The following is a 450,889-nucleotide window of genomic DNA, read 5'->3' on the forward strand; positions in this document are numbered from 1 at the left end:
GCACCACGAGGTCGGCACGGCCGGCCAGGCGGAGATCAACTACAAGTTCAACACGCTGCTGGCCGCGGCCGACGACCTGATGCTCTTCAAGTACATCGTGAAGAACGTCGCCTGGCGCAACCAGAAGACCGCGACCTTCATGCCGAAGCCGATCTTCGGCGACAACGGCTCGGGCATGCACGTCCACCAGTCGCTGTGGGCCAACGGCGACCCGCTGTTCTACGACGAGCAGGGCTACGCGGGCCTCTCGGACACCGCCCGCTACTACATCGGCGGCATCCTCAAGCACGCGCCCTCGCTGCTCGCCTTCACGAACCCGACGGTGAACTCGTACCACCGCCTGGTTCCGGGCTTCGAGGCCCCGGTCAACATGGTCTACTCGCAGCGCAACCGCTCGGCGGCCATGCGTATCCCGATCACGGGCTCGAACCCGAAGGCCAAGCGCGTCGAGTTCCGCGCGCCGGACCCGTCCTCGAACCCGTACCTGGCGTTCTCGGCGCTCCTGATGGCCGGCCTGGACGGCGTGAAGAACAAGATCGAGCCGCCGGAGCCGATCGACAAGGACCTCTACGAGCTGGCCCCCGAGGAGCACGCGGGCGTCGCCCAGGTCCCGACCTCCCTCCCGGCCGTCCTCGACGCCCTCGAGGCGGACCACGAGTACCTTCTGGCCGGCGGTGTCTTCACCCCCGACCTGATCGAGACGTGGATCGACTACAAGCGGACGAACGAGATCGCCCCGATCCAGCTGCGCCCGCACCCGCACGAGTTCGAGCTGTACTTCGACATCTAAACCGCGAGGTCGGGTGAGCCCGACGCCGCGTCAGCATGGGCAGTGGGCCGTCTCCCGGAGCGAGGAGGCGGCCCACTGTGCTGTCGGGCTCGCGCTGACAGCGGCTAGTGTCGCTCTCGTCTTTCCGCCCCACGACCAGTCCCTGCCAAGGTGAGCACCACACATGATCGAAGAAGTGCGATTCCCGAGCGTCGTCGGCCCCGACCTGGCCGGGGTGATCGACCTGCCGGAGGGCGAGATCCGGGGTTGGGGGCTCTTCGCGCATGGGTTCACCCTGGGCAAGGGATCGCCGGCCGCCTCGCGCGTCAGCAAGCAGCTGGCGCGCGAGGGGATCGGCATGCTGCGCTTCGACAATCTCGGGATCGGAGACTCCGAGGGTGACTGGGGGGACGGTTCCTTCACCGTCAAGGTGCAGGACACCGTCCGTGCCGCGGCCTTCATGGCGGAGCGCGGGACTCCGGTGGATTTGCTGGTGGGCCACTCGTGGGGAGGCGCCGCCGCGATCGCCGCCGCGCACGAGATCGTCGGCCTCCGCGCGCTGGCCACCATTGCGGCGCCCGTCGATCCCAGTCACGTCGAGCGGCAGTACGACTCGGTCCTGGACCGCGTCCTCAGCGACGGGGCGCACGAGTGGTTCGTCGGCGGGAGGACCCTGGTTCTCAAGCGTGCCTTCGTCGAGGACGTGCGCCGGGCTCACCTGCGCGACCGGATCGGCGAGGTGGACCTTCCGCTCCTCGTGGCACATTCGCCCACGGACTCCACCGTCGACATCTCCAATGCCGCGGAGATCTTCCAGGAGGCACGGCACCCGCGCAGCTTCATCTCGCTCGAAGGCGCGGACCATCTGCTGACCGCGCGAGGGCAGGCGCAGCGGGCCGCTCACATCATCAGCGCCTGGGCCGACCAGTACCTCGACGAGCCACGGGCCCACTAAGCGGCATCTCGGTCGATGCAACAGCAGCGAGGGCCGCTGTCTCCTATCGGATATCGGAGGCGGCGGTCCTCGCTGCTTTGCTGTGTGGGCCGCGGTCAGTCCTGCTGGGGACGGGTGCGGCGGGCGTAGGCGCGGGCCGCTCGGGCTCGGTCGCCGCAGCGCGTCGAGCACCAGTGGCGGCGGCCGTGGCGGAGCAGGTAGCGGTTGCAGGGCGGGGAGCCGCAGGCCGTGAGGCGGTCGGCGTCCGGGCCCGTGAGCAGGTCGGCCGCGTCGGCGGCGAGGGTGGCCAGGGCGTGCTCGACGATCTGGGTGGTGGGGTGGGAGGCCGCGCGGTAGAGGGCGCCTCGGGCTCGGTCCCAGTGCAGCAGGGACGCCGCGGGGGCTCTCGTCAGGGCCTCGTTGACCGCTGTGAGCGCGCTTGCCGGGGGTGCGCATCCCTCGACGCGGGCGGCGAGCAGGGAGCGGATCTGTTCCCGCAGGGCTCGCAGCTGGGCCGTGCACATCTCCTGAAGGCCCGCGTCCGCCGGGGCCAGGCCGCGTTCGGTGAGCCACCGGTTCGCGGCCGCCGGGGTGCCGAGGAGGTCGGTGATCTGGCCGCCGGGCAGGGTCAGGGCGCTGTTGGCGAGATCGAGTGCGGGGTACTGCTCAGCGCCCGGCGCGGGCGGTGGTGCGGGCTCGGCCGTCACGGTCTCCTTCACGTATCTCATGGTACGCCTTGCCTTCATCCGTGAGAGACGGATACGGTTCTCACGGATGAATGCTTCCCTATCCGTGAGGTGTGTTTCTTTCATGGCTGCTTCCGGCACGACCCACGACGAGATCTCCGTACGCGTCTTCGGCGGCCCGACCGCCCTCTTCGAGTACGGCGGCCTGAAGTTCCTCACCGACCCCACCTTCGACGCGCCCGGCGACTATCCGGCCCCCGGCGGCGGGCTGACCAAGACCGCCGCCGCTTCGGGCTCCCCCGCCGATCTCGGCCCCGTCGACGTGGTCCTGCTCTCGCACGACGAGCATCCCGACAACCTCGACACCTCGGGCCGCGCCCTGCTCGCCGACGTACCGCTCACCCTCACCACCCCCAGTGGCGGGCAGCGCCTGGGCGGGAGTGCCAAGGGCCTCGCCGACTGGGAGTCCGTCGAGCTCGACCGGCCCGGCGGCGACGGGCGGGTCACGGTGACGGGCGTGCCCGCCGTCCACGGTCCCGGGAAGCGCGAGGACGTCGAACCGGTCACCGGCGAGGTCGTCGGCTTCGTCCTGACCGGCGACGGTCTCCCCACGGTCTACGTCAGCGGCGACAACGCCTCGCTCGCCGCGGTCCGGGAGACGGCCGCGCGGTTCGGGCCCGTGGACACCGCCGTCCTCTTCGCCGGGGCGCCCCGCTTCCCCTACCTCTTCGACGGCGAGCCGCTCGTCCTGGACAGCGCGCAGGCCGCCGAGGCCACGAAGATCCTCGGGGCGCGCCGGGTCGTCCCCGTCCACTTCAACAGCTGGGCCCACTTCACCGAGGGGCGGGACGAACTGGTCTCCGCCTTCGCCGCCGCCGGGATCGCCGACCGGCTGCACCTGGCCTGATACTCAGCCCGCCCGCAGGAAGCGGATCGACGGGCGCGGCTTCCCGTCGCCCTCGTCCGCGAGCGTCGTCACCACCGCCCGCACCCCGTACACCTTCGCGATCAGCTCCTCCGTGATCACCTCGGCCGGTGTGCCCGCCGCGTAGGCCACACCTTCGCGCAGGACCAGGACCTGGTCGCAGAACATGGCGGCCAGGTTCAGGTCGTGCAGGGCGATCACGCTGGTCAGGGGGAGGTCCGCCACCAGGGCGAGGAGGTCGAGCTGGTGCTGGATGTCCAGGTGGTTGGTCGGTTCGTCCAGGAGGAGTTCCCGGGGGGTCTGGGCCAACGCCCTTGCTATCTGGACCCGTTGGCGCTCACCGCCGGAGAGCGTGTGCCAGGACTGGGTGGCGCGGTCGGCGAGGCCCGTGCGGGCCAGGGCCTCGCGGACCGCCTCCTCGTCCTGGGGCGTCGCCCCCGACCACGGCCTGCGGTGCGGGATGCGGCCCAGCCGTACGACCTCCCGCACCGACAGCTCGACCTGCGTCGTGGCGTCCTGGTCCACCACCGCCACCCGGCGGGCCACCGTGCGGCGGCCCACGTCCCGCAGCGGCCGGCCGTCCAGGGTGACCACTCCCGACGCCGGGGCCAGGACCCCCGCCAGGATGCGCAGGAGGGTGGACTTGCCCGAGCCGTTCGGGCCGAGGAGGCCGACCGTGGCTCCGGGGGGCGGGGCCAGGGTCACCCCGTCGATGATGAGGTGGCCCGCGGCGGTCCTGCTCACCCGGTCGGCACGCAGGCCCGGTTCCGCGTTCGAAGCAATGCTGTCCTTCATCCCGTACGTCACGTCGGCCGTCACGCCGTCCTTCATCCCGTACGTCACGCCGTCCCTCATGTCGTCTTCCGCGTCCGGTAGAGGACCAGGACGAACGCCGGTACGCCGATCAGGGACGTCACCACCCCCACCGGCACCTCCTGCGGGTCCAGGACCGTGCGGGCCAGCGTGTCCACCCACACCAGGAACACCGCGCCCGCGAGCGCGGTGACCGGGAGCAGCCGCGCGTGCCCGGAGCCGACCAGGGCGCGGGCCGCGTGCGGCAGGACCAGGCCCACGAAGCCGATGGCGCCCGCGCTGCTGACCAGGGCCGCCGTCAGCAGGGCCGTGATGGAGAGCAGGATCAGCCGGGTACGGGCCACATGGACCCCCAGCGTCGCCGCCGCGTCCTGGCCGAACACGAATGCGTCCAGGGTGCGGGCGTGCGCCAGGCAGACGGTGAGCGCGAGGACGAGGACCGCCCCGCACATCCAGACGTCCGTCCAGCCCACCCCGCTCAACGAGCCGAGCAGCCAGAACAGGACGCTCCGCGTCGTCTCCGCGTCGCCCGACGTCAGGATCACGAACGAGGTGAGCGCGGAGAAGAGCTGCATCGCCGCCACCCCTGACAGCACCACTCGGTCGGTGCTTCCGCCCAGGGTGTGGCTGAGCAGCAGGACGAGGGCGAACGAGACCACGGCGCCCACGAAGGCGCCCGCCGAGATCGACACCACTCCCCCGCCGACCCCCAGGACGACGATCGCGACCGCGCCCGTGGAGGCCCCCGAGGAGACGCCGAGCACGAAGGGGTCGGCGAGCGGGTTGCGCAGGAGGGACTGGAGGACCGTCCCGCAGACCGCGAGGCCCGCGCCGCAGACCGCCGCGAGCAGCGTGCGCGGCATGCGCAGGTTCCAGACGATGCCGTCCCGGATGGGCGTCAGCGTCGCCTCGCCCCAGCCGAGGTGGGCCGCCACCGCCGACCACACGTCCGGTACGGAGATGTCGGCGGGGCCGATGGTGACGGCCACCGCCACGGAGAGGGCCAGGGCGGCGAGGCCCGCCGTCCAGAGCAGGGTCTGCCGTATGCCGCCCGGGAGGGCTCGCGTCACTTGGCGAGCCCGAACTCGCGCAAGGCGTCGGCTACTTGCTCCACGCCGTCCACCGTGCGGATCGTCGGGTTCATGGCCTGGCCGCTCAGCAGCACGTACCGCTTCTTCTTCACGGCGGTCAGGTTCTTGGTGACCGGGTTGGACTCCAGGAACGCGATCTTCTTCTTCGCGCTCTCCGCGGTCTGCGACCTGCGGGTGAGGTCGCCGATGACCAGGACGTCCGGGTCGCGGTCGGCCACCGTCTCCCAGTTGATCTGGGGCCACTCGTCGCGGGTGTCGTCGAAGACGTTCTTCGCGCCGAGCTCGCGGGTGATGATGCCCGGCGCTCCGCAGCAGCCCGCGATGTAGGGGGCGTCGGAATTGGCGAACCAGTAGAGGAGCGAGGCGTCGGAGGCGTCCATCGCCTTGGTCGCCTTCGCCACCCGGTCCTTGAGCCGCGCGATCAGGCGTTCGCCGCGCTTCTCGACGCCGAACGCCTTGGACAGGTCGCGCACCTCGCCGTAGACCGTGTCCATGGTCAGCGTCTTGTCGCGGCGGCCGTCGCCGTCGCCGCTGTTGTCCTTGCCCGCGCAGTCGGAGGGCGAGACATAGGCGGGTACGCCGAGCTCGGCGAACTTGGCGCGGTCGGCGACGCCGCCCTTGCTGACCGTCGCCTCGAAGGACGCGGTGACGAAGTCCGGTTCCTGGGCGAGGACCTTCTCGAAGGAGGGGTAGCTGTCGGCGAGCCGCTCGACCTTGGCGTTGTCCTTCTCCAGGCCCTCCAGGACCGGGTCCGTCCAGGTCCCGGTGCCGGCCATGCGGTCCGCGAGGCCGAGGGAGAGCAGGATCTCGGTGGAGCCCTGGTCGAGGGAGACCGCCCGCTGCGGCGGCGCCTTGATCTCCGCCTTCTTTCCGCAGGAGGTCAGGGTCAGTGGGTAGCCGGCGGCCTTCTCGTCCGAGGTGGAGGCCGACGAGCCGGAGCCGCCGCAGGAGGTCAGCGTGGCCGAAAGGGCGACGCCGAGGAGAAGGGGCATACGTACACGACGGGCTGTGGAGGACACACGATCCCTTGAGTCTCACGGCTCATACGCGGAGCCTGGCCTGCTTCGTCACCTCCGCCGCCCGGTGCGCGGGCGAAGGTGCCAGCAGGTCTTCGGACTCGGGGATCGGCCGTGCGGGGCGCCTTCCCAGGCGTCCGTGGACGCCCAGTGGCCGTGGCCCCGCCCGTTCCCCCTCACCGCTGCGCGTCAGTTCCGGATTCGCACCGGATTCCCTGGCCCTGGTGTGGGTTGACTGGCGCTCGCAAGCTATCACGCAGGGTCAGGACGGCTGACCGGGCCTCGGTGCGCCGCGGTAGGTGCCGAAGGACCATTTGTTGCCCTCGGGGTCGGCGATCGCGAACTCCCTGCTGCCGTACGGCTGGTCCTCGATCTCGCGGACGATCTCGACCCCGGCGGTGCTGAGCCGCTGGTAGAGGTCGTCCACGTGGTCGGTGACGACATACGCGCCGAAGGTGCCCGGTTTCAGGCACCAGCCCTGGGACTTCTCGTCGTACGAGCCGAGCATGATCGCGCCGCCCTCGGGCCAGTCGAGCTCGGCGTGGGCCACGCGGTCGCCGTCCTCGTAGACGGCGGTGCGCAGGAAGCCGACGGTGCCGACCAGGAAGTCGATCAGGGCGGGGGCATCGTGGGCCTGGAGCGTCGGCCAGACGTCGGGCGCGCGCCCGGCGGAGGTGGACTGGGGCTGCTGTTGCTTCTCGGTGGTGTTCATGGCTCCTACTCTTCGCCTCCGCCATGGCTCCCGGCTTGGATATTCCGGCACTCTTCGGCCAGCCAGCCGCTGGGGCTGACGCCGGTGTACTGCCGGAAGTCCCGCACCAGGTGGGAGTGGTCGTAGTAGCCGCAGTCGGCGGCGACACGGGCCAGGTCGGGGGCGGCGCCCGCGGCGACGAGGCGTACGACGGCGTTGCGTGCGCGCTGGAAGCGCATCAGGCGGCCCGCCTGCTTGGGGCTCAGGCCCGTCTCGGCGCGGAAGAGCGTGGTCAGGCGGCGTTCGCTGAGCGCGACGTGCCGGGAGAGGCCGTGCAGGGTGCCGACGCCCCGGTGCCGGGCCAGCCAGGCCCAGGCCTCGGCGACCTCGGGGCGTACGGTTCCGCCGGATTCCTCGGCCGCGCGCTGCCTCAAGTAGGCCGACAGGAAGGCGAATCGCTCCTCCCAGCCGCCCTGCTCGCACAGCATCTCCCGTACGTCGGCGGCGCTGCGGCCCATCACCTCAGCGCCGGGCGTCACCAGCTCGTCCGCGAGCTCCGACGCCGGTACGCCGAACAGGGCGCGGGCGGCGAGCGGGTGCACGGCGAGCTGGATGCCCGCCTCGTGCTCGGGCCGCACGACGTAGGCCGGGGACTGGTGCAGGCCGCCCAGGACGATGTCCGTGCGGTCGGCGTCGGGGCCGCCCGCCTGCTCGGGGCTCGCGCCGCTGACGACGGGGCCGTCCAGCGAGAAGATCAGCGTCAGGTACGGGGACGGCAGGCCGCGGTGCAGGCCCGGCCGCTCCCCCTCGGTGCGGTAACCGACGGCGGACACCACCATGCCGTCGAGCCGCGGAGCGGCCCGCACGAACTCCGGGGAGACGGTCTCCATGCCTTCCAGTATGCGATGGGCGGGCCCGAGAGGCAGGCCCCGAGGCCCGGCGAACGTCCGATGCGGCTACCCGCGCAGATGCGTCCCATGCCCCCTGCGTCCGGTGATGTCGATCATGGGAATCCGCGGTCCGACCTCATACGATGACCCGCCGCTCCGGACGGGGCGCAGACCGCTCTCAGGGGGCACAGAAACATGGCAGTAAAGGCAAAGAGCAAGCTGGCCGTACTCGGCACGGCGGGCGCGCTCACCGCGGCCGTCCTGGCGGGGACGGCGCTCTGGCCCAGCACGGACGCGACGGCCGCGGACGCCTCCGCGCGGAGCACGAGGACCGCGGCCGAGCTGAAGCACTGGCCCGAGCCGGTCGCGAAGAAGCTGGGCAAGGTCATCGCGGAGAACGGCCACAAGGGCGCGTACGCCGTCTTCGACGCGGACAACACGACGTACCGCAACGACCTGGAGGAGTCCCTCCTGCCCTTCCTGGAGATGAAGGGGGTGCTGACCCGCAAGTCGATGGACCCGTCGCTGAAGATCATCCCCTTCAAGGACACGGCGAAGCACAAGGAGAGCCTCTACAGCTACTACAACCGGCTGTGCGAGGTCGACGACCAGGTCTGCTACCCGTGGGCCGCGCAGATCTTCTCCGGCTTCACACTCAAGCAGCTCAAGGGGTACGTCGACGAGCTCCTCGCCCACGACAAGCCGATCCCCGCCGAGTACTACGAGGACGGGAAGCTGACCAGGACCGAGGTCGAGGCGCCGGAGTTCTTCACCGGCATGCAGGAGCTCTACAAGTCTCTGCGCAAGCACGGCATCGAGGTCTACGTGGTGAGCGCGGCCAGCGAGGACCTGGTGCGCATGGTCCTTGCCGACCCCAAGTACGGCTACGCCGTGAAGCCCGAGAACGTCATCGGCGTCGGGCTGCAGCTCAAGGACCGCAAGACGGGCGAGGTCACCAGCTCCCGCAAGGAGATCGCGGAGGGCCGCTTCGACGAGAAGAAGCTGGCGGGGCGTGAGCTGACGCCGAACCTGTGGGCGCCGCTGACCTGGTTCCAGGGCAAGCCCGCGGCCATCAACACGTACATCGACGAGTGGAAGAAGCCCGTCCTGGTGGCCGGCGACACCCCGGCGAGCGACGGTCCGATGCTGTTCCACTCGGCAGACGTGGAGCACGGCGGGGCGCGGGTCTGGGTCAACCGCAAGGACTCGTACATGAAGCAGCTGGACGGCATGAAGCGGAAGAACGCCGACCGGCAGCGGGAGCTGGGCCAGAAGGTGACCGCGGACAAGCGGTGGCTGACGGTGGTCCCGGACGAGATCCGCTAGTCGTCGTCCCGGCCTCCGGCGTCCACGACGCCGGAGGCGATCGCCTCGGTCAGTGCCGCGTGGTCCTGGGCGTTCTGCGCGGCGTAGCGCAGCGCGAAGTCCGCTATCGCACGGTCGAACGTGTCGGAGCCGCCCAGGTAGGCGGCGATGGCTATGCGGTCGCCGGAGCGTGCGTGGGCGCGGGCCAGGGCGGTGCCGCAGAGCCGGGCGTAGGAGCGCAGCTCCGCGGCGGACATGGCCTCGACGTCCGCCGAGCCCTTCATGTCGCGCAGCTGGCGCCAGTAGAAGGCGCGGCCCTGGGGGCCCGTCATCCAGCCGAGGAAGATGTCGCTCGCCGCCTGGAGGAGGCGCTGGCCCGCGACGACGCGGTGGCCGGGGTGGACGTACGGTCCCGGCGGCAGGTGCTCCTCAAGGACCGAGCGGACCGCCTCCTTGATCTGGAGGAAGAGCGGGTCGTCGGCGTCGCGTCCGGCGAGGAGCACGATGAAGCAGCGGGTGCCGACGCTGCCCACGCCCACCACTTTCCGCGCCGCGTCCACGAAGTGGTAGCGGTCCAGGAGGAGTCGGCGCTCCTCGGAGAGCGTGGAGCGGTAGTCGCCGAAGATCTTGCGTACGGCCGCGAGGTCCGGGGCGCCCGCCGGTTCCAGGAGCGGCGGGTCGTGGATGATGCGGCGCACCCCGTCCACCTCTTCCGTCAGCTTGCCCAGCGCGTGCAGGCTCGTGCGGCGGCGGGCCCGGTCCAGGGTGCCCGCCGCGCGCTTGCGGTGGCGGGTGGAGCGGACGAGGGACAACAGGTCGTGCGCGTCGATGCGTTCGTACCAGACCTCCAGCTCGCCGAGGCCCGCGAGACGGCGCATCGACGTGCGGTACGCGGCCACCGCGGCGAGGCACGCGTCACGTCCCCCGTTCTCCGGGTGGCCGTTGTCGCGGGAGGCGACGGCGATGCTCGCTGCCAGACGTTTGACGTCCCACTCGAAGGGCCCCGGGCAGGTCTCGTCGAAGTCGTTGAGGTCGAAGAGCAGGGTGCGTTCCGGCGAGGCGAACAGGCCGAAGTTCAACAGGTGGGCGTCGCCGCAGAGTTGGACCGTGAGCCCGGTGTTCCACTGGACGGCGAGGTCCCCCGCCATGACGGCGGCGGCCCCCCGCAGGAAGGCGAAGGGCGAGGCCGCCATACGGGCGTACCGGATGGGCAGCAACTCCTGGACGCGGTCCGCGCCCTGCTGTTCGAGGACGGCCACCGGGTCGGCGCGGTCGGCGGAGGGTATCCAGGCCCCGTGCGAGGAGCGGGAGGCGCGCTTGCGGGCCGCCTTGCCCTGCTGGGCACGATCGTCCGGAGTGGTCATCGCCCCTCTCCCCTCTCCGTCGGCGGCTCCCGGCATCAGCCTCCCCTCAGGAGCAGCCAATGCCGCCACCGGCGCGTACGCATGCCGGGTACGCCGAACGGGTGAACGGGCCCCGGCGCTTGTGGACCTCAGCTTCCGCCCGCGACCGCCCATGCCGCCACCTTCTCGGCCAGCGCACCGCCCGCCCGGGTCCACGCGAAGTGGTCCAGAGGGCCGCCCGCCTCCTGGGTGGAGTACCGCAGGCGTGTGACGCGGGCAGCGGGCGCCTTGCCGACGAGGTGGTCGAGGGCGGGTGCGGGGGCCCAGGTGTCGCCCTCCACAAAGACCGCGAGGACGGGCAGGCCGAGGGTGCGCAGGGCCGCCTCGTAGTCGTGCGGGGAGCCGGGGGACGAGTAGCGGCCCGTACGTCCCTGGCGTGCCCAGTCGCGCATGACGCCCTTGGGCTGGTTGCCGCCGAAGCCGAGCTTGGTGCCGGGCCACCGGCCGAGCATCGTGGACGTCGCCGCGGCGAGCAGCTGGCCGATGAGCAGCGCGGGTCCGCGCAGGGGGCCGTACGCGCGGAACCAGACGGAGCCGGACGCGACGAGGGCGACTCCGTCGACTCCGGGGCCGATTCCCAACGAGGCGTGGACGAGAGCCAGTTGGCCGCCCATGCTGTGGCCGAGGAGGTACAGCGGGGGCTCCGGGCCCAGTTCGGCGCGTATCGCGTCGACGATCGCGACGAGGTCCTGCTCGACGATCGTGCGGTAGCCGTGGTCGGCGGCGTCCGCGTCCGTGACGCGCAGGGTGCTCTCGCCCTGCCCGCGCATGTCCACGGTCAGGGCGGTGAGCCCCTGCGCGTGCAACTGCCGTGCGAACGCGCGGTAGTAGCGGGCCGGGGTGCCCATGGCGGGCAGGATCAGGACGGCCGGCGCGGGGCCGGGCGAGGTCTCGCCCGGCCGCAGGCCGCGGACGGGAAACCGTGCCCCGTCCGGGAGTTGGGCGGTGACGAGCAGCGGCAGCCCGGCTGCCGGCTCCTGCTGGGCGGGGGCGGTTTCCGGCTGGGTCATGCGGACAGCATGAAGCACGCGTACGGGCGGCGACCCCTCGGGCCCCACCCGTACGCGTCCGTGCGACGGTTCAGCGGCTGTACCGCATGAGGGCGCGCACCATGTGGCAGGTGATGTCCGACGGCGGGTGGATTCCCACGTCCTCCGCCATGCTCCGGATCCTGGTGTTGCTGGCTTGGTTCGGCAGGTAGACGCCCGAGTCCAGCAGGGCTATCGCCAGGCGCATGGCCTTCAGGCGCCGGTTGTGCGTGATGTACCACTCGCGCGGCCGTCCGGCCGGGAGAGGCCGCTTCTCCAGTGGTGCGTACGTCGGGTCGATGAACACGGGCCGGGAAGCGTTGCGCTTCGACTTCGATGTGAGTGCGGCAGCGGGCACAGGCATCCTCCTGTCGCGGTCAGGAACCCCCGTCGGGAACCCTCGAACACTGCTTCAATTCTACTGCCGGGCACTGACAATCGCCGCTGGCCAGACGGGCTTTGAGGGGGTGTGACGGGTGGGTCGCGAGGGGGGGTCGCGGGTAGCGTGTGCGGCATGGAGATCTGGATCAATCCCGCCTGTTCGAAGTGCCGCGGCGCGCTCACGCTGCTCGACGCGGAGGGCGCCGACTACACCGTCCGCCGCTACCTCGACGACGTGCCGTCCGAGGACGAGATCCGCGCCGTCCTGGAGCGGCTCGGCCTGGAGCCGTGGGACATCACGCGCACCCAGGAGGACGCCGCCAAGGAGCTGAACCTGAAGGACCGCGAGGCCTGGCCGCGCGACGCGTCGGGCCGCGACCGCTGGATCACGGCGCTCGCCGAGCACCCCAAGCTCATCCAGCGGCCCATCATCACCGCCGACGACGGCACGGCGGTGGTGGGACGCACGGAGGAGGCCGTACGGGACGCGCTGTCCCGGTAGCCGCCGAAGGAAGCCGGCGACCGCGCGCCGCAGATGACTGCCGACCGATGAGCCATCTCCGGCAAACCGTTACATATACCTCCATAGCGTTGGGCACTCCACACCCCCGCCGACCGGACGCCGGATCCGGGCAACGGAAAGGAGCGCCCGTGCGGAGCCTGATGTTCAAAGGCGTATACGGCACCATCCTCGCGAGCGCGCTGATCGCGGCGCTGCACTCGGAGCAGCAGACCTACACGCCCTACTACGACGCGGCCTGGATCATGGTCACCGCGGGCACCGCCGCCCTGGCGCACGGATACGCGCACCACATGTCCACGCACCGGCCCGGCTCGGGCCTGCACCGGTGGCGGCAGCTCGCCCGGGAGCTGATGGACGAGTGGCCGGTGGTCGTGGCCTGCTGGCCCACCGTGGGGCTGCTCGTGCTGGCCGGGACCTTCGGCTGGCCCGAGGCGCCGGTCACCTACTCCGCACTGCTCCTGAACGCGGCCCTGCTCCTGGCCTGGGGCACCTTCGCCGCGCTGCGGACGGGCTACCGGCGGCGCTCGGCCGTGCTGCTCGGCATGGCCGACGCGACGATCGGGCTGCTCATAGCGGCGGCCAACGCCGTCATCAAATGACGCGGGACGTGAAGTGGGCCACATCCACCGCAGGTAACACGGGGTTCACATTCGAGCAATGGCCGGGAAATCGCCCGTTGGCAAGCTGCGCGGCATCACCACGGCACCGCAGCACCCGCACGTTCTGCGCCGTACCGAGCATTTAAAGGATGGCCCCGTGACCTTCAAGGCTGAGTACATCTGGATCGACGGCACCGAGCCGACCGCCAAGCTCCGTTCGAAGACGAAGATCATGGCGGACGGCGCGGAGCTCCCCAACTGGGGCTTCGACGGATCCAGCACCAACCAGGCCAAGGGTCACGCATCCGACCGCGTGCTCAAGCCGGTCTTCACCTGCCCCGACCCGATCCGCGGCGGCGACGACGTCCTCGTCATGTGCGAGGTCCTCAACACGGACATGACGCCGCACGAGACCAACACCCGTGCCGCGCTCGCCGAGCTCGAGGAGCGGTTCGCCTCGCAGGAGCCGATCTTCGGCATCGAGCAGGAGTACACCTTCTTCGAGGGCGACCGCCCGCTCGGCTTCCCCGTCGGCGGCTTCCCGGCAGCGCAGGGCGGCTACTACTGCGGCGTCGGCGCGGACGAGATCTTCGGCCGTGACGTCGTCGAGGCGCACCTGGAGAACTGCCTCAAGGCGGGCCTGGGGATCTCCGGCATCAACGCCGAGGTCATGCCAGGACAGTGGGAGTTCCAGGTCGGCCCGCTCGCGCCGCTCGAGGTCTCCGACCAGCTGTGGATCGCCCGTTGGCTGCTCTACCGCACCGCCGAGGACTTCAAGGTGTCGGCCACGCTCGACCCGAAGCCGGTGAAGGGCGACTGGAACGGCGCGGGCGCGCACACGAACTTCTCCACGAAGGCGATGCGCGAGGGCTACGCCCCGATCATCACCGCCTGCGAGTCCCTCGGCGAGGGCTCGAAGCCGCTCGACCACGTCAAGAACTACGGCGCCGGCATCGACGACCGCCTGACCGGCCTGCACGAGACCGCCCCGTGGGACGAGTACAAGTACGGCGTCTCCGACCGCGGCGCGTCCGTCCGCATCCCGTGGCAGGTCGAGGTGGAGCAGAAGGGCTACATCGAGGACCGCCGCCCGAACGCGAACGTCGACCCGTACGTCGTGACGCGGCTGCTCGTCGACACCTGCTGCACCGCCCTGGAGAAGGCCGGCCAGGTCTGACCCGCCCCTGTGTACGTTCCTGAAGGGGGCGCCCGCCGATTCGGTGGGTGCCCCCTTCGGCATGGCGGTCCTCAGGGGCCAATTCACGCCAAGGGTTCACCAAGGAGCCGTATCAGCGTGCGAGAGGGAACGACCGCCGCCCCTCCCATCTGCTTCAATGGGGTCATGGGCAGCTACGGGAACATCGCGACGGGTCGTGACCACGACCTCGAGCCGTTCTGGCCTTCCCGTCAGCACCACGACTTCGACCGGGTGTGTTGCCGCGCGAGTAACGCGCAGGCCCGCTAAAGCCGTTCACCCGGCCTTCGCCTGACGCGCACGACGTACGTACGTCCTCGACGACTGACGACTCCCTCGCGCGAAAGAGCTGACCTCCATGGCGAACTCCCGTTCCTTCTCGGCGTCCACCGCTTCCACCGCCACCGCCACGCCCCTGACCAGCCCCGCCCGGGGACGGCTGCGGGCCGTCGCCCCGGACGAGGTGGTGCAGATCACCGACTTCCTGCCGCCGGGCGCGACCTGGCTGCCCGCGCCCCAGCACACGCTGCCCACGCTGCCGGGCCAGCCGCCGATGATCGGCTACCTGGTCCTCGTACCGGCCGGGCAGGACCCTGTGGCCGCAACCGCAGAGCCCGAACCGCTGAAGCCGGCCGGGCAGGCGCGCGGCCAGGAGCAGACGTCCGCGGGGCCCGTGCGGATCGACACCGTGCAGCGCGCGGCGCAGGTCGACGGCCGCGGGCTCGACCTCACCTACCTGGAGTTCGAGCTGCTCGCGCATCTCGTCGCCCATCCCCACCGGGTGCACACGCGCGACCAGTTGGTGACCACGGTGTGGGGGTACGGACACGTGGGCGACGGGCGCACCGTCGACGTCCACATCGCGCGGCTGCGGCGCAAGCTGGGCGCCGAGCACCGCCAGACGATCCAGACGGTGCGGCGCGTCGGCTACAAGTACGCGCCGCCGACCAGCCGCTGACCTCCTGGTTCCCGGGTGGGGCCGGAGTCTGCCGGTAGCAGAAACCGGTTCCCCCCGCGGGGCGCGGCGTGCAGAGTCTCCGGCATGAGACTTCTGATGCTGGGTGGTACGGAATTCGTGGGACGGGCCGTCGTCGATGCCGCGCTGGCGCGTGGCTGGGAAGTGACGGTCTTCCATCGCGGGCGCCACGAGGCACCCGCAGGTGTTGCGTCGCTGCTCGGTGACCGTACGGCGGAGGGCGGCCTGGACGCGCTCGCCGCCTCCGACGCCGAGTGGGACGTGGTGGTCGACACGTGGTCGGGGGCGCCGCGCGTCGTGCGGGAGGCGGCGCGGCTGCTCGCGGGGCGGGCGGGGCGGTACGTGTATGTGTCGAGCGGCTCGGTGTACCGGTATCCGGTGGCGGCGGGGTCGGTCGAGAGCTTCCCCCTCGTCGAGGGCGATGCCGACGCGGATTCGGTGGCGTACGCCGAGGACAAGCGGGGCGGGGAGCTCGCGGCGGTCGCGGAGTTCGGTGCCGAGCGCACGGTGCTCGCCCGCGCGGGGCTGATCCTCGGTCCGTACGAGAACATCGGGCGGCTGCCGTGGTGGCTGAACCGGGTCGCGCGGGGCGGTCCCGTACTGGCCCCGGGGCCACGGGAGTTGGGCCTTCAGTACATCGACGCGCGGGACCTCGCCGAGTGGGTGCTCGACGCGGCCTTCGCGGGTCTGCACGGCCCCTACAACATCATCTCCCCCATCGCGCACACCACGATGGAGGAGTTCTTGGAGGCGTGCGTGGCCGTGGCGGGCGCGGCCGACGTGGAGCTGCGCTGGACCGACCCCTCGGTGGTCGCCGAGCACGGCATCGAGCCGTGGATGGAGCTTCCCGTGTGGCTTCCGCCGGGCGAGATGCACGACTCCATGCACCGCACCTCGACGGAGAAGGCGGTGGCCGCGGGGCTCCGGGCGCGCCCGGTGGCGGACACGGTCGCGGACACGTGGGCCTGGCTCCAGTCGATCGGCGGGGTGGCCCCGCAGCGCCCCGACCGCCCGGTGGTGGGCCTGGCTCCCGAGAAGGAAGCGAAGGCGCTGGGCCTGTAACGGGGGAACGGGGCCGTGGCCCGGCTGGGGTTGCCAGCCGGGCCACGGCCCCGCAAGGGGCGCGGGGAACTGCGCGGCCGGCCCCACCGGCCCGCGGCTACATCACCGCACGTCCCAACCGGGCTGCGACACCGCGGCCGCCGGAACCGGCCGGGGGTCGGACAGCTCAGCTGCCACAGGCTCCCCGTGCGAGACCCGCGGCAGCCACGAAAGCCCGCGCGGCGTACGCCAGTTCCGCTCGCCCAGGAGCGTCATCAGGGACGGCAGCAGCACCATCCGTACGACCGTGGCGTCCAGCAGGACCGCCACGCCCAGGCCCACGCCCATCTGCTGCATGTCCTGCATGGACAGCGTGCCGAAGACCGCGAAGACCGCCACCATGATCACGGCCGCGCCCGTCACCGCGCCCGCGGTCCGCGTGATGCCCTCGCGGATCGCCGCACGGGTGTCCAGGCCCCGGTCGCGCGCCTCGCTGATCCGCGAGACCACGAACACGTGGTAGTCCATCGACAGGCCGAAGAGGACCACGAGGACGAACAGCGGCATCCAGTTCTCGATCGCCCCCACCTGCTCCGAGCCGATCAGCTCCGCGCCCCAGCCGTGCTGGAAGACCGCGGTCATCACGCCGTAGGCCGCGCCCACCGACAGGAGGTTGAGGCCGATGGACGTCACCGCGATCACCACCGAGCGGAAGCTGAAGAGCATCAGCAGGAACGTCACCGCCGCGATGAAGGCGAACACCGGCACGATGCCCTTGCTCAGCTGGGCGCTGAAGTCCTCGGACTCGGCGAGGTCTCCGCCGACGTACGCAGCGGCGTCCAGCCCCTCGAAGGCCGCGGGGACCACGTCGTCCCGGAGCTCGCCGAGCGCCTTCTTCGACTTCGCGTCGCTGCCGTCGCCGGGCAGCGGTACGTCGATCTCGGCCACGCCCGCGTCCTTGTGGACGGTGAGTTCGGCGCCCTTGCCCGCGTCCCGCACCACCGCGGCCAGCGCGTCCCGCATCTCCTTCGAGCCGATGTCGCCCGCGTCGTCCGCCTCGACAACCACCCGGGCCGGCGCGGGGCCGCCCGGGAACTCCTGGGTGATCTCGCGGAAGGAGACCGACAGCGGCGCGTCCGAGCCGAACTGCTTCTCCAGGCCCAGCTGTTCGGTCTTCATGCCGAGCGCGGGCGCGGCGAGCGCCAGGAGCAGGACCGCGGCGCCCACGGCGAAGAACTTCGGCTTGGCCAGAACGGGGCCGAGCAGCTTGTCCGCGATGCCGCCACTGGCGTGCGCGCCCTTCTTGTTCTTGTTGTTCTTGCGGTTCAGGAACGGGATGCGCCCCGCGTTGATCCGGTCGCCCAGGGCGGAGAGCAGCGCGGGAAGCACCGTCACCGAGCCCAGCATCGCCACGCAGACCACCAGGATCGTGGCGACCGCGAAGCCCTTGAAGAGCAGCAGCCCGGACAGGAACATGCCCGCCATCGCGACCATCACCGTCAGGCCGGAGACCAGCACGGCCCGCCCGCTGGTGGCCGCCGCGATCCGCAGCGCGGTCTCCGCGTCGCGTCCCGCGGCCCGCTCGTCGCGCTCGCGCCGCAGGTAGAACAGGCAGTAGTCGACGCCGACCGCGAGCCCCATCAGGAACATCACCGAGTAGGTCGTCTCGAAGAGGTGCAGCTGGTGACTGGCGAGCGAGAGCAGGCCGAAGGCCGCCACGCACGCGGTCAGCGCGAGCCCGACCGGGAGCAGCGCCGCGACCACGGCCCCGAAGGCGACCAGGAGAATGCCGAGGGCCAGCGGCACCGCGGTGAACTCGGCCCTGGTGAGGTCGTCGGCGAGCAGGTCGCCGAGGTGCTTCTCGGAGCTCGCGTCGCCGAACTGGTAGACGGAGATACCCTTCTCGGCACCCGCGTCCTTCGCCTTCTGCACCGCGTCGAGCACCGGCTGGACCCGGTCGGGCGCGTCGTCGGACGAGCCCTTCATCTCGAAGCGGAGCAGCGCGTCCCTGCCGTCCTCGGAGGGCAGCGGCGCCTGCATCGCGCGGGTCTCGCCGGTCGCCGTCAGCGCCTTGGAGAGGTCGCTCGCCGCGCCCCGCCAGCCGCTCGGCGACTCGGAGCTGACCATGACGAGCTCGCCCGCGGGCTCTTCGACGCCCGCGTCCTTCAGGATCGCCGCGGCCCGGCCCGAGTCGCCGACCCCCATCTCGTCGTCGGACGCGGTGACCATGCCCGAGGCCCCGCCGATGGTCGTGGCGAGCACGACGAAGAGCAGCCAGCCGAGGATGGCCGTCTTGCGGTGGTGTGCGCTCCACACCCCGAGTCGTGCCGCGAGGTTTGGCCTCATGGCGTTTTCGCCCCCATAAGTAAGCAACGGATAAGCCGGTTGATGACGGGGACAACGCTAGAAATCCCGGGCCCTGCCACCCAGCCGCCGAAGCCCCCACTGTCTGAAGCACAGGGCCAGGCAGGGGGGTGTCGTCAGGTACACCCCCGCTCGGGTGCCGGGCCCAATGACCGGCGCCCGCACCAGCGGCGAGAATGTGTTCATGCCGCTGGAAGAGATGGGGATCAGAAAATGACGAGGGTCCGAGAATCCGTGGTCGCGGGAGCCCGGGGGCTCTTCCTGTCGGTCATCATGCTCGCCGGTTCGATCACCCTCTTCGTGCTGTCGGTCCTGTCCATCGCCTTCATCACGCTGGGGATCGGCGTCTTCACGACTCCGCTGGTCCTGACCGGCGTACGCAAGTGGGCGGACCTGCGCCGCGCCCAGGCCGGCGCGTGGTCGGACGTACACATCCCGCGTCCCTACCGCCCCTTCCCCGCGGACCTGCGCAGTGGCGTCACCGGGCAGGTGGAGCGCACCTCGCTGATGCTGAAGGACCCGGCGACCTGGCGGGATCTGCAATGGCTCCTCGTCGACATGACCGCCGGCTACGTGACGGTGATCTTCGCGCCGGCGCTGCTGCTCTACCCGCTGTACGGCTACGTCCTCGCCCTCGGCGTCTGGAAGCCGATCTACGAGGCGGGCGGCGGCGAATGGTACGGCTTCATCCACGTCACCTCGCAGAGCGACGCCAACATGGCCGCCCTGCTCGGCACCGCGCTCGGCGTCATCGGCGTCTTCGCCAGCCCCGCCATCCTCCGCGCCCACTTCCTCCTGACCCGGTCGCTGCTCGCGCCCACCGTCTCCATGCGGGAGCGCGAACTGGCCCGGCGCGTCGACCGGTTGACCGAGACCCGGCACGACGCCGTGGACTCCTCCGCCGCCGAACTGCGCCGCATCGAGCGGGACCTGCACGACGGCGCGCAGGCCCGCCTGGTCGCGATGGGCATGGACCTCGGCACCATCGAGGCGATGATCGAGAAGAACCCGGCCAAGGCCAAGGAAATGATCGCCAAGGCCCGGCAGAACTCCGGCGAGGCGCTGACCGAGCTGCGCGACCTGGTGCGCGGCATCCACCCGCCGGTGCTCGCCGAGCGCGGCCTGGGCGACGCGGTCAAGGCCCTCGCGCTGCGGCTTCCGGTGCGGACGGACGTGGACGTGGAGCTGTTCGGGCGGGCCGACGAGCCCGTGGAGGCGGCCGCGTACTTCGCGGTCAGCGAGGCCCTGACGAACACCATCAAGCACGCGGGCGCGGACCACGTCTGGGTGGACATCCACCACGCGCAGGGCATGCTGCGCATCGCGGTCACCGACAACGGCAAGGGCGGCGCGTCGATCGGGGCGGGGTCCGGGCTGAGCGGGATCGAACGCCGACTCGGTACATTCGACGGCGTACTGGCCGTCAGCAGTCCCGCGGGCGGCCCGACCATGGTGACCATGGAGATCCCTTGCGAGTTGTCCTAGCCGAAGATCTCTTCCTGCTGCGTGACGGTCTGGTCCGGATGCTGGAGGCATTCGACTTCGAGATCGCCGCCGCTGTCGAGACCGGGCCCGAACTCACCAAGGCACTGGCCGAGTTGGAGCCGGACGTCGCGGTCGTCGACGTCCGGCTTCCGCCGTCCCACACGGACGAGGGACTGCAGTGCGCGCTCGCCGCGCGGCGGGCGCGGCCGGGTCTTCCCGTACTCGTGCTCTCCCAGCACGTGGAGCAGTTGTACGCGCGCGAGCTGCTCGCCGACGGGAACGGCGGGGTCGGCTATCTCCTCAAGGACCGGGTCTTCGACGCCGAACAGTTCATCGACGCCGTACGCCGGGTCGCGGCGGGCGGCACCGCGATGGACCCGCAGGTGATCCAGCAGCTCCTGTCGCGGCGCTCGGCGGACCAGCCCCTTGGCAAGCTCACGCCGCGCGAGCGCGAGGTGCTCGAACTCATGGCGCAGGGACGGTCGAACGCGGCGATCGCGGCGGAGCTCGTGGTGACGGAGCGGGCGATCGCCAAGCACACGTCCAACATCTTCGGGAAACTGGACCTTTCGGTCTCGGACGACGACAACCGGCGGGTTCTCGCCGTGCTCGCCTATCTGGATCAAGGACGTTGAGAAGATCGCGCGGAGTTCACCGCGGGGATTGTCGAGGAATTCCGCGCGTGATTGAACAGGGCTGACCCCTGTTGCGTACGTAGTCCCATGGGACGCACACCACGACGCACATCACGAAAACGATCAAAACTCGCCGGGCGCGCGATCGCCGCCTCGGCGGCGCTAATCCTGGGCGGCGGCGGAATGGTCGCGGTGAATGTCTACGCGAACGCCGGGGAAAGCTCCGGTTCGCCGTCCGCCAGGACCCAGGCCGGCCGGCCGGGCGACGATCTGGGCCTCGCGACCATCAGCTGCCCGGACGTCGGCACCCAGCTGTCGGACGTGCCGGACGGCGCCCGCGAGGACGTCGACCGACAGCTCGCGGAGTTGGACACCCAGATCACCGCCGCGTACGAGAAGTTCGCGCGGGCACAGGACACCGAGCAGGCCAAGGCCGTGCTCCAGCCGCTGGAGGAGCAGCGGCGGCCGACCATCGAGGGCATCGGCTCCTCGATCGACCGGGCGGGCGGCCAGCCGCCCCAGGGGATCGACGGCATGGCGCCGTGCACCATGCGCGCCGACGACTCGGCCGGTCAGCAGCAGCCCCCGCAGAACGGCGACGGTGACGGCGGCCAGCAGCCTCCGCAGGACGGTGAGCAGCCGCCCGGTGACGGGGACGGTGGCGAGCAGCCGCCCGGCGACGGTGCCGAGCAGCCGCCGGACCAGCAGAACGGCAACGGCCCCGAGGCCGCCGACTTCGTCGACATCAACTCCGTCCAGCCCAACGTCAACCGCCCCGGCAAACAGCGCGGTGCGTCACGCGGCACCTTCACCACGAAATGCGGGACGAACGAGAACGGCAAGTTCAATCCGGACAATGTCATCGCCGCGCCCGGTGTGAGCAATGGCGCTCACCATATGCACGATTACATCGGGAACCAGGCCACGGACGCCTTCTCCAGCGACGACGATCTCGCGAACGGCGACACGACGTGCCGGAACCAGGGTGACAAGTCGACCTATTACTGGCCGGTCCTGAGGCTGCAGAACGGACAGGACGAGGCCGACGCGGACGCGGACGGCGGCGGCAAGGACCAGAATGTCGGCGAGATCCAGACCCCGTCGTCGGTGACGCTGAAATTCGCCGGCAATCCGACGAGCAAGGTCGTCGCGATGCCGCGTTTCCTGCGCATCATCACCGGTGACGCCAAGGCACTCACCAATGGTGACGCGAACGCCAACGCGTCCTGGAGCTGCACCGGCTTCGAGGACCGGCAGCTGAAGGACAAGTACCCGATCTGCCCCGAGGGCAGCCAGGTCGTACGGACCTTCAACTTCCAGAGCTGCTGGGACGGCCAGAACACCGACAGCGCCAATCACCGTACGCACGTGGCCTTCGCCGACGCGCGGAGCGGCGCCTGCCCGCAGGGGTTCAAGGCCATTCCGCAGCTGGTGCAGCGCATCGTGTACGACGTGCCGCCCGGCCCCGGATTCGCCGTCGACTCGTTCCCCGAGCAGCTGCACAAACCGATCACCGACCACGGTGACTTCATCAACGTCTTCGACGAGAGGCTGATGAACCGCATGGCCAAGTGCATCAACAGCGGTCAGCGCTGCAACTGAGCCGAGCCGATCGGCCTCCGAACTGATCGGCCCAGTAGGCAACCCGTACGCAAGCTGACCCCCCCGTACCGCTGCGCGGTCAGCTCGTGTGGTGACCGGAGTGGCCCGAGTGCCCCGGGCTCTTGTCCTCGTGATCCCCACCACCGCTACTCCCCGAGTGGTGCGAGGACTTCTCCACCGTCCCACCGAGCAGGCCGCGCAGCCGCATGACCACTTTCTCCTCGCCGACCGCGATCCACTTCTTGCCGATGAGGTACGTACCGCCGTAATCGGTGGCCTCGTCGAACCATTCGGCCTGGCCACGGGCATTTGTAAAGGTTACTAGGACGTAGCGGCGGGCACCTTTGTCACAGGTGGCCTGCCGCAATTCGGCCGCATCCGTCTGGATGTCCGGCTTGCATCGCGCCTTGGCCGCCAGCTGCTCCAGGCTGCCGCTCGCCGTGTCCGGCACCGCGTCGTCACCGTCCGAGCCGCACGCCACCACCATCAGCAGCAGTCCCACACCCATGCCCGTACGCATGCGCCTTCGCATGCCCCTGCTCGCGCCCGCAAGCGTCCTTCGCGCTGCCTTCATCGTCCCACCAGTCCCTTCAGGCGAGGTGAACTCGCCATCTCCGCATGCACCGTTGAGCGCGGGCTTCCGCACGGATACCGTGCGCCGCACCATTCGACCCAGGGGGTACACATGACCGATCCGTCCCGACGTTCCGTGCTCGGCACAGCCGGGGCCATCGGCCTCGGTGCCGCCGTCGGCGGGGTGGCGGTTCCGTCCCACGCCGCCGAGGGGCCCGTCCGGGGCCCCGCCCTCGATACGGATTCCGCGCGCTCAGCACTCAACAGACTCCTGCCGCATCACGCGGAACAGTTCCGTCTCAGACTCGTCCCCGCCAACGGCGGCGTGGACCGCTTCCGGGTTTCGGGCACGACGGGGCGCATCGACGTGTCGGGGACGACGCCGGCCGTGCTGCTCACCGGGGTCCACTGGTATCTGAAGTACGTCTGCGGGGCCCATGTCGCCTGGAACGGCGACCAGCTGGACCTGCCGCGCAGGCTTCCCGCACCCTCGCGTCCGCTGGAGCGGTCCACCTCGCTCCCGCACCGGTTCGCCCTGAACGACACGAACGACGGGTACACCGCGCCGCACGCCGACTGGGCGTACTGGGAGCGCATGATCGACGTACTCGCGCTGCACGGCTGCAACGAGGTCCTGGTGATCGCGGGGGCAGAGGCTGTCTACCACCGTGTTCTCCAGGACTTCGGCTACAGCGACGCTGAGGCGCGTGCGTGGCTGCCTGCGCCTTCGCACCAGGCGTGGTGGCTGCTGCAGAACCTGTCGGGGTACGGCGGGCCGCTCTCCACGGAACTCATCGCCGACCGGGCCGAGTTGGGCCGCAAGATCGTGGACCGGCTGCGTTCGCTGGGCATGGCGCCGGTGCTGCCCGGCTACTACGGGCACGTCCCGGACGGGTTCGTGGCGCGCAACGGCGGGGACGCGCGGGTGGTGCCGCAGGGGACGTGGCACGGGTTCAAGCGGCCCGACTGGCTCGACCCCCGGACCGCTTCCTTCGGGAAGGTCGCCGCTTCGTTCTACCGTCACCAGGAGCAGCTCTTCGGGGCCGCGGACAACTTCAAGATGGACCTGCTGCACGAGGGCGGCACCCCGGGGGACGTCCCGGTGCCGGACGCGGCGCGCGGTGTGGAGGCGGCCCTGCGCACGGCGCGCCCCGGCGCGACCTGGGTGATCCTCGGCTGGGAGGCCAATCCGCTGCCCGAGCTGCTCGACGCGATCGACCGGCGGCGGATGCTGATCGTGGACGGGGTCTCCGACCGGTTCACGAGCGTCACCGACCGCGAGAAGGACTGGGGCGGCACGCCGTACGCGTTCGGCACCATCCCCAACTTCGGCGGGCGCACGACGATCGGCGCGCGGGCCCACATCTGGAACGAGAAGTTCTTCGCCTGGCGGGACAAGAGCGCAAGCGCGCTCGTGGGGACGGCGTTCATGCCGGAGGCGACGGACCGGGACCCGGCCGCCTTCGAGCTCTTCTCCGAACTGGCCTGGTCGGAGCGGAAGTTGGACCTGCGTTCCTGGTTCGACGGCTACGCGGGCTTCCGCTACGGCGGGCGCGACGCCGACGCCCGGCGGGCGTGGCGGGCGCTGCACGACACCGCCTACCGGCACACCGCCGTGGAGCGGAGCGACCCGCACGACTCCCTGTTCGCGGCGCGCCCCGACCTGGCGGCGAACCGCGCCGCCGAGTACGCGCCGCGCGCGCTGACGTACGACCCCGGCCGCTTCGACGCGGCGTTCGCCGGGCTGCTCGGGGTGCGCGGGGCGCTGCGGGGCAGTGCCGCCTACCGGTACGACGTGGTGGACGTGGCCCGGCAGGCGCTGGCGCACCGGAGCCGGCAGCTGCTGCCGCAGCTCCGGACCGCCTACCGGCGCAAGGACGCGGACACCTTCCGGGCGCTTTCGACGCTGTGGCTGCGGCTGATGCGGCTGTCGGACGAGCTGGTGGGGACGAACGCGGCTTTCCTGCTGGGCCCCTGGGTGGAGTCGGCGCGCCGGATGGGCACGAACGACGCCGAGCGGGCGGAGTTCGAGCGGACCGCGAAGGTTCTGATCACTGTCTGGGGCGACCGGCCGACGTCCGAGGGCGGGAAGCTGCACGAGTACGGGAACCGCGAATGGGCGGGCCTGATGGCCGACTTCTACGTCCCGCGCTGGCAGAAGTGGCTCGACGAGCTGGCCGACGCGCTGGCCGCGGGGCGTGAGCCGCGCGCGGTGGACTGGTTCGCGGTGGAGGAGCCGTGGACCCGGGAGCGCAAGGACTATCCCCTGCGGGGAATCGGCGACCCGTACCGGACCGCCGCCCGGGTGGGGGACGTGCTGGCCCGCGCGCCCTACCAGGGGTCGCTGGAGGTCGTCGCGGACCCGCCCTCGCTGCCGCCCGGCGGGGAGACGAGGCTTGAGGCCGTCTTCCGCAACGTCAACGGGCTGCGGGCCACGGGCCGCGTCGACTTCGAGCTGACCGGGCTCGACGCGGAGCCCTCCGGTCCGGTGTCCCTGCCGCGGGTCGCTCCGGCGGGCACGGGCAGGGTGGCGTGGCGCGCGAGCGCACCGGACACACCGCTGGACCGGCCGTTGCGGCCGCTTCCGTACGAGATCGCGGTGCGGTACGGCCCCGCGGGCGAGCGGCGGGTCCGGGCCGTGCACGAGGGAGTGCTGTTCGAGGCGGGCCCGGTGAGCGCGGGCTGGCGGAAGTACACGAACAACGGAGCGGTGTTCGGCGAGCTGGAGGGCCGCTACGCGATCAACGGAGCGGGCACGGACCTGTGGAAGGGCACGACGGAGTTCGGAACGCTGTACCGGGAGGACGCGCTGCGGGACGGGGTCACGGTGACGGTCCGGGTCGATTCCCAGGCGGTGACGGGCCCATGGGCGCGAGCGGGGATCATCGCGCGCAACGCGATGGACGTGCCGGGCTCACCGGGCTTCGTCAACCTGGCGGTGACTCCGGCGAACGGAGTGGTCCTGTCGTACGACACGAACGGCGACGGAACCCTGGACACGTACAAGCGCATCACGGGAATCAAGGCACCGGTGCTGCTGCGGCTCGCGCGGGCGGGCGACGTGCTGACGGGGTCGTGCTCGGTGGACGGCGGGGCGAATTGGCGGGTGGTGGCGAGTGTGGCCGTGCCCGGGGCCGCGGGGGCGCAGGACGTGGGTCTGTTCATGAGCGCGACCAACGGGGGCGACGGGGCGCGGGGAACGGTGGAGTTCAGCGAGTGGGGGGTTGGCTGACGGGGTCGGGGCGTACGGGAGGGCTGGTTCAGGCCCCGGGGCCGGTCACGCCGTGCAAGGGTGTGGCCATGGACATTGCATGGGAGAAGCGGCTCGACCAGGCCTGGGGGTCCTTCGAGGAGTACGGGGAGGACCGTGCCGCGGAGTTTCGGGGGCTCATCGACGCCCTGGTCGACGAGTTGCCCGAGGGGAGCCCCGTCGCCCCCTTCGAGCGGGCCTGCGCCTTCGACTCCACCGGGCACTCGGACCGTGCCGTGCCCCTCTACCGCGAGGCCCTGGAGCGGGGGCTCGACGGATACCGGCGGCGGCGCACCCTGATCCAGCTCTCCAGCTCCCTGCGGAACATCGGGCGGCCGGAGGAAGGGGTCGCCCTGCTCACTCCCGAACTCGACGCGCCGAGCGACGAGTTGGATGACGCCGTACGGGCTACCCTCGCCCTCTGCCTGGCCGGCCTCGGCCGCGAGCGCGAAGGGCTCGCCCTCGTGCTCGGCGCCCTCGCGCCCCATCTCCCGCGGTACCAGCGGTCGATGGGCAACTATGCGCGAGCGCTCACAGACGGGTGACCATCCGACGATTCGCTCGTTTTGCTGAACGTGTCGTCGAATGTGAAGTCCCCCGCGCCGTCCCAGGATCTCTCCGGCGTCGTCGACGTCGAGCAGGCCGAGGCCGCCCTTGTCGAGCACTACCCACGCCTGGTGCGGCTCGCCTATCTGATCCTGCCGCCCAGCCTCGGTCGCAACCGGCGGGTCCTGACCTCCCACGCGCTGACCCAGCGTGCGCTGCCCCGCAGCCGCAGGCCGGGTGACGCCGAGGGCATTCCGGTGCAGCGCTCGGGGGACGGGCGCAACGGCGACCCCGGGTACGCCTACGTACGGCAGCGCGTCGTGGGCACGGCCCTGGACGCGGGGCTTCCGCTCAAGCGCAGGGCCTGGCCCAAGCGCTCGCAGTTGCCGCCGCTGCTCCCCCAGGTGTGGGGGCTCCGCCTCTTCCCGCGGTCCGGGGGCGCCGATGAACTCGCCCTCGATCAGCGGCTCTCGGTGCTCTCCGGTCCCGCCCGAGCCGCCTACGTGCTGCGCGGTCTCGAGCGGCTGCCCGACAGCGACGTACGCAAGGTGCTGGCCGCGGCCGGAGTCGACGAGCCGGGCGATGCGCTGGCCGAGGCCGAGGATGTGGACGCGTCGGCGTACGACCTGCTCAGGTCCCCCGAGTTCGACCCCTGCTCCTTGCAGGCGCGGCCCACCGATCTGATGCGCCGCAGGCAGCACATGAAGGCCGCGGGCGTCGCGCTGGCCGCCGCCCTGGTCTGCGGAGCGCTGCTCGGGCTGCCGGGCGACGGCTGGGGGCCCGATGGGGCCGCCGCGCCCGCGTACGCGCAGAATCCCGCCGGACAGGCCGCGCTCGACCCGGGGCAGCTGACGAAGGTCGCGGCCGGCGCGTGGAAGCGCTCGGCCCGCGCCGACTTCTCCGCGTGGCCCGCGAGGGGCGCGCTCACCGACGACGACGCCCTGCTGCGGCGGGCCCTGGCCGTCTGGGCGAGGCCCGGCGAGTCGGTGCAGGTCTCCGCCACGACCGGCACGGCGGCGGGCGCGCCTCCCGGCCCCGCCCAGCTGCTCTTCGCCGGTGAGGTCGACGCGGCCCGGGTCGTGCTCCTGTACGACGGCCTGCGCATCGTGCGGTACGCCGAGCCCAAGGAAGGCACCGGCGGTGCCGCGCTGGACTTCGCGCGCGTGGACGGCGCGACCAGCACCGAGGCGGGAGCCGTGGTGGTGAACCGCGTCGACGGCAACGTGCGGTACCTGACCGCGCCCTGGGTCGGCGGTGTCGGCGTACGGGACCTGCTGAAGCCGGACAACGGCCCCGATGCCCTGAAGCGGGACGGCGACGGGGTGACCGAGCCGTTCGCCAGTCCGGCGCAGGCCCAGACGTGCACGTCCTGGAACGCGCTCCAGCTGCGGGACGACACGGGGGTGAACCGTCTCTCCACCGACCTCGGCGAACTCGTCCCGGCCCACCTCACCGCGGGCCGCCCGCAGGCCCCGCGCGAGGCATCGGCCGCGGACTGGTCCTCGACCGCCTGCTCGCTCACCGCCGCGCGCTCGAACGGCGTGCGGTCGGTGAACTCCTGGCAGTACGCGCGTCAGGCGCTGCCCGAGGCGAACGGCTCGGCGGCCTGGCTCTGCACCCGCGCCGACACGTGGCGCGGCGACGGAGGCCGGGCGCTCGCGCAGTTCCAGACGGCGGGCGCGGCGGCCGTCGCGGCGAAGGCGGAGGACTCCGCGGCGTGCGGGGCTCGGAAGCCCTCGGTGCTCGCGGGCGTGCGGTGGAAGTCCCGGGGCGGCAACTGGTACCTGCTGGGAGGCGGCAGCAGGGACATCGTTTCTGTCAGGGCCGCCGGAGGGTCGCCGACGCCCGGCAACACCCTGGCCGCGCCCCTGGAGCGGGGCGCTCGCGCCGGGCTCACCGGGCGGCTCGCGGACGGCTCGAAGGTGTCGACGCTGCGGTGAGGCGTCAGGTGTCGGACGGGGCCGGGGCGCGCAGCTCCTTCTCCAGGAGCGTGACGCCGTACGTGCTCCCGTCCGCCGCCACCTTCCCCGGCAGCTCCCCCACCACCGTGTATCCCGCCGCCTCGTAGTACTCCCGCAGGCGCGGGTTGCTCGACACGCAGTCCAGGCGGCAGCGTTGCCTGCCCGCCTCCGCGATGCGCCGTTCCGCGCGCGCCAGCATCGCCCGGCCGGTGCCCGCCGGGGCGCCGCGTCGCGTCATCAGGCGGTGCACGTAGCCCGCGACGGGCGGCTGTTCGCCCCAGGCGGGCTCGTCCGCCCACCACACCTCGTACGCACCGGCGACCGTCTCGCCGTCGTACGCGAGCCAGACCTCGTCCGACGCGATGCGCCCGCGGAAGTGCGCCGCGCCCTTCTCGCCCGGCTTCCACTGGTCGATCCCCCGGTCCCGCATCCAGCGCGCGGCACCGTCGTAGAGGGCGACGAGGGTGGGGATGTCCTCTTCGCCGGCGAGGCGGTGGGTCAACTGCTCCGCTCCTGCGGGACGAGGCCGATCAGGCGGGTGATCAGCTCGGCGAACGGTCCTTCCGGCGGCTCCTCGGCGAGGATGCGGCGCAGGATCGCCGCCATCTCCTCGTCGTAGGCGGCGCTCACCGCGGCGAGCGCCGCGAAGTCGTGCACCAGCTGGAGCTCCAGTTCGGCGCGTGGAATGCGGCGTCCGTCGAGCCAGATGAGCGCGGTGGATTCGGCGAGCGAGATCCAGGAGCGGACGACCAGTTCGAGCCTGGCGGGCGGGTCGGTGATGCCCAGGTGCGCGAGGATCTGGATGTACGCCGCCTGCCGCACCGAGTCGATCAGTGCGTTGGTCGTCGAGGAGCCGACGGCCGGGCCGCCGCGCATCAGGGCGGAGAAGCCGGGGCCGTGGCCGTCCACGAAGTCCAGGAAGCGGCCCATCACGCGCAGCAGGCGGGCGCCCAGCGGGCCCTCGCGCGGTTCCACGAAGCGGTCGGCCAGATCGTCGGCGGCCCGCTGCAACGCCGCTTCGTACAGGCTGAGTTTGCCCGGGAAGTAGTGGTAGACCAGCGGTCGCGAGATGCCCGCGGCCGCCGCTATCTCGTCGATGGACACGTCGTCGGGCGAGCGGTGGCTGAACAGGTCGAGCGCGACCCCGATCAATTGCTGCCGCCGCTCCTCGACACCCATCCTGCGGCGCACCCCGGTAGTCATGCGAACACCTTACCGAGCAGATCCAGCCGTTAAAGGGGCTGGTCCGCCCCAACCGTTCACATCTCTCGTCCTGTGTCCCCCCATGTGTCTCACATGTCCAGGACGATTCGGTCCCCGCTCGCCCTCGACACACAGATCAGCATCGAGTCGGCGCGCTCGGCGTCCGTGAGCAGTTCGTCGCGGTGGTCGATCTCCCCTTCCAGGACCCGCTGTTGGCAGGTTCCGCAGAAACCCTGTTCGCAGGAGTACGCGGTGTTGGGCAGCTCCGCGCGCACCGCGGACAGGACCGTGGTGCCGGCGGCCACGGAGACGGTCCGTCCGCTGCGGCGCAGTTCCACCTCGAACGTGCCGTTGCCCTCCGCGGAGGTGTGCGGCGTGAAGCGCTCCAGGTGCAGGGCGGCGCCTGCGGGCAGTGTCGCCGCCACGGCCTCCATCAGCCCCTCGGGGCCGCAGACGTGGACCGCGGTGGAGGGCGCCAGGTCCGCGAGGAAGGCGGCGAGGTCGGGGCGGCCGCCCTCGTCCTCCGCGACGACCGTGAGCCGCCCGGCGCGGGTGCCCGCCAGCTTCTCCACGTCCTCCAGGAACGGCATCGAGGCCCGGGAGCGCCCCCCGTACAGCAGCCGCCACTCGCGGCCCGCGGCCTCGACCGCCCGCAGCATGGGCAGGATCGGCGTGATGCCGATGCCGCCCGCCACGAAGACGTACGCGTCGGCGTCGGCCAGCGGGAAGCGGTTGCGCGGGCCGCGCACCTCGACCTCCGTCCCCTCCTGAAGCTGCTCGTGCACCTCGCGCGAACCGCCACGGCCGCCCTGCTCCGTGCCGATCAGGCGGGTGGCGACGGTGTACGAGGAGGTGTCCTCCGGGTCTCCGCACAGCGAGTACTGGCGGACCAGGCCCGAGGGCAGGACCAGGTCCAGGTGGGCGCCCGGCTCCCAGGCGGGCAAGTTGTCGCCCTCCAGGCGCAGTTGTACGACGCCGTCGGCGACGCTCTCGTGCCGGGTGACGAGCAGGCGAAGGGCGCGCGAGCGCGGGCGGCCCGAGACCGGTTCCTCCAGGGCGGGCAGCGGCCACAGCGGGGAGGCGTCGATGCGGCGCCGCATGGCCCGCCTGGCGAGCAGGGCCGCGCCCGTGACGAGCAGGACGGTGCGCATGCGGGGCATGTCAGCGCGCTCCCTTCGGCAGCGATTCCGTCGCGGCCTCGGCGGCGGTGGCCGCCGGGGACGAGGCGAGGTAGGCGGCGGCCTGGGCGGTGCTGCCCTCGTGGGAGGGGTGGTAGGCGCGGCTCAGGTAGCGGGGGATGGAGCGGATCATGTCCGGGGTGGTGGGCAGCGTGCCCTTCTTTCCGCCCTGGTAGAAGTCCTTGAACGAGGCCTTGCCACCGATGAGCGTGGGGTCGTTCTCCATGAAGAAGCGCGCGCCGCGCTGCCAGAGGAAGACCAGCGCGGTGAAGGCCGTGGCCCAGGTGCGGGCGCGGCGGCGGTAGCTGCCGTCGACGTGCATGAAGAGCTCGAAGGCGACGGAGCGGTGCTCGACCTCTTCCGCGCCGTGCCAGCGCAGCAGGTCCAGCATCGTCGGGTCGGCGCCCCTGCGGTCCAGCTCATCGGCGTTCAGGACCCAGTTGCCGAGGAAGGCGGTGTAGTGCTCGATGGCCGCGATGATCGCGACGCGCTCCATCAGCCACCACTTGCGGGCCTTGCCGGGCGGCAGTGTCCGGTCGCCGAGCATCTTCTCGAAGAGCCAGTCGACCTGGGCGGTGTACGGCGTGGGGTCCAGGCCCTGTTCCTTGAGGTGCGGCAGGACCTCGTCGTGGGCCTGCGCGTGCATGGCCTCCTGGCCGATGAAGCCGATCACGTCCGCGCGGAGCCGGTCGTCACGGATGTACGGCAGGACCTGCTTGTACACGTGGACGAACCAGCGTTCGCCCGCGGGCAGAAGCAGATGCAGCACGTTGATCGTGTGCGTGGCGAAGGGGTCGCCCGGCACCCAGTGCAGCGGGGTGTCCTCCCAGGAGAAGGAGACTTTGCGTGCCTTGAGCGGTATGTGCTCGGACGCGACGGGCTTCGGCTCCCGGCTCTGCGTATTAGACATGGCGTCAATGTACTGACGGGTAGGGCCATGGGTACAGGTCCGTGCGACGGTTTCTTTCAGTCCGTCCTGCGCAGCGCGAGCAGCGCGATGTCGTCCTCCCGTCCGCGCCCGAAGCAGGCGAGGAGCGTGTCGCACAGGTCGGCGACACCCCGCGGCGCGCCCGCCGCCGCGAGGCGCAGCTGCTCCATCGACACCGCCAGATCCGTGCCCCGCGTCTCGATGAGCCCGTCCGTGACCATCAGCAGGCGCTCGCTGCGCGCGAGGACCACCTCGCTCGGCTCGGGCCGGTCGAGGCCGAGCCCCAGGAGCGGCCCCTTCACGTCGAGGTACGCGGCCGTGCTCTCGTCCCGCACCACGAGCGGCGGGATGTGGCCCGCGTTGGCGATCCGCATCCGCCCGGTGGCCGGATCGACCAGGCTCAGGCACATCGTGGCCGTCACGCCCGGGTGGTAGTGCTGCAGCATCCGGTCCAGGCGCCCGGCGAGCGCGCGCGGGTCGGGGTCCTCGACGCAGTACGCGCGCAGCGCGTGCCGGATCTCGACCATCACGGTGGCCGCGTCGAGCGAGTGCCCGACGACGTCGCCGATGCCGGTCAGGACACCGAGGGGGGTGGGCAGCGCCGCGTAGAAGTCCCCGCCGATCTCCGCCTGGCGCGACGCCGGTTCGTAGCGGACGACGACGTCCGTGCCGGGCAGCTCCGGCAACTGCGCGGGCAGGAAGCTGCGTTGCAGGGTCAGCGCGACATGGCGCTCCTCCTCGTACATCAGCAGGGGTTCCGCTGCCAGCGCGGTGGCGTGGGCGAGCCGCTCGACGAGATGTCCCGTCTCGCCGGAGGGCCCTTCCTGGTACGCGGGCGTCGCGAGGCACACCAGCGTGCGCCCTTCGCGCAGCCGGGACAGGACGAGGCCCGCGTCCTCCGGCTTCCCGTCGCGCCCCAGCCCCGCCGCCCCGGCCGGGCGGAAGAACCCCGGCGGCCACAGCGGGGCCGGCACGACCGTGTGCCGCACGCCCGTGCGCCCCGACATGACGCGCCGCATCAGCCGGGCCACCGCCTCGTGCGCCTCGCCGTCCGGCAGCGAGGCGGCGGCTCTGCGCCGGGAGAGCCCCAGCTGGATCTCGCCGTCCTCGCCAAGGACGAACACCGTCGCGGGGCCGTCGGTCAGCCGCGCCGTGCCCACGGCCGCCGCGTCGGCCAGCTCGCCCAGGCAGCGCGCCGACTGCACCTCCAGGATCGTCCCGGCGAGCAGTGCGAGCCGCCCCACCCGGAGTTGGGCGTCACTGCGGCAGCGGGCGCCGCGCGCGGCGGCCCGTACGACCGCCTGGATCTCCTCGGGTTCGGCGGGCACCGTCAGATAGGACTCACCGCCCGCGTCGAGCCCCCGGCAGCGGTCGGCGGGCGGCCGTGCCGCCGCCGAGAAGTGGACGACGGGCAGGGCGGCGATGGGCGGCAACTGCTTCATGCGGCGGCAGAGTTCGTAGCCGCTCATGTCGGGCAGGCCCACGTCGACGAGCGCCACGTCCGGCAGGTCCCCCGCCCGCATCCGCACGTCGAGTTCGATCAGGGCCTCGCTCGCGCTCGCGGCGAGCAGGACGCGGTGGCCGTCCCTGCGCAGCACAGCGCTCAGCGCGTACCTGCTGGCGGGCACGTCGTCGACCACCAGAACCGTGCTGACCCTATTCACTGCCTTGCCCTTGACGCTCACGCGGGACAGCCCCTCAGGCGGCGGGACGGAGCAGGCCGACTCGTGCCTGCCCCCTTAAGCTAGCGCTCCGCCGCGTCCCTCGGGGGAAGACGGCCCCGGTGCGACCCGGATCGGTGGTGGTCACCGAACTGGACGCGTGCGCGGACTGTTTGACAGTAGAATCTCCGGCTTCGGCCTGTACGCGGTGCGAACCGCACGCGACGCCCCGCGCCTGCGTGACCTGCTGCTTCCGGACCCCCAGGAGTGGCGTTGAGGACGTTGAGGACGACGACGACGAGATCGCCGGGACGCACGGCGAGACGTCCGCACGCCCCCTCGGCGTCTCCGCGCGCCCCGGCGGCGGGCGGGACCGCGTCCGCCACCCCTCGCCCGCCCTGCGGAGGCCGGGGGCGGGCCGGGTCGCACGAATCCTCAGCAGATCGGTGTACCCGGCAGAGTCCCCTCTACGGGGCGGGCCGTCAGCCGCTCGGGCACAACACCACAGGTGAGGAGCACATCCTCGTGACCTTCGGCTTCCGTGGAACGTTCACCGGAGTGCCGCACACCCCCGTACTCCTGAAGGACTTCATGACCCAGCACGTCACCGCCGCCCTGACCGCCGACGACTCGTCCGACGATTCCGCGCGCCGCGAGTGGTGGCGCGACGCGGTCATCTACCAGGTCTATCCGCGCAGCTTCGCCGACGGCAACGGCGACGGCATGGGCGACCTGCCGGGCGCCACCGCCCGCCTCCCGCACCTCAAACAGCTCGGCGTGGACGCCGTCTGGCTCTCCCCCTTCTACGCCTCCCCGCAGGCCGACGCCGGGTACGACGTGGCCGACTACCGCGCGGTGGACCCCATGTTCGGCACGCTGCCGGACGCCGACGACCTCGTACGCGAAGCGCACGCGCTCGGGCTGCGCGTGATCGTCGACGTGGTGCCCAACCACTGCTCGGACCAGCACAAGTGGTTCAAGCGGGCGCTGCGCGAGGGCCCGGGGTCGCCGCTGCGCGGACGCTTCCACTTCCGGCCCGGGAAGGGCGAGGACGGCCGGCAGCCGCCCAACGACTGGGAGTCCGTCTTCGGCGGCCCGGCCTGGACGCGGGTCGAGGACGGCGAGTGGTACCTCCACCTCTTCGCGCCCGAGCAGCCCGACTTCAACTGGGACCACCCGGCGGTGCACGACGAGTTCCGCTCCATCCTGCGCTTCTGGCTCGACCTCGGCGTCGACGGCTTCCGCATCGACGTGGCCCACGGCCTGGTCAAGGCCGAGGGACTGCCCGACATCGGCCACGAGGAACAGGTGAAGCTGCTCGGCAAGCAGGCCGTCCCCTACTTCGACCAGGACGGCGTGCACGAGATCTACCGCAGCTGGCGGCGGATTCTCGACGAGTACGCGGGCGAGCGGATCGCGGTGGCCGAGGCGTGGACGCCGACGGTGGAGCGCAGCGCGCGGTACCTGCGCCGGGACGAGCTGCACCAGGCCTTCAACTTCGAGTATCTGACGACCGGTTGGGACGCGGACGAGCTGCGTGCCGTCATCGACCGCTCCCTCGCCGCGATGAACGCCGTGGAGGCGCCCGCCACCTGGGTGCTCTCCAACCACGACGTCGTACGCCACTCCACCCGCTTCGCCGAGGGCGACGCGGCGCGCGGCCTGCGCCGGGCGAAGGCGGCCACGCTCCTGATGCTGGCGCTGCCCGGCTCGGCGTACATCTACCAGGGCGAGGAGCTGGGCCTGCCCGAGGTGACCGAGCTGCCGGACGAGGTGCGCCAGGACCCGGCGTTCTTCCGCAGCACGGGGCAGGACGGGACGCGGGACGGATGCCGGGTGCCGATGCCGTGGTCCGGGGAGCACCCGCCGTTCGGCTTCGGCCCGGTCGAGGGCGGCCCGAGCTGGCTGCCGCAGCCCGCCGGCTGGAAGGACCTCACGGTCGAGGCGCAGGAGGGCGACCCCACCTCCACCCTGGAGTTCTACCGCGGCGCGCTCGCCGTGCGCCGCGAGCACCCGGCCCTCGGCGCGGGCCGCGACGTGGAGTGGCTCGACGCTCCGGAGGGCGTGCTGTCCTTCCGCCGCACGGCGCCCGGGGGTTCGGTGATCTGCACGGTGAACGTCACCGCCGATCCGGTCACGATCCCCACCTGCGGCACCGTGCTCCTGTCGAGCGCCGGAATGACGCCCGGCGCCGAGGAGACGATCCTGCCGTCGGATTCAACGGTCTGGTGGGCAGCCTGAGATGCGACCGGTACAGTCCAATCCTGTGACCGCGCGACTGGCCGACATCGCAGCGCAGGCGGGGGTCAGCGAGGCGACGGTCAGCCGGGTGCTCAACGGCAAGCCCGGCGTCGCCGGTGCCACCCGCCAGTCCGTGCTTGCCGCACTCGACGTGCTCGGGTACGAGCGCCCGGTGCGGCTGCGTCGGCGCAGCGCGGGCCTCATCGGGCTGATCACGCCGGAGCTGGAGAACCCGATATTCCCCGCGCTCGCCCAGGTCATCGGGCAGGCCCTGACCCGGCAGGGGTACACGCCGGTCCTCGCGACGCAGACGCCGGGCGGTTCCACGGAGGACGAACTGACGGAGATGCTCGTGGACCGCGGCGTCTGCGGCATCATCTTCGTCTCGGGCCTGCACGCGGACACCTCCGCCGACATGCAGCGCTACGACCAGCTGCGCGCGCAGGGCGTGCCGTTCGTCCTGGTCGACGGCTTCTCCCCCAAGGTGCAGGCGCCCTTCATCTCGCCGGACGACCGGGCGGCGATGCGCCTGGCGGTCACCCACCTCGTCTCCCTGGGGCATACACGGATCGGACTCGCCCTGGGCCCCAAGCGGTTCGTGCCCGTCCAGCGGAAGATCGAGGGGTTCGTACGCACGGTGCAGGACCAGCTGGACCTGAGTCCGCAGGAGATCGAGTCGGATCTGGTCCAGCATTCGCTGTACACGCTGGAGGGCGGGCAGGCCGCGGCGTCCGCCCTGCTCGACCGCGGCTGCACGGCCGTGGTGTGCGCGAGCGACATGATGGCCCTGGGGGCGATACGGACGGCGCGGGAGCGCGGCTTCGAGGTCCCGGACGACATCTCGGTGGTCGGATTCGACGACTCCCCGCTGATCGCGTTCACCGATCCGCCCCTGACCACGGTGCGCAAGCCCGTTCCCGCGATGGGGCAGGCGGCGGTGCGTACACTCCTCGAGGAGATCGGCGGCACGCCCGCCCCGCACAGCGAATTCGTCTTCATGCCGGAGCTGGTCGTTCGGGGTTCAACCGCTTCCGCCCCTGGGGGACGCGGTCGTCCGTAGGGCGTAGAGAATGCGGCCCGAACCAGACCTTGGGATGATCGGGCAGAGGGTCGGTATCTGGCAGACTCTGTGCCTATGGGTGAGATGACTGTGACGACACTGGAAGGCCAGCAGCGGCCCACCACATCACCCATCGCGGGCGAGCAAGAAGACCGCAATGGGCGGACATTCCTGCGTCGTCTTCGCGCGCCACGACGGCCCCGGCTCTGGTTCGAGATCCTGCTGATCGCGGTGAGTTACTGGACGTACTCCCTGGTCCGCAACGCCGTGCCGGAACAGAAGTCGCAGGCCCTGAGCAACGCCGACTGGATCTGGCGGGTGGAGCAGCACCTCGGGATCGCCGTGGAGCAGAGCGTCAACCACGCGGTGGACTCGGTGACATGGCTCATCGTCGGCATGAACTACTACTACGCGACGCTGCACTTCGTGGTGACGCTCGGTGTCCTGGTCTGGCTGTTCCGCAGCCATCCGGGACGTTATGCGGCGACCCGCATGGTTCTCTTCGCGACCACAGCCGTCGCCCTGCTCGGCTACTACCTGTATCCGCTGGCTCCCCCGCGCCTGATGAACGGCCACGACTTCATCGACACGGTGCTCGTCCACCAGACCTGGGGCTCCATGGCCTCCGGCGACCTCAAGCACATGTCGAACCAGTACGCGGCGATGCCGTCGATGCACATCGGCTGGTCCCTGTGGTGCGGCCTGACGATCTTCGCCCTGGCGTCGGCGCCGTGGGCGAAGATCCTCGGCCTGCTCTACCCGACGGCGACCCTGATCGTGATCGTGGCGACCGCCAACCACTTCTGGCTGGACGCGGTGGGCGGCATGATCTGCCTGGCGTTCGGCTTCGCGGTGGCGTGGGCCTGGTACGGGGTGATGCCGCACCGACTGCCGCGCGAGGTGGCGTTGCGTGACGGGCGGGAGCGGGCGTCGCTGCTGCCGGCCAAGGTCAGGGCCAGGTTCAGGGCCTGAGCCGAGCCCTGCCCCGCCCCTGTCACTGATGACGGTGGGTGATGTGCCCCCCGGACACGGTCAGCCGGATCGGTGCCTGCGCGACCTCGTCGGCGGGCGCCTCCACGGGGTCGATCCCGAAGGCCGTGAGGTCCGCGCGGAAACCGGGGGCGATCCGCCCCGCCACCGCCCCCTCCCCGGCCGCGGTAGCGGCGTGCGAGGTGCACCCCTCCAGAGCCATCAGCCCCGTGAGACCGGCCCCCGCCGATGCCGCTCCACGGGGCGTCCGCGCGGTGGCGAGGACCTGCCGCGCGTCATAGTGCGCGATGGGCCAGTCCGAGCCCAGCGCCACGACCGCTCCGGCGTCCCGCAGGTCCCGGGTACGCCAGGCCCTCGCGGCCCGCTCGTCTCCCAGCCGCTTGGACCACTCGTCGGTGTGGTCGGCGCGCGTGTACGCGGTGTGCGGGGGCTGCATGGAGGCGATGACGCCGAGCTCCGCGAAGCGCGGGACGGTGTCGTCCGGGACGGTCTCGATGTGCTCGATCCGGTGCGCGAGGCGCCCGCCGGGGCCCAGCGACGCGACGGTGTCGAGCACGTGCCGCACCGCGGCGTCCCCGATGGCGTGGGTCGCCGTCCGCACTCCGGCCGCGTGCAGGTGCCGTACGGCGTCCGCGTACGCCTCCGGGTCCGGCCAGAAGGCGTCGGTCCCCTGCCCGTGGCAGTCCGCGTGCTCCAGCCAGGCGGTGCCGCCCTCGACGGTGCCGTCCATGAAGAACTTGGCCCCGCCGATCCGCCAGTGCCGCCCGCGCTCGGCCTGCAGGGCGACGATCTCGTCCAGGCCGTCCTTGTCGACGCCCGGCATGCACCAGGGGGCGAGCAGCAGCCGCAGGGGGAGCTCCGTCCGCGCCTCGGCCGAGGCGAGCAGTCCGGGTACGTCGTCGCCGCCGAGGTCCATGACATGGGCGCCGGTCAGTCCGGTGGCCGCCATCGCGGAGAGCAGTTCGACCAGGCGGGTGCGGCGCTCGGCGTGGGAGGGGCGGGGCAGTACGTCGTTCAGGAGGTCCATCGCGGCGTGCTCGACGAGGTGGCCCGTGGGGCGCCCCGCGTCGTCGCAGACGACGGTGGCGCGCTGGGTGAAGGTGCGGGGGCCGGTGATGCCGGCGGCGCTCAGGGCGGCGCCGCTGGCCAGGGCGGAGTGGCCGTCGTAGAGGCGGATGAAGGCGGGTGCGCCGTCGAGGGCGTCCTCGACGAGGTCGCGGTGGACCGGCCGCCCGCCGAAGGCGTTGTGGTCCAGCCCCCAGGCGACGACCCATCCGTCGACACGGGCTGCCGTACGCAGGGCCCCGCGGAGCCCGTCCAGGTCGGCCACGGCCGAGAGATCGAGCCCCGTGGCCATCTCCAGCCCCCAGACGGGGTGACTGTGGGAGTCGACGAGACCGGGCGTGAGAGTGGCCCCGCCGAGGTGGACGGTCTCGGTCCGGGGGCCGCGCAAGGCGCGTACGTCCGCTTCGTCTCCGACCGCTGCGATGTGTCCGTCGCGGACGGCGAGGGCGGTGGCGCGGGGGTTGGTGGGGTCGAGGGTGCGGATGTTGGCGCCGGTGAGGATGAGGTCGGCGGGGGGCAAGGGGGACTCCGTTCAGGGGTGGGTCGTTGGTTGGTTGCGGTCAATGCGGCCCGGCGGGGCTCTCCCCAATCCCGCCCCTTACCGAAACTGGGGCTCCGCCCCCAGACCCCGCTCCTCAAACGCCGGAGGGGCTGAAAGACATGTCCGGACCGGCGGGAAATCTCAGCCCGTCGTGGGGGTCCCCCCTGCTCTTCAAGAGCTTGGGGGAGTTTGAGGACGAACTCGGCGAAGCCGGTGATGACGGCACGCAAGGCCCCCGCGCCAGAGCGGGTTTTCGGGAAGGGGTGGGGTTGGGGACAAATCAGTTCGGCTCAGATCGGCTCAGTTCGGCTCGCTGGCGAAGCCCTCGTACACCTCCGGACGGCGGCGGCGCAGCCGCATCGCCAGGGCCAGGCCCAGGACGAACACCGCCGGGGCCACCCCCACCAGGATGGTGTTGACGAACGGACTCGCCCCGGTGAAGACGTCGATGTGCGTGGCGACCAGGACCAGCGCCACGCTCAGCAGCACCGTAGCCACCACCGGCGCGACCACCGTCCGCAGCGCACCCTCCGCATGGGATATGCGCCGGAAGTAGAAAGGCACCGCGATCGCCGCGATCAACTGGAGCGCCAACAGACCGATCATCCCGGGGGTGTTGACCCACAGCAGCAGCTGAGCGTAAGGATCAGCGCCCGCCGCGGCGAAGGCGACGACGACCACCGCCCCGAGCACCGTCTGCGCCGCCCCCGCCAGATACGGCGACCGATGCCGCCCGTGCACCCGCCCGAGCGCCTTGGGCAGCACACCCTCCTCCGCGAGCCCGAGCGTGTACCGGTTGATCGCGTTGTGGAAGGCGAGCAGTGACGCCAGCACGCTCGTGACGATCAGCACGTGCATCAGGTCCGCGGCCCAGCCGCCCACATAGGTGGTGATGGCCGAGAAGAAGAGGCCCGCCGGGTCCGATCCCGCCGCCTTGACCACGGCCTCGTCGCCGAAGGCCTGGATCACCGTCCAGACGACGAAGGCGTAGAAGAGCCCGAGGAACGCCACCGCGATGTACGTCGCGCGCGGCACCGTACGGTCCGGATCGCGCGCCTCGCGGCGGTAGATGACGGTCGACTCGAATCCGGTGAACGCCGCGAAGGCGAAGGCGAGTACGGCGGCCGTGCCGGGGACGAAGACGTTGTCCGGGGAGAAGCCGTCCAGGCTCAGGCCCTCCGCGCCGCCTCCCTCGACGAGGACGCCGCCCGCGAGCAGCACCAGGATGCCGGTCTCGGCGACGAGCAGTACGCCGAGCAGCTTCGCGCCGAAGTCGATCGAGCGGTACCCGGCGTACCAGACCAGGAGCAGCCCGGCGAGGGACACCGGGAGCCAGGGAACGTCCGCGCCGAACAGGGCGTGGGCGGTGTCCTGCGTGGCGGTGCCCAGGAGTCCGTAGACGCCGATCTCCATGCCGTTGTAGCCGAGCATGGCGAGCAGGGCGGCGGCGATGCCCGCGGGGCGGCCGAGGCCGCGCGTGATGTACGCGTAGAAGGCGCCGCCGCTGCGGACGTGGCGGCTCATCGCGGTGAATCCGACGGCGAAGACGGCGAGCGTGATCCCGGCGAGCAGATAGCCGACGGGTGCGCCGATGCCGCCCAGGGAGATGGCGATGGGGGCGACGCCCGCCATGACGGTGAGCGGGGCGGCGGCCGAGACGACGAAGAAGGCGATGTCGGCGGTGCCGAGCGAGCCGCTGCGGAGCGTGGGCTCGACGGTGTCGCGGGTGTCGCGCACGGATGGCGGCGGCTCTGGGGAGGTGACGGACATGCGCAGGGAAGCCCTTCTGCGGCGGGCGGGGGCAGGGAGCCCCGGGGTCGAGGCGGCGGGGATGGGGCCACCCGACCCCGAAACCTAAAGGCTTTCGGTTTCGGCAATGTAGCCTCTCGTCAGGCTTTCGGGAAGGCCTCGCCGCGGAGTCCGCCTTGGACCTCGCCGCGGACTCCGCCACGGAGGGCAGCAGGCGGGCAGCCGAAGAGAATCGGGGATCAGGAACCATGGGACGGCCGCGCACCCCCCTGCTCGACAGGGACCGCATCACGACGACCGCGCTCGCCCTCGTCGACGAGAAGGGCGACTTCAGCGTCCCGCAGATCGCCAAGCGCCTCGGCGCGCAGACCGGCTCCGTCTACCACCACGTGGACGGCCGCGACGGCATCGTCGAGCTGCTGCGGGAGCGGGTGAGCGACGCGATCGACACCGCCACCCTGGACCCGCGCCTCCCCTGGGACGACGCCCTGTCCGCCTGGGCCCGCTCCTACCGCGCCGCCTTCGCGGCCCACCCCAAGGTCATCCCGCTCCTGATGACCTCACCGGTGCGCGCACCACGCGTACTGGAGCAATACGAACGCGCGGTGACGCTGCTGATCGACGCCGGGTTCGCCCTCGCGGACGTCATGCCGGTGATCATCGCCCTGGAGAACCTGGTGCTCGGCTCGGCGCTCGACCTGGCGGCGCCGGAGGCCATGTGGGAGCTGCCGGACGAGACGGCGACGCCCGCGCTCGCACGGGCCCTGGACGCGGTGCCGCGGGGCCGCGCCGACCGCGCCTTCGAGCTGGCGCTCACGGGGTTCCTGGCGCACGCGCGGACCTTGCTGTAGCAGGACCGTGCTGGAGAAGCCCCTGGAGAGACGGGCCCCACGCTTCGTGGAAGCCCCTGGCCTACGCGGCACCTACGCCCCGTAGAACCTCTCCTCCATCACGGCCCGCGCCCTGCGCGTGATCCGCCGGTAGTCGTCCAGCATGTCCCCTACGTGCCCGGGGTCGTACCCCAAGTACCGCCCGACCGCCGCGAGTTCGCGTCCGTCCGAGGGGAACGTGTCCCCGGCCCGGCCGCGCACCAGCATCACCGCGTTGCGCACCCGCGTGGCGAGGACCCATGCCTCGTCCAGGATCGCCGCGTCCTCGGTCGGGATCAGTTCGGCCGCGCAGGCCGCCGCGAGGGCCACCCGGGTGCGGGTGGTGCGCAGGCCCGGTTCGACCCAGCCGTGGGTCAACTGCATGAGCTGGACGGTCCATTCGACGTCCGAGAGGCCGCCGCGGCCCAGCTTCGTGTGGAGGGTGGGGTCCGATCCGCGCGGCATGCGCTCGGCCTCCATGCGGGCCTTCAGGCGGCGGATCTCGCGGACCGCGTCCTCGCCCAGGCCCTCCGCCGGATAGCGCAGCGGGTCCACGAGGTCGATGAAGGCGCGGCCCAACTCCGCGTCACCGGCGACCGGTTCGGCCCGGATCAGGGCCTGGGACTCCCAGACCAGGGACCAGCGGCGGTAGTAGGCCTCGTACGAGGCGAGGGTGCGCACCAGCGGTCCGCTCCTGCCCTCCGGGCGCAGATCCGCGTCGATCAGCAACGGCGGGTCAGCGCTGGGGAGTTGCAGAAGCCTGCGCATCTCGGAGACCACCTGGGAGGCCGCCTTCGCCGCCTCCTGGTCGCTCACGCCCTCGCGCGGCTCGTGGACGAAGAGGACGTCCGCGTCCGAGCCGTAGGCCAGTTCGTGGCCGCCGAAGCGGCCCATGCCGATCACCGTGAACCGCACCGGCAGCGTGTCGCCCCAGCCTTCGCGGACCACCGCGCGCAGCGTCCCGGCGATCGTTGCCGCCGTGAGGTCGGAGACCGCGTCGCCCACCCGGTCCACCAGCTCGCCGGGGTCCGCCGCGGCGGGGCTCTCCTCCGTGCCGTACGAGCCGATGATGTCGGCCGCCGTCGTGCGGAACAGCTCGCGGCGGCGGACGCCGCGCGCCGCCGTCACCGCCTGTTCGGCGCCGTCCGCGCGGCCCACCGCGGCCAGGACCTCCTGCTCCAGGTGGGCGTGGTCGCGCGGTTCGAGGCCGCGCTGGTCGCCGAGCAGGGCCACCGCTTCGGGGGCGCGCAGGAGCAGGTCGGGAGCGAGGCGTCCGGCGGACAGGACGCGGGCCAGGTTCTCGGCGGCCGCGCCTTCGTCGCGCAGGAGCCGCAGATACCAGGGGGTCTTGCCGAGCGCGTCGGACACCTTGCGGAAGTTCAGGAGACCCGCGTCGGGGTCCGCCGAGTCCGCGAACCAGCCGAGCAGCACGGGCAGCAGGGTGCGCTGGATCGCCGCCTTGCGGGTGACGCCCGAGGCGAGGGCCTCCAGATGGCGCAGGGCGGCCGCGGGGTCGTGGTAGCCGAGGGCGACCAGGCGGGCGCGGGCCGCCTCCGTGCTCAACCGGGTCTCGACGGGGGCGAGTTGGGCCACGGCGTCCAGGAGCGGGCGGTAGAAGAGCTTCTCGTGCAGACGGCGCACGACCGAGGTGTGCCGCTTCCACGCGCGGTTCAGCTCGGTGATCGGCTCCGTGCGCATGCCCAGGGAGCGGCCGATGCGCCGCAGGTCGGCGTCGTCCTCGGGGATCAGGTGGGTGCGCCGCATCTTGAACAGCTGGATGCGGTGCTCCAGGGAGCGCAGGAAGCGGTAGGCGTCGTCGAGCTGGACCGCGTCCACGCGCCCCACGTAGCCGCCGGCCGCGAGTGCCTCCAGGGCCACCAGGGTCGAGCCGCTGCGGATCGAGGTGTCGCCGCGGCCGTGCACCAACTGCAGGAGTTGTACGGCGAATTCGACGTCCCGCAGGCCTCCGGGGCCCAGCTTCACCTCGCGGTCGACCTCGCCCGCCGGGATGTTCGCCACGACCCGGCGGCGCATCTTCTGCACGTCGGGCACGAAGTTGTCGCGCTCGGCCGCGTGCCAGACGAGGGGTGCGAGGGTGCTGACGTACTCCTCGCCGAGCGCCAGGTCACCGGCCACCGGGCGGGCCTTGAGCAGCGCCTGGAACTCCCAGGTCTTGGCCCAGCGCTGGTAGTAGGCGAGGTGGCTGCTGAGGGTGCGCACCAGGGGCCCGTTGCGGCCCTCCGGGCGGAGGTTGGCGTCGACCGGCCAGATGGTGCCCTCGACCGTGGTCTCCGAGCAGATCCGCATCATGTGCGAGGCGAGCCGGGTGGCGGCCTGGATGGCCTTGCCCTCGTCGGCCGCGTCCGTGCCGCCTGTGCCTTCTGCGGGTTCGCCGACGAAGATGACGTCGACGTCCGACACGTAATTCAGCTCGTGACCACCGCACTTGCCCATCGCGATGACCGCGAGCCTGCACCGCGCGGCGTCCGCGGGCGCCGCCGCCTGGGCCATGGCGAGCGCGGCGCGCAGGGTCGCCGTCGCCAGGTCGGCGAGCTCGGCGGCGGCCTCGGCGACGTCCGTCGTGCCGCAGACGTCACGGGCCGCTATGGCCAGCAGGCAGCGGCGGTAGGAGACGCGCAGCGAGACCGGGTCGGTGGCGTCGGAGAGCCCGTGCTCGAACTCCTCGACGCCGGGGTGCAGGTCGGCGAGCTCGTACGTGACCAGGGCACGCCAGTCGCGGGGGTGCCTGGCCAGGTGGTCGGCCAGGGCCTCGGAGGCGCCGAGCACGCCGAGCAGCCGGTCGCGCAGCGGCTTGGCGCTGACCAGGGTGTCGAGCAGCTCCCGGCAGCTGGTCTCGTCGGGCTGCCCCTCGACCAGGCGTACGAGGCCGAGGAGCGCCAGGTCCGGGTCGGCGACGGCGCCCAGGGCGTCGAGCAGCACCGGATCGCTGCGCACCGCGGACAGCTCGGGCGCGTCGAGGAGCCGTTCGGCGGTGGACGGATCGGTGAAGCCATGCCGCAGCAGTCGCGTGAACGTGCTGCTTCTGCGCCCTTGCGGCACCGTCATCCCCGCGCCTCCGTTCGATCATTCCTGGCCCGAGCCTACGGCCTGACCGATGAGTTCTGCCCGCGTGCGCGGTCCATCCTTGGACGGGAACATTGGTGTCGGCGTCAGGAGGCGGACCATGCCGAGCAGGGAACCGCGTACGGAACTGGATGCCCGGTACAGCAGTACGGGAGCGACGGCGACCCCGTGGGCGGACGCCGTGCGGCAGCTGAAGTCGGCCGAGCTCTTCTGGATCTCGTCCGTGCGTCCCGACGGGCGCCCGCACGTCACGCCGCTGCCCGCGGTCTGGCTGGACGGCGCGCTGCACTTCTGCACGGGCCCCCAGGAGCGCAAGGCACGGAACGTGGCGGCGAACCCCGAGGTCGTGCTGACCACGGGCGTCAACCACTGGGACAAGGGCCACGACCTGGTCGTCGAGGGCGCCGCGGTCCGGATCACCGACGAGGCCAGGCTGCGGCGCCTGGCGGCGGCGTGGGAGGAGAAGTACGGCAGCTTCTGGCACTACGAGGTGCGGGACGGCTGCTTCCACCACGGGGCGGGCCACGCGTACGTTTTCGAGGTGGCCCCTCGCACCGCCTTCGGCTTCGGCAAGGGCGAGCCGTTCAGCCAGACGCGCTGGCGCTTCGCGTGACGCGCCCTCGCTCGACGGAACTCGGCGTACAACTCGACGGACGACTCGACGGGCAAGGAGACACACCTGATGGACTGGACTCTTGAAGTGGTGACGGTCCCTGTCGCCGACATGGACCGCGCGAAGGACTTCTACGAGAACCGGCTCGGCTTCAAGGCGGACCTGGACACCCCGATCGCGCCGGGCGTGCGCGTCATGCAGTTCACCCCGCCCGGCTCGCGCTGTTCGTTCGCCATGATGTCCGGGATGCCGCCCGCTCCCGGCACCTCGGAGATGGCGCCGGGTTCGCTGCACGGGCTACAGCTGTGCGTGACCGACATCGTGGCCGCGCGGGCCGAACTCGCGGAGCGCGGCGTGGACGTCTCGCCCGTGCTGCACCTGGGTCCCGACGGCTGGGCCGAGGGGACGGGCGGCACCTGGAACGGCTTCTGTTTCTTCACCGACCCGGACGGCAACGGCTGGACGGTGCAGGAGGCTCCGAGTCCGCTTTCGGAGCGCTGAGACGGGGTGTGGCGGAGCGCTGACAGGGGCCCCTCGCCCTGGTGTACTTCGGCCCATGGACTACACACTCGAGGTGATCCCGCTCCCCGTCAGTGACGTCGACCGGGCCAAGGAGTTCTACCGCGACAAGCTCGGCTTCCACGTCGACATCGACCAGGAGGTCATGCCGGGCATGCGCATCGTCCAGCTGACCCCGCCGGGTTCCGGCTGTTCCATCGCCCTCGCCGACACCCTCTGGGACACGATGGACGGCCCGACCCCGGCCCCCGGCTCCTACCAGGGCCTCCAGCTGTGCGTGGCCGACGCGAAGGCGGCGCACGCGGAGCTGACCGCGCGCGGCCTGGAGATCTCGGAGCCGGTGGCGCACGCGCCGCAGGACGGCGGCACGTTCATGTACTTCAAGGACCCGGACGGCAACGGCTGGGCGATCCAGGAGTACGCGGTTCGGGCGAAGACGCCTCTGCGGGACGCGATCGTCAGCGCCCCGTAAGGGGCGCGGGGAACGGCGCGAGCAACCACGAAAAAGCCGCAGGCGCATCTGCCGAGCAACCTGGCAGATGCGCCTGCGGCCCTTCTTTGGGCTGAGCGCGCAGTTCCCCGCGCCCCTTACGGGGCGCTACAGCACCGGCAGGTTCTTCCTCAGCTCGAAGGCCGTGACCTCGCTGCGGTACTCCTCCCACTCCTGCTTCTTGTTCCGGAGGAAGAAGTCGTAGACATGCTCGCCGAGCGTCTCGGCGACCAGTTCGCTGCGTTCCATCAGCGCGATCGCCTCGCCCAGGTTCTGCGGCAGCGGCTCGATCCCCATCGCGCGGCGCTCGGCGTCGCTCAGGGCCCATACGTCGTCGTCGGCGCCCGGCGGCAGCTCGTAGCCCTCCTCGATGCCCTTGAGGCCCGCGGCAAGGAGCACCGCGTACGTCAGGTAGGGGTTCGCGCCCGAGTCGATCGAGCGGACCTCGACCCGCGCCGAGCCCGTCTTGCCGGGCTTGTACATCGGGACGCGGATCAGCGCGGAGCGGTTGTTGTGGCCCCAGCAGATGTACGAGGGTGCCTCGCCCCCCGCGCCCGCCGTGCGCTCCGAGCCGCCCCAGATGCGCTTGTAGGAGTTCACCCACTGGTTGGTGACCGCGGAGATCTCGGCGGCGTGCTTCAGGAGGCCGGCGATGAAGGAGCGGCCCACCTTGGAGAGCTGGTACTCGGAGCCGGACTCGTAGAAGGCGTTGCGGTCGCCCTCGAAGAGGGAGAGGTGCGTGTGCATGCCCGAGCCGGGGTGCTCGGAGAACGGCTTCGGCATGAAGGTCGCGTTCACGCCCTGCTCCAGCGCCACCTGCTTCATCACCAGACGGAACGTCATGATGTTGTCCGCCGTGGAGAGCGCGTCCGCGTAACGGAGGTCGATCTCCTGCTGGCCCGGCGCACCCTCGTGGTGGCTGAACTCGACCGAGATGCCCATGGATTCGAGCATCGTGATCGCCTGGCGGCGGAAGTCCATCCCGACGTTCTGCGGGGTGTGGTCGAAGTAGCCGGAGTTGTCGGCGGGGGTGGGCCGCGAGCCGTCCAGCGGCTTGTCCTTCAGGAGGAAGAACTCGATCTCGGGGTGGGTGTAGAAGGTGAACCCGAGGTCGGAGGTCTTCGCCAGGGCCCGCTTCAGCACGTAGCGCGGGTCCGCGAAGGACGGGGAGCCGTCCGGCATGAGGATGTCGCAGAACATGCGGGCGGTGCCGGGGGCCTCCGCGCGCCAGGGCAGGACCTGGAAGGTCGAGGGGTCCGGCTTGGCGATCATGTCCGACTCGTACACCCGGGCGAATCCCTCGATCGCCGAGCCGTCGAAGCCGATGCCTTCGTCGAAGGCCTGCTCCAGCTCGGCGGGGGCCACCGCGACCGATTTCAGGAAGCCGAGGACGTCCGTGAACCACAGGCGTACGAACCGGATGTCGCGCTCCTCCAGTGTCCGGAGCACGAATTCCTGCTGCTTGTCCATCTTCCGCTTCCACCCATCCTTGCTGGTCAGGCCACCTGCGTCCGCGCCGCGTCCGTACTGTGTCCACGTCTGGGGACACATCGGGGCACATGAGCATCCCACCACACGGTTTCGAGCACGTTGCGGGCCATGTGCCGCCCTGTGCCCATAGTGCCTGCTGATCGGCGCGGCCGTAACAGCGGGCGGCTCAGACTGCCCCTACAGACCGCCGGGCTCGCCCATTACGATCAGCGAACCGCTCCACCTGTTCCGTCACGTGCGTCCCGCCCTTTCCGTCGTTTCCGCCGAAGGACACATCATGGGTTCCGCCAAGAACACGAGCAACGCATCCCGCAAGGCCCGGATAGAGGAGATGCGCAGGGCCGAGCGCGCACGCGACCGCCGTGGCCGCGTCATCACGATCACCCTGAGCGCGGTGGTGGTCGCCGCGCTGGCCGTGGGCGGTGTCGTCCTCTTCCAGAAGGCCGACGACTCCGACAAGGTCGCCGCCGACGGGAAGTCCGCGCCGAAGTTCAAGGTGACCGCGGACGGCGAGAAGGTCTGGGACGCGAAGAAGCTGGGCCGCACGCACGTCACCAAGGACGTCAGCTACTCGATGACCCCGCCGGTGGGCGGTGACCACGACCAGGTGTGGATGAACTGCAACGGCGACGTCTACAAGGACGAGCTCCCGGAGCGCAACGCCGTGCACTCGCTGGAGCACGGCGCCGTCTGGGTGACGTACAACGACAAGGCGAAGGCCGCGGACCTGAAGAAGCTCGAGACGAAGGTCAAGCAGACGCCGTACTCGCTGATGAGCCCGGTCAAGGACCAGAAGGACCCGATCATGCTGTCGGCCTGGGGCCACCAGCGCACGGTGACCGGCGCGGACGACCCGAAGGTCGGCTCCTTCTTCTCGACGTACGTACAGGGCAAGCAGACCCCTGAGCCGGGCGCCGCCTGCACGGGGGGCAAGGGCCAGTGAGGCGGCGTACGTGCTGGGCGGTCGGGGCCGTCGCGGCGGTGGCCGTGGCCGCGGGCGGGATCACGGCCGCGGTCGCCTCGTCGGACGGCTCGTCCGGCACGTCCGCCCCCGCCACGGAGTCGGCCGACGCGGGCTTCGCCCGGGACATGGCGACGCACCACCAGCAGGCCGTGGAGATGTCGTACATCGTGCGCGACCGCACGAAGGACGAGGAGATCAGGCGCCTCGCGTACGACATCGCCCAGACGCAGGCGAACCAGCGGGGCATGCTGCTCGGCTGGCTGGACCTGTGGGAGCTGCCGAAGGTGCCTCAGGGCGCTCCGATGGAGTGGATGGGGATGGGCGACGTGCCGCCGGGCAAGGACGGCGCCCTGATGCCGGGGATGGCGACGAACACCGAGCTCACGAAGCTCGGGAAGCTGAACGGGCGGGCCGCCGAGGTGCGCTATCTCCAGCTGATGATCAAGCACCACAAGGGCGGGATCCACATGGCCGACGGGTGTGTGGACCGGTGCGAGGTGAACGTGGAACGCCGCCTCGCGCAGGGCATGGTGGACTCTCAGGAGTCGGAGATCGAGCTGATGACCGACCTGTTGAAGGCGCGGGGCGCGAAGCCGTGATCTGGCCCGATCGCCGGATGGGCCGGATGTCCGGCCCATCCGGCGCCTGAGGACGAACGCGGCGACGCCGGGAGGACGGCGGCCAAGGCTCCCGCCCGGCCACCCGGCCGCCCGCTCAGGCCATCCGCTCAGGCCATCCGCGGCAACTCCTCCCGCCGGAGCCGCCCCCGCAGCGGCGCCCCCGCCAGGAACCGCTCCACCTCCCCCACCGCGTACTCCCCGAGCCTGCGCACCTCGCTGCCCTGCGCCCCCGCGACATGCGGGGTGACCAGTACGTTCGGCAACTCCAGGAGGGGGTGGCCCGCCGGCAGCGGCTCAGGGTCCGTCACGTCCAGGAAGGCGTCCAGGCGGCCCGCCCCGCACTCCCGGGCCAGCGCGTCCGTGTCGACCAGTGAGCCGCGTGCCGTGTTGATGACGGTGCCCCCGTCCGGGATCAGCTTCAGCATCTGCTCGCTCACCAGGCCCAGCGTCTCCGGGAGTTGGGGCGCGTGGATGCTGACGATCGAGCTGCGCCCGCACAGCTCCGAGAGGTCGACCAGCTCCACGCCGAGCCCGGCCGCCTCCTCCCTCGTGACGTACGGATCGGTGAGCAGCACCCGCCAGCCCACGTCGGAGGCGCGCAGCGCCGCGATCACCCCCCGCCCGATGCGGGACGCCCCGATGACGCCGATGGTGCGGGCGTCCGCACCCGTCCGTTCGGTGAAGGGCGGCCATCCCGCGGTGTAGCCCGCCGCGGCCGACAGGGCGCCCTTCGCCGCGAAGGTGATCGCGGCGAGCGTGTAGGCCACGACGGGTCCCGCGTTCGCGTCGGCCGCCGACGAGACCACCACGCCCCGGTCCCACAGCGCGTCCGTCACCACGGGTTTCACCGATCCGGCGGCATGCACGAGGGCCCGCAGCCGAGGGGCGCAGGCGAGGACCTCCGCCGTGACCGGTGGGCAGTTCCAGCCGGTGACCAGGATCTCCGTGTCGGCGAGCACCGCCCGCGCCTCGTCCCCGGTGAGGGGACCGGCGAGCAGGGCGGGTGCCAACTCCACGCTGCGGGCCAGCCGTTCGCGGATGTCGGGGGCGAACACCCGGTCCGCCACGTCCGCGCTCATGGCGAGCGCGGTGATCGGTGGACCCTTCAACTCTGCCTGGTCTGCCACGCGTGACCATCCCTCGTAGTAACCGGTTACCCAACAGCGCCTGGAGGCTAGGCCGAAGTCGGGACAGCGGTCAAGAGATCGCGGGGTCAAGGGGGTTGACCGGGGTTAGTAACCGCTTTAGATTCCGGTCACCTTGTTCCGACAACGGAGGGGCTGCCGTGTCAGCGGTGACGAAGGAACGGACGGAAACCGAGGCGGTGAAGCCGCCCGGCAAGCGCAGTAACAGGCCAAATGGCAACAAACTCAAGCGTGATGAGCGATGGAAACGGTTTCGCTCCTCGCGAGTCCTGCTGCTGCTCATGGTGCCGGGGGTCGCGTACTTCCTGGTGTTCCACTACGGCGCGTTCATCGGGAACGCCGTCGCCTTCAAGGAGTACGTCCCCTTCGACGGCCTCTGGGCCAGCCCCTGGGTCGGCTTCGAGAACTTCGACCGGATGTTCGGCGACCCGGACTTCTGGCACGCGACCTGGAACACGCTCTTCCTCGCGGTGCTCCAGCTGGTCTTCTTCTTCCCGGTCCCGCTCGGTCTCGCCCTGCTCCTGCACAGCCTGACCTCGGACCTGACCCGGCGCTTCGTGCAGTCGGTGGTCTACCTGCCGCACTTCCTGTCGTGGGTCATCGTCGTCGCCCTGTTCCAGCAGGTGCTCGCCGACACCGGGCTTCTCAACTCCGTGCTCGGCCAGGCGGGTCTGCACTCCGTCGACATCATCGGCAACCCGGACGCCTACCCGGCGCTCGTCGTCGCGCAGGTCGTCTGGAAGGACGCGGGCTGGGGCACGATCATCTTCCTCGCCGCGCTGATGCAGGTGGACGAGCAGCAGTACGAGGCCGCCGCCATCGACGGGGCGGGCCCCTTCCGCCGCTTCTGGCACGTGACGCTGCCGTCCATCCGGCCGGTCGTCATCCTGCTGCTGATCATGCGGCTCGGCGACATCCTCTCCGTCGGTTTCGAACAGATGCTGCTGCAGCGGCAATCGGTCGGCCCCGAGGCCGGTGAGGTGCTCGACACCTTCGTCTTCTGGCAGGGCATCGTCGGCGGCGACACCGGATACGCCGCGGCGGCGGGTCTGTTCAAGGGCGTGGTCGGCGCGATTCTCGTCTTCGCGGCCAACAAGGTCGCCCATCGCCTCGGCGAGCAGGGGGTCTACAAGTGAGCACGAGCACGAAAACCGCCGCGATACGCGCCGGGCGTCCGGCGCGGCCACAGCGCCCCGTCCGCCCCGTCCGCCCCGTCCGCCCCTCCTGGATGGAGAAGCCGAAGCCGGTCACCCAGGTGGCCAAGGCCCTGGCGATCGTCACCATCCTGGTCATGGTCTTCGTGCCGTTCCTGGTCATCGTCTCGACGTCGTTCGCCTCCAACCGCGAGGTCATCGCCAACGGCGGCTGGGTCCTGTGGCCGACGCACCCGACCCTGCGCGCCTACGAGCAGGTCTTCGAGGGCGGCATCGTCACCAAGGCGCTCGGGGTCAGCGCCGGCATCACGATCATCGGCACCCTCGCCTCGCTCGCGTGCACCACGTTCCTGGCGTACGCGCTGAGCCGCCCCAAGGTGTACGGCGGGAAGCCGATCCTCCTGATCGTCCTGTTCACGTTCCTCTTCCCGCCCGGCATGATTCCCGCGTTCCTGCTGGTCAAGGGGATGGGCATGCTGGAGAGCTACAGCGCCCTGATCGTCCCCGTCCTCATCAACGTCTTCAACCTGGTCGTCCTGCGCGGCTTCTTCCAGGGCGTTCCCGAGGAGCTGTACGAGGCGGCGCGGCTCGACGGCGCGAACGACTGGCAGATCCTGTGGCGGGTCGTGCTCCCGCTCTCCAAGGCGGCCCTCGCGGTCGTCGGCCTCTTCTACGCGGTGAGCTACTGGAACGCCTGGTTCCATGCCTCGATCTATCTGGAGTCCGACCACTGGCCGCTCCAGCAGGTGCTGCGCACGTACGTCATGGGCGGCTCGCAGATCGCGGACACCGGCCTGAGCGACGCGTCGAACGTCTCGGCCCCGCAGACGATGCAGATGGCCGTCCTGGTGATCGCCACCGTGCCGATCCTGATCGTCTACCCCTTCCTCCAGAAGTACTTCACCAAGGGCGTGCTCACGGGCGCCATCAAGAGCTGAGCCCCCGCTCAAGCGCCGAGCCACCACTCATGAGCCGAGCCACCACTCATGAGCTGAACCACCACTTCCCAGCACGACTACTCGGTACGTCCGAAAGGTTGACACTGTGTCCGGTTCCTCGATGTCGCGCCGTACGCTGCTGCGCTCCATAGCCGTCGGCGGGGCCGCGGTCGCGGCCCCCTCCCTGCTCACCGCCTGCTCCACCGGCTCGGGCGGCGGCGGTTCGGTCAGCAACGCCAACAAGAAGGCGGCGCCCTGGCCGACGTACACGCCCGCCAAGGGCCCGAAGCCCGACCTCGCGCCCACCGCCGAGGGCGTCCAGCCCGGGTTCACCAAGTACCCGCAGCGGCTGGTCGCCGCGACGGCCGAGAAGCCGGGCACCGGCAAGCAGAAGATCAAGGTCATGACCATCACCTACGGCACCCCGCCGAAGCCGGTCGGATCGAACAAGTACTGGCAGGCGATGAACGAGGCCCTCGGTGTCGAGGTCGAGTTCTCCGTGGTCCCGGACGCGGACTTCCGCTCCAAGATGTCCACCCTGATGTCCGGCGACGACCTGCCCGACATGATCAACTTCGGTGGCGGGTACGTGCTTCCGCGCGAGTCGCAGTTCGTGAAGTCGCGCTGCGCGGACCTCTCGGAGCACCTCTCCGGCGACGCGGTGAACGACTACCCGAACCTCGCCAACATCCCTACGTACGCGTGGGAGGGCATGGGCCGCGTCTCCGGACGCATCTACGGGCTGCCGATCGAGCGCGCCAAGGTGCAGGGCGCGATGTTCATCAACCGCGAGGCCTTCGACAAGGCGGGCTACAAGCCGGGCATGGCGGCGGCCGACTTCCAGACGATGGCCAGGGAGGCCTCGCGGAACAAGAAGTACGCGCTCGGCGCCTCGTCGGTCGGCTTCTTCGGCTACCTCTACCACGCGATGTGGCACGGCGCGCCGAACCAGTGGCAGATCAAGAACGGCAAGGTCACCGACATGTACGGGACCGACGAGTTCAAGGCCGCCCTCGAGTACATGTCCAAGATGCGCAAGGCGGGCTCGTACAACTCCGATGCCACCTCGATCTCCCAGGTCGACCTCAAGACCCAGTTCTACAACGGCACGGTCCGCTCGATGACGGACGGCTGGGGCGCGGCGATCTCCAACGCGCAGGGCATCAAGGACGAGTTCACGCTGGACGCCGCCGTGCCGTACGTGGTGGACGGCGTGACGCCCGTCTACCAGCAGAACCGCGGCTGTTTCGGCTACACCGTCATCAAGAAGGCCTCCAAGGACCGCGTCAAGCTGATGCTGCGGGTCCTGGACTGGCTGGCGTCCCCGTTCGGCTCCAAGGAGTACGAGCTGATGCACTCGGGCGTCGAGGGCACACACTTCGAGTACGACAAGAACGGCGACCCGATCCCCACCTCGCTCGGCCTGGTGGAGAACAGGACGAACCTCCCCTTCGCCTACCTCATGGACGCGCCGCAGCCGCTCTACTTCCCCGGCTTCGCCGATCTCACCAAGCGGCTGCACACCTGGGAGAAGGCGGTGGTGCCGCAGCTGGTCCGCGACGACCACTGGGGCCTGATGTCGGACACGTACAACCGGCAGGGCGCTTCCATGCAGCAGGTCATCGAGGACGGTGTCACGGCGATCGTCTCGGGCCGCAAGAAGCTGTCCGACTGGGACGCGGTCCACAAGAAGTGGCAGGCGCAGGGCGGCGCCAAGGCGCAGGCGGAGTTCGCAAAGGAGTACGAGGCCGCGCACTGATCCGGGGCGGGCGCGGGATGATGGTCCGGGGCGGCTGCCGTGGGGGCAACGCCGCCCCGGACTCGGTCACTTGACCCGGCTACTGCAACTGGCACGTGACCCGGATACTGCTACTGGGCTTGACCCGGACACTGCTACTGGGCTTGACCCAGATACTGCTCCTGGGCCCGGATACTGCTACATGAGGAGACACAGTGGGTGAGCGGGTCACCATCCGCGATGTGGCGGCGCGGGCCGGCGTCTCGGTCGCGACCGTCTCGCGGGTCCTCGCGGGCAACTACCCGACGTCGACGGCGTCGCGCGCGAAGGTGCTGCGGGCCGTCAAGGACCTCGACTACGTCGCCAACGCGCACGCGCGCGCGTTGGCGGGCGCGGGCCGCAAGACGATCGCGGTGCTCATGTTCGAGCTGGTGAGCTCCTTCTACGCGCATGTCGCGCAGGGCGTGGAGATGGAGGCAGCCCAGCGGGGCAGGCTCACGCTGGTCGCTTCGACGAACAGCGATCCGGCCCGCGAGCTGGCCCTGGTGCAGATGATGCGCGAGCAGGCCGCCGAGGCGGTGATCCTGGTGGGCGGCGTCATCGAGGACGACGAGTACCGCGAGCGGATGGCGCGGTACGCCGAGGCGCTCGCGGCGGCGGGCTCCCGGCTGATCCTGTGCGGGCGTCCGGCGCCGGCGCCGGACGTTCCCGCGCTGGTCGTCGAGTACGACAACGAGGCGGGCGCGTACGCGATCACGAGCCACCTGCTCGGCGCGGGCCACCGCAAGATAGCCCTGATCGGCTACCAGCCCGGCCACACCACCGGCGAGGACCGTGTCGCCGGATACCTGCGCGCGCTGGCCGACCACGGGGTGCCGCGCGAGGAGGCGATCCTGCACGGCATCGGGTTCGGACAGAACCACGGGTACGAGGCGATCATGGACCTCCTCAAGAAGGCGGACGGACGGCCGGACTTCACGGCGGTGTTCGCGGGCGACGACAGGGTGGCGGCGGCCACGATGATCGCGCTGCGGGAGTACGGGCTGCGGGTCCCGGAGGACATCTCCGTGGTCGGCTACAACGACGACCCCGTGGCGGCGGACATCACCCCCGGCCTGACGACGGTGCACATCCCCGCGGAGGAAATGGGCCGCACGGCGGTCCGCCTCGCTCTGGCGGGGGCGCCTCGGGCGGGCCAGGAGAGGCATCTGCTGGGTACGCACATCGTGATCCGGGAGAGTGTGCGGGGGCTTCGCGGCAGCGGGGGCGCCACTTCATAGTGGCCCTACGGTATCCCTCCCGGCCCGCGAGGCCGGGGGCGCCGCTGCCGGGCGCCCCGGCGGTATCTCCCCTGCTCCTGCCGCTGCAGGGTGACCCGGCGGTATCCCCTGCTCCCCTGCTCCTGCCGCTGCTGGGTGAGGTGACCCGGCGGTATCCCCTGAACCGCCGCTCCGCGGCGGGTGTCCCCCACCCACCCACCCGATCCCCCGCACCCACCTCTCCCCGAACAAGCCCCCGCCACCCACCCACCCGATCACCCTGCGGCGGGTTCCGGGGGAGCAGATGTTGCCGCTTGGCCGTCCGATTGCGCGTGGCGGGGCCCGGGACTGGTTCTGCCGTCTGCCCACACACCGCCGGGCAATCGGGTGGGCGCGGGAAGAATCCGCCGCGCAGCGGCGGGCCAGATGGGAGCCGCACGAACAGCACACGCGGCAGCGGCAGAGGGTGCCCGCACACCGCCGGGCAATCGGGTGGGTGGGTGGGGAAGATCCGCCGCGCAGCGGCGGGCCAGGCGGGAGCCGCACGAACAGCACACGCGGCAGCGGCAGAGGGTGCCCGCACACCGCCGGGCAATCGGGTGGGCGGGCGGGAAAAATCCGCCGCGCAGCGGCGGGCCAGATGGGAGCCGCACGAACAGCCCGGGTCAGGGGATACCGCCGGAGGCCAGTACCGCCTCCGCCACGGCCCCCGGGGCGTCCCGCATCAGCAGATGCCCCGCAGGTTCCGCGACGCGGAAGGTCGCGTCCAGGGAGGCGGCGAGAGCTCGCTGCCGGGTGAGCCATCTCCTCGCGCCCCCCTCGTACGCGGCGGCGGCGAGCACCGTCACCGGCAACCGCTCCCGAAGGGGGAAATCCCGCCGGAGAGCGGCGAGTTCCAGCGCGGCGTCGCCGTACGTCGCGTACTCCAGCAGCGAACCCCGCAGCACCCTGCTCGCCCCGTAGACCCGCCGCACCGCCTCCGCCGACGCCACGTCACCCCGCACCGCCACCCTCCGCACCGCCGGCCCCAGCGCCCACGGAACCCCCGCCCCGCTCAGCACCGCCCCCACCACCTGCGCCGCCCCCACCCGCGCCCCGCGCGGCACCCGCACCCTCGGCCGTTCCTCGACGCTGGAGTCGAGCAGGACCAGGCCCGACGTGCGCGCCGGGAAGAGGCGGGCGAACGCCTCGCAGTGGAAGCCCGCGAGCGAGTGCCCGACCACGGTCGCCGGTCCGGGAAGGGCCAGCGCGTCCAGGATCCGTACGATCCGCTCGGCCTCGCCCACCAACGTGGGCGGCACGCGCGCGTGCCCGCTCAGTCCCGACCCCGGCCGGTCGAAGCGGACGACCGTCCGCCACGGGGCGAGGCGCTCCACCACCGCGTCCCAGTCGAACCACGCGAGCCCGAGCCCCGCGCTCAGCACGCACACCGGTCCGCTTCCGGCCACCTCCACGTGGTGCGGCACTCCCTCGATCCGTACGAAACTCATCCGCGCCGCACCACCGCACGCGCCAGCAGCCCCAGCCAGACCGCGATCAGCAGCACCTGGAGCCGCTGTCCCACCCCGAGACCCCACGTACCGTGCCCCGCGTCGAAGGCGGCGACGGCCGCCAGGGTCCAGGTGGTGGCGGCCAGTTCGAGGAGGACGAGGAGGAGACCGAAGGGGCCCGCGAGGGAGGGCAGGACCCCGTACCTGCGCGCCGCGAGCGTCAGCGCCACCATCCCCACCAGCGCCCCCGTCACCGCGACACCGCTGCTCACCACGTGCGCCGCGTGCGTGGCGGGCAAGAGCCCCGCCCGCTCTCCGGCCACGCACACCGCGTCGGCGGTCGGCGCGCAGCTCAGCGGCAGCCGGGAGTCGACCGCGGTGGCCGCCCCGAACAGCGCGAGCCCCGCCCACCCGACGACCGTGTCCCACCGACGCGGCAGCAGCCGGCGCGGCAGCCACCGGAGCGCGGCCGCCGCGCCCGCGAGGACCAGCAGCCCGGCGGTCAGGTCGGCCGTGCGGAACAGCGTGCCGAACGGCTGGTCCCGGGCGGCGAGTTCACTGACGTACGAGCTCACCGGCGAGAGCCCCGTCCCGAGGAAGGCTTCGACGATCCACGTGCTGTAGGCGACCGCGCCGAGCGCCAGCAGGAGCGATACGACGCCTGCCGCGCGAGCGGGGCCAGGGCGACGGCGGGGCCCCTCGGGCGTGGTCGGCACGGCGGGGCGGACGGCGCTAGTGATGGCCACCGCCCCCGACTCCGCCCCCGACTCCGCCCCCGCCTTCGCCTCCGACTCCAGCCCCGTGGCGAGTCCGCGGTCCTCGCCGCCTGCCGTCGCTCCCAGCGGGGCCGTTTCGCACCCTATTGCCCACATTCATCATGGGCTCATAATCAGTCGGGTACCGGGGGCCCGCATGTCGTCGAATACCCGCCGGGGGTAAGGTGCCGACCATGGCGACCACGAAGAGATCGGCGAACGGCAGGCAGCTCCTGCTGCTCGCGGCGCTGCTCTTCGGCATCGTGACGATGCATACGCTCGGTCACCCGACGGGCCACGCGTCGCCGAGTCACTCGACGGATCATTCGACGAGCCAGTCCACGAGCCAGTCGACGCGTCACGCAAGCGGGTCCGAACAAGCCGCCGGTCAGCACGAGATGAGCGACGGCGGCCACGCCGACGCCCCCGCGCGGCCACCCCTCGTGGCCACGTCCGCGTCCGCGTCCACGCCCGCCGGCATGGACGGCACGGACCCGCTGTCCGTGTGCCTGGCCGTCCTCGCCTCGCTCACCCTCGTACTGCTGCTCAAGGCAGGAATGCTGCGGCCCGGCGGCTTCGCCGTCCCCGCGCGTCCGCTCGCCCGGCTGCTCGACGGGCTGCGGCCCAATCCGCCGCCGCCCCGCATACTCCTCTCCCACCTCTCGGTGCTGCGCATTTAGGCCGACGCACCGGCTGCTTCGCGCTGCCCGCGCCCGGGCGGAACCCCGGCCATCCCCAGCGATCTCCGGTGGGGATCTCCGGCGACCCCAGGTGGGAACCTCCGGGCCTCGAGCGGTGTATCAGAAGCAGCAGATGCGCCCATCTGCACGCACCACTACGACGAGGTGTACAGCCATGCGCACTCAACCCCTGCGCACCCCTTCGCGCCGCGCCCTGCTCGGCGCCGCGACCGCCGTCGCCGGTTCGGGAATCCTGGCGGCCTGCTCCGGTTCAGGTTCGGACTCCGGTCACGGCGGACACGGCGGCGGCTCCGGACCCAAGGGCTCTCCCGACGCTCCCAAGGGCTCTCCCGGCGCTCCCGAGGGCTATGTCGACCCCGCCGGCAAGGAAGTCGCCGCCGCGGAGAAGAAGCGAGCCGGCGACGGCACGGTCCGCGAGGTGAAGCTCACGGCCGCGGCCGCCAAGCTCGACCTCGGCGGCCGCACGGTCAGGACCTGGGCGTACGGCGACCAGCTGCCCGGCAAGGAAGTCCGCGTCACCGCGGGCGACACCCTCGCCCTCACGCTCGCCAACCACCTCCCCCAGGCCACGTCCCTGCACTGGCACGGCCTGGCCCTGCGCAACGACATGGACGGCGTCCCCGGTCTCACCCAGCAGGACATCAAGCCCGGCGCCGACTTCACCTACCGCTTCGCGGTGCCGCACCCGGGGACGTACTGGTTCCATCCCCACTCGGGCACGCAGCAGGACCGCGGTCTGTACGCACCACTGATCGTCGAGGACCCCAAGGAGCCCTTGCAGTACGACAAGGAGTGGGTCGTCGTCCTGGACGACTGGGTCGACGGGGTGGACGGCTCGACACCGGACGCCGTGCTCGCGCAGCTCCGCAGGGGCATGAGCGGCCACGACATGGGCGGCGGCGAGGGCGGCCACGACATGTCGAACATGTCGTCGGCCAGGGAAGCGTCACCCAAGCCCACCGGCCCCTCCCGCCTGATGACGGGCGCCAGGAGCGACCTGCTGGGCGGCGACGCGGGCGACGTGGCGTACCCCCACTATTTGATCAACGGCCGCACACCGAAGGACCCTTCCTCCTTCAAGGCCCGCCCCGGCGACCGCATCCGCCTGCGCATCATCAACGCGGGCGGCGACACGGCCTTCCGGGTGGCGCTCGGCGGCCACGAGATGACGGTGACGCACACGGACGGCTTCCCGGTGGAGCACGCGAAGACGGACGCGCTGCTGCTCGGCATGGGCGAGCGCTACGACGTCCTGGTCACCGCCGAGGACGGCGCGTTCCCACTGACCGCGGCGGCCGAGGGCAAGAAGGCGACGGCCCTCGCGATCCTGCGCACGGGCGGCGGCGCGGCGCCCGCCCCCGCGACCCGCCCCAAGGAGCTGAAGGGCCGCCTCCTGACGGCGGACAAGCTGCGGGCGGCGGAGTCGGCCGCCCTGCCGGCCCGCAAACCGGACCGCACGATCAGGCTGCGCCTGACCGGCGGGATGGCGAAGTACGACTGGGCCTTCGACAAGAAGCCCTACTCCCCCGGTCAGCGCCACCCGGTCCGCGCGGGCGAACGCGTCCGGCTGGTCCTCGCCAACTCGACGACGATGTGGCACCCGGTCCACCTGCACGGCCACACGTTCGCCCTGGCGGACGCGGTGGGCGGCCCCCGCAAGGACACCGCGGTCATCCTGCCGAGCGGCTCCCTGACGGTGGACTTCGACGCCGACAACCCGGGCCTGTGGATGCTCCACTGCCACAACGTGTACCACTCGGAGGCAGGCATGATGACGGTCCTCGGCTACCGCCGCTGACCGGCGACCCGTGGGGCGCCCCCAGTGGGGCGCCCCACACCCGCCCTGAAGGGCATCGCGTCGCTTTGACGATTACACTGGGCCCCGTGCCTCAACTACGCCTCGCCCTGAATCAGATCGACTCGACGGTCGGCGATCTCGCCGGGAACGTCGAGGCGATCGTCCATTGGACCCGGCACTCCGCCGAGCAGGGAGCGCACCTCGTGGCGTTCCCCGAGATGGCGCTGACCGGCTATCCCGTCGAGGACCTCGCCCTGCGGTCGTCCTTCGTCGATGCCTCGCGGGAGGCGCTGCGCGCGCTCGCCGCGCGGCTGAACGACGAGGGGTACGGGGAGCTGCCGGTCGTCGTCGGCTATCTCGACCGCACCGAGGAGGCCAAGCCGAAGTACGGCCAGCCCGCGGGCGCCCCGCGGGACGCCGCCGCCGTGCTGCACCGCGGCGAGGCCGTCCTGACGTACTCCAAGCACCACCTGCCGAACTACGGCGTCTTCGACGAGTTCCGCTACTTCGTGCCGGGCGAGACCCTGCCGATCGTGCGCGTGCACGGCGTCGACGTCGCGCTCGCCATCTGCGAGGACCTCTGGCAGGACGGCGGCCGCGTGCCCGCGACGCGCACGGCGGGTGCGGGTCTCCTGCTCTCCATCAACGCCTCGCCGTACGAGCAGAACAAGGACGACGTACGCCTGGAGCTGGTGCGCAAGCGTGCGCAGGAGGCGGGCTGCACCACCGCCTACCTCGCCATGATCGGCGGCCAGGACGAGATCGTCTTCGACGGCGACTCGGTGGTCGTGGACCGGAACGGCGAAGTCATCGCGCGGGCGCCGCAGTTCGCGGAGGGCTGCGTGGTCCTCGATCTGGAGCTGCCCGCCGCCGCGCCCGAGCCGCCGTCGGGCATCGTGGACGACGGGCTGCGGATCGAGCACGTCACGCTCTCGGAGGCTCCCCTCGCCGCGTACGAGCCGGAGCTCACCGGTGGGTACGCCGAGCGGCTCGACGACGACGAAGAGGTGTACTCGGCGCTGGTCGTCGGGCTGCGTGCGTACGCCGCGAAGAACGGATTCAGCAGCGTCCTGATCGGCCTCTCCGGAGGCATCGACTCCGCGATCACCGCCGCGCTGGCCTGCGACGCGCTCGGCGCGCAGAACGTGTACGGCGTCGCCATGCCGTCGCGCTACTCCTCGGACCACTCCATCAGTGACGCGGAGGACCTGGCGCGGCGTACGGGGCTGAACTTCCGTACGGTGCCGATCGCCCCGATGTTCGACGCGTACATGGGGTCGCTCGGCCTGACCGGCCTAGCCGAGGAGAACCTCCAGTCGCGCCTGCGCGGCACGATGCTGATGGCCATCTCCAACCAGGAGGGCCACATCGTCCTGGCCCCGGGCAACAAGTCCGAGCTGGCGGTGGGCTATTCGACGCTCTACGGCGACTCGGTCGGGGCGTACGGGCCGATCAAGGACGTCTACAAGTCCCTGATCTTCCGGCTCGCCGAGTGGCGCAACCGCGCGGCCGTCGAACGCGGCCAGACGCCGCCGATCCCGGAGAACTCGATCACCAAGCCGCCGAGCGCGGAGCTGCGGCCCGACCAGGTGGACACGGACTCGCTGCCGGACTACCCCGTCCTCGACGCGATCCTGGAGATGTACGTCGACCGCGACCAGGGCGCGGACGCGATCGTCGCCGCCGGGTACGACCGGGAGCTCGTGGTCAAGACGCTGCGGATGGTGGACACCGCCGAGTACAAGCGGCGCCAGTACCCGCCGGGCACGAAGATCTCCGCGAAGGGCTTCGGCAAGGACCGCCGGCTGCCGATCACCAATCGCTGGCGCGAGTCGGTCTGACGGTCACGGGTGGGTGGGCGGTCCAGCCGCCCACCCCCGTGTCACCCGGGGAAGAGCGCTACCGCCGGGACGTCTCCCGCAGCGGCTTCCCCGAAGCCACCAGCCGCTCACCGCCGACGGCGGCAGCGGGCGCACCCGCGGGCGACCGCAGGTCCACCAGGTACGCCACCCCGGCCACCCCGAGGCCGAGCACCGCGAGGGCCGCGCCCGTGACCGCCGGGGACGTGACCCCGAAGCCCGCGGCCAGCGCGAGGCCGCCGACCCACGCGCCGCCCGCGTTGGCGAGGTTGAACGCCGCCTGGTTGGCGGAGGAGGCCAGGGACGGGGCCGCGGACGCCTTCTCCATGACCATCAGCTGCAGGGGCGACCCGGTCGTGAACGCCGCCATGCCGAGCAGCGTCACCGCGAGCGCCGCGCTCCACGCCGTACCCATCAGGACCGGGAACAGGGCGAGGACCACGACGAGCGCCGTGAGCCCGCCGAAGAGCGTGCCCCGCAGGGAGTGGTCGGCGAGCCGGCCGCCGAGCAGGTTGCCCGCCGTGGCGCCGACACCGAACAGCGCGAGCAGCAACGTGACGCTGGATTCGGCGTAGCCCGCGGCATCGGTCAGCATCGGGGTCACGTAGCTGTACGCCGAGAAGAGCGCTCCGAAGCCCGCGACGGTCGTACCGAGCGCGAGCCAGACCGGCACGCTGCCGAGCGCCCTGATCTCCCCGCGCAGGCCGCCGCTCTCGCCGTGGCCGTGGTCGGCGGGGACGAGGAGGGCGAGCGCGGCGATCGCCACCAGGCCGATCGCGCTGACCGCGAGGAACGTCGCGCGCCAGCCGAGCTGCTGGCCCATGGCGGTGGCGACCGGGACGCCGACGATGTTGGCGACGGTCAGGCCGAGGAACATGAGCGAGACGGAGCGCGCCTTGCGCTCGGGGGCGACGAGCCCTGTGGCGACCACCGCGCCGACGCCGAAGAACGCGCCGTGCGGGAGGCCGCTGAGGAAGCGGGCGGCCATCAGCCAGTGGTAGTCGGGTGCCGCGGCCGACAGCGCGTTGCCCGCGACGAAGAGCACCATGAGGCCGATGAGGACCCGGCGGCGCGGCATGCGCGCGGTGACCGCGGCGAGCAGCGGGGCGCCGATGACGACGCCCAGGGCGTAGGCGGAGACGAGGTGTCCGGCGCTGGGGATGGATATGCCGAGGTCGTCGGCGACGTTGGGCAGCAGGCCCATCATCACGAACTCGGTCGTACCGATGCCGAAGGCGCCCACGGCTAGGGCGAGCAGGGCCAGGGGCATGAAGAACCTTCCGGGGGAGCGCATGAGGGATGGATGTTCCGTAAGTTTAAGTACGGAACAAAGTGTCTCAGGCTCAGTATTCCGCGAGGTCCAGAGCAGATGTGCCGCGCACCGAGAACAGCGGCCCCACAGACTAGCGCGCGCTAGCCGACAGGCGCGCGGCACAGCCCGCGCACCGGCGCGGGCAGTGCCCTACAGCAGTGCTCTACAGCTCGACGCGCGCCGCGATCGGCAGGTGGTCGCTGCCCGTCTCCGGCAGCGTCCACGACGACAGCGGCTCGACACCCTTCACCATGATCTGGTCGATCCGCGCCATCGGGAACGACGCGGGCCAGCTGAAGCCGAAGCCGTTGCCCGCCGCGCCCTGCGTGGAGCGCATCTGGGAGGTGACCGCGTTCAGGGCGCGGTCGTTCATCGTGCCGTTCAGGTCGCCGAGCAGCACGACCTTGGAGATCGGCTCGTCGGCGATGGCCTCGCCCAGCGCGTCCGCGCTCGCGTCACGCTGGTTGGCGGTGAAGCCCGCGTCCAGCTTGACCCGCACCGACGGCAGGTGCGCGACGTACACGGCGACCTCGCCCTTGGGGCTGTCGACCGTCGTCCGCATCGCGCGCGTCCAGCCCAGCTTGATGTCGACGGGCCGCGTGCCGGTCAGGGGGTACTTGCTCCACAGGCCGACCGTGCCCTGCACCGAGTGGTACTTGTACGTGCCGGCCAGCGCCTTCTCGTACGTCGGGACGGCGTCCGCCGTGAGCTCCTCCAGCGCCACGACGTCGGCGCCGGACGCGGCGACGTCACGGGCGGTGCCCGAGGGGTCGGCGTTCTCCGCGTTCACGTTGTGGGTGGCGACCGTCAGGTCGCCGCCGGCACCGGACTTGTCGGAGATCAGGCCGCCGAAGGAGCTGACCCAGATGACCGCGGGCAGCAGCACGGCGATCAGCGCGGTGGCGGACTTGCGCACGAACCCGATGACCAGCAGCACCGGGACGAGGAGGCCGAGCCAGGGCAGGAACGTCTCGATGAGGCTGCCGAGGTTGCCGACGCCGTTCGGGATCTGCGCGTGGAAGAGCATCACCAGGGCGAGCAGCACCGCGATCCCGGCCGTGACGAGGCCGCGCCTCCAGATGCCCCGGTCGCCGCGCCATCCGTCGACCAGGCGCCGGAGCCGGGACCCCTGGCGGTCAGGCCCCGAGCCGCCGTTGCCCGTTTCCGTCACATACGCCTGCGCCATACGCTCGTCGCCTCACTGGTGCCGTGCAACCGTCCTCGCCCCTGAAACCCTAGGCGATGATCGGGTGTCCTCCCCGCCGTCCGTGACGGCCGTACGGGACGAGGACGAGCGGGGCGGCGCGGCGGGTTCCGCATCTGTGCGCACAACGGGCCGCTGTGACGAAACGCGCACATTCACCCCGTGGGCCGCAGCCCCGCGAGCACGGCGTCCACGATCCGCTCCGCGAGGTCCTCGTCGAGCGGCGCGTCGGAGCGCAGGACGGTGCGCAGCAGCATGGGTCCGGCGATGAGGTCGTTGGCCAGCGCGACATCGACGTCCGGGCGCAGTTCGCCGTTCTCGATGCCGCGGCGCAGCACGCCGAGCATGACGCGGCGCTGCGGTTCGACGACCGTCGCCTGGTACGCCTCCCAGAGCTTCGGCAGGCTCTTCATCTGCGCGAAGACGTTGTGCAGGAGCGCGGAGGACCTCAGGGTCACGCCGCGTCTGCGCAAGTGGTCGAGGAGGGTGACGAGGTCGGCGCGCATGGATTCCCCGGACAGCTCGGGAGAGGGGTCCTCCATGAGGCGCAGGATGTCGACGAAGAGTTCTTCCTTGCCGCTCCAGCGGCGGTAGATGGTGGCCTTGCCCACACCCGCCGTGCGCGCGATCCGCTCGATGGAGAGGTCGGCCAGGGGCACGCCGTCCTCGATCATCTTCAGGACGCCCTCGATGATCGACCGCTCCACGGCCTCGCTGCGGGGGCGCCCCCGGACGCCTTTGGCGATGTGGCCCACGTCAACTCCGTCTCTTGTCGTCCGCGCTCTGCCAGGCCGATTGTCCCTGCCCGGCCCGGCAGCCCCGTCGTGGCCCGCTCGAGTCAGCGTCCGGCGCCGACCGGATCCGCCTCCTTCGGTTCGGCCTCCGGCTCCTGGGGCGGGCGGCCCGGCAGGAACAGGGCGACGACCACGACGCCGATCAGGGCGACGCCCGCGCCGCAGAGGGCCGTGACGTGCATGGCGTGCAGGAAGGAGTCGTGGGCCGCGGTCACCAGGGGTTCGCCGCGCGGGCCGAGCTTCGCGGCGACGCCGAGGGTGGCCTCGATGGACTCCCCCGCGGTGTGCCGCACGTCGGCGGGGAGCAGGGTCAGCTTGTCCTCGACGCCGTTGCGGTAGGCCGCGGAGAGCACGGAGCCGAGCACCGCGATGCCCAGGGCGCCGCCGACCTGCCGGAAGGTGTTGCTCAGCGCGGAGGCGGAGCCCGCCTTCTCGCGGGGCAGCGCCTGCATGATGACGACGCTCGCGGGCGTCATGATGTGCGCCATGCCGGTGCCCATCAGGAAGAAGATGACCTCCAGGATCCAGATCGGCGTGTCGGCTTCGAGCGTGGTGAAGGCGGCGAGCATCGCGGCGAGCAGCAGCAGCCCGCCCGTGCACACGGCGCGCACCCCGAAGCGGTCGACGACGAGCCGGGCGCGCGGCGCGAAGATGAGCTGCGCGGCGGCGAGCGGCAGCATCAGCAGGCCGGTCTGCAGCGGCGAGTAGCCGCGCACGCTCTGCGTGTAGAAGACCGCGAAGAAGGTCACGCCCATCAGCGCGAAGAAGACGAGCGCGAGGGAGCTGATCGCCGCCGAGAAGACGCGGTTCCTGAAGTACGAGATGTCGATGGACGGGTGGTCGCTGCGCTTCTCGTACAGCACGAATCCGACGAGTACGGCGATGCCCGCGACGATCGTCGCCAGGGCCGCGGGGTCGGTGAAGTCGGCGAGCTGGCCGCCCTTGATGATGCCGTAGACGAGCAGGACCAGGCCGACGATGGACAGGGCCACGCCCGCCAGGTCGATGCGGCCGGGCTTGGGGTCGCGCGACTCGGGGACGAGCCAGATCATCAGGCCGATGGCGACGATCACGATCGGCACGTTCACCAGGAAGACCGAGCCCCACCAGAAGTGGTCCAGGAGTATGCCGCCGGTGATGGGCCCGATCGCGATGGCGAGGCCGACGCCGCCCGCCCAGATGCCGATGGCCTTGGGCTGCTCCTCGCGCTCGAAGACGTTCATCAGGACGGCGAGGGTGGCGGGCATCACGAAGGCGGCGCCGAGGCCCATCACCGCGCGGAACAGGATGAGTTGGACGGGCGATCCGGACTCGGCGGCGAGTGCGGAGCCGATGCCGAAGACGGCGAGGCCCAGGATCAGCATCTTCTTGCGGCCGAGCCGGTCGCCGAGCAGGCCTGCCGTGAAGAGGAGTCCGGCGAAGACCAGGGTGTAGGAGTTGATGGCCCATTCCAGGTCGCCCTGGGTGGCGCCCAGGCCGGTGGGCTCGGGGGTCGAGATCGTCTTGATGGCGACGTTCAGGATCGAGTTGTCGAGCACCACGATCAGCAGGCTCAGCATCAGGACGCCGAGGATCGCCCAACGGCGCCGGTGGACGGCTTCCGGTATGCGTGGGGTGGTGACGGCGGGAGTAGTCATGGCTTCCACCCTAGAGCCATTTCGATACGAGACCGTCTCGTATTGTAAAGACTTTACCGAAGGGTCCACTAGCCGCCGGGCGGCACGCGATGCCACCATGGAGGTGATCCGGGGACGCCGTCAGGGCGCCTCGAGATAAGAGAAGGAGCCGTTGCGATGACGCAACTTTCGGCTGCCCAGAACCAGCCTGCGGGGTCCGCCGCGAGCCAGTCCACCGACAGCAGCAAGGCGCTGTACGGAGGCAAGAGCACCCGGCGCATCACCGTGCGGGACATCGCCGCCGCCAAGGAGCGGGGCGAGAAGTGGCCCATGCTCACCGCGTACGACGCGATGACCGCGTCCGTCTTCGACGAGTCCGGCATCCCCGTGATGCTGGTCGGCGACTCGGCGGGCAACTGCCACCTCGGGTACGAGACGACCGTGCCCGTCACCCTCGACGAGATGACCATGCTGTCCGCGGCCGTCGTACGGGGCACGTCGCGCGCCCTGATCGTCGGCGATCTGCCCTTCGGGTCGTACCAGGAAGGCCCCGTCCAGGCCCTTCGCTCGGCGACGCGTCTGGTCAAGGAGGCCGGGGTCGGCGCGGTGAAGCTGGAGGGCGGCGAACGCTCGCTCCCCCAGACCGAGCTGATCGTCTCCTCCGGCATCCCCGTCATGTCCCACCTCGGCCTCACGCCGCAGTCCGTGAACACGATGGGCTACCGCGTGCAGGGCCGCGGCGACGAGGCGGCGCACCGTCTCCTGAGCGATGCGAAGGCCGCGCAGGACGCGGGAGCGTTCGCGGTGGTCCTGGAGCTGGTCCCCGCGGAGCTGGCGGCCGAGGTCACCCGCTCCCTGCACATCCCGACGGTCGGGATCGGCGCGGGCGCGGGCTGCGACGCGCAGGTCCTGGTCTGGACGGACATGCTGGGCCTGACCGGCGGCAAGATGCCGCGCTTCGTGAAGCAGTACGCGGATCTGCGGGGCGTGATGAGCGGCGCGGCCAAGGCGTTCGCGGAAGACGTGGTGGGCGGCACGTTCCCCGCCGCGGAGCACTCGGTCCACTAGAGCCACAGCGGCACCACCGGCAGCCCGTCGATTTCCCCCGTCGACGGGCTGTCCGCTTTTTCCTCGCCGGGGGGGGCGTGGGGGGCGAGGTCCTGCTCCTGTCGTCGGCTCTGGCTCCGGCCGGCTGCGGGTCTTCCTGTCCGCCGCTTCGCGGCGATGTCTCCCACCCACCCACCCGTTACCCCGGGGTAACGGGTGGGTGGGAGAGATCCGCCGCGGAGCGGGCGGGAGGGGGAGCGGGTCCGCCGCGACGGGAAGCGAGCGGTCGAAGCCGCCCCGCAGGGGGCCGCCCCCGGGGGCGGGAAGGCACCGCATCCGGCCCACCGCCCAGGTGTAGGCGCTCTGTCGGTGGTTTGTCGGTGGCGGCTGACAGTCTTGCGGCATGAAGCGAATCGACAACACCCCCGGCGGCGCCGGAAGCGCCGTCACCGTGAGGGGACTGGTCAAGCACTACGGCGAGACCAAAGCACTGGACGGCGTTGACCTCGACGTACGCGAGGGCACCGTCCTCGGCGTGCTCGGCCCGAACGGCGCCGGCAAGACCACCCTCGTACGCTGCCTCTCCACCCTCGTCGTCCCGGACTCCGGCTCCGCCTTCGTGGCCGGTTACGACGTCGTCAGGCAGCCCCGCCAGCTCCGCCGGGTCATAGGCCTGACCGGGCAGTACGCATCCGTGGACGAGAAGCTCTCCGGGCGCGAGAACCTCTACATGATCGGACGGCTCCTGGACCTCTCCCGCAAGGAGGCCAGGTCGAGGGCCGACGCCCTGCTGGAGCGGTTCTCCCTCACCGAGGCGGCCAACCGCCCCGCCAAGACGTACTCCGGCGGCATGCGCCGCCGCCTCGACCTCGCGGCGTCGATGATCGGCAGCCCCTCCGTCCTCTACCTGGACGAGCCCACCACCGGCCTCGACCCCCGCACCCGCAACGAGGTGTGGGCCGAGGTCAAGCGCATGGTCGGCGACGGCGTCACCGTGCTGCTCACCACCCAGTACATGGAGGAGGCCGAGCAGCTCGCCTCCGAGCTGACGGTCATCGACCGCGGCAAGGTCATCGCCAACGGCGGCATCGACGAGCTGAAGGCGAAGGTCGGCGGCCGCACCCTGCGCATCCGCCCGGCCGACCCGCTGGAGCTGCGCCCGCTGGCCGGCGCGCTCGACGGCATGGGCCTGACCGGCCTCGCCAGCTCGACCGTGGACGCCGAGTCCGGCACGGTCCTGGTGCCGATCCTCAGCGACGAGCAGCTCACCGCCGTGGTCGGCGCGGTCACCGCGCGCGGCATCACGATCGGCTCGATCGCCACCGAACTGCCCAGCCTGGACGAGGTGTTCCTCTCCATCACCGGCCAGAAGGCCAGCGCCCCGCAGGACGTCCGCCCCGAACTCGAGGAGGTTGCCGTATGAGCAGCACCACTCTCACGCCGCCCCTCCACCAGGGAGAGGCCGACGCCCGCATCGGGCTCCGCGACCACGTGCGCCACACCAGCGCCCTGGTCCGCCGCAATCTGCTCTGGATCCGCCAGGACCCGGAGTCGATGCTCGACGCGATCCTGATGCCGATCATCTTCACGCTCCTGTTCGTGTACGTCTTCGGCGGCTCCATCGGCCAGGCGCTCGGCGGCGGTCAGGACCAGTACGTGCAGTACGTGGTGCCGGGCATGATGGCGATGATGAGCATGAACATCGCCATGGCCGTCGGCACCGGCTTCAACCAGGACTTCCAGAACGGCATCATGGACCGCTTCCGCACCCTGCCGATCGGCCAGGGTTCGGTGCTCTTCGCCAAGATCGTGGTGGAGCTGATGCGGATGCTCGTCGCGACGGCGGTCATGATGGTCGTCGGTGTCCTGGTGGGCTTCGACATCACCAACTGGGGCGGCCTGTTCGCCGCCGTGGGCCTGTCCGCCCTCTTCGGCTCGGCCATCATGTGGATCTTCCTGGTCCTCGGCGTCTCGCTGAAGAGCGCCCAGTCCGTGCAGGCGATGGGCTTCCTGGTCCTGATGCCGCTGCAGTTCGGCTCGTCGATCTTCGCGCCGACACAGTCGATGCCCGGCTGGCTCCAGGCGTTCACCGACTACAACCCGCTGTCCTCGCTCGCGGACTCCGCGCGCGGCCTGATGGTGGGCGGCCCGGTCGCGCACGACATCTGGGTGACGGTCGGCTGGTCGGTGGTGCTCACGGTGGTGATGGCACCGGTCGCGATCCACAAGTTCCGCACGAAGAGCTGACCGCGGACCCGCTAGACGTCGTTGATGTGCCTGTCGCAGAGGGCGGCGGCCTCCTCCACGGAGAGGCTGCCGCCTTCCGCGTACGCGGCTTCGTACGCGGCGTCACCCAGTGCCCCGCGCGCCGACTCCACGGCGGCGGTGTGGATCTCGCGCTCCGCGGCGGGGGCGATGTGACCGGGCGGCAGCTCACGGCGGGCGACGGCGATCAGCCGCGCGGCGTCGTGGGCGTGCCGGCCGCCGTCGAGCGCGGCCAGGGCGCGGGCGGCGACGGTGAGGTGCACGGAGGTCATCTGCGGCGCCATCATCTTGGTCAGCGGGTCGAGGGACGTGTCGAGCGCGGCGCGCGCCGTGACCAGGCCCTCGGCGTGACGGCCGTCCACGGTGTCGAGCCAGGCCTCGGCGCCCAGCATGAAACCCTCGAAGATGACGAACTCGACGGCCTTGAACTCCTCCCGCAGGAGCTGGAGTTGCTCGCGCGCCTCGGCGGTGCGGCCCGTGCGGCCGAGCAGGTCGACGAGGAAGAAGCGGGCGGCGGGCATGGACTCGCTCGAACCCTTGCCGTCGTGCTCCATGACCGACCAGAGCAGTTCCTCGCCCCGGGCCACTTCGCCCGCCTCGGCCAGGACCGCCCCGAGCCGGGCGGTGAGCACGTTCACCTGCGCGGGGGCGCCGAGCCGCTCCGCGTGCTCGATGGCGGCGCCGAAGTCCTCGGCGGCGAGGGTGTACCTGCCGCGCCGCTCATGGGCCTCGCCGCGCGAGGAGAGCGCCTCGGCCATGCCCCACACGTCGCCGAGCCGGGTGAAGATCTCCAGGGACTCGTCGGCGTCACGGCGGGCGTCACCGGCCCAGTCGGCCCGGTTGGCGCGGATGTTGGCGCGCTGCTGCAAGGACGCGGCGAGCTCCCAGTCGTAGCCCCGCTCGCGGCAGGTGGCGATGGTCGCGTCGATGATGGCGTACAGCTGGTCGATGTTCCCGTCGAGCAGCACCGCGAAGAACCACAGGCTCCCCGGCGACCAGCAGGTCTGCGGAAGGCCCGGCCGGTACGCCTCCCGGATGCCCGCCAGTTTCTCCAGGGCCTCGGGGGTCTGCCACGCCTCCAAGTTCATGTCCATGCAGGAGAGCTGGATGAGGTGGACGCCGCGCCGCGCCTCTTCGAGCACCTCGGGGCGCATCGGCGGCGGGCTGTCCGTGCAGCGTTCGTAGAGCGGTTCCACCGGGGTGACGGGGCGCTCGAAGGGATCGGGTCCCAGGGCGACGACGTCACGGGACCAGTTGCGGATCTCGATGCGCAGGTCGCGGATCGTCCAGAACCAGGAGAGCGAGAGGACCAGGCAGAGCGCCTCCTGCTCGTCCCGGGCGGCGACCGCGTGCCGCAGGGCGGTGCGCAGGTTCTCGTACTCGACCTCGAGGCCTTCGACGGCTTCCCGCTGGCCGCCGCCGCGCAGCCGCGGTTCGGTGAGCCGGGCGAACTCCCGGAAGTACACCAGGTGGGCCCGTTCGGCGACGCTCCGGTCACCTGCCTCGTCGAGCCGTTCCCCCGCGTACTCGCCCACGGTCTCCAGGAGGCGGTAGCGCATGCCGCCCTGCGGCGAAGGGGCGGCGACGACAAGGGACTTGTCGACGAGGGAGCCGAGCACGTCGGCGACGTCGAGCGGCCGCGGCCCCGCGCCGTCACCGGCCGTGGCACTCGCGGCGGGCGCCCCGCACACCGCTTCGGCGGCGGCCAGGTCGCAGCCGCCCGCGAAGACGGAGAGGCGGCGCAGGACGGTGCGCTCGGCGGTGTCCAGGAGGTCCCAGGACCAGTCGACCACCGCGCGCAGGGTCTGCTGGCGCGGCAGGACCGTGCGGGCGCCGCTCGTCAGGAGCCGGAAGCGGTCGTCGAGGCGGTCGGCGATCTGCCGGGTGGTGAGCATGCGCAGGCGGGCCGCGGCCAGCTCGATGGCCAGCGGCAGGCCGTCCAGGCGGCGGCAGATCTCGGCCGCCGCCGACCGGTCGTCCTCGATGCGGAAGCCCGGCCGCGCCGCCGCGCCCCGGTCCGCGAGCAGACGCAGCGCGATCGGCTCGGGCAGCGGCTCCACGGGGTGCAGCAACTCCCCCGGCACGCCCAGGGGTTCGCGGCTCGTGGCCAGGACCGTGAGGCCGGGACAGTGCGCGAGCAGCCGGTCGGCGAGGCGGGCCGCGGCGTCGACGACGTGTTCGCAGTTGTCGAGGATCAGGAGCATGCGGCGCTGCGCGCAGTGCTCGGTGAGGCGTACGACGGGGTCGTCGCCGTGCCACTCCGACGCCGCGCGCAGCTCTTCGGCGCCCGCGCCGCGCAGCACCGTCTCGCGGGCGCCGAGCGCGGTGAGGACCGCCTCCGGCACCGCGTCCGGGTCCTCGACCGGCGCGAGTTCGGCCAGCCACACGCCGTCGGGCACGCCGCCGGCGTAGGCCTCCGCGGCCTCCTGCGAGAGCCGCGTCTTGCCGGCGCCGCCGGGCCCGAGCAGCGTGACGAGGCGGGCCCGCGCCAGGTCCCCCCGGATCGCCTCGATGTCGCTCTCGCGGCCTACGAAGGAGGTGAGCCTGGCCCGCAGGTTGCCCTGCGGTCTCTCCGGCGGGCGGACCGGCGTGGCGGGCGGGCGCGGGGAGTGCGGGGTCTGTCCGTGCAGCAACTCCTCGTGGAGGGTGCGGAGTTCGGGTCCCGGGTCGGCGCCGATGCGGTCCGCGATGAGGCGGCGTACTCCGTCGTAGGCGGCGAGCGCCTGCGCCGGGCGGCCCGCGTCGCGCAGCGCCCGCAGCCGCAGGGCCTGCAGCGGCTCGTCGAGGGGGTGGCCGTCGCACAGGGCGGCGAGCTCGGGCAGCACCTGCTCGGCCCTGCCGAGGGCGAGCGCGGCGGCCAGAGCGGCCCGGCGGGCCTCCAGGCGGCGGGCCTCCCAGCGGGCCGCCTCCGCGGTGCGGTCCGGGAGGTCGGCGAGCGGAGGTCCCTGCCAGAGGGCCAGCGCGTCGTCGAGGATCGCCGCGGCCTTGGCCGCGTCGCCGTCGGCCAGGGCGTTCGTGCCTTCGCCCGCGAGGCGGTCGAAGCGGTACAGGTCGATGTCGTCCGGTGCGGCGCGCAGCCGGTAGCCGCCGTCGGCCGAGGCGATCGCCTCGGCGCCGATGGCCCGGCGCAGGCGGCCCACCAGGGCCTGCAGCGCGCCGGACGTGTCCGCGGGCGGGTCGCCGCCCCACACCTCGTCGACGAGTGCGGCGGCCGGGACGGGCCGGGGCACGCGCAGGGCGAGGACCGTCAGGAGTGCGCGCAGCCTTGAGCCGCCGACGGCGATGGCCGTGCCGTCGGCGTGGAATGCCTGGGTGGTGCCGAGAATGCGATAGCGCACGGGGTCCATTGTCTCCGGTGGGGGTGAGGGGCGGTGCAGGCCGCTGCGCGGGGCTCCGGCGCACGGCCGGTCACCGGCTTCGCCGAGTCGTCCTCGGACGCCGGACGGCCTGCACGTCAGTCTGTCAGCGGCGCGGGAGCCCCCTGTTCATCCGCCTTCCGCCGGCACCTCGGGGCACTCCTCCACCGGGCGCAGCCACTGGCTGCCACGCCACCTCGTCCCCCACGGCGAACGGCCTCCCGCGGCATTCCGTCCGCCGGTCGTCGTACATCACGTTCCACAGCGCCATGCCCCCACCCTCCCTGGAACTCCCCACCGAGTGCGAGACGTTTTCGCCGTACGCCGGGGTACGGTCCCGTACGACAACCGGCCCGCCAGATCCAGGAGCCCCGCCCCATGACCACCGCTCCCACCCGACGCAGCGACCGGCGGATCAGCCCCGTCTTCCTGGGGATCGCCGCCGTCACCGCGGTTTCCGGCTGGGCCACCTGGACGGGATTCGCGGACAATCCCGGCCTCGCCGTCTTCCTCTTCGTGACGGCTGCCTGGATCGTCTCGCTCTGTCTGCACGAGTACGCCCACGCGCGCACCGCCCTGCACAGCGGCGACATCTCCATCGGCGCGAAGGGCTATCTGACCCTCAACCCGCTCAAGTACACGCACGCGCTGCTCAGCATCGTGCTCCCGGTGCTCTTCGTGATCATGGGTGGCATCGGCCTGCCCGGCGGCGCCGTCTTCATCGAGCGGGGCCGCATCCGGGGCAAGTGGAAGCACAGCCTGATCTCGGCCGCGGGGCCGCTCACGAACGTGCTCTTCGCGATCGTGTGCACCGCGCCCTTCTGGCTCGACGCGCTCTCCGGCGTCCCGGACACCTTCCGGTTCGCGCTCGCCTTCCTGGCCATGCTCCAGGTGACGGCCGCGATCCTGAACTCGCTGCCCATCCCGGGGCTGGACGGCTACGGCGTGATCGAGCCCTGGCTCTCGCACAAGATCCGCCGCCAGGTGGAGCCGTTCGCGCCGTTCGGCCTGCTCGCCGTCTTCGGCATCCTGTGGATCCCGGAGGTCAACGGCGCCTTCTTCGACGCGATCGACGCGATCCTGCGCGGTCTTGGCGTGTACGACCTGGAGACGTACTGCGGCCGGGACTTCTACCGCTTCTGGGACGGCGACCCGAGCCAGTACTGCACGCTCAGCCCGTAGCGGCGCGCGACGCGTCCCGCTCGGCCTTCGCGCGGCGCAGGTAGTACCACGCCATGTTCGACGAGAGCCCGGCGAGCAGCACCCAGACGACGCCGATCCAGTAGCCCTGGACGAAGGAGACCACGGCCGCGACGACGGCGAGGGCGCAGACCGTGAGGGCGTAGAGAGCGAGGCGGGGCATGGGGGTCGGCTCCTGTCGGGGGTAGGTCCGGGTGCTGAGCGGCCGGTCGCGGGAAGCGGCGTCCGCCCACCAGTGTCCCCCATGCCCGCTACGCCCTAGACGTCGGTCACGCGCAGCCCCGCGTGCGCCTTGTACCGCCGGTTCACGGAGATCAGGTTGGCCACGAGGGACTCGACCTGGTGCGCGTTGCGCAGGCGCCCCGCGAAGACGCCCCGCATGCCGGGGATCCGCGCGGCGAGCGCCTGGACGATGTCCGTGTCGGCGCGGACCTCGCCCAGGACCATCACGTCGGTGTCGATCTCCTCGACGGCCGGGTCCTGGAGCAGGACGGCCGACAGGTGGTGGAAGGCGGCCGTGACGCGGGAGTCCGGCAGCAGGGCGGCGGCCTGCTCGGCGGCGCTGCCCTCCTCGGGCTTCAGGGCGTAGGCGCCCTTCTTGTCGAAGCCGAGCGGGTTCACGCAGTCGACGACGAGCTTGCCGCTCAGCTCCTCGCGCAGCGCCTGAAGGGTCTTGCCGTGCCCGTCCCACGGCACGGCGACGATCACGATGTCGCTGCGCCGCGCGCACTCCGCGTTCTCGGCGCCCTCGACGCCGAGGCCGAGCTCGTCGGCGGCGGTCTGCGCCCGCTCGGCCGCGCGGGAGCCGATGATCACCTTCTGGCCCGCGCGGGCCAGCCGGTAGGCGAGGCCGCGGCCCTGGTCCCCGGTGCCGCCGAGTACGCCGACGACGAGCCCGGAGACGTCGGGCAGCTCCCAGGGATCCTTGGCCGGAGGCTTCTGCACACTGTCGTTAGAGGTCATGCAGCCGACCTTACTCACCGCCCGGACGGCGCCCCACCGGCGCCCGATTCAGGCCAGCGCGGCCACCGGTATCCGCCGGAACGTGATGGTCTCGTACGCGCTGAAGTCACCCGTCTCGTAGAGGAGTCCGACGGTCGCGTCGTCGACGCGTACGAGATCGGAGTACGCGGCGGGCAGCCCGTCCACGGTGTACACGTCCTGCCACGTGGTGCCGCCGTCGCGGCTGCGGCGCACCGTCATCAGGGCGCGGAAGCCGGGGTCGGCGGGCCCGGAGAACAGCAGCACGTCCGGCGTACGCAGCTGCAGAACGCTGCATTCGACGACGGGACCGACGAGCCCGGCCTGTGGCCGGAAGGGCTTGACGAGGCGCCGGCCGCCGTCGACGGAGTGGGCGTCGGCGCGGGTGCCGGGGGCCGGGGAGTCGTTGCGGGTGTTGAAGTAGAGCCGCCCGTCGGGGAGTTCGGCCGCGGTGGTCTCGTTCACGTTCACATAGCCGTTGGTGTTGTCGTCGATGTAGCCGATGCGCCAGGTCTGGCCGAGGTCGTCGCTGAGCAGGCAGTGCCCGCCGTTGTACTTGCCCTCGGTGCCGTTGTCCGTGCCGGTCGGCGGCAGGGAGTGGTTGGCGGGCACGACGACCCGGCCCGTGCTCATCTGCAGCGCGTGGCCGGGAGTGGTCGCGTACCACCGCCAGTTCGCCTTCTTGACCTGGCCGGTGATCTCCCGGGGAGCCGACCAGGTCAGCCCGTCGTCGTCGCTGTGCTGCACCCAGATCCGCCGTCCGTTCGCCGCGGAGACCGTGCCGCGGCGGATGGCGTCCTCGGTCGCCAAGGCGGCGTTGCGGACGTGGACGAGGAGGATGCGGCCGGTGTCGAGGACGACGGGGGCGGGGTTGCCCGCGAGGTGGACGCCGTTCTGGGCGACGACCTGGAGCGGCCCCCAGGTCCGGCCGCCGTCACCGGACCGCTTCAGCACCACGTCGATGTTGCCGAAGTCCTCCTGCGAGCCGACCCTCCCCTCGCAGAAGGCGAGCAGGGAACCGGAGCCGGTGACCACGACGGCCGGGATGCGGAAGCTCGCGTAGCCCTCGCGTCCGGCGCGGAAGGGAACAGTTGTCTCATCAGCCATCCCCGGTCCGTCCCCACCCCGGGCGAATTCCCGGTGAACTCCGCTTGACGACTCGCTCGTTGAGGCAGGATGCGACCCCATGGACGCCGTACGGGTCGCGCTCCTTCGCGAAGTGCTCGCCGGAACCGAGTGGGTGGGCGCGACGCGCCGCTTCGCCGGGACGCTGCGGTCCTCCGTGGTGCCGCACGGCGGCGGACTCCTCCTGGTGGGCACGGAGGAGTACGAGCCGTGGCACCTGGCCGCGCACCTCGTGGACGAGGCCGCCTGGTCCGGCACCCCGGAACTGACGCCGACACTCGTACGCCACCGGGTGCGCGAGGGAGACCCCGCGCACCTGTCGACGGGCCTCGGCCGCATCGAGGCGGCGCGACGCGGCGAGACGCTGCTCGTGGTGGCTCCGGACACGCCCGCGGCGGCGCCGGGCGCCGCGTTCCTGGAACGGGTGCACGATGCCCGCGCGGCGGGGGCGACGGTGCTGGCCCTGGGTTCGGGGCACGGCGATCTGCGGGCCATGGCGCACGAGGCCCTGCCCGTGCCGGAGTCGCCCGACCTCGACCTGGACATGGTCCAGCACCTGGTGAGCGCGGCGGCGGGCGAGAACTCGCTCCCCGCGGCGCGGGGCCGCAAGCGGCTGCGTGACCGGCTGTCCCGCCTGGCCGACCAGCTGACGGCTCCGCCGCCGGCGCGGTGGTAGCACCTGCCCAGAGCCGCCGCTGCGCGGCGGATCTTTCCCGCCCACCCACCCGATTGCCCCGGAGAAATCAGTTGCCCCCACCCCCCTCGGCGCTGAGCATGGATGCTCGTGTCCATCTCATCCGTACTGCCCGATCTCTCCCCCTGGCGCTCCACGCGTGACTTCCGGCTGCTCTGGGTCCAGGGGCTCGTCACCACCTTCGGCAGCTTCATGGCCCTGGTCGCGCTGCCGTTGCAGATCAAGGACCTCACCGACTCGCCGCTCGCCGTCGGGGCGATGGGTGCCGTCGAGCTGGTGCCGCTGATCGTTTTCGGGCTGTACGGAGGCGCGCTGGCCGATGCGGTCGACCGCCGCAAGGTGATCCTCCTGACCGAGGCGGGCCTCGGCCTGCTTGCGGCGGTGCTCCTGGTGAACGCCCTGCTCCCGGAGCCGCTGCTGTGGCCGCTGTACGTGGTGGCCGCGGGCGTCTCCGCGCTCGCCGGGCTCCAGCGCCCCGCGCTGGACTCCCTGATGGCGCGCATCGTGCCGCACGACCAGCTCACGGCCGCCGCCGCGCTCAACTCGCTGCGCTGGAACGTCGGCGCGATCGCGGCCCCCTCGCTTGCGGGCCTGGTCGTCGCCTACGCCGGGCACGCACCCGCGTACGCGATCACGGTGGTCTCCTTCGCCCTCTCCGTGGCCCTGTGCGCCCGCATCCAGCCGGCTCCTCCCGCGCACGACGCGGAGAAGCCGTCCCTGCGGGGCCTCGCGGAAGGCGCGCGGTACGCGTGGTCGCGGCCGGTGCTGCTCGGCACGTACGCGATCGACATGGTGGCGATGTTCTTCGCCTTCCCGAACACGATCTTCCCGTTCCTCGCCGAGGATCTCGACGCGGAGTGGTCGCTCGGCCTGATGTACGCGGCGGGGGCGGTCGGTTCGCTGCTGCTCAGCCTGACCAGCGGATGGACGTCACGGGTGCGGCGGCACGGGCTGCTCGTCGTGTTCGGTGCGGCGGGATGGGGGCTCGCGATCACGGCGGCCGGGTGGTTCGCCGACGTCTGGCTGGTCCTGGTCTGCCTGGCGCTCGCGGGCGCGGGCGACATGCTCAGCGGGCTCGGCCGCTCCACGATCTGGAACCAGACGATCCCGGACGAGCTGCGGGGCAGGCTCGCCGGCATCGAGGTGCTCTCCTACAGCGTCGGCCCGCAGCTGGGCCAGGTCCGCGCGGGGGCGGCCGCCGGCTGGACCGGCACCCGCACCGCCGTCTGGTCGGGCGGCCTCGCCTGCGTGGCCTCGGTCGCCGCGCTGACGGCGGTGCTGCCGAAGCTCCTGTCGTACGACGCGAGCACGGACGAGGACGCGGTCCGGCGCCGGGAGGTGTCCGAGGTGTCCGCCGCCGGGTGACGGGCCGCGCCCCGGTGGCGGGACCGGACGGCCGACGCCCCCCGGCGGCGGGTCAGGCGGCGCCGCCCCCGCTCCCGCCCCGGGGGTCCTTGTCGTGCCACTTCGGGTCGGTCTCCCACTCCAGGTTCCGCTCGGCTGCGGTCTCCATGGCCCGCTGGGCCTCCTCGCGGGAGGCGTAGGGCCCGAAGCGGTCCTTGCCGGGACAGTCGGGGCCTTCCTCGACCTTCTTGTGCTCCAGGCAGTAGTACCACTCGCCTGGCTTACCGACGGTCCGCTTCTTGAACAGTGGCATGGTCTGCTCCTCTCTCTCCCGCCATGCTGCCCCACCACCGCTGGTTAGACTCGCTGGCATGTCTGGCCAGTCACTGCTCGTCCCAGGGGAGCTCTCCCCCATCCGTCCCGTTCCGGGAAACATCAGGCGCCCGGAGTACGTGGGGAAACCCGCGCCCACCCCGTACACGGGGCCAGAGGTGCAGACCCCCGAGACCATCGAGCTGATGCGCACCGCGGGCCGTATCGCCGCGCGCGCGATGGCCGAGGCCGCCAAGCACATCGCTCCCGGGGTGACCACCGATGAGCTGGACCGCGTCGCCCACGAGTACATGTGCGACCACGGCGCCTACCCGTCCACGCTCGGCTACCGCGGCTTCAAGAAGTCGCTGTGCACCTCCGTCAACGAGGTCATCTGCCACGGCATCCCGGACTCCACCGTCCTGAACGACGGCGACATCATCAACCTCGACGTGACCGCGTACATCGGCGGTGTGCACGGCGACAACAACGCCACGTACCTGGTCGGGGACGTCGACGAGGAGTCCACGCTCCTCGTGGAGCGGACCCGCGAGTCCCTCGACCGCGCGATCAAGGCGGTCAAGCCCGGCCGCCAGATCAACATCATCGGCCGTGTCATCGAGTCGTACGCCAAGCGCTTCGGCTACGGCGTCGTGCGCGACTTCACCGGCCACGGCATCAACACGTCCTTCCACTCCGGCCTGATCGTCCCGCACTACGACAGCCCGCACGCGACGACGACGATCAAGACCGGCATGACGTTCACCATCGAGCCGATGCTGACGCTCGGCACGTACGAGTACGACATGTGGGAGGACGGCTGGACGGTCGTCACGAAGGACCGCAAGCGGACCGCGCAGTTCGAGCACACCCTCGTGGTGACGGACAGCGGGGCGGAGATCCTTACGCTTCCCTGAGCTCCGAGCGGGTAGCTTTTTACCGACAGGACGTCGGGAACCAGTTGACTTAGGTAAGCCTAACTTGGATGATCGGTAGCGGTCGTACTGGTTCCCGCCTTTCTTCGGCTTTCTTCGGCTTCGGAGGTCCCTCATGGATCCGTTCTCCACGGTGATCCGCACCGCTTCGCACGAGCAGCACACGGAGGCGGAGACCTCGACGTTCATGGGCGACCTGCTCGGCGGCAGGCTCGGCGTCGACGCGTACGCGCGCTACACGGAACAGCTGTGGTTCGTGTACCGCGCCCTCGAGGAGGGCGCCGAGGCACTGAAGCACGATCCGGTGGCCGGGCCCTTCATCCAGCCGGAGCTGCTGCGCGTCGCGGAACTGGAGCGGGACCTCACGCATCTGCGGGGCGCGGGCTGGAAGTCGGCCGCCACTCCCCTGCCCGCCACGGCGGCGTACGCGGCGCGGGTCGCGGAGTGCGCGCAGGAGTGGCCGGGAGGGTATGTGGCCCACCACTACACGCGCTATCTGGGCGACCTCTCCGGCGGCCAGATCATCCGTGGCAAGGCGGAGCAGACGTGGGGGTTCGCCCGGAAGGGCGACGGGGTCCGCTTCTACGTCTTCGAGGGAATCTCCAACCCGGCCGCGTTCAAGCGGGGTTACCGGGAGTTGCTCGACGGGCTGGGAGAGGTGGTTCCCGATGAGCTGGAGCGGCAGCGGATCGTGGACGAGTGCAAGCGCGCCTTCGCTTTGAACACGGGGGTGTTCCGCGAGCTGGGGGACGAGTTCCCGCTGTCGGCGTAGGCGGCCCCTGCGGGGCTTTCCCCAACCCCGCCCCTTCCCACAGACCCCTCCTCACACGCCGGACGGGCTGAAAGGGGCGGGGCCTCAGGCCCCGCCCAGCCGCACCCGTCCCCCCACCTCGATCAACCCACCCGGCGCGGGCGCCGTGAGGATCTGTGAGCCTTGGCCCTGGGTGATGTTGAGTGCTCGGCCAAGCTGTTCCGTCAGGAGCAGTGCCGCCGCCCCTGTGGCCTCGTCCTCCCGGATGCCGTCGTCGCGTCCCGGAAAGGCCCGCGCCCGCACCCGGCCCGCCGCCTCGTCCTCCCACGCCCACGCGTAGATCCACTCCCCCGGCGGGGGCACCGTGAGGGCGTCCACCTCGGCCGGGGTGCCGTACGCGCGCAGGACGCGGGCCGGCGCCCACTGCGGCCGCGCGGCGATCCAGTTGAACTCCCCGTCCTGGCGGGCCTCCACCACCCCCGCGGGCGTGACCAGTTCGGGCACGTCCAGCAGCCAGGACGTCCCCACGCAGGGGTGCCCGGCGAAGGGCAGCCGCAGCGTAGGGGTGTAGATGTCGATGACCCCGCGCTCGGGGTCATCGACGAACACCGTCTCGCTGAAGCCGAGCTTCGCGGCGATCTCCTGCCGCTCGCCCCGACCCGGAACGCGGGCCCCGTCCCGCACGACACCCAGCTCGTTGCCGTGCCGGCCGTCGGGCCCGCAGAACACCCGGAGTACGTCGAGGCCGTCAGGAAGGTCCGAAGGCAGTTGCGTCATCCGGGCATTCAAACATCCCGAGGGGTCAGGAAGCCCTGCGGCGAGCCACGAAGACCGCACCGGCGCCCGCGGCGGCGATCGCCCCCGCGGTCCCGAGCAGCGCCCCCGTCGGCACCGACGAACCGGTGGACGCCAGCGAGCCCCCCGTACCGCCGCCGACCGAGCCGCCACCGCCGAGGTCGGACGAACCCCCGCCGGTGGTACCGGAGTCAGTGGCTCCACCCATGCCGCCGCTGGCGCCGCTGCCGCCCGGAAGCTCGGCGCCCTCGGCGACCGAGAGCGCCACCGTCACGGGGTCGATCGCGTCGCCCGCCTTGTAGCCGGACGGCGCGTCCTCGCTCTCGAACTGCTTCGCGCCCGCCGCGGTGAACGCCGCCGGGACCTTGTCGAGCACGACGACGTCGTCCTTCGCCGCGTACGACGCCTTGGAGAGGTCAAGCGTCGCGAACTTCACGTCGTTGTTGGTGCCCTTGGGCGTGGTGACGTCCACGGTCAGCGTGCCCTTGGCGCCGCTCGCGGCCACCTTGATGTCGCTGAACTTCATGTCGATGCCGTGCGCCTTGTACTGGAAGCGGACGGCGCCGCCGAAGGACGCGTTCAGCTTCTTCGCGTCGCTGTCCACGTCGCCCTTGGCGTATGGGAAGTCGTAGCCGTTGTCGTTCTTCTCCGCGCCACCGGAGAGCGTGGCGCCGCCGCCGGACTCGATGTAACGGCGGAAGCTCTCCTTCACGCCCCAGGCGAGCGAACCGTCGTGGACCTCGCCCGCGGGCCGCTCGGTGCCGGACGTCGGCTTCGGCGTCGCGGTGGGCTTGCCCGTCGGCTTCGGGGTCTCGGTGGGCTTCGCGGTCGGCTTGGGCGTCTGGGTGGGCTTGTCCGTCGGCTTGGGCGTCTCGGTCGGCTTCTGGGTCGGGGCGCCGCCCGCCTTCACCGAGAGGGTGGCCGGGTCGAGCTTGTCGCCCTCCTTGTACATGCCGTTGAAGGCCTTGGCGCCGTCCGCCGTCAGGGTCGCCGGGATGTCCTTGAAGGTCATCGCGCCGCCCTCGCCCTGGCCTGGCCTGATGCCGGTCAGGTCGAGCTTGGCGAGGTCGATGTCGTTCTGTGCGGTGCCGTTGAGGCTGATGTCGGCCTGGATGGCGCCGCCCGTGCCCTCGGTGCGGACCTTGACGTCGGAGACCTTGATGTCGAAGCGGTGGGCCGTGGAGGAGAAGCGGACGCTGCCCTTGAAGGCGGTGTCGGTGGCGTGCGTCCCGGTGTCGTAGGTGCCCTTGCCGTCGGTGAAGGTGAACACGCCGTTGTCGGCGGCCTGCTTGGCGCCGTCCGTGGCCTCGATCTTGCCCGCGGCCATGCCCGTGACGTACTTGCGGAAGGTCTCCTTGAAACCCCAGTCCAGCGTGCCGTCCTTCAGCTCCATCTTCGGCGCGGCGGCGGCTTCGCCGTCGGCGGCGAGCGCCGGAAGGGTCAGGGCGGTCGCGCCGAGCGTGACAGCGGTCGCGACGGCTGCCGCGAGGGTTATGGGACGACGGGTGGCGGCCATGATCAGGCTTCTCCTTGACGAGAGAGGTGACAGCGAAGAACGGGAGGTTGGAGAGGAGAGAAGAAAGACGAGGGAAGAGACGGGGGAAGGAAGGTCAGGAATCCGAGCCGGGAGCACCGGGACCACCGGGAGCACCGGAGGTGTCCGCCGCCGCTCGCTTCTTGCGTACGACCCCGAACGCGACCGCCGCGGCGAGCAGCACCGCCACGCCCGCGCCGATGCCGATCGGCACGGCGGGCGACGAGGATTCGGCCGATTCGGCGGCGTTCTGGGTCTTCGGCTCGGCCTTCTTCGCCTGCGGTGTCGGGCTCGCGGACGAGCCGAGGTCGGGCAGCGCGGGCAGCTTCGCGTCGGCGTCTAGGCCGACGGCGAGCGAGAGCGGGTCCATGGCGGAGCCCGCCTTGTACATGCCGCCGAACGCCTTGGCGCCGTCGGCGGTGAGCTTCGACGGCACTTCGGTGAGGGAGACCAGCCCGTCCTTCGGCTTCAACTCCTCGGCCGCGAAGGTGATCAGCGGGGCCTTCCTCAGCGTGACGCCCTTGTCGCCCTTGCTGTCGACGTCGGCGAAGAGCGTGCCCTTGCCGTCCTTCACCTCGACGGCGACCTTGCTCAGGGCGAGATCGAGGCCGTGCTCGCCGGTGAAGCGCACCGCGCCCGCGAAGTCCGCGTCGAGGCTCTGCTTCTTCTTGTCGTACGTCCCCTCGCCCTGGGGGAAGCGGAAGAGCGCGCCCCCGTCCTGGGCTCCGGCCGACAGCTTCCATTCGCCCTTGGCGATGGAGCCGGTGACGTACTCCCGGAAGGTGCGGCGCACGCCCCAGTCGACGGCGGCGTCCTCGATCCGGCCCGCCTTCGCCTTGTCCTGCTCGGACTTCGAGGGCTTCGAGGGCTTCGGCGACGGCTTCTTCGACGGCTTGTCGGAGCCGGGGCCCGCCTTCGCCGCGAGGTCCGCCGACAGGCTCACCCGGTCCAGTTCGGTGCCCGCCGTGTAGTACCCGGCGAAGGCCTTCGCCCCCTGGGAAGTGAGCGTGGCGGGGAGGTTGTTGAGGGCGATCGGTCCCGCGCCGCCCTTCATGCCGATGCCCGACATGCCGAGGGTCGCGAGCGGCACCTGGGCGCTGGACGTGACCTTGCCCGTGCCCTTCTCCTTGCTGACCATGTCGGCGTAGAGCGTGCCGGAGCCGCCGGAGATCTTGACGGTGGGGCGGCTGATGGTGAGGTCCAGCTCGTACGAGCCGCCCTTCTTGTGCCCGAGGAAGTGCACCCCGCCGGAGAAGGCGGCGCTGAAGGCGCCGCTGTCCGGGTCGTACGACCCCTTCGCCGAGTGGAAGCGGAACTGGCTGCCGCCGACCGTGGCGGCGCCGCCCTGCAAGGTCGAACTCCCCTGCGCGATCGGCCCGGTGACGTAGCTCTGGAAGGAGGATTTGATGCCCCAGTCGAGCCGTCCGCCCTGGACCGTGCGGTCCTGCGCGTGCGCGGTGGCCGCCGGAAGCAGTGCTCCGACGAGTGCGGTGAGCACGGCCACGGCTCCGGCGCGGGCGATGGCTCGCGCCTGTCTTGACGGCGACATGGGACCCCTCCAGGTGTGGCTAATGAGGTAAGGCTAACCTAAACTACGATCACTCCGGCCGGAACCCCCATCCCGGCCACCCGGGCCCCAAGCGCCCCAGAGCAGACCCGCAGCAGACCCTCAACAGCACGACAGGACGGTGGACTTCGGTGCGTATGCCGCGCTCACTCCGTATCGCCGGCGCGTGGACCGCCGTTCTCGCCCTGGCCCTCACGGGCTGTGGATCATCGTCGGACGGCGGTGGCGGTACGTCCCCGAAGGCGAAGGCGGCGGCCTCGGCGCCCGACCGGGTCGAGCCGCTGAAGACCCGCCCCGACCCCGTGCTCCCCGCCACCGTCACCTCCGCCGACGGCAAGAAGGTCACCGTCGACGACACCAGCCGGATCGTCCCGCTCACCGGCAGCCTGAGCGAGATCGTCTTCACGCTCGGGCTCGGCAAGGACGTCGTGGCCCGCGACATCACCGCGACCTTCGAGCAGGCGAAGAAGCTGCCGGTGGTGACACGTGCGCACGACGTCTCGGCGGAGAGCGTCCTGTCCCTGAAGCCGACGGTCGTGCTCGCGGACACCTCGACGGGGCCGGCGGAGGCCATCGACCAGATACGTGACGCGGGCATCCCGCTGGTCGTGTTCGACCCGGCGAAGGGCCTCGACGACGTGGGCCCCCGGATCGACGCGGTGGCCAGGACGCTGGGGGTCGAGAAGGCGGGCGACGAGCTCAAGTCCCGTACGCAGCAACGCATCGCGAAGGTGCGGAAGTCCATCCCGGCCTCCGCCCGCACCGAGAAGCCCCGCGTCGCCTTCCTCTACCTGCGCGGCTCCGCGTCCGTCTATCTGCTCGGCGGCCGGGAGTCCGGCGCGGCCTCGCTCCTGGAGGCGGCGGGCGCGGTCGACGCGGGCAAGGCGTCGGGCCTGAGGAAGGACTTCACGGCGATCACCAGCGAGGCACTCGCCAAGGCGGCGCCGGACGCGATCCTGGTCATGTCCAAGGGGCTGGAATCCGTCGACGGCGTGGACGGGCTGCTCAAGGTCCCGGGGGTCGCCGAGACCCCCGCCGGGCTCGACCGCCGCATCGTCTCGATCGACGACGGGGTGCTCCTGAACTACGGGCCGCGCACGGACCAGGTCCTGAAGTCGCTGGTGGAGCAGTTGTACGGGGGCGCTCAGAAGTGACCGTCCTGACCAAGTCGGCGAACGCCGGGCCCGCCGACGCGGAGCCGAAGGCTCCACGGACCCGCCGCCGGGGCGCGGCCGTGCCCCTGACCATCGGGCTCACCGCCGTCCTCGTCCTCCTCTGTCTCCTCTCCGCCGGGATCGGCGCGTACGACATCCCCCTCGGGGACGTCCTCAGCTCCGTCCAGCACCGGATCGGTCTCGGCGGGAGCGCCCTGGACCGGGTCGGCGAGAGCGTCCTGTGGAACGTGCGGCTGCCGCGCGTGACGCTCGCGCTGCTCGTCGGCGGTTCGCTGGGGTGCGCGGGGGCGCTCATGCAGGGCGTGTTCGGCAATCCGCTCGCCGAGCCCGGTGTCATCGGGATCTCGGCGGGCGCGGCCGTCGGCGCGGTGGCCTCGATCGCGCTCGGCCTCAGCTTCTTCGGGAACTGGACCGTGACGGTCTGCGCGTTCGTCGCCGGGCTCGCGACGGTCCTGCTCGTGTACGTCCTCTCGCGCAACGGCGGCCGCACGGAGGTCGTCACGCTCATCCTCACCGGCATCGCCGTGAACGCGTTCGCGGGGGCGCTGATCGGACTCTGCATCTTCTTCGCGGACAACGCGCAGATCACCCAGATCACCTTCTGGCAGCTCGGTTCGCTCGCGGGCGCCACGTGGCCCAAGGTGCTCGCCGTGCTGCCGTGCGCGGTGGCCGGTCTCGCCGTGGCGCCGCTGTACGCGCGGAAGCTGGACCTGCTCGCGCTCGGCGAGCGGCCCGCACGGCATCTGGGGGTGGACGTCGAGCGGCTGCGGCTCATGCTGGTCCTGGTGGTGGCGCTGCTGACGGCCGCCGCCGTGGCCGTCGCCGGGATCATCACGTTCGTCGGGCTTCTGGTCCCGCATCTGCTGCGGATGGCGGCGGGCCCCGGCCACCGCTTCCTCGTGCCGGGCAGTGCGCTGGGCGGGGCGGTCGTCCTGGTCGGCGCGGATCTCGCGGCGCGGACGGTGGCGGCGCCCGCGGAGCTGCCGCTCGGGGTGCTCACCGCGCTCTTCGGGAGCCCGTTCTTCTTCTGGCTGTTGCGCAGGACCCGTCGTAGGCAAGGGGGTTGGGCATGATGACGCGGATCGCCGAGCGGCTGTTCCCGTCCGGGCGCGGGCTCGCGCTGCCGGGGACCTTCACTCCCGGCGACGCGCTCGCCGAGGCGTCGGAGCTCGTGGTGCGGCTCGGCGGGCGCGAGGTGCTCGCCGGGGTGTCCCTCAGCGCCCGCGCGGGCGAGGTGCTGGCCCTGGCCGGGCCCAACGGAGCGGGGAAGTCGACCCTGCTGGCCGCGCTGGCCGCGGACATCCCGGCGGACGAGGGGGTCGTACGCGTCTGCGGGCGCCCCGCCGAGGAGTGGCCCGCCCGTGAACTCGCCCTGCGGCGTTCGGTGCTGCCGCAGGCCGCCGCCCTGTCCTTCCCGTTCACGGTCGAGGACGTCGTGCGGATGGGGCGCGCACCCTGGGCGGGCACGGCCCTGGAGGACGACGACGAGCAGGTCGTACGTGAGGCGATGGCCTCGACGGAGGTGGGCGAGTTCGCGGCCCGCCCCTTCTCCGCGCTGAGCGGCGGCGAACGGGCGCGGGTCGCGCTGGCCCGCGTCCTGGCCCAGCGGGCGCCGCTCCTCCTGCTCGACGAGCCGACCGCGGCGCTCGATCTGCGCCACCAGGAGCTGGTCCTGCGGATCTGCCGGGAGCGGGCCGGCGCCGGTGACGCGGTGGTGGTGGTCCTGCACGACCTGGGGCTGGCCGCGGCGTACGCGGACCGCGCCGCGGTGCTGCACGGCGGCGCCCTCGCGGTGGAGGGCCCGCCGGCCGACGTGTTCACCGGCGAGCTCCTGAGCGAGGTCTACCGGCAGCCGGTCGAGGTGTTCCCGCACCCGCGGACCGGCGCCCCGCTGATCACTCCGGTCCGGACCTGAAACGGCACCTTTTGACCTGCGCTTTACCACCCCATGAGGTGCCCATCACCCTGCCGTGACGCCCCTGTGAGCAGCCCCGAACGGTGAGAGGTGAATCACTGGACGGCTGGGTATCGACCAGGTAAGGCTCAGTTAAGTTAGGTCCGCCTCACCGGCATGCCGGAACCGTCCGTGAACCGCCTTGGAGCCCCTATGCGCCCTGTCCGCCTCTCTGCAGTCACCGCCATCGCCGCGGCGGCGACGCTCACCGCCGTCACGGGCTGCACCGAGAAGAGCGACGCCAAGGGCGGCGGCAACACCGTCGAGGTGACCGCCACCGACGACAAGTGCGACGTCTCCAAGACCAAGCTCAGCGCCGGGCACGTCGAGCTCGCCATCGAGAACAAGGGCTCCAAGGTCACCGAGGTCTACCTCCTCTTCCCCGACGACCGCATCGTCAGCGAGCGCGAGAACATCGGCCCCGGCACGAAGCAGAAGCTCACCGCCGAGGTGAAGTCCGGCTCGTACCAGATCGCCTGCAAGCCCGGCATGAAGGGCGACGGCATCCGCCAGAAGGTCACCGTCAGCGGCGGCAAGGCCGTCAAGCGCGACCCGCGCCTGGACAAGGCCGTCGCCGACTACCGCGCCTACGCGCAGGAGCAGGCCGACGCGACGCTGCCCAAGGTGAAGCTCTTCACCGACGCCGTCCGCGAGGGCGACGTCGACGCCGCGAAGAAGGCGTACGCCAACTCGCGCATCGGCTGGGAGCGCACCGAGCCGGTCGCCGAGTCCTTCGGTGACATCGACCCGAAGGTGGACCTCCGCGAGGACGGCCTGGAGGACGGCCAGGACCTGGAGAAGGACTGGACGGGCTGGCACCGCCTGGAGCGGTCCCTGTGGAAGGACAAGAAGCTCGGGGAGCGCGACAAGGAGCTCGCCACCCGGCTGGACAAGGACCTCCTGGACTGGCAGAACCGCGTCGGCAAGGCGGAGATCACCCCGACCTCCATGGCCAACGGCGCCAAGGAGCTCCTCGACGAGGTCGCCACCGGCAAGGTCACCGGCGAGGAGGAGCGCTACTCGCACACCGACCTCGTCGACTTCAAGGCGAACGTCGAGGGCGCGGAGAAGGCGTACGGCCTGCTCAAGGCGGTCGCGTCGGAGAACGACCCGGCGCTCACCAAGGAGCTCGACAAGCAGTTCGCGGCCCTTGACGAGCTGCTCGGCAAGTACCGCGAGGGCGGCGGCGCGGACTCGTACACGTTCACGTCGTACGACAAGGTCAGCAAGGCGGACCGCAAGGATCTCTCGGACGGCGTCAACGCGCTCGCGGAGCCGCTGTCGAAGCTGGCCGCCGCCGTCGTCACGACCAAGTAGCGGCAAGGGGGTTCCGGGACGATGACCGAGACCACGCGTGACACCGACACGGCCCGCGAGCCGGGCGATGAGCCCACATCCGGCTCCCCTTCCCGGCGTTCGCTCCTCGGCTGGGGCGGTGCGGGGCTCGCGCTCGGCGCCGCCGTCACCGGGGGCGCGGTGGCGGTGGCCAGGGCCGGGGACGAGGCGGTGCCCGCCGCGTCGGCGGGCGGCGCGGTCGCTTTCCGGGGCGAGCACCAGGCGGGGATCGCGACCCCCGTCCAGGACCGGCTGCACTTCGCCGCGTTCGACGTGAAGACGGACGACCGCGAGCAGTTCGTGCAGCTCCTGAAGGACTGGACGCGGGCCGCCGCGCGGATGACCGCCGGGCACCAGGTCGGCGAGGGTGCCTTCGGCGGTCTCTCCGAGGCGCCGCCGGACGACACCGGCGAGGCGCTCGGCCTCAAGCCGTCCCGGCTCACGCTCACCATCGGCTTCGGGCCGAGCCTCTTCGAGAAGTTCGGGCTCGGCGACCGGCGGCCGGAAGCACTCGTCGATCTGCCCAAGTTCCCCGGCGACAACCTGGACAAGTCCCGTGGTGGCGGCGACCTGTGCGTGCAGGCCTGCGCGGACGACCCACAGGTCGCCGTGCACGCCATCCGCAACCTCGCCCGCATCGGCTTCGGCAAGGTCGCGGTGCGCTGGTCGCAGCTCGGTTTCGGCAAGACCTCGTCGACGACGCCGGGTGCGCAGACGCCGCGCAACCTCTTCGGCTTCAAGGACGGCACCCGCAACATCTCGGGCGAGGACGGCTCCGCGCTCGCCGAGCACGTGTGGGTCGGCGAGAAGGACGGGCCCGGCTGGATGGTCGGCGGCTCCTACCTCGTCGCGCGCCGCATCCGCATGAACGTCGAGACCTGGGACCGGACTCCGCTCGGCGAGCAGGAGGACATCTTCGGGCGCGACAAGGGCGAGGGCGCTCCGGTCGGCAAGGCCAAGGAGCACGACGAGCCGTTCCTGAAGGCGATGAAGCCGGACTCGCACGTCCGGCTCGCGCACCCGGACACCAACGACGGGGCGACCATCCTGCGCCGCGGCTACTCCTTCACGGACGGCACCGACGGCCTGGGCCGCCTGGACGCGGGGCTCTTCTTCCTCGCCTACCAGCGGGACGTCCGCACGGGCTTCATCCCGGTGCAGCGCAGCCTGGCGCGCGCCGACGTTCTCAACGAGTACATCCAGCACGTGGGTTCAGCGGTCTTCGCGATCCCGCCGGGCGTCCGCGACAAGGACGACTGGTGGGGCCGGGCACTGTTCGGCTGAGGGGGATCTGACAGACATGTTCGGCAACTACCTGATCGGCCTGCGCGAGGGCCTCGAGGCCAGCCTGGTCGTGTGCATCCTCATCGCCTATCTGGTGAAGACGGAGCGGCGCGACGCGCTCAAGCCCATCTGGATCGGCATCGGCGTCGCGTGCGCCCTCGCGTTCGGCTTCGGCTGCGCGCTGACCTTCGGTTCGCAGGAGCTGACGTTCAAGGCGCAGGAGGCGCTGGGCGGTTCGCTGTCCATCGTCGCCGTCGCCCTGGTGACGTGGATGGTCTTCTGGATGCGGCGTACGGCCCGTCATCTCAAGGCGGAGCTGCACGGCAAACTGGACGCGGCGCTGCAGATGGGCACGGCCGCCCTGGTCGCCACCGCGTTCCTCGCGGTGGGCCGGGAGGGCCTGGAGACGGCGCTGTTCGTCTGGGCCTCGGTCCGGGCGTCCAACGACGGCACGCCGGGCCCGCTGATCGGCGTGCTCCTTGGCCTGCTCACGGCGATCGCGCTGGGCTGGCTTTTCTACAAGGGCACGGTCCGCATCAACCTGGCGAAGTTCTTCACCTGGACCGGCGCCATGCTGGTGGTCGTGGCGGCGGGCGTCCTGGCGTACGGCGTCCATGACCTGCAGGAGGCGGAGTTCCTCGGCGGCCTCCAGAACAAGGCGTTCGACATCAGCGCGACGATCCCCCCGGACAGCTGGTACGGCACGCTCCTGAAGGGCATCTTCAACTTCCAGCCCGACCCGACGGTTGTCCAGGTCACGGTGTGGCTGCTGTACCTGGTCCCGACGCTCGCCTTCTTCTTCGCCCCGGTAGGGTTCGGGCCCGGGAAGGGGAAGGTGAACGCAACGCATGAGCAGGTTTCCAAGGCAGCGCACTCCGATGCGGCGGGGACGGTCTCGACGGCCGGTCCGGTTCGCGATGGCGGCGTCGACGGTGACCGTACTGACGGTGACGGCGAGCGGGTGCGTGACGGTGCACGGGGAGCGGGAGGTCGTCCCGTCGGCGACGAAGGCTGAGGCCGACCGCGCACTGAAGGACTTCCTCACCGCGTACAACAAGGCCGAGAAGGCGTACGACCCGGCCCTGGACGCGGCCCGGGTCACGGGCCCGCTGAGCGCCATCAACCAGGCGGGCCTGAAGTCGAAGGGCGCGCGGAACCCGGACGGCAACCCGAACCAGGTGCCGCTGGAGCTGACGGACGCGAAGTTCTCGATCCCCAAGAAGGCCGGCTGGCCCCGGTGGTTCGTCGCGGACACGAAGTCCAACCGCAGGGGCGACCTGCGCTGGCTGCTCGTCTTCACGAAGGGCAGCGCGGACCAGCTGTGGGAGGCGTCGTACCTGAACCTGGTGTCGCCCGACAAGATGCCCGAGCTGAAGAAGGACCAGGACGGCTGGGCCGAGCCGGTCGATGCGGGCTCCAAGGCCCTGGCGGTGGCGCCGAAGAACCTCGGCGAGCAGTACACGACGTATCTGAAGTCGGGCGGCGACACGTTCGCGCCGGGTGATCACACGTCGACGTGGAAGGCGTTCCGCGACAAGAACACCAAGCGTCGGGGCATCGCCGTCCAGTACATCGACGAGCCGAAGAACGACGGAGCGTTCGCGCCGGTGGGTCTGCGCACCCAGGACGGCGGGGCGATGGTCTTCTTCTCGACGCACCACTACGAGAAGCAGACCGCCGCGAAGGGCGTGAACCTCACCGTCGAACCCGAGGTGAAGCCTCTCCTGACGGGCGAGGTCAAACAGTCGGTGATGCTGGAGCGCGTCTCCAACCAGGTCGTCGTCGACCCGGCCGGCTCCGGCAAGGTGACCTTCCTGAGCCGCATCCAGGGACTGACGGGCGCGCAGGGCGAGTAGAGCGGCCGACAGCCACAGAACGCCTCGCGCGCGGGGCGTCAGCCTCTCAACGGCCAGGCGGCGACGTCGTGCTGGGGCTCGCCCGCGACACGGGCGCACTCGTCGGTGAGCGTCTCCAGCAGCGTCAGCGGGTCCGGCAGCGCGTGCTCGGGGCCCCGGATCCAGCTGACCGCCAGGTCACCGGGCAGCCGCGCGGGCGGCACCAGGACGTACGAACCACGGCAGTGCCAGCGGAAGCCCGGGTGTTCGTTCGTCGTCTCGGGGTGGCAGTCGAGCTCGCAGGGCCACCACTCGTCCTCGTCCTCGGGGGTGCCGCGCGTCAGCGTGAAGAAGAGCATCCGCCCCTCGTCCATGACGCCCTCGGACTCGGCGACGGGACCCACGTCGATGCCGTCGGCGAGCAGCCTGGCGAGCGCCTCGCGCCCGGCGGCGACCGGCACGTCGAGGACGTCGTGGACCATGCCCGTCGCGGTGATGAAGTTGGCCTGCGGCTGATGCCTGGCCCAGCGCTCGATCTGCCCGCGGTCGGTGGTGGACTGCGTCTGCCAGGCGAAGGAGATGGGGTGCCTGGCGGGGGTGGGACAGCCGATGCGGTCACAGGAACATCGGTACGCGGAGGGGTGCGCGGCCGGTGAGAGCGGCAGGCCCGCCGCCGCCGCGGCGACGAGCAGGGCTTCGCGGCCCGCCTCGTCACCTGCCGTGTCCTCCGGTCGGGGACGCCGGCGAAGCCACTGGGAAATCCTGCTCTGTCCGCCGGAACGGCGGCCGAACTCCGCGCCCATCTATCCCCTCACCTCGCATTTGTGCCGAGAAGCATGTCCCATGGTCGCACCATCCTGCTCCTCGGGGGGCCAGAGCCCACATCCGGGGTAGCTGGGGTGATGCAAGGCGCAGGGTGACATCGCGCGTCATTGCGTACTAACGGGGGATATACGCCCCTACCGTGTTCGCCATGGTCACCAGGACTGCGCTCACGGGACTCTCGGGGCTCATGAGCCTCACCACACTGGCCCTCGCGGCGCCCACCGGGGCCCTCGCCCCGATCGAGTGGGGCGGCGGCCCCCTGACGGTGGAGGCGCTCCCCTCCATCACGTACACCGCGCACCGCGGCGGCGCCCTGGAGGTGCCGGAGAACAGCATGTCCGGCCTGGTGGCGGCGTACGCACGCGGCACGGCCCAGGTCATCGACGTGGACACGCGGATACTGCGCGACGGCACGCTCGTGGCCATGCACGACGCGACCCTGGACCGCACGACGACGTCCAAGGGCCCGGTGCGCTCGCTCACCCTGCGCGAATGGAAGAACGTCAGGCTGCGGCCGAGCGCCGGGCTGCCCGGCAGCTGGCGCCCCGAGCGCCCGCCGACGGTCGCCGAGGTCCTTGACCGCTTCGGCGGGCGGATCGTGCTGATGCTGGAGGCGAAGGATCCGCGCAGCCTGCGCACGCTCGGCTCGCTGATCCGCGCGCGAGGCCTGACGCGCTCGGTCTTCGTGAACTCCAACGAGCCCGGTGTCGCGTGGCGCGCGCACCGGATGGGGCTGCTCGCGCAGCTGTGGCGCTCCAAGACGCAGATGCGCACGGACCGGCCCGAGCGGTGGGCCGGGTTCGTGGACGTCCTGGACGTGGACCACAAAGCGCGGGACGCGGATCTCCTGCGGGCGGTCGGCTCCGGGGTCCCCCGGGTGTGGGCGCACACGGTGACCACGCCGGGCCAGCGCGACCGGGCGCTGCGACTCGGCTGCAACGGCGTGATCACGGACCGGCCGGGGCTGCTCGCGCGCACGCCGGTGAAGGGCGTGAAGGGCGTGAGCGCCGCCGGCCTCCGGGAGCGGTGGCCGGTCAACGCCGCGTGATCGGCCGGGGGCCGGTCCGGGGACGGTGATCAGCGGGGCGCGATTCCGTAGAGGGCGTACTCGACGAGCTTGTCGGCGTACTCGTGCGTGAGCGGGCCGGTCCGCTGCATCCAGCGCTGGGCGAGCGGGCCCGTCCACAGCTCCAGGGCGATGCGGGGGTCCACGTCGGGGGCGACCTGGCCGGCCTCCTGGGCGATCTCCAGGCGCTTCACGTACATCTGGAGTCCGGGCTCCAGGAGCCTCTCCACGTACTCGGCGCCGAGCTCCGTGTTGAGCAGGCCCTCGGCGGCGAGCGCCCGCCAAGGGGCGTCGTACTTGGGGTTGTTGAACTCGTCGACGGTGGCCCGCATGACGAGCTTGAGGTCCGCCTCCAGGTCTCCGGAGTCGGGGATCTCGGTCGGGGCGAGGTCGTGGCCCGCGTTGTCGCTCGCCTCTTGGTGGGCCTGTTCGCCCAGGTCCACGAAGGCGTCGAGCAGGACGGCGCCCTTGGACGGCCACCAGCGGTAGATCGTCTGCTTGCCCACGCCCGCCCGGGCGGCGATCGCCTCGATCGTGAGCTTTCCGTAGCCGACTTCGGAGACGAGTTCGAGTGCTGCGTCATAGATCGCGCGGCGCGAGCGTTCGCTGCGGCGCTTGGAGTCAGGGGCGGATTTCTGGACCATGCCATCGAATGTAGCAGCGAACGAGCCGAGACGTACCGTCTCATCAACCCTTGACAAGACGTTCCGTCTCGTTCAAAGTGGTCGAAGAGGCGAGACGGACCGTCTCGCCAAGGTTGTTCGATCCGGAGGTACGCAGATGTCGCGAGGCGGAGCAGGAAACATGCTGGGCGTGGGCGGTACGCGCACCAACCTCTCCCGCAAGGCGCTGCGCGGCTCGGGCCGCGGCGGCCAGATCGGCGGCGGGCTGAGCCCGCAGGCGCAGAAGCGTGAGCTGCTGCGCAGGCTGCAGGAGGGACGCCCGGCGCACGGCCGGTCGTGAGACGGGGACGTGGACGGCGTCTTGACCGTCCGCCGACCCGGGTTGACCACTCGCTGAACCACCCGTTCAGATCACAGCGCGAGGGCTCCTCAGACCGCACCATGGGCAGCAACTGCCCCACTATGGGCAGTAACTGACCACCGCGGTACGTGAGGAGCCCTCGTTGAGTCGTTTTCCTCGTCGCGCCACACCCCGGCGCTATCTGATGTGCTCACCCGCACACTTCAAGGTCACGTACTCCATCAACCCCTGGATGGACCCCTCCAAACCGGTCGACGTCCCGCTGGCCGTAGCCCAGTGGGAGGATCTGCGCGACCGCTACCGCTCGCTCGGCCACACCGTCGAGGAGCTCACCCCGCGTCCCGGCCTGCCGGACATGGTCTTCGCCGCGAACGGCGCGACCGTCATCGGGGGCCGTGTGCTCGGCGCGCGGTTCGCCTATCCCGAGCGCGGCGACGAAGCGGTCGCCCACCTGGAGTGGTTCCGGGAGCACGGCTTCACGGACCTCCACGAACCGACCCATGTCAACGAGGGCGAGGGCGACTTCGCCGTCACGTCCTCGTACGTCCTTGCGGGACGCGGCTTCCGGGCCAGCCCCCTGTCGCACGGAGAGGCGCAGGAGTTCTTCGGCCGCCCGGTCCTGGGGCTCGATCTGGTCGATCCCCGTTACTACCACCTGGACACGGCGCTCGCGGTGCTCGACGACGCCACGGACGACGTCATGTACTACCCGCCCGCGTTCTCGCCGGGCAGCCGGGCGGTCCTGCGGCGCCTCTTCCCCGACGCGCTGATCGCATCTGAGCCGGACGCGGTGGCGCTCGGGCTCAACGCGGTCTCGGACGGCCTGCACGTGCTGCTCCCGCAGGCCGCGGTCGGGCTCTTCGCACCGCTGCGGGAGCGCGGCTACGAACCCGTCGGGATGGACCTGGGCGAGCTGCTCAAGGGCGGCGGCAGCGTGAAGTGCTGCACGCAGGAGCTACGCGCCTAGCGCGTCACCGTCGTGGGGCGGCCAGGCGTCGCCCCACTCCGCGTCACGGGCCGCGCGGTACAGCGGCCCGTGGCGCTTGGTCACCGTCTCGCGGCGCAGCGTCTCGTCCGCCGCGCACAGGTCGAGCAGGACCTGGCCCTTGCGGATCTGCGGCTTGCGTACGACACGCTTCGGCGCGGGAGCCGCATCGAAGCGGACGGCGGCGACGTAGCTGAACTTCTCGTCCTCGTATGCCAATGAGCCGCCCTTGACCTTCCGGTGCAGGGACGAGCGGCTGACGCGGGCGGAGAAGTGGCACCAGTCCTCGCCGGGCACGATGGGGCAGGCGGCGCTGTGCGGGCAGGGGGCGGCGATGCTAAAGCCGGCGGCGACCAGCCGGTCCCTGGCCTCGATGACGCGCGTGTAGCCGTCGGGGGTGCCGGGCTCGACGATGACGACGGCCTGCTGTGCCGCTGCCGCCGCCGCGTCCACGAGGGACCGGCGGTCGGCCTCGGTCAGCTCCTTGAGGACGTACGACACCGTGACGAGATCGGTGCTCTCGATGCTGAGCGCCGCTCCGATCCGGGAGCGCTGCCACTGCGCCGCCTTCAACCACGGGTTCGCGGCGGCCAGTTCACGCCCCAGGGCAAGGGCGGGCTCGGCCCAGTCGAGGACCGTGACGGGCCGCTCGCCGTCCCAGGTCGCGCTCACCGCCCAGGTCGCCGCGCCGGTCCCGCCGCCGACGTCCACATGGCTGCCGGGCGCCCATCCCGCGGGCGCCGCGTCCGCGAGGGCGCCGAGCGCGGAACACACCGCCTCGAAGGTCGCGGGCATGCGGTACGCGGCATACGCGGCGACGTCCGCGCGGTCGCGCAGGATCGGGGCGTCGGTCGGGGTGAGGCCCCGGTAGTTGGCGATCAGCCGGTCCACGGCCTGCGTGGCCTGCTTGGGCCCGAGCCCGTCGAGGAGCCCGGCGAGGGCGGTGCGCAGGGTCTCGGCCGGTGCTACCGGAAAATTCGGGGCGTTCACCCCGTGATTCTAGAGGCGGACGAGACGGCCCCCGCCAGCCAGCGCTGCCGCAGGGCGCGCCCCCCCAGCGGGAGCCCTCAGCGGGCCGCGCGGGCCAGCCGGGTGGCCGCGCGGGCCCGGGGGCCGCTGTCGGCCCGCCCCCGGCGCGGATGGACCGTGTTGGCCAGGAGGATCAGGTACGTGTCCGTGGCGGGGTCCATGACCAGGGACGTCCCGGTGAACCCGGTGTGCCCCGCCGCGCCGCGGCCCGCCAGCTCCCCCATGAACCATGCCTGGTCGAGTCCGAAGCCAAGACCCGGCGGCGTCAGCATCAGCTCGACGAAGTCCGGGCCGAGGATGCGCGCCGTGCCGTACGAGCCGCCGCACAGCAGCGCGCGGCAGAAGACCGCGAGGTCGCGTGCGGTGGAGAAGAGCCCGGCATGGCCCGCGACGCCGCCCAGCGCCCAGGCGTTCTCGTCGTGCACCTCGCCCCGCAGCATCCCCCGGTCGGCCTTGGCCCAGGGCCTGCGCTGGTCCTCGGTGGCCGCGGCGTCGGGGCGCGGCCCGAAGCCGGTGGCGGCCATGCCGAGCGGCCGGGTGATGCCCTCGCGGATCAGGACGTCCAGCGGGCGGCGCGTGATGCGCTCCAGGACGTGCTGGAGGAGCAGCATGTTCAGGTCGGAGTAGAGGTGGTCGCCCGGCGGGCCCGACGGGGCCTCCGCGCGCAGGGCGGCGAGGCGCGCGGCGTCGTCCGGGCAGTCGTACAGCGGGAGTTCGGGGCGCAGGCCCGAGGTGTGCGTGAGCAGTTGGCGCACCGTGATGCCGTGCTCGGCGGCGGCCCTGAACTCGGGGACGTACGCGCAGACCTGCGCGTCGATGCCGAGCGTGCCGCGCTCCAGCTGCTGCATCGCGGCGACCGTCGTGAAGAGCTTGGTCAGCGATGCCAGGTCGAAGGGGGTGCCGGTACGGGTCAACACCTGCTCGGCGGGCGGCAGTTCGACGCCCGCGTCCCTCTCGGGGTCGTACGCGGCGTAGCGCACCGCACGGCCCACCGCCTCCTCCACGGCGATCACCGGGCCGCGCCCGGCGAGCACCACGGCGCCGGAGCACCAGGGGCGCTCGCCGCGCGTCAGTGCGCGCACCTCGCGTACGAGGGCCGCCATCTCGTCCGTGTCGAGCCCCGCGCGATCCGGCGTCCCGGCGCGCAGCAGGCGTGGCGCGGTCAGTGGTCCGTCCCCTCCCGAGTCGTCCTGGCCGAGTGCTGCCAGGGGCGGCACATCCCCGCGAAGCAGGCGATGGCCGCCAGAGCGCAGACTAGCTGGACGACGGCCATCGGCACGGCCGTGGCCTCGCCCGCGATGCCCACCAGCGGCGACGCGATCGCGCCGACGAGGAACGAGGACGTGCCGAGCAGCGCCGACGCGGAGCCCGCGGCGTGCGGGGTGCGCATCAGGGCGAGGGCGTTGGTGTTGGGCATCGCGAGGCCCATCGCCGACATCAGGACGAAGAGCCCGGCCGCGACGGGGACCAGGCCGACGTCCCCGAAGACGCCCGAGGTCATCAGGAGCAGCGCGGCGGCGGCGAGCACGATGACCGCCAGGCCGAAGGCGAGCGCCTTGTCGAGGCTGACCCGGCCGACGAGGATCTTGCCGTTGATCTGGCCGACGATGATCAGGCCGATGGAGTTCACGCCGAAGAGCAGGCTGAAGGTCTGCGGGGACGCCCCGTAGATCTCCTGGATGACGAACGGCGAGGCGGAGATGTACGCGAAGAGCGCGGCGAACGCGAAGCCGCCCGCGATCATGTACCCGGTGAAGACGCGGTCGGCCAGGAGTGACTTCATGGTGCGCAGCGCCTCGACGGTGCCGCCGCTGTGCCGCTTCTCCGGGGCGAGGGTCTCGGGCAGGCAGCGCCAGACCACCGCGGTCAGGGCGATGCCGATCGCCGTGAGCACGACGAAGATGCCGTGCCAGTCGGTGAAGCGCAGGACCTGGCCGCCGATGAGGGGCGCGACGATCGGGGCGACCCCGGAGATCAGCATGAGGGTGGAGAAGAAGCGGGCCATCTCCACGCCGTCGTAGAGATCGCGGACGACGGCGCGGGCGATGACGATGCCCGCGGCGCCCGCCAGGCCCTGCAACAGGCGGAAGCCCACGAGGAGTTCGACGGTGGGCGCCAGCGCGCAGATCGCGGTGGCGAGGATGTAGACGAGCAGCCCGATGAGCAGCGGCCTGCGCCGCCCCCACTTGTCGCTCATCGGCCCGACGACGAGCTGCCCGAGCGCCATGCCGGTGAGGCAGGCGGTGAGGGTCAGCTGCGCGGTCGCCGCGGACGTGTGCAGCGAGCGGGTGACCTCCGGGAGCGCCGGCAGGTACATGTCCATGGAGAGCGGCGGGACCGCGGTGAGGCCACCGAGCACGAGGGTGACCATGAGGCCGGTGCGGCGCCGGGCGGTGAGGGCCGCGGCGGCGGGTGCGGGTGCGGCGGATGCGGGGCCCGGTTCCGGTTCCGGCGGCCGGGACTGCCGTATGAGGGGGTCGTTCGACCCGCTCGTCGTGCGGCTGCCGTGCTCCGGCATACGGATTCCTTCCCGATGAGGCGTGCGATTACCTATGCTCTCAGCTCAGCTGTGCTGGTTGAGACCATTTCCGCGGTACTCCGCGGTACGGACAGGGGCTCCAGTGGTGGAAGACAACCGTGAACCCGTGCGCTGGGGCATCCTCGCGACGGGTGGGATCGCCGCGTCGTTCACGGCGAACCTCCTCGACATGCCGGACGCGGAGGTCGTCGCGGTGGCGTCGCGCACCGAGGCGTCGGCGAAGGCGTTCGCCGACCGGTTCGGGATACCGCGCGCCTACGGGGAGTGGGGCGCGCTCGCCGAGGACAAAGGCGTCGACGTCGTGTACGTGGCGACGCCGCACGCCTCGCACCGGGCCGCGGCGGGACTGTGCCTGGAGGCCGGCCGCGCGGTGCTCTGCGAGAAGGCGTTCGCGCTGAACGCGCGCGAGGCGCAGGAGCTGGTGACGCTCGCCCGGAGGCGCGGCCTCTTCCTGATGGAGGCCATGTGGATGTACTGCAATCCGCTGATCCGGCGGATGAAGGCGCTGGTCGACGACGGGGCGATCGGTGAGGTGCGGACCGTGCAGGCCGACTTCGGGCTCGCCGGGCCCTTCCCTCCCTCGCACCGGCTGCGGGACCCGGAGCAGGGCGGCGGCTCGCTGCTCGACCTCGGGGTGTACCCGGTGTCGTTCGCGCAGCTGCTGCTCGGGGAGCCCTCGGGGGTGAGCGCGAGAGCGACGCTCTCGGACGAGGGCGTCGATCTCCAGACGGGCATGCTGCTCTCCTGGGAGAGCGGTGCTCACGCTCTGCTGCACTGCTCCATCAACGCGGGTACCCCCGTCACCGCCTCCGTCACCGGTTCGCGGGGCCGCATCGACCTCCCGAACGGCTTCTTCTTCCCGGAGCGCTTCGTGCTGCACCGCGACGGCCGTGACCCCGAGGAGTTCACCGCCGTCCCCGAGCACGGCCCCCGCGACAGCCTCAAGCACGAGGCCGCCGAGGTCATGCACCGGCTGCGCGCGGGCGACACCGAGTCCCCGCTCGTCCCGCTCGACGGCACCCTCGCGGTGATGCGGACCCTGGACGCGGTGCGGGAGCGGATCGGGGTGCGCTACCCGGGCGAGTGAGCGCACCCCCGCCCCGCCGGGCTACGCGGGCTTCAGCCCCGGGTTCCCCGCCTCCGTCACGAAGGACGCGGCCGTGGTGATCGGCGCCCCGGGCGTCGTCACCGCGGAGACGGTCTTGAAATCGGCGCGCGCGGATTCCTGCCCGAGACCGACGGTCACGTATCCGCGCCGCCCGTTGTAGAACTTCAGGTGCGGGTTGGCCTTGGTGTAGGTGTCCCAGTTCGCGGGCTTGTCGGCGCCGTCCTTGCCGCTCGCGATCGACGTGGCGACGATCTCCGTGCCGACCGTCCTGGACGCCTGGTCGTCGAAGTCGGCCTTGATGTCGAAGGCGTACCCGACGTGCACGTCGCCCGTGAGCACCATCAGGTTCTCGATCCCGGCGGACTTCGCCCCGGCGAGGACCCGCTGCCGGGACGCGCGGTAGCCGTCCCAGGCGTCCATCGACAGCTTCGCCTCGGCGTTCAGGTCGAGCCGCCGCTCGGAGAAGGTGACCTGCTGCGGCACGACGTTCCACAGCGCACGCGAGCGGCGCCAGCCGTCGGTCAGCCAGCGCTCCTGCGTGGCGCCGGTGATGGTGCGCGCCGGGTCGTCCGACTCCGGGCCCGGGACGTGGGCCTTGTCGCCGTAGGCCTGGTCGGAGCGGTACTGCCGGGTGTCCAGGATGTCGAACTGGGCGAGCTTGCCCCACTGCACGCGGCGGTAGAGCTGGAGGTCGGGGCCCTGGGGCCGCTGGGGGCTGCGCAGCGGCAGGTTCTCCCAGTACGCGCGGTAGGCGGCGGCGCGGCGGACCAGGAACTCGGCGGGCGGGTTGCCGTTCTCGTCGAGGTCGTCCGCGTAGTTGTTCTCGGCCTCGTGGTCGTCCCAGGTGACGACGAAGGGGTGCGCGGCGTGCGCGGCGCGCAGATCCGGGTCGGACTTGTAGAGGGCGTACCGCAGGCGGTAGTCCTCCAGCGTCTGCGTCTCGCGGTTGTAGAGGGCGGGCAGGGTGCGGTCGGTGTAGTTGCGGGCGCCGCCGACCGCGTTGACCGCGTACTCGTAGAGGTAGTCGCCGAGGTGGAAGACGACGTCCACGTCGTCCTCGGCCAGGTGTTTGTACGGGGTGAAGTAGCCGTCGTGGTACGCCTGGCAGGAGACCGCGGCGAGCGTCAGGGAGCTGACCTTGCTGCCGGGCCCGGGGGCGGTGCGGGTCCGGCCCGTCTCGCTGATCCACGTGCCGGTCTTGAAGCGGAAGTAGTAGGTCCGCGCGACGCCGAGGTTGTTCACCTCGACGTGCACGGAGTGGTTGTACTCGGGGTGCGCGGTGACGGAACCGCGTCTGACGACGCGTCGGAAGCGGGCGTCCTGGGCCAGCTCCCACTGGACGGTGACCCGCTGATCGGGCAGACCGCTGCCCGGTTCGTACGGGGCCGGGGCCAGGCGGGTCCAGAGCAGGACCGAGCCGGGCAGCGGGTCACCGGACGCCACGCCGAGCGTGAACGGGTCGTCGGCGATCTTCCGCGCGTCCAGCTCGGCGGCGCTCGCGGCACCGGCGGCCGGCAGGTTGGTGGCGAAGGCGAGCGCCGCCGCGGCCCCCGTGACGGTGAGGAAACGGCGGCGGCCAAGATGGCTCGCGGCGGCTCGTAGTTCGGCTGTGCCCTGCTGGCCTGCGGGTGTCATGTGGCCCTCCCCTGACGATTGGTGTCACGGGCATGCAAGTGGTGGGGGAAGACGCGCGACTGTCGCGTACACAACACCCGCATGGCGGGACGATGATGTCCGTATGGACGGGCCTCCCGTACGCTGCGGGGCCATGAACGCAGAGCTAACTGGGCATCCAACCGAGCAGACAAGGTCCGCGGTGGTCACCGGCGCGGGCTCCGGAATCGGCAGGTCCGTGGCGGTGGAGCTGCTGCGGGCCGGGTGGTCCGTGGCGCTCGCGGGGCGCCGTACACAGACGCTGGAGGAGACGGCGGCGATCGCCGCCGGGGTGTCGGAGGGCGCCGCGGTGCGGCCCGTCCCGCACGCCGAGGAGTCCACCGAGGTGAACGCCCCGGCCACGACCGACGCGCTCTGCGTGCGCACCGACGTGTCGCGGCCCGAGGACGTGGCCGCGCTCTTCGCGGCCGTGCGCGACCGCTTCGGCCGCCTCGACCTCCTCTTCAACAACGCCGGTACGTTCGGCCCCGGCGGTGTGCCCGTCGAGGAGCTGGAGTACGACGCGTGGCGGCACGTCGTCGACACGAACCTCAACGGCGCCTTCCTGTGCGCGCAGGCGGCCTTCCGTCAGATGAAGGAGCAGGACCCGCAGGGCGGCCGGATCATCAACAACGGCTCCATCTCCGCGCACGTGCCGCGCCCGCGCTCCATCGCGTACACGGCGACGAAGCACGCGTTGACCGGCCTGACGAAGTCGCTCTCCCTGGACGGCCGCCCCTACCGGATCGCCTGCGGCCAGATCGACATCGGCAACGCGGCGACCGACATGACCGAGCGGATGCAGACCGGAATCCTCCAGGCCAACGGGGAGCTGGCGCCCGAGCCGGTGATGGACGTGTCGGACGTGGCGCGGACCGTGCGCCACATGGCGGAGCTGCCGCTTGAGGCGAACGTGCAGTTCGCGACGGTCCTCGCGACGAACATGCCCTTCGTCGGGCGGGGTTAGCCGCCGGGGCTTCGAGCGCCCACGACGTGGCCGACCGTGACCCAGCCCTCACGGTCGGCCCACATCTTCACAAACGGAATATGAAGTCCCGCGCCAATTGCGGACATCGCGCCCCGTATGCTCAGCGTGCCCTCCACGAGAACTCCACATTCAGAGCACACTCGGAGCACACCTTGCGCATACGTTCCGCCGTCCCCGCCGTCCTCGCCACGGCCGCGCTCTCGGCCTCGCTGCTCGCCGCGACCCCGGCGTCCGCGGCCGCGCGCCACCAGGGCGGACTGCACCTCGGGTACATCCAGTTCGACAGCCCGGGCCGGGACACCCGGTCCAACTCCTCGCTGAACGCGGAGTGGGTGAACATCCACAACAGCTCCGGCTCGGCGATCCAGCTCAAGGGCTACAAGCTGAAGGACAACACCGGCTACACGTACACCTTCGGCAGCTACAAGATCGGCGCCGGCAAGACCGTCAAGGTCCGCACCGGCAAGGGCACCAACGCGTCCGGCGTCCGCTACTGGGGCCGCGGTTCGTACGTCTGGAACAACACCAGCGACAAGGCCCGCCTCGTCAAGCCCAGCGGCTCGCTCAAGGACTCCTGCTCCTGGACGAACAGCAACCCCGGCTACAAGAACTGCCACTGACGGGCCCCACGCGCCGGCAGCGGGAATGACCGGGGCCTCGGCACGGTTGCTCTGCGACATGACGACGAATGCACCCGGGGCCGCTTCTCCCGCCGTACTGCGCTACACCGCGTTCTCGGCCGACCCGGCGGGCGGCAACCCCGCCGGGATCGTGCTCGACGCCGCCGGTCTGGACGATGCGGCGATGCTGGGGATCGCGGCGGAGGTGGGGTACAGCGAGTCGGCGTTCCTGACCCCGGCCCCTGACTCCGCTTCCGCCTCCGCTTCCGCTTCCGGCCAAGCGGGCCGCGCCTACGACGTGCGCTACTTCAGCCCGCAGGCCGAGGTCCCCTTCTGCGGGCACGCGACGGTGGCGGCCGCGGTCGCCCTGGCCGAACACGGCGCCGGCGCGGGCGACTTCGTCTTCTCCACGCGGGCGGGCACGGTCCCGGTGACCGTGACCGACGCGGACGGCGCCCCGCGGGCCACGCTCACCAGCGTCGAGCCGCACGTCGACGAGGTCACGGCGGCCGATCTGACCGAGGCCCTGGCCTCGCTCGACTGGCCCGCGGACGACCTCGACCCGGCACTGCCGCCCCGCATCGCCTACGCGGGCGCCCGCCACCTGATCCTGGCCGCCGCGACCCGCGAACGCCTCGCCGACCTGTCGTACGACTTCGAACGCCTCGCCGCCCTGATGCGGCGCCTGGACCTGACCACGGTCCAACTGGTCTGGCGGGAGAAGGACTTGACCTTCCACGTGCGCGACCCGTTCCCGGTGGGCGGGGTCGTGGAGGACCCCGCCACGGGCGCCGCGGCGGCCGCGTTCGGCGCGTACGCACGTGAACTGGGCCTGGTGCCCGCCCAGTCGGAGCTCACCCTGCACCAGGGCGCGGACATGGGACGCCCCGGAGTGCTCACGGTGAACCTGCGGGACGGCGACGCGAAGGTGCGGGTGAGCGGGGCGGCGGTGCGGATCGAGGGCTAGTCCCCCCGCAGAATCCGCTCGACCTCCGCCAACTCCCCCTCCGTCAAGGGCCCGTACTCCATCGCCCCCGCGTTCTCCTCGACCTGCGCCACCGTCCGGAAGCCCGGCACGGGCACCGTCAGCGGGCTCCGCGCCCAGAGCCAGGCGAGCGCTCCCTGCGTGAGGGTCCGCCCGCCACTGGTGAGCACGGACCGCACCGCGTCCACCCGCCCCAGCCACTCGGGGTCCGCTCCCCCGCCCGTCCCGAAGCCCGGCAGCCAGGCGGGCGGCGCGCTGCGGATGTCCCCGGCCACCGGAGCCTGCCCGGCGACGTACTTCCCGGTCAGCAGCCCCATGGCCAAGGGACTCCGCAGCACGCTCGCGAGCTCCAGCCGCTCGCAGAGCGCCACCATCTCCGGGGCGTCCTGCAGCACGTTGCAGCGGTACTGCACCGCCGTGCAGTGCGGCCCCGCGGCGAAGACCGCCGCCCGCTCGGTGTCGTCGGTGCTCCACCCGTATGCCCGGATGAGCCCCTCACGCACGAACTCCTCGCAGGCGTCGCGCAGTTGCGCCGCCCGCTCCAGATCGCCGTCGGCGATGTGCAGCTGGTAGAGGTCGACGTGGTCCGTGCCGAGCCGCTTCAGTGACGCGGTCAGTGCACGGCGTGCGTACGCCACCGAGTCGTCCGCGACCCCGGCGGCGGTCCGCGTCTTCTCGTCGAAGAGGTTGCCCCACTTCGTGGCGATGACGACGTCGTCCCGCCGCGCACCCAGGGCGCGCCCCAGGATGCGCTCGCTGTGCCCGGTCCCGTAGTTGTCCGCGGTGTCGAAGAAGGTCACACCGAGGTCGACGGCCCGCCGGATCGCCCGTACCGACTCCTCGTCGTCGACCGCGCCCCAGCCCAGCGGTTCGCCGCCCGGCATCGACCACTCACCGCCGATGGCCCAGCAGCCGAGGCCGAGCGCGCTGACTTCGATGCCGCTGCGTCCCAATGTCCTGCGTGTCGTCTCCATGCCCACGGACGCTAGGAGTTGAAGCGCACGCGAAGACAAGCCCTCACGCGAAACGCGTCACTCGACGCCGACGCTCAGGGGCTGGGGCTGGGGCTGGGGCTCAGGGCCTCAGAGCTGCTTCAGGCCTGTCCCGTCTCGAACCGGGAGACCTTCCCGCCGTCGACGGTGAAGTGCCACTTCGTCCGCATCTCCCCCCACGTGTCGTTGCGGAACGTGACGATCAGCGCGCGCCCGGCGTCCGACTCGTTCTCCACGTCCATGTGGCCGTGCGAGGAGAAGATCTCGCGCTCCGTCCACTCGGCGATGTCCCGGTCGGAACCGTCGTCGGACATGGTCGCGTCGGGTGCGAGGACGGCCTGGAAGGCGGCCTGGTCGTGGGAGTTCACGGCGGTGACGAAGGCCCGGACCGTCGGGTCGGCGAGCCGGTTTACCTGAATGCTCATGCACCCACCGTCACATCGGCCGCCCCACCCCGCCACCGGACGGGGTCACCCGTACGGCCGCCCGAGCCGGGTGCGCGGCGGGGCTCTGACGGACGGTGGGGGGGACGAGCACCGACACGCACGGGCCTGCCCGCCCACGCCCGTCCCTCCCGCTCCCCCTCCCCAACCGCTCACCACCCATCGCCACCCGCTCACCACCCGCTCACCACCCGCTCACCCCAGGAGACAGCGCCATGACCCGTTCCTGCTTCGACCGACGCGACCTCGGCCTCCTCCTGCTCCGCGTCACCACCGGCGGTGTCCTCGCGGCCCACGGCACCCAGAAGCTCTTCGGCTGGTTCGGCGGGCACGGCATCGAAGGCACCGGCGCCTTCATGGAGTCCATCGGCTTCGCGCCCGGCAAGGCGAACGCCGTCATCGCCGGGCTCGCGGAGGCGGGCGGCGGCACGCTGCTCGCGCTGGGCCTCGCGACCCCCGCTGCCGGTTCGGCGGCGGCGGGCGCCATGGCGGGGGCGACCGCGGTGCACGCCCCCAACGGCTTCTTCAGCCAGGGCGGCGGCTACGAGTACCCGGCGTTCCTCGGCCTGGTCTCCGCCGCCCTCGCCGTCACGGGCCCCGGCGCCTACTCCCTCGACAGCTCGCTCGGCCACTCCTTCAACCGCAACTGGATGGTGCCGGCGGCCCTGGCGGGCACGGCCGTCGGGGCGCTGGTATCGGTGGGCTCGCGGGCGAAGAACGTACGCGAGCAGCAGAGCGCTGCGACGCCGGGCGACCCGGTCATGTGACGTCCGCGTCCCGCCGCGGACTGCGGGGCGCGGGCCGCAGACAGCTCACGGCGTACGTGGTTGCCTGGACCCCATGATTGTCTGGATCAACGGGAGTTTCGGCGTGGGCAAGACGACCACGTCCGAGAAGCTGGTCGACCTGATCCCCGAATCGCGCCTCTTCGACGCCGAAGAGGTGGGCTACATGCTGCACCACGTCCTCGGCCCCCTCCAGGAGGAGGCCGACTTCCAGCACTGGCCGCCGTGGCGGCGCCTCGTCGTCGAGACGGCGCGGCAGCTGATCGCGTACACGGGCGACACGCTGGTCGTCCCGCAGACGGTCCTGGTCGAGGAGTACTGGACGGAGTTGAACGCTGGGCTCGGCGAACTCGGCGTACCGGTACGGCATTTCGTGCTGCACACCGACCCGCGGACCCTCACCGGGCGCATCGAGGCGGACATCCCGGCGATCGCCCCCTGGCGCCTCGACCACGTCGCCGTCTACCAGGAGGCCCTGCCGTGGCTGCGGCGCGCGGCCGAGGTGATCGACACGACGGACACTCCGCCGGACGAGGTGGCGCGGCGCATCGCCGCGAAAGTCGTTGTTCCGGAGCCGAGTTGACCAGATAGCGTCCTCGACCATGACCGAACCCACCACCTCTGACCTGCCGCCCCGCCTCACCGGGCTCACCTTCCACGGCCCGCTCTCCGAGGAGCGGGCCGCACGCCTCGTCGAGCGCGTCGCGCCGGGCACCGGCTCCGTCCTCGATCTGGGCTGCGGCTGGGGCGAGTTGCTGCTCCGGGTCCTCGAAGCCGCTCCGGACGCCACCGGTGTGGGCGTCGATCTGTCGGCCGACGACCTGGACAGGGGCCGCGCGCTCGCCAAGGAGCGCGGCCTGGCCGAGCGGGTCTCCTTCTTCGAGGAGTCGGCGACGGACACCACCCGCGGCCCCGCCGACCTCGTCCTGTGCCTGGGCGCGAGCCACGCGCTGAGCTCCGAGGAGCCGCCCGGCCACACCGAAGCGGCCCTGCGCGCACTGCGCGGCCTGGTCGGTCCCGGTGGCCGCGTCGTGCTCGGCGAGGGCTTCTGGCAGCGCACGCCCACCCCCGCCGAACTCGCCGGGATGTGGCCGGACGCCCACGCCGGCGAGCACCTCTTCCTGGGCGACCTGGTGGACGCGGCGATCGCCGCGGGCTTCCGCCCCCTGTGGGTGGAGACGGCGAGCACGCAGGAGTGGGAGGAGTTCGAGTCCGGCTACCGCACGGACGTGGAGCGGTGGCTCGCCACGCACCCCGGGCACCCGCTGGCCGCCGAGACCCGCGAGAAGGCGGACCGCCAGCGGGCGACCTGGCTGCGCGGCTACCGCGAGGTGCTCGGCCTGGCCTATCTGACCTTGATGCCGGTGGGCTGAGGACGGTCGTGCCCGAACCACGCCTGGGCCAGCGCGTCGAGCGTCGGCTCCGGCGGGGCGGGCAGCTCCCGCAGGTACCAGGGCAGGTTGCTGTAGACGTGGAGCAGGGTGTGGGCGAGGAGTTCACGCGGCTCGAAGGTGCGGCCGTAGGCCCGCGTGAAGCGGCTCAGGAGGCCCGGCTCGGCGCGCGTGACGAAGAGGCCGACGCCCACGAAGTCGTACGCCCTGTCCCCGATCATGGCGGGCTCGAAGTCGAAGAGCCCGGTGAGGCCGAGCCGCCCCGCCGGGCCTGCGGGACCTGGGGGGCCTGCGGAACCTGCGGGGCCGACCAGCAGATGCTGGCGCATGAACTCGGTGTGCAGGAGGACGCGCGGCGCGTCGGCACGCAGCGGCACCGAGTCCAGGAAGCCGGGGATCTGCTCCAGCCAGCTCTCCGGCAGCCCGCACTCCCGCTGTCGCCGTACGGCACCGGCGCGCTGCCTGCCGAGGAAGTCGCCCCAGTCGCCGGGCCCGAGGACGTCGGCGAGCGGCCCGGGGTCCAGGGCGTGCAGCGCGGCGAGCGCCTCACCGGCCTCGGTGACCAGGCGCTCCCGGTCGGCGCGCGGAATGCGCGGCCAGGCAACGGCGAGGTCCTCGCCGGGCAGCCGTGACATCAGCACGTAGCGCCAGCCGTTCTCGTACGTCCCCGACGCGTGCACCCGCGGTGTGGGGACGGGCAGTCGGCCCTGAAGATGGCTCAACACCCGCTCCTCGACGAGGGCGTCGTCGGCGGCGGCGCCGGGGAAGAGCTTCAGCACGAGGTCGTCGCCGACGGCGTAGACGGGCTGTGTCCCCTCCGTGAACCGGTCGAGGGGCGCTCCGGCGAGGCCGAGCCTGGCGCAGAGGTCCTCGACGCCGGGCCGCATGACGGCTTCGTCGGGGACGACAACGTCCCATTGCTCATCGGTGTCCACGGTGGGCAGCATGATCGGCACGGTAGGCGGCGGGCGGTGCGGCGGCAACGTATTTGAGGGCCGCCGACCGGCCGCTTCAAGAGATGCCGACCGGCCGCTTCGAGACCCGTCGACGTCCGGTTCGAGACCCGCCGACCCGCCGCTTCGAGACCCGCCGACCGTCCGCTTCGACACCCGTCGACGTCCGGTTCGAGACCCGCCGACCGTCCGCTTCGACACCCGCCGACGTCCGGTTCGAGACCCGCCGACCCGCCGCTTCGAGACCCGCCGACCGTCCGCTTCGACACCCGCCGACCCGCCGCTTCGACACCCGCCGACCCGCCGCTTCGACACCCGCCGACCGGCCGGACCGGACGCGCCGGAGCCTCGACCCACCTACCGAAGTCTGCCGCCCATCGACTTTCGGCCGCTGCCCCGCGACCCCGTGCCCGCCTAGCGTCGAGGACATGACCAGCGAAGAGAGCCTCGGCCCCGTCTCCCTGCGCAAGGACCGCACGACGGTGCTCGGTTACCCGCGCGGCGACCTGCTGACCGTGCTCATCGGCATGCCGCTCCTCGGCCTGCTGCTCGGCCTCGCCCTGCCGCCCCTGGCCCGGTGGCTGAGCCGGTCGCCGGTGCTGCCCTGGCGCGGCGGCATCACGTTCGTCGGCTCGCTGGACAAGCCGTGGCAGACCGGGGTCGCCATGGGCGCGGGCCTGGTCGTCGGCCTGGTGGCCGGGTTCCTCGTCGCCGTCACGGAGACGGTCGAGACCCTGAAGCTGAAGCTGACCGACCAGGAGCTGGCGGCCGAGCTGCACGAGCGGACGCGGACCATCGGACGCGCCCGTGTCTCGGCGGTGTTCCTCGACGGCAAGGAGCTGGTGGTCCTCGACGAGACGTCACGCCAGTTCACGCGCGGCGTCCACAAGACGGCGGCACCGGCGCTGGCCGAGGCGTTCCGCTCGCACGGCTACCCGTGGCAGGACGCCGACCCGCACGCGTCCCTGTTCCAGCGCTGGATCCCCGGCGTTCCGGGGCTGTCCGCCGAGGCCCAAGCGGTCCTCGCGGCACGGAAGATCGCGTTGAAGAGCGATGCCGGGCAGGACGTCAGGGACCTCGCCGAGACGCTGCAGGGTCTGGGCCATGTCGTACGGGACGAGGGCAAGGACCAGTACTGGCGTCCGCTGGCAGGGGGAGCCGGCGGAACGGGCGGTGGCGCTCGGACCTGAGCGCCACCGCCCGCACACGGAGCACATGCCCCTGCCGGCCGTCAGAAGACGAACGGCCCGGGCGCCTGTGCCGATGTCGCGTTGCAGGTCACGGTGATCCCGAGGACCACGACCTGGAGGGACTTGCCCTCCAGGCTGTCGCCGATGGCGACGGTCCCGTCGAGCGGCCCGGTGGACACCTCGCCGCCGGCGGGGATGGCCGGGTTGGAGCTGCCGGTGAAGGTCGCGGTGTCCGAGCCGTTCTTGGTGAGCGTGAGCGTGGAAGCGACCGAGTTCGCGGCGATGTCGATGGGGGCGCTGATCGCCGACGTGGAGACGCTGATGGTCGCGGCGGTCCCGTCCTGGGTGGCCTTGAGCGTCGCCGTGCCCGAGCCCCAGGTCCCGCAGTCGAACGAGATGGTCGCGGTGTCCGGGGTCACGGCGGTGGCGGCGGTGGCGGCGGGCGCCATCACCATCGCCCCCAGGGCGACCAGACCGACGCCGAGCGCCGACCCCGCGCCGAGCCTGCGGACGCCGAATCTGTCCGGCCCGCCGATTGCGCGATTTCCATGCCTCATAAGGGTGTCCTGCCTTCAAGTGGGGGGATTGCGGGGGGAATTGAGCCCCGGAACTGACGGTCAGTCAGTATCCGGAACCGTTGCCCATTGAGGCACGGGCCCCGCGGGGCGGCAAGGCACCCTTCCATGATTTTTGACATGCTACGGCCAATTTCAGCCGCTCCCGGCCCGGCTCCCCCACTGCCCTCACCCTTCCCTCCACCCTTGACAGTCCCTCCCGTCCCCCCGCAGGATCACCCCCGTGAACCTGTCAGACAGCCAGACAGGTGACCCGGTGCCGCGGCGCGTCAGCGCCATGGAAGCGGTACTCGGTCACCTGCGCAGCGCCATCGAGCGCGGCGACTACGCCGTAGGCGACAAACTCCCCTCCGAGGCGGAGCTCTGCCGTCGCCTGGAGGTCAGCAGGCCCGTGCTGCGGGAGGCGCTGCGGGCCCTGCAGACCATGGGCCTCACCGTCTCCCGGACCGGCAAGGGCACCTTCGTCCTGTCGAACGGGACGGTCGAGGACCCCACCTTCGGCGACTACGCGGCCAGCGACCTCCTGGAGGTCCGGCGGCACGTCGAGATCCCGATGACGGGCTACGCGGCAGCGCGCCGTACGCCCGAGGATCTCGACCACCTCGCCCACCTCCTGGAGCGGATGGAGCGCGAGACCGACACCACCGCATGGGTGGCCATGGACACGCTCTTCCACCTCGCCGTCGCGCAGGCCGCCCAGAACCCGGTCTTCCGCCGCGTGATCGAGGAGATCCGGGACGCGCTGGCCCGCCAGTCCGCGTTCCTCAACGAACTCGGCGACCGCCGCGAGCAGTCCAACCGCGAGCACCGCGCGATCGTCGAGGCGCTCGTCGACGGCAGCTCGCACGACGCGACCCAGGCCATGGCGCACCACCTCGACCGCGTCGAGACGACCCTCACCGCGATCGTGCGCCCCGAGCGCACGGACGCCCCACCGGAAGGCGGACATCAGGCGTGAGCGAACAGTCCCTCGAAGAGCAGTCCCTCGAAGACTCGTCGCGCATACGGAAACCGGCAGGTCACGTCGATGCCGGGGACGCGGGGTACAGCAAGTCCCTGAAGTCCCGGCACGTCAACATGATCGCCATCGGCGGCGCGATCGGCACGGGGCTCTTCCTCGGGGCCGGCGGCCGTCTCGCCGAGGCCGGTCCCTCGCTGTTCATCGCGTATGCCGTCTGCGGCGCCTTCGCCTTCCTGGTCGTGCGGGCCCTTGGCGAACTCGTCCTGTACCGGCCCTCGTCCGGCGCCTTCGTCTCGTACGCCAGGGAGTTCCTCGGCGAGAAGGGCGCCTACACCGCGGGCTGGATGTACTTCCTGAACTGGGCGACCACCGGGATCGCCGACATCACCGCGGTCGCCACCTACACCCACTACTGGGGCATGTTCTCCGACATCCCGCAGTGGGTGATCGCCCTGATCGCGCTCGCCGTCGTCCTCACGGTCAACCTCATCTCCGTGAAGATCTTCGGGGAGCTGGAGTTCTGGTTCGCGATCATCAAGGTCAGCGCGCTGGTGATCTTCATGCTGATCGGGATCTTCCTGCTCGTCACCCAGAACCCCGTGGACGGCCACACCCCGGGCCCGTCCCTGATCTCCGACAACGGCGGCATCTTCCCGAGCGGCCTGCTGCCGATGCTCCTGATCATCCAGGGCGTCGTCTTCGCCTACGCCTCCGTCGAGCTGGTCGGCGTCGCGGCGGGCGAGACCGAGAACCCCGAGAAGATCATGCCGAAGGCCATCAACTCCATCATGTGGCGCGTCGGCCTCTTCTACGTCGGCTCCGTGCTGCTGCTCTCGATGCTGCTGCCCTGGAACAAGTACACCTCCGGCGAGAGCCCCTTCGTCACCGTGCTCTCCAACATCGGCATCCCGGCGGCCGGCGGCGTGATGAACCTCGTGGTGCTCACCGCGGCCATGTCGTCGCTGAACTCCGGCCTCTACTCCACCGGCCGCATCCTGCGCTCCATGGCGATGTCCGGCTCCGCGCCCCGGTTCACCGGGGTCATGAGCCGCAGCCAGGTCCCGTACGGCGGAATCCTGCTGACCAGCGGCATCTGCGTGCTCGGCGTCGGGCTCAACTTCGTGGTCCCCGCCGACGCGTTCGAGATCGTCCTGAACTTCGCGGCCCTCGGCATCCTCGCCACCTGGGGCATGATCATGCTCTGCCATCTGCGGTTCTGGCGGAAGACGCAGGAGGGCGTCATCGAGCGCCCCGGCTACCGCCTGCCGGGCTCGCCCTGGACCCAGCTCGTCACCCTCTTCTTCCTCGCCGCCGTGCTGGTCCTGATGTACGCCGACGGGGGCGCCGGACGCACGACCGTGCTGTGCCTGCCGCTGATCGCGGCGGCGCTGGTGGCCGGGTGGTACTGCGTACGCGGCCGGGTCTCGGCCGTACGGAAGTCCGGAGCGGACGCGTGAACACCCTCGACACCACTCCTGCGTACGGGAGTTCATACGGGGGTTCATGCGGGCGTTCATACGGGAGTTCACTCGCCGATGCGCCCGCGGTGCGGGAACCTCTGCACGCGCCCGTCGCCCGTCTCGTACGCGGCGGTGTCATCGAGGGCATCCACTACGGGTCGGTGGTCGTGCTGGCCGCCGACGGGAGCGTGGAGCTGCAGATCGGTGACATCGAGGCGGCGTTCTACCCGCGCTCGGCGATCAAGCCGGTGCAGGCCGTGGCGCTGCTGCGGGCCGGGCTCCCGCTCGACGGCGAACTGCTCGCGCTGACCGCGGCGAGCCACTCCGGCGAGGAGCGGCATCTCGCCGGTGCACGGCGAATCCTGGAGCTGGCCGGGCTCGTCGAGGACGACCTGCGCAATGTCGCCGACCTGCCCTTCGACCCGGTCGTGCGGGAGGACTGGATCCGCGCAGGACGGCTGCCGTCACGGCTCGCGCAGAACTGCTCGGGCAAGCATGCGGCGATGCTGTACACGGCGCGGCTGAACGGCTGGTCGCTCGACGACTGCCTCGATCCCGCCCATCCGCTCCAGCGGGCGATCGCGAGGACCGTCGAGGAGCTCACCGGGCAGGCCGTCGCCCGGGTGACGGTCGACGGCTGCGGCGCACCTCTGTTCTCCGTCTCCCTGCACGGCCTCGCACGCGCCGCGGCCAGGATCACCACGGCGCCGCCCGGCACCCCCGAGGCGCGGGTGGCCGACGCGATGCGCGAGCACGCCGAGATGGCGTCGGGCTCCGGCCGCGACGTCGCCGCCCTGATGCGGGCCGTGCCGGGGCTGCTCGCCAAGGACGGCTTCGAAGGGGTGCAGGTCGCGGCGCTGCCGGACGGCCGGGCCGTCGCCGTGAAGATCTCCGACGGGTCGGACCGGGCGCGCCTGCCGGTGACCGCGGCGGCGCTCGCGCGCTGCGGGGTCGATCCGGCCGCGCTCGCCGGGTTCGGCGACGCGCCGCTGCTCGGGGGCGGGGAGGTGGTCGGCTCCATCCGTCCGGCGCGGGCGCTTGAGCCGATCACGTCGGCGTCCGTCTGACACATCCGCCCCTCACGCCCCTCACGCCCAACTCGCCCAACTCGCCCAACTCGCGCAACCCAGAAGGAAGCCGCACCACCATGACCGTCCGCAGCGAGCACGACCTGCTCGGCCACCGTGACATCCCCGCCGAGGCGTACTGGGGTGTCCACTCCCTGCGCGCCAAGGAGAACTTCCCCATCACGGGGACCCCGATCTCCACCTACCCGCACCTCATCAAGGCGCTCGCCGCGGTCAAGGAGGCCGCCGCGCTCGCCAACGAGGAGCTCGGCCTGCTTGAGCCCCGCAAGGCGGCGGCCGTCGTCGAGGCCTGCCGGGAGATCCGCGAGGGCAAGCTGCACGACCAGTTCGTGGTGGACGTCATCCAGGGCGGGGCCGGCACCTCGACGAACATGAACGCCAACGAGGTCGTCGCCAACCGCGCCCTTGAGCTGCTCGGCCACGCCAAGGGCGCCTACGAGTTCCTGCACCCGAACGAGGACGTCAACCTCGGGCAGTCGACCAACGACGTCTATCCGACGGCCGTCAAGATCGGCACGGTCTTCGCGGTGCGCGAGCTCCTGGAGGCGATGGCCGTGCTCCAGGACGCCTTCGCGGCCAAGGCGGTCGAGTTCCGCGACGTCCTGAAGATGGGGCGCACGCAGCTGCAGGACGCCGTGCCGATGACGCTCGGCCAGGAGTTCTCGGCGTACGCGGTGATGCTCGACGAGGACCGCAGCCGGCTCGCCGAGGCCGTCGAACTGATCCACGAGATCAACCTGGGCGCGACGGCGATCGGCACGGGACTCAACGCGCCCGCGGGCTACGCCGAAGCGGCGCGCAGGCACCTCTCGGACATCACCGGTCTTCCGCTGGTGACGGCGGCGAACCTGGTCGAGGCCACCCAGGACTGCGGGGCCTTCGTCCAGATGTCCGGGGTCCTCAAGCGGATCGCGGTGAAGCTCTCCAAGAGCTGCAACGACCTGCGCCTCCTGTCGTCCGGGCCGCGCGCGGGCCTGAACGAGATCAACCTGCCGCCGGTGCAGGCCGGTTCGAGCATCATGCCGGGCAAGGTGAACCCGGTGATCCCCGAGGTGGTCAACCAGGTCGCCTTCGAGGTGATCGGCAACGACGTCACGATCACCATGGCGGCGGAGGCGGGCCAGCTCCAGCTGAACGCGTTCGAGCCGATCATCCTGCACTCCCTGTCCGAGAGCCTCACGCATCTGCGCGCCGCCTGCCTGACGCTCGCCGAGCGGTGCGTAGCCGGAATCACGGCCAACACCGACTCCCTTCGCGCGGCGGTCGAGAACTCCATCGGCCTGGTCACCGCGCTCAACCCCCACATCGGGTACGAGGCGGCCACCGCCATCGCCAAGGAGGCACTCGCCACGGGACGCGGCGTGGCGGAACTCGTCCTGGAGAAGGGCCTGTTGCCCGCCGAACGCCTGGCGGAGCTGCTCCGCCCCGAGGTCCTCGCGGGCTCACAGCGCGCCTGAGCCCCCGCGCCGCCCGACCGCCCCGGCCCACGACAGTCCAGAATGGCGATCATGAAGACGCCGTCCCCGACCTTCCAGCCGGTCCTCGACCGCATCGCGGCCGAGATGGAGAACACACCGGAACGCGGCAGACCCGCCGACTACATCCCGGCGCTCGCCGCGTGCGACCCGCGCCGGTTCGGCATGGCCGTCGCCGAGCCGGACGGCACGGTGTACGGGGTGGGCGACTGGCGCCAGCCCTTCTCCGCGCAGTCCATCACCAAGGTCTTCACCCTCGCGCTCGACCTGGCGCGCGAGGGTGACGCCCTGTGGGAACACGTGGGCCGCGAGCCGTCCGGCAACCCCTTCAACTCGCTCGTACAGCTGGAGTACGAGAACGGCATCCCGCGCAATCCCTTCATCAACGCGGGCGCGCTGGTCGTGACGGACCGCCTCCAGACGCAGACCGGCGACGCGGCCGCCGCGCTGCTCGACTTCCTGCGCGCGGAGAGCGGCAACGACGGGCTCGCCATCAACGAGGCCGTCGCCGCGTCGGAGTCCGCGCACGGGGACCGCAACGCAGCGCTCGGCCACTTCATGGCGTCGTACGGAAACATCGGCAACCCGGTCCCCGTCCTCCTGAACCAGTACTTCCGCCAGTGCTCCGTCGAGGCGTCCTGCGCCGACCTCGCCCTGGCCACCGGTTTCCTCGCCCGCCACGGCATCCGCGCCGACGGCACCCGCCTGCTCAGCGGCAGCCAGGCCAAGCAGGTCAACGCCATCATGCTCACCTGCGGCACGTACGACGCGGCGGGCGAATTCGCCTACCGCGTGGGCCTGCCCGGCAAGAGCGGCGTCGGCGGCGGCATCATCGCCGTCGTCCCCGGCCACTGCACGCTCTGCGTCTGGAGCCCCGGCCTGGACGAACGGGGCAACTCGGTGTCGGGCGTTGCGGCGCTGGACCGGTTCACGACGCTCACGGGGCTTTCGGTGTTCTGAGGCGCGGGGGGCCTAGGCGCGGCGGGCCCGAAAGAGGAGTCCCCGGTGGGAGCCGGGAAGGGAGAAGCGGCAGACGAGTCGGGCTGTACGCCGGGTTCTGTCGCCCGGTCGCCTCGCGGCGGCCGGGGAGACGGCCATCCATCTAGGACCCGCATTGCTGCGGGCCTCGTGCGGTCTACCCGCGGACTCGGGCGGGCAGCCCTCGGTCGTCCGCGCAGAGCCACCGAAGTGGCTCCTTTTGACCTTGCTCCAGGTGGGGTTTACCTAGCCGCCTGAGTCACCTCAGGCGCTGGTGGTCTCTTACACCACCGTTTCACCCTTACCGGGGGCCGAAGCCTCCGGCGGTCTGTTTTCTGTGGCACTGTCCCGCGGGTCACCCCGGGTGGCCGTTAGCCACCACCTTGCCCTGTGGAGCCCGGACGTTCCTCGGGAAGAGCCCCTGGTGAGGGAAGCTTCACGCGGCCGTCCGCCCGGCTCGTCTGCCGTGTCGACCATGCTACCCGCCGCGACCCCGGCTCCCGGCCCGAGGATCCCGCCGTCGCCAGGAACGAGCCCGCCAGGATGAGGGTGAAGGCCGCCGCGATGCCCGCCGTGAAGGGCTCGGAGAGGAACGTGACGCCCGCCGCCACCGCCACCGCCGGGTTCACGTAGGTGAAGACGACCGCGCGGGTCGGGCCCGCCTCCCGGATCAGTTCCAGGAAGACGACGAAGGCCAGGGCCGTGCAGATGACGCCGAGGCCCGCGAGGGACGCCAGGGTCCGGGCGTCCGGGACGGTGGAAGGCCAGGTCATCGCGGCCGGCACGGCGTAGACCAGCGCCGCCAAGGCCAGGCAGGGGGCGATGAGTTGGAGCGTGGGGACCGTTTTGAGGTGGCGGGCCACTATCAGGGGGGCGATCGCGTAGCCGAGGGCCGTGAGCAGGACCTCCGTCAGGGACCAGGCGTCGCCGCCCGTGAGGTGCGGGACCGTGAGGACGGCCACGCCGCCGAGGCCGAGCCCCAGGCCCGTGAGGCGGCGCGCGCCGAGGCGCTCCGTGTCGCCGAAGAAGCGGGCCAGGAGGGCGCCGATGATCGGTACGGCGGCGATCAGCAGGCCTGCCGTGGAGCTGGAGAGGCGGCGCTCGGCGTCCGTCAGGGTCCACCAGGGGCCCAGGATCTCGATGCAGGCGAAGGCCAGCATCGGTTTCCAGTGGGTGCGCAGGACGCGGGTCAGTCCCCCTTGCCGCAGGGCGAACGGCAGCAGCAGTGCGGCGCCGAGCGCGCAGCGGGTGAAGACCACCATCGAGGGCGAGAGGTCTTCGACCGCCACTTTGATCATCAGGTACGGGATGCCCCAGAGGACGCCCATGAGGGAGAAGAGGAACCAGCCGCGTGCAGTCATGCGGGCAGTTTCAGGCCGCTGGGCGCCCGCCGTCTTGAACGCTGTTGCGGCTGCCTCGAACGCTGGTGCGGTACGCCGCCGGGGTCACCCCGAGGACCCGGCGGAACCAGCGCGTCAGGTGCGCCTGGTCGGCGAAGCCCACCAGGGACGCCGCCTGCGCGGGCCGCAGCCCCGCTTCGAGGAGCGCGCGGGCCCGGGTCACGCGATGCTGGGCGAGCCAGGCGTAGGGCGGCATCCCCGTCGACGTACGGAAGGCGCGCAGGAGTTGGTAGCGGGACAGGCCCAGGGGGGCGGCCAGTTCGGCGAGGGAGGGCGGGGCGAGGAGTTCGTCCGCGAGGCGGTCGCGTACGGCGCGGGCGATGCGGTCGGCGCCGGGCACGGTGTCGCACAGGAGCCGGGCGGTGCCGTGTCTGCGGGCGAGGGCGGTGAGCAGCCAGGGGAGGCGTGACTCGGCCTCCAGCGGGTCCGACGGGCCAGGGCTGCCGCTGAGTTCGGTGTGCGCGGTGCGCAGGGCCGCGGCCAGTTCGGGGTCGTGCAGGACGGGGTCGCCGAAGTGCGGTGCGGTCAGGGTGCCCTCGGCGAGGAGGTGGGGCGCCGGGTACATCGCACGGTAGGCGTATCCGCCCTGACGGCCGGGGCCGCCGGTGTGCACTTCGCCGGGGGCGAGTACGACGATGCTTCCGGGCCCCACGTCGAGGCGTCCGCCCCGGTAGTCGATGACCTCGGAGCCGCCGACGCAGACGCCGACGGTGAACTCCTCGTGGTAGTGCGGGGCGTATCGGTGCTGGTCGAAGCGGGCGGTGAGGAGATCGAGGGGCGGCGCGCACGGTTCGAGCCGGGCACGGGTCCAGACCGCGTGCTCCCGGCTGCCGCCGGACGAAGCCGTGTGCGTGTGGCCGCCGTGCGGTGCCGCGTGCGTATGGCCGCCGTGCGCCGCCGTGTACGTATGGCCGCCGTGCACTGTCCCACCGTCCATGCCGCTCCCCCTCGTCACCGCTCTCAGGGGTGCAACGCCCGCGCGCCACTCTTCTATGCCGCGCGGGAGGGCGTTGCCACGCGGGGGCGTCGACGAACTGCCCGGCCGACGGCCCTCAGTCGAACTCCGCGGTCTCCAGCTCGAAGCCGAACGGTTCGGGCAGGGCCACCGCCTTGCCGAAGGGGAGCGTGCAGTGCTGGCGGTAGTCATCCCCTTCCGGGTCTCTGAACAGCGTCACCGAGGAGCCCTCACGGTCGATGAGCAAGTAGAGCGGGATGCCGCCGCGGGCGTAGCAGCGGCGCTTGGCCTCGCGGTCCGCCTGCGGCTTGGTGGAGGTGACCTCGACGACCAGGGCGACGCCTTCACGGGGCATCCAGGGGTCGGCGCCGCGGAAGAGCCGCAGCTCCCTTGGGGCGAATGTGCCGTCCGGGACGGCGTGGTTCTTCGGGCAGGCGCCCCCGCTCTTCGGCTTCAGGCCTTGTTCCCGGAGAACTGCATATCGGTCTGGGAACGCCTGATCACCTGCTCCACGACCAGGCCGATGCAGTCCTCGTGGTCCCCGTCCGGCGGCGGCGTCACGACGATCTCCCCCTCGATCAGCTCCGCCCGGTAACCCTCCGGGGTGTCCAGCGCGAGGAAGCCTTCCAGGAGGACCTCTGCCTGCGTGAGCGGCTCGTGTGCCATGGCAGTCATGTCACGCCCCTTCCTCGGTCGCTCGCCAGACTGGGACATCGCTTGATCCGCCGTCCAAGAGATCGGGAGTTGTTCCGTCGACCGTGGCACACGTTCCCGGGCCGCCGTCAGGCTTCGCCCGCCCGGCGGGTCCCGGGTCGGCTTCGCTTGACCTTGTCGCAGCGTCAACGTTTCTACTGGGCTCATGAACGGGATGAGCGGGCCGAACGGGCGGGGTGGGCGGGGCGGGATGCGGATCGGGGAGCTGGCCGGCATCGTCGGCGTCACCACGCGGGCCATCAGGCACTATCACCACCTCGGGCTGCTGCCCGAGCCCGAGCGGCGGGCCAATGGCTACCGGGAGTACGGGCTGCGGCACGCCGTCGTGCTCGCGCGGATCCGGCGGCTGACCGAGCTGGGGCTCGGCCTCGCCGAGGTGCGGGACGTGCTCGCGGACGACGCGGGGCGCGAGCTCGCCGAGGTGCTCGCGGAGCTGGACGCGGACCTCGCCCGGCAGGAGGCCGCGATCCATGAGCGGCGGGAGCGGCTGCGGGTCCTGCTGGGGGACGCGGAGCGCGGGGTGCTGTCCGCCGAGGGGCCCGTCTCCCCCGAACTGGGCGCGTTCTTCGCCGAGATGGCCCGCTCCACCGCGGGGCGCGAGGGGCCCGAGTCCGCGATGGCCGCGAAGGACCGGGAGCTGCTCGCCCTGATCGACACGACCGCGCCACAGGAGGACCGGGACAGGCTCCTGGCCGCGATGAGCCCGGCGCTGACGTCTCCCGATGCGGTGGAGCGGGCGCACGAGGTGTACGCGCTGCTCGACGCGCTCGCGGGCCCCGATGTCGCCGGCCTCGGCGACCCGCGTACGGAGGCCGCCGTGGACAAGGCGGCGCGGGCGCTCGCCGACGCGTTGCCCGACTCCCTCCTCGCTGAGCTGGGCACGGAGGGCGTGCGGGCGGTGGCCGACGGGATCGGCCGTGGCCAGGACCGCTTCCTGGAGGCCTTCTTCGCCGACTTCGCGCCCGCGCAGGCGGAGGCCGTGCGCCGCGGGATGCGGCTGCTCATGGAGCGGGGCGAGCAGTGAAGGGTCTGCGGGTGGAGACGCTGCGGGTGGAGGCGCTGGCGCGGGGGCTCGCCTGGGTGGTCGTACCCGTCGAACTCGTCCTTGTCGTCTGTCTGGCGGCGGGGGCCTCGCTCCCCACGGACGTACTCATCGGCGTGGAGGCCGTCGCCGCCCTCATGCTGGCCGTCGAGGGCGTGGCGCTCGCCGTGGTGTACCGGCGGGGCGGGCGCGCGGCGGTCAGGGACGTCGTGCCGGAGCCGGTGCGCAGGATCGTCGGGCACGAGCTGCGGGTGCTCGGCAGTCTCGTGCTGTGGGTGGGCCGGCGGCGGCACGGCGTGCGGGAGGGGGACCTGGCGTTCGGGCACGCCCGCGATCAGGCCGCGATGCTCTACGGCTTCGTCTTCGTCTGCGTCGTGGAGACCATCGGGATGGCCGTACTGCTGCGGAGCTGGCCCGCGGTCCATGCGGTGGTGCTCGTCGTGGACGTCTACTCCGTCGTCCTGATGCTGGGCATCCAGGCCGCCTCCGTGACCCGGCCGCACGTCCTGACCCAAGACTCGCTCCGCGTACGTCAGGGCGCCCACCGGGATCTGCTGATACCACTGGAGCGGATCGCCGCCGTCCGCGGTGAGCGGCGCTTCACGCACGAGGCCGCCGACGGGGTGCTCGACCTGCCCGTCGGCGCGCAGACCTCCCTCACCCTGGAGCTGTCGGAGCCCGTCACGGCGGTCGGTTTCCTCGGCAAGCGGCGCCCGGTGACGACGGTGCGGCTGCACGCGGACGAGCCGGAGCGGCTGCTGAGCGCCCTCAGGCAGGCGCGAACCGGACCTTCGCCGTCCCTGGCTCGGCCTGCGTGAGCCGCACCCGCAGCCGCTCCCCCAGCGGGAGACCGCCGGTGCCGCCCTCGACGCGGGCGACGATCGCGGGGGTGGTCAACTGCACGGTCCCCACGTCCGGTTCACGCTCCTGGACGTCCACGACCACCGCGTCGAAGAGCTCGCCGACCCGGTCCTTGAGCAGCGCCGCCTCGACGATGTCCACGCACTCGCGCTCCACGGTGTTGCCGCGCCGCGTGCCGTCCGCCATCTCCTTGGGCAGCTCGGGCAGCGCGTCGAGCACCCACTGGGGCGGCTCGTCCCCGGCCGCCGCCGCCAGGCACAGCTCGGCGGCGTAGCGGTCGACGAGGCGGCGGAGCGGGGCGGTGCAGTGGGCGTAGGGGGCGGCGACGGCGGCGTGCGTGGTGAGCTCGGGGACCTGGCCGCCGCTGAACGCGGTGTAGCCGGCGCCGCGCAGGAGCGTGGTGCACTCCTGGAGGAACGCGGCGTGGTGGGGCCGGCGCGGGTCGAGGGAGCGGACGAGCTCGGCGTACGGGACGTGGTGCGGCCAGTCGACGTCCAGGGCCTTCGCGGTGCGCCGGAGCCGGCCGACGGCGCCGTCGGGGGCGGTGGGCAGGGTCCGCAGGATTCCCGCACCGGACTGGATCATCAGCTCGGCGGCGGCCATGCCGGTGAGGAGGGAGATCTGGGCGTTCCACCCGTCGGCGGGCAGCGGCGCGCGATACACGAGTTCGTACGCGCCGTCCCGCTCGACGATCTCCTGCTCGGGCACGTTGAGGGAGATGCCGCCCCGCTCGACCTCAAGCCGCTCACGCAGCCGCCCGATGTCGGCGAGCAGCGCGAGGGCCTCCTCGGCGGTGCCGCCGTCGATGGCCTGCTGCACGCCTGCGTAGTCGAGCTTCGCGCGGCTGCGTACGAGGGCACGGCGCACGTCGGTGGAGACGGCGCGCCCCTCCGCGTCGAGGTCGATGGTCCACAGGACGGCGGGGCAGTCCTGTCCCGGCAGCAGACTGGCCGCGCCCTCGCTCAGGACGGTGGGGTGCAGCGGCACCTTCTCGTCGGGGAAGTAGAGGGTGGTGACGCGCCGGTGGGCCTCCGTGTCGAGGGGCGCGCCCGGTGTGATGTACGCGGCGACGTCGGCGATGGCGTATCGCACCCGGAATCCGCCGCCGTCCCGCCGGGACAGGTGCATCGCCTGGTCGAGGTCGACGGAGGTGGGCGGGTCGATGGTGAAGAGGGGGATGTCGGTCGCGTCGTACGCGGGAAGCCGCGGAGCGGCGACGGCGCGCTGGGCATCGGCGAGGACGTCCCCGGAAAACCCCTCGGGAACGTCCAACGTCACACGCAGCTCACGCAGCGCGCTCCGCAAGGGAGCTTCGGCTGCGGTGGTCACACGGAGATGGCGACGGGGCATGGGTCGAGCGTAGGCGGGGTGGGGCGGGGCGGCATGGCGGGGCGGCAGCCGGTCGCCCGCTCCGCCGGGGGTCTTGCGGCGACGCGGGGGAGCCCGAGGCGATTACCCTGGCGCGGGGCCGCATCCCCTCTCGTCACCCTCCGAAGGAGACCCATGCTCGTCCTGCTGCCGCCCTCCGAAGGCAAGGCATCCTCCGGCCGCGGCGCTCCCCTGAAGCCGGAGTCGCTCTCCCTGCCGGCCCTCGCGGACGCGCGGCAGGCCGTGCTCGACGAGTTGGTCGAGCTCTGCGTGGCGGACGAGGAGAAGGCCCGTGACGTCCTCGGGCTCAGCGAGGGGCTGCGCGGTGAGGTCGCGAAGAACACCGAGCTCCGTACGGCGGGCGCGCGCCCGGCGGGTGAGATCTACACCGGTGTCCTGTACGACGCCCTCGACCTCGCCACCCTGGACGCCGCCGCCAAGCGCCGCGCGGCCCGCTCGCTCCTCGTCTTCTCCGGCCTGTGGGGCGCCGTCGGCGTCACCGACCGCATCCCCTCCTACCGCTGCTCGATGGGCGTGAAGCTGCCGGGCCTCGGCGCGCTCGGCGCCTACTGGCGCACTCCGATGGCCTCGGCCATGCCCGAGGCCGCCGGTGACGGACTCGTCCTCGACCTGCGTTCGTCGGCGTACACCGCCGCGTGGAAGCCGAAGGGCGAGGTCGCGGACCGCACGGCGACGGTGCGGGTGCTGCACGCGCAGCTGGTCGACGGGGTCGAGAAGCGGTCCGTCGTCTCGCACTTCAACAAGGCGACCAAGGGGCGGATCGTGCGGTCCTTGCTGGAGACGGGTGCCCAGCCGAAGAACCCGGCCGAGCTGGTGGAGGCGCTGCGGGACCTCGGGCACGTGGTGGAGGCGCAGGCCCCCGCCAAGGCGGGCAAGGCGTGGGCGCTCGACGTGGTGGTGCGCGAGATCCACTGATCCCGCGGCCCGCGAAACCGCCGGTTGCAGCATGCGCAACGCCCTTTGCGCATGCTGCGTACACCGGGGCAGGATGCACCCATGACTTCCCCCTCCGCCGCGGCCTCCGCCTCCGTGCTCGATCTCGCCCCCGTCGTCCCCGTAGTCGTCGTGGAGGACGTCGCCGACGCCGTACCGCTGGCCCGCGCTCTGGTCGCGGGCGGACTGCCCGCGATCGAGGTGACCCTGCGGACGCCCGCCGCGCTCGACGCGATCCGGGCCATCGCGGCGGAGGTGCCGGACGCGGTGGTCGGCGCGGGCACGGTCATCTCGCCCCAGGGCGTCGCGGAGTCCGTCGACGCCGGGGCCCGCTTCCTGGTGAGCCCGGGGTGGACGGACACGCTGCTGGCCGCCATGAAGGCGTCTGGGGTGCCGTTCCTGCCGGGCGTCTCGACGACGTCCGAGGTCGTGGCGCTGCTGGAGCGCGGCGTGCACGAGATGAAGTTCTTCCCGGCGGAGGCCGCGGGCGGCACCGCCTACCTCAAGTCGCTGGGCGGACCGCTGCCGCAGGCCCGCTTCTGCCCGACGGGCGGCATCGGCCTCGCCTCCGCTCCGTCGTACCTCGCCCTGAAGAACGTCGGCTGCGTGGGCGGCAGCTGGATGCTGCCCGCGGATGCGGTCGCGGCGAAGGACTGGACCCGCGTCGAGTCCCTGGCCCGCGAGGCAGCAGCACTGCGATAGGCGCCCCGCAAGGGGCGCGGGGAACTGCGCGCTCAGCCACGACGCACCCGCGGTGACTGCACGCCGCGAACCCCGCCAAGCCCTACCGCAGGTGCGACGTGTCGTTCAGCAGCCGCACCGACGCGTTCCCGTCCCCGTAGTACGCCACCGCCGAGACGGACGCCGCCGAGAGCTCCATCCGGAACAGGGACTCCGGCGGCGCGCCCAGCGCAAGGCGCACCAGCGTCTTGATCGGCGTGACGTGCGTGACGAGCAGGACCGTGCGGCCCGCGTACTCGGCGACGAGACGCTCCCGGGCCGCCGACACCCGCTGAGCCACCGCGGCGAAGGACTCGCCGCCCGGCGGCGCGGCGTCGGGCGAGGCCAGCCATGCGTTCAGCTCATCCGGCCGGCGCTCGCGCACCTCGCCGAAGGTGAGGCCCTCCCAGGCCCCGAAGTCCGTCTCGCGCAGCCCGTCCTCGATGCGTACGTCGAGACCGAGGCGGGCCGCGACGGCCTGCGCGGTCTCCTGGCAGCGCTTCAGCGGCGAGGAGACGATCGCCTGGATCGTGCCCCGCGCGGCGAACGCCGCCGCCGCGCGCTCGGCCTGGCCCCGCCCCACGTCGGAGAGCGACGGATCGGTCCCGCCGCTGCCGGAGAACCGCTTCTGGGGGGTCAGCGCGGTCTCGCCGTGCCGCAGCAGGACGAAGGTCGCGGGGGCACCCAGATCGGCCGGTGCCGCCCAGCCGACGGACGGGGCCTGCGCCGCCACGTTCTCAGCGGCGCGCACATCGGCGCCCGCGTCGGCCAGCGCCAGGGGGTCGGACTCCCGGCGTTCGGCCAGCGCCGCCCGCGCCTTGGCCGCACCCGCGGCGGCGTCACCCGGCGGGTCGGAGCGCACGTCCGCGCCCGCCCGCGAGGCGCCCGCGTCCAGCTCCGCCGTCGAATCCGACGCCGACCACCGCTCGCCCCGCTTGCCCGCGTCCATCGCCTCGTTGGCGAGACGGTCCGCGTGCTTGTTCTTCTCGCGCGGGATCCACTCGTACGTCACCTGGGACGACGGGTAGATCCGCGCGGCCTCGGCGGCGAGCGGCTTCATGTCCGGGTGCTTGATCTTCCAGCGGCCCGACATCTGCTCGACGACGAGCTTGGAGTCCATGCGGACGTGGACCGAGGCGGCCGGGTCGAGTTCGTGCGCCGCCTTCAGACCGGCCACCAGCCCCTTGTACTCGGCGACGTTGTTCGTCGCGACGCCGATGTACTGCGCGACCTCCCGCAGGGTCTCCCCCGTGGTCGCGTCGATGACGACCGAGCCGTAGCCCGCGGGCCCCGGGTTGCCCCGCGACCCGCCGTCGGCCTCGACGATGAACTCCCGCACGGCCACGGGCGCTTACAGACCCGACTCGGAGGTGCGGACCAGGATGCGGCTGCAGTTCTCGCACCGCACGACCGTGTCGGGGGACGCCGCCTTCACCTCGTTGACGCCGGTGATGTCCAGCTCGATGCGGCAGCCCTCGCAGCGCCGCTGGTAGAGCCTGGCCGCGCCGACGCCGCCCTCCTTGACCCGGAGCTTGTCGTAGAGCTTGAGCAGGTCGGCCGGGATCGAACCCGCCACGACCTCGCGCTCCTTGGTGACCGTGGCGGCCTCGCCGTCGATCTCCTCGGAGGCCGCGTCACGGCGGGCCGTGGCGTCGTCGATCTTCGACTGGACCGAGGAGACACGTTCCGTCAGCTCGGAGACCCGCTCCTGGGCGGACTCGCGGCGCTCCATGACCTCGAGGACCACGTCCTCCAGGTCGCCCTGGCGCTTGGCGAGCGAGGCGATCTCGCGCTGGAGGTTCTCCAGGTCCTTGGGGGACGTCACGGCGCCGGAGTCCAGGCGCTGCTGGTCACGGTTGGCGCGCTGGCGCACCTGGTCGACGTCCTGCTCCGCCTTGGTCTGCTCGCGGGAGCAGTCGCTCTCCTCGGTCGTCGAGGCGACGAGCAGGTCGCGCAGCTGCGCGAGGTCCTTGTTCAGCGACTCGATCTCGGCGTGCTCGGGCAGGGACTTCTTCCGGTGCGCCAGCTGCTGGAGGCGTACGTCGAATGCCTGGATGTCGAGGAGTCGGATCTGGTCGGCGGGCGCGGCGTTCAGTTGGGGGCTCCTGTGGTGTGGGTATTCGAGGCCGCGTGGGCGGTCCAGGGGTCGGTGACCGTCTTGGAGACGTGGACGCGAAGGCCCCATCCGTGACGGTCGGAGATCTGATCGAGCTGCGCGGCGGCCAGCTCGCACCACGGCCACTCGGTGGCCCAGTGCGCGGCGTCGAGCAGCGCGAGCGGAGTCTGTGCGCGGGCCTCGGACACCGGGTGGTGCCGCAGGTCCGCGGTGAGGAAGGCGTCGACGCCGGACGCGCGTACGTCGTCGAAGAGGCTGTCGCCGGAGCCGCCGCTGACCGCGACCGTGCGGATCAGCTGCTCCGGGTCGCCCGCGACCCGGATGCCCTGCGCGGTGGCGGGCAGCCGCTCGGCCGCGCGGGCGGCGAGTTCGCGGAGCGTCAGGGGGTGGTCGAGCTCGCAGATACGGCCGAGGCCGCGGCGGGCGTGCGCGTCGGCCGGGTCCGGTACGAGGGGACGGACGACCCGCAGGTCGAGCGCGCCCGCGAGGGCGTCGGAGACGCCGGGGTCGGCGCGGTCCGCGTTCGTGTGCGCGACGTGCAGCGCGACGTCGTTCTTGATCAGGTCGTGGACGACGCGGCCCTTGAAGGTGGCGGCCGAGACCGTCGTCGTGCCGCGCAGATAGAGCGGGTGGTGCGTGACCAGGAGCTGGGCGCCCAGCTTCACCGCTTCGTCGACGATGTCCTGGACGGGGTCGACGGCGAAGAGGACCCGGGAGATCTCCGCCTCGGGGTCGCCGCAGACCGTGCCGACCGCGTCCCAGCTCTCGGCGAGTTCGGCGGGCCACAGGGCGTCGAGGGCGGCGATGACTTCAGACAGACGGGGCACAGAGGAAAGGCTACCTGTCCTCTGCGCCCCACTGGCCATGGCTTACGTACTGCTACCGACCGCCCACGAGCTGCGCCCTACTTGACGAGGAAGCCCTTGAGGTCGCCGAGGACCTCGTTGGCCGCCGTCACGCCGAGGCCCAGGTACCAGGTCTCGTCCGGGACGTCCTTGGCCCGGCCCTTCTTGACCGCGTCGAGCTTCTTCCACAGGGGGTTCTTCTCGGCCTCGGTGCGGCCCGTCTTCTTCGCGTCGCCGTAGACGCCGGTGAAGATCCAGTCGGCGTCGGCCTCGTCGATCTTCTCGGTGCTGATCTCCGTGGCGAGGTCGTTGATCTGCTGGTTCTTGGGGCGGGGCAGGCCGGTGTCGTCGAGGATCGTGCCGATGAAGGACGCCTTGGCGTAGAGGCGGACGCGGTCCGGCATGTAGCGGAGCATCGTGATCGTCGGCTTGTCGTCGCCGAGCTCGCGGCCCAGGTTGCGCGCCTTCTCCTCGTACTCGGCCAGCTCCGTCTTCGCCTTCTCGGTCTTGTCCAGCGCGGCCGCGTTCAGGAGGTAGTTCTCCTTCCACGTGAAGCCGGGGCGGATGGAGAAGACGGTCGGGGCGATCTTGGAGAGCTGCGGGTAGAGCTTGGCGGCGCGCAGTTCGCTGCCGAGGATCAGGTCCGGCTTCAGGTTCGCGATGGCCTCCAGGTTGAGGGCGTTGATCGTGCCCACGTCCTTGGGGTCGCCCGCGTCCTTCTTCAGGTAGCCGGGTACGCCGTCGTCGCCCTCGGTGGGGGCGTAGCCGACGGGCTTGACGCCGAGCGAGACGACGTTGTCGAGCTCGCCGACGTCCAGGACCACGACCCGCTTGGGCTCCGCCTTGAGCTCCGTCTTGCCGCGGGCGTGCGTGATGGTGCGCGGGAACGCGCCCGCCTTGGCGGTGGTGCCCATCTTCGCGGTCTGCTCGGCGGCCTTGGAGAAGTCGTCGCCGCCCTGGGCGACGGCCTTGCTGCCGCTGCCGTCGTCGGACGTGCCGCCGCTGTCACCGGACCCGCAGGCCGCGAGGGAGAGCGCGCCGGCCACGGCGAGGGCGAGGGCGGCGGTGGCACGCGTGCGGCGGGGTCGTACGGACGGGGACATCGGTGCTCCATGCTCCAGGGGGTGTGCCGCGGCTGCCGCTTCCGCGGGCCCGCAACCACTTAGGTTCGCCTTACTTTAAGCGCGCTCTCCCCACCCAGCACAACCACCCCCGCCCCCTCAGGCGAATCGGTACATCGCCACCCTTCTGTGTGAAGCGGGTGGCCACAGGTGCCACGGCAGTGCGTGCGAAAACTAGCTTCGGGGCCCGGAGGTACCCCCCTATGACAGCGCCCACGCTTGAGCCCGAGCCCATGACCGCGCCGACGTCCCGCCCGGCGCCCGCGACGCCCCCCGTGATCACCGCCAACGGCGCGTACGCCGCTCGCCTCGCCCACGACGGCAATTCCTGGTTCCCCGAGCGCTGGACCCTCGACTCCCCGGAGCCGTACGCGGTGCCGCTGCCCGGCAACCAGCCGGAGGAGCCCGGCACCGAGGTGCTCCCGATGGCCGACGGGCGGGTCCTGATCCACCGCGTCGTCGACGGACGGCACACGTTCTCTCTCCTGTACCCGACGGGGCCCGAGACCGGTGAAGTGCCGCTCGGCGCCGTGGAGTGCGGGGGGTCCCGGCTGACGCTGCTGCCGCCGTCACCGGTGGGCAGCCACGCGTACGCCCTCGCGGTGGGCCCGGGGTCGACGGCCCTGTGGCTGGTGGCGGGCGGCGCCTTCGGGCCCGAGCATGTCGCCGAGATCCCCGGGGTCTGCTCGGGCGGGGTCTGGCTGGACGGGGACGGCCGGATGCTGGCCCTGGACCGGGAGTTGGGCGGCCGGGTCAAGGCGGTCGCGGTGGACCTGGAGCGGCGCGGCGAGGTGTCGCCCCTCCTGCAGATCGCCGACGAGAGCGACGACCGGCTGCTGCTCGCGGACGCCGACAGCGGACTGCTCCTGATCCGCTCGAACGCGCCGGGCCACGACCGGCTCGGCTGGGGGGTGCTCGGCGGCACGCGCCCGGTGCGTTTCCCCGAGTGCCTGCGCCTGCCCGATCTCGCGGTGACGCCGTTCGCCATCCAGCCCGGCCAGACGCTGATGCCGGAGAGCTGTGCGGTGGCGCTGCGGATCGACGGGGCGCGGGGCAGCTGGCTCGGCCTGTGGCGCCCCACCGACCGACGGCTCCAGCAACTGGCCGCTCCGGAGGGGTGGTTGGCGGGTTCGGGGTGGTGGACGCGGGAGGGGGCGCTGCGTCTTCCGTATGTGACGGAGGCGGTTCCCTGCGGGGTCGCGGAGGCGGAGCTTCCGGCTCCGGCGGTGGCGCCCGCGCCGGTCGCCGCGCGGCCCGTTCCGTTGCAGCAGGCACCCCTGACGGGGCGCAAGGGCGTTGGTTAGACTCGCCCGGCTACACCGAACGATCTTCTTTACAGAGTTACCGGTTTACGGGGTGAGTATGTCGATGAGAACCGAGATCAGTACGGAATCCGAGCGGAATCCCGAGCCGCGGGAGGCGGCGGGCAGTTCCGGCGCCGGTAGGCATCGGGGGCCTGTGGCCGAGCATGACGGGGATGCGGCGCCGCGGGGGCGGCACCGTCGCCCGGGCAACGAGAACTGATTCTTTCCCCAACCCCGCCCCTTCCCGAAAACCCGCTCGGCGCAGGGGCCTGATCGGGGCTCCGCCCCGGACCCGTACAAGATGGCCTCAAACGCCGGCCGGGCTGAACTGTCAGCCCGTCCGGCGTTTGAGGACGAACTCGGCGAAGCCGGTGATGACGGCCGAAAAGGGGCGGGGTTGGGGAACTATCCCCGCTTCAGCCCCAGCACCTCCGCCGCCGCGAACGTCTCGCTCGCAGGGCGCCCCGCGTAATAAGGCGAAAGCGCCCCGTCCAGCTCCTCGTACGTGAAGACGTCCTTCGCCGTGTCGAACTTCGCCGCCACCTTGGGGCGTTCGACCACGGCGACCATGCCGCCGTGCACCACCAGCAGCTGACCGTTGACCCCGGCAGCCGCAGGCGACGCCAAGTAGCCCACCAGCGGCGCCACATGCTCGGGAGCGAGCGGGTCGAGCTCCCCCGCTCCCGGTTCCTGGTAGCCCGCGAAGACGTCCTCCGTCATCCGCGTCCGCGCTCGCGGACAGATGACGTTCGCCGTCACCCCGTACTTGCCCAGGGCCAGCGCGCTCGACGTCGTCAGGCCGACGATCCCGCCCTTCGCCGCCGCGTAGTTCGGCTGGCCCGCGGAGCCCGCGAGGAACGCCTCCGACGAGGTGTTGACGATCCGGCCGTACACCGGCTCCCCCGCCGCCTTGGACCGCTCGCGCCAGTGCACGGACGCGAAGTGCGTCGTGTTGAAGTGGCCCTTGAGGTGGACGTGGATGACCGAGTCCCACTCGCCCTCGCTCATCGAGAAGATCATCCGGTCCCGCAGGATGCCCGCGTTGTTGACCAGGATGTCGAGCTTGCCGTACGTGTCGATCGCCAACTGGACGAGCCCGCGCGCCTGTTCGTGGTCCGCGACATCGCCCAGGTGCGCGACCGCCTGCCCGCCCGCCGCCCGGATCTCGGCCGCGACCTCCTCGGCGGGCGTCGCCGACGCCTCGCCCGAGCCGTCGCGGCCGCTCTGGCCGAAGTCGTTGACGACGACGCTCGCGCCGAGCCGGGCCAGTTCCAGGGCTTCCGCGCGCCCCAGGCCCCGGCCCGCTCCTGTCACGATCGCGGCCAACCCGTCCAGTGGCCGTGGCAATGGCTGTGCCATCAGGGATCGAAGTCCTCTCAGATCTCGATGCACGTACGCAGCGCGACGCCCGTACGCATCTGGTCAAGCGCTTCGTTGATCTCGGAGAGCGGCACCCGGTGGGTGATCAGGCTCTCCAGGTCGATCCGGCCCGCGCGCCACAGCGCGATGGCCCGCTCGTAGGACTGCAGGACGTCGCCGCCGCCGTACATGGACGGCAGGATCCGCTTCTCGTCGAAGAACAGCTCGAACATGTTCAGCTGAAGGTTGTCGTCCATGGCGCCCGCGCCGACGATCACGAGCGTGCCGCCGCGCCGGGTCGTCTCGTACGCGGTGCGGGCGGTGGCGGACCTGCCGACGACCTCGAAGACGTAGTCGAAGCCCTCGCCCGCGGTCACCCGCTGCTTGGCGTCGGCGAGTCCGTCCGGCGCCACCGCCTCCGTCGCGCCGAACCGCAGCGCGGCCTCGCGCCGCGACGCCACCGGGTCGACGGCGATGATCTGCGCCGCGCCCTTGAGCCGCGCGCCCTGGATCGCGGAGATGCCGACGCCGCCGCAGCCGATGACGGCGACGGACGAACCGGCCTTGACGTCGGCGGTGTTGATGGCCGCGCCGAGCCCGGTCGTCACTCCGCAGCCGATCAGGGCCGCGATGTCGAAGGGCACGTCGTCCGGGATCGGCACGGCGCAGCCCGCGTCGACCACGACCTCCTCGGTGAAGGTGCCCGTGCCCGCGAAGCCGAAGACGTCTCCGCCGGGGCGCTTGAAGTTGGGGGTGCCCGCGTTCATGAACCCGGCCAGGCACAGCTGGCTCTGGCCGCGCTTGCACGCCGGACACTGGCCGCAGGCGGGCAGCCAGCAGACCAGGACCCGGTCGCCCTGGCTGACGCCGGTCACGCCGTCGCCGACGTCGACGATCTCGCCCGCGCCCTCGTGGCCGGGGATGAACGGAGCGGGCTGCGGCAGTACGCCGTTCATCGCCGATACGTCGGAGTGGCACAGGCCCGTCGCCCGCACCCGGATCTTCACCTTGCCGGGGCCGAAGCCCACCGTCTCGACGTCGTCGAGGACCTCGAGTTTGTCCTGGCCTATCTCGTGCAGTACGGCTGCGCGCATGGTGCGGCTCCTCTCGTACGAAGATTCAGGCGTGTCCGGGGCTTCAGGCGTGCTCGACGATCGTGTCGGTGAGGACCGGCGCGTCGTCCCGCTCGATGGCCGTCGCCGCCACGTGGACCCGGCCCTCGGAGCGCCACATCCGGATCCGCAGGGTCTCCCCGGGGAAGACGATGCCGGTGAAGCGCGTGCTGTAGCTCCGCACCCGTGACACGTCACCGCCCAGCTCGCTGTCGACGACGGCCTTGAGCACCATCCCGTAGGTGCACAGGCCGTGCAGGATCGGCCGGTCGAAGCCCGCGAGCTTGGCGAACTCGGGGTCGGCGTGCAGCGGGTTCCAGTCCCCGGAGAGGCGGTAGAGCAGCGCCTGCTCCTCGCGGACGGGGCGCTCGACGGTCCTGTCGGGCTCGCCCTCGGGGGCCGGGACGCGGGTGGAGGGGCCGCGTTCGCCGCCGAATCCGCCTTCGCCGCGTACGAAGATCTGGGCGTCGCTGGTCCACAGCGGCCCTTCGCCGTCGGCCACTTCGGTGCGCAGGACGAGGATCGCGGCCTTGCCCTTGTCGTACACGGCGGCCACCTTGGAGGTGGTGACGGCCTTGCCCTTGACCGGGATCGGGCGGTGCAGGGTGATGCCCTGGCCGCCGTGCAGGACCGCGGCCAGGTTCACCTCGATGCCGGGGGCCGAGAGCCCGCCGACGACGCCCATGCCCGCGCCGGCGACGGTCGCGAAGCTGGGCAGGACGTGCAGCCGGGACTCCAGGGTGTAGCGCAGCTCGTCCGGGTCGGTGGCGGGGACGCCCGCGCCAAGGCCCAGGTGGTAGAGCTGGATGTCCTTGTGATCCCAGGCGATCTCGGCCGACCTGGGCTCCGCGGCCAGTGCTTTCGCGGCATCGATGGGCATGGGGTGGCAGCTCCTTGGCCGGTCTGAAGACCTCGGTGCGGCCGTCCGCACCGTCGGTCGCACCGAGGTCGCAACAGGGCCGGAAGGAGCCCGTTCTAGAACGCGTTCCAGTCCGGCGATCCCATGTATAGCCGAGCGTCCGGAAGTTGTGAAGACTCCTGACGTCACGTCAGATACGCCACTGATCAAGCGTGTGACATTTGTACCGGCCGAGTCCGTACATCCACATCTGCCGCCGCACGGCCCGGGTTCGTACCGTCGGAACCATGACGAGGAGTTCGTACGCTGTGCCTTCGTACCGCCGGGCCGCGCGGACCACATGACGACGCCGACGATGCGCCCCGGCGCGACAGGAGAAGCGATGCCGGTGAAGGGCTTCTGGCGGAGGCACACACGCCTCGCGGGATGGACGCGCAGCGGCAGGGCGCAGCTCGCCGAGGTGCGGGTGCAGGAGAAGTGCGGGCGGAGCAACCCGCAGGACCTGGGCCCGCCCAACGGCTTCGCGATGCTGCCCTGGCTCCTGATGGGCATGGGCTCCTTCTCCAACATCCTCCAGGGCAAGACGGGCAACCCCTGGATCGGCGGGCTTGGCCTGCTGGCCTTCAACTCCCTCTACATCGCCGTGGTGTTCCGCGCCTTCGACAAGAGGGCCCGGGAGGCGGCCGTCACGAGGCGTCTGCTGCTCGCGCTGACCGCGGTCACCTTCGCCCTCGCCATCGGCTACGGCGACAGCTGGCTGATGTTCTTCCCGCTGCTCGGCCTGGCGACCGGCTCGGTCCTGCGGGGCAGGCAGCTGGCTCCCGCGGGGTTCGCCCTGAGCATCGCGGCGGCGGTGGTCGGCGGGCTGAAGGACGGCTGGGACGCGGCGGGCATCGCGTACGGCACGTTCATCTCCGTCATGGTGACGGCGGCGATCCTCGCCCTCTCCGAGACGGTGAAGGAGCTGCGCGCCACGCGCGAGGAGCTGGCCCGCGGCGCGGTGGAGAAGGAGCGGCTGCGCTTCTCCCGCGACCTGCACGACCTGCTCGGCCACACGCTCTCGGTGATCGTGGTCAAGGCGGAGGCCACGCGCCGGCTCGCCCCCCGCGACCTGGACGCGGCGCTCGGCCAGGTGGCCGACATCGAGTCCGTCGGCCGCCAGGCCCTGACCGAGATCCGCGAGGCGGTCACCGGCTACCGCGAGGGCAGCCTGGCCACGGAGCTGGACCGGGCGCGCGATCTCCTGGACGCGGCGGGCGTCGACGCGGTCGTACGCCAGTCGGGGCCGCCGCTCGCGCCGCAGACGGCGGCGCTGCTGGGCTGGGTGGTCCGGGAGTCCGCCACGAACGTCGTACGCCACGCCAGGGCTACCCGCTGCGAGATCGAGGTGGCGGGCACCGCCGAACGGACCCGGCTGCTGATCACCGACGACGGCCGCGGCGTAGGCTCGACAGCGCCCGGCAGCGGGCTGAAGGGCCTGGCCGAACGCCTCGCGGCGGCGGGCGGCTCCCTGGAGTCCGGCCCCGCGCCGCGCGGCGGCTTCCGGGTCACGGCGGAGCTGCCGGTCACCGAGTTCAGCACCGGCCCCGTTGTGGAGGAGCGCACCCCATGATCAGAGTCCTGCTCGCAGAGGATCAGGGCATGATGCGGGGCGCGCTCGCGCTGCTGCTCGGCATGGAGCAGGACATCGAGGTGGTCGCGCAGGTCGGCGCGGGCGACGAGATCGTGGACGCGGCGCTGAACTCCCGCCCCGACGTGGCGCTCCTCGACATCGAGCTGCCGGGCCGCAGCGGGCTCGACGCGGCGGCGGACCTGCGGGAGGAGTGCCCCGAGTGCCGGGTCCTCATCCTCACGACGTTCGGCAGGCCCGGCTATCTGCGCCGGGCGATGGAGGCGGGCGCGGTGGGCTTCCTGGTCAAGGACGGCCCGGTGGAGGACCTGGCGGAGGCGATCCGCCAGGCGCTGCGGGGCGAGACGGTGATCGACCCGGCCCTTGCGGCGGCCGCCCTGAGCGCGGGCCCGAGCCCGCTGACGACGCGGGAGGCGGATGTCCTGCGGGCGTCGGTGGACGGAGCGACGGTCTGCGACATCGCGGGAAAACTGCACCTGTCGGAGTCGACGGTGCGGAACTATCTCTCGGGCGCGATCGGCAAGACGGGGACGCGAAACCGGATGGAGGCGGTGCGGGAGGCACGGCAGCGGGGTTGGCTCTGACTGCCCCCGGGCTTCGAGCACCGCCCAGCACCGGCTCCGCCGACTCCGTCCTCAGGCGCGGGACGGGCTGACCCGCCCGTCCCGCGGCATCCACAGCAGCAGCACGAGCACCCCCACCAGCAGAATGCACCCACTGGTCCGGAACGCCATCGCGTACCCGGCCGTCAGCGCCTCCGGCGTGGTCGAACCCCCCATCCGCGAGGCGGAAACCGTCGAGAGCACCGCAAGGCCCAGCGCCCCGCCCATCGTCCGCGACGTGTTGATGAGACCGGAGACGAGCCCCGCGTCCCCGGGCTCCGCCCCGGACGTGCCCAGCGACGCCAGCGGCGTCGTGGCGAGCCCCGCGCCGAACATCATCACGATGCCGGGCAGCATGATCGAGGTGACGTAAGCGCCGTCGGCGGTCATCAGGGACTGCCAGCCGAACCCCGCCGCCGCCACCAGGATCCCGAGCACGGACACGTTCTTCGCGCCCAGCACCCGCATGATCCGCGGCGCCAGCTTCGAGCCGATGACGATCGTCAGGGACGAGGGGATCAGCGCGAGGCCCGCCTTCAACGCCGAGTAGCCCAGGACGTTCTGCGCGTACAGCGTCATGAAGAACCACATGGCGAACATCCCGCCGCCGCACACGAACATCGCCGCGTTCGCCGCCGAGACCGACCGCACCCGGAACAGCTTCAGCGGCATCAGCGGAACCTTCGTACGCGCCTCGACCAGGAGGAACAGGCCGAGCAGCAGGAGCCCCGCGGCCAGCGGCACCAGGGTCGCCGAAGCGGTCCAGCCCTTCTCCTCCGTCTGCACGATCCCGTACGCGAGCGTCGCGAGCCCCGCCGTCACGAGCACCGCGCCCGGCACGTCCAGGCGGCGCGCCTCACCGGCCCGGCTCTCGGTGAGCCAGGCGACGCCCGCGACGACGACGAGGACGCCGATCGGCACGTTGATCAGGAGCACCCAGCGCCAGGAGAGCAGGTCGGTGAGGACCCCGCCGACGAGACCGCCCGCGGCGCCGCCGCCCGCGCCCACCGCCGACCAGGTCGCGATCGCCCGTATCCGGGCGGGCCCCTCGGGCACCGCCGAGGTCAGGATCGTCAGGGTCGAAGGGGCCAGGACCGCCGCGCCGAGCCCCTGCACCGCCCGCGCCACGAGCAGCTGCCACTCGGCCTGCGCGAGACCGCCCGCGAGCGAGGCCACCGTGAAGAGGCCGAGCCCGACCAGGAACATCCGCTTGCGGCCGAAGAGGTCGCCGGCCCGCCCGCCGAGCAGCATGAAGCCCGCGAAGGCGATCGAGTAGGCGTTGACCACCCATTGCAGTCCGACGGCGCTCATGCCCAGGTCGGACCGCATGGAGGGCAGCGCGGTGTTCACCACCGACACGTCCAGGACGACCAGGAACTGCCCCGCGCAGGCGGCGAGCAGCACCGCCCAGACGGGTGCGGACTTCCGCGAGGGGGCGGCTATGTAAGTGTCAGGGGGCGTCTGGACCATGACGGGCATGCTCTCAGGGATTGCGTGCCCCGTGCATCGGGGTTTCGACGCAAAGGTCCTCGGCCGTGGGACCTAGGTCTTCGGACCATCACCCCCGTCCCCTCCCCCTCCCTTCCCCACTCGTTCCTCACCCCTTCCTCAGCAGCGTCACCACCGCCGCCCCGCCGAGACCGATGTTGTGCGCGAGTCCCACCCGCGCCCCCGCCACCTGCCGCGCCCCGGCGTCCCCCCGCAACTGCCAGGTCAGCTCGGCCACTTGGGCGATGCCGGTCGCGCCGAGCGGGTGCCCCTTGGAGATCAGGCCGCCGGAGGGGTTCACCACCCAGCGCCCGCCGTACGTCGTCGCCCCGCTCTCGACGAGCTTCCCGGACTCCCCCGCCGCGCACATGCCGAGCGCCTCGTACGTGAGGAGCTCGTTGACGGAGAAGCAGTCGTGCAGCTCGACCACGTCGACGTCCTCGATGCCGAGGCCCGACCTCTCGTACACCTGCCGCGCCGCCGCCCTCGACATCGGCTGCCCCACGACGTCGATGCACGAGCCGGAGTCGAAGGACTCCCCCGTGTCGGTCGTCATCGCCTGCGCCGCGATCTCCACGGCGCGCTCCTGAAGCCCGTGCCGCTCCACGAACCTCTCCGACACCACCACCGCGGCGGCCGACCCGTCCGAGGTCGGCGAGCACTGGAGCTTGGTGAGCGGGCGGTGGATGGTCTTGGCGGCGAGGATCTCGTCGACCGTGTACTCGTCCTGGAACTGGGCGTACGGATTGTGCACCGAGTGCCGGTGGTTCTTGGCGCCCACCGCGGCGAGCTGCGCCTGAGTCGTGCCGTACTTCTCCATGTGCTCGCGCGCCGCGTCGCCGAAGATCTGGGCGGTGGGCGGGGTCATCTCGAAGCCGTGCCGTGCGGCCATCACGCCGTAGTGCCGGGCCACGGGGGACGTCTTGAAGTCGCCGCCGTCGCTGCCGCCGCCCAGCGCGCCGCGCGCCATCTTCTCGAAGCCCAGCGCTAGCACGCAGTCGTTGACGCCGCCCTCGACGAACTGCCGCGCCATCATCAGCGCGGTCGACGCCGTCGCGCAGTTGTTGTTCACGTTGTAGACGGGCACACCGGTCAGGCCCAGTTCGTACACCGCCCGCTGGCCCGCCGTCGACGCCTGGAAGCAGTACCCGACCGGGACCTGCTCCACCTGCTCGTACGCGATTCCGGCGTCGTCGAGCGCCTTGGTGCCGGCCTCCTTCGCCATGTCCCAGTACTGCCAGTCCCGCGTCTCGGGCTTCTCGAACTTCGTCATGCCGACGCCGACTATGTACGCCTTCACTGTCCAGCTCCTCCTAGATGACGCTAGATGACGGGGCGGGGCTCGGGGTCCCTCGGCAGTCCCAGGAGCCGTTCGGCGACGACGTTCAGCTGCACCTGGGTGGTCCCGCCCGCGATGGTCAGACAGCGCGACATCAGGAAGCCGTGCAGCGCCCGCTCCCCGGCGCCCTCGCGCACCGCGCCCGCCGGGCCGAGCAGCTCCAGGGCAAGCTCGGCGACCTTCTGCTGGTGCGGGGTCTGCACGAGCTTGCGGACGGAGGCCCCGGCCCCCGGTTCCGCGCCCGCCAGCTGCCGCAGCGTCGTCCGCAGGCCGATGCAGGCCAGTGCGTGCGCCTCGGCGGCGAGCGCGCCGATCCGCGCGCGGCAGGCGCCGTCGAGGCCGGCGGCGCGCCCGATGAGCGCCTCCAGGCCGGTGTCGAAGGTCAGCTGGTCGGCCATGTGGACGCGTTCGTTGCCCAGCGTGTGGCGCGCGACCCGCCAGCCGTCGTTCACCTCGCCGACGACCGCGTCCGCGGGCAGCAGGACGTCGTCGAAGTAGACCTCGTTGAAGAGGGAGTCCCCGGTGATCTCCTTCAGCGGGCGGATGTCGACACCCTCGGCCCGCTTCATGTCGACGAGGAAGTACGTCAGGCCCTTGTGCTTGGGGGCGTCGGGGTCCGTGCGGGCGAGGAGGATGCCGTGGTCCGCCCACTGCGCCGCGCTCGTCCACACCTTCTGGCCGTTGATCAGCCAGCCGTCCTCGACCCGCTCGGCCCTCGTGCGCAGCGCGGCCAGGTCCGAGCCCGCGCCGGGCTCGCTGAACAGCTGGCACCACAGCACCTCGCCCCTGAGTGTCGGCGCCAGGAACCGCTCCTGCTGCTCGCTCGTCCCGTACGCGATGAGCGAGGGCACCACCCAGGTGGCGATCCCGAGATCGCTGACGCGCACCCCGGCAGCCGCCAACTCCTGCTGCACGGCGAGCTGTTGGACGGGGCCCGCGCCGAGTCCGTACGGCTCGGGCAGGTGCGGGGCGGCATAGCCGGTCGGCGCCAGTGCCTTGCGGGCGGCCACCGGGTCGAGCCCCCGGGCCTGCGCGACGGCCTCGCGGGCCCGCTCCCGGTAGGCGTCCGCCTCCCGGGGCAGCCGCATCCGCAGCTCCCGGCGCGCGCCGCCCTCCGCGAGGCGCACCGCCCGCAGCCGGTGCGCGTCGCCGGTGCCGAGCAGCTGCCGGGCAACCAGTGACCTGCGCAGGTAGAGATGGGCGTCGTGCTCCCAGGTGAAGCCGATGCCGCCGAGGATCTGGATGGCGTCTTTGGCGCAGGAGTACGCGGCGTCGAGCGCGGACCCGGCGGCGAGCGCGCCGACCAGGCTCCGCACCTCCGGCGACGGATCGTCCGCCGCGCGCGCCGCGTCCCACGCGAGCGCCCGCGCCTGTTCGAGGCGCACCAGCATGTCGGCACAGAGGTGCTTGACCGCCTGGAACTGCCCGATCGGCCGCCCGAACTGCTCCCGCACCTTCGCGTACTCGGTGGCGGTCTCCAGCGCCCAGGCCGCGACGCCGCACGCGTCCGCCGCGTACACGGCAGACGCCAGGTCGCGCACGAGCGCCGCGTCGACGTCGAGCACCCGCCCGGCCGGCACCTCGACCCCGTCCGCCGTGACCTCGGCGGTGGGCCGCGTCGGATCGGCGCCCTCCTGCGTACGCACGGTCAGCTCGGCCGCGTCGACGGCGATCCACACGGTTCCGCGCGCGGACTCGGCGGCCAGGATCAGCAGGTCGGCGTCCGCGCCGGAGAGCACGGGCGGCGCCGTGCCGTCGAGGACGCAGCCGTCCGCCACGGACACCGCGGTGAGCGTGCCCGCGCCGAGCGCGACGGCGCCGATCCGCTCCCCGGACGCCAGGTCGGCGGCGAGGTCACGGGCGCCGGACCGGTGCAGCACGAGCGAGGCCAGGGAGCTCGCCAGGTAGGGGCCCGGCAGCGCGGCCCGGCCCGCCTCCTCCAGGGCGACGGCGAGGTCCACGAGGTCGCCGCCCCCGCCGCCGTACTCCTCGGGCAGGTGCACCGCGAGCAGCCCCTGTTCGGCGAGGCCGTCCCAGTGGGCGGGCCTGCCGCCGGAGCCCGGCAGGGCGTCGAGCAGTTTGCGTATCTCCTCGGGCGGTACGGCGCGGGCGATCCAGCCGCGCACCGCCGCCGCCAACTCCCGCTGTTCCTGCGTGATTCCGATACCCATGCGCGTCCTCGCCGGTAGCAGCTTCCGGGACGGCGACAGACTAGAACACGTTCCAATCTGACGGAAGGTCAGATACGGGTCCGCTTCTCCCGCGACCGCGGGCCCCCTTAACCAACCGGTTAACAACAGGTCAAGACTTTCCCTCGTACGACATCCGTCGGAATAGTCGCCCCGGGAAACAGGTTCGTCTTGCACGTACCCCTGCCGACACCTGCACCGCCCCCGGAGGCCCCACGTAATGACGCAGCCGACGACCCACCAACGCGGCACCCGCGGAGTCGTCCCCGTACTCGCCTTCGCCGGCATCGTCGTCGCGGTGATGCAGACGCTCCTGGTGCCGGTCATCAAGGACCTGCCGACGCTGCTCGACACCACGCCGTCGAACGCCACCTGGGTCATGACGGCGACCCTGCTCGCGGGCGCCGTGTCGACCCCGATCATGGGCCGCCTCGGTGACCTCTACGGCAAGCGCCGCATGCTTCTGACGAGCCTGGCCGTGATGGTCGTCGGCTCCCTGGTCTGCGGCTTCACCGACGACCTCGTCGTGATGATCGTCGGCCGCGCCCTCCAGGGCTTCGCGATGGGCGCCATCCCGCTCGGCATCGGCCTGATGCGCGACGAGCTGCCCCGCGAGAAGCTCGGCTCCGCGATGGCCCTGATGAGCTCCTCCATCGGCGTCGGCGGCGGCCTCGCGCTGCCGCTCGCGGCACTGACCGCGCAGCACGCCGACTGGCACGCCCTGTTCTTCGGCGCGGCGGGCCTCGGCGTCATATCGATGCTCCTGACCGTCGTCTTCGTGCCCGAGAGCAAGGTGAAGGCGCAGGGCACCTTCGACGTGATCGGCGCGCTCGGCCTCTCCGCGGGCCTCGTCCTCTTCCTCCTGCCCATCACCAAGGGCAGCGACTGGGGCTGGACCTCGGGCCTGACCCTCGGCCTGTTCGGCGCGGCGGCCCTCGTCCTGGTCCTGTGGGGCGTGATGGAGCTGCGCCTCAAGGCGCCGCTGGTGGACCTGCGCACGACGGCCCGCCCCGCGGTCCTGTTCACCAACCTGGCCTCGATCATGGTCGGCGTCGCGTTCTACGCCATCTCGCTCGTCCTGCCCCAGCTGCTCCAGCTCCCGACCGCCACCGGCTACGGCCTCGGCCAGTCCATGGTCGTCGCGGGCCTGTGCGTGGCGCCGCTGGGCCTGACCATGATGTTCACGGCCCCGGTCTACGCCCGCCTCTCGGCGAAGTACGGCCCGAAGGTGACCCTCATCCTCGGCATGCTGATCATCGCGATCGGCTACGGCGCGGGTCTCGGCCTGATGAGCGCCGCCTGGCAGACGATCATCATCGCGGTGGTCGTGGGCGCGGGCATCGGCCTGGCCTACTCCTCGCTCCCGGCCCTGATCATCGGCGCCGTGCCCCCTTCGGAGACGGGCGCGGCGAACGGCCTCAACACCCTGATGCGCTCGATCGGTACGTCGGTGTCGAGCGCCGTGATCGGCATGGTCCTCGCCAACACGGCGGACCACGTGGGCGGTGTCGCCATCCCGACCATGACGGGCTTCCGCACGTCCTTCCTGATCGCCACGGGCGCGGTCGCCCTGGGCCTCGTCTTCGCCCTGTTCCTCCCCTCCGCCCGCCGCTCGGTCAAGACCCAGCTCCGGGCCAGCAGCGAGGAGGACGCGAACCTGCGCGCCGCCACGGAGGCGCTCGCCGGCTTCCACGGCCGGGTGCTGAGCCCTTCCGGGGCGCCGGTCGCACGGGCCAAGGTGACGCTGATCGACCGCCGGGGGAAGCAGGCCGGTTCGGCGTTGACGGACGACGGCGGGCGCTACGAGCTGGCGGTGCCGGGCGACGGTTCGTACGTCCTCGCGGCAACGGCCGCGGGCCATGCCCCGCTCGCCTCGGCGGCGGCGCACCGCGGGGACGACCGCGCGGTGGAGATGGACCTTCTGCTGCCGGGCGGGAGCGACGTGCTGGCGTAAGCGACGGGAAGCGCCGGACGGGCCGAAAGATCCCACCCCTGACCGGGGTGAATCCTTCGGCCCGTCCGGCGTTCGTGGACGGACTCGGCGGAGCCGGTGTCGGGCAAACTCCCTGGACAGCCCCGCCTCCATGAACGGCCGGGCCATGCGGCAGCATGGGGCGGCCCACAGCCGGGCCTCATCGCAGTCCCGACCTCACCGCAGTCCCCGCTTCACCGCATTCCCGACCCCACCGCGTTCACGACCGGGAGGAACCCCCATGGCCGCCCCCGCCCCCGCCGCCCCTCAGCCGGAGATCCTCGCCGCCTTCGAAGCGGCCAAGGGATTCATGCCCGCCGACGAGGGCCTCGCCCTGTACGCGGCGGCGGCACAAGCGGCGGCGCTCGGGCTGCCGCTCCTGGAGGTCGGGACGTACTGCGGCCGCTCCACGATCCTGCTCGCCGACGCCGCACGCCGGGCGGGTGTCACGGCGATCACGGTGGACCACCACCGCGGCAGCGAGGAGCAGCAGCCGGGCTGGGAGTACCACGACCCGGCGACGGTCGACCCGGAGCTCGGCCGGATGGACACGCTCCCCACCTTCCGCCGCACGCTCCACCACGCGGGCCTGGAAGAGCACGTGATCGCGATCGTCGGCCGCTCGCCGCAGGTGGCGAAGGCGTGGGGCGGACCGCTCGGTCTGGTCTTCATCGACGGCGGCCACACGGACGAGCACGCGAGTGGCGACTACGAGGGCTGGGCCCCGCACATCGCCGACGGCGGCCTGCTCCTGATCCACGACGTCTTCCCGGACCCGGCGGACATCATGACCGGCCAGGCACCGTACCGCGTCTACCTCAGGGCACTGGAGTCCGGCGCTTTCACCGAGATCTCGGCAACCGACTCGCTGCGCGTCCTGCGGCGAACGGGAGCGGGGATCTGACCTCGCGGTTAGAGTCGCTCTCGTGTCGTACGTAGGTCCGGACAGCCAGCCCCCACGCCCGCCCCGCCGTTTCACCGGCGGCCCCCTCACCGTGACGCTCGCCGCGCTGGTGCCGACGTGCCTGGCGGGGTGGCTCATTTACGAGGCGACGAGCGGCCCCGGGGGCAGCGAGCCGCCGAGATCGCTCCCCGCCACGAGCCAGTCCGCGCAGGGTTCGTCGTCCCCCCAGCCGTCCCCGTCGACGTCCGGGAAGGACGACAAGGACGAGAAGGGGAAGGGCGACGAGGCCGACGGCAAGGCGAGTGACGAGCCGAGCACGACGAAGCCTCCGTCGTCGTCGAGCCGCCCCGCCGCGTCCGGCCCCCTCAAGGGCAAGGTCGTCGTCGTCGACCCCGGCCACAACACCGGCAACGGCAGGCACACGGCCGAGATCAACCGTCTGGTGAACGTCGGCACGCACCGCAAGGAGTGCGACACCACGGGCACCTCCACCAACCACGGTTACACCGAGGCCCAGTTCACCCTCGACGTCTCGCGCCGCCTGCGCACGCTGCTCGAGAAGCAGGGCGCCACGGTCAAGTTCACCCAGGACGGCGACCGCCCCTGGGGCCCCTGCGTCGACGAGCGCGCCCGCATCGGCAACGACGCCCACGCGGACGCCGTCGTCTCCGTGCACGCCGACGGCTCGGGGTCGGGCAACCGTGGCTTCCATGTGATCCTGCCCGCATCGGTGAAGTCCGGCGCCGCGGACACCTCCAAGATCGTCGTCCCGTCACGCGACTTGGGCGAGCGCATCGCGGGCAAATTCCTGCTCGCGACGGGCAGCGCCCCGTCCAACTACATCGGTGACGGCACGGGACTCGACGTACGCAAGGATCTGGGCGGCCTGAACCTCTCCACCGTCCCCAAGGTGTTCATCGAGTGCGGGAACATGCGGGACGCGAAGGACGAGGCGTTGCTCACGAACGGCGCCTGGCGGCAGAAGGCGGCGCGGGGGATCTCGGACGGAATCGTGAGCTTTCTGCGGGGATAACGGGTCGGTAGCTCTTTATGCCGAGCAGACACCCCACCCGTGCGAACGATAATGTCCTCCGTACGATGGGGGGCCATCCCCGCGCTCCGCGCCGCGACCTGGGGCGAGCGACGCCTCCACCGACGAGACGACTTACGAAGGACCTGAAGTGAATATCCGCTCTCTCACTCGAGGCGACGGCGTGGTGATCGGGGCAGCGGTTTTGCTGTTCATCGCCTCGTTCCTGGACATCATCGACGTCGAAGGTGTCTCGGACTCAGCCGATCTGCCGAACGCCTGGAACAGCGGGCCGTTCCTGCTGGGGGTCACGCTGGCCGGGGTCATCGGTGCCGTCTGCATCGTCGTCGCCCGCGGGCTGCCGGCAGCCCCGAAGGTGCTCGGCATCGACCTCGGGCACTTCGGTGTCGCCTTCACCGTCGCCTCCCTCTGGAGCGCCCTCGGCCAGATCTTCGACCCGGCCGGCGGCTTCGACAACATGGGACAGACGGGTGACAGCGGCATCGACGCCGGTGTCGGCACGATCCTGTCCCTCATCGCCACGCTCGTCCTGGCCGCCGGGGCGATCCTCGCCCTGACGGTCCCCGCCTTCAAGGCCCCCCTCATGGGCGCCCCCCGCCCCGCCGCCCCCCAGCCCTACGGCGGCCAGCCGCAGGGTGGGTACGGGTACCCCGGTGCGCAGGGCCAGCCGCAGCAGGGCCAGCCGTACGGCTCGCAGGCCGGTCAGCCGCAGCAGGGTCAGCCCTACGGCGCCCAGCCGGGTCAGCCGCAGCCGGGGCAGCAGACGCCGCCTCCCGGGCAGGCGCAGGCCACCGGTGACTTCTCGCCGTTCTGGTTCGCCGTGCCGGTGCCGCGTCCGCTGTACGCGGAGGACGGTTCGCCGACGCCGATCGCCGAACTGGCGCCCGGCACCTGGTACTTGGCCGTCGAGCAGCGCGGTCCCGGCCTGGTGGCCCAGACGCAGGACGGCCGTCGCGGCGTGCTGCAGGACACCACGGGGATTCAGCGCGGCTGATCTCCGACGCACCTCGCGGCCCCTCGCCCTTCCGGGCGGGGGGCCGTTGTCGTACAGTCGCCACCTCGCGTCGAACTGACGACTCGTCAGAATGAATCGGGGTATGGGCATGCGCCTGGGACTCGCACTCGGCTACTGGGGGCGCGGCCCCGATCCCGGGCACCTGGAGCTCGCCCAGGAGGCGGAGCGGCTCGGCTACGACTCCGTGTGGACGGCGGAGGCGTGGGGCTCCGACGCCTTCACTCCCCTGACCTGGATCGCGGCGCAGACCTCACGGATCAAGCTGGGCACGGCGGTCGTGCAGATGGCGGCGCGTTCGCCCGTGACGACCGCGATGCACGCGCTGACGCTGGACCACCTGTCCGGTGGGCGGATGATGCTCGGGCTCGGGCTTTCGGGGCCGCAGGTGGTGGAGGGGTGGTACGGCAGGGCGTTCCCGAAGTCGCCGCTGACCGCGACGCGGGAGTACGTCGACGTGATCCGCCAAGTGCTGCGGCGGGAGGCCCCGGTCGCCCTCGACGGCCGCTTCCACTCGCACCCGTACCGGGGTGACGACGGCAGCGGTCTTGGCAAACCCCTGAAGCCGATCACGCACCCGCTGCGGGCGGAGCTGCCGGTGCTGCTCGGCGCGGAGGGCCCGAAGAACATCGCCCAGACGGCGCGGATAGCGGACGGCTGGCTGCCTCTCTACTGGTCGCCGATGCGGTCCGACGTGTACGAGGCGTCGCTCGCGGAAGCGCGGGAGGGCTTCATGGTCGCGCCCATGGCGCGGGCGAAGGTCTGCGACGACGTGGCGGAAGGCTTGCTTCCGGTCAAGGCGATGCTGGGGTTCTATATCGGCGGAATGGGGGCCTCCGCGCGAAACTTTCATGCGGATCTGATGGCGCGCATGGGGTTCGAGGAGGAGGCCCGGCGAATTCAGGAGCTGTTTCTGGCGGGGCGCCGGGAGGAGGCGGTCCTGGCGGTGCCGGACCGGTTCGCGGACGAGATCTCCCTGGTCGGCCCCCGGGAACGGATCGCGGAGCGGCTGGAGTTGTGGCGCAAGGGCCCGGTGACGGATCTGCTGGTCCTCGCGCCGGACCGTCATACGTTGCGGGTGCTGGCGGAGCTGAACGGCTGACTCTTCAGCCCGTCCGGCGTTCGGGACGGACTCGGCACAGCCGGTGATCGACGCAGACAAAGGGTGCGCGAGGCTCCGGAGCCGGGCTCAGCCCTTCGCCAGCTCCCCCGCGGACGGCACCTTGTTCTTGACTTCCGCCCCCGCGCTCTTCCCGGCGTCCTTCACCTGGTTGATGACGTCGTCGAAGGAGTTCACCACCGAGTCCGTGGAGTCGCCCTTGCGGAGCTTCTTGGGGAGATCCTTCAAGGCGTCGATGCCCGCGGTCAGCGGAGCCACCGCCTTGGACAGCGTCGGGTCGCCCTTGGCGTTCTTCGTCGCCGCCTTCAGACGGTTGTAGGCGAGCGTTCCCGCGAGCCCGGCCTTGATGAGGGCGAACTTCCGCCCGTCGGCGCCCTTCTTGAACTTCCCGGCCCGGAACGGCTTCACGATCCACTGGTAGGTGGCCCCGGCGGCGATCCCCGCGTTCGCCACGAACCGCGTCTTCGCCCACTTCTGCTTCTCGGCGGAACTGGAGGCCGAGGGCGCCGACGCCGCGTCGGCGTCGTCGTTGCACGCGGTCGCCCCCGCGAGCAGGGCGCCGCACAGCACGGACGCGACGAGGGGCCGGCGGACGGCCGCAGCGGACAGCGACACGGGGACCTCCAGGAGTGGACAGCTCTCCCGGCAGCCTCACCCCTGGCGGCGGGACCCGCCACTCGGGCGAGCCCGTACGGGTTTCAACCGGCCCGATCCCGGTACACGGCTCTTATGTCCACCCGACAAGCACGTGGCAGCACTGCAGCGAGGGTCGTCGTCATCGTCGCGGACGTGATGGCCATCATCCTCGGCCTGTGGATCCTCATGTATCTGTTGGACGCGAACCGCGCCAACGACCTCGTCCAATTCATCCACGACGTGGCCCGCTGGCTGGCCGGCTGGTCCCATGACTTGTTCACCTTCGACGAAGCATGGGCCCGCGTCGTCTGCGGCTACGGCCTGGCGGCTCTCGTGTACGTCTTCGTCGGCCACGCCATAGCGGGCCGTCTCCGCCGCTACTGAGCGCCTACTGGGCCGCCCCGCAGCACTCCGGCGCGAGGCCCACCGGCAGGCGTTCGCCCGAGAACACCGCGCAGGTGGCCTCGTCGCCGCCGAGTGCCGCCACCGCGAGCAGCAGGGAGCCCGCCGTCCATGTCGTCAGTTCCTCGGGCCAGATCGCCTTGTCGTCGAAGACGTAGCCCGTCCAGTAGAGGCCGGACTCCGCGTCCCGCAGGTGCTGGATCGACTGGAGGATCTCCAGGGCCCGGTCGGACTCGCCCAGCACCCACAGGGCCAGGGCGAGTTCGGCGCTCTCGCCGCCCGTCACCCAGTTGTTGGGGATGACGCAGCGCACGCCGAGGTCCGGCACCACGAAGCGGTCCCAGCCCTCCTCCAGGCGGGCCTTGGCCTGCGCGCCCGTCAGCGCGCCGCCGAGGACCGGGTAGTACCAGTCCATCGAGTAGCGGTCCTTGTCCAGGAAGCGCTCGGGGTGGCTGCGTATGGCGTGGGCGAGGGCGCCCGTCGACAGCTCCCAGTCCGGCTGCGGCTCCTCGCGCTGCTCGGCGATCGCCAGGGCGCAGCGCAGCGCCTGGTGGATCGATGAACTGCCCGTCAGGAGCGCCTCGTCGACCGGCTGGCCGCCCGGCTCCCGCTTCCAGCCGATCTGGCCGCCCGGCTGCTGCAGCGCGAGGACGAACTCCACCGCGGCCACCACCGTCGGCCACAGCCGGTCCAGGAACGTGTCGTCGCCGGTCGAGAGGTAGTGGTGCCAGACGCCCACGGCGATGTACGCGCAGAAGTTCGTCTCGCGGCCCCGGTCCGTCACGTCGTGCGGATCGCCGTCGGCGTACGCCGCGTACCAGGACCCGTCCGGATTCTGGTGCCGCGCCAGCCAGTCGTAGGCGCGGGCCGCCGCCGCGTGCTCGCCGGCCGCGTCCAGGGCCATGGCGGCCTCGGTGTGGTCCCACGGGTCCAGGTGGTGGCCGCGGAACCACGGGATCGCGCCGTCCTCGCGCTGGACCGCCAGAATCCCGCGGACCGTCCGGGTGGCCTGATCGGCCGTCAGGACGCCGGGCAGGACCAGGTGTTCCGTCCGCTCCGGGCTCGTCACGCGTCGGTCTTCGCGTCGGTCTTCGGCAGGTGCGGCTTCGTCGCGTACGCCACGAAACTCTTGCCCACGACCGGGTTGAGCAGCTGTTCCGCCACCTTCGTGGCCAGCGGTTTCTTCATGATGTCCCAGACCAGGAGCTTGTGGTACGCCCGCACCGGCAGCGCCTTGTCGTTGTCCACGCCGAACGCGCACTTCAGCCACCAGTACGGCGCGTGCAGCGCGTGCGCGTGGTGCGTGCCGTACGGCTTCAGCCCCGCTTCGCGCATCCTGCCGAGCAGTTCGTCCGCCTTGTAGATGCGGATGTGGCCGCCCTCGACCTCGTGGTACGCGTCGCTGAGCGCCCAGCAGATCTTCTCGGGGCCGTAGCGCGGCACGGTGACCGCGATGCGGCCGCCCGGCTTCAGGACGCGGACCATCTCCGCGAGCACGCCCTTGTCGTCGGGGATGTGCTCCATCACCTCGGAGATGATGACGACGTCGAACGAGGCGTCGGGGAAGGGAAGGTTGAGCGCGTCGCCCTCCATGGCGGTGGCGGTCGCGCCGGCCGGCGCCTCGCCCGCCTCCTTCATCGCGGCGAACCACTTGGCGACCTCGCGGATCTCCTCGGCGTTCTGGTCGAGGGCCACCACCTGGGCCCCCCGCCGGTAACACTCGAAGGCGTGCCGGCCCGCGCCGCAGCCCAGGTCCAGGACGCGGTCGCCCGCGGCGAGCGGGAAGCGGGTGAAGTCGACGGTCAGCATCAGCGATGGCTCCCGGAGTACGTCGGGGTGGTGGCCGCGGGGCGGCCGGATTGCGGGGCCGCGATGGGGGTCCCCCCGCGCGAGTTGGTTCGGGCGTGGGGGGCGGCGATCGCCGCGCGGTACAGCTCTGCGGTGCCCTGGGCGGCGCGGGCCCAGGTGAATTTGGCGAGAACACGCTCACGGCCCGCCGCGCCGAGGCGGGCCCGCAGCTCGCGGTCGCCGAGCAGCCGGCTCAGGCCCGCGGCGAGCGCGCCGGGATCGGCGGGCGGCACGGCCAGGCAGGTCTCGCCGTCCGGGCCCGCGACCTCCGGGATCGCGCCGCCGGTCGTGGCGAGCAGCGGCGTGCCCGTCGCCATCGCCTCGGCCGCGGGGAGCGAGAAGCCCTCGTACAGCGAAGGGACGCACGCGACCTCGGCCGAGCGGACCAGGTCCACCAGCTCCTCGTCGGTGATGCCCTTGACGAACTCGATGGCGCCCTGGAGGCCGTACTTCTCGATGGCCTGCGCCACCGGGCCGTCCTCGGCGCGCTTGCCGACGACGACGAGATGGGCGGCCGGGTTCTCGGCGCGGACCTTGGCGAGCGCCTCGACGAGGTAGATCAGGCCCTTGAGCGGGACGTCCGCGCTGGACGTCGTGACGATCCGGCCCGGCACCTCGGCGACCGCCGGGTCCGGCGAGAAGAGGTCGGTGTCGGCGCCGATGTGCACGACGTGGATGCGCTCGTCGCGTACGCCGAGGTGGTCGACGATCTCCTGGCGCGAGGTGCCGGAGACGGTGAGCACGGAGGGCAGGCGGCGGGCCACGCGCTTCTGCATGCGGGTGAACGCGTACCAGCGGCGCACCGACATGCGGCGCCGCCAGCTGGGCGCCGCCTCCAGGTCCAGCCTCCGGTCCACGGTGATGGGGTGGTGGATCGTCGAGACGAGCGGGGCGCCGAGGTCGCCCAACAGGCCGTAGCCGAGTGTCTGGTTGTCGTGCACGACGTCGAACTCGCCCCGCCTGGCCCGCAGATGGCGGCGGGCGCGCAGGCTGAACGTCGCGGGTTCGGGGAAGCCGCCGGTCCACATCGTCGCCACTTCGAGCGCGTCGACCCAGTCGCGGTACTCGTCGCGCTTCGGCGTGCGGAAGGGGTCGGGCGAGCGGTAGAGATCGAGGCTCGGCAGCTCGGTGAGCGTGAGGCCTTCGAGGCCCTCGTCCAGGACGGGGTAGGGCTGCGCGCCGATCACTTCGACGCTGTGGCCCAGGCGGGCCAGCTCGCGCGAGAGGTGCCGCACGTAGACGCCCTGGCCCCCGCAGAACGGGTTTCCCTTGTACGTGAGGAGAGCGATGCGCAACGGACGCTCCCCATCGGCGCCCGGCCCCGTCCGGGGGCCCGCCTCCATGGCCTCAGCGGTCACTCTCGGCCCCCTTCTCCCTGCGGTTGTCCGCGAGGTTACGCCGGGACGGTAATCTAGAACAAGTTTCAGACTTGATCGTTGAATGATCGCTGAACGAGCTTTGAATCTACCGGCAGGTAGCCGCGCTGTAAGGCCCGGATCAGGTGATTCGCGCCACGGCTGGTCCCCTGCCATGCTGGCCCACCACCTCACCGGACCGGGACGACGGAACAACGGGACCTATGACAGCGGAAGCCAAGGCAGCGGAAGTCGCAGCAGCTGATCCGGCGTCGCCGCCCCTGACCGAACGGCAGGAGGCGCGCCGCCGCCGCATCCTGCACGCCAGCGCCCAACTCGCGAGCAGGGGCGGGTTCGACGCGGTGCAGATGCGCGAGGTCGCGGAGTCCTCCAGCGTGGCCCTGGGCACGCTGTACCGCTACTTCCCCTCCAAGGTGCATCTCCTGGTCGCCACCATGCAGGACCAGCTCCAGCACATGCACACGACGATCCGTAAGCGCCCGCCCGCGGGCGAGACGCCCGCCGAGCGGTGCGCCGAGACGCTGATGCGGGCCTTTCGCGCCCTGCAGCGCGAGCCGCATCTGGCGGACGCGATGGTCAGGGCGCTGACCTTCGCCGACCGTTCCGTGAGCCCCGAGGTGGACACGGTCTCGCGGCTGACCACGGCGATCATCCTGGACGCGATGGGCCTGGCGGAAGCGCCGACCCCCGAGCAGCTCTCGGCGGTCCGGGTCATCGAACACACCTGGCACTCCGCGCTGATCACCTGGCTCTCGGGCCGTGCGTCGATCGCACAGGTCAAGATCGACATCGAGATGGTGTGCCGCCTGATCGACCTGACGTCTCCTGATACCGCATAGAGCTTCGCGTATTGCCCGGAACCGCCCGGTCCACACCCCCTGAATCGGGGCACGGGGGGGCGCACGCGCGCCTGGCAATTGCGCCCCTGAGCCTCTCCTGGTCCCGCTTGGCCAGTTCTCGCATCCGTACGGGCCGTCGGCGCCGCTATGAATGGTCTACGTGCTGAATGAAGCGACCGGGACCGAAATAGGCGGAGACCTGGAGGAGCGAGACGTGATCCGGGTACTTCTCGTGCACGACGCCTGTCTGTTGCGATCGGCTCTGGCGGAACGCCTCGCCCGTGAGCCGGATCTGGAGGTGTCCCATGCACCGTGGCACAACGTCCGCGAACGAACCGTCGCGGTGCGTCCCGACGTCTGTGTGGTCGACCCCGACGGCGACACGGCGTACGCGTCCGTCGAGTTCGGGGAGCAGTCCCATCCGGTCAGCGGCGGGCTCGGCAGCCCGCTCCTCGTCCTGGTCTCCGGGAGCCGGCCAGGGCTGCTCCGGCGCTGCATGGAGGCGGGCGCCCTCGGCTATGTGGACAAGGCGAGCCCACCGGACCGGCTGCTCACCGGGATAAGACAGGTGGCGGCGGGCCTGCGGTTCGTGGACGAGTCCCTGGGTTTCGGCTTCCTGAAGGCCGCTCAGATGCCGCTCACGCACCGGGAGTTGATGGTGCTGTCACTCGCCGCCGGCGGCGCGCCCGTCGCCGAGATCGCGCACCGCCTGCATCTGACCAACGGCACGGTGCGCAATTACATGGCCGCCATCACCCGCAAGACGGGGGCCCGCAACAGGATCGACGCCATACGGATCTCGCGCGGGGAGGGCTGGGTGTGACGCCCTGTCCTTGGGGTCGGCGGGGCCCCAGTTGCCGGAGAGTTCGCGGTAGAGCGAGGAACTCTCCAGCAGTTCCTCGTGGCCGCCGCACAGGGTGTGCGTCCCGTCCATCACCAGGATCCGGTCGGCGCGGCGGGCCGAGCTGATGCGGTGGGCGATCACCACGAGGGTGCCGCCGGGCCGCGCCGCGAACGCCCGCTCGGCGCGGGCCTCCGCCACCGGATCGAGGTGGCAGGTGGCCTCGTCGAGCAGGGCGAGGGGCGCATACGAGACATAGGCGCGGGTCAGTGCGACCAGCTGCCGCTCCCCGGCGGAGAGCGCGGCGGGGTCGACGGCGGCCTCGAGCCCGCCGAGCCGCTCGATCACGCTACCGAGCCCGACGGCCGACGCGGCGGCCAGCAGCTCCGCGTCGCCGACGGCGTCCGCCCGCAGGTACTCCAGGTTCTCCCGCACCGTCCCGCTGAAGACGTACGCCTCCTGCGGGATCAGCACCCGCCGCCCGACGGCCTCCTGCCCCCGCACCGGCCGCCCGCCCACGCGGACCACCCCCTCCCCCGGCTCCAGCAGCCCCGCCACCAGACCGGCCAGCGTCGACTTCCCGATCCCGCTGGGGCCGACGACCGCCAGGTGGCCGCCCTGCGGGACGGTGAGCGTCAGGTCCCGTACGACGGGCTCGGCGAGCGGGCCGTAGGCGAAGGTGACGGAGGAGAGCTGGAGGGCGGGTTCCCCGTCGGGCACGGTCGCCCGCACGCCCTCCGGGTCCGGCTCGGGCGCCCGCTCCCCCGGGGACCACGTCAGGCGGCGCAGCACGATGGCCAGGCGGGAGCCGCTCGTGCCCAGGCCGTTGATCAGGTTGTGCAGGGCCGGGAGCAGGGCCTGGGTGACGTAGGCGATCGCCCCGACCAGGGCGCCCGGTGTCACCCCCTGGTTCAGCAGCCAGGGAGCCGTGACCAGGAGCAGCACGAGCGGGAGCTGGCCGCCGGTCGCGAGGGCCGCCGTGCGCAGGACGCCCCAGCGGGCGAGGGCGCGGGCCGCCGCGTACTCCGTGGCGATACCCCGGTCCAGGTCCTCCGCCACGCCCTGTTCCGCGCCCGCCGCGGCGACGTCCCGCAGCCCCGGCGAGATCGCGCCCAGTTGGCCCGCGATGCCCTCGTCCGCGACGAGGAACCGCTCCTGGCGCCGGGCCAACGGGCGCAAACTCGCCACGAACAGCGCGACACCGGCGAGGAGAGGCGGCGCGACCACCAGGAGGAGGAGCGGCGCCAGCGAGAACAGGCCGATCAGCGCGCCCACCGCCGTGAAGAGGAAGGAGCGCGAGACGAGGACCAGGCCCGCGAAGGTGTCCCTGGCGATCTCCACCTGCTGGGTGAGCCGGGACACGGACCCCCCGTCCGCGTCCCGCAGCCCCCGGCCGACGACCTGCCGCACCAGGGTGTCCCGCAGCGGCTCCACCAGATCGGCGACCGCGCGGTACACCCGCCCGGTGCCGTACGCGGCCACGACCACGCCGAGCCCGGCCGCCCCGAGCCACCCCAGGCCGACCGACTCGCGCCCCGCGAGGAACCCGTCGTCCAGGGCTTTGGCCAGGGCGTACCCGGTGAGGAAGGTCTGCCCGGTCTCCAGTACGGACCAGAGGGCGAGCCGCAGCACGACCGGCCACCTGCGCCGCAGGAAGCGGACGCCCCGGCGGTAGGGGCCCCGCGGGGGCCCGCCGAAGGCCTGTCCCTTCACGCGCCGAACACCTCCCGGTACTCCGGCCGCTCCCACAGCTGCGCGTGCGTCCCCACCGCCCTGATCCGGCCTTCGTGCAGCCAGGCCACCGTGTCCGCGCGGGCCGCCGTCGCCGCACGGTGGGCGATGATCAGGCGGCTGCGGTGCGGGGTGTGGTGGAGCACGGCCTCGGCGATGTGGTGTTCCGTCACGGTGTCCAGGCTCGACATCGCGTCGTCCAGGATCAGGATGCGCCCGCCCCGCGCGAACGCCCGCGCCAGGCCGAGGCGTTGGGCCTCGCCTCCGGAGAGGGGCGCCTCCCCGCAGGGCGTGGCGTAGCCGCCGGGGAGGCGGGTGATGAAGGGGTCCGCGTGGGCGGCGCGGGCGGCCTCGCGGATGCGGGGCGGTGCCGGGCGCGGTGCTCCGAAGCCGATCGTGTCCTCCAGGGTCGTGCCGAGCAGCGCGGGCCGCTCGAAGGCGTAGCCCACCTCGCGGCGCAGCTCCTCGCGGCTGAGGGCGCGCAGGGGGACGCCGTCGAGTCGTACGTCCCCCTCGTCGGGGTCGGCGAGGCGGCCGGCGACGGACGCCAGAAGGGACTTGCCCGCGCCGGAGCGCCCGACCACGGCGAGCGTGCCTCCGGCGGGCACGGTCAGGTCGACGCCGTCGAGCACGGTGCGCCCGCCCCGGGTCACCTTGACCCCTCGTATCTCCAACTTCCCGTCGCCCGGCGGGAGTTCCTCGTCCCCGTACGCGGTCGCGGGCTCCGCGAGCACCTCCCCCAGGCGCCGCGCCGCGGCCCTGGCCCGGACCAGCGCTCCCAGCTGTCCGACGAGCATGCCGATGCCGGTGGCGAGCACCGCGTACCGGGAGGCGGCCAGCAACTCGCCGACGCTGATGCGATCTTGGACCACCAGGTGGCCCGCCACCGCGACGACCGCGATCTGCAGGAGGGGCGCGACCGCGACGGCCTGCGCCTGGGAGCGGCCCTGGACCCGCCACATCCGGTGTCCCTGACGGGAGAGTTCGGGCAGCGCCCCCAGGACGCGCCCCGCCTCCTTGTCCTCGGTGCGCGCGGCCGCGATGGTCCTGGCCCCGCCGATCGCCTCGCCGAGGCGCCCCGCGATGTCACCCTGGACCTGCTGGTAGCGCGCCACGCAGTCGGACGAGACGCGCACGAACGCCCGCAGGAGCAGGACGAGGACGGGCGCCCCGACGACGAACACCACGGCGAGCCGGCCGTCGATCAGGGCGAGGGCCACCACGGCGCCGACGGGCGCGACCAGGGCGGCGCCGAGCGCGGCGAGGGTGGCGGGCGCGACGCCCGCGTGTGCCGCGTTGTCGATGAGGCGGGCGACCAGGTCGCCGGGGGCGAAGCGCGCGGTGGCGCGGGGCCCGACGGCAAGCACATGGCGTCCGACACGGCCGCGCAGCCAGGCCGTGGTGCGGGCGTTGGTGGTTCCGGTGAGGACGCCGTCGCAGGCGTCCAGGAGCGCGCTCGCTGCGATGAGCGCCGTGCACACGAGGAGCCAGCGGGTGGCGTCGGCGCCGACGTGGCCGGCCGCGTGCCCGGCGAGGACGGCGTCGAGGGCGCGGCCGATCGCGAACGGCAGGAGGAGGCTCGCGCCCGCTCCCGCGACGCTGCACAGCGCCAGGGCCGCGCAGCGGGCGGCGCTGTAGCGGGTCGCGGCCTTCAACAGGCCCGCGTCGTGGTCGGGTCGGGGAGGCCGGGTGGTCGTGGTCGCCATGCGGTCCGGGTCCTCGCAGTCCTCGTGTCCGTGGCGGAGTGGCCGTGGCGGCCGTCCGTGACGGGGTGTCCGTGGCATCGATGGATCCGGGCGGTGCCTCTGGATGAGGCCCCGCCCGGTCCCTCACGAACCGTGCCGATCAGGCACGGGTCGGCGTCACAGACAGAGCAGCACGCTCGCGTCGCTCCAGCACAGCAGCAGGCTCACCTGGCTGCCGCCACCGCCGCCGCCACCGGTCATCTCGTCGGACTCCATGCTCTGCAGGTCGAGAAGCGCCATGATCTTCCCTCTCATTTGGGGACGCAATTGTCCTTATGGGTGGTGTCACGACCCCGCTGGGTGGCGGGACCGGCTCTGGGGCCGCCTGAGCGGCGGCAGGAAGGGGACGTGTGCTCCGCCGTCCCCCAGGGCGGCGGCGAGCGCGAGGAGGCAGCCCGCCGTTCCGGTGTGCAGGTCCATGGACAGGCGCAGCATCTGGTGTCCGGGGAAGGCGAGTTGGCCCGCGTACGGCATGGCGAACCAGCCGAGTCCCTCGATCTGCGCGGCGACGTCCTCGGGGGTGATGCCGGGCGCGGTGCTGCGGTTGATGTGCAGCAGCAGTCCGGCCCGCCCCTGGAACAGACCCGGCTGTACGCAGAAGCGTGAGCGCGCGGTGGCCAGGATGCCCGGCCGCGCGGCCTCGAACCCGGCGTCGTCCCGGTGCGCGAGGTAGTCGTCGACGACCATCCCGATGCCGACGCTGCCGTCGCCGAGGTAGGGCATCGTGCGCCAGCCCTCGTCCACGCCGAGGCTGCCGTCCGCCCGTGCCACGCACCGGCCGAGGTCGGCGCGCAGGGCCCGCTCCGCCAGGTCGAGGAGCGCGGGGTCGCCGCTCCGCTCGTGGAGCCGCAGGAAGAGGAGTGCGGGACCGGTGGCCCCGTGCAGCAGTCCGGCCCGTGGCCGCCCCTTCGGGGGGCTCTCGGAGGTCAGCCGCTCGCCGATCAACTCGGCTGCGCGTAGGGCGTGTTGGGCCAGTTCTTCCTCGCCGGTGCTGTGCGCGAGGGAGTCGAGGGCGAGGCCGAGTCCGGCCAGGCCGCCGTCCAGGTCGGAGGGGAGCCGCTGCCAGTTCTCCCGCAGGACGAGCTCCATCAGGTCGAGCGCGCGGGTGCGGTGACCGAGCCGGTCCAGTACGTGGGCGATGCCCGCGAGGCCGTTGTTGAGCCCGAGCGGCGTGCCGGGCGGGGCGGGTTCGGTGTGCTTGAGGAGCCAGCGCTCGCCCTCCTCGTAGCGTTCGGCGCCGCTCTCGGCGAGGGCGAGCAGCACTCCGGCGGCGCCGTGCGCGAGTCCGAGCCCGCCGCCGTCGGTGAACTGCGCGATGTCGCCGGGGAAGAGCCGGTCGTCGCGCTCCGGGGTGGCCGACGCGAGGATCGCCTTGACCATCGAGTCCCGGCTGTAGGGCCAGTCGGCGACGTCGACGAGCGGCGCGCCCGGCCCTCCGGCCGTCTTGGCCGCGCCCTTCGCGCGGGCCTGCTCCTGGCCGCCGCGCTCGATCTCCGCCACCGCATCGGCGAGGAACTCGCCCGGCACATCGGGGAATTGGGACGCGATGACCTCGGCGAGGTGCGCCGCCTTGCCCCGGTCGACGGCGAGCAGGGTGGTGATCGGCAGGAAGAGGGCGAGCCGCAGACAGGCGAGGGCGTAGCGGTCGACGTCCACGCCCTCGCGGTCGGCGGGTGCGATGAACCCGGGGTGGGCCACGACCTGCCGGCCGCCCTCGCCGACCCGTGTCGCCGCCTCGAAGTCGAGGAGGGAGACGGACTGTTCGTCGGGCGCGACCATGATGTTGAACATGTGGAGGTCGTTGAAGACGACGCCCCGCTCGTGCACGGCCGCGACGGCCTCCTCGACGGCGCGGTGCATCCGCAGCGCCCAGGCGGTGTACGTGGCGATCGCGTCGGCGTCCGGCTCGCTGACGAGCAGCGGATGCCGGTCCGCGAAGAAGGAGTTGAGGGTGCGGCCCTCGACGAAGTCCATGACGAGGAAGCGGTGGCCGCCGAGCTCGAACCAGTCGCGCACCTCGGGCGCGACACCGAGGCCCGCCAGCCTCTCGAGCGCGTCCCGCTCGCGCTCCAGGCGGGCCACGGCGTCGGCCCCGTCGGATGCCAGGCCCGCGTGCGGCCGGCCTTCCTTCAGGACGACCTTGCGGCCGTCCCGGGTGTCGGTACCCGCGTAGACCCCGCCGCCGTTGGAGAAGTGCAGCGCCTTCTCCATGCGGTACGGCAGGTCGGTGGTCGTCGTGTTGTTCCGCGCCGCCAGCTGGGACTCCAGGAACGGCGGCAGCTTCACCCACTCGGGGACCCGGAAGGCCGGGTCGCGCGAGTCGGGGACGAGGACGCCCCGGTCGTTCTCGATCGCGGGGACGAGGCTGCCGCGCTCGTTCACGCACATGCGGCGGGTGAAGGCGCCGTACCTGACGTACAGCGGGCCCTCCTGCCACCGCAGGTCGGTGAGGATGTAGGGGCCCTCGTGCCCTTCGAGCTCGCGGCCCAACGCGGCGAGGATCGCGTGCAGTTGTTCCTCGTCGGCCGGGTAGATCGTGGCGAACTTGCCGCTGCCGTCGCGTCCCGCGTACTTGCTGTTGCGCAGGTGCAGCAGGTGCCGTCCGGCGATGAACTTGAAGGGGACGGAGCGCGGCACGCAGTGGTCCCAGACCGCCGCGGCGATCCGGTCGGCGTTCTCCAGCGTGGCGGACACGTGGATCTTCCAGCCCTGCTGGGGCGCGGGCCGTGCGTGCCCGTCCTCGTCGACGGGGATGAAGGTCAGCCAGTCGCCCTCGCGGGCCGACCGCCATCCCTGCGGGACCGGACGTCCCGCCGTGCCGAATTCGGGGGCGGCCTTGCCCGCGGACAAGCGGTCCGGAGTCTCGTAGAAGTACCTGTCGGCCAGACAGTAGACCTCGTACCGCTTGTCCACTGCGTCCCCTCCCCATGTCGTCTGGAGGAGAGATTTCCAGGCCGCAAAGGGGAGGGACAGTCACGGATGTCATCGATCGGGCATGCGGAACGCATGGGTAAAGTCCTGTTCGCACACGTTCGAGCACACATAATGGGCACAAGGCATACACAAATCGGCTCGGACGGCGTCACGGAAGCAAAAGTCCACCGCCCGGACGGACCCCGTCAGTCCTCCGGCGGGAAGACGACCTCCCCGCTGCCGGACAACGTGATCGTGATCGCCTCGACCGGGCATCCCTCGGCCGCTTCGAGCACCTTCTCGTTGGCGTCGGTCTCGGGGTCCGCGGGGTGCGACTGGCGGGCGGAGTCGAGCGCGAACCCGCCCGGCGCCGTGATCACGCACATCCCGGAGCCGATGCAGACCGAGCGGTCCACCTCGACGTGCCAGCGGTCACCCATCAGGCACCGGTCCCCTCATAGCCCGCGGGGAGGTGGATCATCTTGTGCTCGAAGTACTCGCCGTACCCCTCGGGCCCGAACTCCCGCCCCAGACCGGAGTTCTTGTAGCCGCCGAACGGGCCGAGCATGTCGAGGCTGAAGGTGTTCACCGAGTACGTTCCGGTGCGCACCCGGCGTGCGACGTCGATGCCGCGCTCCACGTCCCCCGTCCACACGCTGCCGCTGAGCCCGTAGTCCGAGTCGTTGGCGATCTTCACCGCCTCGCTCTCGTCGCCGTACGGGAGAAGGCAGATGACCGGGCCGAAGATCTCCTCGCGGGCCACGCGCATCGAGTTGTCCACGCCGCCCAGGAGCGTCGGCTCGACGTACCAGCCCTCGTCGAGCCCGGCCGGACGGCCGCCGCCCGTCAGGATCTTGGCGCCCTCCTCCTGGCCGATGCGGATGTAGTCGAGCGAGCGCTGCTGCTGGCGCCGGGCGACGAGCGGGCCCAGTTCGGTCTCCGGGTCCAGCGGGTCGCCGACCTTGAGCGCACCGGCCGCGGCGGCGAAGGCCTCGGCGAACTCGTCGTAGCGCGTGCGCGGCACGAGGATGCGGGTCTGGGCCACACACGCCTGGCCGTTGATCATCCAGGCGAAGGGGACGATGCCGGCGACCGCGGCCGACGCGTCCGCGTCCGGCAGGATCACCGCGGCCGACTTGCCGCCCAGCTCCAGGGTCACGCGGGTGAGATTGCGGGCCGCGACCTCCATGACGCGCTTGCCCGCGCCGACGGAACCGGTGAAGGACACCTTGTCGACGCCGGGATGCCCGACGAGGTACTCGCTCACCTCGCGGTCCGCCGAGATGATCGAGAGCACGCCCTGCGGCAGCCCCGCCTCGGTGGCGATCTCGGCGAGTATGTACGCGTCGAGCGGCGCCTCGGGCGAGGTCTTGAGGATCACCGGGCACCCGGCGAGCAGCGCGGGCGCGAGCTTGGCCGCCGCGGTGAACTGCGGGACGTTCCACGGCACCACGGCCGCCACGACGCCGACCGGTTCGCGCCGGACGAGGATCTTGCCGAGCGCTCCGTCGCGCGCCTCCTCGTACGTGAAGTCGCGCGCGACCGTGAGCGCCGAGTCCCAGACCATCATCGCGGCGAGGGCCTGCACCATGACGCTGGAGGTGTACGGGGTGCCGTTCTCGGAGCTGATGACGCGGGCGATCTCCTCGTGCCGCACGGCGAACGCGTCCTTGATCCTGGTGATGACCTCGATCCGCTCGTCCAGCGTCATCCGGGGCCAGGGGCCCTCGTCGAAGGCCTTGCGCGCGGTGGCGACGGCCCGGTCGACGTCGGCGGGCGCGGCGTGCGGCACCCGCGCGAAGACCTGGCCGGTGTGCGGCGAGATCACCTCGATGACGCCCTTGCCGTGCGGGTCCACCAGCTCCCCGCCGATGAAAAGCTGTCCGTGTTCCACGAGCTCGGTCATGGCTGACTGCCTCCTGCGGGATTCCGCCTGCGCGCGGCACGCTTTCTGACACTGTTTCAGAACTGATACCAGTTCTAGTTCCACTAGTCCACGGAGGGCAAGACTCAAGTAGCCTGACGAAACGGTCGACTTGGGCGATCATTGGAACTAGTTCTAGTTAGGGTGACGACGGCCGTGGTCGTGGCTGTGGCCGTGCGACGGATACGAGATGAGGGCGCCCGATGACGCAGGTGACCGATCCGCAGGTGACCGAGCACGGCGGGGGCGTGTGGAGCATCAAGGTCCCGATCCCGGACAACCCCCTGGGCTTCACCCTCGTCCACCTCCTGGACACGGACGCCGGCCCGGTCCTCATCGACACGGGCTGGGACGACCCCACCTCCTGGGACGCCCTCGCCTCCGGCCTCGCCGCCTGCGGCACGTCCGTCGAGGCGGTGCACGGCATCGTCATCACCCACCACCACCCCGACCACCACGGCCTGTCGGCCAAGGTCCGCGAGGCATCGGGCGCGTGGATCGCGATGCACGCGGCGGACGCGTCGGTCGTGCGCCGCACCCGGAGCGGGCCGCCCGCGCGCTGGTTCGACTACATGGTGGAGAAGCTGACGGCCGCCGGCGCCCCCGCCGACCACCTGGCCCCGCTGCTCGCCGCCCGTGACGCGGGCCGCTCGCCCCGCCTCCCCGGCTTGGCCGCCGCGCTCCCCGACCGCGACATCACCCCGGGCGAGCTGCTCGGACTGCCGGGGCGCAGACTCCGCGCGATCTGGACCCCCGGCCACACCCCCGGCCACGTCTGCCTGCACCTGGAGGAGGAGCACCCGGCGCGGCTGCCGGGCCACGGACGCCTGTTCTCCGGCGACCATCTGCTCCCCGGGATCACCCCGCACATCGGCCTGTACGAGGACCCCGACGACGACACCGTCACCGATCCGCTCGGCGACTACATCGACTCCCTGGAGCGCATCGGCCGCCTGTGCCCCGCCGAGGTGCTCCCCGCCCACCAGTACGCGTTCACGGACGCCCCGGCCCGCGTGCGGGAGATCCTGGACCACCACGAGGAACGCCTGACGGATCTGCTCGCCCTCCTCGCCGAGCCCCTCACGCCCTGGCAGCTCGCCGAGCAGATGGAGTGGAACCGCCCCTGGGCCCAGATCCGCTACGGCTCGCGGAACATCGCGGTCTCCGAGGCCGAGGCCCATGTGCGGCGCCTGGTGAAGCTGGGGCGGGCCGAGGCGGTCGGCAACGATCCGGTGCGCTACCGGGCGGTGTGACCCTCCGGCCGGGGGCGGGCACCCCCGGCCGCTCCCCCTACGGGCCGGTAGAGTGGCCCCGTCGTCATCATGCCCGTACGGGGGGAAGCCGGTGCGAATCCGGCGCTGACCCGCAGCCGTGATCCACGGTCCACCAGGACCGGTGGAGAGCCGGATTGCCCCGAGCGGAGCATGACCGGCTCGCGTCGTCGGAACCTCCGACGACCGGCACCGTCGAGGTATACGGAGCCGGAGCCGCCCGGTGCCCGTGCCCGCTACGCGCCCGTGCTGCCCCGCTCCCCGCAGGGAGAGGCACCCGCCGCATCATGAACGTTCGCCGCAGCGCAGCGGTCCTGGCCGCCGTCGCCGTGTTCGGTTCGGTCGCCGCACCGGCCGCCTTCGCGGAGAGCGCGTCCCCGTCGCCTTCCGCCGCCCTTCCTTCCGGTCTGTACGGCGACGCGGACCCCAAGTTCGACGGGGTGTTCCGGCAGTCGTACGCCCTGCTCGCCCAGGACGCGGCCGGCGTGCAGCCCGCCGCGAAGGCCGTCGACTGGCTCACCGGACAGCAGTGCGCGAGCGGCGGCTTCGCCGCGTACCGCGCCGACGCGGGCGAGCCGTGCGACTCCAAGACGATGTTCGACAGCAACGCGACGGCCTCCGCCGTGCAGGCGCTCGCCGCGCTCGGCGGTCAGAAGAAGACGGTCGACAAGAGCGTCGGCTGGCTGAAGTCGGTGCAGAACAAGGACGGCGGCTGGGGCTACAGCCCCGGCATGGACTCCGACGCCAACTCCACCGGCATCGTGATCGGCGCCCTCACCGCGGCGGGCGAGAAGCCGCAGTCGGTGAAGAACCAGGACGGCAGGTCCCCGTACGACGCGCTGCCCGCCCTCTCGATGAGCTGCGACAAGGACGGCGGCGCCTTCGGCCTCGCGGACGTCAAGTCCGGCAAGCTCTCGCCGAACGCGGACGCCACGGCGGCCGGTGTCCTCGGCGGCCACGGCAAGGGCCTGGTCGTCGACGCCGCGAAGAAGGAGACCGCCGCCCCGAAGTGCGAGAAGGCCGACACCGCCGAGCAGGCGGCCTCGAACGGCACGGGCTACCTCCTGAAGACCCTCGCCAAGGGCGACGACCACCTGATGTCGTCGATGCCCGGCGCCAAGAACATGCCCGACCTGGGCAACACCGCTGACTCGGTGCTCGCGCTCGCCGCGGCCGGTCAGCAGGACCAGGCCGAGAAGTCGGCCAAGTGGCTGGCGAAGAACTCGGCCGACTGGGCCAAGAAGTCCGGCCCCGCCGCCTACGCGCAGCTGATCTTCGCCGCCCACGCATCGGGCATGGACCCGCGCGACTTCGGCGGCGCGGACCTGGTCAAGCAGCTGAACGCGACGGGCCCGGCCCCGCAGGCGACCGAGCAGGCCGACGCGAAGAAGGACAGCGACGACGACGGCGGCGTGAGCATCTGGTGGATCATCGGCGTCGGCATGGTCGCCGGTATCGGCATCGGCTTCCTGTACAGCGGCAACAAGAAGAAGCAGCAGCTGTGACGCGGGGTCGCGCGCGGTGCGGACGCCTGGTGACCGGGGCGTTCGTCGCCGCCCTGCTCGGTGTCCTCGCCGCCGCCCCCGCCCAGGCCGCCGGCTACCGCTACTGGTCCTTCTGGGACCGGGACGGCTCGAAGTGGGCGTACGCGAGCCAGGGGCCAAGCACCGCGCGCCCCGACGACGGGGCCGTCCAGGGCTTCCGGTTCTCCGTGTCCGACGACTCGCAGGACTCCGCGAAGCCGCGCGGCGCCGCGGACTTCGACACGATCTGCGCCAGGACCCCCGCCAAGGACGACCGCAAGCGGATCGCCCTGGTCATCGACTTCGGTACGCCGGGTGACGCCCCCGGCGGCGAGACCCCGCCGAAGCCGCGTACCGCCTGCGCGCAGGTGGCCGACGACGCGACGAGCGCCGACGCCCTCGCCGCGGTCGCCAAGCCGCTGCGCTACGACAGCAACGCCCTGCTGTGCGCCATCGCGAACTACCCGAAGTCGGGCTGCGGCGAGCAGGTCGCGGGCAACGGTGAGTCCGAGGACACAGCGAAGAAGCCGACCGCGAGTGAGGCGGGCGATGAGGAGAGCGGCTCCGGCGGCCCCTCCGTCGGCCTGATCGCGGGCGTGGTCGCCGTCGCCCTGCTCGGCGGGGCCGCGCTCTGGCAGGCACGCCGCCGACGCGGCTGACCCGCACCATGAACGATCACCCGAGCACCGCTCCCGGTGCGCTGCGGCGGCGCCTGGCCCCCGAAGCGCACCGCAGCAACGCGCTGCACCCGGGCGCCTGGTGGGTGTGGGCGCTGGGGCTCGGTGTCGCGGCGTCCCGCACCACCAATCCCCTGCTGCTCGGGATGCTGATCGGGGTCGCGGGCTATGTCGTCGCGGCCCGCAGGACCTCCGCACCGTGGGCGCGGTCGTACGGCGCCTTCGTGAAGCTGGGCCTCGTCGTGATCGCGATCCGGCTCGTCTTCGCCGTCGTCCTCGGCTCCCCCATCCCCGGTTCGCACGTCATCGTGACGCTGCCCGAAGTGCCGCTGCCCGACTGGGCGAAAGGCGTGCGGATCGGGGGCCGGGTGACCGCCGAGGGGCTGCTCTTCGCGCTCTACGATGGGGTGCGCCTGGCCGGTCTGCTCATCTGCGTCGGCGCCGCCAACGCGCTCGCCAGCCCGGCCCGGCTGCTCAAGTCGCTGCCGGGCGCGCTGTACGAGGTGGGGGTCGCCATCGTCGTCGCGATGACGTTCGCACCGAACCTGATCATGGATGTGCAGCGCCTGCGCGCCGCGCGGCGCCTGCGCGGGCGTGCGGACAAGGGCATTCGCGGGCTGCTCCAGGTCGGCCTTCCGGTCCTGGAGGGCGCGTTGGAGCGGTCGGTCGCCCTGGCCGCGGCGATGGACGCGCGCGGCTTCGGCCGCAGCGCGCCGGTGCCCGCGGGGGTGCGCAGGGCGACGGCCTTCCTGACGCTGGGCGGTCTGATGGGCGTCTGCACGGGAACGTACGGGCTGCTCTCCGCGGACGGCACGGGCTACGGCCTGCCGGTCCTGGCCGCCGGTCTGGTCGCCGCCCTCGCGGGCCTTCGCCTCGGCGGCCGGCGCTCCGTGCGCACCCGCTACCGGCCCGACCCCTGGGGCGTGCGCGCCTGGCTCGTCGCCGGGTCGGGGATCGCGGTGGCGGGCCTGATGATCTGGGCCGCCACCTACGACGCGGCCGCCCTGCACCCCGGAGTCGTCCCCCTGACGGCGCCGACGCTGCCGCTGTGGCCCGCGGCCGCGGTGCTCGTCGGCCTGCTGCCCGCCTTCGTGGCGCCGGTGCCCGCCGACTCCGCCGCCACTGCCTCCGCTCCCGCCTCCACTCCCGTTCGCCCCAAGGAGCCCTCATGATCCGCTTCGAGGATGTCTCCGTGACGTACGAAGGGGTCGCGGAGCCCACCGTGCGCGGGGTCGATCTCGCCGTGCCCGAGGGCGAGCTGGTGCTCCTCGTCGGGCCTTCCGGGGTCGGCAAGTCGACGCTGCTCGGCACGGTGAGCGGGCTCGTGCCGCACTTCACCGGGGGCACGCTGCGGGGGCGGGTGACGGTCGCGGGGCGCGACACCCGTACCCACAAGCCGCGGGAACTCGCCGACGTCGTCGGCACGGTGGGCCAGGACCCGCTCTCGCACTTCGTGACGGACACCGTCGAGGACGAGCTCGCGTACGGGATGGAGTCGCTGGGGCTCGCCCCCGACGTGATGCGCCGCCGGGTCGAGGAGACGCTGGACCTCCTCGGTCTCGCCGATCTGCGCGACCGCCCCATCGCCACGCTCTCCGGCGGCCAGCAGCAGCGCGTCGCCATCGGCTCGGTGCTCACGCCGCACCCCCAGGTCCTCGTCCTGGACGAGCCGACGTCCGCGCTCGACCCGGCCGCCGCCGAAGAGGTGCTCGCCGTACTGCAGCGCCTCGTGCACGACCTGGGCACGACGGTCCTGATGGCCGAGCACCGCCTGGAGCGGGTCGTGCAGTACGCGGACCAGGTGCTCCTGCTCGCGGCGCCCGGCGAAGCGCCCGTGCTCGGCGATCCCGCCGCGCTGATGGCGGTCTCGCCCGTCTACCCGCCGGTGGTGGGTCTCGGCCGCCTCGCGGGCTGGTCGCCGCTGCCGCTGACGGTGCGGGACGCGCGGCGCAGGGCGGGCGCGCTGCGGGAGCGCCTGGCGCTCGCCGGAGCCGGGCCGCGCGAGGAGACCGCGGCGGCGCCTCCCGCCGAGGGCCCCTCGACGCGCTGGCCCGGTCTGCGGAGACGTACGAAGACCGGCGCCCCGGAAGCAGCCGCCGCGAGGGTGTCGGGCCTTGCCGTCCGCCGGGGCCGGGTGGAGGCCCTGCGCCGCGTGGACCTCACCGTCCGTGCGGGCGAGACCGTGGCCCTGATGGGCCGCAACGGCGCCGGGAAGTCCACCCTCCTGTCGACCCTGGTGGGCCTGCTCGAACCGTCGGCGGGCACGGTCCGTGTCGGCGGCGCGATCCCGCACCGCACGGGCCCGCGCGAGCTGATCCGCCACGTGGGCCTTGTCCCCCAGGAACCGCGCGACCTCTTGTACGCGGACACGGTGGCCGCCGAGTGCACGGCGGCCGACCACGACGCCGGGGCGGCGCCGGGCACCTGCCGCGCCCTGGTCACGGAGCTGCTCCCCGGCATCGCGGACGACACCCACCCCCGCGACCTCTCGGAGGGCCAGCGCCTCACCCTGGCCCTGGCCATCGTCCTGACGGCCCGCCCGCCCCTGCTCCTCCTGGACGAGCCGACCCGCGGCCTCGACTACGCGGCCAAGGCCCGCCTGGTCACGCTCCTGCGCGGGCTTGCCGCCGAGGGCCACGCGATCGTCCTGGCCACGCACGACGTGGAGCTGGCGGCGGAACTGGCCCACCGGGTGGCGATCCTCGCCGACGGCGAGATCGTCGCGGACGGCCCGACCCCGGAGATCGTGGTCTCATCGCCGTCCTTCGCCCCGCAGACCACCAAGATCCTGGCCCCGCAGCAGTGGCTGACGGTCACGGAGGTACGGGACGCGTTGCGCACGGCGGGTGGGACCACGTGAGCGCCGCTCCCGCCACCCGCCAGGCCAGGGCCATCCGCCTGGGCCCGCGCTCCATCGGCGCCCTCGCGCTCGTCAGCGCGGTCGGTGTCGTGGCTTTCGGGTGGCCGCTCATCGCGGGCGGGGAGTCGGGGCTGAGCGCGCACGCCCAGGACGCGCCCTGGCTGTTCGCCGCCCTGCTGCCGCTGCTGCTCGCCGTCGTCGTGGCGACCATCGCCGACGTCGGGCTCGACGCGAAGGCGATCGCGATGCTCGGGGTGCTGGCCGCCGCCGGGGCCGCGCTGCGCCCCCTGGGGGCGGGGACGGCCGGGATCGAGCCGATGTTCTTCCTCATGGTGCTCAGCGGGCGGGTGCTCGGACCCGGGTTCGGGTTCGTGCTCGGTGCCGTGTCGATGTTCGCCTCCGCGCTGCTCACCGGGGGCGTCGGGCCGTGGATGCCGTTCCAGATGCTGTCCATGGGGTGGGTCTGCATGGGCGCGGGGCTGCTGCCGGGACCCGACACCCTGCGCGGGCGGCGCGAGCTGTGGCTGCTCGCGGCCTACGGGGCCGTCTCGTCCGTCCTGTACGGCACGGTCATGAATCTGCAGGGCTGGCCCTACCTCGGCGGCCTGGCGACCGGCGTCTCCTTCGTGCCCGGCGACCCCGTCGGCGAGAACCTCGGCCGCTTCATCGCGTACTGCCTGGCGACCTCCCTGGGCTGGGACCTCCCCCGGGCGGTCGTCACCGTCCTGCTGAGCCTGGCCCTCGGGCCCGCCGTCCTGAAGGCGCTGCGCCGGGCCACGCGCCGGGCCGCCTTCGAGGCCCAGGTCACATTCGAGGGGCCGAAGGCGTGAGCGGCCGTCGGCTCTCCGTCACGTAGAGGGTCCCTTCGCGGTGAGGCGGCCCACAGGACTTAGGTCCTCTACTAGGTGGGGCCGTAGATCATCCATCCTGACGCGGACGCGTCAATATACGGCCTGACCTGGGGATTGAGAGCCACGTCACACGAAGGACCTTTCGCTCACATGCGACATCCACTAGTAAAAGGGGTCATTGCGAAGGCGTGACAGCCCTGCTTCTCTGGATCGAGTCGCACGGCGCTGCAGGCCTCAAGGCCAAGGGCGCCGACGCATTCCCCCCGCCACATCCCCGTGGCCCACGGCGTGCCCGCGACACCCTGTTCCCCACGGAAGGTCACGCTTTGTCCGCCACGCTCCTCCGCCGTATCGCCACCCCGAAGAAGGCCCTCACCGGTGCCGCCGTGGCCGCCGCCACGACCGGCATGGTGTTCATGGCGGGTCCGGCCCAGGCCGCGGCCCCCACCGAGGCGAAGGCCGCCGCTCCGGCCGCCGCCCCCGCCGCGGCTCCTTCCTCGGCGCAGGCGATCGCGAAGAAGATGATTCCGGACCCCGCGCAGTACAAGGCGTTCAGCAAGATCGTCGAGCACGAGAGCCACTGGAACCACAAGGCGACGAACTCCTCCTCCGGCGCCTACGGCCTGGTCCAGGCTCTGCCCGCCTCGAAGATGTCTTCGGCGGGCGCGGACTGGAAGACCAACCCCGAGACCCAGATCAAGTGGGGCCTCGACTACATGAACGACCGCTACGGCAGCCCGACGGGCGCCTGGGCCCACTGGCAGGCCAACGGCTGGTACTGAGCCGGCCGGACGTTCTGAGCCACACGAAGGCGGCCACCCCTCTCCAGGGGTGGCCGCCTTCGTCGTACGCGAGGGAAGCGAACCCCTCACAGCCGCTGAATGATCGTCCCCGTGGCCACCGCCCCGCCCGCGCACATCGTGATCAGCGCGAACTCCTTGTCGCGGCGCTCCAGCTCGTGCAGGGCCGTGGCGATCAGCCGCGCCCCGGTCGCCCCGACCGGATGCCCGAGGGCGATCGCGCCCCCGTTCACGTTCACCTTCTCCAGGTCCTGCTCGAAGACCTGCGCCCAGCTCAGGACCACCGACGCGAACGCCTCGTTGATCTCCACGAGGTCGATGTCCTTCAGGGACATCCCCGCTTTGCCGAGGACCGCCCGCGTCGCGTCGATCGGCCCGTCCAGGTGGAAGTGCGGGTCGGCCCCGACCAGCGCCTGCGCCACGATCCGCGCCCGCGGCTTGAGCTTCAGGGCCCGCGCCATCCGCTTCGACGCCCACATGATCGCCGCCGCGCCGTCCGAGATCTGCGAGGAGTTGCCCGCGGTGTGCACGGCGGTCGGCATCACCGGCTTGAGCCGCTCCAGGCCCTCCATCGACGTGTCCCGCAGCCCCTCGTCCCGGTCGACGAGCCGCCACATGCCCTGCCCGGCGGCCTGCTCCTCCTCCGTCGTGGGGACCTGGACGGCGAACGTCTCGCGTTTGAAGCGTTCCTCGGCCCAGGCCGTGGCGGCGCGCTCCTGCGAGATGAGGCCGAGCGAGTCGACGTTCTCCCGCGTGAGGCCGCGGTTGCGGGCGATGCGCTCGGCCGCCTCGAACTGGTTGGGCAGGTCGACGTTCCACTCCTCCGGGAACGGCTTGCCGGGGCCGTGCTTGGAGCCCGAGCCCAGCGGCACCCGTGACATCGCCTCGACGCCGCAGCTGATCCCCACGTCGATGACGCCGGCCGCGACCATGTTGGCGACCATGTGGCCGGCCTGCTGCGAGGAGCCGCACTGACAGTCCACCGTCGTCGCCGCGGTCTCGTACGGAAGGCCCATCGTGAGCCAGGCCGTGCGCGCGGGGTTCATGGACTGTTCCCCGGCGTGGGTCACCGTGCCGCCCACGATCTGCTCGACGCAGTCGGCGTGGATGCCCGTGCGGCCGAGGAGTTCCCGGTAGGTCTCGCCGAGCAGATAGGCGGGGTGGAGATTGGCGAGCGCGCCGCCGCGCTTACCTATGGGGGTGCGTACGGCTTCGACGATGACAGGTTCCGCGGCCATGGGCGTCCTCTCCATCCACATCCCGCGGGAGTGTCCCGGCACCCGCGCGGAGAACTAGTACGCGTTCTAGTTCTGCAAGCAGTCTGCTGAGCCCGACCCCACCGCCGCAAGGGGCTTGCACGCACCTTGCGCACGACCTGCACGAAAGCGGACCCGTCACGGGCCTTGCCACTTGTAGAACCCGTTACTACCTTGCGGGGCATCTCCTGATGGACCGTCAGAATCAAGAACTGAACTCCTGGAGTTGCCGATGCCCTGTCCAGCGCTGCCCGACGGGTTCGACTTCACCGATCCCGACCTGCTCCAAGAGCGCGTACCCCTCCCGGAGTTCGCCCAGCTGCGGCAGTCCGAACCGGTGCGCTGGATCGCCCAGCCGCCGCGCATCTCCGGCTTCGACGACTCGGGATACTGGGCCGTCACGCGGCACGCGGACGTCAAGTACGTCTCCACGCACCCGGAGTTGTTCTCCTCGAACCTCAACACCGCGGTCATCCGATTCAACGAGACGATCAGCCGGGACCAGATAGAGGTCCAGAAGATGATCATGTTGAACATGGACCCGCCCGAGCACACCCGGGTCCGCCAGATCGTGCAGCGCGGCTTCACCCCCCGCGCCATCCGCTCCCTGGAGGACGCGCTGCGCGAGCGCGCGGGCTCCATCGTCGAGACGGCCCTGGCGAACGCGGCGGCCGACGGGTCCTTCGACTTCGTCACCAACGTGGCCGTGGAACTTCCCCTCCAGGCCATCGCCGAGCTCATCGGCGTGCCCCAGGACGACCGGACGAAGATCTTCGACTGGTCCAACAAGATGGCCGCCTACGACGATCCGGAGTACGCGATCACCGAGGAGGTCGGCGCCGAGGCGGCCATGGAGATCGTCTCGTACGCGATGAACCTCGCCGCCGCCCGCAAGGAGTGCCCGGCCAAGGACATCGTCAGCCAGCTGGTGGCCGCCGAGGACGAGGGCAACCTCTCCTCCGACGAGTTCGGCTTCTTCGTCATCCTGCTCGCGGTGGCCGGGAACGAGACGACCCGCAACGCCATCACCCACGGCATGCACGCCTTCCTCACCCACCCCGAGCAGTGGGAGCTCTTCAAGCGCGAGCGCCCGCAGACCACCGCCGAGGAGATCGTGCGCTGGGCGACGCCCGTGGTCTCCTTCCAGCGCACCGCCACCCAGGACACCGAACTCGGGGACGTCACGATCAAGAAGGGCGACCGCGTCGGGATCTTCTACTCCTCGGCCAACAACGACCCCGACGTCTTCGACGAGCCGGAGAAGTTCGACATCTCCCGCGACCCGAACCCGCACCTCGGCTTCGGCGGCGGAGGCCCGCACTTCTGCCTCGGCAAGTCGCTCGCGGTCCTGGAGATCAACCTCATCTTCAACGCCGTCGCGGACGCGCTGCCCGATCTGCGCCTGGTCTCCGACCCCCGCAGGCTCCGTTCGGCCTGGCTGAACGGCGTCAAGGAACTGCAGGTCAGCACGGGCTGACCTGCTGCCAGGGAGGCAGGGGCGATTCCCCCCTACGCCCTGCCCCTGCCTCCCCCGGGCACATATCCGGCCATGCGCTGTACGGAGCCAACGTTTCTGTTGCGTCCCGCGTCTTGAGAAGCAAACGTTGCCTCTCCAAGACTTCGAACGGAAACGGTGCCGTGGTCTCCGCAGGTCTCTCTCTCGCGCCATCGGGCAGCACACCCTCGGAGCGGAGGACATCCTTCCGGGACTTCTGCCGACGCCACCGCGTTCCCCTCCTGGCCACGCTGCCCACCCTTCCCCTGTACGCGGTGTGGGCGGCGTTCCTGGCCACCGGCGGCGGCGACCTGGCGGCGCAGGAGGCCTGGGCGCGCTTCGCGTCCGAGCACGGCGCCTCCGCCTACGGCCTGTTCTGGTACGGCGGCATGCACACCGCCAACTACTCCCTGATCTCGCCCTACTTGATGGCCGCCGTGGGCGTGAAGACGGTGACGGTGGTGTCGGGCGTCGCCGGTGCCTGGCTGGTCGCCGCGCTGGTCGAACGCACCGGGGTGCGCAGGCCGCTGTGGCCCGCGGTGCTCGCCTCGCTCGCGGTGTGGTGCAACGTCGCCTCGGGGCGCACGACGTTCGCGCTCGGCATCGCCTTCGGGTTCGCCGCGTGCCTGGTGCTCGTGCGGGAGCGGCGCGTGGGGGCGGCCGTGGTGTGCGGGGCGCTGGCCACCATGTCCAGTCCGGTGGCGGGGCTCTTCCTCATGGTGGCGGGCGCCGGCTATTTCTTCGTACGCGACTGGGGGCGGGCCGCTGCGCTGCTGGTACCGCCGGTGGTGGTCGTGGGGATGACCACCCTGCTCTTCCCGTTCACCGGGGAGCAGTTGATGCCCTTCGACCGGGTCTTCCCGCCCGTGGTGTTCAGCCTGGCGCTCATTGTGGCGGCTCCGCGCGAGTGGCGGGTGCTGCGATGGGGAGCCGGCGCCTACGCGGCGGGGACGGTCCTGACGTATCTCATCCCGTCCCCGATCGGCACGAACGTCGAGCGCCTGGCCGAGCTGCTCGCGCCCACCGCGCTGCTCGCCGCGCTGCTGGTGCCCGCGCTGTCCCGCGTACGCAAGGCCATGCTCGTCGTCGCGCTCGTGCTGTCCACGGCCTGGGTGACGCAGAAGACGGCGGACGATCTGACGGTGTCGACGACCGTGCCGAAGTGGGCCGCCGACACCCAGGGCGTGGTCGCGGAGCTGGAGCGGCTCGGCGCGGACCGGGGGCGCGTGGAGGTGGTCCCGGCCCGCAACCACCGCGAGGCCACGGCCCTGGCGCCGTACGTGAACATGGCGCGCGGCTGGAACAGGCAGCTCGACATCGAGCGCGGCCGGCTCTTCTACGACGGGTCCTTCTCGGCCACCACCTACCGCGCGTGGCTGGACAAGTGGGCGGTCGGCTATGTGGTGCTGCCCTCGGGCAAGCCGGACGGCTTCGCGGAGGACGAGGCCGCGCTGGTCGCCAGCGGCCCCACCTGGCTCGAACCGGTGTGGCGGGACGCGCACTGGCGGGTGTTCCGGGTGAAGGACGCGGTGCCGATGGTGTCGAAGCCCGCGTCCGTGGTCCGCTCCACCGGCTCGACCATGGAGGTCCGCGTCCCCACGCGCGAGCCGGTGACGCTGCGCCTGGTGTACTCGCCGTGGCTCCGGGCGGAGGGGGCCTGCCTGAAGCGGCACGGCGACTTCACCCGGCTGACGGTGTCCGCACCGGGGACGTACAGGATCAGCTCGGGGTACGGTCCTTCGCCGAGTCCTTCGACATGTCGATGACCGGCTCCGCGCCGGTGCCCGCCTTCAGGGCCTTGCCCACCCGGGGCCCGGCCAGGAGGTAGCCGAGGCCGAAGCCCGCGCCGACGACGGTCGCGCCGCCCACCGCGTCCAGGACCCAGTGGTTTCCGGTGGCGACGATCGCGGAGACCGTGAACAGCGGGTGCAGCAGGCCGAGCGCCTTCATCCACCACTTCGGCGCGAGGATCACGATCACCACACCGCACCACAGCGACCAGCCGAAGTGCAGCGAGGGCATCGCCGCGTACTGGTTGGTGAGCGCGGTCAGCGTGCCGTAGTCCGGCTGGGTGAAGTCCTGCACGCCGTGCACCGTGTCGATGAAGCCGAGTTCGGGCATCAGACGCGGCGGGGCCAGCGGGTAGAGCCAGAACCCGACCAGCGCGAGGACCGTCGCGAAGCCGAGCGCGGAGCGCGCCCAGCGGTAGTCGGCGGGGCGCCGGGCGTAGAGCACACCGAGGACGGTCAGCGGCACCACGAAGTGGAACGACGTGTAGTAGAAGTTGAAGAACTCCTCCAGCCAACCCACCTTCACCACGGCGTGGTTGATCCAGTGCTCGATGTCGATGTGCAGGAACTGCTCGATCGAGTAGATCTGCTCGCCGTGCCGCTCGGCGGTGGCCCGTCCGCCCGAGTTCGTGCCGCCCGTCGCGGCGAGCCGCGCCTGCTGGTAGGCGGAGTAGCCGACGCGGATCAGAAGCAGTTCCAGCAGCAGGTTCGGCCGGGTGGTGACCCGCCGCCAGAACGGCAGCAGCGGCACCCAGCTCCAGCGGGCGGGCACGGGGCGCGCGTAGTCCGTGGGGACGGGCGCCTGGTACCGCGGGTCGGTGCGGGAGAGGAACGGCACGACGGTGGCCGCGGCGAGCGCGGCGATCAGCACGACGTTGTCGCGGATGGGCTCCACGACCGGCATGTTCGGCAGCATCATCTTCGCCGGCAGCGTGGAGACCAGGACGACGGCCACCGGCCACATGTACCGGTCGGACTGCTTCTTCCCGGCCCGGCCGACCACCGCGAGCAGCACCCACAGGAGCTGGTGCTGCCAGGTCGTCGGCGACACCACGACCGCGACGCAGCCGGTGATCGCGACGGCGAGCAGCAGCTGCCCGTCCTTGGCGTAACGGACGGCACGGCGCAGACCCAGCCAGACGACAGCGGCGCTCAGGACGATGAAGAGGCCGATCTCCAGCGGCCCCTGGAGGCCGAACCGGAGCAGGGCACCGTGCAGCGACTGGTTGGCGACGCCGTCCGGGCTCGCGCCCAGTCCCGCGCCCGCCAGGTGGTGCACCCAGTACGCCCAGGAGTCGTGCGGCATCGCGGCCCAGGCGAACGCGGTGACGGCGAGGAAGGTGGCGCCGGTGGAGGCCGTCGCGCGCCTGCGGCCGGTGAACCAGAAGAGGGCGGCGAAGAGCAGGAGGGTGGGCTGCAGGGCGGCCCCGATGCCGATGAGGACGCCGCTGGCGCGCTCCCCGCGGACCGCGAAGCACCCGAGCAGGACGAGCAGGACGGGGATGATGCTGGTCTGGCCGAGATACAGCGTGTTGCGCACCGGGAGCGACAGCATCAGGAGGCAGATCGCGACGGGCGCGGCGAGCAGCGAGGTCCGCCGGGTCACGGGCTGCGGCAGCGCCCGAGCCGCGACCATGCCGAGGATCACGACCAGGGTCAGCGTGCCGAACGTCCAGCCCCAGCCGAGCGCCTGCTCGGCCGCGCGCGAGAAGGGTTTGAGGACGAGTCCCGCGAACGGCGTACCGGTGAACTTGTCCGCGTCGTAGAAGGAGCCGTTCACATGCAGGACGCCGTCCGGCCCGATCCAGGTCTCCAGATCGGTGAGCCGCTCACCTTTCGGCGTACTGAGGACGACGGCCACCTGGCGTACCGCCAGTACGGCGGCGATCAGCCAGAGGGCGGCACGGACCGCCCCGATCCGCGCCTTCGGTGTGCCGGACGCCCCCGGCCCAAAGGCATTTCCCGGTCCTCCGTGCTCGACATTCGCCACTCGCCGTCGGCCCTCCCGCCCCGCTCGTCATGTCCGCTCGGTTCCGCCCGGCCCCGACGTGCTGTCGGCTCCGAGAGGCGCGCGCCCTCGGATGAGACGCGTACAACCCCATTTCACCTGTCAGCCACACCGCTTTCTACCGGCTTTTACGCGAACTTCCCAACCGCCCGATTTCGTCCGGTCCGCCGCCAGGCCTCCACAAACCGTCCACCACCTGTCCATGGGACAACTGCCAGGACCCCCTTGCGCGGTTCCCCGGGCCGGGCGCGACATAGATCACAAGGGCGACTTCCCGCCACCGCCGGAAGCGGAACCATTTGCCCTGGATAGCGGCACATTCCGAACATTGCGCGGTTGACCGGGCACCGTACGTAATGGTGCTGCCTACACCTATGGTCGCTTGCGGGCCGCCCCTCGCCGGGCGGCTCTGCCCTTGTCGTCAACCGAGAGGCAGGCGAGCGAACCCTTGCCGGCAGCCGCACCCGTCGCACCTGTAGCTCCGCGGACCCAGGCCCCTCCGCCGGCTGCGCCCGATCCGTCCGACGCGTCCGCGCAGGCGTCGGGGGAGGTCACCGTCGTCGACCCGGCGCTGGTCAAGCGGGCGGTGAAGGCGGCCGCGCTCGGCAACGCGATGGAGTGGTTCGACTTCGGCGTCTACAGCTACATCGCCGTGACGCTCGGCAAGGTCTTCTTCCCCTCGGGCGACCCCACCGCCCAGCTTCTCTCCACCTTCGGCGCCTTCGCGGCGGCGTTCCTGATCCGCCCGCTCGGCGGCATGGTCTTCGGCCCGCTCGGCGACCGCATCGGACGCCAGAAGGTCCTCGCCCTCACCATGATCATGATGGCGGCGGGCACCTTCGCGATCGGCCTGATCCCGTCCTACGCGACGATCGGCGTGGGAGCGCCGATCCTGCTCCTCCTGGCCCGCCTGGTGCAGGGCTTCTCGACGGGCGGCGAGTACGCGGGCGCGTCCACCTTCATCGCCGAGTACGCGCCCGACAAGAAGCGGGGTTTCCTGGGCAGTTGGCTGGAGTTCGGCACCCTCGCGGGCTACATCGGCGGCGCGGGCCTCGTCACCCTGATGACGGCGCTGCTCTCCTCGGAGGACCTGCTCTCCTGGGGCTGGCGCATCCCGTTCCTGATCGCGGGCCCGATGGGCCTGATCGGCCTGTACCTGCGGATGAAGCTGGAGGAGACCCCGGCGTTCGCGGCGGAGCTCGCCAAGGCGCACAAGGACGAGCAGTCCCGCCCGAAGGTGCGCCTGCGCGAGATGGTCACCGGCCAGTGGAAGGCCCTGCTCCTCTGCATGGGCCTGGTCCTGGTCTTCAACGTCACGGACTACATGCTGCTGTCGTACATGCCGAGCTATCTGACGAGCGAGCTGAAGTACGACGAGACGCACGGGCTCCTGGTCGTGCTCGCCGTGATGGCGCTGATGATGTGCGTCCAGCCGTTCGCGGGCGCGCTGACGGACCGGGTGGGCCGCCGTCCGGTGATCGCGGCCGGCTGCGCGGGCTTCCTGCTCCTCTCGGTCCCCGCCCTCCTCCTGATCCGGGAGGGCTCGCTCTGGGCGATCGGCCTGGGCATGGCGGCACTGGGCCTGCTCCTGGTCTGCTTCACGTCGTCGATGCCGTCCACGCTCCCCGCCCTCTTCCCGACCAAGGTCCGCTACGGCTCCTTGTCGATCGGCTTCAACATCTCCGTATCGATCTTCGGCGGCACGACACCGCTGGTGGTGACGGCACTGATCGGGGCGACGGGAAACATGATGATGCCCGCGTACTACATGATGGCGGCGGCCGTGGTGGGCGGGATCGCGGTGTGGTTCATGAGCGAGAGCGCGGGCCGCGCGCTGCCGGGATCGCCACCCGCGGTGGAGCCAGGTTCCCCCGTCCCGGCGGGATCATCCAGCCCGTCCGGCGTTTGAGGACGAACTCGGCGAAGCCGGTGATGACGGTACGCAAGGCCCCCGCGCCGGAGCGGCCCGCGGCGGAGCCGCAATTGTCACAGCCGGGAAGGGGCGGGGTCGGGGAAGATCCCGCCCCTACCCCGGCACCCCAGCCTGCCAAGCCGTGAACAAGGGCACCTCCCCCGCCCCATCAAGCACCACCACCCCGAACGGCCGGTTGAAGGCGATCCACTCGATCCGCCGAGGGAGATACGCCCCGCCAGGAGCCATCGGCACGGCCGTGACCGCCGCCGCCTCGACCCCCTCCTCGGCAATCTTCACCACCGCCTCCTGCACCACCTGCGATATCGCGAGCCGCTCCGGCGACATCCCGGAGAAGTCGGCCCCCTCGCTCATCGCCCACCGCACCCCCAGCGCGGCCAGCTGCTCCGTGGCATCGATCCGCGTCCGCAAGGACATCCGCGGCACCGCCATGTTGATCTGCTCGGCGTCGATCCCGGTCCACCGCCCCTCCGGCGCCCAGGCGAGCGGCAGCACCTCGGCGGCCCCCGCCCCCGGCTCACCGAGCACGAACCGCACCCGGGCGGGCGCCCGCCCGCCCCGCGCCCGGCACTTCAGCTCGACGACGCTCGCACCGCCCACCGTCCAGGCGCAGTTCAGCGGAACGGGCCGGTGCATGGTGGGCACCCGGTGGCGCACGCCGAGCGCGTCCGTGAAGTCCTGATCGCGCGTGCCCGCCCCTTCGAAGGGGATCTCCCAACGCGCCTTCAACGCGAGCGCGTTCACGAGAACCAGCAGCACATCCGGGGTGATCACCACCGGCAGCCGCTCGATCAGACCGTCCGTCGCCTCCGCCACCCAGGCGTCGATGCCTGCCGGGTCCATCGGCCCGAACCCCACGTCCGGCAGCGCGTCGCGATGGGCGCGGTACACCGGGACCCGGCTCCACACCCGCGTGGCGACCGCCACCGCGTCCGTGCCCGCCAGCGCCCGCGCGGCTCCCGTGACCACACCGGCGGCCTCCTCGCCCGCGACGCCGAGCAACTCCCGCAGCTCCCCGGCGGTCTCCTCCCGCGCGCCCACCGCGACGGCGGCCAGCGCGAGCCACAGCCCGGCGGGCGAGCACACGAAGTCCCCCGCACCCGCGCCTTCGCCCGCGCTCCGGCCCTGCCCCCGCTCGTCCCCCGTCCCCGGCGAAGCCATCAGCGGCAGCCACCGATCGGCGAGCCCCCGGATCACCGAGGCGGGCAGCACCTGCCCAGTCCCGTACGTCATCTCAACCCCCGCAGCCCACAGCCCACGTCCCGCCATCACAGACCGACGACCCCAGTATGCGAGTCCCCACTGACAATCGACCCCCATCCCACTAACATCGTTAGCGAACCTAACGAACGCCCGGAAAGGCCCCCATGACCCAGCAGCAATGGACCGCGGTGGACACGTACTTCACCGATCTGCTCACCCCCGCCGACGAGGCCCTGACCGCCGCCCTGCACGACAGCGACGCCGCCGGCCTGCCGCAGATCAGCGTCGCGCCGAACCAGGGCAAGCTGCTCCAGCTCCTCGCCCAGATCCAGGGCGCGCACCGCATCCTCGAGATCGGCACCCTCGGCGGCTACAGCACGATCTGGCTGGCCCGCGCCCTGCCCGCGGACGGCCGCCTGGTCACCCTGGAGTACTCCCCGGTCCACGCCGACGTGGCCCGGGGCAACCTCGCCCGCGCAGGCCTCGACAAGCTCACCGAGGTCCGGGTGGGCCCGGCCCTCGACTCGCTGGCCGCACTCGCGGCCGAGGACGCGGCCCCCTTCGACCTGGTCTTCATCGACGCGGACAAGGCCAACAACCCGCACTACGTGGAGTGGTCGCTCAAGCTCACCCGCCCCGGCAGCCTGATCATCGTCGACAACGTCGTACGCGGCGGAGAAGTGGCCAACGCCGACAGCACCGAGCCCAGCGTGCAGGGCACCCGTAAGGCGCTCGAACTCATCGCCCGGCACCCGAAGTTGAGCGGCACGGCGCTGCAGACGGTGGGCACGAAGGGCTACGACGGCCTGGCACTGGCCCGCGTACTGGACTGAGCACCCCCCGGACGGATCACCCCGCCCAGGAGCCTCACTCCTCGGCCGCACCCCTCCGGCCTCACCCCTCCAGATAGAACCCGACATGCACGCTGCGAGGCCCGGCCCGGTCCCCGATGACGACGTCACCGGACCCGCCCCGGGCCAACGGCGCCGTCCCCCCGTACTCAAGAGGCTCCGCCGCCCCGTCCACCGTCAGCCGCACCTGCGACGCGGGCTCGGGATGCGATCCGCGCAGCCAGGTGACGGTCCAGGCCCCGCCGGGCCCGCAGCGGAACTCCAGGTGGGTGCGCGACACGAACAGCCAGTCGTCGGGCGGCACCAGACGGCACGTGCCGGGATCGCGCCCCACCCGCAGCACGGACCCGGGTGCGCTCGGCGCGTCGGCCATGAGCATGCCCGCCGTCGCCCCCTCGTCCGCCCCGGACAACAACGCCATGGTCAGCTCCAGCACGTAACGCTCCCCCACTCTCCACGACCGGACGCGCACCCCCGGAGCGTGGCTCGCCCGCTCCGCACCGCGCCGCCGCATCCTAGAGCGCCCCTCGCACGAAAGCACGGGCCCTTGGAACAATGGACTCATGACCGAACGGAAGCCACCTGGAGTCAACTTCGAGTCGTGGATCGACAAGCAGATCCGTGAGGCGGAGGAGCGCGGCGACTTCGCCACCCTGCCGGGCCGCGGCAAGCCGCTGCCGGACGGCCTCGCCGACGCGTCGTACGACGAGCAGTGGTGGATCAAGCAGAAGATGGCCCGCGAGGGCCTCTCCCACCTCCCGCCGACCCTCGCCCTGCGCAAGGAGGCCGAGGACGTGCTCGCCGCCGCGCCCGATGCCCCCTCCGAGCGAGCGGCCCGACAGCTCGTGACGGACCTCAACGCCAAGATCCGCGAGTCCCTGCGCATGCCACCACCGGGCCCGCCCCTGGGCCTGAAGCCCTTCGACGTCGAAGAGGTGGCCCGCACCTGGCGCGAGCGCCACCCGGGCTGAGCACACGGGGGCCATGCGCGAGGATGGGCGCATGAGCATCGTGAAAATCAACGTCCTGACCGTGCCCGCCGAGCAGCGAGAGGTCCTGGAGCAGCGCTTCGCGTCCCGCGCCGGTGCCGTGGAGAACTCCGACGGCTTCGAGTGGTTCGAGCTGCTGCGCCCCATCGAGGGCACCGACGACTACCTGGTCTACACGCGGTGGCGTGACGAGGAGTCCTTCAAGGCGTGGATGGAGGGCCCCATGAAGTCGGCGCACCAGGGCGGTGGCGCGGGCGGCGGCGAGCGGCCGAAGCCCGCGTCCAGCAGCGCCGCCGTGTGGTCGTTCGAGGTCGTGCAGCAGGCCTCGCCCAAGAGCTAGGGCCAGAGCCAGAGCCGGCAGGCAGGGCGGCCGGGCGCGGGAAAGCGGTGCCGGGAAAAGCGGTACCGGCTCGCGCCTCCTCCGTGGTGCGATGGGGCCCATGATGTCCACCGACCGGATACTCGCCTTCGCGGCCATGTCGTTCCTGCTGATCGTGGTCCCCGGGCCCAGCGTCCTGTTCGTGGTCGGGCGGGCGCTGTCCCAGGGGCGCCGTGCCGCGCTGACCACGGTGGTGGGGAACACGATCGGCGCGTACGTCCTCGTCGTCGCCGTCGCGCTCGGCGTCGGGTCCGTGGTCGAGCGCTCGGTCCTCGTCTTCACCACGCTGAAGCTGCTTGGCGCCGCCTACCTGATCTGTCTCGGAGTCAAGGCCGTGCGCCAACGCGGCTCGCTGCACGCCGCGTTCGGCGGGGACGGGCCCGCGTCGCGCGGTGGGCTGCGCACGTTGTGGGAGGGGTTCGCGGTCGGTGTGGCCAACCCCAAGACCATCGTCTTCTTCGCCGCCGTGCTGCCGCAGTTCGTGGACCGGGCGCAGGGGCACGTCATGCTGCAGATGCTGGTGCTCGGGCTCGTCTTCAACGCCATCGCCGTGACGTGCGACAGCGTGTGGGGGCTGGTCGCGGCCACCGCGCGCGGCTGGTTCGCGCACTCGCCGCGGCGGCTCTCGATGATCGGCGGGGTCGGCGGGGTCACCATGATCGGACTCGGCGTCGGTGTCGCCGCCACCGGGCGCGAGGACTGAGCCGGGTCGCGGATTAATTCGCTTGTGGGGTGCGGTGGTTGCGTTCGCAGAATGACCCCATGAGCCATACCGAGACCAGCACCGCGGGGCCCGCCTCCTGGACGGTCGCCCCCGAAGCGGTCGACTCCCCTGCCGCCGCCGCGCTCTGGCGCGCGTACTACACGGAGGTGAGCGACCGGTACTACCTCCTCCATGAGGGGCGCAGGACCGAACCCGGGGAGCTGGAGCGCGAGATCGCGGCGGAGACCGGCGACGACCTCCGCGCGCCCACCGGCGTACTCCTTGTGGCCCGGTACGGGGGCGAGCCCGCCGGGACGGCCGGGGTACGGCTCATGGGCGACATGAAGGGCATCGACACCGCCGAGCTCAAGCGCGTCTTCCTCCGCGAGGACATGCGCGGCAAGGGCGGCGCCGCGCTTCTCCTCGCCGCCGCCGAGGACGCGGCCCGCGCGCTCGGTGCCGAGCGGCTCATCCTCGACACGCGCCTCGATCTGGTCGAGGCCAGGGCGCTCTACGCGCGGCACGGCTACGAGGAGAGCGAGCCGCTCACCGAGCGGATGTACGCCGAGTGCTGGTACGCCAAGAAGCTTGCTCCTGCGGCCGGTTGAGCCGCTCGGCGGCCCGCCCGAGCGGCGTTGCGGCGCCGCTCAGGCCGCAACGCCGCGCTGTGGTGGCCTGCCGTCGTGCGGCCGCTCGGCGTCGGAGCCGCACATCTCGGCGCCCAGTTCCTCGACGAGCTTGACCAGGTCGGTCGGCCGGTCGGGGCCCCACCAGTCGCCCAGCAGCTCCGACAGGGACTCCTCACGGGCCTTGGCCAGCTTGGCGACCGCCGCGCGCCCCTCGTCGGTCAGCGTCAGCCCCATGCCCTCGCGCCGGGCGAGGCGGCGCTCCTCGACCTGGCGGGACGCCGCCGTGATCACGGACAGCGGCACGGTGCTGCGCTCGGCGAGCGTCGCCGGTTCGACGTGGCCGTGGCGGTGGATCCGCAGCAGGAGCCAGCTGGACGCGGGCAGCAGGTCGTAGCCCGCGCGCTCGGTGATGCGTACGTAGATCTCGCGGCGCCCCTCCCGCGTGCCGAGGACCGAGAGCGCCCTCGCCACCTCGTCGTACGACGAACGTTCGACGGGGTTGCTGGCGAGCGTCTGCGTCGGGTCGGGCGCCGTGACCGAGCCGCGCAGCTTGTCCTCGCGCAGGAACCAGGCGAGGACGAAGGCGACCAGGGCGACCGGAGCCGCGTAGAGGAAGACGTCCGTGATGGACGAGGCGTACGCGTGCACGACGCCGGGTTGCAGCGACGCCGGGAGTTCGGAGATGCCCCGCGGGTCGGCCTTCAGCGAGTCCGCGCTGACGCCGGGCGGCAGCTGCTGGCCCGCGACGGCGTCGGAGAGCTTGGTGACGAGCCGGTTGGCGAAGATCGTGCCGAAGATGGCGACACCGAACGAAGCGCCGATCGAGCGGAAGAACGTCGCGCCGGACGTGGCGACGCCCAGATCCCCGTACGGCACCGCGTTCTGCACGATGAGCACCAGGACCTGCATGACCAGGCCGAGCCCGAAGCCGAAGACGAAGAAGTAGGCGCTCATCTCGCCCGTGCCGCTGTTCTCGTTCAGCTGGTGGAGCAGGAGCAGGCCGATGGCAGTGACGCCGGTGCCCGCGACCGGGAAGACCTTCCAGCGGCCCGTGCGGCTGACGATCTGGCCGGACCCGGTCGACGCGATCAGCATGCCGATGACCATCGGCAGCATGTGCACGCCCGACATGGTCGGCGAGACGCCCTGGACGACCTGGAGGAACGTCGGCAGGTAGGTCATCGCGCCGAACATCGCGAAGCCCACCACAAAGCTGATGATCGCCGAGAGCGTGAACGTCCTGACCCGGAACAGCTTCATCGGGATGACCGGTTCGGCCGCCCTGCGCTCGATGGCCACGAAGGCCACGGCGAGCACGACGCCGAGCACGGCGAGCGCGATGATCTGCGGCGACGTCCAGTCCCAGGTGGTGCCGCCGAGCGAGGCGACGAGGACGAGGCAGGTGGCGACGGCCGCGATGAGGAAGGTGCCGAGGTAGTCGATGGTGTGCTTCGTCGAGCGCACCGGGATGTGCAGGGCCGCGGCGATGACGACGAGCGCGACGACGCCGATGGGCAGGTTGATGTAGAAGACCCAGCGCCAGCTGAGGTGTTCGGTGAACAGGCCGCCGAGCAGCGGCCCCAGGACACTCGTCACACCGAAGACCGCACCGAACAGGCCCTGGTACTTGCCTCGTTCGCGCGGCGAGACGATGTCGCCGACGATCGCCATCGACAGGACCATCAGACCGCCGCCGCCGATGCCCTGCAGCGCGCGGAACCCGATGAGCTGCGGCATGTTCTGCGCCATGCCGCAGAGGGCCGAGCTGATCAGGAAGATCACGATGGCCAGCTGGAACAGCTTCTTGCGGCCGTACTGGTCGCCGAGCTTGCCCCAGAGCGGCGTCGCGGCCGTCGCCGCGAGCAGATAGGCGGTGACGACCCACGACAGGTGCTCCATGCCGCCGAGCTCGCTGACGATGGTGGGCAGCGCGGTCGAGACGATGGTCTGGTCGAGGGCGGCGAGCAGCATCCCCAGCAGCAGCGCGCCGATGGAGACCAGTACGCCGCCGTGCGCGTGCTCGTCCGGTGGCCCGGGGACGGGATCCGGCTCCGGCCCCACGGGGCGGGCGCTGACGTCCTGCGTCATGGACACCTCCTGAGGTCTCCCGCGTGTCCTGCGGGGCCTCTCCCTCTCCATCCTGGTCCGTGTGACCCGTTATGGCCTGTTGAAGCCAGGGTCTGCATAATCGCTGGAGTTCTCTAGGGGTGGGGTACGGCGAGTGAGCAGCACGGAAAGACGTCCGAGCGACGGCGGCGACGGCGGCCGGAACGGTCGGCGATGTCCTGAATGCGGTACGTCGCGGGAGCCGGGCAGCGCGCCCGCCTGTGGCTGTACGGAGCGGGCCGCCGATGCGGCACAGGACGCGAGGTCCGCGGACGCCGCCGCGGCGGAGGACTTCGATCCGCTGCGGATACGTCCGTACGTGACGCTGCCGGAGCCCGGCCCCGCGACGGCTGAGCCCGAGCCGGGACCGGCTCCCGCGCTCGCTCTCCCGCCGGAGACGGTGGCTCCACCGCGGTCGGCGGACGTGGGCCTGTTCGCTGCGGGAAGCGCGTCGGACGGGGCTCCGCACCCTCGGCCGTACGACGACGCGTTGTACGGCGGCGCGCCGTACGACGACGAATCGGAGCCGCGGCGCGGTCGTACGGGCCTGTACGCGGGGGTGGGCGCGGCGGTGGCGGTGGTGGCCGTCGCGGTGCTCGCGACGCTCCTGCTGGCGCCTGACAGGCCGCACCGGGACGAGGCACTGCCGGACGCGCCGACGCGGGCGGTGGACGCCCCGTCCGACTCCGCGACGGGGGCGGAGTCGAAGGCTCCCCCGTCACGCTCTCCGTCCCAGCCCTCGTCCTCGTCGACGCCGGACAAGACGACCCGGCCGCCGACCCCCTCCCCGTCGTCGTCCCCGTCCGGCACGGCGTCGGCCGAGCAGCGGACCACCCCGCCGCCGAGCCGCTCGACGGCACGGGCGACAGGTTCGATGGAGCCGGCGCCCCCGACGACGGGCGGAGTCCTGAGCCGCGGCGACAAGGGCCCGGAGGTCAAGGAACTCCAGCAACGCCTGCAACAGCTGTACCTGTACATGGGCGAACCCAACGGCATGTACAACGCCCCGGTCGCAGACGCGGTGGCCCGCTTCCAGTACGCCCGAGGAACACAGCGGGACGGAGAGGGCGTCTACGGAGCGAGGACGAGGGCAGCCCTGGAAGCGGAAACAACAGAGCCGTAAGGACAGCGACACCCACCCCACCCGCCCCCGTTGTGGGCAGGCGTTCCGCAGGACAACCCCCACCCACGCGCCCCCGCTGTGGGCAGGCGTTCCGCAGGGCGGAACGGGTGGGCACAACGCCGAAGCTGCGGGGGCACGAAAAGACAAGGCGCCCAGCACCGCAAAGGTGCAAGGCGCCACAAGGCAAGTGAGAGCCCTCAGCCAAAAATCAGCCGAAGGTCAACCCAAGGTCAGCCGAACGTCAGCCGAAGCGCCCCGTCCCCATCGGGGACAACGCTGACCTGCGTCAGGTCGGCAACATGCACGGTAGGCCCGAACTCCCCGGCCCGAGGGCCGACCCCGACCACCCGCATACCCGCGGCGCGCCCCGCGGCGATCCCGGCCCCGGAGTCCTCGAAGACGACACAGTCAGCGGGATCGAACCCCAGCTCGGCAGCCCCCTTGAGGAACCCCTCGGGATCAGGCTTGCTCGCCCCCACGTTCTCCGCGGTGACCCGCACAGCCGGCAGCGGCAGCCCGGCCGCGGCCATCCGCCCCGTGGACAGCGGCACGTCCGCGGACGTCACGAGCGCATGCGGCAGCCCCTCCAGCGACGCCAGGAAGGCCTCGGCCCCCGGCACGGGAACGACGCCCTCCATGTCCGCGGTCTCCGCGGCCAGCATCTCGCGGTTCTCCGCGTAGTTCTCCTCCATGGCCCGCTCCGGAAGGAGCACCGCCATCGACGCGTACCCCTGCCGCCCGTGGACGACCTTGATGACCTCGTCGAAGTCGAGCCCGTACCGCTCGGACCAGCGTCGCCAGCAGCGCTCGACCACCGCGTCGGAGTTGACGAGGGTTCCGTCCATGTCCAGGAGGAGGGCCCGCGCGGTCAGAACAGAGGCAGTCTCAGCCGTCATCGGCGTACTCCAGAGCACAGGGGGGATTCCGCGGAGGAAGAATCAAGGCAGCCCCGCCCGCCGGTCAGGGAACACGGGCGGAGCCACTTTGTTCCTCCACGATACAAAAAGGTGTCACCAGACGCCAGCACCGCAGGTCACACCCCCGGCAGGGCCTCCGGCGAAAGCCCGCCCAAGACCCCTGGCCAGACCCCTCAGGCGATCGCCTCGTACAGGCTCCACACACCGAGCCCCAGCATCAGCAGCGCCGCGATCTTGGTGATGAGCGACAGCGGAACCCGCTTCATCAGCGCCTTTCCGCCGACGATCCCGAGCCCGGCGACCGCCCACAGCGCCAGCACGGCGCCCAGGCCCACGGAGAGCGGGTCGTCGTACCGCGCGGCCAGGTTCGCGGTCATGATCTGCGTCAGGTCACCGAACTCGGCGACCAGGATCAGCATGAAGCCCGCGCCGGAGACCTTCCAGAAGCTCTGGTCCTTGGGCTCGCGGACCTCTTCCTCGTCGTCGCCGCCCTTCAGGAGCAGCATCGCCGCACCGCCGAGGAAGAGGACGCCGGTGAGGGCGTGCAGCAGTTGTTGCGGCAGGAGCGTCAGCACGCTGCCCGCCGCCACGGCGAGCACGACATGGACGACGAAGGCGGCCGCGACCCCGACGAAGACGTACGAGGCGCGGTAGCGCGTCCCGAGGACGAGCCCGGCCAGCGCTGTCTTGTCCGGGAGTTCGGCAAGGAAGACGACGCCGAAGACGAGCGCCATCACGCTGATGCTGATCAAGGTTCCTCAATCGGTCGGGGCTGCCCCACCGAGAGCAATCTGTACATCACGTACGACACCTCGGCACGGCAGCGCACACAGACGTACACGGTCATGTACGTCGGGCACTGCTTGCCGAAGGTCTCGCTGGCCTGCCACGTCGACGACGGGGCCTGCCTCCGGGCGCCGGCTCAGCGAGCTGAGCAGTATGTCGACGGTCCGGCGAAGAGCTACTCCCCTTCTGCGCCATCCATCGTACGGGACGTCCGCACACCCCCGACCAGGGCCTTTCGACCCCCCGGGAAAGTGATCCAGGCCACACGCCGGGGCCCTGTCGGCACCCCGCGGCCAACTCCCGCACAGATGACCGGACATGACACGGCGCCAGAACCCTTGAACTGACCACCTGATTGACGCGACCCTGTCACCTGACGCACATCCGCAGGAAACCCCACCGCGTCAACATGGCCGCCCCAACGGTCAACATCCCCCCACGACAAGGGAGTTCGTATGTCTGCTGTCTACGCGCGTCGACGCCTCGCCACTCTCACCGCCCTGACCGCCCTCGCCTCCGGGGCGGCCCTCCTCACCGGCGCCCCCGCCCAGGCCGCTCCCCCGGCACCCGTCTCCGCCGCCACCGCCCGCACCTACCTGGGCCAGCTCACGGAGAAGGCCGAGGGCTCCTCCGACGGCTACAGCCGGGAGAAGTTCCCGCACTGGAAGACCCAGTCCGGCACCTGCAACACCCGCGAGGTCGTCCTCAAGCGCGACGGCACGAACGTCCAGCAGGACTCCAGCTGCGCGGCCACGTCGGGCACCTGGAAATCCCCGTACGACGGCGGCACCTGGACCGCCGCGTCCGACGTCGACATCGACCACGTCGTGCCGCTCTCCGAGGCCTGGAAGTCCGGCGCGAGCGGCTGGACCACCGCCCAGCGGGAAGGTTTCGCCAACGACCTCAGCCGCCCCCAGCTGATCGCGGTCACCGACAACGTCAACCAGAGCAAGGGCGACCAGGACCCGGCCGAGTGGATGCCGCCCACCGCGTCGTACCACTGCTACTACGCCCGGATGTGGGTGGACGTGAAGCACCACTACAACCTCGCGGTGAACCCGGAGGAGAAGACGAAGCTGTCCGCCGTCCTCAACGGCTGCTGAGACCATCGGCCCCAAGTGCACCGAGAACCCCGGGCGCACTGAGGTCACGGGCCGGTAACCAGCAGGAATCCCCGGAACCTCCCCACTGGCCTCCGTCGTTCCGTACCGTACGGGGCGACGGAGGAGAGTGATCATCGTGGCACGGCTGCGCCTGGGTCCACTGCTGAGGTACGTCGACGGTTCGACGGCGACGGTCTGGGTCGAGGCCGACCGCCCGTGCACCGCCGAAGTGCGGTGCGCCGACGGCGCCAAGGGCACGGCGAACACGTTCCAGATCGCGGGCCACCACTACGCGCTCATCCCGGTCACCGGGCTGCGCCCGGGTACCGAGACCGCGTACGAGGTGCGGCTCGGCGACAGCGGCGGCCCCGTGTGGCCGCTGCCGGACTCGCCCTTCCCGCCGAGCACCATCCGCACGCCGGGCGAGGACGACGGCGAGGCGCTGCGCGTCACCTTCGGGTCCTGCCGCTGGGCGGCTCCGCCGAGCGACGAGCACGACCCCGTGGGTCCCGACGCCCTGGACACCCTCGCCGCCAGGATCGCCACCGGCACGGCCGCCGACCGCCCCGACGTCCTGCTCCTCCTGGGCGACCAGGTGTACGCGGACAACACGTCCGAGGCGACGCGACGCTGGATCGCGGCCCGCCGGAACCTGAACGACCCGCCGGGCGACCAGGTCGCGGACTATGAGGAGTACACCCACCTCTACTACGAGTCGTGGCTCGACCCCGAGGTGCGGTGGCTGCTCTCCACCGTGCCCAGTTGCATGATCTTCGACGATCACGACGTCATCGATGATTGGAACACCAGTGCGTCCTGGCTGGCCGAGATGCGCGCGACGCCCTGGTGGCGCGAGCGCATCCTGAGCGGCCTGATGTCGTACTGGGTCTACCAGCACCTCGGGAACGTGCCGCCGGCCGACCTCGAACGGGACGAGCTGTACGCCGCGGTGCGCGCGGCCCCGGACGGCACGGACCTGCTGCGCGCCTTCGCCTCCGCGTCGGACGCCGATCCCAGGGCGACCCGGTGGAGCTACCGCAGGGACTTCGGCCGCGTACGCCTGCTCATGGTCGACACCCGGGCCGCGCGCGTCCTGGACGAGCAGAACCGCGCGATGGTCGACCCGGACGAGGCCCGCTGGCTGCGCGAGCAGGCACTCGACGGCGCGGACGGCGGGGGCGGCGGCTACGACCACCTTCTGATCGGCACGTCGCTGCCCTGGCTCCTTCCGCACCTCATCCATGACGCCGAGGGCTGGAACGCCGCGCTGTGCCGCGGCGAGCGCGGCGAGCGCTGGGCCCGCTTCGGCGAGAACCTGCGCAGGCGCTCGGACCTGGAGCACTGGGCGGCGTTCCCCGCGTCCTTCGACGCGCTGACCGACCTGATCGCCGAGGTGGGCACGGGCGAGGGCGCCCCGGCGACGGTGTGCGTGCTCTCCGGGGACGTCCACCACGCGTACATCGCGGAACCCACCTGGCCGCGCGGCGGCGGCCCCGACGCCCGCGTCCTGCAGCTGACGTGCTCCCCCGTCCACAACTCCATTCCTACGTCGATAAAGCTGGGCTTCCACTTCGGCTGGAGCAAGGCGGGCCGGGCCCTGGGCCGCCGCTTCGTGCGGCACGGACGGACAGCGCGGGCCGCCATCAACTGGCGCAAAACGGGTGGGCCTTGGTTCGGCAACCAGCTGATGACGCTGACGCTGCGGGGCCGTTCGGCGGTCGTGCGGCTCGATCAGGCGCAGGTGGTGAAGGGCGTGGGCGTGCGGCTCGCGACGACGCAGGAGTCCCGGCTGTCGTGAGCCGGCCGTCCGCACCGGGAGGAGTCGCGGCCCTCCGCGCCCGCGGCGCCCGACTCGCACTCCCCCTTAATTCCCATAGCCCCGCAAAGGCGACCAGCGCGCCCGCAGGCATCACGTGACACAGGCCACACACGTCTGGTGATCCTCTGCCATGGGGTTCGACTTCGTGGCTTCCGACGGCATGATGAGGCGGACCGTCCGCTTCCATCACCCCCACAGACCCCTCCTATGCCCGGGAGTCACCCTCTTGTCCGCACCATCCGCAGCGACCGCACCGGAACATGACGTTGCAGTCGCCGTCGTCGGCGCGGGGCCCCGCGGCACGAGTGTCCTGGAGCGCCTCTGTGCCTCGGCGGCCGAACTGCTGCCGCCGGAGGCACGGCTGACGGTCCACGTCGTCGACCCCTCCCCACCGGGTCCCGGACGCGTCTGGCGGACCGCCCAGCCGTCCGAGCTGCTCATGAACACGGTCGCCTCGCAGGTGACCCTCTTCACCGACGAGAGCGTCGACTGCGCCGGGCCGATCAGGCCGGGTCCGAGCCTGTACGCATGGGCGGCCACCGGGCACGCGCCGGAGCTCGGCCCGGACGACTACCCGACGCGCGCCTGTTACGGCCGCTATCTGGAGTGGGTCTTCGCCGAGGTCCTGCACCGCGCCCCGGGAACGGTCCGGGTCGAGGTGCACGCGGCGCGCGCCGTGCGCCTCGACGGCCCCGAGGACGGCGCCCAGTCCCTCGTACTCGACGACGGCCGTGAACTCGCCGGGCTCGGCGCCGTCGTCCTCGCGCAGGGCCACCTCCCCACGCTGAGCGACGCGGGGCAGGAGCACCTCGCCGCGCACGCAGCACGGCACGGCCTGCGCCACATACCGCCGGCCAACCCCGCCGACGTCGACCTGTCGGCCGTCGCCCCCGGCGAACGCGTCCTGCTGCGCGGCCTGGGCCTGAACTTCTTCGACCACATGGCGCTCTTGACGCAGGGCCGCGGCGGACGCTTCACCCCGGCACCGGGAGGCGGTCTGCGCTATCGGCCCTCGGGGCACGAGCCGAAGCTGTACGCGGGATCGCGGCGCGGCGTCCCCTACCAGGCGCGCGGCGACAACGCGAAGGGCGCGTACGGACGGCACGAGCCGCTCGTCCTGACCCCCGACGTCATAGCCCGCTTCCGCAAGCGCGCGGACAGCGGTGACGCGCCGGACTTCCTCGACGAGATATGGCCGCTGGTCGCGAAGGAGGTGGAGACGGTCTACTACACGGCCCTGGTCCAACCCGCCGAGCGGGCCACGGACTTCCGGGACGCCTTCCTCGCCGCCCCGCACCGCGGCCCTCAAGAGGCTCTGATCCTGGACGAGTTCGAGATCCCCGAGGCCGCGCGCTGGTCCTGGGACCGACTGGCGCGGCCCTACTCCGGCCGTACGTTCCGCTCCCCGGCCGACTTCCGCGCCTGGCTGCTCGCGTATCTGCGCGAGGACACCGCGCAGGCCGCGCTCGGCAACGTGGCGAGCCCGCTGAAGTCCGCCCTGGACGTGCTGCGCGACCTGCGCAACGAACTCCGCCTGATCCTCGACCACGGCGGCCTGGCCGGGATGTCACGCCGCGAGCATCTGGACCGCTGGTACACGCCGCTGAACGCCTTCCTGTCGATCGGGCCGCCCCGGCGCCGCGTCGAGGAGATGACGGCGCTGATCGAGGCAGGCGTCGTGGAGGTGCTCGGCCCGCGTCTCGACGTACGGCCCACCGCGGACGGCAGGTACCTCGCGCACTCGCCCGACGTACCGGGGTCGGATGTGTCCGTCACCACAGTCGTCGAGGCCCGTCTCCCCGAACCGGACGTGCGGCGCACCGCGGACGAGTTGCTCGGGCAGCTCCTGCGGACGGGCCAGTGCCGCGCCCACGTCGTCGACGGCTACGAAACCGGAGGCCTCGACGTCACCCCACGCCCCTATCACTTGATTGACCGTCAGGGTCGTTCTCACGCACGGAGGTTCGCGTTCGGAGTGCCCACGGAGGGCGTGCACTGGGTGACGGCCGCGGGCGCACGGCCGGGCGTCGACTCGGTGACCTTGTCGGACGCGGACGCGGTGGCGCGTGCCGCGCTGCGGACGGCGGCGGGAACGGCGGGAGCACCGGAGATCCACTCCGCAAGCGGAGCGATCGCGTCAACGAGGGAAGCGGAATCACCCGAACGGCCAGATGTTGAACTTGCAAGTATTGATTAGGTTCCCCTAACCTTGGGCCTCCGCTCGGTTACCGTCCCCAAAAACCGAAGGAGTCCCCCCATGACTGGACGTCTCAACAGCGCCCAGCCCTATGCCCTCGGGCTTTTCCGCATAGTCATCGGCCTGCTCTTCGCCTGCCACGGCGCAGCCTCGCTCTTCGGAGTGCTCGGCGGCGCGGCGGGCGGCGGCACGGTCGAGGCCGGCACCTGGCCGGGCTGGTACGCGGCCGTCATCCAGCTGGTCGGCGGCGGCCTGGTCGCCCTCGGTCTGGGCACCCGGGCCGCGGCGTTCATCTCGTCGGGCTCGATGGCGTACGCCTACTTCAAGGTCCACCAGCCCGAGGCCCTGTGGCCGCTCCAGAACGGCGGAGAGGCCTCCGCGATCTTCTGCTGGGCCATGCTCCTGCTCGTCTTCACCGGCTCGGGCGCCCTCGGCCTCGACCGCCTCTTCGCCTCGCGCGGCGAGCGCGCGGACGGCGGCAAGGACAAGGAGGCGTCGGAGCGGACGCCGGTGGCCGCCTGACGCGCACGCGTTCATGTCACGGTGCCCTCTTCCTCGTAGGCGTACGAGGAAGAGGGCACCGTCACGTTACGAGCGCTTCGGCCGTTCCGAGCGCTTCAGCTGTTCCGAGCGCTTCAGCTGTTCCGAGCGCTTCAGCCGAGGGGAGCGAACGGCACCGTGAAGCACGCCACCCGGTCGCCCGCGCCGCCCTGCTCGCGGTGCAGCACGACCGATCCGGCTCCGCCCGGCCTGAACTCCCAGCCGTGCCGGGCGGTCGCCGTGCCCGAGCCGTCCCGGCCCGCGGTGAAGTCCAGCCAGACCTCGTTCTCCGCGTTGACGTAGGCCGGGTCCTCCGAGGGCCGTACCGGGTCCTCGCGGTGCTGATAGTGCCCGCCGGCCGCGGCGGGGTCGGCGCCGCACGGCTTCTGGTGCACGTGCGCGCCGTACGCACGCCCCGGGACCATGCCCTTCACCCGGACCGTGACCGCCATGTCGCCCGGTCCGCCGCGCTGCTCGACCTCGATCGACGAACCGGCGGGCACGAGCTTCGTGTCGTACGTGATCGCCGACGGGGAGACGAAGGCCGTGGGCGGCGCGAACCGCGCCCCGACCCGCATCTCGTAACAAGGCGCCGCGCCCCCGACCGCGCCGCCGCCCGCTGCGAGCACCGCCGTCGCCACGGCCCCGGCGAGCATTCCTGCCACCATCGTCCGCTCCTTCCGTACCGTCCATCGCCCGACCTCGTCGGCGACCTGTCGGTGACTCTGCTGGTGAGTCTTTTGGTACGGGACATCGGCTCCGTACGCCCCATCTGAAGCGGCAGCCGGGTGAACGTGATGTAGCGAACATATGAGCCCCCCGCGGATCTCCGGCGGAGAGCGCGGCGTACGCTGTACAGCTGTCACCAAGCCGCCCCTGCCGCTCCCCCGCGACGTCGCGGCAGTCAAGTCGTCGACCGGGGAGTTACGGGGAATTTCGGTGCTTGAGACTCTGGGCTCACTGACCAGCAGCCCATGGATCTACGCGGTAGTGGCACTTTCGGTGCTGTTCGACATCGTCCTGCCCGTGCTGCCCAGCGGGGTTCTCGTCATCACGGCGGCCACCGCCGCCGCGGCTGCGGGAACGGCAGGCACGGCGGGCGCGGGGAGCGTCGCGCACGAGGTGCCCGACATCCTGATCCTCCTGCTCTGCGCGGCCACCGCGTCGGTACTCGGCGACCTGGCCGTCTACCGCCTCGCCTGGCGCGGCGGCGAGCGCCTGGACCGCGCCATCGCCCGCTCGCGCCGCCTCACCACCGCGCAGGAACGACTCGGCACGGCGCTCTCCCGGGGTGGCGGTGTCCTCGTCGTCATCGCGCGCTTCGCCCCGGCGGGCCGCTCGATCGTCTCGCTCGCGGCGGGTGCGGCACACCGCAAGGTGCGCGAGTTCCTGCCCTGGTCGGCTCTCGCGGGCGTGGCCTGGGCCGGATACAGCGTCGCGCTCGGCTACTTCGGCGGGCAGTGGCTCGGCGCGTCGTGGCTGGCCACGGGCGTCTCACTGCTCGCGCTCTTCGCGGCGGGCGCGGGGGCGGCCTTCCTGGTGCGACGACCGCGGGCGGGAACGCCGGGGACGCCGGGAGCGCCGGCGGCGACCTAGGCCGCCGGGGCCTCATCGGCCGCCCGCTCGGCGGCCCGCGGTTTGGCCCCGCGCACCTCGATCCCGGCGAGCAGTTCGGCGGTGGCTTCGGCGACCGCGTCCACGGCACGCTCGAAGACCTCGCGGTTGTGCGCGGCCGGGGCACGGAACCCCGAGACCTTGCGCACGTACTGGAGCGCGGCGGCCCGGATCTCCTCCTCGGTCGCGTCTTCGGGGATGGCGGGCGGACGGAGCGTCTTGATGCTGCGGCACATGCCTACAGCTTGCCGCGAGTGGAGCGCGGGCGGGAAGTCGTAGCGCCGACGAGGGCCCCCGCGGCCACCGGCAGCCCACCACGAGTCCCTCCGTGGGCCCTGCCATGGGTCCTTCTGTTGGTCCTCTGTGGGCCCTTATGTGAGCCCGTCGGCGCCCCGAAGTTCACCCCACATCACGCGTGGTGGCTCTCGCTCCCGAAATTCGAACAGGAGTACCATTACCGCGTGCCTGCAACCCCTGCATACGACTTCCCTGACGACCTCCTCGCGGGCCAGGAGGAACTGCACCAGGTCCGGGCCGAGCTCCTGGCCCTGCTGAAGCGGCTCCCCTGGTCGGTCACGCCCCTGGACGGCTTCAGCGACGACCACGGCTGGCGCAAGGTGGAGCGCCCCGCCTCCCCCGGCTGGACCCCGGACGAGCAGGCGGAGGTGGAGAAACTCCGTGCCCGGGAACGGGAGTTGGCGGTGTTCGTCACCTGTCATCGCTTCTGGGATCAGGTGACGGGCCCGGACGCCGTCACGGCCCGCGCGCGGCTCAAACACATCCACGAGAAATCCATTGACACCGGGTGACAGCGGGCGTTGACTCCAGCTACGCCGAGGAGGTGCTGCCATGAATGTTCTGCTGGTCGTCCTGCTAATCGCACTGGTCGGCCTGGGTTTCAGCCAGCCACTTCTGTGGCTGGCCGCGGCGGCGCTCGTCTTCTTCATGGTCCAGCAGTACGACCGCGGAGGGTCGGGCAAGAGCAGCAGCAGCGGGAGCGGCGCGGGCGGAGGCGCCGGTGCCGGAGGTGGCGGTGGGGGCGGCGGAGGCGGCTTCCCCAAGACCTACCGGGACTACCGCATCCGCAAGGAACGTCAGGAGCGCTGGGACCGCAGGTACCGCCGCACGCATCCGGGTTCGGGCCGCTGAGCGCTTCGGATTCGGACGGCTGAGCGCGTCGGGTTCGGGCCGCTGAGCGCTTCGGGACCGGACGGCTGAGCCGAGGGGCCGCAGTCGCCCGTACGGAGGCATCCTCGCCAACGGCGGTGTCTACGCCATCAGTTACGTTCCCGGAGCCGGACGGCGCCATCAGGTCGGCCCAACAACAGCTGACGGCCGACTACTTCAAGAGGCGGGGCCTCGTCGGTGAAGCCACCCGGCGCACGCGACGCCGCCGGCGGAACGGCTGGCGGCGGCCCCGCCGCGGTGCACCCCTGACATGTGACACGGAGTGCACCGCCCCTGTCGGGTCAGCCGATCGGCACCCCCGCGGGGAGCCCCCCGATCATCGAGGCCGGCCCCTGCACGGCCTTGCCCACCTGGGCCGTGGCGGCCTCGGGGTCTTCCGCCCTCAGCTCACCGGCTGACGCGTCGACGTCGACCTCGCCGAGGGGGCTCTTCAGGTCCTTCGTCGTCTTCCCGGCGGCGTCGAGCATCTGCAGGTCACCACCGGCGGGCGGCTGCGGCGCGGCGAACGCGGGGGAAACGGCCCCCAGAGCGAGCCCGACACCGACGACACCAGCAGCAGCCTTGGCGATCTTCACGAGAAGAATCCCTTCCGGCAGGGCCCAACGGCGGCACGACGGTCGCCCACCGGAAGCATCCACACCGCGGACACCACACGGCCCTCACCGCATTCCCCAACTCCCCCGCGATCCCCGAGGTTCTGGCCGACCACCCGATCGATCCAGCAGACCGCGGCACCAGGGCCCGCCCCGTCCCACACGCCGAAGACCCCCGGCCATGATCGGCCGGGGGTCTTCGTACCGGTGGGCGCGGACGGTTTCGAACCGCCGACATCTGCCTTGTAAGGGCAGCGCTCTACCACTGAGCTACGCGCCCGGGATGTTTCGACAGCCTACCTTGCCTGTGCCCCTGCCCGACAAACGCGTACGGGGAGGCTGCTGGAGCGGTGGCCGTCGACTCCGACGACCGGCCACGCAACGGTCGACGCCGCGGGGCCGTGGATGTTTCCGTGGCCCGCGACAGTGGTAGTCCGCACCTGGTGTCCGCCCGCAGCGAAGACGGCGAAGTCACGGTGCGCAGCGCGAACTAACCGGCCCGTGTGTTCGTCATTAACCGGTGGGAGAATGTGACACCGGGCAAGGCGGATGACAGCACGGGAGAGGGATAGTGACGGCGACACCTTCGCAGCCGTACACACCGGATACGTCGAGTGAGTCAGTTGTGCCGGATCCGGACGAGCATGTACGTCGCTGCGGGAGCGTGCGGCCGCGTCCCCGCCCGGACAGCCGAGCGAACCGGGGCAGTCAGGAGCGCCGGCCTCGACCGCGCCGCCGGACGCCTCTCCGCGATGCGGTGGCGCTCGCCCTCCTGCCCCTCCCCCTCCTCGCCCTCGTCGTCCCCGCCGCCTTCGCGGGCGGCGGCACCCGGCGGTGGTTCGGCGGGCGCGGGGAGAGCGTGCGGGCCGACGCCCAGGCCGCCAAGGACGCGGCGGCCGCGGCCTTCTACGAGCTGGACACCGCCCAGCGGGATCTGCGGATCTCCATCGAGACCATCGTCGCCGTCGACTCCACGCCCGCCGCGCAGCGTGCGGTCTCGGACTTCGAGGCCATCGGGCGGCGGATCGACGAGGCCAGCCACCAGTACATCAGCGCGGTGGACGCGCACGACCTCGACCGTGACGATCTCGACGCCTCCGTCGCCACCCGCGCCCGCACCGAGCTCACCGAGGCCAAGGGCGAGCTGGACAAGGCCAAGCAGGACCTTGACCGCTTCCAGCAGGGGCTCGGCCCACTGCTCGACAAGGCCGAGACACAGCTCGCCCGCCTCGCCCCGGCCGTCGAGCGCGCCCGGCAGACCCTGCTCGCCGCCAGCAACGCCCTCGATGCCGTGCGGGGCGCCGGGCTCAAGGCCGATGACCTGGCGGCCCGCCTCGCCGCCCTCGGGCCCGAGCTGACCAAGCTCAACCAAGGAGCCGGCCAGCACGGCGTGCCGGAGACGCTGCAGCGCGCCGACCGCGTCCTGCGGGACGCCGAGGCCGTCCGCGCCGAGGCCGAGCGGCTGCCCGAGCGCGCCGCCGAGATAGACCGCCGCCTCGTCACGCTGCGCACGCGCGCGCAGGCGCTCACCACCCGCAGCGGCCAGGTCGACCCGGTCCTCAGCGAGCTGCGGCGGCGCTTCACGGTCGCCTGCTGGCAGGACCTTCAGCGCGTGCCGGACCAGGCCGCGGAGAACGTGCGGCAGGCCGAGGTCAAGCTGAAGGAGGCCCGGCAGGCGCGCGAGGAGCAGCGCTGGCCGGACGCCACCTCCCTGCTCTCGACGGTCCGTGCCCTGCTGAACTCGACGGACGAGGCGGTCTCGGCCGCCGGCGACCGGCTTCAGCGGCTCAACGCGGTGGCGAAGGACCCCCAGCACGAGATCGAGCGCACTCGCTTCGCGATCCGCGACGCCCAGCGCCTGGCCATGGCGGGGCGCCAGACCCCGGAGCAGCGGCACGCGCGCCCGCTCGACGAGTCCGTCGCCCGCCTGGACCGCGCGGTGGCCTCCCTGGAGGGGCGCCACCCGGACTACTGGCACTTCCTGACCGAGACCGAGGCCGTGCGGCAGGCGGTGGCGCGCGTGGTCACGCAGATCCGGGAGGAGCGGGGGCAGGGGGCCTGAGGACGACGGCTCAGAGGCCGGAGGCCAAGGGGCGCCCGGGTTCCGACCGCGCCTGTTGGCGGTCCGCGGCCCGCGGGCGGATCCTGGGACTACGGACGTACAGAAGCGGCCCCCGCACGCACAAGGGAGGCGGACATGGCCACGCATGTACTTCACCCAGGGGCGAAGCGGCCCCGTCGGCGCGTCACGCTGAACGAACACCTGCCCGTCGACCACCGCCTCAGCACGATCTACCGCGTCGGCGCGGGGCTCATGGGCCTGGTCCTGCTCGCGTTCGGCATCCTCGGCCTGATCGACAAGGTCGGCTTCTTCGACACCGGGGGCGACACCGTCGCCGGTCTGAACACGAACGGCGCGCTCAGCGTCCTGTCGATCTGCGTCGGCCTTCTCCTGTTCGTCGGCATGGTGATCGGCGGCAACTTCGCCTCGACGCTCAACATGGTCCTGGGCTGCGCCTTCATCCTCAGCGGCTTCGTGAACCTCGCCCTGCTCGACACCGGCCTCAACTTCCTCGCCTTCCGCATCCAGAACGTCCTGTTCAGCTTTGTGGTGGGCGTCCTGCTGATGATCTTCGGGATGTACGGGAGGGTCGGCTCGGCCCTGCCGCACGACAACCCCTACTGGCAGGCACGCCACCCCGAGCAGGTGCGGCACGCCGGCCGTGGCCGAGGGCGCGGGGTTCAGCACGCCCAGCACGCCCAGCGCTCCGAGCAGGCCCACCGCCCTGACCGGGCCCACCACCCTGAGCAGCCACGCTGAACCCCCTGTGCGAGCCTTGGGGCATGTCGGACGACCTCACCACTGCCTTCAGCACAGCCCTGCGGACCCAGCGTCTGGTCGCCATCGTGCGCGGCGCCTACGCGGAGGCCTCCTTCCGGACGGTCATGGCGCTCGTCGAGTCCGGCGTCCCGCTCGTCGAGGTCTCCCTCAGCGGCGCCGACGCACTGGGCGTCCTGCGCCGGGCACGCGCCGAACTGGGCGACGAGGCCTGGCTCGGCGCGGGCACGGTCCTCACCGCGGACGACGCGCGGCGCGCCGCCGACGCGGGGGCCAACCTCATCGTGACGCCGGGCCTCGGGGCAGGGGTGGACGAGGCACTGCGGCGTGAACTCCCCGTCGCCGCCGGGGTGTTGACCCCCACCGACGTGATCGCGGCGAGCGCCGCGGGAGCGACCGCCCTGAAGATCTTCCCCGCCGCGGCGATGGGCGGCCCCGCGTACCTCAAGGCGCTGCGGGCCCCCTTCCCCGACCTGCCCTTCGTACCGGTGGGCGGCGTGGACGCGCCCGCCGCCGAGGAGTACCTGGCGCTCGGCGCGGTAGCCGTGGGCGTCGGTTCCCCGCTCATCGGGGACGCGGCGGACGGCGGGGACCTGGACGCGCTGCGCAAGCGCGCGGCGGAGTTCGTGGCGGTCACGGAGGCCGGTCGATGAGCGCCATGACCCGAGGGAGCGCCGACGACGTCCTCACCCTGGGCGAGACCATGGTCGCCCTGCGCGGCAGCGGCCCGCTCAAGCTGGGCGGTTCGATGGACGTGTCCATCGCGGGCGCCGAGTCGAACGTGGCCATCGGCCTCTCCCGTCTCGGCCACGCGACGCGGTGGGCGGGCGCGGTCGGCGACGACGAGGCGGGCGAGCTGGTCCTGCGCACGCTGCGCGCCGAGGGCGTCGACGTCAGCGGCGCGACCCGCGACCCGGACGCGCCCACGGGCCTGATCCTCTTCGAGCCGCGGCTGCCCGAGGTGACCCGCGTGCACTACTACCGTGCGGGTTCCGCCGGTTCACGCCTCACGGCGGCCTCGGTCGAGCGTGCCTTCACCGCTCCCGGCGCGCCCCGCGTCCTGCATCTCACCGGCATCACCCCGGCGCTCGGCCCGTCCGCCCTTGCCGCGTGCCGCCGCGCCCTGGAACTGGCCAGGGAGCACCGCACGACGGTCTGCCTCGACGTCAACTTCCGCTCGCGGCTGTGGAGCGACGAGGAGTCGGCCGCGGTCATGCGTTCCTGGATTCCGTACGTCGACGTGGTCATCGCGTCGGACGACGAACTGCCGCTGTGCGTCCCGGAGACGACGGCCGCCGGGGAAGCCCACTCCCTGGCCAAGGCCCTCCTCGCGCAGGGCGTCCGCGAGGTCGTGGTCAAACTCGGCGCCGACGGGGCCACCGCGTACACCGCCGACGGCGAGCTCTACGCTCCCGCTCGCCCGGTGCGGGCCGTGGACGCCGTGGGCGCGGGGGACGCGTTCGTCGCGGGGTACCTGTCGGCGCTGCTCGACGGGGACGACGTGACGGGACGACTCGACCGGGCCGTGACGACCGGGGCGTTCGCCGTCGCGTCGCACGGGGACTGGGAAGGGGCGCCCACGCGGGCCGAGCTCGGACTGCTGGGAGAGGGGCCCGGGACCGTGGTCCGGTAGAGCCCCTCCCGGAACAGAGCCCTCCAGGGGTAGTGCCCCTTCCTGAGCTGCTGCCCCGCTACCCGCAGCAGCCTCCGCCGCAGCAGCCGCCTCCCCCGCCGCCACCTGGGGCGGGGGAAGGAGCGGACGCCGAGGAAGACCCGCCGACGGCCACCGTCGACAGCAGCTTCACCGTGTCCTCGTGCCCTTCGGGGCAGGCCGCGGGGGCGGCGGACTCGGCCATCGGGCGGCTCAGCTCAAAGGTGTCGCCACAGGAACGGCAGCGGTACTCGTATCGGGGCATGGGCCAAGGCTAGCGGCAGCGGATCACCCGGGGCGCGCGGCTTCGGCACAACGCCCTGCGGACAGCGCCCTCCAGGGCCGCCAGGGCCGCCGAAAGCAACGCGCCGCCAAGGTCAACGCGCCGCCGCCGCGAGGAACCCCCGCAGAATCTCCTCCCCCGCCGCGACGCCCCGCTCCGGCAGCACCGTCAGGCCCGGCGCCGTCCAGCCCGTGTCGGCGAGCTCGCCGTGGCCAGGCCGCCACGAGCGATCGGCGGCGAGCAGCAGATCCGCGTCGAGGAGCGAGTCACCGGCGGCGAGGATCTCCTCCGCGTCGATACGCCGGGCCACCTCGCGCACCGCCGCGCTCTTGGTCAGCGGCTTCGGCACCGCGTAGATCTTGCGGCCCTGCAGCGAGACGGTCCAGCCGCGGCCCTCCGCCCACACGGCGAGCTCCTTGACCCACTCCTGTGGCAGCAGGGAGCGCTCGACGACCAGATAGGCGAAGAGGTCCTCGGCCACCCGCTCCTTCAGTAGCCAGGCCGGGTCGGCGGTGCGCACCAGGTGGGCGCGGACCTCGGCGAGCGAGGCGCACTCGGCGGCGAGCCGCCGGTCGACGTCCGCCCGCCACGCGGGGTCGGACACCCCGTCGACCAGCAGGTGCCCGCCGTTGGCGCAGATGGCGAACTCCGGCGCGGGGCCCGGCAGATGGATGCGGCCGTACTGCTCGCGCGTACGCGTGGTCGTCGGCACGAAGACCGTGCCGCGGCCCACCTCGTCCAGGAGTCCGGCGGCGGTCTCGGTGACGTACGACAGCGGCTTGCTCTCGTACACCTCGACGCAGAGCAGGCGCGGCGCTTCGGCGTCGGGCATGGTCAGGCCGAGGGCGGCGGCGGAGTAGATGAGGGTGCGGTCGAGGTCGCTGGCGACAAGGACCGGACGGGAGGTGCTCACTTGGACGCCACCGCCTTGCCGTCCGTGCCGGTGGCTCCGCGGGTGAACCGGGGGTGGATCAGACCGACGCAGGTGTAAGGGAGTCCGTCCACTTCCTCGACCGGCACGCCGCGCTGTTCCGCGAGGAGCCGTACGTGGTCGAGGTCGGCCCCCGCCCCCGCGCGCGCCAGGATCTTCCAGGGGACGCGGCGAAGGAGGACGCGTGTCGTCTCGCCGACGCCCGGCTTGACGAGGTTCACGTCGTGGATGCCGTACTCCTCGCTGATCCGCTCGACGGCGGCCCAACCCTCCCAGGTCGGCGCCCTGTCCGCCGAGAGCAGCTCCTTGACCTGGGCGTCCACGGCGTCGGCCACCTCGTCGAAGCGGGCCACGACGGCGTCGAGGAAGTCGAGGGACAGGTCACCGTCGGCGAGTTCGCGGTAGAACTTCGCGCCGTGGAAGTCGTCGGGTCCGACCAGGTCCGCGCGCAGGACGGTGCGCGATATCAGGCCGGAGACAGTGGAGTTGAGGCAGGCGGAGGGGATGAGGAAGTCCTCGCGGGTGCCGTAGGTGCGGACGCAGGAGCCGGGGTCGGCGAGCACGGCGATCTCCGGGTTGAAGCCGGCGGGGCCGCCGGACTCCTCGAACTCCCGTACCGCGTCGGCGAGTTCGCGCGTGATCGCTCCCTTGCCCGTCCAGCCGTCGACGAAGACGATGTCGGCCGTGTCGTGGTGGGCGGCAAGCCACCGCAGCGCGTTGGCGTCGATGCCGCGGCCGCGCACGATCGACACGGCGTAGTGCGGCAGGTCGAGGCCGTGCCGGTGCTGCGCCCAGCGCCGCATCAGGACGCCGACGGGCGTGCCCGCGCGGGCCAGCGAGACGAGGACGGGGCGGGGGGTGGGGGTACCCCCGCGCTTTCGGCTGTGGGGGAGCTCGGCGAGCACGGTCTCGGTGACGGTGCCGACGGCCTGCGCGATGCGGGCGGCGGAGGTGCCGAGCGCGGCGCGGAACAGCTCTTGGTACTGCGGGCTCGGCTGGTACTCGACGGGCAGCGACTCGGCGTAGTGCGCGCCACCGCTCTGTATCGCCTCCTCGCGCTCCTCGGTGGGCGCCTCCAGGCGTACGTCCGAGAGGTCCTGGAGCAGCCAGCCGACGTCTTCGGCCGCGTACGAGGAGAAGGCGGGGCCGCGGAGGGGCTCGGGCAGCATGGGGGGCCTTTCGGGGACGTGCGCGGGGGTCTGTTCGGGGACGTACGAGGGCACGGTGGCGAGCAGCACCTGCGGGGTGTGCGCGGCGAGCTGCGCCAACAGGCCGTCGGGGGCGTGGAGTTCGGGGCGGTCGCCCACGGAGTCGACCACGATGACGATCGCGGCGAAGTCACCGCCCGCGACGTTGTACGCGTACCGCTCGCCGGGTCCGTCGGCGGGAGCGTCGTGCGCGGGGAAGACGAGGCGGCTGCGGATGGCGTAGCCGGGGTCGTCGACGGCGAGGACGGGCGAGCGGGTGGTGGTGGAGTACCGCACGTCCACCCCCGCGTCACCGGCGGACAGCCGCTCCTCCAGGGCCACCCCGAGGGCCAGCGGCGCGTACATCAGCTCCTCGAAGCCGAGGACGAGGACGCGGGGCGGCGCGGCGGTGTCGGAGCCTCCGGAGGCCGTGAGGCCCGGAGCCAGCGCTTCCGCGAGCCGGTCCGCCATCCCCGGGAGCGCCGCGTCGAGCGCCACGCGGTGCTCGGGCGCGAAGCCGTGCCGCCCTCCGTCCGGCACTCCAGCGGGCCAGCCGAGGTCGATCCGGGCGACCGGGCCCGCCTCCCGGCGCGGTGCGGGGAGCGCCGTGGCCTCGTACTCCTCGACCAGCGCCTGCCCCTTCTCCAGGACGCCGTCCGGCAGGCTCACCGTGCCGGACGCCATCGTGATCAGGTCGACCCGCGCGCCGATCTCCCGCGCGAAGTCGGCCAGGCGGCCCTGGTCCCGCGGGGAGCGCATGTCGACGAGCGCCACGATGACGTACCGCTCGCGCGGGTACAGCTCGTGCAGCGCGCGGATGGTGTTGAGGACCGTGTTGCCGGTGGAGAACTCGTCGTCGACGAGGACCAGCGGGCCGTCACCGGCCAGGAGGCGGGGGTCAGCCGGGAGCAGCAGATGCGAGGTGGCGTGGGAGTGGGACTCCTCGAAGCCGCCCGCGCTGGGCACCCCGTCGACCGGGCGGCGCGTGGAGTGGAGGTAGGGCGCGAGGCCGATGCCGTCCGCGACGCAGTGGCCGAGGCCGGTCGCCGTCTCCGCGTACCCGAGGACGACCGCGCGCCGGGCCTCCGCGTCGCCCAGGAGCGCTCGCGCCCGGACACCGAGGTCGTGCCCGGCCGCGTACACGACGGAAGGCCGCTGCGGCACGTGCTTGCCGAGGACGTTCGACACCAGCAGGTGCGCCCGCTTCGGGTTGCGGCGCAGGGCGAGGCCGAGCAGATCGCTCAGCCCCGCGTCCCCGGCCAACTCCACGCCGAGCCGCTCGGCGACCCACGTCCCTGACCACACCACGTCGTCGTTCACAGTCCTCGCACAGTCCTTACGTTCCTCGCGTTGCTTGCGGTCACCCGGAGATCCCGGGCGGTCGGCCGGGGAGCCCGGTGAAGCGGTGGTCAGCCGGAGAGCCCGGCGGTGAGCAGCTCCACGAAGCCGACGTCCTCGCGTGCGACGCCGAAGACCTCGGCGCGCTGGAGGGTCCGCTCGGCCCACGCGCGGTGCGGCTTCACCTCGTTCATCTTGTTCGTGTACGCCGAGCGCATGACCCCGCCGCCGTCCCGGTCCGGGCGCAGGATGTCCTCGGCGTCGCTGAACTCCTCGTGGCTGACGACCGAGAGCGCGTGCACGGGCAGGACGTGCGAGGGGTGGATGCAGGTCTTGCCGAGCAGGCCGTTGGCCCGGTCCAGCTCGATCTCGCGGAGCAGCCCGTCGATGTCGTGCTCGATGAGCGCCTGCCGCAGCTCCTCCGCCCGGCCCTCCAGGAAGGGGCTCCGGCGCAGCTGCGGCTTGAACATCCTCTCCTGGACGCGGAAGTACTCCCACACGGGTCCGGTCACGGTGAAGCCCGTGCCGTCGGCCCTGCCGAGGTGATTGACCACGTCGGCGATGACCGAGGCCACGATGTGGACGTCGTACGCGGTCATGTGCGGCGGCCTGCGCAGTCCGTACGCCGAGCAGAAGTCGGTGACGCCGAGCCGCAGCGCGAGCACCCGCTCGCGGTACTTGTCGACGGTGCGGGCGATGCCGGCGAGGGTCTCCGAGCGGCTCTCCAGATGCAGCAGCTCGGGCGATTCGAGGACGGGCATCGCGAAGAGCCGTCGGCCGCTCGCGGCCTCCGCCACGGCGAGCGCCTCCAGGAAGGCGACGCCGCGCTCTTCGGTGAACTTGGGCAGTACGAATCCGGACAACAGGCGGATGCCGGGTCCGAGACGGGCCGCCAGGTCGGGTATCTGCTCGGGGGCCCTGACCCGGATGAACAGGAGCGGCGGCTCGACGCCGTCGCGCTCGGCCAGCTCGGCCAGGTCGGCGAACTGTCTGACCAGGTTCTCCTCGGCGCCGATGACCTCGGCGTCGTCGATGGAGTCCTCCAGGCAGAGCACCATCGAGATCACGCCACGCCCAGCCTGTTTCAGGATGTCGTCGGCGAGGCGGGGGCGCGTCGCAGGGCTGTAGAGCGTGGCCCCGAGGGCTGCGGCGAGCAGGCGCGGGGAGGAGTCCGCGGTGAAGGCGCACGGCTCCCGATGGAAGAGACGCTGTCGCACCTCTGGGGCTATATGCCCGAAATGACGCATGATTTCCCCTGTACTCGTCGGCGCGGCCCGACGTGATGTGGCCGGTAATAGTACGTAGGGACGGGTGTCAAGGGTTCCCCATGGGCATGAAATTCAGGTAACCCGGCCATGTCAGACACACCGGCCACACACCGTCACCCCCGCGTTGTCCCGTCCGGGGCCGGGAAGGCAGGATGACCGCATGACGCACGCGATGTTGAAGGGGTCGAACGTCCCGCTCGAAGCCACGGCCGTCCGCGCGGTGCTGCGCTGGACCCCTGGCCAGGGCGTTCCGGACGTCGACGCGTCGGCGCTGCTGCTCGGCGCCGACGGCCGCGTGCGGTCCGACGAGGACTTCGTCTTCTACAACCAGCCACGCCATCCGTCCGGCAAGGTCTGGCGGCTCGGCAAGAAGCGCGTCGCCCAGGGCCTGACCGACACGGTCCAGACGGACCTGGCGGGCCTGGATCCGGCCGTGAGCCGCGTCCTGCTCGTCGCCTCCGCCGAGAACACCGCCTTCGAGCACGTACCCGCGCTGCGCATCCTGCTGTACGACGCGGCGGCGGGCGAGGCCGAACCGCTTGCGTACTTCGACATCACCCCGCAGACGGGCGAGGAGACCGCCCTGATCTGCGGCGAGCTCTACCGCCGCGGCGACGTCTGGAAGTTCCGCGCCCTGGGCGAGGGCTATCTGAACGGCCTGGAGGGTCTCGCCGGCGACTTCGGCATCTCCGTGGACGAGTCGGAGGCGGTGCCCGAGCCGACGACCGAGGCCTCGCTCCCGCAGCCCCATCCCCAGCGTCAGCCGCTGCCGGCCACGCAGGCTCCGGCTCCCCAGGCCCCGGCCCCGCAGCCCTTCCCCGCACCGGCCCCGCAGCCTTCGTACGGCTACCCTCCGACGCCCCCGCGCCACCAGCCGGCCCCGCAGCCCTCCTACGGCTATCCGCAGCACGCGCCGGCCCATGCGGCGCCCGTCCCGCAGCCCTCCTACGGCTATCCGCAGCACGCGCCGGCCCATGCGGCGCCCGTCCCGCAGCCCTCGTACGGCTATCCGCAGCCCGTGGCCCCGATGCCCGACCCGAACTTCCGGCTGCCGCCCCAGGGCCCGCAGTTCCTCGCACGCTGAGAGCTCCGAGGGCGCTGAGAGCTCCGAGGCCTCTGGGGACCCCTCAGGGGCCGAGCGCGCGCTGAGCCCGGGGCGATGGGGCCGCGCGGTGCCGTTCAGGCGCCGCCCACCTTCGACTTGTAGCCACGGCCCCACTGGAGCCCCCAGCCGTACAGCCGGTCGAGCTCGGCCTGGAAGCCGTACACGAACTTCACCTCGCGGCGGACTATCAGCTCGTCCTTGACGTTCTCCAGCGTGAAGATGGCGCAGGAGCGGGCCTGCGGCTGGCGCTCGTCCAGATCGATCTCGATTCGCGGGCCGTTGCTGGGATAGAGCGTCACCTTGGCGTGCGTGCGGTCGAAGGCCGGCGTCTGGTCGTAGATGTACGCGAAGAACAGCAGCCGCTTGATCGACTCGCGGTGGTCGAGGTTCACGTAGATCGTCTCGCCGGACGGCGAACCGAACCGGTCGTCGCCGCTGAGCTTCACGTACGGCGCGACGTTCAGGCTCCCGAAAAAGCTGCCGAGCGGCTGTACGACGCCCTTGGCGCCGTCCGTCGTCTCGTACAGGCAGCCGAGGTCGAGGTCGACGTTGACCACGCCCTGGGTGTGCGCCTGCACCACGTCGGGCTGGAACATCCGCAGGGGGTGCCGCAGCAGGCTGCCGCCCTGGCGCTTGCCGAGGATGTCGGACGTACGCATCTGCCAGGAGAGGTTGACCCGGAGGTTGCCGGTGGCCGCGCCCTGTTTGTTGAGCGAGACCGTCGGGTGCCGCTTGGTGAGTTCGATGGAGTTGGTCGCGGCGCTGCCCGACTCGTAGTCCATCGTGCGCCCACGCCAAAGACCGTCCCAGAAGGACATCGCCGCCCCCAATAAATACCGGAGCCCCATGGGCCCGTTACGAATGCCACGGGGCGGCCAGGAGGACTCGTCCTCGATGGCCGCCCCGTTCAGAAGCGTTCCTCACTCGGCCCCGGGTCACACACCGGGGACGGGTCGGACCCTGCGTCAGACGCCGGAAGGAACCTCGGTCTTCTCGTCCGAGCCCGAGCCCTTGCCCTCCTCGGCCGCGATGCGCTTGTTGCGCATGACGGAGGAGATGAAGGACCAGGCGATCAGAATGACACCGACGAGGCCGGTGATGACCTCGTGGATCTCGTACTGGATCGTGATGAGCAGGATCGCGGCGAGGGCGCCGATCGCGTAGTGCGCGCCGTGCTCCAGGTAGACGTAGTCGTCGAGGGTGCCCTGGCGGACCAGGTAGACGGTGAGCGACCGGACGTACATCGCGCCGATGCCGAGGCCGAGCGCCATCAGGACGATGTCGTTCGTGATGGCGAAGGCGCCGATGACGCCGTCGAAGGAGAACGACGCGTCCAGGACCTCGAGGTAGAGGAACATGAAGAACGCGGCCTTGCCGGCCATGACGACGGCAGGAACCTTCTTGCCGCTCCTCTTGGCCTCTTCCTCCTGCTCGTGCTCGCGCTCCTCCTCTTCCTCGAGTTTGTTCTCGAAGAAGCCGGAGAGGCCGCCCACGACCATGTAGGTGATGAGTCCGGCGACACCGGAGAGCAGCACCGTCTCCGCCTTGTCGACGTGTGTGCCGCCGTGCTGGTGGGCCTGGGTGGCGACGGTCATCGCGGAGATCATGAGCACGATGAGGGCGACGCAGGCCGACAGCATGTCGATCTTGCCGAGCTTGGCGAGGGGGCGCTCGAGCCAGCCGAGCCATTTGATGTCACGGTCCTCGAAAATGAAGTCGAGGAAGATCATCAACAGGAACATGCCACCGAACGCGGCGATCGACGGGTGAGCGTCGGTCACCAGCTGCTGGTACTTGTCCTTGTCGTTGAGCGCGAGACGCACAGCCTCGATCGGGCCGATCTTGGCGCTGATGGCCACGATCGCGACGGGGAACACGAGCCGCATGCCGAAGACGGCGATCAGCACACCGATGGTGAGGAAGATCTTCTGCCAGAAGGCACTCATCTTCTTCAGGATTCCGGCGTTGACCACCGCGTTGTCGAAGGACAGCGAGATCTCGAGGATGGACAAGATCGCTACGATCCCGAAACCTGTCCACCCCCCGTAGAACACCGCCGCGACCAGGCCGAGCGCGGTAACCGCGAACGACCAGCCGAAGGTTTTCAGAAGCACTGGCTACCCAATCGTGTGTGTACGGGCTCCCATTAGCGGTCTCCCCCGCGCCGGTCCCCGGCTTTACGAAACATTGACCCCGAAGTCTAGAGCGATGCCCCGCAGACCTGACGCGTACCCCTGCCCAACGGCACGGAACTTCCACTCGCCGCCGTAACGGTAGACCTCACCGAAGATCATCGCGGTCTCCGTGGAGGCGTCCTCGGAGAGGTCGTAGCGCGCGAGCTCCTGGTGGTCGGCTTGGTTGACCACGCGAATGAAAGCGTTGCTGACCTGGCCGAACGTCTGGCCGCGGTTGTCCGCGTCATGGATCGAGACAGGGAAGACGATCTTGTCGCAGTTGGCGGGAACCTTGGAGAGGTCGATCAGGAGCGACTCGTCGTCCCCGTCACCCTCACCCGTGAGGTTGTCGCCGGTGTGTTCGACAGAGCCGTCCGGACTCTTGAGGTTGTTGTAGAACACGAACCACTCGTCGCCGATGACCCGGCCCGAGTTGCACATCAGCGCGCTGGCGTCGAGGTCGAAGGGTGCTCCGGTGGTGGAGCGCGCGTCCCAGCCGAGGCCGATCAGGACCTGTGTGAGGTTCGGTGCGGCCTTGGAGAGGGAGACATTGCCTCCCTTGGCGAGCGTGACGCCCATGATGTGGTCCTCCCCGTGGTTCGAGAGCAAGAATTCCCTGGGCTCCCACCGGCTCCGACGATCGGGGCCGGGCCTGGGAGCAAGAGTTTTGAGCGCGTCCGGCGCCGCACTCGTGGTGTGCGGCGCCGGACGACAAGGCGGAGGGCGTTACTCGGCTCAGACGTTGACGCCGAAGTCCTGCGCGATGCCGCGCAGGCCCGAGGCGTAACCCTGGCCGACGGCGCGGAACTTCCACTCCGCTCCGTTGCGGTACAGCTCGCCGAAGACCATCGCCGTCTCCGTCGATGCGTCCTCGGAGAGGTCGTACCGCGCGATCTCCGCGCCGCCCGCCTGGTTCACGACGCGGATGAACGCGTTGCGGACCTGGCCGAACGACTGCTGGCGGGTCTCGGCGTCGTAGATCGAGACCGGGAAGACGATCTTGTCCACGTCGGCCGGAACCGTCGCCAGGTTGACCTTGATCGCCTCGTCGTCGCCCTCGCCCTCACCGGTGGTGTTGTCACCGGTGTGCTCGACGGATCCGTCCGGGCTCTTCAGGTTGTTGAAGAACACGAAGTTGCCGTCGCTGCTGACCTTGCCCTCGGCGTTGGTCAGGATGGCGCTGGCGTCGAGGTCGAAGTCCGTACCGGTGGTGGTACGGACATCCCAGCCCAGGCCGACCAGAACCGCGGTCAGGCCGGGGGCCTCCTTGCTCAGCGATACGTTGCCGCCCTTGCTGAGGCTGACTCCCACAGGTCCTCCCAAATTGATGTCCAGGGGCGGGGAGCCCCAGTCATGCTTTGCCATCGGATCAACGAGTGGATCCTAGTGACCGGTTCCCGGCCGCCACAGGCTCTGCACCTGAAGAATCACAGGGTGTCACCCCTGAGGAATCACAGGGTGTCGAGCGCCTTGACGTACTCGTCGAGGTCGCGGGCGTCCGGCAGGCCGTTGACGACAGTCCAGCGCACCACGCCCTCCTTGTCGATGATGAACGTGCCGCGCACCGCACAGCCCTTCTCCTCATCGAAGACCCCGTACGCGCGCGACGCCTCGCCGTGCGGCCAGAAATCGGAGAGCAGCGGGTACTCGAGGCCCTCCTGCTCGGCGAAGACGCGCAGGGTGTGGATGGAGTCGTTCGAGACCGCGAGCAGCTGCGTGTCGTCGTTGACGAACTTCGGCAGTTCGTCGCGCAGCGCGCAGAGCTCGCCCGTGCACACACCGGTGAACGCGAACGGGTAGAAGAGCAGCACCACGTTCTTCTCGCCGCGGAAGTCCGAAAGCTTCACGGTCCTGCCGTGGTTGTCCTTCAGCTCGAAGTCCGGGGCCTTGGTGCCGGTCGCGATTCCAGCGAGCGCCATGAGTTCGCATCCCTTCGATGGGGCTGTTCGGGTGATGACCACCCTACGCAACGGGCGTTTCGTCCGATCACCCCGCAGGGCGGGCACTTCCCCCGCGGTCGCGGCCCTCGTCCCGCGCCCCGCGCACACGCATGAGCCCCCACCGGCATACGTCGGTGGGGGCTCACAGCGATTGGCTCAGTCGACTTCCTGCTGCCTGAGCGGCAGCTTCACCGCTTCTTGGCTGCCGCCTTCGGCGTGACCAGACGGCTGCCCGTCCAGTCCTTGCCCGCGCTGATGCTCTTGGTCTGAGCGAGGCCTGCGGTCTGGGCTGCTTCGTTGATGTCGCTCGCCTCGACGTAGCCGTCACGGCCCGTCTTCGGCGTCATCAGCCAGAGGTCGCCGCCCTCTTCGATCAGCTGGGTGGCGTCTACCAGCGCATCCGTCAGGTCGCCGTCGTCCTCGCGGAACCACAGCACTACAGCGTCAGCAGTGTCGTCGTAGTCCTCATCGACGAGCTCGCTGCCGATCACCCCTTCAATGGCCTCGCGGAGCTCCTGATCGACATCGTCGTCGTAGCCGATCTCCTGGACCACCTGCTCGGGCTGGAAACCCAGCCTCGCGGCAGGGTTGGTCCGCTCCTCCGCGTGGTCCGCGGTCGCGCTCACGGCTTGCCTCCTGATCATGTTTTCGGGAATGCCTTCACCCACGCGCGTGCGCGGGACATTGGCGGTAGTCCACACGGGCGGACCGGATCGCGCAAGTACCCGGCCGTCAAGACCGCTGAAACGGTGACGTTCCCGGCCGTGTCGCCGCAACAGAAGGCCCACCTGCCAGATCCTTCTCCGCCCGCACTTCGCTCGCACGAAGCCGATCGGAACTGAGGTCCGAACGGCCTTACGAACCGGCTAGGCAGGATGGGCGTATCGTTGCGATTTGGTCGAGCCTACCCCAGGGCCGCCGGGCGGAGGCCTCGGTTACCTCTCAGTAGAGATGACGATTCCGCCCACGCGGTACACGATGGGGAACGTCTCACAGCCAGGCAGAACCCAGGCGAAAGCCCCAACAGCGAAGGAACAGCGTGGCTTCCGGATCCGATCGCAACCCGATCATCATTGGCGGCCTGCCGAGTCAGGTCCCGGACTTCGATCCCGAAGAGACCCAGGAGTGGCTCGACTCCCTCGATGCCGCGGTCGACGAACGCGGCCGCGAGCGGGCCCGCTACCTGATGCTCCGACTCATCGAACGCGCGCGCGAAAAGCGCGTCGCCGTGCCCGAGATGCGCAGCACGGACTACGTCAACACGATCGCCACCAAGGACGAGCCCTTCTTCCCCGGCAACGAGGAGATCGAGCGCAAGGTCCTGAACGCCACCCGCTGGAACGCCGCGGTGATGGTCTCGCGCGCCCAGCGCCCCGGCATCGGGGTCGGCGGTCACATCGCCACCTTCGCCTCATCGGCCTCGCTCTACGACGTGGGCTTCAACCACTTCTTCCGCGGCAAGGACGAGGGCGACGGCGGCGACCAGATCTTCTTCCAGGGGCACGCGTCCCCCGGCATCTACGCCCGCGCGTTCCTCCTCGACCGGCTCTCCGAACAGCAGCTCGACGCGTTCCGCCAGGAGAAGTCGAAGGCCCCGAACGGCCTCTCGTCCTACCCGCACCCGCGTCTGATGCCGGACTTCTGGGAGTTCCCGACCGTCTCCATGGGCCTCGGCCCGCTCGGCGCGATCTTCCAGGCGCGGATGAACCGCTACATGGAGGCGCGCGGCATCGCCGACACCTCCAAGTCCCACGTCTGGGCCTACCTCGGCGACGGCGAGATGGACGAGCCCGAGTCGCTCGGCCAGCTCTCCATCGCCGCCCGCGAGGGCCTGGACAACCTGACCTTCGTCGTCAACTGCAACCTCCAGCGCCTCGACGGCCCGGTGCGCGGCAACGGCAAGATCATCCAGGAACTCGAGTCGCAGTTCCGCGGCGCCGGCTGGAACGTCATCAAGCTCGTCTGGGACCGGAGTTGGGACCCGCTGCTCGCCCAGGACCGCGACGGCGTCCTGGTCAACCGGCTCAACACCACGCCCGACGGCCAGTTCCAGACGTACGCCACCGAGACCGGCTCGTACATCCGCGAGCACTTCTTCGGCGACGACCACCGCCTGCGCTCCATGGTCGAGAACATGACCGACGAGCAGATCCTGCACCTGGGCCGCGGCGGCCACGACCACAAGAAGGTCTACGCGGCGTACGCGGCGGCCAAGGCCCACAAGGGCCAGCCGACCGTGATCCTGGCGCAGACGGTCAAGGGCTGGACGCTCGGCCCGAACTTCGAGGGCCGCAACGCCACGCACCAGATGAAGAAGCTGACGGCCGACGACCTCAAGGGCTTCCGCGACCGCCTGCACATCCCGATCACGGACAAGGAGCTGGAGGGCGGCGCCCCGCCGTACTACCACCCGGGCCGTGACTCGGAAGAGATCCAGTACATGCACGACCGCCGCCAGGGCCTCGGCGGTTACGTCCCCACCCGCGTCGTCCGCGCGAAGCCCCTCCAGCTTCCCGAGGACAAGACGTACGCGACCGCGAAGAAGGGTTCGGGCCAGCAGTCGATCGCCACCACCATGGCGTTCGTCCGCATCCTGAAGGACCTCATGCGGGACAAGGAGATCGGCAAGCGCTTCGTGCTGATCGCCCCCGACGAGTACCGCACCTTCGGCATGGACGCCTTCTTCCCGAGCGCGAAGATCTACAACCCGCTCGGCCAGCAGTACGAGGCGGTCGACCGCGAGCTGCTCCTCGCCTACAAGGAGTCCCCGACCGGCCAGATGCTGCACGACGGCATCTCGGAGGCCGGCTGCACGGCCTCACTGATCGCCGCTGGCTCGGCCTACGCCACCCACGGCGAACCGCTGATCCCCGTGTACGTCTTCTACTCGATGTTCGGTTTCCAGCGCACCGGCGACCAGTTCTGGCAGATGGCCGACCAGCTGGCCCGCGGCTTCGTCCTCGGCGCCACCGCGGGCCGCACGACGCTGACCGGCGAGGGCCTCCAGCACGCGGACGGCCACTCGCAGCTGCTCGCCTCGACCAACCCCGGCTGCGTCGCCTACGACCCCGCCTTCGGTTACGAGATCGCGCACATCGTCAAGGACGGCCTGCGCCGGATGTACGGCCCCGACAGTGAGGACATCTTCTACTACCTCACCGTCTACAACGAGCCGATCCAGCACCCGGCCGAGCCCGCCGATGTGGACGTCGACGGCATCCTCAAGGGCATCTACCGCTTCAAGGCGGGCGAGCAGGGCGCCATCCCGGCGCAGATCCTCGCCTCCGGTGTCGCGGTCCCGTGGGCGGTCGAGGCCCAGCAGATCCTCGCCGCGGAGTGGAACGTCAAGGCGGACGTCTGGTCGGCGACCTCCTGGAACGAACTGCGCCGCGAGGCGGTCGACGTGGAGCGCCACAACCTCCTGCACCCCGAGGAGGAGCAGCGCACCCCGTACGTGACGCAGAAGCTGTCCGGCGCGGAGGGCCCGTTCGTGGCCGTCTCCGACTGGATGCGGAGCGTCCCCGACCAGATCTCCCGCTGGGTCCCCGGGACGTACCAGTCCCTGGGCGCCGACGGCTTCGGCTTCGCGGACACCCGCGGTGCGGCCCGCCGCTTCTTCCACATCGACGCGCAGTCGATCGTGGTCGGCGTGCTGACCGAGCTGGCCCGCGAGGGCAAGCTCGACCGCTCCGTACTGAAGCAGGCCATCGACCGCTACCAGCTGCTCGACGTGACGGCGGCCGACCCGGGCGCTGCCGGCGGCGACGCCTAGGCCGTGGCCGTGGCCGTGCGGTGCTCGCACCTTTAGCACCGTTGGCCCGTGTAGCACCTGTAGCACGTAGGTCGTTCGGAGGGCGGTGGGGCGGTGGCTCCCGCCGCCCTCCGGCGTTTCCTACGATGCGCGCATGGAAGCGCCCATAAAGCACCAACCGGCACAGCTCCGCTGGGAGCGACGTACCCAACGTCCGCTCCTCGTGCTCGCGGTGGCCTTCGCCGTCGCCTACGCCGTGCCCATCGTGGTGCCCGACGCGAGCAAGAGCGTCGCGACCACCTGCACGGTGGTGGAGTGGATCGTCTGGGGTTCGTTCGCCGTCGACTACCTCGTACGCCTCTACCTCACCGACCACCGCAAGCAGTTCGTCCGCTCGCACTGGCTCGACCTCTGCGCCGTCCTCCTCCCGATGCTGCAGCCGCTGCGGTTGCTGCGGCTCGTCTCGACTCTGCTGCTGGTCGGCCGCCGGGCCCGGATGGCTTCCCAGATTCAGCTGACGACCTATGTCGCCGGGGCCGTCGTGGGCCTTCTCATGTTCGGTTCACTGGCTGTCCTCTCGGTGGAGCGGGAGTCGCCGAACGGCAACATCAAGACCCTTGGCGACGCGGTGTGGTGGTCCTTCACCACGATGACCACCGTCGGCTACGGCGATCACGCGCCGACGACCGGGCTCGGCCGCATACTCGCGGTCGGCCTGATGCTGTCGGGCATCGCGCTTCTTGGTGTGGTCACCGCCAATATCGCGGCCTGGTTCATCTCGCGCTTCGACCGGGACGACGTCGAGGAGCGGCGCCAGACGGCGGCGATCGAGGCGCTGACGACGGAGGTGCGAGCGCTGCGGGCTCAGGTGACGGCGCTGTCGGCCGGGGTGCCGCGGCCGGCGTCGGCCGAGGATGGCCCTCCCGTGCCTCCGGTCAGTTCTCCCAGACCTTGAACGCCCTTACCCGATAGGGCGATTCGGGGACCCAGGTGCCACCCCCTGGATAGGTGTCGAACTCGCCGGTCTCCGCGCACTCCGCGGACTGATACGTGGTGACCGGTCGGCCCGTGCGGTTGGCGAGGGCTTGAGCGCTGCCCCCCTCCGGCAGCGCTACACAGCTCTCGATGTCGATCTCGGACAGCTCATACGCCTGTCGGGCGCCTTTGAACTTCGCCTTTCCCCATAGGCAGAGCTCCCCAGGCCCGCAACCGGCGAGGGTGGGCGGCGCGGCGGCCCCGCTGTGCTTCGCGGGCGTCGCGAGGTCGGCCTGTGTGGGCGGTGTCGTGGCACCAGCCTGTGCGGGGGCCAGGATCACCGTGGCGAGCGCGGCCGCGGCGAAGGTCGTGGGCATGGTCGTACGCATCTGCTTCAACTCCCGTGTCGTGTCGATCACTTGTCAGAACTGTGACCGACTCGCTAGCCCCGTCGGAAGGGGTACGGATGTGCGTCACCCAGATAGGCGAAAGCCCCCCAGTTGGACCCTGAGGGGCTTTCCCTGATGCGTGCGCGGATGCGTGCGCGCCAGGCAGATGCTCGCTCGACGTACGCGTTCAATACGTCCTGAAATGTCTCCCGTACGCCCGGAGCGCCTCCGGCTAGATGTGTCCGACTCCGGCGCCCGATTCGGCGTTGGCGCCCCGCTTGGTCAACGTGGCGACCAGCGCCGCGACGACCGCGACGACACCGGCGACGGTGAAGGCCAGGCCCATGCCGGACACGAACGTGTCGTGCGCGACCGAGGTGATCGCCTCGGCGACCGGCTCCGGCGCCTTCGGCGGGACCGGGGCCCCGCCCATCTCGATGACGGCGGACGCCTGGTCGGCCTGTTCCGGCGTCATGGGCGGAAGCTTGGCGTCCGCCCAGTTCGCGGGAAGCTCGTTGTCGACCCGGGCCGCCATCACCGCGCCGAGCACCGCCGTGCCGAGAGCGCCGCCGACCTGCATGCCGGCCTGCTGGAGACCGCCCGCCACACCGGACAGCTCCAGCGGGGCGTTGCCGACGATGACCTCGGTGGCTCCCACCATCACGGGCGCGAGACCAAGGCCCAGCAGGCCGAGCCAGAGCGACATCGGCAGCGTCGCGGTGTCCGTCGTCATCGTGGACATGCCGAACATCGCGATGGCGGTGGCCACCATGCCGCCGACGAGCGGGACACGCGGGCCGAACTTGGTGATGAGCGCACCGGCGATCGGCGAGGCCACGATCATCATGGCCGTCAGCGGCAGGAGGTGCAGCCCGCTGTCGACCGGGCTCATCCCATGCACGTTCTGGAGGTAGAACGTGACGAAGAAGAGCCCGCCCATGAAGGCGAAGGCCATCAGCACCATCAGGACCGTGCCCGCGGACAGCGGGACGGACCTGAACATGCCCAGCGGGATGAGCGGCTCCTTGACCTTCGTCTCCCAGAAGGCGAAGAGCACGAAGAGAACCACCGCGCCCGCGAGGAAGAGCAGCGTCCTGGAACCGCCCCAGCCCCATTCCGAGCCCTTGATGAGGGCCAGGATCAGCGCGAACATGCCGCCCGACAGCAGGACGATGCCGGGGATGTCGAAGGACTTCGGCGCGTTCTCCGCGCGGTGGTCCTTGAGGATCACGAGGCCGAGGACGAGAGCGATGACGCCGACGGGCACGTTGATGAAGAACACCGACTGCCAGCTGACGTGCTCGACGAGCAGACCGCCGACGATGGGGCCACCGGCGGTCGACGCGCCGATGACCATGCCCCAGATACCGATCGCCATGTTCAGCTTCTCGGCGGGGAAGGTGGCGCGCAGCAGGCCCAGCGCGGCCGGCATCAGGAGGGCTCCGAAGAGGCCCTGGAGCACGCGGAAGGCGACCACCAGGCCGACGCTGCCGGAGAACCCGATGGCACCGGAGGCCACGGCGAAGCCCGCCACGCCTATCAGGAAGGTCTGCCGGTGGCCGAACCGGTCACCGAGCTTGCCCGCGGTGATCAGCGCGACGGCGAGCGCGAGAAGGTAGCCGTTGGTGATCCACTGGACACCGGCCATCGTGGTGCCGAGGTCCTTCGCGATGGCCGGGTTGGCGATCGCCACGATGGTGCCGTCCAGGGCGACCATCATCACGCCGATCGCGACGGAGAAGAGCGTCAGCCAAGGGTGGCCACGGAGCCTCTTGGCCGGGGCCGGAGCGGACGACGGCTCCGGCGCCTTGTCCGCCTTGTCGACGGTGATCTGACTAGTCATGCGTTCGAGGCTAGTGTCAGTCGCTGACAGTTGACAAACCATTTCACAAGTCGGTAACTGTCACGTAGCTCACAGGTATGGTGAGCTGGTCAAACCGGTGAAAAGAGGGCCATGACGTGAGGACCGAGCAGCGAGCGGCGGACCCCGCGAAACCGCGGGCAGAGGTCTCCGAAGACACCTCCGACGAGCCCGTCCGGCCCGGACTGCGCGAGCGCAAGAAGCAGCGCACTCGTGACGCCCTCCTGCGCGCGGCGCTCGAGCTCTTCACGACCAAGGGGTTCGAGGAGACGACGGTCGACGAGATCGCCGAAGCCGTCGACGTCTCCCAGCGCACGTTCTTCCGGTACTTCACCAACAAGCAGGAGACCGCCTTCGCCGTGCAGGAGATGGTGGAGCAGCGGTTCGTCGAGGCGCTGCGCGAACGCCCCGCCGACGAAGCGCCGTTCGTGGCCCTGCGCGGGGCCGTCATCGGCGCCTGGGACGCGCTGGGCCGGTCCATCGAGGAAGTCGTCCCGGTCGAACTCCACATGCGGACCTACCAGATGATCGAGTCCACCCCCTCCTTGCTCGCCGCACACCTGCGCCGCTCCATCGAGATGGAGGAGGAGATCGCACGCGTGATCGCTGAGCGTGAGGGACTCGACCTGGAGACGGACCCGCGACCGCGCGTGGTGGTGGCCGCCTTCAGCGGAGTGATGCGCGTGACCGGGCGACTGTGGGGCGCCGGCGAGGACTCGAGCGTGGAGTCGATTCGCGCGATCACCGAGACATATCTCGACCATTTGGGGCCCGCGTTGGCAGAGAACTGGCGCAAACAGTGACAACGCGCGCACTCCACGTCACATACGAGCTGGATCTGCACATCGAACAAATCAACACGTTGAGTGACGGATTGATGCACCGTCAGTAGTGGTGCGCCCGGGTGCGCTGCGCACATGCGCCACCTACGGAGCGTGACGAAAGTGCTCAAAGTGCGCCCGCTATGCCTCAATTACCCCACAGGAAACGTGATCTGCCTCACCCGGTGCACGGTAGGCATCACGATTCTCCTAGGGTGTTCCGTAGTGACTTCCTTCGACTCCTCCCCTCAACTCAGCGCCTGGCGCGCACTGCTTGCGCTCGCCGTCGTGTTCGTCATGCTCGCGACCACGGGCTGGACTGCGGTACGCCACCACAAGGACGCCGCATCGCCGCTCGCCGCATCGCTCTCCGCCTGGGATCGCGGGCACATCAACGGGCGTGACCTGCCCGACGCCAGTGCCCCGGCCGGAAAGCTCGCGCACTTCTTCGCCTCGCTCAACGCCCACCAGCGCACCCGACTCGCCACCCGCTATCCCCTTGCGGTCGGCAACATGAACGGTGCCCCCGTAGAGCTGCGATACAGCGCGAACCGCATCGCCCTGGACCAGGCACGCAAGACCGAGCGACAGCGCATGCACGACAACCGGCTCTCCCCTCTCGGGCAACAGGAGGCGGAGCGCCGGATGAAGCGCTTCGGCGTGATGATGCGCCCGGGTCGGCAGGTCCTGGCCTTCGATCCCATGGGGTCGGGTCGTATAGCCGAGGTCTTCGGAAACCTCGACCGGGCCTCCCGGGTTTCGGTCGTGGTGCCCGGTGTGGACACGAACCTGCTGACCTTCGAGCGGACGAACCGCAAGTACTCGGCGCCCGTCGGCATGGCCAAGGCCCTGTACGGCGCGGAGCACTCGGCGAGCCCACGCGCGCGTACCGCCGTGATCGCCTGGGCCGACTACACCGCGCCCATCGGCCTGGGAGTCGACGCGGCCACGTCGATGCGCGCGGATGACGGCGCGATCCGGCTCAACTCATTGGTGCGCGGACTGCCGGGACATTCACCTGTCGCGCTGTACTGCCACAGCTACGGCTCCGTGGTGTGTGGGGTCGCGGCACGACAGCTCCCCTCCCGCGTCTCCGACATCGCGGTCGCGGGCAGCCCCGGCATGCGCGCCGACACGGCGGCGCAGCTGGGCACAGGTGCCCGGATCTGGGCCACCAGGGACGGCGACGACTGGATCCAGGATGTGCCAAACATGGAGGTCGGCGGGCTCGGCCACGGTGCCGACCCCGTCTCGCGGGACTTCGGTGCACGAGTGCTCTCCGCACGCGGCGCGATCGGCCACACCGGCTATTTCGAGCCGGGCACGGAGAGCCTCAGGAACTTCGCCGACATCGGCATCGGTTCGTACCGCTCGGTGGCGTGTGCGAGCGGGGATGACACCTGCCGGAAGGAATTTTCCGGTACGGCAGTGGCCTGACGCGCGTAGAAATCGACGAAACAGCGGCACGCCGCAGGAGGGACGGAGGCGCGCGTGCCGCCTACGATGAGCCGCATGGGTGACGTACTGGCCGGATTTCATGCCGCCTGGGAGTTCGAGTCCGACTCCGTGCTCATCCGCTTCGAACGGGGGATCCGTACGCCGAAGCTCCTTCAGGCGCTCGGCGAACGCCGCATCCCCCACGAGGCGATCGCGGCGGTGACACTTACTCCTGGCAAGCGAGGGACGGTCGTCCTGCACGCCGTGCCGAGACCGGGCGCGGATCCGCTGATGGAGGCGGCCGCGGGCCAGCTCAAGGACGGCTGCGACCCGTATCGGCTCGTGCTGCCCGCCGAGCGGGAGACGCTCGCCGAGTACTACGCGGACGAGCTGCGGGCTCAGCTCACCCAGGACGACTGCGGGCCTCCGGACCGCTACCTGGTCGCCGCGCCTGAGACGCCGCTGCAGTTCAAGGCGTACGACGGCAAGGCGTCCTTCGACGGCAAGTCGGTGGCCTTCCGGTGGTTCTGGACGGGCGCTTCGTCCGCGAAGTGGAAAGCCGGCGACCAGAGTTTCCTGGTCACGGATCTGAGCGGTGTCGAGTGGCGCTCTCCTGAGGTCTTCGAGGGCCATCTGCGGCTGCTGCGCCGTGAGACCCCGATCGCCCAGCCCGCGCAGGCGGACCAGGATCCCGCGGCCGTCGTCTTCGGTCTCGGGTACGGCCCGGTGCACGAGTCGCTGCCGTTCGCGGCGTCGGTGCTCGCCGCGGTCCGGGCATCGGGCCCGGCCCTGACGCCCGGCACGGTCCCGGAGAGCACCCCGGTGATCCGCCGCGACCCGGCGGACATCGCGGAACGCATCCGGCACCTCGGTGAGCTGCACCAGGCGGGTCTGCTCACCGACGAGGAATTCACCACGAAGAAGACTGAGCTGCTGGCCGAGCTGTGACCGGGCGGGCGGGAGAGCCGCCGCCCGCGGGGCACGGCGGCCTGCCGGGCCGCCTGCGAAGTCACGGTCATGGGGCGTGGCTCCTGGGGCGCGGTTCCTGGGGCGTGGCTCCTGGCCGCCGCCTATGGCCGTGGCTCACGGGGCATACCTGGGTATCGCGGGGAAGCACGGTTCGTACCCGGGTATGAGGTCAAGGTCAGCTCCGCGGTACGACGGCGCGCGGCGTGCTTCATGCCTACGCTGATCAGGCCATGAGCAGCGCATCGACACCACCGGACCAGGATCCCCGCCCACCGGCCGCCGAGCCGGACAGGCGTGGGGTCACCCTTCGGCGTGCGACCGCGGGCGTCCGCGAAGGGCTGGGCAGGGCTGGGGCCTTCCTCTCGACGCCGGCAGGGCGGGCCGAGCCTCTTCTCGCCCGGGCGCCCAAGCGCTGGATGCGGCAGGTGCCCTTGATCGCCGCGCTGGGCTTCGTCGCGGCACTCATCCCGGTCACCACCCAGGTACTGACGAACGACTACGGCGTGAACGGCGGGCTGGCCGGCGCCTTGGGCGTCGCCCAGGCCGCGCCGCTTCTGCTGGCGGTCAGCCGTCCGTTGGCCGCCTGGTGCATCATGATCGTCGCCGACGTCCTCGGGGCGATCGTGACGCTGTCCATGGGCGACGACCGGCCCGCCCCCTGGACGGCCATGATCATCGTGGGTTACGTGGTCGTGTGCCTCCTGCTGTCCCTGCGCGAGAGCCGCCGCACCCTGCTGGGCATCTGGCTGGTCACCGTCGTCGTGAGCCTCGTCCTCGGTGCGTTCCGCGACGCGGGCAGCCAGGACACCAGCGTGCTGCTGATCGTGCTGAGCGGTGGCGCGCTGCTGCTCGGCGCGCTGCTGCGCGAGCGTGGCGACGCACAGCGCAGACTCGTCGAGCAGGAGACCATCAGCGAGACCGAGCGCGCCCAGCGCACCCTCCTCGAGGAACGGGCCCGCATCGCACGAGAGTTGCACGACGTCGTCGCCCACCACATGTCGGTGATCACGGTGCAGGCCGACTCCGCTCCCTACCGCCTCGACGGCCTTCCGGACGCGGCACGCGAGGAGTTCGGGAGCATCGCGGCCAGTGCCCGTGAATCCCTCAACGAGATGCGACGGCTGCTCGCGGTGCTGCGCAGCGAGGACACGCCGGGCGAGCGGTCACCGCAGCCCGGCCTCAGCAGACTGCCGCATCTCGTGGAAGCGACGGTGCGCGCCGGCATACCGATCGATCTGTCACGTCCTGAACTCTCGGTGCTCACACAGCTGGCCGACATCACGCCGGCCGTCGACCTGTCCGCGTACCGCATCGTCCAGGAAGCCCTGTCGAACGTGATGCGGCACGCGCCGGGAGCGCGCACCACCATCACCGTGACCCTGGACGAGGACCACCTGCTGATCCTCGTGGTCAACGGCCCGCCCACCGAAACACCCGACTCGTTGGAGCACAGCGGCACAGGTCACGGACTCGTCGGCATGCGCGAACGCGTACGGTTGGTCGGCGGCACGGTCGACGCCGGGCCGTTGCCCGACGGCGGCTTCCGTGTAGCAGCCCAACTACCCCTCCTGAAAAAGGAATCCGGCAGCGCATGACCATCCGCGTGATCATCGTCGATGACCAGAACATGGTGCGGGCCGGCTTCGCCGCACTCCTCGCGGCCCAGAGCGACATCGACGTCGTGGGCGAGGCACCGAACGGCAGGGTCGGTGTCGACGTCAGCCGCAACACCCATCCCGATGTCGTCCTGATGGACGTCCGGATGCCGGAGATGGACGGCCTCGTGGCGGCCCGCGCCCTGTTGGAGCCGCCACCCGGCGTGGTGCACGTGCCGAAGGTTCTGATGCTCACCACCTTCGACGTGGACGACTATGTGTACGAGGCGCTGCGCGCCGGGGCCTCGGGTTTCCTCCTCAAGGACGCCCCGCCCGCAGACCTGATCTCGGCGGTGCGTGTGGTGGCGGCCGGCGACGCTCTGCTCGCCCCGTCGGTGACGCGTCGCCTGATCACGGACTTCGTCAAGCAGCGGCCACGCAATGACCAGGCGCTGCGACTGAACGGTCTGACGCCGCGTGAGACCGAGGTACTGGTGCTGATCGCACGCGGCCTGTCCAATCAGGAGATCGCCGAGCAGCTGGTCCTCGCCGAGCAGACGGTGAAGACCCACATCGGCAAGGTTCTCTCCAAGTTGGACCTGCGGGACCGCGCACAGGCCGTGATCTTCGCCTATGAGTCCGGACTGATCACGCCCGGAGAGCAGTAGAGCCCTCGGCCCCCATACCGCGGTATGAGCTCCACATACCCCGGTATCACCTGCTAGTTGGCTCTCCAGTGTGAGGTGCCGCCGGGCACCGTCTCCCTACTTTTCCCCTCGTCACGCCAGAGCGTGCCACGAGATGGGGAGGGAGACGGGCCATGCGCCTTCGCTCTTGGGAAGCCCGCAGGAGCTGGAAGACCCGCAGCAAGCGGACGTTGATCGCCGCGGCGCTCACGACCACGATCGTGGCGGGTACGACCGGCTGGGCCGTCGGCAACGAACAACAGCCGCTCACGGGCCCGCCACCGGGCACACAGGCCTGGCGCGCGGACCATACGGTGGGGGTGCGGTTGCCGGATCCGGCAACCTCGACCCCCGCCCGGGTCGCCGCGTTCTTCGGCTCGTTGAGCGAGGCGCAGCAGCATCGGCTGGTCACGCGGCACCCCTCGGTCGTCGGCAATCTGGACGGCGCCCCGGCCGCCCTGCGGTTCGAGGCCAACTCCCGCTTCCTCAGAGCAGAGCGCGCCCGCGAGCAGGCCCGCGCGACCGACCCGGACCTCACCCTCCAGGACCACGAGCGGGCCCGCTCCCTCGTCGCGCGTTACGAAGAGCTCCTCGGTCCCGGTCGGCACATACTCGCCTTCGACCCGCGCGACCGAGGTCAAGTGGCCGAGGTCTACGGTGACTTGGCGCGAGCGAAGCACGTGTCCGTCGTCGTGCCTGGCTCCGACATCGATCTGAGCACCTTCGACCGCTCGAAGGACGAGTACGGCACACCGGCCGGGATGGCACGCTCCCTGCACGCCACGGCGGGCAAGGGCACCGCGGTGATCGCCTGGGTGGGGTACACCACCCCGGTCGGCCTCGGCCCCGACGCGGCCACGGGACGGCTCGCGGAGGCGGGCGCGCCCCGGCTCGCGCGGTTCGTGCGGGGCCTGACGGCATCCGGCGCCCCGCGCCCCGCGGTGTTCTGCCACAGCTACGGCTCGGTGGTGTGCGGCCTTGCGGCACCACGGCTGACGGCGTCCGATCTGGTGGTGCTCGGCTCCCCCGGTATGCGTGCGGACAGCGTGGCCGATCTGCACACCTCCGCCCGCGTCTGGGCGGCCAAGGACGACAGCGACTGGATCGGTGACGTGCCGAACGTCGAGCTGTTCGGCCTCGGCCATGGCGAGGACCCGGCCGACCCGGGATTCGGCGCCCGACGCGTTCCCGCGGAGCGAGCCGAGGGCCACACCGGCTACTTCGCCCCGGGCACCGATTCCCTCCAGGCCTTCGCCGCCATCGCGAAGACCACTGCCCCCAGCACATCGGACGACGGCAACGACGGAAGCTCACCTGCCGCCGACGCCCACCCCATCGGAGAGCGGCCATGAGCCTCACCCCACTGACCACCCTGCGCAGGACCGCGTCGGCGATCAACGCCAAGACGCCCGCACATCGGGACCGGGCCATAGACGGGCTGCGTGCGCTCGCCCTGCTCGCCGTGCCGACCGGGCACTGGCTGCTCGGCGGATTCACGCTCGACGCGGGCGGCGCACTGCACAACGCCAGTCCCCTCGCTTCGTTCGGCTTCTTCGCGCCGCTCAGCTGGGTGCTGCAGATGCTCGGCATCTTCTTCCTGGTCGGCGGCTATGCCTCCGTCCTGTCCTACCGCCGGGCGGCGGCACGCGGGGAGTCGACGGGGCGCTGGCTTCGCGGCCGGGTGACACGTCTCGGCCGTCCGGTCCTCGGAGTGACGGCCGTCTGGGCCGTGTTGCTCCCGGTGCTGTACGCGATGGGGGTGCCGGACACGACGCTGCGCACGGGATCCACGCTGGTGATACAGCCCCTGTGGTTCGTCGGGATCTACGCGGTGATCACGGCACTCACTCCGTGGTGCATCAGGGCGGCCGAGCGGCTCGGCGCCTGGGCCGCGGCGCCGCTGCTCGGCGCGGTCGCCGTCGTCGACTTCCTTCGCTACGGCCCGTTCGGCGACGCGATGCCGTCCTGGCTGAGCCTGCTGAATCTGCTGCCCGGCTGGATGTTCGCCTATCAATTGGGCGTCAGCTGGGGCGAGAAGAGGCTGGGCGGGCGCGGTGCGTGGCTGCTGCTCGTCGGAGGGACGGCCCTCTTCGCCGCACTGTTGCTCGTCTTCCACTACCCGACATCGATGGTCGGCGTCCCGGGTGAGGCCCGGACCAATTCACATCCGCCGTCGCTGCTGGTCCTGGCGCTGGCGGCCGCGCAGAGCGGTGCGGCGATCCTGTTGCGCGAGCGCATCGGCAAGTTGCTGCGCAGGCCCGCTCTGTGGGCGCCGGTCGTCGTGATCAACCTGTCGGCGATGACGATCCTGTGCTGGCACCAGACGGCGATGCTCGCAGCGGCCGTGCCCGGATCGTTCCTCGGCGGCACGGTGCCAGGATTGACGGCCGGCCCGGACACCTGGGGCTGGATAGCCGCCCGGGTCGCCTGGCTCCCGGTCTTCGGGGCGCTCCTGCTGCTGATAGGCCGCTACGCCCGCGGCTTCGAGGCACCGTGGAAGCGGGCCACGCATGCGCGCCGGGCGCTGGCCGGGCTCCTGGCGGCCGGGTTCGCGGTCTTCGCACTGGGGCTGGCGTGAAGGACCGCGCGGGGAGGGGGCCGTTGCGGCACGGCCCCCATCCCCTCCGCGGTCGCCACCCTGTGGAGTCGGCTGCCTGTTACTCGCGACCAGCACTCGCGGCCAGCACGCTCCCGCACTCTGGAGCCAGGGGAGCCAGGGGAGCCAGGGGAGCCAGGGAGCCGAGGGCCGGGGGGGGCGGGCTGTCCGCTACTCGCGGCCCGCCGAGGTGAAGGACATGTCGGCGTAGCGGTCGCCCGCGACTTGGGCGGCGACGGGGTTCAGCAGGGCGAGTTCGGAGGAGGTGAGTTCCAGGCGGGTGGCCGCGGTGTTCTCCTCGACGCGGGTGCGCCTGCGGGTGCCGGGGATGGGGACGACGGCCAGACCGTGAATCCGGGCCTGCTGTTGGACCCAGGCGAGGGCGACCTGGCCGAGGCTCGCGCCGTGGGCTTCGGCGACGGTGCGGACGGGTTCGAGGAGGGCCGCGTTGGCGGCGGCGTTGTCGCCGGTGAAGCGGGGCTGCTGGCGGCGGAAGTCCCCCTCGCTGAGGTCCTTGTCGGCGCTGGCGAAGGAGCCGGTGAGGAAGCCGCGGCCGAGCGGGGAGTAGGGGACGAGGGCGACGCCGAGTTCGGCTGCGGCGGGGACCACGCCCTGCTCGATGTCACGGCTGAAGAGCGACCACTCCGACTGGAGGGCGGCGATGGGATGGACGGCGTGGGCGGCGCGGAGTTCGGGGCCGGTGACCTCGCTGAGGCCCAGGTGCTTGACCTTGCCCGCGGTGACCAGTTCGGCCATCACGCCGACCGTCTCCTCGATCGGCACCTCCGGGTCGCGGCGGTGCATGTAATAGAGGTCGATGACGTCCACGTCGAGGCGCTGGAGGCTGGCGTCGATGCAGGCGCGGATGTAGGCGGGGTCGTTGTTGATGATCCGCTTGGTCGAGTCGTTCGGGTCGATGGACAGGGCGAACTTGGTGGCGAGGACGACCTCGTCGCGGTGGGCCTTGAGGAAGGGGGAGAGGAACTTCTCGTTCTCACCGGCGGCGTAGGCGTCGGCGGTGTCGTAGAAGGTGACGCCCAGTTCGAGGGCTCGCTCCAGGGTCGCCCGGGCCTCCTCGGCGTCAGTGGGGCCGTAGGCGAAGCTCATGCCCATGCAGCCAAGCCCCTGGACGCCGACTTCCGGGCCGGCCGTCCCGAGCCGCACCTTCGCGATCGGGGCGGGAGTCCGTCCGGTCCCGGCGGTGCCGGTCGTCGTAGCCGTCTCGGAAATCGCAGCCGTCACGGAAGTCTCGGGCAGCTTGGACGTCTCGGGCGTCTCAGGCGTCTTGGGCGTCTCTGCGGTCATCGTTTTCAGTGCCTCTCCGACGCCGGGCGGGCGTCAGCGTAAAAGTTGATCTTGTAGTCAAGCACGGCGAGCGTGTCCTGGAGCTCCGTTATGCGGGTGCGGACGTCGCGGCGGGTCTGCTCCAGGAGTTCGTGGCGCTCGGCGAAGGTGTGGTCGCCCTCGCGCACCAGCTCGGCGTAGCGGACCATGTCCGCCACCGGCATGCCGGTCAGGCGGAGCTTGCCGACGAAGGTGAGCCAGTCCAGATCGCGGTTGCGGTAGCGGCGCTGGCCCGTGTGGGAGCGGTCGATGTGTGGCATCAGGCCGATGCGCTCGTACCAGCGCAGGGTGTGCGCGGTCAGGCCGATGAAGGCGACGACCTCGCTGATCGTGTAGTGGTCCTGTCCGCTCGGGCGGGGGTGCGCGGTGGGTGCCGAGGCGCAGGCGTCCGCCTTGGTGTCGGCGCTGTCGGCACTGTCGGCGCTGCCGGGGCCGGCGGCGCCCTCGCCCGCGCCGGCGGTGCCGGGGGTCGCTTCGGTCAGGCCCTGCGCGGGGCCCTGTGTGCGGGTGGTCTCGGTCTCCATCACCGTCATGACCGCCACGCTAGAACCTTGGAGTGCGCTCTAAGCAAGCAGAACCGGGAGGAAACATGTGACGGATACAAACCCTCGGTAAATCGGGGGACGCCGGTTCGTGTGGTGACTACGGTGCAGATCATGAGTGTTGTGCGTCGCGCCACGCCAGACGATGCCGAAGAACTGATCAGGTTGCGGCAGGTGATGATCGACTCGGTGTTCGCCACCGGCTCGACGGCAGCCGCCGGTTCAACGGTCGTCTCCGGCTCGACGGTCGTCTCCGGCTCGACGACCACCAGCGGTTCGACGGTCGTCGCCGAGTCCGACACCGGCTGGCATGCCGAGTCCCTTCCTGTCGTGCGGGAGAAACTGGCCGATCCGGAGGGTGATTTCGCCGCCTTCGTCGTCGACCGGCCCGGGGACCCCGGGAAGCTCGCGGCGCTGGTGGCGGGGACGCTGGAGTACCGCATCGGGCGGGCGGGCAATCCGCGGGGCGTGGTGGGGTGTGTGTTCAGCGTCGCCACCGATCCCGGTCAGCGACGGCGCGGGTATGCGCGGGCCTGCATGGAGGTGCTCCTCGACTGGTTCCGGGAGCGGGGTGCGGGGAGCGTCGATCTCAACGCATCCGCGGAGGCGGAGCCGTTGTACGCCTCGCTCGGCTTCGTGCGCAAGCCCGACCCCTCGATGCGGCTGAGCCTCTAGGGCGCTTACGCTCGTACGTATGCAGAGCCTGGCGTTGATCGAGAACTGGCCGGTCCCCACCGCTGCCGCCGCCGTCGTCCGCGCGGACGGCACGGTCGTCGGGGCGCACGGGCCCACCGGGCACCGTTTCGCACTCGCTTCGGTCACCAAGCCGCTGGCGGCGTACGCGGTGCTCGTGGCGTACGAAGAGGGGGCCATCGAGCTCGACGAGCCCGCCGGGCCCGAGGGATCGACCGTGCGGCACCTGCTGGCGCACACCAGTGGGCTCGCGTTCGACGAGCACCGGGTGACGGCGCCCGCCGGGACGCGGCGGCTGTACTCGAACGCGGGGTTCGAGGTGCTCGGGGATCATGTCGCCAAGGCGACGGACATTCCGTTCGGGGAGTATCTGCGCCAGGCGGTGCTGGAGCCGTTGGGGATGGATGCCACCTCGCTCGACGGAGGTGCCTCGCCCGCCAAGGACGGGGTGTCGACGGTCGATGACCTGGTGAAGTTCGCCGCCGAGGTGCAGGGGCCGCGGTTGCTCGATCCGCGGACGGTGGCCGAGGCGATGTCCGTGGTGCATCCGGGGCTCAAGGGTGTGCTTCCCGGGTACGGGCATCAGAGCCCCAACGACTGGGGGCTCGGGTTCGAGATTCGGGACTCCAAGTCGCCGCACTGGACGGGGAGTTCGTCCTCGCCTCGGACGTTCGGGCACTTCGGGCAGGCCGGGACGTTCCTCTGGGTCGATCCCGACGCGGGGGCGGCCTGTGTCGCCCTGGCGGATCGTGCGTTCGGGCCGTGGGCCGTCGAGGCATGGCCTCCGTTCACCGACGCGGTGCTCGCCGAGCTCTGAGCGCCGTACCGCCAAGCTCTGAGCGCCGTACCGCCAAGCTCCGAGCGCCGTACCGCCGAGCTCCGAGCGCCGTACGGCCAAGCTCTGAGGGCCGTACGCAGGGCCGCGCGCGAGGCCTCGCGGGGTGGTGCTGCCGCCAGGATGGTGCTGCCGCCGGGCCCACCCGTGCCGCCCCAGCGGCACGCCTGCCCACGACAGCAGCACTCACCCAGCCATCTCCCACACCAGCAGCTCCACCGCGCCCCCGCCCCCGGCCACCGCCTCCAAGCCCTCCGCGCCCGTGATCCGTGCCGCGTCTCCCGTGGCCAACCGCTCGTCGCCCAGCTGGACTTCGCCGCGCACCACGTGGACGTACGCGAAGGGGGCGTCCGGGATCGCGGTGCGTTCGCCCGCGCCGAGGCGCCGGACGTGGAGGAGTGCGCCCGCCGCGGGGACCGCGTACGGCGTCGAGTCCGCGATGCCGTGGACGAGCTCGTAGGCCGGGTCGCCGCCAGGCGTCAGAGGGGACAGCCACATCTGGACGAAGACCAAGGGGTCATCGCCGTCGTTGCGTTCCACATGGCGGACTCCGCCGGCCGCGCTCAGGTGCTGGACGTCCCCGGGGCGCACGACCGACTCGTGCCCGGTCGAGTCGCGGTGGGTCAGTTCGCCCTCCGCCACCCAGGTCACGATCTCGGTGTGGCTGTGCGGGTGTTCGTCGAAGCCGGCGCCGGGTGCGAGACGCTCTTCGTTGCAGGCCAGGACCGCGCCGAAGCGGAGGTTGTCCGGGTCGTAGTGCGGCCCGAAGGAGAAGGCGTGGAAGGTCTCGATACCGGCACCGGGCTCCCCGCCGCGGTACCGATCGCCGGAGCGCCGTACATCAATCACACACCCCACGGTAGACCCGGCACCGCACGTCCCCGTCCCGATAAGGCAGTCTTGTCCCCGTGCCCGAACCCTCTGCGAACGAAGCCCGCCCGGACGCCCATCAGGCAGCCCACGAGGAAGCCGCGCGCCACGAGGAGGCCGCCCGTCAGGACGCGCACCGGAAGGCTCACGCGCACTCAGCCACGCTGAAGCGCCTCGAGCAGTCGGCCGGCAGCCTCGCGGCGCAGGCCATCGCGCGCATGGACGAGACGCTCTCCTGGTACCGGGCGATGCCCCCGGAGAACCGCTCCTGGATCGGCCTGGTGGCGCAGGCCGGTATCGCCGCCTTCACCGAGTGGTTCCGGCGGCCCGACGCCCCCCAGGCCATCTCCACCGACGTCTTCGGCACCGCTCCGCGCGAGCTGACCAGGGCGATCACCCTGCGCCAGACCGTCGAGATGGTGCGTACGACGATCGAGGTGATGGAGTCCGCGATCGACGAGGTCGCGGCCCCCGGAGACGAATCCATCCTGCGCGAGGCGCTCCTCGTCTACGCCCGGGAGATCGCCTTCGCCACCGCGCAGGTCTACGCACAGGCCGCCGAGGCACGCGGTGCCTGGGACGCCCGCCTCGAGTCGCTCGTCGTGAACGCCGTGCTCTCCGGAGAGGCCGACGAGGGAGCGGTGAGCAGGGCCGCCGCGCTCGGCTGGAACTCCCCCGAGCACGTCTGCGTGGTCCTCGGCACCGCGCCCGACGGCGACAGCGAGCTCACCGTCGAAGCCATCCGCCGCGCCGCCCGGCACGCCAAGCTCCAGGTCCTGACCGGTGTGCTCGGCGACCGTCTTGTCGTCATCGCGGGCGGCAGCGACAATCCTCTGCAGGTCGCGAAGGGTCTGATCGGCCCGTACGCGGCCGGTCCCGTCGTCGCCGGGCCCATCGTCCCCGACCTGCTGGCCGCCACCCGGTCCGCGCAGGCCGCGGCCGCCGGGCTCAAGGCCTGTGCCGCCTGGCAGGACGCCCCGCGCCCCGTCCTGGCGGACGATCTCCTGCCGGAGCGCGCGATCGCGAGCGATCCCGCCGCGCGCGATCAGTTGGTGGAGGAGATCTACAGACCACTGGAGGAAGCGGGCTCCGCGCTCCTGGAGACGCTCAGCGTCTATCTGGAGCAGGCCAGCAGCCTCGAAGGGGCCGCCCGGATGCTCTTCGTGCACCCCAACACCGTGCGCTACCGGCTGCGACGTGTGACTGACGTCACCGGTTGGTCACCCTCCGACGTACGCTCGGCCTTCACGCTGCGGATCGCGCTGATCCTGGGGCGTCTGGCCGACGGAGATCTCCAACCGTAGGATTTTGTAGGGCCTCTACAATTCCCCCAGCCGTTCTTCGTCCCTGTCCCCACGGGCGGCTTGCACCGTCCACAAGAGAGAGTGTGAGAGTGCTCGTACTCGTCGCTCCCGGCCAAGGCGCCCAGACGCCCGGCTTCCTGACTCCCTGGCTCGATCTCCCCGGCGCGGCCGACCGCCTCGGCGCGTGGTCGGACGCCATCGGGCTCGACCTTGCCCACTACGGCACCCAGGCCGACGCGGACGCGATCCGCGACACCGCCGTGGCCCAGCCGCTCCTGGTGGCCGCCGGTCTGCTCTCCGCCGGGGCACTGGGTGACGCCCTCGCAGCGAACAAGCCCGGCGCGGTCGCGGGGCACAGCGTCGGCGAGATCACCGCCGCCGCGTACGCCGGAGTGCTCAGCGACGACGCCGCCCTCCGTCTCGTCCGTACCCGGGGTCTGGCCATGGCCGACGCCGCGGCGGTCACGGAGACCGGCATGGCGGCGCTGCTCGGCGGCGATCCCGAGATCACCGTCCCGCACCTGGAGAAGCTCGGCCTGACGCCGGCGAACGTGAACGGCGCCGGGCAGATCGTCGCCGCGGGCACCGCGGAGCAGATCGCCGCGCTCGCCGACGACAAGCCCGAGGGCGTGCGCCGCGTCGTGCCGCTGAAGGTCGCCGGCGCTTTCCACACGCACCACATGGCTCCCGCGGTCGCCACGCTCGAGGAGGCCGCCAAGGCCCTCGCCCCGGCCGACCCGAAGCTGACGTACGTCTCGAACCGCGACGGCCGGACCGTGGCGACCGGCTCGGACATCGTGGCCCGCCTGGTCGGCCAGGTGGCCAACCCGGTGCGCTGGGACCTGTGCATGGAGACGTTCAAGGAGCTGGGGGTCACGGCGATGATCGAGCTGTGCCCCGGTGGCACGCTGACCGGTCTCGCCAAGCGCGCCCTGCCCGGTGTGCGGACGGTGGCCCTCAAGACACCCGACGATCTCGACGCCGCATCTGAGCTCATCGCCGACACCGCATCCGCCGCCGACGCGGCGGGTGCCTGAGAAGGAGCCAGGAGAGCATGTCGAAGATCAAGCCCAGTAAGGGCGCCCCGTACGCGCGCATCATGGGTGTCGGTGGTTACCGCCCGACCCGTGTCGTGCCCAACGAGGTGATCCTCGAGACGATCGACTCCTCCGACGAGTGGATCCGCTCCCGCTCCGGCATCGCGACCCGCCACTGGGCCTCCGACGAGGAGACCGTGGCCGCGATGTCCGTCGAGGCGTCCGGCAAGGCGATCGCCGACGCGGGCATCACCCCGGAGCAGATCGGCGCGGTGGTCGTCTCGACCGTCTCGCACTTCAAGCAGACCCCGGCCATCGCGACCGAGATCGCGGACAAGATCGGCGCGGGCAAGCCCGCCGCGTTCGACATCTCCGCCGGCTGCGCGGGCTTCGGCTACGGCCTGACCCTCGCCAAGGGCATGATCGTCGAGGGCAGCGCGGAGTACGTCCTGGTCATCGGCGTGGAGCGGCTGAGCGACCTCACCGACCTGGAGGACCGCGCGACGGCCTTCCTGTTCGGTGACGGCGCCGGCGCCGTGATCGTCGGCCCGTCGCAGGAGCCGCAGATCGGTCCCACGATCTGGGGCAGCGAGGGCGACAAGTCCGAGACCATCAAGCAGACGGTGGCGTGGAACGAGTTCCACGTCGGCGATGTCTCGAAGCTGCCGCTCGACAGCGAGGGCAACATCAAGTTCCCTGCGATCACGCAGGAGGGCCAGGCGGTCTTCCGCTGGGCCGTGTTCGAGATGGCGAAGGTCGCCCAGCAGGCGCTGGACGCGGCCGGAATCACCGCGGACGACCTGGATGTCTTCATTCCGCACCAGGCCAACGAGCGGATCATCGACTCGATGGTGAAGACTCTCAAACTGCCGGAACACGTCACGGTCGCCCGTGACGTGCGCACCACCGGCAATACGTCGGCAGCCTCGATCCCGCTCGCGATGGAGCGGCTCCTGGCGACCGGCGAGGCGAAGAGCGGCGACACCGCGCTCGTCATCGGCTTCGGGGCGGGTCTCGTGTACGCCGCCACGGTCGTTACCCTCCCCTAGGCAACTCGTCCGGATCATCCGATCCGTGCAGATGCCGCCACACCCTCTGGATACATAGAAGGAGCGCCAACATGGCCGCCACTCAGGAAGAGATCGTCGCCGGTCTCGCGGAGATCGTGAACGAGATCGCCGGCATCCCGGTCGAGGACGTCCAGCTGGACAAGTCCTTCACCGACGACCTGGACGTCGACTCGCTGTCCATGGTCGAGGTCGTCGTCGCCGCCGAAGAGCGCTTCGACGTCAAGATCCCGGACGACGACGTCAAGAACCTCAAGACGGTCGGCGACGCGACCAGCTACATCGTCAAGCACCAGGCCTGATAGGGCTGCTCTGCTGTCGCCACCCGGCGGTGGCGCCGCTGATCCCCTCAACACCGTGGAGAAATTTCCTGTGAACTCGACCAATCGCACCGTGGTCGTCACCGGTATCGGCGCAACCACACCGCTGGGTGGCGACGCAGCCTCGACCTGGGACGGTCTGCTCGCGGGCCGTTCCGGTGTCCGCCTTCTCGAGCAGGACTGGGCGGCCGACCTTCCGGTCCGTATCGCGGGCCAGATCGCGGTCGAGCCGGGCGAGGTCATTCCTCGTCCGCAGGCCCGCAAGCTGGACCGCTCGGCGCAGTTCGCGCTGATCGCGGCGAAGGAGGCGTGGGCCGACGCGGGTTACACCGCGAAGGCGGGCGAGGACACGTCCGTGGACCCGGACCGCCTCGGCGCGGTCATCGCCTCCGGCATCGGCGGCGTGACCACCCTGCTCGACCAGTACGACGTGCTCAAGGAGAAGGGCGTACGCCGCGTCTCCCCGCACACCGTGCCGATGCTGATGCCCAACTCCCCGGCGGCCAACGTCGGCATCGAGCTGGGCGCCCACGCGGGTGTGCACACCCCCGTATCGGCGTGCGCCTCGGGCGCCGAGGCCATCGGCTACGCGATCGAGATGATCCGCACCGGCCGCGCCGACGTCGTCGTCGCGGGTGGCACGGAGGCGGCGATCCACCCGCTGCCGATCGTCGCGTTCGGCAACATGATGGCGATGTCCAAGAACAACGACGACCCGGCGGGCGCCTCGCGCCCCTACGACGTCGACCGCAACGGCTTCGTGCTCGGCGAGGGCGCCGGCGTGATCGTCCTCGAGTCCGAGGAGCACGCCAAGGCCCGCGGCGCGAAGATCTACGCGGAGGCGGTCGGCCAGGGCATCTCGGCCGACGCCCACCACATCACGCAGCCCGAGCCCTCCGGCAACGGCATCGCGGCCGCGCTGCAGAACCTCATCGACGGCACGGACCTCAAGCCCGCCGAGATCGTGCACGTGAACGCGCACGCGACCTCGACGCCGCAGGGCGATGTCGCCGAGATCAAGGCGCTGCGCAAGGCGTTCGGCCACGACGTGGACCACATGGCGGTCTCCAGCACGAAGTCGATGACCGGTCACCTGCTCGGTGGCGCGGGCGGCGTGGAGACTGTGGCCACGGTCCTCGCGCTGAAGAACCGCGTCGCCCCGCCGACGATCAACATCGAGAACCTCGACCCCGAGGTCGAAGCGGACGTCATCCGGGACGAGCCCCGCACCCTGCCCGAGGGCAGGATCGCGGCGCTGAACGACTCGTTCGGCTTCGGCGGCCACAACGTGGTGCTGGCGTTCAGGAGCGTCTGAGCAGTCGGCTGTACGTGACGAAGGGCCCCCACCGTGCGGTGGGGGCCCTTCGCCGTGTGCGCCAGAAGTACGTCAGGAGTGCGCCGGAAGAACGGCAGGCGTGTGTCAGACCACCTGGTGCAGCCACCGCACCGGGGCGCCCTCGCCCGCGTACCGGAAAGGCTCCAGTTCGTCGTCCCAGGGCTTGCCGAGCAGCTTGGCTAGCTCGGCCTCCAGGTTGCTCTCGCCGCGCTGGGAGCGGGCCAGGGCGGCGCGCAGGCGGTCCTCCGGGATCAGGATGTCGCCGTGGATTCCGGTGACCGCGTGGAAGATGCCGAGTTCGGGTGTGGCGCTGTACCGCTCGCCCTCGGCCGTGGGGCACGGCTCCGATGTGACCTCGAAGCGCAGCAGCTGCCAGCCGCGCAGGGCGGAGGCGAGTTTGGACGCGGTGCCCACCGAGCCGCGCCAGGAGAACTCCGATCTCCAGCTGCCGGGCGCCGCGGGCTGCCTGATCCAGTCGAGGTTGACGCGCGCGCCGAGAACGCCCGCGACTGCCCATTCGACGTGCGGGCACAGCGCGCGCGGTGCGGAGTGCACGTACAGAACTCCACGTGTCGTCACCGGGACCTCCAGTGTGGGTCGAGGTTCGCCTTCCCCAGCGGCCTCGCGCCCGTGCCGAGCGTTGTGGCCCCGAATCCGGAAACTCCGAAAACAGGACAGATGTGACGTGATGTAATTTAGCGGAACCGAAAGCGCAGGGTGCCACTGGGTGGCGAGGCTACCGTGCGGCGGCGCAAGGAGTGTGACGTACCGTCGGTCCAAGGGCCAGGAATCGCCCACCATTCACCCGCAGGGGCGCCGAAACGGCGCGGTCGGCCTACGACGGCCACGACAACAGAGGGGACCTGGGGATGCGGAACCGAAGGAACCGCCCGCGCGCCGCCGTCGCCACCGCGACGGCGGTTCTTCTCGCCGCGACCGTCGCCACCGCCGCGATCGTCGCGTGCGACGCCTCCGGCGGCAACTCCCCCGCACCCAATGGACCATCGGCGCACGACAAGCCGTCCCCCAAGCCCACCCCCACCTGGAACACCAGTCCGAACTCCCTGGCGGCCGTCGGCGACTCCATCACCCGCGGCTTCGACGCCTGCTCGGTGCTGGCCGACTGCCCCGAGGCGTCCTGGGCCACCGGCACGGGCTCCGATGTGCGCAGCCTCGCGACGCGGCTGCTCGGCAAGGAGCGGGCCGCCGGGCACAGCTGGAACTACGCGAAGACCGGCGCCCGGATGGACGATCTCTCCGGGCAGGTCGAGCAGGCCGCGCTCAAGCGCCCCGAGCTGATCACGGTGATGGCGGGCGCGAACGACGCCTGCCGCCCTTCGGCGGACTCCATGACGTCGGTCGCCGAGTTCCGTGCCGACTTCGAGGAGGCGATGCGCACGCTGCGGCGCGAGCTTCCCAAGACGCAGGTGTACGTCGCCTCCGTGCCGGACCTGAAGCGGCTCTGGTCCCAGGGGCGCACCAACGCGCTGGGCAAGCAGATCTGGAAGCTGGGCATCTGCGCCTCGATGCTGGCGGACCCGGACGACCTGGCCGCGTCGGCGACGCAGCGGCGGGCCACCGTCCAGAATCGCGTGATCGCCTACAACGACGTGCTCAAGGACGTGTGCGCGAAGGACCTGCGCTGCCGGTACGACGGCGGGGCGGTCTTCGACTACCGCTTCGACGGCGACCAGTTGAGCCACTGGGACTGGTTCCACCCCAGCAAGAACGGCCAGGAGCGGCTCGCGGAGCTGGCCTACCGGCAGGTGAAGGCCAAGGATCCCAAGGATCCCGGGGCCTGAGGGTCCGGCGGCCCCGCGGCCCGGCGTAGGGTCGCGATCATGCGCAGTGAACTCTTCGGGACGCTCCCCGACGGCACCCCCGTCCATCGCTGGACCCTGGAAAGGGGCGGGGTGCGGGTACGCGTCCTGACGTACGGCGGGATTGTCCAGTCGGCGGAAGTTCCCGACCGGTCCGGGCGGCGCGAGCCGGTGGCCCTCGGCTTCGACGACCTGCGGGGCTATCTCGATCACCCCGGGCCGTACTTCGGGGCGCTTGTGGGCCGGTACGCGAACCGGATCGCGGGCGGTGGGTTCACGCTCGACGGCAGGACGTACCGCCTGGCGCGGAACAACGAGCCCAACGCGCTGCACGGCGGCGCGGCCGGTTTCGACAAGCGGGTGTGGGACGCGGCGGAGGTCGAGCACGGGGTGCGGCTCTCCCGGGTGAGCCCGGACGGCGAGGAGGGCTATCCCGGGCGGCTCGCGGTGTCGGCGACGTACACGCTGGACGAGGCGGGCGCGCTGCGGATCGCCTACGAGGCGACTACCGACGCCCCGACGGTCGTGAACCTCACCAACCACACGTACTGGAACCTCGCCGGGGCCGGGAGCGGCAGCGCCGCCGGGCACGAGCTGCGGATCGACGCGGCGCGGCTCACGCCGACGGACGGGGCGCAGATTCCCACCGGGGCGTACGAGGAGGTCGACGGGACGCGCTTCGACTTCCGGACCGCGCGGAAGGTCGGGTCCGGGATCGACCACAACTACGTGCTGGACAAGGGGGCGACCGCGCGGCCGGTCGAGGTGGCGGAGCTGAGCGAGCCCGCCTCCGGGCGCGTGCTGACCGTCGCGACGACGGAGCCGGGCCTCCAGCTGTACACGGCCGACCACTTCGAGGAGCCGCTGCCGTTCGGCCCCGGCGACGGCGTCGCCCTGGAGACGCAGCACTTCCCCGACTCCCCCAACCGGCCGGAGTTCCCTGGGACGGTGCTGCGGCCGGGTGGGGTGTACACGTCGGAGACGGTGTACGGCTTCTCGGTTCGCTGAGCGGGGAGCGCTGAGCGGATAACGGGGAGCGCCGAGAGTCAGACGGTGATCGTCTCGCTCAGCCTGCGGTCGGCGATGGAGCGGCCCACCTGGATCTCGTACGAACCGCCCTGATGGGACCAGGAGTTGGCGGACTCGTCCCAGATCCCGAAGGCGCGGCGCGGGAGTTCGATCCGTACCTCCACGCTCTCGCCGGGGGCCGCCTCCGCGCCCGCGAAGCCGGCCAGCCAGCGGGCCGGGCGGTCGCCGTCGTTCGCGGTCGGGGCGAGGTAGACCTGGACGACCTCGCGGCCCGCGCGGGGGCCGGAGTTGCGGACGCGGACCGTGGCCGTCGTGCCCTCCACGACGAGGGACTCGTACGTCCAGTCGGTGTAGCCGAGGCCGTGGCCGAAGGCGTAGGCGGGAGTGGCGCCCGCCTTCTCCCAGGCGCGGTAGCCGATGAACACGCCCTCGGTGTAAGCGAGTTCGCCGTCGGCCGGGGTGACGCGGGTGACCGGGGCGTCCGCGAGGGCGCCCCATGTCGTGGGCAGGCGTCCGCCCGGCTCCCGCGCGCCCAGGAGCACGTCGGCGAGCGCGGCGCCGCCCTCCTGTCCCGGGAACCAGCCGAGCAGCACCGCCGCGACGTCCTCGCGCCACGGAAGCTCCACCGGGGAGCCGGAGTTGACGACCACGACCGTGCGGGGATTGGCCTCGGCCACCGCGCGCACCAGTTCGTCCTGGCGGCCCGGGAGCCGCAGGTCCTGCCGGTCGAAGCCCTCGGACTCGACGCGCTCGGTGGTGGCGACGACCACGACCGCCGTGTCGGCGCCGCGCGCCGCCTCGACGGCCTCGGCGATCAGCTCGTCGGGGTCGCGCCGCGGCTCCAGGTGCACGAAGGAGAACACGACGCCGGGGAGCGGGGCCTCGTACTCCTTGTCGAGGGGGTGCAGGAGCGAGACCTCGACCGGCTCGCCCGCCGTCAGGCGCACCTTGGCGCGCTCGACCGGTGAGCCGAAGAACGCCTCGAAGGGGTCGGACTCGGGGCCCATCACCTCGGACCCCTCGAAGACGACCTCGCCGCCGACACAGAGCGTGAAGGCGCCGAGCCCGCGCGTGCCGAAGGAGTGCTCACCGCTCGCGCGCGGCGTGAACGTGCCGACGACCTCGATGGAGGCCATCGTCTCGTGGCTGACTCCCTCGGGCAGGTCGTCGCCGATCCACTGGACCTGGCCGGAGGGGAGGTTGCCCTCGCCCAGGACGTCGCCGTCCGCGTCGCGGCAGATGGCTCGCAGCTCGAACCCCTTGTCGGCGGGGGCGAGTTCGTCGCTCGGGTCGGCGCCGACGGCGTACGTCAGCGCGTCATCGCCGAGCGCCGCCCTCAGGCCGTCGAGCGGGGAAGTGACGCGGGCGGGGAAGACGGTGGCGGAGCCGCCGCCCAGGACGCGGGCGTCGCGCGCGGCGGCGCCGATGAGGGCGACGGAGGCGGTGGGGCGCAGCGGCAGCGCGTCGTTCTCGTTGCGTACGAGGACGAAGGCGCGGCGGGCGATCTCGCGGGCGAGGGACTCGCCGTCGATCTCGGCGGGCACGTCGGTGACCACCGGCTCGGCGCCGTCGAGGATGCCGACGCGGGCCGCGAGCCGCAGGACGTTGCGCACGGCCTCGTCGACCGCCGGCTCCTTGACCCGGCCCGCGCGCACCGCCTCGGCGAGCGCCTCGCCGTAGACGGTCCGCGGTCCCGGCATGGCGACGTCGAGGCCGCCCTGGACGGCGCCGGTGGTGGAGCGGGCGGCCATCCAGTCGGAGACGTTGCAGCCGTCGAAGCCCCACTCGCCGCGCAGCACCTCGTTGACCAGGTAGCGGTGCTCGGTCATCGTCGAGCCGTTGACCTGGTTGTACGCGGTCATGATGCCCCAGGGGTGGGCGTTGGCGACGATCGCCTCGAACGGCGCGAGATAGAGCTCGCGAAGGGCGCGCGGGCCGACCTTGTTGTCCACGGTGAAGCGGTCGGTCTCGGCGTCGTTCGCGACGAAGTGCTTGACGGTCGTGCCGACGCCGCCGGACTGCACGCCCTGGACATAGCCGGTGCCGATGACGCCGGTCAGATACGGGTCCTCGCTGTACGCCTCGAAGTGCCGGCCGCCCAGCGGCGAGCGGTGCAGGTTGACGGTGGGCGCGAGGAGGACGTGGACGCCCTTGCGGCGGGCCTCCTGGGCGAGGAGGGCGCCCGCGCGGCGGGCGAGGTCCTGGTCCCAGGTGGCGGCGAGCGCGGTGGGGGACGGCAGGGCGATGGAGGGGTCGTCGGCGGTCCAGCGGGTGCCGCGCACGCCGATCGGGCCGTCCGACATCACGAGGGGCGCCAGGCCGATCTCGGGCAGCGGGTGCAGCGACCACATGTCGCGCCCGCCGAGCAGCCGGGCCTTGGCGTCCAGGTCGAGCTTGCCGAGCGCGGCCTCCACGACCGCCTCGCGCGCCTGGTCGGCCTGCGTGGCTCCGGGGCCCTGGGTTCCCGCCATGGCGGTACCTCCTCGTTGAAGTCCAAGTCCGTTCCGTACGGTCCCTCCATCCTGCCTCGGTTACCTGTAGCTCGGTAGTTTTCGTGATCTGGACGTTATATTTAAGAGGGGCATGACGTACGGTCGTCCCGCGAGCAGGACCGAGAACGTGAAGGGGCAGACGCGATGGCGCCCAAGGCCAGGACCAGGACCACGACCAGGACCACGACCAGGGCCAGAAGCGAGGAGCGGCGCGCGGAGATCCTCCGGGCCGCCTTCGAGGTGATCGCCGAGCGCGGCTACCGGGGCGCGAGCCTGGGCGCCGTCGCCGAGCGGGTCGGCCTGACCCAGCAGGGCCTGCTGCACTACTTCCCCACGAAGGACGCCCTGCTCGTCGCCGTCCTGGAGGCCCGCGACCAGTGGGACGCGGTGCCGGCGAACGAGATCCGCCTGGACCTGCTCGGCTCGCTCGTCGAGTACAACGCGATGCGCCCCGGCATCATCCAGACCTTCTCGGCCCTGCTCGGCGAGAGTGTCACGGACGGGCATCCGGCACGGGAGTACTTCACCGAGCGGTACGGCTCGGTGCGGGAGAAGTTCGCGGCGGTCCTGCGCGTGGAGTACGGCGACCGGCTCCCCGGCGGCCTCACCCCGGAGGCGGCGGCGCCGCTGCTCGTCGCGGTGATGGACGGCCTCCAGTACCAGTGGCTCCTGGACCCCGAATCGGTGGACATGGCGGGGGCGTTCAGGGATTTCCTGGCCCTGCTCGGGGGTGGCGGCGGCGGTGAGTGACGGCGGGGAATCCGGTTGACCCGACCCGCCCCGGGCGGCTTCGATCAACGTCGGTCCTCGCTCCCCCGACGTCCCGGAAGGCCCCATGTCCCGCGCCAAGATGCACGCCGACGAAGCCGACATCGACACGTCACTCGTACGCCGGCTGCTCGCCGCGCAGTTCCCCGCCTGGTCGGATCTCGCGGTCGAGCCCGTCGACTCGAACGGCACCGTCAACGCCATCTACCGGCTGGGCGACGACATGGCCGTCCGGCTCCCGCGCATCGAGGGGGGCGTCGAGGACGTACAGAGGGAGGTGCGGCATCTGCCGCGGCTCGCGCCCTTGTTGCCCCTCGCCGTTCCCGCGCCGCTGGGGATGGGCGAGCCCGGTGAGGGTTTCCCCTGGCCCTGGTACGTCTACCGCTGGCTGGAGGGCGAGAATCCGGTCGTCGGCGCGGTGGACCAACCCGGCCTGTTCGCCGCCGACCTGGCGGAGTTCGTCCGGGCGCTCCAGCGCGTCGACACCGCCGACGCGCCTCCCGCGTACCGCCGCGGGCCCCTCGTGTCCCGTGACGGCGCCACCCGCGAGGCCATCGCGCGGCTCGACGGGATCATCGACACCGGTGCCGCCACCGCCGCCTGGGACGCCGCCCTGCGCGCGCCCCGGTGGGATGGGCCGCCCGTCTGGGTGCACGCCGATCTGCAGCCGGGGAACCTGCTCACCGCCGACGGCCGGCTCAGCGCCGTCATCGACTTCGGGTGCATGGGGCACGGCGAACCCGCCGTCGACCTGATGACCGCGTGGAGCCTGCTGACGGCCGACTCGCGGCCGGGCTTTCGCGCCGCGCTGGACGTCGATGACGCGACGTGGGCGCGGGGGCGCGGCTGGGCGCTCTCGATCGCGCTCATCGAGCTGCCGTACTACCGGACGAGGAATCCCGTCGTCGCGAGGATCGCGCGCCACGTGATCGGGGAGGTCCTCGCGGATCACGCCGCCGTGGATCACTAGCGGGCGTCGCCTCTCTGCCGGGATACTGCGGCCACCCCCACCGGCCACGGAAGGACTCCCGTGTCACTCACGCCCAACGCACCCCACCGCATCGCCGCCATAGGCGTCACCCTCCTGCTGTCGCTGGCCGCCGTGCCCGCGTCGGCGGCCACCACCGCACCGGCCGCCACCGCCGAGGAGCAGCGCCTCGACCGGGCCGCGCCGCAGGAGATCCTGCGCCGCAGCGGATTCGACGCCGTGGCACCGCAGTTCGCGCGGGCCCTCGGCCGCGCCCACTCGTACGGCGAGGCCAAGCGCGTCGTCGAACGGCAGGGAGAGGCCCTGTGGCGGCGTGCCGTCGACCGGGCGCAGGGTCGGGGTCCAGCGGCAGGAGGAACCGACGAGCTGAGCCGGGACGACGACCGGCCGCTGTACTGGGCCCGGCTCGGCATGACCCGGGAGCTGCGGCAGTGGGAGCCGACCCGCTTCGGGGTGAGCCAGGCCCAGCACGGCCGTCTCGTAAGGGCGTTGGAGGACGCCTCGCGCGGGCACGACTCCATCGACTTCCCGAGGAAGGACCGTGCGGGGAAGGACGGCGCGGGGAAGGACCGGTCGGGGAAGGACCGCGCGGGCCACCGCATCAAGCGCATCCTCGTCACCGGCTTCGACCCGTTCACGCTCGACCGGGACGTCCGCATCAGCAACCCGTCCGGCGCCACCGCCCTCGCGCTCGACGGCACCGTCATCGACACCGCCGACGGGCCCGCCCGCGTGGAGGCCGCCGTCTTCCCCGTCCGCTGGGACGACTTCGCCAAGGGGACGGTCGAGCGCACCCTGCGCTCCCATCTCCCCCGCGTCGACCTCTTCACCACCATCAGCCAGGGCCGTGCCGGACGCTTCGACATCGAGCGGACCAACGGGGCCTGGCGGGGCGGCTTCCCCGACAACGAGAACCTCTCGCGCACGCAGACCGTCCCGGTCACCGACCCGGCCACGCAGCCGCAGTGGACGTCGACGACCCTCCCGTACAAGGAGATCGTGAGCGCCGAGACGGGGCGTTTCCCGGTGTACGACAACACGTCGGTGACCGAGATCCCGGCGGGCCAGACCGCTCCCGTGGTCCGCCCCGAGGGGCCCACCGCGGGGTCGACGGCCCGCGAGGGCGGCGGCGGCAACTACCTGTCGAACGAGATCGCCTACCGGGCGACGCTCCTTCGCGACCGCCTCGGGCTGCACGACCGGCTGCCCGGCGGCCATGTGCACACGCCGATCCTCCAGTTCGGGGCGGGCAACACGGACCCGGCCACGGGCAAGATCACCGATGCGGAGTTCGTGCGCAACCGCCTCGACATCATCGCGCAGGTGCGGGGAATCCTGACGACCGCTATGGACGCCCGCCGGTAGCGGACGCCTGCCCGCCGGGACCGGTCGAGTCGGCCGGGTCAGCTGTGTCGGCCGCGTTGGCCGAACCGGCCGGTCCCCGCGGGTCGTCCGGGCCGCCGCCGTCCTCGCCCATCAGTTCCCGCGCCATCAGCGTCGCTCCCGCGACCGCCCCCGGCATCAGGAACACCGCGACGAACGGGACCAGGAAGGCCACGGCGAGCGGAGTGCCGAAGCCCCACGCCAGCTGCCTGCGGGCGCGCAGCAGCGCGAGCCGTTCGCGGGCTTCGACGCCCCGGCGCTGCAGCGCCACCGCCGTCAGCTCCTCGACCAGGAAGAAGCCCGTCACACAGAGGCCGACCACCGGGACCACGGTCTGGCCGACGACCGGGATGAAGCCGAGGGCGAAGAGCAGGATGCCCCAGACGGCGGCCCGCAGGACGATGCGGAGGCTGTCGCGTGCGGAGATCCACAGTTCGCGCCAGAGCGGCAGGCCCGACTCGGGGGCGTACCCGTCGACGGAGATGTCGACCTTCTCCGACAGCGACTCGTAGAACGGCTGGCCCACCAGGAGCGTGACCGCCGTGAAGGTGATCACCGAGAGCAGGAGCGCGAGGGCGAAGAGCAGCGCCGTGAGGAAGCCGCGGAACAGGCCGATCCACGGCGAGGACCAGTCGTCCGCGAAGGGCGTCGCCCAGCCGACGAAGTCCGCGCCCCACAGGGCGAGCGCGACGAGCGCGGCCGCGTAGAGAAGCAGGGTGATCAGGCCGGGCAGCAGGCCGACCCCGAACTGCTTGCCGTGCTGGGCGACCCAGCGCTGGCCCTTCATCAAATAGCCGAAGCCTCGTCCCAGATCACGCATGCGGCACAGCCTATCCGCCGGTCGGGGCCTCGCGGCCCATGGGACTCGTGCGGCCGAAGGCCCTCTTGTTGCGCGGGGGTTGAGACGGTAGACCACGCGTACCGACTTCATTCCCGGAGGTACGTATGGGCATATCCCGGCCATCCAGACCCGTTCTGCTCACCACCCTCGCCTCGGCGGGCGCCCTTCTGTTCACCACGCTCGCCCCCGGCAGCGCGACCGCGGACCCGAGTCCGGGCGGTCGCGACATCCTCCGCGAGGGCTCGCCCCTCAGCAGCACGGACCGGGCCGCCAAGGCGCCGAAGAGCGCCGCCGACCGGGCGCTGGGGGCCGCAAAGAGCCCCGGGCTCGATGCCGGGCGCGGCAAGAACCGCGGTTATCCCCGCGAGCAGAAGCTCACGCCGCCTCCCGCCAATCCTGACGACAAGTCGATAAAACTGGGCCTTTCCCCTTATCACTCCATAGCCCCGAAGCTGAACGACATCCAGGGCATCGGCGACCGCGTCAGCGTGGAGATCGCGGGCCGTTCGGCGGGCGGTCACCCGCTCTACCTGGTCACGGTCACCGCGCCGGAGTCGGCCAAGGAGACCGCCCGCCAGGAGCGGATGCGCGACCTCATCGAGAACGCGCCGGGCGCCGCCGCCAAGGATCCGGCGGTCAAGTCCTCGTACAAGACGCCGGTCTTCATCAACAACAACATCCACGGCAACGAGTGGGAGGGCACGGACGCCGCCCTGAAGCTCATCGAGAAGCTGGCGAAGGCGAAGGACGCCACGTCGAAGGACCTGCTCGCCCACAACCGGCTGTACTTCAACGTCACGGCCAACCCCGACGGCCGCATCGCGGGCACCCGCTCCAACGCCAACGGCTTCGACCTCAACCGCGACTTCATCACCGCGTCGCAGCCCGAGGTCCGCGCGATGCGGCAGGTCGCCATCGACAAGCAGCCCGCGGTCATGATCGACCTGCACGGGTACGTCAACGGCACGCTGATCGAGCCGACGACTCCCCCGCACGGCGAGAACTACGAGTACGACCTCTTCCTCAAGAACACCTACGCCAACGCCCTCGGCATGGAAGCCGCGGTCAACGGCCTCGGCTACACCCCCGAGAAGGACGGCGTGGAGCCGGCCGTCATCCCCTTCCGCGACCAGGAAGAGGGCTGGGACGACTGGCCGCCGATCTTCACCCCGCAGTACATGCCGTTCCACGGCGCGGTCGCCGCGCACACCATCGAGTTCCCGATGGCGGTCAACAACGACGAGTACGACGAGCTGCCCGTGCCGGAGCTGCGGCGCCGCTCCGCGATCAACGTGGACATCGCGGGGGCCGCGATGACGGCGACGCTCGACTACACGCACAAGCACCGGACGTCGGTGATCGCCGATCAGATCGAGACGTTCCGGCGGGGCGCGACGGGCGCGGCGCAGGTGCCGGTGTCCCCGGAGACCGTGCCCGGGGTGCCGGGCATCGGCCCGGAGGACGTCTACACGACCGAATTCCCCCGTGCGTACGTGATTCCGCGGGGCAAGGAGAAGGGCGAGCGCGGCCAGCGTTCGGCGGCGGCAGCCTCGCGCCTGGTGGCACACCTGCTGGACAACGACGTCGAAGTCCGGCGTGCGACACGGGACTTCAGGCTCGGCGGCGTCTCGTACTCCGAGGGTTCGTACGTCATCGACATGCGTCAGCCCAAGCGCGGGCTCGCCAATGTGATGCTCGCCGACGGTCGGGACATCAGCGACAAGGTGTCCACCATGTACGACATCTCGGGGTGGAGCCTCGGGCGGCTGTGGGGCGCGACGGTGGACTCCGTGCGGGGCGGCTCGCTGACCGGTGTGCGCTCGCGCGTCGTCGACTCCGCGTCACGGGTCGGCCAGGTCGCATCGCGCGGGGATCTTCGGCTGCGGCTGGACGACGCGCGGGAGGTCGCTGCCCTGAACTGGCTGCTGGCGCGCGGGACTTCCGTGCGGCGGGCCGATGACGGGAGTGTGATTCTGCCGTCCTCGGCGCGGGGCGCGGCGAGCGCGGCGGCGAAGAAGTACGACGTCGCCTTCGACTCGACCAAGGCGAAGGGCGGGGCGCTCGTGCGCGCGACGCGGGTCGCGGCGGCCGTCACTCCTGGGGAGCTGTTCGCGCTGCGGGAGATGAACTTCGACGTGGTGCCGGTTTCCACGGATGTCCTCAACGCCGGTTTCGACTGGAAGAAGTCGGGTGCGGACGCGCTGTTCGTTTCGGCGGGGCTTTCCTATGGCGAGCTGAATTCCGGGGCTCGGGCCGGGCTCGACGCTTTCCTCGCCGGTGGGGGCGGACTTGTCGGGCGTGGTGCGGAGGGCGCCGCGTTGAACTCGGACGCGAAGCTGCTTTCCGTTGAGGCGGTCTCCGGGAACGGGGATGCGAATGGCGTGGTGCGGGTGGTGAATTCCGGCGGTGCCGTGACCGGGGGTGCGGTGGAGCATTCGTTCGTCTATGCGCCCATGTGGTTCAAGGGGCTCGGGAGCGGGGTGCGGGTCGAGCAGTCCTACGGTGCCGGGAATCCGCTGCTTTCCGGGCACTGGCGGGCGGCGAACGGTGCGGGTGGCCCCGCGGACGCCGCGGGCCAGGCTTCTGTGGTGAGTGGTTCCGCCGCGACATCGCGTGTGGTCCTGTTCGGCACGGAGCCACTGTTCCGCGACCATCCGAAGGGAGTGTTCCCGCAGGTGGGGCGGGCTTTGTTGAGTGTGGGCTAAGGGGTAGCCCACACCGCCGAGTTCGTCCTCGAACGCCGGAGGGGCTGATAATTCAGCCCGTCCGGCGTTTGCGGAGCGGGGTCCGGGGCGGAGCCCCGGGCAGGCCCAGGGAGGTGACGCAACACATGACCCGTGAGATCAGGGTTCAAGGCACCACCGCGACCGGATACGAAGCCGTGCGGAGGGAATTCACCTCCCTGCTCGCCGGGGAGAAGCCCGATCACTCCGCGCAGCTCGTCGCGTACGTACGAGGAAGGCCCGTCGTCGATCTGTGGGTGGGACCGGACACCGGGCCCGGGACGCTGTTCGGCGTCTACTCCTCCACCAAGGGCGCCGCCCACCTCGTCATCGCCCTGCTCGTCCAGGACGGCGTCCTGGAGCTGGATCGCGAAGTGGCCCACTACTGGCCGGAGTTCGCCGCCGAGGGCAAGGGACGCATCACCCTGAGGGAGCTCCTCTCGCACCGCGCGGGCGTCGTCGGCGCCGACAGCGGGTTCAGCCCCGAGGAGATCGCCGACGACCGCGCCGTCGCCGCCCGTCTCGCGACCCAGCGGCCCTACTGGCGCCCCGGCAGCGCCTTCGGCTACCACGCCCTCTCCATCGGCGCGCTGGCCGGCGAGGTCGTCCTGCGGGCCACCGGTCGGACACTGCAGGAGACGTACGAGGAGCGGGTCCGCGCCCCGCACGGGCTCGACTTCCACCTCGGGCTCCCCGAGGCGCTCGAACCCCGCTTCCGCTCCGTCCTGCCGATGATCCCGTCCGCCACGGAGCAAGCCACCCTCGACGCGCAGCCGCCGCAGCCGGACACCCTTAACTCCATCGCCTTCAACCGCAACGGCGCCCAACCCACCGATCTGGAGGCGCTCCCCAACTCCCGTCTCGTGCGCGCCAAGGGGCCCGCGTCCGTCGGCGGTGTCGCCTCCGCGCGCGGTCTCGCCGGGATGTACGCGGCGGCGGTCACCGGGCTCGACGGCCGGGAGCCGCTCCTGAAGGCCGACACCGTGGCCGAGTTCGGGCAGATCCATTCCAACGGGTACGACCTGGTGGCGCAGGCCCACAAATCCTTCGGGGTGGGGTTCCAGAACACCGCCGAAGCGGGGTATCCGTTCCTCGGCGCGGGGTCCATCGGGCACAAGGGCGTCGGCGGCTCGCAGGCGTTCGCCGATCCGCGCAGCGGGCTGGCCTACGGCTACACGCGGCGCAGGTTCCCCTTCCCCGGCGGGCCGCCCCCGGAGGACGAGCGCCTCGTGCGGGCGATCCACACGGCCGCCGTCACCTGACGTGGCGGAGGGCCGCACCCCTTGTCCGGGGTGCGGCCCTCCGCCGCGTAAGTGATCACGCCGATCAGGCGACCGCGAGCTCCACCTTGATGTTGCCGCGCGTGGCGCTCGAGTACGGGCACACCTGGTGCGCCTTCTCGATCAGGGACTGCGCGGTGGCCGCGTCCACGTTCGGGATGGAGGCGGTGATCGCGACCTCCAGGCCGAAGCCGCCGGCCTCGGTCTGGCCTATGCCGACCTTGGCGGTCACGGTCGAGCCGGAGATGTCGGCGTTCTCCTTGCGGGCGACCACGCCGAGCGCACCCTGGAAGCAGGCGCTGTAGCCGGCCGCGAAGAGCTGCTCGGGGTTGGTGCCCGCGCCGCTGCCGCCCATCTCCTTCGGCGGGTTGACGACGACGTCGAGCTTGCCGTCATCGGTGGCGACGCGGCCGTCACGGCCGTTCTCGGCGGTGGCGACGGCGGTGTACTTGACGTCGATCTGCTGGATGGACATAAGTGCCGGTTCCTCCTGAGATGTTCCGCGATGCGCGCCCACAGTCGCGACAATGTGGAATCACTTTATCGGATGCCGGAAAACCATCCGGCGCTGAGCCTCGTATGCCCGCGCCTCAGACCAGGGAAACGATCATCTTTCCCGTGTTCTCGCCGCGCAGCATGCCCAGGAACGCCTCGACGCCGTTCTCGACGCCCTCGACGAACGTCTCGTTGTACTTGAGCTCGCCGGAGCGGATCCACGCGCCGACCTCGGACACGAACTGCGGCTGCAGCGCCTCGTGGTCCCCGACGAGAATCCCCTGGAGGCGCAGGCGCTTGCCGATGATCATGGCCATGTTGCGCGGGCCCGGCGTCGGCTCGGTGTCGTTGTAGCCCGCGATCATGCCGCAGATGGTGGCGCGGCCGTGCACGTTCATGCGGCTGATGGCCGCTTCGAGGTGCTCGCCGCCGACGTTGTCGAAGTAGACGTCGATGCCGTCGGGGGCCGCCTCCTTCAGCTGCTCCACGACCGGGCGCGGGTCCTTGTAGTTGAACGCGGCGTCGAAGCCGTACTCCTCGACGAGGAGCTTGACCTTCTCGTCCGAGCCCGCCGAGCCGACGACGCGCGAGGCACCCTTGAGCTTGGCCATCTGGCCGACCTGGGAGCCGACGGCGCCCGCGGCGCCGGAGACGAACACCGCGTCGCCCTCCTTGAAGGAGGCGACCTCGAAGAGGCCCGCGTAGGCGGTCAGGCCCGGCATGCCGAGCACGCCGAGGTACGCGGAGAGCGGCGCGGCCTGTGCGTCCACCTTGACGGCTTGCTTGGCCGGGACGGTCGCGTAGTCGCGCCAGCCGCCGAAGTGCAGGACGTGGTCGCCCACGGCCAGGCCATCGGCGTTCGACGCGACGACCTCGCCGACCGCACCGCCCTGCATGGGCTGGTCCAGCTGGAACGGCGGGGTGTACGACTTCACGTCGTTCATGCGGCCACGCATGTACGGGTCCACGGAGAAGTGCAGGTTGCGGACCAGGACCTGACCGTCGGCCGGGGCGGCCACCGGGGCCTCGCGCAGCGCGAAGTCCTCCGGGACCGGCCAGCCGTGCGGGCGGCGCACGAGGTGCCATTCACGGCTGACGGCGGGGAGCTGCTCGGACCCGGGGGTGGGGGTGACGGACATGCGGGCGTCCTCCTGCTGCTCAGGCTGCCGTTTCCAGCAGGCTGTCGTATCGAAAATGCTTCACGTTGTGAAACAACCATGCTCCTACATATTTCATGATGTCAAGTAACGGAGTAGCCTGGAGTCCATGGCCACCACCAGCTCCCGCCCCCCGCGCACCGATCCCCTGACGCTCGAAGTCGTCGAGCTCATCGGCACGGTCGTCGCGCGCTACTACGAGGAGTACGACGCGGCGGCGGGCAAGCACGCCCTCACCGGTGCGCAGGCGCGCGTCCTGGGTCTGCTCTCCCTGGAGCCCCTGCCCATGCGCCGCATAGCGAAGAAGCTGAAGTGCGAGCCGTCGAACATCACCGGGATCATCGACCGGCTGGAGGCACGCGGCCTCGTCGAGCGGCGGCCCGACCCGGCCGACCGCCGCGTGAAGCTCGCGGCGCCGACGGAGGAGGGCCTGGAGGTCGCCCGCAGCCTGCGCGAGTCGCTGGACTTCGCGCGGGAGCCGCTGGCCGAGCTCTCCCGTGAGGAGCGGCTCGCGCTGCGCGGGCTGCTGCGCAGGATGATCGGCGAGGACGCGGGCTGACCGTCGCCCCCGGCGGCCGGTCCGTCAGGTGCACCACCACAGGAACCGGTCGCACGTCTGTGACGGCTCCGGCTCGGGCGTCGGGTCCGGCTGCTGCGTGGACGGCGGGGGCGTGGGGCGCGTCGTCCCGGGGGTGTCCGGGGCGTTTGGGGTGCCGTCGGGCGCGGAGGTCGTGGCCGGAGGTGCGGAACCGGGGTCCGTGCCGGCCTCGTCCGTCTTCTCTCCGGCCTTTTCCTTCTCCTTCCGCCCGTCCTTTTCCTTTTCCTTCTTCGCCGCCTCGGACGCCTTCTCCTTCGCGGACCTCGACGCCGAAGCCGAAGCCGACGCATCGGCCGCGGCGGCCTCCGCGTCCGCCGCCGTGCCGCTCTCCGGATCATCCGGCGTACGTGACGCGGACCTGCCCGCTCCCCCGTCCGGCGACGACGCCGCCGTCGGCTCCTCCGAAGGGCCCTCGATGCCGAGTTCGGCCAGGCTCAGGCCGCCGGCCGCGAGCGCGAGCCCGGCGGTGATCAGCAGGATCTTGCGGCGCCTGCGCCGGTGCGCCCGGCGGCCACGCTCCCGGCGGCGGCCTCTGCCGCGCGGCGCCGCATCGTCGTACGCACGCTCGGAACCGGCCGGTTCGTCCTGCGCGGTGACCGCCTCCGCGTACTCACGGCAGGCTTCGGCCGGCGTACCGCACCCCGGGCAGGCCAGGGCGCCGTTGAGGTGCCTGTGGCACGGGTGGCAGTAGTCCATGAGGCATGGAGGCTAAGTGAGCCGCGGGTAACAGAGGAAGCCGCTGCCGTGAAGGTTGTGTGCGGAATCGAATGTTCCAACGGCATCGGCTCCCTCTCTGGGGCAAACCGCCTGTTCCGCGCCGGGCGCGGACGCCCCTAACCGGCGAACGCCGCCTGCGCCACGCCCTGCCCGGCGTCCGGCACCACCAGCACGGAGCCCGACAGGGGGTGCGGCGCCCCAAGTCCCGTGCGGGCGGAAGTGATGTACAGGTCGCGCAGCCCCGGACCGCCGAAGGCGCACGCCGTCGGGCGGCGCACCGGGAGCTCGATCACCCGGTCCAGGACGCCGGAGGGGGTGTAGCGGCGGACGGCGGCGCCGTCCCACAGGGCCACCCAGACGCAGCCCTCGGCGTCGACGGTGAGGCCGTCGGGGTACCCGGCCTCCTCCTCGATCGTCACCAAGGGGCGGCGGGAGCCGGGGAGTTGGTCGTCGCGCAGGTCCAGTACGTCGATGCGCCGGGTCGGGGTGTCGATGTAGTACAGGGAGCGGCCGTCCGGGCTCCACCCCAGGCCGTTGCTGACGGACACCTCGCCGAGGAGCTCGGTCGCGGCGCCGTCGCCGGTCAGCCGGATGAGGTTGCCGCCGCCCGTCCCCTCGTCGTAGCGCATCGTGCCCGCCCAGAGCGCGCCGTCGGGGGCGACCGCCGCGTCGTTGCCCCGGCGGCCGGGCACGACCTCGCGGTGCAGCCAGCGGAAGGCGCCGCCGTCGGCCACGGAGTCGTAGAGGCCCACGCCGTCCCGGAGGTTGACCACCAGGCCGCCGCCCGCGCGCGGCTTCGCGGCGCCGACGTGCTGCTCGGTGGCCATGACCGAGCTGTGCCCGGTCGACGGGTCGTACGTGTGGACGCGTGAACTCAGGATGTCGACCCAGATGAGCCGCTGGGCGGCGAAATCCCAGGTGGGGCCCTCGCCGAGTGCTGCCTGCGCGTGTACCGCCATGTCCATTGCGGCAGGCTACCCGCAGGGCTGTCCGTACGGCTGTCCGAACGCGGGCTCAGTTCGCCCGCCCGAGCGCCCGGCTCAGTTCGCCCGCCCGAGCTCCCCTCGCAGCCGCCTCGCCCTGAGGACCAGCTCCATCTCGAAACGGCGGTCCGGGTCGTCGACCTCGTCGCCCCACAGCTCCCTGATCTGCCGAAGGCGGTAGCGCACCGTCTGCGGATGCACCCCGAGCCGTGCCGCGACCTCCGGAGCGCCGCCCCGCGTCTCCAGCCAGGCGAGGAGGGTCTCGGCAAGGCGGCGGGCGTGCGCGGGCCCGCAGTGCGCGAGCGGGGCCAGGCAGCGGCGGGCCAGGTCCTCGATGAGCTCCTCGGGCTGGAGCAGGACCAGGGCCTCGGTGTGCTCGGTGCAGTGCAGGACCTCGCCGGAGGGCAGCAGTCCGCGCTCCATCAGGCGGACCGCGGCCTCCGCCCAGCGCAGCGACTTCGCCGCGTCGGCCAGCGGCACGGGCGGGCCGATCGCGCCGGACCAGCCGGCCATGGCGCGCCGCAGGAGTTCGGGGCGGCCCGCCGCGTCCGGGTCGGGGACGACCATGCGGGGCTGTTCGGTCTCCATGTCGAGCAGGACGCCCTGGCCGACGGCGGGTGCCACGGCCTCGCGCGCGGGGCGCAGCAGTACGCCGACGGCGACCCGCTCGGGCAGCTGCCAGCCGACGCGGGCGGCCCGTTCGTCGAGCGCGCTGCGGGCGCCGGGCTGGCCCGACCCGGACGGCCCGGAGCGCGAGCCGGCACCGGAATCGGCCGGTCCGCCGGAGCCGGATTCCCCGCGCCGCTCGGAGAGCAGCAGCTCCATCAGCTTCCGCTGAAGCCGCAGCCGTTCACCGGCCTGCCGGGCCGCGGCCTCGGCGTATCCGCGGACGGACTGGTCGACCAGGCCGTCCAGATACTCGAAGCCCGACTCGGCCAGTTCGTACATGGCCGGTGGCGGGATCTCGATCTGCTGGCCGATCTCGGCCAGGCGGCGCCAGGCGAGCCGTACACCGAGCCGGTAGATCGCCTGGAGCGAGTCGAGGCTGCGGCCGTGCAGGCCCTCGCCCCTGCCGAACTCCTGGAAGACCTCCAGCGGATAGCACGGCCGCCCTTCGGCGGACGCGATCTGCTGGACGAAGCCTTCCAGGGCACGGCGTATGCCGATGAGCGCCATGGGCTCGCCCGATTCGTCCAGGACGACGGGCAGGCCGGGGTACTCGGCGCGGATCTCCCGCAGTATGTCCTGGGCGAGTGCGGGCACTTCGTCCAGGGCGAGCGCGGCGAACCGCCGCACCTGCAGGGGAGGTACGTCCCGCCAGGCCGAGCGGACGGACAGCGAACCCTGGCTCTCGGTCACGGGCACGGCCGCCACTCACTGTCCCCGAGGGGCAGTCTCGTAGTGCACAAGGGGCGTGTTGGGCTGGTCGGGCGTCGCGTTCAGGGCAGCGACGATGCCGAGCGCGGCGGCCACGGCGAGTGCCGCGGCGGCTACGACGGTCAGACCGGCGGCGAGCAATCGGTGCATGTCAGGGTCAGCCTCTCTGCTGGAGGTCGTCCCCACCCAGGTCGCGCGGAAGATCGTGCGCACAGTCCCCTGCCGGCCCCGTCCGGCAGGTGCACAGTCTCATCAACGCATTGACACTTCGTCAAGGGTCCGCCTAGCGTTCCGGCCCCATACGGCTCGGTAACACTTCTCACCTGCCTCCAGGAGTGCCGGAATGCGCCGCACAGCCTCGCCCCTCTCGCTGATCCTCCTCGGACTCGGCGTCTTTCTGCTCGTCCTGGCCCCGATGCTCGCGTGGTACGTCGAGCCACGCGCGAAACGCACGCCCGTGGACATCGACACCACCACCGTCTTCAAGGGCAAGGGCAGCTATTTCGACACCGGGAAAATCAAGACAGTTCATGACAAAAACCTCACGATCACGCGTCAGGTACGCGGCGACGTGGACGACAGCAACAGCGATCACGCGGTCTGGGACGTGGTCACGTCCGTCGATCCGGACAAGTCCCTGCCGGCCGCGGACCCGCACGATTCGCTCCAGTTCACGACGGAGCGCTGGGTCACCGACCGCAAGACGAACAAGCCGGTGCACTGCTGCGACGAGAAGCCGTACTTCGAGGGTGAGGCCTACCTCAAGTTCCCCTTTGACGTGCAGAAACGCTCCTACACCTGGTGGGACAACACCCTCGGCGCGACGGTCCCGCTGACCTTCCGCGGCACGAAGAAGATCCAGGGGTACGAGGGCTACCGCTTCACCGCCAAGGTGAAGCCCGCGAAGACCGGCACCCGCCTGGTGCCGGGCCGCCTGGTGGGCCAGCCCAAGCGCAGCAACGTGCTCGCCGAGGAGTGGTACTCCAACCACGGCGTCGAGCTGGTCGCCGACAAGCGCACGGGCCGGATCATCTTCGCGGCCATCGGCCCCCGCAAGACGCTGCGCGCCCCCGGCTCGGACAAGGACGCGACGGTGCTGCTGGAGAGCAAGCGCATCGCGTTCACCACCGAGACGCAGAAGACGCAGGTGGGGCTCGCCGACGACGACAGCAGCCGGCTGAAGCTGGTGGGCGAGACGCTGCCGGTGGCCACGGGTGCGCTGGGTGCGCTGCTGGCCATCGCGGGAGGCGTGCTCGTCCTTCGCGGACGGCGGTCCGAAAGTGGGACACAAGGGTCGAACGGTCCCGGTTCGGCGCCGGAGTCGAACGGTCCGAATAGCGATACGTCCCCAACCGCCCTGCAACCCACCACGATGTGATGAGACGTCAGCTGTTGAAACACCGGAAGTTGTCACTTCGGTGAGTAGCCGCGTCGAACACGGCGGCGAAAACTAACCACCCCACCCCAAACACAGTCCCCGCACCGCCCTCGCACAGTCCGAGCACAGCACCTCCGCAAGCGACCCCGAACGGTGCACCCCCCCTCTACGCCCCACAGCACCCTCACGGTTCCGCACCCTGACGAGTTGGAGCACGCATGCCCCAGCACGTGCCTTCCCCGCTGCGCACCGCCACACCGCGGGTCGCGCAACGGCTTCCGGCACCTCCCCCGCAGCCGCGCCGGATCGTTTTCCTCGCCCGGCGCGACCTCGGAAATCCGGCCGCGGGCGGATCCGAACTGCTCGTCGACCGGCTGGCCGACGGCCTCAGCAAACTCGGCCACCAGGTCACCCTCCTGTGCGGGGGTCCGGCCGCCTTCCGCGACTACCGCGTCGTGTCGGCGGGCGGTGACCTCGGGCACTACCTGCGCTCGCGCTCCGCCTTCACCCGGCAGGTCGGCGACTGCGACCTGCTGGTCGAGGTCTGCAACGGCATGCCGTACCTGGCGCCGCTGTGGCACCGCGGGCCCACGCTGTGCCTGGTCAACCACGTCCACACCGATCTGTGGGCGATGCGCTTCCAGGGCGCGCTCGCTCCCGCGGCCCGGCTCGGCCGAAGACTCGAGCACTGGTCGCTCTCCGGCGCCCAGCGCGGCAATCTCCTGGTGGCCGTCTCGCCGTCGACGGCCACCGCGCTGCGCGCGATAGGCGTCGAGCGTGAGCGAATACGAATAGTCCACAACGGGGTCGAGGAGCCGGGTCCGCTCCATCCCCGCTCGGACGAGCCGCTGTTCCTGGCGATGGGACGGCTCGTCGAGTACAAGCGCATCGACCTGCTGCTGCGGCTCTGGGAGCGCGTCAGACCCGTCACCGGAGGACGCCTGGTGATCGTGGGCGACGGCCCGGAGCGGGCCCGCCTCGAACAGCTCGCAGGACCCGGCGTGGAGTTCAAGGGCCACGTCTCCGAGGCCGAGAAGCACCGGCTGCTCTGCGAGGCGTGGATGCTGCTTCACCCCTCCGCCGTGGAGGGCTGGGGCCTGGTCATCACCGAGGCGGCGACCCGCTCGACCCCGGCGATCGGCTTCGACGTACCGGGCGTACGCGACTCCATCGAGGACGGCGTCACGGGGCTGCTCGCCCGGGGCGAGAGTTCCTTCGCCGCCGCCTGGTGCACCCTGGCGCTGAGCGCCGAGCGCCGCAGGTCCTTCGGCAAGGCCGCCGGTGAGCGGGCCACCAGCTTCCGGTGGGCCAATTCCGTGCGCGAGTTCCAGGCGGTGGCCAACGAGGCGATCGTCACGCACCAGACCACCCACCAGACACCTCAGGGGTCCGTGTGAAGGACCCGTCCCTGCGCCGTTCCGTCACCCTCTTCCGGGCCTTCATGCGCGAACAGCAAGAGCCCGAGCGGTGTTACACCCTGCTCGCCCGTGACGCCGCCGACCAGGTCGAGGCCTACGGGCCGGTCAGGGACCGCGTCGTCGTCGATGTCGGCGGCGGCGGCGGTTACTTCACCGAGGAGTTCCGGCGGCGCGGCGCGCAGAGTTTCCTCTTCGAGCCGGACCCGGCCGAACTGGGCGCCAAACCGCCGGAGGGCTCCGTCGTCGCCGACGGCTACCTCCTCCCCCTGGGGGACGGCGTCGCCGACGTCACCTTCTCCTCCAACGTCCTCGAGCACGTGGACGACCCCCAGACGTTCCTCAGCGAGATGGTGCGGGTGACGAAGCCCGGCGGTCTGATCTACGTCTCCTTCACCAACTGGTACTCACCCTGGGGCGGCCACGAGTGGGCGCCCTGGCACTACCTGGGCGGAGCCCGCGCGCGGGCCCGCTATGAACGACGTACCGGCAAGGCAGCCAAACACACGCTCGGCGAGAACCTCTTCGCTCACCACGTCGGCCCGACCCTGCGCCAGGTGCGGGCGAGGAACGACGTGACCGTCGTGTCCGCACGGTCCCGCTACTGGCCCTTCCTGGCCAGCGGCATCACCAAAGTGCCGGGTGTACGCGAGTTCGCCACCTGGAATCTCCTTCTCATCCTCAGGCGGTGTCCATGACCACGGTGCAGGCCCCACCCCCGGCGGCAGTCCGGCCCACGGCTGACGCCCCCGAACCCGGCAGAGGCCCGCGCTCCAAGCGCTGGCTGCTGGGTTTCTGGGCCGTGGTGTTCGTCCTCTTCCTCGCCGTGAAGCCGGGGCGGATGACGTTCGACACCAAGCTGGGGGTCGCCGTCGACCCCTGGCAGTTCCTCTCCGACCTGGGCCAGCTCTGGCACGACCGGGGCGGCTTCGGCGGCATCCAGGACCAGTACGTCGGCTATACCTGGCCGATGCTGCCGTTCTACGGCCTCGCGGACCTGGTCCAGCTCCCCGTGTGGTTCGCGGAGCGGCTCTGGCTCTCGCTGATCGTGGCCACCGCCTTCTGGGGCGCGCTGCGGCTCGCGGAGCGGCTGCGGATCGGCAGCAGCTCCAGCCGGCTGCTCGGCGCGGTGGCGTACGCCCTGTGGCCGACGTTCACCGTCGTCGTCGGATCGACGTCGGCGGCGGCGCTGCCCGGCGCCCTGCTGCCGTGGGTGCTGCTCCCGCTGACCAACGACCGCATCAGCGCGCGGTCGGCGGCCCTGCGCTCCGCGCTCTTCATCCCCTTCATGGGCGGTGTGAACGCGGCGGCGACGCTGGCGTCCCTGCTGCCGGTGGGCCTGTACCTCCTGTCGCGACCGAACGGCCCGCGCAAGCGGAAGCTGATCACCTGGTGGGTGCCCGGCGTCATCCTCGCCACCGCCTGGTGGGTCGTACCGCTGCTGATGCTCGGCATCTACGGCGAGAACTTCCTTCCGTACGTGGAGAACTCGGCCACCACGACCGGCACCATGTCGGCCACCGAGACACTGCGCGGCGCCGGCAACTGGGTCGCGTACCTGCACTTCGGCGAGGCCTGGCTGCCCGCGGGATGGTCGGTCGCGACATCCGTGGTCGTCGTGGTCTGCTCCGCGTTCGCCGCCGCCCTCGGCCTCGCCGGGCTCGCGCGGCGCGATCTGCCCGAGCGGCGCTGGCTCGTCCTGACCGTCCTCTCGGTCGTGCTCGTCACGCTCGCCGGGTACGGCGGCTCGTTCGGCGCCCCCTTCCACGACACCGTGCAGTCGTGGCTGAACGGCGGGCTCGTCCCCTTCCGCAACATCTACAAGTTCCAGACGGGCCTCGCGCTCGCGCTGGTCTTCGGCCTGATGCACCTCGTCGGGGTGGCCGCGCAAGCGCGCGGGGCGCGGCCGGTGCGGGGGCGCAAGTTCGCCCCGCTGATCGCCGCCGTGCTCGTGCTGCCCGGTCTCGCCTTCCCCTACCTGAACGGCTCGATCCTCCAGCCCGGCTCCTTCCAGAAGCTGCCGAACTACTGGGAGGCCACGGCCGACTGGCTGGAGAAGTACTCCCCCGACTCCCGCGCCCTCGTGGTGCCCGCCACCGCGCACGGCATCTACACCTGGGGCTCGCCCATCGACCAGCCCCTGGACGTGCTCGCCGAGTCGCGCTGGGCGCAGCGGGACTACGTCCCGTTCGGCACGCCCGGCAACCGGCGCGCGATGGACGCGGTCGAGCAGGCGCTGGCGACGGGCGGCGCGGTCCCCGGCCTGCGCGACTACCTGACCCGTGCGGGCCTGTACTACGTCGTCGTACGCAATGACCTCGACCCCGACCAGATCGGGAACGTGCCGACCTCGACCGTGAAGCGGACCCTGGAGGAGTCGGGCTTCGACCGCGTCACCGGCTTCGGTCCCAAGGAGACCGGCGGGACCATCCCCGAGGACACTCCCCTCCAGGTCGAGGGCCTCTACCCGCGCGAGCGCGCGGTGGAGATCTACGCCCCGGGAGCGGGCGCCGAGCGTCCCGGCCAGGCCGGGATCAAGCCGGTCTCCAACACGGCCGTGGTGAGCGGTGGCCCCGAGTCGCTGCTCCAGCTGTCCGCCGACCCGGCGATGCGCGACCGCCCCTCCGTCCTGACGGGCGACAACCACCCGGGCGTCGGAACCCCCGGCCTGCAGGCGGTCGGTGACGGCCTGCGCCGCGCCGACACGCGCTTCGGCCTGGTCAGCTCCAACACCTCCTACACGTACACGCCGGGCGAACGCAACGCGAGCGACGCCCTGCAGGAACCGGGCAAGAAGCCGCATCAGATCCTGCCCACCACGGGGATCGCGCACCAGACGACGGCGGTGCTGCGCGGCGCGAAGTCCGTGACGGCGTCGAGCTACGGCAGCTGGCTCTTCCACCTGCCGCAGTACGACCCCGTGAACGCGTTCGACGGGAACCCCAGCACGGCGTGGGCCGAGGGCAGTCCGGGCAAGCCCAAGGGCGCCTGGATCAAGGCCGAGTTCCGGTCCAAGGAGTCGATCCCGTCCTCGATCCGGGTCATCCCGCTGCCGCAGGAGGGCGTGCGGGCCGCGCCCACCCGGGTTCGGGTGGAGACGGAGCAGGGCAGCCGGACGAGTTCGCTCCAGCCCAACGGCATGCGCCAGAGCATCAAGGCGCCCGCCGGTGAGTCGAGCTGGCTCAAGGTCACCATCCTGGACGCGCAGATCGGCTCCGAGGGTCTGACGGGTGCCGGGTTCTCGGAGATCACCGTCCCGGGTGTGCGCGTGACGAAGCTGCTTCAGCTGCCCAAGGACACCGGGGCCGACGCCGGCCGCGAGGCCGCCGCGGGCGCCGATGCCACGACGTACTCGATGCACCGTGCGTCGGACCCGGGCGCGCTGGCGCCGGTGAACGCCGAGGCGGGACTGCACCGCCGCTTCTCGACCCCGGCCGAGGCCGAGTTCGAGGTGCGGGCCAGCGCGGTCGCCCTGCCGGGGTCCGAGCTGGACAAGCTGCTCTACAAGGTGGCACCGGAGCAGAAGGACCAGATCGTCGCGAGCGCCGACTCCACGTCGAAGCTCGGCGGCAGCCTGTCGCCGCGCAACCTCACGGACGGCGACCTGACGACGGCCTGGGTCGCCGGTGACAGTCCCGTGGTCCACCTGAAGTGGAAGGGCAAGCAGCCGATCGGCGAGATCGTCCTGCCCGCGGCGGGCGGACTCTCGACACGCCCCGAGAAGGTCGAGATCAGCTCGCCGGACGGCGCGGCGATCGTCGGCGTCGACGAGAACGGCAACGCGCGGTTCTCACCGATCACCACGGACGAGCTGACGATCAAGGTCACCGAGACCGCGCCGCTGGCGGTCCACAACCCGGTGGCGGACGACAATCTGCAGCTGCCGGTGGGCCTCACCGAGGTCTACGTCCCGGCCCTGGACCAGTACCGGACGAAGCAGCCCAAGGCGTCGAAGACCTTCGAACTCGCCTGCGGCGAGGGCCCGGACCTCGCCGTCGACGGCAAGCTGCACGCCACGAGCGCGAAGGGTTCGGTACGGGACCTGATCGAGCGGCGGCCCATCGAGGTGACGCTCTGCTCGCGGGGTTCGGAGAACACGGCCCTGACGCTCGGCTCCGGCGAACACACCGTCGAGGCCGGGGACGCGGGCCCGCTCACCCTCATGGACGTCTCGCTGACGCAGGGGACGCCGGGCACCATCGACAAGGAGTCCCGCTCCCTCGACATCAAGGACTGGCTCGGCGACCGCCGCGAGGTGTCGGTGGGCGCGGGCTCGGCCTCCTACCTCTCGACGTACGAGAACATCAACGACGGCTGGAAGGCCACGCTCAACGGCAAGGAGCTGTCGTCCGTACGGCTCGACGGCTGGCAGCAGGGCTTCCTGGTCCCCAAGGGCGAGGGCGGCACGGTCAAGCTGAGCTACGAGCCCTCGCGGATCTACGAGATCGGCCTGATCGGCGGCGGTGTCGGCGTCCTCGCCCTGGTCGCCCTGGTCCTGATCCGGCGCCGCGACCCGAACCCGGACGGGCCCGACGTGGCGCCGCCCGCGCCCGGTCTGATCCTGGGCACGGTCGCGCTGACGCTGGTGGCCGTGGTGATCGCGGGCTGGTTCGCCCTGCTCGTGCCCGCGCTCGCGCTGCTCGCGTGGCGCCGACACGCGCTGCTCGTCCCGCTCGCCTTCGTGGCGATGGCCGGGGCGGGGATCGTGGCGGCGACGGGAGCCGGTGAGCCGACCACGTCGGACGCGGGTGCCTTCAGCCCCGCGGCCCAACTCCTGGCGCTCATCGCACTGTTCGCCGCGCTGGTGAGTGTGCGGGGCAGCGCCACGGTTGCGCCGGCGGGATCCGGGGACACGGGTGGAGGGGGCGAGGCCGCCGCATGGGGGCCGCCGCCTTCGCACCAGCCGCCGCCCGCGGCTCCGCCGGTGACACCGGGTGCGCCTTCTCCGGTGAGCGGCAGTACGCCCGCGCCGGGTCCCGACCGGGATCTGGGGACGACGCCGCTGCCGCGCCGGAAGCGTGGGGAGAGCGGTCCTGGTGCGGATGGTGCGGATGCCGACGGCACTCCGCAGGCGGCCACCAGCTCGACCATCTCCGCCAGGGGCCCCGCTTCCGCCCAGCCGGAACCGACGCCGCCGGGCAGCACGCGGACCACGCGCTTCAGGCGGCGCAGGGCAAGGACGACGGACGGGCTCGCGGGAGCCGCGGCGCCGTCCGCCCCCGGGGAGGACACGGACCGATGACCGCACTCGATCAGCCGGCACGCCACGCGGACGGGCCCGAGCGGCCCCCGCGGCGTGTGCCGTTCCCCGTCGTCGACGAGGTCTCCCGGCACTGCCTCCAGGAGGAGGAGCCGGAGACGGTGCACATCGAGGTGCACCTGCCCGGCACACCGGACCCGGCCCGCCTGAAGGCCGCGTTCGACGAGGCCCTGCGCCGCCACCCGCGCATCCTGATGCGGGAGGCGCGGGGGCCCTGGTACCGCCGCCGTTACGAGTGGGAGCTGACGGCGGGGCCCGACGTGGAGGTGGTCACCTTCCCGACCCCGGAACGGGACGCCCTGAAGAAGGCCCGTACCCGCTCCCTCTCCGAGGCCCCGCCCCTGACGGCTTCCCCACCGATCCGCCTGGAGGTGATCGCTTCCGGCGAGGGTGCCGGGGCAGGCGGGGCGGTGGGCACGGGTGGTGCGGCGCATGCGGGCGACGCGGCGAGCACCACCGCCTCGGGCGACGCGGCCGGAGCGGGCGGCGCGGCCGGAGCGGGCGGCGCGACAGGGACGAGCGGCACGGCAGGGGCGGGCGGCACGGCTGGAGCGGGCGGCGCGAGCCGCGCGGCCGGTGTCGCCGGGCCCGGCAGTTCCGGGGCGGCCGACAGCCCGTCCGCGTCGGGGGCCGGCGCCCCCGACGCGGGCGTCACCCCATCCAGCTCAGGGCGCCCCGCCGGCAGCGGCAGCGTCCTCTTCCTCACCATCAACCACACCGCCCTCGACGGCCCCGCCTGCCTCCGTGTCCTCGCCACCGCCGCCGAGCTGTACGGCGGGCAGGACAACTCCCCCGCCGCGCCCCCGCTGCGTACGCCCTCGGCCTCCGCGCCCGAGAGCGCGGAGCCGGTCGACGACGCGCCCGGCAGCTGGGCTCCCCCCGCCCGCGTCTCGCGCGGCACCCCCGAGCCCTCGCCCGGCAACGGCATGCTCGTCGCCGAGTTCCCGGTGCCGCGGCGGCCCAAGGGGGCACCGTTCACCGTGAACGATCAGCTCATGGTGGCGACCGCGCTGATGATCGCGCACTGGAACCGGGAGCACGGGGCCCGGCCGAAGCCCTTCCGGATCACCATGCCCGTCGACGACCGGCCCCGCAGCATGGAGATGCCCATCGGGAACGGCACCCGGCTCGTCGAAGTGCCGTTCACCGCAGCCGAGTTGACCTCCGAGGACTGGGGCCCGGAGGACATCGGCGCGCTGCTGCGCCGCACCGCCGACCGCACCCGCGCCCTCAAGGCGCTCCCCCGGCCCCAACTCGGCCGCGGCGCCGCCCTCCTGACCTCGCCCGTCCTGCCCGTCACCCTCAGGGCCGCCGTCACGCGCGGCCTGCGCAGAGCAGCCGCGCCCTGGACCTCCACCACGCTGCTCAGCAACATCGGGCGGGTTCCGTACTCCCTCGACTTCGGTGACGCCGGACGCGCGCACGCCGTCTGGTTCTCCGCGCCCGCACGGCTGCCCCGCGGCCTGACCGTGACCACGGCGTCCACCGCGGGCCGGCTGCACGTCGCCCTGCGGTGGTCGAAGACCCTGCTCAGCAGCGGCGACGGGGCCCACCTGCGCGACCTCTTCGAGCACTACCTCCACGCCACGGAGCACACGGAGGAGGGGACGACACCATGACGAGCACCAGCACCAGCACGGCACCCCGCGACCTGCGGGACTTCTACGAGGACCCCTCCGTCCCCGTCGCGTCCGGCGACGCCCGCAGCCTCCGCCAGGCCCGGATGCTCGCCGACGCCCTCGGCCCCGCCACCGCCCGCACCTCCGTCGTCCTCGACATCGGCTGCGGCGACGGCACCGCCGCCGCGGCCGCCGCCCCGTTCCTCGCGGGACACCGCGTCGTCGGCGTCGACTGGTCCCAGGACGCGCTGAAGCGGGCCCACGCGCATCTGCCGTACGTCGTACGCGGTGAACTCACCGACGGCGGGCTTCCGTTCGCCGACGGTTCCGCCGACGCCGTCCTGTTCAGCGAGGTCATCGAGCATCTCGTCGACCCCGACAGCGCCCTCGACGAACTGCGCAGAGTGCTCAGGCCGGGCGGGCATCTCATGCTGTCCACGCCCAACCTCGCCGCCTGGTACAACCGCGGGCTCCTGCTCGCCGGGGTGCAGCCCGTCTTCTCCGAGGTCAGCCTGCGCGGCATCCACGGGCGTCCGGGGAGCGAGGTCGTCGGACATCTGCGGCTCTACACCGCCCGCGCGCTGCGGGAGTTCGTCGCCGCGTCCGGCTTCGACGTGGTGCGGGTCGCCGGTGCGCCCTTCCACGGCGTACCGCGTCCGCTGCGCGCCCTGGACCGGCTCGCCTGCGCCGTGCCCAGCGCCTCGTCGATCCTGCTGCTGCACGCCCGAAGGACGTAGCGTCATGTGGTGGGGTGTGGCCGCGGCCCTGCTGGCGAACCTCCTCTACAGCACCGGGTTCGTCCTGGAGAAGCGGGCCCTGACCGCGATGCCCTCCGTCAGCGTGCGCAACCCCGCGCGGCTGCTCCGGCAGGTGATCTCCAGCCCGCTGTGGATCGGCGGATCGCTCGCGCTCGCCGCCGGGTTCGGCGCGCAGCTCGCCGTCTACCGGACGCTGCCGATCGCCGCCGCGCAGGGCATCTTCGTCTCCGGCCTCGTGCTCCTGCTGCTGCTCTCCTCCGTGCTGCTCGGGGAGCAGACGTCGGGGCGCGAGCGGTACGCCGTCGGGGCGATCCTCGCCGCGCTGCTCATGGTCGTCCTCTCGCTGAGCGAGGAGTCCGACACCGTGAGCCGCAGCGCGCCGGTGCCGCTCGTCCTCATGGTCTGCCTGCCCTCGCTCGCGGCGGGGGTGCTGCTGTACGGCTCCGCCGAGCGCCGGGCGAAGCACCGGCACCGGCTGCCCACGACCGGCGTCGAGTACGGGGTCGCCGTCGGCCTCCTCTACGGGGTCAGCTCGCTCGCCATCAAGGGCGTGTCCAGCTACCTGACCACGGACGACCTCGGCTCCGCCTTTCTCGACCTGCTGCGCTCCCCGTATCCCTATCTCCTGCTGTTCACCGGCGCGTTCGGCCTGATCATGTCCCAGGCCGCGCTCCAGCGCTGCCGGGCCTCGCTCATCGTCCCCGTGTGCACGACGGTTACCGCGCTGTTCACCGCGGTACTCGGGACGCTGGCGTTCGGCGAGCCGCTGCCCGACGAACCGCTGCGGCTCGCCCTGCGGATCGCGGGAACGGCGCTCGCGGTGTCCGTGCTCCTCGCCATGCCCAAGCATGACGCGCCCCCGCCCCAACCAACGCCCCCGACCAAGGAGTTGACCAGCTGATGAACCCCGAAGACCCGCTTCTGAAGATCCTTGCCTGCCCGCTGGACAAGGGACCGCTGCACCTCCTGGAGCCCGCGGAACCCCTCGTACCGCAGGAGGTGCTCTACAACCCGCGGCTGCGCCGCCGCTATCCGATCGTCGACGGCATACCGCAGCTCCTGCCCTCGTCGGGGGAGCAGATATCGGAGGACGAGCACGAGCAGCTCCTGAAGCGGATCTCCCCGTGACGGGGCCCGAAAGGCCCGACACCAAGCCCCACAAGACCGTGGCCGCCCGGCTCGCCCCGCACCTGCCCGGCCGGCTCATCGGCGCCCTGGCCCGCCTCGTCTACCCCCGCTTCGAACCGGAGCTCGCCCGCCTCGCCGACCTCTGCCCGCGCGGCTGCGGCACGGCGGTGGACGTCGGCGGCTGGTACGGCCCCTGGTCGCGCCGCCTTGCCTCGCGTGCGCGCCGCGTGGTGACCGTGGAGCCCGTGCCGCACCTGGCCCGGCTCCTGGAGTCCTCCACGCCGCGCAACGTCCGGGTGATCCAGGCGGCGGCCACCGACCGCCCCGGCACGGCCCGGCTCTGGCTGCCGCAGGGCGACCGCGGGGAGCGCGGGGTCTCCTCGCTCATTCGCAGGGACATCCACGCCAAGGCGGTCGAGGTGCCCTGCCTCACGCTGGACGGGCTCGGCCTGCGCGACGTCGACTTCATCAAGATCGACGTGGACGGCAACGAACTCCCGGTGCTCCAGGGCGCCCACGACCTGCTCACCCGGGACCGGCCCGCCCTCTTCATCGAGCTGGAGTCCCGCATCCAGCCGATCAAGCCGATCATCGAGCTGCTCACCGGGCACCACGGCTACCAGGGCTGGGTCCTGCCCCACCACACCTGGCTGCCGCTCGCGGACTTCGACCTGGAGGCGCACCAGAACGACACGTCGTACGTCGTGTCGCAGGGGCTGCTGCGCAGGGTGCTCACACCGCGCCGCCCCCGGTACGTCAATTCGGTGCTCTTCCTTCCCGGCGGGCGCCGCCCGGGAGCGGCCGTGGTGCGCGACCATGGAGCCCATGTCCGCTAGCTCCGCCCACGGCCCCGGCCCCAGGTCATCGGGCCCCTTCACGCCTCTCGACTTCCAGCTGGTCCTGTTGCGCCGCATGGCCGACCACAATCCGGACCTGGTGGAGGCGGCCCGCCACGAACTCGGCGTCTCCATCGCCGACATGCGCGAGGCCAACCGCCGCTGGCAGGCGATGAGCCGCTCCGCCCGTTCGCGCGGCGCGGTCTCCCGCTACCGCTCGGTGCTCGGCGCCCCCGAGGCCACCGTGGCCCGGCGGATCGGCGACCTGGAGTGCGAGGCGCTGCTGTGGCCGGTGCCGCTCTGGCCGAGCCTGCGCTTCGAGGTCCTGCGCGCGCCGAACGGCGCGGTGTGGAACGAGTGGCTGATCCGCGCGCCCGGCGCCCCGGGGCCCGCGCTCGGCACGCTGGACGACCTCACCCCCTGGTCGTGCACGGTGGACGAGGCCGCCCGCGCGTTCGCCCCGGCCCGCCCGATGGAGGGCACGGCGCCCACGCGCTGGCGGCTCGCCTTCACCGCGCCGGACGGGGCGGGTCAGCCGCGGCGCTGCGTCGCGGAGTTCACCTGGGGGCTGCTCCAGCGGCTCTCGTTCCCCGACGGCGGCTGACGCCTGCGGGCCAGGGCCACCGCCCCCACCACGAGGGCCGACGCCACCAGCAGCGCGCTGCCCCACAGCGGCGCGCGGTGGCCGAGCCCCGCCGAGAGGGCGATGCCGCCGCCGACGGGGCCGACCGCCGCGCCCACGTTCAGGGCGGCCGTGGCGAAGCCGCCCGCGAGCGTGGGGGCGCCGGTCGCCGCGTACAGCGCCTGGGTGATCAGTGCGGAGCCGACGCCGAAGGACAGCGCGCCCTGGACGGGGACGAGGACGACCGCCGCCACCGGATGCCCGGCGGTCAGCGCGAGGAGCACCCATCCGGCGAGCAGCGCCACCGCGCCCGTGAGCAGGAACGGAACGGGCCGTGCGTCGGCGCACCGCCCCGCGACCGTGACCCCGACGAACGATCCCGCCCCGAAGAGCGCGAGCAGCGCGGGCACCCAGCTCTCCGAGAATCCGCTGACGTCGGTGATCACGGGTGAGAGGTAGGTGAACGTGCAGAAGGTCGCGCCGTTCACCAGCGCCCCGAGCAGCAGCGTCACCACGAGGCGCGGCGCGCGCAGCGACCGCAGCTCCCCGCGTGCGTCGGACCCCGCGGTGCCGGGCGCTGCGGCGGGCACGGACCGCAGGATCGCGAGGACGGCGGGCACCGAGACGAGGGCCACCGCCCAGAAGGCGGACCGCCACCCCCAGAACTGCCCGAGCAGCGCACCGCCGGGCACGCCCGCGACGCAGGCGAGGGTGACGCCGCCGAGCAGCACCGAGGTGGCCCGCCCCTTGGCGTTCGGCCCGACCATGCCGGCGGCGGCGACCAGGGCCACCGCGAGGAAACCGGCGTTGGCGAGCGCACCGACGACGCGGGTCGCGAGCAGCACGGCGAAGCTGGTGGTCAGCGCGCCGACGACGTGGACGAGCAGGAAGGTGACCAGGAAGGCGAGCAGCGCGGTCCTGCGCGGCCAGTTCCGGCTGAGGACGGCCATCACCGGCGCACCGATGACCATCCCCACGGCGAAGGCCGAGGTCAGGGTGCCCGCGGTGGACAGGGACACGTTCAGGTCGGCGGCGATGTCGGGGCCGAGACCGGAGAGCATGAACTCGGAGGTGCCTTGCGCGAAGACGGCGAGTCCGAGGATGTAAAGGGCAAAGGGCATGAGGAAGCTCCGCAGGGCGGCGCATGGCCGCCGGCCGGGAAAAGGGGGACGTCAGTCCGCGCGCCGGCGAAGGGTCCAGTGGCGCGCCCCCGTAAGGGGCGCGGGGCTTCCCGCGAAGCACTCGGCTTCGGCAGAACCGCTCAGCCACCGGACATGCCGGGCCGGTGGCTGGAGTCTGTCGGACTCGGGACTGGACATGGCGGCAGGCTATTCACGCCTCGCTCGCCACGTCCACCCGATTAACTCGCGGCGGTCAGGATCTCCTTCGTCACGGCTGCCAGCGAGGCCTGGTGCAGATCGAGGAAGAGGTTCGGCTCGACGAGTTCGAGCTCCATGACGCAGGGCCCCTCGTCATCCGCCCCGTCGACCAGGTCGACACGCGCGTACAGCAGCTCGGGCGACCCCGGCACCGCGGCCAACGCCCGCTCGGCGACGGCGAGTTCAGCGGGGGTCGGCTGCCACGGGCGGAGGTCGGGGTGCGGCATCTTCTCGTCGTCGTACGCCGTGCCCGGCGCGAGCACCGCGCCCTTCTGTATGGCATGCAGGAACCGTCCGCCGACGTAGACGAGCGCGCGCTCGCCGGTCTCGTCGATGCGCGGCATGTACGGCTGCACCATCGCGGTCAGGCCTTCGCCGTGCATCCGCTCGATGTGCCGTACGGCGGCTTCGCGCTCGCCCTTCCCGTACCGGCCCGCGTAGCGTGCGCCCGCACCGGACGTGGGCTTGACCACGAACTCGCCGTCGTCCGGGACCTCGACCGTGTCGTCCGGCGCCAGATAGCGGGTCGGCACGACGGGCACCCCTGCCCCCGCCAGCTCCTCCAGGTACCGCTTGTCGGTGTTCCAGCGCACCACGGACGCCGGATTGGCCAGGACGGTGAGCCGCGCGACGCGTCCCGCCCAGGCGACGAACTCGGTGACGCGCTCGCTGTAGTCCCAGGCGGACCGGATGACGACGAGGTCGAACCGTTCCCAGTCCGCCTCCGGGTCGTCCCAGGACACGGTGGCGACGTCGGCGCCCGCCGCGCCGAGCGAGCGTGCCAGCTCGGGGAGGTCACGGTCGAGGCCGGTCTCCAGCTGAGGCCTGCTGGTGACCAGGGCGATCGTGGGGCGGTCGGGTGACACGTGGTCCTCCTGGGTTCGATGATCCGCCCCGCAGGCTAACAACTTGTCGACGTGCTCCCGACAAGACCCTTGCCCAGGTCAGCAGGAGTGCGGCGGAGGTCAGCGGGAGCATGGCGCAGGTCAGTGGGGCGACCCGACCAGGCCCGTCTCGTACGCCAGGATGACCAGCTGCACACGGTCGCGCGCGTCCAGCTTGGCGAGCAGGCGGGTCAGATAGGCCGTGGCGGTGGCGACGCCGATGGAGAGTTCGGCGGCGATCTCCGTGTTGGAGAGGCCGCCGCCGACGAGGGTCAGGACCTCGCGTTCGCGGTCGGTGATCCCCGAGATGCCGCTCCGGGGGCGGGAGTTGGGCTTCGGACGGGCCGCGAACTCCTTGATCAGGCGGCGTGTGACGCTCGGTGCGATCAGCCCGTCCCCGGCGGCGACGACGCGGATCGCGGCGAGGATGTCGTCGAGCGCCATGTCCTTGACCAGGAACCCGGCCGCGCCGACGCGCAGCGCGCCGTAGACGTGATCGTCGTCGTCGAAGGTGGTCAGGACGGTGACGTGGGTGTTCCGGCTCGGCCCTTCGGCGATCAGACGGGTGGCCTCGATGCCGTCCATGCCGGGCATGCGGATGTCCATCACCACGACGTCCGGCAGCAGTTCCTCGGCGAGCCGGACGGCTTCGGCTCCGGTGCCCGCCTCGCCCGCGACCTCGATGTCGGGGGCCTCGGTGATCACCATGCGCAGGGCGGCGCGGACGAGGGGCTGGCCGTCGACGAGTACGACGCGGAAGGGCGCCCGGGGTGCCGGGGCCGCCGCCGGGTGGCTCCGCGCGTTCACCGGACCCCCGCCGGGACGGGCAGCCGTGCCGCGACCCGGAAGCCGCCCTCGGGGCGTGGCGCGGCGGAGAACTCGCCGCGCCGCAGGCCGACCCGTTCGCGCATGCCGATCAGGCCGTAGCCGCCGTCCGGGGTGCTGCCGTGGCCGCGTCCGGCGTCGATCACCTCGATGGCCAGCTCGTCGGCGCGGCAGTCGACGGAGACGCCGCACGATGCGGTGCCCGCATGGCGTACGACATTGGTGAGCGCCTCCTGGATGATGCGGTACGCGGACACGTCGATCTCCGTTGGCAGCGGCCGGAGTTCGCCGAGCCACCGCACGTCGACGCGGACACCGGCGGCGGGCGTCGTCTCGGCGAGGCGGTCGACGGCGGCGAGGCCGGGTCCGGCACCGAGACGCACCTCCGCCCTCTCCGCCTCCCCCCCTCTCCGGCCTCCCCGGTTCCGCCGTTCCCGGTTCCGCCGTTCCCGGTTCGCCTCGCGCAGGGCGCCGAGCATGCGGCGCAGGCCGGACAGCGTCTCCCTGCCGGTGGCCTCGATGGCGGTCAACGCCTCGCGCGCACCGGCGGGTTGGGTGTCGATGACCCGGCGTGCGGCGCCCGCCTGGAGGGACGGTCTACGTCGTGTGGGCCCTGGCGGCGGCAGCGATCACGGTGGCAGCGGTGCGACGCCGCGATCAGTGAGGCCCCTCGACGAGCCGGAGCACGGCCCGCAGCCCCCGCACCGCCCCCGGCGCCGCCCCGCCCGGCAGCACGTAGGACCGCAGTCCCGCACTCGCGGCCCCGCCGTCCTTGGCGGGGTGGTCGCCGACCATCAGGGTGTCCGCGGGGGCCACGCCCAGCTCCGCGCACGCGTGGCCGAAGAGCCGCGGGTCGGGCTTCTCCGTGTTGTGTTCGTACGAGTGGACCCAGCTGCCGAACCAGCGGTCGAGGCCGTGCCGGGCGAACGTCGGCCGCAGATCCCAGCCGACGTCGCTGACCACCCCGAGCGCGATGCCGCGCGCGTCGAGTTCGGCCAGCGTGGGCCCGGTGTCCGCGTAGGGCAACCAGTGCTCCGGGGCACGGAGTTGATCGTAGAGAGCTCCGGCGTAGGGGGTGAGCGCCGGGGCGGAGGCGTACCAGGTGGTGAACGCGCGGCGGTGAGCCTCGGCCGAGACGTCGCGCGCGTGCTGGGCCGCGACGACGGCGGGGTCCGCGAGGCCCGCCTCCAGGGAGGTGAGGATGGCGTCCATCGTGGGCCCGTCCACCGGGCCCGGCAGCGCGGCGCGGATGCGGTCCTCGTACGGCTGGATCTGGAACAGCGTCCCGGAGAAGTCGAAGAGCACCGCCCTGGGGCGCGTCACCGGGGCGGGGGCGGTGGCGCGGATCGGGCCCTCGGGGCCACGGACGGGCGGGAGCTGGGGAGTTGGCATGGGGTCTCCCTATCGGCCGCCGCGTAAAGCCGCGATGAGGGGCTGTCGGCACACGGCACCCGGCGCCCCGCGGGGACGGGGCGCCGGTGGCTCGTACTTTCTGGCAGGGCTCGGCAGGTGGTCAGAGGATGAAGACGCTCCGGGCGGTCTCCGTGTAGTACGTCTCGCCGGGGTGGACCAGCCATTCGACCGGGCCGCCGCAGCCGGGGCCGGAGTGGACCTCGGCGATGGCGTCGGTGTGGTTGGTCACCGAGGACGGGAACCAGTCGATGGGGTAGCAGCCGCTCGGGTCGTCGTACTCGAAGCCGTTCACGATCAGGGCCCCCTCCGCCGCGTACGCCGATCCCGGCACCGCGATCGTCAGGGTCGCGGCCGCCGCGAGTGCCCCCAGGGTCACGGCCATGCGTCATCGCATCATGTTGATGTCCCCTCCACCGTGCGGACCGCTCCCGACGCGACCCGCTGGAGTCACCCACAGTAGGCGATCAGACACGCCTCGTATCCGGCGCGCGGAGGCACCTGCCCCCAGCATGTGCGCCGTTCACTTCCCTTCACCGCTCGGTCACGCCGCTTCCGCACCATGGACACCGATCGGCCCAACTGACCTGTGTGCAACGTGAGTTCGTATGATGCGGCCATGGCACGTCACGGGGATCTCATAGCGGGGCGCTACCGCATTACGACGCCGCTCGGGCGCGGCGGCATGGGCACGGTCTGGCGGGCACAGGACGACCTCCTGGGCCGCGCCGTCGCGGTGAAGGAGCTGCACGTCGACGCGGGGCAGTCGGCGGCCGACGCCGCCGGCCGGCGCGAACGCACGCTGCGCGAGGCGCGCTCGGTCGCGCAGGTGAAGCACCCCGGCATCCTGGTCCTGCACGACGTCGTCCAGCACGACGCGCAGCCCTGGCTCGTGATGGAGCTGATCGACGGCCGCTCGCTCGCCGACCGGATGGCCCTGGAGGGCCCGGTCCCGCCCGCCGAGGCGGCCCGCATCGGCCTCGCCCTGCTCGCCGCGCTGCGCGCCGCGCACCTGGCCGGGGTGCTGCACCGTGACCTCAAGCCCGCGAACGTACTCCTGGAGGCGGGCACGGAGCGCGTGGTGCTCTCCGACTTCGGGATCGCGCAGGTCGCCGGGCAGACGACGCTCACGGAGACGGGCGCGTTCGTCGGCTCGCCCGAGTACACCGCCCCGGAGCGCATGTCGGGCAAGCGCACGGGCCCGGAGTCCGATCTGTGGTCGCTCGGGGTGCTGCTCTGCGCGGCCGTCGAGGGCGAGTCGCCGTTCCACCGCGACTCGGTGGCGGGGGTCCTGCACGCCGTCGTCATGGACGACATCAGAATCCCGGATTCCGCCGGTCCGCTGGCCCCCGTCGTACGCGGCCTGCTGGAGCGGGACCCCGAGCGGCGGCTCGGCGCGGACGAGGCCGAGCAGGCGCTGCGCGGCTTCCTGGTGGAGGAGCGGATGCCCACCGTGCCCCGCACCCCGGTGGCCCCCAGGCCCGTACAGCCGCCCCCGCCCGACGAGGCGATCGTGCTCGGCTCCGCCCCCGCCGCACCGGCCGCACGCCCCCGCATCCGTACGGCACTCCTGGCCGCCGCCCTGGCCGCCGCCCTCGCGGTGGGCGGCACCGGCACGTGGCTCCTGACGCGGGACGACTCCCGGACGGGCTCGGAGGCGCGGGGCGGCGGCGCCGCGGACGAGGTGCGCGAGAAGCAGGAGACCAAGGAGCCGAGCAGGACGCCGTCCAAGAACGCCGGCAAGCCGAAGAACCCCGGTAAGAACGACAAGGACGGCGAGAAGAGCCCCGCCGCCCCCAAGCCCTCCCCCGCCGAAGGCACCGGCAGACCCGCCCCGACCGGGACGGGCGGCGCCGGCGAGGCGGACACCGACCCGGCACCCGCGGGCTACCGGACGGTCGCCGACCCCACCGGCTTCAAGATGGTGACGCCCACCGGCTTCGCCCGCTCCGCCGAACCGCCCCGCGTCTACTACAACTCGGCGGACAACGCCTTCCGCATCGGCGTCCACCCCCAGCCCCTGGACCCGGACGGCCCCGTGGCGGTGATGCGGCAGGCGCACAAGGACGGCCCCTCGGACTACCCCGGCTACCGCGACGGCTCGGTCCGGCAGACCACGCACAACGGCCACCCCGCGGCCGTCTGGGAGTTCACCTGGGACGGCGGCTCCGGGGACGGCGGACCGCGCCGCACGTACGACCTGAGCTGGGACGAGGGCGGCAAGATGTACGACCTGTGGGTCTCCGCGCCCGCCGGGCAGGCGGCGAAGGGCGAGCAGCACTTCGTCAAGGCGCACCGCTCCTTCGCCCGGACGGGCTGACGGCCCCGGCGCGCGTCGCCCTCAGACGCGCCCCTCAGACGCGCCCCTCAGACGCGCCCCTCCGACGCGCCCCTCCGACGCCCTCAGGCCCGCCCCTCCATCAACTCGGCCCGCAGCGTCGGCAGATGGCCGTGCTCCACGTCCTTCACGGCGGTGACCAGGGTGACCGTCCCCGCGTCCGCCAGTTCGCGCAGGCGGTGGAGGGCGTCCTGCTGCTCCGGGCCCGCCAGCTCGGCGCGGTAGCGGCGGCCGAACTCCTCGTACTGGTCGCGGTGCTGGTGGAACCAGGTCCGCAGCTCGCTGGAGGGCGTGACCTCCTTGGGCCATGCGTCGACGGCGGCGCGCTCCTTGGAGACGCCGCGCGGCCAGAGCCGGTCGACCAGGACCCGCACACCGTCCGCCTCGCCGGGCGGGTCGTACACGCGGCGCACGGGAAACACCTCGGCGGCCTTCATGGGCCCATCGTCCATACGCCCATCGTCGCGCCGCGCCAGGGCCTCCGCATCTCGAAAATGCGAACAGGGGAGCAGTTGTTCCCTGGAACAGGTGATCGTCGCGCCAGGGATTGCATGTGACGCATGTGATTGACGATGATTACGGAACGCAAGCAACGGGCTGCAGACCGTAGTTGCCGCGTTCCCGGTCCATGTCCCATACGAGGGCCGGGAGTTGGAACATCCTGAGAAAGTCCCACAAGGAGAAGCACCACCATGAACATCATCACTGACGTCGTCGCCGGTCTCGCCCACTTCCTCGGCTGGCTGATCTGACGTCACCCAGAACCTCTCGCAGCGACGCCGCCTCCCCCGTCCCACGGGAGGCGGCGTCGCCGCGTGCGGCGCACGCCACGTGCCGTACGCACCGGACGGCGTCAGCGCGTGGGTTCCGGATAGAAGTCCCGCGTCGCCCCCTTGGCGTCCTTCGCCCTGCCGAGCAGGCCCGCCGGATACTCCACGAGCCAGTAGCTCGCCGCCCCGACCGCCAGCGCCACCGCGAGGACCATCAGGGCGGCGACGGGAAAGCCCGCCTGTCCGGTCGGCACGAGCCCCGACTCGATGAGGTGCAGCATGACCGGCTCGTGCCAGATGTAGACGCTGTAGCTGATGAGCCCGACCGCCGTCACCCAGCGCGCTCTCAACAGGCCGTGCCAGCGCACCTGTTCACGCGGGCGGACGTGCAGCGTGGCGTAGAGCAGCGTGAACCACAGCAGGGCCGCGATCGGGTGGTAGAAGGTGTGGGCGAAGTTCTCCGCCTCGGAGACGTACGACAGGGCGTAGAGCCCCGCTAGCGCCGCCACCGCGAGCGGAACCGTCGCCCGCGCGCTCAGCTTGCCCCGCTCCCCGAGCGCCACGAGCAGCACCGCGAGCGCCATGCCCGCCGCGAAGCCCCCGAAGCGGGCCTGCGGCCCGAAGTACACCGGCCAGTCGGTGTGCGGCACCCCGACGACGTAGTGCGCGACAGAGATCCACACCAGCGGCAGCACGAAGAGCGCAGCACACCCCGACAGACACACGGCGACCCGCGCCCGCCGTGTCCCGAGCCCCCGGCACACCCGCACCGCGAGCGGCCCCAGCGCGACGAGCGCCAGGTAGAAGGCGACCTCCAGGGAGAGGGACCAGGTGGGCCCCAGGGTGTAGAAGATCCGCTCCCGGTCGAAGACGTGCGTGAACGTGAGGTGCCCGACCAGATCGCGCCAGTCGCCCGGCAGCGTCGGATTGCGGGAGGACCAGACGACGAGCACCGCGAGGAAGTACAGCGGCAGGATGCGGATCGCCCGCCGGAAGAGGAACGTCCTGCCCGTACGGATCGGGCCTCCGTCGATGGCGGCGCGGGCGTACGACAGCGTGAGCAGGTACGCGGACATCACGAAGAAGAGGTCGATCACTTCGAGCGAGACCAGCGCGCCCAGCCACCGGCTGTCGACCGGCGGATGCGCACCGGCCGCGTCGTACGTGCAGTACTCCTGCCACACGTGGAAGAGGACCGTGCTCAGGGCGGCGAGACCGCGGTATCCCTGGAGTTCGAGCGCGCGCCCACGGGAGGCGGGCGGAGCGGGCGCGGGCTCCGACGCGTCGGCGAGCGGCCGGGCGGTCGTCAGCGCGCTCATGCCCGCACCGCCGGCTCCGCGACCGCCCCTGGTTCCGTGGTGGCGCGCGGCGTGACCCGCCACTGCCGGTCGCCGAGCGCCTCCTTCAGATGCGCCTGCCGCGCCACCATGTTCTTGAAGTGGGAGTAGAAGAACGTGGAGACGAGCAGGTAGCGCCAGAACCACGCCTTGCGGCGGCGCAGTTCGGGCACCGCGAGCCGCCACGCGAAGGCCGCCTGCACCACCCCGGCCGACATGGTGAACGCCGCCGCCGTCAGGCAGACCGGCACCGCCCAGTCCAGGCGGTCGGCGCCGCCCGCGCGCCACGCCGCGTGCACCAGGATCGGCAGGATCTGCAGCGTCAGCCACGGCTGGACCTCGCGCCAGCCGAGCAGCACGAGCAGGCCCGTCTTCTGCCTGCGCGAGTACACCGGCGAACGCAGCGCGCCCCACAGGTGCCGCAGCGAGACCTGGAGCCAGCCCTGCGCCCAGCGCGAGCGCTGGTTCCACAGCGGGCGCAGCAGCGTGGGCGCGAGCTCGCGCGAGATGAGCGTGCGGTCCATGGCGATCCGCGCGCCTTCGTTCAGGGCGCGCATCGTGGAGTCGATGTCCTCGGTGAGCATCGAGCCGTGCATCCGGGTCCTGGCGAGCAGATCCGTGCGCCAGAAGCCGTTCGACCCGCCGAAGACCCCGAAGCCGTACATCCGGGTCCGTCCGGGATGGCTGACCGCGTAGATCGTCTCGAACTCGACGCCGACGGTCCGCGCGACCCACGAGCTGTCGCCGTTGCGGATCACGCAGTGGCCCTGGACGACGTCGTAGCCGTTGGACAGCCAGTCCCACGCGTGCCGGAAGGCGTTCGGCGCGGGGTGGTGGTCGGCGTCGAAGATGCCGACGAACTCGCCGCGCACCCGCGTCACGGCCGCGTTGATGTTCTGCGCCTTGGACGTGCTCCCGGCCACCGGAAGCAGCACGAGGCGCGGATCGCGGGCGGCCATCTCGCGCAGGGTGTCCTCGACCGGCAGCGGGTGCGGGGTGTTGTACGCGAGGACGATCTCCAGCTCGGCCGGGTAGTCGAGCCGCAGGAACGACTCGACGGTGTCGACGATGGTCGCGGCCTCGTTCGGCAGGTACGCGGCGATGACGGCGCTGGCGGACGGATAGGGCTGGCCCGGCCGCTCGGGGCGGTCCGTCGCGTCCAGCGAGAACAGGCACTCCAGCATGATGAGCAGGGCGGAGAGCACGAGCCCCGCCACCACCACCCAGTACGCGGACCCGGCCGCGTCCCAGCCCAGTTCGTACGCCTGCTGATAGAGCAGGAACGGCACGCCCACCCCGAGGACCAGCGGAAGCACGGGCGCAAGCAGCCGCGTTGCCCAGGTGAGCAGCGTCCGCAGCCCGGCGCGGGCCCTGCGGTGACCGTGCGGGGCGCTCCTCCGCATCCACGGCTCGTGGCGGACCGGGCGCAGGTCCCGGTGGCGCACGGCCTCGGCGACGGCGTCCCGCGCGTGCTCGACCGCCCGGGTGTGGTCGGCGTACTCGGCGAGCGGGGTCCAGCCGACGGCCGGGGTGAGCCGGACGTTCTCGTCGGCGACGACGAAGCGCGTCCCGGCCACGGCGACGGCGAACTCCCGCAGGCTCCGGGTGGCCGTCTCCTCGTCGACGCCGGGCATGAGGACGAGCAGCTGCCCGTCCTCGTCCCACCCGAGCCGGTCGCAGACACCGCCGAGCCTTCCCCGAGCTCCCGGCTCCGCTCGAGCGGGGGATGCCCCCATCGCCACCCCGGCGAGCCGCTCGGCGACCTCGCGCCGCACGCGCGGCCCGAGCCGTGTCTCCAGGGCCGCCATCTCGGCGACGCCGACCACGGCGAGGACACCGCCGCGCCGGGCCGCGGACGGGCGCCCGAGCTCGCGGTCGAGTTCGTCCATGAAGTGCGGCCCCGAGTAGAGGCCGGTGCGCGGATCGCGCGGCAGGTTCTCCACCGGGACCGGGACGCGGTGCAGCTTGGCCGCTATCCGCGCCGAGAGCTCGCGCGGGTCGGCGGCCTCCGGCAGGCAGTCGTCGGCGCCCTGCGTCAGCAGATCGGCGACGGCACCGGGGGCGTGGGTCCGGGCCGCCGTGACCATGAGCAGCGGAAGCGCCTGCCCCGCCGGGTCGGCGCGGACCTCGCGTATGACGTCGAGGCCTTGGCGCCGCCCGTCAGGACCGTCGTCGAGGGCCACGATCGCGTCCGGTGGCGCCTGCCTGACCTGGCGTTGTACGTCGCCGGGGACGGCGTGGGTGACGTCGTACCCGGTGAGTCTCAGGGTCCGGGTGAGCAGTTCACGGCTCGGCCCCGGTGAGCCGACGGCCAGGACGTGGCCCCCGGGAGCGGGGCCGGGCCGGGAGGAAATACTTTTCGGGCGCACGAGAGCACGCCCGGCGGGCGGTGAGATGGACATCTATGTGGTCCCATCCTGTTCGGATTGTGGGGGGAGGACCGTTTGGTTCTCGTCGAGCCGCCAACTGGCCCCGGAACAGGGGCCAATCGGCCTCACCAGCCTCAACGATCACTGTGACACCACACCTTCAGCGACGTAACGCTCGCATTACGTCCCCGTGCACAGAGTGAGCAGGCCGGGCCGGACATCCGGCCCGGCCTGCGTCCCAGGTGCGTCCACGTACGTCCGAGGTGCGTCCTAGGGGGTCCCGCTACCGCACCCCCACCGCCCGCACGATCTCCTGCGTGACCGACCCGCCCCGGTCGTCCTTGGCGGAGGCCCGCAGCGAGACGAACTCGGCGGAACCAGGCACCTTCAACTCCCCTTCCCAGGCGGCCCTACCGCCGTCCCGGTCCAGCGCGACGCCCTTCCAGCTCTTCCCGTCGTCGTACGAGACCTCCAGCTTCCCGCCGCCGATGGCCCCGGTGTCCACGGCTCCCTTCACGTACTCGGAGAAGATCCCGACATCCACGGAACGTCCGCCCCGGACATTCCCGCCGAGGTCCGTGTCCACATCGAACCCGAGATTCAGCAAGGGCAGGAAACTCTTCTTGTCGCTCGCCGTCTCCTTCGACGTGAAGGTCCACTCCGAGTGCCCCTTCGTGGCGAGCCGCCACCGCTCGGGATCGAGCGTCGTGTCCGTCACGACCTTGTAGGTGGTCGACGCCGGATCGGCGTCCCACACATACACACCCGAGCTCCGCCGCCGGTCGACCAACTCCCCGTCCGCATACACCTCACTGACCTGCGTCATGGAGTCGTCGTTCCACACGTCACCGAACCCCGTGTGATCGGGCCCGGAATCACCCCACCCGGGCACATTGAACTCCAGCGTGTTCCCGTACCGCTGCTGGCCCCAGCCGAGCCCCGTCCCCAGCCACGGATGCCACACGGGCTTGAACCAGTTCAACTCACCGCGCTTGCCGCCCCGGTAACTGACCAGACCACTGCGCTCCTCCAACGCGCCCGGCCCGACCGAAACAGACTCGTGCCACAGCTGCCCGGCCCCCGTGGACGCGTAGTCCGTCCGCTCGACCGGATAGTCGATCTTCTCCTGGAAGCCGATCCCGACGGCGAAGGTATCGGTCAGCGAGTAGCGGAACTCACCACCCGCCACAGGCTTCACCGCATGGAACTTGGTCTCCAGAACAGCGAGTTCACGCTTCGACGGCTCGTACGTCAGGTCGCGGGGCACCGCTCCCTCGTGCCCCTCCGACACGTCGTAGACATAGGGCGTGCGAGACGTCGCCGCAGTCTCAACAGCCCGCCCCGCCCTGGCCGCCGCGAGCAGCCGTGCCCCGTCCGCGGCGTTGACCGTGCCGATCTGCAGCGGCCGGTCCGCGTTGTCGTCCGTGCCGAACCAGGCGTTGAGCCTGCCCGGCGCGTCGTCCGTCACGAACAGGGCCTTCACACCGGCGTCCTGGGCGGCCTGACCGATCTCTTCAGGCGTCACCCCAGAGTCACCGGACCGCCGCACGACGACAGCCTTGCCCTTGACGTCCTTGCCCGCGTACTCGGCGGCGGTGCCACCGCCCACATCCACCACCCGCAGCCTGCTGCGGCCGTCGGTCACCGTGCCGCCGGGCTGCGCGACCACCTCGCCCAGACCCCTCACGTCCAGGGTGGGCTTGCCCAGGCGCCAGACGGTGCGGTACTCGAAGCTGCCGTCGGCCACCTTGGCGGTGGGCGCCGCGAAGATGCTGTCGTACTTGACCGGCACCTGGACCGCGCCCATCAGCTCGGCGCCGTTCGCCTTGCGGTCGTACTCCATCAGAAGCTGCCGGGTCTCCGTCCGCCTGCCGACGTCCACACCGACTTCCCGCAACTTCCTGCCGTCCAGGGTGACTTCACGGTCCCGGTCCAGGACGACCTCCGGCGCGGCGAGGAAGCCGAGGCCGAGGGAGTCCTCGCCCTTGCTGCCGCGCACGTCGAGGAACGAGGAGAGGGCGTACGTTCCGGGCTTCAGGCGCAGCTCCAGGGTGCCGGACTCGCCGACCTCCGCCTGGACGGGGTCGACCTGCTCGGCCAGCCGCTGGAACACGAGCCCGGCGCCGGTCGCCGCTCCGTCCCGGTCCTTGACATGAACGGTGAGCGAGTACCGCTCCTCCTCCTTGACCAGCCCGAACGCGGTGTGCGCGACCGGCTTCCCGGCGGCGCTGGCGACGATGCGGCCACTGGTGTTGCCGACGGGCGCCTTCGAACCGTCTCCGGTCACGGTGGTGGAGGCGGTGCCGTGCGCGGGAACGGTGAGCGTCTTGTCTCCGAGGCGCGCGACACCCTCAGCCGCACCTTCGACGGCGAGACTCAACTCGACTGCAGAGTCGCTCGAGTTCGAGTACGCGACTGTCTCCTTGACGGGTTCATTGCCCCCATAGGGCCAGGAGTAGAAGCCGAGATCGACGCTCCCGCTCGCGGTGACCTGCGCACCGACGGCATCGGGCACACTGACACGCCCCGCACCCAACTCGTATACGGACGCATCCAGTTGCTCGGAGGTCGACATCAACGCGTCCTTGAGACGCGCACCGCTCCACTCCGGGTGCTTCTCGGCGAGCAGGGCGGCGACGCCCGCGACGTGCGGGGTCGCCATCGACGTACCGCTCATCTCGGTGTAGTAACCCTCGCCGGAGACGAGTTGCGAGCGGGCGGCGAGGATGTCGACGCCGGGCGCCGACAGGTCGGGCTTGAGGGCCTGGTCTCCGTGGCGCGGGCCCTGGCTGGTGAAGTACGCCGCCTGGTCCTCGGAGTCGACCGCGCCGATGGTCAGCGCGGAGTCGGCTGCGCCGGGCGAGCCGATCGAGGAGGGGGCGCCGGTGTTGCCGGCGGCGATGACGAAGAGGGCGCCGGTTTCCTTGGAGAGGGTGTTGACGGCGGCGGCCATCGGGTCGGTGCCGTCACTGGCCTCCTGCGAACCGAGGCTCATCGACACGACCTTGGCGCCGACGTCCTTGGCCGCCCACTCCATCCCGGCGATGATCTGCGACTCGCTGCCGGACCCCTCGTCACTGAGCACCTTGCCCACGGAGAGAGCGGCGCCGGGCGCGACGCCCTTCTCCTTGTCGCCCTCGGACTCGGCGCCGCTGCCGCCGACGGTCGAGGCCACGTGGGTGCCGTGGCCGTTGCGGTCGGCGACTTCCTCGCCCGGTATGAAGCTCTTGGTGGCGTCCAGGCGGTCCTTGAGACCGGGGTGACCGCTGTCGACACCGGTGTCGAGGACGGCGACCTTCACCCCCTTGCCGGTGAGCCCGGCCTCCCAGGCCTTGGGGGTGCCGATCTGCTCGTTGCTCTGCGCCATGTCGGCCTCGACACGCCCGTCGAGCCAGATCTTGCCGATGCCGTCGGCGAGAGTTCCCGCCGAACCGGCCTTCGTACGACCCTCCTTGAAAGCGCCCGGGGCCACGTCCCGCCAGAACGCCTCCGGCTCGTCCGCCTTCACGGCCAGGCCGCCCACACTCGGCAGCGCACGCACCGTGTCGGCACCACGGGGCCCCGCACCACGGCGCGCGCCCTTCTCATACGTGACGATGAGCGGCAGCGCACGCTCTCCGATCCCCTGACGTATCAGCTCCGTCACGTCGAAGAGGCGCTCGTCGAGGGTGCCCGCGCTCAGATAGGGCCGGGCCTCGTCCGGTACGACGGTGATGCGGTCGCCCGCGATCTCGCTCCGGACGGCTCCGGTGGCCCCGGCGGGCCGGTCGACGGTGACGGTCTTCTTGCCGCCGCCGAGTTCCGTGACGGTGACCTTGTCGCCGGTCACCAGGGTGACCGTGTGGGCGGCGCGGGCGGCGGGGGTGGCCTGCGGCACGTCGGAAGGAGCCGCGGTAGCGGCCTGCCCTGCCGGTAGCAGCGCGAACGCGAGGCCGACGGCCGGCAGCAGCCTCGCTCTTCGCCACGCGGGTGATCGGGTCATGGGTGCCCTCTCTTCGTCGGACCCGGGCGGGGGTGGTTCCCGGGTGCTGCGAAGAGTGTCGGGGGGCTTGTGTTGCCGGGGTGTTGACGGGTGCTGGCGGGAAACCGCCAGGGCACCTTCCCGCCAGCCCCACCCGCACGATTCCGTTGCCCGTGACTTAGGTGACAGCCGCAAGCACCGTCCGCAACAATGCAGTTGGACCGCGCTACGAGGGGGCTTTGATGGACGATCTGGTGGAGTTCACGACCGCTGACGGCACGCAGGTCGTGATGGCCGACGTCGAGGACACCCACGGCTCCCACCTCATCTCCTCCCGCGGCGACGGCCCCTCCCGGGCGGTCCGCACCTTCGAGGAGTCGCTCGCCGGGGCACGCGCGGCCGCGGAGTCCGCGCTGCGGGTGTTCCGCGACGGCACTCTGCGCCCGGACTCGGTGGAGATCGAGTTCGGCGTACGGATGTCGGCGGAGGCGGGCGCGGTGATCGTGAAGGGCACGGCGGAGGGCCACTTGGTGGTACGCCTCGCCTGGACCCCGGACCCCCCGACGGCCACGCCGGCACCGGACCCGACATGACCCCGCAGCGCCCCTGCGCCCACCGGACGCCAGCGAGGACGGACATACCGGCCCGGCCCCACACCCAGACCAGCCCCACACCACAAACGCACCCGCAGCCGGGACCGCACGCAAGGGGACGGGCCGGTATGTCCGACCAGAGCACGGCACCCAACACCCCGGAACCGCAGCAACCCCACGGCCACCGGACGCCAGCGAGGACGGACATACCGGCCCGGCACCGCACCCACCACCTCAGCGACGCCGCAGCACAAACGCACCCGCAGTCGGAAGCGCCCGCGCACTCCCCGGAGGCCGTCCCCACCCCATGAGCAGCGCATCGTGGCACGCCCGCATCGTCTGCGGCAGCGAGATCGGGGCCGGGTTCCTCGTGTCCGAACGGCACGTCCTGACCTGCGCCCACGTCGTACGCGGCAGCAACACCCACCGCGCCCCCAGCGCCACCCCCGTCACCGTCTCCTTCCCCCACCGCGAAGACCTCGGCACGGTCACCGCCGCCGTCACCGTCCACGGCGGCTGGGACGGACACGGCGACAACCTGGGCGACCTCGCCGTCCTGGAGCTGGCGCACACCGTGCCGGTCCGCCCCGCCGAGTTCGCGGCCCCCGAAGACGCGTACGCCGACCCCCGCCCCCGCCTCCTCGCCTACGGATTCCCCAAGGGCTACCGCGAAGGCACCCTCGCCGAGTACCGCGCCACCGCCGCCCAGCGCATCGCCGACGAGTGGGTCCAGCTGGAGGCATGGAGCGCCCACGGCCAGCCCCTCGCCCCCGGCTTCAGCGGCGCCGCGGTCACCCTCGCCGACAGCAACCGCGTCGTAGGCATGGTGTCCGCCGCCACCCGAGCCTCCAGCGGCGTACGCAACGGACGGATGCTGCCCACCTCCGTCATGGCCCGCTACTGGCCCGCCCTCGGCGACCTGATCCCCACCCCCGGCCACCAGCGCGCCGCGAAGGAACGGCTGCGCGCCCTGGTGGACAGGGCGGCCGCGGACACCACGGCCGCCCGCGACCCGGAGCGCCTGTACCGCGACGCGGTGGGCCCGCTCGGCCCGCCCGTACCGCCGGAGGGCTTCAACTCGCTCTGGTCGGCGGCCTGGTACGTACTCTCCGAAGTGGACGACCCGGACGCGGTGACCCGCCTGGCCGACCGCCTCGCGGGCCTGCTCGACGCACCCGCGGCCCCCGCCCCACCGGCACCGGGCGAGCCACCGGCCTGGTCCCCGATCCTCATCGAGATCGACCACAGCGGCGCGGGCGACGACCAGCTCCTGGTCGAGGTGTCCGCGTACCGCGAGGGCCTGCGCCACCCCGTCGGCTCCCACACCCTCGCCGCGGGCAACGTCCGCCGCTACGTCCAGGAACGCGTCGACGACGCCTTCTCCCATCTCACCCCCGGCACGGACGAGTTGCTGGCCTTCGTGCTCCCCCGCGCCCTGCTCAACTGGCCGGTGGCCCACTGGGAGTGCGGCGCCGACGACCCGACCCCGCTCGGCTGCTCGTACCCCCTGGTCGTGACCGACCGGTCCCGCCGCAAGGGCGGACTGCGTCACCAACTCGCCAGGAAGTGGGAGGACTTGGACGACCGCCCCACGACCGTCCTGCACCGCGTCGAGTGCGGCACCCGGGAGAAGCCGAACAAGCTGAGGTTCCGGCTGCGGCACGATGGCGTGGACCTGGCGGGGTTCGCGGCGCCACCACGAACCGACCGCCCCGGCCCCGGCCCCGGCCCCGGCCCCGACGGGACCGCGACACACGGAACAGCGGCACACGGAACGGCGGTGACCCACTTCGACGTCACCCTCACCGCACCCGTACCCGTACTCCTCTGGCCCCGCACCGGCTGCGAGGACACCGATCACACCAGCGACACGCCCTGCGCAGGCTCCGACTTCCTGGACCGCATCGCCGTCCACGTCGACGGCCACCCGCCCGCCGAACTCCCCCGCACCATACTGACGTTGCGCGAGAGCGCCGAGGCGTCGGACGAACCGGACAAGCACTGGGCGAGGGACGTACAGCTCCTCTGGGACGACCCGCGCTGCTTCCCCGACGCCCCCACGACCCACCGCCACTCCCCCGTCGCCTGAGCCCGCCGCCTGAGCCCGACGTACGAATACGGAGAACCCCGATCATGTCCCTGTGGCCCGTCTACACCGGCACGAACGAGCCCCACGACGGGATCTCCGAGCTGCCCCCGCCCCCGCCCTGGCGCGCCTTCGACGGCGGCCCGGTCCTGCGGACGCCCACGGACGACGGATCGGCGACCTCCCCGGACCGCGTGCACCGGGCGCACACGTACCGGGCGACGGAGACCTGCGTCCAACTGGTCAACGCCGCGCTGTACTTGCGGCGTCCGCTCCTCGTGACGGGCCCGCCCGGCAGCGGCAAGTCGAGCCTCGCGTACGCGGTGGCACGGGAGCTGGGCCTGGGCCCGGTCCTGCGCTGGAACATCACCAGCCGCAGCGCCCTGCGCGACGGCCTCTACCAGTACGACCCGCTGTCCCGGCTGTACGCCGCGGGGCGCTCCCCGCGGACACGGGCGCCCCGGGACGGCGCGGGCGTCGAGGACCACCTCCGCCTGGGCCCGCTGGGCACCGCGCTCCTGCCCTACGACCGCCCCCGCGCCCTCCTCATCGACGAGATCGACAAGAGCGACCTCGACCTGCCCAACGACCTCCTGAACATCCTGGAGGAGGGCCAGTACGAGATCCCCGAGCTGGTGCGGATCGCCAAGCAGACCCCCAGGGCGGACCTCCTGACCGACGGCTCGGACGACCCGGTGACGGTGGAGCGCGGCCGCGTGCGCTGCCGGGCCTTCCCCTTCGTCGTCCTCACCAGCAACGGCGAGCGCGAGTTCCCGCCCGCGTTCCTGCGCCGCTGCGTCACGCTGCGCCTCCGCCAGCCGCGCGACGAGCATCTGGAGGAGATCGTCCGCGCCCACCTCGGCGAGCCCGACGCCTACGCCCGCACCCTCATCGCCCGCTTCCTCGAACGGGGCAGCGGCGGCGAACTCGCCACGGACCAGCTCCTGAACGCGATCTACCTGACGGGTGCGGCGGGCATCGACACAGCCTCGCGCGACGAGCTCGCGCACCAGCTGATGCCGTATCTGACGCAGGCCGCGGATCCGGGCCCCGATGCCCTCTGACGCGCCCCGGGGCCCCGTCGCACGCCTCGCCGATGTCCTGGCCCAGGCGTCGGAAGGCGCCCGCCCCACCTCGATCGAACTGGCCGAACTGCTGTGGCTGGCCGGGCAGACGGGCGGCGACGACCCGACGCCGCGAGGACAGGCCGCGGCCACACCGCCGACGACGCCCCCGCACCCGCCGGTGACCCCGTCGTCCCCGCCACCCCCGAAACCGGCCGACCCCGCTCCGGCCACCCCTCCGCCGGACGCCCCGGCCGACCGGGTGCCCCTGCGGCTGCCGACTCCGACGGGCAGGGACGCCCCGACGACGGCAGCCACCGCACCAGAGAGCCCGTCGAGCGCCACCGGCCCGACGACCCCGCCCGGCCACACCCCTGTCCGGGTCCCCGTCCCCCCGATGGTGACGCACCCCCTCACGCTGCAGCGCGCCCTGCGCCCCCTGAAGCGCCGCGTCCCCTCCCCGGTGGGCAAGGTCATCGACGAGGAGGCCACGGCCGACCGCATCGCCCGTCTGGGCGGCCACCCGCGAGGCTGGCTGCCGGTGCTCCGCCCCGCCGAGGAACGCTGGCTGCGCCTGTGCCTGGTGTACGACGCGGGCCCGACGATGCCGATCTGGCGCCCCCTGGTCCACGAACTGCACACCGCGCTCGCCCAGTCCGGCATCTTCCGCACGGTGGAGCTGCACCGGGCGGAGCCGGACGGCACGGTCCCGCCCCAGGCGGCCCACGCACCCGCCACGGGCCGCACGGTCACCCTGGTGATCAGCGACTGCATGGGGCCGCAGTGGCGCGACGGCGACGCGGGCGCCCGCTGGTACCGCACCCTTCGGCGCTGGGCGACGCAGATGCCGGTGGCCGTGATTCAGCCACTCCCGGAACGCCTCTGGCGCACCACGGCGCTGCCCACGACTCCGGGAACCCTCTCCTCACCGCACCCGGCGGCACCTTCGAGCGCCCTCACCTTTACTCCGTACGCCGCCGACGCGCCGCCGCCCGCCGGGGCGCTGCCGGTCCCGGTGCTCGAACCCTCCGGGCCGTGGCTCGCGCACTGGGCGGGGCTGGTGGCGGACTCGGGCGGGGGCCGGCTGCCGGGCGCGGTGGGGTGGCTGGACCGCAGCCCGCCGTCACCGGCCCCCGGCGCCGACACCCCGGACATCGCGGACCTCACCCCCGAGGACCTCGTACTGCGCTTCCGCTCCACGGCATCCCCCGAGGCCTTCCGCCTGGCGGGCCATCTGGCGGTGGGCGAACCGCGGTTGCCGCTCATGCGGCTCGTCCAGGCGGCGGTGGAGGAGCGGCCACGCCCGCAGCACCTGGCGGAGGTGATCCTGAGCGGGATGCTGGCCTCGGACGGGGCCACAGGGTCGTACGCATTCCGCGACGGCGTACGGGAGTTGCTGCTCCGCACCCTGCCCCGCACCGCGCGGGGGCGTACGCGAGAACTCCTCGCCCGGGTGGGCGGGCTGATCGACGAGCGGGCGGGGGCGGCGCCGGGGGTGCTGCGGGCGGTGGCCCCCTCCTCGGGGGGCGCAGGGCCGCAGACCCCGGTGGGCGAGCCGTTCGCGACGGTCACGCGGGAGAGTGCGCGGCAGCTGGGCGCGGACGCGGGGCTGTTCGCCGGCCGCTACCGGCTCCTGGAGCGGCTCGGGCGGAACAGCGGCACCTGGCGGGCGGAGGACGTCCGCCGGCCGGGGAGCACCGTGGTGGTGAAGCAGTATCCGCAGCGTCCGCCGCACTCCTCGCAGTGGGCCGACCGGCTCGTCGCGTTCCGTCACGAGAGCGTGGCGCCCGTCGTGGACCACGGCGTCGACGGCTCGTCCGGTCGCCCCGTGCCGTACCTGGTCACGGAGTTCGTGCCGGGGGCCGGCCTGCAGTCCCTTCTCTCGCAGTACCGGTCCGGCCTCCGTGTCTCCCAGCTCCTGACCGTGCTACCGCCGTTGGCCGCTGCGATCAAGGCGATCAGCGACCACCGGCTGACCCTCCAGACCCTTCGCGCGTCGCACGTCGTCGTGGCGTCGCGCGGCGTGGTCCTGACCGGCGACTTCGCCGTCGACGCCTTCCACGAGCAGAGCCGCGGCAGCAACCTCCTCGCGCTCGCCGGCCTGGTCGACCAGATGCGCCCGCATCCCCGGGCGGGGGACGCCCGGTCAGACGTACCGCTCGCGGACGTGCTGATGTCGGCGGTGCAGGACCTGCGTTCCAGCAGCCCGGACGTCCAGGACCGCGGCCTCGACCGGCTCATCCGCCTCTCGTCGCCCTCGGACCGCGCCCGCTCCTACTCCGTGCTCGGCCCGCTGCGCGTCACCCTGAACGGCCGCCATCTCGCCACCGGCACCCCCCGGGAGCAGGCCATGCTCTGCATGCTGCTGCTCAGGCGCGGCCGGGCCGTACACCACGACGAGCTGATCGACGGCCTGTGGGGGGCCGGTGCCGCGCCCGCGAACGCGCGCCGCATCCTGGGCACTTACGCCTCCCGCCTGCGCAACGCGCTGGGCCCTGACTCCGTGTCGGGCGGGCGCGACACGTACTCCCTGGCCCTGCCCATGGGCCCCGACGTGGTCGACCTGTTCACCTTCCAGCGGCTCCACGACGACGCCCGGGACGCCCGCTTCGCGGGGGACCTCGCCCGCGCCCGTGAGCTGGTCCGGTCCGCCCTGGGGCTGTGGCGCGGCACTCCCCTGGACGGCATCCCCGGCCCGGCGCCCGCCGCCGCCCGCGCCGACATCAACCGCCTGCGGCAGTCCCTCCTCCACACGCTGCTCGAACTGAACCGGGAGCTGGGCGCCACCGAGCGGGAGCAGTCCGAACTCGACCAGCTGCTGCAGGAGTTCCCGCACACCGAGGACGAGGTGCTCGCCCCCCACGAGGAGCTCCCCAGCGCCCAGCTGGACGACCTCGGCGTCAGCCGTGAGCTGCCGGACGACCAGCCCACGCCCCCCGCGACCACCCTCACCTTCGAGTACCTGGCCCGCCCCGCGGGACGGCAGGAGGACGTACGGGAGAACCTGGGCCGGGAGATCTCGCACCTGCTCATCCGGGGCGGCATCGGCCCCGACCGGTTCGAGATGCGGGCGGGGCCGCGGGGCTGGGAGGTGACCGTGGCTCCCGAGGTCCACGTCCTGCACGTGCTGACCGCGGCGGTCAACGAACTCCCGGCCGCACTGGAGGTCTTCCCCGTACTCGGGCTCGGCGTCACCCTCACCCACGAGCCGGACCCGACGGTCTCGGCGCCCACGTTCCCCTCCGGGCTGCGTCATCTGCTCGGGCCCGACAGCAGGCGCGCCGTCGTGATCGTCTCCAGCGACCTGCACGAGCGGCTCAACCGCTCGGGCCGCCTGCAACGCCGGTTCCAGGCCGTGCCCCAGTCCGACGACTGGTACTGCGAGGTCACCACCGAGCCGTCCCCCGCCCCGGTGCCCGGCGCCATCGAATCCGTCATCCTCTGCTTCGACGGAACCCTCGCCCGGCTCTACTCGCCCCAGTCCGCCCGCCATGCCGCCCGCGCCCTCACCTCCCTGATCGCCGAGCGGCGCGACCCTGAGGCCGCCCTGGCAGGCACCCCCCTCCTGCCCGAGCCCCGCCCGGCCGGCGGCACGGCGGACCGCATCCACCCCCTGGACGTGCTCCGCGCCTTCGCCCGGCGCCGCTCGCTCTCCGAGGAGCTGCACGCGCGCCTGGAGGAGATCGAGCTGCAGGCCGCGCTCACCGCGAAGCCGTCGCCCCACGTCGCGAACCTGCTGCACACCCTGGCCCGGCCCGAGGAGACCCTCCGCCTGGCCATCGTCACCGACACGTCGCCGCGCGCCGTGACGGCCTACCTGGGCGCCAAGGGGCTCCACCTGCCCGGTGCCGGAATCCACGGCCGCACCCCGGACCTCACCCTCCTCATGCCCGACCCCGACTGCCCGCGCCGGGCGCTGGAGCAGTTGGGCACCCCGGCGGACCGCTGCGTCATGGTCGGCTCCTCACCGGCGGAGGCCGCCGCCGCCGAGAGCCTGCGCATCGCCTTCATCGGGTACGCGACGAGCCGCACGGCCCGGGAGCGCCTGGCCGCCGCCGGAGTGCGGACGACGGTGAGTGATCTCTCGCGCCTCGTCGACCTGCTCCACGACCGGTGAACTCCCCCGCCCCTACGCCTGCGGCGCCCGCGCGTCGTACCGGGCGAACCTCCGCCACTTGACCGCGAGCAGCCCCACGGCGACCACGCACGCGAGGCCACCGCCCACGACCGCCACCCCGGGCGACCCCAGATCGCCCACCGACCCCGCGACGAAGTCCCCGAGCCGGGGCCCGCCCGCCACCACCACGATGAAGACCCCCTGCAACCGCCCCCGCATCTCGTCCGGCACCGCCGCCTGCAGCATCGTGCTGCGGAACACCATCGAGATGGTGTCCGCACAGCCCGCCACGGCGAGGAAGAACAGCCCGAGCCACAGGTTGCGCGTGAGGCCGAAGACGGCGATCGCCGTGCCCCACCCGGCCACCGCCAGCAGGATCGCGAGCCCGTGCCGCCTGATCCGCCCCAGCCACCCGGAGAACACCCCGCCGAGCAGCGCTCCCACCGCGGGCGCCGCGACCAGCAGGCCCACCGTCTTCGCGTCGCCCCCGAACCACACCACCGCCACCGCGGGGAACAGCGCCCGCGGATGCGCGAGCACCATCGCGCACATGTCCGTGAAGAAGGTCATCCGCAGGTTCGGCCGGGTGGCCAGGAACCGCAGCCCGTCCAGGACCGAGGCCCGCTTCCCGCGCACCCCCGCCTCCGCTCCCTGGGGCCGCATCGCCGGCAGCCGCCACATCGCGTACAGCGCCGCGCTGAAGGCCACCGCGTCCACCGTGTACGCCGCCTGATAGCCCCACAGGCCGACGACGAGGCCGCCCAGCATGGGGCCGATCATCGTGCCCGACGTCGTCGTGATCGACGACAGCGCGTTGGCCGCGGGCAGCTGCTCCGGCGGGAGGAGCCGGGGGATCATCGACGAGCGCGCGGGGGAGTTCAGCGCCCCGCAGACCGCCTGGAGCGCGACCACGGAGTACAGGAACCACACGTGGTGGAAGCCCGCGAACGCGCCCGCCGCAAGGGCGAACGAGAGCGCGCACGAGCCGAGCGACGAGTAGAGGCCGAGCTTGCGCCGGTCCACCGTGTCCGCGATCGCGCCCCCGTACAGGCCGAACACCACGAGGGGGACCAGCGAGCAGAGCCCGACGAGGCCGACCGAGAAGCTGGAGTGCGTGATGTCGTAGACCTGGAGGGAGACCGCGAGGGCGGTCATCGCCTGGCCGGTCCAGGAGATCGTGTTGCCGACCCAGAGACGGCGGTAGTCGACGGACGTACGCAAAGGCGTCAGATCGGCGAGTATCCGCCTTTTCGCGACGGGTCCCTGGGGCTCCACTGGTAGCGGGGGCAGCGGGGGGTTGTTGTCGGCTTCGGGTATGTGGGGGCCGTCGGCTTCGTCTTCTTCCGGGGTCGTATGCGTCACACGGGATGCTAACTGCGGCGCCCGCGGCGCGATCAAGACCACCCGTGCGGCGGCACCCCGCCCGGCTCAGCCCAGCGCGCGCGCCGCCCGCGGCCACCGCACGATGCGAGACAGGACCGTCGTCCGACGGTCCGTACGGTCTGCGCTCTCGGGAGGATCTGCCATGACCGTCAGTCTGGAGCAGTTGCGCCGCTGCCACATCGCCGTCGACCTGGGGGCCGCGAGGACCCGGGTGTTCGTGAAGGGCGCGGGTCTCGTCGTCGACGAGCCGAGCGCCGCCGCCGTGAACACGCGCACGGGCGCGCTCATCGCGGTCGGTCAGTTCGCCGAGCAGATGACGGGACGTACGCCGGGATACATCCGGGTCGTACGGCCGGTCTCCGGCGGCACCGTCGTCGACATCGAGATGGCCCAGCGCATGCTGCGCCACCTCCTCGGCGAGAAGCTCCGCCGCACCCTGCGCCGCAAGCCGCGGCTTCGCGCCGCCGCCTGCACGCCGCACGACGCGGACCCGCTGGCGCAGCGCGCCGCCGTCGAGACGATGGTCGGGCTCGGCGCGCGCAGGGTCGAGCTGGTGGACACGCTCATCGCCGCCGCGGTGGGCTGCGGTCTTCCCGTGGAGCGTCCTGAAGCGACCATGATCCTGGTGTGCGGGGCCGCGACCACGCAGGTCGCGGTGTTGTCGCTCGGGTCGATCGTCACCGCCCAGCGCATCCCGGTCGGCGGCGAGGCCATCGACCACGCGATCGTCCAGCACCTGCGCCACCACCACGAGCTGATGCTGCCCAGTCAGTCGGTACGCCCCCTTCAGTTGGCCCTGCGCGGCAACGGCCTGACTCCGCACGGGCCGGAGTCGACCGAGATCCACGGCCGCGACGTCGCCACGGGGCTCGCCCGCTCGGTGCACGTCGACACCGCGGCCGTCCGCGACGCGATCCACACCCCGCTCACCGCCGTGCTCGACGGCATCGGCAAGGTGCTGCGGGACTGCCCGCCGGACCTGGTGGCCGACCTGGCCGATCGCGGGATCATGATGGTCGGCGGCAGCGCGCTGCTCCCGGGGCTCGACCAGATGCTGCGGGACGCGACGGGGATGCCGGTGGCGATCGCCGAACGGCCCGACGTGTGTGCCGTGCTCGGGCTCGGGGCGATGCTGGAGGGCAAGATCCAGCCGCTGGTCCTCGACCCGCTGTCCGGCTGATCCCGGCGCTCCCCCGCTGATCCCGGCACCACACCGCGGAAGAGTGCCCGTATGTCGATGACCGTGCAGCTGATCGGCTCCGCGCTGATCCTGCTCGCCTTCGTCCTGGCCCAGGCGGGCAGGCTCGGCACGGGCACCTGGACCTACCTGTGGCTGAACTTCGCCGGTTCGGGGCTCACCGCGGGTGATGCTCTCCACGAACGGCAGTGGGGTTTTCTGCTTCTGGAGGGTGCGTGGATGGTGGTCTCGTTGCTGAGCCTGGTCAAGAAGGCGCGGGGCGGCGGGGCCGCCGGGGGCGCGGCGGGCACCGCGCGGTGAACGGCGACGACCTGCCCCTCTCCCTCGTGCCCCTCCTGGACGCGGTGCTCGGCGTCGGCACGGACCTCGAACTGCACGCCACGCTCCAGCACATCGTGGAGAGCGCGACGGAGCTGACCGGCGCCCGGTACGGCGCGCTGGGCGTCATCGACCCCGGGCACGGCAGGCTGACCGACCTGTTCACGGCGGGCCTGACCCAGGCCGAGCGGGACCGCATCGGCGCCCTCCCGGACGGCCACTCGGGGCTCCTGGGCACCCTGATCCGCGAGCCGAAGCCGCTCCTCCTGGACGACCTGACGGCGGACCCGCGCTCGTGCGGCGTGCCGCCGGGCCACCCGGAGATGCACAGTTTCCTGGGCGTTCCGGTGCACGTGCACGACGAGGCGTTCGGCAATCTCTACCTCACCGAGAAGCGCGCGGGCCGCTTCACGGACGAGGACCTCCAGCTGCTGCGCGTCCTGGCGAGCCAGGCGGGCATCGCGATCGGCAACGCCCGCCTGTACGAGGCGGCCAGACAGCGGGAGCGGTGGATCGACGGCGCGGCCGCGGTCACCACGGCGCTGCTCACCGGCGAACCGGCGGCCGACGCGCTGATGACGGTCGCCGAGCAGGCCCGCATCCTCGCGAACGCCTCCGCGGGCGTGATCCTGCAGCCCACGGACCAAGGCGGCATGCGGATCGTGGCGGCGGCGACGGCGACGGAGGAGGACGCCGAGCCCCCGAGCGAGCTTTCTGCCCACCCCCACGAGCTCCAGAACGACCTCATCGGCACCACCATCGAGCCCGGCAGCGCGGTCCTGGAACAACTGCTCGGGGGCGAGCCGGTGTTCATCGAGGACTCCGCGACCGACCCCCGGATGACCACCCATGTGCGGACCAACTTCGGGCCGAGCCTGATGCTGCCGCTCCAGGCGGGCGGCCGGCTCATCGGGACGCTCGCGCTGCCCCGCCGCAGGGGCGAGCGCGTCTACACCTCCGTGGAGCGTCTCCTCGCCACCCAGTTCGCCTCGCAGGCCGCGCTGGCCCTCGTCCTGGCGGACGCCCAGCAGAGCAGGCAGCGCCTGGCGGTGTTCGAGGACCGCGACCGCATCGCCCGCGATCTGCACGACCTCGTGGTCCAGCGGCTCTTCGCCACCGGCATGATGCTGGAGTCGACCCGCCGCAGGGACCGCTCGCCCCAGGTCGAGTCCACCCTGGACCAGGCCGTGGACGAGCTGGAGTCGACCATCCAGGAAGTCCGTACGGCGATCTTCGCGCTCCAGCAGCCGCCCGCCGACGCCCCCACCACGTTCCGCGGCAAGGTGCTGCGCGAGACGGCGGGCGCGGCCGCCGTGGTCGGCGTACAGCCGTCCGTGCACTTCACGGGAGCCGTCGACACCCGCATCACGGACCCGGCCGCAGGCCACCTCCTGGCCGCCCTGCGCCGCGCCCTGGCCACCGCGTCGCGCCGCCCCGACGTCACCCGCATCGAGGTGGCGGTGGACGCCCGGGCGACGCTGCCGGACGGCCGCACGGGCGTACGCCTGACGGTTCACGACGACGGCACGACGGACGGCGTCGGATCGGGCACGACGACGACCTGGCAGGCCCCTCTCTAGGCCGGTCCAGGCAGTGGTCCGGTCCAGGCTCCGGGCCGGTCCAGGCTCCGGGCCGGTCTAGGCAGCCTCGTACTGGTGCGCCCGCCCGCCGCGCCACTTCACCCACGCCTGATCGTCCAGGAGTCCCTCGGCGTCCGGCAGCCCGGCCTGGCGCAGGAACTCGACCACGTCCGCGTCCGAATGCGCGAGACCGAGGATCTCCCCGCGGACCGTCACCCGGCGGCCACCCGTGCCGGACGGCGGATGCACGGCCACCGGCGCGGCAGCCGTGGACCCGGCCCGCGCGTTCAACGGCGCTTCCGTGACTGCATGTACCAAGCTGCGGCTAGGCCGACGACCACGAGGACGATCAATATCTTCATGAGGCCCTGGTGCCCCGGATCCCGGGACTGAAGCTCGCATGTCGCCACAAAGAGGAGGGCGGCGAGGTTTGCGCTGTTGACGCAGGTGGAATCGTTCCTGCGCCCCAGCGCTTCGGTGGGGCGGGTGGGACTCGAACCCACGGCCGACGGATTATGAGTCCGCTGCTCTAACCGGCTGAGCTACCGCCCCTAACGGCGCGTCGCGCACATTTGTGCGCGCCGTCTGCCGCAGCATAGCCGCTCATACGATCTCCTGCTTCGGATGGTCGGCATCGCTCGACCATGAGGACCTCCGTGCTGCCCACATGGTTCCACCGGGCACGAAAAAGGACCCTTGAGGGCAATCTCAAGGGTCCTTCTCACAGCTCTCCCGACTGGACTCGAACCAGTAACCTGCCGGTTAACAGCCGGCTGCTCTGCCAATTGAGCTACAGGAGACCGAGCTCCCCCGACTGGACTCGAACCAGTAACCTGCCGGTTAACAGCCGGCTGCTCTGCCAATTGAGCTACAGGGGATCGTCTCGTTTGCATCGAACGCACTTACCTGGGAACTCTCCAGGCGGCGGGCGGTCGCTGCGACACATACATTAGCGCAAGCAGGGGGGTGCTCCGCCAATCGGTATCCCCCCACCGCCGACGCAGAGCAGCAGACGGGCGACAGACGCTCGACGCCGACGCAAGGGAAGGGTGGCAGCCATGCGCTACCGGCTCACATTCGTGGCGGGACTGGCTCTCGGGTACGTACTCGGTACCCGGGCCGGACGCGAGCGCTACGAACAGCTCAGGAAGTCCGCTCGCGAGTTCGCGCAGAACCCGGCCGTGCGCAACACCGTGGAGTCCGCGACGCAGCAGGGGCGCGAGGTGGCGGGCAAGGCCTTCCACTCCGTGTCCGAGAAGGTGGGGGACAAGGTCCCCGACTCGGTGGCCGACCGCGTGCGGTCGCTGCGCGAGCGCGGGCAGGGCAGCGGCGAGGACGACTGGGGCACCAGCAACACGTAGCCGGGGACGCTCCTGGGAGCTGAGGTACGGCAGACGTCGCCCGGTGCGGCAGAATTCCAGGTATGGGGATAGTCGCAGGGTTGGACAGTTCGCCCGATTTCACGCGCATCGTGGTCTGTGACGCGGACTCGGGCGCCGTACTCAAGCAGGGCTATGCCCCGCATCCGACGGAGAACCCCGACGGCGGGCGCCCTTCGGACGTGGATCCGCAGGCCTGGCTGCTCTCGCTCGGTGAGGCGGCGGGCGGCGGGCTGCTCGAAGGCGTGCAGGCCATCGGCGTCTCCGCGCAGCAGAACGCGGTCGTCCCCCTGGACCAGCACGGCAACACCGTGCGGCCCGCGCTCGTCGGCAACGACCGGCGGGCGCAGGTCGCCGCCGCCGACCTGATCGACGGGCTCGGCAGCCGCGAGGCCTGGGCGCAGGCCGTGGGCTGCGTCCCGCAGGCGGCGCACCCGGTGACGAAGCTGCGCTGGCTCGCGCGGGCCGAGCCGGAGGCGGCGCAGCGCGTCGCCTCCCTCATGCAGGCGCACGACTGGCTGGTGTGGCAGCTCCTGGGGCGGCCCGCGCGGCGCACGACCGACCGCGGCGGCGCCTCCGGGACCGGCTACTGGTCGGCGGCGACCGGTTCATACCGCCCCGATCTCGTCGAGCTCGCGCTCGGCCACCAGGCGATGCTGCCCGAGGTGATCGGTCCCGCCGAGGCCGCGGGGACGACGCCCGAGGGGCTGCTGATCTCGGCGGGGACCGGCGAGACGATGGCGGCGGCGTTCGGGCTCGGGGTCCAGCAGGGCGACGCGGTCGTCTCGTTGGGGGCCTCGGGGTCCGTGATGGCCGTGCACCACGAGGCCCTGGTCGACCCGAGCGGGACGATCACCTCGCTCGCGGACGCCACCGGCATGCATCTGCCGGTGGTGCACACGCTGAACGCCGTGCGGGTGCTGCGGGGCGCGGCCGAGATGCTGGGGGTGCCCGATCTGGAGGGGCTCTCGGAGCTGGCCATGAAGTCGACGCCGGGTGCGCACGGGCTCGTACTGCTGCCGTATCTGGAGGGTGAGAAGACGCCGAACCTGCCGCACGCGGCGGGCACCCTGACCGGGCTCCGGCGCGAGTCGATGCGGCCCGAGCATCTGGCGCGGGCGGCCTTCGAGGGCATGCTGTGCGGGCTCGGGGACGCGCTCGACGTGCTGCGGGGGCGCGGCGTGGACGTGCGCCGGGTCTTCCTGCTCGGTGCGGCGGCGGAGCTGCCGGCCGTGCAGGCCTCGGCGCCGATGCTGTTCGGTACGCAGGTCGTGGTGCCGCAGCCCGCGGACTACGCGGCGATCGGTGCGGCGCGGCAGGCGGCCTGGGCGCTGAACGGCCAACTGCCCTACTGGCAGGGGGCGTCCGCGCAGGTCTTCGAGCCGGGCGAGGAGCAGGCCGTGGGCCAGGCGGTCCGCCAGCAGTACCGGACGGTGCGGGAGCAGGCCCATCCGGGCGCGTTCGAAGCGAGCGGCTTCTAGGGCACCCCGCCACAGGAGAGGCACAGCGGCACGGCCAGTTCTTGACCCAGCCCATTTTTTTACCGGGTCATGGCTTAATCGGTTGCGCACGCCGGGGTGCGATATCGGAGTATGGGGGCGACCTCGCCGAAAACCCCGCCCACGCCTCTCGAGAGACCTCGTGCTCATACGACTCCTGCGGGCCCACCTGGGCCCGTACAAGAAGCCCATCGCCCTGCTGGTGCTGCTGCAGTTCCTGCAGACGTGCGCCTCGCTCTACCTGCCCACGCTCAACGCCGACATCATCGACGAGGGCGTGGTGAAGGGCGACACGAGCTACATCCTGTCGTTCGGCGCCATCATGATCGCCGTCACCGTCGCCCAGGTGGTCTGCAATGTGGGCGCCGTCTACTACGGCGCCCGCACCGCGTCCGCGCTCGGCCGCGACGTGCGGGCCGCCGTCTTCGACCGCGTGCAGTCCTTCTCCGCCCGGGAGTTGGGGCAGTTCGGCGCGCCGTCGCTGATCACCCGGACCACGAACGACGTCCAGCAGGTGCAGATGCTGGTCCTGATGTCGTTCACGCTGATGGTCTCGGCGCCGATCATGTGCGTCGGCGGCATCGTCATGGCCCTCGGCCTGGACGTACCGCTCTCGGGCGTCCTGATCGCCGTCGTGCCGGTCCTCGCGATCTGCGTGAGCCTGATCGTGAAGCGGCTCCGGCCGCTCTTCCGCACCATGCAGGTGCGCCTGGACACCGTGAACCGCGTGCTGCGCGAGCAGATCACCGGCAACCGCGTCATCCGCGCCTTCGTCCGCGACGACTACGAGAAGGACCGCTTCCGCAAGGCCAACGCCGAGCTGACCGACGTGTCGCTCGGCACCGGCAAGCTGCTCGCCCTGATGTTCCCGATCGTGATGACCGTCGTGAACGTCTCGTCGATCGCCGTCGTGTGGTTCGGCGCGCACCGCATCGACAGCGGCGGCATGCAGATCGGGGCGCTCACCGCGTTCCTGGCGTATCTGACGCAGATCGTGATGTCCGTGATGATGGCCACCTTCATGTTCATGATGGTGCCGCGCGCCGAGGTCTGCGCCGAGCGCATCGAGGAGGTCCTGGACACCGAGAGCAGCGTGGTGCCCCCGGCCTCCCCCGTACGGGAGTTGACGCGCCACGGGCACCTGGAGATCCGCGGCGCGGGCTTCCGCTACCCCGGCGCCGAGGAGCCCGTCCTGAAGGCCGTCGACCTGGTCGCGCGGCCCGGCGAGACGACCGCCGTGATCGGCTCGACCGGCAGCGGCAAGTCGACGCTGCTCAGCCTGGTGCCGCGGCTCATCGACTCCACCGAGGGCGAGGTCCTGGTGGACGGCGTACCCGTGCACACGATCGAGCCGGCGCTGCTCGCGCGGACCGTGGGCCTGGTGCCGCAGAAGCCGTACCTCTTCGCCGGCACGGTCGCCACCAATCTCCGCTACGGGAACCCGGACGCGACGGACGAGGAGCTCTGGCACGCGCTCGACGTCGCCCAGGCCAGGGGCTTCGTCGAGGGCCTGGAGGAGGGCCTGGACGCGCCCGTCTCGCAGGGCGGCACGAACGTCTCCGGCGGTCAGCGGCAGCGGCTCGCGATCGCGCGGACGCTGGTGCGGCGCCCCGAGATCTATCTCTTCGACGACTCCTTCTCGGCCCTGGACTACGCGACCGACGCCGCCCTACGGGCCGCTCTCGGCCGCGAGACCGCCGAGGCGACCGTCGTGATCGTCGCCCAGCGCGTGGCGACGATCCGGGACGCCGACCGCATCATCGTCCTCGACGAGGGCCGGGTCGTGGGGACGGGACGCCATCACGAGCTGATGGAGGGCAATGAGACCTACCGGGAGATCGTGCTCTCCCAGCTGACGGAAGCGGAGGCCGCGTAATGGCCGGTCCGGGCGGACAACAGATGATGGGGCCGGACTCCCGGTCGATGGACTTCAAGGGGTCCGGCAAGCGCCTCCTGGCGCAGTTCGGGCCCGAGCGCGCCACGATGTACGGGATGCTCGCCGCCGGGGTGCTCAGCGTGGCGCTCACCGTGCTCGGCCCCAAGATCCTCGGCAAGGCGACCGACCTGCTCTTCGCGGGCATCGTCGGCCGTGACATGCCCGACGGCGCCACCAAGGACCAGGCCATCGAGAGCCTGCGCGACAAGGGCGACGGCGGCATGGCCGACATGCTCTCCGGGGTCGACTTCACGCCGGGCGAGGGCATCGACTTCGGCGCCGTGGGAGAGGTGCTGCTGCTCGCCCTCGGCGTGTTCCTTGTCGCGGGCCTGCTGATGGCGGTGGCGACACGTCTTTCCAACCGCGCCATCAACAAGACCGTCTTCAAGATGCGCGGCGACGTCCAGGCGAAGCTGTCGCGGCTTCCGTTGTCGTACTTCGACAAGCGGCAGCGCGGCGAGGTCCTCAGCCGGGCGACGAACGACCTGGACAACATCGGCCAGACCCTCCAGCAGACCATGGGCCAGCTGGTGAACTCACTGCTCACCATCGTCGGCGTACTGGTGATGATGTTCTACGTCTCGCCGCTGCTCGCCCTGGTGGCGCTGGTCACCGTGCCGCTGTCGTTCTTCGTGGCGACGAAGGTCGGCAAGCGGTCGCAGCCGCAGTTCGTGCAGCAGTGGAAGACCACCGGCAAGCTCAACGCGCACATCGAGGAGATGTACACCGGGCACAACCTGGTGAAGGTCTTCGGGCGCCAGGAGGAGTCGGCGAAGGCCTTCGCCGAGCAGAACGACGCGCTGTACGAGGCGGGGTTCAAGGCGCAGTTCAACAGCGGGGCCATGCAGCCGCTGATGTACTTCATGTCGAACATCAACTACGTGCTCGTGGCCGTGGTCGGTGGCCTGCGGGTCGCGTCCGGCGCCCTGTCGATCGGTGACGTGCAGGCCTTCATCCAGTACTCGCGGCAGTTCTCGATGCCGCTCACGCAGGTCGCCTCGATGGCGAACCTGGTGCAGTCCGGTGTCGCGTCCGCCGAGCGCGTCTTCGAGCTGCTCGACGCCGACGAGCAGGAGGCCGACCCGGTGCCGGGCCTCCGTCCCGACCAGCTGCGCGGCCGGGTCGAGATGGAGCAGGTGTCCTTCCGCTACGAGAAGGACAAGCCGCTCATCGAGGACCTGTCCCTGAAGGTCGAGCCCGGCCACACGGTGGCGATCGTCGGTCCGACCGGCGCGGGCAAGACCACGCTGGTCAATCTCCTGATGCGGTTCTACGAGGTCACCGGCGGGCGCATCACCCTCGACGGGGTCGACATCGCGAAGATGTCGCGCGACGAACTGCGCTCCGGCATCGGCATGGTGCTCCAGGACACCTGGCTGTTCGGCGGCACGATCGCGGAGAACATCGCGTACGGAGCGGCCAAGGACGTCACCCGCGAGGAGATCGAGGAGGCCGCGCGGGCGGCCCACGCGGACCGCTTCTGCCGCACGCTGCCCGAGGGCTACGACACGGTGATCGACGACGAGGGCACGGGGGTGAGCGCGGGCGAGAAGCAGCTGATCACGATCGCGCGGGCGTTCCTGTCCGACCCGGTGATCCTGGTCCTGGACGAGGCGACCAGCTCGGTCGACACGCGTACGGAGGTGCTCATCCAGAAGGCGATGGCGCGGCTCGCGCACGGGCGGACCTCGTTCGTCATCGCCCACCGGCTGTCCACGATCCGGGACGCCGACACCATCCTGGTGATGGAGGACGGGGCGATCGTCGAGCAGGGCACGCATGATGCGCTGCTGGCCGCCGACGGTGCGTATCAGCGGCTGTACAAGGCTCAGTTCGCCGAGGCCGTGGCCGAGGTCGACTAGGCCGGCCTAGTCGAGATAGCCGCGCAGCTGGTCCGCGAAGGCGTGGTCCCGCAGCTTGTTGAGGGTCTTGGACTCGATCTGGCGGATGCGTTCGCGTGTCACGCCGAAGATCCGGCCTATCTCCTCCAGGGTGCGGGGCCTGCCGTCCGCGAGGCCGTAGCGCAGCTGGACCACCTTGCGTTCGCGCTCGCCGAGCGTGGAGAGCACCGCCTCCAGGTGCTCGCGCAGGAGCAGGAAGGCCGCCGATTCGACGGGGCTCGTCGCGTCGCCGTCCTCGATGAGGTCGCCGAGCGCGACGTCGTCCTCCTCCCCCACGGGCGCGTGCAGCGACACCGGTTCCTGCGCCAGGCGCAGGACTTCGCTGACCCGCTCGTGCGGCAGGTCCAGGTGGGCCGCGACCTCTTCGGGTGTCGGTTCGTAGCCCCGCTCCTGGAGCATGCGGCGCTGGACGCGGACCACGCGGTTGATGAGCTCCACGACGTGCACGGGGACGCGGATGGTGCGGGCCTGGTCGGCGAGGGCCCGCGACATCGCCTGGCGGATCCACCAGGTCGCGTACGTGGAGAACTTGTAGCCGCGTGCGTAGTCGAACTTCTCGACCGCCCTGATCAGGCCCAGGTTTCCCTCCTGGACGAGGTCGAGCATGGTCAGTCCGCGCCCCACGTACCGCTTGGCGACGGAGACGACCAGGCGCAGGTTCGCCTCGATCAGGCGGCGCTTGGCCATCCGGCCCATGACGACCAACTTGTCGAGGTCCAGGGCGAGTTGCGAGTCCAGGTCGACGGCGAGGCGCAGCTTCTCCTCGGCGAACAGACCGGCCTCGACGCCGCGTGCCAGTTCCACTTCCTCCGCCGCCGTGAGCAGGGGAATCCGGCCTATCTCGCGCAGATACTGCCGGAACAGGTCGGACGACGGGCCGCCGGTGTCCGCGCGCCCGCGAGGTGCGGGCGGCAGGGGCAGCTCACCGCTGTCCGGTTCGAGCGCCTCCGGGGCGTCCGGAGCTTCGGTGGCCGCTTCCGCTTCGGGACTTTCGGGACCCGCCTCCGGGTGCCGCGCGGCTCGGCTCTGCGGTGGTACGGCCGCTATGACGTCCGTATCCACCGCCGCCTCCGCTTCCGCGGCACCGGCGGTCTCGGTCTGAGTGAGGGTCTGGGTCTGCACGGGGGCGACCTCCATGATGATCGCTGCTGAGGCGTGCGGCAGCGGTACAGCGGGATCGGCTTCGACGGCCTCGCCGCTGTCCGTCCCGAACACGATGTGTGGAATCGCGGGTGTACCGGATCCGCATCCGCTGTCTGCGGGCCGGCCGCGCTCCGAGGACTCAGGCACCGCAACCCAGTGTGGGGTACGACACACGGCCGCCACGAGGGGCGTGCGGTGACTTTTTGAGTCCGGTGCGTGACCGAGTGGTTACCCGCCGGGTAACCAGCCTCGCCGGGTGTGAACCTCAGAGCGCGTCGGCGCCGCGCTCCCTCAGGGCCCGCGCGTACTGCTGGAGGACCCACAACTCGTTCTGCACGGCGGTCAGTTGGGCGGCGTCGCCCTGGCCGCTCAGGCGGGTCAGACTGCCCTGGACGTCGCGGATGCGGCGGTCGACGGCGCGCAGCCGGACCTGCACGAGCTGGATGCCCGCGTAGATCTCGTCCACCTGCTTGCGCAGGATCGCCTCGACGGCCAGCTCGGTGACCATGGCGCGCACGGTGTTGTCCGGCGCCGCGTCCAGGACGCGGGCGAGGTAGGCCTGCGGTTCGGGGATGCCCGCCTCGGCGCCGCCCGCCTCCTCGACGCACTGGCGCACCGCCGCGTACGGCGGCGCGGTGAACTCGTCCACGCCGTACGCGTCGAAGGCCGGGGAGACCAGTTCCGGGCGCTGGAGGGCCAGCTTGAGCAGCTCGCGCTCGGTGCGGTGGGCGGGGCTGCGCAGGGTGAGCGCGGGGCCGGAGGGCGCGGTCGGCGCCGCGGCCGCGTACTGCTGGTTCTGCTGCGTGCGCTGCTGCTGCGGGGCCGGGCCCCTGCCGCCGCGGTCGCGGGCCCAACGCGCCAGCTGGGCGACGCGCTTGACCACGAACTGGGTGTCCATGATGCCGAGCATCCCGGCGAGCTGGACGGCCGACTCGTGCTGGATGGAGATGTTCTTGATGCCCGCGACGATCGGCGCCGCCTCGTCCAGGGCGGCCGCGCGCCCGGCCGGGGTGTTCAGGTTGTGCCGCGCGACCATCTGGCGGATCGCGAACTCGAAGAGCGGGGTGCGGGACTCGACCAGCGACTTCACGGCCACGTCACCCTGCGCCAGGCGCAGTTCGCAGGGGTCCATGCCGCCCGGCGTGATCGCGATGGACGTCTCGGCGGCGAACTTCTGGTCGTCCTCGAAGGCGCGCAGGGCGGCCTTCTGGCCGGCCGCGTCACCGTCGAAGGTGAAGATCACCTCGGCCGTGGCGTTGTCCATCAGGAGGCGGCGCAGGATCTTGATGTGGTCGCCGCCGAAGGCCGTGCCACAGGTCGCGATGGCGGTCGTGATGCCGGCGAGATGGCAGGCCATCACGTCCGTGTAGCCCTCGACCACGACCGCGCTGCTGGTCTTGGCGATCTCCTTCTTGGCGAGGTCGATGCCGTACAGGACCTGGGACTTCTTGTAGATCGCCGTCTCGGGCGTGTTCAGGTACTTCGGGCCGTTGTCGTCCTCGCGCAGCTTGCGCGCGCCGAAGCCGACGACCTCGCCGCTGATGTCGCGGATCGGCCACATCAGACGGCCGCGGAAGCGGTCGATGGGCCCGCGGCGGCCCTCCTGGGAGATGCCGGAGAGGGTGAGCTCCTTGTCGGTGAAGCCCTTGCCGCGCAGATAGCGGGTGAGGTGGTCCCAGCCCGCGGGGCTGTAGCCGACGCCGAAGTGCGCGGCGGCGGCCTGGTCGAAGCCGCGCTCGGCCAGGAACTTGCGGCCGATCTCCGCCTCGGGGCTCTCCAGCTGGTCGATGTAGAACTGCGAGGCGATCTTGTGGGCCTCGACGAGGCGGATGCGCTCCCCGCGCTGGTTCGAGGGGTTGTACCCGCCCTCTTCGTAGCGCAGCGTGATGCCTGCCTGGGCCGCCAGGCGCTCGACCGTCTCCGAGAAGGTGAGGTGGTCGATCTTCATCACGAAGGCGATCGTGTCGCCGCCTTCCTGGCAGCCGAAGCAGTGGAAGAGACCCTTGCTGGGGCTGACCTGGAAGGACGGTGACTTCTCGTCGTGGAAGGGGCACAGGCCCTTGAGGTTGCCGCCGCCCGCGTTCCGAAGCTGGAGGTAGTCGGAGACCACGGCGTCGATCGGGACCGCGTCCCGAACCGCCTTCACGTCCTCGTCATTGATCCTGCCTGCCACGTTGGAATACTACGGCCCTGCTCCGACACTCCCGCCCTGCCCCTTCACCCGAGCAGCGACTCCAGCGGGACGGAAGGGTCCGAGAGGGACTCGGCGGGCGGTCGCGCGCCCGTGCGGATCAGCTTCTGGATGGTGTCCGTGACGTCCCACACATTCACGTTCATCCCGGCGAGCACCCGTCCCTCGCTGAGCCAGAAGGCGATGAACTCCCGCTTCCCCGCGTCGCCTCGGACCACGACCTGGTCGTACGACCCCGGGGGCGCCCATCCCGAGTACTCCAGGCCCACGTCGTACTGATCGGAGAATAAGTAGGGCACCCGGTCGTACGTCACGTCCTTGCCGAGCATGGCGCGGGCCGCGGCCGGGCCGCCGTTCAGGGCGTTGGCCCAGTGCTCCACGCGCAGTCTGGTGTCGAAGAGCGGGTGGTGCACGGCGGCCACGTCGCCCGCCGCGAAGATGTCCGGGTCCGAGGTGCGCAGGGAGGCGTCGACCACGACGCCGCCGCCGTGCGCGCGCTCGGCGATGTCGAGACCGGCGGCCTCGGCGAGCGCGATGCGCGGCGCCGCGCCGATCGCGGCGAGGACGTCGTGCGCCGGGTGCTCCTCGCCGTCGTCCGTGCGGGCGGCCAGGACCAGACCGTCCTGGCCCGTGATCTCGGTGAGGGTGGCGCCGAAGTGGAAGCGCACGCCGTGCTCGGCGTGCAGGTCGGTGAACATCTGGCCGAGCTCGGGGCCCAGGACCGCGTGCAGCGGGGTGGGCTCGGGCTCGACGACGGTGACCTCCGCGCCGTACGTCCGCGCGGCGGCGGCGACCTCCAGGCCGATCCAGCCGGCTCCGGCGATCACCAGGTGGCCGTTGTCCCGGCCGAGACTGGCGAGAACCTGCCGCAGCCGGTCGGCGTGCGCGAGACGGCGCAGGTGGTGCACGCCCACCAGGCCGGTGCCGGGGACGTCCAGACGGCGCGGCTCGGCGCCGGTGGCCAGAAGCAGCTTGTCGTAGTGGATGACGGCGCCGTCACCGAGGTGGACGGCCTTGGCCGCGCGGTCGACGGAGACGACGGTCTGGCCGAGGTGCAGCTCCACGTCCGCCTGCGCGTACCAGGCGGGTTCGTGGACGAAGACGCTCTCGCGCTCCTCCTTGCCCAGGAGATATCCCTTCGACAGGGGTGGGCGCTCGTACGGGTGATCGCGTTCGTCACCGATGAGGATCACCCGGCCGGTGAAGCCCTCGGACCGGAGTGTCTCGGCCGCTTTCGCGCCCGCGAGACCTCCTCCGACAATGACGAACGTCTGATCCGCGTCGACCACTTGATGCCTCCTCAAAGCCTTGCCGTCAGGGGGGAGCGTCCCGCACGGAGCGTGATGGGGGAAGGGGTTGCGACCCGATCCGGCCAGTTTTCGTCACGCCCCGTGGTCGATCGGCTCATTCCGCATATGTCAGCGGTGTCTTGCCGTGAGCCGCGCGTGCAGGGAGCGCGCGGCGGCGTCCGTGAGCGACGCGATCTGGTCGACGACCACGCGCAGCGCCGCGCGGTCGTCGGGCGCCGTGTCGTAGAGCGCGCGGAACTGCGGGTCGAGGCCTTCGGGGGCGCGGGCCGTGAGCGCCTCGGCCAGCTCGGCGACAACGATCCGCTGGTCGGCGCGGAGCCGCTCCTGGGCGGGGCGCTGCATCACGTAGCGGTCGGCGACGGCCTTGAGGACCGCGCACTCGTGGCGGGCCTCGCGCGGGACGACGAGCTCGGCGGCGTACCGCGTGAGGGGGCCCTTGCCGTACCGAAGGCGTGTGGCGGTCTCGGCGGCGAGACAGAAGTGGCCGATGAGCTGGCTGGTGGCGTCCTTCAGGCGGCCCTGGGCGATGGCCGAGCCGTCGTACCCGTGCGGCCACCACTCCTGTTCCAGGAGGCGGTCGAGGGCCGCGGAGAGCTCTTCGGGGTCGGTGTCCGCCGGTACGTAGCGGCCGATGGCCACGGCGAAGATGTCCCGGCGCTCGGGCTCGGCGTGCAGCAGGTTCGGGTCGAGGTGCCCGGCGTGCAGGCCGTCCTCGATGTCGTGCACCGAGTACGCCACGTCGTCCGACCAGTCCATGACCTGGGCCTCGAAGCAGATGCGGCGGCTCGGGGCCTCCTTGCGGATCCAGTCGAAGACCGGCCGGTCGTCCTCGTAGACCCCGAACTTGGGGGATGCGGGGTCGGTGGGGTGACCGCCGCGCGGCCAGGGGTACTTGGTGGCGGCGTCCAGGGCGGCGCGGGTCAGGTTGAGGCCCACGCTGACGAGTTCGTCCGTCTCCTCGCTGCGCACGAAGCGCTTCGGCTCGATGCGGGTGAGCAGGCGCAGGGACTGGGCGTTGCCCTCGAAACCGCCGCAGCTCTCGGCGACCTCGTTCAGCGCCTGCTCGCCGTTGTGCCCGAAGGGCGGGTGGCCCATGTCGTGCGAGAGGCAGGCCGTCTCCACCAGGTCGGGGTCGCAGCCGAGGGCGGCGCCGAGCTCGCGGCCGACCTGGGCGCACTCCAGGGAGTGCGTCAGACGGGTGCGCGCGCTGGCGTCCCACGCCTCGTTGCTGCGCGTGCCGGGGGTGACCACCTGCGTCTTTCCGGCGAGGCGGCGCAGCGCGGAGGAGTGCAGGACGCGCGCGCGGTCCCGCTGGAAGGCGGTGCGCCCCGGCCGCTTGTCCGGCTCGGTGGCCCATCGCTCGACGGCGGCCTTGTCATAGGCCGCCTCGTCGTCGTACTCGCCGTCGTACGCGTTCGGTGCAGTGCCTTCCATGCACCGACAGTAAACGCAAGCAGTGACAAAGAGGGCTTCAGGGCCCCTCGGTGGCCGACGGGCGCAGGTCGGGCACCGGTCACGCGGAGGTCAGCTGACGGGGCGGAACCAGCGTTGCGGCCGTGGTCGCCGTGGCGTCGGTGCGCGCCTGGTCGTAGCGGTGCAGGAGGAGGCGGGCCATCGCCCGGTGGGCGCCGAGCGGGGCCGAGGCGATCCAGGGTGCGGCATCCGCGCACTGCGTGGCGAAGCGGCCCGGGGCCGTGAAGTACGAGGCCACGGCGGTGCGGTGGCGGCCGCGGGCGGCGAGGGCGCGGACCGCGGCGGGCACGCTGAGCACGGAGGCCGCGGTCGTCGACGCGTACGCGGGCACCACCGGTACGCCGAGCCGCTGGGCCAGCAGGTCCGCCGTGCGGCGGGTGTCCGTGGCGGAGTGGGGGTCGCGGGAGCCCGCGGCGGCCAGGACCACTCCGGCGGTGCGCCGCCCGGCCCGGCCCAGGCGGTCCGGCCAGCCCGCGTCGACGAGCCGTTCGTGCAGCGCGTCGACGAGCAGGGGGTGCGGGCCGAGCGGGGCGGCGACGCGCGTGTCGAGGTGCGGCGCGGCGGCCGCGGCCTCGGGGATGTCGTGCTTGACGTGGTAGCCGCGGCCGAGCAGCAGCGGCACCAGGACGGCGGAGCCGGTGGCCGCCGCGAGGGTGTCGGTGAGCAGCGGCTCGTTCAGCTCGATGTGGCCGAGGCGCACGGTGAGCCCGGGCCGCAGCTCACGGACCCGTTCGAGGAGCTCCGTGACGGTGGCCAGGGCGCGCGGGTCACGGCTGCCGTGGCCGACCACGACGAGGTCGGGCGCCGGCGCCGGTGCGGTGCGGCGCCTGCCGTCGAGCGACACGAGGGTGAGCTGGTTGCCGAGCTGGCTGCTGATCCGGTTCATGATGTGCGCCGTACTTTCGAGAGGGGTGCTGCCGGACTCGTCGCGAAGAGGGTTCGACGGCGTCATGGACCGAGGATGGACGCGCCGTATTGCGGTCGCGTTGCGCGCCGGTGACGGGTGCTTTCGGCCTGGCTCACCGACGGCGCCGGGGCGTTGTCAGTGCGGTCGCTTACCGTTGTCGCAGTGATCGGATCGGGGGGATCCGGCAGCGGGGCACGGGGGAACGCGATGGAGCGGCCGGGGTGGATGCGGCGGTCGGGGTCGACGGGGCCGTCCGGCGTGCGGGTCTGGACCCGCGCTTGCCTGGCCCGGCTCGGCCGCCTGAGATTGCCGCGCACGCGGCGGGGGCAGCGGCGGGCCGTGCAGGTCTTCATGGCCGTCTGCGTGGTGGCGCTGCTGCCCGCGACCTGGCTCTTCGTGACGGCGGAGGGACGCCTGCACACGACGGCCGATGTGCCGCGCACACGGGTCGCGGTCGTCTTCGGCGCCGGGCTGTGGGAGGGCGAGCCGTCGCCGTATCTCGCGCACCGCCTGGACGCGGCGGCCGAGCTGTACGAGGCGGGGCGGATAGAGGTCGTGCTCGTCACCGGCGACAACAGCCGCGAGGACTACGACGAGCCGGACGCCATGCGCGCCTATCTGACCGAGCGCGGCGTGCCGGGACGGCGGATCGTCAGCGACTACGCGGGCTTCGACACCTGGGACTCCTGCGTGCGCGCCAAGAAGGTGTTCGGCGTCGACCGGGCGGTGCTGATCAGCCAGGGCTTCCACATACGCAGGGCCGTCGCGCTCTGCCGCGCGGCGGGCGTCACGTCGTACGGCGTCGGGGTCGACGCCAAGCACGACGCGACCTGGTACTACGGCGGCGCGAGGGAGGTCGTCGCGGCGGGCAAGGCGGCGGTGGACGCGGCGTTTCAACCGGATCCGCGGTTCCTGGGGCCCCGGGAGCCCGGCGTGGACCGGGCGCTGGCGGCACCTCGCTAGGATCTGGCCCCTGGGCCTCGAGGGGGGTTGCGTCTGCCCGCTTCCGCTCGTCCGCCGAGTGCCGGTCGTGGTCCGTCCTCGCGCAGTTCCCCGCGCCCCTAAAGGGGCACGGCCCTCGCTGAGGGATCTGGCCCCTGGGCCCTGAGCCGGGGTGCGTCCGCCTTCTACCGCTCGTCCGCCGGGTGCCGGTCGTGGTCCGTCCTCGCGCAGTTCCCCGCGCCCCTAAAGGGGCACGACCCTCGCTGAGGGATCTGGCCCCTGGGCCCTGAGCCGGGGCGCGTCCGCCTTCTACCGCTCGTCCGCCGAGTGCCGGTCGTGGTCCGTCCTCGCGCAGTTCCCCGCGCCCCTAGGCACGGCCCCGCTCACAGTGGGGTGCGGGCCGCGCTGAGGTCGGCTTACCGCGGGTGTAACGCGATCGCGTCGGGGGGCGTAACACGTCCGGCGGACGCTGGACCGCATGCACACCGAGGCGACACCGACCCACTGTCCGTACTGCGCGCTGCAATGCGGGATGGGCCTGGCGACCGGCCCCGGCGGGGTGGAGGTCGTGGAGCGCCCCGCGTTCCCCGTGAACGGGGGCGCGCTGTGCGGCAAGGGCCGCACGGCGCCCGCTGTGCTCTCCTCCCGGGTGCGCCTGACCGAGCCACTCATCCGATCCCACGCCACGGGCCGGCTCGAACCGGCCACCTGGGAGGAGGCCGTCGGCCGCGTCGCCGAGGGGCTCTCCCGCACGCGTACGGACCATGGCGCGGACGCCTGCGGGGTGTTCGGCGGCGGGGGGCTGACCAACGAGAAGGCGTACGCCCTGGGGAAGTTCGCGCGGGTGGCGCTCGGCACGTCGCAGATCGACTACAACGGCCGGTTCTGCATGTCGTCGGCGGCAGCGGCCGGGCAGCGGGCCTTCGGGCTCGACCGAGGCCTGCCGTTCCCGCTGGAGGACATCCCGCGCACCGGCTGCGTGATCCTCGTCGGTTCGAACCTCGCCGAGACGATGCCGCCCGCGCTGCGGTACCTGACGGAGCTGAAGGCGAACGGCGGGAAGCTGATCGTCGTCGACCCACGCAGGACCCGCACCGCCGAGCAGGCCGACCTGCATCTGGCGCCGCGCCCCGGCACCGACCTCGCCCTCGCGCTCGGCCTGCTGCACCTGGTGGTGGCCGAGGGCCGGACGGACGAGGCGTTCATCGAGGAGCGCACCAGCGGCTGGGAGGCGGCGCGGGCGGCGGCGATGGCGCACTGGCCGGAGTACGTGGAGCGGATCAGCGGCGTTCCCGTGCCCCACCTCCGGGACGCCATGCGGATGTTCTGCGACGCCGGGGCCGCGATGGTGCTCACCGCGCGCGGGCCCGAGCAGCAGTCCAAGGGGACGGACACGGTGGGCGCCTGGATCAACCTCTGCCTCGCGACGGGCAACGCGGGCCGTCCGCTCGCCGGGTACGGCTGCCTGACCGGGCAGGGCAACGGGCAGGGCGGACGGGAACACGGCCAGAAGGCCGACCAGTTGCCCGGCTACCGCAAGCTGACCGACCCGGCGGCGCGGGCGCACGTGGCGGGGGTGTGGGGCGTCGACCCGGACTCGCTCCCGGGCCCAGGCCGTTCCGCGTACGAGCTCCTGGACGCGCTCGGCGGGGACATCAAGGCGCTGCTCCTGATGGGCTCCAACCCGGTGGTGTCGGCGCCGCGCGCCGCGCACGTGGAGGAGCGGCTGCGCTCGCTCGACTTCCTTGCGGTGGCCGACGTCGTGCTCTCCGAGACGGCCCAACTGGCCGATGTGGTCCTGCCGGTGACGCAGTGGGCCGAGGAGACGGGGACGGTGACGAACCTGGAGGGGCGGGTGCTGCTGCGCCGGCAGGCGGTGAGCGCTCCGGACGGCGTACGGAGCGACCTGGACGTGCTGCACGGTCTGGCCGCCCTGCTCGGCCACGAGAAGGGCTTCCCGACGGACCCGGAGGAGGTCTTCGAGGAGCTGCGCCGGGCGAGCGCGGGCGGGGTCGCGGACTACTCGGGGATCTCGTACGCGCGGCTGAAGGAGGGGAACGGGGAGGGAGTCTTCTGGCCCTGCCCCGCGGACCAGGGCCAGGGCGAGGGCGGGCACGAGGACAGGGAGGAGGACAGGGAGATGGGCCGGGGCGGGGACGGAGTACGTGCCGCGCACCCCGGTACGCCACGCCTCTTCCTCGACCGGTTCGCCACCGAGGACGGCCTCGCGCGGTTCGTGCCGGTGACGCACCGGGCCGCGGCCGAGGAGCCGGACGCGGAGTATCCCGTGCTCCTGACCACCGGGCGGGTCCTCGCGCAGTACCAGTCGGGGGCCCAGACGCGCCGCGTCGACGAGCTCAACTCCGCCGCCCCCGGCCCCTTCGTGGAGCTGCATCCACGGCTCGCCGCGCGCCTCGAGGTCGGGGACGGCGAGCCGGTGACCGTCGTCTCGCGGCGCGGCCGGGCCGTCGCCCCGGCACGGATCACGAGCGCGATCCGCTCCGACACCGCCTTCATGCCGTTCCACTGGCCGGGCGAGGGCCGCGCCAACTCCCTGACGAATCCGGCGCTCGACCCGGTGTCGCGGATGCCGGAGTTCAAGGTGTGCGCGGTGCGTCTGGAGCGGACATAGCGGCGGGCCGGGGTGGCGTCTCCCCCGGCCCGCGGTCATGCACGTACGAAAACAGCCCGTACGGAATCAATCCATCCGGAATCAGCCCGTACGAGGTCAGCCCGTACGAACGTCAGCAGGTGCGTCCCACGTAGTGCGCGCCCTGGATCTTGTTCGCCGAGCCCAGCCAGTGGTTGCCCGGGCCCACACAGCGCTCGTAGTCGGGGGCGAGGGCCACGCGCACCTGGATGACGACGTTCGAGCCGTCACTTGTGCAGTGGTTGTAGAACGCGTCGCTGCCGGTCTCGTAGAACCCGCAGGGGTTCATGACGGCGGTCGGGGCGTGAGCGGACGCGGCGGCCGCCACGGGGAGGCCGAGGGTGAGGGCTACGGCGCCGACGAGGGCCGGCAGCGAACGGCGAAGGCTCATGGGGCAACTCCTGCTGAGGACGTGGTGCTCACGCACCGACTCGCGCACCGACTGGTGCACACGGAGAGTGCCACAGCGAACACCCTGCGCGATCATGCGGTTCGCGTGACGTCGCTCGCACGGGTGATGGAGTACACCGGATCGAGTGCGCAGCCGTTTGAGCTGCGAAATCCGCGCCACGGCCGGACCGTCGGCGCCGGCGCGAAACCCGCGCGGCACACCTCACCGCCGCGTCCGGAACGACGCCCAGTCCCCTCCCGCGATCACCGCCCCCGAGGCGCGCAGCCGCGCCGCCACCCGCGGCGCCGCCACGTACACCCACGCGCGCGCCGTCGTCCCGTCCAGGAGGGTCACCTCGCGCACCACGCGCTCGTACAGGCTGCGGGGGTCGCCCGGCGCGCACTCCTCCAGCACGTCGAGGTCGGCGAGGAGCCGCTCGTACGCGGATGGCAGCGCGTCGATCAACTCGCCGCGCACCGGGGCGCCTTCGGGCTCCTCCACCAGGTACGGATAGCCGGGCCCTTCGTAGAGGACCGCGCCCGCGAGCCGGGCGGGCACCTCCGCCGCGACACGGCCGCGCAGGTAGACGTCGTGGTTCGGCTCCCCCGGCCGCAGCGTTCCGTACACGAAGAACGGCAGCCGGTCCGCCTCCGGCCTCACCCGGCCGTCTCCCGCTCCACCCACTCCAGGTACGCCGCGCTCCCCCGCACGACCGGCGTCGCGATGATCTCCGGGGTGTCGTAGTCGTGGGCCTCGGTCAGCCAGGCCTCCAGCGGCTCGTACCGCGCGGCGGCCGTCTTGAACAGCACCTGCCACTCCCGTGCGGTCTCGATCTCGCCCTCCCACCGGTAGACGGAGACGACGGGTCCGATTATCTGCGCGCACGCGGCGACCCGTGCCGTCACCGCGCCGCTCGCGAGGTCTTCCGCCTTCTGGGCGGTGTCGGTCGTGGTCAACACGGTGAGCACCGCTGCCTGTCCGGGGCCGGGTCCGGGTCCGCATCCGCGCGCGTACGTCGTCATCATGCGCCCGATTCTCACCGGACCGGCCGGCGGCGGGACGGGAGGGGGCCACCGGCCAGGCCGAAGGTCCCGATCTCCGCGTTTCCACCCCGCCTACCCCCGTCTGTTACACAACGTCCCGTTTTCCGTGATGGACGCTTCCTACCGTCGGTAGAGCCATGAACCTCACCTGCCCCCGTCGCCGCCGCCCGCGCCGCGCCGCCCTCCTCGCCGTCGCGGCGGCCGTCGTGCTGGCCGGATGCGGCAGCGTGGACGGGCTCGACGCCGGTGAGCCCGCGCCGTCCGTTTCCGTGCAGCCGCGCCCCGAACCGCTCTGGCCCGCCTGGTCCAGTACGTCGTCGGAGGCGCCCGGCGCCGACGCCGCCACCCACCAGCCGCCGCCGGAACCCCTGGCGGGGCTGCCGAAGCTCGGCAAGGACGGGCTCGGCGCGGAGGACTTCCGCAAGGTGCTGCGGGCCGACCCGCGGATGAAGCCGCTCGCCGACCGCGGCGAGATCGACCGCCCCGGCCGGGTCGGCCTTCGGCCACCGCTCCTGACGGACCTGACCGGCGACGGGCGGCCCGAACTGCTGGTGGCCGCCGACACGGAGAGCGGGCGCAGCGTCCTCGTCGCCTACACGGAGCGCGAGGGCCGCGTCTATCCGATCCTGCTCACCGCGGGCAAGCGCGTCAGCGTCGAGACGCTCGGCCGGGACCTGCTGGTGCGCAGCCCGTGCACGGACGGCGGCGAGCAGGCCGTGCGGTTCCACTGGGACGGCGTACGGATGTCCACGGTGAGCGACGTCAAGAACTACAAGAAGACGCCGGGCTCCTCCGAAGGCCCTCCGTCACCGAAGCCCACTCAGGAGCCTTCGGGCGGCACGGAGCCTTCCGGCGGCACCGAGCCTTCCGGCAGTACCGAGCCTTCCGGCGGCACGGGCGGGCAGAGGTGAGGGGCATCGCCCGGCGCGCCCGCGCCGCGCTCAACGCCCTCGGACTGCGCTGGAAGATCGCCGCACTGCTTGCCCTGGGCTGCGCGGTCGTCGCCGTCGCCATCGGGGTCCTCATCCATCAGGCGCGCCTCGAGCAGGTCTCCGTGAACGCCAGGTCGGGGGCGACCGCGCAGCTGGTGCGGGTGCGCCAGCTGTACGAGCTGACGGGGCAGGTCGACACCGACGGCGACGCCGGTACGGACGCCGCCATCGACGCGCCCGACCTGCCCGCGTCGCTGCGGGCCGCCGCGCTGGACGGGCGGCGCACCACGTACCTCGACATGGATGCCGCCGATCCCGTCGTGTGGGCGGCGCGCCCGGTCGGCGACCATGTGCTGTCCGTCCGCGAACCGCTGGCCGAACAGGCCGCCGAGATCGCGGAGTTCGACCAGCAGCTGATCGCGTCGGGCGCCGTCGTCGTCATCCTCGCGGCCCTCGGCGGCGCCGCCCTGGCCAGCCGTCTCAGCCGCGAGCTGCGGACCGCGGCGGCCACCGCGCGCCGCATCAGCCAGGGCGATCTGGACGCCCGTATCGACCATCCGCGGCCACCGGGCAGCCGGCCCGGCAAGGACGAGGTGGCCGAACTGGCCACCGCGGTCGACACGATGGCGGCCTCCCTTCAGCAGCGCATCGAGGCCGAGCAGCGCTTCACGGCGGACGTCGCCCACGAGCTGCGCACCCCGCTGACCGGTCTGCACACCGCGGCCGAGCTCCTGCCGCAGAGCCGCCCCACGGAGCTGGTGCGCGACCGGGTGCTCGCCCTGCGCACCCTCACCGAGGACCTGCTCGAAGTGGCGCGGCTCGACGCGGAGGTGGAGCGGCCGGACCTGGACGCGCATCCGCTGGGCCCCCTGACCGAGGGGATCGTGCAGCGGTCGGGGTGCCCGGTGCGGTTCGCGGCGTCGTGCGGCGCGGACGGCACGCTCGTACGCACCGACGCGCGCCGCCTGGAGCGGATCATCGCCAACCTGGTCGCCAACGCGCGCAGGCACGGCGCCGACCCGGTCGACGTGCGGGTGGCCGGACCCGTGGTCACGGTCAGCGATCAAGGGCCCGGCTTCCCCGAGCACCTCCTGAAGGACGGTCCGCGGCGCTTCCAGACCGGCGCCCGTGAGCGCGGTCAGGGCACGGGCCTGGGCCTGACGATCGCCTTCGGCCAGGCGCAGGTCATCGGGGCGCGGGTGGAGCTGAGCAACGCGGAGGGCGGCGGCGCGGTGGCGACGGTGCGTCTGCCGGAGGCCTAGCCCGCGCGGCCGGAGGCCTGCCTCCGCGCGACCGGTGGCCCAGCCACGCGCGCACTACGGGAATCAACTGCCGTACGGGCGCACTTCCTTGGCGCCACGCAGCGCCCACGCCCACCAGTGGAGCTGGTCGAGCATCGACTTGGCGGCGGCGTTCGCGGCCGTCGGGTCCTTGTGGGTGCCGTCGTCGGCGAAGAGCGCGCCCGCGTTGTGGAAGGAGACGGTTTCGCGAATCGTCATGGTGTGCAGCTCGGCGAAGACCGGGCGCAGGTGCTCGACCGCGCGCAGACCGCCGGAGAGCCCTCCGTAGGAGACGAAGGCGAGGGGCTTGGCCTGCCATTCGGCGTTGTGCCAGTCGATGAGGTTCTTGAGGGACGCGGGGTAGGAGTGGTTGTACTCGGGGGTGAGGACGACGAAGGCGTCGGCGGCGGCCAGCTTCGGGGTGACCTTGCCGAGTTCGGCGAGCACTTCGGCGGACGGGTTGAAGGAGAGCGCGGTCGGCAGATGGGATTCGGCCAGGTCGACGACGTCCACCTCGAAGTCCGCGCGCTCGCGGATCCGGGACAGCAGCCACTCGGCGACGATCGGCCCGAAGCGGCCCTCCCGGTTGCTCCCGATGATGACGGCGACGCGAAGGGGCGCGGCGGACGTGCCGGACGCGGCGGCGAACGTGGGGGTGGACGCGGCGGTGGACGTGGAATCTGCGGCAACGGTGTTCTTGGTCATGGGTAGGAGCCTCGTTGCTCAACCTAGGTTGAGGTCAAGCGCCTCCCGCGACGAATTCGGCGAGCGGCTGAAGCCGACGCCGCGGCCACCCCTTGCCCGGGCCTCGTCCACCCCTTGCCCGGACCTCGTCCGCCCCTCCCCCGGGACTCACCCCGGCCTCACCCACCCCTCCCGTTCCCTCGTCCGGCCCATGCCCCCACGTCGTACGGTGAAGCCCATGACAACTCCCGCGCCCCTCCAGCGCCTTGAGATCGACGGCCGGGCCGCCACCGCCGACCGACTGCTGTGGCCCGCTCTCGGCGGTGTCGGACACTTCACCGCGATGCAGGTCAGGGGCGGCGCGACCCGCGGGCTCGGGCTGCACCTGGCCCGGCTCGACGCGGCCACCCGTGAGCTCTTCGACCGGGAGCTCGACGGGGAGTACGTCCGCGGGCTCGTCCGGAACGTGCTCCGCGACGACATCGCCGACGCCTCCGTACGCGTCCACGTCCACGCGCCGGAGGGCGAGCCCTCCGTGACGGTCACCGTGCGGCCGCCCGGTGGGATGCCCGAGAGCGCGCAGGCCCTGCGGTCCGTCCCCTACCAGCGGCCTTTCCCGCACATCAAGCACCTGGGCGGCTTCGGACAGGCACGGCACGGAGAGCTCGCCCGGCGCGCGGGCTTCGACGACGCGCTGCTCACCGCGCCCGACGGGACGATCAGCGAGGGCGCCGTCACGAACATCGCCTTCTTCGACGGCTCGGAGGTCGTCTGGCCCGACGCGCCCTGCCTGACCGGCATCACGATGCGGCTGCTCGAACCGCGGCTGGCGGCCGCCGGGCTCCCCACGCGCCGGGCGCCGGTCACGCTCGCGGACCTCTCCTCGTACTCGGCCGTCTTCGTCACGAACGCGCGGGGCATCGCGCCGGTGCGGCGGATCGACGCCACGGAGTTCGCGGTCGACGAGAAGCTGATGGGGACGCTTGCGGGGCTCTACGCCGACGTTCCCTGGGACGCCGTCTGAGGCGGACGCGTCTGAGGCGGTGGCCGCCTGAGGTGGACTCAGGTCCGCGGAGGGGTTCCGGAGTCCGCCGAAGTGGGGTTCCGGAGTCCGCCGGAAGGGTCCCGGAGGGCTGCGGAGGGCTGCGGAGAGGTTGTGCAGGGGGGTCCGCGGGCCTGCGGTCGGGCCGTGGCGGTGCCCCCGGGTCACCCATTCACAGGCGCCGCGCACCCCCTTCGGATACTTCTCGGCGACACGCCGGGTGACCTGCTGGAATGTTCCCGTCGAAACGTCAGGAGCCGCTCCACCGCAGAGTTTCTGACGGACCTTCAGGAGGCGTGCGCCGCCGAGTGCCACTTACCTCGGTAGAGCGGGGTTCGACCGACGCAGCGGCACTTGGGGGTGCCGCGGGCCGTGCCCTCTGAAGGCCCCTCGGAGGAGCAAGCACGATGCGCAAAGCCCGCCTGCTGACCACTGCCGCGCTCGCCGTCGCATCGGCGGGCCTCGTGGCGCCACCGGCGGCCGCCGCGGCGCTCGCCGCCGGTGGCGGCCTGGAGGTCCACCCCTCCACGGTCGTGCCCGGCTCCACGGTCACCGTGCACACCTCCGCGTGCGGCGGCGGAGGGTCCGCGTCGGGCGACGCCAGCGCGGTGGGCGCGGGCACGTTCACGCTCGCGCCTGCCACGCACGAGGATCACGAGGAGAACGCGACCGGCCGGTTCAAGGTGCCGCCATCGGCTCAGCCGGGCACCTACGAGATCGTCGCGCAGTGCTCCGGTTCCGGCGCGGACGGCAAGCAGGTGGCGGGCGATCTCGTCGTGACGATCACCTCCACCGCCGCCGCCCGTGAACAGCAGGTGGCCCCGAAGGGGCACGTGAAGACGGGGGTCGGCGGCGCTCTTGGCCCCGATCCCGTGCAGACCGCGGCGGGTGTGGCAGCGCTTGCCGTCGCCGCCGCGGGCGGTACCTGGCTCCTGCATCGCCGGGCGAGAGGCGACAGGATCTGACGGACACCCTCCGCTGTCCACCGGTACCGCCAGCCCCCTCCCTCTCCGGGTCCGCCTGTCCCTCGTGGATTCGGAGAGGGAAGCGGGGACCGGCCTCCCCGAACCCTGAGGGGGACGAGTCGAGTGAAGCGCAGGAAGAACGTCGGCGGGACGAGCTCTGACAGCAGACCTCGCGGCTTCAAGACCCTCAACGCCGCGATGGGCGCGGTCACCGTCCTGGCCCTGTGCGCCGGGGCCTGGCTGCTGCACAACGGCACCGAGTCCCGTCCGCCGCCCCAGCCGTCGGCCGCGCAGGCCGCTTCGGCGCATCCCCGCTCCGGCCACGACCCGGCCGCCGCGGCGCTCCCGCCGTCCCCGCCCGACCGGATCCGCATCCCCTCGATCCGGGTCGACGCGCCCCTCATGGGGCTCGGCCTGACCCGGCAGGGCAGTCTCGACGTACCGCCTCCGAAGAAGACGAACCTCGCGGGCTGGTACGAGTCGGGGACGACGCCGGGCGAGACGGGCACCGCGATCGTGGCGGGGCACGTCGACAACGCCGATGGGCCGTCGGTCTTCTACGACCTGGGCGGCCTGACCAGGGGCCGCACCATCGAGGTCGAGCGCAGGGACGGCAGCGTGGCGGTGTTCACGGTCGACGCGAACGAGGTCTACGACGCGAAGGAGTTCCCGGACGACAAGGTGTACGGGGCGGCGGACCGGCCGGAGCTGCGGGTCATCACGTGCGGCGGCAGCTATTCGAGGAAGACGGGCTACCAGGGCAACGTGGTGGTGTTCGCGCACCTGACGAGCGTGCGGTGAAGCGGTCCTGCGAGCGCTGACGCCGTCCTGCGTACACTGACGCCGTTCTAGGCGAGCCACTGCTCGTACGCCATCTTGGCCACGAGCCCGAACACGGTGGTGAGCAGCACGATCCGGACGAACCCGCTGCCCTTCTTCAGCGCGGTGTGCGCGCCGAACATGCCGCCCGCGAGGTTGAAGACGGCCATCAGGGCGGCCAGTTGCCACAGGACCGCGCCCTGCCAGGCGAACATCGCCAGGGCGCCCGCGTTGGTGCAGCAGTTGACGATCTTGGCGGTGGCGGAGGCCGACACCAGGTCGAGGTGGAGCACGGCGGTCAGCGCGAGCACCAGGAAGGTGCCGGTGCCGGGCCCGATGAGGCCGTCGTAGAACCCGATGCCGAGGCCCGCGAGGCCGATGGCGGCGAGGATGCGCCGGGGTGAGGCGGGCCGGGCGGAGGGCGCGGTGCCGAAGGCGGGCCGGAAGATGACGAAGGCACCGACGCCGAGCAGCACCACCATGATCACGGGCTTGAGCACCTCGGTGCTCATGCCGGCGGCGAAGAAGGCGCCGCCCATGGACCCGGCGAGCGCGGCGAGCCCGATGCGGACGGCGGTGCGCACGTCGACGGGCGTTTTCCTGACGTACGTCACCGCGGCGCCGGTGGTGCCGACGATGGCCACGGCCTTGTTCGTCCCCAGGGCGTGCGCGGCCGGGGTCGAGCCGGGAAGCCCGAGCAGCAGGGCGGGCAGGAGGAGCAGGCCGCCGCCGCCCACCACCGCGTCGATCCAGCCGGCCGCGAGGGCGGCTGCGCACAGGACGACGACGGTGGTCAGAGATATGTCGGGCATGATCGCGACCCTATGGAGAGGTGATCACCGCGTCCATGGAATTCAGGGAGAGTTGAGGGAGAGTTGAGGGTCTTCGGAGGTTTCGGTTCCCGGGGGCTACGGCGCCGCCTGCGGTGCCGGGGCCCCCGCCGGGACGCGGTCGGGAGCGGGCGGTGACGCCGGTTCGACGGTGAGCGCGAGGACCGTGGCGACCAGCGCGCTCGCTCCGGCGAGGCCCGTCGCCAGCTTGCGGCGGGCCTGGAGGGTGGGCCCCTGGGCGGGGCCTACGGGTTTGCGGTGACGTCCCATGTCGGCCTGCGATCCCCTCTCGGAAGGTGAAGCACTCGGTCAGAAGGTGAAGCACTCGGTGTGGATGCGCTGCTCGGGCACCCCGGCGCGGACGAGCGCGGTGGTGGCGGAGGCGGTCATTCCGGGCGGCCCGCACAGATACACGTCGTGCTCGGCGAGGTCGGGGATCAGATTGCGCAGGGCCTGCGGGGAAATGGGGTCTTCCCTGCTCGACAGGTCTTCCCTGCTCGACAGGTCTTCCCTGCTCGGCCGAAGCCGAGAGCTTGCGGAAGGATCGATGGAGGCGTCGGACCGCCCGAGCAGATAGTGCAGCCCCGCTCCCCTGCCGCGGGCGATCTCCTCCAGCTCATCGCGCAGCACGAGCTGCTCGGCGCTGCCCGCCCGGTAGAGCAGGGTGATGTCGCCCGGCCCGCCCGGCAGCGTCTCGAACAGCGCCCGCATCGGGGTGATCCCCACCCCGCCCGCGAGCAGCAGCACCTTCCTGCGCGTACGCCGGTGGGCGGTCAGCGCCCCGAAGGGCCCCGTGGCGAGCACGCGCGTCCCCGGCTTCAGGCGCCGCATCCGCCGCGTGTGGTCGCCGACGGCCTTCACGGTGATCCGCAGGGTGTCGTCGCGCACGGGCGCGGAGAGCGAGAACGGCAGCGCGGTGCGCCAGAGCCTGCGCCGCAGGAAGCGCCAGCGGAAGAACTGGCCGGGTTCGGCCCGCAGTCCGTCGAGCCCGATGCCCTGCATCACGACGGACACGACACCGGGCCCTTCGTCGCGTACGTCGATGACGCGCAGGCTGTGCTTCAGCGCCTGGCGGACGGGTACGACGACGCGGTACCAGACGAGCAGGACCGCCACGGTGGCGTGCAGCATCGACCACACCCACACCGTCAGGACGCTGCCCGCCACGTCGGGCCCGGCGAGCTGGTGCACGAAGGCGAGCGCGGCGCCGAGGTAGGTCAGCAGGTGCACGGCCCGCCAGGTCTCGTGCGGGACGCGGCGGCGCATGGCGCGGGCGGAGGTGACGCCGACGGCCATGAGCAGGGACGTGCCGACGGCGGCGAGGGCGAGGCCCGGGTAGCCGAGCAGGGCGGCGGTGGCGCTGAGGAGGTCGGTGTCGGCGTGGGCGGCGTATCCGCACAGGGCGAGCAGGGCGTGGCCCAGGCAGAGGGTGAGTACGTAGCGACCGCCGAGGGCGTGCAGCCGCGCGAGCCGGTCGGCGCCGACGCCGTGCTCGACCGCGGGGACGCGGGCCATCAGGAAGAGCATGACGAGGACGCCGTACCCGGCGAGCAGTCCGGTGAGGTGGGCGCCGGTCGCGAAGAGCACGTCGAGCCGGGCCGAGGGTTCGGCCTGCACGGCCCAGAGCGCGGTGACGGCGAGGGCCGCGGCGAGGATTCCGTTGCGGAGGGCGGTGGGGGTGAGGCGGATCGGGGGGACGGGGGTGGCGGCGGTGGCGGGGCGTTGCCGTGGGGGTCGTGGGGGTCGCGGGGGCTCCGCGGGCATGGGCGGCGGGAGCTGCGGCCCCTCCGTCTGCCGCAGGTACGCGGACAGCGCGGGGTACGCGGCGAGACGGGAATCGGCTACCTCGGTGGTCACCGCCGCAGACTAGGCGCGGGGCGCGGGCAGAAGTGGCTGGTCAGGGGGTTATCGCTGATCCTTAAGGTGGACTTGAGGACCGGCTCAACGGGGGTTAAGCCGGGGCGCGGCGGGGCGGGAGAGGCCTGTTCGTCCAGGACCGGATGCGGGGTGAACGGGCGGGTGGGCGGGCGAGGCCCGTTCGGCGAGGACCGGATGCGGAGGGGCGGGAGAGGCCCGTTCGGCCGGGACCGGAGGCGGGGGCGACCCTCACAACCCGTTCCGGCGCCCGCTGAGGGCAGCGTTCCCGCCGGGAAACAGTCAGGATGCCGACGGGTAACACCGCCCCCGCACTCTGCCGTACATGACCTCTTCGACCCCGGGCCCCCAGAGCTCGCCCTCCCGCGTGGTGGTGATCGGCAGCGGCCTCGCCGGTGTCCGGCTCGCCCAGCGCCTCGGGGGCGACGGCGGCACCGGGGCCGTTCTCATCGGGGAGGAGCCGCACGCCCCGTACAACCGCGTGCTCCTCGCCGACGTCCTCGCGGGACGGCTCGGCCCGGACGTCATCGGCCTGCCGTCCGCCCCCGGCGAGTTCCTCCGCACCCGCGCCGTCCGCGTCGACCGCGCGGACCGCGTCGTGCACTGCGCGGACGGCAGCGTCGTCCCGTACGGCACCCTCGTCCTCGCGACCGGCTCGAACCCCGTCCTCCCGCCCCTGCGCGGCCTCTTCGAGCCCGGCGCCGTCGACCTGCCGCGCGGCGTGCACGCCTTCCGGACCATGGACGACTGCCTCGCCCTGTCCGAGGCCGTCGGCACAGGCACGGGCACGGGCACAGGAAAAGGCACCCGCGTCGTCGTCATCGGCGGCGGACTGCTCGGCGTGTCGGCCGCCCGCGCGCTCGCCGTCCGCGGCGCCCAGGTCGTCCTCACCCAGCAGGGCGACCGCCTCATGGAGCGCCAGCTCGACCCGGGCGCCAGTGACCTCGTACACCGGCATCTCACCGACCTCGGCGTCGAAGTGCACACCGAGTGCCGCGTGCGCGGCGTGCGGCAGGCCGACGGGGCGGTGCGCTCCGTGGAGCTCGCCGACGGGTACGTCCTGGGCACCGACCTCACCGTCCTCGCCTGCGGCGTCCGCCCCCGCACGGGCCTCGCGCAGGCCGCGGGACTCGACGTACGCCGCGGGATCGTCGTCGACGACCAGCTGCGCACCTCCGACCCGCACATCCGCGCCATCGGCGACTGCGCCGAGCACTCCGGCGAGGCCCGCTGCCTCGCCGCCCCGGCGCTCGAACAGGCCGACGCCCTCGCGGACTCCCTGATCTCACCGCACGACGCCCGCCCCTACGCAGGCACCCGCGCCCTCACCCGCCTCACCCTGCACAACGGACACCCCGGTTCCGCTCCCCTGGACCTGGCGGCCTTCGGCGACCCCGAGCACCGGCCCGACGACGACGTGGTCCAGCTCGCGGACGCCACCCGTGGCACGTACCGCAAGGTCGTCGTGCGCGGCGACCGGCTCGTCGGCGGCGTGCTGCTCGGCGAGCTCACCGCCGTCGGCACGCTCGCCCGCGCCTGGGAGGCCGACGACCCCCTGCCCGACGACGGCAGCCCCCTGCTCCACCTGCTCACCCTTCCCCAAACTCTCGACTCCGCTCGAGCAGGGGAGACCCCAATCGGAGGCCTCTGAGATGCCCACGGACACCCCCCGCCACGACAACACCATCGTCCTGGTCGGGCACGGCATGGTCGGCCAGCGTTTCCTCGAGGCCCTCGCCGCACGTGGCCTCACCGCCACGCACCGCGTGGTCGTCCTGTGCGAGGAGCCGCGGCCCGCCTACGACCGCGTACAGCTCACCTCGTACTTCTCGGGCCGCACGCCCGACGAACTCTCCCTCACCGACCCGGAGTTCATCCGGGAACACGGGATCGAGCTGTACGTCGGCGATCCGGCACGGACCGTGGACCGCGACGCGAAGACCGTCACCGCGCGCTCGGGGCAGACCTTCGCGTACGACACCCTCGTCCTGGCGACCGGCTCCTTCCCCTTCGTGCCGCCGGTGCCCGGCAAGGACACCACCGGCTGTTTCGTCTACCGCACCATCGAGGACCTGCTCGCCATCGAGGAGTACGCGAAGACCTACGCCAAGACCGGCGCCGTCGTCGGCGGCGGACTGCTCGGCCTGGAGGCGGCGGGCGCGCTGCGCGGGCTCGGACTGGCCACGCACGTGGTCGAGTTCGCGCCGCGGCTGATGCCGGTGCAGGTCGACGAGGGCGGTGGCGCCGCGCTCCTGCGCACCATCACCGGCATGGGCCTGACCGTCCACACGGGCGTGGGCACCCAGGAGATCGTCGCCACCGACGGCGCCGTCAGCGGGATGAAGCTGTCGGACGGCAGCGAACTGACCGCCGATCTGGTGGTGTTCTCCGCCGGTGTCCGGCCCCGCGACCAACTCGCCCGCGAGAGCGGCCTGTCGGTGGGCGAGCGCGGCGGCATCACCGTCGACGAGCAGTGCCGCACCAGCGACCCGGCCGTGTACGCGATCGGCGAGTGCGCCCTGGCATCGGACGGCCGGGTCTACGGACTCGTCGCGCCCGGATACGAGATGGCGGAGACCGTGGCCGCCTCCATCGCCACCGAGGAGTCGAGCTTCACCGGCGCCGACATGTCGACCAAGCTGAAGCTCCTCGGCGTGGACGTCGCCTCCTTCGGCGACGCGCACGGGGCGACCCCGGACTGCCTGGACGTCGTCTACTCGGACTCGCGCTCGGGCACGTACAAGAAGCTGGTCATCGGCGCGGGCGGCGAGCTGCTCGGCGGCGTCCTTGTCGGCGACGCGGAGTCCTACGGCGTGCTGCGGCCGATGACCGGCAGCGTGCCACCGGTCTCGCCGGAGCAGCTGGTGCTCCCCGCCGGCGCGGGCGGCCCGGTGGCGCTCGGCCCGTCCTCGCTGCCGGACTCCGCGGTCATCTGCTCCTGCCACAACGTCACCAAGGGCTCGATCCGCGGCGCCGTCACCGAGCACAGCTGCACGACCGTGCCCGAGGTCAAGAAGTGCACCAAGGCCGGTACGGGCTGCGGAAGTTGCGTGAAGGTGCTCGGCCAGCTGGTCAACGACGAGCTGGAGGCGTCGGGCGTCGAGGTCGACAAGGGCCTGTGCGGCTGCTTCGGCCAGACCCGCCAGGAGCTGTACGAGATCGTCCACACCCTGGGCATCACCTCCTACCGGCAGCTCCTGGACGCCCACGGCCGCGAGGCCGCCCGCGGCACCGAGGGCTGCGAGACCTGCAAGCCGACGGTCGGCTCGATCATCGCCTCGCTGGCCCCGACGATCGGCGCCGACGGCTATGTGCTCGAAGGCGAGCAGGCATCGCTCCAGGACACCAACGACCACTTCCTCGCCAACCTCCAGAAGAACGGCTCCTATTCGATCGTGCCGCGCATCCCCGGCGGCGAGATCACCCCGGAGAAGCTGATCGTGATCGGCGAGGTGGCAAGGGACTTCGGGCTCTACACGAAGATCACCGGCGGCCAGCGCATCGACATGTTCGGCGCGCGCGTCGAGCAACTGCCGCTGATCTGGACGCGGTTGGTGGACGCGGGCTTCGAGTCGGGGCACGCGTACGGCAAGTCGCTGCGGACGGTGAAGTCGTGCGTCGGGCAGACCTGGTGCCGTTACGGCGTGCAGGACTCGGTCCGGATGGCGATCGACCTGGAGCTGCGCTACCGCGGCCTGCGCTCCCCGCACAAGCTGAAGTCGGCCGTCTCCGGGTGCGCCCGCGAGTGCGCGGAGGCCCAGTCCAAGGACTTCGGCGTGATCGCCACGTCGAGCGGCTGGAACCTGTACGTGGGCGGCAACGGCGGCGCGACCCCGCGCCACGCGGACCTGCTCGCGCAGGACCTGTCCGACGCCGAACTGGTGCGTCTCATCGACCGGTTCCTGATGTTCTACATCCGCACGGCGGACCGCCTGGAGCGCACGTCGACCTGGCTGGAGCGGATCGAGGGCGGCCTTGACCACGTACGCGACGTGGTCGTGCACGACTCGCTGGGCCTCTGCGCCGAGCTGGAGGCCCTGATGGCCGACCACGTCGCGAACTACCGCGACGAGTGGTCCGAGACCATCAACGACCCCGAGCGCCTGGCCCGGTTCGTGTCCTTCGTGAACGCGCCGGACGTCCCTGACCCGACCGTGAGCTTCGTCCCCGAGCGGGACCAGATCAAGCCGGACCTGCCCCTCCTCACCATCGGCTCCCGCCCCCGCGACCTGGAAGGTGCTGCATCCCGATGAGCGTTCAACTCCACCTGGACGACGACTGGTTCGAGGTCTGCGACCGCGCGGTGCTCCAGCCGGGCCGCGGCATCGCCGCCCTGCTCCCGGACGGCCGCCAGGCCGCACTCTTCATCGACCGCGCGGGCCGTGCGTACGCGATCGACAACCGCGACCCGTTCACCGGCGCGGCGGTGCTCTCGCGCGGCCTGCTCGGCGCGGCGGCCGGCCGGCCGTTCGTCGCGTCGCCGCTCCTGAAGCAGCGGTTCGACCTGGAGACGGGGCAGTGCCTGGACGACGATTCGGTGACGGTGGAGACGCATACGGTCCGCCTCGCCTGATCCAGCACCGTCCGCCGGGGCCGATCACGCGGCTACTTGACCGGCCGTTCCAGTATTGCTTAATCTCTCCTCGTGGCCAGGACCAAGGAATTCGATCCGGACGCCGCGCTCCAGTCGGCCCTAGAGCTGTTCTGGCGGCGCGGCTACGAGGCGACGTCGATGGCGGACCTCGTCGAGGCGCTCGGCATCGGCCGCGCCAGCATCTACGCGACGTTCGGCAACAAGCACGAGCTGTACCTGAAGGCGCTGGAGCGGTACGCGACGCTCCAGAACCCGCGCCTGCTCGCCGAGCTCTCGCAGCCGGGCCCCGCCCTGCCCGCCGTCCGCGCGGTGGTGCGCCGCTTCGGGAGCGAGGCCGCCTCCGAGGAGGGCCGTCTGAACGGCTGTTTCATCACGAACACGGCAGCCGAACTCGGCCCGCACGACGAACCGGCCGCCCGCTGCGTCGAGCGCAGCTGGGAGCACATGGAGACGCTCCTGCACTCCGCACTCGTCCGCGCCCAGGCGCAGGGCGAGCTGCCGCAGGACCGCGACCCCCTGGCGCTCGCGCGCATGCTGCTGACCCTGATGCAGGGCCTTCGCATCGTCGGCAAGGCGTCGAAGGACCCGGCGCGGGTGCGGGACGCGACGGAGCAGGCACTGAGCCTGCTCGACTGAACCGACCCCCCTCACCCCCCTGGCTTCCTTGGCTTCCTTGGCTCCCCGGCCTCACCGGCTTCTTTTTCATGCCCTGATACTGAACCGATCGTTCAAGAAAAGAATCGAGTCTCTCTCATGACTTCAGCAGCGCGTACCCGTTTCACCGGCCGCACGGCCCTCGTCACCGGCGGCGGCTCCGGCCTCGGCCGTGCCATGGCGCTCGCCTTCGCCGCCGAGGGCGCCAACGTCGTCGTCGCCGGGCGCACCGAAGGTCCGCTCAAGGAGACCGTGGGGCTCATCGAGGACGCCGGAGGCACGGCACTGGCCGTCACCGCCGACGTCTCGCGCTCCGCGGATCTCGCGGCGCTCGTCGACGCCACGGTCGAGCGGTTCGGTTCCCTGGACGTGGCCGTCAACAACGCGGGCGTCCTGCGCGCCGGGCAGCCGGTGGCGGAGCTGCCCGAGGAGGACTGGCGGACGATGCTCGACATCAACGTCACCGGCGTACTGCTCGCCCTGCAGGCCGAGGTGAAGCAGATGCGTACGCAGCCGAACGGCGGGACCGTCGTCAACATCTCCTCCACCCTCGGCGCCCACATCCGCGTCCCGGGGACCACCGCGTACGCCGCCACCAAGGCGGCGGTCTCCGCGCTGACCAAGGGCGCGGCGGCCGAGCACATCCGGGACGGGGTGCGCATCAACGCCGTGAGCCCCGGCTCTTCGGACACGAGCATGTCGCTCCAGGGCGGCGAGAGCGAGGCCGAGCGCACGGAGCGCATGAAGACCGCGACACCGCTCGGCCGCGTCTCGTCGACGGAAGAGGTCGCCGCCGCCGTGCTCTACCTCGCCTCGGACGAATCGGCGTCGGTGGTCGGCGCGGATCTCGTGATCGACGGGGGTGCGGCTGCCTGACTCCCTGCCCTGGGCTCGCACCACTTACTCTTGAGTAAGAACCAGCGTGAGTAAGAACCAGCGTGCGCCCAAGCAGAGGGAGCTGTGTCATGACGGGCTGGAACGCGAGCGACATCCCCGATCAGAGCGGCCGCACGGCCGTGGTCACCGGCGCCAACAGCGGCATCGGCTATGTCACCGCACGCGAACTCGCCCGCCGTGGCGCGCGCGTCACCCTCGCCTGCCGGAGCGAGGAGCGGGGGACGCGGGCGCTGGAGCGACTGCGTTCCGAAGTTCCCTCGGCGCAGGCGGAGTTCAGGCGGCTCGACCTGGGGGACCTCGGCTCGGTGCGGGAGTTCACAGCTTCGTACGACCGTGACGGCGGGGGCAGTGGGGACAGCGAGGGGAGCGGGGGCGGCGGCGGGGGCGGCGGCCTCGATCTCCTCGTCAACAACGCGGGCGTGATGGCGCTGCCCTACATGCAGACGGCGGATGGCTTCGAGACGCAGTTCGGGGTCAACCACCTGGGCCACTTCGCGCTCACGGGTCTGCTGCTGCCCCGGCTCCTGCGGACGCCGGGGGCCCGGATCGTGTCGGTGTCCAGCGCGTTCCACGCACTGGGGAACATCGACCTGCGCGACCTCAACAGCGAGCGCAACTACCGGCGTTGGATCGCGTACGGCCGCTCCAAGTCGGCGAACCTCCTGTTCGTCCACGAACTGGCACGACGCCTCGCGGCGAGCGGCTCCGACGTGGTGGCGGCCGCGGCGCACCCCGGCTACGCGGAGACGAACCTCCAGGCCGCCGCCCCCAAGATGGAGGGCCGCAGGCTCGCCGAGCGAGTGATGTGGCTGGGCAACCGCGCCCTGGCCCAGTCGGCGACCGCGGGCGCACTGCCGACGCTGTACGCGGCGACGGCACGGGGAGTCCGCCCGGACTCGTTCACCGGTCCTCGGGTGCTGGGGTGGCAGGGGGCGCCGGGGAAGTCGTGGCGGGCGAAGTGGACGCTCGACGATGCTGCGGCGGAACGGCTCTGGGAGGCTTCGGAGGGTCTTACCGGGGTGCGGTACCCGGCGGGCTAGACACAGCCCGTCCGGCGATTGAGGACGAACTCGGCCGAGCCGGTGATCGGCGGTCACCAAGGCCCCTGCGCCGAGCGGGATTTCGGGGAGGGCGGGGAGGGGGAAATGCCCCGCGGGGTTGGGGAGTGCCCCGCAGCGACCCCGCCCTTACCGCAGGCCAGACGCCTCGAAGACCCCCCTCGCCGCATCGCCGTCAAGCCGGGCGGACAGCCGCCCAAGCACCTCGGACCCCGTCCGCAGCAGCCCGCAGGCAACCGCGTCCCGCGCCCCCGCGTCCAGCCGGTGCAGCAGCAGCGGATTCTCCGCGAGCACCTGAGGATCCACCTCCACCCGATTCCCGAGCGAGTCACACAGCACGAGGCGCGCCGCGATCCCCTCGCTGTGCCGCACCGCGGTCAACAGCCCCGTACAGACGTGCCGGCGGCGCAGCAGCCCCCGCACCGCCAGCCACCCCGGCCCCGCCGTCACCCGCACCGGATGCAGGACCAGGTACAGCAGCCCCGAAAGCCCCGCCCACAACCCGCCCCGCGGCGCGTCCAACGTGCCGTTCGCCCAGTCGACGAGGTCGATGAGGACGAAGAGCGCGGCAGCGCAGCACGCGGCGGCCCGCACATCGGCTCCCCAGCGCCGGTCGGACACGGCACCGTCCCCGACGCCACCCCTCGCATGTGTCATGTGCGGCACCGTAGGACGGACCGCGCGCCACGTCAGCGGTGTTGACGGCCCGCATACTCCTCCCCCGCCCTCCTTGACGCACCGCTGACGCCCGACGACGCCGGATGGCACCTGATGGCGGCCGCTGATGCCTGATGGCACCCCGCGTCAAAGAGGCGTGAAGATCCCCGCCGTACGCGCCAAAGAGCCGCCAAAGCCGCCCGCGGCCCGTCCACGGCCCCCTCACGCTGGGCATCGCTCAAGCGATCGAACCCGCCTGGAGGGCCCCGCCCATGACCGACACCGTCTCCGAGACCCCGAACATCGAGACCCCGGGCACCAGGACCCCAGGCACCGAGAAGACGGCCGACCCCACCGACCGCCACCGCCTCACCGCCGTCCAAGGCCTCGCCGCGCTCTCCCTGGACGCGATGGCCTCCGTCGCCTACGGCCCCGAGGCCATCGTCCTGGTCCTCGCGGCAGCAGGCGGCCACGGCCTCGGCTTCACCCTGCCCGTGACGCTGGGCATCGCCGCCCTGCTCGCCGTGCTCGTCGCCTCCTACCGGCAGGTCATCGCCGCCTTCCCCGACGGCGGCGGCAGTTACGCCGCCGCCAAGACCCACCTGGGCCGCCGCGCGGGCCTGGTCGCCGCGGCCTCACTGGTCCTGGACTACGTACTGAACGTCGCCGTCGCCGTCACCGCGGGCGTCGCGGCGCTCACCTCCGCCTTCCCGGAGCTGTACGGCGACCGGGTGGCGATCTGCCTGGCCGTCCTCGTCCTCGTCACGGCGGTCAATCTGCGCGGCATCGTCGACTCGGCGCGCGTCTTCATCGCCCCCACGGCGATATTCGTGACCGCGATCCTGACCATGATCACGATCGGTCTGTTCCGTGCGGGCCCAGTCAGCACGGCCGCCGCCGAGGGGCACGCGTCCGCCCTCGCCGACAACGCCACGACCGTCGGCGCGCTGCTCCTCCTGAAGGCGTTCGCGTCGGGCTGTTCCGCCCTCACCGGCGTCGAGGCCATCGCCAACGCCGTACCGTCCTTCCGTACCCCGCGCGTCAAGCGCGCCCAGCACGCGGAGGTCGCGCTCGGCGCGCTGCTCGGGGTGATGCTCATCGGCCTGTCCGCGCTGATCTCCCGCTTCGGGCTCCAGCCGGTGGAGGGCGTCACGGTCCTCGCGCAGCTCGCGGACGCCTCGCTCGGCCACAACTGGGCCTTCTACGTCGTGCAGTTCGCGACGATGATCCTGCTCGCCCTCTCCGCCAACACGTCCTTCGGCGGCCTGCCGGTCCTGATGAGCCTGCTCGCCCGGGACAACTACCTCCCGCACGTCTTCGCCCTGAAGGCCGACCGCCAGGTCCACCGGCACGGCGTCCTCGCCCTCGCCGCCGTGTCGGCCGCGCTGCTCGTCTTCTCGGGCGGCGACACCAACACGCTCGTACCGCTCTTCGCGATCGGCGTCTTCGTCGGCTTCACGCTCTGCCAGACCGGGATGGTTCTCCACTGGCGCACGGCGGGCAAACCCGCGAAGGCCCTGCTCAACGGCTTCGGCGCGGTCCTCACCGGCATCTCGGCGGTGGTCGTCACGGCGACCAAGTTCACCGAGGGCGCCTGGCTGATCGTGCTCGCGCTGCCCGCGATCGTGCTCTGCTTCGAGGCCGTGCACCGCGCCTACCGCCGGATCGGCGACGACCTGGGCCTCGGCCGCGTCCCGGAGCCCCCGCACCGCGACCACTCCCTGGTCATCGTCCCCGTGTCCCACCTGTCCCGCCTCACCTGCGAGGCCCTGAACGCCGCGGTGTCGCTCGGCGACGAGGTGCGCGCGGTCACGGTCACCCACCCCGACCCCGAGGACCGGCGCGCGTCGGAGGCGCTGCGCCGCGACTGGGAGCTGTGGAACCCGGGCGTCGACCTGGTGGAGCTGCCCTCGCGGACGCGGACGGTCGGGCGGCCGGTGTCGGCGTACGTACGGAAGATCTACACGTACCACCCCACCACCCGCGTCACCGTCCTGATCCCCGAGGTCGAACCGGCCCACGTCTGGCAGCGCCTGCTCCAGAACCAGCGCGGCTCGGTCCTCGCGCACGCCGTCCGCAGGGACACCGACGCGGTCATCTGCCGCCTGCGGTTCCGCCTTGCGGCGGGGCGGCGCCGGTCCTAGCGTCGGCGCCATGAGCGGGAGCGGCGGAAGCACGGGCAAGAGGATCACCGAGAAGCTGTCGGACGAGACGCTGCGCGAGGCGACCGGCAAGGACTGGCCGCAGTGGTTCGCGGTGCTCGACGCCTGGGGTGCCGCGTCCCGCGGCCACACCGCGATCGCCCGCCACGTCCGCGAGGACCACGCCGTCGACGGCTGGTACGCCCAGTCCGTGGCCGTCGGCTACGAACAGGAGCGCGGGCTGCGGGAGGTCGGCCAGAGCAGCACGGGCGCGTGGCGGACCAGCGGCAGCAAGACCATCGACGCCACGGCGGCGCGGGTCGTCGAGGCCTTCGCGGACGACGGCGTACGCGCCCGCTGGCTCCCCGGCGTGGAGTTCACCCTCCGCACGCACCGCCCCGCCAAGTCGGTGACCGCCGACTTCAAGGACGCCGAAGGCACCACCACCCGCGTCTCCGTGACGCTCACGGCCAAGGGCCCGGAGAAGACGGTGGTGGGCGTCGGCCACGAGAAGCTGCGGGACGCGGCGGAGGTGGCGGCGTACAAGGTGTTCTGGCGGGAGCGCCTGGCCGAGCTCAAGTCCCTCCTGGAAGACTGACCGAGCTCAGCCCCACGCCGCCGGCCGGTACGGCGCGTACCCGTATGCCGTCCGCCGCTCCGTCCCAAGTAGCCCCGCGGGAAGGGGATGAAGCGATGCCCTTGCGTTCCGATGTGGCCGAGTTGCTGGCGGAGACCGGCATCCTCGACGTGGACGTCGACGAAGCCGTCGCGGACGACCACGTCCGGACGGCCGCGTACCTGCGCGTCGTCTCGGTGACCGCTTCCTCGCGAAGCCGCGACCGAGACCGCGCGATCGTGGCCACGATCCTGCGCGACCCCGACGAAATGGGGGCCAAGACGGCGGTGGTCGCCCTCGTGGACGAGATCGCGACGCAGGCGACCGGCCCCACCGAGTTTGGGGAGTGGTCGGCCGAACTGCTGCCGGAGATCGACCAGTTCACGACGGAGGCCTACCGCGATTTCATCCGCCGGCGCATCCACGACTGGCTGTTCCACCTGTCCGTCGAGGACGGTCACGTGCCGACACCGGCCGAGCTGGCGGAGGTCACGGACTGGATGCAGCGCCACCTCGCCGAGTGGTCGACGTCGCCGGCGGTACTGGCCCTGGTCGCCGAGTCGGCCAACACCAGGAAGACACGGAACATCGCGAAGAACCGAGCCGGAAGCCGCGGCCTGAGAACGAAATGAGTCGCCTGGGCGGCGAGTGGCCAGTGGGTCAGCCGGTCAGCCGGTCAGCGGCCGGCTACTTGAACTGGTTTGTACGCCCGGTGAGCGGGGTGTTCGCCTCGTCCGGACGGTCCACTCCGGATTCCACGAGCCCAGGGGGCGAGACCGGCTGCAGCGGCCGGGGCTTGCGATCGGCCTGCGTGATGCTGGTGTCCGCCTGGGAGACGAGCTGCGTGGCGCTGACGCCTGCGGTCGCGCCTCCGAGCGCGAAAGCCGCCATGGCCGCTGCTGCCGCGGCCCTGCGTGCGATGACCATGATGCGTCCTGGTGTGAGTCAGGAGCGGGGTCCGCGGTGCTCTGCCGTGGTGCCCGTGTCTGCTCCCGGCATCTCCACCCTATGTCCGGCCGCGGGCGCTGTCGTCCCCACTGCTCGAAGGGGCAGCTCCCCCGCACAGGAAGCTGCCCCTTCGTGGTGAACCGGGACCGACGCCGCATCGGTGAGGGTCGGGGACACGGCGTCGGTCCCGGAGTGCTACCGGTGGTCGCTGCCCGCCGACTCCGAGGCGGCGCGTCCCGCCTCGAGGCGGGCCACCGGGATGCGGAACGGGGAGCAGGAGACGTAGTCCAGGCCCACCTCGTGGAAGAAGTGGACGGACTCCGGGTCGCCGCCGTGCTCGCCGCAGACGCCGAGCTTCAGGTCGGGGCGGGTGGCCCGGCCGGCCTTGACCGCGTCCTTGACCAGCTTGCCCACGCCGTCCTTGTCGATGGTCTCGAAGGGCGAGACCCCGAAGATGCCCTTCTCCAGGTACGCCGTGAAGAAGCTCGCCTCCACGTCGTCGCGCGAGAAGCCCCAGACGGTCTGCGTGAGGTCGTTCGTGCCGAAGGAGAAGAACTCGGCGGCCTCCGCGATCTGGTCCGCCGTGAGCGCGGCACGCGGCAGCTCGATCATGGTGCCGAGCGCCAGCTTCAGCTCCACACCGGTCGTCGCCTCGACCTCGGCGATGACCTGCTCGGCCTCCTCGCGGACGATCTCCAGCTCCTGGACCGTGCCGACGAGCGGAATCATGATCTCCGCACGCGGGTCGCCCTTGGCGTTCTTGCGCTCGGCCGCGGCCTCCGCGATGGCCCGTACCTGCATGGTGAACAGGCCGGGGATGACCAGGCCCAGGCGTACGCCTCGCAGGCCCAGCATCGGGTTCTGCTCGTGCAGGCGGTGCACGGCCTGGAGCAGGCGCAGGTCGTTCTCGTTGGAGTCCTTGCGGGACTCGGCGAGCGCCACCCGGACGGAGAGCTCGGTGATGTCCGGCAGGAACTCGTGCAGCGGCGGGTCCAGGAGACGGACGGTGACCGGAAGGCCGTCCATCGCCTCGAAGAGCTCCACGAAGTCGCGCTTCTGGAGCGGGAGCAGCTCCTTGAGGGCCTCCTCGCGGGCCTCGTCCGCGTCGGCGAGGATCAGGCGCTCGACCATCTCGCGGCGCTCGCCGAGGAACATGTGCTCGGTGCGGCACAGGCCGATGCCCTGGGCGCCGAAGCGGCGGGCGCGCAGCGCGTCCTCGGCGTTGTCCGCGTTGGCGCGGACGCGCAGGCGTCGTACTCGGTCCGCGTACGCCATGATCCGGTGCACGGCGCCGACCAGCTCGTCGGCGTCGTCGGCACCCGCGTGCATGCGGCCCTCGAAGTACTCGACGACCGGCGAGGGGACCACGGGCACCTCGCCCAGGTACACCTTGCCCGTCGAGCCGTCGATGGAGACGACGTCGCCCTCCTCGACGACGGTGCCGCCCACCGTCATGCGGCGCCGCTTGGTGTCGACCTCCAGGTCCTCGGCGCCGCAGACACAGGTCTTGCCCATGCCGCGGGCGACGACGGCGGCGTGCGAGGTCTTGCCGCCGCGCGAGGTGAGGATGCCCTCGCAGGCGATCATGCCGTCGAGGTCGTCGGGGTTGGTCTCACGGCGGATGAGGATGACCTTCTCGCCCGAACGCGACCACTTGATGGCCGTGTACGAGTCGAAGACCGCCTTGCCGACCGCGGCACCGGGTGACGCGGCGATGCCGCGGCCCAGCTGCTCGACCTTCGCGTCCTCGTCGAAGCGCGGGAACATCAGCTGGGCGAGCTGGGCGCCGTTGACGCGCTGCAGCGCCTCGGCCTCGTCGATCAGGCCCTGGTCGACGAGCTGCGTCGCGATGCGGAAGGCGGCACCCGCGGTGCGCTTGCCGACGCGGGTCTGCAGCATCCACAGCTGGCCGCGCTCGATGGTGAACTCGATGTCACAGAGGTCCTTGTAGTGCGTCTCAAGGGTCTCCATGATCTGCATGAGCTGGTCGTACGACTTCTTGTCGATCTGCTCCAGATCGGCGAGCGCGACGGTGTTGCGGATGCCCGCCACCACGTCCTCGCCCTGGGCGTTCGTCAGGTAGTCGCCGTACACGCCCTGGTGGCCGCTGGCCGGGTCGCGGGTGAACGCGACGCCCGTGCCGGAGTCCGGGCCGAGGTTGCCGAAGACCATGGAGCAGATGTTGACCGCGGTGCCCAGGTCGCCGGGGATGCGCTCCTGGCGGCGGTAGAGCTTGGCGCGGTCTGTGTTCCACGACTCGAAGACCGAGCGGATCGCGAGGTCCATCTGCTCGCGCGGGTCCTGCGGGAAGTCGCGCCCGGCCTCGGTCTTGACGATCTTCTTGAACTTGGTGACCAGCTTCTTCAGGTCGCCGGCCTCCAGGTCGGTGTCGACCGTGACCTTCTTGGCGGCCTTGGCGGCCTCCAGGGCGTCCTCGAAGAGCTCGCCGTCGACGTCCATGACCGTCTTGCCGAACATCTGGATGAGGCGGCGGTAGGAGTCCCACGCGAAGCGGTCGTCGCCGGACTGCTTGGCCAGGCCCGTCACCGACTTGTCGGAGAGCCCGATGTTCAGGACGGTGTCCATCATCCCGGGCATCGAGAACTTGGCGCCCGAGCGGACGGAGACGAGCAGCGGGTCGTCGGCCTGACCGAGCTTCTTGCCCATCTTCTGCTCGAGGGCGTCGAGGTGCGCGCTGACCTCGTCGCGCAGCTCTACCGGCTCCTCGCCGCTGGCGAGGTAGGTCTTGCAGGCCTCTGTGGTGATCGTGAAGCCCGGAGGGACGGGCAGCCCGAGGTTGGTCATCTCGGCGAGGTTCGCGCCCTTCCCGCCGAGAAGGTCCTTGAGGTCCCTGTTGCCCTCGGTGAAGTCGTAGACGAACTTCACGGCCGCATCGTTCTGCGCTACGTGGGGATCTTTGTTTTCCGACACGGGTCTCGACTCCTCGAGGACTCGGTGGCTGCCCTGACGGCGAGGAACATACCCAGATCGAAGGCGCCTGGGTACGTCCACTTGTGCGTCATACGGCTGTAACCACCCGTCCGCCAGTAGATCGAAAGTAACTCGGCGGTAGCTGGACGAGCACCCATGCGTTCAACTCTTGAAGACACAACCCCCGTAGACCCGGTGATTCGCTCGAATGAGCGGCCCATACTCAGATGTGAGTTCACCTCATGAATGATCGAGCAGTGGCACTGAGTGCCACCCCTTGGAGAAGTGCAGTCGGCCTCGATGCGCTCATCTGAGCGCAAGCCCTATCAGGGGTGGCGAGAATCACGCCGTTTGAGGCGGCCGGATGTCAGCATCCGGACTCCGGATCGAGACGGACACGCGTCCGTCACACGCCGAGCGCGGCGAGCCGCTCCTCCGCCCGCCGGGGGGCGTACAAGTGCTCCACCACGAGCGTTCCCGCACCGATGAGGGCCGCGCGCTCACCGAGGCGCGAGGTGACGACCTCCAGATGAGCGGTGGAGCGGGGCAGGGCCCGCTGGTAGAGCAGTTCGCGCACCCCGGTGAGGAACGGCGTTCCGGCCAGATCTCCGGCGATCATGAGAACTCCCGGGTTCAGGAGCGTGACGACGGTGGCGAGGACCTCCCCCACGTGCCGCCCCGCCTCGCGCGCGAAGCCCACCGCCTCGGGGTTCCCCGCCTCCAGGAGCCGGCGCACATCCGCACCCGAGGCCGCGGGGACGCCCGCCTCCGTCAGCCGGCGGGCCACCGCGCGGCCGCTGGCCACGGCGGCCAGGCAGCCGTAGGAACCGCACTTGCACAGGGCCCCGGCGCCCTCCGGCACCCTGATGTGGCCGATGTCCCCCGCGCCGCCGTCGATGCCCCGGTAGACCGCGCCGTCGACGACGACGCCCGCGCCGATGCCGGTGGAGACCTTGACCAGGGCGAAGGCCGAGCACTCCGGGTGCGAGGCGCGCTGTTCGCCGTACGCCATGAGGTTCGCGTCGTTGTCCACGAGGACCGGGATGTCGGCGGGGCCGCCCGTCTGCTCGGCGAAGGCGCGGCGCAGGCGGCCTCTTATGTCGTAGCCGTCCCAGCCCGGCATGATCGGCGGCTGGACGACGCGGCCCGTCTCGCTGTCCACGGGGCCCGGCACGGCGAGCCCGATGCCGCAGACCGAGGCGGGGGCGCGGTCCGTCTTGCGCAGCAGCTCGGCGAAGCGGACGCCCAGCTCGCCCAGGACCGCTTCGGGGCCGTCCTCGATCGCCAGGGGTTCCGCGTGCTCGGCGAGGATCTCGCCGGTGAGGCCGAGCAGGGCGGTGCGCGCGTGCCGGGTCTCCAGGTCGGCGGCGAGGACGACCGCGTGGGCGTCGTCGAACTCCAGCCGGACGGCCGGGCGCCCGCCGAGCGGCGAGCCCGCCTTGTCGGCCTTGCCGGGGACGCCGCCCACGCCCTCCCGCAGCCAGCCCGCGCGGAAGAGCCGGTCGAGGCGCTGGCCGACGGTGGCGCGGGAGAGCCCGGTGACCTGCTGCAGGGCGCCGCGCGTGGTGGCCCGCCCGCTGCGCACCAGGTGGAGCAGGTCCCCGGCGCCGGCGTACTGCCCGCCCGCGCGTCCCCCCGCAGCCTGTCCTTCGTGACCCGCTCGCTCCGACATCCGTTCTCCCCTTGCGCTCATCAACTCCACGTTACATATTGAGTTTTGCGTGTTAAGTAGACGTAACTCTAGGGTGGACAACACCAAACTGACAGGGTGTCGAGCCCTTCGGGGAGAACCGCGTGGACCGCACGAACGTGGGCCGTACGGCCCAGCTGACCGCCCGCCGCGTCACGGCGTCGCTGCGCGAGCACGCCGCCGAGGTCCTGTGGGCCAACTGGACGGGCACGTCGACGGTCCCCTCCCGGCAGCTCTATCCGCACCAGTGGTCCTGGGACTCCGCGTTCATCGCGATCGGCCTGCGCCATCTCTCCCCCTTACGGGCGCAGTTGGAGCTGGAGACGCTGTTCTCCGCCCAGTGGGGCGACGGCCGCGTCCCGCACATCGTGTTCAACCCTTCCGTCCCCCTGGACGCCTACTTTCCCAGCCCCGACTTCTGGCGCTCCACCACGGCCGGCCGCGCGGCCGGGGCACCCGGTGCCGTGCAGACCTCCGGCATCGTGCAGCCCCCGGTCCACGCGCTCGCCGTCTGGCTGGTCCACCGCTCCGACCCCGGCCTCTCCCGGGCCCGTTCGTTCCTGGCCCGCGCCCGTCCCCGGCTCGCCGCCTGGCACCACTATCTGCTGCACCGCAGGGACGCGGGCGGCGCGGGCCTGGCCTCGGTGATCCACCCCTGGGAGCAGGGCATGGACAACAGCCCTTGCTGGGACGCCCCGTTGAGCCGCGTGACCCCGGCGGACCCGGCCGCGTACCGCCGCGCCGACCTGGACCACGGCGCCGCGGAGGACAGGCCGACCGACCTCGACTACGGCAGATACGTACGGCTCGCAGCGGACTACCGCGATCGTCGGTACGCCGACGGGGCGGGCGAGTTCGCCGTTGAGGACCCTTCCTTCAACGCCCTCCTGATCGCCTCCGAGCACGCACTGGCCCGTATCGAGGCGGAGTTGGGCCTGCACGACGCGTCCCGCGCGCGGGAATCCCGTGCGCAAGCGCTCACGCGCACGCTCGTGGAGCGCCTGTGGGACCCGGCACAGGGCCTGTTCTTCTGCCGCGACCTGCGCTCGGCGGACCGTCCGGGGGGCCGCTCCGGCGACCGCTCGGGGGACCTGGTGCCCGAGCGCGGAGTCGGCGGCCTGGTCCCGCTGATCCTGCCCGCGCTGCCGCACCCCGTCGCCGCCGCACTCGTACGGACCGCGTGCGGACCGCACTTCGGTCTCGGCGGCCCCGCGCGGCTCGTGCCGAGCTACGACCTCACGGGAAGCGCCTTCGACCCGCGCCGGTACTGGCGCGGGCCCGCGTGGTTCAACACCAACTGGCTGCTGGAGCGGGGACTTCGGCTGCACGGCGAGCGCGCGCGGGCGGACGGCCTGCGGCGCTCGCTGCTCGATGTGGCCGGGGAGTCCGGGTTCGCGGAGTACGTGGACCCCTGCACAGGGCGTGGCTGCGGTGCGCGCGGCTTCGGCTGGAGCGCCGCGCTCGCCCTGGATCTGCTGCTCGACGATCCCGCCGGGCGTGACGACGAGCCGCACGGGAGGCCCGCAGGTGTGCCTCCCGTGACGGTGGTGAGGGAGGGGTTCAGGGATGACTGATCGGCGTCAACCACTGGTGCGGGGCGCTACGTTCGCGGTGCTCGGCTCGGGCGGCGACATCAGCGGGGTGCGGGGCGGCGGCACGACTCCGGACGGTCTGTTCGTGCGCGACGCCCGGCATCTGAGCCGCTGGCAGCTGACGGTCGACGGGGCCGTCCCGGAGATCCTCGCGCCGGTGTCGGACGCCGACGCGGACACGGGCGTCGCACGGTGCGTCCTCGTCCCGCGCGGCGGCAGGCAGGAACCCGCGTCCTGCACGCTCTTCCGCGAACAGGCGGTGACGGACGGCGCGTTCGTCGAGTCGCTGCGCGTCACGTGCAATCGCCCGGTACCGACGACGGTCCGGCTCGCGCTGACCGTGGACGCCGACTTCACCGACCAGTTCGAGCTGCGCTCCGACCACCGTACGTACGCCAAGACGGGCGCCGTCAGGTCGCGCAAGGTCATCGGCGGACGCGAGGGCGGAGGCGGGGGCGGAGGCGCCGGCGGAGGGAGTGAGGGCGAGGGCGACCCGATCCAGGGCATCGAGTTCGCGTACCGGCGCCGTGAGTGGTGCTCCCGTACGTCCGTGACGGCGGACCCCGCCCCGGACGCGGTCGAGGAGACGGGGACGGGCGCGCGGCGGCTCGTCTGGACGCTCGACCTGGACGCGCACGCCACGGCCGAGGTGGCACTGCGTGTCACGGCGTACCCGCACGGGGCCCCTCGGCCGCAGGCTCCAGCGGGACCGCCGGAGGCAGCCGAGCAACTCACCTCCCTGGAGGCCGAGTTCGCGTCGGGCATCGAGATCCCCGGCGGCTGGCCCGAGCTGGCGGCCGCGTGTCGGCGGGGCCTCGCGGACCTCGCCGTACTCCAGGTGCCCGCGAGCGGACCGGACGGCGAGGCGCTGAGCGTCCCGGCGGCGGGGGTCCCCTGGTTCCTGACGCTCCTGGGCCGCGACGCCCTCATGACCTCGCTCTTCGCCCTGCCTTACCTGCCGCGCCTGGCCGCGGCCACCCTCCCCGCGCTCGCCGCCGCACAGGCGACGGAGGCCACCGAGGGGACGGTCGCCCAGCCCGGCAAGATCGTGCACGAGGTGCGGTACGGCGAGCTGGCGCACTTCGGGCAGGTGCCGTACGGGCGCTACTACGGCTCGGTGGACGCCACCCCGCTGTTCCTGGTCCTGCTCGGCGCGTACACGGAGCAGACCGGCGACACGGCCCTGGCCCGCCGCCTGGAGCCGCACGCGCGGGCCGCCGTCGGCTGGATCCTCGACCACGGCGGCCTGACCTCGCGCGGCTACCTCGTCTACCGCGCGGACGAGGGCGGCCTCGCCAACCAGAACTGGAAGGACTCCCCCGGCGCGATCTGCTCCGCCGACGGCAGCAGGGCCTCGGGGCCCGTGATGGCGGCGGGTGCGCAGGGATACGCGTACGACGCGCTCGGCCGCACGGCGTGGCTGGCGCGCACGGTGTGGGGCGACGCGGTGTACGCGGACCTGCTCACGCAGGCGGCGGCCGACCTGCGGGACCGCTTCCAGCGGGACTTCTGGATGCCGGGGCAGGGCTTTCCTGCGCTGGCCCTGGACGGCGAGGGGCGCCAGGTGGACGCGCTCGCCTCGGACGCGGGCCACCTGCTGTGGTCCGGACTCCTGGACAAGGAGTACGGGGAGGCGGTGGGCCGCCGCCTGCTGGAGCCGGACTTCTTCTCGGGCTGGGGAGTACGAACCCTGGCCGCGGGCCAGGGGGCCTACCACCCGCTCTCCTACCACCGGGGTTCGGTGTGGCCGCACGACAACGCCCTGATCACGCTGGGGCTCGCACGCTATGGGCTGCACGACGAGGCGAGGGCGGTGGCGCGAGGTCTTGTGGGGGCGGCGTCGCGGGGTGGTGATCGCTTGCCGGAGGTGCTCGCGGGGTATGGGCGGGAGTCATATCCGGGGCCGGTGCCCTATCCGCACGCGTGCGTACGCGAATCGCGCTCGGCGGCGGCGCCGTTGGCGCTGCTGAGTGCGGTGGGCGGGTAGCTGAGCCGAGGCCTTGGTCTCCGTCATCACCGGCTCCGCCGAGTTCGTCCTCAAACGCCGGACGGGCTATATCCAGCCCGTCCGGCGTTTGAGGACATCTTGTCGGGGGTCCAGGGGGCGGAGCCCCATGGTTTCGGGAAGGGGCGGGATGGGGGAAAGCCCCGCAGGGCCCGCCCCTACGCCAGCCCCGCCCCCTCCGGCGATGCCATCAGCTCCGCCCGACAACGCCCCGCCAGCGCCACCGCCTTCGCCCCACCCAGCGCCACGACCCCCACCATCCGCTCCCCCACGTAGTACCCGTACATCACATCCCCGCTCCCAGAACCCGGCTCACCCTCCAGAAGCCGGACCTCCTCCCCCACCCCCGGCAGCCCGAACGACTGCACCCGCACATCGAACTGATCGCTCCAGAAGGACGGCAGCGGCGCGAACGGCGCCAAGCCGGGCGGCGGCGGCAGCGGTGGCGCGCCCCCCAGCCCCGCCACCAGCATCCGCGCCCCGTGCTTCGCGCAGTCCGCCGGCATCGACCAGTGCTCGACCCGCCGCGCGACCGGCCCGTAGCGGGGGTTCGGGAAGCGCGCCACGTCCCCCACGGCCACCGCGTGCGCAAGCCCCCCGATGCGCAGATGCGCGTCGCAGAGGATGCCGTCCGTGAGGTCGAGGCCTTCGGTGGCCGCCAGCCATTCCGTGTTGGGGACCGAACCGACGGCTTCCACCAGTACGTCCGCCGCGACTTCCGCCCCGTCATCCAACACCGCGCATCCATCGCCTAATTCGGACACCAGCCGCCCCATCCGGAACCGCACCCCCCGCCCCTCGTGCCGCCCCCGCAGCACCCTCCCCGGCTCCTCCCCCACCGCCAGCATCATCGGCTCGGCCTCCGGCGCGACCACCGTCACCTCGCAGCCCGCCTTGCGCGCCGTCGCCGCCACCTCGCAGCCGATGAAGCCCGCGCCGATCACCAACACCTGTACACCCTCGGCCAGTTCAGCGCCCAGCGCAGCCGCGTCCTCCAGTGTCCGTACGACATGCCTCGGCGGGCCCCCGGCCGCCAGGGGAAGCCTCCGTGGCCGCACCCCTGTAGCGGCCACCAGGCCCTCGTACGCATGGACCGAACCATCGGCCAGCGTGAGCGTGCGGGCGGTCAGGTCGGCGGACGCGACCGCCGTGCCCAGCCGCCATGCGACGTCGTCGACACTCGGACGGTGCCGCAGTGCCGTGGCGGCGGGGGGTGCCTCGCCCGCCAGTACCTCCTTGGACAACGGCGGTCGGTTGTAGGGGAGATGGGGCTCGTCCCCGTACAGCGTGATAGGGCCTTCCCAACCCGCCGCCCGCAGCTGTTCCGCCGCCCGCAGACCGCCGAGCGACGCCCCTACGACGGCGATTCCCGCCGAGGCCACGGCAGGTCAGCCCTCGACCCGGATGGCCTGCAGCGGACAGACGTCGGCGGCGTCCTCCGCGTCGGCGCGCAGGGCCTCGTCGGGCGATTCGACGTACGCGAGGTGGCCGTCCTCGCCGAGCGTGAAGACGTCCGGCGCGGCGAAGACGCACTGCCCGTGGTCCTGGCAGACGTCCAGGTCGACGGTGACCTTGAGCATGTGAACTCCCGGGGATATAGGACCCATTACCTGCGCGGCGCTCGTACTCCGCGGAACTCCCAGTCGCCCCCGAGAGCCGTCGAGACGACCTCCTCGGACTCCGTGGGCTGGGCTCCGACGTCGGAGCGGACGGCCGTCGGGCCGGTGACGATGTGGTTCGTGAGGCGGCCCAGGCCCTCGGCCTCGACCTCGACGACGTCTCCCGGCCGGACGGGCCGGGAGCCCGCGGGGGTGCCGGACAGGAGCACGTCGCCCGGCTCCAGCGTGATCGTGCGGGCGATGTCGGCGACGAGGTAGGGCATGTCCCACTCCATCTCGTCCGTCGAACCGTCCTGCACCAGCTTCCCGTTGACGTACGTCCGCAGGTGTTTGCCGTGGAAGTCCCATCCGGTGACGAGGCCGGGGCCCAGCGGGCAGAGCGTGTCGGAGCCCTTGACCCGCAGCATCGAACCGGCGTCGGTGTCGCGGAAGTCGTGCAGGCCGTAGTCGTTGGCGACGGTGTAGCCCGCGATGTACGCGCCCGCGTCGGCGGGAGCGATGTTGCGGCAGGTCCGGCCGATGACGATGCCGATCTCGCCCTCGTAGTTGAGGTACTTGCAGCCCTCTGGGCGGACGACCGCGCCGCCGTGCGCGTTCAGGGCCGAGACCGGCTTGTGGAAGTAGGTGGGCGCGGGCGGCAGGCCGACACCGAACTCCCGCACCCTGCTGCGGTGGTTGAGGTGGACGGCGATGACCTTGGTGGGGCGTACGGGTGGCAGGTGGTGCGCCTGTGCGGCCTTGACCCGGCGGCCGTCGGCGGCGACCAGCTCCTCCCCCTCCCGCACGACCTGGACTGCGGCGCCTTCGAGGAGGACGCGGCGGTACTCGACCGTGGTCGTCATACGAGGGAGGCCTCACTCTCGGCGGCGGTGACGGACCAGCCCCCGGCGGGGCGGTCGAACCACAGATGCATCTGGCCGGTGCCGATCGAGTTCTCGTAGTCGCTGAAGGCGCGCCCCGGAGCGGAGCACCGCTCTTCTCCGAGAGCACCGATCATCATGAGGTAGTGGCCAAAGCGCGCCTCGGGCTTGTGGGCGAGGAACTCCGGCATCGTGCGCAGGACTTCGGCGTGGTCGCCGCGTTCGAGCCGCTCGACGCACTGCTCGTCCGCGGCCCGCGCCTCGGGCGTACGGATGTGGGACGGGGCGCTCGACTCGTGGGCGCGCAGCTCCCGCAGCGGCCAGAAGGTGTGCGAGAGCGCGCCGGAGGCGACGAGGACGACCTTGCGGTCGGGCAGTGCGGCGATCCCGTCGGCGAGCGCGCGGCCGAGCCGCAGGTGGTCCTCGGTGTCGCCGGTCTGGCAGACCCCGATCGAGAGCCACTTCTTGTCCGGGAGGCCTTCGCCCAGGTATTTCCAGAGGTTGATCGTGGCGTAGTGGACCGGCAGGCACGGGTCGTCGATCGGAGTGATCCACGTGCCGTGCCGGTCGGCGAACTCCGCGACGGACGCGGCGAGTTCGGGGTCGCCGGGATAGTCGTACGGCATCCTGCACATGCCGCGCGGCAACTCCTCCGAGGTGAAGAGCCCGGCACGGCGCGCCTGCGCGGAGACGACGAACTCGACCGTGGTGGCCCAGTGCGAGTCGAGGACGACGACGGTGTCGTGGTCGAGGGTCTCGAAGACTTCCTCGCGCAGTCGCCGCAGGCCGGGGACGAGGCTGATCTCGCGGCCTTCGTTGAGCTCTTTGCGGGTCTCTTCGGGCAGCACGATGGTGGGCACGTGGGCGAGGAGCCCCGCCCCGACGATCTCACCCATGGCGGGCCCATCCCTTCGGCGCGGTCACGGTGTTCTTCAGGTCGCAGTAGAAGTCGAAGGACCAGTCGCCGCCCTCGCGCCCGATCCCCGAGGCGCGGGAGCCGCCGAAGGGCGCGGAGAGGTCGCGTACGAAGAAGCAGTTGACCCAGACCGTGCCGGCGACGAGCCGCGCGCCGACCCGGTCGGCGCGCTCGCGGTCGCCGGTGGCGAGGGTCGCGGCGAGGCCGAAGCGGGTGTCGTTGGCGAGGCGTACGGCCTCGTCCTCGTCGCCGTCCGGGAAGGTCTGGAGGGTGAGGACGGGCCCGAAGACCTCTTCCTGCACGATCTCGGAGTCCTGGGCGACGTCGGTGAGGAGGGTGGGGAGGTAGTAGTTGCCGCCGAGCCGCTCGTTGCGGCCGCCGCCGGTGGCCGCCTTGGCGCCCGCTTCGAGAGCGCGGCGCACGAATCCGTCGACGCGTTCGACGTGCCGGGGGTGGATGGTGGGCCCGACGTCGGTGGCCTCGTCGCGCGGATCTCCCTGGGTCAACTTCGTTACCCGGTCAAGAAAGTGACCGAGGAAGGTGTCGCGCGCGGATTCCTCGACCAGGATGCGGGTGGCGGCCAGGCAGACCTGCCCCGCGTTGTCGAACTGCTCGACGGCGAGGCCGGCCGCGAGCTCCGGATCGGCGTCGGCGAAGACGAGCAGCGGCGACTTGCCGCCCAGCTCGAAGCTGCACGGCACGAGGTGCTCGGCCGCCGCCGCGGCGATCCGCCGTGCGGTGGGTACGGACCCGGTGAAGCTGATCCGGCGCACGTCGGGGTCGGCGACAAGGGGCTCGCCCACCTCGGCGCCGTACCCCTGCACCACGTTGAGGACCCCGGCCGGAAGCCCCGCCTGGTGCGCGATGTCCGCGAACAGCGAGGCGGTCAGCGGGGTCCACTCGGCGGGCTTGAGGACGACGGTGTTCCCGGCGGCCAGCGCGGGGGCGATCTTCCAACTGGCCAGCATCAGCGGGGCGTTCCACGGCGTGATGAGGACGGCCGGACCCGCCGGGTCCCAGCTCACGTGGTTCGTGTGGCCCCTGGTCTCGAAGTCGTCGTGGGCGAGGGCGAGAAGGCGGTCGGCGAAGTAGCGGAGGTTGTGGGCGACGCGGGGCATGACGCCACGGCGGTGGGAGCGCAAAAGTGCGCCGTTGTCGGCGGTCTCGACCGCGGCGAGGTCCTCGATGCGGGCCTCGACCCCGTCGGCGACGGCGCGCAGGAGCCGGGCGCGCTCGGCGGGCGGGGTGGCGGCCCAGCCGGGAAAGGCCTCACGGGCCGCGACCACGGCCGCCCGCGCCTCCGCGGGGCCACCGCGGGCGATCTCGGCGAGCGGGGCGCCGTCGAGCGGCGAGTGGTCGGTGAAGGTGGCGGAGGCGCCTGAGGAGGCAGCGGCGGTCGCGGAGGTGACGCGCTTGCCGCCGATCCAGTGCCGGATGTCGACGGGGACACCGGCGACGGCGGCCGTGTGCGGCGGGGGCGCGGGGTCGGGGGAAGCCATGACGTCCTCCAGTTCGTTTGAACCCAAACAACATTAGGAGCGGCGGGGCGAGGCGGTCAACCCCTCGATCGGACCGCCCCGTTCGGCTACCGTTTGAGCTCAAACGAGAGACACGGGCGCAGACGCAGACGCCGTTGTACGTGCCCCACGGCACCCAGGAGGCATCCATGCCGGACGACGCACTGGCCAGCGGCAGCCATCAGGACTGGATACGCCGGGCCGAAGCGTGGAACCAGCTCTGAGGCGCCGCCCGCTGATCGCCCTGCCGCAGCGGTACGCGGCGTCGACCTCCGCTCTTCGGTACGAGGCGGTGGTGACGGCCCGCGCGTTGGCGGAGGCGGTGTTCCGTGCGGGCGGCGAGCCGTTCATGATGCTGCCGGGCCCGCCCGGGGAGGCGGCGGCGCGGCTCGCGCGGTGTGAGGGGCTGCTGCTGCCCGGGGGCGGGGACGTGGCGCCCTGGCGGTACGCGGGCGGCTCCCCCTCGGAGGCGCACGGTGCTGTGTACGACGTGGACGACGCCCAGGACGCGTTCGACTTCGCCCTCGCACGGCGCGCGCTGACCTGCGGCCTGCCGGTGCTTGCGGTGTGCCGAGGGCTGCAGGTGGTGAATGTCGCGCTGGGCGGCTCGCTGCGGCAGGACATGGGTGGGGCGGAGGGGATGGCGGGGGCGGAGGGGGTAGCGGGGGCGCATCGGCATGTGCTGCATCCGGTGCGGGTGGCGGCCGGTTCGACCGTGGCCCGTGCGCTGGGCGCGGAGACGGTGTCCGCCTCCTGCTTCCACCACCAGTGCGTGGAGCGGCTCGGGCGGGGTCTTGTCGCCACGGGGTGGGCGGCGGACGGGACGGTGGAGGCGCTCGAACTGCTGGGTGGGCAGGGGTGGTTCGCGGCGATCCAGTGGCACCCGGAGGACACGGCGGCGTCGGACGCGGCTCAGCAGGGGTTGTTCGGGGCGCTGGTCCAGGCGGCGGGGCTGAAGGATTTCAGCCCGTCCGGCGTTTGTGGACGAACTCGGCGGAGCCGGTGATGACGGTGCGCAAGGCTTCGGGGCTTCGGGGCGGCCGGTTCTACCCCTTGGCCCGCCGCCCGCTCCGGCGAGGAGCCGGGTCCGCGCCGTCCAGGAGCTCCAGCCGCCGCTCCTCCCCCTTCTCCTCCGTCTGCACCACGATCTTCCGCAGCAGGTCCGCGAGGACCCTGCACTCCTCGTCCGTGAGACCGTCGGCGACAAACGCCTCCTCGGCGTTGAACTGGGGGAACACCTTCTCCATCAGCCGCTCCCCCTCCCCCGTCAGCCGCAGCAGCGCCAGCCGCCCGTCGCCGGGGTGGCCCCGCCGCTCCAGCAGGCCCCGCCCCGCCAGGGTCCGGGCGACCCCGGTCAGCGTGCCCTTGGAGATCCCGGCCTCCTCGGCGACGTACCGCGTCTCCATCTCGCCCCAGATCCAGACCACGTAGAGGACCACGAACGACGTCCACGTCAGTTCGGCCCCGCGCAGCACCGAGTTCTCGAAGTGCTGCCGGACGGCCGACGCCGCGCGGTAGATGTTGGAGACGGCGGCCATCTGCTCGTACGCGACGGGGGTGCCGCCGAGCTTGGCCCGGACCGCCTTCTCGGTCTCGCGGATGGAGCGGTAGCCCGTCACGTCCGTGTCTCCTCGTTCTTGTGGTGCCAGTGGTGGCGACGTATCACCAGCGCCACTCACATTCCATACGGGCTCGAACGATAACGCGGCCTCCTGCTACAGGCCCCGCTCCAGCAGCGTCCCGCCGTTCCACGTCACGCCCACCTGGCGGTAGTACGCGCCGATCGGCTCCTCGATCGTCAGCGCGGACAACTCCTCGGTGGGCGCGTCGAAGAGGTCGAGCTCGGCCTCGCCCGACCAGGCCTGGCCACCCTCGAAGGAGGCGGCACCGGACGCGATGAGTTCGTCCAGGGCCAGCCCCTTTCCGTCCACGGCGGGGAGTTGGCGGTGGTGGGCCATGGGGTGCGCGTTGACGAAGCCGTTCGTCTCGGAGGGTTCGCGCAGGGTCACCACGGCCTGGGCGAGGCGGCGGTCGGCGGCGGCGAGGGTGGCGCCGAAGGCGGCGCCCGCCTCGATGCGGGGGGCGGGGCCGAAGGGGTGGGGGCGGGTGAGGTGGATCGAGCCGAGCTTCTTCGGGTAGCCCTGGTGGATTCCGCGGGCGACGGCGAAGTCCTTGTCGACCCAGATGTAGACGCAGCGGGAGTAGGTACGGCCGCGGTGGGCGCAGCGCACGACGGCGAAGCACTCCTTGTACTGGGCCCGGACGGGGTCGAGCAGTTCGGCCCTGGAGTCCCCGCAGGACTGCCAGTCGGCCCAGATGAGGGCTACCGCGCCGGGGTCGTCGGCGGCCAGGTCGAGGGGAGCCGGCAGCAGTTCGCGTACTCGGGACGGGTTGGTGCGGTACTCGATGGTGAGCAGGTCGCCCGAGTAGTGCCAGGGCGGGGCCGGGATGAGGGAGGAGCGGCCCGTCGCGGTCTTGGGCGGAAAGAATCCGTGCACTCCGGCGACGGCCATCGGCGGGCTCCTTCGTGGATGCTGGCAGCACTTTCGTTTGGACCCGTACGGTATGCCTCCACCACCGGAAGCGCTACGGCGCCCCTCGGCCGCCGGTCGGGACCGAGCCGATATGCCCGCCCTCGCCATCACCGCGGGGCCGCTTCGACGCCTGAGCGCTGTTACGGGGGGGGCGGGAGAGGCTCGTTCGCCCAGGGGTGGATGCGGAGTTGCGGGCGGGCGGGTGGGAAAGGCTCGTTCGCCCAGGGGTGGATGCGGAGTTGCGGGCGGGTGGGTGGGAAAGGCTCGTTCGCCCAGGGGTGGATGCGGGGTGAACGGGCGGGTGGGTGGGAGGGGTCCTTGCGTGGCCCAACACCCCGCGGCGCCAAGCCAGTCACCCCGCAATCCCCCCCGGAGGGGCTTGCGCACCCCCAAGGACGTTCCTATCGTTTGGTCTCAAACGATAGCCCCGCTCCGCCCCGCAGAAAGGCTGGACCACGGGTGACCGAAGCGAGCGCAACCCCGAGGAACAAAGCCCCCCAGAAAGCCCCCCGGAATCCCCCCCACGTCGCAGAGACCATCGAATCGCTGCGCGGACAAGGAACCGACGTCGTCCGCGTCATCTATCCCGACCTCATCGGCGTCGACCGCGGTCGGGACATCCTCGTCGGACATCTGGCGAGCGCCTGCGCCCACGGGCTCTCCTTCTGCCGCGCCGTCTATCACACCAGCCCCCGGGGCGACGTCGTCCCCGTCGCGGGCGGGCTCGACGCCGGGCTTCCCGACATCTGCGTACGGCCCGATCTCGCCACCCTCCAGGCCCTGCCCTGGGAGCCCGGCGTCGCCTGGTGCCTCGGGGACACCTTCGATCCCGCCACCGGCGAACCCGCCGCCGAATCGCCACGCGCCCTGCTGCGGCGCGTACTTGAGCGCGCCGAGGAGTACGCCGACAGCGCCGTCACCCCTGTCGTCGGGCCCGAGCTGGAGTACTTCCTGTGCGAGGCCGACCCCGCCGCCCCCTCCGGGTGGTCCGTCTACGGCGGCGCCACCGGGAACGTGTACAGCGCGGGCCGGCGCGGTGACCCGGACGGTCACCTGCTGCGCACCCTGCGCTCCCTGGACGGGCTCGGCATCGGCGTCATCGCGGGCAATCACGAGTTCGACGGCGGGCAGTTCGAGATCAATCTCGGCCACTCCGACGCCCTGGACGCCGCCGATCGCGCCTTCCGTTTCAAGGCCGCCGTCAAGGAGACGGCCCGCCGCGAGGGGCGGCTCGCGACCTTCATGGCCAAGCCGTTCAACGGGCTCGGCGGTTCCGGATTCCATCTGCATCTCTCGTTGGCCGACGGCTGCGGACGCAATGTGTTCGAGGACGAAGAAGCTCCCGACGGGCTCTCCGCGACCGCGCGGCACGCCGTCGCCGGGCTCCTGCGGCACGCTCCCGCGCTCAGCGCCCTGCTCAACCCGACCATCAACTCGTACAAACGCTTCGGCCCCGACACCCTCGCCCCCTGGCTGATCGACTGGGGTCTCGACAACCGCAGCGCCATGCTCCGCATACCGCCCGAGCGGGGGGACGGGACCAGGATCGAGCTGCGGCTCGGTGACGCCTCCGCCAATCCCTATCTCGTCGTCGCCGGGACCGTCGCCGCGCTGCTTCTCGGCATCCGCGACAAGGCCGAGCCGCCGGCCCCGCTGGAGGGCTACGGCTACCAGGAGGACTCCGCGCCCCTCCTCCCCGGCACGCTCGGCGCCGCGCTCGACGCCCTGGAGGCCGACGAGGCGCTGACCGGACTCCTGGGCGCGGAGTTCACCGACGCCTTCCTCACGTACAAGCGCAACGAGATCGAGCGCTTCCACCACCACGTCACCGAATGGGAGTTCACGGAGTACGCCTTCCTCCTCTGACCCCGCGCCTGATCCCGCGCCCGACCTGAGATCCGAAGGAGTACGTCCCATGAGCACGGTCACGGAGCCCCTGGCCCTGTCCGACGTCGACCTCGCCGACAACGACAAGTTCACCGACGGCACGCTGCCCTGGCGGATGTTCGACGTGCTGCGCCGGGAGGACCCCGTCCACTGGCAGCCCGAGCCAGCGCCCAACTCCGGCTTCTGGGCGGTCACCCGGCACGCGGACATCGTGCGCGTGGACCGCGACCCGGAGACCTTCACCTCGATGCGGTTCACAAATCTCGAGGAAGTCGACGAGGATCAAATCGCCCTGCGGCGTTCCCTGTTGGAGACGGACGGCATGCGCCATCGCGCGATGCGGCTGATCCTGCAGAAGCAGTTCACTCCGCGCGCCGTCGCGACGTACGAGACGTTCCTGCGCGGCCTTACCGCCCGCACGCTCGACGCGGCCCTGCCCAGAGGGACGTTCGACTTCGTGAGGGAAGTCTCCGCGGACTTTCCCATCAACGTGCTGGCCCGGATGCTCGACGTTCCCGAGGAGGACACCCAGCAGCTCATCGACTGGGGCAACCGCATCATCGGCAACACCGATCCCGACTACGCCGATGTTCTCCTGGAGAGCGCGGAGAGCGAGCAGTACCGCGATCTGCCGTTCCGCTCCCCTGCCGCGCCCGAAGTCTTCGCGTATGGACGGAAGTTGGCCGCCGTGCGGCGTGGCGGGGGCGGCAGTGATCTCGTGAGTACGTTGGTCAACAACTCGCCCAAGGACGGTGTCCCGCTCTCCGAGAGCGACTTCGACAACTACTTCCTGCTGCTCGTGGTCGCGGGCAACGAGACCACCCGGCACGCCATTTCGCACTCCATGCTCGCGTTGATCGAGCACCCGGACGAGCGCGCGAAACTGGTCGCCGATCCCTCGCTCATTCCGGGTGGCGTCGAGGAGTGTCTGCGCTGGGCCTCGCCCGTCTATCACTTCCGGCGGACGGCCACGCGTGACGTGGAGTTGGGCGGCAAGCTGATCCGGGAGGGCGACAAGGTGGTGCTGTGGTTCGCCTCGGGGAATCGTGACGCCGATGCCTTCCCCGACCCGTACCGCTTCGACGTGACGCGCGAGAACATCGACCACGTCACCTTCGGCAAGGGCAGCCCGCACTTCTGTCTGGGCAACTCCCTCGCCCGCCTGGAGATGCGGATCATGTTCGAGGAGCTGTTGCCGCGGCTCGCGGACATCCGGGTGGCCGGTGAGGTACGGCGGGTGCGGTCCAACTTCGTGAACGGGATCAAGGAGCTGCCCGTCACGGTGGCGCTGCGGTGAGGGTCAGCCGCCGGACGTGTCCAGCTCCGCGTCCTCGCTGATGCCCGCACAGTCGTAGGGGTCCTTCAGCCAGCCGTCCGGCAGGACGACGCGGTTGTTGCCCGACGTGCGGCCGCGCGGGCCGTCCGCACCCGTCGGCCAGCCCTGGTCGAGGTCCAACTCGCCCAGCCCGTCCTCCAGTTCGGCCAGGGACGAGGTGATCGCGAGGCGCTTGCGCATCTCGGAGCCGACCGAGAAGCCCTTCAGGTACCAGGCCACGTGCTTGCGGAAGTCGATGACACCGCGTGCCTCGTCGCCGATCCACTCGCCCAGCAGCGTCGCGTGGCGGAGCATGACCTTCGAGACCTCGCGCAGATCCGGGGCCTTGGGCGCGCCCGTGCCCTCGAAGGCCGCCACCAGGTCGCCGAAGAGCCAGGGGCGGCCGAGGCAGCCGCGGCCCACGACGACGCCGTCGCAGCCGGTCTCCTTCATCATGCGGACCGCGTCGGCCGCCGACCAGATGTCGCCGTTGCCGAGCACCGGGATCTCGGGGACGTGCTCCTTGAGGCGGGCGATGGCGTCCCAGTCGGCGGTGCCGCCGTAGTGCTGGGCGGCGGTGCGGCCGTGCAGGGCGATCGCCGTGACGCCCTCCTCGACGGCGATGCGGCCCGCGTCCAGGAAGGTGATGTGCTCGTCGTTGATGCCCTTGCGCATCTTCATGGTGACGGGCAGGTCCCCGGCGCCGCTGACGGCCTCACGCAGGATCGCGCGCAGCAGGGGCCTCTTGTACGGGAGCGCGGAGCCGCCGCCCTTGCGGGTGACCTTGGGGACGGGGCAGCCGAAGTTCAGGTCGATGTGGTCGGCGAGGTCCTCCTCGGCGATCATGCGGACCGCCTTGCCGACGGTCGCGGGGTCGACGCCGTACAGCTGGATGGACCGGGGCTTCTCGGTCTCGTCGAAGTGGACCAGCTGCATGGTCTTCTCGTTGCGCTCGACCAGGGCGCGCGTCGTGATCATCTCGCTGACGAAGAGGCCCTTGCCCCCGCTGAACTCCCGGCACAGCGTCCTGAACGGCGCGTTCGTGATGCCCGCCATGGGCGCGAGCACGACGGGCGGCCGCACGGCGTGCGGGCCGATCTGAAGCTGGGGCTCCATGGCGCGGGGTTCCTCCGGGCGAGCGGTTGGGCAGGGGGCAGACCTCTTATTGTCCCTCATCCGCGCGACTGCTTGCGCGCCCGGCCTTCACCAGGCGGTACAGCTCCTCCGTGGCCGCCTGCGAGCGGGCGTCCGCCGGGACGTACGTACCCAGGCGCGGGCCCTCGGCCGGGCCGAGCCACAGCCCGTGGTACGTGAAGTGCAGCGGGCCCACGGCGGCATTGTTGAACCGTTTCGACTGGTCCACCGCCTGCATCACCTCGTGCCGCTCCCACAGCTCGCAGAACTGCGGCGAGGCCTTGCGCATCCGCCTGAGCAGCGTCTTCCACGCCGGGTCCGCCAGATGCCCGGCCATCCGCGCCCGGAAGCGCGCGACCATCCGGCGCATCGTCTCCTCGCGGTCCTCCATGGCGGCCTGCCAGGCGGGGTGCGTGAAGGTCAGCCACATGCAGTTGCGGTCCTCGGGCGGCAGCACGTCGAGGTCGGTGAGGAGCTTTCCGTACGTCGCGTTGTAGGCGAGGACGTCGTAGCGGGAGTTCTGCACGCACGCCGGGTACGGCTCCAGCTGCGTGACGATCCGCAGCAGGCCCTGCGGGACCGAGGCGATCTCGGCGGCCGGTGAGGGGTCGGCGGTGCCCGCGAGCTGGAAGAGGTGGGCGCGCTCACCGGCGTCCAGCATCAGGGCGCGGGACAGGGCGTCGAGCACCTGCGCCGACACGTGGATGGCGCGGCCCTGCTCCAGCCACGTGTACCAGGTGACGCCGACCGTGGAGAGGTGCGCGACCTCCTCGCGGCGCAGGCCCGGCGTGCGGCGGCGCGGGCCACGCGGCAGGCCCGCCTGCTCGGGGGTGATGCGTTCGCGGCGGCTGCGCAGGAAGTCGGCGAGCTCACTGCGGCGGATACGGTCGGTCTTCGCCGGCGCTGCGGTGTCCATGGGATCAGCTTGCCTGCCCGGCGACCCTGTTTCCAGGTAGTGCGGGTACCAGGATGAAGAGACTCTGGTACCAGGCTGATGGTTCGACGACCGTCGTACTCGTGAACCTCACGAACTCCACGGCCCACGTCCTCAAGCCCGCCCCCGCGGCCCCGGGCAGCCGGCCCGCCCAGGACGGCCGGTCCGCCCCGGACGCCGCACCCGCCCTAACCCCGCTCGGCCTCGTCACCATTCTGCTCGGCGCGGCGCTCCCGATGATCGACTTCTTCATCGTCAACGTCGCCCTGCCCAGCATCGAGGCCGACCTGCACGCGTCCCCCGCCACCCTGGAGATGGTCGTCGCGGGCTACGCCGTCGCGTACGCCGTGCTCCTCGTGCTCGGCGGGCGGCTCGGCGACACCTACGGGCGCCGCAGGCTCTTCCTCTGGGGCGTCGCCGCCTTCGGCGTGACCTCGCTGGCCTGCGGCCTCGCGCCCGGCGCCTGGTGGCTGGTGGGTGCGCGCGTCGCCCAGGGCGCCGCGTCCGCGCTGATGCTGCCGCAGGTCCTCGCCACCATCCACGCGACGACGCGGGGCGAGCGGCGGACCAAGGCGGTCGCGCTCTACGGCTCGGTGGGCGGCGTCTCCATCGTCCTGGGCCAGGTGCTCGGCGGTGTCCTGGTCTCCGCCGACCTGGCGGGCACCGGCTGGCGCGCGGTGTTCCTGGTGAACGCGCCCGTCGCCGTGGCCGCCCTGCTCTGCGCGGTGCGCTCCGTGCCGGACAGCCGCGCCGAGCAGCCCACCCGCAGCGACATCGGCGGCACGCTGCTGCTCGCCGCGTCCCTGATCGCGCTGCTGCTGCCCCTGACCGAGGGACGGGCCGCGGGCTGGCCCCTGTGGTCGGTGCTGTCCCTGGCCGCCGCACCCTTCCTGGCCTGGGCGTTCGCCCGCGTCGAACTGCGCGCCGAACGCACCGGCGGCAGCCCGCTGCTGCCCCCCTCGCTCCTTCGCGAACCCGGCGTACGCAGGGGTCTCACCATCGGCCTGCCCATCTTCACCGGCTTCGCCGGCTGGATGTTCGTGAGCGCGGTGACGCTCCAGCAGTGGCTCGGCTTCAGCCCCTTGAAGGCCGGTCTGACCCTGATCCCCATGGGTGTCGCGCAGTTCGCGGCGTCGATGCTCGCCCCGCGCCTGGTGACACGGCTCGGCAGCCGGGCGTTGACGGTGTGCGCGGCGGTGCACGGAGCCGGTCTCGCGATCCTCGCGCTGACAGTGCTGTGGACGCCGTGGGCGTCCCTGAGCCCGCTCGTCCTCGCCCCCGGCCTCGCCCTGTGCGGCGTGGGCCAGGGGGTGCAGCTCGCCCTCTACTACCGCATCGTGCTCGCCGCGGTGCCCGCGTCGAAGGCGGGCGCGGGCAGCGGTCTGGCGGCGACGGTCCAGCAGTCCTGCCTCGCGTTGGGCGTCGCCACGCTCGGCTCGCTCTTCCTGGCCATGGTGCCGGGCCTGGGGATGCGGGACGCGTTCGCGGTCGTGCTCGCGGTGCAGCTGGCCGGGCTCGTCGGGCTCGCGCTGCTGAGCCTGCGGCTGCCGCGCCGGCTCGGCTGAGGGAGGCGGTGAGGGTCCGCGCGCGTACGACGCACGGCCCACGGGCGCGGCCCACAGCCCGCCGGGATACCGTCGAACTCATGCCAGCGCCAGAGCTCACGCACCGCCGACGCATGCTCGTCCTCGCGATCTGCTGCATGAGCCTGCTCATCGTCAGCCTCGACAACACCGTCCTGAACGTCGCCCTGCCGACCATGGCGCGGGAGTTCGACACCAGCATCTCGGGCATGCAGTGGACGATCGACGCCTACACCCTCGTCCTCGCCGCGCTCCTGATGCTGGCCGGATCGACGGCGGACCGCGTGGGACGGCAGAAGATCTTCAAGGTGGGCCTGGTGATCTTCACGGTCGCCTCCGTGGCCTGTTCCCTCGCGCCCAACCTCGAATCCCTGGTGGCCTTCCGCATGTTCCAGGCGGTCGGCGGCTCCATGCTCAACCCGGTCGCGATGTCGATCATCACGAACACCTTCACCGAGCCCCGCGAGCGGGCCCGCGCCATCGGGGTCTGGGGCGGGGTGGTCGGCATCTCCATGGCGGCGGGCCCGCTGGTGGGCGGCCTCCTGGTGGACACCGTCGGCTGGCGCTCCATCTTCTGGATCAACCTGCCGGTCGGCCTCGCGGCGCTGCTCCTCACCATCCGGTACGTCCCCGAGTCCCGCGCCCCCAAGCCGCGCCGCCCCGACCCCGTGGGCCAGCTCCTGGTCATGGTGCTGCTCGGCGCCCTGACGTACGCGATCATCGAGGCCCCCACGGCGGGCTGGACCTCGCCGCTGATCATCACGTTCGCGGCGACGGCACTACTGGCCTTGCTCGGCCTCCTCGCCTACGAGCCGCGCCGCGCCGACCCCCTCATCGACCTGCGCTTCTTCGGCTCGGCGCCGTTCAGCGGGGCGACGGTGATCGCCATCAGCGCCTTCGCCGCACTGGGCGGCTTCCTCTTCCTCTCCACGCTCTACCTCCAGAACGTACGCGGCCTGAACGCCCTGCACGCGGGCGTGTGGATGCTGCCGATGGCCGCGATGACGCTGATCTGCGCCCCGCTGTCGGGCCGCCTGGTCGGCAGCCGGGGCCCGCGGCTTCCGCTCCTGGTGGCGGGGGTCGCGATGACGGTTTCGGGGGTCCTGTTCGCCGCCTTCGACGCGGAGACCACGAACGCGACGCTCTTCCTCGGGTACGTCCTCTTCGGCCTGGGCTTCGGCTTCGTGAACGCCCCCATCACGAACACCGCCGTCTCCGGGATGCCCCGCTCCCAGGCGGGCGTGGCCGCGGCGGTGGCATCGACCAGCCGCCAGATCGGCCAGACCCTGGGCGTCGCGGTCATCGGCGCGGTCCTGGCATCCGGGGTGGGGAGTTCGTCGTACGCGGCCGTCTTCACGGAGGCGAGCCGCCCCGCCTGGTGGATCATCGCGGGGTGCGGCCTCGCGGTCCTGGTCCTCGGCGCCCTGACGAGCGGCAGCTGGGCGAGGGGGACGGCACGCCGGACGGCGGAACGCCTGGAGGCCATGCCCCAGGGCCCACGAGCGAACACGACGCCCCACGCGGACCGCCGCTCGCCCCGCCCCTGAACCGAAAGCCCCTGAACCGAACACGAAGCCGAACGCGCGCACCACACGCGCACTACGCTCGCGCCGTGACGGCGACTTGGAACCCCACGACACCAGGCGTACTACGCCTCCCTTCGGGCCGACTCATCCGCGGCCGGGGCCTGCGCGACCCGCTCCCGGAGGGCCCGCCCCCGGACTTCGCCCTGTACCTCCTGGGCAAGGAACCCCCCACCGTCCCCTGGGAGTCCCGCTGGCTGCGCTGGCCGGACTTCCGCCTGCCCGCTGACCGGTCCGCAACGGCTGCGGCCCTGCGCGAGGCACTGAAGCGGTCCGGGACGGAACGGGTCGAGATCGCCTGCGCGGGCGGCCAGGGCCGCACGGGCACGGCGCTGGCCTGCATCGCGGTGCTGGACGGCGTGCCGAGCGGCGAGGCGGTGGCGTACGTGCGGGAGCACTATGCGAGGCGAGCGGTGGAGACGCCGTGGCAGCGCAGATTCGTGGCGCGCTTCGACCGGTGACCGGTGACGACTGACAGATGACAGATATTGAAATCTGTCATCTGTCATGGCATGGTGAATGCATGCGTACTCTCACCCTCGGAACCACCGGCCCCCAGACCTCCGCCATCGGCCTCGGCGCCATGGGCATGTCCGCGCTGTACGGCGACGCCGACCGCACGGAGTCCATCGCGACCATCCACGCCGCCCTCGAAGCGGGCGTCACCCTCATCGACACCGGCGACTTCTACGCCATGGGTCACAACGAAATGCTGATCGGCGAAGCCCTCCGCTCCGCACCCGCCGCGCGCCGCGAACAGGCGCTCACCAGCGTCAAGTTCGGCGCCCTGCGCGACCCGGACGGCGGCTGGGCGGGGTACGACGGGCGGCCCTCCGCGGTCAAGAACTTCGCCGCGTACTCGCTCCAGCGGCTCGGCGTCGACCACATCGACGTCTACCGCATCGCCCGCATCGACCCCGACGTCCCCGTCGAGGAGACCGTCGGCGCGATCGCCGAGCTGGTCGAGAAGGGGCACGTCCGGCACATCGGGCTCTCGGAGGTCGGCGCCGACACCATCCGCCGCGCCGCCGCCACCGCCCCCATCTCCGACGTACAGATCGAGTACTCGCTCATCTCCCGCGGCATCGAGGACCAGATCCTGCCGACGGTCAGTGAGCTCGGCATCGGCATCACGGCGTACGGAGTGCTCTCCCGCGGCCTGATCTCCGGCCACTTCGCCCGCGACCGCAAGCTGGCCGCGAACGACTTCCGTGCGATGAGCCCCCGCTTCCAGGGCGAGAACCTCGACCGGAACCTCGACCTCGTCGAGGCCCTTCGCAAGATCGCCGAGCAGAAGGGCGTCAGCGTGGCGCAGACCGCCATCGCCTGGGTTCTGGCCCAGGGCCCGCGGCACGACGCCTCGATCGTCCCGCTCGTCGGCGCCCGTCGCCGCGACCGCCTCTCCGAGGCGCTCGGCGCCCTCGACGTGACGCTCGACGCGTCCGACCTCGCCGCGATCGAGCAGGCGGTCCCCGCGGACGCCGCCGCGGGCGCGCGCTACCCGGAGGCACAGATGGCGCACCTCGACAGCGAGCGCTGATCGCCCCCAGGTACGGTCACTGTCATGGCAACCGGCACCCTGACCCCCGAGCGCATCCTCGAAGCCACGGAGGACATGCTGCGCCGCCATGGCGCGGCGAAGGCCACCGTCGTGGACGTGGCCCGCGCGCTCGGGGTCAGCCACGGCACGGTCTACCGCCACTTCCGTACGAAGGCGGAACTGCGGGAGGCGGTCACCAAGCGGTGGCTGGACCGCACGACAGGTGAGTTGGTGCTGATCGTCGAGGACCGTTCGGTGTCCTCCGACGTCCGGCTGCGCCGCTGGTTCTCAGCACTCTTCGCGGCCAAGCGCCGCAAGGCGGGCGACGATCCGGAGTTGTTCTCCACGTACGAGGTGCTGCTCGGCGAGAGCAGCTCTGTCGTCGAGGCGCACATCGGTGAACTGGTCGGGCAGCTAGAGGTGATCATCGGAGAGGGCGTCCAGCGCGGCGAGTTGGCGTCACCACTGCCCGATCCGGCGCTGGCCGCCCGCGCCGTCTTCGACGCCACCAACCGCTTCCACGACCCCGCGTACGCGGGCGAGTGGTCGAAGCCCGGCATCGAGCCCGCCTTCACGGCGGTGGTCGACCTGGTCGTACGCGGCCTGCGTCCCTAGCGGCCCCGGCCCGCAGGGCTCACGGCACCGAAGGGTCCACCGTCGCCTGATGCGCCTCGGCGAGGTGTTCTTCCGCCTTCAGCCAGGGCAGGAACTGGGCCCGTTTCCTCCAGTCGCACGTGTCGCAGCTCAACTGGCGCTGGACACCTGACTTCTGCACGTGCACCACATGCTCGCGCCCGTGCTGGTCCCATCTGCTGACCTTGCTCGTGGTCATCGAAGGCATGGCGCCAGTGTGCAGCAGAAGCCCCCGGTTCCCTATACGGAACCGGGGGCTTCTTTCAACCTTCACTCAGCGGCGAACGCCCGAGCGGGACGCAGACGTCAGCAGCCCACCAGGCGCGAGGCGAGGTAGCCCTCGATCTGGTCGAGGGAAACCCGCTCCTGCTTCATCGAGTCACGCTCGCGCACCGTCACCGCGTTGTCGTCCAGGGTGTCGAAGTCGACCGTCACGCAGTACGGCGTGCCGATCTCGTCCTGGCGGCGGTAGCGGCGGCCGATGGCGCCCGCGTCGTCGAAGTCGATGTTCCAGTTCTGCCGCAGCGCCGTCGCCAGGCCCTTGGCCTTCGGCGAGAGCTCCGGGTTGCGGGAGAGCGGCAGCACGGCGACCTTGACGGGCGCGATGCGGTGGTCGAAGCGCATGACCGTCCGCTTCTCCAGCTTGCCCTTGGCGTTGGGCGCCTCGTCCTCGATGTACGAGTCGAGGAGGAAGGCCAGCATGGTGCGGCCGACGCCCGCCGCGGGCTCGATGACGTACGGGGTCCAGCGCTCGCCGGCCTCCTGGTCGAAGTAGGACAGGTCCTGGCCCGACGCCTTGGAGTGCGCGGAGAGGTCGTAGTCCGTGCGGTTGGCGACGCCCTCGAGCTCGCCCCACTCGCTGCCGCCGAAGCGGAAGCGGTACTCGATGTCAGCGGTGCGCTTGGAGTAGTGGGAGAGCTTCTCCTTCGGGTGCTCGAACCACCGCATGTTCTCCTCGCGCAGGCCCAGGCCGGTGTACCAGTTCCAGCGCTGCTCCATCCAGTACTCCTGCCACTTCTCGTCCTCGCCCGGCTTGACGAAGAACTCCATCTCCATCTGCTCGAACTCGCGGGTGCGGAAGATGAAGTTGCCGGGCGTGATCTCGTTGCGGAAGGACTTGCCCATCTGGGCGATGCCGAACGGCGGCTTCTTGCGCGAAGTCTGCTGGACCTGGCCGAAGTTGGTGAAGATGCCCTGCGCGGTCTCGGGGCGCAGGTAGGCGACGGAGCCGCTGTCCTGCGTGGGGCCGAGGTGCGTGGAGAGCATGCCGGAGAACTGCTTGGGCTCGGTGAACTGGCCCTTGGTGCCGCAGTTGGGGCAGTTGACGTCGGCCAGGGACTCCGGCGGACGGCCGTGCTTGGCCTCGTACGCCTCTTCCAGGTGGTCGGCGCGGTGGCGCTTGTGGCAGGAGAGGCACTCGGTCAACGGGTCGGAGAACGTCGCGACGTGACCCGAGGCCTGCCAGACCTCCGTGGCCAGGATCACCGACGAGTCGATACCGACGACGTCCTCACGCGAAGTGACCATGTAGCGCCACCACTGGCGCTTGAGGTTCTCCTTGAGCTCGACGCCGAGCGGCCCGTAATCCCAGGCGGCACGCTGGCCGCCGTAGATCTCACTGCACGGGTAAACAAAGCCACGGCGCTTGCTCAGGCTGACGATGCTGTCGATCTTGTCGGCGGCCACGGTGCTCTCTTCATTACGACGGTGGGCGAAGCGAATGCTTCAGGTTACCGGCGGCCTTACCCCCCTAATCAAATCGGTTCCCGGTCGACCGCACATCCGCCGCATATCGACCACGTATCCGCCGTGTGTCCCGTCGCGGATCGGACGGCTAGTTGACAATCGTTTCCAGATTTGTTGAAAATGAGTGTCATGAACGTACGTCGCCTCATACCCACCGCCGCCGTCGCCTCCGCCACGGTCCTCGGCCTCACGGCCCTCTCCGCCTGCTCCTCTTCCAGCGCCGCGGACAACGACGGCAAGCTGAACGTGACGGCGTCGTTCTACCCCATGCAGTACCTGGCCAAGGAGATCGGCGGCGACCACGTCTCCGTCGACACCCTGACCAAGCCGGGCGTCGAGCCGCACGACCTGGAGCTCAGCCCCAGGCAGACCGCCTCGCTCGGCGAATCGGACTTCATCCTCTACCTCAAGGGCATCCAGCCCGCCGTCGACGACGCCATCGGCCAGTCCGGCGTGAAGAACACCGTGGATGCCGCCGAGCTCACCAAGCTGGAGAAGCACGGAACCGAGGTCGGCCACGACCACGGCCACGAAGGCGAAGAGCACTCCGACGAGCACTCCGACGAGGAAGAGCACGGCCACGAGGGCGAAGGCGAGGCCGGTACCGACCCGCACATCTGGCTCGACCCGGTGAAGTACGCCGAGGTCGCCAAGGGCGTCGGCAAGGCCATGGAGAAGGCCGACCCGGACCACGCGGCCGCGTACAAGAAGAACACCGAAGCCCTGGTCAAGAAGTTGGACGGCCTGAACACGAAGTTCGAGGACGGCCTGAAGAACACCAGGACCAAGACCTTCATCACCACCCACTCCGCCTTCGGCTACCTCGCCGAGCGCTACGGCCTGGAGCAGGAGGGCATCGCGGGCGTCGACCCCGAGTCGGACCCGAGCCCCGCCCGCATCAAGGAGCTCCAGGACATCGCCGAGAAGGACGACGTCTCCACGGTGTTCTTCGAGACCCTCGCCAGCGACAAGACCGCCAAGACGCTCGCGAACGACGCGAGCCTCAAGACGGATGTCCTCGATCCCCTGGAGGGAATCACGGACAAGTCCAAGGGCGATGACTATGTAGAGGTCATGGAGTCCAACCTCGCCGCGCTGCAGAAGGCCCTCGGCGCGAAGTGAACGTACGGCCGGCAGCAGCATCGGAGGCACACGCCATGGGAGCCAAGGAAGCCACGACCGGGGCAGCGGCCCCGCCCGTCATATCGGTGAGGGCGGCCGCGGCCACCCTCGGCGCGCGCCCGGTGCTGCGCGGCATCGACCTCACCGTCAGGCGCGGTGAGGTCGTCGCGCTGCTCGGCGCGAACGGCTCGGGCAAGTCCACCGCCGTCCGCTCCGTGATCGGCCAAGTCCCCCTCACCGGCGGCGACATAAGCCTCTTCGGCACCCCCCTCAAGCGCTTCCGCCAGTGGGCCCGCATCGGCTACGTACCGCAGCGCACGACGGCCGCGAGCGGCGTCCCCGCGACGATCCGCGAGGTCGTCTCGGCCGGGCGCCTCTCGCGTACGAAGCTGTCGAAGCTGGGCTGGTCGAGCAGGGCGGACCGCGCGGCGGTCGACCGGGCCATCGGGCTCGTCGGCCTCGCCGACCGCGCCAAGGACTCCGTGAGCGCCCTCTCCGGCGGCCAGCACCAGCGCGTGCTCATCGCCCGCGCGCTCGCCTCCGAGCCCGAGCTGCTGATCATGGACGAGCCGATGGCGGGCGTCGACCTGGCCAGCCAGGAGATCCTCGCGCAGACGCTGCGCGAGCAGGTCGCGGCCGGTACGACGGTGCTGCTCGTGCTGCACGAGCTCGGCGCCCTTGAGCCGCTGATCGACCGCGCGGTCGTCCTGCGGGACGGCTGCGTGACGCACGACGGGCCGCCGCCCAAGGCCACCGGACAGCACGCGCTGCCCGGCCACGACCACGTACATCCGCACTCGGCCGACGAGCCGATCCGCACGGGACTGCTGAGCTGATCATGGAAATCCTCCAGACCGAATTCATGCAGCGGGCGCTGATCGCCGCCGTCCTCGTCGGCATCACGGCCCCCGCCATCGGCATCTACCTCGTCCAGCGCCGCCAGGCCCTGATGGGCGACGGCATCGGCCACATCGCGATGACGGGCGTCGGCCTCGGCTTCCTGCTCAATTCCAGCCCCGTGTGGATGGCGACGCTCATCGCCGTCGTCGGCGCGGTGACCATGGAGCTGATCAGGGCGTACGGCAAGACGCGCGGCGACATCGCGCTCGCGATGCTCTTCTACGGCGGCATGGCGGGCGGTGTCCTGCTGATCAACCTCTCGGACACCGGCTCGAACGCGAACCTCTCCTCGTACCTCTTCGGCTCGCTCTCGACGGTCTCGGACTCCGACGTCACGGCGATCTGCCTGCTGGCGGCCTTTGTGGTCCTGGTCACGGTCGGCCTGCGCAAGCAGCTGTTCGCGGTGAGCCAGGACGAGGAGTTCGCGCGGGTGACCGGGCTGCCCGTGCGCGCGCTCAACCTCCTCATCGCGGTCACGGCCGCGGTGACGGTCACCGTCGCGATGCGTGTCGTGGGCCTGCTCCTGGTGAGCGCGCTCATGGTGGTGCCGGTCGCGGCGGCCCAGCAGATCACCCGTTCGTTCAAGGTGACGTTCGTCCTGTCGGTGGTCATCGGCACCGCCGTGACGCTGTCCGGCACGGTCACGTCGTACTACCAGGACGTGCCGCCCGGAGCGACCATCGTCCTGATGGCGATCGGCGTCTTCGTCGTCCTGACGGCGCTGGCGACCCCGCTGGCCCGGCGCCGGGCGCGGGCCGCGTCCGCCGCGGAGGCGACCTGCACGGTGGACGCCGCCACGGACTCCGCGACGGGCGTTCCCGAGGCGCGGCGTCCGGCGGACGAGGTCACCGTCTGAGAGCGAGCTGGCACAATGGCCCGACGGGATATGACAGATGTGCGGGCGATCGTGCGAGTTTTCAGTTGAGGAGGCACCTGTGACAACAGCTGCGGGACCCCCGGTACGAGGCCGATCCACCCGGCAGCGCGCCGCTGTGGCGGCGGCCCTGGGCGAGGTGGACGAGTTCCGCAGTGCGCAGGACCTGCACGACATGCTCAAGCACAAGGGCGATTCGGTGGGCCTGACCACGGTCTACAGGACGCTCCAGTCCCTCGCCGACGCCGGCGAGGTCGACGTGCTCCGCACCGACGAAGGCGAGTCGGTCTACCGCCGCTGCTCCACCGGCGACCACCACCATCACCTGGTCTGCCGGGTGTGCGGCAAGGCGGTCGAGGTCGAGGGCCCGGCGGTCGAGAAGTGGGCCGAGGCGATCGCCTCGGAGCACGGGTACGTGGACGTGGCGCACACGGTCGAGATCTTCGGCACGTGCGCGGAGTGCGCGAGCAAGTAGCCATGCGTACGTGAAGGGCCCCCACCGTCAGGGCGACGGTGGGGGCCCTTCACGTATTCCGTATGTGCGTGACTAACTGTCGGCGATCTGCTGCTCGTTCGGGATCGCCCCGCCGAAGCGGCGGTCGCGCGAGGCGTATTCGAGGCAGGCGCGCCACAGGTCGCGGCGGTCGAAGTCCGGCCACAGCACGTCCTGGAAGACCATCTCGGCGTAAGCGCTCTGCCAGAGGAGGTAGTTGGAGGTGCGCTGCTCGCCGCTGGGGCGCAGGAAGAGGTCGACGTCCGGCATGTCCGGGTAGTACAGGTACTTCGCGAAGGTCTTCTCGCTGACCTTCGAGGGGTCGAGCCGCCCCGCCTTCACGTCCTCGGCGAGGGCCTGCGCGGCGTCCGCGATCTCGGCCCGGCCGCCGTAGTTCATGCAGAAGTACAGGGTGAGCTTGTCGTTGCCCTTGGTCTGCTCCTGGGAGATCTCCAGCTCCTTGGCGACCGACTTCCACAGCTTGGGCATCCGGCCCACCCAGCGCACCCGGATACCGAGCTCGTCCAGCTGGTCGCGGGTCTTGCGGATGAAGTCGCGGTTGAAGTTCATCAGGAACTTCACCTCGTCCGGGGAACGCTTCCAGTTCTCGGTGGAGAAGGCGTAGAGCGAGATCGCCCCGACGCCCATCTCGATGCCGCCCTGCAGCACGTCCAGGACGCGCTCGGCGCCGACCTTGTGCCCCTCGGTGCGCGGCAGACCGCGGTCCTTCGCCCAGCGCCCGTTGCCGTCCATGACGATCGCCACGTGCTTGGGCACCAGCTCGCCGGGGATCTTCGGCGGTGTGGCGCCCGAGGGGTGCGGCTCGGGGGTCTTGTACTCACGGCGGGACCGTCCGAGGATTCCGCGACGTGCCATGGGGGGCTCTCTCCTACCTAGCTGACGTGTGGTGCTGACGTACTGACCGTGCTTACGTGGTTTTCTCGACGTACCGCAACGAGCGGAGCCCGCGCTCCAAGTGCCAGTGCAGATAGGCGGAGACGAGACCGCTGCCCTCCCTGACGTGCCGCGCCTCGCACGCGTCCGCCGTCTCCCAGTCCCCGGTGAGCAGCGCACCGAGCAGGCCCAGGGCTTCCAAGGAGGGTACGACGCTGCCGGGCACCCGGCAGTCGACGCAGACGGAGCCGCCGGCGGCCACGGAGAAGAACCGGTTGGGGCCGGGCATTCCGCATTTGGCGCAGGAGCTGAAGCTGGGCGCGTAGCCGTTCACGGCGAGGGAGCGGAGAAGGAACGCGTCGAGGATGAGATGCGGCTCGTGCTCGCCGTTGGCGAGGGTCCGCAGCCCGCCCACGAGCAGCAGATACTGCTGCACGGCGGGTTCGCCCTCATGGTCGGTGAACCGCTCGGCGGTCTCCAGCATGGCCGTGCCGGCGGTGTAGCGGGCGTAGTCCGTGACGATCCCGCCACCGTACGGAGCGATGGTCTCACTCTGCGTGCACAACGGAAGCCCGCGCCCGATGAGTTCGCTGCCGCGCGCGAAGAACTGCACGTCGACGTGGGAGAAGGGTTCGAGCCGCGCCCCGAACTTGGACTTGGTGCGCCGCACGCCGCGGGCGACGGCGCGCACCCGGCCGTGGCTGCGGGTGAGCAGCGTGATGATGCGGTCCGCCTCACCCAGCTTCTGGGTGCGCAGCACGACGCCATCGTCACGGAACAGACTCATGGACCCATTCTCGCGTACGGGGCCGACAGCCGTGGCCGGGGTGGCTCCGACCCTCTGCAACCCCCCGCCGCCGACCCCTGGCCATATGACTCAGACCTGACAAAATGCCCGCATGAAGAGTGAGCTGTTCTCCACAGAGCACATGGCGCAGCAGTCCGTCGTCCCCGGGATGACCCTGCAGAACGCCAAGTCCATCAAGTACGCGGTCAACGGCGAGATGCACGCGCGGCAGGGCTCGATGATCGCCTACCGCGGTGACCTGCAGTTCGAGCGCAAGGGCCAGGGCGTGGGCGGCATGCTCAAGCGGGCGATGACCGGTGAGGGTCTCCCGCTGATGGCGGTGCGCGGCCACGGAGAGGCCTGGTTCGCGAACGAGGCGCAGAACTGCTTCATCGTCGACATAGAGCCGGGTGACGTCCTGACCGTCAACGGCCGCAACGTCCTGTGCTTCGACGCGACGCTGTCGTACGAGATCAAGACGGTGAAGGGCGCGGGCGTCACCGGCGGCGGCCTCTTCAACAGCGTCTTCACGGGAGCCGGGCAGCTCGGCCTGGTCTGCGAGGGCAACCCGCTGGTGATCCCGGTGACGCCCCAGCAGCCGGTGTACGTGGACACGGACGCGGTGGTGGGCTGGACCGCGAACCTGGACACCACGCTGCACCGCTCGCAGTCCATCGGCTCGATGATCAGGGGCGGTTCCGGCGAGGCGGTGCAGCTGATGCTGCGGGGCGAGGGGTACGTCATCGTGCGGCCGAGCGAGGCGACTCCGCAGAAGCCGCAGCAGCACTAGCCCTCTCTAGCGGGCGGGGCGGGGCCGGTCGGGGTGGCCGATGGCTTCCCAGGGGGCGAGGTTCCACGGGCTCGTGCGGTTCGCCGGGTCCAGGAGCGCCTGCAGGTGGGCGTCGGAGGCGGCCTGGGGCGCGGGGAAGCTCTCGTCCCGCGTGCCCCTGAGGCTCTCCTGCCAGACCTGCCTGCCGAGGAGGTAGTGGTCGGCGTACTCCTCCCAGGAGGCGTACGTCCCCGCGACCCTCGGCACGATGTTCTTGAGCCGGTTCCAGGTGTCGACCTCGCTCAGCATCCCGCAGGCGAAGCCGCGCCGTGCGATGTCCACGTAGAGCGCGATGTCCCAGGCCAGGGGTGCGACGCCGGTGCGCCGCTGGGCCATGGCGCGGTAGCCGGTGTTCGCGAGACCGCCCAGGCGCCCGAGCAGCTGCTCGGGCGCGGTGATCTCCCACTGCTCGGCCAGCCACTTCTCGGCCTTGGCGTCGTCGACGCGGGTGAACGGATACAGCGTCGTCCGGGATGCGTCCTTGTCCCGGCTCACCGGTGCGCCCAGCGACACCATCCACAGCTGGTGCACGGTGAGCGGTGTCGGGTACCTGGACTCGACCTTCGGCTTGCTCCACTTCCATATGGCCATGCGCCCGCACCATACGTCACGGGACTTCGCCTACGTCACGGTGCTTCTCCTACGTCACGGGACCTCGCCCCGGCTCCGTGCGTTCGCATAGGCGGTGGCGGCGCGCAGCCGCTCCGAGTCGGTGGCGGTTCTGAGCGCGTCGGGCGCGCAGTCCCACTCCCGTCCGCCGCCGAAGGGGCGGAGCTGGATGTAGGGCCCTTCGTGGCCCATGACCCTGCCGACCTGGCCGGTGCTGGTGTCGACGGCGTAGGCGCCGATGGGCAGGTGGAGGTTCACTTCGGGCCCTCGCCTTCGCCCGCGCCGCGTGGCAGTGGCGCGTGCCCCAATTCAATGTGCGGACAGGGGGCCTCACGGGCCCAAGATGTGGGGTCGATCCGCAATGACGGAAGAATAATTCCGGCCCGTGCGAGCGCAGCACGCAATTCCTTCACGGTCTCCTCCGCTTCTTCGACGCATTGCGTCGAGTGCACCTTGCTAACAGCCATGACGTGGCTCCCCTTTCCCATCGGATTTCACGCTTCGTGTCTCGATGGTGACGCGTCCGGCCTACACTCGACAGGAGTCTGTGCTCTACAACTGCTGCGCAGCGGAGGGTGGTTGGCCATGGCCAATGGTTCGCGACAGGCCGCGTGGGAGTTCTTCGGGGCAGAGCTGAAGCGGCGGCGCGAGGACGCGGGGCTCACGCAGTCCGCGCTGGGGCTTCAGGTTTTCGTGTCCGGCGCGTACATCGGCCAATTCGAACAGGCCATTCGCAAGCCGCAGTTGGATGTTGCGCAGCGGATCGATGAGGTGCTGCAATCGGACGGTATTTTCGAGCGGATGTGCCGCAAGCTGATTAAGGATCAGCCGTATACGGGCTATTTTGCGCACGCCGCAGAGCTGGAGCGGCTGGCGACCAAGCTCTGCGAGTTCGAACCGGCACTGATCCCAGGGCTCCTACAGACACCCGAGTACGCACGCGCCCTCTTCGTGGCAAGCAACCCGCTGGCCACGGAGGAGTACGTCCAAGAGTTGCTGCGGGCACGGATGGATCGCGCCGAGGTCCTCAAGGGAACTGCACGGCCCGTGTATTGGGCGATCGTCCATGAGGCCGTCCTGCGCACCCCCGTCGGCGGGGCAGCAACTATGGCGGGGCAACTGGACCTTCTTGCGTCGATGATGCGGGAGCGCAAGGTACTAGTGCAGGTGATCCGGTTCGCTGCGGGTGCGTACCCAAAGATGGGCAAGATGATGAAGCTCATGGAGTTCGAGGATGCGCCGCCAACTGTCTATACAGAGGGCGTGAATTCGGGAAATCTGCTGGACGATCCAGCTGTGGTGAAGCACGTGCAGGCGGCTTACGATCTGCTCAGGGCCGTCTCAGAGTCGCCGAAGGCGTCCCTGGCCCTGATCGAATCGGTGGCGGAGGACTACAGACGATGCGCGAGTACGACCTGAGCAACGCCCGCTGGCGCAAGAGCACGTACAGCAGCGGCGACAGCGACAACTGCGTCGAGGTCGCCGACGGAGTCCCCGGCATCGTCCCGGTACGGGACAGCAAGAACCCCGAGGGCCCAGCCCTGTTGCTCGGCGCCGAAGCCTGGTCCGCGTTTGTCCTGGACGTCCGCACAGTCAGCTGACGCCCGAGGCGGGGGCTTCGGTGGGCCTGCGGCACTTCGGTACCGGGGCCGCCCGGTTGTCCCGAGGTTGGCGGTTCCGGGCCGGGAGTCAAGGGCGCTCCTACCGTCGCGTCGGCTTCGCCGATTGCGCTGCGCTCCACCCTTGACACCCGTCCCTCCACCGCGCGAGGGAAGACGACCGGACGGCCCGAGGGGCGGGACTCTCGACCACTCCCGCAGGGCCGTGGGGTTTCACTGCCGGGTGCGGACCGGTACGTCGCAGGGCACCCCGAGGGATGAGGGATGCGCGATCCGCCCGGGACCCAGTCCCGGCTTCGTCAAGCGCCTACCGGCCGGACCACGCGGTGTGGCGCACCTACTTTGCAAAGTTGTGTTCTGACAGAAGGGGGGCGCACGCGTTGCCGGATGCGCCTTCTCGGAAATAGGTGCCGGACCCCCGCTTAACAAGTGCCCGATCAGCGGCCGGTAAGGCTGTCGGCTGCGAACTCCCGGCGGTAGCGGACCTCCGTTCGCCCGTCGAGAGGCAGCGGCTCCTCCCCCACCACAACGAACCCCGTACGCTCAAGCACCGCACGGGACCCGGCGTTGTCGGCGTACGTCGCGGCACGCAGCGCGGTCAGCCCGTACTCGGCGGCGGCCAGCTCGCACAGCCGGCGTACGGCAGTGGTGGCGAGGCCGCGCCCCGCCGCGCTCTCGGCGATGCGATATCCGAGCTCAGCCTCGCCCTCCGTCACGTCGACGAGATTGACCCGCCCCAGCACGGCGCCGTCCCCATCGACCAGGACGTGGAAGTGGCAGTCCCCGGCGTCCTGTTCGGCGAGCAGGGCGGCATGCCGCACGTCGAACTCATCGAAGTAGGCATCGCCACGGTCAGGCACGGACTTCGCGAAGTAGTCGCGGTTCTCGCGCTCGAAGGCGAGCACGGCGGGAGCGTGATCGCGGCGCAGACGCTGGAGTTCGGGCATGGCTGAAACCTAGCGCGAGGCAGTCGCTGTCAGTGCCGGGCGGTAGCGTCCGTCGTCCGAACCGCCCCTCATCGAGGAGAGGCCGTGGACCACGCCATGGGCAACACCTACTCACCCATACCCGAACTGAACCTGCTCAAGGAGTTCCACGACGGGCCGGGGAAGGCGGGATTCGCCGACGGGTTCGAGATGTACGAGTACGGTCGGCGCGACTCCGGCCTCGTCGAGTGGCTGGGTGTGACCGACTCCCCGGAGTCGCGGGCCCGCCTGGACCGCCTTGTGCCCTTCGCGCAGGCCACCGGCTCCGGGTCGTTCTACGCGCTGTGGTGCTGCGACGACCGCGCCGATCTCGCGACTCTGCCTGTGATCCTCTTCGGTGACGAGGGTGATCTCGATGTCGTGGCGTTCGGCCTGCGGGACCTGTTCCGGCTGCTGGCCATCGACCACGAGTGGTATCTGCCCGACTGGGAGTGGGCCGAGGACGAGGAGCACAGCGTGGCGCACACGGAATATCTCGCTTGGCTGGAGGAGAGGTTCGGCCTGACCGCGCCCGAGGATGGCGACGCCATCTTCTATCGCGCGCGCGACGAGTACGGCGTGCGGTTCATGGGCTGGCTCCTTGAGTTCTCACCGGAGCACGTCGTCGACGCACTCCGCGAGAACCTCGACGCGTAGCCGGTCCCGCTCCTTCTTGCCCGGCGGGCAGCGGCCGCCCTAGCGGCATGCTCGACGAATTCAGGAGAAGTGGCCAAGTACCTTGGGCGCGTCGTTCAAGAAGGCTGATGAGGAACCCCAGTGACATGATGCACGAGATCGAGGACATCGAGCGGGAGAGGCTCCGCGTTGCCCGGCGACCGCCCCTCCAGGACACACCGCCGGTGCTGAGCTTCTTCGATGTGACACCGACTGTGTCGGCCGACGATTACGCGGATCACCTACGGTCCGTTCTCGACGCTGCGTTGGCTCTGGCCCTCTCCGAAGGATTCGAAAACCGACCTGCCCGTAGAGGCCGTCCCTCAGTGGTTCGCCGCTGTGAGCAGCCCCCTGTTCCTGGAAGCCCCTGAATTCGCGAGGGGCGGCAGGGAGCACTACAACTCCGCGTTCCAGGGTGGATCCTGGAGGCTTCAGGAGTGGCTCTACGAGTTCGACCCCGAGTCCGAGACCCGGGGCTGGGCCTGGTGGGATCTGACGCGGTCGGCGGAAGGCAGCATCCGTATCTGGGTCGACAGTTGGGGCGAATCCTTCTTTGCCTGCGGCGAACTGCGCTGGCTCGCGCTCGTCGCCGGCGCCGATGAGGTGAGCGGGCCGCACCTCGCGCCCGGGAAAGTCTATTTGGGGGTCCGTGAAGGCATGCGCTCGGCCACTTGCGCCTGGGTGTAGCCGCGCTCCTGACGCGTCTCGGCAAGCCGCCACGCGCGAGCCTCGGCGAGCATGCGTTCGGCGCCTTCGAGGAACGCGTCACAACCCCCCGATAGCTCCTCCGCCCGCTCGCGGTGTCCGCTGGACGACGACCACTTGATGTGTCCGCTCACTTGCCGCGCTCCTTCTCGCACCCCAGGCGCGTGCTCTAGCGGTCACTAAACCCGGATGGGGGGCTCAGCCTCAGACCCGGAGCACCCCCACCGAGTTGTCCCTCGGGTCCAGTCGCACATGCAGCCGCTCCCCCGCCCCCGTCACCCTCGTCCTCACCTGCACCCCCTCCGGGATGTCCGGCAGGGTCGGGGATACCCCGCACTCCCCTCGCACCCTGTCCAGCAACTCCCGCATCTCCTTCGGGGCGGGACGCGTGCCCAGGTACCAGGCGACTCCCTCTCCGTACGGGTGGCGGGTCACCGATGGGGTGCCGGTGTCGGGGAACGAGAGCACCGCCTCCGCGCCCTCCAGATGGATCTCCTCCGACCAGGTTCCGTCCGCCCTCGGGGCGAACTCCTCCACCCTCAGGCCCAGCAGCGCGCGGAACGGGGCCGGGTAGCCGCCCAGGTGGACTCTGTCGTGTTCGTCCGTGATTCCTGAGAAGTAGGACATGACCACCGTGCCGCCACCCCGTACGTAGGCGTCGATGCGTTCCGCAGCTTCCGTCGTTACCGAGTAGAGGTTGGGGATCAGGAGCAAGCGGTAGTCGGTCGCGTCTGCCTCGGCCGACACCACGTCGCACGCCACCGACGCGTCGTACAGCGGCTTGTGGTGGGCCAGGGCCGCGTCCAGGAGCGTCACGTCCTTGCTGGGGTGCGCGTCCAGTTCCAGGGCCCACCAGCTCGGCCAGTCCAGGAGGAGTGCCGCGTCCGCCCGCTCGGGGCGGGAGGCCATCAGCTCCGGGTACTCCGCCAGTTCCGCTCCCAGGGCCGTCACCTCCCTGAAGATCCGGCTCTCCCTGCCCCCGTGCGGCACCATCGCCGAGTGGAACTTCTCCGCTCCCCCGCGCGACTGCCGCCACTGGAAGAACAGCACCGAGTCCGCCCCGTGCGCCACCGCCTGCCAGCTGTCCAGGCGCATCCGGCCCGGCGGCTTCCTGCCGTTGCGCTCGCGCCAGTTCACCGCGCCCGGCGCCTGCTCCAGGAGCAGCCACGGCTGCCCGCCCTTCAGGCCTCGCATCACGTCGTACGAGAACGCCGTCCGGTGGAGCGCGTCCGGATCGTGCGGGTCCGGGTACGAGTCGTACGACACCACGTCCAGGTGCGGGGCCCAGCTGAAGAGGTCCAGCGTCTTCGCGATCGGGACGAAGTTCGTCGTCACCGGCACCGCTGGCGTGATGCTGGTCAGGACCTCCTTCTCCGCCAAGTAGCACGCCAGAAGCTCGTCCGACGAGAAGCGCCAGTAGTCCAGTTGCTGGGCCGGGTTGCGGAACGACGGGGCCTTGCGCGGGGTGTGGATCTCCTCGAACGTGCCGTAGCGCTGCGACCAGAAGTCCGTGGACCAGGCGTCGTTCAGCGCCGCCACCGTCCCGTAGCGCTGCCGCAGCCACCTGCGGAACGCCGCCGTCGACACCTCGCAGTGGCAGTGGCGCGAGATGTGACAGCCGTATTCGTTGCCGATGTGCCAGAGGGCGAGCGCGGGATGCTTGCCGTAGCGCGTGGCCAGGCGTTCCGTCAGGCGCACCGCATGGCGGCGGTAGACCGGGCTCGACGGGCACCAGTGCTGGCGCGAGCCGGGGTGCAGGCGCGTGCCGTCCTCCGTCACCGGGAGGGTCGAGGGGTGCAGCCGCGTCAGCCAGGGCGGCGGTGACGCCGTCATCGTCGCCAGGCTCACCGCCACTCCCCCCTCCGCCAGGCGGTCCATGTGCCCGTCCAGCCACGCGAAGTCGTACGTACCCGGAGCCGGCTCCGTCTTCGCCCACGAGAAGATCCCGAGCGTCACCAGGTTCACGCCCGCCTCATGCATCAACTCCTGATCCTCTACGTGCACTTCCGGGCCCCACTGCTCCGGGTTGTAGTCGCCGCCATATCCCAGCGACGACACCCGGTCATAGAAGTGACCCAGTCTCACCCCGCACCCCTCCCTCATCCCACACCCCTCGCCTCCTGTCCCGACCGCGCCGCGATCCCCCGGAAGTGATCCGCCATCGCCCGCTGCGCCCGCTCCACGTCCCGTGCCCGCAGCGCCGTCACGATGTCCCGGTGCCTGCTCACCGTCACCTCCGGCGCCGGGTCGCGCGCCCAGCCCCGCACGCCCGCCACCCGGTGGAAGACGTTCCAGAACGCGCCGAGCAGCTGCGGCACCAGTTCGTTGCCGAGCGAGCGGTAGAGCGTCTCGTGGAACTCGCGGTCCAGTTCGGGGAAGGCCGCGCCCCCGTCCGCCGACTCCTCCATCTTCCGCACCAGCGCTTCCAGTTGACACAGCTCCTCGTCCGAGAGCAGCACCGTCACCCGCCGCACCAGGCCCTCCTCGAGGACCTCCCGCACCTGAAGGATCTCCGCCAGCGCATGCGTGTCGTCCGCCCGTTGCACGAGCGCGCGGAACGTGAGGCCGTCCGCCAGCGGGGTCAGTGACGCCTGTCCCACATACGTTCCGTAGCCGTGCCTGATCTCCACGATGTCCAGGGCCTGGAGCGCCTTGAGCGCCTCGCGCACCGAGTTCCTGCTGACCCCCAGCTCCTCCATCAGCTCGGCCTCGGTGGGCAGAAGCGCGCCCGGCCGCAGCCTTCTGTCGAGGATCAACTGCATTATTTCGCGCTGGACTTGACTGCCCACACGCCGTTCGCGGACTGGCTCCTGAGGCATGCGGCACATCGTAGGCACGGATGACATCCCACGTCCCACCTCCGGACCAACATCGTTCCGCAGGGGCCGGATTCGGATCCGTGCGCGATCTCTTGACCGGCCATCGCGGCGCTCTTATGGTCGCCACGCCACCACGACGTAGGACGTGGGATCTCTCAAGGGAGACACAGTGAGCGACCAAGTGAGCGACCGAGCGGACGATCAAGCGCGCGGCCAGAGGACCCGTACCGGCTCCGCCGCACCCGCACCGGACCGCCGGTCCTTCCTCAAGTACACCGGTGCGCTGGGCGCGGCCGCCGCCATCACCACCACGCTCTCCGCCTGCTCGTCGGGACCCGAGTCCACGAACGACGCCGGAGGGGGCGGCGGGACGGGCGGCGACTCCACCCTCACCGCCGTCATCGGCTATGGGAACGACGGCAGTTGGGACCCGACGCAGACCGCGTCCGCGTTCGCGATGGCCGGCAACGAACACATCTACGAGGGGCTGCTCAACACCGACCCCATCACCCGCGAGCCGTACGCGGCGCTCGCCACCGAGATCCCCACCGACGACAAGGCGACCACCTGGAAGTTCACGCTGCGTCCCGGCGCCAAGTGGCACGACGGGAAGCCCGTCACCGCCGACGACGTGGTGTTCGTCTTCGACCGCATCCTGGACCCGAAGACGCAGACCCTGGCCAAGGGCTTCTTCGAGAGCTGGCTGAAGGGGGTCAAGAAGGTCGACGCGACCACCGTCGAGCTGACCCTCAAGTTCCCCTTCCCCGACGGGCTAGCCCGCCTCTCCCTCGCCAAGATCATGCCGAAGCACGTCTACTCCAGGCCGGGCGCCTGGGACGAGGCGACCAAGGGCAAGGCGGTGGGCTCGGGCCCGTACAAGCAGGCGTCGCACCACCCGAAGTCCAACACCACCTTCGAGGCATTCGGCGACTACAACGGCCCGCGCAAGGCAGCCTTCAAGAAGATGAACTGGCTGACCATCGTGGACGCGGCGCCCCGCGTGGCGAAGATCTCCGGCGGCAGCGCGGACTCGGAGATCTCGGACAACATCCCGTACGCCAACATCGAGCAGCTCAAGAAGGGCGGGCTCACCGTCGAGGGCGGGGCGGGGATGAACAACCTGTTCCTGATGTTCAACACCGCGCACAAGCCCTTCGACGACGTACGCGTGCGCCAGGCCCTGCACTACGCCATCGACACCGAGAAGATGATCGAGGTCGCGCTCAAGGGCCACGGCAAGGCGTCGACCTCGTTCCTCAACGAGTCCAACCCCTCCTACCGCCCGGCGAAGACGGTCTACGCGTACGACCCCGACAAGGCGAAGAAGCTCCTGAAGGACGCCGGGGTCAAGGATCTGTCGATCAACCTCATGGCGGTGAACGTGAGTTGGATCGTCGACTGCCTGCCGACCATCAAGGCTTCATGGGACGCGATCGGCGTCAAGACGACCCTGGACCCGCAGGAGACCACCGCCGTCTTCACCAAGCTGGACCAGAAGAAGGACTACCAGATCGTCGCGGCCGCATCGAACCCCAACCAGTTCGGCATCGAGGCCGACCTGATCATGCACTACAACTACGGGCCCGAGAACCTGTGGATGGGCTACGCCCGCTGGGCGGACGACTCCACGGCCAAGAAGCTCTTCAAGGACATGGACCAGGCGACGCGCGAACCCGACGCGACCAAGAAGAAGGCCATGGTCCAGGACTACATCGACATCGTCGCCGAGGAGGCCGTGATCTACCCGGTCGTCCACAACGAGCTGATGACCGCCTGGGACCCCAAGAAGCTCACCGGCATCAAGGCCCAGCCCTACCCCGGCATCAATCTCCTCCAGGCCAAGTGGGCCGACTAGCGCCCAGGACAAGCAACCAGCCCTTCCAGCACCACCGTTGGGAGTCGTACGAACGTGACCGCGATCGTCAGAATCCTGGCCCGCCGCCTCGCCCTGCTCATCCCCCTGCTGCTCGGCATCGTCCTGTTCGTCTTCCTCGTGATGCGGTTCTCCGACGTCGATCCGGCGTCGGCGTTCTTCCAGGGCGCCAATCCGACCGAGGAGCAACTGCAGCAGTTCCGCGAGGAGAACGGCCTGCTCGATCCGCTGCCGGTGCGCTACGTCGCCTTCGTCGGCGATCTGCTCCAGGGCGACATGGGCATCAGCGTGCTCACCCGCTCGCCGGTGGTGGAGCAGGTCACCACCGCCCTGCCGCTCACCATGCAGCTGACCTTCCTGGGCCTTGGCATCGCGGTGGTCATCTCGCTGCTCCTGGGCGTGACCGCCGCGATCTACCGCGACCGGCTGCCCGACCAGCTGATCCGCGTCATCTCGCTGACCGGTGTGGCGGCGCCCGGCTTCTGGCTGGCGCTGCTCATGATCCAGTACCTGGCGGTGGAGGCGGGCTGGTTCCCGACCGGCGGATACGTCAACCCCGGTGATTCGTTCACCGGTTGGCTCAAGACGATGACGCTGCCCGCGCTCGCGCTCTCCCTGCCCGTGGCCGCCGGGCTGACCCGCATCATCCGGACGGCGGTGGTCGAGGAGCTCGACAAGGACTACGTACGGACGGCGATCGGCAGCGGCCTGCCGCCGGTCGTGGTCGTCGGCCGCAACGTCCTGCGCAACGCCCTCATCAACCCGCTGACCGTGCTCGGCCTGCGCGTCGGCTATCTGCTCGGCGGCGCGGTCGTCATCGAGACGATCTTCTCGCTGCCCGGCATAGGGAAGCTGATGATCGACGCCGTGAAGAACGGCGACCCGGCCGTCGTGCAGGGCGTCGTCATCACGACGGCCGTCGGCTTCGTGGTCGTGAACCTCGCCCTCGACATCCTCCACCTGCTGGTCAATCCGCGCCTGAGGGGGACCGCCTGATGATCATGTCGCGCAAGGCTCTGACCGAGCGGCTCTCGCGGCCCGGCATCCGGCTGCGCTCCCTGCGCAGGCTGCCGGTCCTCTCGCGGATCGCGGTGGCGGTCGTCGGCGTCGTCGTCCTCGTGGCGCTCTTCGCGCCGCTGATCGCCCCGCACGACCCGCTCGACCAGCAGCCGCAGGTGGACGGCACGGGGCATCCCTCGGCCGACCACTGGATGGGGCAGGACAGCCTCGGCCGGGACATCCTGAGCCGGCTGATGTACGGGGCGCGCTGGTCCCTGGCGATCGGGCTCGGGGCGACGCTGCTCGCCCTGATCGTCGGCGCGGTGCTCGGCGCGATCGCGGCGACCTCGCGCAAGGCGGTCGACGAGACGCTGATGCGGTGCCTGGACATCGTCATGGCGTTCCCCGGGATCGCGCTCGCCGCCGTCCTCGTGGCGGTGTTCGGCGGCGGCATCCTCGTCCTGATCTGCGCGATCGCGTTCCTGTTCACACCGCCGATCGCGCGGGTCGTGCGGGCGAACGTGATGGACCAGTACGGCGAGGACTACGTCGTCGCCGAACGCATCGTGGGCGCCCGCACCCCGCACATCCTCATCAAGCACGTGGCCATCAACTGCGCCGCGCCGATCCTGGTGTTCTGCACGGTGCAGGTCGCCGAGGCCATCGTCTTCGAGGCCTCGCTGTCCTTCATCGGCGCGGGCGTACGGCCCCCGGACCCGTCCTGGGGCAGCGTCATCGCCGACGGCAAGAACATGGTCCTTCTCGGCGGCTGGTGGGCGACGGTCTTCCCCGGCCTCCTGATGCTGATCACGGTCCTCGCCCTGAACATCCTCTCCGAGGGCGTGTCGGACGCGTGGGCGGCGCCCGCGACGCGCGACGTGCCGGGCGCGGCCCGCAAGGAGGACCTGGAGGACCGCCTCGAAGCCCCCGAGCCGGGCAGCGGCAAGATCCTGGAGCTGCCGGGCCTGACGGAGGCGGCCCAGCGCCTGCGATCGCGCGCCCGGCCCCTGCCGGAGGGAACTGCGGTCCTCACCGTCTCGGACCTGGCGATCGGCTTCGACGCCCGGCACGGGGGCGTGGACATCGTCGACGGCATCAGCTTCCACGTACGGCCGGGTGAAGTCCTGGGCCTGGTCGGCGAGTCGGGCTGCGGCAAGTCGCTCACCGCCCTGACGGTGATGGGTCTGGAGCCGAAGGGCGCCCGGGTGAGCGGTCAAGTCGACTTCAAAGGCGAGCAGTTGATCGGCATGCCGATGCGCGCCCGCAGGCGGCTGCTCGGCCACGACATGGCGATGATCTACCAGGACGCGCTGTCGTCCCTCAACCCCGCGATGACGGTCCGCTCCCAGCTCAAACAGGTCGTACGGAGAGGGGGCCGCCGCACATCGGTCGAGCTCCTCGAACTCGTCGGCCTGGACCCGGACCGCACCCTGCGCAGCTACCCGCACGAACTCTCCGGCGGCCAGCGCCAGCGCGTCCTGATCGCGATGGCGCTCTCCCGCGACCCGAAACTGATCGTCGCGGACGAGCCGACGACGGCCCTGGACGTCACGGTGCAGGCCCAGGTCATCCAGCTCCTGCTGCGCCTGCGCGAGGAGCTGGGCTTCGCGCTGATCCTCGTCTCGCACGACCTGGCCCTCGTCGCGGACGTCACCGACCGGGTGGTGGTGATGTACGGAGGCCAGATCGTCGAGACGGGCGTGACGGCGGACCTCGTCGAGACGCCCTCGCACCACTACACGCGCGGCCTGCTCGGCTCGGTGCTGTCGCTCGAATCGGCGGCGGAACGCCTGACGCAGATCAAGGGCGTCGTCCCCTCGCCCGCCGACTTCCCGGCGGGCTGCCGTTTCGCGGACCGCTGCCCCCTGGCGAGCGAGGTCTGCCGCACGACGGCACCCGAACTCGTGGGCGGGGCGCGGCACTCCATCGCCTGCCACCACCCGGCGGAACAGCCGCCACGGGTGCCGGAGCCCAGGGGAAGCGAGGCCCTCAAGTGAGTACGGAAAACCAGAGCGCCGAGGACCCGACCGCTGACGACCTGATCACCCTCTCCGACGCGCACGTCGTGCACCGGGCGCGCTCGGGCGGGCTGTTCTCGCGTGACCGTGTGTACGCCCTGACCGGCGCCGATCTCACCATCGCGCCCGGCGAGACGGTGGGCGTCGTGGGCGAGTCGGGGTGCGGCAAGTCGACGCTCGCGAAGGTGCTCGTGGGGGTGCAGCCGCCCACGGCGGGCACGGTGTCCTTCCGGGGGCGCGACCTGTGGACGATGCGGCCAGCCGAGCGAAGGGCGGCGATCGGCCGGAACACCGCCATGATCTTCCAGGACCCCTCGACGGCCTTGAACCGCAGGCTGACGGTGCGCCAGATCCTCCGGGACCCCCTGGACGTGCACAGGGTGGGCACGACCGCCCAACGCGACGAGCGGGTGCGCGAGTTGATGTCACTGGTGGGCCTCCCCAAGGTTCTGGCGGACGGGCTGCCCGGGCAGCTGTCGGGCGGGCAGCGGCAGCGCGTGGCGATCGCGCGTGCGCTGGCGCTCGAACCGGAGCTGGTGGTGGCGGACGAGCCCACGAGCGCGCTCGACGTCTCCGTGCGCGCCCAGATCCTCAACCTCCTCCTCGACCTGAAGGAGCGGCTCGGTCTGGCCCTGGTCTTCGTGTCGCACGACATCCAGACCGTGCGCAGGATGAGCGACCGCGTCATCACGATGTACCTGGGCAGGATCGTGGAGGAGTCGCCGGCGCGGGAGATCCTGGACAGGGCGCGCCACCCCTACACACGGGCCCTGTTCTCGGCGACGCCCGGCCTCCTGGACCCCATCGACCCGATCCCGCTCGTCGGCCCGGTGCCGTCGGCCACGCGCCCGCCGAGCGGATGCCCGTTCCGTACGCGGTGCTGGAAGGCGGACGACACCTGCGCCTCCTCCATGCCGGACTTCGCGTCGACGGAGGGGTCCGGGCACCGCTACCGCTGCCACCACCCCGTACGGGACGGCCAGTCCACGCACGAGCTAGTGATCCAGTCCGCCGCCACGGACGCGAGCCCCAGGGAGAATCCATGACCATGCCCACCCCGCTGACCGGTGTCGTTCCGCCCGTCTGCACCCCCCTCACACCGGACCACGAGGTGGACACGCGGTCGCTCGTCAGGCTGGTCGACCACTTGGTGGCGGGCGGGGTCGACGGGCTCTTCGTCCTCGGCTCGTCCTCGGAGGCGGCGTACCTGACGGACGGGCAGCGCAGGGTCGTGATCGACACGGTCGCGGGGCACGTCGGGGGCCAACTCCCGGTCCTGGCGGGGGCGATCGACATGGCGACGCCACGGGTCCTGGACCACGTCCGGTCGGTGACGGATGCGGGGGCGGACGGGGTGGTGGTGACGGCCCCCTTCTACACGCGCACGCACCGCGCCGAGGTGGCACGCCACTTCCGCCTGGTGGCGGCGGGGTCGCCGGTACCGGTCTTCGCGTACGACCTGCCGGTGGCGGTCCACTCGAAACTGGACGCGGAGCTGGTCCTTGGGCTGGCCGCGGAGGGTGTCCTGGCCGGGCTGAAGGACTCCAGCGGGCAGGAGGGGAACTTCCGGGAGGTGGTGCTGGGGGCGCGGGGCGCACGGGGCCGGGGGGACCTGTCCGGCTTCAGTGTGCTGACGGGGTCGGAGACGACGGTGGACGCGGCGCTGGCGATGGGGGCGGACGGGGTGGTGCCGGGGCTGGGGAACGTGGACCCGGAGGGGTACGCGCGGCTCTATCGCCACTGCCGGGAGGGGGACTGGGTGCGGGCGAGGGTGGAGCAGGAGCGGTTGTGCGGCCTGTTCGGGATGGTGCGGGTCGGGGATGCGGGGCGGATGGGGGGCAGTTCGTCGGCGCTGGGGGCGTTCAAGGCGGCGCTTCACCTTCGGGGGGTGATCGCTTGCCCGGTCACCGCGGAGCCGCAGGTGCCGCTGTCGGCGGTGGAGGTCGAGCGGGTGGGGAAGTTCCTGGCGGGGGCGGGGTTGTTGTAGGGGGCGCGGGAGCCTTGGTGACCGTCGATCACCGGCTCCGCCGGGTTCGTCCTCAAGCGCCGGACGGGCTGATGATGCAGCCCCTCCGGCGTTCGAGGAGCGAGGTCTGGGGCAGCGGAGCCCCAGGTAGGCCCCCGCGCCGAGCGGCCCGCGGCGGAGCCCACATGTCACAGACGGGAAGGGGCGGGGTGGGGGAAATGCCCCGCAGAGGCCCGCCCCGTCCCTACATCGCCCCCGCCACCCCCGGCCGAACCAACCCCGACTCGTACGCCACGATCACCAGCTGCGCCCGGTCCCTCGCGCCCAGCTTTCCCATGATCCGGCTGACATGGGTCTTCGCGGTCAGCGGGCTCAGCCCCAACTGCTCGGCGATCTCCGTGTTGTTCAGCCCTCGCGCGACCAACGCGAGAACCTGACGCTCCCGTTCGCTCAACTGCCCAGAGAGCGCGTCCGGCAGAGCGACCGCGGTCGGCGCCCGCAGCACCCTGGCGATCAGCCGAGACGTCGGGCCCGGCGACAGCAGGGACTCCCCCGCGGCCACCGTACGAATCGCCTCCAGCAACTCCCCCGGCTTCGTGTCCTTCACCAGGAAACCGGACGCCCCGGCCCGCAGCGCGTCGACGACATGCTCGTCCGTGTCGTACGTCGTCAGCATCAGGACCTTCACCCCGGCCAGGTCCTCGTCCTCCGCGAGGAGCCGCGTCGCCTCGATCCCATCGAGGTCCGGCATCCGGATGTCCATCACGATGAGATCCGCCCGCTCCGACCGGGCCAGGTCGACCGCCGCCCGGCCCGTGCCCGCCTGCCCCACCACCTCCATGTCCGGCGCGGACTCGACCAGCATCGCGAACGCCGCCCGTACCAGCGTCTGATCATCGGCAAGCAGCACACGGATCGTCATCAAAGCCCTTCCAGAGACGTAAGAGACGTGACGGACGCGACGGACTCACCAGATCCACTTGACCCACTTGACCGACTTGACCCACTTGACCGACTTGACCCACTCGACGCACCAGACACGACGGAAACCAGCGGCAGTACCCCCGACACCACGAAACCCCCGCCATCCCCAGGCCCCGCCTCCAACGTGCCCCCCACACTCCGCGCCCGCTCCCGCATCCCCACCAGGCCGAACCCGGGCGTGTGCGAGGGGTCCTCCGCCGCCCGCCCGTCATCCGTCACCGTCACCCGCAGCGCCGCGTCCGCCACCCGTATCTCCACCCGGATGGTGAGGTCCGGCCCACCGTGGCGGACCGCGTTCGTCAGCGCCTCCTGCACGATCCGGTACGCCGCCGCGCCCACGGCGGGCGGCGCCTCCACCTCCGGTACGACCAGGTCCACCTCGGCCCCCGAGATGCGCGCCGCCTCCGCCAGGTCGGGCAGCCCGTCGAGACCCGGCAGCGGCCCCCGCGTCTCCTCGGCCGTGCCCGCCCTCAGCACCTCCAGCGTGGCCCGCAGTTCACCCCGCGCCGAGCGGCAGGTGTCGGCGATGTCGTCCAGCGCCCTGGCCACCGCCGCCCGGTCGAGCCGCTCCGGATCCGCGGCGAGGACATGCGCCGCGACGGACGTCTGGACGCCGACCAGCGTGATGCTGTGGGCCAGCAGGTCGTGCAGATCACGGGCCACCCGCAGCCGTTCCTCCGCGACCCGCCGCCGCGCCTCCTCCTCGCGCGTACGCTCCGCCCGCTCGGCGCGCTCCAGGACGGAGGCGACGTACTGGCGGTGGATGCGCACGTACACGCCGAGCAGCAGTACGGAGACGATCCAGCCGGAGATCCTGAGCACCTCGGCCACCTGGTGCGGGGCCACGCTCGCGTTGAGGGTCATCGTGACGCCGACGACGAGGAGGCCGGTGATCAGGGCGCGGCGCGGGCGCCCGGAGGCGGCGACGGTGTAGAGCGCGACCATGCCCACCGGGACGGCGGCCATGTGCGTGTAGTCGACGGCATGGTACGGCGCGATGAAGGCGATCACGGCGAGCAGCACGAGCACGGGACGGCTCCGCCGCCACACCAGCGGCAGGTGCGCGCAGAGCAGCAGGCTCCACCCGAGGAGATCGGGGCGCCGCCCGTCCTCGACGAACGCGGCGAGCACGGCGGACAGCACCGCGAGCCCCGCCGCGAACAGCGCGTCGGTGCGCGGGGCGCGCCGGCTGCCGGGCACGGCGCCCGTGAAGGCCAGCAGTCCACGCGGCGCCGAGGCACGCCCTCGACCCTGACCTTGAATCCGGACCCGCGGTATGTCCCCCACAGCTGCATCCTCCCGTACGGGGGCGCCCCTCCGGGAGGGAAGGGGCGCCCCGCGGCCGTCAACTGTCAGCGGGCGGTGACCCGTTGAGGCTCGTTCTCCGCGGCGGGGCCGGAGGCCGGAGCCGGGCGCGAGAGGCTGCCCGGCCACCACACCTTCCGCCCCAGGGCCACGCTCGCGCTCGTCACCAGATATGTCCGCACCAGGAACGTGTCGAGCAGCACCCCGACCGCGATCACGAAGCCCAGCTCGACCAGTTGCACCAGCGGCATGTTGGTGAGCACCGCGAACGTCGCCGCGAGCACGAGGCCCGCCGACGCGATGACGCCGCCGGTCGTCCGCAGCGCGGTCAGCGCGACTGCCCCCGGCTCGGCGCCCGCGAGGGACTCCTCGCGCATGCGGTGCATCAGGAAGATGCCGTAGTCGACGCCCAGCGCGACGAGGAACACGAAGGACAGCAGGCCAAGACCCGGGTCCGTGCCCTCGAAGCCCATGAGCGGCTCGAAGACCAGGCCCGCGATGCCCAGCGAGGCGCCCCACACCGCGACCACCGCCGCGAGCAGCAGCAGCGGCGCGACGAGGGACCGCAGCAGGGCCACCAGGATCAGCAGCACCGCCGCGAGGACGAGGGGCACGATGATCAGCCGGTCGCGTTCGTTCGTGTCCTTCAGGTCCAGCTGCTGGGCGCTGGAGCCGCCCACGTACGAGCCGTCGAGGTCCGCGCGCAACGCCTCGATCGTCGCCGTCTCCCCCGCCGACTCGGGCGCGGAGGTCGCGATCACGGAGATCTCCGTCCAGCCCTTGGCCGTACGTCCCTTCTGCGCGCTGTCAACGCCCTTGGTGCCCTTGATCTCGGCGAGGGTGGCGGTGGCGCGGTCCTCGGGGGCCATCACGGTGATGGGCTGGGTGCCGCGTTCGGGGTAGGCGGCGGCGAGGGTCTCCATGGCGGTGACGGACTCGGGCGTCTTGGTGAAGGAGTCCTCCTGCTTCAGCGCGCCCGGCAGGTTCAGCGCCCCCAGGGCGAGCGCGCCGAGCAGCACGGCGCCGCCAGCCAGCACGGCGAGGGGCCTGCGCCCCGCCGAGCTGCCCATCATGGAGAAGAGACTGCGCCGCTGCTTGGGCTCGCTGCCGAAGGCCGGTACGAGCGGCCAGAAGACGCGCCGCCCCAGCAGGACGAGGAGCGCGGGCAGCAGCGTCAGCATCGCGGCGAGCGCGCACAGCACGCCGACGGTGCCCAGCGGGCCCATGCCTCGGCTGCTGTTGAGGTCGGCGGCGAGCAGGCAGAGCAGCCCGGCAGCGACCGTGCCCGACGAGGCGAGCACGGCGGGGCCGCAGCCCTTCAGCGCGGCGACCATCGCGTCGTAGGGGCGCTCGATCCTGCGCAGCTCCTCGCGGTAGCGGGCGACGATGAGCAGCGCGTAGTCCGTGCCCGCGCCGAACACGAGGATCGTCATCACGCCGCTGCTCTGGCCGGTGACGGAGGTCCCGAAGCCTTCGTGCAGTCCGTAGGCGACGCCCATCGCCAGGTAGTCCGCGATGCCCGCCACGGCGAGCGGCACGAGCCACAGGAGCGGGCTGCGGTAGATGACGATCAGGAGCAGCGCGACCACTGCGGCGGTCGTGTAGAGCAGCGGCCCGCCGAGCGAGTCGTAGACCTTGCCCGCGTCGGTGTCGAGCGCACCCGCGCCGCCCACGTCGACGCTCAACCCGCCCTCGCCGTGGGCGGCTTCGCGCACGTCGTCGACGAGCGCGTCCCTGGCCTCCTCGTCGTGGCCCGGCTCGGTGGTCACCACCGGGTACATCAGCGTGGTGCCGTCCTTCGACGGTACGGCGCGCGGGGTGCCGGTCAGTTGGTGGGCCTGGCCGATCCCGGCGACCTGCTGGGCCGCCGTTTCGCGGTCGGCGGCGGTCAGGCCGCCGTCACGGTGGTAGACGAGGACCAGCTCGGTGGCCTCGCCGCCCGGCAACTGGTCCTGGATCTCGGCCACTTGGGTGGAGTCGGCGCTGGCGGGGAGGTAGTCGACGATGCGGTCCTGCTGGGCGTCGGCCAGCTTGGACGCGAAGGGCCCGGCGAGCGCGATGACGGCTATCCACAGCCCGAGGAGCGCCCAGGGCACGGCTCGTCGGCGTCGTGCGGTGGTCTGTTCGGCCCGCATGACGGGCCTCCTTCCGGCAGGTTGGCAGGTTCAGTGCCAACCCTTCCGGAGGGGGTCACGCGATCCGTCGGGCGCGAGGGCGAGTTGGGGCGTACGGCACAGGGAGGCGAAGGAGTCGCACTACTCCCACGGGAGTAGTGGCCCGGAGCACGGCAGGGCTCGGGCCCGGAGCACGGCAGGATCAGAAGTGCGTCGTCCGCGCCGCCACCATGAGCCGCGTCACCTCGTCCGCCCCGATGGTCAGCGCGTCGCCCGCCGTGGTGAGCACCTCGCGCTCGGCCGGGGTGTACGGGCCGTCGGCGAGCGCGATCCGCGCGCCCTGGAGCAGCAGTGCCTCACGTCCGGCGGGGGCGAGGTGCGGGGCCAGGGGGCCGAGCGCCTCGTGCAGTTCTATGGCCAGACCGGGCCCGCAGTCCGGCACGGTCGCCCGGCCGGTGTCCGCGGCGAGCGCGTCGACGAGCGCGACGAGCTGTTCCTCGCAGGCGTCGTCGTACCCCGCGCCGCGCAGCGCGCCGACGGCCGCGTCGAGCGTCGTGCGCGAGGAGGTGCCGCCGGCGGCGAGGATCGCGAGGACGACGGTGTGCACGGCGTCGCGCACCATGGCCGAAAGGCGGGTGGTGGTGGGATGGTCGAGGACGTCCGTGCCGAAGTGGTCGCCGCAGGCGGCGCACTCGACGATGGGGCCCGCGACGCCGCGCGGCAGGACCGGGACGCCGAGCAGGACGAAGCGGCGACGGCCGGTGCGGCGCCGGTAGTTGCGGTCACCGCCGCAGCCTGGGCAGAAGAACTCGCCGTCGCCGACGGTGGTCCACGCCGTATGCATGCCGATCACGCGCCGGCGCAGGAACCGCCCGCGTGAAACGGGCGTGGCGAAGATGCGGGAGTCCCGGCCGTTTCGTCCCCGATCTGGCAGCACCACGCACCTCCGTAACGCCCCGGCAACATTGCCGCGTTGGGCGTGATGTTAGCCACATTGTTGATGTGGCGTCAGCACCCTGTACGAGAGATGGCCGGTAGACGACCTGGACACGGCCGCGCGCAAAAGCGCCGAACGGGCCCATTCGAGCCCGTCCGGCGCTTCTGCGTGACGTGGTGGAGCCGTGTGGCCGCCGGTCAGCGAGCCGCGCGGTTCACCGCGGAAACCGCGGCCTTCAGCGAGGCACGTGTCGTATTCGCGTCGATACCGATGCCCCACAGAACCTTGTCGCCGATCGCGCACTCGATGTACGAAGCGGCCTGCGCGGAGGCTCCTTCGCTCATCGTGTGCTCCTGGTAGTCCAGGAGGCGTACGTCGATGCCGATGCCCTGCAGCGCGTTGAAGAAGGCCGAGATCGGGCCGTTGCCGGTGCCGCTCAGGATCGTGTCGGCGCCGTCGACGGTCGCCTCGACGGTCAGCGTGTCCGTGCCGTCCTTGTCCGTGGTGGTCTGGCCGTTCTTGACCTGGATGCGGCCCCACGGGTTCTCGGGGTTGGGCAGGTACTCGTCCTGGAAGATGCCCCAGATCGCGTCCGGGGTGACCTCGCCGCCCTCGGTGTCGGTCTTCGTCTGGATGATCTTGGAGAACTCGACCTGCATGCGGCGCGGCAGGTCCAGCTTGTGGTCGTTCTGCAGGACGTAGGCGATACCGCCCTTGCCGGACTGCGAGTTGACGCGGATGACGGCCTCGTACGAACGGCCGACGTCCTTGGGGTCGATGGGCAGGTACGGGACGGCCCACTCGATGTCGTCGACCGTCTTGCCCTGCTGCTCGGCCCGGACGCCCATGGCCTCGAAGCCCTTCTTGATGGCGTCCTGGTGGGAGCCGGAGAAGGCGGTGTAGACGAGGTCGCCCGCGTACGGGTGACGGGGGTGGACCTCCATCTGGTTGCAGTACTCGGCGGTGCGGCGGATCTCGTCGATGTCGGAGAAGTCGATCTGCGGGTCCACGCCCTGCGAGAAGAGGTTCATGCCCAGCGTGACCAGGTCGACGTTGCCGGTGCGCTCGCCCTGCCCGAACAGGCAGCCCTCGATGCGGTCGGCGCCGGCCATGATGGCCAGTTCGGCGGCGGCGACGGCGGTGCCGCGGTCGTTGTGCGGGTGGACGGACAGGCAGACGTGCTCGCGCCGGGTCAGGTTGCGCGACATCCACTCGAAGCGGTCCGCGTGCGTGGAGGGCGTCGAACGCTCCACCGTGGCGGGCAGGTTGAGGATGATCTCGCGGCCCTCGGCGGGCTGCCACACGTCACAGACGGCCTCGCAGACCTCCAGGGCGAAGTCCAGCTCGGTGTCCGTGAAGATCTCGGGGCTGTACTGGTAGCCGAAAATCGTCTCGGGGCCCAGCAGCTTCTCCGCGTACTCCATGACCAGGCGCGTGCCGTCGACGGCGATCTGCTTGACCGCGTCCTTCGAGCCGCGGAAGACGACCTCGCGCCAGACGGGCGCGGTCGCGTTGTACAGGTGGACGGTGGCGCGCTTGGCGCCGACCAGCGACTCGACGGTGCGGGCGATCAGCTCTTCGCGGGCCTGCGTCAGGACGGAGATCGTGACGTCGTCCGGAATGGCGCCGTCCTCGATGATCGACCGTACGAAGTCGAAGTCGGTCTGGCCCGACGAGGGGAAGCCGACCTCGATCTCCTTGTAGCCCATGCGGACCAGCAGATCGAACATCTCGCGCTTGCGCGCCGGGGACATTGGGTCGATCAGCGCCTGGTTGCCGTCGCGCAGGTCCGTGGAGAGCCAGCGGGGAGCGACCGTGATCCGGTTGTCGGGCCACGTGCGGTCGGGGATGTCGACCTGGTCGTACTGGCCGTACTTGTGGATCGGCATGGACGTGGCGCGCTGCAGATTCGGCTTGATGGCCATGATGCGGGGGCTCCTCGGGAGTGTCCTTAAGGACGGCCGACGGTCGCTTCGCGAGCAACACCGAACTCCGCGGGGAGGGGGTCGGCCTCGACTACAGGCCCTCGCCGCGGCAGCTAAGGAGAAGCAGCCCGTAACGCATGATGCTCCGCAGCCTAGCCGAGCCGCGCTGTGTGCGCGGGTGCGTATCAGTATGCGGGATCGCCGTCAGGTTACGGCCAAGAGGTGATCAATACCTCTATTTCACTAATCATGGTTGCAGGTAGTGACAGCGGCATGACCCAGTGCCACATTGCCGCCATGACCGCCAACCCAGGCTTCGAGCCTGTCTTCTGCACCATCATTCCGCCCCACGTGCTCGACACTCTGGCCCAGAGTGACGACGCCACGCTCGCAGGCCCCGCCCGCCGCACCCTGGAGCGGGACGCCATCGAGCGCACCCACCGCCGTCTGACCACGGTCATCGGCGCCCCGTCCGTCTCGCTGCCCAGGGAAGCAGCGGAAGGCAAAGCGCACCGCACGATCCACGACGCCAAGCACAAGACCGAGCTGCCGGGACGCAAGGTCCGCGGCGAGGGCGAGAAGCCCGGCAAGGACGCGACCGTCAACCGCGCGTACGCGGGCCTCGGCGCGACCTTCGAGCTGTTCCTCAAGACCTACCAGCGCAACTCCATCGACGGCAGCGGCCTGCCGATGAACGCGACGGTCCACTACGGCGAGAAGTACGGGAACGCCTTCTGGAACGGCGAGCAGATGGTGTTCGGCGACGGTGACGGCGAGATCTTCCTCGACTTCACCATCCCCGTGGACGTCATCGGCCACGAGCTGACGCACGGCGTCGTGCAGTACACGGCGAACCTCACGTACTTCGGCCAGCCCGGCGCCCTGAACGAGTCCTTCGCCGACGTCTTCGGCTCGCTGATCAAGCAGTACACGCTCGGCCAGACCGCGTCCGAGGCCGACTGGCTGATCGGCGCCGGGCTGCTCGCCCCGCGCGTCACGGGCACGGCGCTGCGCTCCATGAAGGCCCCCGGCACGGCCTACGACGACGACGTGCTCGGCAAGGACCCGCAGCCGGCCGACATGGACCACTACGTCCGCACGGGCCGCGACAACGGCGGCGTGCACATCAACTCCGGCATCCCCAACCACGCCTTCTACCTGCTCGCCGAGGCGCTCGGCGGCAGCGCGTGGGAGCGGGCGGGCCAGATCTGGTACGCCGTCCTGACCGGCGGCCAGCTGGCGCAGGACGCGTCCTTCGAGGACTTCGCGAAGCTGACGGTGGCCGCGGCGCGCGACAAGTACGGAGAGGGCGAGGAGCACGGGGCCGTCGTGAAGGCCTGGTCCCAGGTCGGCGTGCCCACCAACTGAGCTACCCACCGGCCTCCCCATGGAGTAGACAGGTTCCATGCGTATCCAGGTGAAGCGCACGGGAGGATTCGCGGGCATCGAGCGGCACGCCGAGGTCGAGACCTCGGGACTGCCCGATGCCCACGAGTGGCAGGCCCTGGCCGAGGAGGCCGTGGCCCAGGGCAGGAGCACGCCGCCGATAGGCGTGCCGGACGGCTTCAGCTACCAGCTCACCGTCGACGGACACACGGTGTACTGCTCGGATCCACGCCTGACCGATCCGCAGCGGAAGCTGATCACGCGTGTCCTCAAGGAGGGCTCGTAAAGGAGGGGCGAAAAGGGCGGGCCCGTAAAACTTGAGCGGTGTTCACGTTTTCTGGGGTACGCCCATTGACTTCCGTACTCGGCCGTACGGAAGATCGCGCCCATGGCAGCGAGCGATGCGCGCGAACCACTCCCTCAGTTCCCCCGCGACTTCCTGTGGGGCGTGTCCACTTCGGCCCATCAGATCGAGGGCGCCGTCGACGAGCGCGGCCCCTCGGTCTGGGACGCGTTCACCGCGGTGCCGGGCAGGGTGAAGGACGGCACGACGGCCGCCGTCGCCTGCGACCACTACCACCGCTACCGCGAAGACGTCGCGCTCATCCGGGAGTTGGGGGTGGACGCGTACCGCTTCTCGGTGTCCTGGCCGCGCGTGCTGCCGGACGGGGCGGGCGAGGTGAGCGGCGCGGGCCTGGACTTCTACGACCGCCTGGTCGACGAGCTGTGCGCGGCGGGCGTGCGCCCCGTCCCGACGCTCTTCCACTGGGACACCCCGCTCGCGCTCGCGGCCGACGGCGGCTGGCTGCGGCGGGACACGGCCGAGCGTTTCGCCGAGTACGCGGCCGTGGTGGCGGCCCGCATCGGCGACCGCGCCAAGAAGTGGATCACTCTGAACGAACCCGCCGAGCACACCCTGCTCGGTCACGCCCTCGGCCAGCACGCGCCCGGCGAGCAGCTCATGTTCGACGCGCTGCCGGCGGCGCACCACCAGCTCCTGGCGCACGGTCTCGCCGTACGGGCGCTGCGCGCGGCCGGCGTCACGGACATCGGCATCGCCAACTCGCACGGCCCCACCTGGCCGGCGTCGGCCTCGCCCGAGGACACGCAGGCGGCGGACTTCTACGACGTACTCCTCAACCGCCTGTTCGCGGACCCGCTGATCCTGGGCCGGTACCCGGACGGCATCGCGGAGTTGCTCGCGTCCGGGGGCGACATCGAGGCCGACCTGTCGGTCATCGCGGAGCCGATCGACTGGTACGGGATCAACTTCTACCAGCCGACGAAGGTGGGGGCGCCGCTACCGGCCGGGGCGTCGACGCCGACAGAGTTCTCCGGTCTGACGCTTCCGCCCGAACTCCCCTTTTCCCCCAGGGAGATCGAGGGCAGGCCGGTCACGGACTTCGGCTGGCCGGTGGTCCCGGAAGCGCTCACCGAGCTCCTGACCGGCTTCCGCGACCGGTACGGCGACCGCCTGCCGCCGCTGGTGATCACCGAGAACGGCTGCTCGTACGAAGGGATCGACGACCGGCGGCGGATCGACTACCTCGGCGGCCATCTCCGGGCGTTGCACCGGGCGTTGGAGGAGGGAGTGGACGTGCGCGGCTACTTCGTCTGGTCCCTGATGGACAACTTCGAGTGGGCGGAGGGCTACCGGCAGCGCTTCGGTCTCGTCCACGTCGACTACACCACCCTGGAGCGCACCCCGAAGGCCTCGTACGCGTGGCTGCGCGAGACGCTGCGGGCCCAGCGGGCATGACCACGACGCCGGTCGACGACGCGCTGCGGGAGCCGACCGAACGGGTCGGGCGGAGCTGGACGTCCGCGCTGTCGCTCGCCAACGGGGCGATCTGGGTGGGCTGGTACGGCCCGCTCCAGATCCTCCTGGCCCTTCAGGCGGAGGACCTCGCCCCGGCCGGCACGTCCAAGGAGACGGTCCTCGCGTGGGTGGCGGGGGCGGGCGCGGTGGTGTCCCTTGCCTCCAACCCGCTCTTCGGGGCGCTCTCGGACCGGACGGTGTCGCGCTTCGGGCGGCGCACGCCGTGGATCGTGGCGGGCACGGCGGGCGGCGCGGCGGCGCTCCTGCTGCTGTCGGCCGCGGGGTCCGTGTGGTGGATGGCGGCGGGCTGGTGCCTGGTCCAGCTCACGCTGAACGCCGCGTTCGCCGCGGTCACGGCGGCGGTGCCGGACCGGGTGCCGCGGCGCCAGCGGGGCGCGGTGGGCGGCTGGCTGGGGGCCGCGCAGCTGCTGGGCGTGGTGGTGGGGACGGGGCTCGCGACGGTGGCCGGGGGTGTGGGCGCGGGGTACGCGGCGTGCGCGGTGTTCACGGTGGCGGGGGTCCTGCCGTACGTGCTGCGCCACCGGGACCTGCGCCTGGCGCCGCGGGACAGGCCGCCGTTCGCGTGGCGGTCGTTCGCCGCCGCCTTCTGGCTGAGCCCGCGCCGCTACCCGGACCTGGGCTGGGCCTGGCTGACCCGCTTCCTGATCAACCTGAGCAACGCCCTGGTCCTGCTCTATCTCCTCTACTACCTGCGGGACCGCCTGGACTACGCCGACCCGGACGAGGGCGTACTGATCCTCACGGCGGTGAACGGCCTGACGCTGCTCGCGACGGTGGTCGTGGGCGGCGTCTGGTCGGACCGCGTGGGCCGCCGCAAGCCGTTCGTGCTCTGGTCGGGCGTCCTGATGGCGGTGGCCACGGCCGTGCTGGCCGGCTGGCAGACGTGGCCGGGCGCGATCGTCGCGGCGGCGGTGCTCGGGGTCGGCTTCGGCGTCTTCACGTCGGTGGACTTCGCCCTGATGACGGACGTCCTGCCCCAGGCCATGGACCGCGGCAAGGACATGGGCGTCATCAACATCGCCAACTCCCTGCCCCAGGTGGCGGCCCCGGCCCTCGCGGCCCCGATCGTGACGCACCTGGGCGGCTACCGGGTGCTGTACCTGGTGGCGGCGGTGGTGGGCCTGGCCGGGGCGCTCCTGGTGACGCGGATCAGGGGCGTGCGGTAGCCGGAGGCTCGGCGGCCCTCAGAAGCCGAGCTTGCGCAACTGCTTGGGGTCGCGCTGCCAGTCCTTGGCGACCTTCACGTGCAGGTCCAGGAAGACCGGCGTACCGAGCAGGGCCTCGATCTGCTGGCGGGACTTGATCCCGACCTCCTTGAGGCGCTTGCCCTTCGGGCCGATGATGATGCCCTTCTGGCTGGGGCGCTCGATGTAGACGTTGGCGTGGATGTCGAGCATCGGCTTGTCCGCGGGGCGGTCCTCGCGCGGCAGCATCTCCTCGACCACGACGGCGATGGAGTGCGGCAGCTCGTCCCGCACGCCTTCGAGCGCGGCCTCGCGGATCAGCTCGGCGACCATGACCTGCTCGGGCTCGTCCGTGAGGTCGCCCTCGGGGTAGAGCGGCGGGCTCTCGGGGAGCATCGGGACGATCAGGTCCGCGAGCAGCTTGACCTGCTTGTCGCCGACCGCCGACACCGGCACGATCTGCGCCCACTCGAAGCCGAGCTCCTTGCCGAGCTGGTCGATGGCGATGAGCTGCTCGGCGAGCGTCTTGCTGTCGACGAGGTCGGTCTTCGTCACGACCGCGATCTTCGGCGTCTTCTTGATCGTCGCCAGTTCCTTGGCGATGAACCGGTCGCCGGGGCCGAGCTTCTCGTTCGCGGGCAGGCAGAACCCGATGACGTCGACCTCGGCCCACGTCGTACGGACGACGTCGTTGAGCCGCTCGCCGAGCAGCGTGCGCGGCTTGTGGAGCCCGGGGGTGTCCACCAGGATCAGCTGGGCGTCCGGGCGGTGCACGATGCCGCGCACCGTGTGCCGCGTGGTCTGCGGCTGGTTCGCCGTGATCGCCACCTTCTGGCCGACCAGAGCATTCGTGAGGGTGGACTTGCCCGCGTTGGGGCGGCCCACGAAGCAGGCGAAGCCGGCGCGGTGGGGTGCCGCGGACGGCTCGGATGACTCGGTACGAACGCTCATGGCGCCCATTCTCCCTGATCGACGGAGGGCCGCAGCACGCCGAGGCACCGATCGGGCACCGATGAGGCGCCGGTACGGCATCGGTGAGCTCCCGGAAACTCTTGCGCAACACGAAACACGGCGGAAACGCCCGGGTGCCCGTTCCGAAACGCGCGGCGGTGACGCTCTCCCTCTGCCCCCACCCGGAGGAGAGATTCCCCGTGCAGACCGTGTACGCGTCGTACTCACCGCACTCGCTCACCACGCACCTGGCCGCGGCCAAGGGCCCCGACACCGGTGACACGGCCTGGCTGCTCGCCGCCACCGCCCTCGTCCTCCTGATGACGCCGGGCCTCGCGCTCTTCTACGGCGGCATGGTCCGCACGAAGAGCGTCCTCAACATGCTGCTCATGAGTTTCGTGTCGATCGCCCTGGTCACGGTGGTGTGGCTGCTCGTCGGCTACTCGCTCGCGTTCGGCGACGACGCCTTCGCGGGGCTGATCGGCGGCGTCGACCACCTGGGCATGGCGGGCATCGGCCCGAGCACGCTGACGGGGACGGTCCCGACCCTGCTGTTCACCACGTTCCAGCTGACCTTCGCGATCCTCACCACGGCGCTGATCAGCGGCGCGATCGCGGACCGCACGAAGTTCGCCGCGTGGCTCGTCTTCGTGCCGGTGTGGGCGCTGCTCGTATACGTTCCCGTGGCGCACTGGGTCTGGGGCCCGGACGGCTGGATCTCCTCCTCGCTCGGCGCCATGGACTTCGCGGGCGGCCTGGTCGTCGAGATCGCGTCCGGCGCGTCCGGCCTGGCGCTCGTCCTGGTCATCGGCCCGCGCATCGGCTTCAGGAAGGACGCCATGCGCCCGCACAACCTGCCGATGGTCCTGATGGGCGCGGGTCTGCTCTGGTTCGGCTGGCTCGGCTTCAACGGCGGCTCGGCCCTCGGCGCGAACGGCCTCGCGGCGGCCTCCCTCCTCAACACCCTGCTCGCCGGCTGCACCGGCCTGCTCGGCTGGCTCTTCGTGGAGCAGCGGCGCGACGGCCACCCCACCACGTTCGGCGCGGCGTCGGGCGCGGTGGCGGGCCTGGTGGCGATCACGCCCGCGTGCGGGGTCGTCGGGGTGCTCGGGGCCGCGGTGGTCGGTCTGGCGGCGGGCGTGGTCTGCTCGTACGCCGTGGCGTGGAAGTTCCGTCTCGGCTACGACGACTCGCTGGACGTCGTGGGCGTCCACCTGGTCGGCGGCGTGGTCGGCACGCTCCTGATCGGCCTGTTCGCGACGGCCACGATGACGGACGGCGCGGAGGGCCTGTTCTACGGGGGCGGGCTCGTGCAGCTGGGCAAGCAGGCGGTGGCGGTGCTCGTCGTGGCGGCGTACACCTTCGCGGTGACGTACGGCATCGGCAAGGTCATCGACAAGGTGATGGGCTTCCGCGCGTCCGAGGAGGACGAACTGACGGGCCTCGACCAGACGCACCACGCGGAGACGGCCTACGATCACGGCGTCCTGGTCGGCGGCCCACTGAAGGGCAGCACCGTGTCGCACCACCCGAAGGGGAGCACCCTCGCATGAAGCTCGTGACCGCGGTCATCAAGCCGTTCCGTCTCGACGAGGTGAAGACGGCCCTCCAGGAGCTGGGCGTACAGGGCCTCACGGTCACCGAGGCGAGCGGGTACGGGCGCCAGCGGGGGCACACGGAGGTGTACCGGGGCGCAGAGTACCAGGTGGACCTGGTGCCGAAGGTGCGCATCGAGGTCGTGGTCGAGGACCCCGACCTGGACCCGGTCATCGACGCGATCGTGCGCGCGGCGGCGACGGGGAAGATCGGGGACGGGAAGGTGTGGGCGGTACCGGTGGAGACGGTCGTGCGGGTCCGGACCGGTGAGCGGGGTCCGGACGCGGTGTGATCCCGTCCCGGCGCGGAGACCGGACGCCGCCCGCGACAGGAGTGGAAAAGCCCTACGGCGGTGACAGTGGTGCGTCGTACTCTTGGCAGTGCAAGGCTGTCGAGCGGCCACCAAGCCCCGCATGAGGAGGATGAGCAGGCCATAGTGCCGGCCCATGACTCAGACACCCACAGCTCCTACCCCTGCCCAGGGCCAGTCGCGAGCACACTTCACCGTTCCGGCGACCCATCCGATGGTGACGGTGCTCGGTTCCGGAGACGCCCTGTTGCGCGTGATCGAAAAGGCCTTCCCGGCGGCCGACATCCATGTCCGGGGCAATGAGATCAGCGCTGTCGGTGAGGCCCATGAAGTCACCCTCATCCAGCGTCTGTTCGACGAGATGATGCTGGTGCTCCGCACCGGTCAGCCGATGACGGAGGACGCAGTGGAACGCTCGATCGCCATGCTCAGGGCGGACGAGGCGGGCGAGGGCGACGGCCAGGAGACCCCGGCCGAGGTCCTCACGCAGAACATCCTCTCGTCCCGGGGCCGCACGATCCGCCCCAAGACGCTCAACCAGAAGCGCTACGTCGACGCCATCGACAAGAACACGATCGTGTTCGGCATCGGCCCCGCGGGCACCGGCAAGACGTATCTCGCCATGGCCAAGGCCGTGCAGGCCCTGCAGGCCAAGCAGGTCAACCGCATCATCCTGACCCGCCCCGCCGTCGAGGCCGGCGAGCGGCTCGGCTTCCTGCCGGGCACGCTCTACGAAAAGATCGACCCGTACCTGCGTCCGCTGTACGACGCGCTGCACGACATGCTCGACCCGGACTCGATCCCGCGCCTGATGGCGGCGGGCACCATCGAGGTGGCCCCGCTGGCGTACATGCGCGGCCGGACGCTGAACGACGCGTTCATCATCCTGGACGAGGCGCAGAACACCAGCGTCGAGCAGATGAAGATGTTCCTCACCCGCCTCGGCTTCGAGTCGAAGATCGTGATCACGGGTGACGTCACGCAGGTCGACCTGCCGAACGGCACCAAGTCGGGTCTGCGGCAGGTCCAGGACATCCTGGAGGGCATCGACGACGTGCACTTCTCGCGGCTCACGTCCCACGATGTCGTACGGCACAAGCTGGTCGGCCGTATCGTCGACGCGTACGAGAAGTACGACGACAGTCAGCAGAACCAGAAAAACGGGAAGTAGCGGAAGCCGCACCATGTCGATCGACGTCAACAACGAATCCGGAACCGAGGTCGACGAGCAGGCGATCCTCGACATCGCCCGCTACGCCCTCGCGCGGATGCGCATCCACCCGCTCTCCGAGCTCTCGGTGATCGTCGTGGACGAGGACGCCATGGAGCAGCTCCACATCCAGTGGATGGACCTGCCGGGACCGACGGACGTCATGTCCTTCCCGATGGACGAGCTGCGCCCGCCCGCCAAGGACGAGGAGGAGGCCCCGCAGGGCCTCCTCGGCGACATCGTGCTCTGCCCCGAGGTCGCGCTCAAGCAGGGCCGGGAAGCTCCCACGGAGCACTCCATGAACGAGGAGCTCCAGCTGCTCACCGTCCATGGAGTGCTCCATCTGCTCGGGTACGACCATGAGGAGCCGGACGAGAAGGCCGAGATGTTCGGTCTCCAGGCGGCCATCGTCGACGGCTGGCGTGGTGAGAACGGCCTGACCGGGCCCTCTCCCGCGCCGACCGTCTCCTAGGCCCATGAGTTTCCAGCTGATCGCGGGCGCCGTCGCCCTGATCGTCGTCGCCTGGCTCGCCGCCTGCGCGGAGGCGGGCATCGCCCGCACCTCCAGCTTCCGGGCGGAGGAGGCGGTGCGCTCCGGTCGGCGCGGCAGCGCGAAGCTCGCGCAGGTCGCCGCCGACCCCACCCGCTATCTCAACGTGGCGCTGCTCGTGCGCGTCGCGTGCGAGATGGCCGCGGCGTCCCTGGTGACGTACGCGTGCCTGAAGGAGTTCCCCGAGACCTGGGAGGCGCTCGCGGTCGCCATCGCGGTGATGGTCCTCGTCTCGTACGTGGCCGTGGGCGTCTCGCCGCGCACCATCGGCCGCCAGCACCCGCTCAACACGGCGACCGCCGCGGCGTACGTACTGCTGCCGCTGGCCCGCGTCATGGGCCCGATCCCGCCGCTCCTGATCCTCATCGGCAACGCGCTCACGCCCGGCAAGGGCTTCAGGCGCGGCCCGTTCGCCTCCGAGGCCGAGCTGCGCGCGATGGTCGACCTCGCCGAGAAGGAATCCCTCATCGAGGACGACGAGCGCCGCATGGTGCACTCCGTCTTCGAGCTCGGCGACACCCTCGTCCGCGAAGTCATGGTGCCCCGGACGGACTTGGTCGCCATCGAGCGCTTCAAGACGATCCGCCAGGCGCTCACCCTCGCCCTGCGCTCCGGTTTCTCGCGGATTCCGGTGACGGGCGAGAGCGAGGACGACGTCGTCGGCATGGTGTATCTGAAGGACCTGGCCCGCAAGACGCACATCAACCGCGACAGCGAGTCGGACCTGGTGTCGACGGCGATGCGCCCGGCGACGTTCGTGCCCGACACGAAGAACGCGGGCGACCTGCTGCGCGAGATGCAGCAGGAGCGCAATCACGTCGCCGTCGTCATCGACGAGTACGGCGGCACGGCCGGCATCGTCACCATCGAGGACATCCTGGAGGAGATCGTCGGCGAGATCACCGACGAGTACGACCGTGAACTGCCGCCCGTCGAGGAGCTCGACGACGGCTGCTACCGCGTCACCGCACGCCTCGACATCGGTGACCTCGGCGAGCTCTTCGGGCTCGACGAGTTCGACGACGAGGACGTCGAGACGGTCGGCGGCCTGCTCGCCAAGGCGCTCGGCCGGGTGCCGATCGCCGGGGCCTCGGCGCTCGTGCCGCTGCCGGACGGGCGTGAGCTGCGGCTCACCGCGGAATCCGCCGCCGGGCGGCGGAACAAGATCGTGACGGTGCTCGTGGAGCCGGTCGCGCCGGCGGACGCGGAGAAGGAGACGTCGTGACCCCGCAGGAGCTGCGCGCGTTCTGCCTGTCGTTCAACGACGTGGTGGAGGAGTTCCCGTTCGGTCCCGATGCCTCGGTCTTCAAGGTCGCCGGGAAGATGTTCGCGCTGAGCTCGCTGGACGGGAAGCCGCTGACCGTGAACCTGAAGTGCGATCCGGACATGGCGGTCCAGCTGCGCGCCGCGCACCCGGAGATCGTGCCGGGGTGGCACATGAACAAGCGGCACTGGAACACCGTGACGGTGGACGCGCACCTCCCGGACCCGCAGGTCCGGGAGCTGATCGAGGATTCGTACGACCTGGTGGTCGCGGGTCTGCCGAAGGCGGTGCGCCTGCGGCTCGACCGGCCCTAGGCGTCGCGCCGCGTGCGCGGGCCCGGTGGCCGTACGGCCCTCCGTGCTCCGTATGCTCGGCGTATGACCGAGAGTGCTGCGCTTGACGCTGAGGACCGGAAGATCGTTACGCTGGCTCGTTCGGCACGGGCGCGGAACGGGGTGGCCGAGGGAGCCGCTGTGCGGGACGAGACGGGGCGTACGTACGTCGCCGGGACCGTCGCGCTCGCCTCGCTGAAGCTTTCCGCGCTGCGGACCGCCGTGGCCATGGCGGTGGCGTCCGGGGCCGAGTCCCTCGAGGCGGCGGCGGTCGTCTCCGCCGAGGAGGAGCTCTCCGCGGAGGACCTCGCCGCCGTGGCGGACCTCGGTGGAGCCGGGACGCCGGTGTTCCTGGCGGGGCCCGACGGAGAGGTCCGGGTGCGGGCCCAGGCCGGCTGACGCTTCCCCTGACGTTCCCCGCTGTGCCCATGGGCGCCAGGCGCGCCCATGGGCACAGCGGCCCCTACGCGGACCGGAAGCCGATCGTGGGCACGGCCCTGCGCAGCGGCCACGGACGGGTGGCCTCCGGAAGCAGGCCCTCCAGGAAGCCGTAGCGCCGCAGCGCCATCGGGTCCTGGTCGTCGACCTCGCGCACGGTCCGCCACCACGTGGCGACCTCCGCCCAGCCAGGCGCCGACAGGGACCCCCCGAACTCCTGCACCGAGAGCGCCGCCGTGAGCCCCGCGAAGGCGAGCCGGTCCGCGAGGGGCCAGTCGGCCAGGGTGCCGGTCACGAAGCCCGCCACGAAGACATCACCGGCCCCCGTCGGGTCGAGGGCCTCGACCGCGATGGCCGGGACCTCGGCGGTCTCGCCGGTCCGCCCGTCCACCGCGTACGCCCCTTCGGCGCCCAGCGTCACCACGGCTAGCGGAACGTGCTCGGTCAGCGCCCGCGCGGCGGCCCGGGGGCACTGGGTCCGCGTGTAGCGCATGGCCTCCTCCGCGTTCGGCAGGAACGCCTCGCAGTGCTCCAGGTCGGCGAGCCCCGCCAGATCCCAGCGCCCGGTGTCGTCCCAGCCCACGTCGGCGAAGATCCGCGTGCCCGAGCGCGCGGCCTCGGCGATCCACGGCGCGCGCGTGCCGGGCGTCAGGGAGGCGACGGCGGCACGCGCGCGTGGCGGGCAGGCCGGGGCGCCACCGTCCGGGGACTTCGCGTCGGGCGGCGGCTCGTGCCCGTGGCTGACCATGGTCCGCTCGCCCTCGTACGCCATGGAGACGGTCACCGGGGAGTGCCAGCCGGGCACGGTGCGCGAGGTCGCGAGGTCGATGCCCTCGCCCTGTTCGAGCGCGTCCCAGCAGTACTCCCCGTAGTGATCGTCCCCGAAGGCCGCCGCGAGCGAGGTGCGCAGCCCGAGGCGGGCGAGGGCGGTCGCCATGTTGGCGACGCCACCGGGGCTCGACCCCATTCCGCGGGCCCAGGACTCGGTGCCGCGCACCGGCGCGGAGTCGAGGCCGGTGAAGATGATGTCGAGGAAGACCGTGCCGGTGAGGAAGACGTCGCAGGGCGGATCGCCTGCTCTGCGGGCTCCCTTGAGCGGGTCGATGCTGGGTTTGAGGGGTACGACCATGCAGGCAACGTAACGGATGGAGACCATCGGGGGCCGAACGACGGACGGGTCGAAGCTCGGCCCCGGCGGCCCATCAGTCGAACGAATGGGCCGCGACCTCGGCGAGGTACTTCGCCCGCAGCGCCTCGTCCTCGGCGCTCCCGTCGAGGAACGACGCCTCGAAGGAGTTCCGCGCGAGCTCCCGCAGCCGCTCCTGGTCGATCCCCAGGGCTTCCCGCACCGCGTGGAAGGTGTCGTCGACGTAGCCGCCGAAGTACGCGGGGTCGTCGGAGTTGATGGTGCACAGCAGCCCGGCGTCCATCATCCGCGCCAGCGGGTGCTCTTCGAGTACGTCGATGGCGCGCAGCCGGACGTTGGACAGCGGGCAGAGGGTGAGCGGAATCCGTTCCCGCACGAGCCGCTCCACCAGCTCCGGGTCCTCCATGCACCGCAGCCCGTGGTCGATGCGCTCGACGCCCAGGACGTCCAGGGCCTCGGTGATGTACGCGGGCGGCCCCTCCTCGCCGGCGTGCGCGACCCGGCGCAGGCCGAGCGCGGCAGCCGCCTCGTACACCTCGCGGAACTTGGCGGGCGGGTGCCCGACCTCGGCGGAGTCGAGCCCGACGCCCACGATCCGGTGCAGATGGGGCTTGGCGGCCTCCAGGGTCTCCAGCGCCGACTCGGCGGACTGGTCCCGCAGGAAGCACATGATGAGCCGGGTCGTGATCCCGTGCCGCTCCTCGCTGTGCTCCAGGGCGCGCCCGAGTCCCTCCATCACGGTGCCGATACCGACGCCGCGCACCATGTGCGCCTGCGGGTCGAAGAAGATCTCGGCGTGCCGCACGCCCTGCTGGGCGGCGCGCGCGAGGTAGGCGTCGGCGAGCTCTTCGAAGTCCTGCTCGGTGAGCAGGACGGCCATCAACCCGTAGTACAGATCGAGAAAGGACTGCAGGTCGTCGAAGAGATAGGCCTTGCGCAGCGCTTCGGTGTCCGCGTACGGGAGGGTGACGCCGTTGCGGGCGGCGAGGGCGAAGGCCAGCTCGGGTTCGAGGGTGCCCTCGATGTGGAGGTGGAGTTCGGCTTTGGGAAGGGGCATGGCGGCGGCTCACTCAGGTGGTTCGTTTGGGCAGAGGTACACGCAACAGGTCTTGCGCGACGGTGAGTTCACCGTCGAATCCCGCATCCCGGGCCTGCTGCTCGAATACGCCGGGGTCGGGGTAACGCTGACTGAAATGGGTCAGTACGAGATGACGGACTCCGCAGTCCACCGCGACCCGGGCGGCCTGCCCCACGGTCAAATGCCCGTGATCAGAGGCGAGTTGCACATCCTCGTCAAGGAAGGTGGACTCGATGACGAGCATGTCGCAGCCGTCGGCGAGGGCGAGGACGCCGTCGCACAGCCGGGTGTCCATCACGAAGGCGAACCGCTGCCCCCGCCGCACGGAGCTCACCTCGTCGAGCGTGACGTCCCCCAGCGCGCCCTCGCGCTGCAGGCGCCCCACGTCGGGCCCGGAGATGCCGCGCGCGGCGAGCAGCTCGGGCACCATCCGCCGCCCGTCGGGCTCGGTGATGCGATAGCCGAAGGACTCGACGGGATGGGAGAGCCTGACGGCGTCGAGGACGAAGGAGGGGGCGACGGCCAGGGGCCCGTCACCGGCGACGGGTTCGACGACGAGCGAGACCGTCTCCCGGTAGGCGGTGGCGTACCGCAGCCGGTCGAAGAAGTGCTGCCCCGAGAGCGGGAAATGCACGGTCACGTCATGCGGGACGCGGTCGAGATTGATCCGCTGGATGACACCGGGCAGCCCCAGCGAGTGGTCGCCGTGGAAGTGCGTGACACAGATCCGGTGCAGGTCGTGCGCGGCGACCCCGGCACGCAGCATCTGGCGCTGGGTGCCCTCGCCGGGGTCGAAGAGGATGCCCTGCCCGTCCCAGAGCAGGACGTATCCGTTGTGGTTGCGGTGCCGGGTGGGGACCTGGCTCGCGGTGCCGAGGACCACCAATTCGCGTACGGACAAGGTGGGTTATCCCGGAGGCCACTGCAGGCCGCGTCCGCCGAGGACGTGGGCGTGCGCGTGGAAGACGGTCTGCCCGGCGCCGGAGCCGGTGTTGAAGACGATGCGATAGCTCTCCGCCTTCTCCTCCGCGGCGACCTCGCCGGCCTCGCGCAGGACGTCGGCGGCGATGGCGGGTTCGGCGGCGGCGAGGGAGGCGGCGTCCGGGTAGTGCGCCTTGGGGATGACGAGGACGTGAGTGGGGGCCTGCGGGTTGATGTCCCGGAAGGCGACGGTCGTGTCCGTCTCCCTGACGACGGTCGCGGGTACGTCACCCGCGACGATCTTGCAGAACAGGCAGTCTGCCTGCGGTTCTCCCGCCATGGGGCGCCTCCGGTCTGAGCAGGTTGTATCGGGCCCCCCGCATGCTATCGGGGCTGCGCCCCCGCCTGACCGCTCCCCTCAGCCCCCACCTCTCCCAGGCACCCGCATCCACCTCTGAACGAACAAGCTTTCCCACCCACCCGAATGCCCGCAGTCGGCAGCGCTCAGGAGGGGCCGGACGATAGCGAGGACGGACATACCGGCGCGGCACCGCACCCACCCACTGACCAGACCCGCCCCGCGCCGCCCTCACACCCCCGGCAGCTCCGGCGCCGTCTTGGGCGGCGTGGTCTCCAGGGCTGAGAGGGCCAGGCGGATCGCCTCGTCCAGTTGGGGGTCCCTGCCCGCCGCGTAGTCCTCCGGGGTCGTCACCACCTCCACGTCCGGGTCAACGCCGTAGTTCTCGACCCCCCACCCGTACCCCTCCAGCCAGAACGCGTACTTCGGCTGCGTCACCAGCGTCCCGTCCACCAGCCGGTAGCGGCTGTCGATCCCCACCACCCCGCCCCACGTCCGCGTCCCCACCACGGGCCCGATCCCCAGCGCCTTGATCGCCGCGTTCACGATGTCCCCGTCGGAACCGGAGAACTCGTTGGCGACAGCGACGACCGGACCCCGAGGCGCGTCCGCCGGGTAGCTGAAGGGCTGCGCGCCCCGCGGCAGGTCCCAGCCCACGATCTTGCGGGCCAGCTTCTCCACCACCAGCTGAGACGTGTGCCCGCCGCGGTTCTCCCGTACGTCCACCACCAGACCGTCCCGCGCCACCTCCACCCGCAGGTCCCGGTGGATCTGCGCCCAGCCGGGAGCCTGCATGTCCGGCACGTGGAGATACCCGAGCCGCCCCCCTGACCGCTCGTGGACGTACGCACGCCGGTCCACCACCCAGGCGTGGTACCGCAACGGCTCCTCGTCGTCGACGGGGATCACCACCGCGTGCCGCGGGTCACCGCCCCCCGCGGGCGACACCGTCAGCTCCACCGGCTTCCCCGCCGTACCCACCAGCAGCGGCCCCGGCCCCGTCACCGAGTCCACCGGCCGCCCCGCGACCGCCAGCAACGCGTCGCCCACCCGCACCGCCACCCCCGGCGCCGCGAGCGGTGACTGGGCGGAGGGGTCCGACGTCTCCGACGGCAGGATCCGGTCGATGCGCCACGCCCCGTCCTCGCCCCGCGAGACATCCGCCCCGAGCAGCCCCTGCCGCACGGCCGAACTCCCCCAGCCCCCGCCGCCCATGACGTACGCGTGCGACGTGCCCAGCTCCCCGGCGACCTCCCACAGCAGGTCCACGAGGTCGTCGTGCGTGGCCACCCGGTCGAGGACCGGGCGGTAGCGGTCGAGCACCCCGTCCCAGTCCACCCCTCCCAGGTCCGGCCGCCAGAAGTTGTCCCGCATGAGGCGCCCCGCCTCGTCGTACATCTGGCGCCACTCGGCGGCGGGGTCGACGGTCTGGCGCACGCGCGTGAGGTCGACGGTGATGTTCGAGTCGGAGCTCTCGTCGCCGGAGGCCCGCCGGTCGCTCGGCACCACCTTCAGCTTTCCGTCGGCCCACAGCAGCACCCGCTTCCCGTCGCCGCTGACGGCGAAGTGGTCGGCGTCCGAAGCCAGTTCCTCGATGCGCTGCTGCACCAGGTCGTACCGCTCCAGCTCGGTGCGCGGGTCGGGGTCCGAGGGGGTCGCGCGGGAGGCGCCGAGGACGCCCCGCACGGGGTGCCGCAGCCACAGGAGGCCGTCCTTGGCGGCCCGCAGGGTCGAGTAGCGGGCGGCCTCGACCGGGAACGGCACGATGCGGTCGGCGAGCCCGTCGAGGTCGATGCGGGTGACGGGCGAGCCCTCGCTGTCCGGGGTCTCGTCCTTGTCGGGGGCCTCGAAGGGGCGCCCGTGCCGCTGCGGCCCGAAGGGTGAGGGAGTGGTGGCCGCCAGCGTGATCAGGTGCGGCCGCGAGCCGCCGACGAAAGCCAGGTCGAAGACGTGCTCGTCGTACACCGGATCAAAGGCACGCGCGGACAGGAACGCCAGATGCTTGCCGTCGAGCGTGAACGCGGGCGCGTAGTCGCGGAACCGCAGCGGCGTCGCCTCGGACACCGAGAGATCAGCCGTGTTCGCCAGCTTCAGCTGGCGCAGCGGACGCGGACCCGGGTGCGACCACGCGAGCCAGGCCGAGTCCGGCGAGAAGACGAGCCCGGTGGCGTCCCCGTGCTCCCCGCGGTCGACCTCGCGCACCTCCCCGCTCTCCCGCTCCACCAGGAGCACCCGCCCGTCGTGCGAGGCGACGGCGGCCCTGCTGCCGTCGGGGGCGATGGCGATGTTGAGCACCCGGCCCAGCTGCCCCGCGGCGATCCTGCGCGGCGTCGCCCCCGGCGAGAGCCCCGTGGCCGGCGCGAACTGGAGCGCGTCGTCGCCCTCCGCGTCCGTCACCCAGACCACGTGCTCCTCGCCGTCCACGCGGAACGTGCGCGGCAGCCGTGCGCGCACCCCGTGCTCGGCGGCGAGTGCGCGGGCGGGCCCCTCGCGGTGGGTCACCCAGTGCACCCCGCCGCGCACGGAGACGGCACTGCCCCGCGCCGTGTGATCGGGAGCGGCGGCACCGAACCAGCGCGCCGCGCTCACGGGGAACGGCTGGAGGTCGGTGCGCTGACCGCCCAGACGGACGTCGACGCGGCGCGGCTCGGCGTCCACCAGGTCGTCCAGGAGCCAGAGTTCGCCCGCCGAGGTGTACACGACGCGGGTGCCGTCGGTCGCGGCGTGCCGGGCGTAGAAGCCGTCGGTGCCGGTGTGGCGGCGCAGGTCGGAGCCGTCGGGCAGCGAGGAGTAGAGGGCGCCGACGCCTTCGTGGTCGGAGAGGAAGGCGATCCGCTCTCCCACCCACAGCGGATACTCGATGTTCCCGTCGAGCTCTTCATGGACGCGTACGAAGCGGGCCTCGCCGCCCGCCGCATCGTCCGCGTCCCCGCGCCGGATCCAGAGCTTGCCCGCCGTGCCGCCGCGGTACCGCTTCCACCAGGCGGCCTCGCGCCCCATCGGCGCGGAGAGCAGCAGGATCTGGCCGTCCCGCGGGCCGTGCGCGACATCGCCCACGACGCCGTACGGCAGCGTGTCCGCGGGCCCGCCGTCCAGCGGGACGGCCCGCGCCCAGCTGCGGCGCAGGGAGGCCTGGCCGGCCGTGCTGACCGCGAGGACCCGCCCGTCCGGGGTCCAGCCCCGCACCGCGGTGCGTGAGCTGCCCCAGTACGTCAGGCGTCTGGAGGAGCCGCCGTCGACCGGGGCGACATGCACCTCGGGGGCGCCGTCCCGCGTGGACGTCCAGGCGATGGTCGTCCCGTCCGGGGAGATGCGGGGGTGGTTCACCGGCATGTTGTCGGCGCTGACGCGCCATGCCCGGCCGCCGTCGAGGGGCGCGACCCAGACGTCGTCCTCGGCGGTGAAGGCGATCAACTCGCCGCGCAGATGCGGAAACCGTAGATACGCAGAGTGCCCAGTCAGTGTCACACAGCCAGCCTAGGCAGCCTCGGCGGACCCGGACAGCGTTTTGGATCACTTGCCCGTGTCCGCCGGCAAGTCGCCACGGTTCACTTGCCCTTGAAGCAGGAGCAGGTCGGGTCGGGCGTCCCCGGCGGCGCGACGGTCACCGTGACGGTCGCGCCGGGCGGCTGATCCGGCTCGTCCGGCTCGACCGGCGTGTCACCGCCCCCGTTCCCTCCGCCGTTGTCGCCGTTGTCACCGCCGGAGCAGTCGCCGAGCACGTCCACCCGGAACCACTCCTTGTTGTCGACCTTGGCGGTCAGGTTCCCGCGCACGCAGTGCCCGTCGACGACGGACCACACCGTCCCCTTGACGGTGATGTCACTGGTGTTGTCGGACCCCTTGCCGTTCCTGGCCTGCCCCTGGCAGTCGACGGTGGCGGCCGCGTCGCGGTCGGGAGAACCGCTGGACGGCGTGACCCTTTCCTTGAAGCGGGCGGTACAGCTGATCCACAGCACGTCGAGATGCTGCCGCTCCAGCTCCTTGGTCGCCATCTCGTCGGTGGTGATCGCGATGGCCGCGGTGTTCATCTCGCTGTCGACGGGATCGCACGCGGCGACCCCGATCACTGCCGCCCCCGCGAACCCGACGGCATACAGCACCCGTCGGCGCCGTCCGCACACGTCCACCGCACGATCGCTTAAGCGCCTCAATGCCCCCATACGCGGCAGAGTGCCACTGCGAGCCGCCTGACGATAGTCCCCTTTGCGTCCACTCCGAACGCCCAGGAAGGCCAGGCCCACGCAAAAGAACGCGCCGGGCAACGCGCACCCGCGCTGTACGGCGAGGGCGGCGTACGGCGAGGACGGCCGTCTCCGTGACCGGAAGTGGCTCAACCTCTACGCGCCCGGAGCCGTCCGCCTGCGCGACGGCGCCCTCAGCCGCGCAGCAGCAGCCACTCCTGCAACTCCACCAAGTTCCCCTCCGGGTCCTTGAGATGGGCGACGCGCATGCGGTCCGTCAGGGGCGCGGGGCCCTGGACGACGACTCCGCCGCGCCCCGCGATCCGTGCGCAGTACGCGTCGAGGCCGTCGACCCGCAGCACCACGAGCGAGCGGTGCCCGGTGGCCGACTCCTCCAGTTCGCCGAGGAGTTCGGCCATCATCGAGCGGTCCTGGAGGGCGATCCCCGCGGAGCCGGTCGCCGGACTGAATTTCTCGTACGGTCCGTCCACCGCCCCCGACTGCGGCTTGAGGCCGAGGACGTCGGCGTAGAAGTGGTAACAGGCGCTGAAGTCCGATACGAGCAGGCGCACTTGGGCCAGTTCCACGGCAACCCCCTTACCCGGCGCGGGGTTTCAGGACCAGCGGCCCGTGCGCCCCAGGAGCAGCGCGGCCGCCGCCGTCCCCGCGGTCGACGTACGCAACACGCTACGCCCCAGGCGGTACGGCCTGGCCCCCGCGGCCGCGAACGCCGCGAGCTCGTCCGGGGAGACCCCGCCCTCGGGGCCGACCACCAGGACGATGTGCCCGGCGGCGGGAAGGTCCGCCGTGGCCAGCGGCTCGCTGCCCTCCTCGTGCAGGACCGCGGCGAAGTCGGCGCCGCCGAGCAGCGCCGCCACCTGCTTGGTCGTCGCGGCCTGTGCCACCTCGGGGAAGCGCACCCGGCGCGACTGCTTGCCCGCCTCGCGCGCCGTGGCACGCCACTTGCCGAGCGCCTTGAGTCCGCGCTCGCCCTTCCACTGCGTGATGCAGCGCGCCGCGGACCAGGGCACGATCGCGTCGACGCCGGTCTCCGTCATGGTCTCGACGGCGAGTTCCCCGCGGTCGCCCTTGGGCAGCGCCTGCACGACGGTGATCCGGGGCTCCTGCGGCGCCTCCTCCTGTACGGGGTCCATCCGCAGGACCAGCCGGTCCTTGCCCTCGGTGTCCAGAACCACGCAGTCGGCCCAGCGGCCGGCGCCGTCGGTCAGGACGACGTCCTCTCCGGCGTGCAGCCGCTTCACGGAGACGGCGTGCCGCCCTTCGGGGCCGTCGAGTACGTAGCGTCCGGCGCCGCCCGCGGCAGTGTTCCCGAAGGTCTCGACGACGAAGACGGGCGCGGTCACGCCTCGCTCCCCGGCTGGGTCCCCTGCTGCCCTTCGGCCGCCAACGCGGCCTTCGCCTCGGCCAGTTCGGCGGCGAGGACCTCCACGAGCTGCCCGGCGGGAAGCTCCCGCGACATGCGGTGGCCCTGCCCCGCCCACAGCGCCATGCCCTGCGCGTCACCGGCCTTGGCGGCGGCCTTGCGCAGGCCGCTGGTGAGGTGGTGGATCTGGGGGTAGGCGGCGGGGGCGTACGGACCGTGCTCCCGCATGAAGCGGTTGACCAGGCCGCGCGCGGGGCGGCCGGAGAAGGCGCGGGTCAGTTCGGTCCGGGTGAACAGCGGGTTGGTCATGGCCTGCTTGTGCAGGACGTTCGCGCCCGACTCGGGACAGACCAGGAAGGCCGTGCCGAGCTGCGCGGCGTCCGCGCCCGCGGCGAGCACCGCGGCGACCTGCGAGCCGCGCATCAGGCCGCCGGCCGCGACGACGGGGATCTGCACGGTCTCGCGCACCTGCGCGATGAGCGAGAGGAGGCCGAGCCCGGCGCCGTCCGTCTCGGGGTTGTCGCGGTGCGTGCCCTGGTGGCCGCCCGCCTCGATGCCCTGCACGCACACGGCGTCGGCGCCCGACCACTGGGCGGTCTGCGCCTCTTCGGGCGTGGTGACGGTGGCGACGGTGACCGTGCCGACCCGCGCGAAGGCGTCGAAGACGTCGCGCGTGGGGCATCCGAAGGTGAACGACACCAGCGGCACCGGGTCCTCGACGAGGATCGCGAGCTTGGCGTCGTAGCCGTCGTCGCGGCCGCTGTCCGGATCGCCGAGCTGCGTCTCGTACCAGGCGGCCTCACCGGCGAGCTGGTTGCGGTAGACGTCGACGGCCGCGGCATCGGCGTACTCGGGCTGCGGCATGAAGAGGTTCACGCCGAACGGCCGGCTCGTGAGCCCCCGCAGCTGTTTGATCTCCTGGTACATCCCGTCGGCGGTTTTGTACCCGGCGGCGAGGAAGCCGAGCCCCCCGGCCTCGGACACGGCCGCGGCGAGCTGGGGGCAAGAAGCCCCGCCCGCCATAGGGGCCTGCACGATCGGAAGGCGGCAGAGATCGGTCAGCGCGGAGGACATAACCGCATCGTGCCACGACCTTTGCGACCGACCGAATCGCGCCCCGGCAGGGGCGCGGGGAACGGCGCGAGCAACCACAAGTGACCCACGGACGACAAGGCGCCCCCGGCACGGGGTATCCGCTGCCGGGGGCGCCAAGAGGCACTGCTTGAGGCGCTACCGCCCGTTGAACGCGTCCTTGAGGCGCGAGAACAGACCCTGCTGTCCCGGCTGGAACTGCCCCGTGGGCCTCTCCTCGCCGCGCAGCTGCGCAAGCTCCCGCAGGACCCGCTCCTGCTCCGCGTCCAGCTTGCTCGGCGTGAGGACCTCGACGTGCACGATGAGGTCACCTCGCCCGCCGCCCCGCAGGTGCGTGATGCCCCTGCCGTGCAGCGGCACCGACTGGCCGGACTGCGTGCCCGGCCGGATGTCGACCTCTTCCATGCCGTCCAGCGTCTCCAGGGGCACCTTGGTGCCCAGGGCCGCGGCCGTCATCGGAATGGTGACCGTGCAGTGCAGGTCGTCCCCGCGCCGCTGGAACACGGCGTGCGGCAGCTCGTGGATCTCCACGTACAGGTCGCCGGCGGGGCCGCCGCCGGGGCCGACCTCGCCTTCGCCCGCGAGCTGGATCCGCGTGCCGTTGTCGACACCGGCGGGGATCTTCACGGTGAGCGTCCGCCGCGACCGGATGCGGCCGTCGCCGGCGCACTCCGGGCACGGGGTGGGCACGACCGTGCCGAAGCCCTGACACTGCGGGCACGGCCGCGAGGTCATGACCTGGCCGAGGAAGGACCGCGTGACCTGCGACACCTCGCCGCGACCGCGGCACATGTCACACGTTTGGGCGGATGTCCCCGGCGCGGCACCTTCACCGCTGCAGGTCGTGCAGACGACCGCCGTGTCGACCTGTATGTCCTTGGTGGTCCCGAAGGCCGCCTCGTCCAGGTCGATCTCGAGCCGGATCATGGCGTCCTGGCCACGGCGCGTGCGCGACCGGGGGCCACGCTGCGACGCCGTCCCGAAGAACGCGTCCATGATGTCCGAGAAGTTGCCGAAGCCACCGGCTCCGAAACCGCCCGCACCGCCGCCGCCCGCCTGGGACAGCGGGTCGCCGCCGAGGTCGTAGACCTGCTTCTTCTGCGGGTCCGACAACACCTCGTACGCGGCGTTGATCTCCTTGAAGCGCTCCTGAGTCTTCGGGTCCGGATTCACGTCCGGGTGAAGCTCACGCGCCAGCCTTCGGAAGGCCTTCTTGATTTCGTCCTGGGAAGCGTCGCGGCGCACGCCTAGTACGGCGTAGTAGTCCGTGGCCACTTACGACTCCGCCAGGATCTGTCCGACGTAACGTGCCACTGCGCGTACTGCTCCCATCGTTCCCGGATAGTCCATGCGGGTCGGGCCGACCACGCCGAGTTTGGCTACTGCCTCGCTGCCCGAACCGTAGCCGACGGAGACCACGGAAGTGGAGCTGAGTCCCTCATGGGCGTTCTCGTGACCGATCCGTACGGTCATGCCCGAATCCGTGGCCTCGCCAAGCAACTTGAGCAGGACGACCTGCTCCTCAAGAGCCTCCAGGACGGGCCTGATGGTGAGGGGAAAGTCATGTCCGAAGCGGGTGAGATTGGCCGTTCCGCCGATCATCAGCCGCTCTTCGGTCTCTTCGACGAGGGTTTCGAGGAGCGTGGAGAGCACCGTCGCCACCGTGCCCCTGTCCTCCGCGTCGAAGGACTCCGTCATGTCCTGCACCAGCTGCGGCACGTCCGCGAAGCGGCGCCCCGCGACCCTGCTGTTGAGCCGCGCCCGCAGATCCGCCAGCGAGGTCTCGCCGAACGGGGCGGGGCAGTCGATCATGCGCTGCTCGACCCGGCCCGTGTCCGTGATCAGTACGAGCATCAGCCGGGCCGGAGCCAGCGAGAGCAGCTCCACGTGCCGCACCGTCGACCGCGTGAGGGACGGGTACTGCACGACCGCGACCTGCCGGGTCAGCTGCGCGAGCAGCCGCACCGTACGCGCGACCACGTCGTCGAGGTCGACGGCGCCGTCGAGGAAGTTCTGGATGGCCCTGCGCTCCGGCGCCGCCATCGGCTTGACGCCCGCGAGCCGGTCGACGAAGAGGCGGTACCCCTTGTCCGTCGGGATGCGCCCCGCACTCGTGTGAGGCTGGGCGATGAACCCTTCCTCCTCGAGCGCCGCCATGTCGTTGCGGACGGTGGCCGGGGAGACCCCGAGGCTGTGCCGCTCGGTGAGCGCCTTGGAGCCGACGGGCTCCTCGGTGCCGACATAGTCGTGGACGATGGCGCGCAGCACTTCGAGCCTGCGTTCACTGAGCATCCGCGCACACCTCCACCTTTTTGCCCTGAAACCTGCCGGTCCTGTGGCCTCGCCTGGCACTCTTGTCGGGCGAGTGCCAGCCAACACCCCGCCCAGTGTACGGCCGCGAGGTACGACCCCGGCAAGGGCCGGACCCCTATGTCGGTCCAACGGCCAGGACAGCGGCTGCCAAGCCGCCCGTGCGGGGCTAGCGTCGGCTTATGGACGTGGCACTTGCTTGGGACGAGGCGGGTTGGGAGCGGCTCGCGCCGCACGTGGGGCGGCGGCGCCTCCCGGTCTGGGACTGTACGGCGGGCCTTGTCGTCGGCGGCGAATCGGCGCTGATGATCGAGGCGGGGGCGACCCTGCGCGAGGGGGCACAGCTGCGCACCCAGGCTCGGGGCCTTCTCGGCGGGGGCCGCCGGGTCACCCACCTCGCCCTGACGCACCCGCACTTCGACCACGTCCTGGGCGCCGCGGCGTTCGCGGGCGTGGAGGTGTACGGCGCGGTGGGCCTGGACACGGTCCTCGTGAAGGGCCGCGACGAACTGCGCGGCGACGCCGTCCGGCACGGCGTCGCCCCGGACGCCGCGGCGGAGGCCGCCGATCTGCTGGTCCGCCCGCACCACTTGGTGTGCGGGGAGTGGACGCTCGACCTGGGCGGCGGGGTGCAGGTCCTGCTCGCGAACGTCGGCCCCGGGCACTCGGGCCACGACATGGCGGTCCTCGTCCCCGGCACGGACAGCTCGCCGGAGATCGTCTTCTGCGGCGACCTGGTCGAGGAGTCGGGCGAACCCCAGGCGGGCCCCGACGCGGTCCCGGGGCGGTGGCCCGCGGCGCTCGACCGGCTCCTGGAGCTCGGCGGCGACGACGCTTTGTACGTCCCGGGGCACGGCGCGGTGGTCGATGCGGCATTTGTCCGTGCGCAACGCGCCACACTGGCGGCCCGCTTCGGCGTGTCGTAGCCGGTCGTACGCCACTTCTCTTATCGTCGTGCGAATGCGCCAGTACTCCGCAGACCTCACCCCGCCGTGGAAGAAGCCCAAGTCCGTGCCGGAGGTCGCCGCGGAGGCGGACCTCGTGGTGGAGGAGCTCGCCACCGGCTTCTGCGGGGCGGTGATCCGCTGCGAGAAGACGGCGGAGGGTCCGACGGTGACCCTGGAGGACCGCTTCGGCAAGCACCGCGTCTTCCCGATGACGCCCGGGGGCTTCGCCCTGGAGGGCCGCACGGTCACCCTCGTCCGCCCGTCCGCCGCCTCGTCTCCGGTACGTCCCACGCGCACCGCCTCCGGTTCGGTGGCCGTGCCGGGGGCGCGGGCCCGGGTCGCCCGTGCGGGGCGGATCTACGTCGAGGGGCGGCACGACGCCGAGCTCGTCGAGCGGGTGTGGGGCGACGACCTGCGGATCGAGGGCGTGGTCGTCGAGTACCTGGAGGGCATCGACGACCTTCCCGCGATCGTCGCCGACTTCTCCCCCGGTCCCGACGCGCGGCTGGGCGTCCTGGTGGACCACTTGGTGCCCGGCTCGAAGGAGTCCAGGATCGCGGCGCAGGTCAGTTCTTCCTCGGCCCTGGTGGTGGGCCACCCCTACATCGACGTGTGGGAGGCGGTGAAGCCCTCGTCGGTGGGGATCGCCGCGTGGCCCCGGGTGCCGCGCGGGCAGGACTGGAAGACGGGCGTCTGCGAGGCGCTGGGCTGGCCCCTGAACACGGGCGCCGCGTGGCAGCGGATCCTGGGCTCGGTGCGCAGCTACCGGGATCTTGAACCGGAGCTTCTGGGGCGGGTGGAGGAGCTGATCGACTTCGTCACCGCGGTCGAGTCCTAGACCGCCGCTTCGCGACGGATCTTTTCCCACCCGCCCACCCACCCGATTACCCCGCGGCTGCCTACCTGGGCCCCCAAAAGCTCTTCGACCCGTCCGGCGCGCCCGAACCTCAGTCCACCAGGTCCCGCACCACCGCGTCCGCCAGCAACCGGCCCCGCAGCGTCAACACCGCCCGGCCCTCCTCGTAGGGACCCGCCTCCAGCAGGCCGTCGGAGAGCGCCCGCCCCGCAGCAGCAAGCCCCGCAGGCCGCAGCAAGGTCAACGGGCACCCTTCGAGCAGCCGCAGCTCAAGAAGGATTCGCTCCACCCGCCGGTCCTCATCGGCGAGGATCTCCCGCCCGGCACCCGGCGAGCGCCCAGCGGCCAGCGCCCCCGCGTACGCCCCGGGATGCTTCACGTTCCACCACCGCACGCCCCCCACATGGCTGTGGGCCCCCGGCCCGGCCCCCCACCAGTCGGCGCCCCGCCAGTACAGCTCGTTGTGCAGGCAGCGCCCGGCCTCGGAGGTGGCCCAGTTGGACACCTCGTACCAGGAGAATCCCGCGCGCCCCAGGACCTCGTCCGCGATCAGATAGCGGTCCGCGTGCACGTCGTCGTCCGTCATCGGCACCTCGCCGCGCCGGATCCGCCGCGCCAGCTGCGTGCCCTCCTCGACGATCAGCGCGTAGGCGCTGACGTGGTCGGGGCCCGCGCCGATCGCCGCGTCAAGCGTGGCCCGCCAGTCGTCGTCGCTCTCGCCCGGCGTGCCGTAGATGAGGTCCAGGTTGACGTGGTCGAAGCCCGCCGACCGCGCCTCCGCCACGCACGCCTCGGGCCGACCGGGCGTGTGCGTACGGTCGAGCACCTTCAGCACGTGCTGCTTCGCGCTCTGCATCCCGAAGGAGACGCGGTTGAAGCCGCCTTCGCGCAGCTCGCTGAGGTACGCCGGGTCGACGGAATCGGGGTTCGCCTCGGTGGTGATCTCCGCGTCGTCCGCGAGCCCGAACTCCTCCCGGACGGCCCCCAGCATGCGGACCAGATCGGCCGCGGCGAGCAGCGTCGGCGTACCGCCCCCGACGAAGACGGTCCGCACCGGGCGCGGGTCGTCGCCCAGGGTCTTGCGCGCGAGCCGCACCTCGTCGATCAAGGTGTCCGCGTAGTTGTCGCGGGAGGCGAGCACGCCGCCGGAGCCGCGCAGCTCGGTCGCGGTGTAGGTGTTGAAGTCGCAGTAGCCGCAGCGCGTGGCGCAGTACGGGACGTGGAGGTAGAAGCCGAGGGGACGGGCCCCCGCTCCCTGCAGGGCGGACGCGGGCAGCGCGCCGTCCTCGGGCATGGGCTCACCATCGGGCAGTGCGGAAGGCATACCTTCGATTGTCCCGCACCGCGGAGGAACCCCGCGCCGCGCGGGCTTCCCGCACCGCCCCAGGGCCTCGCCGCGCGCCCCGCCGCTACTGCGCCTGAAGCACGAGCACCGCCATGTCGTCGTCCGGCGGTCTCTCCGAGAACTCGTGTACCAGCCTCTTGATCCGTTCCGCCACCAGCGCCGCGTCCAGCCCCGCGCAGCCCGCGAACGCCGCCGCGAGGCCGTCCGCGTCGTCGAACATCTGCTGTCCCGCGCGGCGCTCCGTCACGCCGTCCGTGACGCAGAGCAGGGTGTCGCCGGTCCGCAGCTCGAAGGTTTCGCTCGTGTACGTCGCGTCGTCCACGACCCCGAGCAGCAGCTGGGGCGTGGCCGCCGCCCGGACCGTTCCGTCCGGGGAGAGGAGCAGCGGCAGCGGATGGCCGGCGCTGGCCACCGTGCAGCGGACGCCGCCGTCGTCCATGGGCACCAGCTCGCCGTAGAGGAGGGAGAGGAAGCGGGAGGTGGCGCCGTCGGGCGGCAGGCCCTGGCCGCCCGCGACCGCGACCACCGCGGCGGCCGCGTCCGCCGCCTCCGTCGCGTCGTCGAGGAGGAGCTGGTTGAGGCGGTCGAGGACCTCCGCGACCTCGTATCCCTCGCGGGCGAGCAGCCGCAGCCACGGCCGGGCGAGACCGATCACGACGGCCGCCTCGACGCCCTTGCCCTGTACGTCCCCGAGCGCGAAGCAGTAGCGGCCCTTGCCCGCCTGGAACACGTCGTAGAAGTCGCCGCCGGGGCCGCCCTTGTCCCGCGGCTCGTACACCACACCGCTGTGCATGCCGGGGATGTCCGCGACGGAGCTCGGCAGCAGGCCGCGCTGCAGGACCTGGCTGATGGTGGCCTGCCGCTGGTAGCGCCGCGCCGCGCTGATGGCGAGCGCGACGCGGCGGCTGAAGTCCTCGATGAGGCCGGTGACCTCGTCGGCGAAGCGCATCATCCCGGACCGCCCGATGACGAGCGTGCCCAGCGCGCGACCGCCCGCCGTGAGGCGGTACGCCAGGGCCGTGCCGAGCGCCTCCCCCGCCAGCGCCTCGCGGGGCCACGGCACGGGAGCGGCGCCGGAGCCCGCCGAATCGGGCAGCAGGGGCGGGTCCTTCTCCAGACTGCGGCGCAGTTCCTCTATCCGCTGCTCGCTGGTGTGCCAGACGCGGGCCAGCCGGGTCCCCTGCGACCCGCTCGCGGCGTCGCGCGGCGCGACCTCCGGCTCGTCGTCGAGCCACACCGCGCACCAGTCCGCGAGCCGCGGCACGAGGAGCTGTCCGGCCAGGGCGGCCACCAGGTCCTCGTCGAACTGTCCGGCGAGCAGATCGGACGCCTCGGCGAGGAAGGTGAGCGCGCCGCGGTTGACCCACTCCGTGTCGTGCGTGATCCGCTTCGGCAGCGGCGCGAGGATCTCGGCGGCGCGCGGTCCGCGTTGCGCGCCCTGGTCACCCGCGTACGACTCGCTGTCCTGGCCGGCCTGCACGCCCCCGACCAGCAGGCGGGCCCAGACGGACTTGGTGCCGGTGCGGTAGGTGATGCCCCAGGAGTCGGAGAGGGCGGCGACGAGTTGCAGCCCACGGCCGTACTCGGGCATCCCGGGCGGCTGGGGCGAGGGTTCGTTGCGGACCGAGCGGGCGGGGTGGTGGTCGGAGACCTCGATGACCAGGGTGTCGCAGCTCTCCCCCAGACCCGCCTCGTCGAGCCGGCACAGCAGCTCGACCGTGGTGCCCGCGTGCACGACGGCGTTCGTGACGAGTTCGCTGACCAGCAGCACGGCGTCGTCCGCCAGACGGTCGGTGATGCCCGCCGCCGCGGGCACCGCGAGCTCGGTCCAGTCGGCGAGCGCGGCGCGCACGAACCTGCGCGCGGCGGCGGGCGCCATCGGGTTTCCGGGCAGCGATGTGCACACCACCGCCGGCGGGCCGGGCTGGTGCCCCGGCTGGGCGGACGCACGGAAAGTGGTCTCCCGTTGCATCGGAATGGACCCCACGTTTCGGCTCCTGAGCAGTTCGGTCGAATACGCCTCAGGCGACACGGACAGAGTGACAGACTGACCACGCCCATAAGCACCGAGTTACTGAAGTGGGCCGCTATGAGTGAGAACAGTGCTATGCCCGCGCTCGGTTACGGTCGGATTCCGGCACCGAAACCAGCTCCGATACCCTCACCGCCGACCGGACCCGCTCCGGAGACGGCACCAGAAATCACCCCGGAGACCGCCCCGGAAGCGATCTCCGACCTGCGCCCGCTGCTTGCCGCCATGCGGTCGGCCCGGGACGGGGACTTCACCAAGGTCCCGGTGACCGGCCACGGCATCACCGCCGAGCTGCACGCGGTGTTCAACGAGATGCTGGACCGCTCCCTGCACTTCGACGGTGAACTCACGCGCGTACGCCGGGAGATCATCCGGCACGGCCATCTCGACGAGCGGTTCTCCGCGAGTCCGGGCCAGGGCAGCTGGTCGACGCGCATCCTGGACGTCAACTCCCTGCTCGACGCGCTGGTCGCCCCCGCGGCCAACGCGACGCGCGTCCTGAACGCGGTGGCGGGCGGCGACCTCACCCAGCGCGTGGACCTGCACGACGGGAGCCGGGAACTGCGGGGCGACCTGCGGCGCCTGGGCCGCGCGGTCAACACGATGGTCGACCAGCTGTCGCTGTTCACGGGCGAGGTCACGCGCGTCGCCCGCGAGGTCGGCACGGAGGGGCGGCTCGGCGGTCGCGCCAAGGTGCGCGGCCTGTCGGGCAGTTGGCGTGACGTGACGGAGGCCGTCAACACGATGGCAGCCCGGCTCACCGCCCAGGTGCGCGACATCGCCCTGGTGACGACGGCGGTGGCGCAGGGCGACCTGACACGGACGGTGACGGTCGAGGCGACGGGCGAGCTGCTGGAGCTGAAACTGACCGTCAACACGATGGTCGAGCAGCTCTCCGCGTTCGCAGCCGAGGTGACGCGTGTCGCCCGCGAGGTGGGCACCGAGGGCCAGTTGGGCGGCCGGGCGCAGGCGCGGGGTGTGTCGGGGGTCTGGAAGGACCTGACCGACAACGTCAACTTCATGGCGTCGAATCTCACCTCTCAGGTGCGCAACATCGCCCAGGTCACCACGGCCGTCGCCAACGGCGACCTGAGCCAGAAGATCACCGTCGACGCCCGGGGCGAGATCCTGGAGCTGAAGTCGACGGTGAACACGATGGTGGACCAGCTCTCCGCGTTCGCCGACGAGGTCACCCGCGTGGCCCGCGAGGTGGGCACGGAAGGAAACCTGGGCGGTCGCGCTCAGGTGCGCGGCGTGTCCGGTGTGTGGAAGGACCTGACCGACAACGTCAACTTCATGGCGGACAACCTCACCTCTCAGGTGCGCAACATCGCCCTCGTGTCGACGGCCGTCGCCCAGGGCGATCTGGGCAAGAAGATCACGGTCGAGGCGAAGGGCGAGATCCTCGAACTGAAGTCGACCATCAACACGATGGTGGACCAGCTCTCCGCCTTCGCCGACGAGGTCACCCGCGTCGCCCGCGAGGTCGGCACGGAAGGAAACCTGGGCGGCCAGGCCCAGGTGCGCGGCGTGTCCGGCGTATGGAAGGACCTCACGGACAACGTCAACTTCATGGCGCTCAACCTCACCTCCCAGGTGCGCAACATCGCCCAGGTCACCACGGCCGTCGCCAACGGCGACCTGTCGAAGATGATCACGGTGACGGCGCGCGGCGAGATCCTGGAGCTGAAGGACACCGTCAACACGATGGTGGAGCAGCTGCGCGCCTTCGCGGACGAGGTGACCCGCGTGGCCCGCGAGGTCGGCACGGACGGCCGGCTCGGCGGCCGGGCCCAGGTGCTCGGTGTGTCGGGCGTGTGGAAGGACCTCACCGACAACGTCAACTACATGGCGGACAACCTCACCGGTCAGGTCCGCAACATCGCGCAGGTGGCGACGGCGGTGGCCCAGGGCGACCTCTCCAAGAAGATCGACGTGGACGCGCGCGGCGAGATCCTGGAGCTGAAGACCACCATCAACACCATGGTGGACACGCTGTCCTCCTTCTCCTCCGAGGTCACCCGCGTGGCCCGCGAGGTCGGCTCCGAGGGCCAACTGGGCGGTCAGGCAAGGGTCGAGGGCGTCTACGGCACGTGGAAGCGCCTGACGACGAACGTGAACGAGCTGGCCCTGAACCTCACCACGCAGGTCCGCGCGATCGCCGAGGTCGCCTCGGCCGTGGCGCAGGGCGACATGACCCGTTCCATCACGGTCGAGACCCGCGGCGAGGTCTCCGAGCTCAAGAACAACATCAACGTCATGGTCTCCAACCTCCGCGAGACCACCCGCGCGAAGGACTGGCTGGAGTCGAACCTCGCCCGTCTGGCGGGTCTGATGCAGGGCCACCGTGACCTGATGGAGGTCGCCGACCTGATCCTGCGCGAGCTGACCCCGCTGGTGAACGCGCAGTACGGCGCCTTCTTCCTGGCCGACCCGGAGGCGGGGGACGCCACGACGCTGCAGACTCCCCCGGTCAAGGGGCTCGCCTTCATCGCCGGGTACGGCTCGGCGCAGGGCTCGGTCGTCGACACGGGCGCGATGCCCGCGCACGGCCTGGTGCGCCAGGCGGCCCTGGAGAAGAAGCGCATCCTCGTCGACGAGGTGCCGCCCGACTACATCAAGATCACTTCGGGGCTCGGGGACGCCGCACCGGCCAGCCTGGTGATCATCCCCATCCTCTTCGAGGACAAGCTGCTCGGCGTGATCGAGCTGGCCACGTTCTCCCGCTTCTCGGACGTGCACCTGGCGTTCTTCGACCAGTTCGTGAGCACGATCGGCGTCGCGATCAACACCATCATCGCCAACTCCCGTACGGAGTCACTGCTCAGCGAGTCCCAGCGGCTCGCCACGCAGCTCCAGGACCGCTCGGACGAACTCCAGCTCCAGCAGGCGGAGTTGCAGCGCTCGAACGCCGAACTGGAGGAGAAGGCGGCCCTGCTCGCCACCTCTTCGCAGTACAAGTCCGAGTTCCTCGCGAACATGTCGCACGAGCTGCGCACCCCGCTGAACTCCCTGCTCATCCTGGCCCGGCTGCTCTCCGACAACCCCGACAGCCATCTCTCCGACCAGGAAGTGCAGTTCGCGACCACGATCCACCGCTCGGGCTCCGACCTCCTCCAGCTCATCAACGACATCCTGGACCTGTCGAAGATCGAGGCGGGCCGGATGGACGTACGTCCCAAGAAGCTCCCCCTGATCAAGGTCCTCGACTACGTCCACGCGACGTTCCGGCCGCTCACCCTCGACCGCGGGCTCGCCTTCGAGGTGTCGGTCGGCGAGGACGTGCCGCGCGAGATGTTCTCGGACGAGCAGCGGCTCCAGCAGATCCTGCGCAACCTCCTGTCGAACGCGGTCAAGTTCACCGCCAGCGGCGGCGTCGAGCTGCGCGTGAGCCGCGTCAAGAGGACCGGCGACCGGCTCCACGAAGGCGGCGACCGGCTCTGCTTCGCCGTGAAGGACACCGGCATCGGCATCCCGGCCGATCAGCTGCCCGCCATCTTCGAGGCGTTCCAGCAGGCCGACGGCACCACCAACCGCAAGTACGGCGGCACCGGCCTCGGCCTCTCCATCAGTCGCGAGATCGCGGGACTCCTCGGCGGTCGCATCACGGCGGAGAGCACCCCGGGCCAGGGCTCCACCTTCACGCTGTACGTCCCCGTGGTGCACCCCGGCCACGGCCCCGCCGCCGCGGCGTACGCGGCGACCAGGTCGCTCACGACGCCGGAGCCGCACGACGACCGGATCGCCATGACCCCGCACACCTTCCACGAACAGAACGACAGCTGGCCGACGCCCACCAAGCTGGAGGAGTACCGGGAAGGCTCGGCCGGCCGCATATTGCGCGGGCGCCGCGTCCTGATCGTGGACGACGACATCCGCAACGTCTTCGCGCTCACCCATGTGCTGAGCCGCGTCGGCATGCCCGTCCTGTACGCGGAGAACGGCCGCGAAGGAATCGAGACCCTGGAGCGCAACCCCGACACCGACCTCATCCTGATGGACATCATGATGCCGGAGATGGACGGATACGAGACCATCGCCGCGATCCGCCGCACCCCCCGCTGGACCGGCCTTCCCATCATCGCGCTGACCGCCAAGGCCATGCCCGGCGACCGCGAGAAGGCCATCGAGCAGGGCGCCAGCGACTACGTACCCAAGCCGGTGGACGTGGACCAGCTGCTCACCGTCGCCTGCGCCCTTCTGGCCCCCGAAGGCGACGGCACGACGGAGCCGGACACGCCCGCCACAACAGACGAACCCGTTGCACCGGAACCGGCAGACGCTCATGGGGAGATCGCCGTTCCGCCGACGCCCGAGTGAGGCACCGCCACCATGAGCACTGAGGTCATGACCGACAATCGCGCGAGCATCCTCCTTGTCGATGACATGGAGGACAATCTGATGGCGCTGGAAGCCGTCCTGGGGTCACTCAACGAGCCGCTGGTACGCGCCCGTTCGGGCGAGGAGGCGATGAAGGCCCTGCTGAGGCAACGATTCGCCGTGATCCTCCTGGACGTGCGCATGCCGGGGATGGACGGCTTCGAGACCGCTTCGAACATCAAGCGGCTCGACCAGACCAAGGACGTGCCCATCATCTTCCTGACGGGCACCGACAACGACGCGGGCTACGCCTTCCGCGGCTATGCGACGGGCGCCGCGGACTATCTCACCAAACCGTTCGACCCGTGGGTGCTGCGCGCCAAGGTCACCGTCTTCCTCGAACTGCACCGCAAGAACCAGCAGTTGGAGAAGATCCTGGCGCGCGAGAAGCAGCAGTTCGACGAGCTCGCGGCCCGCCTCTCGGCGATCGAGACGCACATGGCCGCCAGCAGCCTCAAGGACGTCCTCGAACTGCGCCACCACGTGACGCACATGGAGGAGCTGGTGAAGGAGATGCGGCGCGGGCGGGGTGCCTGACACGATGTGTCCGACACTCCGCCCGCGCGGGGCGGTCGAGGCTCAGGCCTCGCGCGATCCCGCGTACATCTCGTCGATCAGGTGCTGGTACTCGCGCTCCACGACCGGGCGCTTCAGCTTGAGACTGGGCGTCAGTTCGCCGTGCTCGATGTCCAGATCGCGGGGCAGCAACTTGAACTTCTTGACGGTCTGCCAGCGCTGCAGACCCTCGTTCAGCTGCTTCACATAGCCCTCGATGAGCTCGACCGTCGCCGGGGCCGCGACCACGTCGGCGTAGCTCTTGCCCTCCAGGCCGTTGTCCTTGGCCCAGGCCAGGATGGCCGGCTCGTCGAGGGCGATCAGGGCGGCGCAGAAGTTCCGGTCGGCGCCGTGCACCAGGATGTTGGAGACGTACGGGCAGACGGCCTTGAACTGGCCCTCGACCTCGGCGGGCGCGATGTACTTGCCGCCCGACGTCTTGATCAGGTCCTTCTTGCGGTCGGTGATCCGCAGATAGCCGTCCGCGGACAGCTCACCGATGTCCCCGGTGTGGAACCACCCGTCGGACTCCAGGACCTCGGCGGTCTTCTCGGCGAGGCCGTGGTAGCCCTCCATGATGCCGGGGCCGCGCAGCAGGATCTCGCCGTCGTCCGCGATCCGGACCTCGGTGCCGGGCAGCGGCTTGCCGACGGTGCCGGTGCGGTAGGCCTCGCCCGGGTTGACGAAGGAGGCCGCGGAGGACTCGGTGAGGCCGTAGCCCTCCAGGATGTGGATGCCGGCGCCGGCGAAGAAGTAGCCGATGTCGGGCGCGAGCGCGGCCGAACCGGAGATGGCGGCGCGCAGCCGGCCGCCGAAGGCTTCCCGCAGCTTGGAGTAGACGAGCGCGTCGGCGACCTTGTGCTTTGCGCCGAGCGCGAAGGGCACGGACGCGGTGCCGGTCCTGCGGAAGTTGTCCTGGCTGACCTTCGCGTACTCCCGGGAGACCTCGGCGGCCCACAGGAAGATCTTGTACTTGGCGCCGCCACCGGCCCGCGCCTTGGCCGCGACCCCGTTGTAGACCTTCTCGAAGATGCGCGGCACGGCGGCCATGTACGTCGGCTGCACCACCGGAAGGTTCTCGATGATCTTGTCCACGCGGCCGTCGACGGCGGTGACGTGCCCGAGCTCGATCTGCCCGGAGGTCAGCACCTTGCCGAAGACGTGCGCGAGCGGCAGCCACAGGTACTGCACGTCGTCCGGGCCGAGCAGACCGGTCGAGGCGATGGCCTTGGCCATGTACGACCAGTTGTCCTGCGGCAGGCGCACGCCCTTGGGGCGGCCCGTGGTGCCGGAGGTGTAGATGATCGTGGCGAGCTGGTCCTTGCTGATGGCGGCGATCCGCTCCTTGACCGCCTCCGGGTTCTTCTCCAGATGGGCGGCGCCGCGGGCCTCCAGGTCGGCGAGGCTGAGCACCCAGCCCTCCGGGTCGCCCTCGGCGGGTCCCGCGCCCTCGGCGTCGATCACCATGACGTGCCGGAGCTCGGGCAGCTCGGCCCGCTTCTCGCGCGCCTTGGCGAGCTGCTCGGCGTTCTCGGCGATCAGCACCCGGCTGCTGGAGTCCGACAGGATGTAGGTGGACTCCTCGGCGTTGGTCTGCGGATACACCGTGGTGGTGGCCGCGCCCGCGCAGAGGATGCCGAGGTCGGCGAGGATCCACTCGACCCGCGTGGCCGATGCGAGGGCCACCCGGTCCTCGGGGTCGAGGCCGAGCTCGATGAGGCCCGCGGCGATGGCGAAGACACGCTCGGCGGCCTGCCCCCAGCTCAGCGACTTCCATTCGTCGGGGCCCTCGCCCGAGGCAGATGGCACCGGATAGCGGTAGGCCTCGGCATCGGGCGTGGCCGCCACGCGCTCCAGGAAGAGATGCGCCACGGACGGCGGACGGTTCTCGATCAAGGTCTGTGTGTCGCTCACGACATCCTCCGGACCCGCGACATGGCGGCGACTGGCTGGCGGCTGCTGGGCTTGTTGAACTTGAGAGGGTCTTGTTTAACTTGCGAGTAACCTACGAGCAGTGATCAGAGTAGAGCGCCGAGGCCCGGTGCGTAAGGGGCTTCTGCCTGTCACTTCATACAAGAACGGGTCCGCCGCGCAAGAGCGCGACGGACCCGCTGAGCTGCCTCTGTGACGCCCGTGCCGGACGGGGCGGCGGTGAGGGGTGGGTTACTTCTTCCCCTTGCCCGGACCGCTGTCGTCGCTGGAGAGCACCGCGATGAAGGCTTCCTGCGGCACCTCGACGGAGCCGACCATCTTCATGCGCTTCTTGCCCTCCTTCTGCTTCTCGAGCAGCTTGCGCTTACGCGAGATGTCACCGCCGTAGCACTTGGCGAGGACGTCCTTGCGGATGGCGCGGATGGTCTCGCGGGAGATGACCCGGGAGCCGATGGCGGCCTGGACGGGGATCTCGAAGGCCTGCCGCGGGATGAGCTCGCGCAGCTTGGCCACCAGGCGCACGCCATACGCGTACGCGGCGTCCTTGTGGGTGACGGCGGAGAACGCGTCGACCCGGTCGCCGTGCAGCAGGATGTCGACCTTCACCAGGTCGGCGGACTGCTCGCCGGTGGGCTCGTAGTCCAGGGACGCGTACCCGCGGGTCTTGGACTTCAGCTGGTCGAAGAAGTCGAAGACGATCTCGGCGAGGGGGAGGGTGTAGCGGATCTCCACCCGGTCCTCGGAGAGGTAGTCCATGCCGAGGAGGGTGCCGCGGCGGGTCTGGCAGAGTTCCATGATCGAGCCGATGAACTCGCTGGGCGCCAGGATCGTGGCGCGTACGACCGGCTCGAAGACCTTGTCGATCTTGCCCTCGGGGAACTCGCTCGGGTTGGTGACCGTGTGCTCGGTGCCGTCCTCCATGTCCACGCGGTAGACCACGTTCGGAGCGGTGGCGATCAGGTCGAGCCCGAACTCGCGCTCGAGGCGCTCACGGATCACGTCCAGGTGCAGCAGACCCAGGAAGCCCACGCGGAAGCCGAAGCCGAGCGCGGCCGAGGTCTCCGGCTCGTAGACGAGCGCGGCGTCGTTGAGCTGCAGCTTGTCGAGGGCCTCGCGCAGGTCGGGGTACTCCGAGCCGTCCAGCGGATAGAGACCCGAGAACACCATCGGCTTGGGGTCCTTGTAGCCGCCGAGCGCCTCGGTCGCACCCTTGTGCAGGGAGGTGATCGTGTCACCGACCTTGGACTGACGGACGTCCTTCACGCCGGTGATGATGTAGCCCACCTCGCCGACGCCGATGCCGTCGGACGGGGTCATCTCCGGCGACGAGACGCCGATCTCCAGGAGCTCGTGGGTGGCGCCGGTGGACATCATCCGGATCCGCTCACGCTTGTTGAGCTGGCCGTCGACGACTCGTACGTACGTCACGACGCCTCGGTAGGAGTCGTACACCGAGTCGAAGATCATCGCGCGGGCGGGCGCGTCGGCGACGCCGACCGGCGGCGGAACCTCGGCGACGACCTTGTCGAGCAGTGCCTCGACGCCCATGCCGGTCTTCGCGGAGACCTTCAGCACGTCCTCGGGCTCGCAACCGATGAGGTTGGCGAGCTCCTCCGAGAACTTCTCCGGCTGCGCGGCCGGCAGGTCGATCTTGTTGAGCACCGGAACGATCTTGAGGTCGTTCTCCATCGCCAGATAGAGGTTGGCGAGAGTCTGCGCCTCGATGCCCTGCGCGGCGTCGACGAGGAGGACCGTGCCCTCACAGGCCGCGAGAGAGCGGGACACCTCGTACGTGAAGTCCACGTGACCCGGGGTGTCGATCATGTTGAGGATGTGGGTCCTGCTCTTTTCGGGGCCCTCCGAGGGGGCCCAGGGCAGACGCACCGCCTGGGATTTGATCGTGATTCCGCGCTCGCGCTCGATGTCCATCCGGTCGAGGTACTGAGCACGCATCTGCCGCTGCTCGACCACACCGGTCAGCTGGAGCATCCGGTCGGCGAGCGTGGACTTGCCGTGGTCGATGTGCGCGATGATGCAGAAATTACGAATCAGAGCCGGGTCGGTACGGCTCGGCTCGGGCACATTTTTAGGGGTCGCGGGCACGCAGGGTCCTGTCTCTTGAGGCGCCTGTCGCCTCGGGTCGGATCTATACGTAGGTTCCATGGTCCCATGGGTGAGGCACTGGGCCCGATGGGGCCGGTCGGGGTGGGTGACTGAACCTCGATCGGGCTGCTCGGGGGGAGGAGCCGAGCCCGGATCGGGCCGGTCAGGAAGAGGAGCTGAGCCCGGATCGGGCCGGTCAGGAAGAGGAGCTGAGCCCGGATTGGGCCGGTCGTGGAGCGGCTGGTAATCTGGGCAGCTGTGTCTCCTGACCCTCTCGGTACCTCACGGTCCTGATGGCCCTGAGGCACGTGTCAAAGAAACTCATCTGCAGTACCTCTGCAGTACCTGAACCTGAAAAGGCTCTTTCGTGGCGAACATCAAGTCCCAGATCAAGCGGATCAAGACCAACGAGAAGGCGCGTCAGCGCAACAAGGCGGTCAAGTCTTCCCTGAAGACCGCGATCCGCAAGGCCCGCGAGGCCGTTGCCGCTGGTGACTCCCAGAAGGCCATCGAGGCGACGCGTGAGGCTTCGCGTCAGCTCGACAAGGCTGTCTCCAAGGGTGTCATCCACAAGAACCAGGCCGCCAACAAGAAGTCGGCGCTTGCTTCGAAGGCCGCGACCCTCCAGGGCTGAACCCCTTGCCCCGGCTCGCCGGGGCGCTGATCAATCCTCCCGCGAGGGTAATTCGAGCCCTCTACCTCGAATCGCGGACAGACCACGCAGTACGCCACGCTGCGACGATGCCCCCGGCCCACTCCGGGGGCATTGCTGTGTCCGGGCCCCGTAGGGGGCGCGGGGAACTGCGCTGGGTCCGGGCCCCGTAAGGGGCGCGGGGAACTGCGCTGGGTCCGGCCCCGTAAGGGGCGCGGGGAACTGCGCGACCAGCCACGGACGGCCCGCGGATGCCAAACCGGCGGGTGCTCAGCGGCGCAGGCGAGCGACGCGCCGCAGGCCAGCGGGGCAGGCCGTGACAACGCCTAGCGGCGAGACCTCGCCGCGCCGGCGATGGCGACGACGGCCTTCTCCAGGGCGTACTCAGGATCATCGCCCCCACCCTTGACGCCCGCGTCGGCATCGGCGCAGGCCCGCAGAGCCACCGCCACCCCGTCGGGAGACCACCCCCGCATCTGCTGCCGGACCCGGTCGATCTTCCAGGGCGGCATGCCCAGCTCACGGGCGAGGTCGGCGGGGCGCCCACCCCGCGCGGAGGAGAGCTTCCCGATGGCCCGCACGGCCTGGGCAAGCGCGCTGGTGATCAGAACGGGGGCGACCCCGGTCGACAGGGACCACCGCAACGCTTCGAGCGCTTCGGCAGCCCGGCCCTCCACGGCACGGTCGGCCACGGTGAAGCTGGAGGCCTCGGCCCGGCCCGTGTAGTAGCGGCCGACGACCGCCTCGTCGATCGTGCCCTCGACGTCCGCCACCAGCTGGGACACCGCCGAGGCGAGCTCCCGCAGATCGCTGCCGATCGAGTCGACCAGGGCCTGGCACGCCTCGGGCGTGGCCGAACGGCCCAGGGCACGGAACTCGCTCCGCACGAACGAGAGCCGGTCCGCGGCCTTGGTCATCTTGGGGCAGGCGACCTCACGGGCCCCCGCCTTGCGGGCCGCGTCGAGCAGCCCCTTGCCCTTGGCCCCGCCCGCGTGCAGCAGGACGAGAGTGATCTCCTCGGCGGGCGAGCCGAGATACGCCTTCACGTCCTTGATCGTGTCGGCCGACAGATCCTGCGCGTTGCGCACGATCACGACCTTGCGCTCGGCGAAGAGCGAGGGGCTGGTCAGCTCGGCGAGCGTGCCGGGCTGGAGCTGGTCGGAGGTGAGGTCGCGCACATCCGTGTCCGCGTCGGCGGCGCGGGCGGCCGCGACCACCTGCTGCACGGCGCGGTCGAGGAGGAGGTCCTCCTGGCCCACGGCGAGCGTGAGAGGAGCGAGCGGGTCGGCGGTATCTGTCTTCCTGGCCATCGCGGTCAAGCATCCCACGCGGCACTGACAGCCCGTCCCGTACGGCCCCTCCGGTACGGCCCCTCCGGTACGGCCCCTCCGGTACGAGCCTTCCGGTACGAGCCTTCCGGTACGGCCGGTTTCCGGGCGGCTCACCCCGTGTCGGAGAATGGCCGGGTGACCGACGTACGACATGTCCTGGTGCTGCCCGACCGCGATGCCGCGGAGGAAGTCGCCGAAGAGCTCCCCGACCGTTTCGGCGTGCGCGAGCAGCCTCAACTCGTCCGTGACGCCCTGGCCGGCGAGGACGACGCCGAGGACGCCCAGTGGCTGGTCGTGGTCGAGGACCCCGACCGGCGCCTCGACCGCTCGGCGCTCGACGAACTGGCCGCCGAGCACGAGGGCTGGCTCGAGGCTCCCTGAGCCGCCTGAGCTCCCTTTTACGGGGGCGGGGACGGGCCCCTAGTGAGGGGCGAGGCCCGGCGTCAGCCCTTGGGCAGGACCTGGATGTCGAGGTCGATCGTGATGCTGGGGCCGACCGCCGCGATGCCGCGGGCGAGCATCGTCTGCCAGTTGATCGTGAAGTCGTCGCGGTGCAGCTCGGTGGAGGCGCGGCAGGCGACGCGGGTCTCACCCTCCAGGCCGTGGCCCACCCCGAGGTACTCCGTCTCCAGCGTGACCGTGCGCGTCACCCCGTGCAGCGTCAGGCCGCCCGAGATCGCCCAGCGGCTGCCGCCCTTGTGGACGAAGCGGTCGCTGTAGAACTCCATCGTCGGGAATCGCTCCACGTCGAGGAAGTCACCGGACCGCAGGTGGTCGTCGCGCATCTTCACCGCGGTGTCGATGGAGGCGGCGTCGATGACGACGTGCATCGCGGAGTCCTCCATCCGCTCCCCCAGCCGTATCGCACCCGCGAAGCTGTTGAACCGGCCGTGAATCCGGGCAAGCCCGATGTGCCGCGCGGTGAACGCCACCGAGGAGTGCAGGGGGTCGAGCTCCCAGTCACCGGGCTCGGGCAGCGCCGGTGGCTTGGCTATCTGGAGCATGACGTCACCGAGGGATGCGTGCGCGCTCTCCCCGACCGTGGCGTTCGCCCGGTACGGCGTGAAGCCTTCCGCCGAGACCGCCAGGCGGTAGTCACCGGCCGGAACGGTCGCGACGAACGAACCGAACGGATCCAGCCCCCCACCGACGACCTTGCGCCCCATGGCATCACTGACCGCGAACTCCCCGTGCCGCACGGGCTCATTGACCGGGTCGAGCACCCGGCAGCTGAGCACGCCCGCACTGGGCGGCACCGCCACGGCGGACAAGGGACTCCCGGTGCGGCCTGCCCTGCCGGCTCGCCCTGCCGGACCGGCGGGACCGGTCCGTCCCGCGCCACCCGCTCTTCCTGCCCCACCGGCTCGATTCGCCCGACCGGCTCGGTTCCTACGGTCTCCCAGCCAGCGGCCGAACATTTGCGACACACCCCCGCGCACCTTGACAACTCCCTTGACAACTCCTGCCACGAAGAGGCATTCGATCACCGTTGCGGCATTCGATGCAACACGAACCCACTGCGCTGGAATGCTGCGCTAGCGCTGGAAGTGTCATGAGTCACCCGAATTGATCAGCGCGAGCGTGCTGGACTCTCCGGCCCGCCTAGGCCGCGAGCTGAGCCCGACCCGGCCTGGCCCCGGCCCCGGCCCCGGCTCCCTAGGGCGGTCGAGTGGCCACCTCCAGGATCGGGGCCGCCTCTCTGCCCGTCGGCCGGGCCGCCGCCGCTCCGGCGGCCGGCCCGATGACCGCGATCGAGCCGCTCGTGTCCGTCCGCAGCACCTCCGCTCCCCCGGCCCGCAAGGCCGCGACCGTGCGCGGTGCCGGGTGCCCATATGAGTTGTCCCTGCCACACGAGATGAGGGCGAGGCGCGGCGCGGTCCGCCGCAGGAGTCCGGGGTCCTGATAGGCCGAGCCGTGGTGGGCGACCTTGAGCACGTCCACGGGTGGCAGCTCCGCCACGGCCTGCGTGCGCGAAAGGGCCCGCTGGGCGGGTGGTTCGAGATCGCCGAGCAGCAGCAGGGTCACCCCTTCGGCACGGACGAGCAGGGAGACGCTGGCGTCGTTCGGGCCATCGGGAGTCGGTGCCGGGCCCACCCCCTCCGCCCCGGGCCAGAGCACCCGCCAGTCAAGGGCGCCGCCGCCCGCACGACGCCGCTCCCCCGCCACGGCCCGGCTCACCGGAATCCGGCGGGCGGCCGCCTGCTCGCGTACGAACCGTGCCTGCCCGTACGGCTCTTGATACCCCGTCGTCTGAATCGCCCCGACCGACCGCCCCCGCAGCACGCCCGGCAGCCCCGCCACATGATCGGCATGGAAATGGGTGAGGAGCACGAGCGGTACACGCGTCACGCCGAGCGAACGCAGGCAACGGTCCACGAGCACCGGGTCAGGACCCGCGTCGACGACCACTCCCGCCCCGTCGCCCGCGGCGAGCACAGTGGCATCCCCCTGGCCCACATCACACATCGCGAACCGCCAGCCCGGCGGCCAGCCCGCGATCACCCGGGTGAGGGGCGGAGGCTGCACGATCGCCAGGACGAGCAGCAGGGCACAGGCCACACTGACCCAGGGGTGTCCGACAAGCCTGCGGCCGACCAGGATCAGGCCCACCGTGGCGAGGGCGAGCAGCAGGCCGCCACGCCAACCGCCGGGCCAGTCGACTCCGCTGCCGGGCAGCGCCGCCCCCGCCCGTGCGATGTCCGCGATCCATGCGGTGGGCCAACTGGCGCACCAGGCAAGGCACTTGGCGACCGTCATCGCCCACGGCGCCGTGGCGAGCGTGGCGAACCCGAGGACCGTGGCGGGCGCGACGGCCACCTCCGCGAGGAGGTTGCAGGGCACCGCCACCAGGCTCACTCGCGCCGCCATGACGGCGACCACGGGCGCGCACACCGCCTGCGCGGCAGCCGCGGCGGCCGACGCCTCGGCCAGGCGTGGTGGAACCCGGCGTCTTTGGAGGGCAAGGCTCCACCTCGGCGCGAGGGTGAGCAGGGCGCCGGTGGCCAGGACGGAGAGCAGAAATCCCGGGCTGCGGGCCAGCCACGGGTCGTACAGGACCAGCAGCAGTACGGCGGCGGCCAGGGCCGGGATCAGCGACCGGCGCCGCCCGGTGCCGATGGCGAGCAGCGCGATCAGCCCGCAGGCCGCGGCCCGCACCACACTCGGGTCCGGTCGACAGACGATGACGAAGCCCAGGGTGAGCGCACCGCCGATCAGCGCGGTCGCCCGCAGTGAAATCCCGAGCCGTGGTGCGAGGCCGCGCCGTTCCGCCCGCTGAGCAAGGCTTGGCGGGCCGATGAGCAGGGCGAGGACGATCGTGAGATTGGCCCCGCTCACCGCGAGGAGATGCGTCAGGTCGGTCGCCCTGAACGCCTCCTCCAGCTCGGGCGGCACACGTGAGGTGTCCCCGACCACCAGCCCCGGCAACAGCGCCCTGGCATCGGGCGGCAACCCGTCCGTGGCCTCCCGCAACCCGCCCCGCAACCGCCCCGCCAGGCGCTGTGGCCCTGAGGGTGCCTCGATCACCCGTGGCGTCCGCTCCCCCTCCACCCGGAGCACCGCCGCGACGCGGTCACCCTCCGGCAGGGGAGGCGCGAGGCTCGCCCGGACGCGCAGCCTGGTCGAGGGCAGAAGCGCGAGCCAACGGGCCCTGGGCCAGGGGCCGACGGATTCCCCACCGGAGGATGACCTGCCGGTGGAATCCCTGCCGATGGAATCCGTGCCCATGGAATCCGTGCCCATGGAATCCGTGCCGACGGAATCCGTGCCGGTTGCCCCGCCCTCGCCCCTCTCCGTAGCCGTACCCGTATCCGTACCCGTATCCGCGTCATCCCTGTCTCCCTCCCCGGCGAAAACCAGGACCGGGGTGCGGGTCACGGAGGTCTTGCCGTCCGGCGACGTGACCCGGACGATCTCCGCGTCCAACATGACGGACGGCGGCACGGCACGGGCTCCCGTGACGCGGGGCCGGGTGAGTCGAGGGTCGGAGGTGACCTCCAACTCGACCTCCGCCTCGGAATACTGACGAGCCAGGGCGGGGACCGGCCCCCGGTGCAGATCGGCCCCGTGCAGCGCCGCCGACGTCGCCCCCGCCGCGACACAGAGCAGGACGGCCGCCACCGAGACCCGCCGCCAGGGCTGCCTCCTCCCTTGGGCGCCGCCCGGCTCGGGCGCATCCTGCCGCGCTCCAGCCGCCGCATACCTCCGGGCATCCCGCGGCCCCTCACCTGCCGAGTACCTCCGGGCGTTCAGCGGCCCCTCCTCCGCCGACCGCCCCCGTACCGTCCATGCCACCAACAGGGCGCCGGCCACCGCCACACAGACCGCCACCGCTGCGATCACCCACCGGGGCGGGGCGTCCAGTGCCAGCGCCGCCGTCCCCCAGGCCGCGAGGGCGGGCGGCACGAGGCGCAGGTCCAGGGGGCCCTCCTGGCGGGGGTGCGCGTCCCCGCTCCGGCGCCCGGACGCGGCGTGGGCGGTGGGGCGGGCCGGGGCCATCGAGGCTCCGGGCACCACAGGCGCCTGGCTCCTGGACCTCATGGCCGCACGAGATTCTGCAGGTCGGCGTAGCGCTTGTCGCCGATTCCATTGACCTCGCGCAGTTCGTCCACCGAGCGGAAACCACCGTGTTCCGTGCGGTAGTCGATGATGTGCTGGGCCAGCACGGGGCCGACACCCGGCAGTTCGTCGAGCTGCTCCGCAGTGGCCGTGTTGAGGCCGACCGGCGCGGCAGGGCTCGCTCCCGTCGGCCCGGCGGCCGCCCCCGCGCCGGGCACCGCCGGAGGAGGAGCCGCCGCCGGTGCGCCCACCACCACCTGCTCGCCGTCGATGAGCAGGCGGGCACGGTTCAGGCCGTCCGTGTCCGCGCCGGGGCGAACCCCGCCCGCGGCCTTCAACGCGTCGGCGACCCGCGACCCGGCGGGCAGCCGCAGAATCCCGGGGCTGCGGACCTTCCCGCTGACGTCCACGACGACCCCGCCACCGCCCGCACCGGCCACACCGCCAGCACCAGCCGCCGCCCGGCCCCCGCCCTCCGCAGGAAGCGCGGCTCCCGGTGACGGAGAGGGCTCCGCACCCCGATCAGGTGCCGCCCCGACCACGTCCGGCGCCCGCACCGGCTGCGTCCGCCCTGCCCAGAAGTGCTGGGCAGCGAACACCGCGGCCACGACGAGGACCACCACAAGCGCGACGAGGCTCCGACGCTCAAGCCCACACCGCAGCTGGAGCCACACCGGCAACCGCTCCCGCACGGCAAGCCCCACCCGCCCCCGCACCGGCGGCACCGACTCGCCTCCGGCCGCAGCCGACACGGGCCGCTGGGGCGGAACCTGGCCTGGAGGCTGCTCCTGCCCCCGAACCGCCAACACCACCTCAGGCTCCGGGCCGCCCCGAGTCTCTAGTCCACCCCGAAGCTCCGGCCCACCCCGCGGCTCCGCCCCACCCCGAAGCCCCGGCCTGCCCAGCAACTGCGGCACCGGAACCCCCTCCGGCCGCGGCCCACCCCGAGACTCCGGCCCACCTCGGGACGACGGCCCGCCCCGCAACTGCGGCACCAGCACCGGCACCCCCTCCGGCGGCAACACCACCCGAGACGACCGCTCACCCTGAGAAGACCGCCCACCCCCCGGCGCCGCCACGCCCCGCGGCCCCGCCACAACCTGCCCTTGCCCCACACCCTCCAGCTCTGGCTGACGCCACCGCACGGCCTGCCGCTGCCGCTGCGACTGCGCCACGGCGCGCGGCCCAGCCAGCGGCTCCGGCCCCGGACTCGGCTCCGTCCCCGACCCCTGCCCCGGCTCTGTCCCCGGCCCCGCACCCGGCGGCACCCCCACGCCCCGCGCATCTGGCGGCGGCGCCCCCGACCTCAACCCGACTCCGCCACCTGCCTGTTCAGGCCCGGCGAAGAGCGACTCCGCGCGCTGCCGCAATACCTGGGCCCGCACCCGCGTCTCCGCCGAAGCGTGCCTGCGCCGGGCTGCCCGCCTACGGGCGTGGCTGGACCGCTCTCGACCATCAGAGACGCGGCCATGAGAGACGCGACCGTCGGACGCGGGGTCTCGCCCCGGGCCACTCGTCGCGGCAGGTGTCCTTGAAAGTGATCGAAGTGTCATGCCGACGACGCTAGGCACCGCGGCGGAAATATGTTGATCTTGGTCAATTCCCGTGGATTACCCAGCAGTTGTGGATAACTCCGTCACCCACGCCCTCAACAGGGCTCACCGAGGCCTCACCAGGACACTCACCAGGGGGAAACCACAGCCCCCAACAACCCGGGCCCCGTATGCGCCCCGATCACCGCCCCCACCTCGCTGACATGCAGCTCCGCGAGGCCCGGCACCCGGTCCCTGAGCCGGTCCGCGAGGGTCGAAGCCCGTTCCGGCGCCGCCAGATGATGCACCGCGATGTCCACGCGGTTCGAACCGGCCCGCTCGATCACGATCTCCTCGAGCCGCGCGATCGCCTTGGACGCCGTCCGCACCTTCTCCAGCATCTCGATGCGCCCGCCGTCCAGCTGTAGCAGCGGTTTCACGGCGAGCGCCGAACCCAACAGCGCCTGCGCGGCGCCGATCCGGCCGCCCCGGCGCAGATAGTCCAGCGTGTCGACGTAGAAGTACGCGGACGTGTTCGCGGCCCGCTTCTCGGCCGCGGTCACCGCCTCGTCCACCGAGCCGCCCGACTCGGTGGCCTCCGCCGCCGCGAGCGCGCAGAAGCCCAGGGCCATCGCGACCATTCCGGTGTCCACCACCCGCACCGGCACCGGCGCGTCCTTCGCCGCGAGGACCGCCGCGTCGTACGTGCCCGAGAACTCGGCGGACAGATGCAGCGAGACGATGGCCGTCGCGCCCGCATCGGCGACCTTGCGATAGGTCTCCGCGAAGAGTTCCGGGCTCGGCCGCGAGGTGGTCACAGAGCGCCGCTTCTGTAGCGCCAGGGCCAGGGAGCGGGCGGAGATCTCGGTGCCCTCTTCGAGTGCCTGGTCACCGAGGACCACGGTCAGTGGTACCGACGTGATGCCGTGCCGCTCCATCGTCCGCTGCGGCAGATAGGCCGTTGAATCCGTGACGATCGCGACATGACGGGACATGCGGTGGAGATTACCTGCCTGGAGCCGACGGCGGCAGCCCGACCCCTTGCGGGCCAGTCTGCCAGCCGCGCTCCGAGCCGTGCCGGGTCGCCCTCGCGGTCACGTCGTGCTCTCGGGCCTGGCCTGCTTCTCCCAGGGGTACGAAGGCCGCGGCGTCGGGGGCGTGATGGCGGGCCGCGCCGACTCCTCCGCCGATCCGGACGATGCCGAGGGTCGCGACGGCTCGGGGCGCCCCGGCTGCCCCGATGGCTCCGACGGCTCCGTCCACGTCTGCTCCGCCCCCTTGCCCGCGTCCGCCGGCTCGGGCTCGGGCCACGCGGCGGGAGTCTGCGTGGGCGACGGCTCCTTGGTCCAGTGCCGCAGCGCGCCGGTCTCCAGGTCGATCTGGGAGCTCAACGAGTCCAGGTCGTCGTCCGCGAAATGGTGAGCCCGGTCGCGCACCACCCACCGCAGCGAGTCCGCCGACTTCGTGATCTGCGCCGTGCGCTCCCGCAGCGCGGGGAGCCGCTGGGCCAGGGTCGCCTTGTCCGGGTCCCGCTCCAGGCGCCGGAGCTCGTCGTCCAGCTCGTGCCCGTGCGCGCTGAGCCGCTCGAAGAGCCCCAGGGACTCCTGCAGCGAGCTGTCCTCGACCGCGCCCGCCTTGAGTGCCTCCTGCGTGGCCCGCATCGACGTGCGCAACGAGAGCCGCAGCTGGGCCAGTTCGCCGGCCGCACCCACCTGCGCGAAGCTCTTCGCGCGAAGCGTCGTGTCCTCCACCGAACGGCGCGCCTGCGAGATCGTGCGGTCCACGCCGCGCTTGGCGGCACCGACCACCTTCACCGTCACGTACGCACCAAAGATCACGAACAGCAGTACGAGCAGCGCCACGATCACGCCCACGGCTTCCATGACGCTCCTCTCAGGTCCTGCGGCGGGTTCCGCACCGACTCTTCAACGGTAAACGCAAAGGGCAGGCCGAGGGTTCCATCGGAACCCCCAACCTGCCCGTAGGGGACTACCCTCATGCCCCGCGTGCCCTCAGATCCTCAGGACCGTCAGGACCGTCAGGCCGGGACGATGTTCACCAGCTTCGGCGCCCGGACGATGATCTTGCGGATTCCGGCGCCGTCCAGCGCCGCCAGCACCCTCTCGTCGCCCATGGCCACCTTCTCCAGCTCCTCGTCCGAGATCGACGGGGAGACCTCCAGGCGTGCCCTGACCTTGCCCTTGATCTGCACGACGCAGGTCACGGTCTCGTCCACGACGTACGCCGGGTCGGCCACGGGGAAGTCCTGGTGGACGACCGTGTCGGTGTGGCCCAGCTTGCGCCACAGCTCCTCGCCGACGTGCGGGGCCAGCGGAGCGATCAGCAGCACCAGGCGCTCGGCGACCGAGCGCGGCAGCGCGCCGCCCTCCTTGGTCAGGTAGTTGTTCAGCTCGGTGATCTTGGCGATGGCGGTGTTGAACCGCATGCCGTCCAGGTCCTGGCGCACGCCGTCGATCGCCTTGTGCAGGGCGCGCAGCGTGCCCTCGGCGACGTCGGACTCCGCGACGTCGGCGACCGTGACCTCACCGGTCGACTCGTCGACGATCAGACGCCACATGCGCTGCAGCAGGCGGTACTGGCCGACGACCGCGCGCGTGTCCCACGGGCGCGAGACGTCCAGCGGGCCCATCGCCATCTCGTACAGACGCAGGGTGTCCGCGCCGTACTCCTCGCAGATCTCGTCCGGAGTGACCGCGTTCTTCAGGGACTTGCCCATCTTGCCCAGCTCGCGCTTGACCGGCTCGCCCTCGAAGAAGTACTGGCCGTCGCGTTCCTCGACTTCGGTGGCCTGGACCGGGAAGCCACGGCTGTCGCGGTAGACGTAGGCCTGGATCATGCCCTGGTTGAACAGCTTGTGGAACGGCTCGGCGGACGAGACGTGCCCCAGGTCGAACAGCACCTTCGACCAGAAGCGGGCGTACAGCAGGTGCAGCACCGCGTGCTCGGCGCCGCCCACGTACAGGTCCACGCCGCCGGTCGGCTGCCCCTCGCGCGGGCCCATCCAGTACTGCTCGACGGCCGGGTCGACCAGCTTCTGGTCGTTGTGCGGGTCCAGGTAGCGCAGCTCGTACCAGCAGGAACCCGCCCAGTTGGGCATGGTGTTGGTCTCGCGGCGGTACTTCTTGGGGCCGTCGCCCAGGTCCAGGGTGACGTTGACCCAGTCCTCGTTGCGGGACAGCGGCGTCTCCGGAGAGGTGTCCGCGTCGTCCGGTTCGAAGGTGCGCGGGGAGTAGTCGTCGACCTCCGGCAGCTCCAGGGGCAGCATCGACTCGGGCAGCGAGTGGGCGATGCCGTCCTCGTCGTAGACGATCGGGAAGGGCTCGCCCCAGTAGCGCTGGCGGCTGAACAGCCAGTCGCGCAGGCGGAAGTTGACGGTGCCCTCGCCGATGCCGCGCGTGGCCAGCCAGCCGGTGATGCGGGCCTTGGCGTCGACGACGCCCAGGCCGTCCAGGGAGATCTCCGCGTTCGAGGAGTTGACCAGCTTCGCCTCGTACGAGGAGAAGGCCTCGTCCCACGTCGCCGGGTCGGTGCCGCGGTCGTCGGACGGCTCGACCACACAGCGCATCGGCAGGTGGAAGGCGCGCGCGAAGGCGAAGTCGCGGCTGTCGTGCGCCGGGACGGCCATGATCGCGCCGGTGCCGTAACCCATCAGTACGTAGTCGGCGATGAAGACCGGGACCTGCTCGCCGCTGACCGGGTTGGTGGCGTAGACGCCGGTGAAGACGCCGGTCTTCTCCTTGGCGTCGGCCTGGCGCTCCACGTCGGACTTGGAGGCGGCGAACGCGCGGTACTTGGCCACGGCCTCGGCGGGGGTGGCGTGGCCGCCGGTCCACGTCTCGTGGGTGCCCTCGGGCCAGGCGTCGGGGACGACCTTGTCGACCAGGTCGTGCTCGGGCGCCAGGACCATGTAGGTGGCGCCGAACAGCGTGTCCTGGCGGGTGGTGAAGACGGTGATCGCGTCGCCGTCCTCGGAGCCGACGGGGAAGTCGACACGGGCACCTTCGGAGCGGCCGATCCAGTTGCGCTGCTGCAGCTTGATGGCCTCGGGCCAGTCCAGCGCGTCCAGGTCGTCCAGCAGGCGGTCCGCGTACGCGGTGATGCGCATGTTCCACTGGCGCAGCTTGGCCTTGAAGACGGGGAAGTTGCCGCGCTCGGAGCGTCCGTCGGCGGTGACCTCCTCGTTCGCCAGGACGGTGCCCAGACCGGGACACCAGTTGACGGGCGCGTCGGACGCGTACGCCAGGCGGTACTGGCTCAGGACCTCGGCGCGCTCCACGGCGTCCAGCTCGCTCCACGCGCGCGTGGTGCCCGGTACGGCGCGCTCACCGCTGTCGAACTGGGCGACCAGGTCGGCGATCGGGCGGGCCTTCTGGGCGTCGGCGTCGTACCAGGAGTTGAAGATCTGTACGAAGATCCACTGGGTCCACTTGTAGTAGTCCGGGTCGATCGTCGCGAAGGAGCGGCGCTTGTCGTGGCCCAGGCCCAGACCGCGCAGCTGCGACTTCATGTTCTCGATGTTGGCCTCGGTGGAGACCCGGGGGTGCGTGCCCGTCTGCACGGCGTACTGCTCGGCGGGCAGGCCGAAGGCGTCGAAGCCCAGGGTGTGCAGGACGTTGTGGCCCGTCATGCGCTGGAAGCGGGCGTAGACGTCCGTGGCGATGTACCCCAGCGGGTGGCCGACGTGCAGGCCCGCGCCGGAGGGGTAGGGGAACATGTCCATGATGAACTGCTTGGGCTTGGCGACCAGCGCGGCCTGCGCGTCGCCGTCCGCGGCCAGGTCACCGCTCGGGTTCGGCGCCTCGTACGTGCCGTTCGCGTCCCAGAAGTCCTGCCAGCGTGCCTCGATGTCGGCGGCCAGGGCGGCCGTGTAGCGGTGCGGTGCGGCCACCTCGGAGGCGGCAGCAGAATTCGTCTCGCTCATGATCCTCAAAGCTCCATCGATCGTCTCTGCCTGCGGAAATGGCCGTCCCGGCCAAATGAAAAAGCCCCTCACACAGGAGGGGACGCCGCGCCGATGCCGACCGCGATTTTCCGGCGGTCGGGACTGATCAGCGCGGCCCGCTAAGCAGAAGGCGTACGGCACGCATGGCGTCAGGGTACCGCAGCGCTCACGCGGCCCGCGACGAGGTTCCACCGCGCCGCTTCGCGCCGCTCCCCGGTCCGCCGGAGGCCCGGAACCCGATCTTTGGCCAAAGGTTACTCCGCGTACCGACCTCTATCGGGGCAACACCAAGATCGCGTCGCTTTTAGATAACGACGCAATAACTCAAACCTCGTACTCACTGGTATGCGGACACTTAGCATGCGGCGATCGAGCCATTTCGGAGTCGCCCCCATGAACCCTCTGAATCCGCATCGCAAGAGCCGCACCAACCGCGCCACCCGCACGAGCCGTTCGTTCACAGCCTTCCCCGAACCGAGCAGAACCACGCGCGGAGTTCTGACCACCGCCGTACTGCTGCTCATACCCCTGCTCGTCATCGTCGGGAGCGACGCCTTCCGCGCCGCCCTCGACTTCACCACCGGCGTCCTGTCCCTGGTCTCCCTGACCGCCGCCGTCGCCTGGGGCCTGGTCGCCACCGACCGGCTCTTCCTGCACTCCCGTCAGCGACTGCTCGCCCAGGCCGTGCACCGGGCCACGGCCGTCGCATCCATCGGCTTCCTTCTGCTGCACGTCAGCGTCAAACTCGCGCTCGACCACGTGTCGCCGGTCGGCGCCCTCATCCCCTTCGGGCTCGGCTTCTCCGGCAGCGACGGGCTCATCGGCCTCGGCTCGCTCGCCGGGCTCCTGATGGTCGTCACGGGCGTCACCGGGGCCCTGCGCAGCGCCTTCGCCTCACCGGCCCAGGTCGCCTCGCGCTGGCGTGCGCTGCACATGCTCGCCTACCCCGCCTGGTGTTCGGCGCTGATACACGGCCTCTACGCGGGACGCCCGCCCAAGCCGTGGGTGATCGCCCTGTACTGCCTCTGCCTGGTCGGCGTCGCGGGTGCGGTCGCGTTGCGCGCGGCCCCGCTCCCGATCAAGCGGAAGGTCGCCGCCCGGATCCTGGCCCTTCTCGAACCCGAGGGCCGCGCGCGCAACCGGGAGGCCGTCCGCCGGGACATCGCCGAGTCGCCGCTCCCCGGGACCGCCGCCGCTCCCGGCCCTGCCCCCGAAGCCCCGTCCGGCCCGCCCCCGGTGGTCGGCATCGCGGCGGCCTACCGCGTCCTCGCCTCCACCAACCAGCCCACGGAGGTCGTCTCCAGCACCGATCCCCCGCCGCCCCGCTGGCCGGCCCCGTCCCCGCCTCCCCCGGCCGAGGCGCCGCACATCCCCTACGACCCCCCGTACGACACCCACTCCCAGGCGTACGGCTCCGAAGACACCGCCTACCGCTCCCACGACACCGCGTACGACCCGTCGTACGACGCGGCCCACGACCCCCATCCCCCGTACGAGGCGCCCTACCAAGCCCCGTACGACAGCGGCCCCGCCACCGAACCGCTGCCGCACACCTTCCAGGCGCCGAGCTCGGGCGAGCCCTGGAACGCCGCCACCGGAGGCCCCAAGTGAACGCGTCGCTGCCCGACGTCCCCGAAGTCCGCGTCGTCGGGCTTCCGCTCCTGACCTCGGGCTTCGATCTGGTCGAGCGCCTCGATCTGGCGATGCACCTGAAGGTGCACGGCCCGCTCGAACCCATGGCCGGCGAGTCGCTCGCCGGCCTGTCCGAGGCCATCTCGCTGCGCGGCAGGGGCGGGGCGGGCTTCCCCTTCGCCAAGAAGCTGCGCGCGGTCGCCGACGCGGCGATACGTCGCGGCGTGCGCCCCGTGGTCGTCGTCAACGGCAGCGAGGACGAACCCGCCTGCCGCAAGGACACCGTCTTGATCAACCGCGCACCGCACCTCATCCTCGACGGCGCTCTCCTTGCCGCCGAGGCGCTTGGCGCCCGCACTCTCGTCGTGGGCGTGACCCGGGACTCCACCGAGTCCTCGATGCTCTCGGCGCTCGCCGAGCGCGGCCTGACCAACCGGCGCGGATCGACCATTCGCGCGCGCGTGCAGCGCAATCCGGTGCGCATGGTGACCGGTGAGTCGTCCGCCCTGGTGCGCTCGGCTGACGGCGGCCCGCCGATGCCGCCGGGGCGCAAGGTGCGCACCTCGGACTCCGGGGTGGGCGGAGCGCCCACCCTGCTGTCCAACGCGGAGACCTTCGCCCAGCTCGCGGTCGCCGCCCGGATCGGCGCCGACCGCTACTGCCGCACCGGCCTGCGGGAGGAGCCCGGCACGGTGCTGCTCACCGTCTCCGGAGCCGTCGCGCGGCCCATGGTGGTCGAGGTCCCCACCGGAGTGCCCCTGCGGTACGTCCTGCAGCTGGCCGGCGCACCGCCGCTCCCCCAGGGCGTCCTGACGGGCGGCTATCACGGCAAGTGGCTCGACGCGGTCACCGCTCACGACGCGGTCGTCTCACGCGCCTCCCTGGAGGCCTGCGGCGGCGCGCTCGGCGCGGGCGCGATCCTGCCCATCGGCCCCGGCACCTGCCCGCTCGGGGAGGCGCTGCACGTGGCGAACTGGCTCGCCTCCGAGAGCGCCGGCCAGTGCGGCCCCTGCTATCTGGGGCTCCCGGCGGCGGCCCGCGGCCTCGCGGACGTCCTGGACGGCGGCGGTCCCACCGCTCTGGAGGCGCTGCGCGAGGTGACGCGGGCCGTGAAGCGCCGCGGCGCCTGCAAGCACCCGGACGGCACGGCGGCCTTCATCGAATCCACGATCTCGGCGTTCACGGACGACCTCGCCGCGCACGTCCTGGGCGGCGGCTGCGGCCGCCCTGTGGAGGGCGTCCTGCCGCTCCAGGCGGAGGCTTCCCCTGCCGAGGCCCCCAGTGGCCGCAGGCTCGCCGTCGACTGGACGCTCTGCCAGGGCCACGGACTGTGCGCGGACATCATCCCCGAGCTGATCCAGCTGGGCCCCGACGGCTTCCCCGGCGTCGCGGAAGCGTCCGTACCGCGGTACTCCGAAGCGCGTGCCGAACGTGCCGTACGCCGCTGCCCCGCGCTCGCGCTGCGCATCGAGGAGGACCCGTCCGCGCCCGCGACGCGCACGGCGCTGCCGCTCGCGCTGCCGCCGGGCCGCGGCCGTGGCCGCAGGGCGCTCGGCAGCGGACGTCAATGACCCACTAGGCCAGGGACCCACCTGGACCCGCCGGCCGGACACACGAGAGCGGGCCACCCGATCCGGGTGGCCCGCTCTCATCTGCTGTGGAGCTAAGGAGAATTGAACTCCTGACCTCCTGCATGCCATGCAGGCGCTCTACCAACTGAGCTATAGCCCCTTGCTTGTCCGCCCGGTTTCCCCGGCGGCTCCGCCAACATTACACGCTCCTCCCCGTGCTCCACCAAATCGTTTCCGGTCTGTACGGATACGGCCGGTACTGTCAGCCTTCGTGACCGTGATCGCGCTTGCCGGCGCCCGCCGCCGCGTGCCCCTCGCCGCCGGGGCGTGCCTGCTCTCCTTCACGGCCTTCTGGCTCGCGCAGCGCGCGGCGGACGTCTCGATGATCGACCTGATGGTCTACCGCGCCGAGGGCGAGACCGTCCGCGCGGGCGGCGACCTCTACGCGCTGCGCACCACCGAGGCGCATCTGCCCACCACCTACCCGCCGTTCGCCGCCCTGCTGTTCACGCCGCTGACGCTCCTGGACACGGCGGACATGCGCACGCTGGCGACGGTGGGAAACCTGCTCCTCCTGGTGGCCTTCACGCACCTCGCCCTCCGGCTCGTGGGCCCCCTCCCGAACATCGGGCACGCGCGCGTGGAGACCGCCCTGTGGGTGTCCGCGCTCGCGGTCTGGGCCGAACCGATGTGGACGACCCTGCGGTACGGCCAGGTCAATCTGCTGCTCGCCGTCCTGGTCCTGTGGGACCTGTCACGGCGCCCCGGCCACCGCTGGGCGGGCCTGGGCATCGGCATCGCGGCGGCGATCAAGCTCACTCCCGCGCTCTTCGCGGTGTTCCTGCTGCTCACCGGCGCGGCCGAGGCCGCGCGGCGCGGGCCGTGGCGTCCGCCCGTGCGCCACGCGTGCGTGGCGGCCGTCTCGTTCGCCGGCGCGACGCTGCTCGCGGCCGCCGTCCTGCCGTACGACTCGTGGCGCTTCTGGACCCGGATGGTCTTCGAGGCGGGCCGGGTCGGGCTCGCCGAGGACACCGCGAACCAGTCGCTGCGCGGGGTCCTCGCACGGCTCCTGCACACCGCTGAGCCCGGCATCCGGTGGGCGGTGGCCGCGGCGGCGGTCGGCGCGCTCGGCCTCGCGGTCGCGGTGCGCGCGGCGCTGCGCGGGGAGCGCGCCCGGGCGGCGGTGACCTGCGCGGCGACGGCGCTCCTGGTCAGCCCGGTTTCGTGGTCGCACCACTGGGTGTGGTGCGTGCCGATGGCGCTGCTCGTGTGGGACCGGGCGGTGCGCCGGGGCGGCCGGGCCCGGTGGGCGGCCACCGGAGCCGTGGCCCTCGTCTTCTGTTCGTACGCCCTGTGGTGGGTACCGCACGGCGTGGGACGGCTCGAACTCGGCCAGAATTATGGCGAGATGACGTTGTCCGCCCTCTACGTAGGGACCGCTTTCGCGTTCCTGCTGCATGGACTGCTGCTAGGAATCGGACGCCGCACCCGCCCGTGGACCGGGCGAGGTCAAGCAGTGGCGAAGGAATAGAAGCGCTTGAGCGTGCAGTGTTCGTCGAGCAGCCGGCCATAGATCGGCTCCCCTTCGAGCTCGCGGTACGTCTCGATGGGGTCGCCCTTTATGATCAGCGCCCGCGCGCACTCCTCGCACCAGTACTGGTAGTCCGGGTTGACCGGTTCCATGTCGCGGACGATCGGCGTACCACTGCCGCACCAGTCGCACTTCCGCCTGTGTGCACCCATCAATCAGCTCCAGCTGCGGCCGCAGGCCGTGCACACGTACGAGACACCGCCGTTGTCGCCGAGTACTTGGGCGACATGGGACGAACCGCAGGACGGACAGGTGAGGAGGGTGATCGCTGCGGAGGGAGCGGCAGCGCGAAACGGCGCGGCCGCTGCGATGGGGCGGTCGGCCCCATCGAGGATGCTCGCAGGCATCGCTCTCCCTCCCGTCGGGTCACAATCGGTGGTCTGGTGCGGTCCCCTTCCGGCTGTCCGATTCTGCCACGGCCTGAGCGACCCGGTCAGCGACGCAGTCGTACCAGTCCGGACACGGCGCCCAGCGCGGCCGCCCCGGCCAGGGCGTATGTGCACACCAGGAGGGCCTGTGCGGATGAATACGCCCCCGGAGCCCCTTGTGACTCAAGCCGGTTGAGAAAAAGCGCTCCGAAGCACGCGACACCGATCAGCTGGCCGAGCTGAGCGACCGTCGAGAGGAGGCCGCTGGCGTCCGCGGCGTCCTCGGGCCGCACCGTGGAGAGTGCCCGGGTGAGCGTCGGGCTGAACCCGAGGGAGAGGCCCGCGCCGATGCCCACGAAGGCCGCGTACAGCCACGGTCCGCCCTCTCCGCCGTCCCGCAGCAGCAGCCCCACCGCGACCGCCGACACCGCGGTGAGCGCGAACCCACCGGGAATCAGCGCCCGTTGGAGCGCCGCGGGCCAGCGGCGCCAGGTCAGGCCGACCGCGCCGAAGACCATCGCGGTCGGCGCGAACGTCAGACCGGCGCGCAGCGCGCTGTAGCCCAGGCCGCCCTGGACGTGCAGGGTGAGCACGAACAGGAAGCCCGCGTTGACCGCCATCACCGCGGCGATCCTCAGGACCGCGAGGCCCATGCCGGGGATGCGCAGGACCCGTGGCGCGATCAGCGGCGCCCCGCCGCCGCGGGCCAGCCGGGACTCGTACGCGCAGAAGAGCGCGAAGAACACCGCGGCCGAGCCGAGCGAGAGCCAGGACCACAGCGGCCAGCCCTCCTCCTGGCCGAGCACCAGCGGCACGGTGAGCAACGACACGGCGCCGCCGAGCAGCACGAGCCCCGGCAGATCGAGCCCACGCGCCCGCGGCCCCGGCTCCCCGGCAACCCGCTCTCCCGCCACCGGCTTCCGGACGGCGTCACGCGGCAGCACCCGCCCCGCCATGATCAGCAGGACCACCCCGACCGGCACGTTCACCAGGAACACCGGACGCCACCCCGTGCCGAACAGATCGGCGCTGACCAGGACTCCGCCGAGCACCTGCCCCGCGGCGGCCCCGACGGCGAGCACGGCCGCGTACGCGCCGAGCGCCCTCGTCCGCGCCTCCCCCGTGAAGTTGCGCTGGATCAGGCTGAGCACCTGCGGGATGAGGAGCGCCGAGCCCGCGCCCTGAAGCAGCCGGAAGGCGATCAACTCGCCCGTGCCCCGGCTGAGTCCGCAGGCGAGCGAGGCGACGGTGAAGACCGCGAGGCCGATCAGGTAGACGCGACGGTGCCCGAGGCGGTCGCCGAGCCGTGCGCCGGTGATCAGGAGCACGGCGTACGTGATGGTGTATCCGGCGATCACCAGCTGCAACCCGGCGCCCGACGCGCCCAGTTCGGTGCGGATGGTGGGCGCGGCGACATTGACGATGAAGACGTCGAGCAGCGCCATGAACTGCGCGGCGATGACGACCGCGAGCAGCCGCCCGGGGCGATTGTCGGTGCCGGGGGCTTTACTGGATTCAGAACGTGAACCAGCGGGCGGTGAACCAGCGGGATCCGCCGCGGTGGGCGGGGTGGTCGTTGTCATGGCACCGAGCGTGACGGCGAGTTGGTACGGGTAACGAGAGCCCGCTGATGCTGGTACTGGCAGCACCTGGCAAGGCTGGGGGCGTGGGCCGACGATGGGGGACGTGACGACGATGGGGACGACTCGGCAACCGGCTCAGGGGGCGGCCCAGGGGACGACTCGGCAACCGGCTCAAGGGACGGCTCAGGGGACAGCTCAAGGGACGGCTCAGCGACGGAGACCGGAGCTCGCCGCCTTCCTGCGCGGCCGCAGGGCCAGGGTGACACCGGCCGACGTGGGCATGCCGCCGGGCCTGCGCCGCCGCACACCGGGCCTGCGCCGCGAGGAGGTCGCCCAGCTCTCCGGAGTCGGCGTCACCTGGTACACGTGGCTGGAGCAGGGCCGCCCGATCAACGCGTCCGCGCAGGTCCTGGACGCCGTGGCACGCACGCTGCGCCTGGACAAGCCGGAGCGCGAGCACCTCTACCACCTGGCCGAGGTGCCGTTCGAGCCGGACCGCAGGACCGCCTCCCCCGCGGCCGTCGGCCCGGAGATCCAGGGCATCATCGACGCCCTCGACCCCCACCCGGCGGTGGTCTACAACGCGCGGTACGACATCCTCGCCACCAACCCCGCCTACCGCGACCTCTTCTTCGTCCCACAGCTGGAGGCCCTCGGCTCGCCGAACGTGCTGTGGACGCTGTTCATCGCGCCCGACCCCGTCTGCCCGCTGGTCTTCCGGGACGAGGAGCTGCCGGTGATGGTGGCGACGCTGCGCAGTTCGTACGGCCGGCACGTGGGCGAGCCCGCCTGGGAGGACTTCATACGCCGCCTGTCCGCCGCGAGCGCGCTCTTCGCCGAGCTGTGGGAGAGCGGTGACGTGGCGCCGCCAGGACCCCGTGTGAAGACGTTCCGGCACGAGGCGGTCGGCGAGCTGCGGATGACGTCGGTCTCGCTGTCCATCAACGGCATGCCGGAGTGCCGGATCGTCGCGTACACACCGAACGACGAGGAGAGCCGCAACCGTGCGGCCGCGCTTCGCGCACTCAGGCCACCGGAAACGGAAGGATCCCGCCCTCTGATGAGGACGGGATCCGAATTGTGGAGCTAAGGAGAATTGAACTCCTGACCTCCTGCATGCCATGCAGGCGCTCTACCAACTGAGCTATAGCCCCGTGTGTTCTTTCCCGCTCGGCGGGCGAACAAGAAGAACTTTAGCCTGCGACCAGCCGGAATGTGAAATCCGGGTGACGGAGCCTTTGGGGGACCCTCTCAGGCCCTCCGACCAGCGGCTCTCGCCACCCGCCCGCCCGGGGCTAATCGTCGTCGCCGAGCACCGGCTCCGGCAGCGTGCCGGCGTTGTGCTCGAGCAGGCGCCAGCCCCGCGCGCCCTGGCCGAGTACGGACCAGCAGCAGTTGGAGAGCCCGCCAAGGCCCTCCCAGTGGTGGGACTCCAGGCCGAGCAGACGGCCGATGGTGGTGCGGATCGTGCCGCCGTGGCTGACCACGACGAGCGTGCCGTCCTCCGGCAGCTTCTCGGCATGGCGCAGCACGATCGGGGCCGCCCGGTCGGCGACCTCGGTCTCCAGCTCGCCGCCACCGCGGCGCACCGGTTCACCGCGCTTCCACGCGGTGTACTGGTCGCCGAAGCGCGCGATGATCTCGTCGTGCGTCAGGCCCTGCCAGTCGCCGGCGTACGTCTCCTGGAGGCCCTGCTCGTGCGTGACCTCCAGGCCGGTGAGGGCGGCGAGCTCACTCGCGGTGGCCGCCGCCCGCTTGAGGTCGGACGCCACGATGGCGTCCGGCTTCAGCGAGGCGAGCAGCCGGGCGGCGCGCCTGGCCTGCGAGACGCCCGTGTCGGTCAGCTCGATGTCCGTGGAGCCCTGGAAGCGGCGCTCCAGGTTCCAGGCCGTCTGGCCGTGCCGCCACAGGATGATCCGGCAGCCGCGGTTGGTCACCGAAGCTCACCGTCCAGGTCGGCTGCCTCCTCCGCGGCGCGCTGCTCGGCGTGCTCGGCGGCCTTGCCGCGGGTCGCGACGGCGTCCGCGGGCAGCTCGATCTCGGGGCAGTCCTTCCACAGGCGCTCGAGGGCGTAGAAGACACGCTCCTCGCTGTGCTGGACGTGCACCACGATGTCCACGTAGTCCAGGAGGACCCAGCGGGCTTCGCGGTCGCCCTCGCGGCGCACCGGCTTGACGCCGAGCTCCTTGTTCAGCCGCTCCTCGATCTCGTCGACGATCGACTTGACCTGGCGGTCGTTGGGCGCGGACGCGAGCAGGAAGGCGTCGGTGATCGACAGCACGTCACTGACGTCGTACGCGATGATGTCGTGCGCGAGCTTGTCGGCGGCCGACTGTGCGGCTGCCTTGATGAGCTCGATGGAGCGGTCCGTGGCGGTCACTAGTGAGCTTTCCTTCAGGTGGTCAAGACACACCAAGGGTCTCACGGACCGCCGACAGCACTCCCGGCGATCGCTCGATCACCCTGTCTGCTGCGTCACCCCGCCGAAGTCTGCTGCGTCAGCCCGCCGAAAACCCCGGCCGGGAGGCTCCCGGCCGGGGTCCGTGGCGTCATCCCGCCCGGTAGTCCTGGCCGAGGACGACCGACACATCCGCGTTCGGTGCGGTCTTGCCCTTGCGGACCGCGCCGTCCGGCAGTCCGAGGGTCTTGGCGACCTCGGCGGCCTGCGTCTTCTTGTCCGCGTCGGCGTACGTGACCTGCGAGGCGGCCTGGGCCGTGGTGCCCGCGCCGCTGTCGACGAAGGTGTAGCCGCCGTTGACCAGCGTGATCCGCGCGTCCTGCCCGGCGCCCTTGCTCCCGGAGGCATTCTTGACGCCGACCCGCAGGGCCGCGCCCTTCTCCGGGCTCTTGACCGCGCCGCCGAGGACTTCCTTGACCACGTTCGCGCCGGCCTGCTGCGAGAGCGTCCCGTCCTGCCGCACCGGGAGCTGCTCCGTGGAGTAGTCGCCGCCCTTCGCACGGTCGGCGAGCTTGGCGAGGAAGGCGCCGAGGTCCTTCTCCTTGAGCGAGGGGTCCAGGATCTGCGCCAGCGACTGGACGGTGGT

At 71.6% G+C, this 450,889-nt stretch carries 391 protein-coding genes, 6 tRNA genes, 1 other RNA gene, 5 pseudogenes and 1 riboswitch (2 of these 404 cut by a window edge); of the genes and pseudogenes, 212 read left to right on the forward strand and 191 right to left on the reverse strand.

Features of this window, described 5'->3' with window-relative positions; genetic code table 11:
- A protein-coding gene (glnA, locus tag ACZ6ZP_RS02435; RefSeq protein WP_351159575.1) for a type I glutamate--ammonia ligase crosses the window boundary here: on the forward strand, positions 1-790 show its 3' portion. 620 nt of this gene lie to the left of the window's left edge; the window shows 790 of its 1,410 coding nt (coding positions 621-1,410); its start codon lies beyond the left edge, outside the window; its stop codon occupies positions 788-790.
- Between the two features lie 163 nt (positions 791-953).
- Positions 954-1,724, forward strand: coding sequence for an alpha/beta hydrolase family protein (locus ACZ6ZP_RS02440; protein ID WP_351159578.1), 771 nt, complete (start codon positions 954-956; stop codon positions 1,722-1,724).
- A gap of 95 nt (positions 1,725-1,819) precedes the next feature.
- On the opposite strand, the gene ACZ6ZP_RS02445 is transcribed toward ACZ6ZP_RS02440, so the two are convergent.
- On the reverse strand, positions 1,820-2,431 hold the full coding sequence (locus ACZ6ZP_RS02445) for a CGNR zinc finger domain-containing protein (protein WP_469405261.1): 612 nt from the start codon (positions 2,429-2,431) through the stop codon (positions 1,820-1,822).
- A gap of 82 nt (positions 2,432-2,513) precedes the next feature.
- Between ACZ6ZP_RS02445 and ACZ6ZP_RS02450 the strand changes: the two genes are divergently transcribed.
- The gene (locus ACZ6ZP_RS02450) at positions 2,514-3,296 is read left to right on the forward strand and encodes an MBL fold metallo-hydrolase (RefSeq protein ID WP_351159583.1); all 783 of its coding nucleotides are present in this window, start codon (positions 2,514-2,516) and stop codon (positions 3,294-3,296) included.
- Between the two features lie 3 nt (positions 3,297-3,299).
- On the opposite strand, the gene ACZ6ZP_RS02455 is transcribed toward ACZ6ZP_RS02450, so the two are convergent.
- The 5 genes from ACZ6ZP_RS02455 to ACZ6ZP_RS02475 all read right to left on the reverse strand — a co-directional run bounded on the left by ACZ6ZP_RS02455 (position 3,300) and on the right by ACZ6ZP_RS02475 (position 7,815).
- Complete coding sequence (locus tag ACZ6ZP_RS02455; RefSeq protein ID WP_469405773.1) at positions 3,300-4,109, reverse strand: ABC transporter ATP-binding protein; 810 nt, start codon at positions 4,107-4,109, stop codon at positions 3,300-3,302.
- 56 nt (positions 4,110-4,165) lie between these two features.
- Positions 4,166-5,197 carry a FecCD family ABC transporter permease gene (locus tag ACZ6ZP_RS02460; RefSeq protein WP_361470572.1) on the reverse strand — a complete coding sequence of 344 codons (1,032 nt, stop codon included), beginning with the start codon at positions 5,195-5,197 and terminating at the stop codon, positions 4,166-4,168.
- Positions 5,194-6,210: an ABC transporter substrate-binding protein gene (locus ACZ6ZP_RS02465; protein ID WP_383827207.1), complete on the reverse strand. Its 1,017-nt coding sequence runs from the start codon at positions 6,208-6,210 to the stop codon at positions 5,194-5,196. The genes ACZ6ZP_RS02460 and ACZ6ZP_RS02465 overlap by 4 nt, the downstream gene beginning before the upstream one ends.
- Positions 6,211-6,303: 93 nt before the next feature.
- Positions 6,304-6,489, reverse strand: a riboswitch (cobalamin riboswitch).
- 7 nt (positions 6,490-6,496) lie between these two features.
- A complete protein-coding gene (locus ACZ6ZP_RS02470; protein WP_351159591.1) occupies positions 6,497-6,946 on the reverse strand; it encodes a VOC family protein in 450 nt (149 codons plus the stop codon).
- Positions 6,947-6,951: 5 nt separating this feature from the next.
- Entirely contained in the window at positions 6,952-7,815 is an 864-nt protein-coding gene (locus ACZ6ZP_RS02475) for an AraC family transcriptional regulator (protein ID WP_383827210.1), read from the reverse strand.
- Between the two features lie 195 nt (positions 7,816-8,010).
- Between ACZ6ZP_RS02475 and ACZ6ZP_RS02480 the strand changes: the two genes are divergently transcribed.
- Positions 8,011-9,141 (forward strand): HAD family hydrolase, encoded by a 1,131-nt coding sequence (locus ACZ6ZP_RS02480; RefSeq protein WP_383827213.1) that lies wholly within the window; start codon positions 8,011-8,013, stop codon positions 9,139-9,141.
- Here the strand turns inward: ACZ6ZP_RS02480 and ACZ6ZP_RS02485 are convergent.
- From ACZ6ZP_RS02485 to ACZ6ZP_RS02495, 3 genes are all read right to left on the reverse strand, one after another.
- A complete protein-coding gene (locus tag ACZ6ZP_RS02485) occupies positions 9,138-10,484 on the reverse strand; it encodes a DUF2252 domain-containing protein (RefSeq protein WP_469405263.1) in 1,347 nt (448 codons plus the stop codon). The two genes, ACZ6ZP_RS02480 and ACZ6ZP_RS02485, sit on opposite strands and share 4 nt — an antisense overlap.
- Before the next feature lie 128 nt (positions 10,485-10,612).
- Complete coding sequence (locus tag ACZ6ZP_RS02490; protein ID WP_469405264.1) at positions 10,613-11,533, reverse strand: alpha/beta hydrolase family protein; 921 nt, start codon at positions 11,531-11,533, stop codon at positions 10,613-10,615.
- A 70-nt stretch (positions 11,534-11,603) separates the two neighbouring features.
- Positions 11,604-11,909, reverse strand: a complete 306-nt coding sequence (locus ACZ6ZP_RS02495; protein WP_351159603.1) for a hypothetical protein — start codon at positions 11,907-11,909, stop codon at positions 11,604-11,606.
- A 156-nt stretch (positions 11,910-12,065) separates the two neighbouring features.
- Here ACZ6ZP_RS02495 and ACZ6ZP_RS02500 point away from each other — a divergent pair, with 156 nt between their 5' ends.
- The 5 genes from ACZ6ZP_RS02500 to ACZ6ZP_RS02520 all read left to right on the forward strand — a co-directional run bounded on the left by ACZ6ZP_RS02500 (position 12,066) and on the right by ACZ6ZP_RS02520 (position 16,287).
- A complete protein-coding gene (locus tag ACZ6ZP_RS02500; RefSeq protein ID WP_361470583.1) occupies positions 12,066-12,434 on the forward strand; it encodes an arsenate reductase family protein in 369 nt (122 codons plus the stop codon).
- A gap of 149 nt (positions 12,435-12,583) precedes the next feature.
- Entirely contained in the window at positions 12,584-13,054 is a 471-nt protein-coding gene (locus tag ACZ6ZP_RS02505) for a hypothetical protein (protein WP_366462941.1), read from the forward strand.
- Between the two features lie 157 nt (positions 13,055-13,211).
- Positions 13,212-14,231, forward strand: coding sequence for a glutamine synthetase (gene glnII, locus ACZ6ZP_RS02510; RefSeq protein ID WP_351159612.1), 1,020 nt, complete (start codon positions 13,212-13,214; stop codon positions 14,229-14,231).
- A gap of 376 nt (positions 14,232-14,607) precedes the next feature.
- Positions 14,608-15,207 (forward strand): winged helix-turn-helix domain-containing protein, encoded by a 600-nt coding sequence (locus ACZ6ZP_RS02515; RefSeq protein WP_351159614.1) that lies wholly within the window; start codon positions 14,608-14,610, stop codon positions 15,205-15,207.
- 84 nt (positions 15,208-15,291) lie between these two features.
- Positions 15,292-16,287: an NAD-dependent epimerase/dehydratase family protein gene (locus tag ACZ6ZP_RS02520; protein WP_361470586.1), complete on the forward strand. Its 996-nt coding sequence runs from the start codon at positions 15,292-15,294 to the stop codon at positions 16,285-16,287.
- 102 nt (positions 16,288-16,389) lie between these two features.
- On the opposite strand, the gene ACZ6ZP_RS02525 is transcribed toward ACZ6ZP_RS02520, so the two are convergent.
- Complete coding sequence (locus ACZ6ZP_RS02525; protein WP_469405268.1) at positions 16,390-18,612, reverse strand: MMPL family transporter; 2,223 nt, start codon at positions 18,610-18,612, stop codon at positions 16,390-16,392.
- Between the two features lie 231 nt (positions 18,613-18,843).
- Here ACZ6ZP_RS02525 and ACZ6ZP_RS02530 point away from each other — a divergent pair, with 231 nt between their 5' ends.
- The 3 genes from ACZ6ZP_RS02530 (at position 18,844) to ACZ6ZP_RS02540 (ending at position 22,352) form a co-directional block, all read left to right on the forward strand.
- On the forward strand, positions 18,844-20,115 hold the full coding sequence (locus ACZ6ZP_RS02530; protein WP_351159620.1) for a sensor histidine kinase: 1,272 nt from the start codon (positions 18,844-18,846) through the stop codon (positions 20,113-20,115).
- Entirely contained in the window at positions 20,100-20,750 is a 651-nt protein-coding gene (locus ACZ6ZP_RS02535; protein WP_351159622.1) for a response regulator transcription factor, read from the forward strand. The genes ACZ6ZP_RS02530 and ACZ6ZP_RS02535 overlap by 16 nt, the downstream gene beginning before the upstream one ends.
- An 87-nt stretch (positions 20,751-20,837) precedes the next feature.
- Positions 20,838-22,352 carry a DUF1996 domain-containing protein gene (locus ACZ6ZP_RS02540; protein WP_361462891.1) on the forward strand — a complete coding sequence of 505 codons (1,515 nt, stop codon included), beginning with the start codon at positions 20,838-20,840 and terminating at the stop codon, positions 22,350-22,352.
- 79 nt (positions 22,353-22,431) lie between these two features.
- On the opposite strand, the gene ACZ6ZP_RS02545 is transcribed toward ACZ6ZP_RS02540, so the two are convergent.
- Positions 22,432-22,884, reverse strand: a complete 453-nt coding sequence (locus ACZ6ZP_RS02545; RefSeq protein WP_399975196.1) for a hypothetical protein — start codon at positions 22,882-22,884, stop codon at positions 22,432-22,434.
- Positions 22,885-23,037: 153 nt separating this feature from the next.
- Here ACZ6ZP_RS02545 and ACZ6ZP_RS02550 point away from each other — a divergent pair, with 153 nt between their 5' ends.
- The 3 genes from ACZ6ZP_RS02550 to ACZ6ZP_RS02560 all read left to right on the forward strand — a co-directional run bounded on the left by ACZ6ZP_RS02550 (position 23,038) and on the right by ACZ6ZP_RS02560 (position 28,661).
- The gene (locus ACZ6ZP_RS02550) at positions 23,038-26,157 is read left to right on the forward strand and encodes an alpha-N-acetylglucosaminidase (RefSeq protein ID WP_469405272.1); all 3,120 of its coding nucleotides are present in this window, start codon (positions 23,038-23,040) and stop codon (positions 26,155-26,157) included.
- 68 nt (positions 26,158-26,225) lie between these two features.
- A complete protein-coding gene (locus tag ACZ6ZP_RS02555) occupies positions 26,226-26,720 on the forward strand; it encodes a tetratricopeptide repeat protein (protein ID WP_366462677.1) in 495 nt (164 codons plus the stop codon).
- Between the two features lie 21 nt (positions 26,721-26,741).
- A complete protein-coding gene (locus ACZ6ZP_RS02560) occupies positions 26,742-28,661 on the forward strand; it encodes a hypothetical protein (RefSeq protein WP_469405274.1) in 1,920 nt (639 codons plus the stop codon).
- A 4-nt stretch (positions 28,662-28,665) separates the two neighbouring features.
- Here the strand turns inward: ACZ6ZP_RS02560 and ACZ6ZP_RS02565 are convergent, their stop codons facing one another.
- The 5 genes from ACZ6ZP_RS02565 to ACZ6ZP_RS02585 all read right to left on the reverse strand — a co-directional run bounded on the left by ACZ6ZP_RS02565 (position 28,666) and on the right by ACZ6ZP_RS02585 (position 33,676).
- Complete coding sequence (locus ACZ6ZP_RS02565) at positions 28,666-29,184, reverse strand: GNAT family N-acetyltransferase (RefSeq protein ID WP_383818392.1); 519 nt, start codon at positions 29,182-29,184, stop codon at positions 28,666-28,668.
- A complete protein-coding gene (locus tag ACZ6ZP_RS02570; RefSeq protein ID WP_351159637.1) occupies positions 29,181-29,885 on the reverse strand; it encodes a TetR/AcrR family transcriptional regulator in 705 nt (234 codons plus the stop codon). Before ACZ6ZP_RS02570 ends, ACZ6ZP_RS02565 begins: the two co-directional genes overlap by 4 nt.
- An 89-nt stretch (positions 29,886-29,974) precedes the next feature.
- Complete coding sequence (locus ACZ6ZP_RS02575) at positions 29,975-31,045, reverse strand: PDR/VanB family oxidoreductase (RefSeq protein WP_351159640.1); 1,071 nt, start codon at positions 31,043-31,045, stop codon at positions 29,975-29,977.
- Between the two features lies 1 nt (position 31,046).
- Positions 31,047-31,973 carry a metal-dependent hydrolase gene (locus ACZ6ZP_RS02580; RefSeq protein ID WP_351159643.1) on the reverse strand — a complete coding sequence of 309 codons (927 nt, stop codon included), beginning with the start codon at positions 31,971-31,973 and terminating at the stop codon, positions 31,047-31,049.
- A gap of 56 nt (positions 31,974-32,029) precedes the next feature.
- Entirely contained in the window at positions 32,030-33,676 is a 1,647-nt protein-coding gene (locus ACZ6ZP_RS02585; protein WP_351159645.1) for a fused response regulator/phosphatase, read from the reverse strand.
- A 567-nt stretch (positions 33,677-34,243) separates the two neighbouring features.
- Between ACZ6ZP_RS02585 and ACZ6ZP_RS02590 the strand changes: the two genes are divergently transcribed.
- The 3 genes from ACZ6ZP_RS02590 to ACZ6ZP_RS02600 all read left to right on the forward strand — a co-directional run bounded on the left by ACZ6ZP_RS02590 (position 34,244) and on the right by ACZ6ZP_RS02600 (position 37,925).
- Positions 34,244-35,893, forward strand: a complete 1,650-nt coding sequence (locus ACZ6ZP_RS02590) for a glycoside hydrolase family 13 protein (protein ID WP_351160648.1) — start codon at positions 34,244-34,246, stop codon at positions 35,891-35,893.
- Positions 35,894-35,918: 25 nt separating this feature from the next.
- Complete coding sequence (locus tag ACZ6ZP_RS02595; RefSeq protein WP_351159648.1) at positions 35,919-36,953, forward strand: LacI family DNA-binding transcriptional regulator; 1,035 nt, start codon at positions 35,919-35,921, stop codon at positions 36,951-36,953.
- Positions 36,954-37,028: 75 nt separating this feature from the next.
- A complete protein-coding gene (locus ACZ6ZP_RS02600) occupies positions 37,029-37,925 on the forward strand; it encodes a phosphatase PAP2 family protein (protein WP_351159651.1) in 897 nt (298 codons plus the stop codon).
- 22 nt (positions 37,926-37,947) lie between these two features.
- Here the strand turns inward: ACZ6ZP_RS02600 and ACZ6ZP_RS02605 are convergent, their stop codons facing one another.
- Both ACZ6ZP_RS02605 and ACZ6ZP_RS02610 read right to left on the reverse strand, forming a co-directional pair.
- Positions 37,948-39,528: an amidohydrolase gene (locus ACZ6ZP_RS02605; RefSeq protein WP_469405278.1), complete on the reverse strand. Its 1,581-nt coding sequence runs from the start codon at positions 39,526-39,528 to the stop codon at positions 37,948-37,950.
- A gap of 321 nt (positions 39,529-39,849) precedes the next feature.
- A complete protein-coding gene (locus ACZ6ZP_RS02610; protein WP_469405280.1) occupies positions 39,850-41,319 on the reverse strand; it encodes an APC family permease in 1,470 nt (489 codons plus the stop codon).
- 227 nt (positions 41,320-41,546) lie between these two features.
- Between ACZ6ZP_RS02610 and ACZ6ZP_RS02615 the strand changes: the two genes are divergently transcribed.
- Positions 41,547-42,149, forward strand: a complete 603-nt coding sequence (locus ACZ6ZP_RS02615; RefSeq protein WP_351159659.1) for a TetR/AcrR family transcriptional regulator C-terminal domain-containing protein — start codon at positions 41,547-41,549, stop codon at positions 42,147-42,149.
- A gap of 72 nt (positions 42,150-42,221) precedes the next feature.
- Here the strand turns inward: ACZ6ZP_RS02615 and ACZ6ZP_RS02620 are convergent, their stop codons facing one another.
- Entirely contained in the window at positions 42,222-45,233 is a 3,012-nt protein-coding gene (locus ACZ6ZP_RS02620) for a bifunctional [glutamine synthetase] adenylyltransferase/[glutamine synthetase]-adenylyl-L-tyrosine phosphorylase (RefSeq protein WP_366462684.1), read from the reverse strand.
- 118 nt (positions 45,234-45,351) lie between these two features.
- Here ACZ6ZP_RS02620 and ACZ6ZP_RS02625 point away from each other — a divergent pair, with 118 nt between their 5' ends.
- From ACZ6ZP_RS02625 to ACZ6ZP_RS02635, 3 genes are all read left to right on the forward strand, one after another.
- On the forward strand, positions 45,352-45,864 hold the full coding sequence (locus ACZ6ZP_RS02625; RefSeq protein ID WP_351159664.1) for a pyridoxamine 5'-phosphate oxidase family protein: 513 nt from the start codon (positions 45,352-45,354) through the stop codon (positions 45,862-45,864).
- Positions 45,865-45,933: 69 nt separating this feature from the next.
- Complete coding sequence (locus ACZ6ZP_RS02630; RefSeq protein ID WP_351159667.1) at positions 45,934-46,365, forward strand: VOC family protein; 432 nt, start codon at positions 45,934-45,936, stop codon at positions 46,363-46,365.
- Between the two features lie 55 nt (positions 46,366-46,420).
- The gene (locus ACZ6ZP_RS02635) at positions 46,421-46,855 is read left to right on the forward strand and encodes a VOC family protein (RefSeq protein ID WP_361462854.1); all 435 of its coding nucleotides are present in this window, start codon (positions 46,421-46,423) and stop codon (positions 46,853-46,855) included.
- Between the two features lie 126 nt (positions 46,856-46,981).
- Here the strand turns inward: ACZ6ZP_RS02635 and ACZ6ZP_RS02640 are convergent, their stop codons facing one another.
- Positions 46,982-48,343 (reverse strand): glutamine synthetase family protein, encoded by a 1,362-nt coding sequence (locus ACZ6ZP_RS02640; protein ID WP_160504710.1) that lies wholly within the window; start codon positions 48,341-48,343, stop codon positions 46,982-46,984.
- A 298-nt stretch (positions 48,344-48,641) separates the two neighbouring features.
- On the opposite strand from ACZ6ZP_RS02640, the gene ACZ6ZP_RS02645 reads away from it, so the two are divergent.
- Positions 48,642-49,307 (forward strand): DUF3105 domain-containing protein, encoded by a 666-nt coding sequence (locus ACZ6ZP_RS02645; protein WP_351159689.1) that lies wholly within the window; start codon positions 48,642-48,644, stop codon positions 49,305-49,307.
- Entirely contained in the window at positions 49,304-49,927 is a 624-nt protein-coding gene (locus ACZ6ZP_RS02650; protein ID WP_469405283.1) for a DUF305 domain-containing protein, read from the forward strand. Before ACZ6ZP_RS02645 ends, ACZ6ZP_RS02650 begins: the two co-directional genes overlap by 4 nt.
- A 128-nt stretch (positions 49,928-50,055) precedes the next feature.
- On the opposite strand, the gene ACZ6ZP_RS02655 is transcribed toward ACZ6ZP_RS02650, so the two are convergent.
- A complete protein-coding gene (locus ACZ6ZP_RS02655) occupies positions 50,056-51,027 on the reverse strand; it encodes a hydroxyacid dehydrogenase (RefSeq protein WP_469405775.1) in 972 nt (323 codons plus the stop codon).
- Positions 51,028-51,374: 347 nt separating this feature from the next.
- Between ACZ6ZP_RS02655 and ACZ6ZP_RS02660 the strand changes: the two genes are divergently transcribed.
- The 4 genes from ACZ6ZP_RS02660 to ACZ6ZP_RS02675 all read left to right on the forward strand — a co-directional run bounded on the left by ACZ6ZP_RS02660 (position 51,375) and on the right by ACZ6ZP_RS02675 (position 56,203).
- Positions 51,375-52,229 (forward strand): ABC transporter permease, encoded by an 855-nt coding sequence (locus ACZ6ZP_RS02660; protein ID WP_351159693.1) that lies wholly within the window; start codon positions 51,375-51,377, stop codon positions 52,227-52,229.
- Positions 52,230-52,321: 92 nt separating this feature from the next.
- The gene (locus tag ACZ6ZP_RS02665; protein WP_351160653.1) at positions 52,322-53,185 is read left to right on the forward strand and encodes a carbohydrate ABC transporter permease; all 864 of its coding nucleotides are present in this window, start codon (positions 52,322-52,324) and stop codon (positions 53,183-53,185) included.
- Positions 53,186-53,306: 121 nt separating this feature from the next.
- Positions 53,307-54,944, forward strand: coding sequence for a type 2 periplasmic-binding domain-containing protein (locus tag ACZ6ZP_RS02670; RefSeq protein WP_351159696.1), 1,638 nt, complete (start codon positions 53,307-53,309; stop codon positions 54,942-54,944).
- A 194-nt stretch (positions 54,945-55,138) separates the two neighbouring features.
- Positions 55,139-56,203, forward strand: coding sequence for a LacI family DNA-binding transcriptional regulator (locus ACZ6ZP_RS02675; protein ID WP_351159699.1), 1,065 nt, complete (start codon positions 55,139-55,141; stop codon positions 56,201-56,203).
- A gap of 644 nt (positions 56,204-56,847) precedes the next feature.
- Here ACZ6ZP_RS02675 and ACZ6ZP_RS02680 read toward each other — a convergent pair.
- Together ACZ6ZP_RS02680 and ACZ6ZP_RS02685 are read right to left on the reverse strand one after the other, a co-directional pair.
- A complete protein-coding gene (locus ACZ6ZP_RS02680; protein WP_468613754.1) occupies positions 56,848-57,672 on the reverse strand; it encodes an alpha/beta fold hydrolase in 825 nt (274 codons plus the stop codon).
- On the reverse strand, positions 57,669-58,319 hold the full coding sequence (locus ACZ6ZP_RS02685; RefSeq protein WP_361462964.1) for a DUF998 domain-containing protein: 651 nt from the start codon (positions 58,317-58,319) through the stop codon (positions 57,669-57,671). The genes ACZ6ZP_RS02680 and ACZ6ZP_RS02685 overlap by 4 nt, the downstream gene beginning before the upstream one ends.
- A 302-nt stretch (positions 58,320-58,621) precedes the next feature.
- Between ACZ6ZP_RS02685 and ACZ6ZP_RS02690 the strand changes: the two genes are divergently transcribed.
- The 3 genes from ACZ6ZP_RS02690 to ACZ6ZP_RS02700 all read left to right on the forward strand — a co-directional run bounded on the left by ACZ6ZP_RS02690 (position 58,622) and on the right by ACZ6ZP_RS02700 (position 62,767).
- Positions 58,622-59,107: a hypothetical protein gene (locus ACZ6ZP_RS02690; protein ID WP_469405286.1), complete on the forward strand. Its 486-nt coding sequence runs from the start codon at positions 58,622-58,624 to the stop codon at positions 59,105-59,107.
- A gap of 175 nt (positions 59,108-59,282) precedes the next feature.
- Positions 59,283-60,926: a multicopper oxidase family protein gene (locus tag ACZ6ZP_RS02695; RefSeq protein ID WP_383818417.1), complete on the forward strand. Its 1,644-nt coding sequence runs from the start codon at positions 59,283-59,285 to the stop codon at positions 60,924-60,926.
- 86 nt (positions 60,927-61,012) lie between these two features.
- On the forward strand, positions 61,013-62,767 hold the full coding sequence (locus ACZ6ZP_RS02700; protein WP_351159708.1) for an NAD+ synthase: 1,755 nt from the start codon (positions 61,013-61,015) through the stop codon (positions 62,765-62,767).
- A gap of 58 nt (positions 62,768-62,825) precedes the next feature.
- Here the strand turns inward: ACZ6ZP_RS02700 and ACZ6ZP_RS02705 are convergent, their stop codons facing one another.
- The 4 genes from ACZ6ZP_RS02705 to ACZ6ZP_RS02720 all read right to left on the reverse strand — a co-directional run bounded on the left by ACZ6ZP_RS02705 (position 62,826) and on the right by ACZ6ZP_RS02720 (position 67,732).
- Complete coding sequence (locus ACZ6ZP_RS02705) at positions 62,826-64,055, reverse strand: MFS transporter (RefSeq protein WP_361462962.1); 1,230 nt, start codon at positions 64,053-64,055, stop codon at positions 62,826-62,828.
- Positions 64,056-64,260: 205 nt separating this feature from the next.
- Positions 64,261-65,283, reverse strand: a complete 1,023-nt coding sequence (locus ACZ6ZP_RS02710) for an endonuclease/exonuclease/phosphatase family protein (protein WP_361462838.1) — start codon at positions 65,281-65,283, stop codon at positions 64,261-64,263.
- 173 nt (positions 65,284-65,456) lie between these two features.
- Positions 65,457-66,056: a TetR/AcrR family transcriptional regulator gene (locus tag ACZ6ZP_RS02715; RefSeq protein ID WP_351159713.1), complete on the reverse strand. Its 600-nt coding sequence runs from the start codon at positions 66,054-66,056 to the stop codon at positions 65,457-65,459.
- A gap of 83 nt (positions 66,057-66,139) precedes the next feature.
- Complete coding sequence (locus tag ACZ6ZP_RS02720) at positions 66,140-67,732, reverse strand: MFS transporter (RefSeq protein ID WP_351159716.1); 1,593 nt, start codon at positions 67,730-67,732, stop codon at positions 66,140-66,142.
- A gap of 156 nt (positions 67,733-67,888) precedes the next feature.
- Here ACZ6ZP_RS02720 and panB point away from each other — a divergent pair, with 156 nt between their 5' ends.
- The 3 genes from panB to ACZ6ZP_RS02735 all read left to right on the forward strand — a co-directional run bounded on the left by panB (position 67,889) and on the right by ACZ6ZP_RS02735 (position 71,005).
- A complete protein-coding gene (gene panB, locus ACZ6ZP_RS02725) occupies positions 67,889-68,779 on the forward strand; it encodes a 3-methyl-2-oxobutanoate hydroxymethyltransferase (protein WP_351159718.1) in 891 nt (296 codons plus the stop codon).
- A gap of 382 nt (positions 68,780-69,161) precedes the next feature.
- Entirely contained in the window at positions 69,162-70,181 is a 1,020-nt protein-coding gene (locus ACZ6ZP_RS02730) for an ATP-binding cassette domain-containing protein (RefSeq protein WP_351159721.1), read from the forward strand.
- Positions 70,178-71,005 carry an ABC transporter permease gene (locus ACZ6ZP_RS02735; RefSeq protein WP_351159724.1) on the forward strand — a complete coding sequence of 276 codons (828 nt, stop codon included), beginning with the start codon at positions 70,178-70,180 and terminating at the stop codon, positions 71,003-71,005. The genes ACZ6ZP_RS02730 and ACZ6ZP_RS02735 overlap by 4 nt, the downstream gene beginning before the upstream one ends.
- Positions 71,006-71,016: 11 nt before the next feature.
- Here the strand turns inward: ACZ6ZP_RS02735 and ACZ6ZP_RS02740 are convergent, their stop codons facing one another.
- Positions 71,017-74,370, reverse strand: coding sequence for an AfsR/SARP family transcriptional regulator (locus ACZ6ZP_RS02740; protein ID WP_351159727.1), 3,354 nt, complete (start codon positions 74,368-74,370; stop codon positions 71,017-71,019).
- A gap of 115 nt (positions 74,371-74,485) precedes the next feature.
- Complete coding sequence (locus ACZ6ZP_RS02745; RefSeq protein ID WP_366462693.1) at positions 74,486-74,650, reverse strand: DUF6578 domain-containing protein; 165 nt, start codon at positions 74,648-74,650, stop codon at positions 74,486-74,488.
- A 107-nt stretch (positions 74,651-74,757) separates the two neighbouring features.
- On the opposite strand from ACZ6ZP_RS02745, the gene ACZ6ZP_RS02750 reads away from it, so the two are divergent.
- Positions 74,758-75,561, forward strand: a complete 804-nt coding sequence (locus ACZ6ZP_RS02750) for a site-2 protease family protein (RefSeq protein WP_366462694.1) — start codon at positions 74,758-74,760, stop codon at positions 75,559-75,561.
- Here the strand turns inward: ACZ6ZP_RS02750 and ACZ6ZP_RS02755 are convergent.
- From ACZ6ZP_RS02755 to ACZ6ZP_RS02765, 3 genes are all read right to left on the reverse strand, one after another.
- Entirely contained in the window at positions 75,551-75,742 is a 192-nt protein-coding gene (locus ACZ6ZP_RS02755; protein WP_351159733.1) for a hypothetical protein, read from the reverse strand. The genes ACZ6ZP_RS02750 and ACZ6ZP_RS02755 overlap by 11 nt on opposite strands.
- A gap of 95 nt (positions 75,743-75,837) precedes the next feature.
- Entirely contained in the window at positions 75,838-76,542 is a 705-nt protein-coding gene (gene npdG / locus ACZ6ZP_RS02760; RefSeq protein ID WP_351159736.1) for an NADPH-dependent F420 reductase, read from the reverse strand.
- A gap of 48 nt (positions 76,543-76,590) precedes the next feature.
- Positions 76,591-77,667: a sialidase family protein gene (locus ACZ6ZP_RS02765; RefSeq protein ID WP_469405292.1), complete on the reverse strand. Its 1,077-nt coding sequence runs from the start codon at positions 77,665-77,667 to the stop codon at positions 76,591-76,593.
- A 79-nt stretch (positions 77,668-77,746) separates the two neighbouring features.
- Here ACZ6ZP_RS02765 and ACZ6ZP_RS02770 point away from each other — a divergent pair, with 79 nt between their 5' ends.
- Both ACZ6ZP_RS02770 and ACZ6ZP_RS02775 read left to right on the forward strand, forming a co-directional pair.
- A complete protein-coding gene (locus ACZ6ZP_RS02770; RefSeq protein WP_351159740.1) occupies positions 77,747-78,361 on the forward strand; it encodes a hypothetical protein in 615 nt (204 codons plus the stop codon).
- A 102-nt stretch (positions 78,362-78,463) separates the two neighbouring features.
- On the forward strand, positions 78,464-79,744 hold the full coding sequence (locus tag ACZ6ZP_RS02775; RefSeq protein ID WP_361462822.1) for an MFS transporter: 1,281 nt from the start codon (positions 78,464-78,466) through the stop codon (positions 79,742-79,744).
- Between the two features lie 52 nt (positions 79,745-79,796).
- On the opposite strand, the gene ACZ6ZP_RS02780 is transcribed toward ACZ6ZP_RS02775, so the two are convergent.
- Positions 79,797-80,036, reverse strand: coding sequence for a hypothetical protein (locus ACZ6ZP_RS02780; protein WP_351159745.1), 240 nt, complete (start codon positions 80,034-80,036; stop codon positions 79,797-79,799).
- A gap of 58 nt (positions 80,037-80,094) precedes the next feature.
- Between ACZ6ZP_RS02780 and map the strand changes: the two genes are divergently transcribed.
- Positions 80,095-80,952 carry a type I methionyl aminopeptidase gene (gene map, locus ACZ6ZP_RS02785; protein ID WP_351159748.1) on the forward strand — a complete coding sequence of 286 codons (858 nt, stop codon included), beginning with the start codon at positions 80,095-80,097 and terminating at the stop codon, positions 80,950-80,952.
- Between the two features lie 133 nt (positions 80,953-81,085).
- Positions 81,086-81,742 (forward strand): biliverdin-producing heme oxygenase, encoded by a 657-nt coding sequence (locus tag ACZ6ZP_RS02790; RefSeq protein ID WP_351159750.1) that lies wholly within the window; start codon positions 81,086-81,088, stop codon positions 81,740-81,742.
- An 84-nt stretch (positions 81,743-81,826) separates the two neighbouring features.
- On the opposite strand, the gene ACZ6ZP_RS02795 is transcribed toward ACZ6ZP_RS02790, so the two are convergent.
- The 3 genes from ACZ6ZP_RS02795 to ACZ6ZP_RS02805 form a co-directional block, all read right to left on the reverse strand.
- Positions 81,827-82,498: a PhzF family phenazine biosynthesis protein gene (locus tag ACZ6ZP_RS02795; protein WP_351159753.1), complete on the reverse strand. Its 672-nt coding sequence runs from the start codon at positions 82,496-82,498 to the stop codon at positions 81,827-81,829.
- A gap of 25 nt (positions 82,499-82,523) precedes the next feature.
- Positions 82,524-84,032 (reverse strand): HtaA domain-containing protein, encoded by a 1,509-nt coding sequence (locus ACZ6ZP_RS02800; RefSeq protein ID WP_469405295.1) that lies wholly within the window; start codon positions 84,030-84,032, stop codon positions 82,524-82,526.
- 94 nt (positions 84,033-84,126) lie between these two features.
- On the reverse strand, positions 84,127-85,599 hold the full coding sequence (locus ACZ6ZP_RS02805; RefSeq protein WP_469405297.1) for an HtaA domain-containing protein: 1,473 nt from the start codon (positions 85,597-85,599) through the stop codon (positions 84,127-84,129).
- Between the two features lie 155 nt (positions 85,600-85,754).
- On the opposite strand from ACZ6ZP_RS02805, the gene ACZ6ZP_RS02810 reads away from it, so the two are divergent.
- From ACZ6ZP_RS02810 to ACZ6ZP_RS02840, 7 genes are all read left to right on the forward strand, one after another.
- On the forward strand, positions 85,755-86,771 hold the full coding sequence (locus ACZ6ZP_RS02810) for a heme/hemin ABC transporter substrate-binding protein (protein ID WP_351159761.1): 1,017 nt from the start codon (positions 85,755-85,757) through the stop codon (positions 86,769-86,771).
- A gap of 5 nt (positions 86,772-86,776) precedes the next feature.
- The gene (locus tag ACZ6ZP_RS02815) at positions 86,777-87,865 is read left to right on the forward strand and encodes a FecCD family ABC transporter permease (protein WP_469405778.1); all 1,089 of its coding nucleotides are present in this window, start codon (positions 86,777-86,779) and stop codon (positions 87,863-87,865) included.
- A complete protein-coding gene (locus tag ACZ6ZP_RS02820; RefSeq protein ID WP_469405780.1) occupies positions 87,865-88,707 on the forward strand; it encodes a heme ABC transporter ATP-binding protein in 843 nt (280 codons plus the stop codon). The genes ACZ6ZP_RS02815 and ACZ6ZP_RS02820 overlap by 1 nt, the downstream gene beginning before the upstream one ends.
- A gap of 192 nt (positions 88,708-88,899) precedes the next feature.
- Positions 88,900-90,063 carry an iron uptake system protein EfeO gene (gene efeO, locus ACZ6ZP_RS02825; protein ID WP_469405299.1) on the forward strand — a complete coding sequence of 388 codons (1,164 nt, stop codon included), beginning with the start codon at positions 88,900-88,902 and terminating at the stop codon, positions 90,061-90,063.
- A 21-nt stretch (positions 90,064-90,084) separates the two neighbouring features.
- Positions 90,085-91,365: an iron uptake transporter deferrochelatase/peroxidase subunit gene (gene efeB, locus ACZ6ZP_RS02830; protein WP_351159767.1), complete on the forward strand. Its 1,281-nt coding sequence runs from the start codon at positions 90,085-90,087 to the stop codon at positions 91,363-91,365.
- A 16-nt stretch (positions 91,366-91,381) separates the two neighbouring features.
- Positions 91,382-92,380 carry an iron uptake transporter permease EfeU gene (gene efeU, locus ACZ6ZP_RS02835; RefSeq protein WP_469405301.1) on the forward strand — a complete coding sequence of 333 codons (999 nt, stop codon included), beginning with the start codon at positions 91,382-91,384 and terminating at the stop codon, positions 92,378-92,380.
- The gene (locus ACZ6ZP_RS02840; RefSeq protein ID WP_351160664.1) at positions 92,283-93,221 is read left to right on the forward strand and encodes an SCO2278 family lipoprotein; all 939 of its coding nucleotides are present in this window, start codon (positions 92,283-92,285) and stop codon (positions 93,219-93,221) included. The genes efeU and ACZ6ZP_RS02840 overlap by 98 nt, the downstream gene beginning before the upstream one ends.
- 38 nt (positions 93,222-93,259) lie before the next feature.
- On the opposite strand, the gene ACZ6ZP_RS02845 is transcribed toward ACZ6ZP_RS02840, so the two are convergent.
- On the reverse strand, positions 93,260-94,003 hold the full coding sequence (locus tag ACZ6ZP_RS02845; RefSeq protein ID WP_351159771.1) for a bifunctional DNA primase/polymerase: 744 nt from the start codon (positions 94,001-94,003) through the stop codon (positions 93,260-93,262).
- A 170-nt stretch (positions 94,004-94,173) separates the two neighbouring features.
- Between ACZ6ZP_RS02845 and ACZ6ZP_RS02850 the strand changes: the two genes are divergently transcribed.
- A complete protein-coding gene (locus tag ACZ6ZP_RS02850) occupies positions 94,174-95,073 on the forward strand; it encodes a glycerophosphodiester phosphodiesterase (RefSeq protein WP_469405304.1) in 900 nt (299 codons plus the stop codon).
- 29 nt (positions 95,074-95,102) lie between these two features.
- Here ACZ6ZP_RS02850 and ACZ6ZP_RS02855 read toward each other — a convergent pair whose 3' ends face one another.
- Positions 95,103-95,735 (reverse strand): TetR/AcrR family transcriptional regulator, encoded by a 633-nt coding sequence (locus tag ACZ6ZP_RS02855; RefSeq protein ID WP_351159775.1) that lies wholly within the window; start codon positions 95,733-95,735, stop codon positions 95,103-95,105.
- A 160-nt stretch (positions 95,736-95,895) separates the two neighbouring features.
- Between ACZ6ZP_RS02855 and ACZ6ZP_RS02860 the strand changes: the two genes are divergently transcribed.
- Both ACZ6ZP_RS02860 and ddaH read left to right on the forward strand, forming a co-directional pair.
- On the forward strand, positions 95,896-96,054 hold the full coding sequence (locus ACZ6ZP_RS02860; RefSeq protein ID WP_469405305.1) for a DUF6243 family protein: 159 nt from the start codon (positions 95,896-95,898) through the stop codon (positions 96,052-96,054).
- 163 nt (positions 96,055-96,217) lie between these two features.
- On the forward strand, positions 96,218-97,042 hold the full coding sequence (gene ddaH, locus ACZ6ZP_RS02865; protein WP_366462702.1) for a dimethylargininase: 825 nt from the start codon (positions 96,218-96,220) through the stop codon (positions 97,040-97,042).
- Here ddaH and ACZ6ZP_RS02870 read toward each other — a convergent pair.
- The 3 genes from ACZ6ZP_RS02870 to ACZ6ZP_RS02880 all read right to left on the reverse strand — a co-directional run bounded on the left by ACZ6ZP_RS02870 (position 97,031) and on the right by ACZ6ZP_RS02880 (position 100,607).
- Positions 97,031-98,050 (reverse strand): small ribosomal subunit Rsm22 family protein, encoded by a 1,020-nt coding sequence (locus tag ACZ6ZP_RS02870; RefSeq protein WP_366462703.1) that lies wholly within the window; start codon positions 98,048-98,050, stop codon positions 97,031-97,033. The two genes, ddaH and ACZ6ZP_RS02870, sit on opposite strands and share 12 nt — an antisense overlap.
- A gap of 77 nt (positions 98,051-98,127) precedes the next feature.
- Positions 98,128-99,192: a serine hydrolase domain-containing protein gene (locus ACZ6ZP_RS02875; protein WP_469405782.1), complete on the reverse strand. Its 1,065-nt coding sequence runs from the start codon at positions 99,190-99,192 to the stop codon at positions 98,128-98,130.
- A 59-nt stretch (positions 99,193-99,251) separates the two neighbouring features.
- The gene (locus ACZ6ZP_RS02880; RefSeq protein ID WP_469405308.1) at positions 99,252-100,607 is read right to left on the reverse strand and encodes a Bcr/CflA family multidrug efflux MFS transporter; all 1,356 of its coding nucleotides are present in this window, start codon (positions 100,605-100,607) and stop codon (positions 99,252-99,254) included.
- A 127-nt stretch (positions 100,608-100,734) separates the two neighbouring features.
- On the opposite strand from ACZ6ZP_RS02880, the gene ACZ6ZP_RS02885 reads away from it, so the two are divergent.
- Entirely contained in the window at positions 100,735-101,715 is a 981-nt protein-coding gene (locus tag ACZ6ZP_RS02885; RefSeq protein ID WP_399975207.1) for a Gfo/Idh/MocA family protein, read from the forward strand.
- Positions 101,716-101,736: 21 nt separating this feature from the next.
- Here ACZ6ZP_RS02885 and ACZ6ZP_RS02890 read toward each other — a convergent pair whose 3' ends face one another.
- Entirely contained in the window at positions 101,737-103,371 is a 1,635-nt protein-coding gene (locus ACZ6ZP_RS02890; protein WP_351159786.1) for an alkaline phosphatase D family protein, read from the reverse strand.
- A 133-nt stretch (positions 103,372-103,504) separates the two neighbouring features.
- On the opposite strand from ACZ6ZP_RS02890, the gene ACZ6ZP_RS02895 reads away from it, so the two are divergent.
- From ACZ6ZP_RS02895 to ACZ6ZP_RS02905, 3 genes are all read left to right on the forward strand, one after another.
- On the forward strand, positions 103,505-104,356 hold the full coding sequence (locus tag ACZ6ZP_RS02895) for an SDR family oxidoreductase (RefSeq protein WP_351159788.1): 852 nt from the start codon (positions 103,505-103,507) through the stop codon (positions 104,354-104,356).
- A 173-nt stretch (positions 104,357-104,529) separates the two neighbouring features.
- Positions 104,530-104,997, forward strand: coding sequence for a lamin tail domain-containing protein (locus ACZ6ZP_RS02900; RefSeq protein WP_351159790.1), 468 nt, complete (start codon positions 104,530-104,532; stop codon positions 104,995-104,997).
- A gap of 58 nt (positions 104,998-105,055) precedes the next feature.
- Positions 105,056-105,964 (forward strand): PhzF family phenazine biosynthesis protein, encoded by a 909-nt coding sequence (locus ACZ6ZP_RS02905; RefSeq protein ID WP_469405310.1) that lies wholly within the window; start codon positions 105,056-105,058, stop codon positions 105,962-105,964.
- Here the strand turns inward: ACZ6ZP_RS02905 and ACZ6ZP_RS02910 are convergent.
- Together ACZ6ZP_RS02910 and ACZ6ZP_RS02915 are read right to left on the reverse strand one after the other, a co-directional pair.
- Positions 105,961-106,956, reverse strand: coding sequence for an aldo/keto reductase (locus tag ACZ6ZP_RS02910; RefSeq protein ID WP_469405311.1), 996 nt, complete (start codon positions 106,954-106,956; stop codon positions 105,961-105,963). The two genes, ACZ6ZP_RS02905 and ACZ6ZP_RS02910, sit on opposite strands and share 4 nt — an antisense overlap.
- Positions 106,957-107,075: 119 nt before the next feature.
- Positions 107,076-107,399, reverse strand: coding sequence for a nuclear transport factor 2 family protein (locus ACZ6ZP_RS02915; protein WP_361462785.1), 324 nt, complete (start codon positions 107,397-107,399; stop codon positions 107,076-107,078).
- A 233-nt stretch (positions 107,400-107,632) separates the two neighbouring features.
- Between ACZ6ZP_RS02915 and ACZ6ZP_RS02920 the strand changes: the two genes are divergently transcribed.
- The 3 genes from ACZ6ZP_RS02920 (at position 107,633) to ACZ6ZP_RS02930 (ending at position 109,575) form a co-directional block, all read left to right on the forward strand.
- Positions 107,633-108,184, forward strand: a complete 552-nt coding sequence (locus tag ACZ6ZP_RS02920; protein ID WP_351159799.1) for a DoxX family protein — start codon at positions 107,633-107,635, stop codon at positions 108,182-108,184.
- 73 nt (positions 108,185-108,257) lie between these two features.
- A complete protein-coding gene (locus tag ACZ6ZP_RS02925) occupies positions 108,258-108,785 on the forward strand; it encodes an AAA family ATPase (protein WP_351159802.1) in 528 nt (175 codons plus the stop codon).
- A gap of 19 nt (positions 108,786-108,804) precedes the next feature.
- Positions 108,805-109,575, forward strand: a complete 771-nt coding sequence (locus ACZ6ZP_RS02930; protein WP_469405312.1) for an SAM-dependent methyltransferase — start codon at positions 108,805-108,807, stop codon at positions 109,573-109,575.
- On the opposite strand, the gene ACZ6ZP_RS02935 is transcribed toward ACZ6ZP_RS02930, so the two are convergent.
- Positions 109,548-110,540 (reverse strand): phosphotransferase family protein, encoded by a 993-nt coding sequence (locus ACZ6ZP_RS02935; RefSeq protein ID WP_383818456.1) that lies wholly within the window; start codon positions 110,538-110,540, stop codon positions 109,548-109,550. The genes ACZ6ZP_RS02930 and ACZ6ZP_RS02935 overlap by 28 nt on opposite strands.
- A gap of 434 nt (positions 110,541-110,974) precedes the next feature.
- Here ACZ6ZP_RS02935 and ACZ6ZP_RS02940 point away from each other — a divergent pair, with 434 nt between their 5' ends.
- On the forward strand, positions 110,975-111,736 hold the full coding sequence (locus ACZ6ZP_RS02940; protein ID WP_469405314.1) for a YqeB family protein: 762 nt from the start codon (positions 110,975-110,977) through the stop codon (positions 111,734-111,736).
- Positions 111,737-111,777: 41 nt separating this feature from the next.
- On the opposite strand, the gene ACZ6ZP_RS02945 is transcribed toward ACZ6ZP_RS02940, so the two are convergent.
- A complete protein-coding gene (locus ACZ6ZP_RS02945; protein ID WP_469405316.1) occupies positions 111,778-112,293 on the reverse strand; it encodes a hypothetical protein in 516 nt (171 codons plus the stop codon).
- Between the two features lie 241 nt (positions 112,294-112,534).
- On the opposite strand from ACZ6ZP_RS02945, the gene ACZ6ZP_RS02950 reads away from it, so the two are divergent.
- From ACZ6ZP_RS02950 to ACZ6ZP_RS02970, 5 genes are all read left to right on the forward strand, one after another.
- A complete protein-coding gene (locus ACZ6ZP_RS02950; protein ID WP_469405317.1) occupies positions 112,535-113,269 on the forward strand; it encodes a FadR/GntR family transcriptional regulator in 735 nt (244 codons plus the stop codon).
- Positions 113,266-114,729 (forward strand): amino acid permease, encoded by a 1,464-nt coding sequence (locus tag ACZ6ZP_RS02955; RefSeq protein ID WP_361462771.1) that lies wholly within the window; start codon positions 113,266-113,268, stop codon positions 114,727-114,729. Before ACZ6ZP_RS02950 ends, ACZ6ZP_RS02955 begins: the two co-directional genes overlap by 4 nt.
- An 89-nt stretch (positions 114,730-114,818) precedes the next feature.
- Positions 114,819-115,799, forward strand: coding sequence for an asparaginase (locus tag ACZ6ZP_RS02960; RefSeq protein ID WP_366462114.1), 981 nt, complete (start codon positions 114,819-114,821; stop codon positions 115,797-115,799).
- An 80-nt stretch (positions 115,800-115,879) separates the two neighbouring features.
- Complete coding sequence (aspA, locus tag ACZ6ZP_RS02965) at positions 115,880-117,277, forward strand: aspartate ammonia-lyase (RefSeq protein ID WP_351159823.1); 1,398 nt, start codon at positions 115,880-115,882, stop codon at positions 117,275-117,277.
- Positions 117,278-117,319: 42 nt separating this feature from the next.
- Positions 117,320-118,255 (forward strand): glutaminase, encoded by a 936-nt coding sequence (locus ACZ6ZP_RS02970; protein WP_351159825.1) that lies wholly within the window; start codon positions 117,320-117,322, stop codon positions 118,253-118,255.
- 70 nt (positions 118,256-118,325) lie between these two features.
- Here the strand turns inward: ACZ6ZP_RS02970 and rnpB are convergent.
- The 4 genes and pseudogenes from rnpB to ACZ6ZP_RS02990 form a co-directional block, all read right to left on the reverse strand.
- Positions 118,326-118,733: RNase P RNA component class A (rnpB, locus tag ACZ6ZP_RS02975), an RNA gene on the reverse strand.
- Between the two features lie 121 nt (positions 118,734-118,854).
- Positions 118,855-119,634, reverse strand: a pseudogene (locus ACZ6ZP_RS02980) (DMT family transporter); the annotation flags it as partial.
- Between the two features lie 10 nt (positions 119,635-119,644).
- Entirely contained in the window at positions 119,645-120,610 is a 966-nt protein-coding gene (locus ACZ6ZP_RS02985) for a helix-turn-helix domain-containing protein (protein WP_469405319.1), read from the reverse strand.
- Between the two features lie 115 nt (positions 120,611-120,725).
- Positions 120,726-121,294: pseudogene (locus tag ACZ6ZP_RS02990) on the reverse strand (Uma2 family endonuclease).
- A gap of 238 nt (positions 121,295-121,532) precedes the next feature.
- On the opposite strand from ACZ6ZP_RS02990, the gene ACZ6ZP_RS02995 reads away from it, so the two are divergent.
- Together ACZ6ZP_RS02995 and ACZ6ZP_RS03000 are read left to right on the forward strand one after the other, a co-directional pair.
- Positions 121,533-122,366 (forward strand): MerR family transcriptional regulator, encoded by an 834-nt coding sequence (locus tag ACZ6ZP_RS02995; protein ID WP_469405785.1) that lies wholly within the window; start codon positions 121,533-121,535, stop codon positions 122,364-122,366.
- Entirely contained in the window at positions 122,363-123,202 is an 840-nt protein-coding gene (locus tag ACZ6ZP_RS03000) for a hypothetical protein (protein WP_469405321.1), read from the forward strand. The genes ACZ6ZP_RS02995 and ACZ6ZP_RS03000 overlap by 4 nt, the downstream gene beginning before the upstream one ends.
- On the opposite strand, the gene ACZ6ZP_RS03005 is transcribed toward ACZ6ZP_RS03000, so the two are convergent.
- The gene (locus ACZ6ZP_RS03005; RefSeq protein ID WP_469405322.1) at positions 123,153-124,595 is read right to left on the reverse strand and encodes an RNB domain-containing ribonuclease; all 1,443 of its coding nucleotides are present in this window, start codon (positions 124,593-124,595) and stop codon (positions 123,153-123,155) included. The genes ACZ6ZP_RS03000 and ACZ6ZP_RS03005 overlap by 50 nt on opposite strands.
- A 153-nt stretch (positions 124,596-124,748) precedes the next feature.
- Here ACZ6ZP_RS03005 and yaaA point away from each other — a divergent pair, with 153 nt between their 5' ends.
- Together yaaA and eda are read left to right on the forward strand one after the other, a co-directional pair.
- On the forward strand, positions 124,749-125,549 hold the full coding sequence (gene yaaA, locus ACZ6ZP_RS03010) for a peroxide stress protein YaaA (protein ID WP_351159833.1): 801 nt from the start codon (positions 124,749-124,751) through the stop codon (positions 125,547-125,549).
- A gap of 81 nt (positions 125,550-125,630) precedes the next feature.
- Positions 125,631-126,269: a bifunctional 4-hydroxy-2-oxoglutarate aldolase/2-dehydro-3-deoxy-phosphogluconate aldolase gene (eda, locus tag ACZ6ZP_RS03015; protein WP_361462755.1), complete on the forward strand. Its 639-nt coding sequence runs from the start codon at positions 125,631-125,633 to the stop codon at positions 126,267-126,269.
- Between the two features lie 82 nt (positions 126,270-126,351).
- On the opposite strand, the gene ACZ6ZP_RS03020 is transcribed toward eda, so the two are convergent.
- From ACZ6ZP_RS03020 to ACZ6ZP_RS03035, 4 genes are all read right to left on the reverse strand, one after another.
- Positions 126,352-127,626, reverse strand: coding sequence for a bifunctional RNase H/acid phosphatase (locus ACZ6ZP_RS03020; RefSeq protein WP_361462953.1), 1,275 nt, complete (start codon positions 127,624-127,626; stop codon positions 126,352-126,354).
- A gap of 12 nt (positions 127,627-127,638) precedes the next feature.
- Positions 127,639-128,382: a zinc ribbon domain-containing protein gene (locus ACZ6ZP_RS03025; protein ID WP_351160675.1), complete on the reverse strand. Its 744-nt coding sequence runs from the start codon at positions 128,380-128,382 to the stop codon at positions 127,639-127,641.
- On the reverse strand, positions 128,379-129,230 hold the full coding sequence (locus tag ACZ6ZP_RS03030; RefSeq protein WP_469405324.1) for a Nif3-like dinuclear metal center hexameric protein: 852 nt from the start codon (positions 129,228-129,230) through the stop codon (positions 128,379-128,381). Before ACZ6ZP_RS03030 ends, ACZ6ZP_RS03025 begins: the two co-directional genes overlap by 4 nt.
- A 77-nt stretch (positions 129,231-129,307) precedes the next feature.
- Complete coding sequence (locus ACZ6ZP_RS03035; RefSeq protein ID WP_468613739.1) at positions 129,308-130,351, reverse strand: ABC transporter substrate-binding protein; 1,044 nt, start codon at positions 130,349-130,351, stop codon at positions 129,308-129,310.
- A 221-nt stretch (positions 130,352-130,572) separates the two neighbouring features.
- Here ACZ6ZP_RS03035 and ACZ6ZP_RS03040 point away from each other — a divergent pair, with 221 nt between their 5' ends.
- Positions 130,573-131,673, forward strand: coding sequence for a hypothetical protein (locus ACZ6ZP_RS03040; RefSeq protein WP_469405325.1), 1,101 nt, complete (start codon positions 130,573-130,575; stop codon positions 131,671-131,673).
- Between the two features lie 405 nt (positions 131,674-132,078).
- Here the strand turns inward: ACZ6ZP_RS03040 and ACZ6ZP_RS03045 are convergent, their stop codons facing one another.
- The 3 genes from ACZ6ZP_RS03045 to ACZ6ZP_RS03055 are packed head-to-tail and all read right to left on the reverse strand — an operon-like array spanning position 132,079 to position 135,024.
- Positions 132,079-133,032, reverse strand: coding sequence for a 3-oxoacyl-ACP reductase (locus tag ACZ6ZP_RS03045; RefSeq protein WP_469405326.1), 954 nt, complete (start codon positions 133,030-133,032; stop codon positions 132,079-132,081).
- A gap of 17 nt (positions 133,033-133,049) precedes the next feature.
- Positions 133,050-134,126, reverse strand: coding sequence for a Zn-dependent alcohol dehydrogenase (locus ACZ6ZP_RS03050; protein WP_351159846.1), 1,077 nt, complete (start codon positions 134,124-134,126; stop codon positions 133,050-133,052).
- Positions 134,127-134,169: 43 nt separating this feature from the next.
- A complete protein-coding gene (locus tag ACZ6ZP_RS03055) occupies positions 134,170-135,024 on the reverse strand; it encodes a MaoC/PaaZ C-terminal domain-containing protein (protein WP_469405327.1) in 855 nt (284 codons plus the stop codon).
- 319 nt (positions 135,025-135,343) lie between these two features.
- Here ACZ6ZP_RS03055 and ACZ6ZP_RS03060 point away from each other — a divergent pair, with 319 nt between their 5' ends.
- Positions 135,344-136,615, forward strand: coding sequence for a sensor histidine kinase (locus tag ACZ6ZP_RS03060; RefSeq protein ID WP_469405330.1), 1,272 nt, complete (start codon positions 135,344-135,346; stop codon positions 136,613-136,615).
- Entirely contained in the window at positions 136,612-137,217 is a 606-nt protein-coding gene (locus tag ACZ6ZP_RS03065) for a response regulator transcription factor (RefSeq protein ID WP_351159855.1), read from the forward strand. The genes ACZ6ZP_RS03060 and ACZ6ZP_RS03065 overlap by 4 nt, the downstream gene beginning before the upstream one ends.
- A 51-nt stretch (positions 137,218-137,268) precedes the next feature.
- On the opposite strand, the gene ACZ6ZP_RS03070 is transcribed toward ACZ6ZP_RS03065, so the two are convergent.
- The 3 genes from ACZ6ZP_RS03070 to ACZ6ZP_RS03080 form a co-directional block, all read right to left on the reverse strand.
- Complete coding sequence (locus tag ACZ6ZP_RS03070; RefSeq protein WP_351159857.1) at positions 137,269-138,705, reverse strand: MFS transporter; 1,437 nt, start codon at positions 138,703-138,705, stop codon at positions 137,269-137,271.
- Between the two features lie 127 nt (positions 138,706-138,832).
- Entirely contained in the window at positions 138,833-140,023 is a 1,191-nt protein-coding gene (locus ACZ6ZP_RS03075; protein ID WP_351159859.1) for a lipid-transfer protein, read from the reverse strand.
- Between the two features lie 23 nt (positions 140,024-140,046).
- Complete coding sequence (locus ACZ6ZP_RS03080; protein WP_469405331.1) at positions 140,047-142,233, reverse strand: acyl-CoA dehydrogenase; 2,187 nt, start codon at positions 142,231-142,233, stop codon at positions 140,047-140,049.
- A 238-nt stretch (positions 142,234-142,471) separates the two neighbouring features.
- Between ACZ6ZP_RS03080 and ACZ6ZP_RS03085 the strand changes: the two genes are divergently transcribed.
- From ACZ6ZP_RS03085 to ACZ6ZP_RS03105, 5 genes are all read left to right on the forward strand, one after another.
- A complete protein-coding gene (locus ACZ6ZP_RS03085) occupies positions 142,472-144,205 on the forward strand; it encodes an MFS transporter (protein ID WP_366462103.1) in 1,734 nt (577 codons plus the stop codon).
- A 259-nt stretch (positions 144,206-144,464) separates the two neighbouring features.
- Entirely contained in the window at positions 144,465-145,127 is a 663-nt protein-coding gene (locus ACZ6ZP_RS03090; protein WP_468613736.1) for a class I SAM-dependent methyltransferase, read from the forward strand.
- 22 nt (positions 145,128-145,149) lie between these two features.
- Positions 145,150-146,160: an N-acetylmuramoyl-L-alanine amidase gene (locus tag ACZ6ZP_RS03095; protein WP_366462102.1), complete on the forward strand. Its 1,011-nt coding sequence runs from the start codon at positions 145,150-145,152 to the stop codon at positions 146,158-146,160.
- 148 nt (positions 146,161-146,308) lie between these two features.
- Positions 146,309-147,172: a hypothetical protein gene (locus tag ACZ6ZP_RS03100; RefSeq protein ID WP_366462101.1), complete on the forward strand. Its 864-nt coding sequence runs from the start codon at positions 146,309-146,311 to the stop codon at positions 147,170-147,172.
- A gap of 109 nt (positions 147,173-147,281) precedes the next feature.
- Positions 147,282-148,292, forward strand: a complete 1,011-nt coding sequence (locus ACZ6ZP_RS03105; protein ID WP_351160678.1) for an LLM class F420-dependent oxidoreductase — start codon at positions 147,282-147,284, stop codon at positions 148,290-148,292.
- 87 nt (positions 148,293-148,379) lie between these two features.
- On the opposite strand, the gene ACZ6ZP_RS03110 is transcribed toward ACZ6ZP_RS03105, so the two are convergent.
- A complete protein-coding gene (locus ACZ6ZP_RS03110) occupies positions 148,380-148,925 on the reverse strand; it encodes a hypothetical protein (RefSeq protein WP_351159872.1) in 546 nt (181 codons plus the stop codon).
- A gap of 114 nt (positions 148,926-149,039) precedes the next feature.
- On the opposite strand from ACZ6ZP_RS03110, the gene ACZ6ZP_RS03115 reads away from it, so the two are divergent.
- Entirely contained in the window at positions 149,040-149,330 is a 291-nt protein-coding gene (locus tag ACZ6ZP_RS03115) for a hypothetical protein (RefSeq protein ID WP_344521026.1), read from the forward strand.
- Between the two features lie 4 nt (positions 149,331-149,334).
- On the opposite strand, the gene ACZ6ZP_RS03120 is transcribed toward ACZ6ZP_RS03115, so the two are convergent.
- Genes ACZ6ZP_RS03120 through ACZ6ZP_RS03130 form a run of 3 tightly spaced genes read right to left on the reverse strand, consistent with a single transcriptional unit; the run spans position 149,335 to position 152,554 of the window.
- A complete protein-coding gene (locus tag ACZ6ZP_RS03120) occupies positions 149,335-150,417 on the reverse strand; it encodes a glucosidase family protein (protein ID WP_366462100.1) in 1,083 nt (360 codons plus the stop codon).
- Positions 150,414-151,157: a class I SAM-dependent methyltransferase gene (locus ACZ6ZP_RS03125; RefSeq protein WP_351159880.1), complete on the reverse strand. Its 744-nt coding sequence runs from the start codon at positions 151,155-151,157 to the stop codon at positions 150,414-150,416. The genes ACZ6ZP_RS03120 and ACZ6ZP_RS03125 overlap by 4 nt, the downstream gene beginning before the upstream one ends.
- Complete coding sequence (locus ACZ6ZP_RS03130) at positions 151,157-152,554, reverse strand: glycosyltransferase family 4 protein (protein WP_351159883.1); 1,398 nt, start codon at positions 152,552-152,554, stop codon at positions 151,157-151,159. The genes ACZ6ZP_RS03125 and ACZ6ZP_RS03130 overlap by 1 nt, the downstream gene beginning before the upstream one ends.
- Positions 152,555-152,775: 221 nt before the next feature.
- On the opposite strand from ACZ6ZP_RS03130, the gene ACZ6ZP_RS03135 reads away from it, so the two are divergent.
- A complete protein-coding gene (locus ACZ6ZP_RS03135; protein WP_351159885.1) occupies positions 152,776-153,411 on the forward strand; it encodes a TetR family transcriptional regulator in 636 nt (211 codons plus the stop codon).
- Between the two features lie 496 nt (positions 153,412-153,907).
- A pseudogene (locus ACZ6ZP_RS03140) lies at positions 153,908-154,150 on the forward strand (LuxR C-terminal-related transcriptional regulator); the annotation flags it as partial.
- Here ACZ6ZP_RS03140 and ACZ6ZP_RS03145 read toward each other — a convergent pair.
- The 6 genes from ACZ6ZP_RS03145 to ACZ6ZP_RS03170 form a co-directional block, all read right to left on the reverse strand.
- Complete coding sequence (locus tag ACZ6ZP_RS03145; RefSeq protein ID WP_469405335.1) at positions 154,076-155,965, reverse strand: ATP-binding cassette domain-containing protein; 1,890 nt, start codon at positions 155,963-155,965, stop codon at positions 154,076-154,078. The pseudogene ACZ6ZP_RS03140 and the gene ACZ6ZP_RS03145 overlap by 75 nt on opposite strands.
- Entirely contained in the window at positions 155,962-157,689 is a 1,728-nt protein-coding gene (locus tag ACZ6ZP_RS03150; RefSeq protein WP_469405337.1) for an ABC transporter ATP-binding protein, read from the reverse strand. The genes ACZ6ZP_RS03145 and ACZ6ZP_RS03150 overlap by 4 nt, the downstream gene beginning before the upstream one ends.
- Positions 157,690-157,845: 156 nt before the next feature.
- On the reverse strand, positions 157,846-157,968 hold the full coding sequence (locus ACZ6ZP_RS03155) for a SapB/AmfS family lanthipeptide (RefSeq protein ID WP_351159892.1): 123 nt from the start codon (positions 157,966-157,968) through the stop codon (positions 157,846-157,848).
- 45 nt (positions 157,969-158,013) lie between these two features.
- Complete coding sequence (gene lanKC / locus ACZ6ZP_RS03160) at positions 158,014-160,641, reverse strand: class III lanthionine synthetase LanKC (RefSeq protein ID WP_469405338.1); 2,628 nt, start codon at positions 160,639-160,641, stop codon at positions 158,014-158,016.
- A gap of 206 nt (positions 160,642-160,847) precedes the next feature.
- Positions 160,848-161,081 (reverse strand): ferredoxin, encoded by a 234-nt coding sequence (locus ACZ6ZP_RS03165; RefSeq protein WP_344521034.1) that lies wholly within the window; start codon positions 161,079-161,081, stop codon positions 160,848-160,850.
- Positions 161,081-162,547 (reverse strand): aldehyde dehydrogenase, encoded by a 1,467-nt coding sequence (locus tag ACZ6ZP_RS03170; protein WP_351159897.1) that lies wholly within the window; start codon positions 162,545-162,547, stop codon positions 161,081-161,083. Before ACZ6ZP_RS03170 ends, ACZ6ZP_RS03165 begins: the two co-directional genes overlap by 1 nt.
- 221 nt (positions 162,548-162,768) lie before the next feature.
- Between ACZ6ZP_RS03170 and ACZ6ZP_RS03175 the strand changes: the two genes are divergently transcribed.
- The 7 genes from ACZ6ZP_RS03175 (at position 162,769) to ACZ6ZP_RS03205 (ending at position 170,529) form a co-directional block, all read left to right on the forward strand.
- Positions 162,769-163,818, forward strand: coding sequence for an MBL fold metallo-hydrolase (locus tag ACZ6ZP_RS03175; RefSeq protein WP_469405341.1), 1,050 nt, complete (start codon positions 162,769-162,771; stop codon positions 163,816-163,818).
- A gap of 305 nt (positions 163,819-164,123) precedes the next feature.
- On the forward strand, positions 164,124-165,341 hold the full coding sequence (locus tag ACZ6ZP_RS03180) for a prenyltransferase/squalene oxidase repeat-containing protein (protein ID WP_351159902.1): 1,218 nt from the start codon (positions 164,124-164,126) through the stop codon (positions 165,339-165,341).
- Positions 165,338-166,018, forward strand: coding sequence for an SCO2322 family protein (locus ACZ6ZP_RS03185; protein ID WP_469405343.1), 681 nt, complete (start codon positions 165,338-165,340; stop codon positions 166,016-166,018). Before ACZ6ZP_RS03180 ends, ACZ6ZP_RS03185 begins: the two co-directional genes overlap by 4 nt.
- A gap of 8 nt (positions 166,019-166,026) precedes the next feature.
- Positions 166,027-167,208 carry an energy-coupling factor transporter transmembrane component T gene (locus tag ACZ6ZP_RS03190; RefSeq protein ID WP_469405344.1) on the forward strand — a complete coding sequence of 394 codons (1,182 nt, stop codon included), beginning with the start codon at positions 166,027-166,029 and terminating at the stop codon, positions 167,206-167,208.
- A complete protein-coding gene (locus ACZ6ZP_RS03195; RefSeq protein ID WP_351159910.1) occupies positions 167,205-168,896 on the forward strand; it encodes an ABC transporter ATP-binding protein in 1,692 nt (563 codons plus the stop codon). The genes ACZ6ZP_RS03190 and ACZ6ZP_RS03195 overlap by 4 nt, the downstream gene beginning before the upstream one ends.
- On the forward strand, positions 168,893-169,726 hold the full coding sequence (locus tag ACZ6ZP_RS03200; RefSeq protein ID WP_351159913.1) for an ECF transporter S component: 834 nt from the start codon (positions 168,893-168,895) through the stop codon (positions 169,724-169,726). Before ACZ6ZP_RS03195 ends, ACZ6ZP_RS03200 begins: the two co-directional genes overlap by 4 nt.
- Positions 169,727-170,073: 347 nt before the next feature.
- Positions 170,074-170,529, forward strand: a complete 456-nt coding sequence (locus ACZ6ZP_RS03205) for an aggregation-promoting factor C-terminal-like domain-containing protein (protein WP_351159916.1) — start codon at positions 170,074-170,076, stop codon at positions 170,527-170,529.
- 86 nt (positions 170,530-170,615) lie between these two features.
- On the opposite strand, the gene ACZ6ZP_RS03210 is transcribed toward ACZ6ZP_RS03205, so the two are convergent.
- Complete coding sequence (locus tag ACZ6ZP_RS03210) at positions 170,616-171,785, reverse strand: steroid 3-ketoacyl-CoA thiolase (RefSeq protein WP_351159918.1); 1,170 nt, start codon at positions 171,783-171,785, stop codon at positions 170,616-170,618.
- Positions 171,786-172,035: 250 nt separating this feature from the next.
- On the opposite strand from ACZ6ZP_RS03210, the gene ACZ6ZP_RS03215 reads away from it, so the two are divergent.
- Positions 172,036-173,280: a cytochrome P450 gene (locus tag ACZ6ZP_RS03215; protein ID WP_351159921.1), complete on the forward strand. Its 1,245-nt coding sequence runs from the start codon at positions 172,036-172,038 to the stop codon at positions 173,278-173,280.
- 161 nt (positions 173,281-173,441) lie between these two features.
- Positions 173,442-175,064, forward strand: a complete 1,623-nt coding sequence (locus tag ACZ6ZP_RS03220; protein WP_469405348.1) for a hypothetical protein — start codon at positions 173,442-173,444, stop codon at positions 175,062-175,064.
- On the opposite strand, the gene ACZ6ZP_RS03225 is transcribed toward ACZ6ZP_RS03220, so the two are convergent.
- A complete protein-coding gene (locus tag ACZ6ZP_RS03225) occupies positions 175,018-177,078 on the reverse strand; it encodes a bifunctional glycosyltransferase 87/phosphatase PAP2 family protein (RefSeq protein ID WP_366462092.1) in 2,061 nt (686 codons plus the stop codon). The genes ACZ6ZP_RS03220 and ACZ6ZP_RS03225 overlap by 47 nt on opposite strands.
- A gap of 427 nt (positions 177,079-177,505) precedes the next feature.
- Here ACZ6ZP_RS03225 and proP point away from each other — a divergent pair, with 427 nt between their 5' ends.
- Complete coding sequence (gene proP, locus ACZ6ZP_RS03230) at positions 177,506-179,005, forward strand: glycine betaine/L-proline transporter ProP (protein WP_469405787.1); 1,500 nt, start codon at positions 177,506-177,508, stop codon at positions 179,003-179,005.
- 117 nt (positions 179,006-179,122) lie between these two features.
- Here the strand turns inward: proP and ACZ6ZP_RS03235 are convergent, their stop codons facing one another.
- The gene (locus tag ACZ6ZP_RS03235) at positions 179,123-180,262 is read right to left on the reverse strand and encodes a serpin family protein (protein WP_351159933.1); all 1,140 of its coding nucleotides are present in this window, start codon (positions 180,260-180,262) and stop codon (positions 179,123-179,125) included.
- Between the two features lie 134 nt (positions 180,263-180,396).
- Between ACZ6ZP_RS03235 and ACZ6ZP_RS03240 the strand changes: the two genes are divergently transcribed.
- Positions 180,397-181,065, forward strand: coding sequence for an O-methyltransferase (locus ACZ6ZP_RS03240; protein ID WP_383818514.1), 669 nt, complete (start codon positions 180,397-180,399; stop codon positions 181,063-181,065).
- 61 nt (positions 181,066-181,126) lie between these two features.
- Here the strand turns inward: ACZ6ZP_RS03240 and ACZ6ZP_RS03245 are convergent, their stop codons facing one another.
- Entirely contained in the window at positions 181,127-181,519 is a 393-nt protein-coding gene (locus tag ACZ6ZP_RS03245) for an FHA domain-containing protein (RefSeq protein ID WP_351159938.1), read from the reverse strand.
- A gap of 127 nt (positions 181,520-181,646) precedes the next feature.
- On the opposite strand from ACZ6ZP_RS03245, the gene ACZ6ZP_RS03250 reads away from it, so the two are divergent.
- The 4 genes from ACZ6ZP_RS03250 to ACZ6ZP_RS03265 all read left to right on the forward strand — a co-directional run bounded on the left by ACZ6ZP_RS03250 (position 181,647) and on the right by ACZ6ZP_RS03265 (position 183,762).
- Complete coding sequence (locus ACZ6ZP_RS03250) at positions 181,647-182,054, forward strand: DnaJ family domain-containing protein (protein ID WP_361462685.1); 408 nt, start codon at positions 181,647-181,649, stop codon at positions 182,052-182,054.
- Positions 182,055-182,085: 31 nt separating this feature from the next.
- Complete coding sequence (locus ACZ6ZP_RS03255) at positions 182,086-182,412, forward strand: antibiotic biosynthesis monooxygenase family protein (RefSeq protein WP_351159944.1); 327 nt, start codon at positions 182,086-182,088, stop codon at positions 182,410-182,412.
- A 100-nt stretch (positions 182,413-182,512) separates the two neighbouring features.
- The gene (locus tag ACZ6ZP_RS03260) at positions 182,513-183,154 is read left to right on the forward strand and encodes a LysE family translocator (protein WP_469405351.1); all 642 of its coding nucleotides are present in this window, start codon (positions 182,513-182,515) and stop codon (positions 183,152-183,154) included.
- Positions 183,155-183,213: 59 nt separating this feature from the next.
- Entirely contained in the window at positions 183,214-183,762 is a 549-nt protein-coding gene (locus ACZ6ZP_RS03265; protein WP_361462682.1) for a GNAT family N-acetyltransferase, read from the forward strand.
- A 39-nt stretch (positions 183,763-183,801) separates the two neighbouring features.
- Here ACZ6ZP_RS03265 and ACZ6ZP_RS03270 read toward each other — a convergent pair whose 3' ends face one another.
- Entirely contained in the window at positions 183,802-185,871 is a 2,070-nt protein-coding gene (locus ACZ6ZP_RS03270) for an MDR family MFS transporter (RefSeq protein WP_351159952.1), read from the reverse strand.
- 133 nt (positions 185,872-186,004) lie between these two features.
- Between ACZ6ZP_RS03270 and ACZ6ZP_RS03275 the strand changes: the two genes are divergently transcribed.
- Positions 186,005-187,012, forward strand: coding sequence for a peptidoglycan-binding domain-containing protein (locus tag ACZ6ZP_RS03275; RefSeq protein WP_469405352.1), 1,008 nt, complete (start codon positions 186,005-186,007; stop codon positions 187,010-187,012).
- Between the two features lie 230 nt (positions 187,013-187,242).
- Here the strand turns inward: ACZ6ZP_RS03275 and ACZ6ZP_RS03280 are convergent, their stop codons facing one another.
- Together ACZ6ZP_RS03280 and ACZ6ZP_RS03285 are read right to left on the reverse strand one after the other, a co-directional pair.
- Positions 187,243-187,908 carry an HAD-IA family hydrolase gene (locus ACZ6ZP_RS03280; RefSeq protein WP_468613726.1) on the reverse strand — a complete coding sequence of 222 codons (666 nt, stop codon included), beginning with the start codon at positions 187,906-187,908 and terminating at the stop codon, positions 187,243-187,245.
- Positions 187,909-188,102: 194 nt separating this feature from the next.
- A complete protein-coding gene (locus ACZ6ZP_RS03285; protein ID WP_351159960.1) occupies positions 188,103-188,681 on the reverse strand; it encodes a TMEM165/GDT1 family protein in 579 nt (192 codons plus the stop codon).
- A 489-nt stretch (positions 188,682-189,170) separates the two neighbouring features.
- Here ACZ6ZP_RS03285 and ACZ6ZP_RS03290 point away from each other — a divergent pair, with 489 nt between their 5' ends.
- The 4 genes from ACZ6ZP_RS03290 to ACZ6ZP_RS03305 all read left to right on the forward strand — a co-directional run bounded on the left by ACZ6ZP_RS03290 (position 189,171) and on the right by ACZ6ZP_RS03305 (position 194,356).
- Entirely contained in the window at positions 189,171-189,818 is a 648-nt protein-coding gene (locus ACZ6ZP_RS03290; RefSeq protein ID WP_351159963.1) for an HNH endonuclease family protein, read from the forward strand.
- Positions 189,819-189,954: 136 nt separating this feature from the next.
- Positions 189,955-191,616 carry an alkaline phosphatase D family protein gene (locus ACZ6ZP_RS03295; RefSeq protein ID WP_469405355.1) on the forward strand — a complete coding sequence of 554 codons (1,662 nt, stop codon included), beginning with the start codon at positions 189,955-189,957 and terminating at the stop codon, positions 191,614-191,616.
- Between the two features lie 247 nt (positions 191,617-191,863).
- A complete protein-coding gene (locus tag ACZ6ZP_RS03300) occupies positions 191,864-193,834 on the forward strand; it encodes an FAD/NAD(P)-binding protein (RefSeq protein ID WP_469405356.1) in 1,971 nt (656 codons plus the stop codon).
- Between the two features lie 60 nt (positions 193,835-193,894).
- A complete protein-coding gene (locus tag ACZ6ZP_RS03305; protein WP_361462667.1) occupies positions 193,895-194,356 on the forward strand; it encodes a DoxX family protein in 462 nt (153 codons plus the stop codon).
- A 131-nt stretch (positions 194,357-194,487) separates the two neighbouring features.
- Here ACZ6ZP_RS03305 and ACZ6ZP_RS03310 read toward each other — a convergent pair whose 3' ends face one another.
- On the reverse strand, positions 194,488-195,042 hold the full coding sequence (locus ACZ6ZP_RS03310; RefSeq protein ID WP_469405358.1) for a superoxide dismutase family protein: 555 nt from the start codon (positions 195,040-195,042) through the stop codon (positions 194,488-194,490).
- A 271-nt stretch (positions 195,043-195,313) separates the two neighbouring features.
- Between ACZ6ZP_RS03310 and ACZ6ZP_RS03315 the strand changes: the two genes are divergently transcribed.
- Positions 195,314-195,970, forward strand: coding sequence for a DedA family protein (locus ACZ6ZP_RS03315; RefSeq protein ID WP_351159977.1), 657 nt, complete (start codon positions 195,314-195,316; stop codon positions 195,968-195,970).
- Here ACZ6ZP_RS03315 and ACZ6ZP_RS03320 read toward each other — a convergent pair.
- A complete protein-coding gene (locus ACZ6ZP_RS03320; RefSeq protein ID WP_351159980.1) occupies positions 195,967-196,224 on the reverse strand; it encodes a DUF2277 domain-containing protein in 258 nt (85 codons plus the stop codon). The two genes, ACZ6ZP_RS03315 and ACZ6ZP_RS03320, sit on opposite strands and share 4 nt — an antisense overlap.
- A gap of 225 nt (positions 196,225-196,449) precedes the next feature.
- Between ACZ6ZP_RS03320 and ACZ6ZP_RS03325 the strand changes: the two genes are divergently transcribed.
- Positions 196,450-196,797, forward strand: a complete 348-nt coding sequence (locus ACZ6ZP_RS03325; protein WP_351159983.1) for a hypothetical protein — start codon at positions 196,450-196,452, stop codon at positions 196,795-196,797.
- Between the two features lie 40 nt (positions 196,798-196,837).
- A complete protein-coding gene (locus ACZ6ZP_RS03330; protein WP_351159986.1) occupies positions 196,838-197,137 on the forward strand; it encodes a hypothetical protein in 300 nt (99 codons plus the stop codon).
- Positions 197,138-197,457: 320 nt separating this feature from the next.
- Here ACZ6ZP_RS03330 and ACZ6ZP_RS03335 read toward each other — a convergent pair whose 3' ends face one another.
- Together ACZ6ZP_RS03335 and ACZ6ZP_RS03340 are read right to left on the reverse strand one after the other, a co-directional pair.
- Complete coding sequence (locus ACZ6ZP_RS03335; protein ID WP_351159989.1) at positions 197,458-197,751, reverse strand: hypothetical protein; 294 nt, start codon at positions 197,749-197,751, stop codon at positions 197,458-197,460.
- 226 nt (positions 197,752-197,977) lie between these two features.
- Positions 197,978-198,049, reverse strand: a tRNA-Val gene (locus ACZ6ZP_RS03340).
- A 477-nt stretch (positions 198,050-198,526) separates the two neighbouring features.
- Between ACZ6ZP_RS03340 and ACZ6ZP_RS03345 the strand changes: the two genes are divergently transcribed.
- The 4 genes from ACZ6ZP_RS03345 to ACZ6ZP_RS03360 all read left to right on the forward strand — a co-directional run bounded on the left by ACZ6ZP_RS03345 (position 198,527) and on the right by ACZ6ZP_RS03360 (position 202,241).
- Positions 198,527-199,831: a hypothetical protein gene (locus tag ACZ6ZP_RS03345; protein ID WP_469405362.1), complete on the forward strand. Its 1,305-nt coding sequence runs from the start codon at positions 198,527-198,529 to the stop codon at positions 199,829-199,831.
- Positions 199,832-199,966: 135 nt separating this feature from the next.
- The gene (locus ACZ6ZP_RS03350) at positions 199,967-200,590 is read left to right on the forward strand and encodes a DUF4383 domain-containing protein (protein ID WP_469405364.1); all 624 of its coding nucleotides are present in this window, start codon (positions 199,967-199,969) and stop codon (positions 200,588-200,590) included.
- Between the two features lie 23 nt (positions 200,591-200,613).
- Positions 200,614-201,261: a bifunctional 4-hydroxy-2-oxoglutarate aldolase/2-dehydro-3-deoxy-phosphogluconate aldolase gene (locus ACZ6ZP_RS03355; RefSeq protein WP_469405365.1), complete on the forward strand. Its 648-nt coding sequence runs from the start codon at positions 200,614-200,616 to the stop codon at positions 201,259-201,261.
- Positions 201,258-202,241, forward strand: coding sequence for a sugar kinase (locus ACZ6ZP_RS03360; protein ID WP_351160001.1), 984 nt, complete (start codon positions 201,258-201,260; stop codon positions 202,239-202,241). The genes ACZ6ZP_RS03355 and ACZ6ZP_RS03360 overlap by 4 nt, the downstream gene beginning before the upstream one ends.
- Positions 202,242-202,299: 58 nt before the next feature.
- Here the strand turns inward: ACZ6ZP_RS03360 and ACZ6ZP_RS03365 are convergent, their stop codons facing one another.
- From ACZ6ZP_RS03365 to ACZ6ZP_RS03380, 4 genes are all read right to left on the reverse strand, one after another.
- Complete coding sequence (locus ACZ6ZP_RS03365) at positions 202,300-202,524, reverse strand: FmdB family zinc ribbon protein (RefSeq protein ID WP_351160004.1); 225 nt, start codon at positions 202,522-202,524, stop codon at positions 202,300-202,302.
- A gap of 112 nt (positions 202,525-202,636) precedes the next feature.
- The gene (locus tag ACZ6ZP_RS03370) at positions 202,637-203,455 is read right to left on the reverse strand and encodes an HAD family hydrolase (protein ID WP_469405367.1); all 819 of its coding nucleotides are present in this window, start codon (positions 203,453-203,455) and stop codon (positions 202,637-202,639) included.
- Entirely contained in the window at positions 203,452-205,980 is a 2,529-nt protein-coding gene (locus ACZ6ZP_RS03375; protein ID WP_469405368.1) for a phosphoribosyltransferase, read from the reverse strand. The genes ACZ6ZP_RS03370 and ACZ6ZP_RS03375 overlap by 4 nt, the downstream gene beginning before the upstream one ends.
- 89 nt (positions 205,981-206,069) lie before the next feature.
- Positions 206,070-207,245 carry an HpcH/HpaI aldolase/citrate lyase family protein gene (locus tag ACZ6ZP_RS03380; protein ID WP_361462645.1) on the reverse strand — a complete coding sequence of 392 codons (1,176 nt, stop codon included), beginning with the start codon at positions 207,243-207,245 and terminating at the stop codon, positions 206,070-206,072.
- 181 nt (positions 207,246-207,426) lie between these two features.
- On the opposite strand from ACZ6ZP_RS03380, the gene ACZ6ZP_RS03385 reads away from it, so the two are divergent.
- Entirely contained in the window at positions 207,427-208,350 is a 924-nt protein-coding gene (locus tag ACZ6ZP_RS03385) for a TerD family protein (protein ID WP_469405372.1), read from the forward strand.
- A 95-nt stretch (positions 208,351-208,445) separates the two neighbouring features.
- Here ACZ6ZP_RS03385 and ACZ6ZP_RS03390 read toward each other — a convergent pair whose 3' ends face one another.
- The 6 genes from ACZ6ZP_RS03390 to ACZ6ZP_RS03415 form a co-directional block, all read right to left on the reverse strand.
- Positions 208,446-209,189: a TerD family protein gene (locus ACZ6ZP_RS03390; RefSeq protein ID WP_351160016.1), complete on the reverse strand. Its 744-nt coding sequence runs from the start codon at positions 209,187-209,189 to the stop codon at positions 208,446-208,448.
- 147 nt (positions 209,190-209,336) lie between these two features.
- Positions 209,337-210,485 (reverse strand): DUF475 domain-containing protein, encoded by a 1,149-nt coding sequence (locus ACZ6ZP_RS03395; RefSeq protein WP_361462640.1) that lies wholly within the window; start codon positions 210,483-210,485, stop codon positions 209,337-209,339.
- 63 nt (positions 210,486-210,548) lie between these two features.
- Positions 210,549-211,124, reverse strand: a complete 576-nt coding sequence (locus ACZ6ZP_RS03400) for a TerD family protein (protein ID WP_351160684.1) — start codon at positions 211,122-211,124, stop codon at positions 210,549-210,551.
- Positions 211,125-211,280: 156 nt separating this feature from the next.
- On the reverse strand, positions 211,281-211,856 hold the full coding sequence (locus tag ACZ6ZP_RS03405) for a TerD family protein (protein WP_249593057.1): 576 nt from the start codon (positions 211,854-211,856) through the stop codon (positions 211,281-211,283).
- Between the two features lie 140 nt (positions 211,857-211,996).
- Positions 211,997-212,464 carry a peroxiredoxin gene (locus ACZ6ZP_RS03410; RefSeq protein ID WP_351160022.1) on the reverse strand — a complete coding sequence of 156 codons (468 nt, stop codon included), beginning with the start codon at positions 212,462-212,464 and terminating at the stop codon, positions 211,997-211,999.
- A gap of 209 nt (positions 212,465-212,673) precedes the next feature.
- Complete coding sequence (locus ACZ6ZP_RS03415; protein ID WP_249590132.1) at positions 212,674-213,111, reverse strand: DUF3052 domain-containing protein; 438 nt, start codon at positions 213,109-213,111, stop codon at positions 212,674-212,676.
- 413 nt (positions 213,112-213,524) lie between these two features.
- On the opposite strand from ACZ6ZP_RS03415, the gene aceE reads away from it, so the two are divergent.
- A complete protein-coding gene (aceE, locus tag ACZ6ZP_RS03420; RefSeq protein WP_366462082.1) occupies positions 213,525-216,257 on the forward strand; it encodes a pyruvate dehydrogenase (acetyl-transferring), homodimeric type in 2,733 nt (910 codons plus the stop codon).
- A 133-nt stretch (positions 216,258-216,390) separates the two neighbouring features.
- Positions 216,391-217,191 (forward strand): potassium channel family protein, encoded by an 801-nt coding sequence (locus ACZ6ZP_RS03425; RefSeq protein ID WP_351160029.1) that lies wholly within the window; start codon positions 216,391-216,393, stop codon positions 217,189-217,191.
- Here the strand turns inward: ACZ6ZP_RS03425 and ACZ6ZP_RS03430 are convergent.
- Together ACZ6ZP_RS03430 and ACZ6ZP_RS03435 are read right to left on the reverse strand one after the other, a co-directional pair.
- A complete protein-coding gene (locus ACZ6ZP_RS03430; RefSeq protein ID WP_383818936.1) occupies positions 217,172-217,588 on the reverse strand; it encodes a peptidase inhibitor family I36 protein in 417 nt (138 codons plus the stop codon). The genes ACZ6ZP_RS03425 and ACZ6ZP_RS03430 overlap by 20 nt on opposite strands.
- 225 nt (positions 217,589-217,813) lie before the next feature.
- Positions 217,814-219,443 (reverse strand): annotated as a pseudogene (locus ACZ6ZP_RS03435) (MFS transporter); the annotation flags it as partial.
- A 203-nt stretch (positions 219,444-219,646) separates the two neighbouring features.
- On the opposite strand from ACZ6ZP_RS03435, the gene ACZ6ZP_RS03440 reads away from it, so the two are divergent.
- From ACZ6ZP_RS03440 to ACZ6ZP_RS03470, 7 genes are all read left to right on the forward strand, one after another.
- Positions 219,647-220,264, forward strand: a complete 618-nt coding sequence (locus ACZ6ZP_RS03440; protein ID WP_351160688.1) for a TetR family transcriptional regulator — start codon at positions 219,647-219,649, stop codon at positions 220,262-220,264.
- Between the two features lie 243 nt (positions 220,265-220,507).
- Positions 220,508-221,719, forward strand: coding sequence for an alpha/beta hydrolase (locus ACZ6ZP_RS03445; protein ID WP_469405376.1), 1,212 nt, complete (start codon positions 220,508-220,510; stop codon positions 221,717-221,719).
- Between the two features lie 66 nt (positions 221,720-221,785).
- Positions 221,786-222,667, forward strand: coding sequence for a DUF4429 domain-containing protein (locus ACZ6ZP_RS03450; RefSeq protein ID WP_361462942.1), 882 nt, complete (start codon positions 221,786-221,788; stop codon positions 222,665-222,667).
- A 251-nt stretch (positions 222,668-222,918) separates the two neighbouring features.
- Positions 222,919-224,283, forward strand: coding sequence for a sensor histidine kinase (locus ACZ6ZP_RS03455; protein WP_469405377.1), 1,365 nt, complete (start codon positions 222,919-222,921; stop codon positions 224,281-224,283).
- A complete protein-coding gene (locus tag ACZ6ZP_RS03460; protein ID WP_399975036.1) occupies positions 224,280-224,951 on the forward strand; it encodes a response regulator in 672 nt (223 codons plus the stop codon). Before ACZ6ZP_RS03455 ends, ACZ6ZP_RS03460 begins: the two co-directional genes overlap by 4 nt.
- Before the next feature lie 152 nt (positions 224,952-225,103).
- On the forward strand, positions 225,104-226,321 hold the full coding sequence (locus tag ACZ6ZP_RS03465) for an alpha/beta hydrolase (RefSeq protein WP_469405380.1): 1,218 nt from the start codon (positions 225,104-225,106) through the stop codon (positions 226,319-226,321).
- Entirely contained in the window at positions 226,318-227,547 is a 1,230-nt protein-coding gene (locus ACZ6ZP_RS03470; RefSeq protein ID WP_469405382.1) for an acyltransferase family protein, read from the forward strand. The genes ACZ6ZP_RS03465 and ACZ6ZP_RS03470 overlap by 4 nt, the downstream gene beginning before the upstream one ends.
- A gap of 189 nt (positions 227,548-227,736) precedes the next feature.
- Here ACZ6ZP_RS03470 and ACZ6ZP_RS03475 read toward each other — a convergent pair whose 3' ends face one another.
- Positions 227,737-228,678, reverse strand: a complete 942-nt coding sequence (locus tag ACZ6ZP_RS03475) for an aldo/keto reductase (protein WP_351160694.1) — start codon at positions 228,676-228,678, stop codon at positions 227,737-227,739.
- Positions 228,679-228,875: 197 nt separating this feature from the next.
- Positions 228,876-229,442: a MerR family transcriptional regulator gene (locus ACZ6ZP_RS03480; protein WP_469405383.1), complete on the reverse strand. Its 567-nt coding sequence runs from the start codon at positions 229,440-229,442 to the stop codon at positions 228,876-228,878.
- Positions 229,443-229,565: 123 nt separating this feature from the next.
- Between ACZ6ZP_RS03480 and ACZ6ZP_RS03485 the strand changes: the two genes are divergently transcribed.
- Both ACZ6ZP_RS03485 and ACZ6ZP_RS03490 read left to right on the forward strand, forming a co-directional pair.
- Positions 229,566-230,126 carry a GNAT family N-acetyltransferase gene (locus ACZ6ZP_RS03485; protein ID WP_469405385.1) on the forward strand — a complete coding sequence of 187 codons (561 nt, stop codon included), beginning with the start codon at positions 229,566-229,568 and terminating at the stop codon, positions 230,124-230,126.
- 19 nt (positions 230,127-230,145) lie between these two features.
- Complete coding sequence (locus tag ACZ6ZP_RS03490; RefSeq protein WP_351160056.1) at positions 230,146-230,961, forward strand: serine hydrolase domain-containing protein; 816 nt, start codon at positions 230,146-230,148, stop codon at positions 230,959-230,961.
- Positions 230,962-231,165: 204 nt separating this feature from the next.
- Here ACZ6ZP_RS03490 and ACZ6ZP_RS03495 read toward each other — a convergent pair whose 3' ends face one another.
- Positions 231,166-231,828, reverse strand: a complete 663-nt coding sequence (locus tag ACZ6ZP_RS03495) for a pirin family protein (RefSeq protein ID WP_361462619.1) — start codon at positions 231,826-231,828, stop codon at positions 231,166-231,168.
- A 185-nt stretch (positions 231,829-232,013) separates the two neighbouring features.
- Between ACZ6ZP_RS03495 and fasR the strand changes: the two genes are divergently transcribed.
- From fasR to fabF, 5 genes are all read left to right on the forward strand, one after another.
- Positions 232,014-233,153: a fatty acid biosynthesis transcriptional regulator FasR gene (gene fasR, locus ACZ6ZP_RS03500; protein ID WP_351160696.1), complete on the forward strand. Its 1,140-nt coding sequence runs from the start codon at positions 232,014-232,016 to the stop codon at positions 233,151-233,153.
- A gap of 89 nt (positions 233,154-233,242) precedes the next feature.
- Positions 233,243-234,190: an ACP S-malonyltransferase gene (locus ACZ6ZP_RS03505; protein ID WP_383818694.1), complete on the forward strand. Its 948-nt coding sequence runs from the start codon at positions 233,243-233,245 to the stop codon at positions 234,188-234,190.
- A 17-nt stretch (positions 234,191-234,207) separates the two neighbouring features.
- Entirely contained in the window at positions 234,208-235,239 is a 1,032-nt protein-coding gene (locus ACZ6ZP_RS03510; RefSeq protein WP_351160063.1) for a ketoacyl-ACP synthase III, read from the forward strand.
- A gap of 71 nt (positions 235,240-235,310) precedes the next feature.
- Complete coding sequence (locus ACZ6ZP_RS03515) at positions 235,311-235,559, forward strand: acyl carrier protein (RefSeq protein WP_351160066.1); 249 nt, start codon at positions 235,311-235,313, stop codon at positions 235,557-235,559.
- A gap of 70 nt (positions 235,560-235,629) precedes the next feature.
- Positions 235,630-236,892: a beta-ketoacyl-ACP synthase II gene (fabF, locus tag ACZ6ZP_RS03520; protein WP_351160068.1), complete on the forward strand. Its 1,263-nt coding sequence runs from the start codon at positions 235,630-235,632 to the stop codon at positions 236,890-236,892.
- 105 nt (positions 236,893-236,997) lie between these two features.
- On the opposite strand, the gene ACZ6ZP_RS03525 is transcribed toward fabF, so the two are convergent.
- Complete coding sequence (locus ACZ6ZP_RS03525; protein WP_344521149.1) at positions 236,998-237,492, reverse strand: DUF3145 domain-containing protein; 495 nt, start codon at positions 237,490-237,492, stop codon at positions 236,998-237,000.
- Between the two features lie 290 nt (positions 237,493-237,782).
- Between ACZ6ZP_RS03525 and ACZ6ZP_RS03530 the strand changes: the two genes are divergently transcribed.
- On the forward strand, positions 237,783-238,715 hold the full coding sequence (locus ACZ6ZP_RS03530) for an SGNH/GDSL hydrolase family protein (protein WP_361462615.1): 933 nt from the start codon (positions 237,783-237,785) through the stop codon (positions 238,713-238,715).
- A gap of 39 nt (positions 238,716-238,754) precedes the next feature.
- Positions 238,755-239,741, forward strand: a complete 987-nt coding sequence (locus tag ACZ6ZP_RS03535; RefSeq protein WP_351160073.1) for an aldose epimerase family protein — start codon at positions 238,755-238,757, stop codon at positions 239,739-239,741.
- Between the two features lie 38 nt (positions 239,742-239,779).
- Here the strand turns inward: ACZ6ZP_RS03535 and ACZ6ZP_RS03540 are convergent, their stop codons facing one another.
- Positions 239,780-242,233: a beta-glucosidase gene (locus ACZ6ZP_RS03540; protein WP_469405389.1), complete on the reverse strand. Its 2,454-nt coding sequence runs from the start codon at positions 242,231-242,233 to the stop codon at positions 239,780-239,782.
- 165 nt (positions 242,234-242,398) lie between these two features.
- On the opposite strand from ACZ6ZP_RS03540, the gene ACZ6ZP_RS03545 reads away from it, so the two are divergent.
- From ACZ6ZP_RS03545 to ACZ6ZP_RS03555, 3 genes are all read left to right on the forward strand, one after another.
- A complete protein-coding gene (locus ACZ6ZP_RS03545) occupies positions 242,399-243,004 on the forward strand; it encodes a TetR/AcrR family transcriptional regulator (protein WP_469405390.1) in 606 nt (201 codons plus the stop codon).
- An 85-nt stretch (positions 243,005-243,089) separates the two neighbouring features.
- Entirely contained in the window at positions 243,090-243,992 is a 903-nt protein-coding gene (locus ACZ6ZP_RS03550) for an aminoglycoside phosphotransferase family protein (protein WP_469405392.1), read from the forward strand.
- Between the two features lie 60 nt (positions 243,993-244,052).
- The gene (locus ACZ6ZP_RS03555; protein WP_469405393.1) at positions 244,053-245,375 is read left to right on the forward strand and encodes a pyroglutamyl-peptidase I; all 1,323 of its coding nucleotides are present in this window, start codon (positions 244,053-244,055) and stop codon (positions 245,373-245,375) included.
- Here ACZ6ZP_RS03555 and ACZ6ZP_RS03560 read toward each other — a convergent pair.
- Complete coding sequence (locus ACZ6ZP_RS03560; RefSeq protein ID WP_383818706.1) at positions 245,356-246,213, reverse strand: EI24 domain-containing protein; 858 nt, start codon at positions 246,211-246,213, stop codon at positions 245,356-245,358. The genes ACZ6ZP_RS03555 and ACZ6ZP_RS03560 overlap by 20 nt on opposite strands.
- Before the next feature lie 125 nt (positions 246,214-246,338).
- On the opposite strand from ACZ6ZP_RS03560, the gene ACZ6ZP_RS03565 reads away from it, so the two are divergent.
- Together ACZ6ZP_RS03565 and ACZ6ZP_RS03570 are read left to right on the forward strand one after the other, a co-directional pair.
- Positions 246,339-248,939, forward strand: coding sequence for a M14 family zinc carboxypeptidase (locus tag ACZ6ZP_RS03565; protein WP_469405395.1), 2,601 nt, complete (start codon positions 246,339-246,341; stop codon positions 248,937-248,939).
- A gap of 125 nt (positions 248,940-249,064) precedes the next feature.
- Positions 249,065-250,219 carry a serine hydrolase domain-containing protein gene (locus tag ACZ6ZP_RS03570; protein WP_469405396.1) on the forward strand — a complete coding sequence of 385 codons (1,155 nt, stop codon included), beginning with the start codon at positions 249,065-249,067 and terminating at the stop codon, positions 250,217-250,219.
- 64 nt (positions 250,220-250,283) lie between these two features.
- On the opposite strand, the gene ACZ6ZP_RS03575 is transcribed toward ACZ6ZP_RS03570, so the two are convergent.
- Both ACZ6ZP_RS03575 and ACZ6ZP_RS03580 read right to left on the reverse strand, forming a co-directional pair.
- Positions 250,284-250,712, reverse strand: a complete 429-nt coding sequence (locus ACZ6ZP_RS03575; RefSeq protein ID WP_351160091.1) for an organic hydroperoxide resistance protein — start codon at positions 250,710-250,712, stop codon at positions 250,284-250,286.
- A 115-nt stretch (positions 250,713-250,827) separates the two neighbouring features.
- Positions 250,828-251,871: an NADP-dependent oxidoreductase gene (locus tag ACZ6ZP_RS03580; RefSeq protein ID WP_399975073.1), complete on the reverse strand. Its 1,044-nt coding sequence runs from the start codon at positions 251,869-251,871 to the stop codon at positions 250,828-250,830.
- 127 nt (positions 251,872-251,998) lie between these two features.
- Between ACZ6ZP_RS03580 and ACZ6ZP_RS03585 the strand changes: the two genes are divergently transcribed.
- The gene (locus tag ACZ6ZP_RS03585) at positions 251,999-252,448 is read left to right on the forward strand and encodes a MarR family winged helix-turn-helix transcriptional regulator (RefSeq protein WP_351160096.1); all 450 of its coding nucleotides are present in this window, start codon (positions 251,999-252,001) and stop codon (positions 252,446-252,448) included.
- Positions 252,449-252,472: 24 nt separating this feature from the next.
- Here the strand turns inward: ACZ6ZP_RS03585 and ACZ6ZP_RS03590 are convergent, their stop codons facing one another.
- The 4 genes from ACZ6ZP_RS03590 to ACZ6ZP_RS03605 all read right to left on the reverse strand — a co-directional run bounded on the left by ACZ6ZP_RS03590 (position 252,473) and on the right by ACZ6ZP_RS03605 (position 255,714).
- Positions 252,473-253,183, reverse strand: a complete 711-nt coding sequence (locus tag ACZ6ZP_RS03590) for an SCO2400 family protein (protein WP_366462066.1) — start codon at positions 253,181-253,183, stop codon at positions 252,473-252,475.
- Positions 253,184-253,320: 137 nt separating this feature from the next.
- A complete protein-coding gene (locus ACZ6ZP_RS03595; RefSeq protein WP_399975076.1) occupies positions 253,321-254,169 on the reverse strand; it encodes an SMP-30/gluconolactonase/LRE family protein in 849 nt (282 codons plus the stop codon).
- A gap of 75 nt (positions 254,170-254,244) precedes the next feature.
- Positions 254,245-255,546, reverse strand: coding sequence for a PucR-like N-terminal domain-containing protein (locus ACZ6ZP_RS03600; RefSeq protein ID WP_361462936.1), 1,302 nt, complete (start codon positions 255,544-255,546; stop codon positions 254,245-254,247).
- Positions 255,547-255,561: 15 nt separating this feature from the next.
- Positions 255,562-255,714 (reverse strand): hypothetical protein, encoded by a 153-nt coding sequence (locus tag ACZ6ZP_RS03605; RefSeq protein WP_351160102.1) that lies wholly within the window; start codon positions 255,712-255,714, stop codon positions 255,562-255,564.
- 193 nt (positions 255,715-255,907) lie between these two features.
- On the opposite strand from ACZ6ZP_RS03605, the gene pgfA reads away from it, so the two are divergent.
- The 10 genes from pgfA (at position 255,908) to ACZ6ZP_RS03655 (ending at position 268,562) form a co-directional block, all read left to right on the forward strand.
- A complete protein-coding gene (gene pgfA / locus ACZ6ZP_RS03610) occupies positions 255,908-256,942 on the forward strand; it encodes a cell envelope lipid trafficking protein PgfA (RefSeq protein WP_351160104.1) in 1,035 nt (344 codons plus the stop codon).
- Positions 256,943-257,160: 218 nt separating this feature from the next.
- Positions 257,161-258,339 carry a glycosyltransferase family 4 protein gene (locus ACZ6ZP_RS03615; protein WP_351160107.1) on the forward strand — a complete coding sequence of 393 codons (1,179 nt, stop codon included), beginning with the start codon at positions 257,161-257,163 and terminating at the stop codon, positions 258,337-258,339.
- A complete protein-coding gene (locus ACZ6ZP_RS03620; protein ID WP_351160110.1) occupies positions 258,336-259,055 on the forward strand; it encodes a class I SAM-dependent methyltransferase in 720 nt (239 codons plus the stop codon). The genes ACZ6ZP_RS03615 and ACZ6ZP_RS03620 overlap by 4 nt, the downstream gene beginning before the upstream one ends.
- Positions 259,052-263,599, forward strand: coding sequence for a DUF3367 domain-containing protein (locus ACZ6ZP_RS03625; protein WP_469405401.1), 4,548 nt, complete (start codon positions 259,052-259,054; stop codon positions 263,597-263,599). Before ACZ6ZP_RS03620 ends, ACZ6ZP_RS03625 begins: the two co-directional genes overlap by 4 nt.
- Complete coding sequence (locus ACZ6ZP_RS03630) at positions 263,596-265,236, forward strand: condensation protein (protein ID WP_469405403.1); 1,641 nt, start codon at positions 263,596-263,598, stop codon at positions 265,234-265,236. The genes ACZ6ZP_RS03625 and ACZ6ZP_RS03630 overlap by 4 nt, the downstream gene beginning before the upstream one ends.
- On the forward strand, positions 265,233-265,973 hold the full coding sequence (locus ACZ6ZP_RS03635) for a class I SAM-dependent methyltransferase (protein WP_351160117.1): 741 nt from the start codon (positions 265,233-265,235) through the stop codon (positions 265,971-265,973). Before ACZ6ZP_RS03630 ends, ACZ6ZP_RS03635 begins: the two co-directional genes overlap by 4 nt.
- Before the next feature lie 16 nt (positions 265,974-265,989).
- Positions 265,990-266,895, forward strand: a complete 906-nt coding sequence (locus ACZ6ZP_RS03640; RefSeq protein ID WP_351160703.1) for a hypothetical protein — start codon at positions 265,990-265,992, stop codon at positions 266,893-266,895.
- A complete protein-coding gene (locus ACZ6ZP_RS03645; RefSeq protein WP_351160119.1) occupies positions 266,895-267,122 on the forward strand; it encodes a Trm112 family protein in 228 nt (75 codons plus the stop codon). Before ACZ6ZP_RS03640 ends, ACZ6ZP_RS03645 begins: the two co-directional genes overlap by 1 nt.
- Entirely contained in the window at positions 267,119-267,958 is an 840-nt protein-coding gene (locus ACZ6ZP_RS03650; protein WP_351160122.1) for an FkbM family methyltransferase, read from the forward strand. Before ACZ6ZP_RS03645 ends, ACZ6ZP_RS03650 begins: the two co-directional genes overlap by 4 nt.
- Complete coding sequence (locus tag ACZ6ZP_RS03655) at positions 267,939-268,562, forward strand: hypothetical protein (RefSeq protein ID WP_351160124.1); 624 nt, start codon at positions 267,939-267,941, stop codon at positions 268,560-268,562. The genes ACZ6ZP_RS03650 and ACZ6ZP_RS03655 overlap by 20 nt, the downstream gene beginning before the upstream one ends.
- Here ACZ6ZP_RS03655 and ACZ6ZP_RS03660 read toward each other — a convergent pair.
- From ACZ6ZP_RS03660 to ACZ6ZP_RS03685, 6 genes and pseudogenes are all read right to left on the reverse strand, one after another.
- The gene (locus ACZ6ZP_RS03660; protein ID WP_469405406.1) at positions 268,490-269,701 is read right to left on the reverse strand and encodes a Cmx/CmrA family chloramphenicol efflux MFS transporter; all 1,212 of its coding nucleotides are present in this window, start codon (positions 269,699-269,701) and stop codon (positions 268,490-268,492) included. The genes ACZ6ZP_RS03655 and ACZ6ZP_RS03660 overlap by 73 nt on opposite strands.
- Before the next feature lie 239 nt (positions 269,702-269,940).
- Complete coding sequence (locus ACZ6ZP_RS03665; RefSeq protein ID WP_383818724.1) at positions 269,941-270,825, reverse strand: ATP-grasp domain-containing protein; 885 nt, start codon at positions 270,823-270,825, stop codon at positions 269,941-269,943.
- A gap of 120 nt (positions 270,826-270,945) precedes the next feature.
- Positions 270,946-271,650 (reverse strand): response regulator, encoded by a 705-nt coding sequence (locus ACZ6ZP_RS03670; protein ID WP_469405407.1) that lies wholly within the window; start codon positions 271,648-271,650, stop codon positions 270,946-270,948.
- Positions 271,647-272,261, reverse strand: a pseudogene (locus tag ACZ6ZP_RS03675) (sensor histidine kinase); the annotation flags it as partial. The gene ACZ6ZP_RS03670 and the pseudogene ACZ6ZP_RS03675, both read right to left, overlap by 4 nt.
- Positions 272,262-272,325: 64 nt before the next feature.
- The gene (locus ACZ6ZP_RS03680; RefSeq protein WP_469405408.1) at positions 272,326-273,060 is read right to left on the reverse strand and encodes an HAD family hydrolase; all 735 of its coding nucleotides are present in this window, start codon (positions 273,058-273,060) and stop codon (positions 272,326-272,328) included.
- A gap of 121 nt (positions 273,061-273,181) precedes the next feature.
- Positions 273,182-273,463, reverse strand: a complete 282-nt coding sequence (locus tag ACZ6ZP_RS03685) for a hypothetical protein (protein WP_469405411.1) — start codon at positions 273,461-273,463, stop codon at positions 273,182-273,184.
- A 234-nt stretch (positions 273,464-273,697) separates the two neighbouring features.
- On the opposite strand from ACZ6ZP_RS03685, the gene ACZ6ZP_RS03690 reads away from it, so the two are divergent.
- Positions 273,698-275,398: a serine/threonine-protein kinase gene (locus ACZ6ZP_RS03690; RefSeq protein WP_469405413.1), complete on the forward strand. Its 1,701-nt coding sequence runs from the start codon at positions 273,698-273,700 to the stop codon at positions 275,396-275,398.
- Between the two features lie 83 nt (positions 275,399-275,481).
- Here ACZ6ZP_RS03690 and ACZ6ZP_RS03695 read toward each other — a convergent pair whose 3' ends face one another.
- The 4 genes from ACZ6ZP_RS03695 to ACZ6ZP_RS03710 form a co-directional block, all read right to left on the reverse strand.
- A complete protein-coding gene (locus ACZ6ZP_RS03695; protein ID WP_469405414.1) occupies positions 275,482-275,868 on the reverse strand; it encodes a DUF488 domain-containing protein in 387 nt (128 codons plus the stop codon).
- A 401-nt stretch (positions 275,869-276,269) separates the two neighbouring features.
- Positions 276,270-277,505: an acyltransferase family protein gene (locus ACZ6ZP_RS03700; protein WP_351160142.1), complete on the reverse strand. Its 1,236-nt coding sequence runs from the start codon at positions 277,503-277,505 to the stop codon at positions 276,270-276,272.
- Complete coding sequence (locus ACZ6ZP_RS03705) at positions 277,502-279,925, reverse strand: glycosyltransferase (RefSeq protein WP_469405416.1); 2,424 nt, start codon at positions 279,923-279,925, stop codon at positions 277,502-277,504. Before ACZ6ZP_RS03705 ends, ACZ6ZP_RS03700 begins: the two co-directional genes overlap by 4 nt.
- Before the next feature lie 250 nt (positions 279,926-280,175).
- The gene (locus tag ACZ6ZP_RS03710) at positions 280,176-283,874 is read right to left on the reverse strand and encodes a S8 family serine peptidase (protein ID WP_469405419.1); all 3,699 of its coding nucleotides are present in this window, start codon (positions 283,872-283,874) and stop codon (positions 280,176-280,178) included.
- Between the two features lie 221 nt (positions 283,875-284,095).
- Between ACZ6ZP_RS03710 and ACZ6ZP_RS03715 the strand changes: the two genes are divergently transcribed.
- The 4 genes from ACZ6ZP_RS03715 to ACZ6ZP_RS03730 are packed head-to-tail and all read left to right on the forward strand — an operon-like array spanning position 284,096 to position 291,713.
- Positions 284,096-284,446: a CU044_2847 family protein gene (locus tag ACZ6ZP_RS03715; RefSeq protein ID WP_366462053.1), complete on the forward strand. Its 351-nt coding sequence runs from the start codon at positions 284,096-284,098 to the stop codon at positions 284,444-284,446.
- Between the two features lie 13 nt (positions 284,447-284,459).
- Positions 284,460-286,535, forward strand: a complete 2,076-nt coding sequence (locus tag ACZ6ZP_RS03720; protein WP_469405790.1) for a VMAP-C domain-containing protein — start codon at positions 284,460-284,462, stop codon at positions 286,533-286,535.
- 44 nt (positions 286,536-286,579) lie between these two features.
- Complete coding sequence (locus ACZ6ZP_RS03725; RefSeq protein WP_361462556.1) at positions 286,580-287,596, forward strand: AAA family ATPase; 1,017 nt, start codon at positions 286,580-286,582, stop codon at positions 287,594-287,596.
- On the forward strand, positions 287,586-291,713 hold the full coding sequence (locus ACZ6ZP_RS03730) for an SAV_2336 N-terminal domain-related protein (RefSeq protein ID WP_469405421.1): 4,128 nt from the start codon (positions 287,586-287,588) through the stop codon (positions 291,711-291,713). Before ACZ6ZP_RS03725 ends, ACZ6ZP_RS03730 begins: the two co-directional genes overlap by 11 nt.
- 12 nt (positions 291,714-291,725) lie before the next feature.
- Here the strand turns inward: ACZ6ZP_RS03730 and ACZ6ZP_RS03735 are convergent, their stop codons facing one another.
- Positions 291,726-292,988 carry an MFS transporter gene (locus ACZ6ZP_RS03735; RefSeq protein ID WP_351160710.1) on the reverse strand — a complete coding sequence of 421 codons (1,263 nt, stop codon included), beginning with the start codon at positions 292,986-292,988 and terminating at the stop codon, positions 291,726-291,728.
- 250 nt (positions 292,989-293,238) lie between these two features.
- Between ACZ6ZP_RS03735 and ACZ6ZP_RS03740 the strand changes: the two genes are divergently transcribed.
- Genes ACZ6ZP_RS03740 through ACZ6ZP_RS03750 form a run of 3 tightly spaced genes read left to right on the forward strand, consistent with a single transcriptional unit; the run spans position 293,239 to position 296,192 of the window.
- A complete protein-coding gene (locus ACZ6ZP_RS03740) occupies positions 293,239-294,276 on the forward strand; it encodes a rod shape-determining protein (RefSeq protein WP_249590079.1) in 1,038 nt (345 codons plus the stop codon).
- Between the two features lie 51 nt (positions 294,277-294,327).
- A complete protein-coding gene (locus ACZ6ZP_RS03745; protein WP_351160159.1) occupies positions 294,328-294,594 on the forward strand; it encodes a CBU_0592 family membrane protein in 267 nt (88 codons plus the stop codon).
- Positions 294,591-296,192, forward strand: coding sequence for a GAF domain-containing protein (locus tag ACZ6ZP_RS03750; RefSeq protein ID WP_469405425.1), 1,602 nt, complete (start codon positions 294,591-294,593; stop codon positions 296,190-296,192). The genes ACZ6ZP_RS03745 and ACZ6ZP_RS03750 overlap by 4 nt, the downstream gene beginning before the upstream one ends.
- 57 nt (positions 296,193-296,249) lie before the next feature.
- On the opposite strand, the gene ACZ6ZP_RS03755 is transcribed toward ACZ6ZP_RS03750, so the two are convergent.
- The 4 genes from ACZ6ZP_RS03755 to ACZ6ZP_RS03770 form a co-directional block, all read right to left on the reverse strand.
- Positions 296,250-296,483 carry a hypothetical protein gene (locus tag ACZ6ZP_RS03755; RefSeq protein WP_351160165.1) on the reverse strand — a complete coding sequence of 78 codons (234 nt, stop codon included), beginning with the start codon at positions 296,481-296,483 and terminating at the stop codon, positions 296,250-296,252.
- A 187-nt stretch (positions 296,484-296,670) separates the two neighbouring features.
- Positions 296,671-296,744 (reverse strand) — tRNA-Ile (locus ACZ6ZP_RS03760).
- A gap of 175 nt (positions 296,745-296,919) precedes the next feature.
- Positions 296,920-296,992, reverse strand: a tRNA-Asn gene (locus ACZ6ZP_RS03765).
- Positions 296,993-296,997: 5 nt separating this feature from the next.
- Positions 296,998-297,070, reverse strand: a tRNA-Asn gene (locus ACZ6ZP_RS03770).
- 180 nt (positions 297,071-297,250) lie between these two features.
- Between ACZ6ZP_RS03770 and ACZ6ZP_RS03775 the strand changes: the two genes are divergently transcribed.
- From ACZ6ZP_RS03775 to ACZ6ZP_RS03790, 4 genes are all read left to right on the forward strand, one after another.
- Positions 297,251-297,553: a YtxH domain-containing protein gene (locus ACZ6ZP_RS03775; RefSeq protein WP_351160168.1), complete on the forward strand. Its 303-nt coding sequence runs from the start codon at positions 297,251-297,253 to the stop codon at positions 297,551-297,553.
- 62 nt (positions 297,554-297,615) lie between these two features.
- Complete coding sequence (locus ACZ6ZP_RS03780) at positions 297,616-299,052, forward strand: xylulokinase (protein ID WP_361462546.1); 1,437 nt, start codon at positions 297,616-297,618, stop codon at positions 299,050-299,052.
- A 160-nt stretch (positions 299,053-299,212) separates the two neighbouring features.
- Positions 299,213-300,946, forward strand: a complete 1,734-nt coding sequence (locus ACZ6ZP_RS03785; RefSeq protein ID WP_351160174.1) for an ABC transporter ATP-binding protein — start codon at positions 299,213-299,215, stop codon at positions 300,944-300,946.
- Entirely contained in the window at positions 300,946-302,868 is a 1,923-nt protein-coding gene (locus ACZ6ZP_RS03790; RefSeq protein WP_468613700.1) for an ABC transporter ATP-binding protein, read from the forward strand. Before ACZ6ZP_RS03785 ends, ACZ6ZP_RS03790 begins: the two co-directional genes overlap by 1 nt.
- 6 nt (positions 302,869-302,874) lie before the next feature.
- Here ACZ6ZP_RS03790 and ACZ6ZP_RS03795 read toward each other — a convergent pair whose 3' ends face one another.
- From ACZ6ZP_RS03795 to ACZ6ZP_RS03815, 5 genes are all read right to left on the reverse strand, one after another.
- Complete coding sequence (locus tag ACZ6ZP_RS03795) at positions 302,875-304,197, reverse strand: RNA polymerase sigma factor (protein ID WP_351160178.1); 1,323 nt, start codon at positions 304,195-304,197, stop codon at positions 302,875-302,877.
- Between the two features lie 118 nt (positions 304,198-304,315).
- Positions 304,316-306,223, reverse strand: a complete 1,908-nt coding sequence (dnaG, locus tag ACZ6ZP_RS03800; RefSeq protein ID WP_469405426.1) for a DNA primase — start codon at positions 306,221-306,223, stop codon at positions 304,316-304,318.
- Between the two features lie 44 nt (positions 306,224-306,267).
- Complete coding sequence (locus ACZ6ZP_RS03805) at positions 306,268-307,530, reverse strand: NAD(P)/FAD-dependent oxidoreductase (protein WP_469405427.1); 1,263 nt, start codon at positions 307,528-307,530, stop codon at positions 306,268-306,270.
- 129 nt (positions 307,531-307,659) lie between these two features.
- Positions 307,660-308,985, reverse strand: a complete 1,326-nt coding sequence (locus ACZ6ZP_RS03810; protein WP_351160186.1) for a deoxyguanosinetriphosphate triphosphohydrolase — start codon at positions 308,983-308,985, stop codon at positions 307,660-307,662.
- A 79-nt stretch (positions 308,986-309,064) separates the two neighbouring features.
- A complete protein-coding gene (locus ACZ6ZP_RS03815) occupies positions 309,065-309,976 on the reverse strand; it encodes a sirohydrochlorin chelatase (protein WP_469405430.1) in 912 nt (303 codons plus the stop codon).
- Between the two features lie 180 nt (positions 309,977-310,156).
- On the opposite strand from ACZ6ZP_RS03815, the gene ACZ6ZP_RS03820 reads away from it, so the two are divergent.
- Both ACZ6ZP_RS03820 and ACZ6ZP_RS03825 read left to right on the forward strand, forming a co-directional pair.
- Positions 310,157-310,894 carry a SanA/YdcF family protein gene (locus tag ACZ6ZP_RS03820; RefSeq protein ID WP_351160712.1) on the forward strand — a complete coding sequence of 246 codons (738 nt, stop codon included), beginning with the start codon at positions 310,157-310,159 and terminating at the stop codon, positions 310,892-310,894.
- A 457-nt stretch (positions 310,895-311,351) separates the two neighbouring features.
- A complete protein-coding gene (locus ACZ6ZP_RS03825) occupies positions 311,352-313,505 on the forward strand; it encodes a molybdopterin oxidoreductase family protein (RefSeq protein WP_469405431.1) in 2,154 nt (717 codons plus the stop codon).
- A 112-nt stretch (positions 313,506-313,617) separates the two neighbouring features.
- On the opposite strand, the gene ACZ6ZP_RS03830 is transcribed toward ACZ6ZP_RS03825, so the two are convergent.
- The 3 genes from ACZ6ZP_RS03830 to cutA form a co-directional block, all read right to left on the reverse strand.
- The gene (locus tag ACZ6ZP_RS03830; RefSeq protein ID WP_351160194.1) at positions 313,618-313,914 is read right to left on the reverse strand and encodes a DUF6355 family natural product biosynthesis protein; all 297 of its coding nucleotides are present in this window, start codon (positions 313,912-313,914) and stop codon (positions 313,618-313,620) included.
- A 222-nt stretch (positions 313,915-314,136) separates the two neighbouring features.
- Positions 314,137-314,574, reverse strand: coding sequence for a gamma-glutamylcyclotransferase family protein (locus ACZ6ZP_RS03835; protein WP_383818756.1), 438 nt, complete (start codon positions 314,572-314,574; stop codon positions 314,137-314,139).
- Positions 314,571-314,939, reverse strand: coding sequence for a divalent-cation tolerance protein CutA (gene cutA / locus ACZ6ZP_RS03840; RefSeq protein ID WP_469405432.1), 369 nt, complete (start codon positions 314,937-314,939; stop codon positions 314,571-314,573). Before cutA ends, ACZ6ZP_RS03835 begins: the two co-directional genes overlap by 4 nt.
- A 155-nt stretch (positions 314,940-315,094) precedes the next feature.
- On the opposite strand from cutA, the gene ACZ6ZP_RS03845 reads away from it, so the two are divergent.
- Entirely contained in the window at positions 315,095-315,868 is a 774-nt protein-coding gene (locus tag ACZ6ZP_RS03845) for a hypothetical protein (RefSeq protein WP_383818759.1), read from the forward strand.
- Positions 315,865-317,151 (forward strand): sensor histidine kinase, encoded by a 1,287-nt coding sequence (locus ACZ6ZP_RS03850; RefSeq protein WP_351160206.1) that lies wholly within the window; start codon positions 315,865-315,867, stop codon positions 317,149-317,151. The genes ACZ6ZP_RS03845 and ACZ6ZP_RS03850 overlap by 4 nt, the downstream gene beginning before the upstream one ends.
- Before the next feature lie 63 nt (positions 317,152-317,214).
- Here ACZ6ZP_RS03850 and ACZ6ZP_RS03855 read toward each other — a convergent pair whose 3' ends face one another.
- Entirely contained in the window at positions 317,215-317,874 is a 660-nt protein-coding gene (locus ACZ6ZP_RS03855) for an NADPH-dependent FMN reductase (RefSeq protein WP_351160208.1), read from the reverse strand.
- A gap of 217 nt (positions 317,875-318,091) precedes the next feature.
- On the opposite strand from ACZ6ZP_RS03855, the gene ACZ6ZP_RS03860 reads away from it, so the two are divergent.
- From ACZ6ZP_RS03860 to ACZ6ZP_RS03870, 3 genes are all read left to right on the forward strand, one after another.
- On the forward strand, positions 318,092-318,877 hold the full coding sequence (locus ACZ6ZP_RS03860; protein WP_351160211.1) for an aminotransferase class IV family protein: 786 nt from the start codon (positions 318,092-318,094) through the stop codon (positions 318,875-318,877).
- 425 nt (positions 318,878-319,302) lie between these two features.
- Positions 319,303-319,860 carry a hypothetical protein gene (locus tag ACZ6ZP_RS03865; protein WP_351160214.1) on the forward strand — a complete coding sequence of 186 codons (558 nt, stop codon included), beginning with the start codon at positions 319,303-319,305 and terminating at the stop codon, positions 319,858-319,860.
- Positions 319,861-320,058: 198 nt separating this feature from the next.
- On the forward strand, positions 320,059-320,661 hold the full coding sequence (locus ACZ6ZP_RS03870; protein ID WP_351160714.1) for a class F sortase: 603 nt from the start codon (positions 320,059-320,061) through the stop codon (positions 320,659-320,661).
- Positions 320,662-320,708: 47 nt separating this feature from the next.
- Here ACZ6ZP_RS03870 and ACZ6ZP_RS03875 read toward each other — a convergent pair whose 3' ends face one another.
- The 3 genes from ACZ6ZP_RS03875 to ACZ6ZP_RS03885 all read right to left on the reverse strand — a co-directional run bounded on the left by ACZ6ZP_RS03875 (position 320,709) and on the right by ACZ6ZP_RS03885 (position 323,273).
- Positions 320,709-321,491 (reverse strand): sulfite exporter TauE/SafE family protein, encoded by a 783-nt coding sequence (locus ACZ6ZP_RS03875; RefSeq protein WP_351160217.1) that lies wholly within the window; start codon positions 321,489-321,491, stop codon positions 320,709-320,711.
- A gap of 96 nt (positions 321,492-321,587) precedes the next feature.
- Positions 321,588-321,779, reverse strand: coding sequence for a hypothetical protein (locus ACZ6ZP_RS03880; RefSeq protein WP_351160220.1), 192 nt, complete (start codon positions 321,777-321,779; stop codon positions 321,588-321,590).
- Positions 321,780-321,818: 39 nt separating this feature from the next.
- A complete protein-coding gene (locus ACZ6ZP_RS03885; RefSeq protein ID WP_469405793.1) occupies positions 321,819-323,273 on the reverse strand; it encodes a ferredoxin reductase family protein in 1,455 nt (484 codons plus the stop codon).
- Between the two features lie 436 nt (positions 323,274-323,709).
- On the opposite strand from ACZ6ZP_RS03885, the gene ACZ6ZP_RS03890 reads away from it, so the two are divergent.
- From ACZ6ZP_RS03890 to ACZ6ZP_RS03915, 6 genes are all read left to right on the forward strand, one after another.
- Positions 323,710-325,035, forward strand: a complete 1,326-nt coding sequence (locus ACZ6ZP_RS03890; RefSeq protein ID WP_468613694.1) for an NAD(P)/FAD-dependent oxidoreductase — start codon at positions 323,710-323,712, stop codon at positions 325,033-325,035.
- A 1-nt stretch (position 325,036) separates the two neighbouring features.
- On the forward strand, positions 325,037-327,637 hold the full coding sequence (nirB, locus tag ACZ6ZP_RS03895) for a nitrite reductase large subunit NirB (RefSeq protein ID WP_469405434.1): 2,601 nt from the start codon (positions 325,037-325,039) through the stop codon (positions 327,635-327,637).
- Positions 327,634-327,957, forward strand: a complete 324-nt coding sequence (gene nirD / locus ACZ6ZP_RS03900; protein ID WP_383818768.1) for a nitrite reductase small subunit NirD — start codon at positions 327,634-327,636, stop codon at positions 327,955-327,957. The genes nirB and nirD overlap by 4 nt, the downstream gene beginning before the upstream one ends.
- A gap of 72 nt (positions 327,958-328,029) precedes the next feature.
- Complete coding sequence (locus ACZ6ZP_RS03905) at positions 328,030-328,614, forward strand: TetR/AcrR family transcriptional regulator (RefSeq protein ID WP_351160231.1); 585 nt, start codon at positions 328,030-328,032, stop codon at positions 328,612-328,614.
- A 117-nt stretch (positions 328,615-328,731) separates the two neighbouring features.
- Positions 328,732-329,508 carry an SDR family NAD(P)-dependent oxidoreductase gene (locus ACZ6ZP_RS03910; protein ID WP_351160234.1) on the forward strand — a complete coding sequence of 259 codons (777 nt, stop codon included), beginning with the start codon at positions 328,732-328,734 and terminating at the stop codon, positions 329,506-329,508.
- Positions 329,509-329,597: 89 nt separating this feature from the next.
- Positions 329,598-330,569, forward strand: a complete 972-nt coding sequence (locus ACZ6ZP_RS03915; RefSeq protein WP_469405437.1) for an SDR family NAD(P)-dependent oxidoreductase — start codon at positions 329,598-329,600, stop codon at positions 330,567-330,569.
- Positions 330,570-330,716: 147 nt separating this feature from the next.
- On the opposite strand, the gene ACZ6ZP_RS03920 is transcribed toward ACZ6ZP_RS03915, so the two are convergent.
- On the reverse strand, positions 330,717-331,244 hold the full coding sequence (locus ACZ6ZP_RS03920) for a hypothetical protein (protein WP_469405438.1): 528 nt from the start codon (positions 331,242-331,244) through the stop codon (positions 330,717-330,719).
- A gap of 272 nt (positions 331,245-331,516) precedes the next feature.
- On the opposite strand from ACZ6ZP_RS03920, the gene ACZ6ZP_RS03925 reads away from it, so the two are divergent.
- The 3 genes from ACZ6ZP_RS03925 to ACZ6ZP_RS03935 all read left to right on the forward strand — a co-directional run bounded on the left by ACZ6ZP_RS03925 (position 331,517) and on the right by ACZ6ZP_RS03935 (position 334,633).
- Positions 331,517-333,388, forward strand: a complete 1,872-nt coding sequence (locus ACZ6ZP_RS03925) for an APC family permease (protein ID WP_469405439.1) — start codon at positions 331,517-331,519, stop codon at positions 333,386-333,388.
- 10 nt (positions 333,389-333,398) lie between these two features.
- Entirely contained in the window at positions 333,399-333,983 is a 585-nt protein-coding gene (locus tag ACZ6ZP_RS03930; RefSeq protein WP_468613692.1) for an SRPBCC family protein, read from the forward strand.
- A gap of 95 nt (positions 333,984-334,078) precedes the next feature.
- Complete coding sequence (locus ACZ6ZP_RS03935; RefSeq protein WP_468613691.1) at positions 334,079-334,633, forward strand: hypothetical protein; 555 nt, start codon at positions 334,079-334,081, stop codon at positions 334,631-334,633.
- 55 nt (positions 334,634-334,688) lie between these two features.
- Here the strand turns inward: ACZ6ZP_RS03935 and ACZ6ZP_RS03940 are convergent, their stop codons facing one another.
- The 3 genes from ACZ6ZP_RS03940 to ACZ6ZP_RS03950 all read right to left on the reverse strand — a co-directional run bounded on the left by ACZ6ZP_RS03940 (position 334,689) and on the right by ACZ6ZP_RS03950 (position 339,552).
- A complete protein-coding gene (locus tag ACZ6ZP_RS03940; RefSeq protein WP_351160248.1) occupies positions 334,689-334,928 on the reverse strand; it encodes a hypothetical protein in 240 nt (79 codons plus the stop codon).
- Between the two features lie 216 nt (positions 334,929-335,144).
- On the reverse strand, positions 335,145-337,880 hold the full coding sequence (gene ppdK, locus ACZ6ZP_RS03945; RefSeq protein WP_351160251.1) for a pyruvate, phosphate dikinase: 2,736 nt from the start codon (positions 337,878-337,880) through the stop codon (positions 335,145-335,147).
- A 406-nt stretch (positions 337,881-338,286) separates the two neighbouring features.
- Positions 338,287-339,552 (reverse strand): ROK family protein, encoded by a 1,266-nt coding sequence (locus tag ACZ6ZP_RS03950; protein WP_361462501.1) that lies wholly within the window; start codon positions 339,550-339,552, stop codon positions 338,287-338,289.
- A gap of 137 nt (positions 339,553-339,689) precedes the next feature.
- Between ACZ6ZP_RS03950 and ACZ6ZP_RS03955 the strand changes: the two genes are divergently transcribed.
- Together ACZ6ZP_RS03955 and ACZ6ZP_RS03960 are read left to right on the forward strand one after the other, a co-directional pair.
- Positions 339,690-341,144, forward strand: a complete 1,455-nt coding sequence (locus ACZ6ZP_RS03955; RefSeq protein ID WP_366462069.1) for an MGH1-like glycoside hydrolase domain-containing protein — start codon at positions 339,690-339,692, stop codon at positions 341,142-341,144.
- A complete protein-coding gene (locus ACZ6ZP_RS03960) occupies positions 341,137-343,149 on the forward strand; it encodes an amylo-alpha-1,6-glucosidase (RefSeq protein WP_469405442.1) in 2,013 nt (670 codons plus the stop codon). Before ACZ6ZP_RS03955 ends, ACZ6ZP_RS03960 begins: the two co-directional genes overlap by 8 nt.
- 176 nt (positions 343,150-343,325) lie before the next feature.
- On the opposite strand, the gene ACZ6ZP_RS03965 is transcribed toward ACZ6ZP_RS03960, so the two are convergent.
- Genes ACZ6ZP_RS03965 through ACZ6ZP_RS03985 form a run of 5 tightly spaced genes read right to left on the reverse strand, consistent with a single transcriptional unit; the run spans position 343,326 to position 348,061 of the window.
- A complete protein-coding gene (locus tag ACZ6ZP_RS03965) occupies positions 343,326-344,549 on the reverse strand; it encodes an NAD(P)/FAD-dependent oxidoreductase (RefSeq protein ID WP_469405443.1) in 1,224 nt (407 codons plus the stop codon).
- A 6-nt stretch (positions 344,550-344,555) separates the two neighbouring features.
- Positions 344,556-344,747, reverse strand: coding sequence for a ferredoxin (locus tag ACZ6ZP_RS03970; protein WP_351160262.1), 192 nt, complete (start codon positions 344,745-344,747; stop codon positions 344,556-344,558).
- A 26-nt stretch (positions 344,748-344,773) separates the two neighbouring features.
- Positions 344,774-345,628 carry a fumarylacetoacetate hydrolase family protein gene (locus tag ACZ6ZP_RS03975; protein ID WP_383818779.1) on the reverse strand — a complete coding sequence of 285 codons (855 nt, stop codon included), beginning with the start codon at positions 345,626-345,628 and terminating at the stop codon, positions 344,774-344,776.
- On the reverse strand, positions 345,625-346,542 hold the full coding sequence (locus ACZ6ZP_RS03980; protein ID WP_383818780.1) for a 3,4-dihydroxyphenylacetate 2,3-dioxygenase: 918 nt from the start codon (positions 346,540-346,542) through the stop codon (positions 345,625-345,627). Before ACZ6ZP_RS03980 ends, ACZ6ZP_RS03975 begins: the two co-directional genes overlap by 4 nt.
- Positions 346,535-348,061 carry an aldehyde dehydrogenase gene (locus tag ACZ6ZP_RS03985; protein WP_383818782.1) on the reverse strand — a complete coding sequence of 509 codons (1,527 nt, stop codon included), beginning with the start codon at positions 348,059-348,061 and terminating at the stop codon, positions 346,535-346,537. Before ACZ6ZP_RS03985 ends, ACZ6ZP_RS03980 begins: the two co-directional genes overlap by 8 nt.
- A gap of 226 nt (positions 348,062-348,287) precedes the next feature.
- On the opposite strand from ACZ6ZP_RS03985, the gene ACZ6ZP_RS03990 reads away from it, so the two are divergent.
- Complete coding sequence (locus tag ACZ6ZP_RS03990) at positions 348,288-349,085, forward strand: gamma-glutamyl-gamma-aminobutyrate hydrolase family protein (RefSeq protein WP_469405445.1); 798 nt, start codon at positions 348,288-348,290, stop codon at positions 349,083-349,085.
- A gap of 40 nt (positions 349,086-349,125) precedes the next feature.
- Here the strand turns inward: ACZ6ZP_RS03990 and ACZ6ZP_RS03995 are convergent, their stop codons facing one another.
- A complete protein-coding gene (locus ACZ6ZP_RS03995) occupies positions 349,126-349,698 on the reverse strand; it encodes a MarR family winged helix-turn-helix transcriptional regulator (protein WP_351160272.1) in 573 nt (190 codons plus the stop codon).
- A 96-nt stretch (positions 349,699-349,794) separates the two neighbouring features.
- On the reverse strand, positions 349,795-350,592 hold the full coding sequence (locus tag ACZ6ZP_RS04000; protein ID WP_351160274.1) for an acetoacetate decarboxylase family protein: 798 nt from the start codon (positions 350,590-350,592) through the stop codon (positions 349,795-349,797).
- Between the two features lie 558 nt (positions 350,593-351,150).
- On the opposite strand from ACZ6ZP_RS04000, the gene ACZ6ZP_RS04005 reads away from it, so the two are divergent.
- Positions 351,151-352,479: a glutamine synthetase family protein gene (locus ACZ6ZP_RS04005; RefSeq protein WP_469405795.1), complete on the forward strand. Its 1,329-nt coding sequence runs from the start codon at positions 351,151-351,153 to the stop codon at positions 352,477-352,479.
- Positions 352,480-352,528: 49 nt separating this feature from the next.
- Positions 352,529-353,797: a cytochrome P450 gene (locus tag ACZ6ZP_RS04010; RefSeq protein ID WP_469405447.1), complete on the forward strand. Its 1,269-nt coding sequence runs from the start codon at positions 352,529-352,531 to the stop codon at positions 353,795-353,797.
- A gap of 3 nt (positions 353,798-353,800) precedes the next feature.
- Here the strand turns inward: ACZ6ZP_RS04010 and dusB are convergent, their stop codons facing one another.
- Both dusB and ACZ6ZP_RS04020 read right to left on the reverse strand, forming a co-directional pair.
- Entirely contained in the window at positions 353,801-354,931 is a 1,131-nt protein-coding gene (dusB, locus tag ACZ6ZP_RS04015; RefSeq protein ID WP_351160279.1) for a tRNA dihydrouridine synthase DusB, read from the reverse strand.
- Between the two features lie 46 nt (positions 354,932-354,977).
- Complete coding sequence (locus ACZ6ZP_RS04020) at positions 354,978-355,865, reverse strand: helix-turn-helix transcriptional regulator (RefSeq protein ID WP_351160281.1); 888 nt, start codon at positions 355,863-355,865, stop codon at positions 354,978-354,980.
- Positions 355,866-355,918: 53 nt separating this feature from the next.
- Between ACZ6ZP_RS04020 and ACZ6ZP_RS04025 the strand changes: the two genes are divergently transcribed.
- From ACZ6ZP_RS04025 to ACZ6ZP_RS04045, 5 genes are all read left to right on the forward strand, one after another.
- Positions 355,919-357,448: an MFS transporter gene (locus tag ACZ6ZP_RS04025; RefSeq protein WP_469405449.1), complete on the forward strand. Its 1,530-nt coding sequence runs from the start codon at positions 355,919-355,921 to the stop codon at positions 357,446-357,448.
- Between the two features lie 80 nt (positions 357,449-357,528).
- The gene (locus ACZ6ZP_RS04030) at positions 357,529-359,013 is read left to right on the forward strand and encodes an MFS transporter (RefSeq protein ID WP_361462473.1); all 1,485 of its coding nucleotides are present in this window, start codon (positions 357,529-357,531) and stop codon (positions 359,011-359,013) included.
- Between the two features lie 65 nt (positions 359,014-359,078).
- Positions 359,079-359,510 carry a protein-tyrosine phosphatase family protein gene (locus tag ACZ6ZP_RS04035; protein ID WP_361462470.1) on the forward strand — a complete coding sequence of 144 codons (432 nt, stop codon included), beginning with the start codon at positions 359,079-359,081 and terminating at the stop codon, positions 359,508-359,510.
- 62 nt (positions 359,511-359,572) lie between these two features.
- On the forward strand, positions 359,573-360,589 hold the full coding sequence (locus tag ACZ6ZP_RS04040; protein WP_469405451.1) for an aldo/keto reductase: 1,017 nt from the start codon (positions 359,573-359,575) through the stop codon (positions 360,587-360,589).
- A gap of 24 nt (positions 360,590-360,613) precedes the next feature.
- Positions 360,614-361,204, forward strand: coding sequence for a TetR/AcrR family transcriptional regulator (locus ACZ6ZP_RS04045; RefSeq protein ID WP_361462467.1), 591 nt, complete (start codon positions 360,614-360,616; stop codon positions 361,202-361,204).
- Between the two features lie 19 nt (positions 361,205-361,223).
- On the opposite strand, the gene ACZ6ZP_RS04050 is transcribed toward ACZ6ZP_RS04045, so the two are convergent.
- Positions 361,224-361,430, reverse strand: a complete 207-nt coding sequence (locus tag ACZ6ZP_RS04050) for a hypothetical protein (RefSeq protein ID WP_351160298.1) — start codon at positions 361,428-361,430, stop codon at positions 361,224-361,226.
- 98 nt (positions 361,431-361,528) lie between these two features.
- Complete coding sequence (locus ACZ6ZP_RS04055; RefSeq protein WP_351160301.1) at positions 361,529-362,908, reverse strand: glycine--tRNA ligase; 1,380 nt, start codon at positions 362,906-362,908, stop codon at positions 361,529-361,531.
- 189 nt (positions 362,909-363,097) lie between these two features.
- Here ACZ6ZP_RS04055 and ACZ6ZP_RS04060 point away from each other — a divergent pair, with 189 nt between their 5' ends.
- Genes ACZ6ZP_RS04060 through ACZ6ZP_RS04075 form a run of 4 tightly spaced genes read left to right on the forward strand, consistent with a single transcriptional unit; the run spans position 363,098 to position 366,339 of the window.
- Positions 363,098-364,090, forward strand: a complete 993-nt coding sequence (locus ACZ6ZP_RS04060) for a metal ABC transporter substrate-binding protein (protein WP_351160303.1) — start codon at positions 363,098-363,100, stop codon at positions 364,088-364,090.
- Positions 364,091-364,125: 35 nt separating this feature from the next.
- On the forward strand, positions 364,126-364,926 hold the full coding sequence (locus tag ACZ6ZP_RS04065) for a metal ABC transporter ATP-binding protein (protein ID WP_351160306.1): 801 nt from the start codon (positions 364,126-364,128) through the stop codon (positions 364,924-364,926).
- A 2-nt stretch (positions 364,927-364,928) separates the two neighbouring features.
- Positions 364,929-365,846 carry a metal ABC transporter permease gene (locus ACZ6ZP_RS04070; RefSeq protein ID WP_351160308.1) on the forward strand — a complete coding sequence of 306 codons (918 nt, stop codon included), beginning with the start codon at positions 364,929-364,931 and terminating at the stop codon, positions 365,844-365,846.
- A 37-nt stretch (positions 365,847-365,883) separates the two neighbouring features.
- The gene (locus ACZ6ZP_RS04075; protein ID WP_351160311.1) at positions 365,884-366,339 is read left to right on the forward strand and encodes a Fur family transcriptional regulator; all 456 of its coding nucleotides are present in this window, start codon (positions 365,884-365,886) and stop codon (positions 366,337-366,339) included.
- 72 nt (positions 366,340-366,411) lie between these two features.
- On the opposite strand, the gene ACZ6ZP_RS04080 is transcribed toward ACZ6ZP_RS04075, so the two are convergent.
- Complete coding sequence (locus ACZ6ZP_RS04080) at positions 366,412-367,233, reverse strand: isoprenyl transferase (RefSeq protein WP_351160314.1); 822 nt, start codon at positions 367,231-367,233, stop codon at positions 366,412-366,414.
- A gap of 52 nt (positions 367,234-367,285) precedes the next feature.
- Positions 367,286-368,038 carry a DNA repair protein RecO gene (gene recO, locus ACZ6ZP_RS04085; protein WP_351160317.1) on the reverse strand — a complete coding sequence of 251 codons (753 nt, stop codon included), beginning with the start codon at positions 368,036-368,038 and terminating at the stop codon, positions 367,286-367,288.
- A gap of 112 nt (positions 368,039-368,150) precedes the next feature.
- On the opposite strand from recO, the gene ACZ6ZP_RS04090 reads away from it, so the two are divergent.
- Positions 368,151-368,828 carry an AIM24 family protein gene (locus ACZ6ZP_RS04090; RefSeq protein WP_469405455.1) on the forward strand — a complete coding sequence of 226 codons (678 nt, stop codon included), beginning with the start codon at positions 368,151-368,153 and terminating at the stop codon, positions 368,826-368,828.
- A gap of 6 nt (positions 368,829-368,834) precedes the next feature.
- Here ACZ6ZP_RS04090 and ACZ6ZP_RS04095 read toward each other — a convergent pair whose 3' ends face one another.
- Together ACZ6ZP_RS04095 and ACZ6ZP_RS04100 are read right to left on the reverse strand one after the other, a co-directional pair.
- A complete protein-coding gene (locus tag ACZ6ZP_RS04095; RefSeq protein WP_366462031.1) occupies positions 368,835-369,458 on the reverse strand; it encodes a DUF1266 domain-containing protein in 624 nt (207 codons plus the stop codon).
- Between the two features lie 54 nt (positions 369,459-369,512).
- Positions 369,513-369,734, reverse strand: coding sequence for a hypothetical protein (locus ACZ6ZP_RS04100; RefSeq protein WP_366462073.1), 222 nt, complete (start codon positions 369,732-369,734; stop codon positions 369,513-369,515).
- Between the two features lie 327 nt (positions 369,735-370,061).
- Between ACZ6ZP_RS04100 and ACZ6ZP_RS04105 the strand changes: the two genes are divergently transcribed.
- The gene (locus tag ACZ6ZP_RS04105; RefSeq protein ID WP_399977547.1) at positions 370,062-370,895 is read left to right on the forward strand and encodes a helix-turn-helix domain-containing protein; all 834 of its coding nucleotides are present in this window, start codon (positions 370,062-370,064) and stop codon (positions 370,893-370,895) included.
- The gene (locus tag ACZ6ZP_RS04110; protein ID WP_399977544.1) at positions 370,877-371,077 is read left to right on the forward strand and encodes a DUF397 domain-containing protein; all 201 of its coding nucleotides are present in this window, start codon (positions 370,877-370,879) and stop codon (positions 371,075-371,077) included. The genes ACZ6ZP_RS04105 and ACZ6ZP_RS04110 overlap by 19 nt, the downstream gene beginning before the upstream one ends.
- 455 nt (positions 371,078-371,532) lie before the next feature.
- On the opposite strand, the gene ACZ6ZP_RS04115 is transcribed toward ACZ6ZP_RS04110, so the two are convergent.
- Complete coding sequence (locus ACZ6ZP_RS04115; RefSeq protein ID WP_399977541.1) at positions 371,533-372,042, reverse strand: GNAT family N-acetyltransferase; 510 nt, start codon at positions 372,040-372,042, stop codon at positions 371,533-371,535.
- Between the two features lie 84 nt (positions 372,043-372,126).
- Between ACZ6ZP_RS04115 and ACZ6ZP_RS04120 the strand changes: the two genes are divergently transcribed.
- The gene (locus ACZ6ZP_RS04120) at positions 372,127-372,717 is read left to right on the forward strand and encodes a hypothetical protein (protein WP_469405459.1); all 591 of its coding nucleotides are present in this window, start codon (positions 372,127-372,129) and stop codon (positions 372,715-372,717) included.
- A gap of 357 nt (positions 372,718-373,074) precedes the next feature.
- A complete protein-coding gene (locus ACZ6ZP_RS04125; RefSeq protein ID WP_399977536.1) occupies positions 373,075-373,422 on the forward strand; it encodes a hypothetical protein in 348 nt (115 codons plus the stop codon).
- Positions 373,423-373,644: 222 nt separating this feature from the next.
- Here the strand turns inward: ACZ6ZP_RS04125 and ACZ6ZP_RS04130 are convergent, their stop codons facing one another.
- Both ACZ6ZP_RS04130 and ACZ6ZP_RS04135 read right to left on the reverse strand, forming a co-directional pair.
- Positions 373,645-375,525 carry a beta-galactosidase gene (locus ACZ6ZP_RS04130; RefSeq protein ID WP_469405460.1) on the reverse strand — a complete coding sequence of 627 codons (1,881 nt, stop codon included), beginning with the start codon at positions 375,523-375,525 and terminating at the stop codon, positions 373,645-373,647.
- A gap of 14 nt (positions 375,526-375,539) precedes the next feature.
- Positions 375,540-376,268 (reverse strand): FadR/GntR family transcriptional regulator, encoded by a 729-nt coding sequence (locus ACZ6ZP_RS04135; RefSeq protein ID WP_469405797.1) that lies wholly within the window; start codon positions 376,266-376,268, stop codon positions 375,540-375,542.
- Positions 376,269-376,440: 172 nt separating this feature from the next.
- On the opposite strand from ACZ6ZP_RS04135, the gene ACZ6ZP_RS04140 reads away from it, so the two are divergent.
- From ACZ6ZP_RS04140 to ACZ6ZP_RS04160, 5 genes are read left to right on the forward strand one after another with little or no spacing between them, the layout of a single operon-like run.
- Positions 376,441-378,114: an ABC transporter substrate-binding protein gene (locus tag ACZ6ZP_RS04140; RefSeq protein ID WP_383818952.1), complete on the forward strand. Its 1,674-nt coding sequence runs from the start codon at positions 376,441-376,443 to the stop codon at positions 378,112-378,114.
- Between the two features lie 54 nt (positions 378,115-378,168).
- Entirely contained in the window at positions 378,169-379,128 is a 960-nt protein-coding gene (locus ACZ6ZP_RS04145; RefSeq protein WP_469405461.1) for an ABC transporter permease, read from the forward strand.
- Entirely contained in the window at positions 379,128-381,128 is a 2,001-nt protein-coding gene (locus ACZ6ZP_RS04150; RefSeq protein WP_469405464.1) for a dipeptide/oligopeptide/nickel ABC transporter permease/ATP-binding protein, read from the forward strand. The genes ACZ6ZP_RS04145 and ACZ6ZP_RS04150 overlap by 1 nt, the downstream gene beginning before the upstream one ends.
- Positions 381,125-382,195: an ABC transporter ATP-binding protein gene (locus tag ACZ6ZP_RS04155; RefSeq protein ID WP_361462436.1), complete on the forward strand. Its 1,071-nt coding sequence runs from the start codon at positions 381,125-381,127 to the stop codon at positions 382,193-382,195. The genes ACZ6ZP_RS04150 and ACZ6ZP_RS04155 overlap by 4 nt, the downstream gene beginning before the upstream one ends.
- Complete coding sequence (locus ACZ6ZP_RS04160; protein WP_469405466.1) at positions 382,192-383,136, forward strand: dihydrodipicolinate synthase family protein; 945 nt, start codon at positions 382,192-382,194, stop codon at positions 383,134-383,136. The genes ACZ6ZP_RS04155 and ACZ6ZP_RS04160 overlap by 4 nt, the downstream gene beginning before the upstream one ends.
- Positions 383,137-383,359: 223 nt before the next feature.
- Here the strand turns inward: ACZ6ZP_RS04160 and ACZ6ZP_RS04165 are convergent, their stop codons facing one another.
- From ACZ6ZP_RS04165 to leuA, 5 genes are all read right to left on the reverse strand, one after another.
- On the reverse strand, positions 383,360-384,037 hold the full coding sequence (locus tag ACZ6ZP_RS04165) for a response regulator transcription factor (protein ID WP_351160365.1): 678 nt from the start codon (positions 384,035-384,037) through the stop codon (positions 383,360-383,362).
- Positions 384,037-385,386, reverse strand: a complete 1,350-nt coding sequence (locus ACZ6ZP_RS04170) for a sensor histidine kinase (protein ID WP_469405469.1) — start codon at positions 385,384-385,386, stop codon at positions 384,037-384,039. The genes ACZ6ZP_RS04165 and ACZ6ZP_RS04170 overlap by 1 nt, the downstream gene beginning before the upstream one ends.
- A gap of 65 nt (positions 385,387-385,451) precedes the next feature.
- Positions 385,452-387,539 carry an MMPL family transporter gene (locus ACZ6ZP_RS04175; RefSeq protein ID WP_469405471.1) on the reverse strand — a complete coding sequence of 696 codons (2,088 nt, stop codon included), beginning with the start codon at positions 387,537-387,539 and terminating at the stop codon, positions 385,452-385,454.
- Between the two features lie 181 nt (positions 387,540-387,720).
- A complete protein-coding gene (locus ACZ6ZP_RS04180) occupies positions 387,721-388,455 on the reverse strand; it encodes a TerB family tellurite resistance protein (RefSeq protein WP_383818815.1) in 735 nt (244 codons plus the stop codon).
- Between the two features lie 197 nt (positions 388,456-388,652).
- Positions 388,653-390,380 (reverse strand): 2-isopropylmalate synthase, encoded by a 1,728-nt coding sequence (leuA, locus tag ACZ6ZP_RS04185; protein WP_351160376.1) that lies wholly within the window; start codon positions 390,378-390,380, stop codon positions 388,653-388,655.
- A gap of 297 nt (positions 390,381-390,677) precedes the next feature.
- Between leuA and ACZ6ZP_RS04190 the strand changes: the two genes are divergently transcribed.
- From ACZ6ZP_RS04190 to ACZ6ZP_RS04205, 4 genes are all read left to right on the forward strand, one after another.
- Positions 390,678-391,748, forward strand: coding sequence for a M4 family metallopeptidase (locus ACZ6ZP_RS04190; protein ID WP_351160378.1), 1,071 nt, complete (start codon positions 390,678-390,680; stop codon positions 391,746-391,748).
- A 37-nt stretch (positions 391,749-391,785) separates the two neighbouring features.
- Entirely contained in the window at positions 391,786-392,052 is a 267-nt protein-coding gene (locus tag ACZ6ZP_RS04195) for a protealysin inhibitor emfourin (RefSeq protein WP_361462423.1), read from the forward strand.
- Positions 392,053-392,154: 102 nt separating this feature from the next.
- Positions 392,155-393,525, forward strand: a complete 1,371-nt coding sequence (locus ACZ6ZP_RS04200) for a GH1 family beta-glucosidase (RefSeq protein WP_469405476.1) — start codon at positions 392,155-392,157, stop codon at positions 393,523-393,525.
- Complete coding sequence (locus ACZ6ZP_RS04205) at positions 393,522-394,772, forward strand: MFS transporter (RefSeq protein ID WP_361462418.1); 1,251 nt, start codon at positions 393,522-393,524, stop codon at positions 394,770-394,772. The genes ACZ6ZP_RS04200 and ACZ6ZP_RS04205 overlap by 4 nt, the downstream gene beginning before the upstream one ends.
- 18 nt (positions 394,773-394,790) lie before the next feature.
- On the opposite strand, the gene era is transcribed toward ACZ6ZP_RS04205, so the two are convergent.
- Complete coding sequence (gene era / locus ACZ6ZP_RS04210; protein ID WP_351160389.1) at positions 394,791-395,741, reverse strand: GTPase Era; 951 nt, start codon at positions 395,739-395,741, stop codon at positions 394,791-394,793.
- A 200-nt stretch (positions 395,742-395,941) separates the two neighbouring features.
- On the opposite strand from era, the gene ACZ6ZP_RS04215 reads away from it, so the two are divergent.
- The 7 genes from ACZ6ZP_RS04215 to ACZ6ZP_RS04245 all read left to right on the forward strand — a co-directional run bounded on the left by ACZ6ZP_RS04215 (position 395,942) and on the right by ACZ6ZP_RS04245 (position 401,402).
- Positions 395,942-397,294, forward strand: a complete 1,353-nt coding sequence (locus tag ACZ6ZP_RS04215) for an ammonium transporter (RefSeq protein WP_469405479.1) — start codon at positions 395,942-395,944, stop codon at positions 397,292-397,294.
- The gene (locus tag ACZ6ZP_RS04220) at positions 397,291-397,629 is read left to right on the forward strand and encodes a P-II family nitrogen regulator (protein ID WP_344527404.1); all 339 of its coding nucleotides are present in this window, start codon (positions 397,291-397,293) and stop codon (positions 397,627-397,629) included. Before ACZ6ZP_RS04215 ends, ACZ6ZP_RS04220 begins: the two co-directional genes overlap by 4 nt.
- A 154-nt stretch (positions 397,630-397,783) precedes the next feature.
- A complete protein-coding gene (locus ACZ6ZP_RS04225) occupies positions 397,784-398,818 on the forward strand; it encodes a PhoH family protein (RefSeq protein ID WP_351160392.1) in 1,035 nt (344 codons plus the stop codon).
- A 13-nt stretch (positions 398,819-398,831) separates the two neighbouring features.
- Positions 398,832-399,329, forward strand: coding sequence for an rRNA maturation RNase YbeY (gene ybeY, locus ACZ6ZP_RS04230; RefSeq protein WP_351160395.1), 498 nt, complete (start codon positions 398,832-398,834; stop codon positions 399,327-399,329).
- A gap of 4 nt (positions 399,330-399,333) precedes the next feature.
- The gene (locus tag ACZ6ZP_RS04235) at positions 399,334-400,632 is read left to right on the forward strand and encodes a hemolysin family protein (protein ID WP_383818822.1); all 1,299 of its coding nucleotides are present in this window, start codon (positions 399,334-399,336) and stop codon (positions 400,630-400,632) included.
- Positions 400,629-400,985, forward strand: coding sequence for an MmcQ/YjbR family DNA-binding protein (locus ACZ6ZP_RS04240; RefSeq protein WP_351160400.1), 357 nt, complete (start codon positions 400,629-400,631; stop codon positions 400,983-400,985). Before ACZ6ZP_RS04235 ends, ACZ6ZP_RS04240 begins: the two co-directional genes overlap by 4 nt.
- 63 nt (positions 400,986-401,048) lie before the next feature.
- Positions 401,049-401,402 (forward strand): cytidine deaminase, encoded by a 354-nt coding sequence (locus tag ACZ6ZP_RS04245; RefSeq protein WP_351160402.1) that lies wholly within the window; start codon positions 401,049-401,051, stop codon positions 401,400-401,402.
- A 64-nt stretch (positions 401,403-401,466) separates the two neighbouring features.
- Here the strand turns inward: ACZ6ZP_RS04245 and ACZ6ZP_RS04250 are convergent, their stop codons facing one another.
- The 11 genes from ACZ6ZP_RS04250 to hrcA all read right to left on the reverse strand — a co-directional run bounded on the left by ACZ6ZP_RS04250 (position 401,467) and on the right by hrcA (position 413,897).
- Entirely contained in the window at positions 401,467-402,570 is a 1,104-nt protein-coding gene (locus tag ACZ6ZP_RS04250; RefSeq protein WP_351160406.1) for a carbohydrate kinase family protein, read from the reverse strand.
- Positions 402,571-402,643: 73 nt separating this feature from the next.
- Complete coding sequence (locus ACZ6ZP_RS04255) at positions 402,644-403,645, reverse strand: adenosine deaminase (protein WP_351160409.1); 1,002 nt, start codon at positions 403,643-403,645, stop codon at positions 402,644-402,646.
- Between the two features lie 13 nt (positions 403,646-403,658).
- Positions 403,659-404,567: a ribonuclease Z gene (locus ACZ6ZP_RS04260; protein ID WP_469405481.1), complete on the reverse strand. Its 909-nt coding sequence runs from the start codon at positions 404,565-404,567 to the stop codon at positions 403,659-403,661.
- Positions 404,568-404,573: 6 nt separating this feature from the next.
- Complete coding sequence (locus ACZ6ZP_RS04265) at positions 404,574-404,927, reverse strand: histidine triad nucleotide-binding protein (RefSeq protein WP_351160414.1); 354 nt, start codon at positions 404,925-404,927, stop codon at positions 404,574-404,576.
- A gap of 249 nt (positions 404,928-405,176) precedes the next feature.
- Positions 405,177-408,407, reverse strand: a complete 3,231-nt coding sequence (locus ACZ6ZP_RS04270; protein ID WP_469405798.1) for a S41 family peptidase — start codon at positions 408,405-408,407, stop codon at positions 405,177-405,179.
- A gap of 86 nt (positions 408,408-408,493) precedes the next feature.
- Complete coding sequence (locus ACZ6ZP_RS04275) at positions 408,494-409,048, reverse strand: hypothetical protein (RefSeq protein WP_351160417.1); 555 nt, start codon at positions 409,046-409,048, stop codon at positions 408,494-408,496.
- A gap of 275 nt (positions 409,049-409,323) precedes the next feature.
- A complete protein-coding gene (locus tag ACZ6ZP_RS04280) occupies positions 409,324-409,716 on the reverse strand; it encodes a VOC family protein (protein WP_351160419.1) in 393 nt (130 codons plus the stop codon).
- A 27-nt stretch (positions 409,717-409,743) separates the two neighbouring features.
- Positions 409,744-410,493, reverse strand: coding sequence for a 16S rRNA (uracil(1498)-N(3))-methyltransferase (locus ACZ6ZP_RS04285; protein WP_351160421.1), 750 nt, complete (start codon positions 410,491-410,493; stop codon positions 409,744-409,746).
- Positions 410,490-411,587, reverse strand: coding sequence for a nitronate monooxygenase (locus ACZ6ZP_RS04290; RefSeq protein WP_351160424.1), 1,098 nt, complete (start codon positions 411,585-411,587; stop codon positions 410,490-410,492). The genes ACZ6ZP_RS04285 and ACZ6ZP_RS04290 overlap by 4 nt, the downstream gene beginning before the upstream one ends.
- A 156-nt stretch (positions 411,588-411,743) precedes the next feature.
- Positions 411,744-412,880, reverse strand: a complete 1,137-nt coding sequence (dnaJ, locus tag ACZ6ZP_RS04295; RefSeq protein WP_351160426.1) for a molecular chaperone DnaJ — start codon at positions 412,878-412,880, stop codon at positions 411,744-411,746.
- A complete protein-coding gene (hrcA, locus tag ACZ6ZP_RS04300; protein ID WP_351160429.1) occupies positions 412,881-413,897 on the reverse strand; it encodes a heat-inducible transcriptional repressor HrcA in 1,017 nt (338 codons plus the stop codon).
- 200 nt (positions 413,898-414,097) lie between these two features.
- Here hrcA and ACZ6ZP_RS04305 point away from each other — a divergent pair, with 200 nt between their 5' ends.
- Together ACZ6ZP_RS04305 and ACZ6ZP_RS04310 are read left to right on the forward strand one after the other, a co-directional pair.
- Entirely contained in the window at positions 414,098-414,841 is a 744-nt protein-coding gene (locus tag ACZ6ZP_RS04305) for an MBL fold metallo-hydrolase (protein ID WP_361462400.1), read from the forward strand.
- A gap of 34 nt (positions 414,842-414,875) precedes the next feature.
- The gene (locus ACZ6ZP_RS04310) at positions 414,876-415,700 is read left to right on the forward strand and encodes a DUF3097 domain-containing protein (RefSeq protein ID WP_366461939.1); all 825 of its coding nucleotides are present in this window, start codon (positions 414,876-414,878) and stop codon (positions 415,698-415,700) included.
- A gap of 109 nt (positions 415,701-415,809) precedes the next feature.
- Here ACZ6ZP_RS04310 and hemW read toward each other — a convergent pair whose 3' ends face one another.
- Together hemW and ACZ6ZP_RS04320 are read right to left on the reverse strand one after the other, a co-directional pair.
- Positions 415,810-417,042 carry a radical SAM family heme chaperone HemW gene (gene hemW, locus ACZ6ZP_RS04315; protein ID WP_383818831.1) on the reverse strand — a complete coding sequence of 411 codons (1,233 nt, stop codon included), beginning with the start codon at positions 417,040-417,042 and terminating at the stop codon, positions 415,810-415,812.
- Positions 417,043-417,127: 85 nt separating this feature from the next.
- On the reverse strand, positions 417,128-419,050 hold the full coding sequence (locus ACZ6ZP_RS04320; protein WP_399977486.1) for a SpoIIE family protein phosphatase: 1,923 nt from the start codon (positions 419,048-419,050) through the stop codon (positions 417,128-417,130).
- Between the two features lie 270 nt (positions 419,051-419,320).
- Between ACZ6ZP_RS04320 and ACZ6ZP_RS04325 the strand changes: the two genes are divergently transcribed.
- Together ACZ6ZP_RS04325 and ACZ6ZP_RS04330 are read left to right on the forward strand one after the other, a co-directional pair.
- Positions 419,321-423,415, forward strand: coding sequence for a HAMP domain-containing protein (locus ACZ6ZP_RS04325; protein ID WP_351160440.1), 4,095 nt, complete (start codon positions 419,321-419,323; stop codon positions 423,413-423,415).
- A 12-nt stretch (positions 423,416-423,427) separates the two neighbouring features.
- Positions 423,428-424,012 carry a response regulator gene (locus tag ACZ6ZP_RS04330; RefSeq protein ID WP_351160443.1) on the forward strand — a complete coding sequence of 195 codons (585 nt, stop codon included), beginning with the start codon at positions 423,428-423,430 and terminating at the stop codon, positions 424,010-424,012.
- Positions 424,013-424,054: 42 nt separating this feature from the next.
- Here ACZ6ZP_RS04330 and ACZ6ZP_RS04335 read toward each other — a convergent pair whose 3' ends face one another.
- Together ACZ6ZP_RS04335 and lepA are read right to left on the reverse strand one after the other, a co-directional pair.
- Positions 424,055-425,944: an AMP-dependent synthetase/ligase gene (locus tag ACZ6ZP_RS04335; RefSeq protein ID WP_469405483.1), complete on the reverse strand. Its 1,890-nt coding sequence runs from the start codon at positions 425,942-425,944 to the stop codon at positions 424,055-424,057.
- A 249-nt stretch (positions 425,945-426,193) separates the two neighbouring features.
- Positions 426,194-428,065 carry a translation elongation factor 4 gene (gene lepA, locus ACZ6ZP_RS04340; protein WP_351160449.1) on the reverse strand — a complete coding sequence of 624 codons (1,872 nt, stop codon included), beginning with the start codon at positions 428,063-428,065 and terminating at the stop codon, positions 426,194-426,196.
- A gap of 367 nt (positions 428,066-428,432) precedes the next feature.
- Between lepA and rpsT the strand changes: the two genes are divergently transcribed.
- On the forward strand, positions 428,433-428,699 hold the full coding sequence (gene rpsT, locus ACZ6ZP_RS04345; RefSeq protein ID WP_351160451.1) for a 30S ribosomal protein S20: 267 nt from the start codon (positions 428,433-428,435) through the stop codon (positions 428,697-428,699).
- Positions 428,700-429,043: 344 nt separating this feature from the next.
- Here the strand turns inward: rpsT and holA are convergent, their stop codons facing one another.
- Entirely contained in the window at positions 429,044-430,027 is a 984-nt protein-coding gene (holA, locus tag ACZ6ZP_RS04350; RefSeq protein ID WP_351160453.1) for a DNA polymerase III subunit delta, read from the reverse strand.
- Positions 430,028-430,183: 156 nt separating this feature from the next.
- Between holA and ACZ6ZP_RS04355 the strand changes: the two genes are divergently transcribed.
- Positions 430,184-430,429, forward strand: coding sequence for a hypothetical protein (locus tag ACZ6ZP_RS04355; RefSeq protein WP_351160455.1), 246 nt, complete (start codon positions 430,184-430,186; stop codon positions 430,427-430,429).
- A gap of 62 nt (positions 430,430-430,491) precedes the next feature.
- Here ACZ6ZP_RS04355 and ACZ6ZP_RS04360 read toward each other — a convergent pair whose 3' ends face one another.
- The 6 genes from ACZ6ZP_RS04360 to leuS all read right to left on the reverse strand — a co-directional run bounded on the left by ACZ6ZP_RS04360 (position 430,492) and on the right by leuS (position 441,079).
- Positions 430,492-431,466: a YceI family protein gene (locus tag ACZ6ZP_RS04360; RefSeq protein ID WP_383818956.1), complete on the reverse strand. Its 975-nt coding sequence runs from the start codon at positions 431,464-431,466 to the stop codon at positions 430,492-430,494.
- A 238-nt stretch (positions 431,467-431,704) separates the two neighbouring features.
- A complete protein-coding gene (locus ACZ6ZP_RS04365; protein ID WP_469405484.1) occupies positions 431,705-434,587 on the reverse strand; it encodes a ComEC/Rec2 family competence protein in 2,883 nt (960 codons plus the stop codon).
- A complete protein-coding gene (locus tag ACZ6ZP_RS04370; RefSeq protein ID WP_469405800.1) occupies positions 434,584-435,606 on the reverse strand; it encodes a helix-hairpin-helix domain-containing protein in 1,023 nt (340 codons plus the stop codon). Before ACZ6ZP_RS04370 ends, ACZ6ZP_RS04365 begins: the two co-directional genes overlap by 4 nt.
- Before the next feature lie 680 nt (positions 435,607-436,286).
- Positions 436,287-437,132 (reverse strand): DegV family protein, encoded by an 846-nt coding sequence (locus ACZ6ZP_RS04375; RefSeq protein ID WP_351160465.1) that lies wholly within the window; start codon positions 437,130-437,132, stop codon positions 436,287-436,289.
- A gap of 99 nt (positions 437,133-437,231) precedes the next feature.
- The gene (locus ACZ6ZP_RS04380) at positions 437,232-438,020 is read right to left on the reverse strand and encodes a hypothetical protein (protein ID WP_469405485.1); all 789 of its coding nucleotides are present in this window, start codon (positions 438,018-438,020) and stop codon (positions 437,232-437,234) included.
- A 155-nt stretch (positions 438,021-438,175) separates the two neighbouring features.
- The gene (leuS, locus tag ACZ6ZP_RS04385; RefSeq protein WP_351160471.1) at positions 438,176-441,079 is read right to left on the reverse strand and encodes a leucine--tRNA ligase; all 2,904 of its coding nucleotides are present in this window, start codon (positions 441,077-441,079) and stop codon (positions 438,176-438,178) included.
- Positions 441,080-441,493: 414 nt separating this feature from the next.
- On the opposite strand from leuS, the gene ACZ6ZP_RS04390 reads away from it, so the two are divergent.
- Together ACZ6ZP_RS04390 and ACZ6ZP_RS04395 are read left to right on the forward strand one after the other, a co-directional pair.
- Positions 441,494-442,711, forward strand: a complete 1,218-nt coding sequence (locus ACZ6ZP_RS04390) for a cytochrome b/b6 domain-containing protein (protein WP_469405486.1) — start codon at positions 441,494-441,496, stop codon at positions 442,709-442,711.
- On the forward strand, positions 442,708-444,303 hold the full coding sequence (locus ACZ6ZP_RS04395; protein WP_361462381.1) for an NADH-ubiquinone oxidoreductase-F iron-sulfur binding region domain-containing protein: 1,596 nt from the start codon (positions 442,708-442,710) through the stop codon (positions 444,301-444,303). The genes ACZ6ZP_RS04390 and ACZ6ZP_RS04395 overlap by 4 nt, the downstream gene beginning before the upstream one ends.
- Positions 444,304-444,390: 87 nt before the next feature.
- Here the strand turns inward: ACZ6ZP_RS04395 and ACZ6ZP_RS04400 are convergent.
- A tRNA-Ala gene (locus tag ACZ6ZP_RS04400) sits at positions 444,391-444,463 on the reverse strand.
- A gap of 111 nt (positions 444,464-444,574) precedes the next feature.
- Here ACZ6ZP_RS04400 and ACZ6ZP_RS04405 point away from each other — a divergent pair.
- Entirely contained in the window at positions 444,575-445,834 is a 1,260-nt protein-coding gene (locus tag ACZ6ZP_RS04405) for a glycosyltransferase 87 family protein (RefSeq protein WP_469405487.1), read from the forward strand.
- Here ACZ6ZP_RS04405 and ACZ6ZP_RS04410 read toward each other — a convergent pair.
- The 3 genes from ACZ6ZP_RS04410 to ACZ6ZP_RS04420 all read right to left on the reverse strand — a co-directional run bounded on the left by ACZ6ZP_RS04410 (position 445,813) and on the right by ACZ6ZP_RS04420 (position 447,845).
- Positions 445,813-446,046: a hypothetical protein gene (locus ACZ6ZP_RS04410; protein ID WP_016643127.1), complete on the reverse strand. Its 234-nt coding sequence runs from the start codon at positions 446,044-446,046 to the stop codon at positions 445,813-445,815. The two genes, ACZ6ZP_RS04405 and ACZ6ZP_RS04410, sit on opposite strands and share 22 nt — an antisense overlap.
- 3 nt (positions 446,047-446,049) lie before the next feature.
- The gene (locus tag ACZ6ZP_RS04415; RefSeq protein WP_351160483.1) at positions 446,050-446,241 is read right to left on the reverse strand and encodes a hypothetical protein; all 192 of its coding nucleotides are present in this window, start codon (positions 446,239-446,241) and stop codon (positions 446,050-446,052) included.
- 86 nt (positions 446,242-446,327) lie between these two features.
- Positions 446,328-447,845, reverse strand: coding sequence for an MFS transporter (locus tag ACZ6ZP_RS04420; protein ID WP_469405489.1), 1,518 nt, complete (start codon positions 447,843-447,845; stop codon positions 446,328-446,330).
- 94 nt (positions 447,846-447,939) lie between these two features.
- Here ACZ6ZP_RS04420 and ACZ6ZP_RS04425 point away from each other — a divergent pair, with 94 nt between their 5' ends.
- Positions 447,940-448,935, forward strand: a complete 996-nt coding sequence (locus ACZ6ZP_RS04425) for a helix-turn-helix transcriptional regulator (RefSeq protein WP_469405491.1) — start codon at positions 447,940-447,942, stop codon at positions 448,933-448,935.
- Here the strand turns inward: ACZ6ZP_RS04425 and ACZ6ZP_RS04430 are convergent.
- The 4 genes from ACZ6ZP_RS04430 to ACZ6ZP_RS04445 all read right to left on the reverse strand — a co-directional run.
- Positions 448,927-448,999 (reverse strand) — tRNA-Ala (locus ACZ6ZP_RS04430). The two genes, ACZ6ZP_RS04425 and ACZ6ZP_RS04430, sit on opposite strands and share 9 nt — an antisense overlap.
- 141 nt (positions 449,000-449,140) lie before the next feature.
- Complete coding sequence (locus tag ACZ6ZP_RS04435) at positions 449,141-449,782, reverse strand: histidine phosphatase family protein (RefSeq protein ID WP_351160488.1); 642 nt, start codon at positions 449,780-449,782, stop codon at positions 449,141-449,143.
- The gene (gene rsfS, locus ACZ6ZP_RS04440) at positions 449,779-450,225 is read right to left on the reverse strand and encodes a ribosome silencing factor (RefSeq protein WP_351160491.1); all 447 of its coding nucleotides are present in this window, start codon (positions 450,223-450,225) and stop codon (positions 449,779-449,781) included. The genes ACZ6ZP_RS04435 and rsfS overlap by 4 nt, the downstream gene beginning before the upstream one ends.
- Before the next feature lie 169 nt (positions 450,226-450,394).
- Positions 450,395-450,889 carry the 3' portion of an LCP family protein gene (locus tag ACZ6ZP_RS04445; protein WP_469405493.1) on the reverse strand. Its footprint extends 1,257 nt past the window's final position, so 495 of the gene's 1,752 nt are visible here — the last part of the coding sequence; its start codon lies off the right edge, out of view; its stop codon occupies positions 450,395-450,397.

It is taken from the genome of Streptomyces sp. NPDC054047, from assembly GCF_055585065.1.

Coding starts and splice junctions, on each gene's coding strand:
- ACZ6ZP_RS03040 (WP_469405325.1), top strand. CDS start 130,573: ATGACAGCGCCCACGCTTGAGCCCGAGCCCATGACCGCGCCGACGTCC.
- ACZ6ZP_RS02790 (WP_351159750.1), top strand. CDS start 81,086: ATGGATCCGTTCTCCACGGTGATCCGCACCGCTTCGCACGAGCAGCAC.
- ACZ6ZP_RS02500 (WP_361470583.1), top strand. CDS start 12,066: ATGGAGATCTGGATCAATCCCGCCTGTTCGAAGTGCCGCGGCGCGCTC.
- ACZ6ZP_RS03625 (WP_469405401.1), top strand. CDS start 259,052: ATGACCACGGTGCAGGCCCCACCCCCGGCGGCAGTCCGGCCCACGGCT.
- ACZ6ZP_RS03310 (WP_469405358.1), bottom strand. CDS start 195,042: ATGGTGGCAGGAATGCTCGCCGGGGCCGTGGCGACGGCGGTGCTCGCA.
- ACZ6ZP_RS04245 (WP_351160402.1), top strand. CDS start 401,049: ATGACCGAGAGTGCTGCGCTTGACGCTGAGGACCGGAAGATCGTTACG.
- ACZ6ZP_RS02920 (WP_351159799.1), top strand. CDS start 107,633: ATGACCCGTTCCTGCTTCGACCGACGCGACCTCGGCCTCCTCCTGCTC.
- ACZ6ZP_RS02440 (WP_351159578.1), top strand. CDS start 954: ATGATCGAAGAAGTGCGATTCCCGAGCGTCGTCGGCCCCGACCTGGCC.
- ACZ6ZP_RS04070 (WP_351160308.1), top strand. CDS start 364,929: ATGGAAATCCTCCAGACCGAATTCATGCAGCGGGCGCTGATCGCCGCC.
- ACZ6ZP_RS03880 (WP_351160220.1), bottom strand. CDS start 321,779: ATGGGACGTCACCGCAAACCCGTAGGCCCCGCCCAGGGGCCCACCCTC.
- ACZ6ZP_RS03810 (WP_351160186.1), bottom strand. CDS start 308,985: ATGGAAGGCACTGCACCGAACGCGTACGACGGCGAGTACGACGACGAG.
- ACZ6ZP_RS03575 (WP_351160091.1), bottom strand. CDS start 250,712: ATGTCCATCCAGCAGATCGACGTCAAGTACACCGCCGTCGCCACCGCC.
- ACZ6ZP_RS02485 (WP_469405263.1), bottom strand. CDS start 10,484: ATGACCACTCCGGACGATCGTGCCCAGCAGGGCAAGGCGGCCCGCAAG.
- ACZ6ZP_RS03860 (WP_351160211.1), top strand. CDS start 318,092: ATGACAACTCCCGCGCCCCTCCAGCGCCTTGAGATCGACGGCCGGGCC.
- ACZ6ZP_RS04020 (WP_351160281.1), bottom strand. CDS start 355,865: ATGGACACCGCAGCGCCGGCGAAGACCGACCGTATCCGCCGCAGTGAG.
- ACZ6ZP_RS03085 (WP_366462103.1), top strand. CDS start 142,472: ATGACGCAGCCGACGACCCACCAACGCGGCACCCGCGGAGTCGTCCCC.
- ACZ6ZP_RS03680 (WP_469405408.1), bottom strand. CDS start 273,060: ATGCCAACTCCCCAGCTCCCGCCCGTCCGTGGCCCCGAGGGCCCGATC.
- ACZ6ZP_RS03330 (WP_351159986.1), top strand. CDS start 196,838: ATGAATGTTCTGCTGGTCGTCCTGCTAATCGCACTGGTCGGCCTGGGT.
- ACZ6ZP_RS04065 (WP_351160306.1), top strand. CDS start 364,126: ATGGGAGCCAAGGAAGCCACGACCGGGGCAGCGGCCCCGCCCGTCATA.
- ACZ6ZP_RS02970 (WP_351159825.1), top strand. CDS start 117,320: ATGGCGATCATGAAGACGCCGTCCCCGACCTTCCAGCCGGTCCTCGAC.
- nirD (WP_383818768.1), top strand. CDS start 327,634: ATGAGCGTTCAACTCCACCTGGACGACGACTGGTTCGAGGTCTGCGAC.
- ACZ6ZP_RS04010 (WP_469405447.1), top strand. CDS start 352,529: ATGAGCACGGTCACGGAGCCCCTGGCCCTGTCCGACGTCGACCTCGCC.
- ACZ6ZP_RS03820 (WP_351160712.1), top strand. CDS start 310,157: ATGCGGCGGTCGGGGTCGACGGGGCCGTCCGGCGTGCGGGTCTGGACC.
- ACZ6ZP_RS04115 (WP_399977541.1), bottom strand. CDS start 372,042: ATGCCCGAACTCCAGCGTCTGCGCCGCGATCACGCTCCCGCCGTGCTC.
- ACZ6ZP_RS02930 (WP_469405312.1), top strand. CDS start 108,805: ATGACCGAACCCACCACCTCTGACCTGCCGCCCCGCCTCACCGGGCTC.
- ACZ6ZP_RS04290 (WP_351160424.1), bottom strand. CDS start 411,587: ATGTCCTCCGCGCTGACCGATCTCTGCCGCCTTCCGATCGTGCAGGCC.
- ACZ6ZP_RS02745 (WP_366462693.1), bottom strand. CDS start 74,650: ATGGCGCTGTGGAACGTGATGTACGACGACCGGCGGACGGAATGCCGC.
- ACZ6ZP_RS03350 (WP_469405364.1), top strand. CDS start 199,967: ATGGCCACGCATGTACTTCACCCAGGGGCGAAGCGGCCCCGTCGGCGC.
- ACZ6ZP_RS03940 (WP_351160248.1), bottom strand. CDS start 334,928: ATGGTCATCGCACGCAGGGCCGCGGCAGCAGCGGCCATGGCGGCTTTC.
- ACZ6ZP_RS03390 (WP_351160016.1), bottom strand. CDS start 209,189: ATGTCCTTCTGGGACGGTCTTTGGCGTGGGCGCACGATGGACTACGAG.
- ACZ6ZP_RS02985 (WP_469405319.1), bottom strand. CDS start 120,610: ATGGACGGTGGGACAGTGCACGGCGGCCATACGTACACGGCGGCGCAC.
- ACZ6ZP_RS02545 (WP_399975196.1), bottom strand. CDS start 22,884: ATGCGAAGGCGCATGCGTACGGGCATGGGTGTGGGACTGCTGCTGATG.
- ACZ6ZP_RS03825 (WP_469405431.1), top strand. CDS start 311,352: ATGCACACCGAGGCGACACCGACCCACTGTCCGTACTGCGCGCTGCAA.
- ACZ6ZP_RS04190 (WP_351160378.1), top strand. CDS start 390,678: ATGACCGCCAACCCAGGCTTCGAGCCTGTCTTCTGCACCATCATTCCG.
- ACZ6ZP_RS04135 (WP_469405797.1), bottom strand. CDS start 376,268: ATGTGCCGCATGCCTCAGGAGCCAGTCCGCGAACGGCGTGTGGGCAGT.
- ACZ6ZP_RS03090 (WP_468613736.1), top strand. CDS start 144,465: ATGGCCGCCCCCGCCCCCGCCGCCCCTCAGCCGGAGATCCTCGCCGCC.
- ACZ6ZP_RS03950 (WP_361462501.1), bottom strand. CDS start 339,552: ATGTCGGAGCGAGCGGGTCACGAAGGACAGGCTGCGGGGGGACGCGCG.
- dusB (WP_351160279.1), bottom strand. CDS start 354,931: ATGGAGCCCCAGCTTCAGATCGGCCCGCACGCCGTGCGGCCGCCCGTC.
- ACZ6ZP_RS03590 (WP_366462066.1), bottom strand. CDS start 253,183: ATGGACTACTGCCACCCGTGCCACAGGCACCTCAACGGCGCCCTGGCC.
- ACZ6ZP_RS04380 (WP_469405485.1), bottom strand. CDS start 438,020: ATGGAAGCCGTGGGCGTGATCGTGGCGCTGCTCGTACTGCTGTTCGTG.
- ACZ6ZP_RS02540 (WP_361462891.1), top strand. CDS start 20,838: ATGGGACGCACACCACGACGCACATCACGAAAACGATCAAAACTCGCC.
- ACZ6ZP_RS04095 (WP_366462031.1), bottom strand. CDS start 369,458: ATGGCCATATGGAAGTGGAGCAAGCCGAAGGTCGAGTCCAGGTACCCG.
- ACZ6ZP_RS04200 (WP_469405476.1), top strand. CDS start 392,155: ATGGCAGCGAGCGATGCGCGCGAACCACTCCCTCAGTTCCCCCGCGAC.
- ACZ6ZP_RS04420 (WP_469405489.1), bottom strand. CDS start 447,845: ATGACAACGACCACCCCGCCCACCGCGGCGGATCCCGCTGGTTCACCG.
- ACZ6ZP_RS03790 (WP_468613700.1), top strand. CDS start 300,946: ATGGCCGGTCCGGGCGGACAACAGATGATGGGGCCGGACTCCCGGTCG.
- ACZ6ZP_RS03170 (WP_351159897.1), bottom strand. CDS start 162,547: ATGACCGAGCTCGTGGAACACGGACAGCTTTTCATCGGCGGGGAGCTG.
- ACZ6ZP_RS02775 (WP_361462822.1), top strand. CDS start 78,464: ATGCTCGTGTCCATCTCATCCGTACTGCCCGATCTCTCCCCCTGGCGC.
- ACZ6ZP_RS02935 (WP_383818456.1), bottom strand. CDS start 110,540: ATGCTGCCCACCGTGGACACCGATGAGCAATGGGACGTTGTCGTCCCC.
- ACZ6ZP_RS03875 (WP_351160217.1), bottom strand. CDS start 321,491: ATGCCCGACATATCTCTGACCACCGTCGTCGTCCTGTGCGCAGCCGCC.
- ACZ6ZP_RS03195 (WP_351159910.1), top strand. CDS start 167,205: ATGATCCGCTTCGAGGATGTCTCCGTGACGTACGAAGGGGTCGCGGAG.
- ACZ6ZP_RS03480 (WP_469405383.1), bottom strand. CDS start 229,442: ATGACGGTGATGGAGACCGAGACCACCCGCACACAGGGCCCCGCGCAG.
- ACZ6ZP_RS04410 (WP_016643127.1), bottom strand. CDS start 446,046: ATGGGTGCACACAGGCGGAAGTGCGACTGGTGCGGCAGTGGTACGCCG.
- ACZ6ZP_RS02940 (WP_469405314.1), top strand. CDS start 110,975: ATGACCAGCGAAGAGAGCCTCGGCCCCGTCTCCCTGCGCAAGGACCGC.
- ACZ6ZP_RS02800 (WP_469405295.1), bottom strand. CDS start 84,032: ATGGCCGCCACCCGTCGTCCCATAACCCTCGCGGCAGCCGTCGCGACC.
- aspA (WP_351159823.1), top strand. CDS start 115,880: ATGACCGTCCGCAGCGAGCACGACCTGCTCGGCCACCGTGACATCCCC.
- ACZ6ZP_RS03380 (WP_361462645.1), bottom strand. CDS start 207,245: ATGCGTCATTTCGGGCATATAGCCCCAGAGGTGCGACAGCGTCTCTTC.
- map (WP_351159748.1), top strand. CDS start 80,095: ATGTCTGGCCAGTCACTGCTCGTCCCAGGGGAGCTCTCCCCCATCCGT.
- ACZ6ZP_RS02465 (WP_383827207.1), bottom strand. CDS start 6,210: ATGCCCCTTCTCCTCGGCGTCGCCCTTTCGGCCACGCTGACCTCCTGC.
- ACZ6ZP_RS02630 (WP_351159667.1), top strand. CDS start 45,934: ATGGACTGGACTCTTGAAGTGGTGACGGTCCCTGTCGCCGACATGGAC.
- ACZ6ZP_RS02470 (WP_351159591.1), bottom strand. CDS start 6,946: ATGAACACCACCGAGAAGCAACAGCAGCCCCAGTCCACCTCCGCCGGG.
- ACZ6ZP_RS04415 (WP_351160483.1), bottom strand. CDS start 446,241: ATGCCTGCGAGCATCCTCGATGGGGCCGACCGCCCCATCGCAGCGGCC.
- ACZ6ZP_RS03050 (WP_351159846.1), bottom strand. CDS start 134,126: ATGCGCGCAGCCGTACTGCACGAGATAGGCCAGGACAAACTCGAGGTC.
- npdG (WP_351159736.1), bottom strand. CDS start 76,542: ATGACCTCTAACGACAGTGTGCAGAAGCCTCCGGCCAAGGATCCCTGG.
- ACZ6ZP_RS02880 (WP_469405308.1), bottom strand. CDS start 100,607: ATGCCGGAGCACGGCAGCCGCACGACGAGCGGGTCGAACGACCCCCTC.
- holA (WP_351160453.1), bottom strand. CDS start 430,027: ATGGCCAGGAAGACAGATACCGCCGACCCGCTCGCTCCTCTCACGCTC.
- ACZ6ZP_RS03545 (WP_469405390.1), top strand. CDS start 242,399: ATGGCGCCCAAGGCCAGGACCAGGACCACGACCAGGACCACGACCAGG.
- ACZ6ZP_RS03845 (WP_383818759.1), top strand. CDS start 315,095: ATGAACCTCACCTGCCCCCGTCGCCGCCGCCCGCGCCGCGCCGCCCTC.
- ACZ6ZP_RS03510 (WP_351160063.1), top strand. CDS start 234,208: ATGTCGAAGATCAAGCCCAGTAAGGGCGCCCCGTACGCGCGCATCATG.
- ACZ6ZP_RS04060 (WP_351160303.1), top strand. CDS start 363,098: ATGAACGTACGTCGCCTCATACCCACCGCCGCCGTCGCCTCCGCCACG.
- ACZ6ZP_RS03165 (WP_344521034.1), bottom strand. CDS start 161,081: ATGGGTGACCGCTGGCACGTCGAGGTGGACCGCTCGGTCTGCATCGGC.
- ACZ6ZP_RS02855 (WP_351159775.1), bottom strand. CDS start 95,735: ATGGTCCAGAAATCCGCCCCTGACTCCAAGCGCCGCAGCGAACGCTCG.
- ACZ6ZP_RS04025 (WP_469405449.1), top strand. CDS start 355,919: ATGAAGAGACTCTGGTACCAGGCTGATGGTTCGACGACCGTCGTACTC.
- ACZ6ZP_RS03385 (WP_469405372.1), top strand. CDS start 207,427: ATGACGCACGCGATGTTGAAGGGGTCGAACGTCCCGCTCGAAGCCACG.
- ACZ6ZP_RS02635 (WP_361462854.1), top strand. CDS start 46,421: ATGGACTACACACTCGAGGTGATCCCGCTCCCCGTCAGTGACGTCGAC.
- ACZ6ZP_RS02475 (WP_383827210.1), bottom strand. CDS start 7,815: ATGGAGACCGTCTCCCCGGAGTTCGTGCGGGCCGCTCCGCGGCTCGAC.
- ACZ6ZP_RS04040 (WP_469405451.1), top strand. CDS start 359,573: ATGCGTACTCTCACCCTCGGAACCACCGGCCCCCAGACCTCCGCCATC.
- ACZ6ZP_RS03920 (WP_469405438.1), bottom strand. CDS start 331,244: ATGACACATGCGAGGGGTGGCGTCGGGGACGGTGCCGTGTCCGACCGG.
- ACZ6ZP_RS03855 (WP_351160208.1), bottom strand. CDS start 317,874: ATGACCAAGAACACCGTTGCCGCAGATTCCACGTCCACCGCCGCGTCC.
- ACZ6ZP_RS02860 (WP_469405305.1), top strand. CDS start 95,896: ATGCTGGGCGTGGGCGGTACGCGCACCAACCTCTCCCGCAAGGCGCTG.
- ACZ6ZP_RS02915 (WP_361462785.1), bottom strand. CDS start 107,399: ATGAGCATTCAGGTAAACCGGCTCGCCGACCCGACGGTCCGGGCCTTC.
- efeB (WP_351159767.1), top strand. CDS start 90,085: ATGACCGAGACCACGCGTGACACCGACACGGCCCGCGAGCCGGGCGAT.
- ACZ6ZP_RS03215 (WP_351159921.1), top strand. CDS start 172,036: ATGCCCTGTCCAGCGCTGCCCGACGGGTTCGACTTCACCGATCCCGAC.
- ACZ6ZP_RS02695 (WP_383818417.1), top strand. CDS start 59,283: ATGCGCACTCAACCCCTGCGCACCCCTTCGCGCCGCGCCCTGCTCGGC.
- pgfA (WP_351160104.1), top strand. CDS start 255,908: ATGCGCCGCACAGCCTCGCCCCTCTCGCTGATCCTCCTCGGACTCGGC.
- ACZ6ZP_RS03260 (WP_469405351.1), top strand. CDS start 182,513: ATGATGTCCACCGACCGGATACTCGCCTTCGCGGCCATGTCGTTCCTG.
- ACZ6ZP_RS03115 (WP_344521026.1), top strand. CDS start 149,040: ATGTCCACCCGACAAGCACGTGGCAGCACTGCAGCGAGGGTCGTCGTC.
- ACZ6ZP_RS03080 (WP_469405331.1), bottom strand. CDS start 142,233: ATGGGTATCGGAATCACGCAGGAACAGCGGGAGTTGGCGGCGGCGGTG.
- ACZ6ZP_RS03710 (WP_469405419.1), bottom strand. CDS start 283,874: ATGACCCGATCACCCGCGTGGCGAAGAGCGAGGCTGCTGCCGGCCGTC.
- ACZ6ZP_RS02640 (WP_160504710.1), bottom strand. CDS start 48,343: ATGGACAAGCAGCAGGAATTCGTGCTCCGGACACTGGAGGAGCGCGAC.
- ybeY (WP_351160395.1), top strand. CDS start 398,832: ATGTCGATCGACGTCAACAACGAATCCGGAACCGAGGTCGACGAGCAG.
- ACZ6ZP_RS03645 (WP_351160119.1), top strand. CDS start 266,895: ATGAACCCCGAAGACCCGCTTCTGAAGATCCTTGCCTGCCCGCTGGAC.
- hrcA (WP_351160429.1), bottom strand. CDS start 413,897: ATGCTCAGTGAACGCAGGCTCGAAGTGCTGCGCGCCATCGTCCACGAC.
- ACZ6ZP_RS02525 (WP_469405268.1), bottom strand. CDS start 18,612: ATGAGGCCAAACCTCGCGGCACGACTCGGGGTGTGGAGCGCACACCAC.
- ACZ6ZP_RS02890 (WP_351159786.1), bottom strand. CDS start 103,371: ATGACACCCGCAGGCCAGCAGGGCACAGCCGAACTACGAGCCGCCGCG.
- ACZ6ZP_RS03960 (WP_469405442.1), top strand. CDS start 341,137: ATGACTGATCGGCGTCAACCACTGGTGCGGGGCGCTACGTTCGCGGTG.
- ACZ6ZP_RS03175 (WP_469405341.1), top strand. CDS start 162,769: ATGACGCAGGTGACCGATCCGCAGGTGACCGAGCACGGCGGGGGCGTG.
- ACZ6ZP_RS03975 (WP_383818779.1), bottom strand. CDS start 345,628: ATGACGACCACGGTCGAGTACCGCCGCGTCCTCCTCGAAGGCGCCGCA.
- ACZ6ZP_RS03070 (WP_351159857.1), bottom strand. CDS start 138,705: ATGGTCCAGACGCCCCCTGACACTTACATAGCCGCCCCCTCGCGGAAG.
- ACZ6ZP_RS03210 (WP_351159918.1), bottom strand. CDS start 171,785: ATGGCCGCGGAACCTGTCATCGTCGAAGCCGTACGCACCCCCATAGGT.
- ACZ6ZP_RS02620 (WP_366462684.1), bottom strand. CDS start 45,233: ATGACGGTGCCGCAAGGGCGCAGAAGCAGCACGTTCACGCGACTGCTG.
- ACZ6ZP_RS02850 (WP_469405304.1), top strand. CDS start 94,174: ATGGTCACCAGGACTGCGCTCACGGGACTCTCGGGGCTCATGAGCCTC.
- ACZ6ZP_RS03270 (WP_351159952.1), bottom strand. CDS start 185,871: ATGACGCAGGACGTCAGCGCCCGCCCCGTGGGGCCGGAGCCGGATCCC.
- ACZ6ZP_RS03775 (WP_351160168.1), top strand. CDS start 297,251: ATGCGCTACCGGCTCACATTCGTGGCGGGACTGGCTCTCGGGTACGTA.
- ACZ6ZP_RS02720 (WP_351159716.1), bottom strand. CDS start 67,732: ATGACTACTCCCGCCGTCACCACCCCACGCATACCGGAAGCCGTCCAC.
- ACZ6ZP_RS03560 (WP_383818706.1), bottom strand. CDS start 246,213: ATGCGTGATCTGGGACGAGGCTTCGGCTATTTGATGAAGGGCCAGCGC.
- panB (WP_351159718.1), top strand. CDS start 67,889: ATGACGCAACTTTCGGCTGCCCAGAACCAGCCTGCGGGGTCCGCCGCG.
- ACZ6ZP_RS04160 (WP_469405466.1), top strand. CDS start 382,192: ATGACCATGCCCACCCCGCTGACCGGTGTCGTTCCGCCCGTCTGCACC.
- ACZ6ZP_RS03830 (WP_351160194.1), bottom strand. CDS start 313,914: ATGAGCCTTCGCCGTTCGCTGCCGGCCCTCGTCGGCGCCGTAGCCCTC.
- ACZ6ZP_RS03180 (WP_351159902.1), top strand. CDS start 164,124: ATGAACGTTCGCCGCAGCGCAGCGGTCCTGGCCGCCGTCGCCGTGTTC.
- ACZ6ZP_RS03320 (WP_351159980.1), bottom strand. CDS start 196,224: ATGTGCCGCAGCATCAAGACGCTCCGTCCGCCCGCCATCCCCGAAGAC.
- ACZ6ZP_RS03365 (WP_351160004.1), bottom strand. CDS start 202,524: ATGCCCCGATACGAGTACCGCTGCCGTTCCTGTGGCGACACCTTTGAG.
- ACZ6ZP_RS04310 (WP_366461939.1), top strand. CDS start 414,876: ATGCGCCAGTACTCCGCAGACCTCACCCCGCCGTGGAAGAAGCCCAAG.
- ACZ6ZP_RS04255 (WP_351160409.1), bottom strand. CDS start 403,645: ATGCCCCTTCCCAAAGCCGAACTCCACCTCCACATCGAGGGCACCCTC.
- cutA (WP_469405432.1), bottom strand. CDS start 314,939: ATGATGACGACGTACGCGCGCGGATGCGGACCCGGACCCGGCCCCGGA.
- ACZ6ZP_RS04220 (WP_344527404.1), top strand. CDS start 397,291: ATGAAGCTCGTGACCGCGGTCATCAAGCCGTTCCGTCTCGACGAGGTG.
- ACZ6ZP_RS03240 (WP_383818514.1), top strand. CDS start 180,397: ATGACCCAGCAGCAATGGACCGCGGTGGACACGTACTTCACCGATCTG.
- ACZ6ZP_RS02795 (WP_351159753.1), bottom strand. CDS start 82,498: ATGACGCAACTGCCTTCGGACCTTCCTGACGGCCTCGACGTACTCCGG.
- ACZ6ZP_RS02550 (WP_469405272.1), top strand. CDS start 23,038: ATGACCGATCCGTCCCGACGTTCCGTGCTCGGCACAGCCGGGGCCATC.
- ACZ6ZP_RS04175 (WP_469405471.1), bottom strand. CDS start 387,539: ATGCGGGCCGAACAGACCACCGCACGACGCCGACGAGCCGTGCCCTGG.
- ACZ6ZP_RS02810 (WP_351159761.1), top strand. CDS start 85,755: ATGCCGCGCTCACTCCGTATCGCCGGCGCGTGGACCGCCGTTCTCGCC.
- ACZ6ZP_RS02910 (WP_469405311.1), bottom strand. CDS start 106,956: ATGGAGACGACACGCAGGACATTGGGACGCAGCGGCATCGAAGTCAGC.
- ACZ6ZP_RS02995 (WP_469405785.1), top strand. CDS start 121,533: ATGCGGATCGGGGAGCTGGCCGGCATCGTCGGCGTCACCACGCGGGCC.
- ACZ6ZP_RS04150 (WP_469405464.1), top strand. CDS start 379,128: ATGATCATGTCGCGCAAGGCTCTGACCGAGCGGCTCTCGCGGCCCGGC.
- ACZ6ZP_RS03715 (WP_366462053.1), top strand. CDS start 284,096: ATGGACGATCTGGTGGAGTTCACGACCGCTGACGGCACGCAGGTCGTG.
- ACZ6ZP_RS03695 (WP_469405414.1), bottom strand. CDS start 275,868: ATGGACGATGGGCCCATGAAGGCCGCCGAGGTGTTTCCCGTGCGCCGC.
- ACZ6ZP_RS04205 (WP_361462418.1), top strand. CDS start 393,522: ATGACCACGACGCCGGTCGACGACGCGCTGCGGGAGCCGACCGAACGG.
- ACZ6ZP_RS04105 (WP_399977547.1), top strand. CDS start 370,062: ATGGCCAATGGTTCGCGACAGGCCGCGTGGGAGTTCTTCGGGGCAGAG.
- ACZ6ZP_RS03065 (WP_351159855.1), top strand. CDS start 136,612: ATGATCAGAGTCCTGCTCGCAGAGGATCAGGGCATGATGCGGGGCGCG.
- ACZ6ZP_RS02805 (WP_469405297.1), bottom strand. CDS start 85,599: ATGTCGCCGTCAAGACAGGCGCGAGCCATCGCCCGCGCCGGAGCCGTG.
- eda (WP_361462755.1), top strand. CDS start 125,631: ATGACTTCCCCCTCCGCCGCGGCCTCCGCCTCCGTGCTCGATCTCGCC.
- ACZ6ZP_RS04365 (WP_469405484.1), bottom strand. CDS start 434,587: ATGAGGTCCAGGAGCCAGGCGCCTGTGGTGCCCGGAGCCTCGATGGCC.
- ACZ6ZP_RS03655 (WP_351160124.1), top strand. CDS start 267,939: ATGGAGCCCATGTCCGCTAGCTCCGCCCACGGCCCCGGCCCCAGGTCA.
- ACZ6ZP_RS02610 (WP_469405280.1), bottom strand. CDS start 41,319: ATGTCCGTCACCTCCCCAGAGCCGCCGCCATCCGTGCGCGACACCCGC.
- ACZ6ZP_RS03660 (WP_469405406.1), bottom strand. CDS start 269,701: ATGCCCTTTGCCCTTTACATCCTCGGACTCGCCGTCTTCGCGCAAGGC.
- ACZ6ZP_RS03355 (WP_469405365.1), top strand. CDS start 200,614: ATGTCGGACGACCTCACCACTGCCTTCAGCACAGCCCTGCGGACCCAG.
- ACZ6ZP_RS03730 (WP_469405421.1), top strand. CDS start 287,586: ATGCCCTCTGACGCGCCCCGGGGCCCCGTCGCACGCCTCGCCGATGTC.
- ACZ6ZP_RS02520 (WP_361470586.1), top strand. CDS start 15,292: ATGAGACTTCTGATGCTGGGTGGTACGGAATTCGTGGGACGGGCCGTC.
- ACZ6ZP_RS03105 (WP_351160678.1), top strand. CDS start 147,282: ATGCGCCTGGGACTCGCACTCGGCTACTGGGGGCGCGGCCCCGATCCC.
- ACZ6ZP_RS02580 (WP_351159643.1), bottom strand. CDS start 31,973: ATGTCTAATACGCAGAGCCGGGAGCCGAAGCCCGTCGCGTCCGAGCAC.
- ACZ6ZP_RS03570 (WP_469405396.1), top strand. CDS start 249,065: ATGACCCGTGAGATCAGGGTTCAAGGCACCACCGCGACCGGATACGAA.
- ACZ6ZP_RS03235 (WP_351159933.1), bottom strand. CDS start 180,262: ATGACGTACGGGACTGGGCAGGTGCTGCCCGCCTCGGTGATCCGGGGG.
- ACZ6ZP_RS03475 (WP_351160694.1), bottom strand. CDS start 228,678: ATGGGCATGAGCTTCGCCTACGGCCCCACTGACGCCGAGGAGGCCCGG.
- ACZ6ZP_RS03595 (WP_399975076.1), bottom strand. CDS start 254,169: ATGGACATGGCGGTACACGCGCAGGCAGCACTCGGCGAGGGCCCCACC.
- ACZ6ZP_RS02755 (WP_351159733.1), bottom strand. CDS start 75,742: ATGCCCCGCCTCGCTCTCTACGCCCTCACGGTCTGCGCCCTCGCCGTC.
- ACZ6ZP_RS04075 (WP_351160311.1), top strand. CDS start 365,884: ATGTGCGGGCGATCGTGCGAGTTTTCAGTTGAGGAGGCACCTGTGACA.
- ACZ6ZP_RS02895 (WP_351159788.1), top strand. CDS start 103,505: ATGAACGCAGAGCTAACTGGGCATCCAACCGAGCAGACAAGGTCCGCG.
- ACZ6ZP_RS03400 (WP_351160684.1), bottom strand. CDS start 211,124: ATGGGCGTCACGCTCGCCAAGGGAGGCAATGTCTCCCTCTCCAAGGCC.
- ACZ6ZP_RS03930 (WP_468613692.1), top strand. CDS start 333,399: ATGAGCGGGAGCGGCGGAAGCACGGGCAAGAGGATCACCGAGAAGCTG.
- ACZ6ZP_RS03910 (WP_351160234.1), top strand. CDS start 328,732: ATGACTTCAGCAGCGCGTACCCGTTTCACCGGCCGCACGGCCCTCGTC.
- ACZ6ZP_RS02710 (WP_361462838.1), bottom strand. CDS start 65,283: ATGGCGCAGGCGTATGTGACGGAAACGGGCAACGGCGGCTCGGGGCCT.
- ACZ6ZP_RS02480 (WP_383827213.1), top strand. CDS start 8,011: ATGGCAGTAAAGGCAAAGAGCAAGCTGGCCGTACTCGGCACGGCGGGC.
- ACZ6ZP_RS02490 (WP_469405264.1), bottom strand. CDS start 11,533: ATGACCCAGCCGGAAACCGCCCCCGCCCAGCAGGAGCCGGCAGCCGGG.
- ACZ6ZP_RS02780 (WP_351159745.1), bottom strand. CDS start 80,036: ATGCCACTGTTCAAGAAGCGGACCGTCGGTAAGCCAGGCGAGTGGTAC.
- ACZ6ZP_RS02530 (WP_351159620.1), top strand. CDS start 18,844: ATGACGAGGGTCCGAGAATCCGTGGTCGCGGGAGCCCGGGGGCTCTTC.
- ACZ6ZP_RS03060 (WP_469405330.1), top strand. CDS start 135,344: ATGACGACGCCGACGATGCGCCCCGGCGCGACAGGAGAAGCGATGCCG.
- ACZ6ZP_RS03585 (WP_351160096.1), top strand. CDS start 251,999: ATGGCCACCACCAGCTCCCGCCCCCCGCGCACCGATCCCCTGACGCTC.
- ACZ6ZP_RS02735 (WP_351159724.1), top strand. CDS start 70,178: ATGAGCAGCACCACTCTCACGCCGCCCCTCCACCAGGGAGAGGCCGAC.
- ACZ6ZP_RS02845 (WP_351159771.1), bottom strand. CDS start 94,003: ATGGGCGCGGAGTTCGGCCGCCGTTCCGGCGGACAGAGCAGGATTTCC.
- ACZ6ZP_RS03690 (WP_469405413.1), top strand. CDS start 273,698: ATGGCACGTCACGGGGATCTCATAGCGGGGCGCTACCGCATTACGACG.
- ACZ6ZP_RS02455 (WP_469405773.1), bottom strand. CDS start 4,109: ATGAAGGACAGCATTGCTTCGAACGCGGAACCGGGCCTGCGTGCCGAC.
- ACZ6ZP_RS02555 (WP_366462677.1), top strand. CDS start 26,226: ATGGACATTGCATGGGAGAAGCGGCTCGACCAGGCCTGGGGGTCCTTC.
- ACZ6ZP_RS03515 (WP_351160066.1), top strand. CDS start 235,311: ATGGCCGCCACTCAGGAAGAGATCGTCGCCGGTCTCGCGGAGATCGTG.
- ACZ6ZP_RS03280 (WP_468613726.1), bottom strand. CDS start 187,908: ATGACGGCTGAGACTGCCTCTGTTCTGACCGCGCGGGCCCTCCTCCTG.
- ACZ6ZP_RS03985 (WP_383818782.1), bottom strand. CDS start 348,061: ATGGCTTCCCCCGACCCCGCGCCCCCGCCGCACACGGCCGCCGTCGCC.
- ACZ6ZP_RS03450 (WP_361462942.1), top strand. CDS start 221,786: ATGAGCCGCATGGGTGACGTACTGGCCGGATTTCATGCCGCCTGGGAG.
- ACZ6ZP_RS02575 (WP_351159640.1), bottom strand. CDS start 31,045: ATGCCCCGCATGCGCACCGTCCTGCTCGTCACGGGCGCGGCCCTGCTC.
- ACZ6ZP_RS04110 (WP_399977544.1), top strand. CDS start 370,877: ATGCGCGAGTACGACCTGAGCAACGCCCGCTGGCGCAAGAGCACGTAC.
- ACZ6ZP_RS03135 (WP_351159885.1), top strand. CDS start 152,776: ATGACAGCGGAAGCCAAGGCAGCGGAAGTCGCAGCAGCTGATCCGGCG.
- ACZ6ZP_RS04390 (WP_469405486.1), top strand. CDS start 441,494: ATGAACCCTCTGAATCCGCATCGCAAGAGCCGCACCAACCGCGCCACC.
- ACZ6ZP_RS02740 (WP_351159727.1), bottom strand. CDS start 74,370: ATGGACCCCGTGCGCTATCGCATTCTCGGCACCACCCAGGCATTCCAC.
- ACZ6ZP_RS04030 (WP_361462473.1), top strand. CDS start 357,529: ATGCCAGCGCCAGAGCTCACGCACCGCCGACGCATGCTCGTCCTCGCG.
- ACZ6ZP_RS04360 (WP_383818956.1), bottom strand. CDS start 431,466: ATGTTCGGCCGCTGGCTGGGAGACCGTAGGAACCGAGCCGGTCGGGCG.
- ACZ6ZP_RS02660 (WP_351159693.1), top strand. CDS start 51,375: ATGGTGCCGGGGGTCGCGTACTTCCTGGTGTTCCACTACGGCGCGTTC.
- leuA (WP_351160376.1), bottom strand. CDS start 390,380: ATGGCCATCAAGCCGAATCTGCAGCGCGCCACGTCCATGCCGATCCAC.
- ACZ6ZP_RS04375 (WP_351160465.1), bottom strand. CDS start 437,132: ATGTCCCGTCATGTCGCGATCGTCACGGATTCAACGGCCTATCTGCCG.
- ACZ6ZP_RS03540 (WP_469405389.1), bottom strand. CDS start 242,233: ATGGCGGGAACCCAGGGCCCCGGAGCCACGCAGGCCGACCAGGCGCGC.
- ACZ6ZP_RS03815 (WP_469405430.1), bottom strand. CDS start 309,976: ATGACGCCGTCGAACCCTCTTCGCGACGAGTCCGGCAGCACCCCTCTC.
- ACZ6ZP_RS03580 (WP_399975073.1), bottom strand. CDS start 251,871: ATGTCCGTCACCCCCACCCCCGGGTCCGAGCAGCTCCCCGCCGTCAGC.
- ACZ6ZP_RS03530 (WP_361462615.1), top strand. CDS start 237,783: ATGCGGAACCGAAGGAACCGCCCGCGCGCCGCCGTCGCCACCGCGACG.
- ACZ6ZP_RS04045 (WP_361462467.1), top strand. CDS start 360,614: ATGGCAACCGGCACCCTGACCCCCGAGCGCATCCTCGAAGCCACGGAG.
- leuS (WP_351160471.1), bottom strand. CDS start 441,079: ATGAGCGAGACGAATTCTGCTGCCGCCTCCGAGGTGGCCGCACCGCAC.
- ACZ6ZP_RS04305 (WP_361462400.1), top strand. CDS start 414,098: ATGGACGTGGCACTTGCTTGGGACGAGGCGGGTTGGGAGCGGCTCGCG.
- ACZ6ZP_RS03125 (WP_351159880.1), bottom strand. CDS start 151,157: ATGCTGACCGTCGACTTCACCCGCTTCCCGCTCGCCGCGGGCGACCGC.
- ACZ6ZP_RS03485 (WP_469405385.1), top strand. CDS start 229,566: ATGAGTGTTGTGCGTCGCGCCACGCCAGACGATGCCGAAGAACTGATC.
- ACZ6ZP_RS04225 (WP_351160392.1), top strand. CDS start 397,784: ATGACTCAGACACCCACAGCTCCTACCCCTGCCCAGGGCCAGTCGCGA.
- ACZ6ZP_RS02590 (WP_351160648.1), top strand. CDS start 34,244: ATGACCCAGCACGTCACCGCCGCCCTGACCGCCGACGACTCGTCCGAC.
- ACZ6ZP_RS03190 (WP_469405344.1), top strand. CDS start 166,027: ATGAACGATCACCCGAGCACCGCTCCCGGTGCGCTGCGGCGGCGCCTG.
- ACZ6ZP_RS03935 (WP_468613691.1), top strand. CDS start 334,079: ATGCCCTTGCGTTCCGATGTGGCCGAGTTGCTGGCGGAGACCGGCATC.
- ACZ6ZP_RS03150 (WP_469405337.1), bottom strand. CDS start 157,689: ATGGCGACCACGACCACCCGGCCTCCCCGACCCGACCACGACGCGGGC.
- ACZ6ZP_RS02765 (WP_469405292.1), bottom strand. CDS start 77,667: ATGGCTGATGAGACAACTGTTCCCTTCCGCGCCGGACGCGAGGGCTAC.
- ACZ6ZP_RS02925 (WP_351159802.1), top strand. CDS start 108,258: ATGATTGTCTGGATCAACGGGAGTTTCGGCGTGGGCAAGACGACCACG.
- ACZ6ZP_RS04050 (WP_351160298.1), bottom strand. CDS start 361,430: ATGCCTTCGATGACCACGAGCAAGGTCAGCAGATGGGACCAGCACGGG.
- ACZ6ZP_RS02665 (WP_351160653.1), top strand. CDS start 52,322: ATGGAGAAGCCGAAGCCGGTCACCCAGGTGGCCAAGGCCCTGGCGATC.
- ACZ6ZP_RS03305 (WP_361462667.1), top strand. CDS start 193,895: ATGACTGGACGTCTCAACAGCGCCCAGCCCTATGCCCTCGGGCTTTTC.
- ACZ6ZP_RS03055 (WP_469405327.1), bottom strand. CDS start 135,024: ATGCCCATCGATGCCGCGAAAGCACTGGCCGCGGAGCCCAGGTCGGCC.
- ACZ6ZP_RS03550 (WP_469405392.1), top strand. CDS start 243,090: ATGTCCCGCGCCAAGATGCACGCCGACGAAGCCGACATCGACACGTCA.
- ACZ6ZP_RS03870 (WP_351160714.1), top strand. CDS start 320,059: ATGGGCGCGGTCACCGTCCTGGCCCTGTGCGCCGGGGCCTGGCTGCTG.
- ACZ6ZP_RS04265 (WP_351160414.1), bottom strand. CDS start 404,927: ATGGCGGGAGAACCGCAGGCAGACTGCCTGTTCTGCAAGATCGTCGCG.
- ACZ6ZP_RS03250 (WP_361462685.1), top strand. CDS start 181,647: ATGACCGAACGGAAGCCACCTGGAGTCAACTTCGAGTCGTGGATCGAC.
- ACZ6ZP_RS03360 (WP_351160001.1), top strand. CDS start 201,258: ATGAGCGCCATGACCCGAGGGAGCGCCGACGACGTCCTCACCCTGGGC.
- ACZ6ZP_RS04250 (WP_351160406.1), bottom strand. CDS start 402,570: ATGGTCGTACCCCTCAAACCCAGCATCGACCCGCTCAAGGGAGCCCGC.
- ACZ6ZP_RS03535 (WP_351160073.1), top strand. CDS start 238,755: ATGCGCAGTGAACTCTTCGGGACGCTCCCCGACGGCACCCCCGTCCAT.
- ACZ6ZP_RS04195 (WP_361462423.1), top strand. CDS start 391,786: ATGCGTATCCAGGTGAAGCGCACGGGAGGATTCGCGGGCATCGAGCGG.
- ACZ6ZP_RS02615 (WP_351159659.1), top strand. CDS start 41,547: ATGGGACGGCCGCGCACCCCCCTGCTCGACAGGGACCGCATCACGACG.
- ACZ6ZP_RS04165 (WP_351160365.1), bottom strand. CDS start 384,037: ATGACGATCCGTGTGCTGCTTGCCGATGATCAGACGCTGGTACGGGCG.
- era (WP_351160389.1), bottom strand. CDS start 395,741: ATGAGCGTTCGTACCGAGTCATCCGAGCCGTCCGCGGCACCCCACCGC.
- ACZ6ZP_RS04235 (WP_383818822.1), top strand. CDS start 399,334: ATGAGTTTCCAGCTGATCGCGGGCGCCGTCGCCCTGATCGTCGTCGCC.
- ACZ6ZP_RS03290 (WP_351159963.1), top strand. CDS start 189,171: ATGTCTGCTGTCTACGCGCGTCGACGCCTCGCCACTCTCACCGCCCTG.
- ACZ6ZP_RS03615 (WP_351160107.1), top strand. CDS start 257,161: ATGCCCCAGCACGTGCCTTCCCCGCTGCGCACCGCCACACCGCGGGTC.
- ACZ6ZP_RS04000 (WP_351160274.1), bottom strand. CDS start 350,592: ATGGCCGTCGCCGGAGTGCACGGATTCTTTCCGCCCAAGACCGCGACG.
- ACZ6ZP_RS02820 (WP_469405780.1), top strand. CDS start 87,865: ATGACGCGGATCGCCGAGCGGCTGTTCCCGTCCGGGCGCGGGCTCGCG.
- ACZ6ZP_RS03410 (WP_351160022.1), bottom strand. CDS start 212,464: ATGGCGCTCGCTGGAATCGCGACCGGCACCAAGGCCCCGGACTTCGAG.
- efeO (WP_469405299.1), top strand. CDS start 88,900: ATGCGCCCTGTCCGCCTCTCTGCAGTCACCGCCATCGCCGCGGCGGCG.
- ACZ6ZP_RS04325 (WP_351160440.1), top strand. CDS start 419,321: ATGCGGTCGGCCCGGGACGGGGACTTCACCAAGGTCCCGGTGACCGGC.
- ACZ6ZP_RS02770 (WP_351159740.1), top strand. CDS start 77,747: ATGGACGCCGTACGGGTCGCGCTCCTTCGCGAAGTGCTCGCCGGAACC.
- ACZ6ZP_RS03005 (WP_469405322.1), bottom strand. CDS start 124,595: ATGCCCCGTCGCCATCTCCGTGTGACCACCGCAGCCGAAGCTCCCTTG.
- ACZ6ZP_RS03970 (WP_351160262.1), bottom strand. CDS start 344,747: ATGCTCAAGGTCACCGTCGACCTGGACGTCTGCCAGGACCACGGGCAG.
- ACZ6ZP_RS03725 (WP_361462556.1), top strand. CDS start 286,580: ATGTCCCTGTGGCCCGTCTACACCGGCACGAACGAGCCCCACGACGGG.
- ACZ6ZP_RS03780 (WP_361462546.1), top strand. CDS start 297,616: ATGGGGATAGTCGCAGGGTTGGACAGTTCGCCCGATTTCACGCGCATC.
- ACZ6ZP_RS03425 (WP_351160029.1), top strand. CDS start 216,391: ATGGAAGCGCCCATAAAGCACCAACCGGCACAGCTCCGCTGGGAGCGA.
- ACZ6ZP_RS02690 (WP_469405286.1), top strand. CDS start 58,622: ATGGCGACCACGAAGAGATCGGCGAACGGCAGGCAGCTCCTGCTGCTC.
- ACZ6ZP_RS03470 (WP_469405382.1), top strand. CDS start 226,318: ATGAGCCTCACCCCACTGACCACCCTGCGCAGGACCGCGTCGGCGATC.
- ACZ6ZP_RS03915 (WP_469405437.1), top strand. CDS start 329,598: ATGACGGGCTGGAACGCGAGCGACATCCCCGATCAGAGCGGCCGCACG.
- ACZ6ZP_RS03890 (WP_468613694.1), top strand. CDS start 323,710: ATGACCTCTTCGACCCCGGGCCCCCAGAGCTCGCCCTCCCGCGTGGTG.
- ACZ6ZP_RS03740 (WP_249590079.1), top strand. CDS start 293,239: ATGACCGTCAGTCTGGAGCAGTTGCGCCGCTGCCACATCGCCGTCGAC.
- ACZ6ZP_RS02655 (WP_469405775.1), bottom strand. CDS start 51,027: ATGAGCGCGGACGTGGCGGACCGGGTGTTCGCCCCCGACATCCGCGAA.
- ACZ6ZP_RS03565 (WP_469405395.1), top strand. CDS start 246,339: ATGGGCATATCCCGGCCATCCAGACCCGTTCTGCTCACCACCCTCGCC.
- ACZ6ZP_RS03705 (WP_469405416.1), bottom strand. CDS start 279,925: ATGTCCATCTCACCGCCCGCCGGGCGTGCTCTCGTGCGCCCGAAAAGT.
- ACZ6ZP_RS02645 (WP_351159689.1), top strand. CDS start 48,642: ATGGGTTCCGCCAAGAACACGAGCAACGCATCCCGCAAGGCCCGGATA.
- ACZ6ZP_RS03465 (WP_469405380.1), top strand. CDS start 225,104: ATGCGCCTTCGCTCTTGGGAAGCCCGCAGGAGCTGGAAGACCCGCAGC.
- ACZ6ZP_RS02570 (WP_351159637.1), bottom strand. CDS start 29,885: ATGACTACCGGGGTGCGCCGCAGGATGGGTGTCGAGGAGCGGCGGCAG.
- ACZ6ZP_RS03865 (WP_351160214.1), top strand. CDS start 319,303: ATGCGCAAAGCCCGCCTGCTGACCACTGCCGCGCTCGCCGTCGCATCG.
- ACZ6ZP_RS02705 (WP_361462962.1), bottom strand. CDS start 64,055: ATGCCCCTGGCCCTGCTCGCCCTAGCCGTGGGCGCCTTCGGCATCGGT.
- ACZ6ZP_RS04330 (WP_351160443.1), top strand. CDS start 423,428: ATGAGCACTGAGGTCATGACCGACAATCGCGCGAGCATCCTCCTTGTC.
- nirB (WP_469405434.1), top strand. CDS start 325,037: ATGCCCACGGACACCCCCCGCCACGACAACACCATCGTCCTGGTCGGG.
- ACZ6ZP_RS03455 (WP_469405377.1), top strand. CDS start 222,919: ATGAGCAGCGCATCGACACCACCGGACCAGGATCCCCGCCCACCGGCC.
- ACZ6ZP_RS03255 (WP_351159944.1), top strand. CDS start 182,086: ATGAGCATCGTGAAAATCAACGTCCTGACCGTGCCCGCCGAGCAGCGA.
- ACZ6ZP_RS04080 (WP_351160314.1), bottom strand. CDS start 367,233: ATGGCACGTCGCGGAATCCTCGGACGGTCCCGCCGTGAGTACAAGACC.
- yaaA (WP_351159833.1), top strand. CDS start 124,749: ATGCTCGTCCTGCTGCCGCCCTCCGAAGGCAAGGCATCCTCCGGCCGC.
- ACZ6ZP_RS02600 (WP_351159651.1), top strand. CDS start 37,029: ATGGGTGAGATGACTGTGACGACACTGGAAGGCCAGCAGCGGCCCACC.
- ACZ6ZP_RS03045 (WP_469405326.1), bottom strand. CDS start 133,032: ATGGCACAGCCATTGCCACGGCCACTGGACGGGTTGGCCGCGATCGTG.
- ACZ6ZP_RS03745 (WP_351160159.1), top strand. CDS start 294,328: ATGTCGATGACCGTGCAGCTGATCGGCTCCGCGCTGATCCTGCTCGCC.
- ACZ6ZP_RS03925 (WP_469405439.1), top strand. CDS start 331,517: ATGACCGACACCGTCTCCGAGACCCCGAACATCGAGACCCCGGGCACC.
- ACZ6ZP_RS02680 (WP_468613754.1), bottom strand. CDS start 57,672: ATGAGTTTCGTACGGATCGAGGGAGTGCCGCACCACGTGGAGGTGGCC.
- ACZ6ZP_RS04090 (WP_469405455.1), top strand. CDS start 368,151: ATGAAGAGTGAGCTGTTCTCCACAGAGCACATGGCGCAGCAGTCCGTC.
- ACZ6ZP_RS02905 (WP_469405310.1), top strand. CDS start 105,056: ATGACGACGAATGCACCCGGGGCCGCTTCTCCCGCCGTACTGCGCTAC.
- ACZ6ZP_RS03460 (WP_399975036.1), top strand. CDS start 224,280: ATGACCATCCGCGTGATCATCGTCGATGACCAGAACATGGTGCGGGCC.
- ACZ6ZP_RS02445 (WP_469405261.1), bottom strand. CDS start 2,431: ATGAGATACGTGAAGGAGACCGTGACGGCCGAGCCCGCACCACCGCCC.
- ACZ6ZP_RS02730 (WP_351159721.1), top strand. CDS start 69,162: ATGAAGCGAATCGACAACACCCCCGGCGGCGCCGGAAGCGCCGTCACC.
- ACZ6ZP_RS02670 (WP_351159696.1), top strand. CDS start 53,307: ATGTCGCGCCGTACGCTGCTGCGCTCCATAGCCGTCGGCGGGGCCGCG.
- ACZ6ZP_RS03430 (WP_383818936.1), bottom strand. CDS start 217,588: ATGCCCACGACCTTCGCCGCGGCCGCGCTCGCCACGGTGATCCTGGCC.
- efeU (WP_469405301.1), top strand. CDS start 91,382: ATGTTCGGCAACTACCTGATCGGCCTGCGCGAGGGCCTCGAGGCCAGC.
- ACZ6ZP_RS02750 (WP_366462694.1), top strand. CDS start 74,758: ATGACCACCGCTCCCACCCGACGCAGCGACCGGCGGATCAGCCCCGTC.
- ACZ6ZP_RS02875 (WP_469405782.1), bottom strand. CDS start 99,192: ATGGCGGCCCTCGTACGCGAGGTGCGCGCACTGACGCGCGGCGAGCGC.
- ACZ6ZP_RS03490 (WP_351160056.1), top strand. CDS start 230,146: ATGCAGAGCCTGGCGTTGATCGAGAACTGGCCGGTCCCCACCGCTGCC.
- ACZ6ZP_RS03635 (WP_351160117.1), top strand. CDS start 265,233: ATGACGAGCACCAGCACCAGCACGGCACCCCGCGACCTGCGGGACTTC.
- ACZ6ZP_RS03700 (WP_351160142.1), bottom strand. CDS start 277,505: ATGAGCGCGCTGACGACCGCCCGGCCGCTCGCCGACGCGTCGGAGCCC.
- ACZ6ZP_RS02945 (WP_469405316.1), bottom strand. CDS start 112,293: ATGAGGCATGGAAATCGCGCAATCGGCGGGCCGGACAGATTCGGCGTC.
- ACZ6ZP_RS03685 (WP_469405411.1), bottom strand. CDS start 273,463: ATGGCCGTGACCCTGGGGGCACTCGCGGCGGCCGCGACCCTGACGATC.
- ACZ6ZP_RS02625 (WP_351159664.1), top strand. CDS start 45,352: ATGCCGAGCAGGGAACCGCGTACGGAACTGGATGCCCGGTACAGCAGT.
- ACZ6ZP_RS03155 (WP_351159892.1), bottom strand. CDS start 157,968: ATGGCGCTTCTCGACCTGCAGAGCATGGAGTCCGACGAGATGACCGGT.
- ACZ6ZP_RS02515 (WP_351159614.1), top strand. CDS start 14,608: ATGGCGAACTCCCGTTCCTTCTCGGCGTCCACCGCTTCCACCGCCACC.
- recO (WP_351160317.1), bottom strand. CDS start 368,038: ATGAGTCTGTTCCGTGACGATGGCGTCGTGCTGCGCACCCAGAAGCTG.
- ACZ6ZP_RS03035 (WP_468613739.1), bottom strand. CDS start 130,351: ATGTCCCCGTCCGTACGACCCCGCCGCACGCGTGCCACCGCCGCCCTC.
- ACZ6ZP_RS03605 (WP_351160102.1), bottom strand. CDS start 255,714: ATGCACCGATTGCTCGCCGCCGGTCTGACCGTCGTAGCCGCCGCGGCA.
- ACZ6ZP_RS02840 (WP_351160664.1), top strand. CDS start 92,283: ATGGCGGCGTCGACGGTGACCGTACTGACGGTGACGGCGAGCGGGTGC.
- ACZ6ZP_RS03630 (WP_469405403.1), top strand. CDS start 263,596: ATGACCGCACTCGATCAGCCGGCACGCCACGCGGACGGGCCCGAGCGG.
- ACZ6ZP_RS03265 (WP_361462682.1), top strand. CDS start 183,214: ATGAGCCATACCGAGACCAGCACCGCGGGGCCCGCCTCCTGGACGGTC.
- ACZ6ZP_RS03885 (WP_469405793.1), bottom strand. CDS start 323,273: ATGCCCGCGGAGCCCCCGCGACCCCCACGACCCCCACGGCAACGCCCC.
- ACZ6ZP_RS03980 (WP_383818780.1), bottom strand. CDS start 346,542: ATGGGTGAGATCGTCGGGGCGGGGCTCCTCGCCCACGTGCCCACCATC.
- ACZ6ZP_RS04425 (WP_469405491.1), top strand. CDS start 447,940: ATGGGGGACGTGACGACGATGGGGACGACTCGGCAACCGGCTCAGGGG.
- ACZ6ZP_RS02450 (WP_351159583.1), top strand. CDS start 2,514: ATGGCTGCTTCCGGCACGACCCACGACGAGATCTCCGTACGCGTCTTC.
- hemW (WP_383818831.1), bottom strand. CDS start 417,042: ATGCCTTCCGCACTGCCCGATGGTGAGCCCATGCCCGAGGACGGCGCG.